523 protein-coding genes, 2 tRNA genes, 5 pseudogenes, 1 riboswitch and 4 other annotated features (2 of these 535 only partly in view) are annotated in these 461,373 nt (G+C 36.8%); of the genes and pseudogenes, 341 read left to right on the plus strand and 189 right to left on the minus strand.

The features are described 5' to 3' along the window. A protein-coding gene (locus tag NSQ62_RS07180) for a LysR family transcriptional regulator (protein WP_341323244.1) crosses the window boundary here: on the plus strand, nucleotides 1-584 show its 3' portion. The gene continues 295 nt to the left of window position 1, outside the view; the window shows 584 of its 879 coding nt (coding positions 296-879); its start codon lies beyond the left edge, outside the window; it ends in the stop codon at nucleotides 582-584. Between the two features lie 130 nt (nucleotides 585-714). On the opposite strand, the gene NSQ62_RS07185 is transcribed toward NSQ62_RS07180, so the two are convergent. From NSQ62_RS07185 to NSQ62_RS07215, 7 genes are all read right to left on the minus strand, one after another. Continuing rightward, entirely contained in the window at nucleotides 715-1,911 is a 1,197-nt protein-coding gene (locus NSQ62_RS07185; RefSeq protein WP_341323245.1) for an MFS transporter, read from the minus strand. A gap of 78 nt (nucleotides 1,912-1,989) precedes the next feature. Next, nucleotides 1,990-2,553 carry a TetR/AcrR family transcriptional regulator gene (locus NSQ62_RS07190; RefSeq protein ID WP_341323246.1) on the minus strand — a complete coding sequence of 188 codons (564 nt, stop codon included), beginning with the start codon at nucleotides 2,551-2,553 and terminating at the stop codon, nucleotides 1,990-1,992. A 118-nt stretch (nucleotides 2,554-2,671) separates the two neighbouring features. Then, complete coding sequence (locus tag NSQ62_RS07195) at nucleotides 2,672-3,211, minus strand: histidine phosphatase family protein (RefSeq protein WP_341323247.1); 540 nt, start codon at nucleotides 3,209-3,211, stop codon at nucleotides 2,672-2,674. 29 nt (nucleotides 3,212-3,240) lie between these two features. Beyond that, complete coding sequence (locus NSQ62_RS07200) at nucleotides 3,241-4,020, minus strand: methyltransferase domain-containing protein (protein WP_341323248.1); 780 nt, start codon at nucleotides 4,018-4,020, stop codon at nucleotides 3,241-3,243. A gap of 35 nt (nucleotides 4,021-4,055) precedes the next feature. Further along, nucleotides 4,056-4,505, minus strand: coding sequence for a GNAT family N-acetyltransferase (locus NSQ62_RS07205; protein ID WP_341323249.1), 450 nt, complete (start codon nucleotides 4,503-4,505; stop codon nucleotides 4,056-4,058). Nucleotides 4,506-4,551: 46 nt separating this feature from the next. Beyond that, a complete protein-coding gene (locus tag NSQ62_RS07210; RefSeq protein WP_341323250.1) occupies nucleotides 4,552-4,926 on the minus strand; it encodes a hypothetical protein in 375 nt (124 codons plus the stop codon). After that, nucleotides 4,926-5,126: a helix-turn-helix transcriptional regulator gene (locus NSQ62_RS07215; protein ID WP_341323251.1), complete on the minus strand. Its 201-nt coding sequence runs from the start codon at nucleotides 5,124-5,126 to the stop codon at nucleotides 4,926-4,928. The genes NSQ62_RS07210 and NSQ62_RS07215 overlap by 1 nt, the downstream gene beginning before the upstream one ends. 163 nt (nucleotides 5,127-5,289) lie before the next feature. Between NSQ62_RS07215 and NSQ62_RS07220 the strand changes: the two genes are divergently transcribed. Genes NSQ62_RS07220 through NSQ62_RS07230 form a run of 3 tightly spaced genes read left to right on the plus strand, consistent with a single transcriptional unit; the run spans nucleotide 5,290 to nucleotide 7,182 of the window. Beyond that, on the plus strand, nucleotides 5,290-5,604 hold the full coding sequence (locus tag NSQ62_RS07220) for a PadR family transcriptional regulator (RefSeq protein WP_341323252.1): 315 nt from the start codon (nucleotides 5,290-5,292) through the stop codon (nucleotides 5,602-5,604). 1 nt (nucleotide 5,605) lies between these two features. Next, the gene (locus tag NSQ62_RS07225; RefSeq protein WP_341323253.1) at nucleotides 5,606-6,136 is read left to right on the plus strand and encodes a DUF2812 domain-containing protein; all 531 of its coding nucleotides are present in this window, start codon (nucleotides 5,606-5,608) and stop codon (nucleotides 6,134-6,136) included. 14 nt (nucleotides 6,137-6,150) lie between these two features. Then, nucleotides 6,151-7,182 (plus strand): site-2 protease family protein, encoded by a 1,032-nt coding sequence (locus NSQ62_RS07230; protein ID WP_341323254.1) that lies wholly within the window; start codon nucleotides 6,151-6,153, stop codon nucleotides 7,180-7,182. Between the two features lie 589 nt (nucleotides 7,183-7,771). Here NSQ62_RS07230 and NSQ62_RS07235 read toward each other — a convergent pair. The 8 genes from NSQ62_RS07235 to lepB (NSQ62_RS07270) form a co-directional block, all read right to left on the minus strand. Continuing rightward, complete coding sequence (locus tag NSQ62_RS07235) at nucleotides 7,772-8,206, minus strand: hypothetical protein (protein ID WP_341323255.1); 435 nt, start codon at nucleotides 8,204-8,206, stop codon at nucleotides 7,772-7,774. 226 nt (nucleotides 8,207-8,432) lie between these two features. Next, on the minus strand, nucleotides 8,433-8,975 hold the full coding sequence (locus NSQ62_RS07240; RefSeq protein WP_341323256.1) for an isochorismatase family protein: 543 nt from the start codon (nucleotides 8,973-8,975) through the stop codon (nucleotides 8,433-8,435). Nucleotides 8,976-9,624: 649 nt separating this feature from the next. Next, entirely contained in the window at nucleotides 9,625-9,759 is a 135-nt protein-coding gene (locus NSQ62_RS07245; protein ID WP_341323257.1) for a hypothetical protein, read from the minus strand. A gap of 23 nt (nucleotides 9,760-9,782) precedes the next feature. Beyond that, nucleotides 9,783-10,016 carry a cold shock domain-containing protein gene (locus NSQ62_RS07250; protein ID WP_341323258.1) on the minus strand — a complete coding sequence of 78 codons (234 nt, stop codon included), beginning with the start codon at nucleotides 10,014-10,016 and terminating at the stop codon, nucleotides 9,783-9,785. 107 nt (nucleotides 10,017-10,123) lie between these two features. After that, nucleotides 10,124-10,633, minus strand: coding sequence for a GrpB family protein (locus NSQ62_RS07255; protein ID WP_341323259.1), 510 nt, complete (start codon nucleotides 10,631-10,633; stop codon nucleotides 10,124-10,126). 49 nt (nucleotides 10,634-10,682) lie between these two features. Beyond that, complete coding sequence (locus NSQ62_RS07260) at nucleotides 10,683-11,453, minus strand: S41 family peptidase (protein ID WP_341323260.1); 771 nt, start codon at nucleotides 11,451-11,453, stop codon at nucleotides 10,683-10,685. 86 nt (nucleotides 11,454-11,539) lie between these two features. Next, complete coding sequence (locus NSQ62_RS07265; protein ID WP_341323261.1) at nucleotides 11,540-11,965, minus strand: hypothetical protein; 426 nt, start codon at nucleotides 11,963-11,965, stop codon at nucleotides 11,540-11,542. Nucleotides 11,966-12,232: 267 nt separating this feature from the next. Then, nucleotides 12,233-12,508: a signal peptidase I gene (gene lepB, locus NSQ62_RS07270; RefSeq protein ID WP_341323262.1), complete on the minus strand. Its 276-nt coding sequence runs from the start codon at nucleotides 12,506-12,508 to the stop codon at nucleotides 12,233-12,235. Nucleotides 12,509-12,632: 124 nt separating this feature from the next. Between lepB (NSQ62_RS07270) and tnpB the strand changes: the two genes are divergently transcribed. Beyond that, on the plus strand, nucleotides 12,633-13,817 hold the full coding sequence (gene tnpB / locus NSQ62_RS07275; protein ID WP_341323263.1) for an IS200/IS605 family element RNA-guided endonuclease TnpB: 1,185 nt from the start codon (nucleotides 12,633-12,635) through the stop codon (nucleotides 13,815-13,817). A gap of 63 nt (nucleotides 13,818-13,880) precedes the next feature. On the opposite strand, the gene lepB (NSQ62_RS07280) is transcribed toward tnpB, so the two are convergent. Then, nucleotides 13,881-14,183 carry a signal peptidase I gene (lepB, locus tag NSQ62_RS07280; RefSeq protein WP_341323264.1) on the minus strand — a complete coding sequence of 101 codons (303 nt, stop codon included), beginning with the start codon at nucleotides 14,181-14,183 and terminating at the stop codon, nucleotides 13,881-13,883. A 278-nt stretch (nucleotides 14,184-14,461) separates the two neighbouring features. On the opposite strand from lepB (NSQ62_RS07280), the gene NSQ62_RS07285 reads away from it, so the two are divergent. Continuing rightward, nucleotides 14,462-14,671, plus strand: coding sequence for a DUF6366 family protein (locus tag NSQ62_RS07285; RefSeq protein ID WP_341323265.1), 210 nt, complete (start codon nucleotides 14,462-14,464; stop codon nucleotides 14,669-14,671). 62 nt (nucleotides 14,672-14,733) lie between these two features. On the opposite strand, the gene NSQ62_RS07290 is transcribed toward NSQ62_RS07285, so the two are convergent. After that, nucleotides 14,734-15,354 carry an NUDIX hydrolase gene (locus NSQ62_RS07290; protein ID WP_341323266.1) on the minus strand — a complete coding sequence of 207 codons (621 nt, stop codon included), beginning with the start codon at nucleotides 15,352-15,354 and terminating at the stop codon, nucleotides 14,734-14,736. 326 nt (nucleotides 15,355-15,680) lie between these two features. Here NSQ62_RS07290 and NSQ62_RS07295 point away from each other — a divergent pair, with 326 nt between their 5' ends. Both NSQ62_RS07295 and NSQ62_RS07300 read left to right on the plus strand, forming a co-directional pair. After that, a complete protein-coding gene (locus tag NSQ62_RS07295; RefSeq protein ID WP_341323267.1) occupies nucleotides 15,681-16,370 on the plus strand; it encodes a Crp/Fnr family transcriptional regulator in 690 nt (229 codons plus the stop codon). A gap of 13 nt (nucleotides 16,371-16,383) precedes the next feature. Continuing rightward, on the plus strand, nucleotides 16,384-17,031 hold the full coding sequence (locus NSQ62_RS07300; protein ID WP_341323268.1) for an HAD family hydrolase: 648 nt from the start codon (nucleotides 16,384-16,386) through the stop codon (nucleotides 17,029-17,031). Nucleotides 17,032-17,102: 71 nt separating this feature from the next. On the opposite strand, the gene NSQ62_RS07305 is transcribed toward NSQ62_RS07300, so the two are convergent. Further along, a complete protein-coding gene (locus NSQ62_RS07305) occupies nucleotides 17,103-17,507 on the minus strand; it encodes a VOC family protein (RefSeq protein WP_341323269.1) in 405 nt (134 codons plus the stop codon). Between the two features lie 280 nt (nucleotides 17,508-17,787). On the opposite strand from NSQ62_RS07305, the gene NSQ62_RS07310 reads away from it, so the two are divergent. From NSQ62_RS07310 to NSQ62_RS07330, 5 genes are all read left to right on the plus strand, one after another. After that, nucleotides 17,788-18,165 carry a GntR family transcriptional regulator gene (locus NSQ62_RS07310; protein WP_341323270.1) on the plus strand — a complete coding sequence of 126 codons (378 nt, stop codon included), beginning with the start codon at nucleotides 17,788-17,790 and terminating at the stop codon, nucleotides 18,163-18,165. Continuing rightward, entirely contained in the window at nucleotides 18,165-19,043 is an 879-nt protein-coding gene (locus NSQ62_RS07315) for an ABC transporter ATP-binding protein (RefSeq protein WP_341323271.1), read from the plus strand. The genes NSQ62_RS07310 and NSQ62_RS07315 overlap by 1 nt, the downstream gene beginning before the upstream one ends. Further along, complete coding sequence (locus NSQ62_RS07320) at nucleotides 19,027-19,638, plus strand: ABC-2 transporter permease (RefSeq protein WP_341323272.1); 612 nt, start codon at nucleotides 19,027-19,029, stop codon at nucleotides 19,636-19,638. Before NSQ62_RS07315 ends, NSQ62_RS07320 begins: the two co-directional genes overlap by 17 nt. Nucleotides 19,639-19,649: 11 nt before the next feature. Continuing rightward, entirely contained in the window at nucleotides 19,650-19,946 is a 297-nt protein-coding gene (locus NSQ62_RS07325; protein WP_341323273.1) for a YfzA family protein, read from the plus strand. A gap of 124 nt (nucleotides 19,947-20,070) precedes the next feature. Continuing rightward, nucleotides 20,071-20,853: an MBL fold metallo-hydrolase gene (locus tag NSQ62_RS07330; RefSeq protein WP_341323274.1), complete on the plus strand. Its 783-nt coding sequence runs from the start codon at nucleotides 20,071-20,073 to the stop codon at nucleotides 20,851-20,853. Nucleotides 20,854-20,935: 82 nt separating this feature from the next. On the opposite strand, the gene NSQ62_RS07335 is transcribed toward NSQ62_RS07330, so the two are convergent. Next, on the minus strand, nucleotides 20,936-21,784 hold the full coding sequence (locus tag NSQ62_RS07335) for an MBL fold metallo-hydrolase (protein ID WP_341323275.1): 849 nt from the start codon (nucleotides 21,782-21,784) through the stop codon (nucleotides 20,936-20,938). Nucleotides 21,785-22,660: 876 nt separating this feature from the next. On the opposite strand from NSQ62_RS07335, the gene NSQ62_RS07340 reads away from it, so the two are divergent. Then, nucleotides 22,661-24,457 (plus strand): M3 family oligoendopeptidase, encoded by a 1,797-nt coding sequence (locus NSQ62_RS07340; protein ID WP_341323276.1) that lies wholly within the window; start codon nucleotides 22,661-22,663, stop codon nucleotides 24,455-24,457. 142 nt (nucleotides 24,458-24,599) lie between these two features. Here NSQ62_RS07340 and NSQ62_RS07345 read toward each other — a convergent pair whose 3' ends face one another. From NSQ62_RS07345 to NSQ62_RS07355, 3 genes are read right to left on the minus strand one after another with little or no spacing between them, the layout of a single operon-like run. Beyond that, a complete protein-coding gene (locus NSQ62_RS07345) occupies nucleotides 24,600-25,355 on the minus strand; it encodes a DUF4097 family beta strand repeat-containing protein (RefSeq protein ID WP_341323277.1) in 756 nt (251 codons plus the stop codon). Further along, nucleotides 25,355-26,059, minus strand: coding sequence for an ABC transporter permease (locus NSQ62_RS07350; RefSeq protein WP_341323278.1), 705 nt, complete (start codon nucleotides 26,057-26,059; stop codon nucleotides 25,355-25,357). The genes NSQ62_RS07345 and NSQ62_RS07350 overlap by 1 nt, the downstream gene beginning before the upstream one ends. Beyond that, nucleotides 26,052-26,972, minus strand: a complete 921-nt coding sequence (locus NSQ62_RS07355; RefSeq protein ID WP_341323279.1) for an ABC transporter ATP-binding protein — start codon at nucleotides 26,970-26,972, stop codon at nucleotides 26,052-26,054. The genes NSQ62_RS07350 and NSQ62_RS07355 overlap by 8 nt, the downstream gene beginning before the upstream one ends. Before the next feature lie 156 nt (nucleotides 26,973-27,128). On the opposite strand from NSQ62_RS07355, the gene NSQ62_RS07360 reads away from it, so the two are divergent. The 3 genes from NSQ62_RS07360 (at nucleotide 27,129) to argS (ending at nucleotide 31,018) form a co-directional block, all read left to right on the plus strand. Next, on the plus strand, nucleotides 27,129-27,851 hold the full coding sequence (locus tag NSQ62_RS07360; RefSeq protein WP_341323280.1) for a response regulator transcription factor: 723 nt from the start codon (nucleotides 27,129-27,131) through the stop codon (nucleotides 27,849-27,851). Continuing rightward, the gene (locus NSQ62_RS07365) at nucleotides 27,848-28,942 is read left to right on the plus strand and encodes a HAMP domain-containing sensor histidine kinase (RefSeq protein WP_341323281.1); all 1,095 of its coding nucleotides are present in this window, start codon (nucleotides 27,848-27,850) and stop codon (nucleotides 28,940-28,942) included. The genes NSQ62_RS07360 and NSQ62_RS07365 overlap by 4 nt, the downstream gene beginning before the upstream one ends. Before the next feature lie 139 nt (nucleotides 28,943-29,081). Beyond that, nucleotides 29,082-29,300, plus strand: a binding site (T-box leader). A gap of 44 nt (nucleotides 29,301-29,344) precedes the next feature. Further along, on the plus strand, nucleotides 29,345-31,018 hold the full coding sequence (gene argS / locus NSQ62_RS07370; RefSeq protein ID WP_341323282.1) for an arginine--tRNA ligase: 1,674 nt from the start codon (nucleotides 29,345-29,347) through the stop codon (nucleotides 31,016-31,018). Nucleotides 31,019-31,093: 75 nt separating this feature from the next. Here argS and NSQ62_RS07375 read toward each other — a convergent pair whose 3' ends face one another. Next, nucleotides 31,094-31,564, minus strand: a complete 471-nt coding sequence (locus tag NSQ62_RS07375; RefSeq protein ID WP_341323283.1) for a DinB family protein — start codon at nucleotides 31,562-31,564, stop codon at nucleotides 31,094-31,096. Nucleotides 31,565-31,630: 66 nt separating this feature from the next. On the opposite strand from NSQ62_RS07375, the gene NSQ62_RS07380 reads away from it, so the two are divergent. Continuing rightward, complete coding sequence (locus NSQ62_RS07380) at nucleotides 31,631-32,404, plus strand: Cof-type HAD-IIB family hydrolase (RefSeq protein WP_341323284.1); 774 nt, start codon at nucleotides 31,631-31,633, stop codon at nucleotides 32,402-32,404. Nucleotides 32,405-32,890: 486 nt separating this feature from the next. Here NSQ62_RS07380 and NSQ62_RS07385 read toward each other — a convergent pair whose 3' ends face one another. Further along, nucleotides 32,891-33,106 carry a hypothetical protein gene (locus NSQ62_RS07385; RefSeq protein ID WP_341323285.1) on the minus strand — a complete coding sequence of 72 codons (216 nt, stop codon included), beginning with the start codon at nucleotides 33,104-33,106 and terminating at the stop codon, nucleotides 32,891-32,893. Nucleotides 33,107-33,398: 292 nt separating this feature from the next. On the opposite strand from NSQ62_RS07385, the gene NSQ62_RS07390 reads away from it, so the two are divergent. The 3 genes from NSQ62_RS07390 to NSQ62_RS07400 all read left to right on the plus strand — a co-directional run bounded on the left by NSQ62_RS07390 (nucleotide 33,399) and on the right by NSQ62_RS07400 (nucleotide 35,868). Next, entirely contained in the window at nucleotides 33,399-34,115 is a 717-nt protein-coding gene (locus tag NSQ62_RS07390; protein ID WP_341323286.1) for a hypothetical protein, read from the plus strand. 166 nt (nucleotides 34,116-34,281) lie between these two features. Then, complete coding sequence (locus tag NSQ62_RS07395; protein WP_341323287.1) at nucleotides 34,282-34,899, plus strand: kinase; 618 nt, start codon at nucleotides 34,282-34,284, stop codon at nucleotides 34,897-34,899. Between the two features lie 177 nt (nucleotides 34,900-35,076). Continuing rightward, nucleotides 35,077-35,868 carry an inositol monophosphatase family protein gene (locus NSQ62_RS07400; RefSeq protein WP_341323288.1) on the plus strand — a complete coding sequence of 264 codons (792 nt, stop codon included), beginning with the start codon at nucleotides 35,077-35,079 and terminating at the stop codon, nucleotides 35,866-35,868. A 229-nt stretch (nucleotides 35,869-36,097) separates the two neighbouring features. On the opposite strand, the gene NSQ62_RS07405 is transcribed toward NSQ62_RS07400, so the two are convergent. After that, nucleotides 36,098-36,649, minus strand: coding sequence for a GNAT family N-acetyltransferase (locus NSQ62_RS07405; RefSeq protein ID WP_341323289.1), 552 nt, complete (start codon nucleotides 36,647-36,649; stop codon nucleotides 36,098-36,100). Nucleotides 36,650-36,898: 249 nt separating this feature from the next. Between NSQ62_RS07405 and NSQ62_RS07410 the strand changes: the two genes are divergently transcribed. The 4 genes from NSQ62_RS07410 (at nucleotide 36,899) to NSQ62_RS07425 (ending at nucleotide 39,710) form a co-directional block, all read left to right on the plus strand. Beyond that, nucleotides 36,899-37,348, plus strand: coding sequence for an NUDIX hydrolase (locus NSQ62_RS07410; protein ID WP_341323290.1), 450 nt, complete (start codon nucleotides 36,899-36,901; stop codon nucleotides 37,346-37,348). 23 nt (nucleotides 37,349-37,371) lie between these two features. Then, nucleotides 37,372-38,106: an alpha/beta hydrolase gene (locus tag NSQ62_RS07415; RefSeq protein ID WP_341323291.1), complete on the plus strand. Its 735-nt coding sequence runs from the start codon at nucleotides 37,372-37,374 to the stop codon at nucleotides 38,104-38,106. A gap of 61 nt (nucleotides 38,107-38,167) precedes the next feature. Continuing rightward, entirely contained in the window at nucleotides 38,168-39,169 is a 1,002-nt protein-coding gene (locus NSQ62_RS07420) for a zinc-binding alcohol dehydrogenase family protein (RefSeq protein ID WP_341323292.1), read from the plus strand. A 13-nt stretch (nucleotides 39,170-39,182) separates the two neighbouring features. Continuing rightward, nucleotides 39,183-39,710, plus strand: coding sequence for a GNAT family N-acetyltransferase (locus NSQ62_RS07425; RefSeq protein ID WP_341323293.1), 528 nt, complete (start codon nucleotides 39,183-39,185; stop codon nucleotides 39,708-39,710). 72 nt (nucleotides 39,711-39,782) lie between these two features. Here NSQ62_RS07425 and NSQ62_RS07430 read toward each other — a convergent pair whose 3' ends face one another. Then, a complete protein-coding gene (locus NSQ62_RS07430; RefSeq protein ID WP_341323294.1) occupies nucleotides 39,783-41,225 on the minus strand; it encodes a GGDEF domain-containing protein in 1,443 nt (480 codons plus the stop codon). A gap of 216 nt (nucleotides 41,226-41,441) precedes the next feature. On the opposite strand from NSQ62_RS07430, the gene NSQ62_RS07435 reads away from it, so the two are divergent. The 5 genes from NSQ62_RS07435 to NSQ62_RS07455 all read left to right on the plus strand — a co-directional run bounded on the left by NSQ62_RS07435 (nucleotide 41,442) and on the right by NSQ62_RS07455 (nucleotide 46,944). Then, nucleotides 41,442-41,771, plus strand: a complete 330-nt coding sequence (locus NSQ62_RS07435) for a hypothetical protein (protein ID WP_341323295.1) — start codon at nucleotides 41,442-41,444, stop codon at nucleotides 41,769-41,771. Nucleotides 41,772-42,148: 377 nt separating this feature from the next. Further along, nucleotides 42,149-43,117: an Rpn family recombination-promoting nuclease/putative transposase gene (locus NSQ62_RS07440; protein WP_341323296.1), complete on the plus strand. Its 969-nt coding sequence runs from the start codon at nucleotides 42,149-42,151 to the stop codon at nucleotides 43,115-43,117. A 198-nt stretch (nucleotides 43,118-43,315) separates the two neighbouring features. After that, nucleotides 43,316-43,756, plus strand: coding sequence for a DUF2975 domain-containing protein (locus NSQ62_RS07445; protein ID WP_341323297.1), 441 nt, complete (start codon nucleotides 43,316-43,318; stop codon nucleotides 43,754-43,756). Nucleotides 43,757-44,125: 369 nt separating this feature from the next. Next, entirely contained in the window at nucleotides 44,126-45,730 is a 1,605-nt protein-coding gene (locus NSQ62_RS07450) for a catalase (RefSeq protein ID WP_341323298.1), read from the plus strand. Between the two features lie 515 nt (nucleotides 45,731-46,245). Continuing rightward, nucleotides 46,246-46,944, plus strand: a complete 699-nt coding sequence (locus NSQ62_RS07455) for a hypothetical protein (protein ID WP_341323299.1) — start codon at nucleotides 46,246-46,248, stop codon at nucleotides 46,942-46,944. A 47-nt stretch (nucleotides 46,945-46,991) separates the two neighbouring features. Here the strand turns inward: NSQ62_RS07455 and NSQ62_RS07460 are convergent, their stop codons facing one another. Together NSQ62_RS07460 and NSQ62_RS07465 are read right to left on the minus strand one after the other, a co-directional pair. Further along, complete coding sequence (locus NSQ62_RS07460) at nucleotides 46,992-48,026, minus strand: 2,3-butanediol dehydrogenase (RefSeq protein WP_341323300.1); 1,035 nt, start codon at nucleotides 48,024-48,026, stop codon at nucleotides 46,992-46,994. 15 nt (nucleotides 48,027-48,041) lie between these two features. Further along, nucleotides 48,042-48,815, minus strand: coding sequence for an SDR family NAD(P)-dependent oxidoreductase (locus NSQ62_RS07465; protein WP_341323301.1), 774 nt, complete (start codon nucleotides 48,813-48,815; stop codon nucleotides 48,042-48,044). A 268-nt stretch (nucleotides 48,816-49,083) separates the two neighbouring features. Between NSQ62_RS07465 and NSQ62_RS07470 the strand changes: the two genes are divergently transcribed. Further along, nucleotides 49,084-49,359: a hypothetical protein gene (locus tag NSQ62_RS07470; protein ID WP_341323302.1), complete on the plus strand. Its 276-nt coding sequence runs from the start codon at nucleotides 49,084-49,086 to the stop codon at nucleotides 49,357-49,359. A 213-nt stretch (nucleotides 49,360-49,572) separates the two neighbouring features. On the opposite strand, the gene NSQ62_RS07475 is transcribed toward NSQ62_RS07470, so the two are convergent. The 3 genes from NSQ62_RS07475 to NSQ62_RS07485 form a co-directional block, all read right to left on the minus strand. Further along, the gene (locus NSQ62_RS07475) at nucleotides 49,573-51,684 is read right to left on the minus strand and encodes a heavy metal translocating P-type ATPase (RefSeq protein ID WP_341323303.1); all 2,112 of its coding nucleotides are present in this window, start codon (nucleotides 51,682-51,684) and stop codon (nucleotides 49,573-49,575) included. Then, nucleotides 51,677-52,033 (minus strand): metalloregulator ArsR/SmtB family transcription factor, encoded by a 357-nt coding sequence (locus tag NSQ62_RS07480; protein WP_341323304.1) that lies wholly within the window; start codon nucleotides 52,031-52,033, stop codon nucleotides 51,677-51,679. Before NSQ62_RS07480 ends, NSQ62_RS07475 begins: the two co-directional genes overlap by 8 nt. A gap of 146 nt (nucleotides 52,034-52,179) precedes the next feature. After that, complete coding sequence (locus NSQ62_RS07485; RefSeq protein WP_341323305.1) at nucleotides 52,180-54,084, minus strand: stalk domain-containing protein; 1,905 nt, start codon at nucleotides 54,082-54,084, stop codon at nucleotides 52,180-52,182. A 114-nt stretch (nucleotides 54,085-54,198) separates the two neighbouring features. On the opposite strand from NSQ62_RS07485, the gene NSQ62_RS07490 reads away from it, so the two are divergent. The 10 genes from NSQ62_RS07490 (at nucleotide 54,199) to NSQ62_RS07535 (ending at nucleotide 64,536) form a co-directional block, all read left to right on the plus strand. Continuing rightward, nucleotides 54,199-55,152: a copper amine oxidase N-terminal domain-containing protein gene (locus tag NSQ62_RS07490; protein ID WP_341323306.1), complete on the plus strand. Its 954-nt coding sequence runs from the start codon at nucleotides 54,199-54,201 to the stop codon at nucleotides 55,150-55,152. A gap of 188 nt (nucleotides 55,153-55,340) precedes the next feature. Next, the gene (locus tag NSQ62_RS07495) at nucleotides 55,341-56,975 is read left to right on the plus strand and encodes a YceG family protein (protein ID WP_341323307.1); all 1,635 of its coding nucleotides are present in this window, start codon (nucleotides 55,341-55,343) and stop codon (nucleotides 56,973-56,975) included. 73 nt (nucleotides 56,976-57,048) lie between these two features. Beyond that, the gene (locus tag NSQ62_RS07500) at nucleotides 57,049-57,675 is read left to right on the plus strand and encodes a TerD family protein (RefSeq protein ID WP_341323308.1); all 627 of its coding nucleotides are present in this window, start codon (nucleotides 57,049-57,051) and stop codon (nucleotides 57,673-57,675) included. A 25-nt stretch (nucleotides 57,676-57,700) separates the two neighbouring features. Next, nucleotides 57,701-58,276 (plus strand): TerD family protein, encoded by a 576-nt coding sequence (locus NSQ62_RS07505; protein ID WP_341323309.1) that lies wholly within the window; start codon nucleotides 57,701-57,703, stop codon nucleotides 58,274-58,276. A gap of 77 nt (nucleotides 58,277-58,353) precedes the next feature. Next, nucleotides 58,354-58,929 carry a TerD family protein gene (locus NSQ62_RS07510; RefSeq protein ID WP_341323310.1) on the plus strand — a complete coding sequence of 192 codons (576 nt, stop codon included), beginning with the start codon at nucleotides 58,354-58,356 and terminating at the stop codon, nucleotides 58,927-58,929. 90 nt (nucleotides 58,930-59,019) lie between these two features. Beyond that, nucleotides 59,020-60,117: an HpcH/HpaI aldolase/citrate lyase family protein gene (locus NSQ62_RS07515; RefSeq protein WP_341323311.1), complete on the plus strand. Its 1,098-nt coding sequence runs from the start codon at nucleotides 59,020-59,022 to the stop codon at nucleotides 60,115-60,117. Beyond that, nucleotides 60,114-61,463, plus strand: coding sequence for a phosphoribosyltransferase family protein (locus NSQ62_RS07520; protein ID WP_341323312.1), 1,350 nt, complete (start codon nucleotides 60,114-60,116; stop codon nucleotides 61,461-61,463). The genes NSQ62_RS07515 and NSQ62_RS07520 overlap by 4 nt, the downstream gene beginning before the upstream one ends. Next, nucleotides 61,447-62,556, plus strand: a complete 1,110-nt coding sequence (locus tag NSQ62_RS07525) for a cysteine protease StiP family protein (protein ID WP_341323313.1) — start codon at nucleotides 61,447-61,449, stop codon at nucleotides 62,554-62,556. The genes NSQ62_RS07520 and NSQ62_RS07525 overlap by 17 nt, the downstream gene beginning before the upstream one ends. After that, nucleotides 62,553-63,383 carry a hypothetical protein gene (locus NSQ62_RS07530; protein WP_341323314.1) on the plus strand — a complete coding sequence of 277 codons (831 nt, stop codon included), beginning with the start codon at nucleotides 62,553-62,555 and terminating at the stop codon, nucleotides 63,381-63,383. Before NSQ62_RS07525 ends, NSQ62_RS07530 begins: the two co-directional genes overlap by 4 nt. Next, on the plus strand, nucleotides 63,361-64,536 hold the full coding sequence (locus NSQ62_RS07535) for a toxic anion resistance protein (protein WP_341323904.1): 1,176 nt from the start codon (nucleotides 63,361-63,363) through the stop codon (nucleotides 64,534-64,536). Before NSQ62_RS07530 ends, NSQ62_RS07535 begins: the two co-directional genes overlap by 23 nt. 152 nt (nucleotides 64,537-64,688) lie before the next feature. On the opposite strand, the gene NSQ62_RS07540 is transcribed toward NSQ62_RS07535, so the two are convergent. After that, nucleotides 64,689-65,600, minus strand: a complete 912-nt coding sequence (locus tag NSQ62_RS07540) for an EamA family transporter (RefSeq protein WP_341323315.1) — start codon at nucleotides 65,598-65,600, stop codon at nucleotides 64,689-64,691. Nucleotides 65,601-65,718: 118 nt separating this feature from the next. Here NSQ62_RS07540 and NSQ62_RS07545 point away from each other — a divergent pair, with 118 nt between their 5' ends. The 24 genes and pseudogenes from NSQ62_RS07545 (at nucleotide 65,719) to NSQ62_RS07660 (ending at nucleotide 89,315) form a co-directional block, all read left to right on the plus strand. After that, nucleotides 65,719-66,444, plus strand: coding sequence for an N-acetylmuramoyl-L-alanine amidase (locus NSQ62_RS07545; RefSeq protein ID WP_341323316.1), 726 nt, complete (start codon nucleotides 65,719-65,721; stop codon nucleotides 66,442-66,444). 66 nt (nucleotides 66,445-66,510) lie between these two features. Continuing rightward, nucleotides 66,511-67,413 (plus strand): stalk domain-containing protein, encoded by a 903-nt coding sequence (locus NSQ62_RS07550; protein WP_341323317.1) that lies wholly within the window; start codon nucleotides 66,511-66,513, stop codon nucleotides 67,411-67,413. A gap of 233 nt (nucleotides 67,414-67,646) precedes the next feature. Beyond that, nucleotides 67,647-69,530, plus strand: coding sequence for an N-acetylmuramoyl-L-alanine amidase (locus tag NSQ62_RS07555; RefSeq protein ID WP_341323318.1), 1,884 nt, complete (start codon nucleotides 67,647-67,649; stop codon nucleotides 69,528-69,530). 725 nt (nucleotides 69,531-70,255) lie between these two features. Then, nucleotides 70,256-70,708: a hypothetical protein gene (locus tag NSQ62_RS07560; protein ID WP_341323319.1), complete on the plus strand. Its 453-nt coding sequence runs from the start codon at nucleotides 70,256-70,258 to the stop codon at nucleotides 70,706-70,708. A 116-nt stretch (nucleotides 70,709-70,824) separates the two neighbouring features. Then, on the plus strand, nucleotides 70,825-71,169 hold the full coding sequence (locus tag NSQ62_RS07565; protein WP_341323320.1) for a hypothetical protein: 345 nt from the start codon (nucleotides 70,825-70,827) through the stop codon (nucleotides 71,167-71,169). A gap of 229 nt (nucleotides 71,170-71,398) precedes the next feature. Further along, nucleotides 71,399-73,147 carry an ABC transporter ATP-binding protein gene (locus tag NSQ62_RS07570; RefSeq protein WP_341323321.1) on the plus strand — a complete coding sequence of 583 codons (1,749 nt, stop codon included), beginning with the start codon at nucleotides 71,399-71,401 and terminating at the stop codon, nucleotides 73,145-73,147. Continuing rightward, a complete protein-coding gene (locus NSQ62_RS07575) occupies nucleotides 73,140-74,936 on the plus strand; it encodes an ABC transporter ATP-binding protein (RefSeq protein WP_341323322.1) in 1,797 nt (598 codons plus the stop codon). The genes NSQ62_RS07570 and NSQ62_RS07575 overlap by 8 nt, the downstream gene beginning before the upstream one ends. A 299-nt stretch (nucleotides 74,937-75,235) precedes the next feature. After that, nucleotides 75,236-75,841, plus strand: a complete 606-nt coding sequence (locus NSQ62_RS07580) for a hypothetical protein (protein WP_341323323.1) — start codon at nucleotides 75,236-75,238, stop codon at nucleotides 75,839-75,841. A gap of 14 nt (nucleotides 75,842-75,855) precedes the next feature. After that, the gene (locus NSQ62_RS07585) at nucleotides 75,856-76,488 is read left to right on the plus strand and encodes a hypothetical protein (protein ID WP_341323324.1); all 633 of its coding nucleotides are present in this window, start codon (nucleotides 75,856-75,858) and stop codon (nucleotides 76,486-76,488) included. Between the two features lie 109 nt (nucleotides 76,489-76,597). After that, nucleotides 76,598-76,840 carry a hypothetical protein gene (locus NSQ62_RS07590; RefSeq protein WP_341323325.1) on the plus strand — a complete coding sequence of 81 codons (243 nt, stop codon included), beginning with the start codon at nucleotides 76,598-76,600 and terminating at the stop codon, nucleotides 76,838-76,840. A gap of 118 nt (nucleotides 76,841-76,958) precedes the next feature. Continuing rightward, nucleotides 76,959-77,393, plus strand: coding sequence for a diguanylate cyclase (locus NSQ62_RS07595; RefSeq protein WP_341323326.1), 435 nt, complete (start codon nucleotides 76,959-76,961; stop codon nucleotides 77,391-77,393). A gap of 186 nt (nucleotides 77,394-77,579) precedes the next feature. After that, on the plus strand, nucleotides 77,580-77,888 hold the full coding sequence (locus NSQ62_RS07600) for a PadR family transcriptional regulator (RefSeq protein ID WP_341323327.1): 309 nt from the start codon (nucleotides 77,580-77,582) through the stop codon (nucleotides 77,886-77,888). Beyond that, nucleotides 77,888-78,427: a DUF2812 domain-containing protein gene (locus tag NSQ62_RS07605; protein ID WP_341323328.1), complete on the plus strand. Its 540-nt coding sequence runs from the start codon at nucleotides 77,888-77,890 to the stop codon at nucleotides 78,425-78,427. The genes NSQ62_RS07600 and NSQ62_RS07605 overlap by 1 nt, the downstream gene beginning before the upstream one ends. A gap of 12 nt (nucleotides 78,428-78,439) precedes the next feature. Then, a complete protein-coding gene (locus NSQ62_RS07610; protein WP_341323329.1) occupies nucleotides 78,440-79,342 on the plus strand; it encodes an ABC transporter ATP-binding protein in 903 nt (300 codons plus the stop codon). Then, on the plus strand, nucleotides 79,326-80,567 hold the full coding sequence (locus tag NSQ62_RS07615; RefSeq protein ID WP_341323330.1) for an ABC transporter permease: 1,242 nt from the start codon (nucleotides 79,326-79,328) through the stop codon (nucleotides 80,565-80,567). Before NSQ62_RS07610 ends, NSQ62_RS07615 begins: the two co-directional genes overlap by 17 nt. Nucleotides 80,568-80,671: 104 nt before the next feature. Further along, complete coding sequence (locus NSQ62_RS07620; protein ID WP_341323331.1) at nucleotides 80,672-81,868, plus strand: class I SAM-dependent rRNA methyltransferase; 1,197 nt, start codon at nucleotides 80,672-80,674, stop codon at nucleotides 81,866-81,868. Nucleotides 81,869-81,877: 9 nt separating this feature from the next. Further along, entirely contained in the window at nucleotides 81,878-82,066 is a 189-nt protein-coding gene (locus NSQ62_RS07625; RefSeq protein WP_341323332.1) for a hypothetical protein, read from the plus strand. 230 nt (nucleotides 82,067-82,296) lie between these two features. Next, nucleotides 82,297-83,982, plus strand: coding sequence for a methyl-accepting chemotaxis protein (locus NSQ62_RS07630; protein WP_341323333.1), 1,686 nt, complete (start codon nucleotides 82,297-82,299; stop codon nucleotides 83,980-83,982). Between the two features lie 152 nt (nucleotides 83,983-84,134). Then, complete coding sequence (locus NSQ62_RS07635) at nucleotides 84,135-84,890, plus strand: transcriptional repressor (protein ID WP_341323334.1); 756 nt, start codon at nucleotides 84,135-84,137, stop codon at nucleotides 84,888-84,890. A 99-nt stretch (nucleotides 84,891-84,989) separates the two neighbouring features. Next, a pseudogene (locus tag NSQ62_RS07640) lies at nucleotides 84,990-86,294 on the plus strand (ABC transporter transmembrane domain-containing protein); the annotation flags it as partial. A 295-nt stretch (nucleotides 86,295-86,589) separates the two neighbouring features. Next, the gene (locus NSQ62_RS07645) at nucleotides 86,590-87,159 is read left to right on the plus strand and encodes a recombinase family protein (protein ID WP_341323335.1); all 570 of its coding nucleotides are present in this window, start codon (nucleotides 86,590-86,592) and stop codon (nucleotides 87,157-87,159) included. 216 nt (nucleotides 87,160-87,375) lie between these two features. Next, nucleotides 87,376-87,747, plus strand: coding sequence for a hypothetical protein (locus NSQ62_RS07650; protein WP_341323336.1), 372 nt, complete (start codon nucleotides 87,376-87,378; stop codon nucleotides 87,745-87,747). 28 nt (nucleotides 87,748-87,775) lie between these two features. Further along, nucleotides 87,776-88,099, plus strand: a complete 324-nt coding sequence (locus NSQ62_RS07655; protein ID WP_341323337.1) for a hypothetical protein — start codon at nucleotides 87,776-87,778, stop codon at nucleotides 88,097-88,099. A gap of 493 nt (nucleotides 88,100-88,592) precedes the next feature. Next, a complete protein-coding gene (locus tag NSQ62_RS07660) occupies nucleotides 88,593-89,315 on the plus strand; it encodes a hypothetical protein (protein WP_341323338.1) in 723 nt (240 codons plus the stop codon). Nucleotides 89,316-89,383: 68 nt separating this feature from the next. Here NSQ62_RS07660 and NSQ62_RS07665 read toward each other — a convergent pair whose 3' ends face one another. From NSQ62_RS07665 to NSQ62_RS07895, 47 genes are all read right to left on the minus strand, one after another. Next, nucleotides 89,384-89,536 (minus strand): hypothetical protein, encoded by a 153-nt coding sequence (locus NSQ62_RS07665; RefSeq protein ID WP_341323339.1) that lies wholly within the window; start codon nucleotides 89,534-89,536, stop codon nucleotides 89,384-89,386. A 38-nt stretch (nucleotides 89,537-89,574) separates the two neighbouring features. Then, nucleotides 89,575-89,868 (minus strand): hypothetical protein, encoded by a 294-nt coding sequence (locus NSQ62_RS07670; protein WP_341323340.1) that lies wholly within the window; start codon nucleotides 89,866-89,868, stop codon nucleotides 89,575-89,577. Between the two features lie 40 nt (nucleotides 89,869-89,908). Beyond that, on the minus strand, nucleotides 89,909-91,618 hold the full coding sequence (locus NSQ62_RS07675) for a hypothetical protein (protein ID WP_341323341.1): 1,710 nt from the start codon (nucleotides 91,616-91,618) through the stop codon (nucleotides 89,909-89,911). Nucleotides 91,619-91,663: 45 nt separating this feature from the next. Further along, nucleotides 91,664-92,962: a hypothetical protein gene (locus tag NSQ62_RS07680; RefSeq protein WP_341323342.1), complete on the minus strand. Its 1,299-nt coding sequence runs from the start codon at nucleotides 92,960-92,962 to the stop codon at nucleotides 91,664-91,666. Next, nucleotides 92,962-93,390: a hypothetical protein gene (locus NSQ62_RS07685; RefSeq protein ID WP_341323343.1), complete on the minus strand. Its 429-nt coding sequence runs from the start codon at nucleotides 93,388-93,390 to the stop codon at nucleotides 92,962-92,964. Before NSQ62_RS07685 ends, NSQ62_RS07680 begins: the two co-directional genes overlap by 1 nt. Nucleotides 93,391-93,433: 43 nt before the next feature. Beyond that, nucleotides 93,434-94,738, minus strand: coding sequence for a hypothetical protein (locus NSQ62_RS07690; protein ID WP_341323344.1), 1,305 nt, complete (start codon nucleotides 94,736-94,738; stop codon nucleotides 93,434-93,436). Beyond that, nucleotides 94,738-95,112, minus strand: a complete 375-nt coding sequence (locus NSQ62_RS07695) for a hypothetical protein (protein WP_341323345.1) — start codon at nucleotides 95,110-95,112, stop codon at nucleotides 94,738-94,740. Before NSQ62_RS07695 ends, NSQ62_RS07690 begins: the two co-directional genes overlap by 1 nt. A gap of 77 nt (nucleotides 95,113-95,189) precedes the next feature. Continuing rightward, nucleotides 95,190-97,034, minus strand: coding sequence for a hypothetical protein (locus tag NSQ62_RS07700; RefSeq protein WP_341323346.1), 1,845 nt, complete (start codon nucleotides 97,032-97,034; stop codon nucleotides 95,190-95,192). Nucleotides 97,035-97,064: 30 nt separating this feature from the next. Beyond that, complete coding sequence (locus NSQ62_RS07705; RefSeq protein ID WP_341323347.1) at nucleotides 97,065-98,915, minus strand: hypothetical protein; 1,851 nt, start codon at nucleotides 98,913-98,915, stop codon at nucleotides 97,065-97,067. Between the two features lie 130 nt (nucleotides 98,916-99,045). Then, nucleotides 99,046-99,312 (minus strand): hypothetical protein, encoded by a 267-nt coding sequence (locus tag NSQ62_RS07710; protein WP_341323348.1) that lies wholly within the window; start codon nucleotides 99,310-99,312, stop codon nucleotides 99,046-99,048. Between the two features lie 15 nt (nucleotides 99,313-99,327). Continuing rightward, nucleotides 99,328-101,658 (minus strand): hypothetical protein, encoded by a 2,331-nt coding sequence (locus NSQ62_RS07715; protein ID WP_341323349.1) that lies wholly within the window; start codon nucleotides 101,656-101,658, stop codon nucleotides 99,328-99,330. A gap of 20 nt (nucleotides 101,659-101,678) precedes the next feature. Continuing rightward, nucleotides 101,679-102,716 (minus strand): BppU family phage baseplate upper protein, encoded by a 1,038-nt coding sequence (locus tag NSQ62_RS07720; RefSeq protein WP_341323350.1) that lies wholly within the window; start codon nucleotides 102,714-102,716, stop codon nucleotides 101,679-101,681. A gap of 65 nt (nucleotides 102,717-102,781) precedes the next feature. Continuing rightward, a complete protein-coding gene (locus NSQ62_RS07725; protein WP_341323351.1) occupies nucleotides 102,782-103,189 on the minus strand; it encodes a hypothetical protein in 408 nt (135 codons plus the stop codon). 26 nt (nucleotides 103,190-103,215) lie between these two features. Beyond that, the gene (locus NSQ62_RS07730) at nucleotides 103,216-103,659 is read right to left on the minus strand and encodes a DUF1617 family protein (protein WP_341323352.1); all 444 of its coding nucleotides are present in this window, start codon (nucleotides 103,657-103,659) and stop codon (nucleotides 103,216-103,218) included. A 33-nt stretch (nucleotides 103,660-103,692) separates the two neighbouring features. Continuing rightward, nucleotides 103,693-104,478 (minus strand): peptidoglycan recognition family protein, encoded by a 786-nt coding sequence (locus NSQ62_RS07735; protein WP_341323353.1) that lies wholly within the window; start codon nucleotides 104,476-104,478, stop codon nucleotides 103,693-103,695. 43 nt (nucleotides 104,479-104,521) lie between these two features. Further along, complete coding sequence (locus NSQ62_RS07740; RefSeq protein ID WP_341323354.1) at nucleotides 104,522-104,749, minus strand: hypothetical protein; 228 nt, start codon at nucleotides 104,747-104,749, stop codon at nucleotides 104,522-104,524. Next, nucleotides 104,749-105,036 (minus strand): hypothetical protein, encoded by a 288-nt coding sequence (locus NSQ62_RS07745; protein ID WP_341323355.1) that lies wholly within the window; start codon nucleotides 105,034-105,036, stop codon nucleotides 104,749-104,751. Before NSQ62_RS07745 ends, NSQ62_RS07740 begins: the two co-directional genes overlap by 1 nt. A 40-nt stretch (nucleotides 105,037-105,076) precedes the next feature. After that, nucleotides 105,077-105,256 (minus strand): hypothetical protein, encoded by a 180-nt coding sequence (locus tag NSQ62_RS07750; protein ID WP_341323356.1) that lies wholly within the window; start codon nucleotides 105,254-105,256, stop codon nucleotides 105,077-105,079. Nucleotides 105,257-105,315: 59 nt separating this feature from the next. Beyond that, complete coding sequence (locus tag NSQ62_RS07755) at nucleotides 105,316-106,710, minus strand: hypothetical protein (protein ID WP_341323357.1); 1,395 nt, start codon at nucleotides 106,708-106,710, stop codon at nucleotides 105,316-105,318. A gap of 15 nt (nucleotides 106,711-106,725) precedes the next feature. Then, the gene (locus NSQ62_RS07760) at nucleotides 106,726-110,601 is read right to left on the minus strand and encodes a phage tail protein (protein ID WP_341323358.1); all 3,876 of its coding nucleotides are present in this window, start codon (nucleotides 110,599-110,601) and stop codon (nucleotides 106,726-106,728) included. Nucleotides 110,602-110,616: 15 nt separating this feature from the next. Further along, on the minus strand, nucleotides 110,617-111,390 hold the full coding sequence (locus NSQ62_RS07765; RefSeq protein ID WP_341323359.1) for a phage tail domain-containing protein: 774 nt from the start codon (nucleotides 111,388-111,390) through the stop codon (nucleotides 110,617-110,619). Then, nucleotides 111,390-118,448, minus strand: a complete 7,059-nt coding sequence (locus tag NSQ62_RS07770) for a phage tail tape measure protein (RefSeq protein WP_341323360.1) — start codon at nucleotides 118,446-118,448, stop codon at nucleotides 111,390-111,392. Before NSQ62_RS07770 ends, NSQ62_RS07765 begins: the two co-directional genes overlap by 1 nt. A 96-nt stretch (nucleotides 118,449-118,544) precedes the next feature. After that, entirely contained in the window at nucleotides 118,545-119,108 is a 564-nt protein-coding gene (locus NSQ62_RS07775) for a hypothetical protein (RefSeq protein ID WP_341323361.1), read from the minus strand. 85 nt (nucleotides 119,109-119,193) lie between these two features. Then, nucleotides 119,194-119,664 (minus strand): hypothetical protein, encoded by a 471-nt coding sequence (locus NSQ62_RS07780; RefSeq protein ID WP_341323362.1) that lies wholly within the window; start codon nucleotides 119,662-119,664, stop codon nucleotides 119,194-119,196. Next, nucleotides 119,657-120,190 carry a hypothetical protein gene (locus tag NSQ62_RS07785; RefSeq protein WP_341323363.1) on the minus strand — a complete coding sequence of 178 codons (534 nt, stop codon included), beginning with the start codon at nucleotides 120,188-120,190 and terminating at the stop codon, nucleotides 119,657-119,659. Before NSQ62_RS07785 ends, NSQ62_RS07780 begins: the two co-directional genes overlap by 8 nt. A 110-nt stretch (nucleotides 120,191-120,300) precedes the next feature. Continuing rightward, a complete protein-coding gene (locus tag NSQ62_RS07790; protein ID WP_341323364.1) occupies nucleotides 120,301-121,044 on the minus strand; it encodes a hypothetical protein in 744 nt (247 codons plus the stop codon). 51 nt (nucleotides 121,045-121,095) lie between these two features. Next, complete coding sequence (locus tag NSQ62_RS07795; RefSeq protein ID WP_341323365.1) at nucleotides 121,096-121,824, minus strand: hypothetical protein; 729 nt, start codon at nucleotides 121,822-121,824, stop codon at nucleotides 121,096-121,098. A 14-nt stretch (nucleotides 121,825-121,838) separates the two neighbouring features. Next, nucleotides 121,839-122,345 (minus strand): hypothetical protein, encoded by a 507-nt coding sequence (locus NSQ62_RS07800; protein WP_341323366.1) that lies wholly within the window; start codon nucleotides 122,343-122,345, stop codon nucleotides 121,839-121,841. An 11-nt stretch (nucleotides 122,346-122,356) separates the two neighbouring features. After that, nucleotides 122,357-123,007, minus strand: a complete 651-nt coding sequence (locus NSQ62_RS07805) for a hypothetical protein (RefSeq protein WP_341323367.1) — start codon at nucleotides 123,005-123,007, stop codon at nucleotides 122,357-122,359. A gap of 2 nt (nucleotides 123,008-123,009) precedes the next feature. Beyond that, nucleotides 123,010-123,324: a hypothetical protein gene (locus tag NSQ62_RS07810; RefSeq protein ID WP_341323368.1), complete on the minus strand. Its 315-nt coding sequence runs from the start codon at nucleotides 123,322-123,324 to the stop codon at nucleotides 123,010-123,012. Further along, the gene (locus NSQ62_RS07815; protein WP_341323369.1) at nucleotides 123,321-123,752 is read right to left on the minus strand and encodes a hypothetical protein; all 432 of its coding nucleotides are present in this window, start codon (nucleotides 123,750-123,752) and stop codon (nucleotides 123,321-123,323) included. The genes NSQ62_RS07810 and NSQ62_RS07815 overlap by 4 nt, the downstream gene beginning before the upstream one ends. 18 nt (nucleotides 123,753-123,770) lie before the next feature. Next, nucleotides 123,771-124,331: a hypothetical protein gene (locus NSQ62_RS07820; protein ID WP_341323370.1), complete on the minus strand. Its 561-nt coding sequence runs from the start codon at nucleotides 124,329-124,331 to the stop codon at nucleotides 123,771-123,773. Between the two features lie 88 nt (nucleotides 124,332-124,419). After that, the gene (locus NSQ62_RS07825) at nucleotides 124,420-125,391 is read right to left on the minus strand and encodes a hypothetical protein (RefSeq protein ID WP_341323371.1); all 972 of its coding nucleotides are present in this window, start codon (nucleotides 125,389-125,391) and stop codon (nucleotides 124,420-124,422) included. Between the two features lie 39 nt (nucleotides 125,392-125,430). Next, nucleotides 125,431-125,889, minus strand: a complete 459-nt coding sequence (locus NSQ62_RS07830; RefSeq protein WP_341323372.1) for a hypothetical protein — start codon at nucleotides 125,887-125,889, stop codon at nucleotides 125,431-125,433. A gap of 25 nt (nucleotides 125,890-125,914) precedes the next feature. Continuing rightward, on the minus strand, nucleotides 125,915-127,369 hold the full coding sequence (locus NSQ62_RS07835) for a hypothetical protein (RefSeq protein WP_341323373.1): 1,455 nt from the start codon (nucleotides 127,367-127,369) through the stop codon (nucleotides 125,915-125,917). An 87-nt stretch (nucleotides 127,370-127,456) separates the two neighbouring features. Continuing rightward, entirely contained in the window at nucleotides 127,457-128,956 is a 1,500-nt protein-coding gene (locus tag NSQ62_RS07840; RefSeq protein ID WP_341323374.1) for a hypothetical protein, read from the minus strand. 14 nt (nucleotides 128,957-128,970) lie between these two features. Then, nucleotides 128,971-130,761 (minus strand): terminase family protein, encoded by a 1,791-nt coding sequence (locus NSQ62_RS07845; RefSeq protein ID WP_341323375.1) that lies wholly within the window; start codon nucleotides 130,759-130,761, stop codon nucleotides 128,971-128,973. Continuing rightward, on the minus strand, nucleotides 130,748-131,647 hold the full coding sequence (locus NSQ62_RS07850) for a hypothetical protein (RefSeq protein ID WP_341323376.1): 900 nt from the start codon (nucleotides 131,645-131,647) through the stop codon (nucleotides 130,748-130,750). The genes NSQ62_RS07845 and NSQ62_RS07850 overlap by 14 nt, the downstream gene beginning before the upstream one ends. 88 nt (nucleotides 131,648-131,735) lie before the next feature. After that, nucleotides 131,736-132,356: an ATP-dependent Clp protease proteolytic subunit gene (locus NSQ62_RS07855; protein WP_341323377.1), complete on the minus strand. Its 621-nt coding sequence runs from the start codon at nucleotides 132,354-132,356 to the stop codon at nucleotides 131,736-131,738. Between the two features lie 241 nt (nucleotides 132,357-132,597). Further along, nucleotides 132,598-133,827 (minus strand): hypothetical protein, encoded by a 1,230-nt coding sequence (locus NSQ62_RS07860; protein WP_341323378.1) that lies wholly within the window; start codon nucleotides 133,825-133,827, stop codon nucleotides 132,598-132,600. Then, entirely contained in the window at nucleotides 133,817-134,014 is a 198-nt protein-coding gene (locus tag NSQ62_RS07865; RefSeq protein ID WP_341323379.1) for a YonK family protein, read from the minus strand. The genes NSQ62_RS07860 and NSQ62_RS07865 overlap by 11 nt, the downstream gene beginning before the upstream one ends. Next, entirely contained in the window at nucleotides 134,011-134,205 is a 195-nt protein-coding gene (locus NSQ62_RS07870; RefSeq protein ID WP_341323380.1) for a hypothetical protein, read from the minus strand. Before NSQ62_RS07870 ends, NSQ62_RS07865 begins: the two co-directional genes overlap by 4 nt. A 409-nt stretch (nucleotides 134,206-134,614) precedes the next feature. After that, on the minus strand, nucleotides 134,615-135,232 hold the full coding sequence (locus NSQ62_RS07875; RefSeq protein WP_341323381.1) for a hypothetical protein: 618 nt from the start codon (nucleotides 135,230-135,232) through the stop codon (nucleotides 134,615-134,617). 42 nt (nucleotides 135,233-135,274) lie between these two features. After that, entirely contained in the window at nucleotides 135,275-135,526 is a 252-nt protein-coding gene (locus NSQ62_RS07880; protein ID WP_341323382.1) for a hypothetical protein, read from the minus strand. A gap of 24 nt (nucleotides 135,527-135,550) precedes the next feature. Continuing rightward, the gene (locus tag NSQ62_RS07885) at nucleotides 135,551-136,795 is read right to left on the minus strand and encodes a PhoH family protein (protein WP_341323383.1); all 1,245 of its coding nucleotides are present in this window, start codon (nucleotides 136,793-136,795) and stop codon (nucleotides 135,551-135,553) included. A gap of 185 nt (nucleotides 136,796-136,980) precedes the next feature. After that, nucleotides 136,981-137,388, minus strand: a complete 408-nt coding sequence (locus NSQ62_RS07890) for a hypothetical protein (protein ID WP_341323384.1) — start codon at nucleotides 137,386-137,388, stop codon at nucleotides 136,981-136,983. A 42-nt stretch (nucleotides 137,389-137,430) separates the two neighbouring features. Continuing rightward, nucleotides 137,431-137,988, minus strand: a complete 558-nt coding sequence (locus NSQ62_RS07895) for a hypothetical protein (protein WP_341323385.1) — start codon at nucleotides 137,986-137,988, stop codon at nucleotides 137,431-137,433. Between the two features lie 226 nt (nucleotides 137,989-138,214). Here NSQ62_RS07895 and NSQ62_RS07900 point away from each other — a divergent pair, with 226 nt between their 5' ends. The 21 genes from NSQ62_RS07900 to NSQ62_RS08000 all read left to right on the plus strand — a co-directional run bounded on the left by NSQ62_RS07900 (nucleotide 138,215) and on the right by NSQ62_RS08000 (nucleotide 149,211). Then, complete coding sequence (locus tag NSQ62_RS07900; protein ID WP_341323386.1) at nucleotides 138,215-140,533, plus strand: AAA family ATPase; 2,319 nt, start codon at nucleotides 138,215-138,217, stop codon at nucleotides 140,531-140,533. Between the two features lie 27 nt (nucleotides 140,534-140,560). Continuing rightward, the gene (locus NSQ62_RS07905; RefSeq protein ID WP_341323387.1) at nucleotides 140,561-141,583 is read left to right on the plus strand and encodes a hypothetical protein; all 1,023 of its coding nucleotides are present in this window, start codon (nucleotides 140,561-140,563) and stop codon (nucleotides 141,581-141,583) included. A 679-nt stretch (nucleotides 141,584-142,262) separates the two neighbouring features. After that, nucleotides 142,263-142,499, plus strand: coding sequence for a hypothetical protein (locus NSQ62_RS07910; protein ID WP_341323388.1), 237 nt, complete (start codon nucleotides 142,263-142,265; stop codon nucleotides 142,497-142,499). Between the two features lie 19 nt (nucleotides 142,500-142,518). Continuing rightward, nucleotides 142,519-142,755, plus strand: coding sequence for a hypothetical protein (locus NSQ62_RS07915; protein WP_341323389.1), 237 nt, complete (start codon nucleotides 142,519-142,521; stop codon nucleotides 142,753-142,755). Beyond that, nucleotides 142,728-143,234: a hypothetical protein gene (locus NSQ62_RS07920; protein WP_341323390.1), complete on the plus strand. Its 507-nt coding sequence runs from the start codon at nucleotides 142,728-142,730 to the stop codon at nucleotides 143,232-143,234. Before NSQ62_RS07915 ends, NSQ62_RS07920 begins: the two co-directional genes overlap by 28 nt. 87 nt (nucleotides 143,235-143,321) lie before the next feature. Beyond that, nucleotides 143,322-143,666, plus strand: a complete 345-nt coding sequence (locus tag NSQ62_RS07925; protein ID WP_341323391.1) for a hypothetical protein — start codon at nucleotides 143,322-143,324, stop codon at nucleotides 143,664-143,666. Further along, on the plus strand, nucleotides 143,660-143,851 hold the full coding sequence (locus tag NSQ62_RS07930) for a hypothetical protein (RefSeq protein WP_341323392.1): 192 nt from the start codon (nucleotides 143,660-143,662) through the stop codon (nucleotides 143,849-143,851). The genes NSQ62_RS07925 and NSQ62_RS07930 overlap by 7 nt, the downstream gene beginning before the upstream one ends. A gap of 126 nt (nucleotides 143,852-143,977) precedes the next feature. Beyond that, a complete protein-coding gene (locus NSQ62_RS07935; RefSeq protein ID WP_341323393.1) occupies nucleotides 143,978-144,181 on the plus strand; it encodes a hypothetical protein in 204 nt (67 codons plus the stop codon). A 25-nt stretch (nucleotides 144,182-144,206) separates the two neighbouring features. Then, entirely contained in the window at nucleotides 144,207-144,509 is a 303-nt protein-coding gene (locus tag NSQ62_RS07940; protein WP_341323394.1) for a hypothetical protein, read from the plus strand. Nucleotides 144,510-144,568: 59 nt separating this feature from the next. Continuing rightward, nucleotides 144,569-144,847 (plus strand): stage V sporulation protein S, encoded by a 279-nt coding sequence (locus tag NSQ62_RS07945; protein WP_341323395.1) that lies wholly within the window; start codon nucleotides 144,569-144,571, stop codon nucleotides 144,845-144,847. Nucleotides 144,848-145,129: 282 nt separating this feature from the next. Then, complete coding sequence (locus NSQ62_RS07950) at nucleotides 145,130-145,477, plus strand: hypothetical protein (protein ID WP_341323396.1); 348 nt, start codon at nucleotides 145,130-145,132, stop codon at nucleotides 145,475-145,477. 163 nt (nucleotides 145,478-145,640) lie between these two features. Then, nucleotides 145,641-145,982 (plus strand): hypothetical protein, encoded by a 342-nt coding sequence (locus tag NSQ62_RS07955; RefSeq protein ID WP_341323397.1) that lies wholly within the window; start codon nucleotides 145,641-145,643, stop codon nucleotides 145,980-145,982. A gap of 36 nt (nucleotides 145,983-146,018) precedes the next feature. Then, nucleotides 146,019-146,201, plus strand: coding sequence for a hypothetical protein (locus NSQ62_RS07960; protein ID WP_341323398.1), 183 nt, complete (start codon nucleotides 146,019-146,021; stop codon nucleotides 146,199-146,201). Between the two features lie 119 nt (nucleotides 146,202-146,320). After that, entirely contained in the window at nucleotides 146,321-146,554 is a 234-nt protein-coding gene (locus NSQ62_RS07965; protein WP_341323399.1) for a hypothetical protein, read from the plus strand. 16 nt (nucleotides 146,555-146,570) lie between these two features. After that, on the plus strand, nucleotides 146,571-146,909 hold the full coding sequence (locus NSQ62_RS07970; protein WP_341323400.1) for a hypothetical protein: 339 nt from the start codon (nucleotides 146,571-146,573) through the stop codon (nucleotides 146,907-146,909). A 109-nt stretch (nucleotides 146,910-147,018) separates the two neighbouring features. Beyond that, nucleotides 147,019-147,237 (plus strand): hypothetical protein, encoded by a 219-nt coding sequence (locus NSQ62_RS07975; RefSeq protein ID WP_341323401.1) that lies wholly within the window; start codon nucleotides 147,019-147,021, stop codon nucleotides 147,235-147,237. Then, on the plus strand, nucleotides 147,238-147,426 hold the full coding sequence (locus NSQ62_RS07980; protein WP_341323402.1) for a hypothetical protein: 189 nt from the start codon (nucleotides 147,238-147,240) through the stop codon (nucleotides 147,424-147,426). A gap of 21 nt (nucleotides 147,427-147,447) precedes the next feature. Continuing rightward, nucleotides 147,448-147,654, plus strand: a complete 207-nt coding sequence (locus NSQ62_RS07985; protein ID WP_341323403.1) for a hypothetical protein — start codon at nucleotides 147,448-147,450, stop codon at nucleotides 147,652-147,654. Between the two features lie 54 nt (nucleotides 147,655-147,708). Further along, nucleotides 147,709-147,918 carry a hypothetical protein gene (locus NSQ62_RS07990; protein WP_341323404.1) on the plus strand — a complete coding sequence of 70 codons (210 nt, stop codon included), beginning with the start codon at nucleotides 147,709-147,711 and terminating at the stop codon, nucleotides 147,916-147,918. Nucleotides 147,919-147,994: 76 nt separating this feature from the next. Further along, nucleotides 147,995-148,300 (plus strand): hypothetical protein, encoded by a 306-nt coding sequence (locus NSQ62_RS07995; RefSeq protein ID WP_341323405.1) that lies wholly within the window; start codon nucleotides 147,995-147,997, stop codon nucleotides 148,298-148,300. A gap of 143 nt (nucleotides 148,301-148,443) precedes the next feature. Beyond that, complete coding sequence (locus tag NSQ62_RS08000; protein WP_341323406.1) at nucleotides 148,444-149,211, plus strand: hypothetical protein; 768 nt, start codon at nucleotides 148,444-148,446, stop codon at nucleotides 149,209-149,211. 913 nt (nucleotides 149,212-150,124) lie between these two features. Here NSQ62_RS08000 and NSQ62_RS08005 read toward each other — a convergent pair. From NSQ62_RS08005 to NSQ62_RS08125, 25 genes are all read right to left on the minus strand, one after another. Next, complete coding sequence (locus NSQ62_RS08005; RefSeq protein ID WP_341323407.1) at nucleotides 150,125-150,520, minus strand: hypothetical protein; 396 nt, start codon at nucleotides 150,518-150,520, stop codon at nucleotides 150,125-150,127. Nucleotides 150,521-150,535: 15 nt separating this feature from the next. After that, entirely contained in the window at nucleotides 150,536-150,775 is a 240-nt protein-coding gene (locus NSQ62_RS08010; RefSeq protein ID WP_341323408.1) for a hypothetical protein, read from the minus strand. 224 nt (nucleotides 150,776-150,999) lie between these two features. Beyond that, complete coding sequence (locus NSQ62_RS08015) at nucleotides 151,000-151,284, minus strand: hypothetical protein (protein ID WP_341323409.1); 285 nt, start codon at nucleotides 151,282-151,284, stop codon at nucleotides 151,000-151,002. A gap of 34 nt (nucleotides 151,285-151,318) precedes the next feature. Beyond that, entirely contained in the window at nucleotides 151,319-151,777 is a 459-nt protein-coding gene (locus NSQ62_RS08020) for a JAB domain-containing protein (RefSeq protein ID WP_341323410.1), read from the minus strand. Between the two features lie 125 nt (nucleotides 151,778-151,902). Continuing rightward, the gene (locus NSQ62_RS08025; protein WP_341323411.1) at nucleotides 151,903-152,100 is read right to left on the minus strand and encodes a hypothetical protein; all 198 of its coding nucleotides are present in this window, start codon (nucleotides 152,098-152,100) and stop codon (nucleotides 151,903-151,905) included. Between the two features lie 201 nt (nucleotides 152,101-152,301). Further along, nucleotides 152,302-152,637: a hypothetical protein gene (locus tag NSQ62_RS08030; RefSeq protein ID WP_341323412.1), complete on the minus strand. Its 336-nt coding sequence runs from the start codon at nucleotides 152,635-152,637 to the stop codon at nucleotides 152,302-152,304. A gap of 344 nt (nucleotides 152,638-152,981) precedes the next feature. Next, entirely contained in the window at nucleotides 152,982-153,335 is a 354-nt protein-coding gene (locus NSQ62_RS08035; RefSeq protein WP_341323413.1) for a hypothetical protein, read from the minus strand. Further along, on the minus strand, nucleotides 153,332-153,553 hold the full coding sequence (locus NSQ62_RS08040) for a hypothetical protein (protein ID WP_341323414.1): 222 nt from the start codon (nucleotides 153,551-153,553) through the stop codon (nucleotides 153,332-153,334). The genes NSQ62_RS08035 and NSQ62_RS08040 overlap by 4 nt, the downstream gene beginning before the upstream one ends. A gap of 33 nt (nucleotides 153,554-153,586) precedes the next feature. Further along, nucleotides 153,587-153,817 (minus strand): hypothetical protein, encoded by a 231-nt coding sequence (locus tag NSQ62_RS08045; RefSeq protein WP_341323415.1) that lies wholly within the window; start codon nucleotides 153,815-153,817, stop codon nucleotides 153,587-153,589. A gap of 119 nt (nucleotides 153,818-153,936) precedes the next feature. Beyond that, nucleotides 153,937-154,353 (minus strand): hypothetical protein, encoded by a 417-nt coding sequence (locus NSQ62_RS08050; protein ID WP_341323416.1) that lies wholly within the window; start codon nucleotides 154,351-154,353, stop codon nucleotides 153,937-153,939. Then, complete coding sequence (locus NSQ62_RS08055; protein WP_341323417.1) at nucleotides 154,353-154,523, minus strand: hypothetical protein; 171 nt, start codon at nucleotides 154,521-154,523, stop codon at nucleotides 154,353-154,355. Before NSQ62_RS08055 ends, NSQ62_RS08050 begins: the two co-directional genes overlap by 1 nt. Further along, nucleotides 154,524-154,703: a hypothetical protein gene (locus NSQ62_RS08060; RefSeq protein WP_341323418.1), complete on the minus strand. Its 180-nt coding sequence runs from the start codon at nucleotides 154,701-154,703 to the stop codon at nucleotides 154,524-154,526. It abuts the gene before it with no gap. Between the two features lie 297 nt (nucleotides 154,704-155,000). Beyond that, nucleotides 155,001-155,153, minus strand: a complete 153-nt coding sequence (locus tag NSQ62_RS08065) for a hypothetical protein (RefSeq protein WP_341323419.1) — start codon at nucleotides 155,151-155,153, stop codon at nucleotides 155,001-155,003. Then, nucleotides 155,146-155,373 (minus strand): hypothetical protein, encoded by a 228-nt coding sequence (locus NSQ62_RS08070; protein ID WP_341323420.1) that lies wholly within the window; start codon nucleotides 155,371-155,373, stop codon nucleotides 155,146-155,148. Before NSQ62_RS08070 ends, NSQ62_RS08065 begins: the two co-directional genes overlap by 8 nt. Then, nucleotides 155,373-155,645, minus strand: coding sequence for a hypothetical protein (locus NSQ62_RS08075; RefSeq protein ID WP_341323421.1), 273 nt, complete (start codon nucleotides 155,643-155,645; stop codon nucleotides 155,373-155,375). The genes NSQ62_RS08070 and NSQ62_RS08075 overlap by 1 nt, the downstream gene beginning before the upstream one ends. Nucleotides 155,646-155,662: 17 nt before the next feature. Further along, nucleotides 155,663-156,058, minus strand: coding sequence for a hypothetical protein (locus tag NSQ62_RS08080; RefSeq protein WP_341323422.1), 396 nt, complete (start codon nucleotides 156,056-156,058; stop codon nucleotides 155,663-155,665). A 159-nt stretch (nucleotides 156,059-156,217) separates the two neighbouring features. After that, nucleotides 156,218-156,394 carry a hypothetical protein gene (locus NSQ62_RS08085; protein WP_341323423.1) on the minus strand — a complete coding sequence of 59 codons (177 nt, stop codon included), beginning with the start codon at nucleotides 156,392-156,394 and terminating at the stop codon, nucleotides 156,218-156,220. A gap of 39 nt (nucleotides 156,395-156,433) precedes the next feature. Continuing rightward, the gene (gene dnaN / locus NSQ62_RS08090; protein ID WP_341323424.1) at nucleotides 156,434-157,585 is read right to left on the minus strand and encodes a DNA polymerase III subunit beta; all 1,152 of its coding nucleotides are present in this window, start codon (nucleotides 157,583-157,585) and stop codon (nucleotides 156,434-156,436) included. Between the two features lies 1 nt (nucleotide 157,586). Further along, nucleotides 157,587-158,006, minus strand: coding sequence for a hypothetical protein (locus NSQ62_RS08095; protein ID WP_341323425.1), 420 nt, complete (start codon nucleotides 158,004-158,006; stop codon nucleotides 157,587-157,589). 87 nt (nucleotides 158,007-158,093) lie between these two features. After that, nucleotides 158,094-158,522, minus strand: a complete 429-nt coding sequence (locus NSQ62_RS08100) for a hypothetical protein (RefSeq protein WP_341323426.1) — start codon at nucleotides 158,520-158,522, stop codon at nucleotides 158,094-158,096. Nucleotide 158,523: 1 nt separating this feature from the next. Continuing rightward, nucleotides 158,524-159,087, minus strand: a complete 564-nt coding sequence (locus NSQ62_RS08105; RefSeq protein ID WP_341323427.1) for a hypothetical protein — start codon at nucleotides 159,085-159,087, stop codon at nucleotides 158,524-158,526. Nucleotides 159,088-159,385: 298 nt separating this feature from the next. Further along, nucleotides 159,386-159,868 (minus strand): hypothetical protein, encoded by a 483-nt coding sequence (locus NSQ62_RS08110; protein ID WP_341323428.1) that lies wholly within the window; start codon nucleotides 159,866-159,868, stop codon nucleotides 159,386-159,388. A gap of 42 nt (nucleotides 159,869-159,910) precedes the next feature. Continuing rightward, nucleotides 159,911-160,087 (minus strand): hypothetical protein, encoded by a 177-nt coding sequence (locus NSQ62_RS08115; RefSeq protein ID WP_341323429.1) that lies wholly within the window; start codon nucleotides 160,085-160,087, stop codon nucleotides 159,911-159,913. Nucleotides 160,088-160,108: 21 nt separating this feature from the next. Next, complete coding sequence (locus tag NSQ62_RS08120; RefSeq protein ID WP_341323430.1) at nucleotides 160,109-160,639, minus strand: antirestriction protein ArdA; 531 nt, start codon at nucleotides 160,637-160,639, stop codon at nucleotides 160,109-160,111. A gap of 78 nt (nucleotides 160,640-160,717) precedes the next feature. Beyond that, complete coding sequence (locus NSQ62_RS08125; protein WP_341323431.1) at nucleotides 160,718-160,903, minus strand: hypothetical protein; 186 nt, start codon at nucleotides 160,901-160,903, stop codon at nucleotides 160,718-160,720. A gap of 511 nt (nucleotides 160,904-161,414) precedes the next feature. Here NSQ62_RS08125 and NSQ62_RS08130 point away from each other — a divergent pair. Together NSQ62_RS08130 and NSQ62_RS08135 are read left to right on the plus strand one after the other, a co-directional pair. After that, nucleotides 161,415-161,669: a hypothetical protein gene (locus NSQ62_RS08130; protein ID WP_341323432.1), complete on the plus strand. Its 255-nt coding sequence runs from the start codon at nucleotides 161,415-161,417 to the stop codon at nucleotides 161,667-161,669. 158 nt (nucleotides 161,670-161,827) lie between these two features. Beyond that, nucleotides 161,828-162,358 carry a hypothetical protein gene (locus NSQ62_RS08135; RefSeq protein ID WP_341323433.1) on the plus strand — a complete coding sequence of 177 codons (531 nt, stop codon included), beginning with the start codon at nucleotides 161,828-161,830 and terminating at the stop codon, nucleotides 162,356-162,358. A 281-nt stretch (nucleotides 162,359-162,639) separates the two neighbouring features. Here the strand turns inward: NSQ62_RS08135 and NSQ62_RS08140 are convergent, their stop codons facing one another. From NSQ62_RS08140 to NSQ62_RS08155, 4 genes are read right to left on the minus strand one after another with little or no spacing between them, the layout of a single operon-like run. Further along, entirely contained in the window at nucleotides 162,640-164,934 is a 2,295-nt protein-coding gene (locus NSQ62_RS08140) for an FtsK/SpoIIIE domain-containing protein (protein WP_341323434.1), read from the minus strand. A gap of 18 nt (nucleotides 164,935-164,952) precedes the next feature. After that, nucleotides 164,953-166,119 (minus strand): hypothetical protein, encoded by a 1,167-nt coding sequence (locus tag NSQ62_RS08145; protein WP_341323905.1) that lies wholly within the window; start codon nucleotides 166,117-166,119, stop codon nucleotides 164,953-164,955. Next, nucleotides 166,014-166,652 (minus strand): hypothetical protein, encoded by a 639-nt coding sequence (locus NSQ62_RS08150; RefSeq protein ID WP_341323435.1) that lies wholly within the window; start codon nucleotides 166,650-166,652, stop codon nucleotides 166,014-166,016. Before NSQ62_RS08150 ends, NSQ62_RS08145 begins: the two co-directional genes overlap by 106 nt. Further along, entirely contained in the window at nucleotides 166,606-166,818 is a 213-nt protein-coding gene (locus NSQ62_RS08155) for a hypothetical protein (RefSeq protein WP_341323436.1), read from the minus strand. Before NSQ62_RS08155 ends, NSQ62_RS08150 begins: the two co-directional genes overlap by 47 nt. A 76-nt stretch (nucleotides 166,819-166,894) precedes the next feature. Between NSQ62_RS08155 and NSQ62_RS08160 the strand changes: the two genes are divergently transcribed. Then, entirely contained in the window at nucleotides 166,895-167,065 is a 171-nt protein-coding gene (locus tag NSQ62_RS08160; protein WP_341323437.1) for a hypothetical protein, read from the plus strand. Here the strand turns inward: NSQ62_RS08160 and NSQ62_RS08165 are convergent. The 4 genes from NSQ62_RS08165 to NSQ62_RS08180 all read right to left on the minus strand — a co-directional run bounded on the left by NSQ62_RS08165 (nucleotide 167,062) and on the right by NSQ62_RS08180 (nucleotide 170,213). Beyond that, entirely contained in the window at nucleotides 167,062-167,613 is a 552-nt protein-coding gene (locus NSQ62_RS08165) for a M23 family metallopeptidase (protein ID WP_341323438.1), read from the minus strand. The two genes, NSQ62_RS08160 and NSQ62_RS08165, sit on opposite strands and share 4 nt — an antisense overlap. Nucleotides 167,614-167,888: 275 nt before the next feature. Continuing rightward, a complete protein-coding gene (locus NSQ62_RS08170; RefSeq protein ID WP_341323439.1) occupies nucleotides 167,889-168,473 on the minus strand; it encodes a hypothetical protein in 585 nt (194 codons plus the stop codon). 380 nt (nucleotides 168,474-168,853) lie between these two features. Then, nucleotides 168,854-169,162 carry a hypothetical protein gene (locus NSQ62_RS08175; protein WP_341323440.1) on the minus strand — a complete coding sequence of 103 codons (309 nt, stop codon included), beginning with the start codon at nucleotides 169,160-169,162 and terminating at the stop codon, nucleotides 168,854-168,856. Next, the gene (locus NSQ62_RS08180; protein WP_341323441.1) at nucleotides 169,140-170,213 is read right to left on the minus strand and encodes a hypothetical protein; all 1,074 of its coding nucleotides are present in this window, start codon (nucleotides 170,211-170,213) and stop codon (nucleotides 169,140-169,142) included. Before NSQ62_RS08180 ends, NSQ62_RS08175 begins: the two co-directional genes overlap by 23 nt. A gap of 238 nt (nucleotides 170,214-170,451) precedes the next feature. Here NSQ62_RS08180 and NSQ62_RS08185 point away from each other — a divergent pair, with 238 nt between their 5' ends. From NSQ62_RS08185 to NSQ62_RS08235, 11 genes are all read left to right on the plus strand, one after another. Further along, nucleotides 170,452-170,637: a hypothetical protein gene (locus NSQ62_RS08185; RefSeq protein WP_341323442.1), complete on the plus strand. Its 186-nt coding sequence runs from the start codon at nucleotides 170,452-170,454 to the stop codon at nucleotides 170,635-170,637. A gap of 120 nt (nucleotides 170,638-170,757) precedes the next feature. Beyond that, nucleotides 170,758-171,000, plus strand: coding sequence for a hypothetical protein (locus tag NSQ62_RS08190; protein ID WP_341323443.1), 243 nt, complete (start codon nucleotides 170,758-170,760; stop codon nucleotides 170,998-171,000). Between the two features lie 2 nt (nucleotides 171,001-171,002). Continuing rightward, nucleotides 171,003-171,251: an LPD11 domain-containing protein gene (locus tag NSQ62_RS08195; RefSeq protein WP_341323444.1), complete on the plus strand. Its 249-nt coding sequence runs from the start codon at nucleotides 171,003-171,005 to the stop codon at nucleotides 171,249-171,251. A gap of 22 nt (nucleotides 171,252-171,273) precedes the next feature. Next, the gene (locus NSQ62_RS08200) at nucleotides 171,274-171,525 is read left to right on the plus strand and encodes a hypothetical protein (protein WP_341323445.1); all 252 of its coding nucleotides are present in this window, start codon (nucleotides 171,274-171,276) and stop codon (nucleotides 171,523-171,525) included. Next, nucleotides 171,522-171,917 (plus strand): hypothetical protein, encoded by a 396-nt coding sequence (locus NSQ62_RS08205; protein WP_341323446.1) that lies wholly within the window; start codon nucleotides 171,522-171,524, stop codon nucleotides 171,915-171,917. Before NSQ62_RS08200 ends, NSQ62_RS08205 begins: the two co-directional genes overlap by 4 nt. 95 nt (nucleotides 171,918-172,012) lie before the next feature. Then, nucleotides 172,013-172,348, plus strand: coding sequence for a hypothetical protein (locus NSQ62_RS08210; RefSeq protein ID WP_341323447.1), 336 nt, complete (start codon nucleotides 172,013-172,015; stop codon nucleotides 172,346-172,348). A gap of 138 nt (nucleotides 172,349-172,486) precedes the next feature. Continuing rightward, a complete protein-coding gene (locus NSQ62_RS08215; RefSeq protein WP_341323448.1) occupies nucleotides 172,487-172,741 on the plus strand; it encodes a hypothetical protein in 255 nt (84 codons plus the stop codon). Further along, entirely contained in the window at nucleotides 172,738-173,001 is a 264-nt protein-coding gene (locus NSQ62_RS08220) for a hypothetical protein (RefSeq protein ID WP_341323449.1), read from the plus strand. The genes NSQ62_RS08215 and NSQ62_RS08220 overlap by 4 nt, the downstream gene beginning before the upstream one ends. After that, the gene (locus NSQ62_RS08225; RefSeq protein ID WP_341323450.1) at nucleotides 172,998-173,288 is read left to right on the plus strand and encodes a hypothetical protein; all 291 of its coding nucleotides are present in this window, start codon (nucleotides 172,998-173,000) and stop codon (nucleotides 173,286-173,288) included. Before NSQ62_RS08220 ends, NSQ62_RS08225 begins: the two co-directional genes overlap by 4 nt. A 139-nt stretch (nucleotides 173,289-173,427) precedes the next feature. Beyond that, entirely contained in the window at nucleotides 173,428-173,664 is a 237-nt protein-coding gene (locus tag NSQ62_RS08230) for a hypothetical protein (protein WP_341323451.1), read from the plus strand. Between the two features lie 33 nt (nucleotides 173,665-173,697). Further along, entirely contained in the window at nucleotides 173,698-174,006 is a 309-nt protein-coding gene (locus tag NSQ62_RS08235; protein ID WP_341323452.1) for a hypothetical protein, read from the plus strand. A gap of 69 nt (nucleotides 174,007-174,075) precedes the next feature. Here NSQ62_RS08235 and NSQ62_RS08240 read toward each other — a convergent pair whose 3' ends face one another. Beyond that, nucleotides 174,076-175,269 (minus strand): DNA sulfur modification protein DndB, encoded by a 1,194-nt coding sequence (locus NSQ62_RS08240; protein ID WP_341323453.1) that lies wholly within the window; start codon nucleotides 175,267-175,269, stop codon nucleotides 174,076-174,078. A 219-nt stretch (nucleotides 175,270-175,488) separates the two neighbouring features. Here NSQ62_RS08240 and NSQ62_RS08245 point away from each other — a divergent pair, with 219 nt between their 5' ends. From NSQ62_RS08245 to NSQ62_RS08340, 20 genes are all read left to right on the plus strand, one after another. Then, the gene (locus NSQ62_RS08245; protein WP_341323454.1) at nucleotides 175,489-175,809 is read left to right on the plus strand and encodes a hypothetical protein; all 321 of its coding nucleotides are present in this window, start codon (nucleotides 175,489-175,491) and stop codon (nucleotides 175,807-175,809) included. 351 nt (nucleotides 175,810-176,160) lie between these two features. After that, complete coding sequence (locus NSQ62_RS08250) at nucleotides 176,161-177,282, plus strand: hypothetical protein (protein ID WP_341323455.1); 1,122 nt, start codon at nucleotides 176,161-176,163, stop codon at nucleotides 177,280-177,282. Nucleotides 177,283-177,535: 253 nt separating this feature from the next. Then, complete coding sequence (locus NSQ62_RS08255) at nucleotides 177,536-178,417, plus strand: helix-turn-helix domain-containing protein (RefSeq protein WP_341323456.1); 882 nt, start codon at nucleotides 177,536-177,538, stop codon at nucleotides 178,415-178,417. 346 nt (nucleotides 178,418-178,763) lie between these two features. Continuing rightward, nucleotides 178,764-179,726 carry a tyrosine-type recombinase/integrase gene (locus NSQ62_RS08260; RefSeq protein WP_341323457.1) on the plus strand — a complete coding sequence of 321 codons (963 nt, stop codon included), beginning with the start codon at nucleotides 178,764-178,766 and terminating at the stop codon, nucleotides 179,724-179,726. Further along, a complete protein-coding gene (locus NSQ62_RS08265) occupies nucleotides 179,723-181,084 on the plus strand; it encodes a DNA sulfur modification protein DndB (protein ID WP_341323458.1) in 1,362 nt (453 codons plus the stop codon). Before NSQ62_RS08260 ends, NSQ62_RS08265 begins: the two co-directional genes overlap by 4 nt. A 21-nt stretch (nucleotides 181,085-181,105) precedes the next feature. Then, a complete protein-coding gene (locus NSQ62_RS08270; protein WP_341323459.1) occupies nucleotides 181,106-182,131 on the plus strand; it encodes a hypothetical protein in 1,026 nt (341 codons plus the stop codon). Nucleotides 182,132-182,308: 177 nt separating this feature from the next. Beyond that, the gene (locus NSQ62_RS08275; protein WP_341323460.1) at nucleotides 182,309-182,548 is read left to right on the plus strand and encodes a hypothetical protein; all 240 of its coding nucleotides are present in this window, start codon (nucleotides 182,309-182,311) and stop codon (nucleotides 182,546-182,548) included. A 13-nt stretch (nucleotides 182,549-182,561) separates the two neighbouring features. Continuing rightward, nucleotides 182,562-182,993: a hypothetical protein gene (locus NSQ62_RS08280; protein ID WP_341323461.1), complete on the plus strand. Its 432-nt coding sequence runs from the start codon at nucleotides 182,562-182,564 to the stop codon at nucleotides 182,991-182,993. 245 nt (nucleotides 182,994-183,238) lie between these two features. Next, nucleotides 183,239-183,622, plus strand: a complete 384-nt coding sequence (locus NSQ62_RS08285) for a hypothetical protein (RefSeq protein ID WP_341323462.1) — start codon at nucleotides 183,239-183,241, stop codon at nucleotides 183,620-183,622. A gap of 109 nt (nucleotides 183,623-183,731) precedes the next feature. After that, nucleotides 183,732-184,676, plus strand: coding sequence for a hypothetical protein (locus tag NSQ62_RS08290; RefSeq protein ID WP_341323463.1), 945 nt, complete (start codon nucleotides 183,732-183,734; stop codon nucleotides 184,674-184,676). A gap of 77 nt (nucleotides 184,677-184,753) precedes the next feature. Next, a complete protein-coding gene (locus NSQ62_RS08295) occupies nucleotides 184,754-185,743 on the plus strand; it encodes an ATP-binding protein (RefSeq protein WP_341323464.1) in 990 nt (329 codons plus the stop codon). Nucleotides 185,744-185,922: 179 nt separating this feature from the next. Beyond that, entirely contained in the window at nucleotides 185,923-186,309 is a 387-nt protein-coding gene (locus NSQ62_RS08300; protein ID WP_341323465.1) for a hypothetical protein, read from the plus strand. Beyond that, nucleotides 186,306-187,901 carry a DnaB-like helicase C-terminal domain-containing protein gene (locus tag NSQ62_RS08305; protein WP_341323466.1) on the plus strand — a complete coding sequence of 532 codons (1,596 nt, stop codon included), beginning with the start codon at nucleotides 186,306-186,308 and terminating at the stop codon, nucleotides 187,899-187,901. The genes NSQ62_RS08300 and NSQ62_RS08305 overlap by 4 nt, the downstream gene beginning before the upstream one ends. A 25-nt stretch (nucleotides 187,902-187,926) precedes the next feature. Beyond that, the gene (locus tag NSQ62_RS08310; RefSeq protein ID WP_341323467.1) at nucleotides 187,927-189,045 is read left to right on the plus strand and encodes a hypothetical protein; all 1,119 of its coding nucleotides are present in this window, start codon (nucleotides 187,927-187,929) and stop codon (nucleotides 189,043-189,045) included. Between the two features lie 46 nt (nucleotides 189,046-189,091). Beyond that, the gene (locus NSQ62_RS08315; RefSeq protein WP_341323468.1) at nucleotides 189,092-190,813 is read left to right on the plus strand and encodes a DHH family phosphoesterase; all 1,722 of its coding nucleotides are present in this window, start codon (nucleotides 189,092-189,094) and stop codon (nucleotides 190,811-190,813) included. A 35-nt stretch (nucleotides 190,814-190,848) separates the two neighbouring features. Next, nucleotides 190,849-191,208, plus strand: coding sequence for a hypothetical protein (locus NSQ62_RS08320; RefSeq protein WP_341323469.1), 360 nt, complete (start codon nucleotides 190,849-190,851; stop codon nucleotides 191,206-191,208). 170 nt (nucleotides 191,209-191,378) lie between these two features. Beyond that, on the plus strand, nucleotides 191,379-195,287 hold the full coding sequence (locus NSQ62_RS08325; RefSeq protein ID WP_341323470.1) for a PHP domain-containing protein: 3,909 nt from the start codon (nucleotides 191,379-191,381) through the stop codon (nucleotides 195,285-195,287). 41 nt (nucleotides 195,288-195,328) lie between these two features. After that, a complete protein-coding gene (locus NSQ62_RS08330; RefSeq protein WP_341323471.1) occupies nucleotides 195,329-195,979 on the plus strand; it encodes a 3D domain-containing protein in 651 nt (216 codons plus the stop codon). A gap of 67 nt (nucleotides 195,980-196,046) precedes the next feature. Continuing rightward, nucleotides 196,047-196,598, plus strand: coding sequence for a hypothetical protein (locus tag NSQ62_RS08335; protein ID WP_341323472.1), 552 nt, complete (start codon nucleotides 196,047-196,049; stop codon nucleotides 196,596-196,598). A 16-nt stretch (nucleotides 196,599-196,614) separates the two neighbouring features. Continuing rightward, the gene (locus NSQ62_RS08340; protein WP_341323473.1) at nucleotides 196,615-196,941 is read left to right on the plus strand and encodes a helix-turn-helix transcriptional regulator; all 327 of its coding nucleotides are present in this window, start codon (nucleotides 196,615-196,617) and stop codon (nucleotides 196,939-196,941) included. A gap of 30 nt (nucleotides 196,942-196,971) precedes the next feature. Here the strand turns inward: NSQ62_RS08340 and NSQ62_RS08345 are convergent, their stop codons facing one another. Further along, nucleotides 196,972-197,295 (minus strand): hypothetical protein, encoded by a 324-nt coding sequence (locus tag NSQ62_RS08345; RefSeq protein WP_341323474.1) that lies wholly within the window; start codon nucleotides 197,293-197,295, stop codon nucleotides 196,972-196,974. Between the two features lie 61 nt (nucleotides 197,296-197,356). Here NSQ62_RS08345 and NSQ62_RS08350 point away from each other — a divergent pair, with 61 nt between their 5' ends. Genes NSQ62_RS08350 through NSQ62_RS08360 form a run of 3 tightly spaced genes read left to right on the plus strand, consistent with a single transcriptional unit; the run spans nucleotide 197,357 to nucleotide 199,365 of the window. Next, entirely contained in the window at nucleotides 197,357-198,016 is a 660-nt protein-coding gene (locus tag NSQ62_RS08350) for a hypothetical protein (protein ID WP_341323475.1), read from the plus strand. After that, a complete protein-coding gene (locus NSQ62_RS08355; protein WP_341323476.1) occupies nucleotides 198,010-198,675 on the plus strand; it encodes a hypothetical protein in 666 nt (221 codons plus the stop codon). The genes NSQ62_RS08350 and NSQ62_RS08355 overlap by 7 nt, the downstream gene beginning before the upstream one ends. Nucleotides 198,676-198,705: 30 nt before the next feature. Then, on the plus strand, nucleotides 198,706-199,365 hold the full coding sequence (locus tag NSQ62_RS08360; protein WP_341323477.1) for a hypothetical protein: 660 nt from the start codon (nucleotides 198,706-198,708) through the stop codon (nucleotides 199,363-199,365). Nucleotides 199,366-199,380: 15 nt separating this feature from the next. Here NSQ62_RS08360 and NSQ62_RS08365 read toward each other — a convergent pair whose 3' ends face one another. Further along, nucleotides 199,381-199,836: a hypothetical protein gene (locus NSQ62_RS08365; protein ID WP_341323478.1), complete on the minus strand. Its 456-nt coding sequence runs from the start codon at nucleotides 199,834-199,836 to the stop codon at nucleotides 199,381-199,383. A 288-nt stretch (nucleotides 199,837-200,124) separates the two neighbouring features. Here NSQ62_RS08365 and NSQ62_RS08370 point away from each other — a divergent pair, with 288 nt between their 5' ends. From NSQ62_RS08370 to NSQ62_RS08560, 39 genes and pseudogenes are all read left to right on the plus strand, one after another. Next, complete coding sequence (locus tag NSQ62_RS08370) at nucleotides 200,125-200,349, plus strand: hypothetical protein (RefSeq protein WP_341323479.1); 225 nt, start codon at nucleotides 200,125-200,127, stop codon at nucleotides 200,347-200,349. A 10-nt stretch (nucleotides 200,350-200,359) separates the two neighbouring features. Further along, on the plus strand, nucleotides 200,360-200,578 hold the full coding sequence (locus tag NSQ62_RS08375; protein WP_341323480.1) for a hypothetical protein: 219 nt from the start codon (nucleotides 200,360-200,362) through the stop codon (nucleotides 200,576-200,578). Between the two features lie 70 nt (nucleotides 200,579-200,648). Then, nucleotides 200,649-201,068 (plus strand): hypothetical protein, encoded by a 420-nt coding sequence (locus NSQ62_RS08380; protein WP_341323481.1) that lies wholly within the window; start codon nucleotides 200,649-200,651, stop codon nucleotides 201,066-201,068. Beyond that, a complete protein-coding gene (locus NSQ62_RS08385; protein WP_341323482.1) occupies nucleotides 201,069-201,629 on the plus strand; it encodes a hypothetical protein in 561 nt (186 codons plus the stop codon). It abuts the gene before it with no gap. Between the two features lie 33 nt (nucleotides 201,630-201,662). After that, nucleotides 201,663-203,969 (plus strand): ribonucleoside-diphosphate reductase subunit alpha, encoded by a 2,307-nt coding sequence (locus NSQ62_RS08390; protein ID WP_341323483.1) that lies wholly within the window; start codon nucleotides 201,663-201,665, stop codon nucleotides 203,967-203,969. Next, nucleotides 203,969-204,433, plus strand: a complete 465-nt coding sequence (locus tag NSQ62_RS08395) for a flavodoxin domain-containing protein (RefSeq protein WP_341323484.1) — start codon at nucleotides 203,969-203,971, stop codon at nucleotides 204,431-204,433. The genes NSQ62_RS08390 and NSQ62_RS08395 overlap by 1 nt, the downstream gene beginning before the upstream one ends. Beyond that, nucleotides 204,427-205,473 carry a ribonucleotide-diphosphate reductase subunit beta gene (locus NSQ62_RS08400; RefSeq protein WP_341323485.1) on the plus strand — a complete coding sequence of 349 codons (1,047 nt, stop codon included), beginning with the start codon at nucleotides 204,427-204,429 and terminating at the stop codon, nucleotides 205,471-205,473. The genes NSQ62_RS08395 and NSQ62_RS08400 overlap by 7 nt, the downstream gene beginning before the upstream one ends. Nucleotides 205,474-205,612: 139 nt before the next feature. After that, complete coding sequence (locus NSQ62_RS08405) at nucleotides 205,613-205,855, plus strand: glutaredoxin family protein (protein ID WP_341323486.1); 243 nt, start codon at nucleotides 205,613-205,615, stop codon at nucleotides 205,853-205,855. 233 nt (nucleotides 205,856-206,088) lie between these two features. After that, nucleotides 206,089-206,529, plus strand: coding sequence for an HAD family hydrolase (locus NSQ62_RS08410; protein ID WP_341323906.1), 441 nt, complete (start codon nucleotides 206,089-206,091; stop codon nucleotides 206,527-206,529). 79 nt (nucleotides 206,530-206,608) lie between these two features. Further along, nucleotides 206,609-207,184, plus strand: a complete 576-nt coding sequence (locus tag NSQ62_RS08415; protein ID WP_341323487.1) for a sigma-70 family RNA polymerase sigma factor — start codon at nucleotides 206,609-206,611, stop codon at nucleotides 207,182-207,184. A 58-nt stretch (nucleotides 207,185-207,242) separates the two neighbouring features. Next, a complete protein-coding gene (gene thyA / locus NSQ62_RS08420) occupies nucleotides 207,243-208,184 on the plus strand; it encodes a thymidylate synthase (RefSeq protein WP_341323488.1) in 942 nt (313 codons plus the stop codon). Continuing rightward, the gene (locus NSQ62_RS08425; RefSeq protein WP_341323489.1) at nucleotides 208,184-208,957 is read left to right on the plus strand and encodes a metallophosphoesterase; all 774 of its coding nucleotides are present in this window, start codon (nucleotides 208,184-208,186) and stop codon (nucleotides 208,955-208,957) included. The genes thyA and NSQ62_RS08425 overlap by 1 nt, the downstream gene beginning before the upstream one ends. Before the next feature lie 26 nt (nucleotides 208,958-208,983). Further along, a complete protein-coding gene (locus NSQ62_RS08430) occupies nucleotides 208,984-209,406 on the plus strand; it encodes a hypothetical protein (RefSeq protein ID WP_341323490.1) in 423 nt (140 codons plus the stop codon). Between the two features lie 239 nt (nucleotides 209,407-209,645). Then, a complete protein-coding gene (locus NSQ62_RS08435; RefSeq protein WP_341323491.1) occupies nucleotides 209,646-210,155 on the plus strand; it encodes a hypothetical protein in 510 nt (169 codons plus the stop codon). 211 nt (nucleotides 210,156-210,366) lie between these two features. Then, on the plus strand, nucleotides 210,367-210,792 hold the full coding sequence (locus NSQ62_RS08440) for a hypothetical protein (protein ID WP_341323492.1): 426 nt from the start codon (nucleotides 210,367-210,369) through the stop codon (nucleotides 210,790-210,792). A gap of 29 nt (nucleotides 210,793-210,821) precedes the next feature. Then, nucleotides 210,822-211,259, plus strand: a complete 438-nt coding sequence (locus tag NSQ62_RS08445; protein ID WP_341323493.1) for a macro domain-containing protein — start codon at nucleotides 210,822-210,824, stop codon at nucleotides 211,257-211,259. Between the two features lie 17 nt (nucleotides 211,260-211,276). Continuing rightward, a complete protein-coding gene (locus NSQ62_RS08450) occupies nucleotides 211,277-211,639 on the plus strand; it encodes a DUF2493 domain-containing protein (protein WP_341323494.1) in 363 nt (120 codons plus the stop codon). Between the two features lie 52 nt (nucleotides 211,640-211,691). Then, the gene (locus NSQ62_RS08455) at nucleotides 211,692-211,943 is read left to right on the plus strand and encodes a hypothetical protein (protein ID WP_341323495.1); all 252 of its coding nucleotides are present in this window, start codon (nucleotides 211,692-211,694) and stop codon (nucleotides 211,941-211,943) included. A 24-nt stretch (nucleotides 211,944-211,967) separates the two neighbouring features. After that, nucleotides 211,968-212,552 carry a metallophosphoesterase gene (locus tag NSQ62_RS08460; RefSeq protein ID WP_341323496.1) on the plus strand — a complete coding sequence of 195 codons (585 nt, stop codon included), beginning with the start codon at nucleotides 211,968-211,970 and terminating at the stop codon, nucleotides 212,550-212,552. Next, entirely contained in the window at nucleotides 212,545-213,018 is a 474-nt protein-coding gene (locus NSQ62_RS08465; RefSeq protein WP_341323497.1) for a transcriptional regulator, read from the plus strand. Before NSQ62_RS08460 ends, NSQ62_RS08465 begins: the two co-directional genes overlap by 8 nt. A 19-nt stretch (nucleotides 213,019-213,037) precedes the next feature. Beyond that, nucleotides 213,038-213,205 (plus strand): hypothetical protein, encoded by a 168-nt coding sequence (locus tag NSQ62_RS08470; protein WP_341323498.1) that lies wholly within the window; start codon nucleotides 213,038-213,040, stop codon nucleotides 213,203-213,205. Between the two features lie 4 nt (nucleotides 213,206-213,209). Continuing rightward, entirely contained in the window at nucleotides 213,210-213,713 is a 504-nt protein-coding gene (locus tag NSQ62_RS08475; RefSeq protein ID WP_341323499.1) for a dihydrofolate reductase, read from the plus strand. Nucleotides 213,714-213,721: 8 nt separating this feature from the next. Next, entirely contained in the window at nucleotides 213,722-213,949 is a 228-nt protein-coding gene (locus tag NSQ62_RS08480) for a hypothetical protein (RefSeq protein WP_341323500.1), read from the plus strand. Between the two features lie 64 nt (nucleotides 213,950-214,013). Next, on the plus strand, nucleotides 214,014-215,621 hold the full coding sequence (locus NSQ62_RS08485) for a recombinase family protein (RefSeq protein WP_341323501.1): 1,608 nt from the start codon (nucleotides 214,014-214,016) through the stop codon (nucleotides 215,619-215,621). Between the two features lie 71 nt (nucleotides 215,622-215,692). Continuing rightward, nucleotides 215,693-216,151: pseudogene (locus NSQ62_RS08490) on the plus strand (ATP-binding cassette domain-containing protein); the annotation flags it as partial. Further along, on the plus strand, nucleotides 216,141-217,919 hold the full coding sequence (locus NSQ62_RS08495; protein ID WP_341323502.1) for an ABC transporter ATP-binding protein: 1,779 nt from the start codon (nucleotides 216,141-216,143) through the stop codon (nucleotides 217,917-217,919). The pseudogene NSQ62_RS08490 and the gene NSQ62_RS08495, both read left to right, overlap by 11 nt. A 172-nt stretch (nucleotides 217,920-218,091) precedes the next feature. Then, a complete protein-coding gene (locus NSQ62_RS08500) occupies nucleotides 218,092-219,216 on the plus strand; it encodes a hypothetical protein (RefSeq protein ID WP_341323503.1) in 1,125 nt (374 codons plus the stop codon). Between the two features lie 4 nt (nucleotides 219,217-219,220). Next, nucleotides 219,221-219,502: a hypothetical protein gene (locus NSQ62_RS08505; RefSeq protein WP_341323504.1), complete on the plus strand. Its 282-nt coding sequence runs from the start codon at nucleotides 219,221-219,223 to the stop codon at nucleotides 219,500-219,502. Between the two features lie 21 nt (nucleotides 219,503-219,523). After that, nucleotides 219,524-219,973: a hypothetical protein gene (locus tag NSQ62_RS08510; protein WP_341323505.1), complete on the plus strand. Its 450-nt coding sequence runs from the start codon at nucleotides 219,524-219,526 to the stop codon at nucleotides 219,971-219,973. A 260-nt stretch (nucleotides 219,974-220,233) separates the two neighbouring features. Continuing rightward, on the plus strand, nucleotides 220,234-221,133 hold the full coding sequence (rarD, locus tag NSQ62_RS08515) for an EamA family transporter RarD (RefSeq protein ID WP_341323506.1): 900 nt from the start codon (nucleotides 220,234-220,236) through the stop codon (nucleotides 221,131-221,133). 603 nt (nucleotides 221,134-221,736) lie between these two features. Beyond that, nucleotides 221,737-222,159 carry a DUF1641 domain-containing protein gene (locus tag NSQ62_RS08520; RefSeq protein WP_341323507.1) on the plus strand — a complete coding sequence of 141 codons (423 nt, stop codon included), beginning with the start codon at nucleotides 221,737-221,739 and terminating at the stop codon, nucleotides 222,157-222,159. 38 nt (nucleotides 222,160-222,197) lie between these two features. Next, complete coding sequence (locus NSQ62_RS08525) at nucleotides 222,198-223,385, plus strand: NAD(P)/FAD-dependent oxidoreductase (protein ID WP_341323508.1); 1,188 nt, start codon at nucleotides 222,198-222,200, stop codon at nucleotides 223,383-223,385. Between the two features lie 125 nt (nucleotides 223,386-223,510). Next, nucleotides 223,511-224,128 (plus strand): hypothetical protein, encoded by a 618-nt coding sequence (locus tag NSQ62_RS08530; protein WP_341323509.1) that lies wholly within the window; start codon nucleotides 223,511-223,513, stop codon nucleotides 224,126-224,128. A 14-nt stretch (nucleotides 224,129-224,142) separates the two neighbouring features. Beyond that, on the plus strand, nucleotides 224,143-225,471 hold the full coding sequence (locus NSQ62_RS08535) for a hypothetical protein (RefSeq protein WP_341323510.1): 1,329 nt from the start codon (nucleotides 224,143-224,145) through the stop codon (nucleotides 225,469-225,471). Between the two features lie 120 nt (nucleotides 225,472-225,591). After that, a complete protein-coding gene (cbpA, locus tag NSQ62_RS08540; RefSeq protein WP_341323511.1) occupies nucleotides 225,592-226,233 on the plus strand; it encodes a cyclic di-AMP binding protein CbpA in 642 nt (213 codons plus the stop codon). 173 nt (nucleotides 226,234-226,406) lie between these two features. Continuing rightward, nucleotides 226,407-226,784 carry a hypothetical protein gene (locus NSQ62_RS08545; protein WP_341323512.1) on the plus strand — a complete coding sequence of 126 codons (378 nt, stop codon included), beginning with the start codon at nucleotides 226,407-226,409 and terminating at the stop codon, nucleotides 226,782-226,784. A 138-nt stretch (nucleotides 226,785-226,922) separates the two neighbouring features. Beyond that, on the plus strand, nucleotides 226,923-227,633 hold the full coding sequence (locus tag NSQ62_RS08550) for a cytochrome c biogenesis protein CcdA (RefSeq protein ID WP_341323513.1): 711 nt from the start codon (nucleotides 226,923-226,925) through the stop codon (nucleotides 227,631-227,633). 55 nt (nucleotides 227,634-227,688) lie between these two features. After that, nucleotides 227,689-228,057, plus strand: coding sequence for a response regulator (locus tag NSQ62_RS08555; RefSeq protein WP_341323514.1), 369 nt, complete (start codon nucleotides 227,689-227,691; stop codon nucleotides 228,055-228,057). Nucleotides 228,058-228,081: 24 nt separating this feature from the next. Then, the gene (locus NSQ62_RS08560; RefSeq protein WP_341323515.1) at nucleotides 228,082-228,573 is read left to right on the plus strand and encodes a cytochrome c biogenesis protein CcdC; all 492 of its coding nucleotides are present in this window, start codon (nucleotides 228,082-228,084) and stop codon (nucleotides 228,571-228,573) included. A gap of 195 nt (nucleotides 228,574-228,768) precedes the next feature. On the opposite strand, the gene NSQ62_RS08565 is transcribed toward NSQ62_RS08560, so the two are convergent. Then, the gene (locus NSQ62_RS08565; RefSeq protein ID WP_341323516.1) at nucleotides 228,769-229,203 is read right to left on the minus strand and encodes a DUF2621 domain-containing protein; all 435 of its coding nucleotides are present in this window, start codon (nucleotides 229,201-229,203) and stop codon (nucleotides 228,769-228,771) included. A 709-nt stretch (nucleotides 229,204-229,912) separates the two neighbouring features. Here NSQ62_RS08565 and NSQ62_RS08570 point away from each other — a divergent pair. From NSQ62_RS08570 to NSQ62_RS08600, 7 genes are all read left to right on the plus strand, one after another. After that, nucleotides 229,913-230,131 (plus strand): DUF1659 domain-containing protein, encoded by a 219-nt coding sequence (locus NSQ62_RS08570; RefSeq protein ID WP_341323517.1) that lies wholly within the window; start codon nucleotides 229,913-229,915, stop codon nucleotides 230,129-230,131. A gap of 32 nt (nucleotides 230,132-230,163) precedes the next feature. Further along, a complete protein-coding gene (locus NSQ62_RS08575) occupies nucleotides 230,164-230,385 on the plus strand; it encodes a DUF2922 domain-containing protein (RefSeq protein WP_341323518.1) in 222 nt (73 codons plus the stop codon). 88 nt (nucleotides 230,386-230,473) lie between these two features. After that, nucleotides 230,474-230,614 carry a YvrJ family protein gene (locus NSQ62_RS08580; protein WP_341323519.1) on the plus strand — a complete coding sequence of 47 codons (141 nt, stop codon included), beginning with the start codon at nucleotides 230,474-230,476 and terminating at the stop codon, nucleotides 230,612-230,614. Nucleotides 230,615-230,728: 114 nt separating this feature from the next. Next, nucleotides 230,729-231,328 carry an SCO family protein gene (locus tag NSQ62_RS08585; protein ID WP_341323520.1) on the plus strand — a complete coding sequence of 200 codons (600 nt, stop codon included), beginning with the start codon at nucleotides 230,729-230,731 and terminating at the stop codon, nucleotides 231,326-231,328. Nucleotides 231,329-231,550: 222 nt separating this feature from the next. Further along, nucleotides 231,551-234,943 carry a hypothetical protein gene (locus NSQ62_RS08590; RefSeq protein ID WP_341323521.1) on the plus strand — a complete coding sequence of 1,131 codons (3,393 nt, stop codon included), beginning with the start codon at nucleotides 231,551-231,553 and terminating at the stop codon, nucleotides 234,941-234,943. Between the two features lie 129 nt (nucleotides 234,944-235,072). Beyond that, the gene (locus tag NSQ62_RS08595; protein WP_341323522.1) at nucleotides 235,073-235,693 is read left to right on the plus strand and encodes a LysE family translocator; all 621 of its coding nucleotides are present in this window, start codon (nucleotides 235,073-235,075) and stop codon (nucleotides 235,691-235,693) included. An 82-nt stretch (nucleotides 235,694-235,775) separates the two neighbouring features. Then, complete coding sequence (locus tag NSQ62_RS08600) at nucleotides 235,776-236,510, plus strand: tryptophan-rich sensory protein (protein ID WP_341323523.1); 735 nt, start codon at nucleotides 235,776-235,778, stop codon at nucleotides 236,508-236,510. A gap of 54 nt (nucleotides 236,511-236,564) precedes the next feature. Here NSQ62_RS08600 and NSQ62_RS08605 read toward each other — a convergent pair whose 3' ends face one another. The 3 genes from NSQ62_RS08605 to NSQ62_RS08615 form a co-directional block, all read right to left on the minus strand. Further along, nucleotides 236,565-237,506, minus strand: a complete 942-nt coding sequence (locus NSQ62_RS08605; RefSeq protein WP_341323524.1) for a rhodanese-related sulfurtransferase — start codon at nucleotides 237,504-237,506, stop codon at nucleotides 236,565-236,567. 185 nt (nucleotides 237,507-237,691) lie between these two features. Further along, nucleotides 237,692-238,699 carry a CopD family protein gene (locus NSQ62_RS08610; protein WP_341323525.1) on the minus strand — a complete coding sequence of 336 codons (1,008 nt, stop codon included), beginning with the start codon at nucleotides 238,697-238,699 and terminating at the stop codon, nucleotides 237,692-237,694. Between the two features lie 71 nt (nucleotides 238,700-238,770). Next, the gene (locus tag NSQ62_RS08615; protein WP_341323526.1) at nucleotides 238,771-239,304 is read right to left on the minus strand and encodes a copper resistance protein CopC; all 534 of its coding nucleotides are present in this window, start codon (nucleotides 239,302-239,304) and stop codon (nucleotides 238,771-238,773) included. Nucleotides 239,305-239,621: 317 nt separating this feature from the next. On the opposite strand from NSQ62_RS08615, the gene NSQ62_RS08620 reads away from it, so the two are divergent. Beyond that, nucleotides 239,622-239,852 carry a hypothetical protein gene (locus tag NSQ62_RS08620; RefSeq protein ID WP_341323527.1) on the plus strand — a complete coding sequence of 77 codons (231 nt, stop codon included), beginning with the start codon at nucleotides 239,622-239,624 and terminating at the stop codon, nucleotides 239,850-239,852. Between the two features lie 179 nt (nucleotides 239,853-240,031). On the opposite strand, the gene NSQ62_RS08625 is transcribed toward NSQ62_RS08620, so the two are convergent. The 6 genes from NSQ62_RS08625 to NSQ62_RS08650 all read right to left on the minus strand — a co-directional run bounded on the left by NSQ62_RS08625 (nucleotide 240,032) and on the right by NSQ62_RS08650 (nucleotide 244,005). Next, nucleotides 240,032-240,748 (minus strand): metal-binding protein ZinT, encoded by a 717-nt coding sequence (locus NSQ62_RS08625; RefSeq protein ID WP_341323528.1) that lies wholly within the window; start codon nucleotides 240,746-240,748, stop codon nucleotides 240,032-240,034. Nucleotides 240,749-240,873: 125 nt separating this feature from the next. Continuing rightward, nucleotides 240,874-242,181, minus strand: a complete 1,308-nt coding sequence (locus NSQ62_RS08630) for a serine hydrolase (protein WP_341323529.1) — start codon at nucleotides 242,179-242,181, stop codon at nucleotides 240,874-240,876. A 34-nt stretch (nucleotides 242,182-242,215) separates the two neighbouring features. Next, the gene (locus NSQ62_RS08635) at nucleotides 242,216-242,518 is read right to left on the minus strand and encodes a hypothetical protein (RefSeq protein WP_341323530.1); all 303 of its coding nucleotides are present in this window, start codon (nucleotides 242,516-242,518) and stop codon (nucleotides 242,216-242,218) included. Beyond that, a complete protein-coding gene (locus NSQ62_RS08640; RefSeq protein ID WP_341323907.1) occupies nucleotides 242,515-242,730 on the minus strand; it encodes a helix-turn-helix transcriptional regulator in 216 nt (71 codons plus the stop codon). Before NSQ62_RS08640 ends, NSQ62_RS08635 begins: the two co-directional genes overlap by 4 nt. A gap of 397 nt (nucleotides 242,731-243,127) precedes the next feature. Beyond that, complete coding sequence (locus NSQ62_RS08645) at nucleotides 243,128-243,547, minus strand: VOC family protein (protein WP_341323531.1); 420 nt, start codon at nucleotides 243,545-243,547, stop codon at nucleotides 243,128-243,130. A gap of 146 nt (nucleotides 243,548-243,693) precedes the next feature. Continuing rightward, nucleotides 243,694-244,005, minus strand: coding sequence for a sigma-70 region 4 domain-containing protein (locus NSQ62_RS08650; protein ID WP_341323532.1), 312 nt, complete (start codon nucleotides 244,003-244,005; stop codon nucleotides 243,694-243,696). A gap of 151 nt (nucleotides 244,006-244,156) precedes the next feature. Here NSQ62_RS08650 and NSQ62_RS08655 point away from each other — a divergent pair, with 151 nt between their 5' ends. The 5 genes from NSQ62_RS08655 to NSQ62_RS08675 are packed head-to-tail and all read left to right on the plus strand — an operon-like array spanning nucleotide 244,157 to nucleotide 247,798. Then, nucleotides 244,157-244,918: a hypothetical protein gene (locus tag NSQ62_RS08655; protein ID WP_341323533.1), complete on the plus strand. Its 762-nt coding sequence runs from the start codon at nucleotides 244,157-244,159 to the stop codon at nucleotides 244,916-244,918. Next, complete coding sequence (locus tag NSQ62_RS08660) at nucleotides 244,915-245,274, plus strand: GntR family transcriptional regulator (protein WP_341323534.1); 360 nt, start codon at nucleotides 244,915-244,917, stop codon at nucleotides 245,272-245,274. The genes NSQ62_RS08655 and NSQ62_RS08660 overlap by 4 nt, the downstream gene beginning before the upstream one ends. Before the next feature lies 1 nt (nucleotide 245,275). Then, nucleotides 245,276-245,977, plus strand: a complete 702-nt coding sequence (locus NSQ62_RS08665; RefSeq protein ID WP_341323535.1) for an ABC transporter ATP-binding protein — start codon at nucleotides 245,276-245,278, stop codon at nucleotides 245,975-245,977. Further along, entirely contained in the window at nucleotides 245,974-246,876 is a 903-nt protein-coding gene (locus NSQ62_RS08670; protein ID WP_341323536.1) for an ABC transporter ATP-binding protein, read from the plus strand. Before NSQ62_RS08665 ends, NSQ62_RS08670 begins: the two co-directional genes overlap by 4 nt. Beyond that, nucleotides 246,863-247,798 (plus strand): ABC transporter permease subunit, encoded by a 936-nt coding sequence (locus NSQ62_RS08675; protein WP_341323537.1) that lies wholly within the window; start codon nucleotides 246,863-246,865, stop codon nucleotides 247,796-247,798. The genes NSQ62_RS08670 and NSQ62_RS08675 overlap by 14 nt, the downstream gene beginning before the upstream one ends. 559 nt (nucleotides 247,799-248,357) lie before the next feature. On the opposite strand, the gene NSQ62_RS08680 is transcribed toward NSQ62_RS08675, so the two are convergent. Further along, complete coding sequence (locus NSQ62_RS08680; protein ID WP_341323538.1) at nucleotides 248,358-249,560, minus strand: ABC transporter permease; 1,203 nt, start codon at nucleotides 249,558-249,560, stop codon at nucleotides 248,358-248,360. 289 nt (nucleotides 249,561-249,849) lie between these two features. Between NSQ62_RS08680 and NSQ62_RS08685 the strand changes: the two genes are divergently transcribed. The 3 genes from NSQ62_RS08685 to NSQ62_RS08695 all read left to right on the plus strand — a co-directional run bounded on the left by NSQ62_RS08685 (nucleotide 249,850) and on the right by NSQ62_RS08695 (nucleotide 252,233). Continuing rightward, nucleotides 249,850-251,207 (plus strand): IS3 family transposase gene (locus tag NSQ62_RS08685; protein WP_341320985.1). Its coding sequence is split into 2 segments (ribosomal slippage): nucleotides 249,850-250,303 and nucleotides 250,303-251,207, totalling 1,359 coding nucleotides; the frame shifts between segments, so codons are not numbered across the junction. A 148-nt stretch (nucleotides 251,208-251,355) separates the two neighbouring features. Continuing rightward, the gene (locus NSQ62_RS08690) at nucleotides 251,356-251,517 is read left to right on the plus strand and encodes a hypothetical protein (RefSeq protein WP_341320986.1); all 162 of its coding nucleotides are present in this window, start codon (nucleotides 251,356-251,358) and stop codon (nucleotides 251,515-251,517) included. A 203-nt stretch (nucleotides 251,518-251,720) separates the two neighbouring features. Continuing rightward, nucleotides 251,721-252,233, plus strand: a complete 513-nt coding sequence (locus NSQ62_RS08695; protein WP_341323539.1) for a hypothetical protein — start codon at nucleotides 251,721-251,723, stop codon at nucleotides 252,231-252,233. A 513-nt stretch (nucleotides 252,234-252,746) separates the two neighbouring features. On the opposite strand, the pseudogene NSQ62_RS08700 reads toward NSQ62_RS08695, so the two are convergent. Next, a pseudogene (locus tag NSQ62_RS08700) lies at nucleotides 252,747-253,039 on the minus strand (ATP-binding cassette domain-containing protein); the annotation flags it as partial. 117 nt (nucleotides 253,040-253,156) lie between these two features. Here NSQ62_RS08700 and NSQ62_RS08705 point away from each other — a divergent pair. The 5 genes from NSQ62_RS08705 to NSQ62_RS08725 all read left to right on the plus strand — a co-directional run bounded on the left by NSQ62_RS08705 (nucleotide 253,157) and on the right by NSQ62_RS08725 (nucleotide 258,927). Further along, a complete protein-coding gene (locus NSQ62_RS08705) occupies nucleotides 253,157-253,888 on the plus strand; it encodes an alpha/beta fold hydrolase (protein ID WP_341323540.1) in 732 nt (243 codons plus the stop codon). A 617-nt stretch (nucleotides 253,889-254,505) separates the two neighbouring features. After that, on the plus strand, nucleotides 254,506-256,275 hold the full coding sequence (locus NSQ62_RS08710; protein ID WP_341323541.1) for a peptidase G2 autoproteolytic cleavage domain-containing protein: 1,770 nt from the start codon (nucleotides 254,506-254,508) through the stop codon (nucleotides 256,273-256,275). 137 nt (nucleotides 256,276-256,412) lie between these two features. Beyond that, nucleotides 256,413-257,270 carry an MBL fold metallo-hydrolase gene (locus NSQ62_RS08715; protein WP_341323542.1) on the plus strand — a complete coding sequence of 286 codons (858 nt, stop codon included), beginning with the start codon at nucleotides 256,413-256,415 and terminating at the stop codon, nucleotides 257,268-257,270. 309 nt (nucleotides 257,271-257,579) lie between these two features. Continuing rightward, nucleotides 257,580-258,128: a sigma-70 family RNA polymerase sigma factor gene (locus NSQ62_RS08720; protein ID WP_341323543.1), complete on the plus strand. Its 549-nt coding sequence runs from the start codon at nucleotides 257,580-257,582 to the stop codon at nucleotides 258,126-258,128. Then, nucleotides 258,112-258,927 carry a hypothetical protein gene (locus tag NSQ62_RS08725; RefSeq protein WP_341323544.1) on the plus strand — a complete coding sequence of 272 codons (816 nt, stop codon included), beginning with the start codon at nucleotides 258,112-258,114 and terminating at the stop codon, nucleotides 258,925-258,927. Before NSQ62_RS08720 ends, NSQ62_RS08725 begins: the two co-directional genes overlap by 17 nt. A gap of 301 nt (nucleotides 258,928-259,228) precedes the next feature. Here NSQ62_RS08725 and NSQ62_RS08730 read toward each other — a convergent pair whose 3' ends face one another. Beyond that, entirely contained in the window at nucleotides 259,229-260,518 is a 1,290-nt protein-coding gene (locus NSQ62_RS08730) for a transglutaminase domain-containing protein (RefSeq protein ID WP_341323545.1), read from the minus strand. Nucleotides 260,519-260,945: 427 nt separating this feature from the next. Between NSQ62_RS08730 and NSQ62_RS08735 the strand changes: the two genes are divergently transcribed. The 7 genes from NSQ62_RS08735 (at nucleotide 260,946) to NSQ62_RS08765 (ending at nucleotide 268,299) form a co-directional block, all read left to right on the plus strand. Beyond that, nucleotides 260,946-261,683 carry a response regulator transcription factor gene (locus NSQ62_RS08735; RefSeq protein ID WP_341323546.1) on the plus strand — a complete coding sequence of 246 codons (738 nt, stop codon included), beginning with the start codon at nucleotides 260,946-260,948 and terminating at the stop codon, nucleotides 261,681-261,683. A gap of 4 nt (nucleotides 261,684-261,687) precedes the next feature. Next, the gene (locus tag NSQ62_RS08740) at nucleotides 261,688-262,620 is read left to right on the plus strand and encodes a sensor histidine kinase (RefSeq protein ID WP_341323547.1); all 933 of its coding nucleotides are present in this window, start codon (nucleotides 261,688-261,690) and stop codon (nucleotides 262,618-262,620) included. A 140-nt stretch (nucleotides 262,621-262,760) separates the two neighbouring features. Next, on the plus strand, nucleotides 262,761-263,684 hold the full coding sequence (locus NSQ62_RS08745; protein ID WP_341323548.1) for an ABC transporter ATP-binding protein: 924 nt from the start codon (nucleotides 262,761-262,763) through the stop codon (nucleotides 263,682-263,684). After that, on the plus strand, nucleotides 263,677-264,366 hold the full coding sequence (locus tag NSQ62_RS08750; RefSeq protein WP_341323549.1) for an ABC transporter permease: 690 nt from the start codon (nucleotides 263,677-263,679) through the stop codon (nucleotides 264,364-264,366). Before NSQ62_RS08745 ends, NSQ62_RS08750 begins: the two co-directional genes overlap by 8 nt. Before the next feature lie 546 nt (nucleotides 264,367-264,912). Then, nucleotides 264,913-266,034, plus strand: a complete 1,122-nt coding sequence (locus NSQ62_RS08755) for an ABC transporter permease (RefSeq protein WP_341323550.1) — start codon at nucleotides 264,913-264,915, stop codon at nucleotides 266,032-266,034. Continuing rightward, a complete protein-coding gene (locus NSQ62_RS08760) occupies nucleotides 266,035-266,712 on the plus strand; it encodes an ABC transporter ATP-binding protein (RefSeq protein ID WP_341323551.1) in 678 nt (225 codons plus the stop codon). A 216-nt stretch (nucleotides 266,713-266,928) separates the two neighbouring features. Continuing rightward, nucleotides 266,929-268,299 carry an FAD-binding oxidoreductase gene (locus tag NSQ62_RS08765; RefSeq protein WP_341323552.1) on the plus strand — a complete coding sequence of 457 codons (1,371 nt, stop codon included), beginning with the start codon at nucleotides 266,929-266,931 and terminating at the stop codon, nucleotides 268,297-268,299. A gap of 81 nt (nucleotides 268,300-268,380) precedes the next feature. On the opposite strand, the gene NSQ62_RS08770 is transcribed toward NSQ62_RS08765, so the two are convergent. Beyond that, nucleotides 268,381-268,989, minus strand: a complete 609-nt coding sequence (locus tag NSQ62_RS08770) for a cysteine peptidase family C39 domain-containing protein (RefSeq protein ID WP_341323553.1) — start codon at nucleotides 268,987-268,989, stop codon at nucleotides 268,381-268,383. 123 nt (nucleotides 268,990-269,112) lie between these two features. Then, nucleotides 269,113-269,943 (minus strand): Ku protein, encoded by an 831-nt coding sequence (locus NSQ62_RS08775; RefSeq protein ID WP_341323554.1) that lies wholly within the window; start codon nucleotides 269,941-269,943, stop codon nucleotides 269,113-269,115. A gap of 104 nt (nucleotides 269,944-270,047) precedes the next feature. Between NSQ62_RS08775 and NSQ62_RS08780 the strand changes: the two genes are divergently transcribed. The 16 genes and pseudogenes from NSQ62_RS08780 to NSQ62_RS08855 all read left to right on the plus strand — a co-directional run bounded on the left by NSQ62_RS08780 (nucleotide 270,048) and on the right by NSQ62_RS08855 (nucleotide 286,040). Continuing rightward, nucleotides 270,048-271,886: a DNA ligase D gene (locus NSQ62_RS08780; protein ID WP_341323555.1), complete on the plus strand. Its 1,839-nt coding sequence runs from the start codon at nucleotides 270,048-270,050 to the stop codon at nucleotides 271,884-271,886. 227 nt (nucleotides 271,887-272,113) lie between these two features. Then, nucleotides 272,114-273,586, plus strand: a complete 1,473-nt coding sequence (locus tag NSQ62_RS08785; RefSeq protein WP_341323556.1) for an amidase family protein — start codon at nucleotides 272,114-272,116, stop codon at nucleotides 273,584-273,586. An 85-nt stretch (nucleotides 273,587-273,671) separates the two neighbouring features. Further along, nucleotides 273,672-274,055 (plus strand): VOC family protein, encoded by a 384-nt coding sequence (locus NSQ62_RS08790; protein ID WP_341323557.1) that lies wholly within the window; start codon nucleotides 273,672-273,674, stop codon nucleotides 274,053-274,055. Nucleotides 274,056-274,227: 172 nt separating this feature from the next. Then, nucleotides 274,228-275,421, plus strand: coding sequence for an HD-GYP domain-containing protein (locus NSQ62_RS08795; RefSeq protein ID WP_341323558.1), 1,194 nt, complete (start codon nucleotides 274,228-274,230; stop codon nucleotides 275,419-275,421). Nucleotides 275,422-275,534: 113 nt separating this feature from the next. Beyond that, on the plus strand, nucleotides 275,535-276,725 hold the full coding sequence (locus NSQ62_RS08800) for a peptidase (RefSeq protein ID WP_341323559.1): 1,191 nt from the start codon (nucleotides 275,535-275,537) through the stop codon (nucleotides 276,723-276,725). Nucleotides 276,726-276,826: 101 nt separating this feature from the next. Continuing rightward, nucleotides 276,827-277,786 (plus strand): phosphotransferase, encoded by a 960-nt coding sequence (locus tag NSQ62_RS08805; protein ID WP_341323560.1) that lies wholly within the window; start codon nucleotides 276,827-276,829, stop codon nucleotides 277,784-277,786. Nucleotides 277,787-277,898: 112 nt separating this feature from the next. Then, nucleotides 277,899-279,029: a DUF6688 family protein gene (locus NSQ62_RS08810; RefSeq protein ID WP_341323561.1), complete on the plus strand. Its 1,131-nt coding sequence runs from the start codon at nucleotides 277,899-277,901 to the stop codon at nucleotides 279,027-279,029. 52 nt (nucleotides 279,030-279,081) lie between these two features. Further along, the gene (locus tag NSQ62_RS08815) at nucleotides 279,082-279,603 is read left to right on the plus strand and encodes a GNAT family N-acetyltransferase (RefSeq protein WP_341323562.1); all 522 of its coding nucleotides are present in this window, start codon (nucleotides 279,082-279,084) and stop codon (nucleotides 279,601-279,603) included. 99 nt (nucleotides 279,604-279,702) lie between these two features. Further along, nucleotides 279,703-279,984 (plus strand): hypothetical protein, encoded by a 282-nt coding sequence (locus NSQ62_RS08820; RefSeq protein ID WP_341323563.1) that lies wholly within the window; start codon nucleotides 279,703-279,705, stop codon nucleotides 279,982-279,984. 592 nt (nucleotides 279,985-280,576) lie between these two features. After that, entirely contained in the window at nucleotides 280,577-281,758 is a 1,182-nt protein-coding gene (locus tag NSQ62_RS08825) for an MFS transporter (protein ID WP_341323564.1), read from the plus strand. A 143-nt stretch (nucleotides 281,759-281,901) separates the two neighbouring features. Further along, nucleotides 281,902-282,096: a hypothetical protein gene (locus NSQ62_RS08830; protein WP_341323565.1), complete on the plus strand. Its 195-nt coding sequence runs from the start codon at nucleotides 281,902-281,904 to the stop codon at nucleotides 282,094-282,096. Nucleotides 282,097-282,164: 68 nt separating this feature from the next. Then, the gene (locus tag NSQ62_RS08835; protein WP_341323566.1) at nucleotides 282,165-282,599 is read left to right on the plus strand and encodes an NUDIX domain-containing protein; all 435 of its coding nucleotides are present in this window, start codon (nucleotides 282,165-282,167) and stop codon (nucleotides 282,597-282,599) included. 204 nt (nucleotides 282,600-282,803) lie between these two features. Further along, nucleotides 282,804-283,790 (plus strand): phosphotransferase, encoded by a 987-nt coding sequence (locus NSQ62_RS08840; RefSeq protein ID WP_341323567.1) that lies wholly within the window; start codon nucleotides 282,804-282,806, stop codon nucleotides 283,788-283,790. A 204-nt stretch (nucleotides 283,791-283,994) separates the two neighbouring features. Next, the gene (locus NSQ62_RS08845) at nucleotides 283,995-284,561 is read left to right on the plus strand and encodes a GNAT family N-acetyltransferase (RefSeq protein ID WP_341323908.1); all 567 of its coding nucleotides are present in this window, start codon (nucleotides 283,995-283,997) and stop codon (nucleotides 284,559-284,561) included. A 61-nt stretch (nucleotides 284,562-284,622) separates the two neighbouring features. Beyond that, nucleotides 284,623-285,417, plus strand: coding sequence for an alpha/beta hydrolase (locus NSQ62_RS08850; protein ID WP_341323568.1), 795 nt, complete (start codon nucleotides 284,623-284,625; stop codon nucleotides 285,415-285,417). Between the two features lie 83 nt (nucleotides 285,418-285,500). Beyond that, a pseudogene (locus NSQ62_RS08855) lies at nucleotides 285,501-286,040 on the plus strand (GNAT family protein). 215 nt (nucleotides 286,041-286,255) lie between these two features. Here NSQ62_RS08855 and NSQ62_RS08860 read toward each other — a convergent pair. After that, the gene (locus NSQ62_RS08860) at nucleotides 286,256-287,209 is read right to left on the minus strand and encodes a zinc-binding dehydrogenase (RefSeq protein ID WP_341323569.1); all 954 of its coding nucleotides are present in this window, start codon (nucleotides 287,207-287,209) and stop codon (nucleotides 286,256-286,258) included. Nucleotides 287,210-287,423: 214 nt separating this feature from the next. Here NSQ62_RS08860 and NSQ62_RS08865 point away from each other — a divergent pair, with 214 nt between their 5' ends. From NSQ62_RS08865 to NSQ62_RS08880, 4 genes are all read left to right on the plus strand, one after another. Then, nucleotides 287,424-287,936 carry a hypothetical protein gene (locus tag NSQ62_RS08865; RefSeq protein WP_341323570.1) on the plus strand — a complete coding sequence of 171 codons (513 nt, stop codon included), beginning with the start codon at nucleotides 287,424-287,426 and terminating at the stop codon, nucleotides 287,934-287,936. 87 nt (nucleotides 287,937-288,023) lie between these two features. Beyond that, on the plus strand, nucleotides 288,024-289,577 hold the full coding sequence (gene istA, locus NSQ62_RS08870) for an IS21 family transposase (protein WP_341320290.1): 1,554 nt from the start codon (nucleotides 288,024-288,026) through the stop codon (nucleotides 289,575-289,577). Beyond that, the gene (gene istB / locus NSQ62_RS08875) at nucleotides 289,577-290,329 is read left to right on the plus strand and encodes an IS21-like element helper ATPase IstB (RefSeq protein ID WP_341320291.1); all 753 of its coding nucleotides are present in this window, start codon (nucleotides 289,577-289,579) and stop codon (nucleotides 290,327-290,329) included. The genes istA and istB overlap by 1 nt, the downstream gene beginning before the upstream one ends. An 85-nt stretch (nucleotides 290,330-290,414) precedes the next feature. Further along, nucleotides 290,415-290,825, plus strand: coding sequence for a VanW family protein (locus tag NSQ62_RS08880; RefSeq protein WP_341323571.1), 411 nt, complete (start codon nucleotides 290,415-290,417; stop codon nucleotides 290,823-290,825). Between the two features lie 176 nt (nucleotides 290,826-291,001). Here the strand turns inward: NSQ62_RS08880 and NSQ62_RS08885 are convergent, their stop codons facing one another. Next, complete coding sequence (locus tag NSQ62_RS08885) at nucleotides 291,002-291,154, minus strand: hypothetical protein (RefSeq protein WP_341323572.1); 153 nt, start codon at nucleotides 291,152-291,154, stop codon at nucleotides 291,002-291,004. Nucleotides 291,155-291,384: 230 nt separating this feature from the next. Here NSQ62_RS08885 and NSQ62_RS08890 point away from each other — a divergent pair, with 230 nt between their 5' ends. Further along, nucleotides 291,385-291,645 (plus strand): alpha/beta-type small acid-soluble spore protein, encoded by a 261-nt coding sequence (locus NSQ62_RS08890; RefSeq protein WP_341323573.1) that lies wholly within the window; start codon nucleotides 291,385-291,387, stop codon nucleotides 291,643-291,645. Nucleotides 291,646-291,783: 138 nt separating this feature from the next. Then, nucleotides 291,784-292,353, plus strand: a complete 570-nt coding sequence (locus NSQ62_RS08895) for a hypothetical protein (RefSeq protein ID WP_341323574.1) — start codon at nucleotides 291,784-291,786, stop codon at nucleotides 292,351-292,353. Between the two features lie 128 nt (nucleotides 292,354-292,481). Here the strand turns inward: NSQ62_RS08895 and NSQ62_RS08900 are convergent, their stop codons facing one another. Next, nucleotides 292,482-292,682 carry a hypothetical protein gene (locus NSQ62_RS08900; protein ID WP_341323575.1) on the minus strand — a complete coding sequence of 67 codons (201 nt, stop codon included), beginning with the start codon at nucleotides 292,680-292,682 and terminating at the stop codon, nucleotides 292,482-292,484. A 470-nt stretch (nucleotides 292,683-293,152) separates the two neighbouring features. Between NSQ62_RS08900 and NSQ62_RS08905 the strand changes: the two genes are divergently transcribed. Next, complete coding sequence (locus tag NSQ62_RS08905) at nucleotides 293,153-294,154, plus strand: rod shape-determining protein (protein ID WP_341323576.1); 1,002 nt, start codon at nucleotides 293,153-293,155, stop codon at nucleotides 294,152-294,154. Between the two features lie 249 nt (nucleotides 294,155-294,403). Beyond that, a complete protein-coding gene (locus tag NSQ62_RS08910) occupies nucleotides 294,404-294,898 on the plus strand; it encodes a hypothetical protein (protein WP_341323577.1) in 495 nt (164 codons plus the stop codon). A gap of 63 nt (nucleotides 294,899-294,961) precedes the next feature. Here the strand turns inward: NSQ62_RS08910 and NSQ62_RS08915 are convergent, their stop codons facing one another. Continuing rightward, complete coding sequence (locus NSQ62_RS08915) at nucleotides 294,962-296,806, minus strand: serine hydrolase domain-containing protein (RefSeq protein WP_341323578.1); 1,845 nt, start codon at nucleotides 296,804-296,806, stop codon at nucleotides 294,962-294,964. A 287-nt stretch (nucleotides 296,807-297,093) separates the two neighbouring features. Beyond that, nucleotides 297,094-297,193: riboswitch (purine riboswitch) on the plus strand. A 117-nt stretch (nucleotides 297,194-297,310) separates the two neighbouring features. Here NSQ62_RS08915 and NSQ62_RS08920 point away from each other — a divergent pair. The 5 genes from NSQ62_RS08920 (at nucleotide 297,311) to NSQ62_RS08940 (ending at nucleotide 301,502) form a co-directional block, all read left to right on the plus strand. Then, the gene (locus NSQ62_RS08920; RefSeq protein ID WP_341323579.1) at nucleotides 297,311-298,606 is read left to right on the plus strand and encodes an NCS2 family permease; all 1,296 of its coding nucleotides are present in this window, start codon (nucleotides 297,311-297,313) and stop codon (nucleotides 298,604-298,606) included. Between the two features lie 183 nt (nucleotides 298,607-298,789). Beyond that, nucleotides 298,790-298,981 carry a hypothetical protein gene (locus NSQ62_RS08925; protein ID WP_341323580.1) on the plus strand — a complete coding sequence of 64 codons (192 nt, stop codon included), beginning with the start codon at nucleotides 298,790-298,792 and terminating at the stop codon, nucleotides 298,979-298,981. A gap of 241 nt (nucleotides 298,982-299,222) precedes the next feature. Next, nucleotides 299,223-300,098 carry a hypothetical protein gene (locus NSQ62_RS08930; RefSeq protein ID WP_341323581.1) on the plus strand — a complete coding sequence of 292 codons (876 nt, stop codon included), beginning with the start codon at nucleotides 299,223-299,225 and terminating at the stop codon, nucleotides 300,096-300,098. 19 nt (nucleotides 300,099-300,117) lie between these two features. Next, nucleotides 300,118-300,828, plus strand: a complete 711-nt coding sequence (locus NSQ62_RS08935) for a GNAT family N-acetyltransferase (RefSeq protein WP_341323582.1) — start codon at nucleotides 300,118-300,120, stop codon at nucleotides 300,826-300,828. Nucleotides 300,829-300,845: 17 nt separating this feature from the next. Beyond that, nucleotides 300,846-301,502: a Type 1 glutamine amidotransferase-like domain-containing protein gene (locus NSQ62_RS08940; protein ID WP_341323583.1), complete on the plus strand. Its 657-nt coding sequence runs from the start codon at nucleotides 300,846-300,848 to the stop codon at nucleotides 301,500-301,502. A gap of 181 nt (nucleotides 301,503-301,683) precedes the next feature. Here NSQ62_RS08940 and NSQ62_RS08945 read toward each other — a convergent pair whose 3' ends face one another. After that, nucleotides 301,684-302,229 (minus strand): GNAT family N-acetyltransferase, encoded by a 546-nt coding sequence (locus NSQ62_RS08945; protein ID WP_341323584.1) that lies wholly within the window; start codon nucleotides 302,227-302,229, stop codon nucleotides 301,684-301,686. A 43-nt stretch (nucleotides 302,230-302,272) separates the two neighbouring features. Beyond that, nucleotides 302,273-302,506, minus strand: a binding site (T-box leader). Nucleotides 302,507-302,951: 445 nt separating this feature from the next. On the opposite strand from NSQ62_RS08945, the gene NSQ62_RS08950 reads away from it, so the two are divergent. Beyond that, a complete protein-coding gene (locus NSQ62_RS08950; RefSeq protein WP_341323585.1) occupies nucleotides 302,952-303,713 on the plus strand; it encodes a DUF2935 domain-containing protein in 762 nt (253 codons plus the stop codon). Nucleotides 303,714-303,776: 63 nt separating this feature from the next. Here NSQ62_RS08950 and NSQ62_RS08955 read toward each other — a convergent pair whose 3' ends face one another. Further along, nucleotides 303,777-304,202: a hypothetical protein gene (locus tag NSQ62_RS08955; protein WP_341323586.1), complete on the minus strand. Its 426-nt coding sequence runs from the start codon at nucleotides 304,200-304,202 to the stop codon at nucleotides 303,777-303,779. A 114-nt stretch (nucleotides 304,203-304,316) separates the two neighbouring features. Between NSQ62_RS08955 and NSQ62_RS08960 the strand changes: the two genes are divergently transcribed. Together NSQ62_RS08960 and NSQ62_RS08965 are read left to right on the plus strand one after the other, a co-directional pair. After that, nucleotides 304,317-304,484, plus strand: coding sequence for a hypothetical protein (locus NSQ62_RS08960; protein WP_341323995.1), 168 nt, complete (start codon nucleotides 304,317-304,319; stop codon nucleotides 304,482-304,484). A 173-nt stretch (nucleotides 304,485-304,657) separates the two neighbouring features. Further along, complete coding sequence (locus tag NSQ62_RS08965; RefSeq protein ID WP_341323587.1) at nucleotides 304,658-305,248, plus strand: CAP domain-containing protein; 591 nt, start codon at nucleotides 304,658-304,660, stop codon at nucleotides 305,246-305,248. A gap of 88 nt (nucleotides 305,249-305,336) precedes the next feature. Here the strand turns inward: NSQ62_RS08965 and NSQ62_RS08970 are convergent, their stop codons facing one another. Next, nucleotides 305,337-306,431, minus strand: coding sequence for an NADH-dependent flavin oxidoreductase (locus NSQ62_RS08970; protein ID WP_341323588.1), 1,095 nt, complete (start codon nucleotides 306,429-306,431; stop codon nucleotides 305,337-305,339). Nucleotides 306,432-306,681: 250 nt separating this feature from the next. Between NSQ62_RS08970 and NSQ62_RS08975 the strand changes: the two genes are divergently transcribed. The 3 genes from NSQ62_RS08975 to glsA (NSQ62_RS08985) all read left to right on the plus strand — a co-directional run bounded on the left by NSQ62_RS08975 (nucleotide 306,682) and on the right by glsA (NSQ62_RS08985) (nucleotide 309,504). Beyond that, on the plus strand, nucleotides 306,682-307,491 hold the full coding sequence (locus NSQ62_RS08975) for a hypothetical protein (RefSeq protein ID WP_341323589.1): 810 nt from the start codon (nucleotides 306,682-306,684) through the stop codon (nucleotides 307,489-307,491). A gap of 122 nt (nucleotides 307,492-307,613) precedes the next feature. Continuing rightward, nucleotides 307,614-308,546 (plus strand): S-layer homology domain-containing protein, encoded by a 933-nt coding sequence (locus NSQ62_RS08980; protein ID WP_341323590.1) that lies wholly within the window; start codon nucleotides 307,614-307,616, stop codon nucleotides 308,544-308,546. A 265-nt stretch (nucleotides 308,547-308,811) separates the two neighbouring features. Then, on the plus strand, nucleotides 308,812-309,504 hold the full coding sequence (gene glsA, locus NSQ62_RS08985) for a glutaminase A (protein ID WP_341323909.1): 693 nt from the start codon (nucleotides 308,812-308,814) through the stop codon (nucleotides 309,502-309,504). A gap of 567 nt (nucleotides 309,505-310,071) precedes the next feature. On the opposite strand, the gene NSQ62_RS08990 is transcribed toward glsA (NSQ62_RS08985), so the two are convergent. After that, nucleotides 310,072-310,452: a hypothetical protein gene (locus NSQ62_RS08990; protein ID WP_341323910.1), complete on the minus strand. Its 381-nt coding sequence runs from the start codon at nucleotides 310,450-310,452 to the stop codon at nucleotides 310,072-310,074. A gap of 166 nt (nucleotides 310,453-310,618) precedes the next feature. Here NSQ62_RS08990 and NSQ62_RS08995 point away from each other — a divergent pair, with 166 nt between their 5' ends. After that, nucleotides 310,619-312,550 (plus strand): sigma-70 family RNA polymerase sigma factor, encoded by a 1,932-nt coding sequence (locus NSQ62_RS08995; RefSeq protein ID WP_341323591.1) that lies wholly within the window; start codon nucleotides 310,619-310,621, stop codon nucleotides 312,548-312,550. A 136-nt stretch (nucleotides 312,551-312,686) separates the two neighbouring features. On the opposite strand, the gene NSQ62_RS09000 is transcribed toward NSQ62_RS08995, so the two are convergent. Next, a complete protein-coding gene (locus tag NSQ62_RS09000) occupies nucleotides 312,687-313,556 on the minus strand; it encodes an HIRAN domain-containing protein (RefSeq protein ID WP_341323592.1) in 870 nt (289 codons plus the stop codon). 334 nt (nucleotides 313,557-313,890) lie between these two features. On the opposite strand from NSQ62_RS09000, the gene NSQ62_RS09005 reads away from it, so the two are divergent. The 9 genes from NSQ62_RS09005 to NSQ62_RS09045 all read left to right on the plus strand — a co-directional run bounded on the left by NSQ62_RS09005 (nucleotide 313,891) and on the right by NSQ62_RS09045 (nucleotide 320,135). Then, complete coding sequence (locus NSQ62_RS09005) at nucleotides 313,891-314,367, plus strand: CarD family transcriptional regulator (RefSeq protein ID WP_341323593.1); 477 nt, start codon at nucleotides 313,891-313,893, stop codon at nucleotides 314,365-314,367. A 287-nt stretch (nucleotides 314,368-314,654) separates the two neighbouring features. Then, nucleotides 314,655-314,726: transfer RNA gene (locus tag NSQ62_RS09010), tRNA-Asn, on the plus strand. A gap of 382 nt (nucleotides 314,727-315,108) precedes the next feature. Then, nucleotides 315,109-315,319, plus strand: a binding site (T-box leader). 38 nt (nucleotides 315,320-315,357) lie between these two features. Next, complete coding sequence (locus tag NSQ62_RS09015) at nucleotides 315,358-315,855, plus strand: GNAT family N-acetyltransferase (RefSeq protein ID WP_341323594.1); 498 nt, start codon at nucleotides 315,358-315,360, stop codon at nucleotides 315,853-315,855. A 157-nt stretch (nucleotides 315,856-316,012) separates the two neighbouring features. Beyond that, nucleotides 316,013-316,594, plus strand: a complete 582-nt coding sequence (locus NSQ62_RS09020; protein ID WP_341323595.1) for a GNAT family N-acetyltransferase — start codon at nucleotides 316,013-316,015, stop codon at nucleotides 316,592-316,594. Between the two features lie 33 nt (nucleotides 316,595-316,627). After that, a complete protein-coding gene (locus NSQ62_RS09025; RefSeq protein WP_341323596.1) occupies nucleotides 316,628-317,185 on the plus strand; it encodes a cysteine hydrolase family protein in 558 nt (185 codons plus the stop codon). A gap of 238 nt (nucleotides 317,186-317,423) precedes the next feature. Continuing rightward, nucleotides 317,424-318,200, plus strand: a complete 777-nt coding sequence (locus NSQ62_RS09030; RefSeq protein ID WP_341323597.1) for an SDR family oxidoreductase — start codon at nucleotides 317,424-317,426, stop codon at nucleotides 318,198-318,200. Nucleotides 318,201-318,244: 44 nt separating this feature from the next. Continuing rightward, on the plus strand, nucleotides 318,245-318,787 hold the full coding sequence (locus NSQ62_RS09035; protein WP_341323598.1) for a DJ-1/PfpI family protein: 543 nt from the start codon (nucleotides 318,245-318,247) through the stop codon (nucleotides 318,785-318,787). A gap of 66 nt (nucleotides 318,788-318,853) precedes the next feature. Continuing rightward, nucleotides 318,854-319,633: an aminoglycoside phosphotransferase family protein gene (locus tag NSQ62_RS09040; RefSeq protein WP_341323599.1), complete on the plus strand. Its 780-nt coding sequence runs from the start codon at nucleotides 318,854-318,856 to the stop codon at nucleotides 319,631-319,633. A gap of 283 nt (nucleotides 319,634-319,916) precedes the next feature. Then, complete coding sequence (locus NSQ62_RS09045; protein ID WP_341323600.1) at nucleotides 319,917-320,135, plus strand: hypothetical protein; 219 nt, start codon at nucleotides 319,917-319,919, stop codon at nucleotides 320,133-320,135. 446 nt (nucleotides 320,136-320,581) lie between these two features. Here the strand turns inward: NSQ62_RS09045 and NSQ62_RS09050 are convergent, their stop codons facing one another. The 3 genes from NSQ62_RS09050 to NSQ62_RS09060 form a co-directional block, all read right to left on the minus strand. Continuing rightward, nucleotides 320,582-320,971 carry a hypothetical protein gene (locus NSQ62_RS09050; RefSeq protein ID WP_341323601.1) on the minus strand — a complete coding sequence of 130 codons (390 nt, stop codon included), beginning with the start codon at nucleotides 320,969-320,971 and terminating at the stop codon, nucleotides 320,582-320,584. A gap of 19 nt (nucleotides 320,972-320,990) precedes the next feature. Then, nucleotides 320,991-321,551 carry a GNAT family protein gene (locus tag NSQ62_RS09055; RefSeq protein WP_341323602.1) on the minus strand — a complete coding sequence of 187 codons (561 nt, stop codon included), beginning with the start codon at nucleotides 321,549-321,551 and terminating at the stop codon, nucleotides 320,991-320,993. 243 nt (nucleotides 321,552-321,794) lie between these two features. Next, nucleotides 321,795-322,496: an L-histidine N(alpha)-methyltransferase gene (locus NSQ62_RS09060; protein ID WP_341323603.1), complete on the minus strand. Its 702-nt coding sequence runs from the start codon at nucleotides 322,494-322,496 to the stop codon at nucleotides 321,795-321,797. Between the two features lie 42 nt (nucleotides 322,497-322,538). After that, nucleotides 322,539-322,747 (minus strand) — a binding site (T-box leader). Between the two features lie 162 nt (nucleotides 322,748-322,909). Between NSQ62_RS09060 and NSQ62_RS09065 the strand changes: the two genes are divergently transcribed. The 3 genes from NSQ62_RS09065 (at nucleotide 322,910) to NSQ62_RS09075 (ending at nucleotide 325,577) form a co-directional block, all read left to right on the plus strand. Continuing rightward, nucleotides 322,910-323,446, plus strand: coding sequence for an HAD family hydrolase (locus tag NSQ62_RS09065; RefSeq protein WP_341323604.1), 537 nt, complete (start codon nucleotides 322,910-322,912; stop codon nucleotides 323,444-323,446). Between the two features lie 192 nt (nucleotides 323,447-323,638). Beyond that, on the plus strand, nucleotides 323,639-323,878 hold the full coding sequence (locus NSQ62_RS09070; RefSeq protein WP_341323605.1) for a cAMP-binding protein: 240 nt from the start codon (nucleotides 323,639-323,641) through the stop codon (nucleotides 323,876-323,878). Between the two features lie 346 nt (nucleotides 323,879-324,224). Continuing rightward, the gene (locus NSQ62_RS09075) at nucleotides 324,225-325,577 is read left to right on the plus strand and encodes an amino acid permease (protein WP_341323606.1); all 1,353 of its coding nucleotides are present in this window, start codon (nucleotides 324,225-324,227) and stop codon (nucleotides 325,575-325,577) included. On the opposite strand, the gene NSQ62_RS09080 is transcribed toward NSQ62_RS09075, so the two are convergent. Next, nucleotides 325,562-326,191, minus strand: coding sequence for a LysE family transporter (locus NSQ62_RS09080; RefSeq protein WP_341323607.1), 630 nt, complete (start codon nucleotides 326,189-326,191; stop codon nucleotides 325,562-325,564). The two genes, NSQ62_RS09075 and NSQ62_RS09080, sit on opposite strands and share 16 nt — an antisense overlap. A 241-nt stretch (nucleotides 326,192-326,432) precedes the next feature. On the opposite strand from NSQ62_RS09080, the gene NSQ62_RS09085 reads away from it, so the two are divergent. From NSQ62_RS09085 to NSQ62_RS09095, 3 genes are all read left to right on the plus strand, one after another. Then, complete coding sequence (locus tag NSQ62_RS09085; protein WP_341323608.1) at nucleotides 326,433-327,266, plus strand: hypothetical protein; 834 nt, start codon at nucleotides 326,433-326,435, stop codon at nucleotides 327,264-327,266. A gap of 138 nt (nucleotides 327,267-327,404) precedes the next feature. Further along, entirely contained in the window at nucleotides 327,405-328,196 is a 792-nt protein-coding gene (locus NSQ62_RS09090) for a hypothetical protein (protein ID WP_341323609.1), read from the plus strand. Nucleotides 328,197-328,293: 97 nt separating this feature from the next. Next, nucleotides 328,294-328,575 carry a hypothetical protein gene (locus NSQ62_RS09095; protein ID WP_341323610.1) on the plus strand — a complete coding sequence of 94 codons (282 nt, stop codon included), beginning with the start codon at nucleotides 328,294-328,296 and terminating at the stop codon, nucleotides 328,573-328,575. A 512-nt stretch (nucleotides 328,576-329,087) separates the two neighbouring features. On the opposite strand, the gene NSQ62_RS09100 is transcribed toward NSQ62_RS09095, so the two are convergent. Continuing rightward, a complete protein-coding gene (locus NSQ62_RS09100) occupies nucleotides 329,088-329,651 on the minus strand; it encodes a YitT family protein (RefSeq protein ID WP_341323911.1) in 564 nt (187 codons plus the stop codon). 231 nt (nucleotides 329,652-329,882) lie between these two features. Next, nucleotides 329,883-330,032 carry a hypothetical protein gene (locus tag NSQ62_RS09105; protein WP_341323611.1) on the minus strand — a complete coding sequence of 50 codons (150 nt, stop codon included), beginning with the start codon at nucleotides 330,030-330,032 and terminating at the stop codon, nucleotides 329,883-329,885. 229 nt (nucleotides 330,033-330,261) lie between these two features. Between NSQ62_RS09105 and NSQ62_RS09110 the strand changes: the two genes are divergently transcribed. Continuing rightward, nucleotides 330,262-330,621: a hypothetical protein gene (locus NSQ62_RS09110; protein ID WP_341323612.1), complete on the plus strand. Its 360-nt coding sequence runs from the start codon at nucleotides 330,262-330,264 to the stop codon at nucleotides 330,619-330,621. A gap of 259 nt (nucleotides 330,622-330,880) precedes the next feature. Here NSQ62_RS09110 and NSQ62_RS09115 read toward each other — a convergent pair whose 3' ends face one another. Together NSQ62_RS09115 and NSQ62_RS09120 are read right to left on the minus strand one after the other, a co-directional pair. Further along, nucleotides 330,881-331,084, minus strand: a complete 204-nt coding sequence (locus NSQ62_RS09115; protein WP_341323613.1) for an alpha/beta-type small acid-soluble spore protein — start codon at nucleotides 331,082-331,084, stop codon at nucleotides 330,881-330,883. A gap of 283 nt (nucleotides 331,085-331,367) precedes the next feature. Then, nucleotides 331,368-331,760 (minus strand): DNA polymerase III subunit alpha, encoded by a 393-nt coding sequence (locus NSQ62_RS09120; RefSeq protein WP_341323614.1) that lies wholly within the window; start codon nucleotides 331,758-331,760, stop codon nucleotides 331,368-331,370. Nucleotides 331,761-332,005: 245 nt separating this feature from the next. On the opposite strand from NSQ62_RS09120, the pseudogene NSQ62_RS09125 reads away from it, so the two are divergent. From NSQ62_RS09125 to NSQ62_RS09150, 6 genes and pseudogenes are all read left to right on the plus strand, one after another. Further along, nucleotides 332,006-332,196: pseudogene (locus NSQ62_RS09125) on the plus strand (IS3 family transposase); the annotation flags it as partial. A 231-nt stretch (nucleotides 332,197-332,427) separates the two neighbouring features. After that, nucleotides 332,428-332,679, plus strand: a complete 252-nt coding sequence (locus tag NSQ62_RS09130) for a hypothetical protein (protein WP_341323615.1) — start codon at nucleotides 332,428-332,430, stop codon at nucleotides 332,677-332,679. Nucleotides 332,680-332,965: 286 nt separating this feature from the next. Beyond that, nucleotides 332,966-334,729, plus strand: coding sequence for an ABC transporter ATP-binding protein (locus NSQ62_RS09135; protein ID WP_341323616.1), 1,764 nt, complete (start codon nucleotides 332,966-332,968; stop codon nucleotides 334,727-334,729). Next, nucleotides 334,726-336,462, plus strand: coding sequence for an ABC transporter ATP-binding protein (locus NSQ62_RS09140; RefSeq protein WP_341323617.1), 1,737 nt, complete (start codon nucleotides 334,726-334,728; stop codon nucleotides 336,460-336,462). Before NSQ62_RS09135 ends, NSQ62_RS09140 begins: the two co-directional genes overlap by 4 nt. Nucleotides 336,463-336,755: 293 nt before the next feature. Continuing rightward, nucleotides 336,756-338,336, plus strand: a complete 1,581-nt coding sequence (locus NSQ62_RS09145; RefSeq protein ID WP_341323618.1) for a stalk domain-containing protein — start codon at nucleotides 336,756-336,758, stop codon at nucleotides 338,334-338,336. Between the two features lie 23 nt (nucleotides 338,337-338,359). Next, entirely contained in the window at nucleotides 338,360-340,729 is a 2,370-nt protein-coding gene (locus NSQ62_RS09150) for a FecR domain-containing protein (RefSeq protein WP_341323619.1), read from the plus strand. A gap of 711 nt (nucleotides 340,730-341,440) precedes the next feature. On the opposite strand, the gene NSQ62_RS09155 is transcribed toward NSQ62_RS09150, so the two are convergent. The 3 genes from NSQ62_RS09155 to NSQ62_RS09165 form a co-directional block, all read right to left on the minus strand. Then, on the minus strand, nucleotides 341,441-341,929 hold the full coding sequence (locus NSQ62_RS09155; protein ID WP_341323620.1) for a hypothetical protein: 489 nt from the start codon (nucleotides 341,927-341,929) through the stop codon (nucleotides 341,441-341,443). Between the two features lie 203 nt (nucleotides 341,930-342,132). Continuing rightward, nucleotides 342,133-342,999, minus strand: coding sequence for an ABC transporter ATP-binding protein (locus NSQ62_RS09160; RefSeq protein ID WP_341323621.1), 867 nt, complete (start codon nucleotides 342,997-342,999; stop codon nucleotides 342,133-342,135). Between the two features lie 3 nt (nucleotides 343,000-343,002). Continuing rightward, nucleotides 343,003-343,362, minus strand: a complete 360-nt coding sequence (locus NSQ62_RS09165) for a GntR family transcriptional regulator (RefSeq protein WP_341323622.1) — start codon at nucleotides 343,360-343,362, stop codon at nucleotides 343,003-343,005. Between the two features lie 507 nt (nucleotides 343,363-343,869). Here NSQ62_RS09165 and NSQ62_RS09170 point away from each other — a divergent pair. After that, the gene (locus NSQ62_RS09170; RefSeq protein WP_341323623.1) at nucleotides 343,870-345,252 is read left to right on the plus strand and encodes a M1 family metallopeptidase; all 1,383 of its coding nucleotides are present in this window, start codon (nucleotides 343,870-343,872) and stop codon (nucleotides 345,250-345,252) included. A 193-nt stretch (nucleotides 345,253-345,445) separates the two neighbouring features. Here the strand turns inward: NSQ62_RS09170 and NSQ62_RS09175 are convergent, their stop codons facing one another. Continuing rightward, nucleotides 345,446-345,658, minus strand: coding sequence for a hypothetical protein (locus NSQ62_RS09175; protein WP_341323624.1), 213 nt, complete (start codon nucleotides 345,656-345,658; stop codon nucleotides 345,446-345,448). A gap of 133 nt (nucleotides 345,659-345,791) precedes the next feature. Here NSQ62_RS09175 and NSQ62_RS09180 point away from each other — a divergent pair, with 133 nt between their 5' ends. From NSQ62_RS09180 to NSQ62_RS09195, 4 genes are read left to right on the plus strand one after another with little or no spacing between them, the layout of a single operon-like run. Continuing rightward, nucleotides 345,792-345,932 (plus strand): hypothetical protein, encoded by a 141-nt coding sequence (locus NSQ62_RS09180; protein WP_341323625.1) that lies wholly within the window; start codon nucleotides 345,792-345,794, stop codon nucleotides 345,930-345,932. 32 nt (nucleotides 345,933-345,964) lie between these two features. Further along, nucleotides 345,965-346,282 carry an RNA polymerase sigma factor gene (locus NSQ62_RS09185; RefSeq protein WP_341323626.1) on the plus strand — a complete coding sequence of 106 codons (318 nt, stop codon included), beginning with the start codon at nucleotides 345,965-345,967 and terminating at the stop codon, nucleotides 346,280-346,282. Between the two features lie 4 nt (nucleotides 346,283-346,286). Then, nucleotides 346,287-346,775, plus strand: a complete 489-nt coding sequence (locus tag NSQ62_RS09190) for a hypothetical protein (RefSeq protein WP_341323627.1) — start codon at nucleotides 346,287-346,289, stop codon at nucleotides 346,773-346,775. A gap of 14 nt (nucleotides 346,776-346,789) precedes the next feature. Beyond that, on the plus strand, nucleotides 346,790-347,446 hold the full coding sequence (locus tag NSQ62_RS09195; protein WP_341323628.1) for a hypothetical protein: 657 nt from the start codon (nucleotides 346,790-346,792) through the stop codon (nucleotides 347,444-347,446). Between the two features lie 521 nt (nucleotides 347,447-347,967). Here the strand turns inward: NSQ62_RS09195 and NSQ62_RS09200 are convergent. The 3 genes from NSQ62_RS09200 to NSQ62_RS09210 all read right to left on the minus strand — a co-directional run bounded on the left by NSQ62_RS09200 (nucleotide 347,968) and on the right by NSQ62_RS09210 (nucleotide 354,098). After that, nucleotides 347,968-348,348: a multidrug DMT transporter permease gene (locus NSQ62_RS09200; protein ID WP_341323629.1), complete on the minus strand. Its 381-nt coding sequence runs from the start codon at nucleotides 348,346-348,348 to the stop codon at nucleotides 347,968-347,970. A gap of 639 nt (nucleotides 348,349-348,987) precedes the next feature. After that, entirely contained in the window at nucleotides 348,988-353,832 is a 4,845-nt protein-coding gene (locus NSQ62_RS09205; RefSeq protein ID WP_341323630.1) for a putative Ig domain-containing protein, read from the minus strand. Next, entirely contained in the window at nucleotides 353,829-354,098 is a 270-nt protein-coding gene (locus NSQ62_RS09210) for a hypothetical protein (protein WP_341323631.1), read from the minus strand. Before NSQ62_RS09210 ends, NSQ62_RS09205 begins: the two co-directional genes overlap by 4 nt. 528 nt (nucleotides 354,099-354,626) lie before the next feature. Between NSQ62_RS09210 and NSQ62_RS09215 the strand changes: the two genes are divergently transcribed. The 4 genes from NSQ62_RS09215 to NSQ62_RS09230 all read left to right on the plus strand — a co-directional run bounded on the left by NSQ62_RS09215 (nucleotide 354,627) and on the right by NSQ62_RS09230 (nucleotide 358,544). After that, nucleotides 354,627-355,634 carry an SMI1/KNR4 family protein gene (locus tag NSQ62_RS09215; protein ID WP_341323632.1) on the plus strand — a complete coding sequence of 336 codons (1,008 nt, stop codon included), beginning with the start codon at nucleotides 354,627-354,629 and terminating at the stop codon, nucleotides 355,632-355,634. Between the two features lie 533 nt (nucleotides 355,635-356,167). Next, entirely contained in the window at nucleotides 356,168-356,605 is a 438-nt protein-coding gene (locus NSQ62_RS09220; protein WP_341323633.1) for a GNAT family N-acetyltransferase, read from the plus strand. 522 nt (nucleotides 356,606-357,127) lie between these two features. After that, complete coding sequence (locus tag NSQ62_RS09225; RefSeq protein ID WP_341323634.1) at nucleotides 357,128-357,325, plus strand: helix-turn-helix domain-containing protein; 198 nt, start codon at nucleotides 357,128-357,130, stop codon at nucleotides 357,323-357,325. 85 nt (nucleotides 357,326-357,410) lie between these two features. Beyond that, complete coding sequence (locus NSQ62_RS09230; RefSeq protein ID WP_341323635.1) at nucleotides 357,411-358,544, plus strand: site-specific integrase; 1,134 nt, start codon at nucleotides 357,411-357,413, stop codon at nucleotides 358,542-358,544. 105 nt (nucleotides 358,545-358,649) lie between these two features. Here the strand turns inward: NSQ62_RS09230 and NSQ62_RS09235 are convergent. Both NSQ62_RS09235 and NSQ62_RS09240 read right to left on the minus strand, forming a co-directional pair. After that, nucleotides 358,650-358,722: transfer RNA gene (locus tag NSQ62_RS09235), tRNA-Val, on the minus strand. Between the two features lie 140 nt (nucleotides 358,723-358,862). Continuing rightward, nucleotides 358,863-359,084 (minus strand): hypothetical protein, encoded by a 222-nt coding sequence (locus NSQ62_RS09240; RefSeq protein WP_341323636.1) that lies wholly within the window; start codon nucleotides 359,082-359,084, stop codon nucleotides 358,863-358,865. A gap of 170 nt (nucleotides 359,085-359,254) precedes the next feature. Here NSQ62_RS09240 and NSQ62_RS09245 point away from each other — a divergent pair, with 170 nt between their 5' ends. The 4 genes from NSQ62_RS09245 (at nucleotide 359,255) to NSQ62_RS09260 (ending at nucleotide 364,459) form a co-directional block, all read left to right on the plus strand. Continuing rightward, nucleotides 359,255-360,517 carry a M48 family metallopeptidase gene (locus NSQ62_RS09245; protein ID WP_341323637.1) on the plus strand — a complete coding sequence of 421 codons (1,263 nt, stop codon included), beginning with the start codon at nucleotides 359,255-359,257 and terminating at the stop codon, nucleotides 360,515-360,517. A gap of 126 nt (nucleotides 360,518-360,643) precedes the next feature. Continuing rightward, the gene (locus NSQ62_RS09250; RefSeq protein WP_341323912.1) at nucleotides 360,644-360,721 is read left to right on the plus strand and encodes a VOC family protein; all 78 of its coding nucleotides are present in this window, start codon (nucleotides 360,644-360,646) and stop codon (nucleotides 360,719-360,721) included. Nucleotides 360,722-360,783: 62 nt separating this feature from the next. Beyond that, nucleotides 360,784-361,077 carry an RNA polymerase alpha subunit C-terminal domain-containing protein gene (locus NSQ62_RS09255; protein ID WP_341323913.1) on the plus strand — a complete coding sequence of 98 codons (294 nt, stop codon included), beginning with the start codon at nucleotides 360,784-360,786 and terminating at the stop codon, nucleotides 361,075-361,077. A 616-nt stretch (nucleotides 361,078-361,693) separates the two neighbouring features. After that, a complete protein-coding gene (locus tag NSQ62_RS09260) occupies nucleotides 361,694-364,459 on the plus strand; it encodes a 5'-nucleotidase C-terminal domain-containing protein (RefSeq protein ID WP_341323638.1) in 2,766 nt (921 codons plus the stop codon). A 153-nt stretch (nucleotides 364,460-364,612) separates the two neighbouring features. Here the strand turns inward: NSQ62_RS09260 and NSQ62_RS09265 are convergent, their stop codons facing one another. Then, nucleotides 364,613-366,028 (minus strand): phospholipase D-like domain-containing protein, encoded by a 1,416-nt coding sequence (locus NSQ62_RS09265; protein ID WP_341323639.1) that lies wholly within the window; start codon nucleotides 366,026-366,028, stop codon nucleotides 364,613-364,615. 295 nt (nucleotides 366,029-366,323) lie between these two features. Next, complete coding sequence (locus tag NSQ62_RS09270; protein WP_341323640.1) at nucleotides 366,324-368,006, minus strand: HAMP domain-containing methyl-accepting chemotaxis protein; 1,683 nt, start codon at nucleotides 368,004-368,006, stop codon at nucleotides 366,324-366,326. 357 nt (nucleotides 368,007-368,363) lie between these two features. Between NSQ62_RS09270 and NSQ62_RS09275 the strand changes: the two genes are divergently transcribed. Next, the gene (locus tag NSQ62_RS09275; protein WP_341323641.1) at nucleotides 368,364-369,374 is read left to right on the plus strand and encodes a hypothetical protein; all 1,011 of its coding nucleotides are present in this window, start codon (nucleotides 368,364-368,366) and stop codon (nucleotides 369,372-369,374) included. Nucleotides 369,375-369,420: 46 nt separating this feature from the next. Here the strand turns inward: NSQ62_RS09275 and NSQ62_RS09280 are convergent, their stop codons facing one another. Continuing rightward, a complete protein-coding gene (locus tag NSQ62_RS09280) occupies nucleotides 369,421-369,831 on the minus strand; it encodes a GNAT family N-acetyltransferase (protein WP_341323642.1) in 411 nt (136 codons plus the stop codon). Nucleotides 369,832-369,986: 155 nt separating this feature from the next. Here NSQ62_RS09280 and NSQ62_RS09285 point away from each other — a divergent pair, with 155 nt between their 5' ends. Beyond that, complete coding sequence (locus NSQ62_RS09285; RefSeq protein WP_341323643.1) at nucleotides 369,987-370,847, plus strand: hypothetical protein; 861 nt, start codon at nucleotides 369,987-369,989, stop codon at nucleotides 370,845-370,847. A 10-nt stretch (nucleotides 370,848-370,857) separates the two neighbouring features. Further along, complete coding sequence (locus tag NSQ62_RS09290) at nucleotides 370,858-371,391, plus strand: DUF402 domain-containing protein (RefSeq protein ID WP_341323644.1); 534 nt, start codon at nucleotides 370,858-370,860, stop codon at nucleotides 371,389-371,391. A gap of 99 nt (nucleotides 371,392-371,490) precedes the next feature. Here NSQ62_RS09290 and NSQ62_RS09295 read toward each other — a convergent pair whose 3' ends face one another. Then, nucleotides 371,491-371,691, minus strand: a complete 201-nt coding sequence (locus NSQ62_RS09295; RefSeq protein WP_341323645.1) for a cold-shock protein — start codon at nucleotides 371,689-371,691, stop codon at nucleotides 371,491-371,493. 401 nt (nucleotides 371,692-372,092) lie between these two features. Here NSQ62_RS09295 and NSQ62_RS09300 point away from each other — a divergent pair, with 401 nt between their 5' ends. Further along, the gene (locus NSQ62_RS09300) at nucleotides 372,093-373,037 is read left to right on the plus strand and encodes a c-type cytochrome (RefSeq protein ID WP_341323646.1); all 945 of its coding nucleotides are present in this window, start codon (nucleotides 372,093-372,095) and stop codon (nucleotides 373,035-373,037) included. A 60-nt stretch (nucleotides 373,038-373,097) separates the two neighbouring features. Here the strand turns inward: NSQ62_RS09300 and NSQ62_RS09305 are convergent, their stop codons facing one another. From NSQ62_RS09305 to NSQ62_RS09315, 3 genes are all read right to left on the minus strand, one after another. Beyond that, the gene (locus tag NSQ62_RS09305) at nucleotides 373,098-373,799 is read right to left on the minus strand and encodes a response regulator transcription factor (protein WP_341323647.1); all 702 of its coding nucleotides are present in this window, start codon (nucleotides 373,797-373,799) and stop codon (nucleotides 373,098-373,100) included. Between the two features lie 154 nt (nucleotides 373,800-373,953). Continuing rightward, nucleotides 373,954-374,223 (minus strand): hypothetical protein, encoded by a 270-nt coding sequence (locus NSQ62_RS09310; RefSeq protein ID WP_341323648.1) that lies wholly within the window; start codon nucleotides 374,221-374,223, stop codon nucleotides 373,954-373,956. 240 nt (nucleotides 374,224-374,463) lie between these two features. Then, nucleotides 374,464-374,706 (minus strand): spore protein Tlp, encoded by a 243-nt coding sequence (locus NSQ62_RS09315; protein ID WP_341323649.1) that lies wholly within the window; start codon nucleotides 374,704-374,706, stop codon nucleotides 374,464-374,466. A gap of 155 nt (nucleotides 374,707-374,861) precedes the next feature. Between NSQ62_RS09315 and NSQ62_RS09320 the strand changes: the two genes are divergently transcribed. The 3 genes from NSQ62_RS09320 to NSQ62_RS09330 all read left to right on the plus strand — a co-directional run bounded on the left by NSQ62_RS09320 (nucleotide 374,862) and on the right by NSQ62_RS09330 (nucleotide 376,310). Continuing rightward, nucleotides 374,862-375,068: a helix-turn-helix transcriptional regulator gene (locus NSQ62_RS09320; RefSeq protein WP_341323650.1), complete on the plus strand. Its 207-nt coding sequence runs from the start codon at nucleotides 374,862-374,864 to the stop codon at nucleotides 375,066-375,068. Next, nucleotides 375,068-375,565, plus strand: a complete 498-nt coding sequence (locus tag NSQ62_RS09325) for a hypothetical protein (RefSeq protein ID WP_341323651.1) — start codon at nucleotides 375,068-375,070, stop codon at nucleotides 375,563-375,565. The genes NSQ62_RS09320 and NSQ62_RS09325 overlap by 1 nt, the downstream gene beginning before the upstream one ends. 187 nt (nucleotides 375,566-375,752) lie before the next feature. Beyond that, nucleotides 375,753-376,310, plus strand: coding sequence for a hypothetical protein (locus NSQ62_RS09330; protein ID WP_341323652.1), 558 nt, complete (start codon nucleotides 375,753-375,755; stop codon nucleotides 376,308-376,310). Between the two features lie 155 nt (nucleotides 376,311-376,465). Here the strand turns inward: NSQ62_RS09330 and NSQ62_RS09335 are convergent, their stop codons facing one another. Both NSQ62_RS09335 and NSQ62_RS09340 read right to left on the minus strand, forming a co-directional pair. Beyond that, nucleotides 376,466-377,605: a zinc-dependent alcohol dehydrogenase gene (locus NSQ62_RS09335; RefSeq protein ID WP_341323653.1), complete on the minus strand. Its 1,140-nt coding sequence runs from the start codon at nucleotides 377,603-377,605 to the stop codon at nucleotides 376,466-376,468. A gap of 52 nt (nucleotides 377,606-377,657) precedes the next feature. Continuing rightward, on the minus strand, nucleotides 377,658-377,963 hold the full coding sequence (locus tag NSQ62_RS09340; protein WP_341323654.1) for a DUF378 domain-containing protein: 306 nt from the start codon (nucleotides 377,961-377,963) through the stop codon (nucleotides 377,658-377,660). A 277-nt stretch (nucleotides 377,964-378,240) separates the two neighbouring features. Between NSQ62_RS09340 and NSQ62_RS09345 the strand changes: the two genes are divergently transcribed. The 4 genes from NSQ62_RS09345 to NSQ62_RS09360 all read left to right on the plus strand — a co-directional run bounded on the left by NSQ62_RS09345 (nucleotide 378,241) and on the right by NSQ62_RS09360 (nucleotide 380,917). Next, nucleotides 378,241-379,137 carry a sulfurtransferase gene (locus NSQ62_RS09345; protein ID WP_341323914.1) on the plus strand — a complete coding sequence of 299 codons (897 nt, stop codon included), beginning with the start codon at nucleotides 378,241-378,243 and terminating at the stop codon, nucleotides 379,135-379,137. A gap of 129 nt (nucleotides 379,138-379,266) precedes the next feature. Next, nucleotides 379,267-380,028, plus strand: a complete 762-nt coding sequence (locus tag NSQ62_RS09350; protein ID WP_341323655.1) for a class I SAM-dependent methyltransferase — start codon at nucleotides 379,267-379,269, stop codon at nucleotides 380,026-380,028. A 78-nt stretch (nucleotides 380,029-380,106) separates the two neighbouring features. Beyond that, the gene (locus tag NSQ62_RS09355) at nucleotides 380,107-380,517 is read left to right on the plus strand and encodes a nucleotidyltransferase domain-containing protein (protein ID WP_341323656.1); all 411 of its coding nucleotides are present in this window, start codon (nucleotides 380,107-380,109) and stop codon (nucleotides 380,515-380,517) included. After that, complete coding sequence (locus NSQ62_RS09360; protein WP_341323657.1) at nucleotides 380,510-380,917, plus strand: DUF86 domain-containing protein; 408 nt, start codon at nucleotides 380,510-380,512, stop codon at nucleotides 380,915-380,917. The genes NSQ62_RS09355 and NSQ62_RS09360 overlap by 8 nt, the downstream gene beginning before the upstream one ends. 613 nt (nucleotides 380,918-381,530) lie before the next feature. On the opposite strand, the gene NSQ62_RS09365 is transcribed toward NSQ62_RS09360, so the two are convergent. Both NSQ62_RS09365 and NSQ62_RS09370 read right to left on the minus strand, forming a co-directional pair. Beyond that, nucleotides 381,531-383,207 carry a sodium:solute symporter family protein gene (locus NSQ62_RS09365; protein ID WP_341323658.1) on the minus strand — a complete coding sequence of 559 codons (1,677 nt, stop codon included), beginning with the start codon at nucleotides 383,205-383,207 and terminating at the stop codon, nucleotides 381,531-381,533. 16 nt (nucleotides 383,208-383,223) lie between these two features. Next, nucleotides 383,224-383,526: a sodium/substrate symporter small subunit gene (locus tag NSQ62_RS09370; RefSeq protein WP_341323659.1), complete on the minus strand. Its 303-nt coding sequence runs from the start codon at nucleotides 383,524-383,526 to the stop codon at nucleotides 383,224-383,226. 492 nt (nucleotides 383,527-384,018) lie between these two features. On the opposite strand from NSQ62_RS09370, the gene NSQ62_RS09375 reads away from it, so the two are divergent. The 22 genes from NSQ62_RS09375 (at nucleotide 384,019) to NSQ62_RS09480 (ending at nucleotide 404,205) form a co-directional block, all read left to right on the plus strand. Continuing rightward, a complete protein-coding gene (locus NSQ62_RS09375; protein WP_341323660.1) occupies nucleotides 384,019-384,867 on the plus strand; it encodes an aminoglycoside phosphotransferase family protein in 849 nt (282 codons plus the stop codon). Between the two features lie 163 nt (nucleotides 384,868-385,030). Beyond that, nucleotides 385,031-386,596: a diguanylate cyclase gene (locus NSQ62_RS09380; RefSeq protein ID WP_341323661.1), complete on the plus strand. Its 1,566-nt coding sequence runs from the start codon at nucleotides 385,031-385,033 to the stop codon at nucleotides 386,594-386,596. 110 nt (nucleotides 386,597-386,706) lie between these two features. After that, nucleotides 386,707-387,186 (plus strand): VanZ family protein, encoded by a 480-nt coding sequence (locus NSQ62_RS09385; protein ID WP_341323662.1) that lies wholly within the window; start codon nucleotides 386,707-386,709, stop codon nucleotides 387,184-387,186. Nucleotides 387,187-387,482: 296 nt separating this feature from the next. Continuing rightward, nucleotides 387,483-388,475 (plus strand): asparaginase, encoded by a 993-nt coding sequence (locus NSQ62_RS09390; protein ID WP_341323915.1) that lies wholly within the window; start codon nucleotides 387,483-387,485, stop codon nucleotides 388,473-388,475. An 18-nt stretch (nucleotides 388,476-388,493) separates the two neighbouring features. Next, nucleotides 388,494-389,435 (plus strand): membrane dipeptidase, encoded by a 942-nt coding sequence (locus NSQ62_RS09395; RefSeq protein WP_341323663.1) that lies wholly within the window; start codon nucleotides 388,494-388,496, stop codon nucleotides 389,433-389,435. Beyond that, complete coding sequence (locus tag NSQ62_RS09400) at nucleotides 389,436-391,100, plus strand: peptide ABC transporter substrate-binding protein (RefSeq protein ID WP_341323664.1); 1,665 nt, start codon at nucleotides 389,436-389,438, stop codon at nucleotides 391,098-391,100. Nucleotides 391,101-391,200: 100 nt separating this feature from the next. Further along, nucleotides 391,201-392,136, plus strand: coding sequence for an ABC transporter permease (locus tag NSQ62_RS09405; RefSeq protein WP_341323665.1), 936 nt, complete (start codon nucleotides 391,201-391,203; stop codon nucleotides 392,134-392,136). Nucleotides 392,137-392,141: 5 nt separating this feature from the next. Further along, on the plus strand, nucleotides 392,142-393,068 hold the full coding sequence (locus tag NSQ62_RS09410; RefSeq protein ID WP_341323666.1) for an ABC transporter permease: 927 nt from the start codon (nucleotides 392,142-392,144) through the stop codon (nucleotides 393,066-393,068). 31 nt (nucleotides 393,069-393,099) lie between these two features. Then, entirely contained in the window at nucleotides 393,100-395,118 is a 2,019-nt protein-coding gene (locus NSQ62_RS09415) for an ABC transporter ATP-binding protein (RefSeq protein ID WP_341323667.1), read from the plus strand. Between the two features lie 195 nt (nucleotides 395,119-395,313). Next, complete coding sequence (locus NSQ62_RS09420) at nucleotides 395,314-396,249, plus strand: alpha-L-glutamate ligase (protein ID WP_341323668.1); 936 nt, start codon at nucleotides 395,314-395,316, stop codon at nucleotides 396,247-396,249. Nucleotides 396,250-396,387: 138 nt separating this feature from the next. Next, a complete protein-coding gene (locus NSQ62_RS09425) occupies nucleotides 396,388-397,134 on the plus strand; it encodes an ATP-binding cassette domain-containing protein (protein WP_341323669.1) in 747 nt (248 codons plus the stop codon). Beyond that, the gene (locus NSQ62_RS09430) at nucleotides 397,127-397,789 is read left to right on the plus strand and encodes a methionine ABC transporter permease (protein ID WP_341323670.1); all 663 of its coding nucleotides are present in this window, start codon (nucleotides 397,127-397,129) and stop codon (nucleotides 397,787-397,789) included. Before NSQ62_RS09425 ends, NSQ62_RS09430 begins: the two co-directional genes overlap by 8 nt. A 10-nt stretch (nucleotides 397,790-397,799) precedes the next feature. Then, nucleotides 397,800-398,618 carry a MetQ/NlpA family ABC transporter substrate-binding protein gene (locus NSQ62_RS09435; RefSeq protein WP_341323671.1) on the plus strand — a complete coding sequence of 273 codons (819 nt, stop codon included), beginning with the start codon at nucleotides 397,800-397,802 and terminating at the stop codon, nucleotides 398,616-398,618. Nucleotides 398,619-398,824: 206 nt separating this feature from the next. Continuing rightward, entirely contained in the window at nucleotides 398,825-399,202 is a 378-nt protein-coding gene (locus NSQ62_RS09440) for a VOC family protein (protein WP_341323672.1), read from the plus strand. Between the two features lie 90 nt (nucleotides 399,203-399,292). After that, nucleotides 399,293-400,201, plus strand: coding sequence for a phosphotransferase (locus NSQ62_RS09445; protein WP_341323673.1), 909 nt, complete (start codon nucleotides 399,293-399,295; stop codon nucleotides 400,199-400,201). A gap of 68 nt (nucleotides 400,202-400,269) precedes the next feature. After that, the gene (locus tag NSQ62_RS09450) at nucleotides 400,270-401,277 is read left to right on the plus strand and encodes a hypothetical protein (protein ID WP_341323674.1); all 1,008 of its coding nucleotides are present in this window, start codon (nucleotides 400,270-400,272) and stop codon (nucleotides 401,275-401,277) included. A gap of 130 nt (nucleotides 401,278-401,407) precedes the next feature. Further along, nucleotides 401,408-402,076, plus strand: a complete 669-nt coding sequence (locus NSQ62_RS09455; RefSeq protein WP_341323916.1) for an HAD family hydrolase — start codon at nucleotides 401,408-401,410, stop codon at nucleotides 402,074-402,076. Nucleotides 402,077-402,145: 69 nt separating this feature from the next. After that, the gene (locus NSQ62_RS09460; RefSeq protein ID WP_341323675.1) at nucleotides 402,146-402,319 is read left to right on the plus strand and encodes a hypothetical protein; all 174 of its coding nucleotides are present in this window, start codon (nucleotides 402,146-402,148) and stop codon (nucleotides 402,317-402,319) included. Between the two features lie 45 nt (nucleotides 402,320-402,364). Continuing rightward, nucleotides 402,365-402,841, plus strand: a complete 477-nt coding sequence (locus tag NSQ62_RS09465; protein ID WP_341323676.1) for a hypothetical protein — start codon at nucleotides 402,365-402,367, stop codon at nucleotides 402,839-402,841. Nucleotides 402,842-402,947: 106 nt separating this feature from the next. Continuing rightward, nucleotides 402,948-403,448, plus strand: a complete 501-nt coding sequence (locus NSQ62_RS09470; RefSeq protein ID WP_341323677.1) for a hypothetical protein — start codon at nucleotides 402,948-402,950, stop codon at nucleotides 403,446-403,448. Nucleotides 403,449-403,535: 87 nt separating this feature from the next. Then, nucleotides 403,536-403,727 (plus strand): hypothetical protein, encoded by a 192-nt coding sequence (locus NSQ62_RS09475; protein ID WP_341323678.1) that lies wholly within the window; start codon nucleotides 403,536-403,538, stop codon nucleotides 403,725-403,727. A 115-nt stretch (nucleotides 403,728-403,842) separates the two neighbouring features. Next, on the plus strand, nucleotides 403,843-404,205 hold the full coding sequence (locus tag NSQ62_RS09480; protein WP_341323679.1) for a VOC family protein: 363 nt from the start codon (nucleotides 403,843-403,845) through the stop codon (nucleotides 404,203-404,205). A gap of 71 nt (nucleotides 404,206-404,276) precedes the next feature. Here NSQ62_RS09480 and NSQ62_RS09485 read toward each other — a convergent pair whose 3' ends face one another. The 3 genes from NSQ62_RS09485 to NSQ62_RS09495 form a co-directional block, all read right to left on the minus strand. Next, a complete protein-coding gene (locus tag NSQ62_RS09485) occupies nucleotides 404,277-404,459 on the minus strand; it encodes a hypothetical protein (RefSeq protein ID WP_341323680.1) in 183 nt (60 codons plus the stop codon). A 19-nt stretch (nucleotides 404,460-404,478) separates the two neighbouring features. Next, complete coding sequence (locus NSQ62_RS09490) at nucleotides 404,479-404,934, minus strand: NUDIX hydrolase (protein ID WP_341323681.1); 456 nt, start codon at nucleotides 404,932-404,934, stop codon at nucleotides 404,479-404,481. A gap of 189 nt (nucleotides 404,935-405,123) precedes the next feature. After that, the gene (locus tag NSQ62_RS09495; protein WP_341323682.1) at nucleotides 405,124-406,257 is read right to left on the minus strand and encodes an RNA-guided endonuclease TnpB family protein; all 1,134 of its coding nucleotides are present in this window, start codon (nucleotides 406,255-406,257) and stop codon (nucleotides 405,124-405,126) included. Between the two features lie 295 nt (nucleotides 406,258-406,552). Between NSQ62_RS09495 and glsA (NSQ62_RS09500) the strand changes: the two genes are divergently transcribed. The 6 genes from glsA (NSQ62_RS09500) (at nucleotide 406,553) to NSQ62_RS09525 (ending at nucleotide 410,521) form a co-directional block, all read left to right on the plus strand. Continuing rightward, entirely contained in the window at nucleotides 406,553-407,473 is a 921-nt protein-coding gene (gene glsA, locus NSQ62_RS09500) for a glutaminase A (RefSeq protein WP_341323683.1), read from the plus strand. Between the two features lie 170 nt (nucleotides 407,474-407,643). Beyond that, nucleotides 407,644-408,072: a phosphate-starvation-inducible protein PsiE gene (psiE, locus tag NSQ62_RS09505; protein ID WP_341323684.1), complete on the plus strand. Its 429-nt coding sequence runs from the start codon at nucleotides 407,644-407,646 to the stop codon at nucleotides 408,070-408,072. 198 nt (nucleotides 408,073-408,270) lie between these two features. Then, on the plus strand, nucleotides 408,271-408,600 hold the full coding sequence (locus NSQ62_RS09510) for a hypothetical protein (protein WP_341323685.1): 330 nt from the start codon (nucleotides 408,271-408,273) through the stop codon (nucleotides 408,598-408,600). A 64-nt stretch (nucleotides 408,601-408,664) separates the two neighbouring features. Beyond that, nucleotides 408,665-409,186 (plus strand): GNAT family N-acetyltransferase, encoded by a 522-nt coding sequence (locus NSQ62_RS09515; RefSeq protein WP_341323686.1) that lies wholly within the window; start codon nucleotides 408,665-408,667, stop codon nucleotides 409,184-409,186. A 38-nt stretch (nucleotides 409,187-409,224) separates the two neighbouring features. Further along, a complete protein-coding gene (locus NSQ62_RS09520) occupies nucleotides 409,225-410,067 on the plus strand; it encodes an alpha/beta fold hydrolase (protein WP_341323687.1) in 843 nt (280 codons plus the stop codon). Nucleotides 410,068-410,086: 19 nt separating this feature from the next. Continuing rightward, nucleotides 410,087-410,521 carry a hypothetical protein gene (locus NSQ62_RS09525; protein ID WP_341323688.1) on the plus strand — a complete coding sequence of 145 codons (435 nt, stop codon included), beginning with the start codon at nucleotides 410,087-410,089 and terminating at the stop codon, nucleotides 410,519-410,521. Between the two features lie 101 nt (nucleotides 410,522-410,622). Here NSQ62_RS09525 and abc-f read toward each other — a convergent pair whose 3' ends face one another. The 9 genes from abc-f to NSQ62_RS09570 form a co-directional block, all read right to left on the minus strand. Beyond that, entirely contained in the window at nucleotides 410,623-412,083 is a 1,461-nt protein-coding gene (gene abc-f / locus NSQ62_RS09530) for an ABC-F type ribosomal protection protein (protein ID WP_341323689.1), read from the minus strand. A gap of 332 nt (nucleotides 412,084-412,415) precedes the next feature. Beyond that, nucleotides 412,416-412,892: a GNAT family N-acetyltransferase gene (locus tag NSQ62_RS09535; protein ID WP_341323690.1), complete on the minus strand. Its 477-nt coding sequence runs from the start codon at nucleotides 412,890-412,892 to the stop codon at nucleotides 412,416-412,418. 33 nt (nucleotides 412,893-412,925) lie between these two features. Next, a complete protein-coding gene (locus NSQ62_RS09540) occupies nucleotides 412,926-413,648 on the minus strand; it encodes a hypothetical protein (RefSeq protein ID WP_341323691.1) in 723 nt (240 codons plus the stop codon). Between the two features lie 77 nt (nucleotides 413,649-413,725). Further along, complete coding sequence (locus NSQ62_RS09545) at nucleotides 413,726-414,565, minus strand: hypothetical protein (protein ID WP_341323692.1); 840 nt, start codon at nucleotides 414,563-414,565, stop codon at nucleotides 413,726-413,728. 80 nt (nucleotides 414,566-414,645) lie between these two features. Then, nucleotides 414,646-415,353, minus strand: coding sequence for a Type 1 glutamine amidotransferase-like domain-containing protein (locus NSQ62_RS09550; RefSeq protein ID WP_341323693.1), 708 nt, complete (start codon nucleotides 415,351-415,353; stop codon nucleotides 414,646-414,648). 35 nt (nucleotides 415,354-415,388) lie between these two features. Continuing rightward, the gene (locus tag NSQ62_RS09555) at nucleotides 415,389-415,862 is read right to left on the minus strand and encodes a GNAT family N-acetyltransferase (protein ID WP_341323694.1); all 474 of its coding nucleotides are present in this window, start codon (nucleotides 415,860-415,862) and stop codon (nucleotides 415,389-415,391) included. Between the two features lie 4 nt (nucleotides 415,863-415,866). Further along, nucleotides 415,867-416,667: a DUF2785 domain-containing protein gene (locus NSQ62_RS09560; RefSeq protein WP_341323695.1), complete on the minus strand. Its 801-nt coding sequence runs from the start codon at nucleotides 416,665-416,667 to the stop codon at nucleotides 415,867-415,869. A gap of 2 nt (nucleotides 416,668-416,669) precedes the next feature. Further along, nucleotides 416,670-417,464 carry an alpha/beta hydrolase gene (locus NSQ62_RS09565; protein ID WP_341323696.1) on the minus strand — a complete coding sequence of 265 codons (795 nt, stop codon included), beginning with the start codon at nucleotides 417,462-417,464 and terminating at the stop codon, nucleotides 416,670-416,672. 15 nt (nucleotides 417,465-417,479) lie between these two features. Then, nucleotides 417,480-418,346: an N-acetyltransferase gene (locus tag NSQ62_RS09570; RefSeq protein ID WP_341323697.1), complete on the minus strand. Its 867-nt coding sequence runs from the start codon at nucleotides 418,344-418,346 to the stop codon at nucleotides 417,480-417,482. Between the two features lie 241 nt (nucleotides 418,347-418,587). On the opposite strand from NSQ62_RS09570, the gene NSQ62_RS09575 reads away from it, so the two are divergent. After that, nucleotides 418,588-419,325: a DUF2087 domain-containing protein gene (locus NSQ62_RS09575; RefSeq protein ID WP_341323698.1), complete on the plus strand. Its 738-nt coding sequence runs from the start codon at nucleotides 418,588-418,590 to the stop codon at nucleotides 419,323-419,325. Nucleotides 419,326-419,337: 12 nt separating this feature from the next. Then, complete coding sequence (locus tag NSQ62_RS09580) at nucleotides 419,338-419,685, plus strand: DUF6176 family protein (protein ID WP_341323699.1); 348 nt, start codon at nucleotides 419,338-419,340, stop codon at nucleotides 419,683-419,685. A 42-nt stretch (nucleotides 419,686-419,727) separates the two neighbouring features. Here NSQ62_RS09580 and NSQ62_RS09585 read toward each other — a convergent pair whose 3' ends face one another. Next, nucleotides 419,728-419,994 carry a translation initiation factor 2 gene (locus NSQ62_RS09585; RefSeq protein WP_341323700.1) on the minus strand — a complete coding sequence of 89 codons (267 nt, stop codon included), beginning with the start codon at nucleotides 419,992-419,994 and terminating at the stop codon, nucleotides 419,728-419,730. 212 nt (nucleotides 419,995-420,206) lie between these two features. On the opposite strand from NSQ62_RS09585, the gene NSQ62_RS09590 reads away from it, so the two are divergent. After that, nucleotides 420,207-420,743, plus strand: coding sequence for a sigma-70 family RNA polymerase sigma factor (locus tag NSQ62_RS09590; RefSeq protein ID WP_341323701.1), 537 nt, complete (start codon nucleotides 420,207-420,209; stop codon nucleotides 420,741-420,743). Then, nucleotides 420,715-421,365, plus strand: coding sequence for a hypothetical protein (locus NSQ62_RS09595; RefSeq protein WP_341323702.1), 651 nt, complete (start codon nucleotides 420,715-420,717; stop codon nucleotides 421,363-421,365). The genes NSQ62_RS09590 and NSQ62_RS09595 overlap by 29 nt, the downstream gene beginning before the upstream one ends. Nucleotides 421,366-421,403: 38 nt before the next feature. Here the strand turns inward: NSQ62_RS09595 and NSQ62_RS09600 are convergent, their stop codons facing one another. Continuing rightward, complete coding sequence (locus tag NSQ62_RS09600) at nucleotides 421,404-421,844, minus strand: hypothetical protein (RefSeq protein WP_341323703.1); 441 nt, start codon at nucleotides 421,842-421,844, stop codon at nucleotides 421,404-421,406. A gap of 163 nt (nucleotides 421,845-422,007) precedes the next feature. On the opposite strand from NSQ62_RS09600, the gene NSQ62_RS09605 reads away from it, so the two are divergent. Next, nucleotides 422,008-422,538, plus strand: coding sequence for a sigma-70 family RNA polymerase sigma factor (locus NSQ62_RS09605; protein WP_341323704.1), 531 nt, complete (start codon nucleotides 422,008-422,010; stop codon nucleotides 422,536-422,538). Further along, nucleotides 422,522-423,781, plus strand: coding sequence for a DUF4179 domain-containing protein (locus tag NSQ62_RS09610; protein ID WP_341323705.1), 1,260 nt, complete (start codon nucleotides 422,522-422,524; stop codon nucleotides 423,779-423,781). The genes NSQ62_RS09605 and NSQ62_RS09610 overlap by 17 nt, the downstream gene beginning before the upstream one ends. 36 nt (nucleotides 423,782-423,817) lie before the next feature. Here NSQ62_RS09610 and NSQ62_RS09615 read toward each other — a convergent pair whose 3' ends face one another. Together NSQ62_RS09615 and NSQ62_RS09620 are read right to left on the minus strand one after the other, a co-directional pair. Then, nucleotides 423,818-424,096, minus strand: a complete 279-nt coding sequence (locus tag NSQ62_RS09615; protein WP_341323706.1) for a hypothetical protein — start codon at nucleotides 424,094-424,096, stop codon at nucleotides 423,818-423,820. A gap of 96 nt (nucleotides 424,097-424,192) precedes the next feature. Further along, nucleotides 424,193-424,900, minus strand: a complete 708-nt coding sequence (locus tag NSQ62_RS09620) for a class I SAM-dependent methyltransferase (protein ID WP_341323707.1) — start codon at nucleotides 424,898-424,900, stop codon at nucleotides 424,193-424,195. 293 nt (nucleotides 424,901-425,193) lie between these two features. Between NSQ62_RS09620 and NSQ62_RS09625 the strand changes: the two genes are divergently transcribed. Then, complete coding sequence (locus NSQ62_RS09625) at nucleotides 425,194-426,243, plus strand: YeeE/YedE family protein (protein ID WP_341323708.1); 1,050 nt, start codon at nucleotides 425,194-425,196, stop codon at nucleotides 426,241-426,243. Nucleotides 426,244-426,257: 14 nt separating this feature from the next. Then, nucleotides 426,258-426,482, plus strand: a complete 225-nt coding sequence (locus NSQ62_RS09630) for a sulfurtransferase TusA family protein (RefSeq protein ID WP_341323709.1) — start codon at nucleotides 426,258-426,260, stop codon at nucleotides 426,480-426,482. Nucleotides 426,483-426,521: 39 nt separating this feature from the next. Here NSQ62_RS09630 and NSQ62_RS09635 read toward each other — a convergent pair whose 3' ends face one another. Then, a complete protein-coding gene (locus NSQ62_RS09635; protein ID WP_341323710.1) occupies nucleotides 426,522-427,064 on the minus strand; it encodes a DUF5412 family protein in 543 nt (180 codons plus the stop codon). A 120-nt stretch (nucleotides 427,065-427,184) separates the two neighbouring features. Here NSQ62_RS09635 and NSQ62_RS09640 point away from each other — a divergent pair, with 120 nt between their 5' ends. From NSQ62_RS09640 to NSQ62_RS09655, 4 genes are all read left to right on the plus strand, one after another. Further along, nucleotides 427,185-427,700 carry a hypothetical protein gene (locus NSQ62_RS09640; protein ID WP_341323711.1) on the plus strand — a complete coding sequence of 172 codons (516 nt, stop codon included), beginning with the start codon at nucleotides 427,185-427,187 and terminating at the stop codon, nucleotides 427,698-427,700. 79 nt (nucleotides 427,701-427,779) lie between these two features. After that, nucleotides 427,780-428,274, plus strand: coding sequence for a hypothetical protein (locus tag NSQ62_RS09645; protein ID WP_341323712.1), 495 nt, complete (start codon nucleotides 427,780-427,782; stop codon nucleotides 428,272-428,274). A gap of 12 nt (nucleotides 428,275-428,286) precedes the next feature. Beyond that, nucleotides 428,287-429,081 carry a DUF1835 domain-containing protein gene (locus NSQ62_RS09650; protein WP_341323713.1) on the plus strand — a complete coding sequence of 265 codons (795 nt, stop codon included), beginning with the start codon at nucleotides 428,287-428,289 and terminating at the stop codon, nucleotides 429,079-429,081. Then, nucleotides 429,078-429,461: a hypothetical protein gene (locus NSQ62_RS09655; RefSeq protein ID WP_341323714.1), complete on the plus strand. Its 384-nt coding sequence runs from the start codon at nucleotides 429,078-429,080 to the stop codon at nucleotides 429,459-429,461. Before NSQ62_RS09650 ends, NSQ62_RS09655 begins: the two co-directional genes overlap by 4 nt. 44 nt (nucleotides 429,462-429,505) lie before the next feature. On the opposite strand, the gene NSQ62_RS09660 is transcribed toward NSQ62_RS09655, so the two are convergent. The 3 genes from NSQ62_RS09660 to NSQ62_RS09670 all read right to left on the minus strand — a co-directional run bounded on the left by NSQ62_RS09660 (nucleotide 429,506) and on the right by NSQ62_RS09670 (nucleotide 431,167). Continuing rightward, nucleotides 429,506-429,955 carry a DUF2691 family protein gene (locus NSQ62_RS09660; RefSeq protein WP_341323715.1) on the minus strand — a complete coding sequence of 150 codons (450 nt, stop codon included), beginning with the start codon at nucleotides 429,953-429,955 and terminating at the stop codon, nucleotides 429,506-429,508. Continuing rightward, on the minus strand, nucleotides 429,952-430,344 hold the full coding sequence (locus NSQ62_RS09665; protein ID WP_341323716.1) for a hypothetical protein: 393 nt from the start codon (nucleotides 430,342-430,344) through the stop codon (nucleotides 429,952-429,954). The genes NSQ62_RS09660 and NSQ62_RS09665 overlap by 4 nt, the downstream gene beginning before the upstream one ends. A gap of 163 nt (nucleotides 430,345-430,507) precedes the next feature. Continuing rightward, the gene (locus NSQ62_RS09670; protein ID WP_341323717.1) at nucleotides 430,508-431,167 is read right to left on the minus strand and encodes a hypothetical protein; all 660 of its coding nucleotides are present in this window, start codon (nucleotides 431,165-431,167) and stop codon (nucleotides 430,508-430,510) included. A 218-nt stretch (nucleotides 431,168-431,385) separates the two neighbouring features. Here NSQ62_RS09670 and NSQ62_RS09675 point away from each other — a divergent pair, with 218 nt between their 5' ends. From NSQ62_RS09675 to NSQ62_RS09815, 29 genes are all read left to right on the plus strand, one after another. After that, complete coding sequence (locus NSQ62_RS09675; RefSeq protein WP_341323718.1) at nucleotides 431,386-432,279, plus strand: 3-hydroxyacyl-CoA dehydrogenase; 894 nt, start codon at nucleotides 431,386-431,388, stop codon at nucleotides 432,277-432,279. 154 nt (nucleotides 432,280-432,433) lie between these two features. Further along, nucleotides 432,434-433,939 carry a PAS domain-containing protein gene (locus NSQ62_RS09680; protein WP_341323719.1) on the plus strand — a complete coding sequence of 502 codons (1,506 nt, stop codon included), beginning with the start codon at nucleotides 432,434-432,436 and terminating at the stop codon, nucleotides 433,937-433,939. Between the two features lie 93 nt (nucleotides 433,940-434,032). Next, nucleotides 434,033-434,263 (plus strand): hypothetical protein, encoded by a 231-nt coding sequence (locus NSQ62_RS09685; RefSeq protein WP_341323720.1) that lies wholly within the window; start codon nucleotides 434,033-434,035, stop codon nucleotides 434,261-434,263. A gap of 239 nt (nucleotides 434,264-434,502) precedes the next feature. Beyond that, nucleotides 434,503-435,642: an acyl-CoA dehydrogenase family protein gene (locus NSQ62_RS09690; RefSeq protein ID WP_341323721.1), complete on the plus strand. Its 1,140-nt coding sequence runs from the start codon at nucleotides 434,503-434,505 to the stop codon at nucleotides 435,640-435,642. Between the two features lie 6 nt (nucleotides 435,643-435,648). Further along, nucleotides 435,649-436,518, plus strand: coding sequence for an ABC transporter ATP-binding protein (locus NSQ62_RS09695; protein ID WP_341323722.1), 870 nt, complete (start codon nucleotides 435,649-435,651; stop codon nucleotides 436,516-436,518). A gap of 10 nt (nucleotides 436,519-436,528) precedes the next feature. Then, on the plus strand, nucleotides 436,529-437,593 hold the full coding sequence (locus tag NSQ62_RS09700) for an ABC transporter substrate-binding protein (RefSeq protein WP_341323723.1): 1,065 nt from the start codon (nucleotides 436,529-436,531) through the stop codon (nucleotides 437,591-437,593). Between the two features lie 15 nt (nucleotides 437,594-437,608). Further along, nucleotides 437,609-438,373, plus strand: coding sequence for an ABC transporter permease subunit (locus NSQ62_RS09705; RefSeq protein WP_341323724.1), 765 nt, complete (start codon nucleotides 437,609-437,611; stop codon nucleotides 438,371-438,373). A 1-nt stretch (nucleotide 438,374) separates the two neighbouring features. Next, entirely contained in the window at nucleotides 438,375-438,728 is a 354-nt protein-coding gene (locus tag NSQ62_RS09710) for a FixH family protein (protein ID WP_341323725.1), read from the plus strand. Continuing rightward, the gene (locus NSQ62_RS09715) at nucleotides 438,725-439,204 is read left to right on the plus strand and encodes a redoxin domain-containing protein (RefSeq protein WP_341323726.1); all 480 of its coding nucleotides are present in this window, start codon (nucleotides 438,725-438,727) and stop codon (nucleotides 439,202-439,204) included. The genes NSQ62_RS09710 and NSQ62_RS09715 overlap by 4 nt, the downstream gene beginning before the upstream one ends. 14 nt (nucleotides 439,205-439,218) lie before the next feature. Beyond that, nucleotides 439,219-440,517, plus strand: coding sequence for an O-acetylhomoserine aminocarboxypropyltransferase/cysteine synthase family protein (locus NSQ62_RS09720; protein WP_341323727.1), 1,299 nt, complete (start codon nucleotides 439,219-439,221; stop codon nucleotides 440,515-440,517). 12 nt (nucleotides 440,518-440,529) lie between these two features. Continuing rightward, nucleotides 440,530-440,901, plus strand: a complete 372-nt coding sequence (locus NSQ62_RS09725; RefSeq protein WP_341323728.1) for a chemotaxis protein CheY — start codon at nucleotides 440,530-440,532, stop codon at nucleotides 440,899-440,901. Nucleotides 440,902-440,914: 13 nt separating this feature from the next. Beyond that, nucleotides 440,915-442,042 carry an LLM class flavin-dependent oxidoreductase gene (locus tag NSQ62_RS09730; protein WP_341323729.1) on the plus strand — a complete coding sequence of 376 codons (1,128 nt, stop codon included), beginning with the start codon at nucleotides 440,915-440,917 and terminating at the stop codon, nucleotides 442,040-442,042. Nucleotides 442,043-442,055: 13 nt separating this feature from the next. Then, on the plus strand, nucleotides 442,056-443,378 hold the full coding sequence (locus NSQ62_RS09735) for an LLM class flavin-dependent oxidoreductase (protein ID WP_341323730.1): 1,323 nt from the start codon (nucleotides 442,056-442,058) through the stop codon (nucleotides 443,376-443,378). A gap of 10 nt (nucleotides 443,379-443,388) precedes the next feature. Further along, complete coding sequence (ssuE, locus tag NSQ62_RS09740) at nucleotides 443,389-443,919, plus strand: NADPH-dependent FMN reductase (RefSeq protein WP_341323731.1); 531 nt, start codon at nucleotides 443,389-443,391, stop codon at nucleotides 443,917-443,919. Between the two features lie 463 nt (nucleotides 443,920-444,382). Beyond that, a complete protein-coding gene (locus NSQ62_RS09745) occupies nucleotides 444,383-446,092 on the plus strand; it encodes a histidine kinase (RefSeq protein WP_341323732.1) in 1,710 nt (569 codons plus the stop codon). Continuing rightward, on the plus strand, nucleotides 446,089-446,823 hold the full coding sequence (locus tag NSQ62_RS09750; protein ID WP_341323733.1) for a response regulator: 735 nt from the start codon (nucleotides 446,089-446,091) through the stop codon (nucleotides 446,821-446,823). The genes NSQ62_RS09745 and NSQ62_RS09750 overlap by 4 nt, the downstream gene beginning before the upstream one ends. Nucleotides 446,824-446,887: 64 nt before the next feature. Further along, a complete protein-coding gene (locus NSQ62_RS09755) occupies nucleotides 446,888-448,204 on the plus strand; it encodes an extracellular solute-binding protein (protein WP_341323734.1) in 1,317 nt (438 codons plus the stop codon). 56 nt (nucleotides 448,205-448,260) lie between these two features. Then, nucleotides 448,261-449,136: a sugar ABC transporter permease gene (locus tag NSQ62_RS09760; RefSeq protein ID WP_341323735.1), complete on the plus strand. Its 876-nt coding sequence runs from the start codon at nucleotides 448,261-448,263 to the stop codon at nucleotides 449,134-449,136. A gap of 84 nt (nucleotides 449,137-449,220) precedes the next feature. Next, complete coding sequence (locus NSQ62_RS09765) at nucleotides 449,221-450,045, plus strand: carbohydrate ABC transporter permease (RefSeq protein ID WP_341323917.1); 825 nt, start codon at nucleotides 449,221-449,223, stop codon at nucleotides 450,043-450,045. 12 nt (nucleotides 450,046-450,057) lie between these two features. After that, nucleotides 450,058-450,669, plus strand: coding sequence for a DUF624 domain-containing protein (locus NSQ62_RS09770; protein ID WP_341323736.1), 612 nt, complete (start codon nucleotides 450,058-450,060; stop codon nucleotides 450,667-450,669). An 11-nt stretch (nucleotides 450,670-450,680) separates the two neighbouring features. Next, nucleotides 450,681-452,279, plus strand: a complete 1,599-nt coding sequence (locus NSQ62_RS09775) for a glycoside hydrolase family 43 protein (protein WP_341323737.1) — start codon at nucleotides 450,681-450,683, stop codon at nucleotides 452,277-452,279. A gap of 63 nt (nucleotides 452,280-452,342) precedes the next feature. Next, complete coding sequence (gene xylA / locus NSQ62_RS09780; protein ID WP_341323738.1) at nucleotides 452,343-453,680, plus strand: xylose isomerase; 1,338 nt, start codon at nucleotides 452,343-452,345, stop codon at nucleotides 453,678-453,680. A gap of 80 nt (nucleotides 453,681-453,760) precedes the next feature. Next, nucleotides 453,761-455,257, plus strand: coding sequence for a xylulokinase (gene xylB, locus NSQ62_RS09785; RefSeq protein ID WP_341323739.1), 1,497 nt, complete (start codon nucleotides 453,761-453,763; stop codon nucleotides 455,255-455,257). Nucleotides 455,258-455,269: 12 nt separating this feature from the next. Then, nucleotides 455,270-456,244, plus strand: a complete 975-nt coding sequence (locus NSQ62_RS09790) for a Gfo/Idh/MocA family oxidoreductase (RefSeq protein WP_341323740.1) — start codon at nucleotides 455,270-455,272, stop codon at nucleotides 456,242-456,244. 1 nt (nucleotide 456,245) lies between these two features. Beyond that, entirely contained in the window at nucleotides 456,246-457,280 is a 1,035-nt protein-coding gene (locus NSQ62_RS09795; protein ID WP_341323741.1) for an aldose epimerase family protein, read from the plus strand. A gap of 257 nt (nucleotides 457,281-457,537) precedes the next feature. Beyond that, complete coding sequence (locus NSQ62_RS09800; protein ID WP_341323742.1) at nucleotides 457,538-458,269, plus strand: DUF4230 domain-containing protein; 732 nt, start codon at nucleotides 457,538-457,540, stop codon at nucleotides 458,267-458,269. 187 nt (nucleotides 458,270-458,456) lie between these two features. Continuing rightward, nucleotides 458,457-458,735, plus strand: coding sequence for a CD3324 family protein (locus NSQ62_RS09805; RefSeq protein WP_341323743.1), 279 nt, complete (start codon nucleotides 458,457-458,459; stop codon nucleotides 458,733-458,735). A 163-nt stretch (nucleotides 458,736-458,898) separates the two neighbouring features. Continuing rightward, nucleotides 458,899-459,453 (plus strand): GNAT family N-acetyltransferase, encoded by a 555-nt coding sequence (locus NSQ62_RS09810; protein WP_341323744.1) that lies wholly within the window; start codon nucleotides 458,899-458,901, stop codon nucleotides 459,451-459,453. Nucleotides 459,454-459,476: 23 nt separating this feature from the next. Next, the gene (locus NSQ62_RS09815; RefSeq protein WP_341323745.1) at nucleotides 459,477-460,403 is read left to right on the plus strand and encodes a GNAT family N-acetyltransferase; all 927 of its coding nucleotides are present in this window, start codon (nucleotides 459,477-459,479) and stop codon (nucleotides 460,401-460,403) included. Nucleotides 460,404-460,497: 94 nt separating this feature from the next. On the opposite strand, the gene NSQ62_RS09820 is transcribed toward NSQ62_RS09815, so the two are convergent. Both NSQ62_RS09820 and NSQ62_RS09825 read right to left on the minus strand, forming a co-directional pair. Further along, entirely contained in the window at nucleotides 460,498-461,148 is a 651-nt protein-coding gene (locus tag NSQ62_RS09820) for a hypothetical protein (RefSeq protein ID WP_341323746.1), read from the minus strand. Next, on the minus strand, nucleotides 461,141-461,373 hold the 3' portion of the coding sequence (locus NSQ62_RS09825) for a sigma-70 family RNA polymerase sigma factor (protein WP_341323747.1). The gene runs 286 nt beyond the window's last position; 233 of the gene's 519 nt are visible here — the last part of the coding sequence; its start codon lies beyond the right edge, outside the window — the gene reads right to left on this strand; its stop codon occupies nucleotides 461,141-461,143. The genes NSQ62_RS09820 and NSQ62_RS09825 overlap by 8 nt, the downstream gene beginning before the upstream one ends.

Raw genomic sequence — 461,373 nt, forward strand, 5'->3', positions numbered from 1 at the left:
CGGCATTAATTTCAACAGATATCCTTAAAGTCATTCATGATTTCGTTGAACTAAATCCAAATTATGAGGTAGAAATTGTCATGGAGGACGGGAAATATGTGGACGCGACACTAAGAAATCAACAAGCCGATGTTGTGATTAGCTTACAAAAAACCAAATCGAAGGACTTACATTCAGAGCGTTTGATTCGTTCAAAGGTCAAGTTGATTTATTCATCAAATTTGCGAATAGAGGGAATTTATCATGATCAAAAGATAAAGGAGTTGCTTATCAATTACCCCCTTTATACGGGTTATTTACATGAGCATGCACCGATTGTAGAGGATTTAGAGCGAGAGTATAGCATAAGGCGTTATCACAACGTACAGGATAGTATTTTTGCAATCAAGCTAATAAGTGAAGGGCTAGGAATTGGACTGTTGCCGGAAGTTCAAATAAAAACAGAGCTAGCGGAAGGGAAATTAAAAGTGCTTGATATTGGTGCGCTGGGGTCTGTTTACGCCGTTGATATTTATATGAGTCACCTACGAAATCAAGCGAAGTTAAATCCATTTTTAAGCTATGTAAGAAGTCGATTTGAATAATCATGCTCGTCGTCTTATGTATACGAACACGATCATTCAAATGTTTATTTTAAAAAGCGCTCCGTATGTTCAATAATATGGTGTTTAAATGAACGCAACTCTGCCGGTGAAAAGTTAATGGCTGCTTCATTTATTTTTTATCTAAAGCTGGAAGAATAGTGACGCAGACAATTCCAACGATGAATAAGTAGCTTGATATAATGAAGCCCAAAGTTAATACACCAATCGTATCGATCAAATAGCCAAATAATAAATAGCCTGGGATGCCGCCACCGATACAAATCATATTATAAACGCTAAATACTCGGGCAAGATGTGTACTTTCCACATGTGTTTGAAGATAGCTGACTACAAAGATATTCAGGATTCCTTGTGATATACCTCCAATTACTAATAGACATTGTAATAATAAAAGGGGCCACTCTAATGCAAAGCACAATATTGCTAAACTAAAAGCAAATAGGGACAATAATAAACCATATTTTTTATTCATATTTTTGTAAAGGTAGGGGCTTATTAATGAACCGATAATGATGCCAATAAACGTCGGTGTGGTGAATAAATATAGGTTTTCGGCACCTTTATTTAGTACTAATTTTAAGTAATTAATTAAGTAAAGGTCAATAGAGGCACCAGCCATCCAGCCTAGACCAAAGACAATAAATAGCCTAAAAATTACTTTATCGTTTTTAATATAGGATAGCCCTTCTTTGATTGAATACATGAATGGCGGATTTTCAGTAGATAGTTGTCTGTTTCGAAAAGATGGGCGAATAAATGAAATTGCAACAAAAGAAATAACATAAAATACTGTAACGATAATCAACCCTTCATTTGAACCTACATTTAAATAAAATAGTAAAGCTGCAAACGAATAGGAAAGTAGCTTTGCAATCATTGTGATGATTCTAAATAGGCTGTTTGCTTTAGGGATATTCGAATGCTCGACGATATGAGGCATTAAAGTGCTACTAGCCGTCGTAAAGAAGATATTGATAAACGTAACAAAAAATATAAGCAAATAAATTGTGAATATCGTTTGAGTGAATAATAAATTGTACAAGTAGAAGATCAGTAAAAATAAAATTCTTGTTATGTCAGAGTAAATCATTACTTTTTGTAACGATTTATTTTCTACAAATGCACCTATATGTAAACCAAATAACAATACAGGAACAGCGGAAAAGATAAAGTAAAAGGACGTACTTACGCCACTTCCACCAAGTGATTGCAACATGCTAAGTAGAATGACGAATAGTGTTGCATCGCCAAAGGAACTAAAGAAAGTAGCTGAAAACAATAACAGAAATTTTTTATTTTTTAACATAATTCACCTCATCACATAGTTTAGAAAAAATCACTTTAACATTATTAACCACTGGTCAATTCCGATTAAATAAAAACTCTAGATAACTAGAGCTTTTAAGAGAAAGTCTACATGGGCATTCGCTGCTAAGTTAGCATCATCATAGCTCTCAACTCTTCCTTTGTAGTAAAGTACAAAGCCATGTAAAGCAATGAACGCAGAGTGAATGGTCTCTTCGTCCAATTTATTTTGATGTAGCGTTTGTATCGTATGAATAAATTTTTTGAGACTTTCTTTAGGTGCAGGTTGCTGAAGTGGATCCGATAGTCCAAGTTGCTGTACAAACATAAAATCATACTGACTTTGATTATTTAAACCAAATTGAATATAACTGATAAATATTTGCTTTGTACCTTCGATCGGGTCAAGATTTAAACTGTTATCAAGCATTTGATTGAGTAGCGCAAAATATTTTTCAATTACGGCATTAAATAATTGTTCTTTGTTGTCAAAGTGATAGTAGATTGAGCCATGGCTACATCCTAAAGCATTGGCGATAGAACGCATGGATACCTTGCTGAAATTTAATTCTAAAAACTGGCGATCAGCTTCTTCTACAATCATTTCTTTTGATAATGCATGTTCACTTTTCTTTCTGCCCATAAAATCCTCCTAATAAATTGACCATTGGTTGATTAAATGGTAAATGATTGTTTAGATAAATGCAAGATATTATTGGGAATGTTTTGAATATCTGTACGAATGAGTTCATCAAGGTTTTTTATCGCCATATCCTTTGAAAATGCCCACCACTTGAATCGATTTCTACAACATAAACATCGGGATTCGTTAATTGCTGCCACTCGTCAAAGCCAAAGTCTGGTGAAATCGAATGCAGGAGCATCGTGCTCAAATAGCCATGCGAAACAAGGACAATCGTTTCGGAATCATTAGTTTTTAGTTCTTCAATTAACGCTAAGATGCGATGCGTTGCTTCATTACTCGATTCGCCGCCTGTATATTTTATCGTCTTATCGATAAAGCTTTGCTGCAATTTTTCAAACCAATCTGGCATGTTTTCAGAGCTTAAAACACGCTCTTGTAAACGTTCATCAATTTCAATTTCGATGTTATGTCGCAGAGCATATGGCGTAATGGTTTGAATCGCTCTCGTAAAAGGACTCGAGATAATGCGATTTAGTGAGTAGTTTTCTAAAAAATCGGCTAGCTGCTGTGCTTGTTCGAATCCAGCTTCTGTTAGGGTTGCTTCAGGCGCTTGTCCTTGTGCCGCGCAATGTCTAATGAGTATGAATTTCGTCAAATTATGTACCTCCAACAAGATCATAGTTTTTAAACGATAGCTCTAACGATATAACGTGAAAACGTAACAGCTAAACCATCTTTCGTTGCATGATTTTCAAAAATCTCCGTTATCATTTGCAAATCTTTTTCCATTAATTGTTCAAAAATAGAAGGGTGTTGCCCAAAGGATCTTAGCTTGATGATATCGATCGGTTCTGTAAGTAACTCTGTGCTGTTGATTGTTTCAATGGTGTACGAAGTGAATTGGCTCTTTTCTAATTGCGCCTGAATTTTTTGTGAAATCGGTGCGCCAGCTGTCGGTTGAAACAAATTTGGAAAGAGCGTAGGCAATTCTTTATGCATGTCATCACCTGGATGTAGCCCCAAAATAGTTGCGCCGTTTTTCGTTACTTGCGTTAAGTGTGGGTAGGCTGATGTAGGGCCCTTTCTTATATAAACAAAGTCAAATTCATTGCGGCCGAATGGAAAACCTTCCTTCGTGTTTCCTAAAACGAACGATACATTGTCTGGTTTGTTAACGTAACCGGTTTGAAGAAAGGTATCTGTACTATCGAATCCTACGATTTCTTTGGCAACGAAGCCACACTTTTTCGTAAACTCACCATGCCCGCAGCCAACGTCTAGCACCTTTTTGTCCGCAATCATTTGTAGTACTTCTTCATCAAAAATCGTTTCGCCGTTCGGTCCAGTTAATGTAGAATTCCAGTCGTAGTGGTATGTATGTTGCAATTCACTTAGCTGTTTGTACCAGGCCAGGGAATGCGGTTGAAGCCAGTGTGGAAGCGTTGTTGGATTGGTTAAGGTCATAATTTTCACCTCGCAAATTTTATTAGTGGATTAACTTACTTTAAAAAACACTCCATATAAATATCATTTTCAGTAAAGCCGTTTTTTTTGTACAATGGCTTGCCCATTTCAGAGGCGATTAAAAATAGATGCTGCACATTTCTTGTTTCGGCTTCTGCTACTAATCGTTCTAACAACTTTTTAGCAATCCCCTTATTTCGAAAATCTACGTGCGTAAACATATTCGCAATATATCCTCGAATCCCCGTTGGATTAAAGTAACTAGGGGGGAACGCGATAAATTGAATGGCGCCTGTTGCAATGACTTGATTGTCCTGTTCAACTAACCATTGTACATATTGATTCGATTTCAATTGATTTTCAAAAAACGCTTTTAATTGGTCGTCGATCGTAGAAGAAACGACTTGTCCTTCATCAATTAATAACTGCTTACGTAACTGAATTAACAACGCTAAATCCTCTAATGTAGCTAATCGGAATTCCATCTCTAAAACCTACTTTCTGTCATTTTTTGCTGTAAATAAGGTATCGTTAATACTTCCTCGCATAATACACCATATTTAAAAACACCGTAGAAATATAGAACGTCATAAATAGCGTCAGCACGTGGAAAGCTGCGAGTGTGATTCCGAATGACGGATTCACGACAATCATTAAAAGAATCGCAAAGCTCAATCCCCAAAAATAGCTTATGTAAACAGCGCGCTCACGGATTTTTTGTGCGCGTTCGTCCTTTGCTGCAAAATGTGGTACTAAATACGCTAAACAAAAGCCCAAAATAGACATCGCAAACAACATTAAACCTTCAGGGAATTTTCCCTGAGAAAGATAAGCGCCATTTACTAGTAAGGCGCAGATGAACATAAAAGTTCCAAAAATAAGATAAAACGCTTTGTTACTACCCATTAAACTTCCTCCTCGTAAATAAAAATATCTTCAATTTGACACTTAAATAATCGGGCTAATTTAAAGGCAAGTGTAATGGAAGGATTATAGCGGCCCTTTTCTAAAGAGATAATCGTTTGCCTAGAGACCTCTAACTTCTCGGCTAATTGATCCTGTGAAAAATCAGCTTGTAAACGGAATTCTTTAATCGTATTTTTCACCTGTTCACCACCTATATGTAAAGTTTGATTTACGTAAAGTTAACTTTACATTACGCGGAATAAAACGTCAATTTAAATTATTCAGAAGAATCAGTTGAATTTATATCACTTTATGATATATTAGTTTTAGATATATCATAAAGTGATACAAAGAGGTGGAAAATTGAAATCTTTAGAGCAACTGACCGATTCGGTATTTTACATAATGGCGGCATTCACGCAACCAAAGCATGGCTATGCGGTGATGAGTGACATTGAGGCATTAACAGACGGTGAGGTTACAATCGGCCCGGCATCCCTGTATACCATTATTAAAAAGCTCATGACACAGGAATACATTACGCTATTTGATGATAGTGATTCGCGCAGAAAGGTATACACATTAACCGAAAAAGGGCGCGACGTACTGCAGCACGATATGATAAGACGAGAAAAAATGATTCGCTTTGCACAAATCGGACTAAAAGGGGATGTTTGAGATGACGAAAACAAAATATGTTGTTTCAGGTGGTATTGCATTTTCAGAAAAGAAGGATTTAGAAGTATTAAAAAAGTTTGCCGCAAAGGGCTGGATTGTCAAACGTTATAAACGAATGGGCTATGAGCTTGAAAAGCGTGAGCCAGAGCTTGTGGATTATAGTATAGATATTCGCAATTTAGCAGACGACGATGAGGACAAGGACGAATATTTTGCGATGTTTGAGTTCGCGGGCTGGGAGCATGTGTGCTCAAGGTATGATACCCATTTATTTAAAGCACCGGTTGGCACAACACCGATTTATTCAGACAATACGTCAAAGGCCGATAAGCTACTGCGTATGCGAAAATCCATCGTGCCAGCCGTTTACATAGCAGCATTGTTAACACTTGTTAGCTATTTCGTTATGGTTTTTGCGGAGGGGACATTTGTGGAAATTGCGAAGTGGTCATTTAACGTATTTATCGTGTTGCTGTTTCCATGTGTGTTGATGTATATTGCGCTGACGTATCGTAGTATGCGTTTGCAGTAGGGGAGGTGTTAAGTATGCGATTTTGGAAAAGTCCAATAGGTGTCACGCTTTTATTTACTGCGGTTGTATTTCTAGGTCAATTTACAAATTTTGCGGAATCACTGCGTGTAATCGGGGTATTTGCGCTAATCGCAATCGCGACATTTTTTATTCATGAGCTAGGGCATGTTGTATTTGGTGTAGTCGCGGGGTATCAATTTCACTTTTTAACGGCGGGTCTGATTATGATTGAACGGAAACGAATTACCGTAAATCCAAGCTGGGCTTATTTTGGAGGTGTCGCGAGCTGCTCTCCAAAAACAGATGATTTACAAAAGATTGGTCGCCAGCATTTCTGGTTTGCAGCGGGTGGACCCATGGTGTCACTTCTCTTTGGGATTGTTTCACTCATAGCTGGCGCACTATTGGAAATTCAGGCATTTACGTTATTTGCGTTTATGAACTTTGCAATTTTTGTAGTGACAATGATTCCATTTAAAGGCGGCTTTAAATCAGATGGTCTTATCATGATAGAGCTCATGAGAAATGACAGAGAAAAAGAGCAGTTTGTCAGTTCATTATTATTAATGAAAGAAATGATGTCACCCGCAGTACCAACGGAATGGTCACGTCAAATGATCGAACATGCGAGAACTGTTCCAGCAAACGAGAACAACATGAGCAATAGTTATCTACTGTTTTATTATGATTTATGTGATTCAGGTTTTGAGGTAGCGTCAAATGGAGTTGCTTCGTACAAAGCACTGCCAGTAACGAAGAAAAACAAAATGACGATGCAATTTGCGACGCATCTGAAGCAGCTCGATGCGGTCATGAATGGTCATGCAACGCCAAAGCAATTACGTGAGCTACATAGTATGATGATGTCAGTTGAGCCAATTAGCTATAAGCGCAGTGAGTGGATGATTGCCAAGCTCGAAGGCAATGAAACACTCGCTAAAAAAAAGCTAAAAGAGCACCGCGGCGACATCAAGCAAGGTAAGAAACAGTTTGGTTTTTACGTGGCAGAGGAGAAGTTAACCGATTTAATTGAACAAAATCTATAAATTTTGTTAAGGTAGGGCGGTGAATAAATACTGTGCTACCTTATTTTTATCAGAGGTGTTTTATGAGCCATTCAGCCAATTCATGCGGATCTATATCGATGGCTTATGCGTATGTGCAAAATGAAGCGGATGCAGTCGATATCCTTCAGCAAGCGGAACAGTGCTGCTTTTAAGATTTTATCAAGACTATATCATACCAGAAGTGGCGAATATTTTAGAAATGCCTTTAGGTATGGTGAAAACAAATATTAGGCGCAAATTGATAAGGAAGCTGGACAAGTTGCGTTTTATTTTGCAACGATAGCTTAGTCAGACTGCCACTCCTAATAAAAATGCTAAATAAAGTTTACATTAGAGAAACGCACGATTATAGGTTGGAGAATATGCACGATTTCATTCATCAAGATCAGAGTTGAAACACCTCACAAACAGGCTCAAATTGTTGGCACTGGCTTTTAGTGAAAATGTATAAACAATGTACCAAGAGAAAAGGCACAAACGCTGTTAAATTAACGTTCGTGCCTATCTGGTTTATTCCAAAACTTTGATTTGGGAACGTTATTTTGTATGGAATTGTATAAATTTTGTATTATCCCATCTTCTCAATTATCTTATAATCTTTTGTTTTCTCGAATTGAATTTCATTTTCTTCGCAAAATACGATTAAATCTTTATAGACATCATTTAGTTTAAAATAACCAACACGAATCGAAAGCCCTTTTCGAACCTTAATGACAGCTGATTTTGCGTTCCAACCCATTCGTTTGAAAGTGATTTTTATAACATCCGAATGAATTATTTTCTTGTTATAAATCTTTAATCCAAAGAGTTTAATGGTATAACGAATTGTATGTTTGTTTATTACTAGTTGATACGTTACAAAAGCATTGCAAACACAGAAGACAAATACCGTTAACGATACCCATTTTACAGATTGAATATGCCAACTCGATATACTTACAGCAAGACCTAGAAACGCTAATGATAGAATAAGTTGACGTGACGTAGTTCTATCATATTTCATTTAATCACTCCCAAAATTTATGTAACATACAAATAATCTATATATTTATTCTCTACCTAGCATTGATAAACCTTTTTACAGTTTCCAAAGCGTTCACAAGCAGTCAAAACGCCCCCTATTCAATTGAATAGGGGGTATTGGTTCCCTAAGTGTCATTGAAGTGACCCCTAAAAGTTAGACACGGTTATTTAGCTTATAGGTGTATAAGATATTCAAGTGATTTTTCTTAGATTATGTTTTTGGGTTTATATTCTTCAACATATTCTTCGTAATCTAAAACTTCAAGAGCATTTGACCAATGTAAAACAGTCCCAACGAAATCTTTGATATCTAAACCTGGCATTTCATAAGTTTCTTCTGTATTAACAGTTCCAGTGGCATTTTCGATAAATGTTACTGTATATCCTCTATCAAAGGCTGCAATTGCAGTAAATAAGCAACAAAATTCCGTATTAAAACCTGTAATAAAAACGTGGTCTACACCTAATTTTCCTAAGGTACCCTGAAGTTCTGTATTATAAAATGAACTTGGCGTTTGTTTTTCTATTACATATTCAGCATAGTCTTTTAACGAATTATGTAATTCAGAACCAATAGAATTTTTATACAGTCCACTTTCTTCTTCGTCATCTAAATGTCTAATAAAGATTACGGGCATCTTCGCTTCTTTGAAGTCTTTAATTATATTTTCCATAAGCGTAAGTTCTTCTTGAAAATCCCCTAAATTTACAATGCCATTTTGTACATCAATAACTAAAAGTGCTTTCATTATTTCAACTCCTAATGATTTTTATAAGAAAATAATTCTATATATAGGATATTATATCCTTTTATTGGATAAAAATTAAATTCCTGGTTGAAAATCATATTTCCCCTAAAAATATACATACCTTTCTTCAAGGAGGAATTAACATCAAAAGAAAAATCCACTTTTCCATTACATTTCTTTTGCTAATGACTACAATCGGTATATTTGTGTATTATAATACTTTGCCTGTAACAGAAATCTACCCTTATACAACCGTCACAACTTCAAATGAAATCAAAGAAGTAAATGAAATAAGCAAAAAAATTGATGAAACTGAATTAACTAAAAAAATAATAGACGGCCTCATAAAAAATGGATATTCCCCAAACAAGAGAATTCTCTATACAATCTATTCGCCTGAAAATAAAGTTCTAACAATTTCACTATCCAATTTTGACAAGGATGATAAAACAATAAATAAAATAAACAATATTATTAATACAATTTCAAAAGAAAACGATCTCAACTCATTTACGTAGAGCTATCAGAAACAAAAAAATAAACTTATTGGGGGAAAGCAGCCAAAGCCCCCATTCAATTGGAGAGGGGCTTTGATTTCCTAACTCTAAATTCCTGATGGCTTAGCGTTAAATCTGGTGAAAAAATGTTTTTACTTTTTCTCAGCTATATTTTTGAGTAATGAAATAATTTCTTTATCTCGTTTACTGCTTTCTCTTAATTTTGCATCAATAGATAAACAAGAGATGGCTATAACAACAACCCCAATAGTAATAATAAATTCCAATATTAATAACACCTGCCTACCTGTTAGTTGAACTTTACGAGTTTCTTAACATTTACAGCTCGACGTGATTGTTCTTTTAAATGTGGATTTTCTTCAAGGTCAAACGATACTTCGTCACCTTTAGTAAGTGATTTAAATCCATCGATTTGAATACTACTGAAGTGTACCCAGACGTCATCTTCACCTTCAACAGAAATCCATCCCCAACCGTCTTCTTCGTGGTAAATTTTACAGACCCCTTTAATGTTATTTCTCATTATAAAGCCTCCAATTTCATAAGTTGAAGTCATCATATAACTAACTTGTACCGTTAGTTGAAGTACAAATCTTTCCCAAATTAGTATTTTTGCACATGTCGAACTGCTTATTGTATTGAAAACCAACTGAGAGCTCTTTGCTCCATTTCACTAACAAATTTCTTTTTTGCTGGACTGTACTGGTTTGTAGTATCGTAGCGTTGGGCTAACTCTTCTTTAAAGCGACTATAATTGGTTACTTCTTGGGGATGAGATCTCAGATAATCTCGAAAGATCAAATGCCGTTGAATTTCAGGATTATGAAGTTGATAAAAATGGATATGGTGGGTTCTGTTCTCTCCACCTTTTCTAAATAGCCTTCTACCTGTAATACCCCATTCCCCAACAACATCATAACCAAGAGAATCCATGTGGTTATTGAATAAATCAACATTCTCAATGTTCTTAACGATACACATCATATCGATTACAGGCTTTGCTTTCATTCCATAAACGGACGTACTTCCAAAATGTTCGCATTGGATTATCTCGTCGCCAAATATTGTTTTAAGAAACTCTGCTTCATTTTGAAACATTTGAGACCAATCTACACTATAGTCTGTAAGACGAACTTTCATAGTCGTAACCCTCCTTATTAATCTTCCACACCCAACAAGGAGCATTCCTTTATAGATTCACCTTTTGTTGAATTAATTCCAAAGCTTTTTCGAAATCTTTATCTTTAAAAATAAATTCAGGTGTCCATTTGATATAAACATCAGGTTTTATACCTGTACCAAAGTCGGGATGATAATCTGTTTTACTTTTTAATTTAGAAATCGGATAGGATAGTGCATATTTATTTTCCCACTGCATTATTACTAAATCACTGTAATCATTTATGCCCATTGTAGAACGGCCAATCGTAGTAACTTTCGATGACTCAGCGCATACTTCTATACATGATTCCGCAGCACTTGCCGTATATTCATCCATTAATAGCATGACTTTCTCTGGGGTAGAAGTTCCGTGAAAATCCCTTTGCATTGTTTCAAGAATTTGAGAAAAGTCCACCTCTATAAAACCTTTACCGCGATTGTTTTTAAAAATGTTTTCTGCAAAATCAAGCATTTTTTTCGTATTAGGATCGATTTCTAAATGGCGGAATTGATTACAAAGTTCGATAAATAGATCAACATTTCGCTCCGTACAATTGAAAAGTCGAGGTGGTATTTCTGTATTTGGTTTTTCATCTGACGAAAACAAAAATGGCTCAAGAGGGGACAATAAAGTAGCATCTCCACCACCATTCCCACGTAGGTCAACGATTAAATATTGAGTTTTTTTAATATCTTCAATTGATTTTTCCAATAATTTAGCTACTTTTTGTGGCTCAATTAAATTTGGAATTTTGATATAGTATGCATTTTCACTAACCTTTTGACTTTCAAAAAGCACTTCAACTTTTTCAATATCATATTTCTCTAATGTGATTTTTACAATTTCATTTTGAACATTAACATATTCTATTGATTTCGCATGGTTTAAGAAAGTGGCCCATTGCTGGCGTTCTTTAATGGACTCTCGAAAATTTTTTGTTCTAATTCACTAATTTCCTTTACAGTTTTACCATCAATGGAAATAATTTTATCCCCAATGTTTAATCGTTGTTCTTCTTTAGTAGCAATTATATATAATGCATCGTCGAACCATTTCACGCGAAAACCACACGTTTTATTGTTGAATGTATACGCTTGATTGACAGTAAAATAAATATGCTTATCATCGAAATCTAATAAATATTCATTTACTAACCGACTAAATAGCGCATCATCTAGTGTATTTTTATTTTCTAAATGATCTATTTTTCTAGAAAATTCATTAGGGCGATCCCAGCCTTCTTTATCCTCAAATCCTGCATAATCATTATGAGTGATTGTAACGATTGCATTAAATATTTCTTTATACATTGCTCAGCCTCCTAAAAATTTATCGAGATTATTATGGTATTTACATACTAGATAAAGCTCCCAAAGCGAGATTGAAGTGACCTTGTATAGCATAAATTTTGATACATAAAAGGACTTAGTTTATTAAGTAAACTGAGTCCTTTCTTTAATGATGTTTGGGTGCATTTTAGGCAATACGAAACGAAAATGTAAATTAGATTTAGAATTCATAGCAGATTCCTCTTTAAATAAAACACACCAACTGCTATAGATCCTCTGATGAATCGATTACTTAACAATTCCAAAACTATTAAATGGATAGAATCTAATAGTGGCTTTTCCCAGTACCTTGTCCATTGGCACTAATCCCACACTAGCAAATCTACTATAAATACTTTTTCTACGATTATCACCTAAAACAAATAAATAGCCTTCTGGAATCGTTGAGTTACCTGTTAGAGATGGTAAAGTGAAATCTTCTGTTAGTGTACCAGTGTCTAGTAGTTGTTCTTTATCATTCTTCCGCCAGAAAACACCCACTTCAAGGAATGAGGAGGGTATCACCCCAATGAGTAAGTGGGTGATGAATGGCGGTTGGCATTAGCCAAAACGTTTGTCTAAACGCGAACATATGTGCTATAATGAGGTATATGAATTATCTTAATATTCTGTCCGAAGGAGGTGTCTCATGAAGCATAAAGCCTTTAAATTTCGTATTTTTCCAACGAAAGCGCAGGAAACGCTCATTAATAAAACATTTGGCTGCGCACGATTTGTATTTAATCAGCTGTTGGCCGAACAAAAACAACAGGACCACTACTGGCACGTCACCGAAGAACTTTTCCAAGCCGGCCAATTGCCCAAAAATACGTGGCAAGGAACATTCTTTAAAAAGTACGACAATATCAAAAAAATACCCGGTTTAAAGCAAGTCTATCCGTTCCTAAAAGAAGTCGACAGTATCGCCCTGCAAGCCGCTGTGGAGCACTTGAGTGATGGCTATACACGTTACTATAAAAAACAAAACAACGTACCGCGTTTTAAATCAAAACGCCATCCCGTACAATCCTATACAACGAAATATGTGAATGATAATATTGTGATCCAAGGTCGTCACATTAAATTACCTAAGCTCGGGCTGGTCAAATTCGCGAAAAGTCGTGAGGTAACCGGACGCATTCTCCATGTCACAATTAGACGAAATCCAAGTGGAAAGTATTTCATCGCCATTTTAGCGGAAGTACAGCTGCACACGTTGCCTAAAACAGGTTCAACAGTTGGGATTGATTTAGGCATCAAACAGTTTGCGGTGCTGTCCGATGGCACGGTTTACGACAATCCCCGTTTTTTCCGAACACTGGAAGCGAAGCTAGCGAAAGAACAAAAAATATTAGCGTTTCGCCGGCGTCTAGCTGTCGAACGCAATTGCCCTTTACACGAGGCGAAAAATTATCAAAAGCAAAAACGCAAAGTGGCCCGGATACACGAAAAAATCACGAATGCGCGCATGGATTACTTGCACAACATCACCACCAATCTCATCAAAAACCACGATGTCATTGGGGTGGAGGATTTGCGAGTAGCCAATCTGTTGAAAAATCACCACCTAGCCAAAGCGATTGCCGAAGTCAGTTGGTCAACATTTCGAACACTGCTCGAATACAAAGCGGATTGGTACGGCAAACAAGTCATTGTCGTGGGCAAAACGTTTGCGAGTAGTCAGCTATGTTCTAACTGTGGCCATCAGCACAAAGAAGTGAAACAACTGGCATTACGTGCTTGGACATGTCCGCACTGTCACGCGCAGCACGACCGCGACTTGAACGCAAGTATGAATATTCAAAAGGAAGCAGCACGTCTAAGTGCTTCCTAAACCGTTGGGACAACGGGGTTAGCCTACTAATAGAACTGGCGGATACGCTGGTGGTCGTAGGAATCACCCACTTCTAAGCGCATGCGTAGGTGGGGGTAGTTCAAACAAGTCTAAATAGGGTTCTTCTAAAGCTACGTCATTTATATAAAGCGTGTCATTTTCATAAGCAACATGATCTCCTGGTAATCCTATGACCCGTTTAATATAATTTTCACCAATAGGAGCTTCGAATACGATAATGTTAAATCTTTCGAAACCAGAAATGTGCTTACTAATTTTATTGACGATAACTTTGTCTCCGTCTTCATATGTTGGCATCATTGAAGCACCATCTACTAAAATTGGTGAAAAAATAAACGTTCTCATAGCAATGACTTAATCCAATCTAATAATTCCTTTATCTTTGATTTATCCAAAATAACATCATCCTTTCAATTTACTTATCAGTAATTATATACCATTGATTTCACTTATGCGATTCTACTTGTTAGTTGAATTATAAAAAGTTTTCAGCATAATATATGTCATTAAAATCCGCATCCGCATAAATCTGATAAACTTAGAACACGCCATGTATTTTATTCACTGCAAAGGGAAACGCAGCAGTAAAAGCGAATGCTATCAATAAGGAAGGTGACGAGACGATGACAAAAAAGAGCAGCCAAGAACAGCGCGAGCAACTACAGAAAAAAGAGCTGAAAAACAATCCGATGGGCATTTTTTCCGACCAATTAAATCAAGCACAAAGCGGCATGCCGAATACAACGGGTATGAGCTTGAAGGAAGTTGGGGCTTTAATTGTATTAGGTATTGTTGGTTTGATTGGATATGGTGTGTATAAAATGTTTTTTTAATAATTCGAATGGTTCCATAGAAGGTTCTACTCGTAGTTACGCTTTTTTCGTGACTACTTCAGTTAATCTATAATGGTTTCCTTATGTGGGTTTTTCAAAAACTCAAACATCTTGTATATTTGTGAAGCCGTATTACGGTGTGTAGATAATGGTGGTAACTCTCCCTCAGCGAAAAATTGCACACAATTTGTTTCGATACCAATTTCTGATTTTCCGCCGATAATTTCACATAAAATAAATAGCTTATAATAGTGATACGCATCAGGTGGGTGTTGATGCTTATTTTTATCAAATAGTGCTAGTAAACGGGAAGTTTTCACTTGAAAGCCAGATTCCTCAAAAATTTCCTTGGTTACATTTTCAGTAGGAGATAGACCAATATCACAAAAACCACCAGGTAAAGCCCATTTACCATCTTCATTTTCTCTTACTAATAAAATTTGGTTATTCTGAAATACAACACCTCTGACATCCACTTTAGGTGTTTGATAGCCTGTATCGTTTGTGAATAAATCTTGTATTTTCGAAGAATCTAGCTCTGTATAATGTGCTAGTATTTCAACACTTAATGCACGTAGTTTTTCATACCGTTCACGGTCGTATACATCCTTTGAAAAAGCTAAGCCTGCTTGAGAAATTGCTTGTATTTTCTTCGCCCAATCGAGCCATTGAATGGTTGTCATAGAACCTCTCCTTATAATAGATCTGACTATTAAATCAAAAAGTACTCACTTTGAACTTTATAGAATAGACGAGAATATTGAAGTTAAAGTTCCATTAATTGTAATTTATCGTATTTCGGCTACAGGGTTATACGATTAGCAGACGCAAGCTTTCTGAGGAAATGGTGGAGCTTTGATTTGAAATGATGGCATAATATTTATAGAGAACAGATAGACGTGCATTTCATTGCATGCTATCTGTTTTTTTAAATTAATAGTTAATATTGAGACACATGTCCTGTAATATAAAATCTAACTTGATTAAGCTAGAAGCGAGGATGAATAGAATGCAAATGATGAATAGCCCTGAATTAAAAAATCAATATGTTCGTTTGTTAGACAGCAGATTTTCAGCGGATTTTGTGTGTGATTTAATGGAATGTGAGCCAGGGGAAGTCGTATTAAGACAGGACGATGATTTAACTTTTTTGTATTTTTTAATGCGCGGGAAAGTGAAAATTTTTAGTACGTCAATGGAAGGGAAAGGATTAATCGTAGCCTTTAATCGGCCCATTCAGCTTTTTGGGGATATTGAACTTTTGCAGCAATCCGCCATTATACATACGGTTGAGGCATTAGGAACGGTTCATTTATTACGCTTTACCATTGCAGAAGCGAAACGTTTACAAGTAGAGACATCGTTTAACGAATACTTATTAGATGTGATTAGCCGAAAGTTTTATACAAAATCGCAAGTACTTTCCTTTCATTTATTGAACGAGGCGAGCACACGCTTTGCGAGTTATTTACTGTCGATTTCACACAATGAAAATGGCCAATTTGTCGAGCCATTTGTGAAAAGAAAAGATCTCGCTGCAATTGCAGAGTTTATTGGCATTACAACGAGACATCAAAATCGTATTATTTTGAAGTTCGCACAAGAGCATATTTTAGAGCGAACCGATGCGGGCATTGTTATTCTAAATCCTCTGCATTTACAACAAAAAGCAGCACATAATGTATACGAATTACAGTAGGGAGCGAATCGATTTGACGATTATTTTTGATTTTGACGGCACATTAGCAGATTCTAAAGAGTGTAGTATTTTAGCAACACAGGCAGCATTCAAAGCTTGTCATTTACCCGTTCCGGAAGACGCGGTCATTGCGCATTATATGGGGATTCCGATTGAACAATCTTTTAAAGAAATGGCGCAGAGCGATTTGACGGAGCAAGCTTTCAATGAGTTATTAACGACGTTTCGAAGCTACTATAAGCAATTTGAAAACGACACATTGCAGCTATTTCCAGGAATGATGGAAGTGCTCGAGCAGCTACAAAAGCGCCACGTCAAATGCTTAGTTGTTTCAAGTAAAAAAACGGATGTGCTAAAGCGAAACTTAGCGACGCTTCAAATTGAATCATTTTTCCAAGATTGTATTGGCTCTGACCAAGTGCAGCATTATAAGCCCCATCCACAGGGCATTGAAATTTTGCTAGAACGTTTTCGTCTGGAAGCAAAGGACTGTCTCATGGTTGGGGATGCGATTTTTGATATTGAAATGGGAAAGCGAGCGGGATGCCAAACGTGCGCGGTAACGTGGGGGAGTCATTCAAAAGAAATGCTTCAAAGTGCGCAGCCTGATTTTGTAGTGGAGCAGGTGGAGGATCTTTTAAGCGTAGAATTGGTTGAATGAATTTAGCGCAATAGATTGAGTCGTTCCCAATTTATTAGTCAATGGGAACGATTTCAATGTATTAAACTATTCTATATACCTCTATTATTACGCAATTCAATAATCGTTCCTTCAGGTGCAACTAATTTACACAGCGCTCCATTTTCCACTTCGTAAATAATTTCTCCATCTTTACGTTTGAAATGAACATGTAATTTTTGCAAACGTTCGACTTCGAAAGCTAAATCCTCAACCCAAATACAGAAATGGACAATCCCTTCACTGTTCGAATCGATAGGTGCTAACATTTCCTGTTGCTTGCCTGTTTGAAGTTCGATATAAAAATCCCCAAGCTTTAACCAAGTGTTAAATGCACGTCCATGAAAATTAGGTGATTGTTGGACCATTTCAAAACCTAAAGCCTGCGTGTAAAATTCAAGCGTTTCTAAATATGAATTTGTCTGTATACATAGATGGTGTACATAAGCGTTTTTCATAAATTTTGTAGCTCCTTGCTCTATTTATTGAAATGTTCTATATACCTATTATTACATAATTACCGCTAAAAACGAGAAAACTCAATTGTAAAAATCGATGCTGTTTCCTTGAATATTTCCCCCCCACTTAGTACGTTGCCCCATTGACTTTTTGAGCCTAACATTTTATCTCTAAAAAATAAATTTTGAAAATTTTATTCAATTTGTATTGACAATTCCCTGATTTATTTGTATATATTGTATATAAAGTATATATACAATATGAATTGAGGAAGCATGCATGCAAATTTTAATTTCACATAATTCAAAGGAGCCTATTTACGAGCAAATCGTACAGCAAATTAAGAAAGCTATTTTAGCAAACGATATTCCTGCTGGCTACGCTTTACCTTCTATGCGTAACATGGCGAAGGAATTGGATGTGAGTGTCATTACAACAAAACGCGCCTATGAAGAGCTTGAAAAGATAGGGCTCATTTATTCGGTTGTTGGGAAAGGCTCTTTTGTATCAGAGCAAAATAAAGAAATGATATTAGAAAGAAAACAAAAGGTGATTGAGGAGCAACTAAGTCAGGCGATTGTAAATGGCAAAGAGATCGGCTTAGATTTAAATGACATACAAGCGCTCGTCGCACTTTTATATGAGGAGAGGGATTAATGGAAGCAGTTATTACATTAAAAAATGTCAGTAAACGTTTTTCAGGTTTTGAAGTGAAGGATTTATCATTTGAAGTGAAAAAAGGCTTTGTTACAGGCTTTGTCGGTGCCAATGGTATGGGGAAATCAACAACGATTAAGCTTATTATGAATCTCCTAAAGCCAGACAGTGGGGAAGTATCTGTATTTGGTTTAAATTATGAAAAGCATGAGCGTGAGATTAAACAACGTATTGGCTTTGTCTATGATGAACATGTCTTTTACGAAAATTTAACGTTGCAAGAAATGAAAAAAATTATCGAGCCAGCCTACGATAATTGGGATGAAGGACTGTTTCAGCATTATGTAGCCGAATTTCAATTGCCGCTCAAGAAAAAGCTAAAGACGTTTTCAAAGGGAATGCAAATGAAAGCATCCCTAGCGATTGCGTTATCGCATCACGCGGACTTAATTATTATGGATGAACCAACATCAGGACTTGATCCAGTATTTCGACGTGAATTACTGAGCCTACTACGTAATATTGTGCAGGATAGTGAAAAAACGATTTTCTTCTCGACGCATATCACATCTGATTTAGACCGCATTGCAGATTATATTATGTTGATTCATGAAGGGCAGCTTATCTTTACGCAGGAATTTTACAAGGTGGAGCAGCAATATGTGCTTGTAAAGGGTGGTTTGGATTTACTCGATGCCGATACGAAAAGATCATTTATTGCAATTCAACAATCAACACATGGGTTTGAAGGATTATCGGCAGACAAAACTGCAGTAATGGAGCTGTTTGGTGATTTGGCGATTTATGAGCCTGCAACGTTAGAAGATATTTTATACTACACGAAAAAGGGGACGAGGAAAATTGCTGCAACTCATTAAAAAGGACTTTTATATTCATAAAGTAGTGTGGCCATTGATGATTTTAGCAATTGCCATTTATATTTTTGTACAAGCATCATCACTATTTGTAGGCATTATTTTTGGTATTGTAATGACGGTTAATCTTTTTGCCATTGATGAAAAGAAGTCAGCTCAATTATTACTGAACTCCTTGCCGTATACGCGTAAAGAAATTGTTAGCTCTAAATATATTGCGGCCTTTTTATATATTGTGTGCATTATTGCCACGATTAGCTTGGTGCATCTAGTCGTAAACCAAGCCATTCCGAATATTTATCACCTATTAATGATTGTCATTGTGAGCCTGTTAGTCGTTGCAATTTTCTATCCCTTTGCTTACCGATTCAGCAGTAAATATTTTACGTTTTTATCGGTCGGACTTTTGGCGGCCTACTTATTGTGTATTCGATTATTTATACCGAATATTAATGACCTAATTCGTGAGTTTGTTGGTTATTTATCAAGTGTCAGCCAGCCGATGATTTATGCGTATATTTTAGTGGCAACTGTTATTTTCTACAGTTTATCTTGGCTGTTATCGGTTCGTATTTATTCGAAAAAAGTATTTGAATAGGGGAAATGAACGTGCATACAAAACAAAAAAAGCCTTTTTATAATCAAGCTTGGTTTGTATCTATTGGGGTATTTTGCATTGTACAATTATTATTTATATTCATGGAAAGAACAGGCTGGATACCGAATTATAGAGATTTTGATGGGAAGCTATTCGGGAAAATAACGGAACTTCAGCTTTTTAAAGAATGGTTCCAGTTTTATGAGACACAGTGGTTTAATTTATTTACATTATTTTCTGCGTTATATGTTGTCATTCAGCTTGTTAGTAGTGCTATGAAAGGCATTTCACTGAAGTTGAAAGGGTAAAATTTGAAAGAGGGTCTAGTGACAGAAGCTAGGCTCTTTTATTTTGAATAATGAGATAAATTGATTCCGAATGAAGCTTTGGGAGTGTTATAGTTGAAATATAATATCGATATGGAGGTTACTAATGTTAAAAGATGATTGGTTTACCGTTCGGAAAATTGATGATACTACGTATGCAATTAGTGAATTAGGTCATTGGGAAAAAGTACATTCTTTTTTATTGTTAGGAGAATCAAAAGCGGCTCTTATTGATACAGGCTTAGGTATTGATAGTATGAAGCGAATTACAGACCAGTTAACAACCTTACCGATTGACGTGATTACAACACATGTTCATTCAGACCATATTGGAAGTCATGGTGAATATACACGTATTTTTGTACATGAGGATGAAGAATCGTGGTTAATGAATGGCATTGTAGGATTATCTGTCGAGCAGATTCGAGCAAATACAGCAAGAGATATTACGATTCCCATACCGAAAAGCTTTAACCCTGATACATATACGCCATTTACCGGAAAGCCAACCGGATTATTAAAAGATGGCGATGTCCATGAATTAGGAAATCGAAAATTAATTATTTATCACACACCTGGGCATTCACCAGGACATATTTCAATAGTTGATGAAACGAAAGGCTATTTATTCACTGGTGATTTACTATACGATGAAACGCCAGTCTATGCCTTTTATCCAACAACGAATCCTGTAGATTTAGTCAACTCCTTAGAGAAAATCACAAAAATTCCTAATATAAATATGATATACGGTTCACACAATTCATTAGGCATTACACCAGATATCTTAAGCGAAGTGAAATTGGCAATAGCACACTTAAGAGATAAAGATTTAGTGAAATTCGGTACAGGTATACACCGATTTACTGGTTTTAGTGTGCAATTTTAGCGTATTGACCAATGAAAAGCCATCTCATTCAATCATAAATGAGATGGCTAATTTTTATATTTAAATAGTGTATTCTATAAAATTATTGCGATTGAATAATATGGTCATTAACAAAGGCTTTTATGAAAAATAACTCATTATCATTAGGGTCCCTATTATTTTCTAACTTAAAGCACTCTACGGCGTTTTCTAATGAGATTGATTTTACAGCCTGACTTGCTACTGTTAACTCTTCCCAAAATATATTCATTTCATTTGAATCACATATCGATTCATGACCAAGTAGGAACATTTCTGCATCAAACTTTTGGATGTCTTCAATCATAGGCAATAGCAAGGATTGCTTATAATGAAATAAAGAATTTGTGGTTGTACCATAAGGACAATCACCTAAGAAAATAACCTTTTCATCCGGAATATAAATGATTGTAGAATCATCAGAATGGGTCGCTTTGATTCTCTCAATTATGCAAATTTTATTTCCTAAATCAATCGTTAATGCATCTTCAAAAATTACATCTGGAGCACGTAACTGAAAGCGATCCCTGTTAGGTATTTCAGATTGGATAATTTCCATGCACAACGAACTGATTTCATTATTACTTACATACGCACGTAATGAATCATCATCAAATGAATAGTTTCTCCACTTTTTCAACAGTTCATTTGTTTGACTATTTACAATAATCGTTGCATCAATTTCATTCATTCCTAGAAAGTGATCCCAATGCGCATGCGTAATCACCATATATTTAACTGGGGGTACATTTAGCTTCTCGATTTCTCGTAAAAAATCATGAGCATGCTGTGTTGAATTCCCAGAATCAATTATTAAACTATATTGGTCCCCACAGACCAAGCCTAATGTTGGTCGGTCTTTGTCATCTTGATTAGGTAAATAATAGATAGTATCACTTAGTTTGTTTAACATGTTATGTCTCCTCTATTCTAGATCTGAATTATATGAAAGAGAAAATCTCCATGTTTAATCTTTAATAAAATAGCTAAAGATTTTCTCAGATTATTTTTTTACCATTGGACTTACACCTCCTTCACAATAAGGTAAATTATAGCATATTATAAATATTTTGGTCAAAAACATAACGTGGGGTTGCTTTTTCTAATAAAATTTCACTTAATTTTTTTGTGAGCAATCCAGACTCAAATGCCTTTTAATTTGAGTCTGGATTTGCGACGAAAGCGCAACGACAGGAGCATACTACAATGCCGTTTGCGATGCCCACCAATCCATCATTTTACCCTCGTTATATAGTAAAGAGCACAAAATCAAGCCGCTTACGCTATCGCGAGGCGGCAGATAGTGAAATATTTACTCTTTCTTAAATGAATATGCTTAAATGAATATTCTGCTGATAGAACATTCATTTATTAAAGGGTTCTTTTTTATTACCTTTGATTATAAGTAGCACTGTTTTAAAAGGAGAATTGCTTTCCTTCAGCATTTTTTACAGAAGTTCACTTTTTGCCAAAGTAGAGAGATGCGGAGCGAAGGGGGTGACTCCAGCGGGAACAGCGCGAGCGGAAAATCCATTTTTTGTGCCACCGTCAGAGGCACAAAAAATTAGTTGGAGCCGTGCCCGCGGAAAGCTTCCCCCGTAGCGTAGCAGAACGGATAAGATTAAAGATTCCGTATCTTATTTATTAAAACTTTGTCATCCTCAACTTATGGTGATGAGCCGATCTTTTGTTATTAAAATTCCAAATATAGCGTTAGAGGAAGTTATAGTCAGAAAATTCCACTTGGTGTATTATAGAATGTATGTTCTTAAAATAAGGGGGAGAATAATTGGAGAGAAATAAATATCGTCGAGTCTGGAGTTTAGATAGCGTTTTTCAAAGCAACTCAAATCAATTTATAAATCATATACAGGAACTAGAAAGAAGCCTAGATAAAATGGATGGGCATCTAGCAGCTACAAGCATTTCAAGTAAAGAAGATGCCGATTATCTCTTAAACTTACTTAAAGAAATTGACAGTTTGAAGCTTAAGCTATCACAAGCCTCTTCATTTATAACTTGCTTATTAGCTCAAAGCCCAGCTGATCAGGTCGCGAGCGTTTTACAAGGAAGGGTTGCTAAATTAAAAAGTAAATATGGCATTACATTAACAAAATTTCAGGCGATAGTCGCAAATATTTCATTGGACATTTGGTTAGATGCTGTTGAATTGGATGAGTTAAAAGACTTTCAATTTATATTGGCCGAATGGCGTGAGGAAGGTGCAACAGCACTAACTTCTAATGAAAAAGCAATTTTGTCGAATTTATCTGTAGATGGATATCATGCGTGGGGACAGCTCTATCAAACATTAATGGGGAAGCTCGAAATAGAAATTCAATTGGAAGGGAAACCACAGAAATATTCAATAGGGCAAGCTTTGAACTTACGAGCGCATTCGAATGAGGAGATACGTAAAGTCGCACACGAAAAATTGGAGCACAAGTGGTCGGAGCAAAAAGAAAGCTTTGCTAAAGTGTTAAACCACATAGCTGGTTTTCGACTTCAACTATATAATTTTGAAGGAACCGATGATGTTTTGGAAGAGCCCTTACGTAAAAATCGCATGAAAAAAGAAACACTTGAGGCAATGTGGTCTGTAGTCAGTAAGAATAAAAATGCTTTTGCTCAATATTTAAATCGAAAAGCGAGCATGATGGGTGATGAGAAGCTACAATTCTATAACTTTTGGGCACCTGTTGAAACGAAGGTCAAAGAAATTCAATATGAGGATGCAATTGACTTAGTAAAAGACGCGTTTCGTATATTCGGAAATCAGCTAGAAGCATTTGTAACAACAGCCATTGAAGAACAGTGGATTGAAGCGGAAAATCGATCCAAAAAGTCAGCCGCTGCATTTTGCGCGGGCTTTCCAATGTCTGAGGAATCAAGGATTTTTATGACATATGATGGAACGATGAAGGGGATTTTAACACTTGCACATGAACTAGGTCATGCGTTTCATAATACAGCAATGAATGGTGTTGCAGGTTTGAACCGACAATACCCACTATGTATTGCTGAAACGGCTTCGTTCTTTGCTGAAATGATTGTATTGGATGCAGCAATTGAAGCGGCTGTGACAAAATCAGAAAAAATAACACTACTCGACGAAAAATTAAAAAGAAGTGTCATGAATTTTATGAACATCCACAGTCGATTTCTTTTTGAACAAAATTTTTATGAGGAGAGAAAAAAAGGCCTCGTTTCTGCACAGCGGTTAAATGAGTTAATGCAAGAAGCAATTTCAGATGGGTATAGAGATTCGCTTGATAATGTATCCGTACATACATGGCTGTGGACACCGCATTTTTATATAACAGATGCGCCATTTTATAATTTCCCATACACATTTGGCTATTTATTAACCTATCGTTTATATGAAAAAGCAAAAGAAATCGGTGCTGACTTTGAAAATACGTATATCCAATTGTTGCGAGATTCAGGAAAAATGTCTATGGAAGACTTGATGCTGAAACATTTAAATGAGGATATAACAACGGAAGCCTTTTGGGAAAAAGCTATGAAACTTTGTGTACAAGATGCCGAGTTATTTCTTGAATTAACAGCTTTAGAAATAGTTTAACGGTAGGAATTTTACAAAATAATAAACCAATCCTTAGGCGTATACTTATAAAGCCTGCTCACCATTTAGAGCAGGCTTAAAATTATTAATTTTGTAAGTATATAGAAGAACCTCAAACTGTTTTTGATATTATTGCACTTTTTTATTCAATCACGACTGAACCATATTTTGATTCAGCTGAGAGTACATTAGCTCGATCCCCAATAATAGATGATTTTTTATAGTGAATAACAATATCGCCTGATACGCTTTTTACATGTATGTTCGGTTGTTCAATCACTTCTGTCATGCTGATTTGTCCGTCAGTCGTTTCTATTGTATGAACTAATCCTGTAGTTTCTTGAATTGCAACATCACCTGCACTTGTTTTAACTGATAAATTGTCGATTGCGCTTTTAGTGATTGTCAAAGGAGCATCTTTCGTACGAAGTTCAGCATTTGAGGTGGATAGGTTGTTTAGATTTACTAACCCAGCAGCAGTCTCTACCTGTACTGCATCTAGCGTCACATTTTGAATGATAGAATCGCCATCTACTGTGTTTAGTGTAAGTGTTTTACTTTGAGATTGAGGCAATTGTAGGATAATGGTTGGCGCTGAACGAAGCTGAATGTTTTCGTGCCATTTTTTCTTACTTGGTTGCTCTGTAATTAAGAATCTATCGTTTTCTTCTGTTAGTTTCATCATGCCTTTCTTTAATTTATACCCCTGCATTTGAACATGTATTTTATCATCTGGAGAGCTGGTAATAGCGATTTTTAATGCGTCAAGTGACACATTAATATGTGGTTTTGCTTCAAACTCACCAATTGTGATGGTATTTGTAGTTTGTTTCAGAAAAAGAATAGTAGTTACAATGATTGCTCCTAGTATCAGTACAACTAACATTTTTCGAATCATTAGGCCACATCCTTTTCGTCAATATTGCGGATTGATACATAAGCTATACCAATACCAAGAAGTGCTAGTATGACTGGAATTACTATACTATTGGCTAAGCTAAATGTGTCACCGCTATTTGAAACAGTTCCATTAATTAAAAAGCTGATAATGGTAGCTGAGGTAATCGTTGTTGCTGTTGATTTTTTTCGCATTCCAAAAAATAACGGAATTAAAGCGATTGCCCCCATCGTGAATGCGTTAGTTAATGTTTTGGGTAATGTCGCAACTAAATCTTGTAAGGTTACTGTCCCTTCAAATAACCCTAGCGAAGGCTGTAAGAAGTACGTGATAATTTGCATGAGCCAAATACTTGTAAATAAACTGCCTGCAGTGAATAAATAAGTGAGTGCTAACTTAGCAATGAGAAGTTTTTTACGCTTGATCGGATAGGTAAACATGACTTGCATCGTTTTTGTACGAAACTCCGAAATGATAAGGCGAGATAAAATAGTACTTCCAAAAATAATAAAGGTAATATTCGATAAAATGTATACTAGAAACATAAATTCTTGAAATGAACTCATCGCCCCGTCTATATCATTTTTTGCATCTAGTGAAAGTAAGACGACAAAGCCATAAATACTAATAACACAGAAGAAAAAGCTTTTAAAATAACGCCCTATATGGTGTTTATTCCATTCTAATTTTATTAAATTAAGCATGCGGGTTTCCTCCATTTACACGATTTATAAAGTATTCTTCTAAAGATTGATGCATCATTTCAACCTTCTCAACATCAATACCATTTAAGATTAAATGCTTTGTTAATGTGGATGGCTTTTCCTGTACATTTTGAATAGACAAGTTTGTTGTATTTATGATTTGCACCTTAGCATTGAATTTTTCTACTAATAATTGTTTCGCATTTTTCGCATCACTAACGACCATTTCAATTGTGGATTGATGTTTTTTACGTAGGGAATCCATTGGTATTTCCTCAATTAATTTACCGTGATGTAATATGCCAATCGTATCTGCAATTGATTCGATTTCAGTGACGATATGGCTAGAAATTAAAATCGTCATCCCATATTGTTGTTTGAGCATAACAAGCAGCTCCCGTATTTCTTTAATACCGATTGGGTCTAGCCCATTAATTGGCTCATCTAATATTAAAATTTTGGGTTTAGTTACAATGGCGCGGGCAATTGCAAGACGTTGACGCATACCTAAGGAAAATTCCTTTACCTTTTTCTTTTCAACTTGATGTAAACCTACAATCTCTAATACGCTCTTTATACGATTTTGATCTTTAAACCCCATATAAGCACAGTGTATTTTCAAGTTTTTAGAAGCAGTTAGTTCCTCGTAAAAAATCGGATATTCGATGAGACTACCAATGTTTTTTAAGTATTCAATTGAGGTAGCTTGAATTGATTGATTTTGAATTTTAATTTCACCAGAAGTTGGTTTCATTAAATTTAATAGCATTTTCATAATCGTCGTTTTACCCGCTCCGTTTGGACCAAGAAAGCCATAAATTTCTCCTTCTTTAATTGTCATACTTACTTGGTTAATGACAGGTTGTTTTGCAAAACGTTTTGATAATTGATGTGTTTGAATAATAGTATCCATCCGTATGCCTCCCGTTTGTATTACATAATCACAGTGTAAAAGATGAAAGTAAAAATAAAGTAAACAGGCAGGAAAATGTATGTAATTTTTACTTGAAAGGTAACTATGGGAGGAGAAAATTGTTAAAATTGAAATAGAAAAGAGGGAGGGAATCACATGACAGATGATGCAAAAATTTTAGTAGTGGATGATGAAGTAGGCATTTTAAAAATGATTGAAATTACATTGCAAAAAGAGCATTTTATACATATTACAACAGTGACAACGAAAGCGGCAGCACTGCAAGCTATAGCAGAAAAAAATTTCGATATTATTTTACTGGATGTCATGCTACCAGATGGGGATGGCTTTACATTATGTTCAGCTATTCGTCAGCAAACGACAGCACCCATTTTATTTATTAGTGCACGCTCTAGTGATTTTGATAAATTAACAGGGCTAAGTGTAGGTGGCGATGATTATATTACAAAGCCTTTTAATCCACTTGAAGTTGTCGCAAGAATACGAGCGATTTTGCGCCGTCAGCGTGAGTACGAAAAAAAGACAGTACCATTTGAAACGGAAAACTATGTATTTAACACGTTTACTTATTCACCAAATCAGGCTTTATTAACTGTACATGGGAAAGTAGTTCAAGCTACTGCAAAAGAGTTAGAGTTACTACAATTTTTTTGCGATAATCCACTGCGCGTGTTTACAGCCTCACAACTATACGAGCGGGTATGGGGAGAAGATGTATTTGGGGAAGAAAAAACCGTCACAATTCACATTGCGAAACTTCGTAAAAAGTTAGGTGATGATACAAGAAATCCAAGTATTATCGTGAATTTGAGAGGTATTGGCTATAAATTTATTCCTCCAACAGGCGATGAGTTATGAAAATCCAGCAACGCTTTATTTTACATTTACTACTAGGTCTTGTAGCATGGCTAACGCTTGTAGCATTGACAGTGCCTGTCGTAATGGAAGGAATTTTACCTAAACTAGGATTTGGTGATGAAAAATACGAATGGATGATTCTGGTTGTCGTTGGACTTGATACAGTCCTATGCTTCATCTGGTTTGGCTGGTATGTTGGTAGCCCTATATTACTTATTATGAAATGGATTAACCAACTAGCAAATGAGGACTTTTCTCCACTTATTGATTATGGAAAAATATATAAGCGCAATGGAAAATTAAAAATGCGCTTTCGCTTATATCAAGAAGTAATCACGCAACTTGATGATATGCGAGCACAATTGGAGAAAGCAGGGGTAGAGCGCATTCAACTAGAGAAAGCAAAACGAGATTGGATTGCTGGGATCTCTCATGATTTGAAAACGCCATTAACATATATCAAAGGATATTCTACATTGTTACTAAATCCTAATTATCATTGGTCACAAGAAGAGCAACGTAGCTTTATCCAAGAAATTGATGACAAAGGAACACATATGGAGCACCTTGTACAAGACATAAATTTAGCAATACGCTTTGATGGTTCACATTCTGTACCGATTCATAAAACAAGGCAAAACATTATCCTATTTGTGCAACAAATTCTTGCAGATGTAAGCAATGATTTACGTGCACAAAAGCACCAGTTTGAATTGCAAACGGAAACCAAGGATTTTATGATGGAGTATGATCCGAATCTATTAAAACGAGCTTTTCAAAACATTTATATGAACGCAGCAATCCATAATGAAGCAGCAGTTCTCGTTACAACTACAGTGGAGAAACAACAAGATGTGTTAATTATTCATATCCAAGATAATGGGATAGGTATGACAGAGGAAACACAAAAAAATCTATTTCACCGCTATTACCGCGGTACGACGACTGAACAAAAATCTGAAGGAACTGGCTTAGGTATGGCGATTGTGAAAAGTTTAATTGAAGCACATGGAGGTAGTATCACAGTAGAGAGTGAATTACAGCGAGGGACTAAATTCACAATATTATTACCTTTTGAAAAACAGGATTGAGTGTAAGTCTAGCATTTAATAATTCAAAGTCGTTAATATACCAGTTGTGTAGCCGTTGCATCCTTCACCAAATAAGAAAAATTTCCAATAATTGTTGACTCATCTGCCATTCCATGTATATAATCAATTTCAAATTTACAAAAAATCAGTGAAGAAGACAGTAGCTTATCGGAATTTGGCAAAGCGAGTTAGGGATGGTGGGAGCCTAATGCAAAACAGATAAGTGAAACGCACTTTGGAGATGCAACCTGAATCGAGTAGGGAAGGCCGGGGAGACACCTCGTTAACAATGGAAAGCGGTCACAGTATTGTGGCAACTAGAGTGGTACCACGGGAATCGATAGCTCTCGTCTCTTTTATTAGAGACGGGGGCTTTTTTCTATTATTGGGAGGGAAACAAACATGATTGAAACAGTCGCAAATATTATTGGAAGTACACTTGAAGGGGAATTAACAACGTCAGAAATAGCGAGTTTGCTTGAAAAACCGAAGCATCAGCATTTAGGGGATCTCGCATTCCCATGCTTTACACTCGCAAAAAAATTTAGACAAGCACCACAGCAAATTGCACAATCCATTGCGGAGAAAATCAATCATCCATTCATCGAGGATGTTCAAGTAGTAGGTGCCTATATTAATTTCTTTGTCAATCAGGTCGTTGTCACGCAGCAGGTTTTGACGGACATTGTAGGTAAAGGCGACAACTATGCGCAACTAGAAAAAAACGGTCAGCGTGTTGTCATTGATTTTTCATCACCAAATATTGCGAAGCCGTTTTCGATGGGGCATTTGCGTTCAACGGTGATCGGTAATGCGCTCGCGAATATTGCACAAAAGAACGGTTATACGACAATTCGTGTCAATCATTTAGGCGATTGGGGAACACAGTTTGGTAAGCTGATTGTCGCTTACCACATGTGGGGTTCAAAAGAAGCGATTGACAAAGCACCGATTCAAGAGCTGTTAAAATTATATGTAAAGTTTCATGACGAAGCAGAACAAAATGAAACACTGAATGCAGATGCACGTGCGGCCTTTAAAGCATTGGAGGATGAAGACGCTGAAGCATTAGCGCTATGGGAATGGTTCAAAAATGCATCGCTTGAAGAGTTCAAAGGAATTTATGAACAGCTTGGTATTACGTTTGATTCGTTTGAAGGTGAGGCTTTCTATAATGACAAAATGCAAGCGGTGGTGGATGAGCTAATTACGAAACAGTTATTGACTGTGTCAGACGGGGCGAATGTGGTGGAGCTAGAACATATGCCACCATGTCTAATCACGAAGCAGGACGGGGCAACACTATATGCGACACGTGATTTAGCGGCTGCCTTTTATCGCCAGCATCACTATACGCCTGAAAAAATCTTCTATGTTGTTGGCAATGAGCAAAGCCTGCATTTCAAGCAAGTGTTTAACGTGATCGACAAGATGGGCTATCCTTGGGCAAAAGACTTACAGCACATCCCGTTTGGCATGATACTAAAGGATGGTAAGAAAATGTCTACGCGTAAAGGTAGAGTAATTTTATTAAAAGATGTGCTCGACGAGGCAATTCAAACGGCGAAACAAAATATTCTAGACAAAAATCCAGCGTTGCCAAATCTTGAAGAAGTCGCACAGCAAGTCGGTGTTGGCGCGGTTATTTTTAATGATTTGAAAAATTTCCGTTTGAATGATATTGAATTTTCGTTAGAACAAATGATGAATTTTGAAGGTGAAACAGGTCCCTATGTGCAATATACAGTTGCACGTATTTCGTCACTGTTGGAAAAAGCTGCATTCACGCCAACTAATGTGGTATTAAAGGAACTAGAGGAGCAGGCTTGGTCAACGATTGTTTGCTTGCAGGACTACCCAAAGGCCCTACAGGAGGCTTATGAACAAGCAGATCCATCGATTGTTGCAAAGTATGTACTGCAGCTTGCGAGAGCGTTTAATAAATATTACGGGAACACAAAAATTTTAGTAGAGGATGCGGCAAGGGAGAGTCGTTTGGTATTGTGCTATAGTGTTACGACTGTGTTGAAGGACGGGCTAAAGTTGTTAGGATTGCAGGCGCCTAGGAATATGTAGTTGTATTAGTTTAAAGGGAGCACTTCTCAAGAAGGAGAAGTGCTATTTGTTAATTCCCTTCAATCTCGGTTAGGTTTAATCATAATCTCGAATAATCAAATCAGAGGAAATCGGCTTAAGCCCAAGCTCTCTAGCCCAAATGGATAATTGTCCAATATGATGAATTTCATGCGTTATCATATGGGCTAGGATCTTTTTTTGAGTAAAGTGTAAAATCGTACCATCACGTCGTTTGACTTCAATTATATTATTTTCATATTGTGAAGGTAATTGTTCAATAAAGGATTCAGTATGAAATTTTACAAAATCAGAGTATGTGCATATCTCACTTAAGGCGTTAATAGCCGTTCGATTTTCAAAAATGATCGGTTTTTCAACGAGTGAATTTAACCAAAGCAATTCACAGTCAACGATATGTATCAAAGTTTCTCGTATGCTTTTCATTCCGCCAATACGCTCTTTATGAAATTCTTCTTCAGATATCGTTTGACACCAATTTAGCCAATCTTCACGCACCTGCCAATTATAAAGAAATAAAGATAACATGTTGCACCTCGTTTTATTAAAATAAAATAGAATAGTAAGAAAATTATAGCTAATTGGAGGGTTCATGTGAAGCACAAGATAATATTCTTTGACGTAGATGGAACGATTACAAATTATAAGGACGGGACCATTCCCAAAAGTACAAAAACGGCGATTAAACAGCTATTAAACAATGGTTTTCAAGTGGTAGCAGCGACTGGAAGGCCACTATCAATGTGTGAAGAAATCGCCAAACTGGGTGTTGAAACATTTATTACAGCTAATGGTGCCTACGTTACACACCGGGGGACATGCATTCATAAAATTGTATTACCTCGTGAAACGGTTCAATCGTTTAGCACTTTTGCATTACAACAACAAAATGCCCTTACTTTTTATTCGGAAAGCTTACATATGAATGAGGTACAAAAGCCTAAGGTATTGCAGGCATTATATGAAACATTGCGTTTAGAGGAATTTCCGCCAATCAACAAGGAACTAGATCGTAACGAGACCTATTTGCTCTGTTTGTTTGCTGATGATGTGGAAATTGAAAAATACAATGCCGAATTTCCTACAATCCAGTTTAAACGCTGGCATCCGTATATTGTGAATGTACTCGAAGAAGAGGTTTCAAAGTCCGTGGCAATAAAAAAAGTGCTCGATTATTTTGGATTGACTAAGGAAGAGGCAATCGCTTTTGGTGATGGAGAAAATGATATTGATATGCTGGAACTTGTCGATATCGGAATTGCGATGGGCAATGCAAGTGAAGCATTAAAATCAATCGCTCATTATGTGACGAAAGATTCAAGTGAGGATGGTATTGCATTGGCGTTAAAGAAGTATGAATTTATTTGAGTTTTAAATCGATTTGTATAAGGTTCGAGGCACGTTGCAGGCAGCTTTTGTATTAGGAATGATTATTGGGCTTTTTTGTCGAACCAGATTCTAATGAGCTAATAGATATTGTATACATTATGTAAGGAGATGATTTTTTTGGTTAGCTTGTTGGAAAACACCTTTCAAATATCAGCGATAATCCTTTTCTTGTGTGCAATCTATTATTATAGACACTTTAAAATAACTAAGAAAAAACGAACACTAACCGCATTTGAATTTTCAATCTACATTCTAACTAAAATTGCGTTATATCTTTTTGCAGCTAGTTATATGCTTTTATTATTAAACGGTAATTTTAGTAGATAATATGTAACGGTTGTTTGAATGGCGTGCCTAGGCGCCTAGGAATATGGAGTTGTATACATGAATGGAGATAGCACTTCGAAATAGGATGAAGTGCTATTTAATTTTGTTTAACTAACACGTGCATCGTTTGAGCCGCATTTATTTTTCCAGCTCATCAATCCGCTTCTGTAATTGCGCCACTTGTTTTTCGAGCGCAGTAATTTGCAGCTGCTCGTTGCTATGTTTCTTGGCATTTTTCTTATAGGTCATATAAAAGATGATAGCTAACGCAACTGGAATAACGACAAATAAGCCCGCTATAATCAGTGTGGCGAAAAGATCGCCTAAATTAACCTGTGTAGCACCTGAAGACATCGTTTGTTCCTCCGTTTCAATGAGCGTGCGAACTTGCTCTAATCTATTTTTTCTGAATATACTAATAGTATGGGGGATTCACACTCATTTTTCTAGCGTCTTTTCACGTAAATTTAGAAAGGTAGATGACATGAACAGTACAACATATTTAGCAAGTAATTTTCCAGTGGATTATGATCTGGATGCGATTACTCGGGTTTTTGAGCAATGAATCCACCTGTAAATCAAAATACTTCCTAAATTTTTGTAACGAATTGTTTACATAAGAGTCTAATGAGTAGGAGGTGTTTGGATGAAAGCTATGAAAAGTCTCGTCTTGATGATCATGTGCTCGATGCTGTTAGCTTCGTGCAATAGGATCAATCCCCTTAACGATTGTCCGCCGAATACAATTATTGAATGGGTGGATCTACTCATGATTGGTGATATAAAGTACGAACATCATTTTCCAGAACCAGCGCACGAAAATATGCCGATAACGATTGAAAAGGGCAAAGAGCTTGGGAAAGTGACCTACAGAATGGCCGACAGTGCATGCTCTAACCACAAGATGCAAAATGGTCATGCAGCATTTTTAACTGAAGGCACAAGCATTTATGAAATCAAAGGCTATCCGAGCGCGTTGATGGTAGTGGCAGATGATGTTGTCTATGTAGCGAGCGAAAATAAACAGGCAAAAACGGCTGGAGACCTGTACCCGATCGATCAGTTGGTAAAGAATATTCATATTGAAAGTACCGAAGATGGAACGCGTATGCATACATTTTCACAGGCCTCAGTGGATCAATTTATCGCCGCATTTACTAAACTGAAATTACAGGATGTACAGTCATTAAATAAAGCAGGTAAGCTCGACGGTACGCGTATATTTTTAGACATTGAACTAAATAACGGTGTGTCGTTTAGACAACTGTATTGGATGGATTCGAATGTATTCCATGACGGCGCTATAGGAAACGATGAAATCAAGGCCATTATTAACGATGAGTTATTCCAAATGAAAAAATGATGAACCCACGATTCATAACACATTTTGGTTAACATTTTCTTTCATGTTAATTGTGTGGAGCATTGTGGTTTCGTCGTTGTTGGATGGGGAATATGAATTTTTGGACCAGGTTGAATCTATAAGATGAATAGCACCATAAATCTAATAGTTGAAGGGACTTATTTATTTGGACAAATATAATCACTTGATTCATCAAATTCAAAGGGGTTACCAAAAACATATTAAAACAAGACCCTATATCGTTGCGCTAGATGGGCTATCGGGAGCTGGAAAAACGACACTTGTAAAACATCTGAATGACAATCTTAATAATATCGTAATCATTCATATTGATGATCATATTGTTGAAAGATCCAAACGGTATAATACAGGACACGAAGAATGGTTTGAATACTATCAATTGCAGTGGGATGTCCAATTTTTAAAAGAACAGTTATATCAAAAATTACAACAAAATGCATCACTTTTAAATTTGCCCTTTTATCAAAAAGAACAGGATACACATATCAATAAAACAGTACACGTATCAACAAACAACATCGTAATTATCGAAGGTATCTTTCTTTTACGGGACGAATGGCGAAATTTTTATGATTACATTATTTTCTTAGATTGTCCAAAAGAACTAAGATATGAACGTGTACTTCAACGTGATACATATATTGGGGATGTAGAAGCAAGGTTTGAGAAATATAACAATAGATATTGGGTGGCAGAAGAATACTATTTGAAAATGCAACAACCCTATGAACTTGCTCATACGATTCAATATTCTAAAAAATAATAAAATGGAAGTAAGTTTTGACTGAGTGCGCCCTGGATAAAAATATCGATTTCATAGTTCATAAAAACCTCCTAAAAGGTGAAAATATAAATTTTTTAATTCACTTTTTTTTCCTCTTTTATTATTTTAAGCTAATAATACCGAACTTGAAAATCAAGCATAGAAGGGTGTCATCTAATGGAAAATATAATTGAAAAAGCGTCAATTATAGCTAAAGAGGCTGTCATTGAAGCGGGTAATTTAGCAAAAAGTAAATTTGGACAAACGTACGAAGTTGATTATAAAGGTGTTAACGAAGATTTGGTTACAGAAATAGATATAATGGCTGAGGCAATAATCGTGAGTGCTATTAATAAACATTTTCCTACACATAAAATTCAAAGCGAAGAAATGGGGGCCAATGGTAAAGATAGTGATTGGCTTTGGCAAATAGATCCACTAGATGGAACAAATAATTTTGCAATAGGGCTCCCTGTTTTTTCTTCTTCAATAGTATTGCTACATAAAAATATTCCGGTATTGGCGGTTATTTATGAGCCAATGATTAATAGACTCTTTTTCTCTACTCTAAATGGAGGCACCTATTGTAATGACAAATCTATAAAGATGAAAGACAATGAGAAATCTAAAAAATTGAGCGTTGGATGGATTCAAGGTCATGAAGTTCAAAACGATAAAAAAGCATTAAATTTGAGACAATATATAGACTTAAATTGCAAGCGGATGATACGACTTTGGGCACCAACAATACAATGGTGTATGTTAGCTAACGGAGATTTAGATGGGATTATTTTATACAATTCACCTGGAGAGGATTTATTACCAGGAATCCTTATGGTAAAGGAAGCTGGAGGAATAGTAATTGATTACGAGGGAAATGATGCTACTGGTTTAGAGGAATTCCCATATTTAATTGCTTGTCATCCAAATAAGAAAGAAATTTTGATGGATTTAGTTAATGAAGGATAAAAAAAAGAATCGATCGGCGGGTGGAATTAGTCTGAATGCTAATTTAATGATGATGAGTACGAATGCAATAACCGCAGCGTCCTTTACATTTTTCATTGACGTGCCTCTCTTCGTATGAAATTTCCTCACTAAAGAATCGGAATATCCATTTTCCAAATAGTAATCTACTATATTAAAGTATAGAGCCCACCAGCAATGTGACAAAGCTAGTGGGTTTATTGTATAACGATTATTTCACGTATTCTTCTCGTAAAATGGAACAATGAACGGTATCTGTTAACACACCATTCACCATTCTATTTTTTCGGAGCACACCGTCGCGTTGCATACCCGCACGTGTTAATAATTTCCCTGATGCCTCGTTGCGAACATCGAATTCTGCATAAGCTCTAGCTAGCTGAACCTTGTTAAAAATAATGTCTAAAACTAAATCGATAGCCTCTGACATATAGCCATTTCCCCAATATTCTCGCGTTAACGTGTAACCTAACTCTGCGTTTTGATCGTATTCCTTTATACGGAACTCGAAAGTACCAATCATTTTCTTCGTATCATTTAATTCCACTGCATATTTGCAATATGGTTCTTGTAAATAATAATTCGTCAGTAATCTTTCTGTTTGGTCAATATCTTTATGTGCGGCATAAAGATAACGTGTCGCTTCCTCATCTGCTGTGAATTCAAATAAATCTTTTAAATCCTCCATTCTAAATGGGCGTAATGTAATTCTTTTGCCATGTAGCGTTCTATATTGTTCGGGAATATTTGCTGTATCATCCATTGTCTAAGTCATTCTCCATTTCTAGATTGTTTTAATTGTGGAATAATATTAATATTCCTAATTTTAGCATAATGTTTTTTCGCCGTCCGAAAAATTTTATATATTTTAGAAATGAAGAGGGTTCATAAATGGTATTAAAATTAATGTATCATCTATATCACTATTTCAAAATAAAGGAAAACAAAGCGTGCAAGACGAATAAGAAATAACATGAGTACCAATGTTTATTCGATTCGGAGGAGAAGAAACATGAGCTATATTGAAAATCTACGAAAAGTTGTTGGTAACGAACCATTAATTTTAGTCGGCGTTGCGGTTGCAGTCATAAACGACAACGGCCAAATTCTATTACAAAAACGTCAGGACGGGATTTGGGGTGTTCCGGGTGGCTTTATGGAACTAGGGGAATCGACAGAAGAAGCCGGTAGAAGAGAAGTGTTAGAAGAAACCGGACTTGAAATTGGAAAGCTTGATTTAGTCGGTGTGTTTTCAGGCAAGCAGCATTTTGTGAGGCTACCAAACGGTGATGAATTTTATCCTGTGACTGTTGCTTATATGGCAAAAGATATTATAGGTGGTGTCCTTCAAGCAGACGGCCAAGAAACGACGGAAGCCAAGTTTTTTAACTTGAATGAATTACCGGAACAACTAAATCCTTTGATTAAAAACATAGTTCAACAATATGCGCCGACGATTTAAATGTAACGGATTGGAGGTATGTGATGATTCATTTTGACGAATACGGGGACCGTAATAACCCGACGATTTTGTTACTGCACGGAGCAACGGCTGTCGATACGTTTACGCAGCAATATCAAGCCTTACATAACTATCATCTTATTGTGCCACATTTGTATGGCGCGGGTGAATCTGTCACAATTTCATACGAGCCGAACAAGTTGACCAAAGAAATTGTTGCACTCATTCAGTTATTGAATAAGCCACAAATTATCATAATGGGCCATTCGATTGGGGCGCAGCTTGCAGTCATGCTGGTTGCTAAACATCCTGATTTGTTTTCGCGTGCCATATTTTTAAGTGCATGGGTTCTTCCAAATGAAAAGTCAATCCGAATGTACTGTAAAACCGCGCCTTTAACCGTGAAATTATTACGCTATAATTGGATTGTGAATATGCAAGCGAAGTATTGGCATTACACAAAGCAGCAGGCACAGTACATGGCGGATTACGCTCAAAAATTAACTGTGGAAAACTATCAAGCCTTTTTCAAACAAACAGTGAATATAAAGGACTTTCCAGAATATGAGGATGTAAATATTCCGATGCTCGCGATTTGTGGTCAGCGTGAAAGTAAGGATATTAAAAATTCACTTGCATTACTAGCTCAAAATCCTTCATGCCAGACCATGATTTTATCAAGAGCGGGGCATGATTTTCCGATGCGCTGTGCAGGTGAATTGAATGCGATTTTAAAAACTTTTTTAATCAACGCTTAAACTAACACACCTAAAGAGTTTACAAAATAGAGGGAAATCAAATAAGGAGGGGAATACTTCTATGAAAATCATTCAACAATTTGAATTCGGGTCAGCCGATGTTTTAAAGGTCATGCAATGTGAGCCACCACAATTTGCAGACGGTGAAGTATTAATAAAAGGTGCTTATACAAGCATTAATTTCGCTGATATTAAAAATCGAACGGGAGCAAAGGCAAAAGGGGCATTTCCAATTACTCTTGGTCTAGATATGGTAGGTACAATAACCGAAAGTCGCTCTACCCAATTTCAAGCAGGAGACCGAGTAATTGCCTTTCCAAAGAACGGCTCATACGCTGAATTAGCGGTAGCTCATGAAAGCTTAACGTATAAAATACCAGATACCCTTTCATTTGAACAGGCTGCAGCAATGCCAACCGTTAGTTTTTTAGCAGCTATATTAGTCGGAAAAGTGGGTGCAGTTACTGAAGAGGATACGGTAATTATTCACAGTGCAGCAGGAGGTGTCGGGTCAATGCTTGTTCAACTGTGCAAAGAAAAACAATGCCGTAAAATCATCGCAACGGTAGGCTCTCTTGAAAAATTAGATTATGTAAAAGAACTAGGGGCCGATGTGGTTTGTACGTATGAAGATTTTGTTGATACCACGCTAGAAGCTACAAATCAAAAAGGGGCAACTATTATTTTTGATTCTGTTGCTGGAAATATAACAGCGGATATTTTACGTTGTCTTGCACCATTTGGTACACTTGTTCAATTTGGAAATAGCAGCGGTAAAAAAGGAACATTTTCAACAAGTGATGTTCATAGTAGTTGTCGCTCTGTGAAGGGTTTTAGCTTGGGGACAACACGTAAATTAAAACCTGAAATTATTCGTCCATTTGCTGAAAAAATGATTGATCAATTTGCTAGCCAATCACTTCACCTAAATATTGATCGAATCTTTCCTTTAGAAAATGTTACTCAGGCACATCAATATTTTGAACAACGTCAACATAATGGCAAAATATTATTGAAATTAAATCCAGAACAATATTTACATATAAAAAACACTATTTTGTAAATGGAGTGATGACATGTTTCCAATATTAGAAACAGAGCGTTTAGTATTACGAGAAGTTGTACCTGAAGATGCAGAAAATATTTATGCGTATTTTTCAAATGAAGACGTGACAAAGCATTACGGAATGAATGCATTTACCGACCTGCAAGAGGCGGAGGCGTTAGTGCAAAACTTTGCGACGAGCTTTCATAACAAACGAGCGATCCGCTGGGCGATTGAACGAAAAGAAAAAGCAGGGTTAATCGGAACCATTGGCTTTAATTTGTGGCAGCCGCTACATAAGCGCGCGGAAATTGGCTACGAGCTGCATCCTGATTTTTGGCGATTAGGTTATGTTTCAGAGGCAATCGATCGTGTAGTAGAATATGGCTTTAACGAACTCGGCTTAACAAGAATTGGAGCTATCGTCTATCTTGAAAATGTGGCATCCAACCAATTGCTACTAAAAAATGGCTTTGAATTAGAGGGCAAGTTAAGAAATTTTATGTACCAAAATGATATCGCATATGATGTGAATATGTTTTCAAAAGTAGTGCGTTAATCGAAAAAGGTGCGGTTTCGTTGTCATAAACGAAACCGCACCTTTTTCAATACTACAGGATTATTTTATAAGTTAATCGTTTCCATAAAGGCTTAATAAATTGCGCCCTGTGTTTTTCGACTGGTAGAGTGCCTGGTCTGCAAGGTCTAATAATGTAAGCAGTTCTTTTACTTCGCAATCATTTAGTGATGCAACACCCATACTAATCGTAAGCCTCACACACATTTCGGCGGTTTGAAATTCAAAATTAGTAATATGCGAAAACAGTTGTTGGAAATAATGTTCGGCATTTGGTTGCTGCGGTACAAGAATAACAAATTCATCCCCTGCGTAGCGTGCGAATAAACAGTCTTCTGGTAACACATCTGAAACAACGTTCGCTAGCTGTTGAATCGCCAAATCCCCAACAATATGGCCAAATCGGTCGTTTATTGATTTGAAATGGTCGATATCGATAATGGTACAATACATATTTTGATTCGTTTGACACGCTTCTTCGACTAATTTTGCCCCGAATTTTTCTAAATAACGTCGATTAGGTACTGAAGTAAGCCCATCTACGTATACAAGCTGCTTCATGCTGTCTAAATCGATTTCCTTAATAACTTTAATCGTTTCATTCGTTACACGTTTCTTTTGCGTGTCCAGCAATTTTTTGTTGAACGCTTTTGCGTAATGCAGTGCTGCTTGATAGTTACCTGTATTTTCATGGGCTGTTATTAAGTTTTCTAAAATCATCGTTAAGAACGGCTCTTCCTCCGTTTTTATGATAAAGGTAAACGCCGCTTCTAATTCGGTGATGGCCTCACTGTAATGACCTAACTCGTTGAAGTATCGGCCCTTCATGCATTGGTAGTACATTTGTTCACGTTTATGTTTATCGATTGCTGGAATCGATTCAAATGCTTCGAATAAGGGTTCAATTGTATTGATTTGCTTCCATTCTAATTGAATCGCCATTAAATTTAAGTAATAGGCCGCTTCAGACATCGTGGTTTTAATTTCCGGATCTTTTTCAAATGCCTGTTTCACCTCAATGGACACCTCGTAAGCATGTTCAAAGTCCTTAATTAAAATATATACCGCCTGTAAATTTAGCAGGCAAATTAGATAACGTTTCGTATCGTTCAACTTCTTTGCCATCGTAATGGCATCTTGGTAATAACTAATCGCGGATGGTTCATCGCCAATTGAGGAGCTGATAAAGGCAAGGTAAACATTGAGCTTTAGTTGATTGAGCTCATTACCGTGCTCATTGCACATCGATTTATATTCAGGCATGTAGTTATATAATTCCTTCACGCGTCCTAAATTCGCAAGGTTTTGACAAATCCAACCTAAGCAATCTAAGACACGGTCGAATTTTTGGATCGTCTCATACTCTGTTTTTAATATTCGGAAATAGCTTAAACCCTCTTCAAATTTTGCTAATGCATGCATGCTTTTTGCATATTCGAACTTTTCTTCTAAAGTTGCTAAGGTGTCAAATTCTAGTTGTTGTATTTGTGTAAGCATGCGTGTCTAACTCCTTCTTAAATCAGTATTCAATAGTTATAAATATAAGAAAATTTAATTATATCATAGAGTGATTAGTTCGAAAGTTGTTATATTTGTAAAATTTGTGAAATAAAATGATTCCTATTGAGATTAGAGACATGCACTTTACGAACGGTCCACAAACCGCTAGATTTAACTGTATACAATTGATTAGGCGAGCAAAAGGAGAACGACATGGACTTCATATTAGAGTATAAATGGCTTTTTTTAATCATGGGCGAAGTAGTGTTTACACTGTGCGCCGCTGCGTTTTTATTATTGCGTTATTGGTATCAGCTAGAGAAATTGAGTATCATCGTGTTTATTATTTTCCTCGTCAATGATCTATGGATTGCGTTTTTAGCGGTGATGGATTATCAGCGGACGGGTGAATTTTCTTGGTATCAAATTATTGCGGTGGTGTTTATTCTTTACGCCTTGACGCTTGGAAAGTCGGATATGAAAAAGCTGGATGAAGTGATTAAGCGTAAAGTGGCGGAAAAGCGTGGGGTTACGGTGGAGTGAGGGAGTAGAGAATAGACGAATGGCATCACATACATAAACGACGCGATATAGTTTATGTATGAGGTGCTTTTTGATTTTAAATAATCTTTTTCAACGATAAAATAAGGGGAATTAGAATATATCCTTGTATCAACATATTCAAATGTCCATTTTTAAAGGTTATAAATAGTAAGCGTATTTGCAACTTTATTTGAATTGCTATATTCTCTAGTGAATCCAGGCTTTCTATAACAAAAGTTATTGTCTGTACCCGCATCCACTTCGTTTCATGAACATCCTTAAAAAAACTACTCATTAATAAACTTCTTCACAAATTCCAAGTACTTATTTTTCCGAAAACGATGCTATAATAAATTAACCATATAGGGGTGTAATCGATGAATCAAAAAGCATTACGTAGAATCCCGTTGCATAAATTAATGGACTTAAAAGTTGATTATGCATTTAAGCAGCTGTTTGGAAGTGAGCGTAATCAGCATATTACCGTCGTATTTTTAAATGCAATCTTGCAGAAAACTGGCCGTGACCGGGTGAGCGAAGTAACGTTTGTGAATACGGAATTTGGCGGTGAACATGCTGAGGATAAACAATCGCGTTTAGACATTGTCGTCAAAACACAAGCAGAAGAATTCATTAATGTGGAAATTCAATTATCGAATCAGCATGATATGGTGAAGCGTACATTGTATTATTGGTCACGTTTATATAGCTCGCAATTGAAAAAAAGTATGGGCTATCATAAGCTGAACCCGACAATTACCATTAATATTTGTAATTTCACATTATTTAAGCAAAATGAACGCTATCATAATGTATATCATTTATTTGAAACAGAAACAAAACAGCCACTCGCTGTTGATGATAATGTATTAGAAATTCACTTCATTGAAATGAATAAATTTTTAGCACTATGGCATGCCGAAAAGTTAAATCCACTTGCGGATATTTTAGCAAGGTGGCTGCTGTTATTAGGTATGGTCGATGCGCGAAAGAATAAAGTCTACGATGAAATCTACAAGGAATTGGAGGAGCTGGCGATGAAGGATGAGCATTTACTTGAAGCGTTTGATGTTTGGCAAGAGCTGAGCCAATCACCGGAAGAACGCATGGCCTATATTTCACGCTTGAAGTATATTTTGGATGAAGAGGCGAAGTATGATCATGCGCGAGATGAGGGTGAGAAGGCAGGGATTGAGAAGGGCATGGAAAAAGGTGCTCACCAAAAAGTTCTTGAAATTATTTCAAATGGTATTGAAAACAATATCCCGGTAGAAATCATTGCAGTAATGACAAAGCTTTCAATAGATGAAGTCCAAAAAATTATTAAAAACAATCAATTAGACTAGAAAGAGTAACATAATGAGCTGCACCGTGTACAGAGACAATCTAGAATTGTTTATATACACGGTGCATTTTTAAATATCTTTACTAAAGTAACCCGAATTTATAGGGAATATATCTAGAAATAAACACCTCTAAAATCGTTATCTGAAACCTATAATGAATAGAAACGTTTAATATAAAAACGATGAGGAGGATACTTATTGAAACGATTTAGCGCAATGCTTTTGAGTACATTTCTTGTGGGATTAGGGATTATCGTTATACTGCTCTGCGTGTTCATCTTACCGAGATTAGCACTGGAAACAGTTACGCATTCTCCTGAAGTTGCCTATTTTTTATTCGGCCTTTATGCGACTGCGGTGCCGTTTTTATATGCCATATACGAGACGTTGCACATGATTCAAATTATTGAAAAACAATCAATCACATCGAAACAGTTATTACAAGGGTTCACACGTATTAAATATTGTGGAATCGTTATTGCTGCACTATATATAGCAGGGATCATCATTTTAGATACTGCTAACGCGTTACCACCGGCTATGGCTTTATTAGGCGTTATTATCTTGTTCATTACGGGTATGGTGATTACGGTTTCGATTTTTATGAGGCATGCGATTGGGAAGAGCTGTGTAGCTTAACTATATGAAAAGCTGTGGACGTTTAAGTTCCGCGGCTTTTTTTATTGATGTATTTATGAAGGTGGAAAAATTTAAATTAAAAAGTGCGTGATTGAAGTAGTGAAAAATGAAAATTATACATTTGATAATTTTTTGAGAGAACGCGCGATGTTAAATGATTTAACCAATCTGTTTCTCCAACAGGTATTAAAAGATTTGAGTGAGTCGCACTATCCGAGTTTACTAGAGGTACTTCAACCGTTCTACCCGAAAAAAACTTCAGATAGATGTCCATTAGACGTGCGTACAGAAAAGGTTCGCTTTTTTATACCTAAGAATAATTTCCCATCCAATTGGCAAGGATAGCAAGTATTCTAAGGAGGGGTTCAAATGACGAAAGAGCAAACCGGCAATGAAAAAGAATTAAAGCGAGAAACATTAACCAATCGACAGGGCCATCCGATTACAGACAATCAAAATTTGCGAACAATCGGAAATCGTGGACCTGCAACATTGGAGAACTATCACTTTATAGAGAAAATTTCCCATTTTGACCGCGAAGAAGTACCAGAACGTGTTGTTCATGCACGCGGTGCAGGGGCTTTCGGTTATTTTGAAACGTATGGCAAAGTAGGAAATGAACCCGTTGAAAAATATACGCGAGCGAAAGTATTTTCTGGTGCGGGTAAGCAAACGCCTGTCCTAGCTCGCTTTTCAACAGTAGCCGGTTCAAAGGATTCACCGGAAACAGCACGTGACCCACGCGGCTTCGCGATAAAAATGTATACCGAAGAAGGCAACTGGGATTTAGTCGGCAATAATTTAAAGATATTTTTTATCCGTGATGCGATGAAATTCCCAGATATGATTCACGCCTTTAAGGCCGATCCAGTGTCGAATGTTCCAAACCCTGAAAGAATGTTTGATTTTGTATCGCGAACTCCAGAAGCAACGCATATGATAACGTTTTTATTTTCGCCATGGGGTATTCCAGCAACTTACCGTAATATGCAAGGCTCCGGTGTAAACACTTATAAATGGGTGAATGACAAAGGTGAGGCAGTGCTCATTAAATATCACTGGGAACCGGTACAAGGTATTCGTAATTTAACGCAAGATGAAGCGGATGCTATTCAAGGGAAAAACGTTGGCCATGCAACCCAAGATTTATACGAAGCAATCGAGGAAGGTAATTATCCGGAATGGGAACTTTTCGTACAAATGATGAGTGATGATTACCATCCTGAACTTGATTTTGATCCACTGGATGATACAAAATTATGGCCAACTGATCAGTTTCCGTTTTTGCCAGTCGGTAAAATGGTTTTGAATCGTAATCCGACCGATTACCATGCAGAAATTGAACTTGCTGCCTTTGGTACAGGGGTACTTGTCGACGGGCTTGATTTCTCAGACGACAAAATGTTGCAGGGGCGTACGTTTTCTTACTCAGATACACAACGTTACCGAGTTGGCTCGAACTATTTAAAACTGCCAGTGAATTCGCCAAAAGTGGAGGTCCGTTCAAATCAACACCGTGGTCAAATGGATGTGCATCGTCCAGGTGAATCAGGTGGTAATCCACATATTAATTATGAACCATCAATGATTGGTGGGTTGCAGGAAGCTGATAAAACAGAACGTCCGAAGCATGAGCCAATGTATAGTGATAAATTAAAGAGTGAACCAATTGATCGCCCAAATAATTACGGACAAGCCGGAGAAACGTATCGTAATTTTGAAGATTGGGAACGCGATGAACTCATTAACAATCTATCCAATGCATTAGCCCTTTGTGATGAACGGATTCAGCATGCTATGATTGACCATTTTACACAAGCGGACGAGGAATACGGGCGTCGTGTAAAAGAAGGCATCGCTGCAAAAATGAAAGAGCTTCAAGCACATAAAATGAAAAAAGGTGCTGGTTCAGAAAGAGCAAATGAAGCGGTAGATGAAGTTCACGATATGGGGACGGATGCAGATCCTTATTAATATGCTATAACGAAATAAATAGCGATAAGGTATGAGGGCTGTCCCAAAAGTAAAAAAATTACTTTTGGGACAGCCTTTTGTCTAATGTGAGGCCGTTAACATTGCTAATTATTAAATGTTATACGGAAACAAAAGGGTATTGGAGACCTCTTCTTGGCTGTGAGGCGAGTTTAAACCAGATCACAGTCAACTAGGATTTCAAATTGGATGAAAGCTCAAAGCAGAAAGTTCAAAAATAAAAGCTCACTACTCAAATTTTAACACTCAAGGCTTAAAGCTAGGCAGTGATGGTTGTGCAAAATGTGATTTTAAAGGATAACTAGGACAGGTTATTCGTTTTTACATATGAAGGGGAAGGACATGCGCTATGTGTTCTTCCCTTTATTTTATGTTCTGTTCAATTGTATTTTTTTGCTATTTGCTATTCTGTTCGCAGGGGGGCTGTTGTATACTAGGCGTAGCTGCGCATAAAAATACGTAAACGTCGAAGCGATTAGGAATGGGAGGGTGGTGCGATGAAAAAAATAGTCATTTCTTTCGTAGCAGTTGCACTTGGAATGCTGCTGTCTTCCTTGCTAACGAACGAAAAGGATTCAACAGAAAACGGCTACGACGAATTAGTTACGGTTTCAACGAGTGAGGATACCTCGTCAGAAATACTCGTAATCAATGAAATTGGCAAGCATTTTACGATACCCATCGCATCGATTCCGCAGCTTGCGACCTATTTAGAAACAGCGCCAGATGCAAAGGCGGAACTCGCAAGAATTCACTATGAGTTTTTAAGCGGCGACTCGGATCATTTTGTATTAAAATACGGCTGTGGCAACAAACGCTGTCACTTACTATTAGTCGAAGTGATCGATTCAGGTGCAGTGACAACAGTTGAGTTAGGCGAAGGAATATACGCTAGCGCAGAAGTATTCCAGCGGCAAGCGATGTTTCTCCTTGCAGAAAATGAAGGAAATGAAGTTGTGCGACATAAAATCATGTTGGTTGATTTACATACGTTAAAAAATATCTATCCAAAAGACCAGCTGCTTACGGAACTCTATTTTGTCGATGCGCGCTATCCAATTACGAAATTGGAGTGGCTTTCAGAGACGTCGATTCGTTTAGAAGTGGCGGATATTGATGAGGCGAGCTATGAGGCAGTAGCAAGCTGGTACAAAGAAGAGGATGCAGCTGTGATGGTTGTGGAAATTGCGTTATAGAGGGTACCGTGTACAGGGGATGTAAGTTGTACACGGTGCTTTTTTGATTAAGGCTTTACTAAAATTTTTGCTTGCTTAATATCACTAATCAGTGTTTCAAAGCCCTTATCAACAATATCAGCCAGCTCGATTTGTGATGTAATAACTGATGATACCTTTAATCGACCTTCCGCAATCAGTTCAATGACAGTCGGGAACACGTTGCGGTAAGCTAGTGTTGAAGTAAGGTGTAGTGCTTTGAACATCACAATATTCGAATCAATTTCGATTGGCTTTTTGAATGTTGCCAGTAACACAATTTGTGCGCCCATTTTTGTTGTGTAGAGCGCATTGTTGACAGTGGATTGTACGCCTGCGCAATCAAACACTATATCTGCTCCTCCATTTGTGAACGCTAAAATTTGTGGTACTAAATCTTCAGCATCACCTTTTACGACAAGAGATGCACCAAGCTCCTGTGCTTTTTTGCAGCGTTCTTCTGAAATATCAACAACGACAATTTTTGAAGCCCCAGCAGCTTTCACACATAAAAGGGTAAGTAACCCAATTGGGCCTGCACCGTATATAATGACGCTATCGCCAACCTTCAAATTACTTTCCCTCACACCATAAAATGACACGGCTGTTGGCTCGACAAGTGCACCTTCTTCAAATGATACGTTGTCAGGTAGCTTGTGTAGCATGTGGTCATCAATCGCCACATATTGCGCAAAACCTCCGTGACGGTTAATCCCAACAAATCCGACCGAATGACATTGATTATAAAAGCCTTGCGTACAAGCAGGACAAGTCCCACAGTAAATAAGCGGCTCGACACAAACACGGTCGCCTGCTTGGAAGTTTGATACAACTGCACCAACTTCAACAATTGTTCCTGAAAATTCATGCCCCATAATAGTATTACCTGAATGCTTTGTAATTGGGTGTGGCTCCGTGCCTAAACCATAATTGTAAATGCCAATATCACTGCCACAAATTCCAGCCAAAGCGACCTCAATAAGTACCTGATTTGGCTGAATTGTTGGTTTTTCTAGTTCTTCTATGCGAATATCTTTTACGTTATGAAATACGGCTGCTTTCATGTTCAATCGCTCCTCTTAGAAAAATTTACTTAAATCAGGGTAACCTGTCGTTTGCCACGCACCATCAACGATTAAGCTTGCACCATTTACATAAGAAGCATCGTCGCTTACTAAGAAGAGCGCTGGGCCAGCCATTTCTTTTGGATCGGCAGCGCGCTTCATTGGGATACGTTCCATGTATGCTTCATGAATCACTTCCACATTTGTCAGCTGTGACGTTAGTGGGGTTAACACTAGCCCTGGTAAAATCGCGTTGACGCGGATATTGTGACGTGCCAGTTCAAGTGCGGCGTTTTTCGTCAACATCTCAACGCCCGCTTTTGCCGAAGCGTATGCTGTGCCGGCATACATTGGCACCTGAGCGTTTAAAGAAGATACGTTAACAATCGCACCGCCACCGTGATCTTTCATATAGCGTGCCTGATGTTTAACACAAAGGAACACACCCTTTAAGCATAAATCCACTGTAAAGTCCCAATCACTTTCAGTTAAATCCGTTATGACCGCTGCTTTTGATGCACCGGCAACGTTAAACGCAAAATCTAATTGACCAAAAGCTTCGATTGTTTTGTTTACTAACTGTTCGATATCTTGTTCAAGTGTTACATTTGTTTTCACCGCAATAACATTTCCTGGATGCGTTGCTTCGATTTCTTGCATTGTTTGTTCATTCAAATCGGCAATGACCACTTTCGCTCCTGCTTCCAACAAGCTTTCCACAATTGCATAGCCAATCCCAGACGCGCCACCTGTGACAATGGCTACTTTGTTTTCAAATCGTTTATCCATTTCTCCCAACCCCTTAAGAAAAAAATGATGTTGCGAGATAATTCTACCATTTTTAAAGAGATTTAGATATTTTGTGTTATATTTTAAAATGAGAAGGGAAGTATGAATAAACCTAAAATCGATAATGAGAGTGGATATTTAATATGGTAAAATTGCAATAATTATCTATATAATTATTTGAGTGCTGTACAGCGTTAATGAAACTATGAATAAACTAATTGGAGTAAATTTGTAAAAAAAGTAAGGAATCCGAAAAGGGGGAAGGTCCATGTATGCATTATCAAAATCTGTCTTGCGTGTGGGTGGGGAGTATCGAGTGGAGCTGTATAGTATTGAATTTTTGAGCGAAGAAGCGATTGTTGAGGTGGAACTGAAAATTATCGGGGAAGATACAACTGAATCGTATGTTGGTGAGTATGTCATCGAGCGAGATGATGAAGAAATCGCAAGAGGCGCGGTTATCAATCAACCAACGAAGGAAGCAACAATAGAAGCTATTGAACAACGCGCGATTGAAGTTCTGGGATACAACGAGACAGCTTAATTTTAACGGTGTAATGCGAAATGATGAAAGGAATTACTATGAATTAAACGAACCACTTTCTATTAATGTGGTATAAAGCAGACCACTTTGTATAGCTCGCGGACGAAAGTGGTCTGTTTTGAACTAATTACTGGCTCACTTCACTAGAACGACTAGATAAATAAAAGCACTCGGTACAACACATCCAAAATGGGTCTGTACCGGTGCTTTTTTTTATTCTTTAACTTTTAACAATCGTAAACTATTCAATGTCACAAGTAGTGTCGCCCCCATATCCGCAAAAATTGCGATCCACAGTGTTAACCAACCGGGTACAACGAGTAGCAATGCGACTAATTTAATCGCTAAGGAGAAGGTAATATTTTGCTTAATAATGGCTAATGCTTTTTTGCTTAATTGAATCGTATAGGGTAATTGATTTAAGTCATCAGACATGAGCGCGATATCAGCAGTTTCTAATGCTGTATCTGTTCCAGCGCTCCCCATTGCTACACCGACTGATGCTGCTGCAAGTGCTGGGGCATCATTGACACCGTCACCAACCATGGCCACGCTTTGGTAGTTGCCGCGTAGTTTTTTTATGAAATTCAACTTATCCTCTGGCAGTAAATCCGCTTTTATCGTAGAAACACCGACTTGTTTTCCGATGGCTGCCGCGGTTCTTTCGTTATCACCGGTTAGCATCACCGTTTCGATGCCCATCTGGTTTAGTTTACGTATGACTTCTTTTGAGGAGTCTCTCACTTCATCTGCAACGGCAATCAATGAAAGAATTTCTTTTTCTGTACCTAAAAGCATCACCGTTTTACCTTGTAATTGCAGCTCTGTAAGCGTTTCTTTAATGGATGCTTCGATTCCATTTTGAAGTGTTTCTTCAAATAGATTTGGGCTTCCTACATAGTACAGGATCTGATTTACGTTCGCTTTCACACCTTTTCCTGTAATCGATTGGAATTCATCCACCACGACCTCTTTAAAGTTTAACCCGTGTGCTTCCGCTTTTTTCAGAATCGCTGAAGCTAACGGATGTTGAGACCCATTTTCGATGGCGGCTGTAATGGCCAATACTTCATTTTCGCTACGGCCATATGTTACGACATCCGTTACAGCAGGAATGCCTTTTGTCAGCGTGCCGGTTTTATCAAAAGCAATGGCTTTTAACTGTCCGGTTTCCTCTAAATAAACGCCACCTTTAATTAAAACACCATTTTTTGCAGCATTCCCAATAGCCGTCACAACAGCTACTGGCGTTGACACAACTAAGGCACACGGGCAACCAACGACTAGAATAGCTAAGCCTTGATAAATCCAATGGCTCCAATCGCCACCAAACAGTGGGGGAGCAACCATAATGACAGCGGCCAAACCGACAATGGCCGGGGTATAGTATTTTGCAAATTTATCGACAAATGCTTGAGAAGGCGCTCGTTCTGCTTGCGCTTCTTCTACGAGGTGAATAATTTTTGCAAGCGTCGTATCGTCCACGCGTTTTGTAACGCTTACTTCAAGCAGGCCTTCTTCGTTTAAGGTTCCTGCAAACACTTCATCATCTTTTGTTTTCATTACCGGAACACTTTCTCCCGTAATGGCCGCTTGATTTAATGCGGAAGTCCCCTTGATTACGATGCCGTCCATCGCTAATTTTTGACCGGGTTTAACGATCATGATGTCGCCAACCTGAATCTCGTCAACGTGTACGATCATTTCTTCCGTTCCCCGGCGAATAAGCGCTTCTTTTGGCGCAATATCCATTAAGGATTCGATGGATTGACGAGCTTTGTCCATTGAATAGCGCTCTAATGCTTCACTGATTGCAAATAGAATGACAACCATTGCTCCTTCGCCCCATTCACCAATCAAAGCAGCGCCGATAATCGCAATCGTCATGAGCGTATTCATGTCGAACGTGAATCGGCTTAGGTTTTTAAGTCCCTTCATGAAGAGGGAAACGCCGCCAATGACAATCGCTAATGCAAAACCAATTGTCGGGAGAATATGTCCTTCACCGTATTGCAGACTTAGTAACCAACTAATGACAAGCAAGAGGGCGGAAAGATAAACTTTTCGATTTTGTCTTTGTTTCCAAAATGGTTCACGTTCAATCTTTTGTGCTTTTTCATCGCGGATTATTAAGTTTTCAAAGGCGCCAGCTTTTTCGAGTGCTTCAATTGTCGTCGTTCCTTGAACCATTACTTTTGAAGCGCCGAAATTTACTTTCGCATCATGCACGCCTGGTAATTGTTTGACGTTTTCTTCAAAGATGGCCGCGCAGTTAATGCAGGTGAATCCTTGAACGCGGTAGACTTTCATTTCTTCTTCAGACATTTGCTTCCACTCCTAATGCCATAACAATCAACGGCTTAATGTGAGGGGCATCTAGCGAATAAAATGCTAATTTGCCTTCTTTTCGATACTTGACAATCCCTTGCTTATGCAGCGTTCGTAAGTGGTGCGATGCTGTTGCTACAGTGGAACCAATGATATTGGCAATATCACATACGCACAGCTCATCATCCTGGCACAGGGCAAAGGCAATTTTTGCTCTATTTTCATCTGCAAGTACTTTAAATAATTGGGCAACACGGGAGAGATTTTCTTTTTGTAATGCGCCTTGTATCCGATTGACTTTTTCTTCGTCGTAACAATAAATTTCGCAAGTACTGTTATCGTTCATTGCATTCACATCTCCTTATTCAAATGTTTGTTTGAATATATTATAAAGTGTATTCTTATTTTATTCAAGTGTGTGTTTGAATGATATTAGGGAAATAAAATTCAAAAAGTAAAAGCTGCCCTCTGAATTTTTCAGAAGGCAGCCTTTTATTTCGTTCTTACAAAAATCGCCAGTGGCAAGTTACTGCCTCCGGAATGCATGATTTCAATGGTAATGTTTTCTTGAAGTTGTGTTACGGTATAGGGCAACTCAATATATTCCTGTCCTGATTTTAATGTAGGAATTAAGTGCACTTGGCCGTTTACTTTGAGTGCACCACTATAAAGACCACCGCGACCTGCAAACTTTAAGGTAAGTTCTTTTTCCTGACCTGTTGGGTTTGTAACTGGAATCTGGACCGTGTACTGAATACCAAAATGCCCGGGATTGCCGACGCTGCCGTTTACCTGTTCGAGCGAATTGTCCTTCGTTAACAGGTGGTCTGTTTTGCCGTTTGAAATACTAAAGCCAATTTCCGCACTATCAACCATATAGGTAGGAAACTGGGCTACGATTTCGGAGCTTGGCCAAACACCACGTGGATGCGCGGCTGCTTTATTAGTGACAACTGGACTCGTATGAATCAATGTCACGTCTTCGTTATTTTTTGCTAGTACAGTCCGAATTGTATAGCTACTGTCTGTGCCATTTTGCACGGCAATATCAAAATCATGCAGCAAGCCAATAATGTAGTGGTTTAGCAATTCATATGACTGAATGATCTTCGTTTCGCCAGGGGCAATGGTTATTCCTTCACTTTCTGTTTTTTGTAGTTTGTTGTTTAAAACCTGGTCCACAATCGGAAGACCGACATCGTAGTTAATCCAGCTGTGGCTACTCTTTTTTGCTGTGCCTTTTGAATTGTTTACGACAAGTGTTGTTGAAGCAGATGTATTTTCTATGGTGATGGCAAGGGTGCTATTTGTTCCCAAAGTATTATAGTGCCATGCAAATACGCGGTGCTCATTGACTGCTTGCGATGATCGCACCGTTTGAGCAGCTAATGTTGCTGTATTGTCTGGCACATCTAATGGGGTGAGCATTTCTGGGTTATCGCTCATCAGTAAGGTACGAGCACCTTTTAGTTGTGCTGTTTGTATGGGCTGCGGTTCAACTGTCGCGCCAAAAGACTTTTCTAAAAAGTTACTTGTAAACATCGATTGATACAAATAAATATGCAATTCACGCTGTTGGCTCATATAGCGTAAGGTACCGTCTTCATCGACCGCATTAACAATGAATTTAACGGGCACATACATCTGGTCCTGCTGAATAAATGGGAGCTCGGAAGTTGTTACAAAGTCATTGTTAATTTGAATGATATTGTTATTGTTAGTAAAAATAAAATTTAATCCTGAAATTTGTAATTCAAACTGCTCGCCAGATAGCCATTTGCCAGTAGCATTGTCTAGGTTTTCATATAAATATTTCGCTGCAATGTACGTGCGACCCTGTTTTGAAAGGATCGGGTCTGTCATGACAATTCGCTTATTATTAATTTGTAAATAATAAGGCTCGTTCGATTCAGGTGGTGACGGTTCTTGTGATTCCTCTAATTGAATATCCACCTCACGTTTTGGGGTATTCCAAAGAACGCTGCCTCCTAAATTTTCGCTTAAAAAACGAATGGGCACATAGGTTTTGTCCTGATAAAGGAATGGCGGAACGTTGACGATTACTGGCTTCCCGTTGACATTAGCTGTTGTGGAATTTAGTGTAACGGCTACTTGATTGCCAATACGCTCTGCACTAGCAGTTTTTGATTTGGACTCCCAGTGAACGGTTGCTCCAATCATTTCATAGAGATTACGCATCGGTAAAAACAGATGCCCGTTTTTATTTAAGATGGGTTCTTTAAAGGTTGCTTTTTCGCCATTTACAATAACCGTCGCCTTATTTTCAAGCGTCATTCCTTTATTACTAGTAGCGGCGGTTACGGAAAGATTGTCCATCAAGAAAAGTGAAACTACAACAATTATTAAAATCCAAGAATAACTATTTATTTTTAACATGCTCGATTATTTTCTCCTTTTCTTAGTGAATGTGGGATGCGAACGTTACCTTTTGGGTAAGACATTACTAAAAATCGTTCTTCTTATATCATTTACCATCATTGTGGTGAATAAATGATGATTATGGCTATTTGTCCTTTTGAGCGAACAATGATTTGCTATAATATGGATAGCTCTAATGCGTCATTACATTATAAGGATGTGGAAGCGTTGAAACCATTTTTTTCAGGAATTCTTCTTTTACTATTATTTGTACTATTGCCTGCAATTCATACACAGGCCGCAAAGCCAATTCAATTAACAATCGATGGTGTTCCGATTATTTCGGATGTAGCACCGGAAATTAAAAAGGGCCGTACGATGGTACCACTACGTGTCATTAGTGAGAGTCTAGTAGCTAATGTTGCATGGTCAAACAAAGAAGTAACACTTGCCAAACAAGATTTGAACGTGAAATTAACACTAAATAGTAAAGCTGTTATGCAAAATAAGGTACAACAGCAGCTTGAAGCAGCACCGTATCTAAAGAATAATCGTACAATGGTGCCACTGCGTTTTATTGCAGAAACATTTGGATGCCAAGTCACTTATGAGAAAAGAACCGTGGCAGTCAATTGTAACCCGTTACGCATAAATGGTATGGAAACCAAAGCCTTTCAAGCGGAATCCCTGATGACAATGGGAACGGTCATAAGAGAATTTCATGGCAATGAACTACTAAAAGCCCTTTATGAAGTCATTGAGCAAAATAAAGGAAAACATGTTCAGGCGCCAGCTGAAAGAGATGGTCAAAGGGTAACCATTCGACCTGATATTTTTTCGATTTTGCTGCAATATGATTTTATGGATGTAGAGGGGAAAAGCGTGAAGCATTATGAAATCTATGTGAAAGCGTCGGGTTCGCCAAACCAAGATGGTTCAAATGCGTATAGCGACATTCTACTGTACGATGCGAACAATGATGTATGGTACGAATTTAATGAGGATGCTATCGATAAGATTTGGGCGCTTCAAAATAATGTTTCTGAACTTGGTTTATCACAGCTAATTCATTATGGGTCAGCTTAATATTGCAGTCGTATAATTTAAACGCTGAACGAACGACTCTCATCAAAAATCCATCACCAAAATGCAGAGCGACGAATAGTAATTTCCGCCAATCTGTAATAAAATAAACAATAATAAGATTTTTTTTGAAACTTTTTGTCGACACGTACGTATGGTTAAGTAAGGGACAAAAATAGAGGTGTAAAAACATGCGATTAATCCCACATAACGATGAAAATCCTATGAAAAAATGGGAGGAGGTTGTCAGTGACAAGCTATTTATGCGCCCTGTTTATTTAACAGGGGAAGGCGAGGTCCAATATTCGCGCGTGGCGAAGCAATTTTTAGGGGTACATAATAACGCATACGACATGCAGGAATACTTGTATACGCTGACAAACTCAGGTGTGACCTGGACACTGCTGTTTAATGATTTGCCTAAGGAAATTGATGCTGCGAAGCGTACGGAAATTGTGAACATTTTGCAAATGCATCGTGAAAATCCGATTACCTTAAACCGTTTTATGGCATTCTTTGCGGGTAAGCAGCTTTTGCCACTCATGAACACGAAGTATCGGGATCATTTTATTACGACACTTCGCACGTGGCTTGAGTTTTTAGAAACACGTTATCCGAATTTAAAAAGCAATCAACTGCAGCGCATCTTTTTAGACTTTGTAAAGTGGTCGAATTATCATTTCCCGAAATGGCTTGAACAAAATGAATTTGACAATTCCCCGCCGCGCATCATGTGGTATGGTCCAGCGAAGGAAAGTGAAGCGCTCTTTATGTACTTCCTCTACTTATTTGGCTGTGACATCGTCATTTTTGAACCGGATGGCACGGATATTTTAGCACCATATGGTATCACAGACTTTCCAACAGAAGTGCTTTCGGAAAAGTCGGAATTGTTTGAGTTCCCATTTGATAAGCCGGTGCGTGTGCAAACGGTTACTTCACAAGCAGCCGAACAAGTACAGCAGCATCTGTATGACAATTCAGCGATCAATTATCCGTGGAAATACGCGGAGTATGAAACGCGTGCGCGGATTTTAAATACGACGTACGATGAGCTGTTTATTTTATCGGACGCGCAGCTCTATTTGCGCGAGGGCTTTACCGATGAAGTAGACGTCGTGTATTTACCGGTGCTGTTCGCGAAAATTGAGGGTGTTTCGAACAATATCCAAGACTACGCCGGAAAGCTTCGTCGCTTACAACAGCGTGAGCTAACGCATGTAGCAACGAAGTTCCCGCTACTACCGATGCAAAAAAGCAATATGCAGTTCCATATGCGTGATGCGAGTACAAACGGCGCGCTCGATGTCGAGAAAATGATGCGTCTATCCATTTGGCCGTTTAAAAATATGCCAATAGGGGCACAACGTAATATTGCTCAAACAATGATACGTGTCATTGAGAGCGATTACATTTTAGCGCAGCCTGGTCAAACAAGACAGGCACACGAGCAGTACTTATTTGGACAAATGCTACTTGTGCCAACAGATATTATGCGCATGTACCAACAGTTTGACTATAGCTTCATGAACCCAACGATTGTTATTTTTAAAGAAGAGCAAAGTGGTGACATGCAGCGTCAAGATGCGGTGCTACTAGTATTTTTAAGTATGCTTGGCTTTGATGTATTGATCTTTAGTCCGGGTGCCTCATTAAGCATTGAGCATCATATTACCGGGCAGTTACTTAATACGTACCGCCTTGAAAAAATTAGCTTTGACGAAACGCTCGCAAATTTATCATCCGTCCGTGTTACAAGCGGTATGGAGGATCGTAAACTTGATTTACGCTCGATGATGAAACGGATTTCGAGAAAGTTGAAGTAAGTATTTGATTTATTTGTAACGAAATGTAATATTTATAAAAGAAACTAGCGCTTTTAGTATAGGAGGCAACAAAATGTCAATTAATTTACAAAAAGGTCAACGTGTCGATTTAACAAAAGGTAACGCAGGATTAAACAAAATTTATGTAGGGCTTGGCTGGGATCCAGTGAAACAAGCAGCAAGTGGTGGAGGCGGTGGCTTCCTTAAAGGTCTATTTGGCGGTGGCGGTGGTTCAGCTGCTCGTGAAGTCGATTGTGACGCTTCAGTACTAATGCTTAAAAATGATAAAATCACAGCGAATACCGATGTCATTTACTTCGGTAACTTAAAAAGTGCAAACGGAGCTGTTGCGCACTCTGGTGACAACTTAACTGGCGCGGGTGACGGTGATGATGAGCAAGTAGTGATCGAGTTAAACTCAATTCCAGCTGAATATAACCGTCTTGTATTCGTTGTAAATATTTACGATGCAAAAGGACGTAACCAGCACTTTGGTATGATTCAAAATGCATTTATTCGTATTGTAAATGGCTCGAATAATCAAGAGCTTTTAAAGTATAATTTAACAGACAATTATGCAAACCAAACAACGTTAATTACCGGCGAAATTTATCGTCATGAAAACGAATGGAAGTTTGCGGCAACTGGTACTGGTACGCAAGCCGGATCGTTAAAAGAAGTTATCGCAAGTTATCAATAATATTATTTGAAGGAGTGTTTTATTCATGGTAGTTTCATTAGCAAAAGGTCAAAAGGTAGATTTAACAAAATCAAATCCAGGTTTATCAAAGGTAAGTGTAGGTTTAGGCTGGGATACTAATAAATACGACGGCGGCAACGACTTCGATTTAGATTCATCAGTATTCTTATTAGAAGCATCAGGTAAAGTAGCAGGTCCAGAAGGCTTCGTATTCTACAACAACACTACAGGCGCAAACGGTTCGGTTGTACACACTGGTGACAACTTAACAGGTGATGGCGCAGGTGACGATGAAGTAACAAACATCGATTTAACGAATGTACCAGCAAACATCGAAAAAATTACCTTCACTGTAACAATTCACGATGCAGAAGCACGTGGCCAAAACTTCGGTATGGTATCAAATGCCTTCATCCGTGTATTCAATGAAGCAGGAGAATTAATTCGCTATGACTTAGGCGAAGACTTCTCAATTGAAACAGCTTTAGTTGTTGGGGAATTATACCGTCACGGTGGCGAGTGGAAATTCGCAGCAATCGGTTCAGGCTACCAAGGCGGCTTAGCTGCATTATGTAGCGATTTTGGCTTACAAGTAGGCTGATTGTAGCTTTTTAAGGAACTCGAACAAATCTGGACTCGAATTAGACGAGACGAATTTTACATTAGGGGGCATTTTGGATGGCAATTCAATTAAGCAAAGGTCAGCGTATTGATTTAACGAAAGGTAACCCGGCATTAAAAAATATCGTAGTCGGCTTAGGTTGGGATGTAAAAACATTTGATGGCGGTACAGATTTTGACTTAGACGCTTCAGCATTTTTATTAAATGCACAAGGAAAAGCGCGTCAAGATACGGACTTCATTTTTTACAATAACTTGAAAAGTCCAGAAGGCTCAGTTGAACACACAGGCGATAACCGAACAGGTGACGGCGATGGGGACGACGAGCAAATTAAAGTGCATTTAGACAAAGTGCCGACAGATGTTGAGCGAATCGCGATTACCGTGACGATTCATGATGCCGAAAGCAGACGCCAAAACTTTGGCCAAGTAACGAATGCATTTGTTCGTTTGGTGGATGAAGATTCAGGGACAGAAATTTTACGCTATGATTTAGGCGAGGATTTCTCGATCGAAACAGCGGTTGTGTTCTGTGAACTATATAAAAGCGGCGGAGAATGGAAGTTCAACGCAGTTGGTTCGGGCTACCAAGGCGGCTTAGCGGCACTTGTAAATGCATACGGCTTAAGCTAATAAAGTAAATTAATTAATAGTAGAGTAAATTTAAAAGGGGGGACATTTACTGTCGCCCCTTTTTGAATACTCGAAATGGGAGGAACGGCAATGCGCTTTTTTGAACAACTTGTTCATGATGGAAAAAGCGAATGTTTTTATCAAGTACCTATGGAATTCAATAAAACTACAGATAAAAGTATTCTACGCTATTGTATTGGTGCAGCGCTATATATGCCGGCAACAAGAAAGATGATTTCCCAGGAAATCATCGCGCATAAATACCCAGCATGTACAACCATTGTTTTAGATTTAGAAGACGCACTCGGCGATTTACAGGTCGTGGAGGGAGAAGAAAATTTACTGCATATGTTAAGTGATTTAGCGTCAGCGCGGGCAAGTGAGCAATTACATATTGACGCGATGCCACTACTATTTGTACGTGTTCGCAGTCCACAGCAGCTCGAAAAAATGATAGAACAACTTGGCCCGTATCAGCAGATGTTAACGGGGTATGTGTTACCGAAGTTTAGCACAAAAGATGGCGCGCATTATTTAGAGCAAATCAAAAAGCAAAACGAACTTGGCTACACACTTTATGCGATGCCCATTTTGGAGTCGCAGGCGATTTTAAATAAGGAAAGTCGGTTAGCTGAGTTATTAGCCATTCGCACATTGCTCGAGCAATTTGAAGCGATTGTGTTAAATGTGCGCATCGGCTCGACAGATTTTTGTGGGGCACTTGGTATACGTCGTTCGATTCAACATACGGTTTATGATTTAGCGACGGTACAGGATTGTTTAGCGGATATTATGAACGTCTTTTTACGTGACGAATCACCATTTGTATTATCGGGTTCGGTGTGGGAGTTTTTTGGCACGGATGATGCCGTGGCAGGACTTTTACGTGAAATCACGTTTGATACATTAAACGGCCTCATTGGAAAAACGGTTATTCACCCTTCACATATCGAAGTTGTACAGGCAAAGTATGTCGTGTCACATGAGGAATATAGTGATGCAGCACATATTATCGAGCAGTCTCACGGAGAAATTGGCGTTGAAAAAAGCAGCTACGGTAATAAAATGAATGAAATGAAACCGCATTTTGTCTGGGCGAAACGGATGTTGCTACGTGCGCAGGCGTATGGTGTACTTAAACCAGGCGTTAGCTACGAACAGTTGTTTACAAAGCAGGTGGGCGTATGAACTATAGCGTCTTACATACATATGAAGCGAACGTAACAACTGTTGAAAACCCGTACAACTTCGAGCAACAGCAGCTCTTTGATATGGCACTCCGTATTAATAAAAAACGTCGATTTTTATTTGTAAGTAAAATACTTGGCAAGCATTTAGCGGTAGACCCAGCGATTCCGCTCTTAACAAGTCATCTGCTTAGCTATCGTTTTATGGCACAACGTTTTACACAGGATGATGCATTTGCCGAGCAAGTGAGTACAGCGATTCAAACCAAGCAGAAGCTTCAGGAAGTAATGTCGGCATCACGTGCACAAAAGCTAATTCCACCAACCCCATTAACAATTATTGGCTTTGCCGAAACAGCGACAGCACTAGGGCATGGCTTTTTTGAAAAGTTTGCGGGGGATGTGCAGTTTGTGCATACAACGCGCGAGCATTTAGTGGAGGTTGCACCGGTTATTTGCTTTGAAGAGGAGCACTCGCATGCTTCAAGTCATCGGGTCTATGCAGATGAAAGCATCTTCCTGCGTCAAGCAGAGGTCGTGCTTGTCGATGATGAAATGACAACGGGTAAGACGAATGGCAATATTATTCGTCAAATGCATGAAACGTACCCGCATTTAACGAGCTTTACACTCGTGACGATTTTAGATTTTCGAACGGATGCTGCCCGTGAAGCGATGCAGAAAATGGCGGATGAACTTGGCATTACGATCAAGTGTGTGTCGCTCTTTACGGGTGCATTTCAAATAGAAGAAACCGGGGAGCTTTTTACAGAAACTGTGCCAAGTGATACGGAAACAACGTTCGCCATGAAGGATTACGGCTTTGAAGCGTTGTTACAAGATGCGTTGATAAAAGAGCCGAGCTATAGTGAAGGACATCACATTACGTACGCGAATTATTACCGTGACAGCGGTCGTTTTGCACTGAACGTTGATCGACAGCAGCAACTTGACGGCAATGTCGTACAAATGGCGGAAGCGTTACAAAAGAAGCGCTCGAATGGACCTTGTTTAGTACTTGGAACGGGGGAGTTTATGTATGTGCCAATGTCAATCGCCGCGCATATGGGAGATGAGGTATACTCTCATGCGACGACACGTAGCCCGATTTATGCACATGAACAGTCCCTTATTTACAATAAATTGACGTTTCCAAGTGCAGAATTTCCTGGTGTGACGAACTTTTTATACAACATTCCAGCAAGTACCTATGCGGATATTTTTATCATTTTTGAACGAATACTGGACCGCGAAGCAGCCGAACAATTAGCTGCAAAGCTTCAAGGCTTTGCGCAAACGATTCATGTTGTCACTTTAGGAGGTGTTGCGGATGCAATTTCAACCTGATGCGTTAGGAAGTTATGCGCCAGATGATGTCACATTTTTATTACGTGATTTAAGCCATGTTAACCTTGAGCTAGCCACAGAGGAACGAGAAGTGAGCATTCAGTCTGGGAAACGGCATTACTCGGAAATGCTGCCAATTGAGTTTCAGCCAGATGAGGACTATATGGCGTTGTACAATCAAATTTTAGCGCAGCATGCCAAAAAAGTGGCCTCCTGTGTAGCGATTGTCGCAGAGAAAATGGCGGCTTACCGCGGTGTCAATGATCTTGTACTTGTTAGTTTAGCGCGCGCGGGGACGCCAGTTGGAGTATTACTGAAGCGTTACTTCCATACCTTTTACGGTGTGAATGTGCCACACTATTCTGTGTCGATCATTCGCGGCCGTGGGATCGATGAAACGGCGCTTCGCTACATTTTACAGCATCATCCCCATGCGAAGGTGCAATTCGTCGATGGCTGGACGGGCAAAGGTGCGATTACGAAGGAGCTAGATCAATCGATTACCACTTGGAATCAGAACGAGGATATTAAGCTCGATGCGTATTTAGCGGTACTTGCTGATCCTGGGCATTGTGCACATTTTTACGGCACACAGGAGGATTTTTTAATTCCATCGGCGTGCTTAAATTCAACGGTATCGGGTTTGGTGAGCCGTACGGTGTTGAATGACGCATTTCTTGAAACGGGTGATTTTCACGGAGCAAAATATTACCGTGAATTAGAACCGTTTGACGTATCAACTTCTTATATTGAGGCCATTGTCGCGCATTATTCAGACGACCTTATTCAAGAAGCTAAGCTGGCAATGAAAACGACGCCAGTTTTAGTCATTCCGAGCTGGCAGGGCTTAGACACGATTAAGGAAATACAACAGCAATTTGATATACAAACTATTAACCACATTAAGCCAGGAGTTGGCGAAACGACGCGTGTATTACTGCGCCGTGTCCCGTGGAAGATATTGGTGAATCCACATGCAACACAAAATTTGGCGCATATTCTATTACTAGCAAAAAAGCGCGGCGTAGCGGTAGAAAGCTATGAACAGATGCCTTATGCGTGCTGTGGGTTAATTAAGGATTTGACGCGATGAAGGTATTATTTACATCAGATTTAGATCGGACGCTTATTTTTTCTACGCGTACGAAGCTGCAAGATGTCGCGTATGAGGGCATCGAACAGCTCAGTGGCCGCACGATTTCCTATATGAGTAAGGTGACGTATACGCAGCTGTCGGAGCTACATAACATGCTTGATTTTGTACCAGTTACAACGCGTTCCCTCAAGCAATATAAACGGTTGACCTTGTTTCAAGGCGCGCTTCAACCAAAGCTTGCCATTGTTGCAAATGGTGGTATTATTTTACGAGAAGGTATCGTGGATGAGGTATGGCAGGAGCGTATGATGCGTCAAATGGCTGCGTTGCCACTGCTATATGAGCAGTTGCCAGGGCAGTTTAAAGGCGATTTTACTGCGCCATTTGTGCTTGAAGTACTTGAAATGGATAACTTATTTTATGTGTTGAAAGTGGATGGAGAAAAGCTGGAACATCAGGAGCTTACGAGGTTTCAGTCTCAGTTACAACGCTACGGCTGGACGTGTAATTTACAGGGCAAAAAGCTGTATGTGTTGCCGCAATTTTTAACAAAGGGCCTCGCTGTCGACTATATTAAACAGCAATCTATGTATAATTGGCATGTTGCAGCAGGTGATGCAGCACTCGATTTACCGATGCTAGCTCTAGCTGATACGAGATTTATTCCCCAGCACGGTGAGCTTGCAAAGGATTCGTTATTGCACGGTTTTCCGATTACACCAAAAGAAAGCTCGAATTTTTCGGAATATATATTGCGTAAAATTATAACGACGATAAAAAATAAAAATGAAAAAGGTGAAGATCATGACAAATCCATTATTTGATGATTTAGATAAAAAAGTAGAACCACAACCACAAGTTCAACCGCAACCAGAGCCACAGCAACAAATGGTCCCAGTTGAACAAGTGCAACCGCTCGTTTCACAACAGGAGCTGTCACAAATTCGTAAGCGCCAAGACGCGTTAAAGCAGGAGCCACAAGTGCAGACGCTTGCGCAGCGCATTGACCCGAAAAATCAAATTGCAATTTTAGAATTCGGGAAGGAAACGGCAAAGGGCATCTCGACGTTTTCAGACCGTATGCTGGCAACGATTAAGCAAAGTGATCTCGAAAAATCAACGAAGCTGATCATGAATTTAAACAAAGTCATGAATCGTTTTGACCCGAAAGACTTTGCCGAAGAGCAGCCAAAAGGTGGCTTTTTAAAGCGTTTATTTACAAAGGGTAAAGTACAGCTCGAAACGATTTTATCGAAGTATGACACGATGAATAAAGAAGTTGACCAAATTTATACAGAAATTCAAAAGTACGAAATCGAAATGAAACGCAACACCGTGCAGCTTGAGCAAATGTATGATGAAAATTTAGATTACTTTAAGCAGCTAAGTGAGCATGTCGCTGCGATTGACATTAAAGTAGAAGAACTAAACGCGAAAGTCCCAACATTAAGCGTACAGGCCGAGCAAGGCAACCAAATGGCGATTATGGAGCTTGAATCAACAAAGCGTGCGATTGAATTACTACAGCAGCGCGGCTATGATTTAGAAATGGCGCAGCAAGTATCATTCCAATCTGCACCACAAATCCGCCTTATGCAACAAGGGAACAACCATCTGATTGGTAAAATTAACTCGGCATTCGTAACAACGATTCCGATTTTCAAGCAAGGTTTAATCCATGCAGTAACCATTCAACGTCAAAAGTTGGTATCGGATTCGATGGCAGAGCTTGATAAACGTACGAATGAAATGCTTGTGCGTAATGCAGAAAATGTCCGCCAAAATTCGGTCGATATTGCGCGTCAAGCCGGCAATCCAAGCATCAAAATCGAAACAATCGAGCAGACATGGCAGACAATTATGGCAGGGATTGAGGAAACGAAGCAAATTCAAGCGCAAACAGTTCGTGACCGTGAAGAGGGCCGTGGACGTATCGAGCAGTTACAGCTTCAGTATGAAAAATTGAAGTCGATGTAATTTTATACGTAAGAAGCCAATAATCATTGTGCAAAAAAATGGACTTGGAGAGACGCTAAATGGTGTCTCTCCTTTTTTAGTGTAGTAATCAACCGCTTAAGTCAGAATAAATTCTTACCATTTCGGAGTAAGGATTTGTCCCAGAAATACTTCTAGGACAAATTCTGCTTTTTCTCAGCCTTGAGCGCAATATAAATCATCATGATTAAAATGAGCGACGTCCCGAACCACTGGAATGTGCCGAATGGTTCTTGTAGCCACAAAACGGTTGCGAGTACAGCGGTTAACGGCTCGATATTACCAAGTAAGCTCGTTTCTTTTGCCGTTAAGGTTTGCAAACTTTCGATGTAAAACCAAAAGGCAAGCATTGTCCCAAAAATAATGACGATGACTAAATAGATGTAAGTCGTTGCCGTGAATGTTGATAAATCAACGTCCCACGGTGCTTTCACAAAGCTCATCGCAACGCCCGCGATGACCATGGCCCAGCCAACAACGACAAGTGAGTCAAAGCGCATTAATAGTGGAATCGCATACAGCGTGTAAAATGCGAGCGTTACCCCAGATAAAAGCCCCCAAATAATTGCTGGTAGTGGAACCGCAAGTGCGGAAAGGGAGCCATTCGTTAATAATAAGAAACTCCCGCCAAGTGCCAGTACAATGGTGACGGCATCTTTTTTTGTGAACTTGGCTTGTCCGCGCAGTACTACCCACATAATAATCATGACCGGTGCTAAATATTGCAACAAGGTTGCCACAGCGGCGTTTCCTTCTTTAATCGACGCCATATATGTATATTGCACCGCCAGCATGCCAACAAGTGCGAAAATCACAAGGCGCGTTGCACTGTATTTTTCACGCCAAATAGCAAGGATTTGTGTGCGGTCCTTAAATACGGCTTGAGTTAGTAGTAGTAATGTCCCCGCGATGAGTAGACGTGTTGATACAAGCCAGCTTACTTCGATGCCCTGTGCGAATAGCTGCTGGGCGACGGTTCCGCCGATGCCCCAAAAGAAACAGCCCGACACAACGAGCATAAAGCCAATCATTCGTTTATTTTTCATAGGATCCCTCAATTTATGTATAGTAATATCATTGTAACGAATCTTTATACGAAAAGCCACGTCCCTTTTTTGATGGGAATTGGTTATATAGTAAGTAAATACGTGTAGGAGGGATGGTATGTTAACGATTAGTGCAGGGCATTTTGGGAAGGGCACGGGTGCAGTAGGTTTTATGGATGAAGGAAGTGAGATAGTCGCTGTTGTAAGCGCCTTGCAAGCTCGCTTTCGAACAAGCCCGGTGAAGGCTCAATTCATTATCGATGGGAGCTCGAAAAATCAGGCGCAAAATTTACGCTATTTGGTCACTGCGCATAATAAAACCCAGCGCGAGCTCGATGTGAGTATTCATTTTAACGCAAGTGGGGACACGCGTGAGGCGGGCATTGGGACTGAGGTATTGTATGTAAACTCGAAGATGGAAGGCTTTGCGGCGAACATGAGTGCAGCAATTGCAACAGCAGGAGGCTTTAAAGACCGAGGCGCTAAACATCGTACGAATTTAGCGCTGTTAAATGGTACGGTAAAGCCGGCGATCATAATCGAAGTTTGTTTTGTTAATTCGAAAACGGATGTGGCAAACTATGCAAAAAATAAAGAGGAAATTATTGAAACCATTGCAATGACATTGGAAAGTTATTTTGGAAAACCAGCTGCGATTTCAAGTCCCGCATTAAATGAAAAAGTACAAGCCATTTTTAACGATAAAGCTAGTGTACGAGCCCAGCTGGAGCAAGGTATTAAGGACGGTGCATTTCAGCAAGTATGGCTTGGGAAATTTGAACGTGGGGAACTGACTTTTATCGATTATTTAGCGCTCACGACATTACAATTTCAAAAAATTTAAATAAGCTGTAACCTTTTTATTTGTCATGCGACTAATGCTATGAACAACTGGAAAGGGATGAATTTTATGTCAATGAAAAAAATCGCACCAATCGCGCTATCCGCATTACTACTAGGGTCTGTGGCAGCGTATGCAGAACAGCCAGCAACTGAAGGAGTGCAAGAAACGATGAAACAATCCGCTTTTGTACAGCAAACAGGAAAAGTAACAGCAGTTGAAAACTTCGGAGAGGGCAAGTTATTTGTTGTCGATCACGAAGACAATCTGTTCCATTTTTATGTAGATGAAAAAACGTTGGTATTTGATAATACAGGTAAAGAGGTAGACATCAAAGTGGGCGATACAATTTCGCTTTCTGTTTATGCCAATCAGCCGATGATTATGATTTACCCACCGCGCTACACACCACCTGTAGTCATTGTACAAACGGAAGAAGCAGGCTTTGTGAAGGTAGATCAATTTGATGCAGATCATTTAAGCGTTGACGGCGAATTAAAGCTGAATGTAAGCGATAAGACCGTGATTGTAAATGCTAAAGGTGAAAAGGTGGCAGCAAGTGAACTGAAAAACCATAGCGCTATCGTATTTTACGGCCCAACAACGAGAAGCTTACCACCACAAACAGCACCAACAAAAATCGTAGTGTTCCCGACATTAGAAGACTTCTATGCGGAACCAGCACCAGACATGGACTCAGAAATCGCGAAAATTATCGGGGATGACTTTAAAGAACTAGATGGTCAAAAAATGGTTCCACTACGTAAAGTTGCGGAAGGATTAGGCTTCAATGTCGCAGCAACTAAAAATGGCGCGATTATCTCAAAAGGTGCATTATCGTATACGATTACGCGCGGAGAGACAAAGTACGGCCATAACAGAGCCTTACGTCAATTCGAAGTGGCGCCACAATTACTGGAGCAATATAAAACGTATGTTGAGTATAGCTTCGCGTTAGAGCTTTTAAAATAATTGTTCTAGCATAACGAACCGAATCCACTACGAATTGACGTAGTGGATTTTTTTAGCCAACTAAATTATTTTCCACGTAAAAGTATTTTAAAACCTAAAATCCGTCGAATGTAATCGTTTTGTAACGTAGATGTAACAAAAATTTGATGTTTCGACCCCTTTTTCCTATATAAATTTCATGATTAGTTCTATACAATTAATAACAGACAGCTTAAGAAAGGAACTAGAAAACAATGAATCAAAAATTGATTACATTGGTTGTTGCAGTATTTCTCGTTTGTACACTAGCTGTTTCACAAGCGTCAGCTAGAGTTGTGTTTGTAGATGTTGCGACAACCGATGACACGTATGATGAAATTCAATATTTAATTGACCTTGGAGCGATTCGAGGCTATGAGGAAAAGGGCAAGACCTATTATAAGCCAAAAACTCATGTGACGCGTGGACATGCTGCCAAAATGGCGGTTATCGCTGCCGGCAAAGGTCCTCTGAAGGTTAGTAAATCGTCTTACTCAGACGTAGCAGTCGGTACAGAAATCTCTACCTATGTAGAGCGCGCGAAAGAGCTTGGGTTGTTTACTACAACATCAAACAAGTTCTTACCAAACGAACCACTTACGCGTGAGGAAATGAGTCACGTTTTAGCAAAGGCGTTTAATTTAGATGCAAGTAAGTATAAGGGTTTAGACATGATGTTCCCGGACGTCAGTGCAACGAGTACATATGCTTCTTTTATTAAGGCAATCTATTATAATGGTATAACTAATGGTAGTGATGGCAAGTATTTGCCGAAAAATGCGGTAACACGTGCGCAGTTCGCTTCATTTATCGCTCGTGCGAAAAGTGATGACTTCCGCTTACCATTACCGAACGTTCCAGAAAAGGTCGATACAGCACAGGTAATGGGGTTAGTATCAGTCACAACGGATGGTTTAAACGTTCGTACAGCACCATCTACATCAAGTGCGGTTCTTGGCTCGGTAAATACAGGTGGTAAATTATCGGTTTACGAAATTGAAGGTAGCTGGTTAAAGGTTTCGTACAAAGGCCAGTATGCCTATATTAGTAAAGCGTATGCGAAATTTTTAGTTCAGGATGGAAGTTCTTTAGGTGCTGTGAAAAAAACGGTAACGGCGAACGACATCATTAATTTATATTACAAACCAACATCTTCATCGAAAAAAATTACACAAGTTTCTAATGGCACAGTGCTTTCTGTTTATAAAGAAGAAAGCGGCTATTATTTAACAACAGTAAATGGGATCCCAGGCTACATTGTGAAATCCGCGACAACGGATGTGGCAGTTGAAAAGCCGGAGCCACAACCAGAACCAGATCACGGGGATGATGTGATCGTAACGAATACGGTCGGAAAAGTGACGATTGGCGGCTTAAATATGCGTGAATCGGCATCATCTAGCTCAAAATCGTTAAAGACGTTAGCAAAAGGCAAAGTGATTTCGGTGCACTCGATTACAGGCTACTGGGCGAAAGTAACGGCTGATGGGGTGACGGGCTATGTACATAAATCGTACATTAAGCTTATGAACACATCAGGTAGTGCTGTAAAAGGACGTATTATCGTGCTTGATCCAGGCCACGGTGGGAAAGATCCAGGTGCTGTGAATACAGGTCATTCGGAAAAAGCTATCGTTTTAAAGGTGTCTAACCTAGTGAAGCAAAAGCTTGAAAAGGCTGGTGCAAAAGTGGTAATGACGCGTACGGGTGATACGTACCCTACGTTACCAGAGCGTGTTAAATTTACAAATGACAATTACGGTGAAATGTACGTAAGTGTCCATGTAAATGCGGCGACAGCTACAAGTGCAAAAGGTACTGAGACATTCTACAGTGTGTCAACGGGTGATCAGCACGAGGAAGATAAGAAACTAGCGACATACATTAACAACGAGATTGTTAACAATGCGGATATGAAAAACCGCGGTGTGAAGCAAGCAGATTATTATGTTATCAAAAACATGATGATTCCATCGGTGTTAGTCGAGCTAGGCTTCCTATCAAATTCTGATGACCGCGCAAAATTAATTAACGACAAATACGTAGAGATTTTTGCCGATTCGATTTATCAAGGCATTATCGATTACTACGGAAATTAAACGAACGAGTACTTGCTTAGCAGCGGGTGCTCGTTTTTTTGTTAGGATTTTGGTTTATCATCATGAGTTGTAGATGCTTTTCTAATAAAATTTTACTTAATTGATGGTGGGCTACGGCAAGACAGCGCTAAAGCCACGTGATACGTGTCTTTATCACTGCCTTTATTGCCGTTTGCGATGCCCACCCATCCACTATTTTACTCTCGTAAATAAAGTGAAGAGCGCAAAATGCTGCCGCTTGCGCATTCGCGAGGCGCCGGGTATCCATCAATTATTTGCATGAAATAAGGGTTACTTTAAATCATTCGAGTGCTCTTTGTAGGAAATATGTTTATTTTGATCCTTTACGAGGATAACTTTGATTAAACGTTGCTCAAATTCTAGAAGAATCACTTTTTGATTCATTCAAATCAGCTATTTTGAAATAAAGACACATTTTAGGCCAAAGTAGCGTGCCGCGAAGCGAAGGGGGCGACTTCTAGAGGATAAAGCTTGCGCGGAAAATCCACTCGCATGTGCCGCCGTAAGAGGCACTTGTGAGTTAGTTGAAGCCACGTCCTCAGAAAAGCGTCCCTCGTAGCGTAGCAGAACGGATGATATTGAAGGGACTCCATTTATTGATTGTTAAATTGTCATCCCCTACTTTTGGTTAGAAACCAAATTTATACTTAATAATGAAACATTTTCTATTCCTGGTGCGTAGAAAGAACATTGGAGGGAATGCGATGAAGAAAATATTACAGATTGTCTTAACTTTTGGTACGGCATGGCTCATCTATTACGGTGTGGAGCAATATCGATTAAAAGAAATGAGCGAGATTTTACAAGAGATTGAAGTTGTCTCACCTGAGCGCTTCAATAAATTGTCGATCATACAGTACCCCGAACAACAGAACTACGTAAGCTTTGACTACGACGAGGTGCAGGCAACTTTTCGCGCGTTAAAAAAGCTCGAGGTGAAGGAAGCAAAGCGTCTAAAAGAGAGTGAAAACTATACAAAAATAAGATTACTCGAAGACGGCTCGCATCAATTTGTGGAATATTATTTTTATGACAACGACTCGATTCAATTTGTCGAAGAGGGGCTCGTTGCCTTTCGTAGTGTGACGTATCAGGTGGATGAAGCGGAATTACATACGGTGCTTGATTCGTTGTTAGCGGGGAAAACATTTGATTAGCAGAATAGTTGGAGGAACCTCATGAAGAAATGGGCGATCATTGGCCTTGTGCTATTGCTGGGCTTTGAAACGAAATGAAGTAAAATGACATAAAATAAAGCATTGGAGGACTGTAAATGAAAAATAATGTAATCGCGGTTTCAATTGTCCTATTAGGTATATGTATCGCTTTAAGTGGCTGGTTCATCGCAGGTGGCTTGAAGGAACAGGCGTTAGCCGAGGAGCAGGTGCAAAAGGAATTGCAATTGCAGGCTGTTGAAAAGCAGCTATTATCAGAAGCGGAAGTCGCTGCCTATTTGGGCTTGAGTGTGCAAGAGGTGAAGCGGCTAACGAAAATTGAAACAGAGCCGGGCGTCTTCACACATATGCTGCCGTTTATCGAAATTGATACGATAACGTACTATCCGAAAAGAGCAGTAGATGCATGGTTAACAACGATTCAAATTGAACTGGTCTATTAAATGCTAAAAGGTGTATTTGAGTTTTATTCAAATACATCTTTTATTTTATCTAAAAAATGGCACATCTAGTATAATAGGAATACGTTAATTTCCTTTTTTAGGGTACTTGGAATAAAAAGTTGACCGAAAAGTGATGAACATCATAATCGTGGGGTATCTTTAGGTAACAACGCTTTTTTGAGAAAACAAGTTTGGTAGAAACGTAGGTTGGACAGGAGAGATAGAATACATGCTAAAAATCTTTTCGTATTTACAGAAAAAAGAATGGGGATTAGTTGCAATTAGTATCGTATTCATCGTCGTGCAAGTGTGGCTCGATTTAAAGCTACCGGACTATATGGCGGAAATTACGATGCTTATTCAAACGGAGGGTACGGCGGTGTCTGACCTAATCGCACCGGGGAGCTATATGTTACTGTGTGCGATTGGTAGCATGATCGCGGCGATTATTGTCGGCTATTTTGCCGCACAGGTAGCAGCGGGCCTCGCACGAAGGTTGCGCGGGCAAGTATTTGAAAAAACGCTGTCATTTTCAATGGCGGAGATGAATCATTTTTCAACGCCGAGCTTAATTACGCGCTCGACAAATGATATTACACAGGTGCAAATGCTGATTGCGATGGGCTTACAGGTCGTGATTAAAGCACCGATTTTAGCGATTTGGGCGATTACGAAAATTGCCAATAAAAACTTAGAGTGGACGGCCGCAACAGGGGTAGCGGTATTGGTGCTCATTTTACTGATTACAGTTGTTATTATTTTTGCGATTCCGAAATTCCGTATTATTCAAACGCTAACGGATAATTTAAACCGCGTGACGCGTGAAAACTTAACCGGGATTCGTGTGGTGCGTGCGTATAATGCAGAAGGCTACCAGCAGGGGAAGTTTGACGATGCTAACAAAGAGTTAATGGATACAAACCTGTATGCGATGCGCTTAATGGCCCTCATTTTCCCGACAATGGGGCTCATTATGTCCGGTCTCTCTTTATCGATTTACTGGATTGGCGCGTTTTTAATTCATGAGGCGAATGCGATGGATAGATTGCCATTGTTTTCAAACATGGTCGTATTTACGTCGTATGCGATGCAGGTTGTGATGGCGTTTATGATGGTTAGTATGATTTTTGTAATGCTGCCACGTGCGGCTGTTTCAGCAAAGCGTATTTTAGAAGTGCTGAACATGAAAAATACGATTTTAGATGGCCGCGTAAAGGCGGGGAACGGTGCGGGGACGGTGGAATTCCGCAATGTTGGCTTTAAATACCCAGGTGCGGAGGAAGCGGTTTTAGACGGAGTTACGTTTAGCGCGAAAAAGGGCGAGACGATTGCCTTTATCGGTTCGACGGGTAGCGGGAAAACGACGATATTAAATTTAATTCCGCGCTTATATGATGTGTCGTCAGGTGAGGTGCTTTTAGACGGAGTGAATGTCAAAGATTACAAGCAAGCAGCACTGCGTGAAAAAATCGGCTATGTGTCACAGTCTGCGGTGCTCTTTAGTGGTTCGGTCGCGTCCAATGTGTCGTATAGCGACGAAACACCGGTAACAGAGCGCGTGAAACAGGCGGTTGCCATTGCACAAGGGCAAGAGTTTGTGGAAAAGCTAGATGGAAGTTACGAAGGTGCAATTGCACAAGGCGGCAAAAACGTGTCAGGTGGACAAAAGCAGCGGTTATCGATTGCTCGTGCGATTTATCATCAGCCAGACATTTATTTATTCGACGATTCGTTCTCGGCGCTTGATTATAAAACCGACCGCGAGTTACGCCATGCGTTAAAGGATGAAACGAGAGATGCGATTACGTTCATCGTCGCACAGCGCATCGGCACGATTAAAGAAGCAGATCAAATCGTTGTACTTGAGCACGGGCGCATTGTCGGGAAGGGCACACATGAAGAACTGATGAAGACATGTGACACATACCAAGAAATCGCGTATTCACAGCTTTCGAAGGAGGAATTAGGCGATGAATAGAAAACATCCAGGTCCTCGTCCCGGTGTGCGCGGCGAGAAGCCGAACCACTTTAAAAAGACGATGAAAAAGCTGATTGCCTACTGTCGTGCTTACTTGTCGGTCATTATTTTTGCGTTAGTGCTCGCATTTATAAGTACGGCATTTACAGTATATAGCCCGGATTTACTGCGTGAAATGACCGATGAAATTAGTAAGGGCCTTAGCGGTGTGATGGATTTAGATGTCATTCAAAAAATCGGCTTTATTTTAGTGGTGCTGTACGGCCTGAGCTTTGTATTTAGCTATGTGCAGGGCTTTACGATGGCAACCGTGACGCAGCGGATTACGAAAAAAATGCGCGGTGATTTATCGACGAAAATTAATCGTCTGCCGCTGAATTACTTCGATAAAAACACGGTCGGCGATACGCTAAGCCGTGTGACAAACGATGTCGATACAATCGGGCAAACGTTAAACAACAGCTTAGGGCAGCTTGTGTCAGCGGGTGCAACCTTTGTTGGCGTGTTAATCATGATGTTTTACACGAACTGGATCATGGCGATTACGGCGATTTTATCGACGTTTTTAGGCTTTGGCCTCATGACGTTCATTATGAAGTACTCGCAAAAGTATTTCGATAACCAGCAGGCACAGCTTGCAGAAATTAATGGGCATATCGAGGAAATGTATAGTGGGCATCAAATTGTGAAGGTATACAACGGCGAAGCGCGTGCGATTGAAACGTTCCACAAAACGAACGATAAACTGTACGATAACGCATGGCGCGCGCAGTTTATGAGTGGAATGATGATGCCGTTGATGAACTTTATCGGCAACTTTGGTTATGTCGCGGTCTGTATCGTCGGCGCGTTTTTAGTCATTAATGACGCCATTACCATTGGAGTTATCGTGGCGTTTATGGTGTATATTCGCCTGTTCACACAGCCACTTGCGCAAATCGCTCAGGCTGCTACGAACCTACAATCTACCGCAGCTGCAGCCGAGCGAGTGTTTACGTTTTTAGCAGAGCCTGAATTACAAAATGAAGCCACGAAAACGCGCGTGCTTATGAATGTAAAAGGTGACGTGTCTTTCGAGCATGTGAGCTTCGGTTATGTGGAAAATCAGGAAATTATTAAAGACTTCACGCTCGATGTGAAAGCCGGACAAAAGGTCGCGATTGTCGGGCCAACAGGAGCTGGGAAAACGACGATTGTCAACTTACTCATGCGCTTTTATGAAATGAATGAGGGCGATATTAAAATCGACGGGGTGTCGATTAAGGATGTATCGCGCGAGCAGGTACATGAGCAGTTTTGTATGGTGCTACAGGATACGTGGTTATTTGAAGGTACAATTCGCGATAATATCGTGTATTCAACAGAACACGTGACCGACGAACAAGTCGTTGCGGCGGCAAAAGCAGTCGGTATGCATCAAACGATTACGGCATTACCAGACGGCTACAATACGATGCTCAACGATAAAGTCAGTCTTTCTATCGGGCAAAAGCAACTGTTAACCATTGCGCGGGCGATGATTGAAAACGCGCCACTACTTATTTTAGATGAGGCGACGAGCTCTGTAGATACGCGTACCGAGGTGCAAATTCAAGCAGCGATGGACCAGCTGTCGGTTGGCAAAACATCATTTGTAATCGCACACCGTTTATCGACAATTCGTAATGCAGATGTGATCATTGTGATGAAGGATGGTTCGATTATCGAGACAGGGAATCATGAGGTGCTGCTTCAAAAAGGTGGCTTTTATGCGGACCTTTATAATAGTCAATTTGAAGGGGTCTCTTAGGAAGTCGATGAAAGTGTCATCGTGCTTGTTTAAGCGATGCAGTAGCACGCTAATAGTACAGGTTTCAGGCGATTCAGCGCAGTATGCTGAATCGCCTTTTTGGTGTTTCGCTAATATTTCACTGTATCGTTGTTAAATATGCAATGTTTTTGGTAATTAATTGATTATTTTTACTTGATTTATACGGATAGACAGTTATTTGAATGAGACCCTCTATAATGGAGGGAGTAAATTTATGTAACGCGTGCAATCGTTTTATGACGAGGTATGTCCGTTAGAGGAGAGTAGGTGAATGCTGGATGTTCATGATTGTTTTTGGAACATTCGTTATGTTATTTTCGACAAAAAATGAAGACGGCTCACGCTCGTATTTGAAATTTTTAGGCTTTGTGAGCATGGGTATGTTTATTGTAACGGCGCTGATGGGGCTTAAGCCAACGTATGAATTAGAAGGACCGATTTATATTTTTGAACCATATTTTTTAGAAGTATATTTATTTTTAGGGGCCTTTTATGCCATCTATGGTTTTTGGGTGTCTTATATTGATCGGTGTTACTCGCTTCCGAGAATTTTAATTTCACCTACGTTTTGGGCGGGGACGCTTTTACTGTCTGTATTTTGGCTAGATTCCGCAAATCAGTATTATGGCTTTTTTGATATCGGCTATACGATTGGCTTTATTTGCTTATTTATTAGTTTGACAAGATTTCTTGTTATCCATGCAGGCTGGTACGGTGCTATTTTCATGGCGCTTTTAGTCGTAACATTGCTGTTAAAAATGGCAGAGGGCAATTTCCCGTGGTACGAAGATATTTTCGGGCAAATGTTCTCGGTTAGCTTAATTGTTTTTGCAGTGTATACGTTCTTTGCGCTCATGGTGGCGCTAAAACAGCTGTTCTTTTAAGGAGGTTGATGAATATGAAATTAGTGAAAGGGTTGCCGCTTATACTAGTTGTGCTGCTACTAGCAGGCTGTGGATCGACGGTCAATTATTTTAGTGTTGGGGAATATACGAAAAATGTGATTATTGCGATGTTTGGCGAGGAGCCAGATCCAGAGGAAGTAAAACTGTATTTTAACGACGATTTTAGTGAGCTCATCGATTATCCTGCGATTCAAGATTGGTCGGCCATTCAAACGGTGCAGGATTACACTTTTGAAGGCACCGACCAAACAGTTGAAGAGCTACTGACTGAAGTGAGTAATGAAATTTTTTGGTTTGCGATTGCGGCTAAAAATGCACCAAAGGCAATGGACCACTTTGAAGTCCTACCGAAGCTAAAGGATACGGATGTTGTCGTACTTGTTCGCAATGATTTTCGCATTACGATCGATTATCCAGAGGGTTCGTATGATCCAAAAAGCCATATCCCACTGGAATTTTATTTTCATTTCATCGTATCAGAGGATGGAACGGTGAAACTATTTGAGCCAGACAACCCGTACTATGGGAAAGAGCGCTATATGACGTTGTATGATTCAGTCAAGAATCCAGAGCCACTTGATAGCGGATACTTGACGCACTATTTGCATGAGCTGTTCCATTTTTAAACGTAAAACCGTACAAAGCCTAAGATTACAGGCTTTGCACGGTTTTTATTCGCTTCACAAAGCTAGAGAAAAGCGGTACATTGAAGGGGACAAATCGAGGAGGCTGCAAATGAATACAAAGCAAACGCTAACTAAAAAATGGCTCGTTGTAATCGTCATAGTGCTCATGCTCGCACTGACACTAAAGGATGTGGATGCCAATCAACTTGAATCCTTTACAATAAAGGACATGCTGCCACTATTTGTGATAACAGCGGTGATTTTTATATTAAAAACAAGTGTCCTGTCCATGTTGCTGCTCGCCATACGAAAGCTTTGGCATAAATTATCGAAGAATCGAATTAGCAAATAATTTACTACGGGTTCTCTTCAAGGACACTTAGGGAACTTTAAAAGGGTTATCAATACTAGGTAGAAAATAAACATAGAAGAGATTATTTGTAAGTCACATAAATTTTGGGAGTGATTATATGAAATACAGTGCAAAATCACAACGTCAGCTAATTTTATTTTACGCTTTTTTATGTCTTATAAGTGGGTTTTTCAGTTGGCTTGTTTCAGTTACTATTTGGATATCTGCAATCGCCTTTATCTTTTGTTTCTTTATGGCATTTGTTAAATATAGCTTGATAGTAAATAAGCATATAATTTCTTACACAATTCTTCTTTTTGGTTTAAGGATTTATAGTAAAGAAGTCGCTCCAGCTGGTATAGAAGAAATTCTCTTTAAACGAATAAGTTGGAAAACAAAAATGGCTATAATTAAAACACGCAAAGGTATTCCAATTCGAGTAGCTTTATTTAAGCCTGAAAATGTATATGATAATTTAATTGTATTTTGCGAAGAAAATGAAGTTCCGTATAAGAAAACAAAAGATTATAAGATAATTGAAAACATGGGATAATACAAAATAACGTTCCCAAATCAAGTTTGGGCGCATCTGAAAGAGGTAGGAATGTTGTTAAATCAACGTTTCTGCCTTTTTATGATGTAAACATACAAAAAATGGTTGACGACTATATCGCCTGCCGATATACTAACTATATCAGCACACGATATATCATCGGACGATAGTGAAGGAGAGGATGACTTGCAGCAACCTTTAACAGAGGGCGTTTATTATATTTTGCTAGCGCTATATGAGCCACGTCACGGCTATGGCATTATGCAAATCGTTGAGGAGTGGAGCGGTGGTCGTGTGATTTTAGGTGCAGGTACAACATACGGCGCACTTAAAAATTTGCAAAATAAAAAATATATTGAAACTTTAGCGGGGGAAGGACGTAAAAAAGAATATGTCATCACCCCGCTTGGCAAAGAAATTGTCGAACAGGAAGTAGCAAGACTGAAAGAATTATACGACAGCGGCCGTCAGTTGATTGAAGCGAAGGGGGAATAATGATGCGTGTGGCAAAAATTTTTATGGACGACTTGAAGGAAGAACAATGGCTGAATGACATGGCAAACAAAGGATGGTATTTCAAAAAATTGCGCTTCCCCTATTACACCTTTGAGCAAGGGGAACCAGGGCAATATACATACCGCTTAGAAATGCTCTCAGGACTTGGTTCAAAGACCGATTTAGACGACTACTTAGAATTTGTGGAAAGCACAGGCATTGAAGTCGTGCAAAAGCGATTTAACTGGGCGTATTTCCGGCAGCATACAAGTAAAGGACCGTTTGAACTGTATAGCGACGCACAGTCAAAGCTGAGCTATGTACAGCGTATGTATGGGCTGTTTTTAGTGCTCATTCTCATTAATGTTATGTCGGCTGTTGCAAATGCTGCGGAATCTGGCACAGGTGCATTTGCCCATGTGAATGATTTTATGAGTGGGCTTAGTACAGGTGTTGTTGCCGCGCTCATCATTCCGTTTATCAAAATTGCAAAACGTAAACGCAACATAAAAAAAGAACTCGAGCTTTTCGAGCGATAGGAGGAAAAAAGAATGGTACTACAGCTTTCAGGCGTCACAAAACGCTACAAGGATTTTTCCGCAGTAAACCAGCTCAATTTTACGATTCAAAAAGGCGAAATCTTCGGTCTTATTGGGCAAAATGGTGCGGGGAAAACAACAACATTCCGTATGATCCTAGATTTACAGGATACGACAGAGGGCACGATTACGTGGGATGGCCAGCCGATTAAATCGATTAGCCGTGATTTTTTAGGCTATTTACCAGAGGAGCGCGGGATTTTCCCACAAATGAAAGTCGAAGAGCAGCTATTGTTTTTCGGAGAGCTGCACGGTATGGATAAAGCTGGATTAAAAAAAGACATCGACTTTTGGATTGAACGCTTCGACTTAGAAGAAAAGCGCCATGTAAAGGCCGAAACCTTATCAAAAGGGAACAAGCAAAAGGTACAGCTCATTGCGAGCTTCATTCATAAGCCACAGTTTTTAATTTTAGATGAGCCGTTTAGTGGGTTAGACCCGGTGAACATGGAGCTATTAAAGGATGCAATTTTACTGCTGCGTGATCAAGGGATGACGATTTTATTCTCGAGTCACCAAATGGATAATGTCGAGGAATTATGTGACCGCCTGTGTTTACTAAAGCGCGGCGAATCGTTATTTTCAGGTTCACTACTCGACTTGAAAAAGCAGTATGGTAAAACGAAGCTGACGGTGCGCACCGATAAATCGTATGAAGTGTTAAGCGAATACCCAGGTGTGGTCAACGTGAAAATGGAACGCGACCAGCAAGCCGTGCTCACACTTTCTGACGAATCCTTCGCACCGCAAATTTTTGAATTATTATCGAACGGTGCGTATATTGAAAAATTTAGCCTAGATTATTTATCATTGCATGAGATTTTCAAAGAGAAAGTAGGTGCGGGCCTTGTCTAAATTTATGGTGTTAGTTAAAAAGCTTTATAAACAAAAAGTCACGTCAAAATCCTTTATTTTAATGACGTTACTGTACTTAGCTGCGTTATCAGCGGTACTATTTTGGTCGGATATTAAGGAACTGCTGTTTTCAGGTGAAGCCGAAGTCATTGCCGTTGTAAATGAGACGGACTTTGATGTCACGCAAGTATTCCAAAATAATGATGACTATGAATATAAATACGTGAGTGCTAATGAAGTCGCTGAAAAATTAAAAGAAGGTGATTATTACGCAGCCTTCACGTTAAGTGATGCAGATGGTAAACTCGCAGCGAAAATTGATTCTTATGATCCGCTACCACTCAATGACCAAACGACGTACCAATCGATGCTGAGTCAGGTGGGGCAACTGTATGCGATGAGCCAGCTGGATTTAAGTGCTGAACAACAGCAACTCTTACTTTCTTCAGAGCCAGTCATTACCTTAAATTCAATTAATGAAGCAGCAGAGGATGGCAAATCAGCTGATGAAAAGATGGCAGGTGTGTGGATTTCGTACGCAATCGGCATTATCATTTACGCCTTTGTCGCGACATACCTTTCAATGATTACAACGGATGTGGCCTCTGAAAAAGGGTCACGTGCACTTGAAATGTTACTAGTTAGTGTGCGACCAGAAATCCACTTCCGTTCGAAAATCTTTGGCGTATTTGCCGTCGCATTAACACAGTTTGTTGTGCTGTTTGGCGGGTTATTGCTCCTATTAAGATTCTCAGATGGCGGCAATAAGTGGTCATTTGTAACGGATTTATTTGATTCGTTATCAGTCAGCTACTTTATGTATGTAGTAGGCTTCTTATTCTTAACGATTTTAATGTACTTAATCATCGGTGCGCTATTTGGTTCACTTGTATCCAAAGTGGAAGAGGCAGGGCAAGTGATGATGCCTGCGATGATGTTAACGCTAGTAGGCTTCTACGTGATGTTAACAGGGATGGGCAATCCAGATACATTATTAATTAAAATCTTCTCGTACATCCCGTTCACTTCTGGCATGGTGATGCCGATGCGAATTGGGGCAACGGATATGAATGCCATCGAGCCAATCATAAGTTTTGCGCTACTCGTTGTTACGGTATTAGCGTTGTATTTCGTCAGCCTATCGTTCTACAAGCGTAGCGTATTAACGTACTCTTCAGGTGGCATCATCGAAAAAATGAAAACCGTTTTCAAAGTGACAACATAAGGTGCGAGTAGCTATTCATGCCATTTCGTAGTACACTAGAAGCATACGAGAGACTTGTCTAGCGGCAAGTCTCTTTTCAATTGACCGAAAAAAAGGGTGACTTAATGAGAAATTTAGTAGAATTACAAGTAGATGCAAAAGCGATTAAGGATTTAACAAACGGCTATCCGTTAATTTTAAAAGACGCAATCGTGACAAGTGAAGTCAATGTTGAAGAAGGCACGCTGATTCATTTAGTTGATAAAAACGGTGGCTATATTGCGACAGGCTATTACGGTGCTCAAAATAAAGGTATCGGCTGGGTGTTATCACGCAAGGAAAAAGAAGCAATTGACGCGAAGTTTTTTGCAGCAAAAATTCGTAATGCGGCAGAAAAACGCGCGGAATTCTTCGCATCAGAAGATACATCGGCCTTCCGTGTATTTAACGGCGAGGGTGACGGTATCGGCGGATTAACGATCGATTTCTTCAACGGCTTCTACATGGTCAGCTGGTACAGTGAAGGAATTTACTCGTTCCGTGAAGATATTTACGCTGCCTTAAAACAAGCGGTAAATACGCGCGGAATCTATGAAAAACTACGCTTCAACACAAACGGCCAGTACATCGAAAAAGACGATTACGTGTCAGGTGAAAAGGGCGAGTTTCCATTAATCGTACAAGAAAACGGCATGAACTACGCGGTTGATTTAAATGATGGTGCGATGACAGGTATTTTCCTTGACCAACGTGATGTGCGTAAAGCACTGCGTGACCGTTATTCAAGCGACAGAACCGTATTAAATACATTCTCATACACAGGTGCGTTTTCAGTTGCAGCTGCATTAGGCGGCGCGGCAGGTACAACAAGTGTTGACCTTGCAAAACGTAGCTTAGCTAAAACAATTGAGCAGTTCTCAGTAAACGGCATTGATTTTGAATCACAAGACATTAAAGTGATGAATGTTTTTGAATACTTCAGCTATGCAGCGCGTAAAGGTCTAGCATTTGATGTGGTTGTTCTAGATCCACCAAGCTTTGCCCGCACAAAAAAAATGTCATTTAGTACAGCGAAGGATTACCCGAAGCTAATTAAGGATACACTAGCCATTACAAATGACGGCGGGATTATTGTCGCGTCGACAAACAATTCGAGCTTTAACATGAAAAAGTTCAAAACGTTTATCGACAAAGGATTTGCGGATTACGGTGCGAGCTATACGATTTTAGAAGAGCACCAATTACCAGAAGATTTTGCGGTTCCACACAACTTCCCAGAGTTTAACTACTTAAAAGTTGTGTTCATTAAAGTAACGAAATAGAGGGATTTTATGCGCTATAATAAAACAATTATGTTGAAATTAATCAACGAACACCGTGAACTTCACGATGATTTAAAGAGACTTAAAACAGAAATGGGCTTAGAGAAAAACTTTGCCGTAAAAGCGATGTATCATTCATGGGTTGCCGATAGTGGCCCGTACATGAAGGATTATCAAGATTTAGACCGCTTAAAATAGACACAAATACCGTAGCCGAGTACATTAGGCTACGGTATTTTTTTACGATATTTATAATAGGAAATATAAAGAATTTGAGCTACCTACTCATGAAAGTTACTAGTAACTAACACAAAGTAGTATATATCGACAAAAAGGTTGGATACTATTTAGTGTTTTCTGTTTTTATGGTTATTTCTGTATATTTTGTCGCCCCCCTTCTATAAAATTAAAAGAAAGGGGTTTTCATAATGAATATTAAAGGTAAGTTATTAATAGGTTTTACCATTTCGATTGTCGTGACAGTGTTAGCGTGCTTGAGTATTTATAATCAGCTAAAAATTGTAGAAACACGCTTTGAACAAACCCTTGAAACGAGCTTGCCGCAAACATACGCCACCGCGGAGCTTAATCGACTTGCCATGGAGCAAGCGACACTAGTACAAAGTTATATTATGGGAAATGATACACAACAGGCCATTCAATCACACCAAGATGAAGTGGTTCGTTATATTACAGAGCTAGAACAAACCGTTAGTAAGGACAACGCGGAGGCGCAGTCACTGTTAGTGAGCATAAAGGACAAATTAGTCGTAATGAATGCAGGCTTTGATGAAGCGATTGCTATGAAAAATACGCAAGGGCAAGAAGCCGCATCAAAGTATTATATTGATGTGGCAGGTATGAATGTTGTTAGCTTTATGGAGGATGCAACGGGATTATCCGCTCAAGTTGCCCAAACCTTTGACGAAGCACGAAACGATGCAAGTGGGAAGGCAGATCAGGCTCTTATTGCAACGATTGTGTCGATAGTTGTAGCAATTGCAGCAGGTGTCGCAACGGCGCTGTCTTTAACAAAACGTATTGCGAATCCATTGCGTAAGCTTGAAGGCTATGTACAAGAAATTTCTAAAGGAAACTTAGCTGTGACACCGGTTCAAATTAATTCAAAGGACGAGCTGGGATCCTTATCACATGAGATGAATGAAATGCGTGATAATATTCGCATGCTCCTACAAAATTTAACAGATAACGCAAATGATTTAAATCAATCATCCGAGCAGTTATTACGGTCGTCTAACGAGGTAAATGAGTCCGCAACGATGATGCTTAGCGGCGCAAAAGGCGGGGCAGAAAGTGCTTCTGCCATGGCCATTTCTGCAAATGAAAGTGCCATCGCAATTAACGAAACGGCTGTAGCGGTACAAAAAATTGCCGAATCAACACAGGAAGTACACATATTTGCGAGTCAAACCGAGCATACCGCCATTGCAGGGAAGTCAAATGTAGCGAAAGCAAGTACGCAAATGAATGCGATTTACGATTCGACAAAAATAACAACAGAGCTTATTCATACATTAAGCCAGCAATCACGGGAAATTGAAAGTATTACACAGGTCATTACAGCCATTGCCGATCAAACGAATTTACTAGCACTTAATGCCTCGATTGAAGCGGCGCGTGCGGGTGAGCACGGTAAAGGGTTTGCAGTTGTCGCAGCAGAAGTACGTAAGCTGGCTGAGGAATCGAACCAATCGGCAAGTAAGATTGTGACATTAACAAACGCCATACAGCACGGCACGAAAAATGTGGAAACGGCCATCCAATCCAGCCTAACGAATGTCGAACATGGCGTCGAGATTATCGATTTTGCGGGCCGTTCATTTGAAGAAATTGTTTCAGCAATCGGTCATATAAAAGAACAAATTGAGGATGTGTCCGCTGCGACAGAGGAAATTTCTGCAACAGCTGAGGAAGTGGCGGCATCGGTCACTCAAATTTCGAAGGCATCTGATCTGACGTACGGCAGCGCAAAACAAGCATATGAAGCATCAGAGGCTCAACTTGAAACCTTGCAGGGCGTTGCAGGAATTGCCAACACGCTAGGTGACCGCGCGCAGCAGTTACAGCAAGTGGTAGCCGCGTACAAACTTTAAATCTAAAGCACTCTTTTTCCTAAATCGAAAAAGGGTGCTTTTTACTGTGTCAATTGTTGGACATATTTCAAACAGTTTTAAAAAAATAATTGCTCGAGCGTTCCCTTTTTCGAACATTTTTTGCCATTTACCTTATAAAGGGGGAATGGCAAATGCTTCATCACTTAAAACCATATGTTCAATTTGACACCGTAAAGGAGATGGACAAGCACGTTCGTCGGCACATTCAAACACACACGTTAACAAAAGCCCAACTAGCCATCCTATACTGCATCGCCCATCATGCACTTGCAACTCCGGGTGTGGCACATTTAAAAGCGGAAACGATTGCAAAAAAATGCGTGATTTCAACAAAAACGGTGTATCGTACGATGAAGCTGTTTGAGCAGCTCGGGATCCTCAAAAGAATTGCTTCTACGAAATTAAACGGCATTAAAGCGGCCAATATTTATGCGATTTGCCCGCATGTCCCATCGGAAATGTCCGAACGACCTCCGTCAAAAGAACGATGCCAAGACAGCGCTGACGTGGCAAAATACGAGAGGGAATCAATTTCTTTTGAATCTAAAAAGAGTAGTACTAATAATATACTGCGCACAGCTTGGCATGAAAAACTGGAACAACATTTTCAGTTCTTCCCGGTGCCAACGAATTTACAAGCACCGTTAATGAAGGCCATTACGCAGCTTGAACTAACAAGTCACGAACAGTTTGAACGAGCAAAACATGTCGTGACGCAAAGTATTTATTTACTCGCTACAAAAGAAGTGACGCTGTATGCAACGTTTGAACAGTTTATTATCGGTGCCTTTAAAAAATGGCGGATTATTCAGCAAAAGCCTACAGAAAAGACGTATGTTTCCACAAGACCCGTACCGTTTTACAACTGGCTAGATGAGCGTGCATGAAATTAATTCGGTTTCCGAAAAACTTTCTGTTCAGATATATCATAATATTAAAAGTTTTGCTAAAATGGTGAGACTTAACAAAAGAGGGTGAACAACGAAATGAAGGTGTTTTTAAAGCTAGGCTGGTTTTTTAAAATGCGCAAATGGCAGTATTTAACGGGCTTATTGATGCTCGTACTTGTCGCGATTTTACAGCTCATTCCACCAAAAATTATCGGCTTAACGATCGATGAAATTGGTGCGGATACATTAACAAAATCAAAGCTCTATTGGTTTATTGGGATTATTGCCGTTGTCGCAATTTGCATGTATGTGCTGCGATATATGTGGCGCCAAATGATTTTTGGTTCGTCCAACTATCTCGCGCGTTTACTACGTGAAAAGCTGCACCGTCATTTTACGAAAATGTCGCCGTCGTTTTATCAAAAGCATCGTGTCGGCGATTTAATGGCCCATGCGACGAATGATATTAACGCTGTGCACCAAACTGCGGGTGGTGGGGTATTAACGCTATTTGACTCGCTTACTACAGGGGGCTTTGTCATTTTAGCAATGGCGATTACAATCGATTGGCGTTTAACCTTGATTGCGCTGATTCCAATGCCACTAATGGCGCTATCGACGACGTATTACGGTAAGCAATTACATAAACGCTTCCATCATGCCCAAGCGGCGTTTTCAGATTTAAACGACAAAACGCAGGAAAGTATTTCGGGCATAAAAGTGTTGAAAACGTTCGGGCAACAGCGTCAGGACGTTGAGGATTTCACACGTTTATCGGATGAAGTCGTGGACAAAAACTTAAAGGTTGCAAAGATCGACTCGCTATTTGATCCAACAATTAGCTTCGTGGTCGGGATCAGCTTCTTACTGAGTCTTGGCTTTGGTACGAAGTTTATTTTAGACGGCGCTATGTCCGTTGGGGATTTAGTGGCGTTTACGACGTATTTAAATATCCTTGTGTGGCCGATGCTCGCAATTGGGATGCTGTTTAATATCGTTGAGCGCGGTAGTGTATCGTACAACCGTATCGAGCGCTTACTGAACGAACCCATCGAAATTGACGATAAGCCGGGTGCAATCGCTGAGATGCCATCTGGAGACCTAGCGTTTCATGTGGATGCATTCACATTCCCAGGGGATCAGGAGCCTTCGTTACGAAATGTGCACTTTGATTTAAAGCAAGGGGAAACGCTTGGCATTGTCGGTAAAACAGGCGCGGGGAAAACGGCAATTTTAAAGCTGTTACTGCGTGAATTTGAAGGCTACGAAGGTGAAATTCGCTACGGGGCTCATGCGATTACCGATTACAAAAAGCAAAACTTGCGTGAAGCGATTGGCTATGTGCCTCAAGATCACTTCCTGTTTTCAGCAAGTATCTTCTCGAATGTCGCATTTGCTAATGCTGACGTGTACAAAATGCACTTTTTTTCTTATGTGCAGAGAATGTATAATTATACTATTAAAGTAGCGCTAATGCTTTAATAGCAGCAATTAGAGTATGCATGGTAGTAAAATTTCTTTTACTCAAGTAGAATTCATCCTAATAAAATAATACTTAATACTACTTACCCTTCCACTACGGAAGGATTTTTTCATTTTGACATTAAATTTAAATTAGTGTCATAACATGTATGTTTTGAGTATATGTAGACCATGCTTATAAAGTAACAACATTATATGCAAGGAGGAAACTAATATGACGAAATACGGTTATTGTCGTGTAGCAAACAACAGTGAAGGTAGTTTAGAAATACAGAAGGCAATGATGCAAAACGAAATGTGTGATGAAATATTAGCAGAAGTGCGTTCGGGAATTAAAGAGCCGAGCGATGCGTTTGAGGACTTAATGAGTCGTTTGAAAAAAGGAGATACATTGGTACTATTTAGCTTAGACCGTCTTTCGCGTGATCCTATTTATTTACAATTCCATGTTATGAAGTTGTTTGAAAAGGGCGTTACAATTCACTCATTAGATATTGGAATATTAGATGATGAATATACAAAGAGCATCTTCATTAATACACTAGACATTGCGTTAGGAATGGAGCGTAATCACCGCGTAGAACGCTTAAAAGAAGGTAAGAGGATCGCAAAGCAGCGTGAAGGGTATGTAGAGGGCCGACCAAAAACGTACACTCCAGAACAGCTTGAACATGCAATGAAGCTACTGGAAACGAAAACATATAATGAAGTAGCTGCCGAAACTAAAATTAGTCGCTCAACGTTAATCCGCGAAAAAAGCAAAAGAAAAAACCTCTCCCAATAAAATAGGAGAGGCAGGAATTGAAACAACACCCAATTTTTCAATTGACATTGAATTATTTTAGGATAACATTGTTTTAATATTTGGTCTACCCTTCCCGTAGCGGAGGGGTTTTTTTATATATTCATCTCACCAAACCACTTCAATTAATGTATAATTAACTGCAAATGAATGATATAAAAAATCAACACAAAATTCATCCATAAAAAGGAGAAGAATATGACTAACAACAATTCCCAAAAAGATCTCGACAGTAACGTTGCCAGAAGACTTGATGAAATATGGCAATTTGCAGCCGTTGAGCGTCAGGACATCTTTAAGAATATTAAGAATAAATCTGAAATTCCATTTGGCTTTAAACTTGTTGGTAAAATTGCAGAGCCTATGAAAAAGAAATCCAAAAAAATCAATGCAGATAGATTAAATTCTCATTGGGAAATTTGGAGAAATGATTTTACAACCATATTAATTTTCAGAGTAGATAATGATGATTATGAATTGTTGGCATTGAGAGATATGGGACTCACACATATGTTTGAATCAACAGAAATCTTAAAAGCAACAATGAAATTATTCCGTATGTTTAATTAACCATAAGTCGATAGGAGAGTGTAAGCTAATGAATCAAATTTTTATCTGGAGCATCACTGAAATACCTGGCTGGCATTACGCAGAAAAATGGATGTATTATCAAAAGACAAATGGCCGCGTTGTATGCTACATTAGCCAACGATTATTTGACGGTTACATCTTGCAGCTATACAAACGCGGTGAAATGTTCATATGCGACATAGAGTACCGCTCACACGATCTACATGAGCTTCTAACGCTTGCAGATGAATGGTTGGAAACATACAAAGATGGCAACTTGGAAGCGATTCACAGCCATTATTATTCGCCTCACAATCCACAAGGTTATTGGGAAATTGAATATAAGAAGTAACATTAAAATAGATTACTGAAGCAAGGGAGATTTACTGAAATGGGCGAAATAACTTTATTAATATTAGAGGGCATACTATGTCAAGAATGTGGTGCATTCGTTGATGAACAATATATAGGGAGTCCACGTTCATGTGAAGACTGCAATGACAGCGAAAGCGATTTAGTTTAAATAAAAAGTAAGTGAGTGATTAACGATTACAGTTTTAAAACGAGATAAAGAAGTTCGCAAAAAACTAGAGGAAGCGTTTGAAGATTACTTTGCAAAATTAACAGAAAAAGAGTTGCTTGAACTGCAAGCTAAAATTAACGAGTATATAGAGCAACTAAAAAATAAGAAACAGAAAACAGCACCGCAGTCGCCTCATATCTTGTAATTGGATATGGGGTTTTATATTTGTAAATTTTTAATAAACAGGGAATTCTCTATTAATGAGAATAAAATTTAGCATTACCACATATATAAATTATTATAATATAAGAGGGGGTAAGCAATGAGCGAAAAAAATTTTACAGAACTAACACGCGGGGAATTAGTCGAACTAATAGCAGAAATGGTTGAGTCAAATCTTTGTAAGCACAAAAAACTAATGGGGATTATCGATGGAGATAAAGAAGATGTAGAAAACATGTTCGTAATTAAAAATCGTAAGGATAAATATTTTGTAGCAAAATTTGAGTGGACTTACTACAATGACGATGACTCTACTCAATTAGACTGGAAGCAAATTACGAAAGAAGAGTTTCGTCAGTACATTTTAGACTCTTTAGCTACTCGTTCATTAAATGAGCTACGTCTGGATTATCAAGTAACAAAAAAGGATCAGAATTTTATTCAGATAAATGAAAAAGTGGAGAAATGTCTTAATGAGTCGATGCAGATAATAGAAACATTGGACATTGAAATGATAAAACGAATCAACAAACCATCTGAAATCCCAAATGATTGTGTCTATATTGGGAAGGTAGCAGATAAATTTGACGCTACATTTGAAGAGGCACACAACATTGATTCAAACATTTCAATTTGGCAAAATAATGATGGCGTAATTATATTAACTGAGGACGTGAATAAGGAATTAGATTTAATTAAAACAATTGCTGTTAAGCATTTAAACGGAAAAATGTATGTATTTAAAGACCATGAATCAGAAAAGGAATTAAACGCAGCTCTCATTAAGCTAAGTGAAATGCCATTTGAAAAACCTACTAACTAAACAAAAAAATGCCCCCCTCCATTGCGGAAGGGGTTTTATTTTAAAAATTTACTTAGGTAATATTGAAATTAATGTGCGTTCACTAAAGCCATTAATTCATTGTACTGGATTTCATTCAACTGGTCATTCAGCAAAAAGATGTTTAACTTAAATGAAATATCCTCTTTTGATTTATACGATTTTCTTTGGATTAATAATAAGCAAGCACCATACGTATTCATTTTCATTCTCCATTCAATTAGTTTTAATTCTAACGGTCTTAAACCATGCCCATTTCAATCATTGCTAAACGCAGATCTAAATCAACGGAATAGCCTAATGAATCCATAATTTCACTTTTGTTTTCGTTTACTTTATGGGCAATCAATTCTTGAAATTCTTTCAACTCATATTGTGCTTCATCGTATTGCCAAACCTCAAGTGTCTGGTTATTGCGTCCATTTGTCAATTCGACACGTCTGATATTACTACGAACATAGACCGTATCCACGTTGACTTCAATTTCACTTGGAGTAGTAGCTTGTACGCTTATAACATCGATAGAGACTTTCATTGAAATCCTCCTTCGTTTCTAAAAATTAATTTATCAATTATTAAAGATAGGCAAGACGACTTGAAATATGTCCGCCAGCTTCCACAACATTAGCAAATGCAGAAAAAATCCCACCAGAATATTGGGGTTCGAAGCCACCATCTAATACTACTGGCGCATATCCTTCCACTGAATCATTTAATATTTCAACCACATCTGTAAAATAAGTTGTACCAGTACCGCCTGTTTCTGATGGTAAGAAACCTAACTCATTTGTTCCTTGTACACTTTTAAGACTACCGTATTCAAATCGTGGAATAGCTCCAACGTTCGTATAATTTTGGCGAATATTAAAATCATCATAAGCATTAAAAATATTGAAATTAACATCTATTTGAATTCCACCTAAAACCGTATAGCCAGCACCCCATAAATGCTCAATCCCAAATAACTTAACACGCATATCAATATTATTGATAAATGTCATTCCTAAATTATTTAATGTTCCAGCTAATATATCAAGTTCCTGAGCGCCTAAAGCAATTGTATCTTGAGAATCTAAATTTTTATATTTGATTAAGTACAATATTTGAATCATTACATGTTGATAGAAACTATATAATTGATAGCCCGCACCATTTGCTTCTGTTCTTTCTACTAGATCTGGATAGCCCATTGCACCAGCAAGATTAGTATTACTTAAACTGCGTAGTCTATTTTCAAAAATGGAATTATTATAAGCTCCAATATAACAATAATCCTTTTCAGTACCACCTTGCTTCGTATGAGCATAACATTTGTAATTAGTATTCACTCTTGAAGTAGATAATGAAATATAAACATTACTACCAACCTTTCGAATATACGTGTAAAATTTAGGGAATTGAATCATCACATCTCCGTCATTTCCGCTAGTTATATCGGCAGATGACTCATCTAACTTTTGGGCAAAATTGTTGGGATTAAGATAGTAGTTGACTTCTCCATTCAAGAGCATAACAGGCTTAATCTCACTGAAAGGAAAAACATTATCCCACGCACTTGAGCCTGCTGCCATTCCAACTGCATCATCAGCATACGTAACTGAGGTTTCGGGATTACTATTTGTAGTATCAATAATGACCGTGTAAATTGGGTGTGCAACTGACGTTACACTAGTCTGCTGCGCGTCACTACTATTGAATGTATTGGAGCTAGAATAGGTAAAAGCACGATAATAATACGCTTCACCCGCCATTACATCTGTATCTGTGTAAGTAGTAGCGATGCCATTAAAAACAGTCGCACCATCTGAAAATGACGTAGGGTAGCCACCTATTTTACGTTGAATACGTATTCCAGAAAGAGAAGCATCTACTGGATTTGTCCACGATAAAATGATTTTGTTAATTTCAGAAGTAGCTCTAAAATTAGTAATAGGTAAGGGAGGAGTAGGGGGAGTAGTGCCAGGGTTAACGGATGAGATTATACCATTGCTATCAATAACAATCGTTGTTCCGTCTGGTATTACATGTCCTAATGAAGAAGTAGTGGCAATTGAAGTTGAATGAGTAGTTAGAGCAGTAATATCAGCTTTTGTGCCAACTATTTCATTGATAGCCGCAACTAGCGTTCCTTTTTGAGTAGTTGATAAATTACTAAGTGTTCCGATTAATGAGTTTAACCATGCAGAGTTATTATAATCATAGACTTGTCCAGAGTTTGTCTCGGGATGGAAAGTATCGGTACTATTCCCATTCACAACCTCAATTTTATGATCAAATGTCGCCATCTAAACACGTCCTTTCTTATTGATTATTCGATTTTATTAATGTTATTAAGGTTTAAATGCATTAGGGAAACCAGCTTTTCTAACGTATTCATCAAGGAAAATGGTAGGTGTCAAATCCCAAGTTGCAGTAGTGTGAATAAGATTATTTGCAATGCCCGCCAATACTCTTCCATCTTTGTTCGGCCCTCTTAATCCAAAGTAGCATGTATTGGCATTCCATGTAATGTCTGGGTTAGTTAGTATCTTATGGAAAGTGACTCTATCGGGAGAGTACCAAATGTACCTAGAATCATCACTACCACCATAGAAGCTTTGGGTTACTATAAGCTCTCCTTTATCACTCATTAATATGTCTAGGCAGTCATTAGGAGTTTGAAATAATTGTTCATATTTAGTTATGTCACCAATCTCATCATATTTACAGCGAATAACTCCTCCATCTGTAGTGTCCCAATTCCAATAAGCGTATTCCCCATAAAACACCATTTGCCCTGCCTTATGTGGCAAACTACTACCAATCGTTTCGAACGTCCATGAATCATTTACCGTGTCATAAAAACACTGCATAAAGTGGGATTGAGGTCTAGGCTCTGGAGGGAAGTAGTCTCCTGTTAATATCCAAAAGGAGCTATCAGCAGAGTTAAATATAAGATTGTGTACGTGTGTCGCTGCATTACTCCCTGCTACATTAAATTCATACGCTATCTTTATTGTCCGTCCCTTATCAACTGTATACCAAACTCTTATTGGAACATAAGCAATATTTGTATAATTACCCCACACAAGCATTTCAATACCGTCAACGATCTGTGTCTTTCGATCATGATTAAAAACATTCAAGTTGTCTACGCCTGTCAATACAATAGGTGAACCGTCTATATCTAAAATAGTTGATTCCGTGTACGATATAAAGTCGGTAGAATAATACCCCTTAGAATTACTACAAAATAGTAATGTGCCATCACTAAAGATATGGAGATATTTTACTGTTCCGACTTCTGCACCAATAGGCATGGATTTGGTAAACGTTAAACCGCCATCCTCACTTAAATGTAAAGAATTATTATGGTTAGACACCATCTTATTATCTTTCATATAAACAACTGTTCTAATATCAAGTGCTGGTAAACTGTATGCTAATTCTGTATCAATTCCTTTAATACCATCGTCCGTCATTACACGCAACGAATTAGATAGGGAAGGGGGGACTAAATTAATACAGCCAATACCATCACTCGTCATTATTCGTAATGGTGAATTTGGAAAGTCGGAAATTGAATACACAGGAATATCATCAAAGCCATCGTCCGAAGAGAATTTCAAATAAGATATAGGATTAGCCATTATAAATCCCTCCTAAACCAAATTCTCCCTACCTCTGGTAAAATAGGGTCACTTGTTCTCGATTCAATTACAAACTCATTAATTCTTTCCCGTAATTCCACCAATTGATCACTCAATTCTTGGTAGGTAGGCTTATTGGGGGTATTTGCGCCACCATTTTTTTTCTCAAAAAACACACTTTTACCTTCTAAATTAGCTGGAATTTCATCAACAACTTCAATAGAGTTCTTACTAGTACTAGCTATTTCATTGATAGCTCCAACAAGCGATCCTTTTTGAGTAGTAGATAAGCTATTAAGTGTTCCGATTAAAGAATTTAACCAAGCAGAGTTATTATAATCATAGATTTGCCCAGAGTTTGTCTCGGGATGGAAAGTATCAATGCCGTTTCCATTTACAATCGTAATTTTATGATTAAATGTAGCCATTTAAACACGTCCTTTCTTATTGATTATTCGATTTTAGTAAAATTTATAAAGGTTTAAAGGCATTAGGGAAACCAGCTTTTCTAACGAATTCATCAAGGAACACGCTAGGTTTTAAATCCCAAGTTGCAATAGTACCACTATCGGAATTTGCAACACCCGCCAATACTCTTCCATCGCTATTCGGCCCTCTTATTCCGTAGTAACATGTTTGTGTACTCCATGTCGCATCTGGATTAGTTAGTATCTTATGGAAAGTGACTCTATCGGGAGAGTACCAAATGTTTCTAGCATCTTCAGTCCCACCGTGGAAACTTTGAGTCACTATAAACTCACCTCTATCACTCATTATTAAATCCAGACAGTCATTAGGAGTTTGAAATAGTTGCTCATGTTTGGTTATGTCGCCAATCTCATCATATTTACAACGAATGACTCCTCCGTTTGTAGTGTCCCAAGTCCAGTAAGCATAATCTCCATAAAACACCATATTTGTAGATTTAAACCGTATGCTACTACCAATCGTTTCAAACGTCCATGAGTCGTTCACAGTGTTATAAAAACACTTTATAAAATGGGACATAGGAGTGACTTCGGGAGGAAAATAGTCTCCTGTTTGTATCCAAAATGAGCTATCAGCAGGATTAAATAAGACATTGTGTACGTGATGCGCTCCGTTACCTCCACCCGCATTAAATTCATATGCTATCTTTAATGTTCGTCCTTTATCAACTGTGTACCATACTAGTATTCGGACATTAGAATGCGTATAATTACCCCACACAAGCATCTCAACTCCGTCAACTACTTGTACGCTCCGATCATGATTAAATGCATTGAAGCTATCTACGCCTGTCATTACAACAGGTGAGCCATTTTTATCTAAAAGAGTCGATTCCCTGTACGTTAAAAAATCAGTAGAGTAGTAAGCTTTTGTATTACTACAGAATAGTAATGTACCATCGTTAAAGATATGGAATTGTTTTAATGTTCCGACTTCTGCACCTATAGGCATAGTTTTGGTAAATGTTCTTCCACCATCTTCACTTAAATGTAAAGAACCATCATGGTTAGACACCATCCACTTATCTTTCATATAAACAACTGTTCTAATGGCAAGTGGTGGCAAGTTAAATTCGACTTCTTCTTCTGTAATAATCCCTTTTATACCATCGGCAGTCACTACACGTAACGGCGAAGAGAGGGGAGATTCCACTAGATTAAAACAACCAATACCACTACTTGTCATTATTCGTAATGGCGAATTCGGAAAGTCAGAAATCGAATATACAGGAAAATTTTCAAAACCATCTCGCTTAGAAATTTTCAAATAAGATATAGGATCAGCCACTATAAATCCTCCCTCAACCAAATTCTCCCTATTGCTGGAGAGATAGGGTCATTCGTTCTTGTTTCAACTACAATAGTTGAAGGTTTATCGGGAGCATCAGAAAGCTCACCTTGCTTTTCAAAAAGGACACTTTTACCTTCTAAATTAGTTGGGATCTCATCAACAACTTCAATAGTTTTTTTACTAGCTATTTCATTTAAAGCTTCAACAAGCGATCCTTTTTGAGTAGTAGTTAATGTACTTAATACTCCAATGATTGAATTTAACCATTTTTCGTTAGTAAAATCATATACTTGTGTACTATTAGTCTCTGGATGATAAATATCAGTACTATTCCCATTCACAACCTCAATTTTATGGTTGAATGTTGCCATCTAAAACACTTCCTTTATATTAATCGAATATAATGTATGGATTGTATACATTAAGAAAAGTTTTACGTTTAAGTAAACTATTCGAATCTGTAATGCGGGTTGTATACATGTAAAAATGTTCCTGGATCATCTGCTCGGAAGTAGAATTTAAGTTCTAAGTAGATGTCGTCATTCCCCTCAAAGGAATTGAATCCTCCCGTTACCGATTCTACAAACCTTGCCCCTGGTGTTGGCAACAAATAAAACGTGTGCATTGCAGTATAAGCGGCGTTACTTGCTGACGGTCTGCCGTGAAAAATGAAATCAACACGCAAATTTTCACGGTCTGTATCAATCATTAATCCCACCATATTTATAGCTCTGTAATTCTCCATGTCAACGGGATAGAATATAGATGTGTTGTTTTCTGTTATATTTTCGCTTCGGCCTGTTGTAATGTCATTAAACTCAACTGCTCCTCTTGCTAACAAAAAGCTATTCAGTACCTTTAGCTTATTTGTTACACTAAATTTAGCAGCTCCTAAATTTAAGTAATACGGCGTTCCCTCGGTTAGTGAGTTTGAAATAATTGTGCTTGCACTGTCTAGCACATCCCCACCATCAAAAATTGGTATTGGATAGTTTGAATACAAAGAATTTTTTTCGTAGTTAAATGACTTTATAGCTCTCGCAAAAACGCCCCAACCGTCTAACCCAGCGCCCGCCTCTATCTTAACTAAACTAGTAACCGAACTATCCAGTAAATTTTCATGCCCAAAATTATCATAAAAATTTACAGTGCTAATGTACTTTAGTGTTCGTGGCTCATCGATTTTATCGACTTTAACATGCAATAACCCCAAAAAGTTTTGCTCAGAGTAATTGCCTTTGATGTTGATGGAATCGCACGATATAGGGCCACTCCCACGAACAAGATCCGAATTAATATCGTACCCGTATTTTCTATTTCCTTGTACGGTATTACCTTCAATATTTATACTGTTGCCCCATAATTCAAAACCACTTCCCCCGTTATTTGCAATGTTACAACCACGCACATTAACGCCGTTTATTTGATGCGAACCTGCTGTTGCTACAAAATGTACGGCGCATCCCTTGTTGAATTCAATTTCACTATTAACAATATTGATGTTGTTAACGTGTCCGTTATCGCCTCCGTGAAAACCATCGCCACCGTGCCCGCGTACCGTTACGTTTTCGAAATTCCATGATATAGAATTATTCAAAAATACAATGCCATGCCCGCTCGTTGCGTTTGTGCCAAAAATGCTCGTACCATTTCCTAATATAGCAAGATCTTTAAAAAGACCACGTTCCGCATTTTCTTCAATAGTTATCGCATCGTTCAACGAAATATTTCGTAAACCCGAACCGAATCGACCGCTACCACGAAAATTTATATATTTGGCGGGTACTCTAAACCCTGTATGATCGTACACACCTTGCGGGATTTCCACCGTGCCTCCCTCGGGAACGTCTGTTATGGCTTGTTTAATTGCATTTGTCCAATCATCATCAACGACCAAATGTTGATAGTCTATAATATTTACTATGCCTTTCGAACGTTTATCAATTTTTTCAAATTGTGAAGCTTGTGAGTCAAGTACATCGAATACTTCTTCAATCGTGGGCTTATTAGGAGCATTAGACGAGCCACTTTGCTTCGAAAAGAAAACATTTTTGCCTTCTAAATTAGTCGGGATTTCATCAACAACTTCAATAGAATTCTTACTAGCTATTTCATTGATAGCTGCAACGAGTGAAGATTTTTGAGTAGTAGATAATGTACTTAATACTCCAATGATTGAATTTAACCAATTCTCATTAGTAAAATCATATACTTGCTCACTATTAGTCTCTGGATGAAAAGTATCAACATTATTCCCATTTACAACTTCAATTTTATGATTGAATGTCGCCATTTTAACCACCTCCTTAAAATGATTTTCTACTTATACTGTATTTCCAATTGCATCAATCCAAGCAGAATTAGTAGCATTTCTCCAAATTGGTTTATTAAGAGTAGTATCAAAAAATTCTTGAAATGCCACAGGATTTGAAGGTCGATTTGCGGTAATCCCATTCTCCCATACCTTGTTATTAATAACGTTTTTGTTCATGTTTATGCTGCCATAAATTTCTCCACCACGAGAATTCACATAATAATTTCCCATATGATTATTTGAATACATGTAAATAGTTCCAATACCAATTACACTATTAGGATTTAGCGCTGCGTTATAAATGCCCTCTGACAAAGTTATTTTCATCTTCGCAACATTCGCTCCAATCATGGAAATCAATGATCTAACGCAACTATTTCTATTATCTATTGTGTCTATTACTGTCGTATAGCTTCCATTCAATGAACTAGAATATTCAATTTTCACATTTTTAGGAATTAAACCATCGTTAAATGTAATTCCCATTTCTGGAACTCCGTAATATATAGTAGGCAAAATAATCTCAATTACCATAGGATTACTTGCAGTTACAGGAGAAATTGTTACTTTGTTCATTGTAAAGAAATCATCTAAGTTTCCGTACCATAATACGCCACTACCCAAGTTAGTATTTACAGTAGCAAATTTATTAGCGTTCCATAGGACATTTGAATATAATCCTTTGAAATTTGTCCACCTAGATATAATCCAGTTGTTATCTGAGTCGTAGCTATAATTATCGGCTATTTGTGGACTGTAAGCATAATCATTTTCAGCAGTAACGATATTGTTACTTCTTCCATAATCTGCAATATGAGTCAAAATATAAGTCACACTGAATCCCATTCCAGAAACAACGTTATATCCCGATTGACTAGTGAATAGTATTGTTATGAAATAATCATTCTTTGGAGCATCCCATATCATTCCAGTAAAGTTATTATGACTTCCTCCACAAATTATAGCCTTGTCATCCTGTGCGACTTCAGGCATACGAAATTGAAAAGTGAAAGTGAACCTGTTTCCATCGCCCGTATTACGGATGCCATACCTACAACCCAACAAATAAATATCCTCACAAAAAATTCCATTAGACCAGCCAGTGCCAATATTAAAAATTTCAATACCCGTTAAGCAATTCATAATATATACATTGTGTATTGTAATTCCAGTGGCATTAAAATCTGATTCAGATTTTATAGATATTCCTGTCGTTGCCATTGTTTGTGCATGAGCAAATATAAAAATATCTCTAATTGAGGAAATAAACCCATGATCCCAAAAAGGAGTCATAAAATCTTTATTGTGAATTATGATTGCGATTTTATCGTGACCACGAGGAACAGACAAACGCATGTTTTCTAATCTACACATAGGATTGAAGTCTATAAATTCCTTATTAGTCACCGTTAATAGTAACTCAGTGCTATGAGTGCCCAACAAAGCATTCGAGTTTGTTAAAATAATTGTATCGTTGAAATAGTATTCATTATCACCGAACACAATTGATTTTTCCGAATTAGCGCTCAGAAAATTATTAAGCATTGTCACGTTATGTTGCGCTCTACTAGAATTATTTGGAACAATACCAATTGATTCGGCCGTTATATTAACACTAGGTTTATTAGGCGCATTGCCATTGCCATTGCCATTTCTACTGAAAAATACTCCTTTACCCTCTAAATTAGTTGGAATTTCATCAACAATTTCAATATGTTTTTTAGTTGTATCTACAAAGTGCTCCACTATACTGTCGCCAGTTATCGGATTAATAACTTGCTCTATAGTTGTTTCTGGATGTAAAACATTAAATGTACCATCAGCATTTTTTTCATTCATTTTTATTTTTTTGTTTACCATTTATCCTTAACCCTCCTAATTACACCTCAAACCAAATACCACCCACTCCTAAAGGAGGGTGGCACAGTATATATTTATTTTAATAGGTGATTTTTCAAAAAAATGACTACCAAACTTCAGAAAAGCGTGGTTACTTAGGGGGTAACAACTGTGCCACTACCATATTTAAAGTTTGTGATAATCTAGCGTTCTCTTGTCGTAATTCCTCTAATTGTTCTTCTATAGACAATGTGGGTAAGTCGTATTCTTGTCCTTCCTCTAAACGAATCATTTCAAAATTACTTATGCCTAGTAAACTAAAGACTTCTTTACCTTCTGTATAGCCGATAATACTGTCAGTATCTTTGACTATTTTCTCTGCTTCGTGACGATGATTTCCAAAATATAAAACTTTCATTGTATAGCCTCCTAATTAAAAGAATATTTGACCGCCAGTACCTTTACGTTGCGCCATCGGAGTTGTAACCGTACCTGGACGACCTGTAATAATGGACGCGTATGAATTATACGTAGATGCTGTAGATGCAGGATTCGAACCAGACAATTGATCGACATAAACATACGAGCTTTTATCAGCTTCTATAATTGAACCAGGCACGTTATTAAAAGTGATGTATTCAACAGAAACTTTAGAGAAACTTACATCAACCCCGATCACCACACCTTCCCACGTACCATAATAGATGTGAACGAGCGGACAATTTAAAATATATGCTCCATACACATATACTTCTGTTATAGGTGCTATAACGCGTATATCTGTATGAATAATACGAATGAGCGCTGTTGAATCTTCTATCCTAAAACCTTTAACTGTTGCCCTAGCATTGTACGTACCGTTGAACGTCAATCTGTTTCCATGAATACCAGATAAGTCTACAACCTCATTGAAAACTTGATATTCTGCCAGCTTAATCTCACGATCTTTAGCGTTGACTCTCTTCACCAGTTCCACGGCTTTAGCAATAGTCTTGACTGCTGTAGCAGCAGATTTTCCATCATTTGTGTCTGAGCCATTATTGTTAACATAAATAATTACTGTACCATCTACATAATCAGAACCGCTTCCCATACCGCCTTGTAGAATAAAGGAGTTAGTAGTAGTGCTGTAGCGGAATGTATACACACCATTTATTCTCAAGTCTGATACGCTAGTTCCATCAGCATTACGAAGCGCTCTACCACCAAGTCCATTGACATTAACCGAAGGGCTCATAATAGATGAGGCGTGAATGGACAATACTAATCCCATACCTTCTACGTATGCTGTCGGTGCGGGGGCTAGAGTAACATCATATACGCTACCCGTTCCTGACGTTCGAGCAATGCCTTCATGTTTAGTGTAGTCGTTTGCGTGAATATCGACTTTAGCTTGCGCACCTGTACTTGTTTCTCTTGTATTCCATTTAGCTATGTCAATATCACTCACAAACCGATTATTTGCGTCTTGTGTAATAATAGATGCTGGATGATTAGTGGGGTGGGTGTAGTTGTTTGCACTTGCGGCAATTCCATTTAATTTTGTTTTGTCGGCAGAACTCATAAGTCCGTTTACACTGGTTGTTGCTAAGGAACTAGAGGCATTCCATGTAGTTTTTTCGGCATCCGTGACAAACCGATTATTTGTGTCTTGGATGATGATGGATGCTGGATGATTGGCAGGATGTGTATAGTTGTTTGCGCCCGTTGCAATTCCATTTAGTTTTGTTTTATCAGCAGAACTCATAAGTCCGCTAACACTAGTTGTTGCTGTGGAATTAGGAGCTTTTTCATTCCATGTGGCTTTTTCAGCATCCGTTACAAAACGATTATTAGTATCTTGTGTAATAATGGAAGCAGGATGGTTAGAAGGGTGTGTGTAATTGTTTGCATTTGTAGCAATTCCGTCTAATTTCGTTTTGTCTCCCGAACTCATGAGTCCGTTTGAATTAGCTGTTGCTGTGGAAGTAGGAGTTTTTTCATTCCATATACTTTTTTCGGCATCACTTACAAACCGATTATTTGCATCTTGGATGATGATGGATGCTGGATGACTAGTGGGATGGGTATAGTTGTTTGCATTTGCAGCAATTCCATTTAGTTTTGTTTTGTCAGAAGAACTCATAAGTCCGTTTGAACTAGTTGTTGCTATAGAAGTAGGTGTTTTTTCATTCCATGTAGCTTTTTCCATATCAGTGACAAAACGATTGTCAGCATCCTGGATGATGATGGAAGCAGGGTGGTTAGCGGGGTGTGTATAATTGTTTGCATTTGTGGCGACTCCGTTTAATTTTGTTTTGTCAGCAGAACTCATAAGCCCATTTGAGCTAGTTGTTGCTATGGAGGTAGGAGTTTTTTCATTCCATGCTGTGCGCTCCGCACTTGTTATATGTTGTACTGCATCGTTTGCGTGTTGATCCATAGTTGACTTCAAACTATTTATAGCAGCAACTAAAGAAGTTTTTTGAGAAGTCGTTAGTGAATCCATATTTCCTATAACAGTATATATCTCTTGAAATGTAATAGGTTTATCGGGAGTATTTAAAGTTGCATCTTCCTTTTTAAAGAAAATACCTTTTCCTTCTAAATTGGTTGGGATTTCATCTACAATTTCAATGTGTTTTTTAGTCGTATCTAAAAAATGTTCTACAATATTTTGTCCAGTTGAAGGATTAATAACTTGTTCTATCGTTGTTTCTGGATGAAGGGTATTGTAAGTGCCGTTTGAATTTTTTTCATTCATTTTTATTTTTTTGTTTACCATTTGTTCTTAATCCTCCTTCCTCACAATACTTGATACCAAATACCGCCAGTTGGTAATAAAGGTGGAGCAGTACCACTTACAATAATGCCTTCTCCCGTACCAGTTGAACCACCGCCACCAACAGACGAGATGATACCGTTACTATCAATTATGATTGTAGTGCCATCGGGTCTTACGTGGCCTGCCTGTGAAGTAGTTGCGACAATAGAAGTATGAGTAGTTAGATTATCATTTAATAGTTTTGCTTGTGCTGCGGTAACTGCTTGTGATGTAGATGTGCTAGTCAATGTATTGTTAAGTTGGACAATACCTTTTTCAGTTGTGGAAGCATCTACGACTGTAACGCCAGTGCCGCCGCCAGTACCATCTGCACCTTTTTGCGCTAACAATCTCCACCAAGTATTTTGTATTGTCGGTAAAGTAGGTAGGGGATTGTTTTGTGTATTTGCAAGTGCGATCCATGAAGAACCATTTGAGGTTACAATATTATTCTTTAGATAAGCTGTAGAAAGATTAAACGCGCCAATAGAGCGAGTATTGTCTGCAATTGCTTGGGCATTATTTATTGCGATATTCGCTTGAGCAACTGCTTGATTCGCACTAGCTACCGCTTGTGTTGCTTGCCCCGAAACACCCGAAACACTAGTAATTAACTGTTGTAAAATACCGATTTCTGGTGAAGCTCCAATAGATTCCTCATAAGTATCGCCAACAATCTCTACTTTAAATGGTAGAATAGAAACCTTCTTATCAGCCGAATATACAGAAAGTGAAGTAGAAACAAAACCAGGTTGACTCATTTCATTTCCTTGATAAGTGTAACGAATAGTTTTTATGCCATCAGATAATGTTTCAAGTGCACCATAACCAATAACAACCGTTCCGTCTGGAAGTTTATGTGAGACTTCTGCGCTAGTAAAGTCAGTTAAATCAAATGCTTTTCCATTATCATAAATTTTAAAAACTAGTGTAGCGCTATCATATTGTACGAAAATGGGGATAATAGTTGACATGCTTTTCTTTATGTCCACGGATAATATATATTCATTTTTAAACATTTCTTTTACACCTTCCTTTTCAAGTAAAAAAGGAGACGCATATATTTGCTCTCCTTATTATCTATTTATTTCATATTTAATTTAATGAAAATGTAACTTGCAACACCAGCGATAATTGCGGAAAAGAACCATCCCATTGCTTTTTTGAAGGATTTTGGAATATTAATAGTATCCGCTGCTTCAATATTTTCAACTTTAATCGTTACTTTATCTACGTCATTCATTACAACAGCAATATCATCTTTTAATCCTTGAACTTCATAAGCAATAACTTGATTACTTTCACTGATTTTCAGTAGAGCTTGATTAATAGAGTCCAATGATTTTTGATGTAATTCGGCAATTATAGCTAAACGGTTTAATGCTTCTGTATCCTTTTCTAATTTCTTAATACTACGTTCCTTACTAATATCTCGTTCTTCTAGTTTAACTATTCGAGAAATAAGCTCCGTTTTATTGCAGTCGTTTTCCATAGTTTCACACCCATTCTAAAGATTTATTAATCCCCCTTATCTGCGTATCGTTCAATTGCGCTTTCAAATTCTTCACACCATTGATCGTAAACAATTGCATCATCTTTATTTAACTTAATATCACATTCTAAAAGTGCATTACCTGTTATTAAAATCATTTCTCGATTAGCTTCGGTTTCATCAAGAATAAAATCCTCATTCATAAGCTCATTCATTTCGGCATGAAATTTATCCTGTGTTTCTGGAATTAGAATTACTTCTGTTTGTGTTTCGTTAAGTAAAAATTCACCGAATTCATCTTTCATTGCGTATTCATCAAACATTGCTCTCCGATCATTTTGAATAACGTTTGTCGAGTAATTTTCTAATAATCTAACAAATCGTGTTCTCATTCGCGAGCTTTTGCCACTTAAACTAATTTCATAAAGGAATTTGCATAATACATCAATTTCAAAGTTTTTAAATTTCATAAATAAAACTCTCCTTGTTTTCAGTTATAATTTTTATTTAAATAATCCACGACTTAAAGCAACAAAAATTAATCCGACTACATCACTTTCAGTTAATTCACCATTCATTAATTTTAATCGCCATTTTTCACTAATGCCGTTTTTGGCAGTTTCCATTTGTTTTAGAATTTTAATTGTATCTTGTAACATCGCATCTGCTGAAGGCTTGTACATTTTAGTCGTCTCCTTTTTAGTGGGAATAGGGGTAGATACATTTTTATTTTCCGTAATGCATTCCATATATTCGTTCACAATATCTTGCAATAAGTTTTCATATGTTTTACCAATTACTTTTAGCGCGCTAACAGGGTCAACTTTACGTCCAGGATCTAGTTTATGGTGTCCAATAAAACTTGTGTGTGGATTCATTTTGTATTCATAAGCTAACCATGCGTTAAACCATACATATTTTTTATAAGCTTCTAATGTACGATTTTTATCGTTAGGGAAGTAGCATAATTCAACGCCAACTGCAATATCATTCGCATCGTCTCCATAAATCTTATTATCCGTTGTAACATTATAAAGAACGTGCCAAGCTTTATTATTAAGAGGGATGCAAATAATAATTTCTTTATCATCAATAAAAACATGAGCAGATGCAGACATTGTATTTGCTGAATTCTTGTAGTAAGTAACATTCCCTTGAGCGGTTGAATTGGGGTTGCCTGTATCGTGGAGAACGACAAACTTAACACCTGACATTTTAGTGCCGCTGTATCGCTTAGTTCCTTTAGGAAGAATGTCTTGTCTCATAGGAAATTTCATTTTAAAAGTCATGCATATTTCTCCTTTCTAAACTAGTTCGCAAAGGAAGAGGGGATTATTCGTCATTTTTAAGGTCATCGCGGTTCTCACCGATTGAAGCTTTATCGACACTTGCTTCCGCAAAAATATATACGGCCACCGTACCAAAGGCTGTGATTACACCAATGATTTGTGCGATCTCATTTTCACTAACATTAAATACAACCAATAAAGAACCAACAAAACCAGCAATTAAAGCCCAAAACTTTCTTGATGACAGCTTTCTTTTCCAGTCAATTTTCATTAAATATCATCCTCCGAATTATTAGAATTTGTATTGTGTTTTTTTCGATTAGTAAATGACTCAACAGCTTGTACTCCCATGACACCACCAACTACGGTCATAAGCACGGGAACAATCATATCCAGTAAAGATAAATACATTCCGTCTATTTGCGAACCAAATAAAACTAAAAGTAATCCAATTGTTACAAATAAAAAAAAGATGGAAGTAGAAAGAATTAATAAATAATCTTTCGCACTCAGTCCATCTTCATCATTTAAAAATGTTGTTTTCTTCTTATTAACCATTAAAGACACATCCTTAATGAAACTTTATTTATGTTGTGTATTACTCTTCATTTGGAATTGTGTCAACCGTTTTAATTGCAGTTTTCATAACACCGACTCGCCCAAACTTAATCATTTTGTGTGTATCGGTGTTAACTTCACTAATAAACTGATCTAAATCAAAAGTTGAAATTTCCTCACTATATTTAATGCCATCATGTAATAGTAAATTAACGATCATTATAATTTCCCCTTTAATATAATATTTTATTTATGTTAAATTTTATAACGTTCCTCATTCTAACTAATCGAATTGAGTGACGTTCGTAGCTGATTAATCTCACTTGCGTAAATAGTGTCATTTTGATTTCTATACGGTGGAATGTTCGTATTCATTGAGTTAATTGCGTTTCTCGCCTGGTTATAATGATTGTAGGTAAAGGGCTGTCCTGTAATCGCAGTAGTGAATGTGTAGCTGCCAAGCCCTTTGTATTCTCGGAAGGCGTTTATTTTAACGCACAAATTATTCCACTCGGTAGCTGTCAGATTGAAATTACCTCCACTATTTTTCGCATACGTCCAATTAAAATCAGTTGGTCTTGATTTTGGCGTTGTAACTGCACTAGCACCTGACCATGCTGACCACCCACCCGCAGCACTATATGCTCTTACGTATCCTGCATAATAGGTGTTGGGTGATAAATTTCCAATAGCGCGTGATGTAGAAGTTGTTGTGTACGACACACTAATTGGAGTGTAAATTGCAACTTCGTAATTAGTAGCGCCACTCACACTATTCCAAGACGCTACAACTTCTGTACTAGCACTAGCTCTTAGCGTGAATCCCGTAGGGGCTGCTGTAACAGGTGGTGAATTAGTTGTAGCGTAAACCATCGAACTCCAACTAGAATACAATCCCGAATTACTACTATATGCTCGAACCTGTGCTCCATATCTGGTAGAGTGCAATAAGTTTAACCATTGATAATACGTTTGATAAATATATCTTGTTTCGTATAATGGCGCACCCATATATAAATCGTAGTAGGTAGCACCACTCGATCCACTCCAACTAAATGTTATGGCAGATTGTGAATTTACAGTAGGAGTATACATTTGTGGAGTAGGCGGTGGGGGAGGTGGTGAATTAGTATAGGCATAAGCCATCGAACTCCAATCAGAATACATTCCCTTAGAACTATCATACGCTCGAACTTGTGCTCCATATTGAGTGCCAGGTGAGAGGTTTAACCATTGGTAATAAGTTTGATAAATATATCTTGTTTCATAATATGGGTAGCCCATATATAATTCGTAGTACGTAGCTCCACTTACGCCACTCCAACTAAATGTTATAGCAGTCTGGGAATTAGGAGTAGGAGTATACATGGAAGGGGTAGAGGGTGGATAAACAATCGGTGCGGAATCTGTATTTGCCCATTTTGGAGTAGCACTATACCAAGAATTCGTTTGTGCTTCGCCCTCGATATAATAAGCTGTTCCTGCTGATAATCCTGTGAATGTATAGTTGGGGCTATCGTATCCTGTATAGCCAGATTGAACGCTTACATACCTCCATGAACCACTACTAATCCTAAATCGGAATTGATTATAGGTATTTTGACGACTGCCTAAATCAGAAATATCAACAGTGATACTTGATTGTGTCGTACTTATTGTACTTACGTATGCCATTTATAAAATCACCCTTTATCCGAATCTAGCGACAGGCGCAATAGTGCCCCATGAAATTGTAGAGACATCTGAAAAGTCGAGATGAGATGCTGAGAATTTTAAAGTTGACCAAGTGCCTACGATTCTTGCAGCATTACTAAAGACGATGCTTTTTGCGGAAGAGAAAGTTTGGTCGCCTAAATAAATGTTGTTACCAACATTAATATCAGTAGTTATGTTAATGCTTGTGTTCGATGATATTGAACCACCTGTAATAACAGCACCAATAATAGAATTACCCGACAAAGTTCCACTAAAAGTACCTGTAGCAGCACTAAGACTCCCGCTGAATGATCCAGTAGCAGCACTTAAACTTCCACTAAAAGTACCCGTAGCACTGCTTAATTGCCCTCTAAATGTTCCACCCGCAGCATTTAAATTCCCACTAAAAGTACCCGTAGCACCACTTATGTCTCCATTAAATGAACCGCCTGCTGCGCTTAAACTTCCACTAAAAGTACCAGTAGCAGCACTTAGGCTTCCACTAAATGAGCCAGTAGCACCACTTAATTGTCCAGAAAAATAAGCATTGCCGAAGGAATCAATTTCAAAAGTTCTTGTACCACTTGTGTTATAACCTCTAAGTCCAGTCCCATCAAATATTACGCCACGGTTTGATGCAGCACCAGTGCGTAAATCAATTGCCCCATTTTGAACATACAGCCCACGATGATCCATACGTGCAAGCTTTGAAGTGTCGGAAGTATTAAAGGCAGTAATGCCGTTCGAGTTTAATGTGATAGAAGTAGGTAGAGGGGAAGTTAAGCGCAAATCGCTACGAATTGAAGTATCTTTCTCATCAGTATGATTTTTTGCATCTTGTAGTGTTTTAGCGGCCATAATCACTTCAATATACTCGATAGCTTCTCGCAGTCTAGTAACTAAAGTAGATAATCGTGTTCGATATGTGCTAAACGCATTGCTTACAGATGTTTTTTCTGCATCTGTAATTAGGTTATCTGCGATAGCGACATTAATCGCTGATATTAAATTTGTATGAGCTATATCATAGCCCGTAGTACCATTTGTTTTAGCTGCTAATAAATTTGTTTTAGCTGTACTCGCTAAGTTTGGGTTTGCATAAATCATTGTATATTGAGTATCAAAATTTGCTTTTTCATTATTTAATTGCTCAATATGTGCTGCAAGCGCGTGTTTCTCTGCAATATCAATTACGTTATCTTCAAATGCGCCATCTATAATACTACTCAAATCTGCCACTGTGTTGCTTAAAGTTCCAATAGTTGCATCTAAACTTGCTTTAATAGAATCTGCGTATGCTCTTGCATCACCGCCAGCTTGTGCAAGAATTGCTATTTCAATTGCTTTTAAGGCTTCTTCAATACGTTTCGAGAGATTAGCCAACTTTGCTCGGTAATCTGTAAAAGCAGCAGTAATTGCATTAAGGGCCGCTATTTTGTCCGCAGGGGAAACTGTTCCAAGTTGAATCGCAACAGTGATTGCAGTAAGTAAATTAACATGAGCTTGATCGTAACCACCGCCTGTACCACTAAATGATTTTGCCGTTGCTAAATTTGATTTAGGCGTTCCAGTTAAAAAAGAATTTGTATAAATTTCAGTGTAGCGAGCGTCCAATTCGCTTTTTTGAATGTTTATTTGTTCAATATGAACTTTTAAAGCTTCTTTCTCTGCAAGGTCAATTACATTATCTGAAAATGCACCGTATATAAAATCATCTAAATTTGCTAAAGCTTCACTAACATCTTGAAATTCTTCTTGAATACCATTTAATAATCCGTCCGCGTATTCTTTTGCATTTTGTTCGGCACTATTCCATTCGTCTATTAAATTGTTATTAGAGTCACCAATAATTTCAATAGAGCCGCTGTCAATACGCATCCCATATTTACCTTGAGCATACTCACCAATTGCTATACGAACATTGCCGTAATTATCAAACACTTCCTGTAGCGACCCCGAGAAACGAATGATTCCATTTTCATCTTCAATGAGTAAACGACTACCCATGATTAAACGTCCGATAATGGTTTCACCAATGATACCCTGCGCAGTTATGGCATTTGCCCATCTGTTACCACCATCATTACTTAAAGCCAATAGTCCATTTTGGATAACTAACATTCTCATCGGATCACTAGGCGATCTGACAATAATACCACGTTCTGTAATTTCAATGGATTGCAAATAGCCTGCGGTAATATTGTTTTTGATTGTATCAATTGCTCCAAAATAAAGTTGACTGACAAGGTTATTTGCCTCTTCAATCATATCCCATTTAAATTTATTTAAATTAACAGAAGTAGAAGTAGCGTTTGCAGTATAGATTAAATCAAGCAATTTTCTATAATCATCTTTTAGTTCTTTTTCGTTTGCAATTGTGAGGGAAATCGCATCAGACTCAAAATTATAGTTGATTTCGATAATTTTTGCTTCTATGCCAATACGTAATCTATGAGATTCCAATTTTACAATGTCGCCTAAAGATAGTTTTTTCCAGTTATTTTGTGCTTCAAGAGACGAAAGAAAATTGACAAGATCAAGTGTCATATTAACTTTTGGTTCTCTAAATTCATTGAATGCTTTTAATCCATCAATTAATAGATCATCTTCTTCTATAATCGTGTTATTAGTGTAATCTTTTTCAATAATGTATGAATCTAACTCAATTAAATTAGCAGCGGAAAGATGATTTTCCATCTTGACTGTATCGCTTAAATCCTGTATTTCATTTTCTATCGTTGTTTTTTGGGTTTTAAAGTTTTCAATTCGAGCATTACTTGCTGCAATTTCAGTCTCTTTATTCACTCGACTCTGAATGATTAAATCATGTGATTCAGTGTGTCCGTCTCCAGCAGCATTTGAAACGTCTAATTCATCTAAAATTTGAGATAACTCACCAGTTAACAATGATAAAATCTGCTCTTCCTGTTGAATCTCATCTTGCTTCAGTTTTAATGCGTTTGCAAGCGCACCAAATTGACCACCAACAGCATCAAGAGTTAGCCCATAGTTTTCTAATGCAATGCACAAATCGTCTGACATATAATCGGAAGAGGAAATAATATTTCCATTTACATCGCGCTCAAATGGATACATATACCAACCAAAATCTTGAATGAAATGTGAGCCAGTAGGGGTTAGACTGCGGAAGGTTAAACCGTCTTGTCCATATACATAGAGTCTAGTTACTGTTTCTTCTGAATTTGAATTAATGTTAAAGGATTCAAGATATTTACCTTCCTTGAATTTTAAACCTTTATTTGTTCCAATGTTTACGGGTTGATAAAATTCAATAGACAAATTTACTGTGTCCCAAACTAAAACTGCATTAAATTTATCTGCTAATTCGTAAATTGCTTGCAGAATTGTTTGTGAGTCAATTTCATGATTACGAGTGCCCGCAGTACCAACGTTAAAAGCTGCATCAACGTGAGTAACTTTCCAACTTGTATGCTCTAAAATTGAACTTGCAATTTGAAGTAAACTTTGTGCCTCTGCTTTAAAGCTTCTAATTTGTTTATCTGCTAATAAGTAGCCTAAACCAAATAATTTATACGAAAGGTTTTCAGTGCCTTCATCATATTGCTTATTTTGGTCAAGAAAAACAAAATATTCAGTCTGATAGTTATATACCATTTTCACAAGAAATCGGTGCTTAATTTTATCTATTAATGGATTTTCAATCAAGTTATGATTGCGTTCAATTTGAGAGGGGATTGTAAAATTTAATTCATTTACTTTGCCTAATTTAACCGATAATTCAACATTATAAATATCCTTTAGTGGAGCAATAATGGTCTTATCGGGTTTACATAAACTAAATGTAGGTTGTAAAGGTTTTAAATCTAAATTAATTTCACCTAATCTCATAAAATCTCTCCTTACTTATTCAGCTAGGTATACAAACTCATATTCAAAATAGATGTCAAAGTCTCCTATGAATCTAAGGGAATTACTATCTAATTGAAATTCAAGCCATACGTTATTATGGTTTGCGTACCTGTATACATTTACATTTTCAAGTGATGAAATAATTTCTTCATTTTCAAAATCAATAAAAATTTCTTCATTAAATTGTAAGTTGGTTAAAGTAGTGGTTTGGTCAGTGGTATCATTGATAATCGAAATTGAGCCGTTTGCAATCTTTTTAGTGATCCATACTTTCGGCTTAATAACAAAATCGCCTTCATTGTAAATTGAGTAGTGATTAGTTGTAGAAGTTCTTGATTGAACAATATCAGTAGTTGTTGCGGGGCTGTACATGAAAGGGGAGTTGCAGCGTATGTTTATATCAAAATAACCATCTTTCGCGCCATTGTGAGTTAATGTAGAATCGCCTTCGACCATAGCATATAAAATAAACCCAGGCTTTGTATCAAACGTAAGAGGCTTGTAATAAGGTTGGAATAGCCACCTAGCAATTTGTCTCAAGTTATTTCTTTCGCGCCATTCACTTATAAAAACTCTCAAAGTAAAAGCGAGTGGTTCAATGTCCACTCGCGTATGATAAGGTTTATTTTGATTAGCTACTCTTTGTTCAACGATACTTCTTCGAGGTAAGAAGGATTCTTGAAATAAGCCCTCGCCAAGTGAAATGATGTGAACACCCATGTCTTCTGAAGAAATATTATCAAATGTAAAATGAACTGCTTCACGCATTAGCGAATCCCTCTTTCTCTTTTAAGTGTATTTTGCACTTCTGACAAAACTGTTTGTGCTAAACTTTTAGCTGTTGATTCATTTGCAATCATTTTATCAACATGAAACTCCAATGAAATTGATGGTGTCGCGGAGACACTATTTAATTCTGGCTGTCTGATTGGTGACATCTTTAATGGGCTAATTAAGCGTTGTAATGTTTCGAGAACTGAAGCGTATTTAAAGAAATCTTTTGTTTCTTTTTTATTTAAAATAACTTCTTCTTCATGCAGTATTCCAACTTTCCCACCAGAAAATGAGCCTGTATAGCCGCCTGTATTCAATGAAGCAAGTTTTGAACCATAATCTCTAATAAGCTTCTGTAAAGCAGAGGAAGACACTTGCTTCACACCTGTTGATAATAAATAATTTCCAAACTCTTTTTTCTGCTTATCTGTTAATTCTGCTAGAGCGTCTTTAAGTGTAACGTCACTTGAAATAGCAGAGCCAGCTTTTCGCCCCGAAGCTGCTAGAGCGTCAGCTTTATCACGAATCTGTTTTTTAAGATATGGAGAATCTGCCTGAAGACTAACTTCTTCAAATAAAAATTTCCCTGTTAAAACTTGAGCATCCCCTGCACCGAGAGGAGGGGAGTTTGCTTTGGAAGAGTTTGACGAACTAGAATAGCTTGAATTACCAATTGAGCTTCCGTCTTGTATTTCTTTTAACTTGTCAATGGCTTCTTGAAGACTAGTGATAATATTTTGACGAATTGATAGGCCGACTGCCTTCATTGTTCCATCAAGTGTATTTTCAAGTTCTGGCATAGTTGCTTTCATTTCGTCCATATATTCTTTAAATTCTGCCGACAATTCATCGAAATTCCCAGCTACAATATCTGCTTTAATTTGTGCAAATTTAACTTCATCATTTAATTGATCTGTATAGAATTGATCCCAATATTCTTTTAAATCGTCAATTCTTTCTTTTTCTCTCTCATGGTAGTCACTTTCCATTTTTTCTTGCTTACTAATTTGCTCTCGTTTTTCTTCAAGCATTTCATTTAAGTTGCCTTTTCTGTCATCGGCTTCTTTTTTGCGGCGCTTGGTTGCGATAGTGTCATCAATTTTTTCCAATTCTTCATTTAAACCTTTTCGCTCTGCTTTTGCTTCAAGGGATTGATCTAGTGATAAAAGGTTGATTTTACGCAACACTTCAAGACGTTCTTTTTCTAATTCATTCATTTCTTTAGCATAGTCGTATTCCGATTCTTCACGATCAATACTATCTAATTTGTCTTGAATTATTTTTTGATAAGCATCCATCTCATCGCGGTAGTTATCCATGACTCGCTTATGTCGCTTATCTTCTGCTTTCATATCATCATCTATAGAGCGTATATGCATGTCCCGTTTTTGCGAAATGTAGTCTTTATATGCACTGATTAATTTATCTGCTGTTTCTGATGCCAATTTATCATTTGAATCTTTAAGACTGGCTTCTGTGTCTTTAATTACGCCTTCCAAGTTCCAGTACTCTAATGCCAAGTCTTCAAGTTGCTCTTTATAACCTTTTACTATTTCGATGTTTAATTTTTCTGTTCGTATTAATTTTTTCAATTCATTAGTTTTATTCGTGATGGCTGTTTGATTTTGTTTTAGTAAATTTAATTGGTACTCTATCTCATTATTGTAATCCGCAGAGCCTTCATCCATTAATCCCGAAATGGCTTTTGAGCGGTCTATTAAGAATTGAATATCGTCAATTTCCTCGTCAAAAGCACCCATTCGAGCATCAATCTTATCAATAGGAGATTGCAAAATTGCATTGTTTAAAGCTTGCATTTCAATTTTTAATTTTTCTGCACTGATTTTCATTGTATCTAGTGTTTCGGCAGATAGTGTTCCACTATTAATTAGTTTTTCAAGGAAAGCTAATTGTGCTCGATTCACATCTTGCATTTTCGCCATTTGATCTTTGTTACGGTCTAATGTTGCACCATATCGCGCACTCGAAGTATCAAGTGTTTTAATCTTTTCATTTTCAAAATCTAAAATCCGTTGGTAAGTTTCCTTTTTTTGATTGAATTCTTCTAAGTAAGAATTAATTACTCCTACTTCAAGTGAAGAAATGTTATTATCTATTTTTGGGATTTCGGCTTTGATTCTTACTAAATCTGATTGAATTTGATCGATTGCTTGCTGTTCTGTAGTAATAGAAGAAGGGGTAGAGGAAGATGATACTTTACCGCTTTTTGCTGCGGAAACATAACTTGCGGAATCAATAGCTTTGCCTGAAGCATTTCTCGTTTCGTAATGCAAATGTGAGCCTTTGGCACTTCCTGTTTCACCAATTGTTCCAATTTGCATACCAGCAACAATTGTTTCACCGAGTTTCGCAATCGCTTTGTCAAGATGGGCATAGATATGCTTAACTCCCTTATCATCTTGAACAACAACGATATTACCATATGAACTAGCGTAGCCAGTTTGTTTTGAATTTCCACTAGCAATTACTTTTCCACTAATATTAGCATCAAGTCGTTGACCAGTAACACCATCAATGTCAGTACCTTCATGCATTTTTCTAACGCCAGAAATAGGGTGGTTACGCATACCAAAGCTAGAAGTAATCGTTCCGTCCCAGCCATTAAGATTTTTTGAGGTAGAAGAAGAGGTGATAGTGCCTGTCTGTTGAACCTTGCCAGATTTAATTTGTTTTTCTAATGCTGCGGCTTGCTCAATTAATAATTTCTTCTTATCTTGTTCCAGCTTAATTTCCTGCTGCAAAGATGCACGATATTCTTTACTATAAGTTGTCATACCATTGCGTAATAGTTGTTGTTTTTCAATTTCTGCATTAACCGCTTCAAGAGCTTGTTTATATTTATCTGTAATATAAATAGATTCTTTTGTACTTTTCTCAGTAGATTTAGCAGTTTTATCTTGAGCCTTTTCGACTCTATCTAATGCTGTTAATACACCACTAGCCTGTGTATTTCTTAAACCCTCAAGAGATGCCAGCTCTGCTAATTTACTAGCGTAAGGTTCTGCTTTTTGAGTAAGACGCATTAACGCTTTACCAAGATCGTCTACTCTTTGTTTATTTTGCTCAGTTACTCCTTCTGCCATTAATTCATCAAATTCAATTTGAGCTTTTTGTGAAAGTTTATAATAAGCCATAGTTAAATCATCAAGTGCGGCAATGTTTGCGTTAATAAGTCTTATACGAGCATTAGTTTCAGTAAATTGTTTAACAGTAGCTTCTTCTTCTGCGGTAAGCAAATTCTTTTTAGAAGCTTCCACAGCTTTCAATAGAATATCCTGAGCTTTACTTTCTGCTTTAAGGCTATCAATTCGCAATTCACCTTCTTTTACAAGGTGAGGGTATAGAAGAGCCAGTTTTTGCTTAGTATCTATTAGCGCTAACTCTTGTTCTGCTGTTCTTACTGTTGCTGAGGTTAAATTTTCATAACTAAAAATCAAATCTTCTGTATCAGAAATTAATTTTGCGGAAACACCAGCTACTTGCTCTGCTCCACTACTCAATTCTTTCAGTGAGGCTACGTATTTTTGTAATTCTTCTGAAGCTTTTCCAGAACTTTCACCTGACTCATCAAGAGCAAAAGCTTGCGCTCTCGCTGACTCAATAGATACATTATTTGTTTCTGCGTATTCTCTCACAGTCTGTTCGGCAAGGATTAATTTTGCAATATAAGTGTCCACCGCGTTTGCAGCATTTATATATTCAGTTGAATTTTCACCTAAAGAGTCTCCATCTGAATTTTTAAGATTGGTAGAAAGTACTTTTTTAAGCGCCTCTCCATACTCTTCTAAATTAGACTTTTTTCCGTTAAAAGTATCATCAGTTGCATTTTTGAAAGTTTCGATTGCAAAGGAAGCGTCCTTCAATGCTTCATGTATATCATCGTCTTTAAAAACATTAGCAAAAATCTGAATTTCTTCGCCACTTTCGGCCGTTTGGATAAAATCATTGAGCATATTACTAGCAAGCTCTTTTGCTGAATCGTTCATTTTTGTATGAGCATTAATGACAGTTTCCGCGTCTTTAAGGGCTGCTTGAGCGAGATAATTACTAGCTATTTCCACTTCAGTAGTGTAAAGCTGATAAACCCCCATACGGTCAATCAAATCATCTGCAATTCTTGCCATTTTGTTAGAAAGAGTTGTATTACCTTCTTCTGCATATTTAACACGCATTGTTTCATAATGGATAATGGCTTTTTCCATGTCTTGTAGGTTTTTGATTTCCTCTTTATAAACATAATTGCCTTTTGCTATACCATATCTGTGTGCAGCATTTTCGAAATTACCTAATGTATCATCTGCAAGTATATTGTAGCTTTTTACATTTTCTTGCGAAAGTTCTAGTTTTTCTTTATTTTCTCTGTCTTGTTGGATTTTCAGAAGGCGTTCTTCTGCTTCAACTTGAGCTTCTAATAATTTTATTTTGCTATTTATTACACCGCTTGATTGAAGAATACTATTTCCATAAGAATCTTCATAAGCAATAAGACTAGGCATTAATACAGCTAATTCGTTTTGAACCTCGTAGTATCTTTGTTGTGTTTCTAGTGATGGATTATTCTGCATCATATCTTGAAGTATTGAGTATTGTTTCGTTAATTCTTTAATAGAATCTCTACTAGTTAAATAAGATTCCGAAACCGCTCTATTTTCAGCATCTATTTTTTCTTGAGTTTCACGCATTTTAGTCATATTGCGTAATACATATTCAATACCAACGCCTAATGCAAGTAACGCTACGCCAACTCCAGTTGATGCAAGTAAAGCTTTCATCGATGCACCTAACATTGTAATTCTGGCAGTAAGGGCTGTTAATTTAGCTCCTAAACCCGCACTAAGTACTCCTGTTGATATAAAAGAAGATGATGTTAAAGCCATACTGCCAACTAGCGCTTTGAATTTGGTACTTAAAAGCGTTACGCCAACGCCAACGGTAGCAAGAATAATAGGTAAAGCACCTATTGTACCCGAAACATTACTTAATACACCCATTATACCGCTAAAAGCTTTAAGACTTTGGATCATTCCCTCTGTTAAGAAAGCTTCTCCCATCGCAATTGCAAGCTTTTCAATTTCCACTCGCGCTAAATTAATACGGGCTTGTAAAGAGTTCATATAGCGTTCGTTCTCTTCATTTGCAGAACCAACAGAATTAACAGAAGTCTCATACATTTGTCTGTACAATGAATTCGCGCTTCCTAAATCATTTAATAATATCTGCATACGAGTAAGATGATGTTTTCCTGCTAATCCTTCAGTAACAGTAATTCTTTCAACTTCAGTAAGATCTTTTACTTTATTCGCAACCTCAGTATAAACTTCTACAACATCACGAATATTTCCATCATCATCACTTAATTTTACGCCTACCATTGCTAATGCATCTTGCCCTGGCTGACCAACTAAGCGAGGGAGCACATTTTTCAAGAAATTTCCAATTTCTGTCCCACTTTGCTTGGTCGCGGCCGTTAAGCTTCCGATTATGGCATTAGTTTGATTGAAATCAATATTCATAGCTTTTGCTGAGGCCGCAGCTCGGCTATGGCCTTGCGCGAGCTTTTCCAATGTCGTGCTATAATTATTCGAAATTTCGTTCCACGAATCTATTACTTTTGAACCTTCAGAAACTTCCATCTGCCATTGAATAATCGTTGCTGTCAAATACTCTGCGGCTTTTTGTGAGGTGATCTCACCAACGTTTGCGGCAACGAGTCCAATATTTGAAAGGTCTACAAGCTCTTGTCCCTTAAATCCTTGTCTACCAAATTCTGTATATGCGTCTAAAACTTGACTTATACTTTGTCCGAAGCGTTCTGCTGATGCCGTAGCTGAATCAAAGAGCTTTTCAAAATCTGTATCTGCCGACATAACTTTTGCTAAAGAGGTCATTTTAGTATCAATATCTACTATGATACTCATAAATTCTCTAGCAGTTCTTATAGATGAGTAGAAAATAGTGGTAGCTGCCATCCAAATGGGAAATTTTGTCATCGCTATTTTGAACGAGTCTATTAGTCCTATGTTGGTACGTGATGTTTCTGTCGCAAGAGCTTTTAATTGATTTAGTTCAGATTGAGTACGTTTTAATGTTGTATTGAAATCTTTAGCGGAAATATCCATTCTACCTAAATCGATAATTAATTTTCTTCCAGCATCAGTACTGAATGTATTTTTTTGTGCCCGCATAGCGCGTTCAATTTCAGACACTAAATTTTTACGTTTAATGTCATTTTCAATAATTCGTTTTTGCTCAAGCTCTTGCTCTTTCAATGCCTTTGCTTGATCTCTAATCGCTTGAGCAGCATTTTTATTACGAAGAACCATTTCACTCAAATCAGCATTCAATTTTCCGAAACTATTTACATCTGTTTCTTTAACTGCTCTCGAAAGCTGTTTGAATTGTTCAACTGTAATTTTACCTTCAAGTGTTAAACTTCGGATTCTATTTCTAAAATCCTCTGTGCTTTTTGCAGCAACACTTAATTCTTTATGCACCTCTTGAATTTGATGGGGTATCCAAATACTATTAAGCTGTCCCTTATTGGACATCATAGCGTCTTGTTTGAAATTAATATGAGTTGTGATTCCATCTTTTTCAAAGGAAGCTTTGATTTTTTTTAGGTTTTTTTGTCCTTCAACTACATCAAAATCAACTTTAACGTTAGGATTTAACTTTTGTAGCGCTCTTTTTATGCTTTCAATATCTGTAAGTGCGTGTTCTTTTGAAAATAAATCCTTCATGCCTAGTGATTCACCAGTTTGTTTTAGGATTTTATCAACTTCTGCTTTTGTTTTTGCAACTGAACTAGTAATTCCGTCAGTAGCTTTCTTTGCGTTGTCTGAAAATTTAGAGAAGTCCATATTAGACAATTTTTCTAATGCTTTTATCGCTTCTTTGCTAATACCAATTTTAACAGTAAGACCGCTAAGTGTTTTTGAAAAACTATCTAATTGTCTTTGAATATCCTCTCTATCTGAAGTATCAATACCTAACTTCGCTAATAACGTAATATGGTTATTTGTTTTAGACATTTTATTGCTCCTTTCTCTAGTGTAAGCAAAAGAAAAAAGCGACCCATTTACGTTGAGTCGCTAGAAAAGATTTATATTTAATTGGGAGGGGGAGGACTAGTTGCTGTCTGTAAATAATTTGTATTTATCGAGTTTATCAATGAAAACGAGGTATGATGGTTTAGTTAACCGACTATATTTACTTGCGGTTTCTCTATAATGCCCTTCATATGAATTCACATAATCCCTCATTGACTGTGCAAATAATTCATCATAATACAATACTTCTGAAAAACTTTTATTAATTTCAAAGTCTGCGTTTGCGGAAGGGGTAATATAAATTCCTTTAACAAACACATGATAATCTTCTATTGCGGCTACAAATTCAGCTTTAAATTCACTATCAGTGCGCAAAAGGCTATTTTCATTAAGTTGTTTTTGAAGTTCATTTATCTTAATTAAGCGAGGGTTTATCCCAGCAATATAACGCATAGATTCCTCAAACATATTAACTGAAACAGTGCCATTCGCAACGCTATCTGGGTACAAACTTAAATCAATGGATGATTCAGAATCGACACTAATCAAACTCATACCGTCACCCTCTAAGTTAAATTCTTCATCACAACTAACCAACAGTAGGGGGGTAGCTAATAATAATCCAATAAGTTTTGCTTTCAAATGTCCATCTCCTTTATTAAAAAAATATATATGTAAATATTAGTGTTAACATATTATATTTAATTTAATCAAAGATGATGCACAATTATTTAATTATAAAGCCATTTTCGACTAATGCATTTTTAAATGCATCTAACAATTCAGTTGGATTTTCTCTAATTGCTCTAGCTGCTTCACCAATAAAATCACGTTCCTCTGTCCACGGCCCAGGGCGAGTTTTCCAATTATTCTTAATACCATCAACGATTGTGTCGGTAATTAGTTTATTTTTTAATGTATCTTGCCCTTCAGTTAAATTCTCGAAAATGACATAAGCTTCACCATTCTCATTAATACCGAAATCAGTAATTCCCATATTCTGAATATCAGATAAACCACCATCATGTTCTCTGCGAACATACTCCTCAGTTTCAAAAGCACCGTATACCACATCATATACAGCTTGAGACATTGCCATAATTATGACAGACTCAACTTGTCTTGATCTACCTAAAATCTCTGGGAAAAGCATTGTCAGATATTTTTCTAAATCATCATATTTTGTAAATTTAGGCATCTGTTTTGCCCACTTGTTTCTGCATTAAAGGATGGAGCACCGTTTGAGCAGCTTCATTTCGAGTATGTTCTTCCAGCTCGGCAATTTGACCAGCCAATTGCGCAAAAGTTCCAATTCGTTCTAAGACTTTTGAAACTTCATTAGGATCAAACACATCGCTAAACATTGTTTCAAAAAGCCCAATAGCGACTAATTGATTAAAAATATTAACTTGCTTATCTAAAGTAGCAGGAATTTCGTCATATAAATTAGTCATGTACTTTAAAATTAAAAAGAAAATATATTGAATAAAGATTTCATCATCATCTTTAAAGAAATTAAGATTATTTTTTTTATCGAATTCGAGGTTACTGTAAGCTTCTTTCATAAGTGATTCAATGCGTGTATTATCAAATACTTTATAGTACTGAATATAAATATTTTCTTCCTCATTAATTACATGAATAGAAGGGGTCGTTACATCGTTATATTTCTTAGCAATATCTTTCAAGTTAATCTTTTTTTTGCGCTTTTTATTTTGTTTCATAAGTCTTCCTCCTTGTTTTCATTTACATCACTTTGTAAAGCAATGTTTATGTAAAAAAAAGAAGTTGAGAAATTAATCCCAACTTCTAAAAATTTATTTATGTTATTTAATTAAGTGCGTGGAACTTCAACTAATTCGCCCATTACAGTTGAACCTTGTGGAGCAAGGATTGCAAAAGTAACTTCTGGCGTAATAACTGAACCAGATTCAAGACTGAAACTGAAGTCTCCAGATGGCATTGCTTCATCAAAAACAAAATAGATGTCAGAATAAACTTCCGCTGTCTCTAGTGAGTAAGCAATAGTGTGTAATTCTACGCGATATTTTTTAGAGAATTTAGAAGCATCGAATTGAATACGATTACCTGTTACTTGTTCATAATATGAAACTGTAACTTTATCTCCCGCTGCATTAACGAAATCTGAAGGTAAAAGAATTTCACCAGTTGTAAACGTTGCAACTTCTTGCTCACCATCAACATTTGTAACGCGCACTGTATTATTGATTGGTGTTCCAGTAATTGTTACTTTAAATGAGCCAGGTGTTCCTGTAACTGCTGCTGCTTGCACTGTTTCAATTTTTGTAACTCTAACCGTTTCACCTTCTTCAACTTCTACACCTTGTTGCATTGCTAACCATTCTAAGTCAACCGTAGCTGAACGTAAATTTAAATCTAGTGCTTTATCAGTACGGATTTTAAAAATACGACCATTTCCGATACCAGCTCGTAAGTCTTCCTCTGAAATAGATCCTTGAAGCCCACTAAGTTGTAATTGAGCATAGATAGCAGTCTTACCAGTTTGTTTATCAATTACTACGCAATCCGCTACGTCTTGCATTACTAATTTAGCCATTTATTTTCCTCCTAAAATTAATTTCTTTTTACATAAAAAAAACATGTCCAATTAGAACATGCTTCCAAATTTCTTATCAAAACTATCTTTTTCAATCACATGTGATTCCCGTTCATAAAGATTTAAATGTTTATTCCAGGATTCAATTTTTACTTTTTCACTAACTGTTGCAAATAAAGTGGAAGTTTGATAATCGAATATTGCGCCCATACGATAATAAGTCGCATACACTTGATATACCGTCATTTCACAAACATCTTTAAATGAATTTGTTGTACCAGCTACTATTGAAGAAACTATATCTGTAAAAGATGATTCGCCACTTGTTTGTTGCTTATAGCTTCGGCTCATTTCAATACCCCTCTGTATTTCGGGATTAGGGGAAACCATTTCTTCACTAAGTAAATTCATTTCCATAATGAGTTGCCTATATTGCACAAATAAATTTTCATCACTTAGAATTATTTCTGCGGGATCTTCAATTTCTGGTTTGGGGGATATTAATAAAGTGAAAAATTTTTTATAAATTTCAAATAGGGAAGGTTCGCTTTTCACTAAATCGAACAGCGTGAGTTGCTTTATGCTTTCAAGTAAATTCAGAGCATTTTCGTCCTTTTCATCAATATGCTTTTTATATTGATAATACAGATGAAGTATATTTTGAGTTATTAAACTTAGTGAAGTAATATTCACTAAATACTCTTTATAAGTTAAAAATCTAACTTCTCCAATTAATGTTTTTACAGGTTCACCAAATATATATAAGTCTTTTTCATCCATGTTTTATGGCCACCTCACTTTTTACTTGAGGTATATTCATAAAGATGGTCATACCGTCTATATTGTATTGGCGCAACCCTAGCATTGCCAGCTACATAGTCAAGGTGTCCAATCATACCCTTTAAGTTTTCTAATACAATTAGTTCATTAATTCGATCTGAAATCCAGATTGAGCGCATGTCAACTTCATAGTCTTCATGAGTATAAATAGTAATTGTAATTTCTTGAGTAGCTAAGAGATAGTTACTGTAAACCGCTCTGCGCCTGCCCGTAGAAATATAAAGCCGACATAAAGGCAATTCCTCTAAGTCATTCACTTTTTCCACAAGCATAATTCTTTGATCTATAATGTCCCAATAGTTATTCATGTTTTTCACGCTGGGGAGAGTAGAACTTAATGGATCTACTCCAGTTGTGCGTTTAGGTAAATACCAAAGCAAACGCAGCAATTCTTCATCGTTAATTAAAATTTGATAAACGCTATCGATTGCTTCACGCATAGTCCCTTTTTCAATTGCCATTAGAATTCACCTCACGTTTCGCGTTGCAATCTTATATCAACATATCCAACTTCATTAATCACTTTCTCATAAGAAATTGTAGTCACTTTATACTGAGCATTGCGAAGAGTAATAATATAATTGATTTTTGGAATTTGTTGCGGATTATAAGGTAGTTTAATCATCATTGCACCATCTGGAAGGGGAATAGCGGAGTTATCAACAATGCTATAAATCTTTGTTGACATGACGCATGGAATTCGAAATACAGTAGGCGCTGTTGACTCATAAATAGGGCGCTTAAATTCATCGTACCCAATTATAATTTTTGTTGCTTCTTTGGTTAACACAAACGTCTCATTGCAAAGCTCTACATACAATTGAGGATAAAGATCGTACTTTTTACAGTCTGTAGCCAAATAAATTGAATCATCATGGTACACATAGTCTCCAACATTTAAAACTGTTTCTGGCAAAAATAAGATGAGTCTTTTATAAAAAGTCTCTATATCAGATATAATTACTGAATGATAATCAAGATTAGAATTCAAGCGAACTTTAGAAAGAGTAGGGGAGTTTAAAAAATCATTAATTATTTTTCTTTTTGATGCTTGATAAACTGCATCTTGCATACTAGAGCCTGACGCGTTAATTCTATTGCGGTAAGCATCGTATTCACCCATAATCATTCTCCTTTCAGTTCGCTTATTTGCCTATCTATCATATTGGTAATTTTAAATGTTTCTTTTTTTATTTTTTTATGTTGCTCAATCAAAACTTCTTCTTTTAGCTGCTCTAAAATTGCTAATGTTCTATCATGCCAAACTTGACTAGGTAAATTGCCGATAATCTTTTTAAGCCCTTTAATTTCTGTGCAAATGCTGTCAATGTAATCAACTAAATGCTCATTTTTCTCTTCATATAGAGGTAGTATTTTCCACACAAGAGGAATAAGCGTCATTAGATATTGAAGGTACTCATATTTTGAAAGCTGACTCATTCTAAAATTTCCTTTATGCGATGAATGTTATAAGAGTATCTTGACATGAGCACATTAGCTTCACCAGCGACTTTATTTTTCATTTCGATTAGGGCTTTAATTTGATTGGCATTGGAATACATACGATACTCTTTTGAATTAAGATTTTGTTTTAATAAATCTTCTTTAATTAGGTGTGTATCTAAATAAATTGAGAGCATAAATTTTGAAAGGATTAATTTTTCGATGTGGTTTAATTCAACATTAAATTGTTGGAGTTCCAGATCAAAATCAGTTAAATCATGTGAGCAATTTGAAAAATATCCTATAGCGCCTAGCAGCCATAACTGCAAGTTTGCTTCTAGTTGATCGTTAGTAAATGACTCAAGACTATAATCTGTAATTTGGGATAAAAAGAGGGGATATATCTTATTAAAAGGTGTAGCCATTGCATAACACCCGCTTTCTTATTCAATAATTTTGACATCAAGACATTTTTCAATTATCTCAATGATGCGAATATCGAATAATGTTCGATTCATATATTTTTGTTTAGCAATAGAAATAACAGTCTCACGCATTACAACAGGCATTTTTGGAAGTGTCTCTTCAAGACGTTGAGGATTAGAAAATAACTCTTCGACACTATGCTTATCTAGCACACTTTCATATAGTTTTGTGTAATTTAATTCCGCAACTGCATCTTCATTTAAGATGATAATAAAGGCATCTTCGATATGACGCTTTTGTGAGCTAGAACGCATTGCTTGCAATTCACCGAATGGAATCTGCGCAGTATCACCGTACTCTTCTAGTTCAAAAGAATATCCAGAGCGACCAATGTAACCGTACCTACCAGTTGTGTTATTCATAACAGTAATTTTATTATTAGCAGTCAGTGGAACTTTTGGTTGTTTAATTGTTTTTTCGATAGAATTGTTTACTTGGTTTTCAGTTGGAATATCTACACTTTTTGAAGCTGCTGTCTTGCGGCCAGTTGTCTTGCTTGTTGTATTTTTTTCCGTCATAATTTAAAATCCTCCTTGAAATCAATGAGGGCGAATCAACGCCCCCTTGTTTTGCTTTTATTTATTTTAAAAATTTACTTATATAATATTAAACAGTAAAGCGAACGATACCGAATTTATTAGTTAGTGATAAACCAACGCCTGCTTTTTGGATTAAGTAGTGCTCAATAGATAAGTCGCCTTGAATATTTTGCACATCTTCAACAATTGCAGTACCTTCAGTTACAATTTTTACAATCTTATCTGAAGTATTCGGTAAAATTAATAAATCAGTATTTGATAAATTAAACTCATTTGAGTTAGGTTTGAAAGATTGAGTTAATGCTACTGTATCGTAACCACGGAAAGTACCTACATAGCCAAGAGCGTTATATCCATCTTTTGTATCATTGCCTGCGTATGCTGGTTGAATTGGAGCTAAAGCAGCTTTTGTACCAACAACGATTGCAGAACCATATAATGCTTCAACGGCTTGAAGAACACGTAATAATTCTGTTTCAGAGAATGTACCAGAATATTTAAATAAAGCATCGATGCTATTATAAGAGCCATAGATTGCAGCATTTACAGATTCAGCAATTTTCTTTTCATATGATTTTGCAACTTTTTCTACAAGTTTAGCCCAGTCGATTCGCTTAGATAAGAAGCGGTAGAATTCATCGTAAATTGCTACTCCATAAGTAGCTAAGTCAACAGTCATTTTGCCATTTGTTACGCGTTGTTTACGTAAATTTGCAGTACCATCGGCAATAACTGATACATCAAATAACGCTGGATTCTCTACGTCAAATACAATAGCGTCACCCCAGGCAACATTGCGCACTTCAGCAAAACGTCCCATAGTTTCTTCAAGACGATCATTAATGATTGGTGAAATAGTTTCTTGGATAATTTGAAAAATCACATACTTGTTTTGACGGTATACATCATAAGTAATTTCATCTGTACCAATTTTCTCTAAGAATGCAGAGCGTAATACGTCATTTGCATCTGCTTTTGAAAAGTTTCCATTTACTTGACCTTTAGATAAGTCAAGAGCTAATTTAATTAGTTCATTCATTTCCTAATTCCTCCTATATATTAAAAAAATTTATTTTTGTTAGACAGTTAGTACACGTAATAAAGCCATATCACGTTGGTCATAATCAAACTTAGTTAATGCTTCAACCACGAAAGTAGTACGAGAATCTACATTTACTGAATAACCATAATCAGCATTTCCTGTTACTACTGCGCCCACTACTGGAGCTGCCGTAAACATAGAGCGTTCAACTTGGAATTTATCTCCGACAGTAAGGTGATAAGCACGAGCTGCCTCGCCTGATTGAATAAAAATATCTAATTGATCTAAAGACTCATCAGCTTTCACTTCTGGAACGGCAACTAATAATAATTCTTTATCTTTAGCTGGCGCTACTGCGTTCATTAATTCACGCTCTCCAGCCACAGGTGTACCTAAAGCAACTAAAGAACCATTTAATAGTCCATTTGCAACTAGAACAGATTCGATGTTACCGTTTGATTTCGCTTGCAGTTTATCTAAATTTACTTTTGTCATTATTTTTTTCCTCCTAAAAATTTTCTTATTTATTGTATTTCTCGAAAAGGCCGCCATACGGAGTAGGGACTACGTTTTCTTCTTTTGATAAAGGTAAAGCAACTTTATTTACTTCTGCATTTGGAATATTTGAAACTACTGAAAAATTCTTCTTACCATAGATCGCAAATAATTTATCTTCTACGTCTTGGATTTCCGCATCTTTCATTGCCTCAAAGACATTCGTAAATTCTTCTTCTGATAATTTATCAGCAAATTTTGCTTTAATATCTAACTCTTCACGTTGACGCTTGTAAGCGCGTAGTTCATCGAGTTGAAGCTCATTTGCTAATTTTTCTGCTTCAATACGTTCAAAATTTGAAGCGAAAGATGTTGCAGCACCTTCAAACGGCACATACTCAATCTTCACTTTTACAGACTCTTCGAATTTAATTTCAACGTTATCGCCAGTCATAGCGTAAGGCGCTTGATAAAGTTGATAACCATCTTTGATATTTTCAAAAATTACTAATGTATCCGTATAATCTACGTACCAATAGCTGCGACACTTATCACCCCAATGATCAATATGATCTTCTTTACTTAAAGCGGCTCTAATTTGCTGCTTCATTTGTTCACCAGAAAGAGCGAACTCTTGAATCGGCTCATTAACAACAGGCTCATTAGATTCAAGCTCTGTATCGGGCGTAACCTCTTCATTTACTGGCTCAAGTTCAAACTCTGTGTTTGTAGAAACTACTTCATCTTGCACTTCTTCTTCAAGATTAGTATTTACATCTAATTCGTTATTGTCTTCCATTTCTGTACCTCCTTCTTGAGAAAATAGCGTGTAGAATTCTTGCATCTTTTTCTCAATAGTATTTTGTAGAGCTTCTTGTTTAGAAAACTCGATCTCTACTGTAGAATTTTGCATTGCTGGAAGAACATCTTCTCCGAGTAAGCAAGCGCCAAAAAATTCAAATGTCTCAAATTGGAAAACTCCATCTTTATCAAATGTGCCAGAGTACTTATCCGACAACTCCATTGATTGACTTGTAATACCTTTTTGTTTCATGATGTTAGTTGGCTCATCCCACTTAGTCCACATTAATGCGTCCACTACTAAATATTCTTTTTCTTCACCTGAATCTGTGACACGCATTTCCCAACGGGCGTTATTCGCTTCGGGAATCACCCCTACAGCAGAACCTAAATATTTCAAATTAATTTCGCCTTCTTCATTACGATGAAGAACTAAACGATGGTCGCTAAAATCCTGTTCTCCTACTGAATTTTCTTCTATAAAAGCTAAGATTGGTGTGTTTGCTAAAGTAGGAATTGCGTTTTCGACAACTTCTTTACTGAAGCTTGAGCCATTAAAATTAATTCCTGTGTGCATTAGCCAAATCTTCACTTTCAAGAATCTAGCGTCATCTTTTTCATATTGTTTAATGTTTTGAAAGATCGCTGGTAGCTTAGTGTTTACTTTTTTTTCTGTCACTGTATCACCACCTTTCATAGAAAGAAGTTAATTAGTTTTAATTAGTTTTAATTAGTTTTAATTGGTTTTAATTAGTTTTAATTGGTTTTAATCTTCTAAGTTATCAATATCAACTTGTCGGCTATCTGATCTTTCATCTTCAGAAGTTTGTGGTCTTCCAACTCCTGTATTGCTACCATCTGTTTGAGTATGAGAAGAAGTTAAAGGAATAAATAAATCTTGAAGTTTAAAAATTTCGTTCTCTAGTTTTGTCTTATTTAATATTTCAATAGGAGATAACCCCAACGAGGCAACCATTTCCATTTTTACGGGAGCGCCAAATTGCGCTGCTCTTAAATAGCGATCAAACACTTCTTTACGACTGAAATTTGTTGTATCAATAAATTTGATGTAAAACTTCAAGTTCCCAGATTGTTTTTTTAGTTTCCGATTAATCCATCGCTCAATTTGATTCAGCGTGTTATACAAAAGGTTTTCATCGGCCATGATACTTTTACTAATACCAACGGACGTATTTTTATCTGAATTAAACAGATATTGAGAAATAGCAGAATCCGTATAAACTTCGCGCTGCGCTTGCGCAATTGTATCCATATCGCTAATGTTTTTTTCCATCTTAATAGGAGATAATTCCATTGGAGAAGTAGCTACACCGACACCATCGGGAACAGCAGAAGATAATTGATTATGGAAAAGCATGGCTGTCTCTAAACTTATTTTAAAAACGTCAATGTCTGAAGTTTTATCGTCTATTGGGATTTGTTGAGATAGTAATAGGAAGTTATCCATTTTAGCTTTAGATTTTTTGATTTTTTTATAATCGTCTAAATCAAAGATGGACTCAAATACAGTATTAAAAGGGGGAAGAGCGTAGTCAGTAACATCATCATTAATTTTGATACAAATTGTTTTGTTTGAATCTAATTCAAGCCATTTATTTGATTGTTTGTTTAAGGTGTAAACTAGGTGCTTCACTTTAAACTCTTCTGGAAATAGTTCTAACTCAGTGGGATACTTATCAAAATAACTAAAATCAAATGCAAAGTTAAATACACCATCTTCAATAGATGATATTTGACAATAATCTGCATTCAACCGTTGAATAAAATAAGAATCTTTTGACTCATGTTCATACCCGTAAAAAACATCTTCTTTAAAACTTACTTTTAAAACTTTACTCATCTCATGTTTTAAATTTAATTTATCTACGTATTGAGCAGATTTTTCATATGCTTTAGTAATTTTATCTGCGTTAAACTTTAAAGGGATGTCAACAATATTTAATGTATAATCGTAGGTTGGTAACGTAGCAAAATGTCGTACAATCTGACGATATTGGGATGAAACATTATAAAGATAATTCGATAACTGACGTAGCTGTTTTTCGTATTTAGCGGGATTTTGTAAATATTCTGCAACCATTTTAGAGTCGAATCTAGCCAGTGCAGTAGGAGTAGGGGATAAGGCTTTATTAAGATTTTTTGTGTTCATCTTGCGAATTGCGGTAGCAAACTGTCCTAAAAGCGCCTGTTTCTTTGATTCCACATCTTCTTCGTTAATCTTCTGATTTACCAATTCTTTTGACATGTGCATCCTCCTTTCTAGTAAAGTTTAGGTTTTTTATACATAAATAATTGAGCGGGTTTAAATTCTTGCTTTGTTTTTCTGTTTTTTGGTTCAAGATAATGGCTAACAAAGTAATTTAGATAGCTTAATGAGCTATATCTATCCTTACGTGCTGAACCAATTTCTTTCAATGATACTTCGCCTTGATCGTTGTAAGTTGCTTCAAGATTAATTGTTTCATTAATAAGTAAGCTTGTTTGAATAAAAGGCATTTTAAATTTAATTTTTATATCTTCGGGCAAGCTTTTATAGCCCTTTAATGTCTCTAAAATTTCCTCCGCATCATTCTCATGCAGCATCAGTTTTAGTTTTTTATTCCGCAAAGAATTTTTCATCGTAACAGCAATTTTACTGTTTAGCTTGGATGTACCTTGTATAGAGTAAATAGCTTTTTGTGCATTTGGGTAAACGCAACGCTTCGCTAATTCGTCATCATTCATACATTTCAATGGAGGATATTCTTGGCCGTTTCGCGGGTCAATTTGTCCTTGTCCTAAAACGTCTAATAAAAATATTCCAGCATTTAATGTATCAAGTACAAGATAGTCTGCCGCAAATTCATTGAAAAGTTGATTAATTCGTAGTGACTGCTCACTTACGATTCCACCATCAAATGTTTCTGAATAAACAACATGACGCTCATAACCATCCACAGTAGGAATTAATCGCACACAAAAAATAGCCGTAGCATCGTTTGCGCTACCGCCTTTTGTTGCAATATCGGCCGAAATAATTCTTATTTCTCCTGTTTCTTTTTTTGCATATGGTTTCTTATCATTAATATAATCAGCAATTTCAGAAGGGTAGAACGCTTTAGCTACTCGTCTATTTTTATTAAGGTCTTCAAAACTAAAGTATGACTTTTCATTTTCTCCAAACCATAAGGCTTGCATTTCCATTTCCCATCCAATTGCGTCAAAGTCTGCTTCTGACATTTCATCTAGTACTTGCTCTTTCATAAGCAGTCGCTCTTTAATTGCTAGTTGATAGGGGAGACTACAAATAAAATACTTTTTACCTTCAATCATAGATTTAAAATAAGTTTGCGCTCTATCCCACGACCAATGTGATTTATAGTAGCAAGAACTTAAATAGATTTCTTTATTACGCTCTTGTAAATGCTCATATTCTGGGTATGCATGATAGCCTGCTTGTCGAGGAGTTGTTAAGAACTTTCTTAAAACTTTTGTAATAATCGGTAAATCCACTTGACGAAACTCATCAATAAGAATTACATGTGCTCGCGCAGAACGTGCATTGTCATTTGAAGTAACAACCATTATGCTTGAGCCATTATGAAACAAACAGCCTGGGCTATTTACACCTAGCTTCAAGTCTAAAATTTCTCGCCTTAAATTAGGGGAGTTAATCATAATTTGTTCTATCTTTTTGAGTACACTGGTGGCTTGACCTTTAGTTCCAGACGCAATTACTACAATAGTTCCAGGATACAAAATGCACCGACAAACAGCATAAACAGCAGACAAAAAACTTTTCCCTTGACCACGCGAGGCGAGGTACATGAAATAGTTATTAGTTTGCATTGCGAAAATCAGTAATACTTGAAATAATTTCAGTTGAATACCTAAATAATCTCTTGCAAATATATCCATTCTGAATCTGTACCAAGATGCCCAAATAGCAATACCGCTCATCATCTTTTCTGATTTCGACTGTACAGTTCTATGATTTCGACCAGTATCAAATATATTCATACCTCTAGTCGATTTATTTCGATTAACTTGAAAATTTTTAAATCCCGTCATTTAGATCACCTTCATTATCTAAGTCATCTAATAGTTCTTCAGAGGAGACGGTGTATTGATCCAATTCAGCATAATACTCTTCTTCATTTTTATTCTCAATTCCAAGCATTCGCATTAAGTGTCCCGTGAACCAAACAGACAGATATTTTCCGACTTTATCAGTAGATTTCCATTGCTCTTCATCTGGAATTGGTCTTGTTTCTTCCCATTTTTTTACGAGTGTTCCAAATGTCTCTTGTTCAACGCTTTGAGCGCCAGTCTCTTGCATTGGCTTTAGATTAGATGAACCAAGTAGATCTTGATACGTCTTTAATTCGTTCTTTACATCTTTGCCAGCAGCACGTTTTTTACGAATATCAAGTTGAGTTAAACAAATTTCACGAATTAGATTTTCCATTGATTTTCCCGAAATATCATATTGCGAACCGAATTCAGCAAATTCACCACTTAGCCAAATAAAGTCCGTTTCCGTATAACCTTCGCCCCAAAAATCCACAGCATTTTGATATTCTTGCACAGTTAATTTAGTAGGCTTTATTTTTTTTGTTATATTACTAATATCAGTTAAAGCAACTAACGAGTCTGAATCGGTAAATCCCACGTTTTTATATTGCATCATTGAATTGACCATACGAACGTAATCCCGTACATCACCTTTAAAAAGGTTTTGATAGAAGGGCTTATTAATAATGCGTAATAATCCAAGCAATCCTTCATGTCCATTTTCATCGACAATTTGTAGTACACAAGCCTTACAAATATGCATCTTTCCAGATGGGAAAAACATTATATCTGCATTGTAATAATCATTTAATACTTTAGGTAAATTACATAATTCACATATTTTTTTTGTTGGTTTTTCTTTTTGTTTTTTTAGTTGTACCATATAAAGCTACTCCTTCTCTGTATCAAAGAGGGGTGTTGTTTAATTGAATTAAAAAAAGACTCTCCGCAGAAAGTCCTTAATAATTCAACTAATTTAATAATTCATCAACAATCCCATATTTGATACCTTCATCATCTGCAAACATAAACCATTCAATATCAGCTTTTTCATCATATAATTCTTCTGAAATGGTTGTGTTTTCTAGGATGAATTTTTTAATTCGTTGATCTAATTTATCGTAGAAAGCCATTGTTGACTTCACTTTATTACTTGTTCCATGCGCACCCAATGAACCATCGTGGATTAATAAAACTGTATTAGGATATGCTAGGCGAACGTGTCCACTCATTAAGAGTAAAATTCCCATTGAGGCTGCACAACCAACAGCTATTGTCATTACTTTTGTTTTACTTGCTATTACCGCATCAATTGCAGCGAATCCCGCAACCGTATCGCCACCATTACTTGTAATAAAGATTCTAATTGGTTGACGCTCATCGCCAACTAAACCAGCCTTATCATCTTCTTCATTCCATTTAATAATCCAATAAACAATAGTATTTACGATATTTGAGTCCACTTCATCATTAAATAGAATTTTGCGTTGGTGATAAGCTTCCCACATCTGATAATCTTCCATTTTTGCAGGAAAGTCTAAAGTTAAATATTCGTCACTTAATCCAAAAAAATTTGGTTTTTTTTCGCTCATATAATTTTCCTCCTAAGTATTGAGTAGAGGATAGCGGATAGAGATTGTCTATCATTTCCGTAATCGTTAGCTTTTAAGCCAGTTTTGAAACTTCTCATTTAAATTGTGTATCTTAATTATTCCAACTACGTAAATTAAGAAAATAATATCTTTGATTCGTTCAATGATGGAATGTAAGAAATTCATTTATATCATCCTGTATTATAAAATTTTACTTATGGGGCTTCGGTCGGTCTAGGCATCACTGTGTTGTTTCTTTTGTTTGAAAATTTATATAGAACGTAGCTTTACGCCCATGTTCATTTAGCCACAATAATTTTTGGTGAGGCTTGCTTGTCCAACGAGCATCTTTCGCATAATCATCCGTACCGCCAAATGAGCCGTTAACAACTAAGTCAACACCATGATATTCATTTTCAAAGTTTTTATGGTAATGGCCGAGGAATACGGCAGTAGGGAAAATCCGTGTCATCATTGTTAAATCTTGAACTACTTTACCAAGTCCATCTAAGTGACCATGAACCGCGAAGTAGTGATTGCCAAGAATCTCAGCAACAATAATTTCACTATCTAGTTGATTATCGTGAAAGACAATATTTTGGTGAGCGTGAAGGCGAGCTTTCATATACCATACGATGAAGTTATGAAAACTTTCTGTACGAACCTCTTCTTCTTTACGTGAAGCTGCTCGATCATGATTACCTTTAACATTATAGTAATGAACCTTTTCAAAATTATTACTAAGAACAGAAAGTAGTTCTGATAAAGCTTCTGCAATTTTCTGAGTCGATTCTACTGCATTTTCTGTTTCTGAAAGCTTTGTCATTCGATGAATGATACCGCTAATAGCATCACCTAATTCAAAAACATGAATTTCACTAGCGCCCGTTAATTTTTGATGCTCTAACACATCTTGAGTCAACTGATTCAAACGCAGATAAAAAATATTGTCATTGTATTTATTCCAATAATTATTAGTTACCATGCCTTTGTGCAAGTCGCTTAATAGTAGTGCCAATACTCCATTAGTATTGTTTTTTGGGGAAGGGGAGAGCCATTCAAGAGGTTTTTTATTATTAATGTCGTCTTTGATTGAATCCAACATTTTTTTTAGTAAGTGGTCTAAACGTCCTTCATGACGTAGATATTGTTTATATTCACGCTTTTGATCTTGAAATTGAATTTTAGCTAGTTCTATATCTTTCTTTTTCGCTTCTAATTCCAGCAACAATTGATTATCAAGTGTGCCAGCAGCAGCTTGCTCCTGTTCGGCTAACATTTCTCTCCAGGCGTATGAAAGTTTTCTCAAATGGTCAGAACTACAGCTTAGTTCCAATAACTCCACTAATTCAAGCCAATCTAAATCCAACTCTTTATTTAACTTTGCCATACATAATCGGATTTTATATTGAAAATCAGATTCATCTTGTTTGCGGTTAATAATTGAGTGATTTAGATTTTCATTTATCATCGATCACATCAATCTCATTTTCTTCTTTAATTGAAAAACTAACGTTTTTTTTATTAAAAGCTTCTAATTCTTTAAAAAAGTCATATGTCAATTCATCATCTTTTGTAAATGAAGTTAAAGTAGCTTTTCCCGCTTCCCAATCAATTTCAAGAAAGCCTTTGCCGCTTGTTTGATTCACATGTTTCATTTAGTAATCTCCTTTTGCTCCGTCATTTTAATTTCTTCAGTTTCCTTGATTGTGACAAATTTATTATTAAAACGTTCATATCCAACACCATAAAACTCCTCAAAAGTTTTAGGTTGCGGCCCACTATATTGAGGAGCAAACGTTTGTTTATTTTTTCGTGCTTCTTTTCTTCGTTCATATCGGGTTAACACTCAACCATCTCCTTAAACTCACTTCTTGTAATCTCAAATTAAATCAAATTAAAACAACTTATTCTCATTTCAAACTACAATTAAATGCTAACTAATCAGCTAGGCGGCTTCCAATGAAGTCAAGTAAACAAACACTTCTTCATCCGTAATTCCTAGATTTTATAAAACTTTACTAATTGAATTTTCAATACTGATAATTAAGAACTTTAATACTTGAACACTAAACACTGAACATTTAACGTTGAACTTTCATACTATTTGTCAGTACCCAACATCCACTTGTTGTGTAATATAGTTATATTTTAAAGGTTCGCACCTCATAAATTATAGTAAGAGCATAACGCTGCTCTATAGGCGTGTTTAGTTATATTGGAATTCAATTAATTAGCAAATTGGTTATACAAATAGATTAATCAATTTCTAAATAGGTGATAGCATTAGAGGTAGACAATACTAAATCAACTTCCGCTTCAAAATTATCAATATACAGTTCTAGGTTGTTAATGATTTTTTTAATATCAATAGGATCAACTAATGAAGCACTATGAGATTCTAAGAAATTGCTACGTAAACTTTCAGCTTCAGAAGCTTTACTTTTATCATTACCGAGGAAAGTCTGTACCATCATGTCTGCACGTTGCATAACGTCCAAATTATGTTTATCAACAAGTTTGATTGAAGCAGCTAATTGACGTTGATAGCTAAATAGGAGAGCTTTGTCATATTCAATGGAATTTTTACGTTCAATTGCTTCGGCAACAGTCATTGTTTCTCCAGCAATCGTAACGCCTGTTGTTGCATTAGAAACTACAATTGCACTTTTAATAACATTTCGGCGCTTGATTAGATCAGTGACCGATTGTTGACTAGCCTTAATTGTTGCATTCACTTCGTCAATATTCTTAAATAATTTTGGAACATCCTTACCTTGCTTAATCGATACAAATAAAGCGTTATTCGTTGCCTTCTCAATACGTTTGTCCAACAATTTTAACTCAACCAGTGCCCCAGCGATTGATAATGACATAAGTTTAATCCGCTCCTTTTTTTCGATTGGTACTCGTACTAATTAGACAAAGCTTTTGCCTTTACGAAAGGCACTTTGAACTTCTTTAGCACGTTCTAAACCTTCAGCCGATAGCTCAAAAATGGCTACTTTAATTTTACCGTTTTCTTGATATTCAATGGAATGATACTCGGCCGCTTTAACATATTCGACTTTTTTATTTAGCTTGTTAACCACGGTTTTATAGTAGGGGAATAAATCCACTACTGCGTATCGTAAGCCATACATTGTTTTAATTTTACGAATGTGTAGCAAATTAGCGCCTCCTTGTAGCTCGTTTTATTTACGTAATGTCATTAATTCTGCACGTTCTGCGATAGGGGAGCGATAAATAGTCTGAAGTTCAACTTCACCATAATAATCTAAACCTCTGAATACTTCACTTGCTGCTCGCATTCCGTTATTGACACCTTCAAATGCTTTATCATCCAACTGCGTTGAATTATCGCCTTCGATAATAAGCTTGCAATCTATACCAGTACGTTGAATCGCTAATTTCATTAATTCACGCGATGTGTTTTGTCCTTCTGTGATGAGAATAATTGCATTCATTCCCGTACTATCAAAGCCGCGAATATCGCTCATTGGTAAAATTACTAATTCTTCTGTGAGCAACATTGCTGTTACTTGATCGTAACTGCCCATTTTAGCAGCCAGAATATTTCCGATAGAGGAATCTAATAATTTTGTTTTTAAATCACCTTTAACTAATCCATGATAATAAGCACCATAAGTCGGCACAGCATTTGAAAAGACTATGATTTTGCTGTACTTTCCAGCCTGCAACTGCTGCATTGCATACGCTAAAGCAATTTGTGTTTTTGCTACACCTGCGCGCCCACGGAACATTACAAACTGATTTGTTAAAACTGCATCAATTGCACATGCTTGATACAAGTCACGCGCTTTAAATTCACCAAGTCGCAATGACTTCAAAGCTTTACTTTTGATACTGATATAATATTCACCGTTATATTTCAATGCCTGGTAAGGTTCTTTTGTAAAGGGATCTTTAATAATTAAATATTCATTAACTAATAAATCGAATTCATTCTTATCAATTCGAGTATCATGAAAATCTTGAAATTCCTTCGGGGTCATTTCAACTTCTTTAAATCCTTTATAATCCGACTCATAGCTTTCAAAACCTTCGTTGAGTTCAATTGTTTCAATGCCAAAAGCTTTTGCTTTAAGTAGGAGCAAGATGTCATTTGTAAGGAGGGTGTAATTAGGGTTTTCCACAAGACAAGCGATAATCCGATTGTCTACATAGGTGTTTTCGAATGCTTCACCTAAAATTTGCTCTGCATCATAATCTACAAGATCAAAATATAAATCATTTTGATTTTCTTTAATATGTCTGACAGCTTCACGCGCTCTATAAGCTAATTCTTCATTTCTTGAAGTTTTTAGTTTATCCAATTCTCGCAACACGCTACCGAGGACAACTTTTTTGAAGCCTTTAATATTATCTAAGTTAGAAATAAAAGCATTTGTATCAACTAAGCAGTATTTATCGACCATAGTTCATATCTCCATATCAAAAACAAAGAGTGCAAAAAGCCATTTGAAACATTCCAGAGACTACAAACAGTGCGGTCAATTTCATGTTGTTATTGTGAGAGGATAGAGTTTTACACTCTTTGTTCACTTTTTTATTTTACGAGGGTAAAAATATTTATCGGGGGATATTTAAAAATTTACTTATGTTAATGACTATTAAATTCATCTGTATCATGTAATCCAAGACTTATTTTTTCTTCAATACTTGAATCTGAAAAGTTAATGTATCGTGCTTTTTCGGCTACTTTTTTGTGTCCTTTAGTAGTCCATCGAACACCTTTATTCATTTCCATTTCATCATTTTTTGAGAGTAACGCTTTATCGTGCTTGCCTCTTTGATTGGGCATCTTGCTGAGATAAAAACTAATTTTATCCATGATGTGTACTGTATTTAAATCGTTCCAAGTGTAGCGAAAGTATTCTTCAACAGTCATTTTCATATTGTCAAACACTAGCTCCGTCTTTAAAAAGTAATTAATTTCGGCTAATCTTTCTTCTGGCTCGATTAGATCGGAGAATAAAAATGACTCGCCATTTGAAAATTTCAATTTCATAAAATAACTCCTCTAAAACCATTCATATCTTTGGGAGGGGATTTACCTACGTTTTTCCGTGTGAACGCTGTTTTCGCATTTACGACAGTAGGATTTGCAACCATCTTTGTTTCGCGCGTCTTGGCCGAAAAACTCATCAATTGCGGGGAATTTATTTTTACATTTGGAGCAATCCTTTAGTTTTAGGTTAAGCGTATGGTGATAAATCGTCATTCGCCAGTTCCATAAATTTTGTTTTACGATTTCTTTGCAAATAGTATTAAGGCGCTTCCGAATGTTTTCATTTGATTTTAAACCTAGTTTTTCTGCAATTTCTTTATAGCTGTAACCGTGCTCATAGAGCTTAATGATTTGCAATTGAGATTCATTAAAAGCACATTGATTAATAATTTGGTCTAACGATGCATAAGTAGATAATAGCTCGGTATTTATACCTTGTACTTCTCCAGCTACATCATACGTATTGTTCATTTCACTATATAAATAGTTGTCGTATTTATATCTAAACTCAATTAAGAGGCGTACTACATTAATATCTGAAAACGTGAGGTTTTTATAAAAAAGCCCTTTACTTTCTAAGTCAATTTTAACGCTGCCCAATTCAAAACCTCCATGTAACACTAGCGACTTGTTGTGCGGGGAACTACTTAATAATGCGGGGGGGAGGAAACTATTATATTTCCTATACTTTTATTATCTTCTTAAAATTGAGATTTTTAAACAGTAAAAAAAAATAAATTTTTATTTATGTTAATAAAAATAAAAAATTGAAATATAACCGACATTAAGTTGTTTAGCGTTGTATTTTAAACAAAGGGGTTATTTGATGGGAGATAATACAATAATGGAGTACGAAGTAGAAGTGTGGATTGAAAAAGAGGTTTTTTATAATAATGATACGCTACATGGAATTTACGCTTGCAATCCAGTCAATTACGATAAGCGATTTATAAGAACTTCTTTTGGCAGTATTGCAATTCAAGGTCAAACACATCGCTTAATACAAGACGGAAAATACAAAATGAAGCTTGAAGGGCCGCATAATCATAAAAAATATGGCATCTTTTATAAGATATTAGCTGTTGAATCCGAGAAATTAGAAACGGCCAACGCTCAAGAACAATTTTTAAAAGTTATTATTACCGAAAACCAACTCAGTGCCTTAAAAGCTGCTTATCCACATGAAAAGCTAGTTGACTTTATATTGGCAGACAAAGTAAACACCGCAATGACAAAAGGAATTAAGGCTGAATCACTTAAAACTATTAAAGCGAGAATCAAAGCCAACTTATCTCTGGCAGAACTAATTACAGTGCTAAATCAATTGGACATTTCCACAAACCGACTTACTAAAATCCTACAGCATTTTGGCCGTTCCGCAATGTTAGCCCTTGAAACAATTGAAAATGATATATACGAGCTTTGTAATATTAAATCGTTTGGGTTTAAAACGGTAGATGAAATGGCATTAAAAAGAGGTGACGATCCTAACAGTAAAGAAAGGATTGAGGCTTGTCTTGTCTACTACATTAAAAAGGATATTGATACGGGGCATAGCTGGTCAATCAAAAGCGAAATCTTAGATGTAGTCTCTGAAACACTTGGCTTATCAAAAGGGATAGTAGAAAGTACGCTCATTAATATGTCTTCAAATAAAATTTTTCAAAACGATATTCAAGTTGCTCTAACACACACAAGGCAAATTGAAAAAATGATACTTCAACATCTGCTGCGCATACATCAAAGCTATATACCGCCCGACATTAGTGTTATCGCATCTCGCTTAAATCAAACTGAGATGGCGCAGGGGTTTAAATTTACTGAGGAGCAACGGAAAGTTATTATTGAAGGCTCACAGCATGGCGTAATAATTTTAAATGGTTTGGCTGGAGCAGGAAAAACGGCAACCGTTAAAGGGATAATTGACTCTTTAGATAAAGTGAATTATATGACCGCTGCTCTTAGCGGAAAAGCAGTAAACATCTTATCTCAGCGCAATATAGAGGCATCTACCATTCACCGAATGCTTGGTTTTATAGGTGGGAAATTTGAACACAACGAGACTGACCCTTTATCCTATCAAGTCATAGTTTTGGATGAAATGTCAATGAATGATGCACTTTTAGTCTATAGTGTGGTAAGCGCAATTCGAACTGGCGCGAAGCTAATTCTTGTTGGCGATAGTGGTCAATTGCCTGCGATTGGCTTTGGTGATGTTTTACGGGATCTACTTGCTACAAATTTATTTCCTAAATATGAATTAACACAAGTACACCGACAAGCTGCAAAAAGTGGTATTTTAATGTTAGCAAACAGTATTCGTAAGGGAATACAACCACTTTCCTACAACGAAGCAAATATAGTAGAATATGGAGAAGCCAACGATCAAACACTGTTTGCTTACCGCGATAAAAAAGAAATTCTCAGTGGAATTATTGAGATTGCGGAATCATATAAAGAAAAAATAAAAGCGCCTGAAGATCACTTTGATTTTCAAGTCATTGTGTCTAATAAAGAGCGAGGCGAATTGAGCGTTAAAAATTTGAATATTCGTTTGCAAGAAGTGTTCAATGGGGGAAATAAACCGTCTATTAAGACTAGTGCCTATGAATTTAAAGAGGGAGATAAAATCATTACGAAAGGCAATGTGTATAATAAGCTTAAATTCCCAAGCACCAATAAATATTTTGAAGTATTGAATTTCGTTAATTTTACAGATATAAATCAAGTTTTAACATATGAGCAACAAAGAATTATAAAACCGTATGTATTTGATTTATTCAATGGGACGTTAGGCTATATCGACAAGATTGCTCGCAACGGAAGCGATACTGTTATTTTTATCCGTTTAGAAGGTCATGAAGGGGTAATTGCTTTAGATGTTGCAGAACTAGATAAAATCGACATGGCCTATGCTGCGACTGTTCACCGATTACAAGGAAGTTCAATTAAAAATGTTGTATTTGCTTTAGACTTTGGTTCATATAAGTTATTAAGTAAACAACTGGTGTATACGGCATTAACCCGTGCTTCCGAAAAAGGGAAAGCTTTAGTAGAAACCAATGCGCTCCACACCGCAATTAAAACCGATGCCAGCAACAGTCGTAGAACATTTTTACAAGAATTTATTAACGAAATGACATAAATAAAAAATGATAAAGAGGTAGTGATTATGAAAATTGAGAACTTAAAAGAAAACATGGTTTTCAAAAACTATAAGGAACTTTGCGTCTTTTTAGGAATAAAGATTGCAGGCGGCAATTCTAAGCAAGCGCAGCTAAATGAACTCGCTCGTCATTGCTCCTTAGAAAGAGAAGGCCATTCATTTCGAATTAAGGAAGTATACGCAGCACCAATAAAAGACAAAGCAAGCAAAGGGCGAAAAGGATTCTATAGTGAGCTATTGCAAGCTTTAGTAATGGATTATTTAGTTACACGAAATATATCGGAAATTTGTACAACACGTAACAACCTTTTATGTAAAGTAGAGATGATGCAGGAAAACTTTATTTATGATGAAAAAAAAGTAAAACTAATGCAAGCAGAAATGAACATTCCAGAGGGGATATTTTTGGACTTTTTTAATACTACAAACAAGACTTTTAAAAATGCGTTTGAGGTCGTATTAAAAAACTTGTTGCAAAAGGAATTAATCCATTATGAAAAAGTAATCATGCTTGCGTACCGAACCGAGAATAATTCCAAGTTATTGTATAGAGAGATTACACCTCAAGAGCGACATGTTATCCAGCAATTGCAACACCAGGTACAAGAACAGTTTGGATATGCAAACATGAGAGACTTAATCCTTAGTAAATCGCGGTCAAAAAAATTCTCACAACAAGTCAGGAGCTTATACAATAAACAACATGCTAATTCTGAATGTATTTTGCAGTTCACATACAGTGCGTATAAAATTACTTTAAATAACCAACTGGAAGAAGAAAAACGCTTAACATATGTGATTCAAGATCCTTCCCGAAAGGAATCTTTACAGAACCAGTTGAATCAATTGCTATGTGAGCAGTTGCGTAAGAATGCGGAGAAGCGTCATCAAGAAGCTTTGGTCGCTGACAAGACGGATTACATTACAGAGGCAAGGCGCAGCGCACAATATGTAGCCGACAATGAAGAACTCATTACACGATTAATTACACTAAAGACTGCATCGCAAGCAACTTTAAAGACGAATTGAAATGATTGAATGACAGCGAATCAAAATTTGAACGTAATAACTGTTAGCGGTAATAATATATATATATATAATAATAATAATAATTGCCCGTTAATATGTTCAAATTTTAAATTCGTTGCTCTCTTTGAGAATTTTGGTTTCGGTTTAGCCGTAGCGCTACTGCGTAGCACTCCAACTAAACCGAAACCAAAATTCTTGTCTAAACGATTTTTAGGTGGCGCGAAGCCAGTCGTATCAAGGGTTTGAGACGTTTTTTGGGATTTTTCTTTTTTTAAGCGTTCGCAAAAAACTATGCGTTTACCAAAAATGGCCTGTCACCAGTTTTACCGATTTTTGAATCAAATAAGCACATAGAGGAGAGTGAGGAACACAGATGAAAGTATTACGGTAGCCGAAGGTTTTTATGAGGTAGAAGAATAATATAAATAAATTTTCAAAATAACGCTTCAAAATAGCTTGTACTCAATTTTAGCTCTAGCATGATATATTTATCACCTTTTTAATAAAAATCGATTCTGGGGCAATCTGAGAGGTCTGAATGGCATACGGAGCGATTAATAAGAATTCGGTTTGAACGCGAGAATTTAATACGAAAGAGAGTATTATATGTATTTTTATTGCAAATTGTAAAATATATATATATATTAGTCTGTAATAAAAAAATTGAAAGGGGTAATTTATGACACTTTTTCGTCTCCATGCTGGTGCTTTAGTTGATAGTCTGAAAACCGCTGTGCTCGTAGAAAATGTGACGGATGTAAGGGAGGCCGTAGAAAAACATTTAAATGAGATTGATCTATCAAGCTATGGGCAGCCCATGTATATTGAGTATTTCGGTTATGATGAACGGATTCAAAAAGATATGTATTTGGTAAGCTTAAAGTACCACGGTATAATTGGCTGGGTAGAGATATAAGTAAAGGGGAGAAGGGATTATGGTTTCATTAAAAGCAGTAGGTTATGTTTCAGTAGGTATGGTGATAGCAGATGTTAATGGGAATGAATCTCTAATTACGGACATTGTTATCCCTTCAAGAAATGTTCATGTGTTTATAAGTAAATTGCCCGAAGGTAGTGATTTGATTTTGGAATTGAATCATGAGCAATATTTATATGCGGAAGTAGGATGGGAAAATTTAGATGAATGCATAAAAATCGTGAGACAGACATAAATAAATACAAAGCAATAACAAAAGTAAATTTTGAAAAATATTTAAGTATTAATGAATGGGGGGTATTTATGAAAGCTGAAGAGTTAACTAAAATCAAGGAACGAGCAAAAAAAGCTACAAATGGGCCGTGGAAAGTGTACCGTGACGAATTTAGTGTGCGCATTGGAACGGAATATGTTCACAATCAATTAAAAGCTCCTAGTCCTATCGTTACTGAAGCATATCACGTAAGCGGCAAGCCTGGTATTTATATAAGTGATAATAATGCTGATTTTATCGCTCATGCAAGAGAAGATATTAGGCTGCTGCTGCAACGTGAAGAAGAAATGCAAATAGCAATTCTGCAAGCGGAGGCGCAAATTCATGAACTCGAAGCATTTAAAGATCAAGCGCAATTTCTATTGCCGTATTTTTTATATGAACAAATAGAAGATGAAGCTGATAGATATATAATATTAGAAAAACAATTGAGCAATTAAATGTAAAAACAATTTGAGCAACTAAATGAATATTTATACAATAAGTGATTACTTTGGCACACAAAATAAAGCATAAAGGGGTTTTTTATGAGCTTAGATATTTGGTTAACAGCTACTATTAAGACAGAGTTAGTAAGCAAAAATGTCACACACAATCTTATTGGTATGTGGCGGGAAGCGGGAATATATTCGGTACTTTACGAGTCTGAAGGTAAAACAGCAAATGAAGTCTTACCTAAATTAAAACAAGGATTAATTAAGCTAAAAGAAAATCCAGTATATTTCAATAAATTTAATTCACCTAATGGCTGGGGAACATACGATGGCGCAGTCAAATGGCTTGAAAAGTTAATTAAAGAATTTGAAGAGCATCCAAGAGGCGTAATAGGTATTCAATTAAATAGCTTATTAAGAGATGGAAGAGAATGGTGAAATATCAACGCGTACAAAATCGAAGTAGTCGTACTAGGAAATTCGTAAAGTGGTTTATAACTTTCGTTGGAATACTCATGATTGTTGGAGTGATTACGGAAGTAGTTGTTATTGCGTATTTCGTTAAAAATCCAGACTTAATCGGTTCATGGATAGGCAAGTTAATTAGAGGGTTGGACAAATAGAAAGCCGCTCAATGATAGTAGCTGCAACAGTGCTAATTACTTGTATATTTGGTTAGAAATTTTTTTTATAAAAGGATGTAAATTAATGTAATTGTAGGTTAAAATATGAAGTGTGGAGGTGCTGACATGTCGAGAGAGCAAACGAATAGAACCATAGCTGATGAGCACAATGAAACTTCATTTATTTTGAGGGAATTGGAACGATGTCCAGAAAATTCTTATGCGGGGCTTTTTTGTAGTAAATGTCAACACATCGAGAAACATAAAAAATTAAAAAAAGAATGGGTTTGTCAATGGTGCGGGAATAGTTGGGAAGTAACCAGTCTTTAATTGTAAAGAGGAGGCGGGGATAAACATGGTAAAAATCGTAGTCACAAAAGAACATTATGATAAAGTTCGCAAAATTGAACGCATTGCAAATAGTAAAATAAAGAACATATATGCACCCGTAATTGAATGTGTAGACGGGCAATGGGGCTTGTGGAATATTCAAAAATGTTATCAGTCGATTGATTGTTATATTGCAGAAGTAGAGCTTGATATGAAAGCAAATAATGAAGAAGAGGCTATTGCTTTTTGGAGAACGTTACAAGATTTTGCGGAAAAGCAAATGAAAAAAGGCAATCCAAATGTAGGACAAGTTTATGAAGAACATTAAATAAAAAGAGCACACAAAACAACTAAGATAACTCTGTGTGATAAAAAGGAGAAACTAATATGACAGTGTTGAAAGCATCAACAAATTCAAAACCGAGTTCACTCGCAGGCGCAATTGTAGCATCTATCCGAGAGCGTGGTTGGGTAGAGGTTCAATCGGTTGGAGCAGGCGCAGTTAATCAAACAATGAAGGCAATTGCAATTGGAAGAGGATATGTTGCACCATCTGGATTAGATCTAGTTTGTTATCCAGCATTTGAAGATATTACGATTGATGGGGAACAACGTACTGCACTAAAAATGGTAGTAAAAAAAGTAAACACCATTGAGTTAAAGTAATCGCTTTACTGGAGGGATGGAATATATGTTTCAACGGAGTCGTAAACATCATCGCTTTTCAATGAATGAGTTTTTGTTTCTTGCTACAAATATACATGGCCGCAGTTTCAAAGAATTAACGAAAATGTTCAATGCGCATTTTGAGTTAGATTTAAGTGTCACACAGATTAAGAACTTCACTGAAAAACAAAAGTTGTATAATGGATTAAATACTAAAGTTAAAAAGGATCAAGTGAGCAAAAAATAATCAAAGAACCAATGTAATGATATGGGGGAGATATAATGAAAGACATATCTTATTTGGACGGATTTCGTATTGAGATTGCTGGACATTATGGTGATGCGACTAGTGGTGCATTCAAATTAAAGATTAAAGGTGAAGAATATCTTGTAGTTGTTTCGGATGGTGGCGATTGGGAGCATGTAAGCATTTCACATAAACATAAAGTGCCCTCATGGAAAACAATGTGTGCATTAAAGGATTTATTCTTTGAAGAAGATGAAGTAGTCATGCAATTGCATCCAGCTAAGAAGGATCACATTAATAATCATCCAAACTGCTTACACCTATGGCGACCACTAACACAGGAAATTCCGCTGCCACCTAAAGAAATGGTAGGGATTGGATAAAGGAGAGCTAACGTGGAAAGAGAATATTATTGCGCAAATTGCGGGCTTTATTATTGGGAGCAATATCCTTCAGAATCGATATGTCCGAATGACGGTTGCTATTCTCATGATTCTGAAGATGGTCAATATCGCTATGCATGTGACACGATGGGGTTCGCTTATTTTGCAAGAGACAATAAAGAGATCATTAAAGAAATGGCCTGGTCATCAACTAAGTATGCTCATGAACATGCACTGGAGCATTACAGAAAACACGGTGTACGAATTAAGTAAAAAAAGGAAAGTCTATACAGAGGAGGAATCTCGAATAATTATAGGTTCAAATTATTTAGTTTGTATAAATAACTCATTAGTAGTTGGAGAATTAAGGGCAATTTATCAGTATACCGTTGTTGTACAAGTTTATGGTTATGAAGAATATGCGCGTCAGGCCATAAGTAAAGCAAATGTGATTTGCTCCGTTGCATCGGAAGCTGTTGATGTAATTGTAGCGCATTATGCATGAAGATGTTGCTTCACTTCTACAAAACGGAGGAGAAAAATGAAAACGACAGTCACCTTGACAACTAAAGAAGTAGAGCAAATTCTGACTGAATATGTTTCAAAGAAATTTAAAATCGTTGGAAAAGTTAAGTTAGAAGTAGGGAAAGAATTAAGAGGGCATTACACTAATGAACACTATGAAACCGTCTTTAAATGGGCTATATTTGAAGTAGAACTGTAAATAGTATGCCCTACTGTGCAAGATATGAAAAGAGAAAAGCGGTGAATTTGATGTTTAAGAAGAATGTGCGTATTTTCTTAGATTACATTATTTATATTGTAGATCGGTGGATTAAGTAAATGTCTTACAAAAAGATTATTCGTGCTACTAAGATTTGGTTGTTTGGTGATATAGGCTTTAAAGTCGGTGAGCGTGTCTATTGGAACAACCCTTATTTTGCGGGGTCTAGGGGAGAGTATGTTGTCACTTCTAAGCGAGATAAAAGAGGTTTAGTAGGCATATACAATGACGAAATGCAAAATAGGCTTGTGTATTGGTATGAACTAAGTTCTTTAGAAGAATCCAATAATTAAGCGAGGGAAGTTTACTATGAATAAAAAACAAGAGCTGCTAAATGCGCTTCTCCTATATCCAAAACGCAGATTAGTATTCATGTACTCGACTGAAGGAAACGATGATTATGCCTATTCATTAGGAGAAATAATAAGAATCGAAATTGCTGAAATGACTGTGTACAATGATGAGCGTGTGATTTTTAATGATGAGCATGATGATTTGCTTGAAATGATTGAGGATGACATTTACTCAGATAAGTATGGGAGTCAGACCATCAATGATGAGCAAAATGCGGAAATTCATGAGTTAGCAAAAGTAGAAATCGAAAAGTATGAGTGGGAATCTGTGATTGTTGTATATGTAGGCAGTTGAAGTAAGAAAACTACTCACAAAAGTAATTTATTACAATAAAACATAAAGGGCGGGGCGGTCTTATCTACAATTATGCCCCCCTTCAATATTTTGAGAAGGAGTAATTAAAATGGATCAATTAAAGAAAGAGCAAGTGCAGCTATTGCCATATCAAGAGAAATCGATTCAAAGCTTAACTGCTAAAAGAGATAACCATCTTTACTTAGCATCAATCACAAATCACTCGAAGAAGCGTAAACGACATCTTGATGGAGCACAATTTTATGACGAAGTTATTGCAGATGCTTATGAGGAATATGCAAATATGAATGGGGAGATGGAAGATTAGATGAATCTATATGTATTAAAACGTGACCATCAAGAAGGCCAGACTATTTATGGTGTATTTGAAAGTGAAGAGTTAGCATTGCTGCAAATTGAAACTTTAAAGAGAATTTATAAGTTAGTACCAACAAGCGATTATGTAGTGAAGGAAATAACTTTAAATGAACTGATTGAGATTGAAGCATATGAGTAAAAACTTTTAGGAGTGATACACATGAAATTTGAAAAGATCGGTGGAAGTGGAAGCTGCTCACAATATAGTCTGTACGATTATACAGAAAGTCCATTTGGTGTAACTGTAATGTCCATTGAAATACATCGCGAGAGTGAAAATTGGTGGTTTGTTGGACAGCCAAAAAGTTCAATGAATAAAGCGCATATGATCGCCTTGTATGAATTTTTGAATACCGTTTTATCATAGGTGGGGTCTAGTGCAAGATGAACCAGACATTAACTAGAAAAGGAGAGGCAACGAATGAAAAAGTTATCACTCGGTTTGGATAGTACATTAGGCAATTGGATCATGTTGAGTTCTGGTACATTTGGAGATGACAGTGGAGCAACGAAATTTTTAAGAGACAAAGCAGAAAAAGCGACAAATGGTTTGGATGAAGAGGTTAAAACTGATGAAGCGCAATTATTGCATGTTTTAATGCAACTACATAGAGATACATTGCACATATAGCTTATTCCAATTGTAAATAGTTACATGTATGGTTGTTTGCGGCTGAAGTAATAATTGTAGCAAAGAGGTGATATTTGTGGAACTGTCTATGCATCATATGAGAAGAAAGGAAATTGCAAAAATAACACAAAGGCGTAGACAAATATTAGTCCATTCCTTTATGTATCATGAATTGCATTCGCCAATGGCTAGTGAGGAAAAGTATTATGGTTGGTGTAAAGAGTTATTGATGCTGCAAGAGAAATATCCAATTGAATCCGAACGGCTGCCTTATTATGAAGAGTTCACATATTTTACGGGTGCTACTGATTTTACAATACCTTATTATAAATATCCCTGGATCGAACAAGTCGCGTTGTTTTTATTGGGGGAGAATAGTTGAGTGCAGGGGGAGCGAGGTTGTTCGCATATAGGTTAGCTTGTCCATTATCGTGTGTAAAGATTTCTTATTTGTATTTTTTTGTATTTTTTTCCTTATACCTGTTATACTGATATAATAAAAATAGTGTTAGCGAGTGAGAGATATTGAAAAAAAAATTGGATAAAACTACAATCTGGTCAATAATCGGGATAATTGCTTGTGTTGCGGTTACAGTTATTGGGGTTATTTACGCTAATGAAGTAGAAAGAAAACAGTTAGCAAAGCAAGAAGCATATAATGCCGCAGTCATGGAAGAGGAGAAAAACGAAACCATTGAACAAATAAACTTAATTAAAAAATCAATGAAAGGAAACAGATATAAAACAGCATTAGAAGACTACTCTAAAAAAGAAATTGAAGTTACAGAAAGCCTACTTTTAGATTCAGATTTAAAAGATGAATATAGGGCTTTATACGATGAAATCATATATGGTTTGTTCTTTATTCAGTACGATTCAATAACGGAAGCGCAATATTTTGGGAATTTTAGAGATGACGTACTAAGTGATTATGTGAATTTATATGAAGGCGTTAAAATGGAACAATTAAGCTTAGAAACAAAGCAAGCAATTGAAGAAGTAGTTCCCGATGCTGTACAACGAAGTAAAGAAACAATATCAGAAATTAACCGTTTATTGCAACAAGCTGCTGCTATGACTAAAGATACTAAAGCATACATAGGGAGATCAAAGGAGAGTGTGACTAATGCTTTTGGCTTTCCGTCTGAAATTGAAGCTGCTACTGGTGGTTTTATGCCAGAAGATCGAGTGAAGTCGAAAGAAATTTGGTATTACCGTGAAAATGGAAATTTAGTGATGCAGTTTACTATTGGGAAAAACGGAGAAGTTATAGACGGGTATACGTATAAGTAGCTAATTGGTGGAAATTATAGCGGTAATCGAAAATGGATAATTCATGCACCGAAATGAATGAGAAATGCGCGAAACAATTAAAATTCGGATGAATCCAGTGGTAGCAAGGGTTGTAGGCATATTGTAGTGGAATTGTTAGGGGATAAGTCGAATATAATGAATAAATGAATGGACGCGGAAAGCGTTGTGGGAGTAGGGGTAGAGTGGGAACAGGCCGAGATGAAAAACGAGCGAGTGTGAGTGTACTAGGAAACACATTTGCGACTCAAAAAAAATGCCAAATATCTGTAAATATCCCCCCTATTTGACCAAAAAACTCTCCAAAAACCCTCGAAAACCCTCTGAAATTATCCGATTTTTGCCGAAAAAGCCCCCTAAAACGGTGTTATAATAAGCATTATAAGAAGGTGGCATGAATTTTAACGCTACAAACTGCCATAACATTTGGCAAAAAATAACCGTGAAAAATTTGAAGTGACCACCACCACTGGCGAAAAAAGAGGGCGATTTGTTCGATATATAACGTGCGGTGATGCGAAAATATATATCCTTACCGTGTCCAATATCCGATAATTTAACCTAAAAAAATCCTACAATACTGAATCCGATTTGTCCGAACTTGCTTCGCAGCGAGTAACTTTTTTTGTCCTGAAGCTGAAGAGTGACCGAAATTTTACCACTACTTTTATGGTCATTGGAGAGAAAGCAGCGTAAAGCAGCATGTAAAAAAATCCATAAAAAAATAGGTAAAAACGAAAAAATTGAATGTAATATAATTCCATTACTTACAAACCTGTACAAGCTCACACAAGCCCTCTCACGCTGTTTTAATATCTAGTGGTATAAGAGTATCGATTTGCCATTTGAACGCAAAAAAACGACTCTGTGAGCCGCTTGAAGGTTATTCATTCGATTATCTCTCCGCTACCATATATCCATTACTTCTTACGTGCAGTTTAACCGCTGTGTCAATCCTTGTATTGTCTGATTGTCTAAAATAGGGCGCTGTGAACGGATTGTAGTATACTTGGCTCGCTTGGCTATCTGGTATACCCTCGGCCGATACGTAACCACTAGCGACCGCGTGAACGTTTTTAGACTGTGTTTGAATCACGTTAGCATGTTTTTTTAGGTCAATATGAAACTTTACTTTTAATAGTGTGATGCTGTTAATGTGTCCAATGACTAGACCACGCTGTCTAACGCTTAATAATCCATTGTGTAAATTGCGGTACACTTGCACCTTTAAGCCTGACTGGAACGCTCTACCCTTATAAGGTCTTAACCCGTATAATCCACCGTTTGTCATCTCTCTGCTCCTCCTCTAGCTCAACCATACGCGGTTGTTGCTTAGGTCATACACCGATACATAATACTTGTCGTGTGGGTACGTTGGGCGTTTTGTGGCAATCTTTACATACTTCATCTCATGTCGTGCCTTTAACTTGCTATGCACTCGCGTTGCCTCCTCGAACGTCTCAACCTCTACAACAATCTTATTAGTCTTTTCATGTGCCAATCCCCATCCACTAAAAAAAGCATCTGATGCCGTAACATAAAACATAAAATCCATCCTTTCAAAATGTGATTACATAATAATATATACGCTGGACACTAGTCCTATTCAAATTATAAAAATTTACTTATATGAACGCTGGCAGTTCTCCCCAAAAAATCAAAAAAATCTACGCGATCCGTTTTTTTAAATTGAGTTTTGGCGACTATAAAAAATCGAATATACATATTGACGGTACAATAAAAAAAAGCGGGGGAATTTCCCTCGCTCGGTCAATCACTTATAACTATGCCACCGTCAACAAATCCATTTTCAACTCTGTCTAATAAATAATTGGCGTAGTCTCCGCATGGTTCACAATTTTGGCTGTAATACTCTCCACACTCGCATTTGCTGTTGCTGTCGTATGACTCGACCACCACATAAGAGCTGTGATTAATAGCGTTACTGTCCATTGTCCAATCGAGTGTATTGTCTGCTGTGTCAATAATCAATGCACCGCCACCGCTACGAGACAAATATTCCTCAACAATTCTTACCGCTTGGCTTCGTTTCATTTTTAAAACCTCCGTTTGATTTTATCGGTTGTACTTACTCAAACATATCGCTGTATTGTTCGCGTAATGATGTAAAGTTGCTCTCTCCTACAATTACATGGTCAATGACTGGTACTCCCATTAATCTGCCTGCGTCTGTTAACCGCTGTGTCATTTTTAAATCTTCGGGGCTGGCAGTAACATCTTGGCTCGGGTGATTATGCCCCAACATTATCGAGCTTGCATTGTTTAGTAAAGCGCTTTGAAATACGTCTCTCACTCCGACTACTGACATATTAATTGTGCCAATGTGTAACGTATGCGCTCCAATAACTTCATTCTTAGTATTGAGGCAAAGCATTACAAAATGTTCGTTTGGCTTAGATGATAATGAAAATACCTCTTCAATGATTTTGTAACCGTCCTGTGGTGTACGAATGCGTTTACTTTCTAAATCGTAAAGCGCCGTTTTATCCTTTACAAGCTCAACATAGTAACGAGTAATTTTTTTCATTTAAAAAAACCTCCATGTGATTTGATACTAAAAGGATATACACATAAAACTTTAATTATTCCGTATTTTAAAAATTTACTCATGTTGTGTGAAATAAAGAATCCGCTCACTAGGAGCGGAAACGATTAATCTAATAAGTGTAAGCCGTTAACTTTGCTAGTAGCGATTGACTGGTAAAATTCAATCTCGGCTTTTTTCTCCTCTTTAAAACTTTGTAGTCCTGTACTTGTTAGCGGTATAGCGCTGTTTAATCCACCGTTTAAATTAATGTTTAGATAACCATTATCCATAAAAATATCCCAAACAAATTTACGTTTTGCCAAACTGTAAAACCTCCCAATATTTTATTTATTTGCGACTCTCCAAAAACTCCGCTAAATTTGCAACATCTGAAGCCTGGCTGTACTCGATTGTTACGTTTGGGCACTCGGGGCATACATGTATGTGAGTACCTTTGTGTATGTGATGCTCTAGCTCAACGCCTGTACAATGACTACAAAATACATCAAAATTTTCGAGATTTTTCATGACGCAATATTAACCTCAACTAGCTCACCGTCAAAATTTTGCTCATACAATGATACACTAGGGTTATAGTTGACAGTAGCGACATGAGTATAATTAAAACCATTAATATAGGCTCTATGCATTGCGTCATCATGGTTTACGTACTGCACACCGTCAAATAAATAAACTTCCGTTTCATTGTTCCAATCCGTATAGTAAATGCGTCCTGTAAGCTGTTTTAAGTAGTCTGGATAATAAACCTCTAAGCAATCCGTACTGCAAAAGTACTCTTCAGTTCCTTCATTAATCCATCCTGTAAGCATAAACGTTTCGCAGTGTTCACATGTTCTCATTTATGTTTGCCTCCCTAAATTGTTATTCGTATTATTATATGCTACTAAAACGTTCAATATTCCTATTTATAAAAATTTACTTTTGTCGTAGCTGGATTGGCTGTGTAAAATTACGCCTGACTAGATGCTAAAAAAAGATGCTGCTTTATCGGCCGACTATTCAAAAATCCACGCGATCCGTTTTTTAAAATCCGTTTTTTTGAATCCTAATAAAATGAATTGCATATGTAACGGCAAAGTGAAAAAATCGGGGCTGTTTTATATGTAACGGCAAACTGAAAAAATCCGCACGACTCCACAAAAAAAGTAGCTAAAAAAACAGCTACTTAAAAAACTTATGCGCTTCACATGCTTTGTAAATTGTTGAAAGTGATTTCCTCAAACCATAAGTTTGTATTATTACGAAATGAAAGTACACTGGCAATTTTAGCTTCGTTTGTCTCCACATCAATATATAACATTTCGTCAAAGAGATAGGCATCAAGAAAATCAACTCCAATATTCATAATTTCAATGGCTTTTTGTGCTTCACTAATGAAATCAGATGCGCTACTTTTAATTGCATCTTTACCCACGTTCATACTGCACCATTTTTTAAAGCTTTTACTGCATGTATCATCTGTACACCAAACCGCGAAAACATCTTTACGTATTGCGTTTGAACCATCCCATAAAACGCGTATTGTTTTAACAGTCAATTTGTTTTTACCTCCTTTAGAGAATCAAATAATTTTTCCATCTGGTCATCAAACTGTTTTTCTGTATGAATAAAAGGATTCCACTCTAAAGCGTCCATTGCTAATTCATAATTATCAAAAATTAAAAAACCTTCTTCATCTTCGATAAAATCAAACCATTGACCACCTTGTTTTTTTATCTGTTTTAATCCTTCAGTCAACTTTTCTAAATAAGTCATAAAAAACCTCCTAATTTTATTTAATAAAGCCGTTTAAAAGTGCGGTTTAATTGGATTCGGAATATTATAAAATTCACCTTCATTTACTACTTTATTGCGTCCTAATCCTTTAGGCTTTTTGTCTGCGTTATATAATGCATAAAATGTTTTCCCGTTGTTACTTACTCCAAAATAAAAAGGGCGACAACCTTGTTTCCGTAAATCAAGTTCATAACTAAAAAGTGAGGAAACTTTTTCTTTTGAGATGTAACCGAAAAATGTCAATGTAAAACCTCCTAAATGATTTTATAAGAATAGGATACACGAATTCGTAAAAATTTATTCATGTGAAATAAAAAAAGCAACCATTATCAACGGTTGCTAAACTGTAGTTATGCGTGTAATTATCCGTATATCAACTCTCCAAAAATTGCGTACTGCATGATACAGTCATATGTTATCGCATCATGGTTGTCATTAAAAAAATCATCATGTGAGCGCTCGGTTGCATTCAATTTAATACCATTAATTAATTTTTCTAAAGTTAATTCATGTGTTTCATTTTCTTCTGTATCTTTAACAATAAGGCTATCACCGTTCAAAATTTTATCTGTTGCCCAATCTGACCAAAACATCGTTTCATACTCTGCCGAATCTTTAAAGCCGTTTTTGACTGAACTTGCTATAAGGCACGAATAACCACTTTCAATCCATCCACAAATTACGGTATTAATATCATCTTGTGAAACTTTATGCTCAACTGCCACCGTTCCAACAATCATCTTGTCATCAAATGTTTTTAATTCACGCTTATCAACCATTAAAAATCCTCCTCCATATCCCATTGTTTACGTGATGCTAATTGTTGCCCAAACCCGTTATACTCAACACCACAAACGCATTCAGATGCCCACATACTGTATAAATGTACGTCATGACCACACTCGACACATGCAACAAACTTTTCACCGTCAATCGTTTTAACTGTCATTTAATAGCCTTCTCTGCCCGAAACATCTTCACAAGCAGTTACAAGACCGTCAAAATCTTCATTGCTACCATATACTAGTGCAATTGTGTGTACTGTACTTAACTTTAATCCAAAATCCTCTGCTAAACATTCCAGATAGTGCTTACGGCTGTCATATCCATTATCCGTATATACGCTCACTAAATCAACCTCCAAATAATTGATACTAACAATATAATCAAAAATTTACTTATGTATTCATCAAAATCAAAATTAAGTTTCCTGACGATCAATCGATTTTTAGCTGGCAAAGATGGCAGCGTTCACGGCCAAAAATTCAGAAAATCAAAATTAAAGAGGTGAGGGGGGCGGAATAATGATATGAAACATATATATAACGGCAACAAAGAAAAAAAGCCATATACATAACGGGAACAAAGAAAAAACGCTACAACTTTTAAAAGTCATAACGCTCTTTCGAAAAATAAGAAATTTAATTCAATACCAATCACGCACATCGTCAATTAAAGATACGTCCAATCCATTATTATCAATTTGCTGTTTAACAGCTCTTAGTAATTCGTTTTCGTCTTTAGCATTTTCAACTTCAACCTCAAAGCTCATGACGACAATAACCGCTTTTTTATCCATCTGTTCTCGCCTCCAAAATGATAAATCGGAATTTATTGTAATGCATTGATGCGCTTTTTTTATCTTGTGTTAATTTGTTTTCTTTGCCATTAATGGCTCGTATGCGCTCTATTTCCTTGCTTATGGAACTATCCGTATAAAGACCATCTAAAAGGCGTTCGTCTAAATTTGCAAGCGTTCCATCACCTATCACGATTTTATAAACAGCGACTTTTTTCATCACACGCTCCTTTTTGAATCAGTAGCAATTCGCTTTATGTCAAAGACAACATTTTTAATATGCTCTAAATTATAACTATAGCCACCGCTTGCAACTAAAGAGAGGTCATGTTTAATGTAATTTATCATTTCATCTTCATTGTTAAAATAATCAGTGTTCATAGTGTAAACATCTTCATGTGACAATGTTTCATCTGGGTTTTTAATGTATTCAATATCGGGGTGACTATCTTTAACCTTAAACGTAATAACAGCTCTAAACATTTTTTTCATTCAGATGCCACCTTTCATCAAATTGCCCATCTAGCGATTTCATAATTTGTTTGCTCACGGATAATTTTATCTGTAACGGCTTCAATAATGCGGTCTAACTTTTTTCGAGCGTCAATCCATTTTTTAGACTTTACTTCGTCTACTGTGTTATAGGAAATGCATTGTAATAATTTCAATAGCTGCACATCATCAACACTTTCATTTGAGGCATGTTTATCAAAGTTTGGTGACAATGAAATATCTGGGTGCGTTCTATAACGTTCACTGTAAGCATGTTCGTTCATTTCATACCATGCCGTGACTAATGAAACAATTTCATGCCAATCTAAAGGGGGCATATGAGAATATTTTAATTCAGAAATACTATTTGCTACCGTGATGAAATGCTTTTCACTAATGGGCATAACGCTCATATATAAAACCTCTTTTCTTTTTATTAAAAATCTAAAATTTAAAAAGTAAAAACCAAAATTCAAAATCTAAAATTCAAAATCTAAAATTCAAAAGCGAAAACACTAGCTGTAAAAACTAGTGCATCGCGGGCTTCACATGTCTTTATAATTTTTATTCATCTAGCGAAAACGGTTCTTGCCACCTTCACTACGCTTTGCGTAAACTGGATATGTCATCCATCTTAAAAAGTCGGTGCTTTTACCTGTTTCCCGTGCAATTTCCCGAATCGTACCATCACATATATAGTTTTCACCTTTATATAATGCATACACTTTTTTGTACCACGGCTTTTTCATGTTTTCACCTCATATAAATTTTATGGGTAATCGCCTTTTTTAATAAGTACGTACTGGTAAAATCAAATGTAGCGCCTTATCATCTAATGGATTAACAAGCGTGAAGGGGTGCTTTGAACCATTAAAATTCAATGTTACGATTTTACAATCTAAAGCTTTTAATGCATCCGTAAAATAATTTGAACTAAATGAACACAAAATTTCTTCGCCTGTGCGTGAGCTAACTAACAATTCAGCGGTCATTTTTCCTAATTCGGGACTGTCTGAATTAAGTGTTGTTTGATTTTCTGTACTGTTAAAGCGTATAACGTTGTTACGGTCATGTTTCGCAATAATTGAAAGTGTGCTAGTAGCTTCGAGTAATTCGTCAGAATAAAGATTAATTGTTGATTTAAAGTTATCTGGGATTAATCGGCTAATATCTGGGTAATTACCTTCCAAATTACGCAACCAATATTCCATATCATCAAATTTGATTAACGTGTATTTATGATTAAAACCGATTACTACTGTTTTTGTTGCCTTGCTAATCATTTTAGAAATTTTAATAAGTGAAGCGTGGGGCACTGTAATTTGATAAGCTAATTGATCGCGTTCTTGATTTTTATAATTTTTAAGAGTATAAAGCGCTAAACGGTGAGAATCTGTTGCAACAAAGCGTAAATGCTTTTGTGTATCGTAATCAATATGAACACCTGTCAACACGGGGCGACTTTCTGAAGTAGCACACGCGAAAACTGTATTTTTCATAACGGTTTTAAAATCGTTAACGTCCATTTCTAAATAATCAAATTCAATATTCGGCATAAGAGGGTATTCACTTGCATCTGAAGCAACCACTTCAAATTTTATTGTGTCTGCTTTTATGGAAATCTTGTCTTTTTGTGCTGTATCAAATTCAATCAAATCGGCTTTCGATTTTTTTAGAAAATCGTTCAAATACTTATAACTAAAAATAAATGATGCTTTATCAGTAAAGTAGCTATTTTGAAAAGATGTTACTGCGATTGTATCGCCGTTAGTTGCCGTAATTGTTGTTTGGCTTTCTGTAACATCGAATTTTACAGTTTGATAAATTGGAACTTGGATTTTACCGTCAATCGCTAGGGACAATTTTTTTAATGCCTCGACTAAACTTTTACGAGTAATAACCGTAACATTACTTGTTTTTTTTAATGAACCATTTACCATATTAAAGTTCTCCTTTTGTCGGCTTTAAGCCGTTATTTTTAACGTACTCTGTAATGAACGCACTCGCTTTTTCCATTGCATCATGTTTATTTTGTAAACGATTTTCATCACCTAAAGAATCCTTATCAAAAAGCTCCATAAAACTAATTGCATCATCAAGCTCACCGATTGATAATTGCAACATTTCAACAGCTTTACTCATATTCAAACGTAAAAAATGTTCATTTAACAAATCATAAATTGAACGGCTTGTAGTACTTAATCGCACATTGTCTAGTGCATCGTTATTGTCAATGTTTTCGAGCGCATATTCAGCATCTTTAATTTCTTCTGATAAAACAGGATAATCCACAATTAATGGGTTAGTTCGCAATAGCTCCTTTTTTTTGTGGATAATAATTGCTTGCAATTGCTCTTTCATCCGTAACCTCCATTAAAATTATTTATTAATAGCAATATATACAAAATCCCATCCTTCTATACGTGAGAAAGATGGAATTTTAAAAATTTACTTATGTTGAAAATAAATTTCTTCTAAGTCGAATTCGTGTGGAATATACATATCGGCTAAATCTTCAAAAGCTGTATTTTCAATGGTTTCATAAATTTGTTGTAATTCTTCTTCTCGATATTCATCACTAAAATGCGTTTGCCAATAATCAATTAGCCAATTTTGAGATTGTTTTAATGTAACTATACACACTGTAGAATTACCGTTTAAATCATTAAGAACGTATAATTTTTCTACTGGCTCACCAATTAATAATTTTTTTAAATTTATCATGTTCGCGATTTTAATGACTTTACTGTCCTCAAGTATACACTTTGAGGTACTTGATATTTCAAAAAGGTTATCTATATAAAAATCGAAACTTTCACCAATTAAAGAAACCTGTAAATCATCTAATTCAAAAGAACGTTTACTTAATTTTTCCATTCTATGCCGTCTCGCTTTCAACTTTTTTAACGATTACTTTTGTTATCGTTTGATAAACAATTTTTTCCGTTTCAATGTGAGAAATAGCTTCGCTTTCATGAAGCTGTGCATTTATAAATTTGAGTACCATTTCGTCATCTTCTGGATATTTCAAAAAGTTAAAGCTCCGTGTTGTAGCATCTAAAACCACAATTTCTTTAAAATCGTACTGCTGTTCTCGGTCTAGCTCCTCATGTACCCATTCTGTCCAATAGCCGACATCATCATTATAATATTCCTCCATCTCTTTCTCACTAACTCCATTTTCACGTAAACATTCATCGCTACAAAAGTATTCAAACACTTCTGGAAAACAATAACCTTCAGCCATTCCGTTTCCGCACTGTGTACATTCGCGTGGTGCTGGGTGGTAGTCAATTTTTAATGCAATGTTTTCAACGTCAATAAATTCTGCTAAATCTTTCAATGTAATATTTGAGCGAGTCAATGCTTCATAAATTAAACCTTTAAAATATCCGCCTAAATGAGAAAAAGGCAATTCACTTGTTTTGTTAACCTGTTTCATGAATCAATCACTCCTTAAATTTTATTGATACAATTAATATATACAAATTAAATAAGACATATACGGTATTTTAAAAATTTGTTAATGAAAAAACCATTATCGAAACAGCAGCAGCTATTCAAAAATCAAATGAAAAAATCATTTGATCAAAAACTTAAAACTCAAAAAGAGGGGAACAAAAATTGTTTCATTTCCTTTTATAACGGCTTAGTGTTATTCGAGTGGGTGAAATTTATTATAACGGTGAACACAAAAAAAGCGGGGCATGGTAGCACCGCTCGGTTTTAGTTCTGTTAAATCAATCATTTACTAATGCACTCTCCATTCCTAGTTCGATTTCATCCATTGCGTAGCCGACACCGCCTAGCCTATCGTTTAAGCTAGAAGGGCACATTATCGCTTCTATTTCCTCAAGATTTTCCTTTTGCTCCTCTTCTTCATCATCTTCGTTCGGGTTACTTTCCCAAAAGTCATAAAGCCAATCGCGTATTTCTTCAAACGTCATAATGTAAAAATCCCCATCTTCATCCAATAAGTCATAATGTATATAGTGCGGTACATTAATCGTTCCATTTTGTAGACCATGCAAATAATGATATACGCTCCAATCAAGCAAATTTTCTAGGTCTGCAATTTTCTTATTTGGTAGGTCTTGCACAAGAGCCATTGCTTCAAGGGGTTTGTATTTGCCCGTATCTTTTACCATACGAGCATGATTGCGCTGTGCTAGTTCTACTACGCTTTGCGGTAGTTCTTTTAAAAATGTGTACTTCATAACCATTAAAAAACACGCTCCATTCATTATTTTAGTAGTCACTGATTATTACAAGGTTTTCGTTGTATCAATAATTTCGCCATCTTTCATGTGATAATTGCCTGTTACTTCATTGAAAAATTTTACTTTTTCATCACATTCGTCACATAAGCTAAAGCCATAAGGTACTAGAGTTTCACACATTTCACATGATTCAAATTCTGGGTCTTTTTCTTGTTCAAACAAAATAATTCACGCTCCTTTTATTTAATGGTAAAACTCGACACATACATCATTATCTAAAAAAACAAAAGTTGAGTCATAACTTAAATCTCTTCCAAAAGCTTCAAAATCAAAATAGTTCCGTAAATTCTCTGGTATGCTACTTAATAAGCCCGTTTCCTCTGCATATTCTCGCGCCACATCTTCCATATCTTCAACATTGTAATAAATACGTACATCATCAAAGGGCACTGAATCAAAGTCTTTAAAAACATCCCGAATATCATTATTAAAAATATACGCTTCGAGAATAGGCTGTTGCCAGTCGCTTAATGTGTCAACGCGCTCCATAAATTCGTTTAATTCTTTTACGCTGTCATAATGGTTTACCTCTAAACCGTTGATATTTGTTTCATAATCGTTAATTTGGTACTCTTCATATTCATCATTTAAGCCGATAATTTTTGAAACTTCACTCATGTCACACGGCATATCGAACCATTCACCAACTAGCTCACCTTCATTATATTTGCCTAAATTGCCAATCCAACATTTTAAATATAATTGTTTTGTCATTCAAACTTCCTTTCAATTTTAAAATATTTACAAATAGTATAGTTATCTGTTTTTATATATATACGCGTTCGTAAAAATTTATTTATGTCGTGATTTTTTAATGAGGAATCGTGTTTCTTCCATTGTATCTAAGTTTACAGTAGCTTTGTAAATTCCTTCTATTGCAAGTACTTCTATATAAGTCATTAAATTGTTTCTAACTGTATACTCGATAATTCCGTACTTTTCGGCGTACTGCAATGCTTTTGATTCGTAATTATCCATTTTTTAACCTCCTTTTCAAAAATTTAATACTATACAATATACCCGAATAAATCAGTTCTCATGTGTATAAATAATAATAATTAAGAATTTATTTATGAATTGCTGGATATACTTTGATTATTAACGGTTGCATTCAAATGGCCGAATACGATTGATCAAAATTTGTGCTGCCTGGCCTCGCTATCTCCTGAAGAAAGTTGCTGCTGTCCTGGCTGTTTCTCTGGGCGCTGCGTGTGTGGGGGAGAGGGGGTAAAAAAACATATTTATAACGGCAAATTATTTTTAGAGCTACCGTTTTTTAGGTTATAACGGCAAATTATTTTGGGAGCTGCGAAAATTATAGGTTATAACGGCAAATTATTTTTAGAGCTGTGGCTTTTCAAATTAATATAAATAAATTTATAAATTTACTGAATAAGAAATAATGATTTGCGTATAATATTTTAATAACAGTTTTCAGTTTTTGCAGTTGGAAAGTTTCAAAAAATCAATTAAAATTGGAGGGTTTAAAATGAAATTAAATTATGAAGTAAAAAGAAAACGCACTTCTGTTACGCAAGGAAGTGCAGAAGTATATTTAAATAATGAGCTAGTTATCAGCTTTGGGGACAAAATTGAAATTGGTGGAACACATGGAGAAAATTTTGGAGGTTGGGGATCTACTGTGTCAGATGAAAAATTTATTAAAGGTGTGCTATTTCCATTCTTTACTAATCAAGAAGTAATTGAAAAACGTGTAATAGAAATTCTTAAAATAAATGATTGATAAAATGTTGATTTTAGAAAGGGGAGCGACAATTCTGTTTTAAAATAACATAAGTAAATTTTCATTAAACCGTATAGCTATTGTCGTATTTGCATATAATGTGCATATAACGGCAATAGTTTTTTTATGATTAAAAAATTAAAAAAGGGGCTAACAAGTTGACAGTTTTAAAAAATGACATTGGGTACACAAGTCGAGAAAGAATCGTATTGAATGAGGAAATTGTTACAAATAATCTTATCAAAGTAAGCACTGACCACACAGGCTATGCGAATTATGAGCGAGTAGCAAAATTGGATATAGCTGAAATACTAAAGCTGCATACTGAAATTGCAAAAATCGCAAAATCAAAAGGCGTAAAAGTTTCTTATAAAAACAAAACTAAATCAAAATTACTGGAAATTAAAAAGAATGGAACATATGAGGCAGCGTATGAGCTTTACACGCAGCGATTCGATCAATTAGTGCAATTATGGAGAGTGAAGCTAGAAGAAGGGCTGTACATGGGTACAAGAGACGATGTGATACTAGAAAATCACATTACACCTTTACAACATGCTATAACGGCCATGTTTTATAGAAGCGAGGTCATGTCAATTGTGGCCGAATTAAAGTACCGATTAAAGGAATTGCACAGAGAATTGCTAGATGAAAACCCAAACAGCTACTTCGTGAAAATTTATCTTTAATAAGTCAAAAATCAAAAATCAAAAAATCAAAAATCAAAATTTCAAAAATCAGAAAACCAAAAGTAAGAAAGGTTTCGGGGCTGTATAAGTCCCGTTTTTTGTTTTTGAGAGCGTGTTTTTTATTAACTAAAATGCATATAAATTTTCTAGGTATATAACGGCAAAATGTTTTTTGAGCTGCGAAAATTATAGGTTATAACGGCAACATGTTTTTTGAGCTACGATTTTTCACGGGATCTAAAGTAAAGCTATTAATAAAAAATAAACCAACAGCATGTAGCCTATTGGTTTTTTGAAATCCACTCATTCAATTTTGCTTCATTAATTTTATAGCCCTCTTGTTTCGTTCTTCCAATTTCTAAAAATCCTTCTGCAACTAATTTCTTCATCAAATCCGTTAGTTTTAAATTTTTAATACCCATATATCTTCTTAATTCAGTTGATCTAGTTTCTTTAGTATCAGCAATAATTTGTTTTAATTTATACAAGCTTTCATCTTCGTTATCACCTTCATTTTGTTCTGAAACAGTTTCCGTTTTTTCATCTTTCGATGTAGTAGAATATGCATATTGCTTATTTAAATATTTAGCTAAACTTTGATAAACTTGAAACTCGATTTTTTCATCTGGTGAGAGGATTGGACTTTGAAATCTTTGAAACTCTTTGCCCCATCCTTCAATTTTCATTACACCGTCACCATTGCCAAGTAAGGTGTAGGGAATTCCAGTGCCAAAAACTGTCTTATAATTATTTGAATTACTTAAATTGAATGAAATTGCATTCGGCACATTTGCTTTTATTTTACCGCTAATTATATTTGATGATGGTCTTTGAGTACACAGAACTAAATGAATGCCTGCTGCTCTTGATTTTTGTGTAAGACGAGCAACATAATTTTCAATTTCGGGATTGGTGTCTTTCAAATCTGCATACTCGTCAATGATGCAAACAATATAGGGCATAATTTCAGTATCTTTCAATTCTTTATTTTGCACTTTGTCATTGTACAAGCTGATATTTTTTACACCTACATCTTTAAAAATGGTGTATCTTTTATCCATTTGTTTTGTCAATTCATCCAACAATTCCTCAACCCTATCCATTTCAGATACTAGCTCTTGAACATGAGGGAAGTCTTCATAATGTTGGAATTCCACCATTTTTGGATCAATCATAATCATCTGTAGCTCTTTTGGAGAATTAGTAAGCATTAATGTTATAGCCATTTGATTGATGAATACGGATTTACCACTTCCAGTTGTACCCGTTACTAATAAATGTGGTAACTTTGCCAGCGATAAATTGATTGGTTCATTTATTTCATTTACACCCACAACAAACGACAATTTATTTTTCTTACTAAATTCTTTAAAAGGTTCTACTTCTAACAATGCCCGTAAACCAACAATAGTTTGCTGCTCATTTGGAATTAACATTCTGACCGTATCTGCTGCATCTCCTTGTTCGATGCTTAAATTAGTTACGCCTAGTGCTGCTCGAATGTCTGTTTGTTTTTTCGTTATATCTGTTAAATTTTTATCTTTCGGTATATCAAATTGCAGGACTGTTAAACGAATACCCGTTGTCACGATTGCATTGTATACTCTTGCTTGATTAGTTATTCCTACTCGCTTCAGCGCTTCTTCGACAGCGTGTGTTAATCCTTCTCTCGATGACACTTTTTGCAAAGGGTAATCTGGTAAAAGTTCAATTACATTTTTCACAAATTGAAATTCATTTTGATTAGAAGTATCAATTATTTTTTCTTCAATTATAAAACCATTATTTCCACCAAACAAAGATAAAATTTCTTGAACGGATAGTATTTGATATTTAGTGTCGGGAGTCATAACACAATTATTTATTTGTTGCTGTAGATTTTTCCCTTTCACCTTCGATATTTTAATAGCATTGAAATAAGTATACTGATTAAACAAACCTTCTAAACTACTGATTATTTGTTTTCGTCTTTCCGTTGATGAATCTATAATAATATTTAGTTTGAAACAATAGCCTTCACTAATAATCTTCTGTTCTGCTTCATTTATATAGTCTCTAACTTCTGAGGACGTTCCAAATCTCCTCATTAAATGTATCATTCTATCTTGAATCCTACGGCCAAAGCTTGATGTGAGCGGTTGGTCATTGCCTAAAATGTAACTTGAGTACATTTGAATTGCTTTGTCTTGCCAGTTATAAGATGCTTTTTTAAATAACCATTGTATGAAAATGGATTCATGATCGTTCAAAATAAAAGCAAGCGATTGCAACCTCTTAATCAATTCACCATCAAAATCCGTGCATAGCGGTAAAAAGAACGGCTCATATAAATAACCTTCATATACACTAGCTACTGCCATTAATTGATTCTGGTTGGAACTTTTCAATTTTCCATTTCTTTTAATAAAAGAAGGAGAAACCAATGTGAAATTAGTTGCCCCTTTATTCGCCATTACCTCAATGCCAAAAACACCATCTCTTGATTGCTCAATAATTTGCTTGAAATCATTACTTATATTAATCACATTTGTTTTGGTGTATAAGTTCGTTAAATTACAAGAATTTAAACTTTTCACCTTAACACTCCTATCATTTTATTTACCCTTACCTTCTATTATCTTAGGGGAGGGGAATTTAGAAAGTGTATTAAAAATTTTCTTAGGATTTTTTGTCAGCATACCTTTTACAAGTTCAAAATTTTTCTTCGTTTTTCTCATTGTATTTTTATATCCATCCGTTATTTCCTCGTCTAGCCCTTTGCCGCTATCCAAATGTTTAAGAATAAGTCGAGGAGGGGATTGTAATCTACTGAAACCACCAATGACGATTAAAAGTTTAATAACAAATCCAGAAAAATCGGTTGGTGTAGGTACACCAAAAATAAACCATCCCAACACTAATAAATATAAAGCATGAAACACTTGAACAAGCGCTAAGTGTTTTAAACTTTCCCACCATTGTCTATGCAAGCCACGATAGGAGTCAAAAATCCAAGCAGTTAACGCAAATGGGGTAGTTGCACCCAGAATTAATAAATCAAAAAATCTACGCCCATTTTTCCACAACACAGGGATTATTGTCGTGATTAACAATGCATCAAATGCCAGTAAAATTACTACATCTAAAGGTACGATTTTATCTGGTAATGCGTTACTTCTCATGTTGTCTGCACCCAAAGAGATTAAGGTTTCAGATAGCCAATTCAATCCTTGAAATGCTTTTTGGAAGAGATAGGGCGTAGCAGTTATTGCTCCTGCAACCAAAAACCATCGTTTTGCAATTTCTTTTAATTCCATAGGTTGTTTTTTATTTTTTTTAGGCAGCATTCGTTTGATTCCTTCAAGAGATGTTAGCACCGATACGATTCCAATTGAAAGTAAGCTGAATTTATATGTTGTATTTTTAAACCAATCGTTATCAAACAACCACAAAGGAGTTTTTAATATTAATGATGTACATAAATCATATAACTGCGCCATTAGTTCAATCGACCATGCACCAATATTGTGAGGGAGATTTTTAAAAAAACTTTTAACATAATCCCATTCGTCTATAATGGGCTGTAAAGGATTTAAATCATTTAAACTAAACCCTGCCGCACTTGCGATGGGAATGTCTAATAAAAATGAAGTCGCTATTGCCGCAAAAGGAATGCCTAATTTGACATAAGACCGTCTAAAAAAGGCAAATTTTTGAATACAAATTGGGCTAGTTGGAACAGCGCGTAAATTAGCGGAATGCTGACTAATACTTGAGTTAATCCTTTCAAAATATCTGTATTCCATTCGACTGTTTCTTTTCTGTTTCGAGTTATCATTCGATAAATGCCCGCGATTGCAAATAGGCTTATCGCTAATGCTACTCCAAGCGATACTACTATCAATGCTATCTGCAATCCCCAATCCATTATGGAAGAAGGGGTTATTTGTGGAGTTGTGGTAGTAGTTGGTTTCAATGTCATTAGGCTGCTTGCTGCTACCGTATGTGGAGACATTATAATCATCCCTAAGCCCGACCCTATTCCAATCGGAATAAGTAATGATGCAAACTTTACTAATAACCTTTTCAATTGCTTTAGATTGTTTCTTTGTTGTTTCGGTGTTCCATCCATCACCTCCGTTTTTAAAGTCTCCACTAAAAAAACCATTCCTTCTAAATGGTTATCAAATTTCCGAATCGGATCGATTGAAGAACACTTGAAAGTTGAGGTAGTGTAATTGTCCTTTAAACTATGAAAACTGAAAGGATTATTGTCTGTTAGTTTTTCTTTGTAAATTTGACATGTGTGAACCATGTTCAACGCCTCCAATTTCTCTTTTAGCTTCATTCTTTTTTGAACCGTTTAGTTTGCTAGTTAAATCAAACTCATACGTATGAAAAAATCTAAAAGCAGATGATACTGCAATACCCGAAGCACAAACTAAACCTACTCCACCCAAAACAATAATCGAACCTAACATTTAACATCTCCTTTGTATAATTTAATTTTTTTTGGTCACAATACAACTAACTCGTAAGGACGGAGGTTGACTGCAAATGTTTTTAGGCATACTTAATGATTCACCAATACCGCGATGGGAACGACAACTTGAAAATGTGGATGAACTTGTGCTTGATACGATTAAACGTAAAAAGGGCGTTGATATTACAAAGAAAGAGTTGCATTTAATTCTGGAAGTCTTGTATGAGTATCGAGTCATCGATTAAAATAAAAATCGAAGTAGCATTGAAATTGTATTTAATTTAATTTCATCAAATATGTTGATGTTGGATAAACCGTCAGAAAATTGCTGCATGACGTTTTCTAGGTTAATTTCATAGCCTTTCTGGATTGTGTCAGCAAGCAGCGAATTCATGTATTGTGGATTGTTCATGTTTTGGATAAATTCAACGTAAGGAGCAGGATCAATAAATTGGCCTTGCTCATTTCTTATGCGAAAATCTAAGTGAAAACCTCCGTTGCTGCCATATACGTTGCCGCTATTTCCAGATAATCCTAACAAGTCGCCTTGTTTAACGAAATCCCCAACCTTTACTTTGAATTCAGATAGATGACCGTACATATAAGTAAGCCCGTCAGTTCCTTTAATAATGACTGTTTTTCCAGACATCGAATTTCCATAATCAATTATTTGAATTTCCCCATCTACAACCGCTTTCAGTTGCGTTCCTTTCTCCATTGCAAAATCATAACCTTTATGTGGCGCTTTTCGAAAATGTTCGTGGCTATTGAACCGTGAAGTGATTGGGTACATAATATTTTCACCCTTCCTTTCATTTCCGAAACAAACTTGCGAAGAACAAATTTAAAAATCAATTGATTTTCGTTTAAAAATGATACCCTTTTCTGACATCATTTATATGTCATTTTCGGTTGATTTTCAATTTCATTATTCCTTTATTCCCTTAAAAACACATATACCAAAACACCGTAAAATAGGGGGTTTTTTCATTGTTCCCGTGGGAATAATGGGAATAATGCGTTTTGGGAATAATGAGGGAATAATGACGGGAATATTAAAAATCTGATTTACCATTTTTCTACCAGTTCGAATAATGCTTCATTGAGGTTTTGATCGGATGGCTTCAATTCGTCCACTATTCCAATTAAAAGTGCTGAAATAGAAAGCTGTTCCTTATTAAGAATTTCATTAATTTCCTTCATGATTTCATTTATTTTGACCTTCTGATTTTGACCCATACTCACTTCAAGATACTCGGAAATGTATTGGCTTAAAAAATCAAAATCACTCATGGAACGTTCAATACAATAAGCAATTAGTTTTGCTGGACTCCAAGCAAGTGAAAAAGCCAACGCTCTTACAAATTCAAATGAAGTTAAATCAATCTTTACATTCACTCGCTCAAGGTTGTTACCAGACAAAGGATAATATCCGATTGGTTCATTATTAGGGAAATATACATTCTTTTCAATTCGTATACTCCACTTTATATAAGGTGATAATTCCTCTGCTAATTCACCCTTATTCTTTAAAGCGTGTAAGCATAAATCTCTACATATCTGCTTTACACTTCGATTAGTGACATAGCTCATTTTGTAAATTACATTTTTGCTCCTCATTTTAATGAATGGCTGCACTTCTTTATGTTTCATCAGATTTCACTCTCCTGTAAATTTGATTTGTCGATTCTCTAAGTAAGTGACTGACTTAGCTGATTCAATCTATTCGACAGCATTCGATAATATGCGTATAAAGTTTTGGGAAATTGAACATTCTTTTTGTAGGTAGAAAGGATGTGCTTACAGTGGCAAAATTTACGGATGCTGAAAAAAAACAAATTGCAGAAATTGTAAAAAAAACAAGTGACAAATACGGCTTACCTACCAAAAAGAAAGGTAGTAAGAAGAAATAGTTATTGACCGCATGTTAAAGTATCGAGAATTAGATGCAGAATAGATGGAAGAAAATGCACCGAAATAAGCAATAAGATAAGACTAGAGCCATTAAGGTTATCTAGTCTCTTTTTCATGCATCAAAACCTTTTAGCATCAAAACTCAAGCGATTATTTTTATGTTGTATTGGTGTAGGGGGGGGATCTTCTACAATTGGAGCAGAGGCAGCAGGAACATGAGCAGGAGGAGCGTGTGCAAATTTTGAAAGCGTCTCGTCTAATAGCCGTTTGATGCGCATATCTAATTTTTCATTTTCCCTTTGCTGCATGTATGAGCGCATAGCAATTTTAAATAGCGTTGCGTTTGGTGTATCAGTTGCATTTAAAAATTCTTCAATATCCTTATCAGCTTTTGTAATCGTAATTTCAATGCGTGGATTCTTCTTCAATACCAGTCACTCCATTTGCTAGACCATATTTATAAAATCCTCGTACATTCGCTGTTTCACTTCCGATAACAAACCAAGCAATCGGTATAACACGTTTGAATTCCTCTTTAATCAGTAAATTAGCAGTTCCACCTGTTACATAGACAACTTTCATTTTAGCGATTGATTTTAGTGTAGTTTTAACCGCAGTAGCAATTTTTCGTGTATATCGCTTTCGTTCCCTCATTACAATTTCCGTTAAATCTAAAAAATCACGTTTGTTTGGACTCCATTGATACTGTTCAGAAACGCTATTTTGACGTAGTAAACGTTCCACTTCATAATCTGTTATCTTATGGCCGAGTAGTGTTACAGCGTTACGTATAGCGCTATAAAGCGCATGTGCGCCTTCTTCTAGTTGTAAGCGATTATTTGTATCTAAATTCATATTATTAAAGGCATCAACGATTACTGTTCCACCGCCAGCATCTACTATACCAATGTAATTATCTTCAATGTCGTTATCATCTATGATGTTTCCAAATTCATTTACCATTGCATCAATTGCTGTTCCAGTCGTTTGAGTAAGTACATAAACATGTTTTACTAAAATGTTGTATTCTGTATCATCAATAAAGACTGTATGTTTACCTTTGAGTGATGTTTGCACTTTAGCGACAATTTCATTTTGTTCATATTCAATAGAAGGAATGCCAGTAATCACAACTACTTCAAGTTCACCATTCGTTGCTTGTTTAAAATCACGGGCCATTTCCGCTAAAGCAAAATCAGTAAGCAATAAAAATTCTAATGAGTCATAGCGATCTGTAAATGCAATTGTATCTGTAATGTGTCGATTGCTTATATCAAGCTTTTTTCCCCAGACGTAAGTAAAATCCATATCAAGTGATGAAACGTAGTCTGATGTGTTTTCTTCATTTTTAGCAAAATTTAAAATACTACGATTACCGTATTCGTTTGAATCAATAAAGTAAGATGGGTAAACTTTAATTCCTTTTTCTGACAGCATCTTCACCTGACGATTGCCTAGTTCTAATGCAAATAATTTCAATACTTTCCTCCATTCTAAAATCTATACCGTATTATATGCCATGATGAATTATAAATGCCTAGTTGTACCGTTATACAATGCGGTATTTTTGACGGGTTAAAATACGGTACGCTATATAATGGAAGAAGGTAGTACTTTCATTTTACATAAATAAATTTTTGAAATATTGTATACATTTAAATTGTAATACGTATACTGATAGCACATGAATTTTAAAATAGATTGGAGGGAGAACCAGATGGAGTTAATTAAGCAGTTTGACGATGTGACAAACAGTGAGGGGGTTTATTCTCAAATTTGTAATGCTTGCGTTAATGCTTTAGCTGTTGAAAAAAACAAACTGGATTTTAATGCAGCAATCGGCATTTGTGGTGTAAAGGGTTGTAATAATGATGCCGAACATTACATTAATTTAGAAAAATAAAATTTGAATGGAGAGAGTGAAAATGACTTTGATTCAAAAATATAAAGAAGAAGTTTTAAGCGATGCAGCGCAGTTTGAATTATTCTGTGTTGCAGTATAACTAGAAAGGAGAAATAACAAATGGGAAATTTAACATCAATTTCAATCACACCAGTCCAGGCGGATATAATTTTTAAAGCTTTATATTACACGGCCAGTAATGAAGGGGTAAGCATTCCCAACGAGCTTACAGAGATATTTGAGGTAGTAGCCGAGCAAAATCCAAACGACACGCATGTTTCCGATACAGTAGATGTAATGGAGTTTTTAAGCGGTTTTATTGAAAATAATGATCCGTACAAAGAATATTTTGAGAGGGTGTAGCAATGACAAGCTATAAAGATGTTTTGGAGGCAGATGAAAAATTTAGGTATATGCTATTAAGCCGTTTGCAAAGTGACTGTGATTATTACTTAGGCTACGGGAACAGGAGCAAAAATGCATTATGGGCAGAAAATGAGAAGGAGCAAATTAAAGTAATGAAAGAGCTGTGGAAAAGCTTTGATACTGATGAAAAGCCAGAATGGTTGACATGGGACGATATTTTGAATTATGAAGCTGAAATGATTGGATAAAACAATTTAAAGGAGGAGCACAATGAACGCCGTTACTTTTACAACAGATTTAAACAATGAAATTAAAATGCGTGTAGAGGATTTTAAAGCTACGGTAGTGGAGACAATCGATTTTGCGATTAATGAAAAGGGGTACAACATTAACGATTTAACAATTGGTTTTATCGCGGAAGACATCACAGGTGTTATTAAAAGTTGGCACGGGAGAGAACATGACATGAATAGTGTCGGGTTGGGCATTATTAAGAAAGTTTTAATGGAGGCGCAAAAATGAAAAACTTAGCATTAACAGGCATTTTAGCAGTCACATCTATGTTTAGTGTGTTCCAAGTTGAGCCAGGGGTATTGGAATCTAAATATGCAGTAAATGAGCTTTGCGAATATGTAAGCCCTAACTATTGTGGTAATAACTCGTTAACAAACGGCTTGCAGCCTAATCAGACAACTTTGTTTTATATGTACAGTAATGACACGGGCCATTATTTTCTTGATCCATTGGCAGAATATGAAAATGTGATTTACGTGGGACGCAGCGATCATTTAGCTATACCAGATTTAACAGTTAGCGTTGAAAATTTACATCATGGTAAACGATATATCGGTACTTTTGCTGACAATGAATTGTGGGAGCTTGTAGGGTTAACAGAAGTGACTTATGAGCAATGAGGTTTAAATTAGTGCTTAAACGATAGATTTAAACAAAATAAATTATTTATGGTAAAATAAAACAGTAACTAATACCATATGGGGGAATGTTTATTATGGAATATGGCAAAGCATTAGATTTAGTAAAAGCTACTGTAAGTTTTGAAAGTGCAGCAGATGTTAATTTAGTGAAATCATTCGCGGAAGTTACAGAAACAGAAAAAGCTCTTGAAATTGTAGCGGTTCAGTATCAACAAGCCAGTGAAAGAGTTAGCGATTTTAATCTGACGGTGTTTGAATACGTGCTTGCAATTTTAGAACAAGAGGATAAAATCAAAGAAGCAGACTATTACGAAAATGAAATAGATGCGGAGAACGATGGTTTTTGGTGGATTGATGAAATTAGTAAATGGGTGAAGCTAGATTTCACCAAAACACATATTAATTATTAAATTTCGCCCTGTTTTATACGGGGTTTTTTTTGATTTTTGACATAAATTAATTTTTGAAATTTACGTCACATTTAGAATAAGGTGGTGTTTTTTTGCGTATACTGTTAATACAACTTGAAGTAAAGGAGATTGAGTCACATGAATAAGATAATTTGCGAACAACTTAAAGTGCCAGAAAAAGAATTTAATGAAGGAACTAAAGCGTGGTATGATGCTATTTTCTGGGTAGACACTTTGTATACTAAATATGATATGATGCATGGTATTAAAGATCTGTTTTTTAGCTTAGTCAAAAATGGAGCTGCAACAAGTGTTAATGAAGAGCGGATTTTATTTGTGGAAAAGGTTTTAAAAATGGAAGGTCTAAAACCTATAAAGGAGAATGTGAAATGAAAATCGTTTCAGTTAGTTTACATGCGCTATATAACCATTTCAAAGGGCAGCTAAATAATGGAATAATCGAAAAAACAATTGACGGGGAAACAGAATACTATGATTTATTCGTAAATAATCAACTGGTTTGTATGGACGGTGAAACGTGTAAGGTTATTGAAGAAAATAATAGTGGTTCTGTATTATTAAACAGCAACGGGGAGCAAGATTTTACGTTTGCGCTAACAACTGATGAAATGAAGAGGGGAGCTTATTCATGAAAACTTATGTTGAATACTTATCAGAGGTATTGTTTGAAGCTATCCAGTTAAGCGAGTTGACAGTTGAAAAATTAAGTAACTTAGAATTAAAAAATGGTGTGTTTATAGTCAATCAAGGCAATATAAAAATTTCACTCATGCATAAATTTGAGCCGATGGCAATTCTAAATACAGTTAGCGTTTTTGAAAAAGTAAATGAATTTATTGTGATTGATCCGTTCGGAACTATCATACATGAAGGGGCAGCAGATGATGTAATTTCATTTGCGAATGGGTTTTATGATTAAGATGATATGAGAATAACAACATAAATAAATTTTTAAAATAAGCGTCACAAATAAGTATAAAGTGGCGCTTACTTCCGTATACTTTTATTACAAAGGTGCAGTAAGCAGGCATCTTACTACAAATAAAGGGAGGATTTTAATGGGGTTTATCTATAAGGTCGTAACAGAAGGTGGCATAAATCTTTTTGACTCAAAGGCGCAACTATTAGCTAAGTACACTCAAGTTGATACGGTTACTCGTCCTAGTGTACGCAAGGAGCTGCAAGGTCAACCAATTTTAGAAGGTTTGCTAGGGGCAATGTATGACGGTATGCAGAATGGTAAACATGTCATTCGATATGAAAGCCAGAAAGTGTACGATATGTTGTCGCAGTAAGTCATCATGAGAACTAAGAAGGGGGATATTCAATTGACAAAAGAGCTTTACGTAAATTTTTACAATAAGAAAAACGGAAAGTATCTAGGGGGATATACGGTTAGAGGCAGTTTTAAAGGAGAGCTTGAAAACACATTAACTCTAAAAGCACACGATCATAATATTAATGTTTCTGACAAAGACTATTCACGCGGCTTTATCCCTAACCATAGAGAGCAATATCCCGTATTTCATGAGCATGGAAATGATTATGAGTGGTTGTCAGATGGTTGGCATAGATTTCATTCTTATTATAAAAGTGGCTTTAAAAGCGTTCCTGTAATGGAAATTATATTTGAATAAAAACAACATAATAAAAAATGGAATGAGCAGCTATTATTAAGCCACTCATTCCATTTTTTATTGTTCAAATCATTTAATTTTATCGTTAGCAGCCTCTTGTTCGTCTTGCAATACATCTTCTAAAGCTACTTTTAACGCTGTATAGACAGCAATTACGCCACCTTCGCCGTGGCCGCCAAATTGTAGAGAACCAGATGGAGACTCCATACCACCAAAACTAGACCAATATAAAACGTCTTGATGCCAATTTACTTTTTTGATTGCTTGATAAATATGTTCATCTTTTATCGTTAAATCGTTTTGAGCTTCATAGATAAAACGACAAATACCTCTAAATGCAAAACCTTTAGCAGTAACATATTTATTTTTTTCATGAAGATCTTGCGGTAACGCTTTAAACATTTTATCCATCGTAGAAGTAACACGTTTTTTTGTGTTATTGTAATTTTTTTCTGTTAGGAATTCGTTGTTTACTTTCAATTCATTGTGATACAAACCGCGACAGAAATTATAGACGGAAGTTAATAAAATGGTATTCGGGTTGACAGAATGAATAGACATTTTGTGATATTCTACTCCATACTTTAATAAGTAATGGTTTTCTTCCGAAACTTCACGAGCCAATTTGCTGAATAAGTCATTTTGAGATAAACGGATTGTCGATGAGCGGCTAGGTCTAGTAGCCAACGAGTTTAGATCGAAAAATAATTGTTTCTCATCATCTTCTGAAATGCTGTTAAATAGAACAACAGGAATAACCATCTCATTTAATTCATTAAGATGACGTTCGTAAAGTTCATGCTGTTCTTTAGAGCGAGCTTTCGATATTTTTTTCTTTAATTCATCTATTGTAGCTAGAATTCCGTAGTAACGATGTTGCCCGTCATTGATTGAGAGTTTAGATGAAACTGTATCAATGGCAACTGTTTTAGTGTTGTAGTCATAGAATACATTTCCTCTTGCCGTAACTGTTATGCCAGGGAAAAATCTCAAATTTGTTTTATCTTCAAGATAAGATAAAATATAAGTTTTTATTTGTGTGATTTTTCGGGCACTAGTAGTACGTTGAACTTCTGGAAAAACTCTTAAAAACTTTGCTAAGTCTTTAAATTGTAAGACAGCAGAAAACACTTCTCTTCCGAATTGTTGCCCCTTGATTGCAGCAATAGTCGCGTACTGATTTATAGTTAATTCAGTATTTGCTTTAATAATTCCTTCTGTTTCAAGAGAGCCAGGCTTTTGATATAGTTCTTTTTGAGTCATATTAATTCCCCTTTTGCTATTTTTTGTATATTGTAGCATAAACAAAGAAATAACTACAATGATTTTATGTTTTTAATTTTAATATTCTAATAATTGATTTATCTGAAACAAAAGAAAAAAATTAGAATAATGCATTTAACTAATCCTAAGTGTATATACTGATAGTAACGACTGTCAAAGAAAAGGGGTCAATCATAACTATTAAATGGAGGTCTAAATATGGCGCTATATTATTTCAAATATCATGGTATTAGCAATGAAAAAGCCGTGTTTAGTTTTAAATCGAAAAATCACGAACTGCATTATTTTAAAATGGATTCAAAAGGTAAAATTGAAAAGATAACGTTTGATGATGCAGATTTAATTCAATGTAACGCTAGAGTAGTTAATAATTTATTAGATATAATTGAAGAATCAAAATCAAATTCTATAAGTGAGTTGGCTAGTAGGGGGCTTTTAGATACTTTAATTGAGCGAGATGTGCATTTAGATGATATTGGTAGCGTGGCTTTTCATAAGTATAAAATTGGCGGTGCTTAAATTGTATGTACACATTCTGCTAGAGAGGCTGAAGGAGTGTTAGCGGACGTACAAACGGCGAACGCGATTATGATCGTTTACGAGGAGAAATCCTCGTTTTTTTTATTTCATAAAAATAATTTTAGGTATATTTGGTTAAATTAAATTTAAGAATAACGAGCTTTAGACAGAATAAAATGTAATCAAGTGTTATTTTTCTTTTATTCATAGAGAAAATGATATAGACACACTTTGGTAATATAGGTATAATAATCTAAATCGGATTATCCAATATATAACATTAATAATTAAAAAAGGTTTTTCATTGACCGCTTTTTCGATTTGGTTTGAATCCACAAGGAGATGTTAAATATGGAATTTATTAAAAAAGAGTTAATAGATACAATTAACTCTATGAATGATGAAAATATTCTTGAAATTAAACAAAGAATAAACAGGTTATTTGAATTTGCAGAATTATCAAAAAGTATATGGGGCACTGTTCCAAATTTTTTAGATTATAATGTTGACGTAATTGACGGTGCTTTAGCAGATGCGCAGGGCAGCAATGACGATCTAAAATTTGAAAACGCAGTAGCAGCGGAAGCGTTGCCGAAGGAAGAAGAGAGCGAAAATAACATATATAAACCAATGCCTCTCGAAAGAAGATTGAAAGGTGGAACATTAAGAAGAAATAATTCAACTTTATATGTGCCTGAAAAGATTATTCGCACAAATGGCTGGGTGCATGGTGATTATATAACAGCAATCGGTGAAAATGAACAGGAATTAATTTTTGAAAAGCATTCAGACAGCACCAGTGCGGATAAGAGTAATAGAGTTGAATTGGATTATTGTTTAGTTACAAAAAGAGCAGATGAAAAATATGTAATTAAGCAGCATTATAATGAAGGAATATTAAAACCAACGCTATTAAATGGTGTGGAACATGAATTTGTCCTTGATATTAGTAATGTCTCTAATTTTAGGCTACAGGACGGTTATGTAGTGGCAATTGCTTTTTATGCTAATAAGCCTCATGAATTTAGGATAATTTGGCTTTACACTGACATGATGGAAATTCCTGCTCCACCGCCTCCAAAACCATCGAGCTATTACAAAGAACAGAACAGCGAGAAGAAATTGAAGTGGAATGACACAGAATTAAAAATATTAGAAGGAAAGAAAATTGTAATCGTTGGAGCTGATTTTCGTGCAAATGATTTTATTGGCCTAATGGATGAAGCGAAAATATCTTATAGAATATTAAGCGGTGATGAAAGTGATGCAAGATTTGAAGCCGCAGTTAGAGGAAAAGATTTGATCGTTTCATTAAGTTCACATACCTCACACAGAAGTAGCGAATTAGCTAAATCATTAGCGAAAAAATACAGTATATCTTTCCGTGCTGCACCAACTAGCATATCATCTGTTAAAAGAGCAATTGTTCATGGTATAAGTGCGAAAGAGATACCTTTCCACTCTTTATTTTAAAGTGTGGTCACTTCCCCGAGTAAGCGGCATAAGGAAATATCACTTTACTATGTTACTCGGGAGAGTGTACTAATATAATTATGCTTAAATTAACGGCCCATCTCAAAAGGTAGATCTAAAGGTTGTACAGTATTATCAAATAGTGGGCTTCCACCAACAACAAGAATCAAAGAAAGACAAAATAAAATATTTAAACAAGTACGCTTCATTAATATCACTCCAATTAAATTATTTTAGTAAGGAAGTCGAAATTATGCATGATAACCAGCTAGGTTTTGAAATTGCCCGTATTAGAAAAGAATTAAAGATGACTCAAAAACAATTGAGTCAAGGAATATGCACACAACCTACAATTAGCATGATTGAAAAGGGTGAGATACAGCCTGGAATCGAGATATTACTTGCAATATCCATTAAATTAAAAAAATCAATAACGCATTTTATTAACATCTTGTTAATGTCAAACTATACATATGTTCAAGTGCTAGTTGAGGAGCTAGAAGAGTTAACAACAAACCAAAGATACGATAAAGTCTATGCCATTGTAAGTGAAGAACTCTATAAAAAACCAGAAGACTATTGGTTTCAAACTTTTTTAAAGTGGAAGCATTACGGTAGCGCTTATTACTTAAAAAAAGCTACTTTAGATGAAACACTTGAACAACTAATTTTACTTGTTCAATCAACAGACGATTTAATATTAAATAGAGATTTTTTGAAAGATCGTATTTATAATACAATTGCCTTTTTATATTCAACACGGAAAGATTATCATCTAGCGTTATTTTATTATAATAAAATTGATCTAAACAATATCATTTCAGAAGCCCCTCGACTGAATTACGATATTTATCGTTTAAGAGTTATGTATAATAAAACAAAAACTTTATACGATATGGGCGACTATGAAAAATCCGTTGAATATTGCAAAACAGGAATAAAAAAATCTGTAGAGCTTGAAAACATGTCATTCATAGGCAACTTTCACTATTACTTAGGGCAATGCTACGAAAAAATGAAAATGGATAAAGAACAAATTAAAGGATGCTATATAAATGCCCTCTTTTTCTTTCAACTATTAAATAGGGAACTGTACGTTGAAATTATAAAAAAGGAAAAGCAAATTTACCTTTAACTTTTGAATTAGCGTTTATCAATTCCTTACTGTCCTCATATTAAAACAAATTCAAACATAAATGTTAAAATATAAGTAAGCTTATATTTTATTGAAAATTTCGCATATTAGAAATTAATACGATTTTTACCTTAGCTTATAGGCCATCTATAGGCTATTTTTGTTTTTGCTAAGACTAAATTTGCACAAATTTAAGATGAATATGAATACTTTTTTATAAAAATGGTTACATTGTAAGTTATACAGCCGATATATTTTGCATATCCTGTTATATAGGTCAAATAAATTTATAAAGGAGCGTAAAGAATTGAGGAGTGTCACTGGAAATAAACTGGAGAGAATTATAATGGATTTTATTGAGGAAAAATATTCATATTCGAAGGATACTGCGGTAAATTACCTATCTGACATAAAGCAATTTTTGAAATATATGTTTGACAAAAACATCGATGAAGTTATAATTGATGAAATAGAACAGTTAAACTATAACAAATTAAACGGGTACTTAAAAGAACTATCCAAAAATAAGGCAAATTCTACCATAAACCGCAAAGCTAGTGCGATTGAATCTCTATATAAATACCTAAAAAAAACTGGGAATATTGATATAGACATTAGTTTTTTTGGTTTAATTAAATCATTGCCTTCTACTCCAAATTCCTACGATGTTATGCCAATGGAAATCGTTGAGCAATATATTGAAGCAGCAAGCTATGAAAAGTATAAAACTATTGAAAAGAAATGGGCAATCATTTTAGCTACAGAATTAGGTTTGCGTCTTTCAGAAGTTCTTGAATTAAATTGGCAGCAATTTAAAGTAGACGGAAATCGTGTGTATGTAACAGGCTACGGCAAAGGAAATACTAAGTATGTAGAAGTCATTAGCAAGTTGCTATATGAAGATTTAATTGGTGAATTAAAGCTAAATGGGCAAAAAAACTTATTTACATTATCTTCCAAAAACGTTAATGATATGATGATACGATTGAAAAAAAAATTAAAACAAGATGATCGCAATTATACTTTCCATTCTTTTAAAAAAGCAGCGGTTACGAATACAAAAAGGGTAACAAACAATATTCTCGATGCCCAAAAAAAAGGGAAACATAAAAAGCTTGAAACTACTCAAATTTATCTCGAAGAAGTTGAAGCAAAAATGACGGGTTATTTTTCTTTATCAAGGGATTTAAATTTTAATTTACACAAAGAAGTTGAACATAACGTGTTGTTGGAAGCGCTTGAAAAAATGCCAAAAGATGTTTTGTTTTTATTAAATTTAGAATTAAACGAGAAGGAGAATGAGACATGAACGACAGCAGAGACGAACTACTAAAACTTATTAATGAAAACATGAATCAAATTGTTAACAAGAAAAAAACACTAGCAGAAGTAAAAGCTCACCTTCTACAAAACCGAATAACGGAAGGTCGGGTAGAGGAAGTATTATCAAATCCCGAACTTATAGAAGATCAACGAGAATTAGCATTATTTACGGAACAGTTTTATGTGAAAACGGGCATCGAGAGTTTAAATCCTAATAAATGGTTTACTAATGCCCAAATGAAAGAAGCAAAACAGTATGATTTCATTATTGCGAATTCAGAAGAGTTAATTAAATTTCCGTGGGAAATTACAGCGCTTCCAGGCCGTGACGGAGGTTACGTTAGTATAATTAGTAATCAAACGGTTGCAAAATTAATGAAATCACATAAATTAAATTACAATCCAGACATCCAGCGCGAAGCAACGAGGGTTAAGCGAAATAATATTTTTGAATATACGCCTACAGTGGATAAAAAAAATGTCAGAGAAATTCGAGATTTAATATTAAAAGGTGAAATCGAACGTACTACGATAACGTTTAATGCTGCTCCTCGTACAGCCGACTGCGGAGAAGAGTTAATTTATGACCCGAAAACATTCGTACTAACAATAACGGAAGGCACAAGACTAGATATTTTAGATGGATTCCATCGTTGTCTTGCCTGTCAAGAAGTGTATGAAGTTGATTCGGAAGTTGAAAGTTATTTTACATTAGATATAACTAATAAGACAACAAGACAGGCACAACGTTGGCAAGCGCAAACTGCAAAAGGTACTAGAATATCAAAAGCGCGTATATTAGAAATGGAAGATAAAAGTCGAGCAAATGGTGTTATTCAATTATTAAAATCGGAATCAGAGTTAAGAGGTCGGATTTCTTCACGTAAAGGTCGCGTAAACGCTGAAAGTGGGGAGTTAGTGAATTATCTTACTTTAAGCAATGCCATTGATCGCAATTTCAAACTGCAAAATAAATCAGATGAATACGAAGTGGCAGATTACTTAACTAAATTTTTCGAGTATCTAATGAGTTTATATCCACAGGAATTTGGGGATTATAAAAACAGAAATAAGCATTCGCTGATGTATTACAATAAAATGTTTGCAGGCTATATTGCACTAGCTGCTAAAATGCATAAAGATAATATTGCATTTAAGGAATTAGCGGAAATAATGAATAAAATTGATTTTTCTCGAAATAATCCTATATGGATGAAGTTGGGTATAGTGGATGAAAACGGTGTTATTACAAAAAACGCAAAAGAAGAGAAAATAGAAAATTATTTCATAGGGCTTGTAGAGCAATCTAAAAATTACAATGAAAAGCGTGAAATGCTGAATTAAAATTAAAAGGAGGTGTAGATAGTGAGCGAAGAAAAATTCTATAACGCAAAAGTAAAAGAAGAATACTTAGCGACAATCGCATATCCTGCAACTAGGCAAATGGCAAATTACGTATTTAAAAAAGCAAAAAAAACTGAATTAGCCTATCAAAAAGACATTTATGAAATGAATATTGAGGAATTAAAAGATGTAATTAAAGGTCTTGAAGCATCAACGATTGATAGTGCATATAATTACTTTTTTAAATTAGAATATTATATTGATTGGGCTACAAAATACCGTACAACAACAATTAATGAATTAGCAGCAATTACTGATAAGCGCGAGTGGGTATCAAAATGTGTTGCATCATTTAGACAACCAGTTTATAAACGTGAACAAATTTTAGATATGTGTAAGGAATTAGATAACTATCCAGATCGTGCGGTGCTATTGGCGCTGTTTGAGGGCATTGGGGGCGAAGGTTATTCAGAGCTACTAAATCTACGCTCAAAAGATTTAACTGAAAAAGATGGTCGCTATTACGCAACACTTTATGATAAGCATGGAAATTCACGTACACTTGAAATTTCCGAAAAATTGGATGAATATTTAAGAAAAACAGATGATGAAACAGTATATCGCAATAAAAATGGCAAGTCAGAAAGCATACGTTCATCTGAAAGTCTTTTAGTACCATCACCATTTATCTTTAAAAAAGCCGCAAGAGGCAAGCAAGAGGGTGCGCTAGATTTATTTTTTGTGCAGCGGAAGTTCACAATGTTTAAAGAGTTGTTTGAAACGAGCTTCATAACACCTAAAAGAATTATTAACAGTGGCATGTTACATCATGTTAATGAGATTCATCAAAAGCAAGGGTTTATGACGTATGACGATTGGATTACAATTGCAGAAATTTTTAATACGTCCATTATTAAATATAACGGCGAAGACACAAGAAATATTTTAACATTAAAGAAAAAAGCTTCAGAAAAGAAATTCAAAGAAGTATATGGATATAAAGTTGTGGAGAAAGAAATAGAAAAAGTGCAGAGCCAACGAATTTAATTTCGTTGGTTTTTTTATTTGTCAAACGTGGTACATAGAAATTGTGAATCAAAATGAATCTGGCCTGGCTGCCAGTTTTACTGAAACCAATATATTTGCAAATTTAGTAATATATTTAACAGAATAGACATAAATAAATTATTACGAAAGAATTTTACTATATTAGGGGGAAGCCTGTTGAAAGATATTATTGGTAAAAAACTAAATAAACACCTAACAGGATATATAGAATATAAATGGGAGAGCATTATGGAGGACGCGGATTTTAGCCAAATTTCAGCGGAACAGTTGGGGATATTAAAGGCTGTTTTTCATTTAGGCTACCAAACTGGCTACGAGGATAACTTTCAAGAGCTAAAAGAAGTTTATAAAAATGACTGGATTATGCTAGTTGATCTTTTTGAAGAATTAAAATGATGGGGGGATTATAATGAATTTAAAAAAAGGAGATAAAATAATTTTTACAAATATAAAAAAAATAAGGTCAAAAATGAAGCATAAGCTAGAAGAAGGAGTAAAATATGTAGTTATTGATTTAGATCAACAGGATGGATGCCCATATATTGTTGTAGATGATACAATTCTTTATTTATCAAAATTTGATTTAAAACATATCGAAGCTGTTCAAGACGAACGCTTGTCATTTAGTGAATATAAGCAGCTACGATTAAAGTTTCCTTATATTCCAGTAAACAAAACGACATTGCATTTAATAACTCTATTGGAGCAGCAAAACAAGGAAAGGGCGTTAAGATTGGCCATTGATGTCGCTTTAGATGAAAAAAATTATGATTTATTAAATAAGTTGTTGGAATTAAAAAAGAAAAATAATAGAAGGAAAAACAAAGAGGATAGAGAATGAAATTGTATGTGCAGCTATGCAATTAATTCTCTTCATAATAACTAATATAAAATGAGGTGTAGCTATGTCATTCGGGTCTACTTAGTCATTCAGAAAAAACACGAAATAAACGAAAGTAGGAGAGTAATATTAGATTTGTAGGAATTGATATTTCAACAAACACTGGACTTTGCATTTTAGATGAAAGCGGCATTGCAATTGAGTCAGTGAAAATATCGGCAAAAAATCTGGACGATCCCCAGCGAATGATGGAGATGACAGCTCGTATTATAAGCTATTTAGATTCTGCAACCGATAAAGTGTTAGTAGAAGGATTCGCATATGGAGCTAGAGGGAGAGGCGTGGGCTTTCAATATGGAGCAGGCTGGATTGTCCGTGAAGCGTTGGTATTAAACTCTATACCCTATCTTGATGTCCCACCATCGGTTGTTAAGAAATTTGCTACCAATAACGGACAAGCAAAGAAAGAAGCTATGATTTTACCGATTTTTAAAAAATGGAAATTTGAGCATGAGAGTGACGATGTGAGAGATGCATATGTGCTTGCTAGAATTGGCTACTCTATGTATTTTCAAGATAATTTACTTGAGTATGAAAAAGAAGTTTTGAAAAAAATTAAAAAAATTTAGAATGTAGTGTTTAAGAAATCGAATTTCGAGAAGATAATAGAGTGTGTGGGGGAGATTTTGAGACACACATGAGTAAAGTTTTACAATATGAATTAAAGGGGAGCATTATATGTCTGAAAAAAAAGTTCTAAAAGAGGGCGCAAACAAAGTAACAGTTGTAGGAACGTTAGTTGAAAAGAATTTGAAAATTGATACGTTCAAAAATACAGATGGTGAAACTATCGAATTTATTAATGGTACAATTAGCATTCGCACAGGTGATAATGAGGTGCATCAAATTCGCTTGCGCTCAAATAAATACACTAAAGAGGGTAAAGAAAATAACTTATTCAAGGCCTATGTAACGGTTCAAGAAGAGTACGTTTCAGTAGCCGATGTTGCAGAAGCAGCTAAAAAAGGTTTTAATCTAGTTGCTAGTGAGGTGTCCGTTGACGGTAAGCTTGTAACAAACGAATACTATGCTCAAGACGGAAGACTTCGACAATACCAACAAATTGATGGAAGATTTGTTAATCGACTACGTGAAGTTGATGATCCAACACCTCGGGCAGTGTTTGAAGTTGATATTTTTGTATCGAAAGCACGTCAAGAAATTTTAGATGACGAGGAAACAGGTCGCGCAATTGTAGAGGCATTTATTCCTACGTACAGCAGCATTGTTCCCTATAACTTTGCCGTGATTGAAGAGGGAGCGGATTTCTTCTTATACAACTTAGAACATGGTCAAACATTAAAAGTGTACGGCAATATCTTAAATGTTAAAAAAGAGCAGCGTAAAATGGTTGAAATGGCATTTGGTGAGCCGCGAGAGGAACTGGTTATTACTTACCGCTCGGAATCATTAATCAACAACGCTAAAAGCGCATATGAAGAGGATTCACCATATGCTTTCAATCTTGAGCTAATTAAAGAGCGCTTAGTAAAGCGTCAGGCGTATCTGGAACAGCAAAAAGCGCGACAAAACGGGGAGAACGCTTCAACTAATAATAATTCTACTGGTTTTCCAACTAATAAATCCTCGGATGAAGTGCGAGACGTAAGAAAGTTGTTTTAATTTCTAACATAAATAAATTTTTATAATAATTACGTTTTAGCATTCCTAGATTAATAATGAATGGAGACTGATAGTGAATGACTAGTTTTGATATTTTCAATCCCCAGATTTCAACAGTTGCAAAAGGATTAGAGGGGAAAGTAATTACAATTGTTGGCTCTAACAATTTAGGGAAAACGAAACAAGCTACTCGAATGGAGCGCCCGTATTATATTGGATTTGAAAAAGGTTTACGCGCAATCGCTGGCATTCCTTTTTTACCTGTTAATAAGTGGACGGATTTCAAAAAAATCAATAAGCAGCTAACTGATCCAAAAACGCTATCAAAAGCGAGAGAGCTTTATCAGACTATTATTTTTGATGAAGTATACACAAGTGCGCTTTACTGCCAAGATTATTTGTGTAAAAAATTTGGTGTTGAAACAATTGGTGACGGTAACGAAGGTTACGGACTCTGGAAAGAATATGAAACGGAGTATTGGACGGAAATCGATAAATTACTCAATAGCGGCTACACATTGATTTTTATCAGCCATGAAGAAACGACTAAAGAAGGGAAGAAAATCCCTAAAGGCGATAAACGTTCAATTAAACCAATTATTGATAATTCAGACGTTGTTGTGTATTTACAATCAAATGGTATTGACGAAAACAATAAAGTTATTAAATCATCGGCATGGTTCGCGGAAACGCCAGAATTTTTTGCTCGTTCTCGTTTCGATTATATGACAACATTTATCCCAGAATTTACGGCAGAAAATTTAGAAGCAGCTATTGCAGAAGGCATTCGCTTGCAAGAGGAAGCAGAAGGAATTGTAGCAGTAAGTTACAATGAGCAAAAAGAATCCTATCAATCAGAAGCGTTAGATTTTGACGCAATCTTTTCAGAAATCAATGAAATTGGAAATCGTTTGGCATCATCGGGTTATTTAGATGAGCTGTTGGAAAGTGTTGAAAGACATTTAGGCAAAGGAAAAAAAGTTGGCGATGTTAAGCCATCTCAAGTTGATTTGCTTTCATTATTATTAATTGAAGTTAAGGAATTAGCGGAAGAATTAAACGTTTAACATAAATAAAAATTTAAAATATACAAAAATAATGCGTAGTGTCTATTAGATACTGCGCAATTATTTTAGGGGTGATTATTATTTCTACGCCTACACAATTAAAATGCGCCTGGTGCGTTAAAGCAATTAAAAAAGATACGCTTTATGTAAAGCACAGCTCCAAAAAGTATTTTCACAACATGTGCTATGAAAAATATAAAATCAATGAAGCGGATCGAAAGGAATTGCTTGAATATATCATTGAATTACAGGGACATCGAAAATTAGATCCAAAAATATTTTCTCAAATAAAAGATTGGCAAGATAAATATAATTTTCAATATAAAGCCATTGAATTAACATTACGCTATTTTCACGAAATTAAAGGAAATTCATATGATGAAAAGGGTATTGGTATTGTTCCATATGTCTATGCAGAAGCAGAAAAATTTTTTGGCCGATTATTTGAAATAACTCAACAGATTAAAGAAACTGATTACAATCCTCAACATGAGACAGTCTATATTAATGATCCTCCAAAAAAAGTGAATAAAAAGCTAGTAAACATAGAGGAGATTACAGAATGACTAAACTTCAAGACAAACTAGCGATTACCCAGGTTTTAGCAGGATTAATGAAGCATCCAGAACGCACTTCAAGTAAAGCATATGACTTGTCTACAGATGATTTTGTCGAGAAAATGCATCAGATTATTTTTGGCGCAATTACAAACTTATATACAAATGAAGCTAAGAAAATAACCATACTAGAAATAGATGCATATTTGCAAAACTACACAGAACAATATCGAATTTTTAACGAGAATGATGGAATCGAATATTTAGAAGCAATACAAGAGTTTTCTGTAATAGACAATTTCGACATGCATTATCAGCGAGTAAAGAAGTTTACATTTTTGCGAGAATGTAAAAAAATCGGTATTGATATTTCAGATATTTACAATGAAAAACTGGTCGATTTAGCAGAAGAGGAAGAAAGAAACAAGCGCTTTGATAAAATGACGCTAACGGACATGGTAAAGCATGTAGAATTAAAAATCATTCTTATTAAAGAGCAATTTCTATCGAGTAATACATTTAGCGGTGGACATATATCTGAAAACGTTCAAGAAATTATTGATGCAAAAGAAGCATCACCAAGTTTCGGAGCACCGCAAGCCTCCTTATTTTTAAATACAATCTTTCGTGGCTCACGTAAAAGAAAATTCAACCTCAAACACGGTAACACTGGTGGAGGGAAGTCTCGTTTTGGAATGGCGAATATGGCAGCTAAAACTATTCCCGAAATTTGGGATAATAAAGAAAACAAATGGATCAAAACAGGTGCTAATAAACATGGTCTAATTATTTCAACCGAATTAGATGAAGAAGAAATTAAGCTTCCTTTTGTAGCCTACATTGCGAACGTTGATGAATCACTTATACATGAGAAAAAATTAACACATGAAGAAAAAGTGCGAGTTGAAAAGGCTGTAACTATTTTAGAAAAATCAAGCTTATGGTTTGAGGTGTTAAGTGATTTTGACATAGAGGATATAGAAACGACCATTATTAAACATATAAATTTACATGACGTAGAGTTTATTGAATTTGATTATATCCACACGTCTCTAAAATTACTCTCCGCGTTAGCTCAAAAAGGAGCTAGAAACCTACGTGAAGACCAAATTCTTTTAATTATTGCTATTAGTTTAAAAGACTTATGCAACAAATATGACATTCACATTGAAAGCGCTACTCAGTTAAATGACAACCAAAACAAAGACGACAACATGGATCAAAGCTGGATTCGAGGCTCAAAAGCATTAGCAGATAAAATAGATGGAGGATATATTCTACTGGAAATTCGGCCTAAAGACCAAAAATTAATTGATGCAGTTTATAAGTCGGGTAAGATGGTTAAATTTGCAGTTGAACCGAACATTAGCTTAAACGTATATAAATCAAGGGGCGGTAAATGGAAGCGTATTCGAGTGTTTGGGCATTTTAATACAGGCACTTTGCGATTTCAAGACTTGTTTTGTATAAATTATAACGGTGAATTAATATCAGAGATTGAGCTTAAAACCATTTCATTCAATGAACCGAGCGGAACAGAAATTAGTAAATTGCTATATGATAATGATGAAGACGAGCTGCCAGAATTTGCAGAAGATTAAAATCCAATAGAAAAGAGGTAACACATTGAGCCACGATATTATCGAGCTAAAAGAAAGCCTAACAATTGATGATATTATGCTGTTACTGACTGAATTAGGCGCTGAAAACGTTCACTACAACGAGAGACGAAACGAAATTATTACGAATACGATTTGCCATAATAAAAGCGGTGGCAGCCATAAGCTTTATTACATGCAGCGTACTAACATGTTTCGCTGTTTTACGGAATGTTCATGTAAATTTGACATTTATGATTTGATTATAAAAGTTTACAAAACGCATGATACTGAAGTTAGCTTCAGAGATGCAGTAGAGTACGTTAAATATAAAACTCGCAAAACAGATAGGCTATTTGATAGCAGTTTCTTATTACCCAATGAAGTTAAAAAAAATGAAGAACTCGCTTACTTCAAACGATTTAAGAGAAATAAGAAAGTTGAGTTTTCAGAGCCGCAGACGCATGATGATAAAATTTTAGAAGTTTTTAGTTCACGCCATCATGAAACCTTTTATAATGATGGAATTTCTCATGAAGTGTTAAATGCTTTTGATATTAAATTTTATGATAAAGAGAATGCAGTCATTATTCCTCACCGCTATTATAAAAACGGAAAAATTATTGGTATTAAAATGAGGAACTTAGACGAATGGAAAATTGAAAGTGGCTACAAATATATTCCTGTTCGTGTGCAAGGTACGCTTTATAATCATGCAAGTTATTCAAATTTGTATGGTTTATGGGAAAATAAATTAGCGATCAATCGATTAAAAAAAATTGCTATATTTGAATCAGAAAAATCAGTTATGCAAATGGCTACGATGTTTGGTTTAGAAAATAATTATGCGATAGCATTAAGCGGAAAAAACATTAACCAGTATCAAATTTCAATTTTAATGCAGCTAGATATTGAAGAAGTAATTTTGTGCTTAGACAAAGAATATCGAGATGTAGATGATTTACAGGCATTCATTTTTAAAAAAAAACTAGTAGAACTCGGAAGGCGCTTCAGTAATTTTGTACGTGTTTATACAATATGGGATAAAGATGGATTATTGGACTACAAGGATAGCCCTACTGATAAAGATGCCGTAGTTTTTGAACAATTACTGCAAACGAAAGAACAAATATGGTGTAAATTTTAACAAAAGTAAATTTATAAAATAACTATGAACGATTAAAAGAGGTGATATGTTGTATAGACTAATAGATGAGAATAATGCAAATCTACTAGAGCCAATTAAAACAGTTTTTAAGAATCGGAATATCCATGTGAATGATATAGATTGGTATATTAGACCAGTTTATTTTGAACATTCTCCAAAGCTATTAAATAACATTGAGGAAGGTGCGGATTTACTTCTTTTACACATCGAAAAAGGCAATCATATTCATTTGCAGATTGACAAAGACTTAGACGGGTTTACTTCCGCGGCAGTACTATACAATTATTTGAAAAATACATTTCCTAAAATTAAATTAACTTGGTCTAACCACCTTCCAGAAAAGAAGCACGGCATTGACGTTGATATTGTTCCAGTAACAACTGATTTATTAATCGTTCCCGATGCAGGAACAGCCGAGTATGAGATTCACAAGCAATTAAAGCAAAGAAACGTTGATGTGCTTGTTATAGACCATCACGAGGCTACTAGCTACTCAAAATACGCCACGGTTATAAACAATCAATTAGATGAGTATCCGAATAAATGGTTAAGCGGAGCTGGGGTCGTATATAAATTTATTCAATTGCTTGATGAAAAGCTAAACATAAGCAACTCGCAGCGTTATATTGACTTAGTTGCTTTTGGATTGATTGGTGACGCTATGAACCTCGCTTCTAAGGAAACAAAATGGCTTGTTACTAAAGGTTTAAATAACCTTAAAAATGAATTTTTAAAAGAAATTATTAAGGAAAATGTAGATGAGGGAACAAAGCTTACTCCTACTATTATTAGTTATAAATGTATTCCTAAAATCAATGCTTATTTACGAGTGTGTTCAAAAGAAGAACTGGACGAGTTATTTAAAGCGTTCATTGAGCATCAAGAAATTACGCATAATCCTAGATTAAGAAAAGAAAATAAGTATGAAACCTGGGCGCGTAGGATTACACGCATTTGCAACAACATGTACTCTAAGCAGTCTAAATTGAAAAACAAACTGATGGAGGAGCTAGATAGTAAAATTGTAAGTGAAAAACTAGATAAAAACACATTTATTATCATTGAAATTGAAGGTGACATGATTATGAATATGAGTGGCTATGTAGCTTCATTTGTTGCAAGTAAATATCGAAAGCCAACTTTAATCCTTCGCAAAAATAATCAAGATCAAACTATTTTAAATGGTTCAATGCGTGGGTATGATAAGCAACTGAAAAACACAAAAAGTTTTTTAAACAGTCTGGAATTGTTTGATTTTGTAGAAGGCCACCCAAATGCAGCAGGTGTTCAAATTAACACTGATAATTTTAAGTCATTAAATGCGAGGGTTAATAAGGCATTTCAAAATCTGACTCTTAATGAAGCACATCTAGTGGATTTAGTAATGCCAGCGAAAATACTAACGAAAAAGTTTATAACGGATATGGAAAGATATTCGCATGTTTGGGGAAAAGGAATTGAAGCGCCAATATTAGCCATTGAAAAGGTAGAGGTAAATTTAAGTGAAGCCTCAATTATGGGCAAAAATGCAGATATGCTAAAGTTCGATTCTAATGAAATCTCATTTGTTAAGTTTAATGAAGCAGAAAAGCTAATTGAACTAAAGAATTTGAATAAAGCCGTTGTTTTAAATGTTATTGGGCGCACTGGAATAAATACGTGGAATGGCGTTAATACAGCCCAATTTATTATAGAGGCATTTGAAATAGTTGAAATCAAAGAAGAAAACAAAAAATTCTTATTTTAATTAACATAAATAAATTTTTATTATATAAGGGGGTGTTGATAATAGATTATACACTAGAAAATATAGAAGATGCTCTTAGTGATGTACTATGTGAAAATAATATTGATGTTATCTTGCTAGAAGATGAGCTGGATCATCAAATATGGCTAGATGGTGCTTGTATTCGGATTCCAGAGCTAGAAATCGATATTTACAGTGGCGCTTATTATCATTTTTCTGAGGAGGAACAGGAGTATAACGCTGATTTTACAATCTATGTATTCATGGATTTAGGAACAAGAGATGTTATTTATGACGAAGGCTATACGTCTCTTGGGGCAGCAGTAAATAATTTTTTACGTGGAGAATATAATTCTGAAAAACTGCTTTCGTTAGCGTGTGAAATTATTATTTAAGTTAAAGAAGGTAGGATTTCAGAAATTTGGATAGACAGTAAAGAGGAATAATTTTAAATTATTTGACATAAATAGATTATTATAAAATTGTTTGAGTGTAAAGTGTTTGATACTTACGCTCATTTTTTATATGTGAAATGATAAAACAATATAGAAGGTGAGGTCGCCTAATGTGCAAAAATGATGAAGTTTCAATGATCGAGCTGCATAACCATTTAGACACGTCCAATTTCAGATTGTTAGATTGTACTATATCTGTTGAAGAATTGATTCAAACGGCTGCGGATATGGGGAAAAAAGCTGTGGCCATCACAGATCACGAAACGGTTGCAGCGCACGTAAAAGGGATTCAAACAACCAGGCGCTTAAAAGAAAGCGGTAAAATCCCAGAAGATTTTAAGCTTATTTTAGGTAATGAAATTTATTTAGTAAATTCCTTAGAAGAAGTTCGTGATAACTATCAATCGGGTATCACAAAGTTTCCGCACTTTCTATTATTAGCAAAAAATAAAGAGGGGCATGAAGCTCTAAGAAAACTGTCGAGTATGGCTTGGGAAAATTCTTTTTATACTGGCACAATGGAACGAGTGCCTACTATTAAAAGTAATCTAGTAGATATTATAAAGGAATACCCCAATACATTAATTGGTACAAGCGCTTGTTTAGGTTCGGAGAGTTCAATTCACATTTTAAATGGTGATTATGAGAAAGCAAAAGCGTTTTTGCAATGGTGTTCACAAGTGTTTGGTGAAGGTAATTTTTATTTAGAAATGCAGCCCGCAAAAGATGGGGAGCAGCGTATTGTTAATGAAAAATTAATTGAGTTCTCCAATGAATTGAATTTAGAGCTAATCATTACTTCTGACACGCATTATTTGAGGCCAGAAGATGCAGATATTCATGCTGCTTATTTAAACGCAAAAGACGGGGATCGTGAAACTGCAATGTTCTATTCAAATACGTATCTTCATACAAAAGAGGAGATATATGAAAAATTGAGCTATATAGATGAAGCCATTGTGACTAGGGCACTCTTAAATACACTGGAAATTGGTGATATGATAGAGGATTATACAATTGAAGCTCCAACCATTATCCCTAAAATTGAACTGCCAGCGTTTGAATTAAAGCATTTATTTGAGCCTGGTTATCAGCAATATAGCTACATTAAAAAAATGGCATATAGTGAGGACGAACAGGATAGATATTTAGTTCATTTAATTGAAGAAGGTTTTCTTAGCCTCATTCCATACAAAGTTATTTCAAAAGTAAAGTTTCACAATATAATTGAAAGAATAAATGTGGAACTAGGCGAGCTGTGGGAAATTTCGCTGCAACTGCAACAAGCTATGTCGGCTTACTACGTGACGATTCAAGAAATTGTTAACATCATGTGGGGAGATGATTGCGGTGAAGATAGTCGGACGGAAGGGTCATTAGTAGGTAGTGGGCGAGGTTCAGCAAGCGGTTTCTTAATAAATTATTTGCTTGGTATTACACAAATTAATGCGCTTGAATATGGAATCGAAATGCCTCACTGGAGACACTTACACCGTAGCCGTGGTGATATATCCGCTTTAGATATTGATCTTGATGTTGAGCCAGAAAAGCGTCAAGTTATTATAAAACGGATGCGTGAAAAGTTTGGAGAAAGGCGGGTGTTGGAGGTATGCACATATGGCACAGAGGGGTCAAAATCAGCCATACAAACTGCCTGCCGTGGCTTAGGTATAGATTTGGATATAGGGCAGTATTTAAGCTCTCTAATCCCTTTTGAACGTGGGGAGAACTATTCTATTTCCGATTGCTTATATGGAAACGCGGAAAAGGAACGGAAAGCCAGTAGAGAGTTTATTCGAGAAATTGAAAAGCACCCACGACTCAAGGAAACAGCGTTAAAAATTGAAGGATTAATTAATAAGCGTTCAATTCATGCGGGCGGTGTCATTTTAACAAACGAGGACTACACTAAAACAAATGCAATGATGCGAGCGCCAAACCAACGAAAAATAACGCAATACAATTTAGATGATACACAAGCACTCGGCAGTATTAAATATGATGTGCTAGGCGTATCGAACATGTCAAAACTGCATCAATCGCTAGATATTATGCTAGATAAAAATTTGGTGCAATGGCAAGGCACATTAAGAAAAACATTTAATGAATACTTACGTCCCGAAAAGATGGATTTAAATGACCCGAAGCGATATGAGCTATTAGGACAAGGGAAAATACCCGATCTATTTCAGTTTGATACAAAATTAGCTGCACAGGCTTTAATGGACACAAAGCCTACAAATCTAATTGAAATGGCAGCAGTCAATAGTCTGATGCGTCTAATGGCTAATGATGGAGAGTCACCAGTTTCCACGTTTACGAAGTATAAAAAAGACATTAATTTATGGTATGAAGAAATGAAAAACTACAACCTAAATAATGACGAAATTAAAATTATGGAAAAGCATTTGCTTCCTTTGAATGGGGTTGCGGATACGCAAGAAGTAGTCATGCTATTGGTTATGGATGAAAAGATTGCCGCAATGGATATGACAGCAGCTAATAAATTAAGAAAAGCCATTGCCAAAAAATCTGAAAAGGCGTATGAAGCAGTAAGAAAAGATTTTTATATAGCTGGGGAACAGATTGGGACACGCAAAGAATTCTTAGATTATGTGTGGAATGTGCAGATTGCGAGGCAAAAGGGCTACGGTTTCTCGATTCTTCATACAATTGCATATTCAATTATTGGTCTACAAAACATTGAAATTGTCTATAAATATGGCCCGATCATTTGGTATACAGCTTGTCTTACAATTAACAGTGGCTCAACGGAAGTGGAAGAAGGGGAAAAAGGAAAGTCAACGGACTATGGTAAAGTTGCCGCTGCAATTGGAAATTTAAAATCATATGGCGTAACAATTGAACTGCCTTTTATAAATAGCGCAAGTTTTGGATTCACGCCTGACTTAGAGAATGATAAAATCTATTATTCGTTAAAAGGAATCAATGGAATTGGCGATAACATCGTTCATGAAATTATCAAGAATCGCCCCTATGCATCATTTGAGGATTTTTATGAGCGCATGTATAAGACTAAGTTAATTCAGCGCTCACATTTTTTACAGCTAATCAAAGCAGGTGCATTTAATGAAATGGGCGCGCCGATTGAAATTATGAAACAATTTTTAATCAGCGAAGTAAATGCTAAAGAGACACTAGACGGAAAAAACCTATCAAAAATCATCTCATTGGGACTATTTCATACACCAAAATTAAAGCAATATGAAGAATACTACAACTTCCGCAAATACATCATGAAATCCACTCATAAATCTAAAGACTACTCTGACGAAAAAATTTACCTCTTAGATAATTACTCACAATACTATTTTGAGAACAACTTCACCTTTGATTCAGTTGTTGGGGAATATAAAGGGAATCTATTAATATCAGAAAAAAAATTCAAAAAAGAATATGACCAAAAGATGCTACCAATCAAACCTCTGTATACTGATGCGCACTTTATTCGTAAATTTAATCAAGCACAATTCTTAGAAATTTGGAATGAAACTGCGGCAGGAACAGTATCTAAATGGGAGATGGATTCAGTTTCTTATTATTCAAATGAGCATGAGCTAGGCAACGTTGATTATGAGCGCTATGGATTCAGTAACTTTTTTGCCCTGGATGAAGCTCCAGTTGTCCTAGAGGAGTATGAATGGCGTGGACGAGAAATGAAACGCTATCAATTGTTCACTATTATTGGAACAGTACTAGATAAAAATAAAAATAATCATACGATAACAGTTTTAACGCCAGAAGGTGTTGTCACGGTTAAAACGTATGGCGGCAATTTCAGTTATTACGATAAACGAATATCGAAAAATGAGAGCAGCAAAAAAACAATATTAGAAAATTCTTGGTTTACTAGAGGGAATTTATTGATGCTCACAGGTTATCGCAGAGAAGATCAGTTTGTCTTAAAAGCGCTAAAAGGGGAGCATACAATAAATCTTATAACTAAGATAGGAGAGGACGGGAGTTTGAGTCTACAAGCGGAACGCACAAGGGTTTAACTTGTCTGAGAGTTCCAAATGAGAGTAGGTTAAACGACATTATGATAAAAAAACGTGTTGCAGAGATTGTTAGAGTGTTAGCATTACTTAGTATTTTTCTCATTGTGTTTATTGAGATTACTACAAGTAAATCAAAAATTGAAATTGAAAAAGAAAATACCGAATGCTATAATAATTGTAATTTAAATTACAAAAATTTAATCAATATTACATTAAATAACATAAACATATACGAACAAAAAAATTTCGAAAAATTCTTAGTGGGAGCTAAAGAAGCGAAACTTAAAAAAGAGCTTGAAGCACAAGAGAAAATTGAAATAGAAACGAAGAAGGTAGCAGTCGAAGAGACAGTTGAAGAGACAATTGAAGACTCTATAGAAAAGACTGAATCATCTATTTATGAAGCGACTTTTTATACTGCTAAATGTAATGGTTGCACGGGTGTAACGTCCAGTGGTTATAATGTGACAAAAACCATTTTTTACAAAGGGCTTAGAGTAGTCGCTGCACCATCTCATATTAATTTATATACAAAGTTAAAAATTACTTTAAATGATGGAACAGTTATAGATGCAATCGTACTAGATCGAGGTGGTAACATAAAAAAGAATCGTCTTGATATTTTAGTAGGTAGTAAAAAGGAAGCTTACAATCTTGGTAGGCAGAAAGTAAAGGTAGAAGTGATTAAGTAATGAATAGTGGTAGACGCTTATGTGAGTGCAAATATAGTGTCTACCACATACATAGGAGGAAATTAAGATGAAAGCATGTAGTATTGACGGGTGCGTTAAAAAGCATGAGGCTAAAGGCTACTGTAAAGTTCATTACCGCAGCTTTACTAAATACGGTGATCCATTATATGTAGAACAAAAGAGGGCACAGCAAGAGCAAAACAGAATAGAGAAAGAAAAGTATAAAGCAATAACTCGACAATTAATGTCAACAGAAGGCGTATGCAAAGTAAGCGACTGTGATAGCTCTATATATGCAAAAAGATTATGCATAAAGCACTATGGAAGACATTTGCGCAAAGGGGATTTAAGCATTGAAAAAAAACGTAATGAAATTGACGTAGAAGAGTGTTTAGCAATAGGTTGTACCAATCCGCACGTTCGTCATGGGTTTTGTTCTACACATTTGATCTACATAAGAGAAAACGAAACGCCATATAAACCAAAAATTATAAAGTTGTGTGGCGTTAAAGGTTGTGAAGGAGAGCATATGGGTATTGGATTATGTAATCATCACTACTATCAGTGGAAAGCAATAAAAAGAGATTATAAATTACATGAATACAATAAATTAAAATGAGAAGGGGATTTTATAAATGGTACAAAACAAAGAGCTATTGAAAATCCTAGTACAAAAAAATCTTACTCTAACAAATTTATCAGAAAGAACAAACATTCCTATTACTAAAATTCAAGCAATAGTAGAACATGATTTTAAAAACGCATCAATAGGAAATGCGATCAAAATAGCTCAAGCTTTGGACGTTGAATTACATGAAATAATACCAGAAATTAAACCTAGTCAAACCAATAATCAACTAGAAAGAGAAATCAGAAAGTTGAAAAAAGATTACGTGGTAGTTAGTAATCAATATGATAATTTAGTAAAAGAAGTTACAACTATGCTTTGGAAGCACTTATAAAAGTTTTATACACCTACTATAAAAATTGAGTTATGTAAGGTTTTTCTGTTCAATGAATCGCTTGATAATTTCAAATTCAGAACGTGAAAAAGGAATGCTTCTTTCTTTTATGAATGATGCGGTCAATTCAGTGTCGGAATATGTTTCAAATAACTTAGTACCATTATCAATGGCAGCGTTCATTATTTCATGATATTGAATACGATTTTTACTATAAGACTCTGGACGATATGCATAAACGGCTTCATAATTGCCCGTCTTAATTTTATTGATTAAATCAGCATAAGTATAAACAGCTTCCGTATTTTGGGATGGCTCAAAAGTATTCGATGGACAATAAACTACTAATTTCATAAACAAGCCCCTTTACTTATACAATAGGTATATTTTACAATGGCTTGGAAGTTATTTCAATATGAATCGATTTTTATTGAACATAAAGAAGGAGAAAAATATGAGAATAGAGAAAAATAAAGCAGCTTACATTGAGGCTTATAAGGATAAAGTTCCATCATTTTCTTCAAATGTTTTAAGTATAACAGATGAGTTTTATGTTAGAGAGGAACTTGTTAAAAAAGGCATGTTCGCTTTGATTACAACTGATTTTGCAGACAATTTAGCAAACTACTTAAAAGGAAAAAGAGTATTAGAAGTCATGGCGGGTGCAGGATATTTAGCTTATGAGCTTCAAAATAGAGGTGTCGATATAGTGGCAACCGACAATTATTCGTGGGGAATACACGCTCATAATGATTTTCCAATTGAAAATTTATCTGTTTATGACGCAATAAGAAAATATTCTGACGTTGATTATATTTTAGTAAGCTGGATTCCAATGAATGACGCTGCAACAGATCTAATCCGTGCAGTTAAAAAATACTGTCCCGACAAATTGATTCTACATATTGGTGAAGGTCAAAGTGGATGTACGGGAAACGATTATTTCTTTAATAGTGTAAAAGAAGTGTTTGACAATGATCTATTACAAGCGCAGAACAGCTTTGAACATTTTTATGGAATACACGATGAGCTAAGTTTGTTAAAGCTAAAGCATGGAGGAAAAAAAGAATGTTAAATATTAATGATCTGAAATTTATTAAAAGTGCAAATATTGATTACTTAAACGAACTGTTCTTAGATGAAGATGGGCTTCTAAAAATTTATTCATATGAGGATTTAAAAGATATACAGCACGACCATATCCGCCTATTTTGCTTACAAAATGGGATTTATTCATTGCCAACAACTGAATTAATCGACTTCCTAAGAGAAGAAATTGGTGAGGAAAATCTAAGTCAAGCAATCGAAATTGGTTCGGGCAATGGAGCTTATAGCAGAGCGCTCGGCATACGAGGTACAGACAGCTATATGCAAGATGAATCGAATATTAAAGCCTACTACGAGCTTTATGAGCAGACACCTGTGAAATACGGAGACAATGTAGAAAAGATTGATGCGTTAAGCGCAGTTAAAAAATACAAGCCAAAAATTGTATTAGGCGCTTGGTGTACTCATAAATACAATCCTAATGAACATTGGCGTGGAGGTAATATGCTGGGGATAAGTGAAAGAAATATTCTTTCAAGAGTTGAGAAATATATACACATAGGGAATGAAACGATTCACGATAAAAAACCACTCCTGAGAACGCCACACAGAAAAATTAAGGAGAAATGGATTTTATCAAGGGCCGAAAGTAAGGATAGAAACATTATTTATATTTGGGAAAAATAAAAACATAGGTTGAAAGGGGAAAGGGATTTCTTGACAATTCATTCAGATTCAAATAGTGAACAAATTGCAATTCAGTTTACGCTAAAAGTAACAGATTTAGAGATCAATAAACATATGAAACTCGTGGAAGCGTTAAAGAAAAGCAGGAGAATTCAGTTGCCCACCTTTTTTCTTTCACTTTTGTTTGTTTTGTTTGTTTGGGCGCTCTTAAATACGGGGCGCACATGGGCAGACAATTTCGTTGTAAAAGAGATTGTTGTCAATTTTGGTTTTAATCTAGTTTTCACTTTTGGCTTTTCATATGCTTTATTATACTTGTTAAATTTTAAGAACTTAGCAAATTTATTTGTTAACGGTACTAGAACGAGTGATGTAGAAGATAAAAAAGGAAATCGACTGTTTGTTTTAAATATGATAATTGGTTTTGTACTTACAATGTTATTTACTATGACTCTTTACCAATTATGGATAAAAGGAGACGCTATTTCACCCCTTATAGACTTTGCTATTTTGTGTGCTATTTTTATTCATATGTTGTTAGGCTTAAATTGCTACTTCACTATTCGCAAAGTCAAAAAAATATCTAGGGAATATCATAGAAAAATAATTCTATTAATTAATGAATATGAGTTATTGAAGGATGTTACAAGCGATAAAGTTGAAGAAACCAATGAGACTATGGTTAATTAAAAAAACTCCCATTGATTATTCAACAGGAGTTGGGTCTGGTTTTGGGCGGCCTCGAACTGGCGTATAATTATCATACTGCTCTTTATATTCGGTAGCTTGCTCAAAAGTCCAGATAGAAGTTGCAGATAAAATTTGAATTGGCTTTGGAATGGGGGGGTTAACAATTTCCCCTTTACGCTGCCTTGAATACATATTACTAAATTTTGATGGTGCGATTTCTAAAAATGCGGCAAATTCAGCTACGCCCAAAAGCGGCAAGACAAAAACCATATCTGTTACAAGACCACGTTCAAAAAGAACTTTATAAGCTTCCTCCGCAGAGGTAAACTTTTTCCCATACTTTCTTTCCCCATCTTCCTCTATTTTTCCATATTCAATTTTAATAAACCTATCATTAAAAAAAACATCTACTAAATCATCTTTTAATCGCTTATGATTTTCGTCTAAGTATTGAGTGAATTTAGCTTGCATATATTTCCTCTCCTTCAATATTAATAATTTACTAATATGAATTATACAATATTTTGACTATATGGAAAATATATTTATACAATATAATTTGAATAATAGTCGAAAACTTCCACTCTATATAAATATTTTGAATAATAAGTCAAATTAATTGACATGAATAAATTATTATAATACTATTAAGTTATTAAAATATAAGTAAAAATATGAGATAAAAGCGATTTATTGCTGACTTGAAAGCAGTCTGTAACTTCTATGACTACGAATCAAACTTTAGAAAGAAGGAAAGCGATGAAAAAAAAAGTTAACTTTCAAATGCTTAATCTAAGTAGCAACATAAAGCATCTACTATATGTTTTGCAATTAGAGCAAGACTACGAATTATTGACGCTTTCAGTTGCAATAAAAGAGAATGATATTAGGCAGAAAATAAGAAGCATAAGTAGATTAAAAAAAATTCATAAAGAAATTGAAGCGCTACAGGATACACTTAAAAATAAATTAATCAATCCTTAATAAAATCATTATGAAAGGTGGGATTATTATTTTATCTTCTCATAAAATAAAAAAAATTTTAGAAGCACCTAAAAAAATGGAAATAGGACTAGGCGATATTAAAGTAGAATATTGGAGTGTTTTATGTGAAATGGAAAATTCAATAGGCGTAACATATGAATCCAGTGTTACATTTGATAATCTAGCAGATGCACTCGAAATTAAAATTGGCGATACATTCTTTAGATAAAATTTATTTGAAGAGGGTATAGAGAAAATGTAACATAAGTAAATTTTTAAAATGATTAAGGAGTGTTTTTATGGACGATCTTGTAAAAATCTATCAAGAAGCAACAGCACGATTACAAAATGCAGTTATCGAAACTCCTGCACGAATAAAACTGTTAAACGAAACAATCAGTAATGCTGACTTGGAAATTCAAGATTTGTTGCACTTAGTAGAGCTGGGGAGATTTAATGCAGCAGAAGGCTATTCAATAGCGAATCAAATTAAAGAGGCACGTATAAAGCGAAGAAATGCAAAGGATGAAATGGAGACGCTATTTAATATTAAATCCGTTATCAATCAACAATCAAAGCTAGAGCCGCATGTACTAGGTATCAACAAGACTATCGAGCGAACTATTAAACAAAAGTCAGAAAGAAAATACACAGCCAGAGTACGCACAGATCTAACGGCTCGTATTAATCAGTTACAGCAAAATAAAAGAGGTGAGTAAATGAAAATTGCATTAGTAGCGGAAGCTGGTGGTGGAAAAGATTTTTTAGCAGAACACCTAATAAGCGCTTATGGTTTTACTCGCTATGCGTTCGCAGATGAAGTTCGGAAAGTTGCTGCTCTCTATTTTCCGCAACAGTTTGGTGGCAATCAGAGTAAAAATCGATCTTTACTGCAATCCATTGGTACTAAGTTTCGTGAAATTGATGAAGACGTTTGGATTAATATTTTAATGCTAAAAATCCAACGGGAAATAGAATTGAGACGTAGAAGCAATTATTCAATGGGACTGTTTGTGGTTACTGATTGTCGAATGACTAATGAATATCAAGCACTAATAGATGATGGATTCATTTTTATACGAATTCACACAAATAAAGAAGTTCGACTCAAGCGTTTAATTGAGCGTGGTGATAAGTTCACAGAAAATGATTTAAATCATTACACGGAAAGCTTTATTAGTCAATTTCAATGTCAGTATGAAATGCAAAATGATAACTCAAAAGAAGCTGCTATAGCAGCCTTAGATACAATTATGGCTGATATTAGAGGCAAAATTTAAATAGACAACATGAGAGGCAGAGGAAGAAAAAACATGACAGTAGTTACTAAGAATAAAGGAAAGCGCAAACTTAATTTTGATGAAGGCCGTTTATTGAGTTTTGTGGATAATATTTTAAAGGATTTTTCAAATCTAAAGCAAAAGGAAATTGCACATTACAAAAGTAAATTTTTAAAAAGTATTTTGAGCTTAAAAGAAATACGTGCAGCCGAAATTACTAATAAACTGATTCTGGAAGCATTAAACAATGTATCACGAGAACAACCAGATTGGACTTATGTTGCTTCAAGAATTTATTTAGCAAAGTTATATAAAGAAGCTGCTTACAATCGTTCTTATGATTCATCTGAAAAATATGGTAGTCTCATTGGACTTTTAAAAACATTAGGTGAAAAGGGAATCTATTCGGAAACGATTCTAAGAGAATACACGAAAGAGGAAATTAAATTAGCGGAAAGTTTTATTGATCCCACTAAAGATTACCTCTACACGTATGCAGGGTTGAAAACACTATCAGACAGATATTTAGCCAAAGACCATAATAAACGAACGTTTGAATTGCCTCAAGAGCGTAAAATTATTATGGCCTTAGTGTTAAATTCGAAAGAACAAAAATCAAAACGTATGGATTATGTAAAAGAAGCGTATTGGGCATTGTCAAATCAATATATGACTGCCGCAACGCCTACATGGTCAAATGCTGGCAAATCGTATGGTCAATTATCAAGCTGCTTTATTGATACGGTGGATGACAGCCTACAAAGCATTTATGACAGTAATACGGATATTGCCAACCTATCGAAAAATGGCGGTGGTATTGGCGTATACATGGGCAAGGTGCGTAGTCGAGGTTCGGATATTCGTGGATTTAAAGGTATTTCTTCAGGCGTTATTAACTGGATGAAACAATTAAATAATACTGCCGTTGCGGTTGACCAACTAGGCACTCGACAAGGCTCAATAGCGGTTTATTTGGATGTGTGGCATAAAGACATTAACATCTTCTTAGAAGCCAAATTGAACAATGGTGATGAGCGCTTACGTACACATGATTTATTCCTGGGGGCTTGTGTACCAGACTTATTCATGGAGCAAGTTGAAAAACGTGGAGATTGGTACTTGTTTGATCCGCATGAGGTGAAAAAAGTAATGGGCTATTCACTTGAAGATTGCTATGACGAAAAACGAGGCGATGGCACATTCCGCGAACGCTATGAAGAATGCATTCAAAACAACGATTTAACTAAAACTAAAGTTGCTGCTATTGACATCATGAAATCCATTATGAAAGCACAACTTGAAACGGGCACTCTTTTTATGTTTTATCGTGATGAGGTCAATCGTAAAAATCCAAATAAACATGCTGGAATGATTTACTCAACTAATCTATGCGTGGAAATCACACAGAACATGTCTGCAACGATTCTAACAGAACAAAAATTACTAGATGATGGGACTATTATTTCATACAAAAAAGCGGGAGATTTTGTAACTTGTAATCTATCATCTATTCACTTAGGTAACGCTTATAAGGATGATGTGTTTGAGCGTCTAATTCCTATTCAAATGCGTTTACTCGACAACGTAATTGATAATAATAGTATTCCAGTATTACAAGCACAAAAAACAAATGAGCGCTATCGTAGCGTTGGATTAGGCACGTTCTCTTATCATCATTTACTTGCGCTGAAAGGGTTCTTCTGGGGTTCTGATGAGGCAATTAAATATACTGACCATTTATATGAAAAAATTAATTATCTAGCAATCAAAGCGTCAATGGAACTGGCGAAAGAAAAAGGTGCTTATCCATTGTTTAAAGGCTCTGATTGGGACAACGGTGATTACTTTAAACTACGAGAGTATGGTACAGGCGCTTATGACGATACAGATCGTTTCATTAAAAATGAGCAATGGACTGCCCTAGCCGAAGAGGTACATGACTATGGTATGCGTAACGCTAATATTATGGCCGTAGCACCAAATGGAACAACTAGCACACTAGCAAATGGAACAGCATCTATTGACCCCGTATTTAATCAAATGTATTTCGAAGAAAAGAAGGATTCAAAAATCCCCGTAACTGTACCAGACTTATCCCCAAAAACGATGATTTACTACGAAAATGCTTATACAGTAAGTCAACTTGCTTCAGTGAAACAAAACGCTGCTCGACAACGACACATTGACCAGTCTCAATCATTTAATATCTATGTAATGAATGACATTAAAGCAAAAGATTTATTGGAAATTCAAATGACCGCTTGGGATTTAGGCGTGAAAACAACATATTACATTCGCTCAACGTCCATTGATATTTTAGACTGTGAAGTTTGTCAGTAATGCAAATTTTAATCGTTTGTGACAGCATGACAGGCAATACGCAAATGGTTGCTGAATTCATTCAAAAGACATTATGGGAGCAGCATGAATATCATGCGCAAATCGCTTCACCAAAAGAAAATGTAAGTATTGAAGGCTATGATTTAGTTTTTCTCGGTGCTTATACGTGGGGTGAGGGGAAGCTACCAAAGAAAATGAGAGACTATTTAGCAAATATCCTAGTAGAAAATGAGCTACCTATATTTCCTCAATTTTCGGTGTTTGGTACAGGTGATACGCAATGGGGTGGAGAAAATCTAGTGAACTATTGTAGAGCAGTAGATGCCATGTATTACTATTGTAGTAAGTATGCAAACGAACCAATCGCAAAATTAAAAATCGAGCAAAGCCCCGTCTCCAAATTCCAACAAAACGAAATTTTTAAATTTATAAATGAAACATTGAGAGGAATGATTGTGTGTTAGTTAACAAACCAAAATTATTTGAACCAGCAAATCCCAATAAATCGACATCGATAATTAATGGCTTATCCAGTGGCATCTTAAATTGGGATGACATCAAGTATAAACAAATCTATGAAATTTATAAGAAGCTACTAGGGAAGTTCTGGACACCGTTTGAAATCAACATGGCAAAAGATGCGAAAGACTACAAACTACTCACTGAGAACGAACGTGAAGCGTTTCGAAATATCATTGGACTACTATCTATACTTGATTCAGTGCAGCCAAAGTTTTTAGCATTAGTAACAGATTTTTTATCAGATGATTCAATTACGGCCTGCTTCATTATTTCAGCGCAGCAGGAGGTAGTTCATAATCATTCGTACTCTTATGTACTATCATCTGTTGAGCAAAAGAACATGCAAGACATCGCGTTTCAAGCGGCACGAACGAATCCACTTGTATATGAACGCAACAAAATTATTACAGATTTATATGAAGAGGCGTTCGCAACACGAACATTTGAAAGCTTATTGAAGGCATTGACTGCATCAATTATTTTAGAGGGAATTAATTTTTATTCTGGTTTTGCATTCTTCTACAACTTGGCGCGAAATCAAAAGATGATGGCTACGGCAACAATGATTCAATATATCAATGGAGATGAATTGTCGCATACGCATTTAATGAGTCAAGTCATTAAGCTATTAATCTTAGAAAATCCTGAGCCAATGAAAGATTTTGATTATGAAGGTTTTACGAAAAATTTATTTAAAGAAGCCGTAGAGCATGAAATCATCTGGTCTAAGTATGCATTACGTAATATCGAAGACATCACTTTAGACGAAATGACGGATTACATTAAGTATCGTGCAAATAAATGTCTGTCTATGATTAACATTGAACCAATTTATGAGGGGCTTGAAAAGAATCCGATGACGTGGATCAATGCTTATTTAAATGAAGGGGAGACAAAAGGATTGACTAAGACTGACTTTTTCGAACAGAAGTCGAGAGAGTACGCAAAAATTTCAGAGGACAACGGTTTCGATGATTTATAAAAGGGAGCTAAAATATGCTTGAGGTTATTGAATTCATATTTGAAAATATTTGGCATTTCTTAGGAACTGTAATAATTTTAGAAACTATTTTCGGTGGGATTAGAGGAGACATTGCTAGTAAGTAAATGGGGGAATTGAAATGGATCGACTATTTGTAATAACAAAGCCGAATTGTGGTGGATGTTCGTTAGTAAAAAACTATTTAGATGATAAAGAAATTGAATATGAAACAATCGATGGGTTTGAGAATCCAGAAATCCTTGTTGAATTTGGGATTATGTCATTTCCAGTGGCGATTTTGGTTGATGAGAATGAGCATGAAATTGATCGCGTGAATGGCTTTAATCCAGAGGCTTTAAGTTTATTAGTTGAAGACTTGTAATTTTGACATTAATAAATTTTTATAATATAACAGGGGGTAAAAAGTGAATGGCATTTATTAAAGTTACAACTAGCGATATTGTATATGATCGTGAACAAGAGCTACACGGGAAAGTCATTTTTATTAATCGTCAGAATCATTCTGCAAAAGTTGAGGTTATTACGAATAAAAATCTTGAGACAGGTGAGCGCACAACAAAGTTAGTGGAATGTAACCTTAGCAATCTAATTTTAATGGAACGTAAACCGCCTAAACAAACAACTGATTTAAATATGTGGTGGCAGTGGGTGCGTAAATTCCACTTAGCTTTTAATCATCCTGCTCCCGATGTGCCAACAATGTTAACAGAAGAACGCATTATGAAGCGGAATAGTTGGATGCAAGAAGAATGTAAGGAAATGTTAGAAGCAAAAACGTTAGAAGATCAAGTTGATGCAGCTATCGATAAATTATATTTTGCTTTAGGTGATTTAGTCGAGCTGGGTGTAAAACCAAATAACCTTCTACGTATCGTACAGAAGGCGAACATGGGAAAACTTCATAATGTTGATGGCAAAATGATTCCTGTATATAAGGAAGATGGCAAAATTAAAAAACCTGTTGATTGGGAAGTTAAGTTTGCGCCAGAAGAAAAGTTGAAGGATGAAATTGCTCGTCAAACTAAGAAAAAATAGCTTACCATATGGGGGAAAATCAAATTTTTCTCCCTTTTCTATTTTTATTAATAAAGCCGAAATACAGCAGGAGGTTTTTATGAGCAGCGATGAACATGTTGAGGCATTGTATTATGAATACGAAAAGTATATTTTACCTACAATCTATAGAAAATTTCCGAATTACAAAACGTTTTCGAATACACATGGCTTGGATTTGGATGATTTAATTCAATATGGGCGATTAGGCTTATATAAAGCATGTAAAACCTTTGACGGTAAAAAAGGTTTAAATATAAGGTCTTATGTAATACAGATGATTGCTTGGACTATAATGACTGAAATAAAGAAAAACAGTTTAAATAATGTTTCAAATAAAAGCTTAAATCTCTTAGAAAAAATAAGCTTAGAGCAAGAGTTTGCTTTTGATGGTGAGTCGGTAGCCCTTCATGAAGCGATTGGATCAATTGATGAAGGTTATGAGGAAATAGAATACTTAAATATAGTGGAACTATTAAAAGGTAGAGTTCCCGATAATTTTTTTATTGTACTGGAAATGCGTAAGAACGGCTACACATACAATGAAATAGGAAAAAAAATAGGTGTTACGCCTCAACGTTGTAATAAATTACTGAGAACCTATCATAAACTATTAAGAGAAGTAATGTTTGAATAAAGTATATAAATCAAGTATTATAATAAAACACTAACATATAAAGGAAGGTTAGGAAAATATGAGTAAAGCTGACGTAACCTATATAGAACTAATTAACGAAGTTCTCACGTATGGCGTATGGGACGAACCGCTAAATGTGCGTACAATTTATTCAGATGGCACTCCAGCTACAACAAAAGCAATTATTAATAAACAGCTCAAGTTTGATAATAGTGAGTTGCCAATATTAACACAGAAAAGAGTACCATTAAAAGACCCAATAAAAGAAATGTTTTGGATTTGGCAGCGAATGTCAAACAGCGTTCAAGATTTAAGAGATGTAGGCTGTGGTGTATGGGATGAATGGGAATTGCAAGACGGAACAATCGGTCGTGCGTATGGATGGCAATTAAGGAATAAAAAACGAAAAGTTAGAATAGATGAAACATTAGTATCAATGGTAGAAAACGGGCAATTATCAATTTCCAAAAAAATGATGGAGAAATATTCATCAAAAAAAATAGCAAAAATGTTAGGCAAAAAAATTCGTTTAAATCAAGTGGATTACTTGTTATATCAATTGATGAAAAATCCGTATTCACGTAGGATTAAAACCACGCTTTACTGTATTGAAGATTTAGATGACATGGCGCTTGAGCCTTGTGTGTACGAAACGCATTGGCAACTATGGAACGGTACGCTCAATCTTACAGTAAATATTCGCAGCAACGATCTATGTCTCGGAAATCCATACAATATTTACCAATATGCTATTTTACATCGACTTATTGCACAAGTGACGGGACATAGTGTAGGGGAAATTTGCTTTAACATTGATAATGCCCATATTTATAGCCGCCATATTGAAAAAGTAAAAGAACAAATTAAACGACCAATGTACGCAGCTCCAGCGGTTAAAATCAATCCGCTTGTAACAAGTTTCTTTGATTTTACTATGAAGGATATTGAGATTATTAACTATCAACATGGTGAATCTATTAGTTATGAGGTGGCGTTATAATGAAAGTTTCGTATGTCAGTGATTTACATTTAGATTTTTGGGTGCGTTTTGATTCAAACATTCTAAAATGGGAAAAACGAACGTGTGAATTTATTACGCAATTAGTTAATACGGACATAGGCAAGAGAGAGGTATTGTGTATCGCGGGTGACTTATCACATTATAATCAACAATCATTATGGGCATTAGAAGTTTTTGCAACCAATTATGAACATGTGTTTGTGCAAGTAGGCAATCATGATTATTATTTAATTAGTGGTAGCCAGGAGCGCAAATATAGCAATAACTCACTGAATCGAGTAAAAGAATTACATGAGGAAATTATTAAAATAAAGAATGTATCCTCATTATTTGAGGGGGAATTAGTGGTGTACAAAGGTTTTAAATTTGGGGGTACGCCACTTTGGTATCCACTTGAAACATTTGAACAAAAAGTATTTTTTAATAGTAGTTCAAATGATTCTGTTTACATTAAAGGTGTAAATATTCAAACGGAACATAATACTAATCAACTACAATATAAGACGTTATTACAACAGAATTTAGATGTTATGATTTCTCATTTTCCAGTGATAAATGTAGGTTCACATTTTAACTATAACTCAACCGTTTGTTATCTTACGCCAGTAGAAGAAATCAATACAAAGGCGTGGATTTTTGGCCATTCTCATGAGCAAAAAGTTTACGAAAAGCCATACTGTAATTTTTATATGAACGCAATTGGTTATCCGCATGAAGGAATGCAGCTAAAGATAGAGTCTTTCGAAATTTGAGAATGGAAATGTGGGAGGAGAAACGAATGAGTAAACCATTGAATTTTATGGGCATAGGGTTTTATGAGCTAATTGATTTTTTTGATCTACAACAAAAGAAAGTTCCTGTTATAGTTGAAGCTAGGAATGAAGACGGAACAACGAGCAAAAAAGAAATTTATAAAAAAAAGGAAGTTGAAACGCTACCAGTTATTATTAATGGTAGTAAGGTGATCTTTGAAATTAATGAGAAATCAGAAGTTGAATTAATTAAGCTCAAAAAATTCCTTCGTAAAAATGAAACAAATCAAGAAGTTGTAGGCGCTGTTAAATCCTTTATGAAAGCTTTGATAAAGAAATCAGAAACGCTTGATTACAATGCCCCTGGGTTTAAAGGGGTCTTGGAAATTGAAGATGACTCCACTTTTATGTATTGGGTTGTCGAAAACGTTGAAAACATGTGGATATAGAGGGGGAGCATTAATTAGAGTATATGCATTGCGCAATAGCAATAACGAATATATTTCGAATAATGTAGGCGAGGTAACGAAAGATTTACTTAAAGCGCATCTATTTCATAGCGAGGAGATTATGCTGCACATGCGTTATGTAATCTCTGATTATAAATTGGTTAGCTTTAGGATAACTGAAATTTATACAGATGAGGACTTTATATAAGTAAATTATTACAATAAGGAAGGGTGACTCAGTGGAAGAAGTACAATACTGGTTTGTACATGATAAAGGATTAGAAATTACAGACCGCATGTTAATCCCAGCTACTCTAAATACACTCTCACAATCCAATGTAAATAATGTATTTGATAATGAAGCAGACGCAATTATTCGCCAGACTTATTTAAAAAACTTATACAATTCCTTCAAACGAACTCCATACGTGGCCTCATATATAATAGAAAAAAACCTGAAGAAATTTCTCGAAATTGAATCTGAAATTACGAAGCAACTAAATGATTACCCCTACTTTGACGGGATTGATTTTTGTGATGTCCGTGCTGGAGGTATACAGATTCGCGGTTTTCATAAGGCGATTACGGGATATACGTATGGCAGCCAAATTACAATCAAGTATGATTTTAGCAATTGGAAAGAATGCATTGAGCAATTTGTTGGTGAGTGGAAAAGAAGCGATACAAAAGAGAATATTAACTCATATCAGAGTTTCCTAGATGCGGGAGATCGCTGGGGGTGGGACTGAAAGGAAGAGGTATGAATGAAAAGATGCTCAGTCAATATTAACGGGTGCGATGACAGCACTCGATTTAATATGGAGGTAACAAATGAAGAATATGATTTTTTATTAAAATTAGCTAGGTTGTCAAGATATACTTCCACTTATGGTTGTGAACCTACAATTGAAATCGGTGAAGAAATAAATTTTAAATTAGACGAATGAGAGGTTGATTAGAATGATTGAAAATTACCACTTTACAGGTGACTCGTTTCATGAGCTAGTAGAATGTTTTGGTTTAGAACAGAAGCATCTTATTTATGGAGAACGTTACGGTTCGGGTATTGATGACAGTTATGATTTAAATTTTAGACCATTGATTACTGAAGAAGTAGAAAAAGTCATCAAGATAAATGGCAACAAAATTACTTTCATTTTAACAGATCGAGAAGAAATTGAGCTAGAAAAACTACGTCAATTCTTAGGGCAAAATTGTGAAAATCCTAGCGTAATAGAAAAAGTAAGACTTTTCCTTGAAGCTTTAGCAGAAAAATCAGAGAAAACAGACTTTAATTACCCTGTATTTAATGGTATTTTAGAAATAGAAAATGATGAAGAATTTATTTATTGGGTTATCCGTAATCTCAGTTGTATGTGGACGTAATTCAGTTTATTGAACGGGGGAGAATTACTTTGGAATATAAAGAAATTGTTGCGGATTTATTTAGTCTACCAAAACATTATGCTTTAGCACATTGTATTGCAGCAGATGCGATTATGGGTGCTGGAATTGCAGTTGAATTTACTAAAAGATACAAGGGATTACGTCCTAAATTACAATCGCAGCCTACTAATGTGGGTGAAGTTGTTTTATATCAAGAGAACAATAACAAAAATAAAGTTTTCAATCTAATTACAAAATACAGTTCCTACAATAAACCAACGAGAAAAGCATTTAATCAAACCATTCTACAATTAAAACAGATCGTAATAGATGAGAATATCACGCATATTGGAATGCCGTTGATTGGTAGTGGGTTGGATAGGCTTGACTGGAATGACAGTCGAAAGTGGATTCAAGAAGTCTTTCAAGATACTGATGTGAAAATTGTAGTATGCAGATGGCCTTAGATTAAGGAGATGATGTCTTGCTAAAAGTAATTATTGCAGGCGGTCGAGATTTTATTGATTATGAATTACTCAAACAAAAAGCGGATTTCCTTTTACAGAATCAATCTGAAGTAGAGATTGTGTCTGGTGCGGCCAAAGGCGCTGATAAATTAGGCGAAAAATATGCAAAAGAAAAAGGCTATCCAATTAGTTCACATCCTGCAAATTGGGATAAACATGGTAGGTCGGCAGGCTATATTCGCAACAAGGAAATGGCTGAATATGCAGATGTTTTAATTGCATTTTGGGACGGTAAGAGTAAAGGAACTAAGCATATGATTGACTTGGCTACAAAACATGGCTTAAAAGTGAGAATCGTTAACTATGACGAAACTTCATAAACATTAAAGAGGAATTCATATTTTGAATTAATTTGTAAAGGAAGTGCGTCAAATGGTTGAATGGCACGAAGTTAGTAATAATACAGTCGGAATTGAAACAATGGCTTTTGAAAACAATGAAATTATAAATGGTTATGGTCGTATCGTAGGTTATAACGGCATTTTAAAAGGAGATAAAGTAAGTTTTAGGGAAGAGACATATACAGTAGTAATGGTATCACGCTTAGGACATATGGGCTTATCTAAAACAGGCGCATTACCTTATATAGAAACGGTTTACCCTAATGAATTGAATAAAAAATAACTGCACAAAAGGAAGCGAATTTATATGACTATATTTTTTACGGCAGACCAACATTTTTTTCATAAGAATGTGCTTACATTTGAGCAGCGTCCATTTGCAACAGTTGAGGAAATGAATGAAGCGCTCATTCAAGCTTGGAATCGTGTTGTTGGTTATCTTGATACGGTATATGTAATAGGCGATTTTGTGTTTCATAAATATGCAAATTGGGTGGAGATTTTGGAGAGGCTGCGAGGTCAAATTGTACTTATTCGCGGCAATCATGATGACAACAAAGTTGTGAAACGTTTGGTGAATGAGGGGTATTTTTATGATTATCATGATGTGGGCGTGTACTTGAAGGTGGATGGACATCAACTGTGGCTCTCTCATTATCCGATGGAAATTGGTTTGCGTCCTAAAAAGTGGTCTATTCATGGACATATTCATTCCGTTCCGAGTACATGGGACAATCAAATTAATGTAGGGGTAGACAGTCCTCTATTAAAATCCTTACCTTTTGGCGAACCGCTGTCGGTGGAAATGCTAGTTGAAATTTTGAATGAGCGTACTCCTTCTATTGAAGAAAGATTTACTTTACAAAGAAATAAGGAGGAGAACAATGATTGAATTTGAGCGCTTTATACCTTTTTACACAACAATAAAGGACAATAAATTAATCCTTTATTTCGCATATAAGTACTTATCCATTAAGAAAGATGGATGCGTTTTTGAATTTATTCCTAGTGAAGATAATAGAATTGTTGTTTGTCTTGCTACAAAGGCTATCGTGAATGTAAGTGATATGTTTGCATTTAAAAAAGGACAACAGACGATTAAACTTCCGTTGTATCAGTTAATGTTAGTTTCTAATATGAGAACACACTTGTTGCCAATAATTGAAGAAACAAGAGAAAAAATGGAAGCAAAAACAAAAGGTGAAAAGATATTTATGCAAATTCCTAAAGCTACCCGTGAAGAGGCAGTGGAGTTAATTCGTGAACTCGAAGAGGATAATATCGCACGGTTACTCGAAAAATCTTTAATGAACAACGATAAAGTTCTTTTTGAACAGGTAGTTAAGCTAAAGAAGTAGAAACATGGAGGACGTTCTAATGGGTGAGTTTGAAGCGGCTATAAAGCAACTGAAAGAGGAAGGGTATTCAATAGAAGAAATCTATGGTGCAATAAATAGACTCAAACAGGCAGCGCGTGAAAATTCAGTTGCCATGACTGATACAGAAATGTTTATCAAATCCATCTTTGAAAATGAGGAGTTTTAATCAAATGATTAAATTAATTGCAGCAGTCGATCTTAATTGGGGATTGGGATATAACAATCAGTTGCTATTTCGTATTGAGGAAGATATGAAACGCTTCAGAAAGCTCACAGAGGGGCATATCGTTGTAATGGGTAGAAGAACTTATGAGTCACTAGGAAAGCCCCTTAGAAAGCGTGTGAACGTGGTTGTGACACGTAATAAGGAATATAAACCGAGTGATTCTAGCGTTTTCGTAGAACATAACATAAATAAAGTTTTAAAATATTATCTTGGTACAGGCGAACAAGATAAGGATTTATGGGTGATCGGTGGTGCTGATATTTATGAAGCGTTTATAGAATGTGCAGATGAAATATGGATCACACATGTAAATGCAGCAGCGGAAAATGTAGATACGTGGTTTCCGTTTGAGGGGTTAGACGAATTTAAAGCTGTTGAGGTGCTAATGGATTGGGATGAGGAGAATTGTTGCAGCTATTCTTTTGTGAAGTATGAACGAATTTATTAAATGAGGGGATGATGGCACTGAAAGATGAGAATACTAAGAAGGCTAGTGTGAATGACGATGGTGCGAAAGAGGTTACTTTAGGAGATAAAAAATATTTGCATACGTCTGATGAAGAGTGGGATTACTTAGTTAGAACAACAGACAAAGGTATGAAGATAACTTTAAAATTCACAAAAGACGAAGAAAAAAACAAGGAAGCACTGGAAGGAATTAAAACTTTTTTTTCATGGCTATAATACTGTAAGATAATATTGACTGCCTTAAATGGCGGTTTTTTTATTAATGGAAAGAGAGGATTTTATGAAAAAGAAAAGAGTTTGGTGTCTATATCGTGTATCTATTAAGAAACAAGTGAGTTCTGATGATGATATACCAATGCAAAGAAATGCTTGTATGAACTTTGTTAATACAAAAACAGATTGGGAAATAACAAATGAGTTATATGAAAAAGGTGTATCAGGTTGGAAGAAAAAGGCGAAAGACCGAGATGAAATGAATATAATTAGGGAAGGAGCAATAAATAAAGAATTTGATGTTCTACTCGTTTTTATGAATGACCGTTTAGGCAGACGAGAAGATGAAACACCTTTTGTAGTTCAATTTTTAATTGAGCAAGGAGTAGAAGTATGGTCGGTTCAAGAAGGACAAATTAAAATTGAACATCATATTGATAAATTATTGAATTTCATTACTTTTTGGCAGTCATCTGGAGAGAGTGATAAAACATCAGTACGTTCAAGAGAAGCAAAAAAACAACTCAGTGAACAGGGGTATTATCAAGGCGGGAAAGCGCCATATGGTTACAAGCTTATAGAGACAGATAGACCGCATTGGAAACATAAAGATAGAATGGAAAAGGAATTAGTTGTAAATAAAGACGAAGCAGAAGTGATAAAACTACTGTTTAGTCTTTATGTAGATAAACACATGGGTTTCCGTAAAATTCTTAATTATTTAAATGAAAACGGGTATCGAACTAGGGAAGGTAGATTCTTTGGAATAACAACGATTCAAAGAATTATAAAGAATACAATATATATTGGAAAAAAAGTATATATTGGATTCAGTGGTAAGAAGGGTGATACACAACCATACAATGAAAAATTAAGAATAATTTCTGACGATCAATTTCATATGGCACAAAAAGTACTTGCTAAAAGAAAAAGTAAAATACATGAGCAGGACAGAACAGGAATCCCCCTGTCTGGAAGACTGAAATTTTCTGGATTAGCTTTTTGTGAGTATTGTGGTGGGAAATTACAAGCCAATTATTTTTATAGAACACAAAAAAATAAAAATACAGGAACTATTTATGAAAATTATATTACTTACCGCTATCAGTGTTTGATAAATAATGGTAAATCAAAAGATAATCATCAACAAGTTATATTTGGTTCAACTAAATATGATGAAATTGCTATTGAAGAAATAAAAAGAACATTTTCCCAATTAGACATAGACTTGTATATTGAAACTTCTGTTAAGCAAAGAAAAAAACAAATAGCACAAAAAGAAAAAAACATAAAAATTTTAAGTAGGGAAACTGAACAATATAAAAAACAATTGATAGTATTGAACAATGAAATTTCAATCGCCTTGCTAGGGGAAAGTAAATTTTCGCCCGATCAACTTTCATCTGCAATCGCCTCAACAGAAGAACAGATAAGAACAACAATTGAAAATATGAATTCTTTATTAGAGGAGATTAGGATCGAAAAGGAAAATTCTTTTAGTGCTGATTATGTGGCAAAAGAATTGAAAGATTGGGAAAATAAATTTGACAATGCAGACAATGATCTAAAAAAAGCTATGCTTTCAAGAGTAGTAAATAAGGTGTATTTTGGTAAAAATAAAGTGGAAATAGAATACAATCTTATATTAGAGGAATGTTTGAAAGAAATGAAATAAAATATCGTGAGATAATAAAATTTAGTTTTTTTTTTGCTTAATAGTAGTGCATTTTGTACCCGTTCACCAATGCTGACGCAACAATTGCAGAAGTACGTGAGGCTGCGAATTTGGCATACATTGATAAAGATATTTTGGAGTTCTCTGAAGGCTATAAAACGGTTGTCGGTGAGCGCGGTGTATCTTTATCCGGTGGGCAAAAGCAGCGTATTTCAATTGCGCGTGCCCTACTAATGAAACCGGAGCTACTCATTTTAGATGACTCATTATCGGCGGTGGATGCACGTACCGAAGAGGCAATTTTACACGCCCTAAAAGAAGAGCGTAAGGATGCGACAACAATCATCACATCGCACCGTTTAAGCGCGATTCAACAGGCGCACCAAATCATCGTGATTGATAACGGGACGATCATCGAAAAGGGAACGCATGATGAATTAATGGCTAAAAAAGGCAGCTATTACGAAATGTATCAACTACAACAGCTTGAGCAGCTAGTGGAAAAAGGTGGTGACGCGCATGAAAAATGAGCAAGTATCAGAAACGCTTTCTAGTAAAGAGCAGCGCGTCGTATTAAAGCGGTTATTCTCGTATTTAAAGCCGCATAAAAAGCTGTTGTTCGTTGCGCTATTCTTCCTTGCATTAACCGTAGTAGGCGATATGCTTGGGCCGTATTTAATTAAAGTGTTTATCGATGATTACTTAATGCCGGGTGATATTGTGTATAAGCCGGTTATGACCTTAGCAATTAGCTATTTTGCGATTCAGGTGTTAAACATATTTATAACGTATTTCCAGACGATTAAATTCCAGGAGCTTGCCTTAAAAATTATTCAGCAGCTGCGTATTGACGTGTTTTCGAAAATTCATAAGCTCGGCATGCGTTATTTTGACCAAGTGCCAGCTGGTTCAATCGTTTCACGTGCAACGAATGATACGGAAGCGATTAAGGATATGTTCGTGTCTGTTTTGATAAGCTTTGTACAGGCGGCGTTTTTAATTGTCGGTGTGTACATTGCGATGTTTTTACTGAATGCGAAATTAGCGCTGTTTATGCTGCTGATTTTACCGATTGTCATTTATATTATTTACCTATATCGTAAGCTGAGCTCGGTTGTATATATGCGTATGCGTGAAAAGTTGGGGCAGTTAAATGCAAAGTTGTCTGAGACATTATCAGGCATGAGCATTGTGCAGGCTTTCCGCCAAGAAAAGCGTTTTAATGATGATTTTGACGAAGTGAACGAGGAGCATTACCAGGCAATGCTTGCCAACATGAAAATGAACAGCTTGCTATTACGTCCGGTTATTGACCTTGTGTACTTTGCCGCCATTATTATTTTACTATTTTACTTTGGCTGGACATCGTTTGATACAGCGGTTGAGGTTGGGGTTGTGTACGCGTTTGTGACGTATATGAACCGATTCTTCGATCCGATTAACCAAATGATGGAGCGTTTAGCGCTGTTCCAACAGGCGATTGTTGCCGCATCACGCGTGTTTAAGCTGATGGACGAGGAAGAACTAGAGCCACAGCAGTTAGCTAAGCCTCTTGAAGTAACGAATGGTCGCATTGAATTTAAAGATGTGTCGTTTAGCTATGATGGTGAGCGTGATGTGCTAAAAAACATTTCGTTTACCGTCAATCATGGGGAAACGGTGGCACTTGTTGGTCATACCGGTTCAGGGAAAAGCTCGATTATTAATTTACTCATGCGCTTTTACGAGTTCGAGCGCGGTGATATTTTAGTGGACGGTGAGTCGATTAAAGATTACTCGCAGCAAGAGCTTCGCGATAAAATGGGGCTTGTGCTGCAAGATCCTTTCCTGTTTTACGGGACGGTCGAGTCGAATATTCGCTTGTATAGTGAACACTTGAGCCTTTCGGATGTAAAAGAAGCCGCGGAGTTTGTGCAGGCGGCGGACTTTATTGAAAGTCTGCCAGATGGCTATCAAAGCCGAGTAACAGAGCGTGGTTCAACGTTCTCGAGCGGGCAGCGTCAACTCATTGCCTTTGCAAGAACCGTGGCGACGAATCCGAAAGTACTGGTGTTAGATGAGGCAACGGCGTCGATTGATACCGAAACCGAAGTCGGCATTCAAGCATCATTAGAAAAAATGCGTAAAGGCCGCACAACGATTGCCATTGCGCACCGTTTGTCGACAATTCAAGATGCCGAGCAGATTTTAGTGCTGCATAAAGGAGAGATTGTCGAGCGCGGGACGCATCAGGAGTTACTGGCGCAAAAAGGGCTGTATGAGAAGATGTATTTGTTGCAGAATAGGATAGTAGAATAAATAAGCGAGCGGATCACTGAGATGACCGCTCGTTTTTTGGTTGGTAAAAAGTATTATACCAGCTATAAAATGATGTTTTCATCAAATTTAGGAGAAATTGTGAAATAATGTATTAATGAGTTTGTAATTAAGATATATTAAAAACAACATATAATATTTTTGGAGGTAAGAAATGGATAACTATGAGATTTTGTTTTCATCAAATGGTATAAGTAATAAGCGATATAAGCTAGAAAACAAGAAATTAGAATACAGATTTGATGGGACAGATTTTAATGGTAATGTTATTAAAGATATAATTCAATTTGTGAATATAGCACGAAGTAAATTTTATAGAGTGCCAATATATTTCAATTTAGGTGAAGTGAAATTTCAAGATAAATTAACTTATATTCTTTTTGAATGTATTTGTAATTATCTTATTGTTGATTGTAAAACTAAAGTGAATGTGGGTTTTAAAGTGGAAACAAATATTGGTACGCTAGGTATAATATCTTCTCCATTAACATTATTATCAAAAAAAGATGAAACAAAAAAGTTTATAGAAGTATTTAATAGTGAAATTTATAAATTTCATTATAGAAGGATTATAAAGTTTCAAGAATATAAAGATCGTTTTTTATTGTCAAAATTAATGACTGATATAGATTCTTTTTTAAAACCATTTAATGTAATAAAACAATATAGAGATGCGATAGCCGAAGTTATTGTTGAACTTGTTGGAAATGTCTTTGAACACGCAAAAACTGACTGCCTAATTGATTTAGATGTAACAGAAGATACATTTACGAAGCAAGAAGGGGAAGATTTATACTATGGAATAAATATTGCTATACTTAATTTTTCTGATACATTATTAGGTAGCGGAATTGCAGAGAAGATTAAAGAAAAAGAAATGTTAAATGATAGGCATGAGAAATTGTTGCAAGCATATATTATACATAGTGAGAGTTACGATTTTGATTATACGGAAAAGGATTTCTTTAATATTGCTTCATTTCAACATAAGATTTCTGGAAGGATGAGTAAAGAGCATACAGGTGGTACAGGTCTTAAAAAGTTAATAAGTAGATTAGAAGATTACTCAGATGACTATTTATGTTATGTTTTAAGTGGTGATAGAGTTGTTTTTTTTGAAAAAGATTATTTGAAATATAATGAAGATAGCTGGATTGGATTTAACGATGAGAATGATTTTTTAAATTATGCTCCTAAAAAAGAGCTCTTAAGCTATAGTAAAACTTACATGCCTGGAACAGCTTATAATTTGAATTTTGTTATGAAAATGGGGGAATGAAATAATGAATAATTTTGAATTGGATCTTGATAAGACAATAACAAAATTAGCCGGAAATCAATTAGGTAGATATATTTTTCAAGAGCAATTAAAGGAAGAAATAGATTATAAAAAAGAAATTACTATCACTTTTCCAGATAGAATTGATACTATAGCATCGTCATTTATTCAAGGTTTTTTCGAAGAAATTGTTCAAAATATTGGAATTAGTGGAGTAGAAAGTATGGTTATTATTAATTCTTCAATCCCGAATATTAAGAAATTAATTTTAGAAAATCTTTTATAGAAATTGAAGGTGACTAGTGAGATGGATTTAGCCGCATTGATTGTAGCTATTGTAGCAATTTTAGTATCCTTATTTGTAGCTATTATACAATATAATAAAGAAATAAAGCTAAATAGAATAAATTTAGAGTCAGTATATATAAACGAAATTTATAAAGAATATCTAATAACAGGTCTTCCAAATGCTAGAAAGCATCTTCATATCACTCCAGATGGTCAGCTACTATACATTGACAAATTAGTGAATGAATTAAATAGTATGAGGCAAAGTTCATTATACTATTTATACAATGATAAGGAATTTTATAATCGTTTAAAAAATAATTGTCAATTGATGGAGGACTTCTTAGTTGATATGTCATCTAAAGAAATTTTGGGAGAAGATCAAGTGGAATTTTATAATAAAATACAGTCTCAAATGAAAGATATTTATAAAGTTGTTAATGAAAAATTTATGGGTAAAAAATTTTAAAAATCAATTGTCAGGTTGAGAAACTGTTTGTTTTCATATTCTTTAACCTCTGACGAGAGTAAAACTTTGAATTGGTGAGTCTCGCAAACGGTAATAAAGACAGTAGTATGGTCACTTACCACGTGGCCATACTACTGTCTTGCCGTAGCCCATCAATTAATGTATCACTCACTTCCATTTACTCCTCCCCAAACAACAACATTTACATCCCACCATTCGACATCTATAATAGTTCTATTACATTCATAGAAGGTGCAACAATGTCAGAACAAAAACAAGGCATCCTGTTTGCGGCAGGGGCCTATTTAATGTGGGGACTGATCCCACTTTATTGGAAACAGGTGCAACATGTTTCGAGTCTCGAAATATTAGCGGGGCGCGTCATATGGTCATTCATTTTTACCGCAGCATTCATCCTCATTATTAAACAGAGTAAACACTTACTTGCGGACATTAAGGTACTGTGGGGAAAACAGCTTCAGTTTTGGCTGTTGTTTGTCGCGTCGCTTATTATTAGTCTCAACTGGGGCGTGTATATTTGGGCGGTCAATAACGATCACTTATTACAGGCGAGTCTCGGTTATTATATTAATCCACTCATTTCGGTGTTGTTTGGGCTGTTATTCTTTAAGGAAAAGCTGTCTGCGGCTACAATTACTGCCGTTGTGATTGCGGCGATTGGGGTAGGGTATCAAGCGATTTTAGGGGGATCCATTCCGTGGGTGTCATTAACACTTGCGCTTACTTTCGCGTTTTATGGTGTTATTAAAAAGAAAATCCCACTTGATGCAACACGTGGACTAGCAATTGAAACGCTATTCATTTTACCGATTGCGATTGTCGGTTACATTTATTTAATGCAAACAACAGATATTGCGTTTTTAAACGTTGATCTGAAAACGAACCTCTTTTTAATCGGCAGTGGCATTATTACTGCGCTACCACTTGTGTTATTTGCAAAAGGTGCGCAGAAGATTCCGCTTTATTTAATGGGCTTCATTCAGTTTTTATCGCCAACGATGAGCTTAGTTATTGGGATTTTTGTCTTTAAGGAGCCATTTACGATGACGGAACTGTTTACGTTTAGCTGTATTTGGCTGGCGGTACTCATTTTCTCGGCGTCGAAATTTATCGAAGCACGCAAAAGACATGCTATTTAAATCAACATTTCCTCGTAGGCACTCGCTTACGGGGATTTTTGAGCTCTGTAAGTATAAATTTTACTGTCATAGCAGTGTCTAGGCATTCGCGCCAGCCCCTCGAGCTTTTCGGTTCCGTCGTCGAAAGTGGTGAATCGTTTACTTTCTAATCAGACCCTCCAAAGCTTGTCGGGGCTTAAAGGGCGTGAATGCGCTTTTCTAATTAAAAACAACACGCATAAAGATGCCGATTCCGATTATGCTAACAAAAGCAAGCATACCGAACACCGAACCGTATAAATTCAAAAATCACGTACTGTTCACGTGTATCAGGGTCTCGATTAGACCTTTCGTTCGTGCGCATAGATTTCCTCCTGTTCGAGTGTTTCTTCTTATTAATTTATGTTTAATGATTTGTTTATTATATCAAAAGTTTCGCCCTAATTTTTGCTGAGAAGTCGAAATATTCTTGAATTCGATTTTTCCTTCTATTATTTCGTTTTTCTAATTGTTACAACCGTTTGTTTGTGCTAACATTGCTTAATGAATGGTATGTGAAAGTTTAAACAATCGAGTAAACTTTTATAAGTAAAAAATATTAAGTGTTGGCAAAGGAGAGTTATTATGTCAGAAATGAATAATCAGGTAGAAAAAGTGTCTGTTTCACAAGAGCAATTAGACGTTTTAGACCAACTATTAAAGCCAGAGGTACAAGCTTCGTTAACAACTTTAGTGGACAACTTACCAAAGTTAGCTGAAATGACAACGCTTTTAACAAAAGCATATGATTTCGCAACGGCTGTAGCAACGGATGAAACATTAAAAAATGATACAGTTGCGGCTGTAACTGAAATGGCAACTCCAGTAGTAGATACGGCAAAATCTTTAGCTCAAACGGCGATCGAAGCAAAAGACCGTGCTGAAGCAACAAGTGAAACTGTTGGTGTATTTGGCCTATTAAAAATGTTAAAAGACCCACAAGTTCAAGGCGCATTACGTTTTGCTAACGCATTTTTAGCTGTAGCAGCTGAGAAAAAAGTCAAATAATTAATTCGCACAATCTAATTTAATTGGAGGATGTTATCATGGTAACAAAAGATATCGTTATTTTAGGTGCTGGTTTTGCTGGTGTTTTAGCTGCTCAAACAGCTCGCAAATATTTAAATACATTAGAAGCGAACATTACAGTTGTAAACCAATTCCCAACGCACCAAATCATTACTGAATTACACCGTTTAGCTGGTGGTACAATCAAAGAGGGCGCGGTTGCATTATCTTTAGAGAAAATCTTCAAAGGTAAAGACATCAACCTTGAAATCGCGAAAGTAAACAGCTTCAACGCAGACAAAAAAGAAGTACAATTATCAAACGGTAAAACATTATCTTATGATACATTAGTTGTTTCTTTAGGTTCTCAAACTGGATTCTTCGGCATCCCAGGCTTAGAGGAAAACTCATTCGTATTAAAATCAGTGGATGAAGCAAACGCAATCCGTGAGCACATCGAAGCACGTATTGCTGAATATGCGAAATCAAAAAATGAAGCAGACGCAACAATCGTTATCGGTGGTGGCGGTTTAACAGGCGTAGAGCTTGTTGGTGAAATCGTAGACCACTTCCCGAAAGTAGCTGCTAAATATGGCGTTCCATTCGAAGATTTAAAAATCAAGTTAGTTGAAGCTGGTCCAAAAATCTTACCAGTATTCCCAGACAACTTAATCGAACGCGCAACAACTTCACTTGCAAAACGTGGTGTTGAATTCATCACTTCTACTCCTGTAACAGGCGTTGAAGGTAATGTTATTCAATTAAAAGACCGCGAGCCAATCGTTGCCAACACATTAGTATGGACTGGTGGGGTTGCTCCACTTCCATTAGTAGGCGAATCAGGTTTAAACTGTGACCGTGGTAAAGCGACAATCAACGACTACTTACAATCTACTTCTCATCCAGACGTATTTGTAATCGGTGATGCTTCTGCACACATTCCAAACCCAGGCGACCGTCCAACTTACGCGCCAACTGCTCAAGTAGCATGGCAACAAGGCGAAATTGCTGGTTACAACATTTTCGCGCAGGTTTTAGGTCACGACATGAAAGAATTCAAGTTCACAAACTCTGGTACATTAGGTTCTTTAGGACGTAAAGATGGTATCGCAACAGTGGGCGCGAACAATACACAATTAGTAGGCTTACCAGCTTCATTAATGAAAGAAGCATCTAACATCCGTTACATGACGCACATTAAAGCGTTATTCGGCTTAGCTTATTAATCAAAAGCACTAAAAACAGTCAAGAGGGATTCCATTTCCTCTTGGCCTTTTTTGTGTAGTAATAAGTTTATTAAAGATTGAATTTTTTGTATAATCAAATAAAAGAATTGAAGGTGGTGGATACTATGAACCAATTTGATGTTCAAGAGGCACTATTTTTACTATCACAAGAGCAACGTAAAAACTATGAACAGCTTCATCAGTATGAATATTATTTTTATTTACTCCGCCATGATTTTGTCGATAAGCTCTATGTACAGTATAGTATGGCTGATTTATGGACTTATTTTTATTTTGATAAACTACCGATTGTTCATTCGGAAAATGCACTCTTTTATATACTGCGTCATTATTTATTAGATAACACAATGAAAAACCCAAATTTTGATCGAGTAAAAAGGGGAACGGTAGGCTCAACGATTCGAGCGCTAATTGCTGCAGCTTCTACAATGAACTTATATTTAGATCACTTACGCACGATTTTACCTAATCTACCACAGGCGGACTTTGATTTTTATGAAAAATTTTCGATGAACAAACGTATCCTATTTGATCAAAGGTTTATGGAATATGAGCATTATCCTAAGCGCCTTATACAAATTGACACGATTATTATGAAGGAACTAAGGGAATTAACAAATACTCAATGTCCTCAGTTTAATCAGAAAATCGAGGAGATGAAAAAATTAATTGATCATATGGCCCTCGTCGAACGTGATTTTTTTGATACAGCAGCTTACTAATTGTGGAGGTATATATGGAAAAACAGCTAGATATTCAGCAATTATTTAATTCGCATAAAGAGCAGCAGTTTAAGACGTTAACAGAGGAGTTTAGTAGCTTTAAAAAAGTGGTTATACAAGCGATTGAGCAGTCAAATCGTGAGGTGTTAATGACGGCGTTAGGTAATTATTCAGAGCCTTTTATTTTATTTGGGGATCATTATGAAGTCTTGCAGTTTTTTTATGATATAGAAGAGCCAATTAGCGTGCAGTGTCCAGAAATGTTGGCTGTGCTCTATTTAATCATTGGTCATTGCTACTATATCCAGTTAAATCAAAAGTTAGCGAAAAACTATTATAAAAAAGCAACAAGTATCGCCTTTGAATATCAAATTTATGAGGTAATATCCATTACGGGTAATAATATAAGCAATATCAATATAGATCATGTCCCGGATGAAACGCTTTTTGAAATCAGTAAAATGTCCGCAATTTTTTATTTGTTGAAAAAAACGCAGCATGAGCCAAACTTTATCTACCGGATTATCACTCATGCCGAAATGGCCATCCGAACCAAACGCTTTGATTATGCCAACCAAGTGCTGGCACGCTTTGCGGATTCGCCAAATATTAAAGAAAAAAGTAGAATGTGGTATCAAATTAAAGCGTTAAAGGGAGAGATCTTATTTGGCAAGGGACAATGCAAAGCCGCTCTAATCACTTTCCAGGAAGTGTTAATGGCGTGTGTTGTCGATAACCATTATAAGGACATCATTATTTATTGTAGTGAAAAATTAAGAGAATGTTTCACTTTTTTAAATAATCAAAAGCGCGCACATGATTTTGAACAATCGTCCAATCGTTATTTAAGCGAGGTTGAGTCCATTAATCAGAAGCTTGAGAATTACTTTAAGCAGAAGGTATCCCATTTGCTTGAGGATCGCTATTCGGAGTCACGAGAGACGTTTGAGCAGGAAGCGCAGATCCTTTTTTCAGATTTAACGGAGCCCGGCTATACGCTAGCAGTCGTGGAATTTAAAACACTTTCACATGATTCTCGTATTGTAGAACATGTGATTAATATGCTAAATGACGAGATGCTTACAACCTTTTCTGCAAACGTAGTCTTATCTGCGCGCATGAATAAAACAACGGTATCTTTTGTTATCACACTGCCAGAACAGCAATTTGACGAGGAAGTAAAAGCCGTTTTTGCGACTATCCGCCAGCGTTATCCGAGGGGAGCTAGTGATTTAGAAGCGATGTATTTTGCGAGTGTTAATAATAAGGATAATGGGTTAGCCAGCTATGAAAAATGCCTAGAGCTCGCGAATGCGTATATTTATTACGAGTTGTATAAATGAAGGATTACCCCTATTTATTTTAGAATTTTACCAAAATACTAAAAATTCTAAAAAATAACTTTCGAAATTCTGTGATTACCTTTAGAATAGAAGTAGCGACATCAGAGGAGGTATCATTTTATGTTAGTGAAACAAAGAATTGTTAAGAAGAAAGACGTTAGTTATGTTAAGGAATCGGATACAATTTCTCACGTACTTGGTCAGTTAAATGACAATGGCTTCCGTTGTATTCCGGTGTTAGATGACAACGGCGGAAAATTTATTGGCAATATTTATAAAGTAGAAGTACTAGAGTACAAGCTTAAAGACGGCGATATGAAGCAGCCGGTGAAAAATTTAGCTGAAGAGGGCGATGCATTCGTTCACGAAAACAGCTCATTTTTCGAGGTGTTCCATTCAATTAAGCAATTACCTTATTTAGCGGTTACCGATACAAAAGGCAACTTTGCAGGCATTCTCCCGCACTCTAAGGTGTTTGAATTACTAGAAGAGGCGTGGGGCTATCGAACAGGCAGCTGTGCAGTGACAATTGCGCTACCAGATACAGATGGCATTTTAATCAAAGTGCTAACAGCTGTGAAAAAGGTATGGCCATTACACTGTGTGTTCTCATTAGACGACGACACTACATACTTACGTCGCGTAGTTATTACCCTGACAAAAGGCGCGAAACAAGCAACTGTCGACGAATTAGAGCAAGCAATGGTTAAGCAAGGTGCACGTATTATTGATATCGAAGTGTTTGATAAAGAAAACTTCTAATTTTTTAGGGCCTTCACTTTTTGTGGAGGCTTTATTTATTTTACTTATAAATAATTAGAATGAAAAAACGTGTAGTGCCTTTTCTAGTAAAATGTTATCGGAATGATTGTCACTATTTTGGTTTTAACTTCATAAAATGCAGGGAATAGTAAGCCTAAAAGTGGGTGAAGATCATGCAAACAGCATTAAAATATTTCCGTCAAACGCATCTAGACTATTTATGGCTTCATTTTTTAGTCGCGGTTGTACTGGTTTTTACATCGGTTTTTTGGTTTGTTGTTCCGTATTTCATCATTAGTTACGGCAAGTATTCGCCGAGCACCTTGCAGAAAATCCTTATTTTAGGAACAATGTATACCGCTCCGTCGTTTTTGATTACACTCCATTGCTGGTTTATCAATCTTAAAGCAGCGTTGAAATGGAAGGAAAAGCACCCTGATGGAAGTATTTGGACGTGGCTGCTGCGCTTTCAGTCGATTACGATTGTTATCGTCATTGTGTTTACTTCGATTATTTACTCGAGTCTGTTCATTATCGATATGCTTCGATAAGACCGTGCCTTTATACAGGAAACAGAGGGCTAGCTGAGGCTGGGTTATATGTCAAAAAATGTTCACATCTCAAATGGAAGTATTGTGACTGGAAATTTGGTACGATAAGTTCATTACGATGAAGGAGATTTGAACAGCATGAATACAGATTTAAATGTCTTCTTAGCGTTTGGTGCTGGATTTTTAAGCTTTATATCGCCCTGCACCTTACCGCTTTATCCTGCGTTTTTGTCGTATATAACCGGCATGACGTTAGACGAGCTTAAAAGCGAACGAGGAATGATGCAAAAACGCGCAGTATTACATACATTATTTTTCCTGCTTGGCTTTTCAATCATATTTATTGCAATCGGCTTTGGCACAACACTTGCACAAGAGTTTTTCTGGCAATACCAGGACCTTATGCGCCAAATTGGAGCGATATTGATCGTCGTATTTGGTCTCATGATCGTAGGGTTATTACAGGTAGATTTTCTTATGAAGGACCGAAAATTCCAATTTAAAAACCGTCCGTCTGGCTACGTTGGCTCGGTGTTTATTGGTTTAGCATTTGCAGCAGGCTGGACACCATGTACAGGACCTATTTTAATGTCGATTATCGCACTAGGCGGTACCAATCCTGATTCAGCGATTTGGTATATGCTTGCATATTATTTAGGCTTTGCGATTCCGTTCTTTACACTCTCATTCTTCATTTCTCGTATGCAATGGATTCGTAAGCACAGCCAAAAAATCGTGAAAGTCGGCGGATATATTATGATTGCTGTCGGAATTTTATTATTCTTTGATGGGCTCACATATATCATCACCATTTTCTCATCGATTTTCGGTGGTTTTACTGGATTCTAATTGTTTCGAACACGTTTCTAGCGTGGTATACTAAGGAAAGTGATGTGAGAGCTACATGCCAACAGTTTTAGTTGTAGATGATGCGTTATTTATGCGTGTTGCGATCGGTAATATGTTAAAAGAATGGGGATTTGAAATCGTCGGTGAGGCGGAGAATGGTAAAGAGGCAATCGCACTTTATGACCAATTGAAGCCGGATCTTGTGACGATGGATGTCACGATGCCAGTTATGACGGGCATTGATGCCGTTAAAACGATCGTTGATAAAGACCCTGACGCAAAGGTGATTATGATTACAGCACTTGGGCAGCAAAAGAAAATCAAGGCTGCCATAGAAAGTGGAGCGAAAGACTTTATTACAAAACCTTTTCAACCCGAACAATTAAAAGAAGTAGCATTTAACATCCTCAATTTAACGTATTAAAGTCAGCTGTAGAGGAGGATTATCATGTTTGACAATATCCCTTCTCACTATTTAATAATTGGTACGACGATTATGGCCGCATTCATGGGAACCTTCGCACTCTTCGTTCGCTTACGTGCCCAAAAGAAACCTGTAAGTGCGAAAAAAATTCTCATTCCACCATTTGCGATGTCAACAGGTGCATTAATGTTTATTTTTGAGGAATTCCGCGTAGCGCCCTTGCAAATAGTAGAGGCAGTCGCACTAGGCTTAGTGTTTTCTGTCATCTTAATTGCCACGTCGAAATTTGAAGTACGTGAGTCGGCAATTTATATGAAACAATCCAAGGCGTTTCCTTTTATATTAGTGGGATTATTAGTTTTCCGTATTATTTTGAAAACGCTATTTGCCGATAGCTTAGATGTCGGAGAATTAGCAGGTATGTTCTTTATTTTAGCGTTTTCCATGCTACTACCATGGCGTATTGGCATGCTCATTAAATTCAAAAAGCTTCAAAAATCACAAATTATTTCATGAGAAAAGTGCTAAAGCGCCCATTAAGCCCCGACAGACATTGGAGGACCTGACGCAAAAGTAAAAGCTCCACCACTTTTGCAGGAGGGTTCGAAATGTCCGAGGGGCTGGCGCTTTAGCCTAGACACTGTTATAAAGCTAAAATTTTATACTTTATCTTGAAAAAAGGGATGTGCTGAAAATTTCAGCGCATCCCTTTTAAGCTTCAAATAAATGATCGTATGGTGTTGTATCGATGTGCATTTGTTTTAATTTTTTGCGTAAAAACTTATGGTCACGCTTAGGCGAGGCAATAATATAGCCGCGAATAATTAAGTCCGTATTAATTTTCGTAGCATGCTCGTCCAGTGCAATTTCTCCGATTTTCCCCGCAATCTTTTCCTTCGCTACTTGACGAAACAGCTCTGGCACTGGGGTTACGAGTTCTGCAAGTAACGCCTTTTCCTCATCGCCCCATAGATGAATTGTTTTATCTAAGTAGATGTTTTGCCAATCTAAATCTGATTTCCCGTCTTGCTTTGGAAGCGATTTTAAAAACTTGCGGAACATAAAGAAGCCGCCAATGCCCATTATGCCAACTAATGCTACAACCCAAAATAAAATAAACCATAAAAACCAGCCATCTAAGCCCACAATTGTCACCTCTAATTAAATTCAAATCTTTTTTCTTTTGCATCTAATACGTTCTGCTACGTTCCGGGGAAGCTTTCCGCGGGCACGGCTCCAACTAATTTTTTGCGCCTCTTACGGCGGCACTAAAAATGGATTTTCCGCACGGTGCTCCTGTCGCTACGCTTGCGTCGCAAATAAAGATTTGCTGTTCACGCAGGAGTCCCCCCTCCACTTCGCGCCACTCTGCTTTGGTATAGAATGTGCTTCTATCAAAATGATGAAGTAAATAAATTGGGGAAAATTCCCCTTAAAAAATCATGCTACTTTTAATAAAAGATAATATAGGAAAAGAAACATCTAATAAAAGAATTTCCTACAGAAAGTAGCGTATTGATTAAACGCATATTCAATTAATAGGGAAAAATTTTTTCCACCAACCGCCGCCTCGCGTTAGCGCTAGCGGCTTGATTGTGCGCTTTTCACTTTATACCGAGAGCAAGATTATTGATTGGCGGGCCTCGCAAACGGCATGAAAGACAGTAGTATGGACACGTACCACGTGGCCATAATGCGGTCTTGCCGTAGCCTGCCGATTAATATGCAGAAACAGATTAGAAATGCGCCTCATTTTCTCACTAATTCCTATTATATATTTTTTTGTAATTATTTTCATTTTATTTTCCCTTTTTTCGAAAATTCGTGACATATATAAGGTAAGGAGGTGATAAGCATGAACGATTTCGGATTCTTAAGTTCGACAATCACGGTGTATTTCGAAACGGGTGTTGATGCCAATGATGATTTAATCATCGGGAGCTCAACGTACCGTAACGTTTCGAGTAATGTAACGGCTGCACAGATTCAAGCAGTTGCAACAGCACTTGTTGGTTTAACGGACTACACGTATTTAGAGACGGTGAAAACGACAAAAGATTTAGTAGTGGCTTAATAGCACTCATCTAGGGGGAGGAGGTGAACTAAATGACACAGGTATTACAACTAGTGTTTGCAAATGTCGAAGGAAAGACGATGACATTGAATGTGAAAAATCCAAAGCCGAACTTAACGGAGGCAGAGGTAAACGCAGCGGTGCAGACGATTGCCGATCAAGGTATCTTTTCACATGAAGGGTTAGTGTTCAATGTGAAAAAGTCAGCGAAAATCGTGGAGCGTAATGTGACGCAATTCGAACTAAATGCATAAGGAACGCAACCGGTAAAGTGAGAAGCTTTACCGGTTGTTTTTAGTTAATGAACGGCGCTTTAGCACTTATAAATGAGGAGGTGATTTTATGGAACAGTGGATTGCGCTTGTCCAAGAGGTGACGTTTCCAATCTTTATCACATTTTATTTGTTATATCGTATTGAATCGAAGCTTGAGGCCATTCATACGGCACTTGTTTCGTTGAATCCACCAGACAAACTAACGTGAGTTGTGAAACGAAACTTCACAAAATGGCAACGAAACTTTCGCGCGTTTTCTATTGTACTGCGCGCGAACTTCCTTTAAGATGAAGGTAATGTTTGGAAGAGTGGAGAGAGAGACATGAAAAAAATGGCACTACTATTCACAGCGCTGACGGTTATGATGCTTGGCGCCTGTAGCAACTATCAATTCAAAGCAACGACCAATTTCGAACTAGATAATTTCAATGTACAAGACCACCGAGAAAACCCGGTTTCCTTAGACAGCTTAAAGGGCGAACCGTGGCTGGCAATGTTCATTTTCACAAACTGTCCGGATATTTGTCCACCAATGACGTATAACATGAAAATGATCCAAGACGAGCTAATTGCAAAAGGTGTAGAAGATTACAAAATCGTCGCATTTACAGTCGATCCAAAAAGAGACACAGCAGACGTATTGAAGGCGTATATCGATAATTACGGCGTGGCAGATGAATCGAAATGGTATTTACTAAATGGCTATGACCAAAAATTTATCGAGCAATATGCGAAGAAATCCTTTAAAACACAAGTACTTGCCATGCAAGATAGCGTCGTGCATGCCAATACGTTTTATTTAGTCGACCAAAACGGCGTGGCAGTGAAAAACTATAGCGGTGTACAAGTAGGCAATAGTGAAGTGCCGTTTGACACGATTGTTACGGATTTAGAAACATTGATTAAACAAGGAAATAAGTAATGTGTAGCTGTACTCTTTTGGGAGTGCAGTTTTTTTATGGATGAAGTTTCGAAATTCGCTAAGCATTTGCGTTTTTTTTCCGATGTATATAGTAATGCAGAAACTGAATTATCTAAAATTTATGCTGTTTTAATGGGAAAATTGGTAACTTTTCCTTAGAGGACCAAAATAAGAGTACCGAGATGTATAATAGAAGAAACACGTAAGTGAGGGAGATGTCATATGGATTATAAAAAAATCATCGCTGCAACAGCTGTAACATCAGCCGCATTTGTTGTGCCAGCAGTTGTTGGGGCAGAAGAAATTACTGGAAAAACAGAATTGATTGCAGAGAATACATATAGTGTTGGTGATACAGTTAACATAGCAATTCAAGAGATAGTGGAAACAACAGGTGGCGTTACGACAAATGACAAAATTGTTGCATATGAATGGTATATTGGAGAGTCTACAAAAGCTGCTTCTACAGCTGCTGAGTTCAAGCTACCATTAAACGCTGAAGGTAAGTCTATCAAGCTAGTTGTGACAACAGAAGGTAAGAAAAAATATTCAAAGGTAACTGGAAAGATTAATCATCTTCCAGATTTAGATGGCGCAGATATTAATTATGAGGAAGGAACAGATTTAGATCCTTTAGATATAATTGATTCACCACGTGTCAATACAACCATTTCAATGACAAATATCAAGCTTCCAGCAGTGGCATCTGCAGAGATTATTACAGGTTATGAATGGTACTTAGTTGAAAATGACCAGTATAAATCACTAGTCGGTGAAAATGAGTTAGATTTAAATATTCCGATTGAGTTCTCTGGAAAAGAAGTTATGTTTGTTGTAAAAACACAGTCAGGAAAACTATTTAAAAAAATCATAGATATCGATCCACTAACGATTGATTTGGACGGTTTGGATCACTTAGTAAAAATTAATGGGGTAATAAAAGAGGATTATCTGTTTTATGACTATTTACCAGGTGATAAAATTGAACTGATTCTTCCTGACATATACGGTAATGGCGGACAGCTAATCACTAAAGACGACTATGAAGTGGAATATAACTGGGTTGCATTAAACGGAAATTACAATATATTTGCAATTCCAAATGCAAATACGAACACATTAATAGTGCCAGTAGATAGCGCTAAAAAGGACTATCAACAATTTAAAGTTTCGTACACGATAAAGGTTCCAGGAATTAATAGTATTAGTGGCGTTAAAACAATTGATTTTGGTGTTCTAACAACAAAAATTCCAGAGTTAGAAGCAGCTATTAATGAGTTAAGTGCGGATAGTGGATATGAGCTGTTAAAAACAGAAGTTGAATCCCTATTAAACATTTATAACGAATTGAATGCTACAGCTAAAAGTTCTGTGAAAAACTACTCTAAACTAGCAGCGTATGATCAAGCTTTAAAAATTGTCTTACCTTTGAATAAACAACTTACGGAATTAAATAAGTCGTATTCGGATTATTTGAACCAGAGTGAATTATCGGTAAAACAATCAGAACTATTAAAAGCGGCTAAAACATTACGTCAATCTTATAACAAATTTACAGCCTTACAGAAATCAATTTTTGATAACTTTGATTATAGTCAAGGTTTACCAAACGTAAACGAACTCTATGAATGGATTGTTAAAATCGATGAAGATGATGCACTCTATTCATCAACTAAAGCAGTAGTAGAATTTAATACAAAAGTTGAAGAGACGGTGTTCAATAGTGAGGAACACACGTATCAGCTAGATGCAGAGTTAAATAATTTAACGGCGTTATTAGACATGGAAAATAACGTTAACAACTATTTGGACGAAGCGAAAACGGTTGATAAGGCCTATCAAGCACTTTTAAAAATTAATACCTTAAAAATGGCTCAAGGTGATATTAAAAAGGCGCGTTCTGTAATCGAAAAAATTAATAAAATCGAACCAATTACAGATAAAAGAAAGCAGGCAAGTGCTATTATTGCCGCAGAAAAAGCGTATAACAAGCTAAACCTTGCACAAACAACGCTTATCTCAGAAACTACCTTACTAAAATTAATGAATCCATCTACGGGTGACAGCGAAAATCCGGAAGTTTTAGAGGACGAAGATGTTGTATCTTTAATTGAAAGAATTGGTGAACTGCAATCTTCAAACATGACGATTGATGACTTAGAGTTAGAGCTTTCTGAAATTGCGATTGAATACAAGCTATTAACATCTGCTCAGAAAAAGCTCGTTACGAACTATAGATCTGTTAGCGCAGTGAAAAAAGATGTTGCAGCTGCTAAGCGTGTGGCAAACGCGATCGTAAAGGCTGAGGATGCCAAGGTAGATGCAGATAGTTACGCGAACGACGATAAGCGTTCGAAGTATATTAGTAAAATGAAATCTACTCAAAGTAAATTCAATTCTGCATATAAAGCTTACGCAAAGTTAACAGCAACTCAAAAAGCGTTAATAGACGGTGCAGCGCTTGAAGAAGCCGTTAAAGATATAAAAAACATGATCGATAATGAGGAATTTGCTGGTAAAGAAGACTATACGAGCGGTAGTACGTCTTCATTAATCCAGCGAATCGAAGAAATCCAAGTCATTTTAGCAGAAGCTGAAACTGCTGGAGCTGAGGACACGTTAAGTGGCTCAGATTTAGATATGGGGCTTAAAGAGCTGCTTAACGATGCCAAAACGATGTATAAAGAGTTAAATTCATTTGAGAAGAAGCTTGTTTACAATTATGGTGTGATTTCAACGGCATCTAGCCATTTGACAAAGGCGACTAATGTGAAAAAACGCCTAGTTGCGGCAACAGATGAAAAGAAATTTAATACTGCAAAAAAAGCATTCGATAAGCTACAAGCTGTCCAAAAAGGATTAATTCTAGCTACGTATACTAATGCGTTTGAGTCACTAGTAGAGGATGACTCACCACTAGCAGACCTAGACGCTAATTTATCAAGCTTTTTTGAAGTAGATGACTTATCAAATTTTGATAGAGTAGCATTTGAAGAATTGCAAAACGAATTAAAATTGCTATCAACAAAAGAGCTAAAGTCATTAAAAGATTATAGTAAGTACCAAGCGTTATTGAAGGATTTAAAAGCAGTAGACTCATTTGTTGCTAAAATGCTGAAGTTAGGCAACAATCCAACGTATTCAAAAAAAGAGTCGAATTATAAATCGTATTTAAAATTAACGCGTAATCAACAGCAACTCTTTAATTCTTATGAAAATCCGGATCAAGAATCTGAATATGATTATTTATTTGACCTATTAGATAACTGGAACAAAGAAGCTGCTAGTAAGGCTGAGGATTTAAATAGACAAATCGCTGAAATCATTGTAGACGGTTCATATGGTTTAATGCCAAATGGTGATACCTCTCTAGAAAAATTAAACCAATTTGAGCTGATCATCACTAATATTACGAAGGATTACAAAGCGCTTGATTCAAAAGAGCGTAAATTGGTCGTGAACTATTCATTCCTTAAAAATGCTGAAAAAGACATTAAAGCGGTGCGTAAAGTGCTTCAATTAAAAGCAGATTCTAATACAGCCGCTCAATTTGAGCAAGCATATAATAAACTAACAGTGGATCAAAAATCACTTTATAATTTAGTGAACCTATAAAACTAATACAGCGAAATTACCCCAAATGTCAAAACGCATTTGGGGTTTTTCCTTCCCCTCTCGCCAAAACCTCCCACTCTTGTTATAATCAAAAAAATCAGATAATTTACGAGAGATAGAGGTGGTTTCATGACAAGCATTCCATTATTCATCATTGCCTGTGTGCTGCTCATTATTTTACCGGGACCAGATACAGCGATTGTGACGAAAAATACGGTTGTTGGTGGGCGTAAGGGCGGTATGAAGACGATGCTCGGTTCATGTGTGGGATTGTCGATTCATACGATTGCCGCGGTAGCAGGGTTGTCGGCGATCATTGTAAAGTCAGCGCTTGCGTTTACGGTTTTAAAATATGTCGGTGCGGCGTACTTATGTTATTTAGGGGTGCGCACATTAATGAATATGCGCGCGAAGAAAACGGACATCGACGAAGAGCTACTTGTGGAAGCAAAGGGGAGCTCGTACTTAAAGCAAGGGTTTATCACGAATGTGACAAATCCAAAGGTGGCCGTGTTTTTCCTAACGTTTTTACCGCAGTTTTTGGCACCTGGCGCGGATGCGTTTTGGTCGTTTTTAGTGATGGGCATAATTTACACGGTGCTGACGTTTGCGTGGTTCTTCTTCTATGTCGTGCTGCTGGATAAGGTGCGCAATTTTATGAAGCGTCCATCTACACAAGCGAGCATTGAAGCTATTACGGGTGTTGTGTTAATCGGCTTTGGCATTAAGCTAGCGTTTGAAAAAGCGTAATTGCCACATTTCAATGAATATTTCACCATTTGCGTAAATATATGTGGAATAGGGTATAGAAAAATATACCACTAGAAAGCAGGTGCGTATTTTGGGTTTATATGTAGGCATGTGGATTGCATTTATTGCGATGATTGTCGTGAACTTTTTATCGAACTATTTGCCGATTAACGGGCAAACAACTGCAGAAATCTCGAATCGAATAGAGGTGCTGTTTACACCAGCAAGCTATGTATTTTCGATTTGGGGACTTATTTATTTTCTTTTACTAGTATGGTTGATTTTGCAATACAAAAGTATAAAGAATAATGAATTTTCATCGCAAATTGGCGTATTGTTTGTTTTCAGCTGTCTATTTAATATCGCATGGTTATTTTCTTGGCATTATGAGAAGTTTGCGTTATCGATTTTATTCATGGTACTGCTACTTGTCACATTGATCTTGATATATGTACAATATCCAAACACAGCGCAAGGGTTGTCAGAGCGTTTGCCGTTTTCATTTTATTTAGCATGGATTACAGTCGCAACGATTGTCAATATAAGCTATGTGTTAAAGTATTATGGAGTGGATTTAGGGATTTCTGAGGCAGTAGGCTCACTTGTATTAGTGGCGGCTGCGGTAGTCATTGGCTATTTAGCGTTAGAAAATTCGAATGACATTTACTTTGTTCTTGTCATTGTATGGGCACTTATTGGGATTGTTATGAAAACCTCGAATATAACAATGCAAAATGGTACCCTTATAATGACGATTATTCTTATTATTGCCGCATTAGCGCAGCTTATGATTAATAGAAAAACACAACGTGCATAGCATCTTTCATACAAAAAGGTCTGTCCTCAAGTTTCGAGGGCAGACCTTTAAATTTTATGCTTCTAATGCTGCAATTGCTGTTGCAACTTGCTCTTCTGTTAAGTTATGACGCACGATGTAACGATTACGCTCATGCTTTGTACATTCGATCGTACAGCCACCTAAATGCTTCGCTTCGTTTTCTTCTGAGGCAATAACTTGCTTGTTACATTCAGGGTTTGCGCAATTAATGTAGCGCTCACAAGGCTCGCCGTCAAAATGGTCACGACCAACGATTACGTGTTCTACTTGGTTAATCGGCACCGTTAAACGCTCATCAAATACATACATTTGACCGTCCCATAGTTGGCCCTTTGTAGCTGGGTCTTTGCCGTAAGTGGCAACACCGCCGTGTAATTGACCAACATCGCCGAAGCCTTCACGTTTCATCCAGCCTGAGAATTTCTCACAGCGGATACCGCCTGTACAATAAGTTAAGACGTTTTTACCTTCGAATAACTCGCGGTTTTCACGTACCCACTCCGGTGTATCACGGAAATTTTCTACTTCTGGACGAATCGCACCGCGGAAGTGGCCGACATCATATTCATACGTATTTCGTACATCAAGGACAACTGTATTTTCATCTTGCATCTCAGCAAGGAATTGTTCTGGTGACAGGTGACGACCTGTTAATTCGTGCGGGTTGACATCTTCTTCTAACCCTAAGTGCACAAGCTCTGGACGTGGACGCACATGCATTTTTTTGAATGTATGGCCCTCTGCTGCATCGATTTTGAATACGATGCCGTCAAATAACGGATCGGCGTGCATGTTTGCCATGTACTGTTCCGTTTGCTCAATTGTACCTGAAACAGTTCCGTTAATGCCTTCGTTGGCTACTAAAATACGCCCTTTTAAGCCGATTTCTTTACACATTGCTAAATGCTGTGCAGAAAATGCAGCTGGGTCTTCAATCGTTGTGTAATGGTAATATAATAAAACTTGATAATTCATAATTTCCACCTATCATCTCATATATTTGCAGGATATACCTGATAGCGTCGTTTTGCGACTTAACTATCATAAGGTACCAGGGGGAGAAAAGCTATCGGACGTTTGACTGAATTATTATTGCCGGATAAGGAAATCCACATAAAAAAGCCATCCTTTCGCGTCAAAGAGAAAGGATGGCTTTGAAGTTATTTAAAAAACACAATCGACATGAAGCCCATATAAAAGCAAATACCAATCGCACACGCCATCGCAATCGATACGATAGTCGGTGCGTGTTTAATATAGCTTACGATGGTTAAGCCGATAAATAGCGCGGTGAATAAAAAGAACATTAAGCCAATGCCGGTCATTTGGAAATAGGCTTGCATGCCAATTGCCACGCTATCTCGGTACAACCATTCGAAAACAGGCGAGATTGCTTCCACCGTAAAGTTCGGAGGCTGTTGTTCGCTGAAAATGGCTGTTAACAATAAAATAACCGTTAGTAAACCTAGCTCAACCTTGACCCAAGTACGCGGTTCAAAGAAAGGCTTGTTTAGATTTAAACGAACGAGTAAGGCATTGCCTAAAATAATTATTGCGAGTGGTAACAGCAGTACATGCTTCATGAGCATAAACTGGCCGTACGTGCTTGTCCAGCTCGTCACGTATTTAGGTACGATGACTTCTAGCATGAGTACGCCACTCAGTCCAACCGCTGTAAACGCAACAAGCGCGGTAGGGGAGAACCATTTTAAAAACGCTTCCCAATTTTTCGCATCCGTTGAAAAATAGCTGACCATGACTAAGATCCCAAGCCACACACTGACAGCAACTAAATGGATGAAATCATAGACTGAGCCTTCCACACCCGCCATTGAACCTGCGTGTCCGGCATAGCCAATCGCGGCCATTATCGTAATGAGGATAAAAATCGCGCATACATGAATCCAGGTCGCCGCTTTTTTAGTCGCTGCGAAAACGAGAAGGATAAGTAAAATCGACAGGGCGAAAATCGCAAGCCACGCGTGACCGACTTTAAATTTTGTAATAATCATCGTTAACGATTCAATCAGGCCAAATTGTGGCACTAAAATCGATAACAGCTGGGTGTTTGGCAAAAATGCAGCAATTGGAATCGCAATCGTGCTTCCAATAAGCCATTTTGGTGCAATCGTAAAGCTTGGACGATACATTTCTGGTACGCATTTCATGATGAAGGCGCCCATAAGAATACTTAAGCTTGCATATAAAAGAAATTGACTAAGTACAACGATTACCATCATTATTTCTTTTTACGCATTACTAGGGCAATGCCGCTCACAAAAATAATGGCAAGAAGAATACCACCGACAAAAATAAGGGGAGACGTTTTTTCAGTTGTCTCTTCCTCGCTTGCTACTGTTGTTTCAACCGGAGTTTCCTCAGTCGTTTCTTCTTCTACTTGTTCAGCAGGCTCAATTTCAACAGGTGCGTCAACCGTAAAGCTAAATTCACCTGATAATGGGTGCCCGTCTTGACTAATACTATTCCATTTTACTGTGTACACGTCGTTTGGTAGGGCGGGCTCAAATGTCCCTGTTAATACACCGTCAACAAGCTCCACGTTCGCGGGCGTGTATTCTGTGCCATCTGCTGCTACAGCCTTAAATGTACTACCTTGTTCAATTTTTCCTTGGTACGTTAGCACGACTTGTGACACATTTTCTGTGACCGTTGCGCCGTCTTGTGGTGTTGTTTCGCTTAAATAGGTGTGTGCCGCTGCGTTTGGTACAAATAATACAAGCGCGGCCAGAATCGATAATACTAGTGCTTTCATCTTAATCGATTCTCCTTTCTTATTAATATTTTCTCATTGTTCATTGTAACGAAATAATGGCAGGTTTTCACTCTTTTGGTGTTGGAATCAAAGCGGTTATGGCAAATTTATGACATCGTGTTTTTCTATTCCCTTTTAAAAAGAATGGACGAGATTAAAAGTTACGAGTTCTCTTTAGAAGGGAAGGCATAATTAAAAATATCTAGGGGTACTTTATGTACTAAAACGCATAAAACAAGGTTTATTGTTATCTTTGTCGAATCTAATTACTATAATAAATTGTCGTGAAATTCATTTATATAAAGGGGGTGTAAAAGGTGGATTTATTACTTTGGTTCACTATTGGTTTCATAATAATCGGATTTGTTGTTTTATTTTCTATGAAAAAAGGTATGGAAAGTAAGGTCGTTTATATAAAAGCAAATGTGGAAGACGAAGAAAACCCATTAAAAGCTAGATCGGTAATTTTGTGGATATGGAGTGTCGTTGCTTTCGGGATAGTGAGTATGTCTCTTGTTGTTTGGTGTTTTCAAAATTACTTTGGATAACTGTTGGCTTGAAAATTGTTTAAATTCACTGAACTACCGAAGCCCGTTTCCATCAAGAGGAAACGGGCTTTAATATAGAATTCAAACAGCTACCATTCCACCATCAACGATTCCTTCTAAACGATACATATCCAATTCGACTGCGTCTGTTTTCGTTAAAAGGCGTGATGCTTTCGGTATTAGTGCGCCATCATTTCATGTGCAATTGTATGGCCATCCATAGAAGAAGGGTAGTACGTAGGCCAGTGTGTCACTTCTTCTAATAACGTTGCACGATCATCGCCTAAATAAATGTGGTAGTGACCAGCGACAGTAGGGAAGATACTATGGTCACTGAATTGAATATATGTTGGCAGTCCTTCTGTTGGCTCGGCTAATTTAAAGCTATAGCGTACACCGCGGTTGCCTTTTTCATACGTTAAAATTTCATGGCCATCACTTACATACGTACCCGTACGTTCTTGACCTTGGTCCGTAAACGTCACTTGATCGCCGTCAATGACAATGCGTTCGATCGTTGTTTTATAGCCTACTTCATAATAGTCTCTGTACTCATCGACGGTCATCGTGCCACCGTTTTTAACCTTATATTCAAATACCTCATCTAATGTGCCATCCAGTAAATACGGATAGACCGATTGCCAATCGCCGGCCCAATCAGTTAACTCACGGGCTTGCACTTGCTCGTCGTCAAAATAACCGGCATAAATCTTTTTCGATGCCTCATCGTCTGCGTGAGCATGGTCGTGGTTATGATCGTGATCGTCTTTTTCAACCGCTGCGATTTCCTCTTCTGCTTTATTTTTTGATGTTTCCTCTTCTGCTGCTGCGTTACATCCTACTAGTAATGCGCTCATTGCGAAAGCACCAATCCATTTACTTGTCGTTTTCTTCATAATTAATTCTCCTTAAACAGTAATGATTACACTTTATGATTATAGAGACACCTTTCCTCAATGTCAACATAAATAGTAATTATTACGATTAATGGATAAAAAGTGACGCATCCGTTTATGAAAATTTATTCAGAGAGCTCTTTTTGTACCTTTAAACGATAATCTTTTTGATTTAATAATTTGGACTCAAATGATTTACGATTGTTAGTTAATAATAAACGTTTAATGAAATTTAGCTCATCTGTTAAATAGACAATTTCATACTGATCACCGTTAAGATTTTCGGCATACATTGCGTTATTCAAGACGAACAATGTAGAGCCACCCTTTGAACCGATATGAGTAAAACGCTTATGGTTGTCTTCATTTAATTGCATGGGCCACTCCATTATGTCACGTAAAGTGTTTGCAGCAACATTTGGTAATTTATCATTTGCTATAATAGCTAGTAATTTACCATAATCATTCGCAGATGCACCGATTAAGCGATCTGACCAAACTCTTTGCAGGGCAGGTGACAAATCAAGTGTTGTGTCATGTAAATTAAGTTCGCCAGTGCGCATTTGTTCGCTTAAATTAATAGCAATTGAACGATAGTCAGCGATTGGCATTTCGTTTAGTTCATTGACTAATTCTTTTTCATCCATCCCTGTTTGTGGAATATGCTCTGAAATGAAGAGGGCACTTACAATTGGATAAACATCTTCATGCTGTTGTAAATCTAACTGATCTATACGGCTATTAATGGATTCCATCCCGAGTAGATGAATTAAATAATCTGTATTCGCATTTGAACTGTAAGTAATCATCCCTTTTGCGACGTCATGCAACGAAACCTCATTATTTTGTATTTTCCCGTCACTTTCCATCGTATTTAACCAAGCTTCATGGCCACCACCATCTGAATTTTTTAAATAAAATCGCTTTAATTCATCTAAAGAGACAGTTTGATCTTTTTTCACGATATTTTCCTCAACTTGCATCGCATATTCTAGTGCAATAATAATTTTGACGGTACTCGCTAATGGACGTATAACATCTGATTGATAGGTAATAATCGGTTCTCCGTTTTCTGAGAGATAGAGAGAGGAGCTTTGCGGATTTTCTTTTAAATGTTTGATCACATAGTCAGGATTGTCCCGATATAGCGCATACGCTGCTATACTAACGATCAGGACGAGAGAGCCGTATATAGCTAAGCGCTTTTTCGTATAAGTTTTCGGATCTAGTAAAATCGTTGCAAGAAATCCAACAAATAAAGCGAAAACATAATTTACATGAAATATAGACACCGCAATAATAATACAGATAATACAGGAAACCGTTACAATTGCTTTTCGAATATCTTCGCGTGTTCTATCTTTTTTCAACAGTAACAGTAAAATTGTGAAGAATATAAGGCATAACAGACTAATCCAAGCCAAAGTGTGCATCGTTAAACTTCCTCTCTATTTAAGAAATCGTAGGTTAATACTTTCGTTTTAATATCGAAATATTTGTTGCGTGTAAAATCATTAAACTGGTCATTAAAAACCAAATAACGAGCTTGTACGTATCATATTGTAGGGGTTGAATAAACTGGTCATATAATTCAATAGCAAACCAGCCAAGTGGTAGTAAAGGAAAGACGAATCCATAAGATTTGTTTGAAATGCTTTTTCCGCGTTCATCCTTGTTCTCTTCTCCTAACTCAAATTTTAAAACGATAAAAATGGCTAGAAAGAATATAAGTACATAGGAAATTCTAAAAACTGTAAGTAAAATACTCATTGTAACTCCTCCTTTTTTTCTCCATACTGAAAGACTTCTTGTAGTTCTACACCAAATAGGTAAGCAATTTCAAAGGCTAATTTTAATGATGGATTATAGCGATTTTTTTCAAGTGAAATAATCGTTTGCCGACTCACCCCGAGTTGGTCGGCTAAATCTTTTTGAGAGATACCATTTTCAGCTCGGAACACAACGATTCGATTATGAATCACTCTCTCATTTGATTTTGGCATTTATTGTCACCTCCTGATTACTATAAAATGTAAACTATTTTTGACTTAAAGTAAACTATTTTTTACCTAAAGTAAACAATTTTTTACATATGAGGCAAGCCAGTTGCCAAGAATTGCTACTAGCATATGGTCTAAGCTTTATGATGTAGGGGGTAGGGGGATTGTGAACCAATAAAAAAGTAGAGTGAGAAAAAGCTTGCAGCACTTGAAAAAGCACGAGAGAAAAGTCGTGCGAAGTATACTTGTGTAGAATGTGGCGAAGTTATAGGAAGTAAAAATTTTACCCATTAAACAATGTTCTAGTGAAAAAGGTACAAACGTTGATATAACAGCGTTTGTGCCTTTTCCGTGATTCCCAAACTTACATTTGCGAACGTTATTTGTGTTTGGCTTGTATATTTCTGAAATTTGGACTTAATTCGCTCCAAACATCAAATTTATTATCGTCTAAATCAAAGAAAATAAAATTCCTTCCAGCATGTCCTCTGTTTTCAATCTCTCCGACACGTATATCTTTATCTTTGAACTCTCTATGAATTGCCTCTAATGCATTTAGTCCATTTACTTCAAATGTTATAGAAAAACGTTCTTCACCATAACAATCATAAAAGTTCGAACTTTGATTTTCTTTAGATTTAACAAGAAAAAAACTTTGGTTTGCAAAATTAAGAATCGCTTTATCTTCGTCTTTGTAGCTAAGCTCTGCACTTAATTTATTTACATACCATTCTGAAGATAGTTCTACATTAGTCACTGGTATATACGTAGTTCCTACTCTTAATAATTTATCACTCATACTATTAATCCTTTCCAACACTTAGTAGTTTAAGTTTTCTCTCTTTGTATATTTTTCTCCTTCTTAACTCTAGTATTTAATTAGAGTATTCTGCTTGTTACCTGAAAAAATGCACCCAAAGCGGTGTTGAAGGGACCCCTAATTAGCTAACAAGATACCTGGTTAATCTTTTCTTTTAAACGTTCATAGCGCTTGCGAATCGTTGGCGCGGGCTTGTCTATAATAGCAGCTATTTCGTCAAAGCTGTAATGTTCAATAATACGAAACACGATTAATGCGCTTTCGTCGGGTTTTAATTGATTTAAAATGTGTTGAAGCTGTTCATCTTGCGCATCTTCTACATTTCTTAGCATGCTATAGCAATATTTATAAATTTTGTCGTAATGGCTTGAAATAAAGACTTCCATATTTTCTACGTTCGCATTTGTTTGACTTAATGCCAAGATTTTTTGGTGCATTATAGTTACCCCCCTTTACTATATAAGACAATTACAAATGATGGAATGTGACATTTATAAATAAAAATTTTAAATTTTCCCAAAAAATAGGTTGCAACAAATACAATCTCGGTGTAATATCTAACTAGTACACTATAACAGGAGGTTCAATGTGAAGCAGTTTATTGGTTTATTAAAAATGGAGCATCGGCATCTTGGCGTGACGTATCTGGTGTTAGCAGCCTTGTCATTGATTGCGCTCTATATTGCGCCATTAGGGATTGTTTATTATTATCCGCACTTAGTTGTAGAGCATGTTCGCTTTACGAGCTTGATTCCGTTAGCGATTCTAAATTATCTTGCAGGTATTGTTTTATTTAGGAGCAGTTTAAAACGTGATATCAAGGTGAAGGATATTTGGCTCCATAGTGCGAGCACGATGTACATGTTAGTTGGCGTGAAACTGGTTTATCAATTAATCGGTTTAATCATTGTGGAAGCATGCGTATTTAGTGGCTTTTTCTTCATCGGTGATTTAGTCGAAGGAACCATTTTAGAGTTTATCGTATTTGCGTTATTTTCTACGGTTCTTACCATCTTTTTTTATGTGTTCCTTATTGTATTTGTTTACTTTTTCATCGTGCTGAATTTACAGGGCAAACGATATATCGGTAAATTTAGCATCATTCTTATGTTGGGTGCCTTGCTCGTATACTTCAAAATTTTAGAATGGCTTCCAACAGAGACGCCATTACAAGTGGGGAAAGTGGATTTTAGCTGGCTCGAAAACTATATGCCGAACTTTGGCAATGACGTGGATGTTACAGTTGTCTTTTCAAGCTTGTACATTGTAGAGGAACTGTTTATGTGGGCGGTACTGATTGCCATCTTTATGGGCACAAGTAAATGGTTAGAGAGGGTGTTGATGCGATGACGATCGATTTCGCAAAAGACCGTCCGATTTACTTGCAGCTCGTGGAGTTGATTTGTGGTGACATTATTAAAGGGAAATTACAGTCGGGGGATAAGCTCCCATCCGTTCGAGAATTTGCGCTAGATTCAGGTGTCAATGTCAACACAGTCCAGCGCGTGTATAAGGAGTTGGAAGTGATGGCGTTGACGGAAACAAAACGTGGACAAGGAACATTTATAACAACTGATATGCAGGCGATTTACATGATGCGTGAGCAAATGAAAACACAGGTAGCACAACAGTTTGTCGCATCAATTCAGTCGCTCGGCTTTAACGTAGAGGAAATTATCGATGTGTTAAAAAGGCAGGAGGGATAAGATGGACGTACAGCGACTTTCATTTCGTTATGGTAAAAAAACAATTTTAGACGGCTTAACATTTTCAATCGAGCAAGGGCAAATGATTGGTTTAATTGGCGAAAATGGTAGCGGGAAATCCACGCTCTTAAAATTATTAGCAGGCATCCTGCAGCCAACTTCTGGTACGGTCTCATTTCAAGGGGAACGTGTAACACGCCGCAGTGCTTCAGTAATTGCTTATCAGCCGGATGTTGATTTATTTCATGAAAAGCTAACGGGCGATGAAGTATTTGAATTTTATGATTCACAGTTTACAGACTTTTCGATCGACAAAGCACATGAAATCGCAGCATTTTTACAAGTGCCGACGACAGTGCAGCTTGGAAAATTGTCGAAAGGGAATCGCGGGCGTATTAAAATGGCGACGTTTTTAGCACGTGACGCGAAGCTGTATTTGTTTGATGAGCCATTTGCAGGGTTAGATCCAATTGCACGAGAATTGTTAATGAAGGCAATGATTAAGTTTATCGATACGACAAATTGCGCGGTGGTGCTGTCGACACATGAGGTCAACGAGGTCGAGCCGATTTTAGATCAGGTGATGATTTTAAAAGATGGCCATTTATGTGCAATGGATCATTTAGAGGAAGTGCGCGATGAACGCGGTGTAGACGCCGTATCGTGGATGAAAAGTTTATATGAAAGTGGGAGAAGCAAGTGACAAATCCAATCGTTCAAATCAAAAAGTTAAATAAGACGATTAAAGGCAAGCAGTTAATTAAAGATGTCTCGCTCGATTTTTACCCAGGACAAATTACTGGCTTTTTAGGGCCAAATGGTGCGGGTAAGACGACAACGATTCGTATGATGACAGGGCTGATGCACCCAACAAGCGGCGAAGTGATCATTAACGGCATCTCGCTACAAAAGGATTTTGAAAAGGCAATTGTCCATGTCGGGGTAATTGTCGAAAATCCGGAAATGTACAAATACATGACGGGCTATAAAAACTTACAGCATTTTGCACGCATGCATAACGTACCGAAATCACGCATTGACGAAGTTGTTGCCCAAGTCGGCTTACAAAATCGTATTCATGAAAAGGTGCGCACGTATTCACTTGGGATGCGTCAACGACTCGGTTTAGCACAGGCAATGCTACATAATCCGAAGTTTTTAATTTTAGATGAACCGACGAACGGCTTAGACCCAGCTGGTATTCGTGAGTTCCGTATGTATTTACGTAAAATCGCCGAAGAAGACAATGTGGCAATCGTCGTTTCAAGTCACTTATTATCAGAAATCGAACTAATGGTTGACCGAGTTGCGGTTATTCAAAATGGTGAAATTATTGATATGCGCGAGTTGACAGCGCAAACGGTAGAAGAGTTTTATGTGGAGGTCGGCCAGCCAGAAGCGTTTGAAACGCTAATTGGGGAGCGCGGTCGTCGTGACAAGGGAGGCTATATTGTCACGATTACACGAGACTCTGTGCCAACGCTTGTGCGTGAAATGACGGCAGCGAGTATTGATTTATATACAATTCAGCCTGTAACAAAAGGCTTAGAAGAGCAATTTTTAGAAATGACTGGTGGAGGTGCGATCGATGCGATTCGTTAAAAATGAATGGATAAAAATTTGGAATCAGCGTAGCTCTTGGATTATGCTTGGGCTGTTAATTGTCGGCTTAATTGGGATGCTTGGCTTAAATAAATATTTTACAGATGCAAGCGGTACACAAGAGGAACGCCGCGCTGCTAATGAAGAAACGATCACGTTTTATGAAGAACAGTTAGCAAATGAAACAGATGAGGCGTATAAAGCGGAACTCGAGCAATCAATTGCGTTAGCACAGTATCGTATTGACAATGATTTACCATCAGAAGGTACGATGACAGCGATGGAGGGGATTGATTTTACATTATCGTTTAGTATTGTCATTGTTGGTATTTTCACAATGGTGATCGGCGCGTCCATCGTCTCGAATGAGTTCGGAACAGGAACGATTAAAATGCTATTAACACGTCCAGCCGCGCGATGGAAAATTTTATTATCAAAGCTTGTGGCAACACTTCTTTACGGAGTTGCTTTATTGATTGCAGGGCTTGCAGTTGGTGCGATTACGAGCTTTATCATGTATAATTCGAGTGCACCAATTCAAATTATTATGGAAAACGGTCAAATTGTTGAAAAAGCAATGGAATTTAATTTTGCTGAGCAGCTTGCATTAAACGCGGCGTCAACGTTTATGGTTGTAATATTTGCGTTTATGCTTGGTACGCTATTTAGCTCAAGTACATTAGCCGTATCGCTTGCGCTGGGGATTATGTTCTTCGGCTCGATGATTACGATGTACTTATCAAATTATGAGTTTGCGAAATATATTTGGTTATCGAATGACTTAGCACAATTTGTCGGCGAAGGAACACCAATTATTTCTGACATTACATTTAGTTTTGCAGTGATTGTCAATATTGTTTACGCAATCATTTTCTTAGCGGTGACGTTCATTTACTTCATCCGTCGCGATATTACGGCATAAAAAAGCGGGATTGTCTAGAATGCTTTCTGGACAATCCCGTTTTGCGTCGAGGATGGAGGCCAGCACGATGCTGGTCATGAATGCGTTGTCACAGGATGTGACGAACTTAGCATAGATGCACCGCCCTAAAGCGGTTAATTAACACATGAACGAAGCACTGCGCGAAAAGTGAATACTTTTCGCGTTACGGGTTCTCTTTAGAGGTACAAAATTTAAAATAACTATTGAAATACCCAGTGAAATATATTTGTTTTCAGAGGATATTTTACCTACTATATCGCATAGTAATTAGATAGAAAGATTATCGTTTTGTCGACTAATTAGTACAATATAAAGGTGAACGTTCCCAAACGTCGGCTTGGGGACATTTTAAGAGATAAGAAATTATAAAGTTTTGCGTTACAACAGTGTCTAGGCGAAAGTTATTTCGGCTGATTTACAGCAAGACAAAATCAGCGAAGTGCTAAGCATACAATGCTCTAAAATATATAAAAATAAACCTTTCTCAGAATAAGAGAAAGGTTTATTACATGAATAAGAAAATTACTTGTAGCACAATTTATGCAGCTTTTTGTTTCTCCACCAGATTTTTAATCCATACGAGTACAAGTGCCACCACTAAAATCCAGACAAGAACGATACCGTATTCATTGAATACATTACCCGTAAAGAATAAAACATCTTTTAGCCCTTCTACAAAGAAGCGAAGTGGTAGCCATGAAATGATATAATCACGGTAAAAATCTGGTACCATCTCTGGTGCTAACTGTACGGCAGCCATACTGAAGAACATCATTAACACATAAAGGATAATACTTGGCAGTTTCAGCCAACGTAGCGTTGCAAAAATCATAAAGATAAACGTTGCAATGGCAAGTGATACGAATAATGCCACTTTATGAAACGATGCATACTCAAATCCTAAAATCCATGTAGAATACCACGTAATGACATAGCCACCGACGATCGCGTACACAAACGGTAAAATCGATTGCAATGTATTGAATTTCAGTTTGTTGGCTTTCGTTGCAAATATACGTTTATTACCTGCTAAGAACAACATGACAGCGCCTATTAAGCTCGAAAACCATACAGCAGTCAATAAGCCCGCTGGAACACTTGCTAACCCATTCACTTCATGTACTTTTACAATTTCCGATTGAATTGGATTCGCAAAGCCGTGTACTTTATCTGGTGCAATCGGTGAAATCATCGCTCCAACTTGTGCTAACGGACTATTTTCACCTTGTGCTGCAAGGATTGGAGCAAGGTTTTCTTTCATTTCCTCTGTTTTCTCTCCGACAGCTGTTAACATTTGTGTGCTGACATTTGTATTCATCATCGATACCATAGTTGTCAGAGCTGTTTGGACAATCGTTGCCACTGTCGCATTGGCACCTTCATTAATATAAATTTGCATCGTTGCTTTTTCTGGTGTAGGTGTTTGCAATGTTGCAAGCTTACTTGAAAAGTCTGTTGGAATGACTAAAGCCCCGTACGCTTCTCTTTCATCCATCGCTGTCTTTAATGCATCCACCGATTCATACTCGGTAAACTTCACAGCTTCTGGCGCATTGGCAAGTAATGCTTGTGACAGCGTTGCCCCCATTTCTCCTTCATCTGATACAACTAAGCCAATTGGTAAGTCCTTTGGATTCATTTTTACCGTTGGAATATTCGATGACATAAAAATAAGTCCTAAAATAAGCACCGCAATAATCGGTATTAAAAAAATTCGATTTGAATTTGCTAATTTCTCCATTCAACAACCTCCTCGTTCGATTTTGATTCATACAGTAGTATAATTCTTCCGAATTTTTCCTACCATCATCAAAATCGAACGATTTATTGATTAATAAACAGATAGAATGAATCTGTTGATAAACCCTTCGTTTTTTAATGAATATTTTGTTGAATAACAAAACTATGAACGCTACAATGAAGGATAAATGAGGTGAGAGTAATGGATCGTCGAAAAAGAAAATCCCGCAAAGCAATATGAACTGCACCCCATTTGTTAGACACAATACTAACGAATGAGGTGTTTTTTCATGGCTAAAATGAGTGCCGGACAAAAATTAGCGGCGGTTGAACGCTATCTAAATAGTAAGGAAAGCTCCAGAACAGTCGCTGCGGATTTTGGTATTTCACATCGTTATTTACTCACGTTGGCGAACCAATATCAAAAAAATGGCGTAGAAGTGTTCGTCAGACGATATACAAATTACACAAAAGCATTTAAACTAGACGTACTTAACTATATGACTGAACACGGTACGTCCTTAAACGAAACGGCAGCGATTTTCAATATTGCGGCTAGTACGTCGATACGGAATTGGCAAAAACAATTCGAAACACTAGGAGAAGATGCCCTTCAGCCAAAGAAAAAGGGGCGTCAATCTATGAAAAAAGAATCGACTAAACAACCTAAAAACGCACTAGTAGAAGGTTCACCTGAAGCACTACAGGCTGAAATTAATCGTTTACGTATGGAAAATGAGTATTTAAAAAAGTTGAATGCCTTAGTTCAAGCCAAGGAAGCATCACCAAAGAAGACAAAGTAAAAGTCATCTATGAATTAAGGCATAAATACTCGGTGAAGGCGCTTGTCGCATTCGCCAAAATCAAACGCAGCACGTACTACGATATCGTGAAGAAGATGGATCGACCAGACCGAGACGCTGATTTAAAAGCGGACATTCAAGCAATTTACGATGAACACGAGGGTCGTTATGGCTACCGTCGTATTCGTGATGAGCTGGCGAATCGTGGGCAAAAAGTGAACCATAAAAAGGTGCAGCGCCTCATGAAAGCGCTTGGTTTAAAGTGTTTAGTGCGCATGAAAAAATATAAATCATATAAAGGCGGAGTTGGTGAAATTGCGGATAATATTTTGAATCGTAATTTCAAGGCGGAAGCACCAAATGAGAAATGGACAACGGATATTTCAGAGTTTAAATTATTTGGCGAAAAGCTGTATTTATCGCCTGTTTTAGACATGTTTAACGGGGAAATCATCACCTACACAATCGGCTCTAGACCGACTTTCTCTCTTGTTTCAGACATGTTAGAAAAGGCCTTAGAACGCTTACCAGAAGACCATAAACTCCTCATGCATTCCGATCAAGGCTGGCATTATCAAATGAAGCAATATCGCCATGCGCTCCAATCGAGAGGCATTGTGCAAAGTATGTCACGAAAGGGTAACTGTTACGATAACTCGGTGATGGAGAATTTCTTTGGCATCATGAAATCTGAATTCCTTTACTTAAAAGAATTTGAAAGTATTGAGCACTTTAAAGAAGAGCTCGAAAAATATATTCATTATTACAACACGAAACGGATTAAGGCTAAGTTAAAAGGCATGAGCCCGATACAATATCGATTACATGCCCAACTAGCTGCCTAAACGAAACGTAACTATCTTTTCGAAATTACTTCTACTTTCATCAATGACCAGTATTAGGGTCTATATTATGGAATGCATAGTTTTCATTGTATGCAAAAACAAAAAAACAAATATGTTAAAATAAGGATAAAAAGTAGGAGTGATAGAATTGCGCTCAATTAAAATAATGTTATTAGGTATCGCATTGATGCTTATAGCGATATACATACCACACGAAATTGCTTTTAGAACAGGTGGTTCTGAAATTTTCCTTTTAGCTTTAGGATTTATTCTTGTAGTGATTGGATTATTAGTAAAGGATAAGCGATAATCTTCCTATAACTGTCTAAAATAACCGTGTCTAACTTTTAGGGGTCACTTCAATGACACTTAGGGAGCGTTCGATTCAGCAGCTAAGATTATTTAATTGTTTTAGCTGCAAATTTAATTAGACTAACTATATCGTTGGGAATTTTTAGGTTATTATTGATGTAAAGTGCTTTTGAAACAAAATCATTTTACAAGGGGGTCAATATGAAAACATCTAAAAAAACTTTAATGCCCATATGGATTGTATTATTGGTTGTGTATTTATTTATATTGTTTATCTATCAAATATCTATAATTGAAATGCCCACTATTATATTCACTGTCATTTATATTTGTACTTCCACTATGATTAGTTTATTTGTAATAGGTGTACAATCGGACAATAAAAAATTAATGAATTTTATATCTAGTTTAGCGCTTGCGATTCTCTTCATTTGTTCAATAGGTGTGGCTAGCTATATTTATAATCATGAAAAGGACGATTTTAAGCAAAAACAGATTTTATTAACGGGTGCATCGAGTGCATTTCAAACACTTAATATAAAAAGTGAAAATATTCTATGGATTGAGGTTAAAGAATATGATAAAGCAGAAGGTTTTCCTTATAGCTCTAAAGTAAAAATCATAAGTTCGGATTCTGAAACCCCTTATTATTTTGAATGCTCGGATTATAAATGCGAAACGATGATAAGGCATACCTATCCAGTAGAAGAATAAAGGGAAAATTATTAATACAGATTCATACAAAATAACGTTCCCAAATAAAAGTTTGGGAATAAACCAGACTGGCACTAACGTTAATTTAACAGCATTTGTGCCTTTTCTCTTGGTACATTGTTTATACGTTGGTTTATACATTTTCACGAAAAGCCAGTGCCAGAAACGATTTGAGCCTTTTTGTGAGGTGTTTCAACGCTGATCGGTTGTATGAAATCGTGCATATTCTCCAACCTCTAATCGTGTGTTTTTTTAATGTAAACTTTATTTAGCAAGTAAATTCTCCTATCCAATTTCCCTCTAAATAGTTATTCTTTTAGGAAGCTTATAAAACGTATGAGAATGACTATTTGTATAGGATGAATTTAGTGTCAATTTTACGCACAACAAAAAAAAGCCTATAAAATCAAGTTGATTCAATAAGCTGTTTCAAGTATTAATTTACAATTTGTGATTCAAAAGAGAACCATAACTTTTCGCGCAGCCCCTTTTTTCTACGTCTAGCCTTTTGTTTTACTGCGCTGTTAAAATCCCGTCTTCCATACGATACACTTTATCGAGAATTCATGCGTTACCATGATGGCTGCTATATTGCGTGATTTTACTTCATAGCGAATTTGTTTTACGACTTCAAATGCGCGGTTTGAGTCAAGACTTGCTGTCGGCTCGTCCGCTAAAATGATGTTTGAGTTATTAACAAACGCACGCGCGATGGCCACACGTTGACGTTCACGACCGGATAATTCGTACGGGAATTTTTTCAACTTGTCGACTAAACCAAGGTCATTTAGTAAGCTAATCGCAAATCCAAAATAATAATCAAATACACAAAATGTTCCACAACGCTATTACGAGTGATAGGTTCCATGTTAAAATATGGGGGACATTCAACGAGTGCTACATGAGATAGAAGGAGTACATATATGCAGGTAGAAGATATTTATTTACAAAATGGCAAGCAAGCCGTGTTATTGCTACATAGTTTTACGAGTAACGCAAAGGAAATGAAATATATCGCGCAGCGCTTATATGAAGCTGGTTATACAGTATATGCGCCGAATTTAGCGGGGCACGGAGCCGCACCGGAGCGCTTATTCGCTTCATCCATGGACCATGTATGGCAGGGTGCTTATCAGGCATTTGAGCAGTTAGTGAATAACGGTTTTGAGAAAATTGCAGTAGTAGGACAATCACTTGGTGGCGTACTTGGCATGCGCCTAGCGAATCGCTACATGGCGTGCAATGGGTTAGCGATTGTGTCATCACCTGTGCTGGAGCGTCCGATTGATGGCTTAGAAAAGCGTGTGGAATTTTTCTCGCAGCGCTATTTAACAAATAACGGCGCAACAAAAGAAGAGCTCGAAAAATTTTTAAACGAGCATTTCCCACGCCCATCCGACAAAATGATTGCCTTACAGCAATTCATCGTCGGCTCACAGCGCGAAATGAGTGAACTGAAGCAACCACTATTTTTAGCAAAAGGCATGCTCGATGAAGCCGTGTTTCATGAAAGTATGGATTTAATCGCAGAGGCCGCCCAAAGTGACGTGATTATGAAGAAGTGCTATGAAAACAGCGGGCATTTAATCACGCTTGGGAAAGAGCGCGATGTTTTGGCTGAGGATGTTTTAGTGTTTTTGGGGAATTTGGAATAGAGTTTGAATTGAAGAGGTAGAATTAATGTGAAGCGCTTTGAATCCAAGAGTTTTTGGGTTTGGGGCGTTTTTTTTGGTCATAGATAATTATGTAGATGATGAGGAATGCTTAAATGTACCTTTTGGAAAATTCAAACAAGAGAGTCGTCTTTTAAAGGGAATCAGTTTTCTATAGAATGTGCAAGCAACGATGAGAATCCAATTAACGGATGAGCAAATAGCTTATATGCAGTTTCATATAGAGAATATTTTTAAGCAATAACTATATTTTAGAAACAAGCAGATGAGATAATTTTAAGTAAATCTATAGTAATTGAAAGTGTATTCAAAAGAGAAAAATGATAGTAAGCCCGGTTTGGTCCCTAATACTTGCACATATCGATTGGATAGGCAATATGTGCGTAATTTTTCAAAGCGATTAGACGGAAATAGAAAATTCCTGTTGGTTAATGAATTTGACCATACCAATGTGTGATTGAAACATAACATAATAGAACCTTCTACTGCATGATAGGAATATCATCTGTCAATCAAACTTGAACTAAATAGATAGTTATCTAATAGATTATTCTTTTTATTATGGGTAGAAGAGACAAACAAAAAAGGAGGATTGTTTTATGAAAGAATGTGGTGATGGCTGTATAAATACGAATCCAGCTAACGGATGCTCCGTAGAAGAAGGCAGTGGTACAGTCGCAAGTGGATTTGCTTCTCATGCGGAGGGACTTGATACACAGGCTAATGGAGCTGCTGCTCATGCAGAAGGAGGGCAGACACAAGCAAACGGCTTATTTTCACATGCAAAAGGAGAAAGTACAATTGCAAGAGCAAGGGCTTCCCACTCGGAAGGTAATCAAACTCAAGCAAATTTTACAGCTTCGCATGCTGAAGGCTTCCAATCAACGACGAATGCCTATGCATCACATGCGGAGGGAGGAAAAACACAAACAAACGGCTTATTTTCACATGCAGAAGGAGAAAGCACAACTGCGAGTGGAAGGGCTTCCCATGCGGAAGGATTTAGAACAACTACGAGTGGAAGAGCTTCGCATGCTGAAGGAATCAACACACTAGCATCTGGAGTCGCTTCTCACGCGGAAGGACAGGAGACCCAAGCAACTGCGCCACAAGCGCATGCAGAAGGGTTCCAAACAATAGCATCTGGGGTAAATTCACATGCAGAGGGTATAGGGACACAAGCAATAGGAAACTTCTCTCATGCAGAGGGTTTTCTTGTACAAGCAATAGGAATTGGCTCACATGCAGAGGGTCAAGGAACACTAACAACTGCACGACAAGCGCATGCAGAAGGGTCCCAAACACTAGCATCTGGAGTCGCTTCACATGCAGAGGGTAAATCAACCCGAGCAAGTGGAGACGCTTCACATGCAGAGGGTGAATTAACCCAAGCAAGTGCAACACAAGCACATGCAGAAGGTTTGCAATCAATAGCATCTGGAGGCGCTTCACATGCAGAGGGTATGCGAACACTAGCATCTGGAGTCACTTCGCATGCAGAGGGTTTTTTTACAATAGCCAGTGGACCTTACTCTCATGCAGGAGGCTACCAAACAGAGGCATCTGGAGTCACTTCACATGCACAGGGTTTTATGTCAAAAGCCAGTGGGGACTCGGCACATGCAGAAGGTCTTAGGAATGAGGCTTTGGCTACTGCTTCTCACGTTGAGGGTATGGATAATTCTGCCACCCATATAGGATCACACATTATGGGGCAAAATGGTGTTACGAGATTTCCTTTTTCTTGGCATTTGGCAAATGGTCTGAATGTTGGACCAACTTTAAATTCTGCTGTGATTCATGGGGCCACGGGAAATCTTTATTTGGACGGTGCTGTGATTGCCCCTGCAGCTGCTGATTATGCCGAAATGTTTGAGACGGTAGATGGAAATGCAATAGATCCCGGTTTTTTCGTAACGTTAGAAGGAGACAAATTGCGTATTGCAACGCACAAAGATGATTATATTCTCGGTGTAGTTTCCGCTGCCCCGGCAATGGTTGCGGATGCAAGCGATCTACGTTGGCACAATCTTTTCGCCAAGGATGAGTGGGGCAAAGTTCAATACCAAGATGTTGTCGTTCCTGAGAGTAAAGATGAAAGAGGTCAAATGGTAATACCCCAATATATCAAACAAGAACCCGTCTTAAATCCCACTTACGATCCTTCTCAAGTTTATGTACCACGTATGGAGCGTCCTGAATGGGTCATTGTAGGCTTATTAGGAAAATTACTCGTTCGTGATGATGGATCATGCCTAGTTAATCAGTACTGCAAACCTAATAACCAAGGAATTGCGACTTTATCAAAAGAAGGCTACCGAGTAATGAAGCGAACAGGACCAAATCAAATTTTAATTATGATCAAATGAAATTCATACGAATGAACAGTTTGTAATAAAAATCAAATAGTTGCAACAAAATCCCAAAATACCCACCCCAAAAGAATAAAACCTCCCCAAAATACCCACCCTAAGCCGATAATAGCTAAAGGGAAAGAAGGTATTCCATGAACAACAACCTAAACAATGACATGAACTACGGTAGCGACTACAAATATATCCCAGCTACTTCACTCCGAAGTGGAAACGGCATCGAGGTACTACCTGACTTGTATATGCACACGATTCAAATTGTGAATATTGTATTCTACGGAAACCCAGATAACAGTGAGTTTGTATTAATTGATGCAGGGATGCCCAAAAGTGCAAAGGAAATCATTGGGGTAGCTGAAAAGCGGTTTGGCGCAGATTGCAGACCGAGCGCAATCGTTTTGACACATGGTCATTTTGATCATGTAGGCGCGATTATTGAATTAATCGAGTATTGGCAAGTCCCTGTCTATGCACATCCTTTAGAGTTGCCTTATTTAACGGGTCAAAAAAATTATCCTGAAGCCGATTCAAGTGTTAATGGTGGTTTGATTGCAAAAGTTTCACCATTCTTTCCTAATGAGGCCATTGATTTAGGTGCGCATGTGAAAGCACTTCCGTTAGATGGAACAATCCCGAATATGGATGGTTTTCGCTGGATTCATACGCCCGGCCATACACCAGGGCACATCTCACTATTCAGAGATGAGGATGGTGCGTTAATTGCAGGGGATGCGTTTGTGACGGTAAAGCAAGAGTCTCTGTATAAGGTGTTGTTACAACAAAAAGAAATCAGTGGCCCTCCAAGATACTTTACGACGGATTGGTTGGCTGCTTTCCATTCCGTAAACACGTTAGAAGCTTTAAAACCCACAGTAGCCATTACCGGACACGGGGTACCGATGATGGGTGAAGAATTGACGACAAACTTACAAAAGTTAACGAATGAATTTGAACAAATTGCGTTGCCTAATCAAGGGAAGTATTTAAATTGAAAGTATGGTACCGACTTGCCTTTATATAGTGCTTTTTCGACTCAACACATTAGTAGTGCCACACAAAATGGGCATGACAATCCTTACACGTTTAAAGAATGGAAATGCATCTGTATACCTCGCTCTGTTGTTTAGTGGTACTCTAAACTTTAGCGGATACAGATGTTTTTTGTGTTTAGCAAGAACAGATTTTGGCGCAGAGCCGAAATTTTAACCTTTTACAGTTTTAAGCAAGAAATGAAATAATAAAACTTTTGTGAGTCAATATCAATTCGATGCTCGTCTAATTTATAAGGGGAGGTGCAATGAGTGATAGATCTTGAAGCAGAATATTCAGAAGTTTCATCAGACGTATTGCTAAATCAACTGATGGAGGACTATGCAACCGATTTGAAAAGAATTGCTTTCTTATATGTAAATGACATGTCTGAATGTGAGGATATTATTCAAGAAGTCTTTATATCCTGTTACCAAAAGTTATCTAGCTTCCGACATGAATCTAGCTATAAGACTTGGTTAATCCGTATTACTATCAATAAATGTAAGGATTATAAGAAGCGTTGGAGTATAAAAAAACTGATTTATAGGCCGATTATTTCATCCGTTTTCACGGCACCATCTGCAGAAGAACAATTTATTAATGAACAGACTTCAAGAAGTATGATAGAACAAATAGCTAAACTACCAACTAAATATAAAGAGGTAATCATCCTATATTATTATCAGCAATTAACTATGACCGAAATAAGTGAAATCCTCAATGTAAATATTAATACGATTAAATCAAGATTACTTCGTGGAAAGAAAATTCTTCAAAATAAATTGGAAAGGAGTGATACTAGTGGACAAGTTCGATAAACATGTGAAAGAAGAGGTACAGGGATACTTGAATAAACATGTACACTTTTCTCGCGAAGAAAGTCAGCAAATTCGTAGAAAAACAGCAAATAAAAGCTCAACAAAAAAGTTTTATGGAGTTTATTACACCGTTTTGGCTTCGGCAATTGTTTTGTTTACCATTCTAAGCTTACCGTTTTTTAAAAATTTGAACTTTAATAGTAGCTCCCAATCTGCTTACTTTGCAGTGGAAGAACAGGAAACTGAGGATAATGAGCATATAAATGTTTCTTTAGATAGTATGGTTAATGGAAAGGCCATTGAAAGAAGTCGGGAAATGATGTCAAATGAAGTAACAAACAATTTACAACGATCGATTATTAACAATCCAGAAAAGTATGAACTTAAGAAAGCTAGTTTTAATTACTTGTCTAAAAGCGGTGAATACAAAGAACCCTATTCTTCAAAGGAAATCACCTTAGCCTTAAGTTTTCAAAGTCAACAAAATGCTTACTTCACCCAAATTTTTAAAGGTGAAATTAACCTTGAAGACAACCATGAAATAGTAGAAAAAGTAGGAGAATGGAGTCTCATTCCAGAATCTAAAACACATAGGAATATGGAAGAAAATAAATACATTATAGCTGTTTCGGAAATATTAATGAATCAAGAAAAGTATACAATAATCGTTCAAACTTATGACATTCATGATGATTTTTATGCCAACCCTTATTCTAAAACGGATATACTAAATTTTACAGAATCTTTGAAATCAGAATTAGCAGTAAAGAATTTATTAGAAATAAATACCGAGGACTAGAGTATATTTTTTAATAAAATAGAAGATAAGTAATAAAAGCAATAAATGGCCATCTATCTGAATTTTTTATCGGATAGATGGCTATTTTGCATTTGACTCTGATGAACGGCTTAATATATATTAGCTGCTTTCGCAATGGCATTCAACGATTGGTTTTGCTTCTTGCTGACAAACTCTAGTGAAGTATATAACGTGCCGGGTGCACAAACAATTCTGACTTGTTTGTGCACCCGGTACCGATTTTGATCCTTCAATTATTTAGGAGCTTTCAACCACAGATAGTGTATGAACGTTTCCACTATTATAAATAGTCCTCTGTAGCAGTAGCCGGATAAAGTGTCGTATCCCACTGATGATTTTTGGTAATCGTTTTGTCAGAAATTAAAAAGTAATCATAGCGAATATTTTTTCCTTGGTCGGGGAGGGGGTCATTCCAAGTAGTGTCTAAATGATACCAAGCATTGTCTACTTTCACTAGGTTCCATGCATGTGGTCCACCAGCATCACCTACGACATATTTTGCTTCGACCCCTAGTTCCTCTAACATAAGGTACGCAGCAAGTGCATAGCCTTCACATACGCCTTCTCCATGAAATAAAATCGCGTAGGGCGTATGTGGGTTGACCGCGCTTTGGGCATTATATTTGGTTTGTGAAACTAAATAATCGTTCACAAATTTCACTTTTTCAGCGTCTGTTAACCCCGCACTTAAACTTTGAGTAACTTGTTTGATTTTCCCCAGTACGAGGGCATTTTGTTCGGCGGTTAAATCGTAAGATATGGTTGCTTGAAGTTCAACAGCACGCTCGTTGCCAATTGCTCGCGTACTAAAATCACTCATAATCGCCCAGAAATAAGGCTCATTTTCCTTTAAATATTCATAGGCATTTTCTAAATCCTCGTCAAAATTTTGAATGTTTCCTTCATATTGAATGGTAAACTGCGCTTCGAAGTTCCGCATGTTCCCCGCAATCGCTGGTCCTAATTGCGCTGCCGAAGCAGTTGAAGCTGGAGCGTCCTGTGTAGGGTAGATGGGAACAATGTCCTCTGCTTGAATGTCGGGTAATTCAAAGCTTTTCAGTTCATTACTAGACAAAATAGTAGAGACCAGTTGTTTGAATCCATCTTCAATATTTCCGCTAACTTGTAATTTGATCTCTGGATTGACTGTAGGCAATGTTAACGAAGATGCCTTATATTCATCGACGACAATCGCACCAAAAAGCAGGCTAGCGAGGAAGAAAACGAACGCACTTAAGCCTTTAATAGTAGCGACGGATTTCGAATAGAACCGCGTAAATGGATTTTTAGTTATTCGCTTGAGCTCGTTATTGACTTGTCGCTCAAATTGACGTCTATTTCGAATCAAAAATCGATTTCGGTCGTAAATGACTTGCTCATAGATGCGTTTATAAATCTCGAATAATAGGGAATTATAACCTTTTGCTTGCTGAATTTGAGCTCGGTAATTTTTCAGCTCTTTTTTGAGTTTTTTGCGTATATAAAACTGCCCCATAAACGATTTGAATGTTACGAAGAACAGGCTAAATAGAAAAAGAAATAGCACAGAAAAAAGAATAAGATTGCTCATAAGCGGCCTCCATTAAGTAATAAATCTATTTCTATTGTAAAGTGAAATGTTGAAATTAACCACTTTAATGGAACTGTGCCGTAGTATCGCAAAACTTTAGAAGCCCAGCTACAGATGACAATAAAAGTTTTTTAAAGTAAACGTATAAAAGTTAATTATCGACCTATAATATAAAAGATTTCACTTCCAAAATCTAAATGACTAGGAGGGTTAACCCGATGAGTGCGATTGATCGTTATCTCTGAAGGACCATCAAAACTGATTACAGCTAGAGCAAAATTTTCTTAGGAGAATTAATGTGAAAGCGAGGCAGTGTGTCATGGAGAATTATATGTAAGTGGTAATCACGCCCGGAAAATAATTTTTCCGGGTTTTTTCTGTTGTGTAATAGATTTCCAATGAACTGATTTTATTTTATAATAAAGGAATGAACGTAGCACCATTTAGAAGTGGAGTGTTTATATTGAAGAAAAAAATATTGATTATTGAGGATGACCAGGCGATTAGCCAAATGGTTAGTGATAGTTTATCTAGGGAAGATTATTTAATAACGGCTGTATATGATGGCGAAGAAGCTTTAGATGTCATGAGTCGTGAGCAGGACTTTGATTTAATTCTGTTAGATTTAATGCTACCTAAAGTGGACGGACTAGAATGTCTAAGGATGATTCGACTTAATAGTGTAGTGCCAATTTTAATTATGTCTGCAAAAGGAGATGATGTAGACAAAGCATTGGGGCTTGGGATGGGGGCCGATGACTACATTTCAAAACCTTTTTCAATGATAGAATTAATCGCCAGAATTAAAGCGCTCATTCGAAGAACGGCAAATTATTCTACTGAAATTACAAATAAACAAGAGCATATTATTAGAGTAGGAGATTTAGTAGTTGATTTGAACGCGTACGCTGTAACTAAAAATGGTGAAAATTTGAAACTTACAGCTACAGAATTTAATATTTTTTGTTTATTTTTAAATAAACCAAAGCAAGTATTTACGAAGGAGCAATTATATAATCTTGTATGGCAAGCAGAGTATGTGCAAGATATGAATGTAATCAATGTACATATCAGAAGGCTTAGAGAAAAGATAGAAGAAGATCCTTCAAACCCTAAGTATGTTCAAACTTTATGGGGAATCGGCTATAGAATGGGGGAATTCTAATAATATGGTCGTTCTCCTCATTGTTCTCGGACTGTCGCTTTGTTTAAATATCTATCTGTATATGAAACGTAATGCACATTACAAACAACTGGAATATATCCATTTAAAGCTGCAACGAATTGTACTAGAAAAAACCGAAGAAAAATTATTGCTTTATACGGAAAATAGTCAAATCCAGTCTGTACTAACGCAAATAAATCGTTTATTAGATTACAACCAAATCATGGCAGCTGATTACAATCGTATTGAACGTTCCATGAGAAGAATGCTGTCGAATATTTCACATGATATTAAAACACCTCTTACAGTTATTCTAGGTTATACAGAAATGATGACCAATGATGAAAGTCTCAGTCCTCAACAAATGAATTCGTTATTAAATATAGTGAATTTAAAGGCAGAGGAGGTCATTGGATTAATCAATAAGTTTTTTGAATTAGCGAAGCTTGAATCAGAGGATAAGACAGTGGAAGTTTCAAAAGTTAATATAAATGAAATCTGTCGAAAAAAAATTCTCGATTATTATGATATAGTGTCGAGTGAAGATTTTAAAGTATCCATATTAATTCCTGAAGAAAGTTATTATGCCTTTGTAAATACAGTAGAAATGGAGAGAGTTCTCGATAATTTACTGTCTAACGCCATTAAATATGGTGCTGATGGAAGAATGGTCGGCGTAGAGGTAAAGGCTGATAAGGGGCATATTTATATAGTTGTATCGGATCAGGGGAAGGGGATAGATGAAATACATAAAGAGCATGTTTTTGATCGGATGTATACAATGGATGATTCACGAAATAGTCGTTACCAGGGAAGCGGCCTTGGCTTAACGATTACGAAAACATTAGTAGAAAAAATGGGTGGAGAAATTTTATTAGAGAGTACGCCTTACGAGAGAACGGCCTTCACCGTTAAATTAAATAGATTTATAGGGTAAGCATGTTGTTGGAATACCTAATATCGAATAGATGTTAAGTATTCCAACTATTTTTTTGGGAAAGTAAGGAATTCGTAAGGAATGGTTAATAAAAAGGATAGTTTTATTCGATACAATTGAATTATGAAAGGGGTTAGAAAATGAACTATATACTACAGGCAAAGAATTTAACGAAAATTTATAAAGATAAGGAAGTTGTTTCAAATGTGAATTTACATGTAAAGAAGGGGGAAATTTACGGCTTTTTAGGTCCGAATGGTGCAGGGAAAACAACCATCATGAGAATGATTTTAAATTTGGTAAAGCCATCACATGGGGAGATTCTCGTTTTTGATCAAAAATTAACGCCTACATCCTATGAGCTTTTCAAAAGAATAGGTAATATCATTGAATACCCTATATTTTATGACAAATTAACAGCTAGAGAAAACTTAAAACTTCACTGTGAATATATCGGTTACTACGATAAAGATGGAATCGATGCTGCGCTCACGATGGTTCAATTAAAGGACTTTGAAGATAAACCAGTAAAGGATTTTTCATTAGGGATGAAGCAGCGATTAGGCATTGCAAGGGCCATACTTTCCAAACCAGAATTATTAATACTCGATGAACCATTAAATGGCCTTGACCCGGTTGGGATTAAAGAAGTTCGCAAGCTTTTCAAGATTTTGAAGGAAGATTATGGGATGACATTGTTGATATCTAGTCATAATCTTGGGGAAATCGAAAAAGTTGCAGACACCATTGCCATTATTAAAGAAGGCCGTCTCATTAATGAAGTATTAATGGAAGAAATTCGATTAGAAAATGTAGGCTATATCGAGTTAGAAACAGATGATATTAAGAAATCTGTGTTTGTAATTAATGAAATATTAAAAATCACGAACTTTAAAATTATAGATACACAAACAATTCGCATATATGAGTCGGAAATAGCTGAAGGAGAAATTTCGAAAGCACTTATTTTGAATGACGTTCTTGTAACAAAAATGAATAAGAAAGAACATTCATTAGAAGATTACTTTATGAAAATGATCAATGGGGGTGGGCCAATTGCTTAAACTTATTCATCTAGAAATTAAGAAACATAAGCTATTTAATTACTGGTTAGGGGTCCTAATAGCAAATATAAGTATAATCGCTTTGATGACTATGATATTTATTATAGAAAAAATGGATTTAAATGTTCCATTTGAAGATTTTGATATGTTAATGAGTATGAGTGATACTGTAATTCGAGCTACATTTCTTATTTTTTCATCGGTTATAATGGTCAAAATAGTCATAGATGAATATAAAAATAATTTAATCAGCATTATGTTTACTTACCCAATTAGTAGAAAGAAGATTTTGCTTTCGAAGCTACTCATTGTTGTTATCTTTACTTTTACAACGGTTATGTTTTCATCATTGTTGATGAGTATTAGCGTTTATTTACTGAATCCCATGCTCCATATAGTCCCTGAATCGATTAGTGGAGAGAATGTTTTAACCTATCTAACGACAAGTTTTTTCGGTGCACTGGCTGCGGCAGGTGTGAGTCTTATTCCACTATTTTTTGGATTGCGTAAAAAATCATCAAACGCCACAATTATTTCAGCTATTCTTCTAGCATCCATTACAGGATCAACAATTGATGGGGTTAGTATGGTTAATCTAATTGCCATCCTGGTTTCTCTTGCGCTAATAGGAGTCATCATTGGTTATTTGACAGTTAGAAATATTGAACATGTTGATATTTGATTCTTCAATTCTAATAAAAATAGTGTATTTCCATTGATCACACCGCGTTTCTAAATATAGAATATTCATATAGGTATATTTTCACTATTAGGCTTAAGCTCTGTAACTTGCGGAGCTTAGGCCTTTTTCTTAATTATTTTTTGAATTACTTGCTACGTGTAGATATATTTATATATTTAGGGAGCTATCAGTGTTAGCACATAACACGATATAAAATATTTCAATATAACGAATAGGCTAATATTTTTTTGTTAATCTTATTCAAAACAACACTAAAATTGCAGTATTTGTTTATATAAATTTTAATATAAAACCTTGAATAGTTTATATAAAGTTTATATTCAGCGTCTATAATTCGAAAGGCGAAGTAGAGTGAGAACATATTTATCCAAATTCGATAAAGCTATATTCAATTTTTTTCTGTACAAACTTTGTTATTTGAAGATAGTTTTTAAAATTGGGATAACTTATTTTCATATAATCAATTTTAAAGTAATTAGAAAAATTGAGAAATCTATTCGACATATATATTAGGGGGAACTGAGAATGTTTTTAGCAATAAAAGAAATGAAACATTCAAAAACACGTTTTGCAATGATTGGCGCCATTATTATGCTAATCGCATGGCTTGTTTTTATTTTGTCGGGCCTAGGTAATGGTTTATCAACATTAGCAGCGGCAACGATGAAAAATATTGACGGAGATCTTTTCATTTATGAAGAGGGTTCTGAAGGAACGATGATGAAAACGAAAGTGTCTGGAACAATTGCAGATGATATCGAAGGTAAATACGGTGTCAAAGAAGCAGCAAAACTTGGACAATCTACAATTATCGTACACAATCCTGAGATAACAGACTCAAAAGTAAATGAGGACGTTGCTTTCTTAGGGATTGACCCAGGGAAATTTATCGAGCCAAAAGTAATCGAAGGTAAACAGCTTTCAAAAGACGATTTATTCGATGTTATTATCGATGAATCATTAGTGGAAAAAGGCTATTCAATTGGCGATAAAATCGAAGTGAAATCTTCTGACATCACGTTAGAGGTTGTTGGTATTACAAAAGGTGAAACATTTAACCATTTACCAACTGTATTCGCAAATGTTGAAACTTGGCAAACCTATGCATTCGCAGCGCCGGGCTCAGACAACGGGTTAGAAAGCCCAGTAGCCATGATCGCCCTACAAGGTAAAAACGTTGATGCAGATGCGATTGCAAGCAACTATGATGCAATCGAAACTGTAACAAAATCAGAAGCTATTATGGGAATGCCTGGTTATAAAGAAGAAAGCGCAACAATTTATATGATGCTAGCGTTCTTATTTGCCATCTCAGCAGTTATTATCGCTGTATTCTTCTATGTATTCATCTTACAAAAAACGCAGCAATTCGGCGTTATGAAAGCAATTGGTGCTTCAGACCGTTTTATTAAAAATTCAATTATCTCACAAGTATTTGTTTTATCATTAGTAAGCATTATCGCTGGTATCGCATTGACATATTTAACGGCTTTAGTCTTCCCAGAAGGAATGCCATTTAACTTAGACTTTAAAATGGTACTGATATATGGCGTTATCTTATTAATTGTATCTGTTTTAGGTTCTGTTATTTCAGCTCGTCAGGTAACAAAAATCGATCCATTAACAGCGATTGGGAGAGTGGAATAAATGACTGGTTTAGTATTAAAAGGTGTCACAAAATCATTTAAAGAAGGCGACTCAACAGTAGACGCTTTAAAAAATGTATCCTTAACTGTAAATCCTGGTGACTTTATCGCTATTATTGGTCCATCTGGTTCAGGGAAAAGTACATTATTATCCATTGCTGGTGCTCTCCTACAACCATCTAAAGGTGAAGTATTAGTAAATGAAACAAACATTGGGAACATGAAAGAAAAAGAGCTTTCTTCATTCCGTTTAACAGACATCGGCTTCATCTTACAAACATCGAACTTAATTCCGTATTTGAATGTATTGGATCAACTTCTACTTGTGTGTAAGATGAAAGGCAAAGTAACCTCTAAAGAAGTCGATTTCGCGAAAACTTTGTTAAATGACTTAGGTTTAAGCCAAAAATTAACGAAATTCCCGAATGAATTATCAGGAGGAGAACGTCAACGTGTTGCGATAGCTCGTGCATTTGTTAACAACTCAAACGTCATTTTAGCAGATGAACCTACGGCAAGTTTAGACTCTAACCGTGCATTTGAAGTAGTTAAACAAATTCGAAATGAAGTAAAAGAACGCAACAAAGCTGCTGTTATGGTAACCCATGACGAACGTATGTTGGAGTTTTGTGATAAAGTATACCGCATGGAAGACGGCGTATTAACGCTAGAAGCTTAATAAGAGGTTGAAATAGCTTATGAAATCAAACTTGATTTTCATAAGCTATTTTTTTACTTATAAAAAAGAACGCTCATTCTTAAATACAAGTAAGATCGCAATATACTTACCTATTTGTTCATATTGGGTGTAAATCAGAGTCGTATTCCCGGAGCTGTTTGCATATACATACCTGATGTCCCTTTAAGGGAATCAGAAAATTGAATGAGGTGTCGAATGAGTATCCAGCAATACGAGCAAGCGTTACAAGGGAAGTTACTATTACCGACAAGCGAGCTGTATGAAGAGAAATGCCATATTTTCAACTCCGCGGTCCAGTCAAAACCTGCAGCCATCATTTTTTGTGAAACAGAACAAGATGTAGTAGAGGCCGTAAACTATGCAAATGCAAGAAGTTTAACGATCGCTGTCAAAGGTGGCGGACACCATTTAGCAGGGTTTGCCATAGCAGAAGGTAGTGTGGCAATCGATATGTCAGCTATGAAAACAATGACGGTAAATGAAGAAACGAAAACTGTAGAAGCGGAAGCCGGCGTAAAGGCAGGGGAACTAACAGCTGAAGTACAAAAGTACGGTTTAGCCGTACCAATAGGAACCGCTTCAAACCCAGGCGCATTTGGTGTAGCGCTAAGTGGTGGAATTGGCTATTTGCGCGGTGTCTATGGCTTAGCCTGCGACAATATTATCGGCGCGACAATTGTGACGGCAGATGGAGAAATTCTAACAGTAGATGAATATGCACACCCTGATCTTTTATGGGCACTTCGCGGTGGAGGTGGCAACTTCGGTGTTGTAACGAAGCTTGTATTCCAAGCGTATGAAATCGGCACGGATGTATTTGCATTAGATTTAATGTATGACTACGCAGATGCTGAAGAGGTGTTCACCAAGGCACAACGCTTTGTAGAGGCCGCACCAAATGAAAGTGTGGCGGTCAACTTCACGGTTACGATTTTACCTCCAGTACCATTTTTGCCAGAAGCGCTACACTTCAAAAAAGTCATTATGGTGTTAGGAATGTATGCAGGGGCGAAAGAGGACGGCGAAGCAGCAATGCAACCGCTCCGCGAGTTAGCAACGCCAATCATGGACCAATCAGCGATTATGCCGTATCGTGCACTACAGCAAAAGCTGGATCCGATGATTCCACCAAGCGTCAACTGCTACGGCACAGCCTTATACTTCGATAAATTAGAAGGGGAAACCTTGCAGACGTTTTTAAGCTTTATGGATGCACCACCATCACCTGGAATTTTAGGGCAAGTGTGGTCACTCGGTGGCAAGATGAACGAAATGACATCTGAAACGTCTCCATTTGCGATGCGTGATGCGGGCTGGGCATTAATCGTGGACGTGATGGCAATGGCTGACGACGATGCAGTATGTGAAACATGGATTGACGATTTATATGCGGGATTATTGCCGTACGCGCATAAAAAGGCATCTTACTTAAACTCTATTAATCCTACAGAGAATGCAGTAGAGGATGCATTTGCTGATAATTACGCGCGTTTACAGCAAGTAAAAGCGTTATATGACCCGACAAACGTATTTTGTCATAATCATAATATTAAAGTAGTGAAGTAATTAAATAGAGGGAGGGTCTGTCTGGAAATTCGTTTTCAGACGGGCCTTTTTATGTGTTTTTCATTCAGATCGGGCGTAACTCTAAGTGGCTTCTACGGTTATGTAAGTATTGCTATAAGGAAGCATATGAATTCTCTTTACATTCCATAATTTCTTAAACTCATTAATCGGAACTTTTCGATTATAGCTCTTGAGGCCATCATCGCAATTCACCAGATGCTTTAATGATTCTGCAAGGTAAATATAGTTCTGGTCATAGCCTACAACAGGGACAAAATGCAAATAATTACGATCCTTTTGTACTTTGATAAAAACAATTACAGGCGTTCCTTTACTCACTTCGTACTTTAATGTATTTATATTTCCTTTATAATAGTTTGTTTTAAAGCCTTTTTTACTTAACACTTCTCGGATTCCTTTTGGATATACATTGCCGGCCTTCGTTTTACTAGGAAAATACTTATATAATGATTCGCCCTCTGCCTCTATACCAAAATGACGCAACAGATACGCTGTTGAAAACGCTGCACATTCCGAATTTTGTTGAAAATCTATTCGATTGTTTTGTGGAATTAGATAGTTAGCTGGATAGTCTCTTTTTCGTAAAATAGGAATCGGTAATGTCATTAAATAGGCATTAATGCTAATTGAGATAATAATCCATAAAATAACGGTTCTAACTATAAACATACTATTTCCTCCATTGCTTTAGTGTCCATATCTAAAACGATACCACTTGATAATACCATAAATTGGATGTAAATCGAAGCCCATTTCCTTTATTGGAGATGGGCTTTTGTGTCTTGATATAATTCACGCGTTTTTCTTTGTTCTTGTAGTTGTACGTTTTTTTCTTGTTGTCGGTTTCTTCGTTTTATCTAATGATGCCTGAAGAGCTGACATTAGGTCTGTTACATTATCAGGAAGTGGTCGCTTATCGTTTACTGTTACAGTTCCATTTCCTTCCGCTTGTTTTGCCTCTATTAATTGCATAAGAGCAGTACGATAATCATCTGTGTATTTTGTAGGATCAAACTCCGTCGTTAATTGATCTACTAACATGAGCGCGGTCTCAAGTTCTTTTTGTACAACAGTCTCGACTCCTGGAATGTTTGGTACGTCCTTCGCATCTCTTACTTCGTCGGGGAAATGAATGACTTCCATGACCAAAGTATTCTTATATACCCGGACAATCGCTAATTGTTCCTTTGCTCTAATCGTTATTTTCGCAATCCCAATTTTACCTGATTCCTCTAAAGTTTTTCGTAATAATACATAGGCTTTCGCACCTGTCGTATCCGGTGATAAATAGTAAGTCTTTTCGAAATAGATCGGATCAATCTCCTCCAATTTCACAAAGTCTATAATTTGAACTGCTTTGTCTTCCGCTTCTTTACGTATATTTTCTAAGTCTTCTTCATCTAATATGACAAATTTGTTTTTGGTATACTCGTAGGCCTTTACGATTTCCTCGTCCTTCACTTCTTTCTGACAACCTTCACATACTTTTTTGTAACTAATCGGTGTATGACATTCTTTATGGAGCTGTCTCAATTTCACATCTTTATTTTCGGTAGCAGCATGAAGCTTTACAGGGATGTTAACTAAACCAAAACTAATACTACCTTTCCAAACTGTATGCATTTTGTCACCTCATTTTTCTTTATTATCTAGATTAAAATTATTTTTATGTATGGTAGTGTAAAAAAAACAAAAGATATTAGAAAAAATGAAAGTTGGCTTGAATTTTGAAACCAATGTTATTAACAGATTCAATTGAAATGCCAGTCGGGGAGGGTTGGCTATACGAAACAAAGTATGATGGGATTCGTTGTATTTTAATCTGGGAAAAAGGGGAGCCAGCACCGGTTTTGAAAAGTCGAAATAACAACGTACTTAATGAAATGTTTCCTGAAATCCTTCGTTTTTGTGAGGCAATATATAACGAGGTTGAACGCTATTTGCCACTTATGTTGGACGGTGAGCTGGTGTATTTGATAAACGATTACCAAAGTGATTTTTCAGTTGTTCAGAAGCGCGGAAAGCTGCGGAATGGCCAAAACGTTGAAGCTAGTGCTGAATCATTTCCGTGTCATTATATTGTGTTTGATCTATTGGAATATGTGGGGAAGTCAAAAGTAAATAGCCCATTGACCGTTAGAAAGCAATTACTGAAAGAGCTATTTAATGCCCTCAACCTTCCAACTAGTGTGAAGTACATGGATACTAAACGTTTACAAGCTATAGACGTTTATAAAGACGGGGATTTACTATGGCGAAGAGTAAAATTATCAAACGGTGAAGGTATTATTGCTAAGAAAAGCACAAGTAAATGGTTGGAGTCGAAAAGGACGAAAAATTGGTTGAAGATTAAAAACTGGCGATATGTAAATGTGTTAGTAACAAAATTTACTAAATCGAACGGTTTTTTTGATGCGGTTGTTTTTAAAGATGAAAATCTGATTGAGGTAGTAACGTTTAAACATGGATTTAATAAGGATGAAGAGAAAACGTTAATGACCCTATTTATGAACAATGGCACATTAATAAGCAATGAAATTTGGGAGCTCCCGCCTTCAATCTGTGTATCAATTGCCTGTATTGATTTTGATGGCAATAAATTGAGGGAACCAAGATTTCATTCGTTTCAGCTTAATGTAGATCCTAATGAATGTAATTGGCAACAGATGCAACGCCAATTACATCCGATTCCTGAAAATGTTGCAATCACACATCCAGATAAACCGGTATTTCCAGCAAGCAAAATTACAAAAGATGATTATTTATTGTACCTGCAAAAAGTTGCTCCTTATATGCTACCTTTTTTAAAGGATCGATTATTAACTACTATTCGCTATCCTCATGGCGTACCCGGTGAGAGCTTCTACCAAAAAAATTATCCAGACAATATTCCTGACTTTGTAGCCACATATTTAGTAGAAGATACTAATTTTGCAATTTGTAACAACCTTGAAACGTTATTGTGGCTAGGAAATCAACTAGCGATAGAATTTCATATTCCGTTTCAACCATTTCCGATTGGCAAACCGACTGAGATTGTATTTGACTTAGATCCGCCTTCTGTTGATGACTTTCACTTAGCGGTGAATGCTGCATTAAAATTGAAAACCATATTGGATCATTTTGGCCTTCAATCGTTCGTAAAAACATCAGGTGGAAAGGGGATGCAAGTGTATATTCCATTGCCGCTAAATGCATTTTCATATGAAGAAACCGGTGTGTTTACGGAGTTTGTATGTGAATTTTTAGTTCAGCAGTATCCCCAGTCGTTTACAATTGAACGACTTAAGAAAAATAGAGGAAATAAATTATATTTGGATTATGTACAACATAAAGAAGGAAAAACCATTGTCGCACCCTATTCTGCGCGCGGAAATGAAAAAGGTTTAATAGCCACGCCATTACACTGGGATGAGGTAACTGAGCAACTGAGACCAGACATGTTTAACATTCCGCATGTAATTAATCGAATTAATAATGTGGGGGACCTTTTTAAACATTTTAGAGATGTCGGGGAAAAGCAGGACTTTAAATCGGTTGTTAACCAAATGAATGGATTAAGTTGATCTAAGGTTTGGGGACGGGCAAAATCAATTCAGCTTAATTGTGGACAAAAGAGTAAACAGGTCATCTGTATTACTCTTTTTGCGTTTGTTCAGCAATCGGGACAGATTGTGGAGTAACTTGAGGTAGGTGATTTCAAATTATATACTTCTTAGTAAACAGGATTTCTTAATATTGCTATTGAATATATATAAAGTATCATAAAAAACATAAGGACAGGTTAACAAGAATGGGGATAAATTTTAAAAGTTTTTTTAGAGAAGAACTCTCAATAAATGAGATTCAAGTAGCTATGGAAAACGGAGTAATAACTTCAAAAGAATTAGTCATGTATTATTTGTATAGAATTGCAAAGTATGACCAGAATGGACCAAAAATTAATTCTATGCTGGAAATAAATCCTGAAGCGATATTTATTGCAGAAGCACTAGATAATGAAAGAAATTTAAAAGGGGTTAGGGGACTTTTACATGGGATTCCGATTGTACTCAAAGACAATATAGAAACAAAAGATTCAATGCATACGAGTGCAGGAACAATTGCATTAGCAAACAATTTAGCTAATCAGGATGCATTTCTTGTGAAAAAGCTTCGTGAAGCAGGTGCTGTTGTATTAGGCAAGGCAAATATGACTGAATTAGCAAATGGAATGTCTAGTGAAATGTGGGCAGGATACAGTTCTAGAGGAGGACAAACATTAAACCCTTATGGTGACCCTAACCTTTTTGTTGGTGGTTCCAGTTCAGGGTCCGCAGTGGCAGTTGCTTCGAATTTTTCAGTTTTATCCTTAGGAACTGAAACAGATGCATCAATCCTTAGTCCTGCAATTCAAAACTCGGTAGTCGGCATTAAACCCACTGTAGGTTTGGTAAGCCGAAGTGGTATTATTCCTTTTACATATTCTCAGGATACGGCAGGAACGTTTGCAAGAACCGTTAAAGATGCGGCCATTTTATTAGGTGCATTAACAGGTATAGATAAGGATGATGTTGCTACTTATAAAAGTGAGGGCAGATTACAACAAGATTATACAATCTATTTAGAACAGGAGGGGTTAAACGGTGCTAGAATTGGATTATTTAATAATGCACCTAAAGACTATTATGAATCCGGAGAATATGATGAAAAATTAGTGGGAAATGCTATTCAAGTATTAATCGAACAAGGAGCCACTGTTATTGAAGACATCGAGATTCCTTCTTTTCATAGAGATTGGGGATGGGGCGTATCCTTATATGAGTTGAAGCATAGTCTAGATAATTACCTTAATAGATTACCTTCTCATATGCCGGTGCATTCTATATCTGAATTAATTCAATTTAATAAAAGCTTAGAAAAAACTTTGAAATATGGTCAAGATAAATTAGAACGTAGAGAAAAGTTTCCTAATACACTAAAAAATCCTGAATATTTAATCTCAAAAATAGAAGACTTATATTTCTCTCAAGAACAAGGAATTGATTATACTTTGAAAAAGTATGAACTTGATGCAATTGTCTTTCCTTCTTATATTGGGTCAACAATTAGTGCGAAAGCCGGGTATCCATCTATTGCTGTACCAGCTGGGTATATGGAAAGTGGAAGACCTTTTGGTATAACTTTTGCAGGCACTGCTTTTAGTGAAGGAGTTTTAATAAAACTTGCATTTGCATTTGAACAGGCAACTAAGTTCCGGAAGGCACCAAAGTTTTATAAAAAGTGAAAATTCCTTTTTCAACAATCGGGCGCGGAATAATAAGCGGCGCCCATATTTAGGTATTAAAATCTTAATGATGAGGGTGAAGCAAATGAAACTAGCTATGAAATATGTCATTCTTTACGTAAACAATTTTGAAAAGTCCATGCATTTCTACAAAGAAATTCTGAAGTTACCTGTCAAAATGCAGCAAGATACATATGTTGAATTTGATACAGGTGCAACAACTCTTTCGATAAATACGCGGCAATCTGTCAAAGAAGAAATAGGATTAAATGTCCCAGAAGCATCTAGTTCAACTCAAACTTTTGAAATTGGATTTGTTGTGGAAGATGTGCCAGCTACAATTGCCAATCTTCGCGGACAAGGTGTACCAATTATAAAAGAACCTGTTAAAAAGCCATGGGGACAGACAGTCGCGTATGTAGCAGACCCAGATGGACATTATATTGAAATCTGCACTTCTATTGAATAAATTAGGCTGAATGATTCATTAGCAAACATTAACTCGATAAATGTTTGGTTAGAATAAATAAAAAATTATGAAATTTAAATCGTGGATATATAGAACTAATTTCCATTCTCGTGTTATAATTGGATGTAGAACATAAGGTCTATTGAGTGGTAAATAAACAGGAGAGTGAAAAATGAAGAGAACATCTTTGTTACAAGAAGAAAAGCGTTCAACAATACTATTTTTATGGCTATTTTATGTAGTATTTTTTGTTTATGAAATATTTTATTATAACCTTTTCCCAGCATTTCCGTGGAGCAATGTTGGTGCAAAGAGTACAGTATGGTACGATTTTATGTTTGTTAAATATGGAGTCATCATTGCGCTCATCCCTTTATCTATTTATTTGATTAAAAAGGAGAAAACAGAATCTGTAAAATACATATTATTTTTAGGTTATTTTTCAACTAATTTATTTTCAGATATATTGTATTATAAAGATAGTACGCTTACTTACACTAGTGGAAATCTAGTAGAACTTGTAATTATACTTTTCTCTCCAATCTTTGTGAATAAGAAATTTACATATTATATAACAGTTGGTTTATTACTGAAATATATTTTGGTTGGTATATTTATACAGGATCCGTTGGTTTTGTTTCCAATTAGTGTAATGATCGTACTATCATTTATTTCCTTTATATTACTTCACCGTTTTTTAAATTATATCAAAGCATTGAAATACTCATACGATGAACAATTGGAGGGTATTGTTAAAGGAGTTATTGCTACACTAGAGTTGAAGGATCCGTATACTCGGGGACATAGTGAACGAGTTGCTGCATATGCAATGAATATGGCAGAGGCTACAGGGAAATTTAAACCGTCTGAATTAAATTATTATTATTATGCCTGTCTATTACATGATATTGGAAAAGTTAATATACCGGATTCAATTTTGACAAAGTCTGGTAGATTGACAGATGAAGAATATGATATAATTAAGACGCATCCTGTTGTGGGAGCCGAAGCTATGCGAGATGTAGATGGGGTTGCCGATAATATTGAAGTGATTTACCATCATCATGAAAGATGGGACGGGAAAGGGTATCCAGATGGACTGGCTGGGGAAAATATTCCGTTTTTAGCCAGAGTTACGGCGGTTGCCGATGCTTTTGATGCGATGACTTCATCCAGATCCTATCGCCCTGCACTTCAATTTGAAGAAGCGTATCAACGAATTCTCGATGGACAAGGGAGTCAGTTTGATCCACAACTGGTAGAAATATTTAAACAAATATACCCAGATTGGGTGCAAATTTCTAAAATATATCGTAAAGGTATGGACATGAGAGGAGGAGAAATACGTGAAAATTCGCAAACTTAATAAAATCAAAGTTACTTGCTGGTGGTGTTGGATCATTCCGAAAGGATGAGTAAGTACATTTTAGGGTGCTGTAATTTTAGCATCCTTTTTTAATTTATAGAGGAGGATTTACGTTGAAGGTATCCTTGCAATCAAAAATAACGTTATATCCGCTATCCATTCAAAAAGATAACAAACATTATATCGTGGAGGAGCCGCTTTCCGGTGATTTCTTTGAATTGCCTGAGATAAGTGTTGATGCAATCAAACGATTGGGAAAAGGTGAAGCATTAGCAGCAATAGAAACGGTACTTAAAGATGCCTACCCAGCGGAAGATGTGAATATCATTGAATTTGTGGAACAATTGGTCGAGTTAGGACTTGTTCAAAATGTAGATGGTGTGCAAGTTAATAGAAATAAAGAGAAGCAGGCTAAATCTGCATCAGATGCAGCTGGTTTCTTATGGATTCCACACTGGGTTGGACGTTTGTTTTTTAATAAAACGATGAACCTATTTTACTTGCTTCTGCTCGTATCGAACATATTAATTCTTTTCTTGAATCCAGAATTTTTTCCTCATTACAAAGATATATTCCTATTCGATTCCATGGTACTAAATATGATTAGTTATCTATTAATATCATTGGTGTTAATTTTAATTCATGAGTTTGGGCATGTCCTGGCCATTCGATCGTATGATTTACCAGCTAAGTTAAGTATCGGAAACCGGCTGATTTTTATTGTTTTTGAAACCGACCTGACTCAAGCGTGGAAGCTCGAACCTAAACAGCGCAATATCTTGTATCTTGCAGGCATGTCTTTTGAACAGATTATTCTTTTCCTATCATTCGGTTTTATGCTGCTTTTTCCAGATGCAAATTTTGTCGGAATTCTTGGCATCGTCGTATTAGATCTTTTTATTAAATTTATATATCAATGCTGTTTCTATATGAAAACAGATGTCTATTACGTCATTGAAAATGTAACAGGATGTTATAACCTAATGGAGAATGGCCAAACATATTTGAGTTCATTCCTTAAGAAACATCGGAAATCAGGGAAGAATCATAAAGAGATGTTCCAGGATGAATGGAATCTGATTCGTATGTATAGTGTATTTTACATAGTTGGAGTCTTCTTAACTTTACTTTTAGCAGTTTTGTATTTTGTACCACAGCTCTATTACATGTTTACTACAATTTATTTAAATCTACTGGGAGTAGGAAACCGTGCAGCGTTTTGGGATGCTATGGCATTTTTTGTAATGATGATGATAATGCTTATCTTATTAGTTTATTTGGCGAGAAAAAAGGAAGTTAAATAAAAAGCAGGAGGCGCTTTCCTAGAACAAGGAAAGGGCCTTTTTTCAATAACTGGATAAATTATGTTATTATTTACATATTATATAGACGGGAGATAGCTGTTATGGATCAAAAAATTCTAGAATTGCTCAACGGAATCTATCCAGTGGATTTTATTAAAGTGGAAGCAGTAACAAATGAAATGTATCGCTGTACCGCAACACAAGGTGAATACTTTGCAAGAATTACAAACTACAAAAGTCATGATGAACAAGTAGAAGAGGTTACCTATACCAACTATTTACATAAAGAAGGGCTAGGGGTATCACCTACAATCGTTTCAATTAATGGTAAAGAGGTAGAAAAGATTATCCTCAATAACAAGGAAGTATTAACGGTTCTTTATGAAGTTGCTCCTGGTAAGCACTTAGCAAGAATTCAATGGAATGCAACGGTTTTAAAAGAGTTAGGCAGGCAAATTGGTAAATTACATCGCCTATCTAGAAAATTCGAAGAGATCCATCCGACTAGATATATCAATGATTGGTATCAAAATGAGGAATATGCTTTCTTGAAATATATCCCTGAGGAAGAAACTAAGATTAGAGCTGTTGCACAAGAAATTTTAACAAAGATTAAAGACATCCCAAAAGACAATGCCAATTATGGATTGTTACACGGGGATTTATGGTTAGAGAATGTAGTTGTAGATCAGGATTTAAAACTGACAATGGTTGATTTTCAAGATTGTGAGAAGCATTTTTATATCTTTGATTTAGCTGTTCCAATATATAGTGCAATCGAGTATTCATTTGTCGGTGGTGGGAATATCATTGACTATGGAAGAGGTATTACAAAAGCAATCATCGAGGGATACCAAGAAGAAAACGACATCCCAAAGGAAATGTTAGAAAAGCTGCCCTTATTTATAAAACTAAAAGAAGTCTTTGAATATAGCTTAATGCATATGTACTGGAATAAAGATAAGTTAACGGAAGAACAGATAAGAATAATGAACCACTTTAGAATGAGAATTGAAAGAGATCATTCTTTCCTTGACATAAACGGTTTGTTTTTAAAATAGACTTAATTTTCCGTAAACATGCGTGTTTCTGCAAAAAGGGTCATCGTTCGTCTTTAATAGTAGGGTATTGTTCCGAATTTAATTGCTTGGAAGGAGGTTGTATTTCTAGATAATGCTACTTTTAATTGTTTTAATTGCAATTCCTTTATATGCCTTAATCAGAATGGTTCAAAGTTTTACTAGGAAGACGCAGTCACATGATGTTGAGGGTGGCTCGGTCAAAATGAAAACAATTGATTCCTATTGTTCCATGGTTATTTATAGTTTACTTTTGCTTGGCTTTTATCTGAACGGTAGTGCCGTGGAGGCTGGTGAGCGATTGCGTGTTTTTGAATTTACTGGTGCTAAGGCAAATGGATATGCTTCTCTGGCCAATGAATATATAGTATCAGTTGTTGTCTTATTGACAGTAGGTATGTTTTCTTTTTTGATCATAAGTCTTAATGCTGGGTCTCTTTCGCCGATTTTGTATGTGATAGGTAGTACATTAATGATATCTAATATCCTATTTGCAGTTGCCTATCTTACTCATACAGGCTTTTCACACGATGGTGATGAATATTCGGTCCTCCTTCTGCAAATTAGCTTTGTATCACTATTTTTCTTATATATCGCAAGGTTGAAAGATTCCCTGAATCATTTTCTTATTAGCCAAAATGAAAAAGAGGTGGAGTACAGCAATAAATTTATGCTATTTCTCTACAAAATATCTAGCAACTATCAACAGATGTCAAAAGTATGGGCAATATGTTTATTTCCAGTCTTGGTCATCATCCAGCTGATTTTGGTCTTGTTTGGCCAACGCCCAGATAGCTTTATCCGCATGTTCCTTGAGACAAGCTCTTTCAACTATTCGAATATTCCTGCGCCTAAACCAGAAATAGTACAGGCTGATGGGCATTATTTGTGTACGGTCTCCGCTAAGGGGCATAAAAAATTGGTCAAACCAATCAGAGCGGGCATTAGAAGCGGATTAAGAATCCCCGTGAACCGCCAGCTGCTGATTGCTAATGCATTTGAAAACATTCTAGAACAATATATGCCAGCCTTCCATAAAGTCATCCGTAATTTTTACGATCGATATGGCTATCCAATAAGTAGGCATATCAATTCAAAATGGTCCGCAGACGTCATGTACCTTTTAATGAAGCCTTTAGAATGGTTCTTCCTTGTTGTGCTATATACGGTAGACAAAAAACCGGAAAATAGAATTCATATGCAATATAGTGAGTTGAGAAAGTAAAAATAAAGTTCAAATTGTGGAAATGGATTGACTTAGGAGAGGAGATAAAAAAATGATTGAATTACGAAAAATAGACGGGGATAACATAGATGAAGTAGTAGCACTTGAGGTTGGAGAAAACCAGAAAGATTTTATAGAAACAACGAACCTCAGAAGCTTTGCAGATGCGCATATGTTGAATGCAGACGGTATACCAGCGACGCCGCTAGCCATTTATGTGGATGATACGATGGTTGGGTTTTTGATGTATATTTATGATACGACGGATCATGAATCATTTCAAAATGAAGTTTATTACGGGGAGAAGGCCTATTTCATTTGGCATTTTATGATTGATCAGCGTTATCAAGGTAAAGGATATGGCAAGCTTGCCTTTGAAAAAATGTTGGCGGATATTGAAAATCTCCCAGATGGGGAATCACAATATGTAGACCTCTTTTATCATAAAAATAATGTCATAGCTAAAGAATTATACGCTTCATTTGGTTTTGTAGAAACAGGTATCATTCAGGATAACTCGGTGCATGCGATTAAAAATCTCGATAAGAAAACAACAGAATCCCTAGTAGAATAGGGGTTTCGGAAAGAACTGTGAGCAATCAACAATTTTGGGAACCATATCATGCTAATTCATGTCTATACTATAAATTGGAAAGATATTGGAGGGATCATTATGTGGTTAATATTAGGTCTTCTTGCGATAGCAGCAACTTTTATCAATCTTTTTATGTACGCAATAGGTAAAGATTACAAACTTGCGATGGCAATGGGGTTGTCACTTACGGCATTGACACTCTGTGCAGAACAGAGCCTTGTATCTAATTGGATACAAAGTGAAGATTGGTCAGCTTTAAGGGAAGTACCTGCTATGAATAAGGCATTTTGGTTTCTGACAATTGTTTCGATCTTACTAAATATAGCGCCGATACTTTTAGAAATGAAAAATAAAAAATAAGTTCTTATTGGGGTTATACGGATTAGTACGGATTAATCAACCCCCCCTTCTTAAACACCGGTTTGGGCACATATTTTCGATGTATTGGAGGTTGTTGTAATAGCCATCTCATGTTTATCTATTAATTCAAAATTAAGAGAAAGCAGTAAACGACATAAAGAAATAATCAGAGGTGATTAATTTTGAATAAATGGTTAGTTTTCTTTTTCATTGGATTAATAATGTTTATGTCTGGGATATATCTATCTACTATATGGGTTATAGTCGGAACTGTAATTTGTATTAGTGGAGGTTACTTATTAGGCGTTAGCGCTTATTTTATAGGTGCAAAAAAGTATACAAATAACGTTCCCAAATGACATAGGGAACATTTGATCTAGCAGCTATACAGGTTTGGGGACGTTTTAAATAGACAGTTTTTTGTTATAATTAAAATTAATATTTCATCTTCCTACCAAAAATACATAATTACAGTACGTTTCGAAAGCCTTAATTTGAATGTTAACTAGTGGTATATCGAAGTGAATTGGAGGAGATACGAGTGTAACTTTAACTACCTTTTGAATTTTTAATACAAGAAAGGGTAGTGAAGATGAAAAAATCGTTTCATTTTTTATGGATTAGTCAGTTATTTGCAAACTTAGGTGACGTTTTTTATATAGTTGGGTTAATTTCTATTTTATATCAGGCAAGTGAATCGCCATTTTACATGGCGTTATTACCATTTTTAAACATGACTGGTCGTATGATTAGTAGCAGTTTTGCCCCCCTAGTATTTAATCATTATCGTTTAAAGCAGTTACTCGTTATTTCTCAAGCATTAAAAACAGCTTTGTTGTTAATATTGGCAGTGGGTTCACTCTATACACTGTCATTATACTTTATGTTTAGTATCATCTTTGCCGTCGCATTTTTAGATGGACTTGCACAACCAGCTAGCACTGCGCTTATTCCTCGAATCGTGGATAAATCCCAGCTTCTACGCGCTAATGGCCTTTTATCAATGATAAATGAATCGACACAGCTTGGTGGATGGGCACTGGGCGGGATACTTGTGGCAGCAATGAATGGGGAAATTGTTATTTGGATAACGTTCATACTATTTGTACTTTCTACATTGTGTCTGTTGTTTGTTATTGACCATACGCCATTTGAAAGAAAAAGAAATATCCCTAAAAAACAACAGTTAACAGAAGGCTTTCAACTAATATGGAACAATCATTCCTTCCGTACGATTCATGTAATGGTTATCTTTGAATCCATTGCAAATGTGGTTTGGGTTGCAGCCATTATGTATCTTTTTGTTGCTGACGTACTACATGTCTCTGAGGCATGGTGGGGTTATATTAATACGACCTTCTTCATTGGATTAGTTATAGGTGGTTTTATTTGTACCAAATATGAGCAATTTTTTGAAAAAAACTTAAAATATATTGTGTTATTTTCATCGTTTGCAATGGCGATTACAATGATTTTGTTTGGATTTAATCGCGTGGCAATTGTAGCACTATTATTAAGTCTATTCTTCGGAGTTTTTGATCAGTTCAAAGGAATCCTACTTGGTACGTGGCTACAATTAAAAGCAACGGATGATCAACTTATAAAAGTGTATAGTGCACAAGGTGTATTAACCTCAATGTTATTCGGTTTATCAACATTACTTGCAGGGGTATTTGCAAATGTTTTTTCTGTACAATGGCTTTTCATTGGTGCAGGTTTACTATTACTACTGTCCGCAATTTATTTTAGTTGTGTACAAAAAAGATTTGTATAAATCCTTTACACCCTCCATTCAATTGAATGTGGGGTGTTTTGACTACTTATGATTAGAATGCCCCCAAAAAAACAATTGGGGACGCTTAAAATTAATGAATTATGATAAAATTGTAAAACATTACATATTATCAGGAGGTTACGATGTTTTTCATTTTTATGGCTGTATATGGAACACCTATTTTAGCAATTATATTTTGCTTAAACTTAGCACTTATCATCGATAAATCACGTAATGATAAGGACTTCAAATTAAACGTCTATTTAATGACAGGAGCATTTACGGTTATGGTATCTTGTATAACAATTGCTCTGTTAACAGTTTTAGATGGGGTTTAATAGTAGTTTAAATATTTAAGGTTCACTTCAATCTCGCATTGTTTTAAAATCCAATTAGGAGGCTTGAAATGATAATTTTTGGTAAACGCAATTATGATTTGAATTATTGGAAAAGAAATGGAGCATATGCTGTCATTCGTAATGACCATCAACAATTTTTATGTGTAGAAGATTTGGATGGAAATTTATTTTTAGTGGGTGGAGGAGTTGAAGGAGAGGAATCTCCTGAACTTGCATTATTAAGAGAGAGCATTGAGGAAACGGGTCATGAAATTCAAATCGTTGAAGTTATAGGTAAAGCTGAAAGACACTGGGTTTCAGCAAAATATCCTTATGATTCTCAACATAATATCGGAATATTATACGTTTGTGAACTACTAGAAAAGATAGCAGAGCCAGTTGAAAAAGAAACAATGCGTTGGGTCGATTTCAATTATTTAGAAAAGCATCTTTTCCATGAACATCATTTATACTTAATAAAACAATACTTAAATATTGCATAGATTGTACATATAAAATTCCCATATAGAGGGATTTGTGGTTTTATGTCGAATTAAAACCTGTCTGGCTATTGATTTTTATAGCCGAAACTTAGGGAAGGGGTGACTTATTGAAAATGATAGAACTTCAAAATAGGATGCTAATGAGAGGGATTACTTCTTAATTAAGGTTTAATCCTCTCAAAGGTAATGGGAGGAAAATGCAAGATGATGGATTTAGGGAATATGGTAAGAGGAGTTGCATCTGACGCACTTGCTCAAAGTCTTCTTCAATTTTGGGAATATGACGAGGGAACTTTGGAACTGTGGCGTGCAAGTTCAAACTTTGTGTATGCTTTTAACTGTAATCAAGTTCAATACTTTTTAAGACTTAGTTTTGAGCAGGATAATTCGATTGAACAAATAAAAGCAGAGTTAGCGTTTATGCAATATTTACAATCAAATGGATTTCCAACTGTAACACCAATTCAATCAAACAATAAAAAATTAATTGAAACGTTAAAAACACCAGATGGTACGTATATTGCCGTCGTCTTTAATGCTGCTAATGGAATCAACTTGGATGAAGATACAATTACTGAAAAACAGATGGAGGCATGGGGAAAATCACTTGCATCCCTTCATTGTTTATCAAAAAAATACGAGCCGGTTAGTGACAGAAGAAAGAGCTGGCTAGATACCGTACAATTCATGGAAAGTGTATTTAAAAAGCATCCCGGAGAAGAATTAGCGCTTCAGGAGTTACGTGAGATAACGAATTGGCTTCAATCATTATCTACCGCCAAAGATGTATTTGGATTAATCCATTATGATTTTCAATTAGATAATTTATTTTTTGAAGAGGATAAGGACCCGTATTTTAGTGTCATTGACTTTGATGATGCCATGTATCATTGGTATGCATTAGACCTTGTAACAGCACTTGATGATTTTATTGTAGACGATAATCCTCAATCAAAATTATTGGTTCATTCATTTTTAAAAGGCTATCGTACCAAAATGGCTTTAGAAAATGATGTAGTGGCTCAATTTCCACAGTTTCAAAGATACGCAAACTTATATAAGTATGCTCGATTATTGAAATCTTTAGATTACGGGGAAATTAATGATACGCCACCTTGGTTTAATAATTTAAAGGTAAAGTTAGTTCATGTTGCAGATAAATTAAGAAATACTATAAATTATACAAAATAAATCTAATGAATATTTCAAAATGCATGCAAGTTAGGATATCAATCAGCCCTGTTCAATTGAATGGGGCTGATTTGGCTACTTATGATCAGTAGGTTTCCAATCGAGGGTTTGGGAATATTCGCAATACAAACGACCTATGATAGAGTAATTTGAATCGAATTTTCTGAATAGACAAATATAAAGGGGATAGTACTCAAAGGAGATATCGCATTGAAAGTGAAAAAGTTCGAATATAATTTAGAAACAGATAGATTAATAATAAGGCCATTAACGACGGGTGACTATGAGAATTGGTTGAAGGGATTTGAAAACCGTTTTCCATCACAAAATCGCCACGATCAAGGAAAAATAGATATGAGTGAATGTACACTAGAATGGTTTCATAACTTAGTACACAAACATCAAGAATTAGCACTTTCAGATAATACATATATATTTGGTGTATTTAAAAAAACAGATGGCTCACATATAGGTATGATTGATTTTTCAACTTTAGCAAGAGATGATTTTCAATGGGGCCGGATAGGGTATACCATACATAATCAGTACTGGAGAAATGGTTACGGTAAAGAATCGGTGAGTGCAGCTATTAGACTGGCGTTTGAACAAATTAAGTTTCATCGTATTGAAGCTCATATTAATCTGGATAATATACCGTCTATTAAATTAATTGAAAGTGTACGAATGACATTTGAATGCATTCGTAAAGGCTTTATATACGAACATGACGAATGGACCGACCATTTAGTTTATTATAAAAACTCACATTAATATTTCAGGATTAAATGTCCATGTCGATACATTGGGTTTACAGAGAAAGGGGAAACAAATCATGTCAATTTATCATAAAGTAATTGGAGATGGATATCCCATCGTAATGTTACATGGTTGGACACTTGACCATCAGGTGATGTTACATGCAATGGAACCGTTATTCGAGAAACGAAGCGGTTGGAAGAGAATATACATAGACTTACCAGGTATGGGGCATTCCGAGTCACAACCATCTATTCAGAACTCTGATGATATTTTAGAAGCAATATTACGTCTTTTGGACAAGATTATCCCTGGTCAACCGTTTATTATTTGTGGTAATTCATATGGAGGGTACATTGCCAGAGGTATAGTCCGTACACGACGGGATACAGTTCGAGGATTACTGCTGATGGCTCCATTGACTATACCTGAATTCGATGAAAGGGTAGTACCACCGCAGACCGTTCTAAAAAGAGACAGTAGCTTGATATCAAATTTGTCTCCAGAGGAGGCTGATGAATTTTGTTCCATGGGAGTAGTACAAGGTCAAACTGAATGGGAGAGGTTTCGAAATGAAATTTTACTTCCTTCTAAACAAACAAATTATGAATTCGTAAACCACATTCGTCAAAATGGATATGGCTTTACCTTCGATATAAGATCTAAACTTGAGTATCCCACGCTAATTATCACAGGGCGTCAAGACAATGTAGTAGGTTATCATGATGCGTGGCGACTAATTGAAGATTACCCAAGAGCTACTTTTGCAGTGCTTGATATGGCTGGTCATAACCTACAAATCGAACAAACCGATGTATTTAATTCACTAGTTCATAACTGGTTAAACAGACTTGAGTCCGAAAATTTCTGAATAGTATAACTTTTCATAAATATGAGTTTCCTATTGCACTAACGGGGGATAAACGAAATCTATTTGAAAAGAGGAACTATAAATTGTATAAAGATCAAAACTTAATAATTCGTCCAATAGAAGAAACGGATTTACATCGTATTTGGGAATTAGAATTTAACGAAGAAAAACCTGAATGGAAAAAATAGAATGCACCGTATTACCCGCATGAAACAAAATCTTTCGATGAATTTTTACCTATCGGCAGAGAGTGGATGAGTCAACAAAACGTTTGGGCAGTTGAAGTAGATGGGATTTTGTGTGGAACAGTATCTTATTATTGGGAACATGAAGCCTCGAAATGGTTAGAGATAGGCATTCTTTTTTACGAAGGTGGAAAATGGGGAAAAGGGCTAGGCACTCGTACTCTAAAACTCTGGATTGATCACCTATTTAATACGATGCCTTTGGTTCGTGTTGGCTTTACTACATGGTCTGGAAATGAACGGATGATTCGTGTGGGAGAAAAGTTAGGAATGCAATTAGAGGCCAGTATTCGTAAAGTTCGTTATTATGAAGGGAATTACTACGATTCGATTAGAATGGGAATTTTACGAGAAGAATGGGACGTCCAGAAAGCTTAACCCTGTATAGCTATGCACAAGCAACTGAAAAAACGTTCCGAAATTAAAGTTTCGGAGCACGAAGTAAAGCCAAGAACATTGATTTAACAGCGTTCTTGGCATTTTCTTTATCACACCAATTGCTTAAAATCTATTAGGAATTTCTACATAAATTCGTGCATTCTTACGTTGTATATCGACAAAAGTAGTTAGCTGGTCGTCTGCTTTATGTGAATTTAATCAAATACCGCCACTAAACGACCTTTTACTTCGTGATTTTTTAATTTTTCTAAGCCTACGTCGATTTCTTCGAATGGAATGGTTGTTAACTGTGGGGTCATTTTACCGGTAGCAAAGCATTCGTATACACCTTGAAGATCTTCTACTGTTCCACCATTACTTCCAAGGAGTTTAATTTCCTTTGTAATCATTAAATACGTATTGATTTCTGATTGGAGAATACCCATACCTACTATAACGACCGTCCCTGTAGGCTTAATCGCTTCTAAAGCATCGGCTGTTGTTTTTCCGAAGCCAGCAAAGTCAACAATTAGATCACATTCAGCTTCTTTCATATCCACAGTATTGTTATATACCTTTTTACATCCTAATTCTTTCGCTAATTGCATAGCAGCTTCAGATACATCGGATGCATACACTTCACAGCCTTTAATCATCGCCATTTGTAAAGCAAATTGACCAAGACCGCCAACCCCGATAATGCCAACTTTCATGCCAGGTTTCGCTTGGCCAATTGCGAAAAGCGCATGGTAGGCTGTTAAACCTGCATCAGTTGAAGCGGCACCTTCCACAAAAGATACGCCCTCGGGAATTTTAACACAGAGCTTTGCAGGAACTAATACTTTATTTGCGTAGCCACCATCATAATTATAACCAGCTGCTTCACGTGTTTCACGATCAAGAGGGTTAACCCCTACACGGTCACCAACTTTTAAATTACTAACACCTTCACCAACTTCGGAAATGACACCAGCACACTCATGGCCCATAATGACAGGACCATTTGGGAATAACGGCATCCATCCAGGGTCTTGTAATGCTGCAACATCCGAATGACACAATCCTGAAGCCTTTATATCAATTACAACATGATTCGGTGTTACCTTAGGGTCCTCTTTTTCAATTAGTTTCAATGGAATATTTGTACCTGTAAATAGCCAACCTTTCATTAAAATCCCTCCTGAAATGGTAATTCCTTTTATCTCCTACTGTTACTAAATACGCAATCACCTTCTTTTGTGATTCATAATAGTTTGTCTAAAGAAGGAGAATATATAATTTGTAAAATTTCGTAAACGATTAGTAGAAATTTGAATATTAACTAGCTAAGATTATGGATACTACTAAGAAATAAGCGTGCATCGGTATTAAGGAGGATTAATTATGTATAAATCAATATACGGTATCGTTTTTCTTTTCATATTAATATTATCTGGTTGCAAAGAAGAGGAAGCTGCTAAAATTTCTAGTATCGAAGAAGATTATAAAATTCAAATAGAAGAACTAAAAAAAGAAAATAAACGTGCTTCTGACGAATATTTAAGACAGCTTGATGAATATAGTATATATCTACAAATTGCTGATAGTAATTCAAGAAGAATTATGAGATTAATTAGTGAAAATGATTTCGCGCATCTAAAGTCTGAATTTGGTATCGAAGCAACTATTTCTGATGGTAAAGTATTTTTTAAAAAAGACTTTGATGATGACGACATAGGCTTACCAATTGAACAGGCAGCATTCCACATGTCTATTGCGTACTTCTTTATTCTTTCTAATAATATAGAAATAGGTTATTTTTTGGATGATTTAAGCACAGATGAAAGATATTCTGTAACATTCAGCTTTAATAAAGAAGGGGAATTCCAATATTTTGCCAGTGGGTGTATTTGTTAAGCTAAAACTGAGCCACTAACGCAATTGAAATGAGAGCCACTTTATATCAAAATAACCCTAACTGTTAAAAGTTGGGAGGATATAGAGGTGATCAGTTTGGAGAAAAAGCAATTAGTGCTGATTGAGTACTACCAGCACAAGACAAGCCAACGTCAAATTGCGGAGAAGCTCAAGATGTCACGCAATACCGTTAAAAAATATATAGAGCAGGATCTCGCAGCAAGACAACAAGATACGAGGAATTTACCGGTTACAGACAATTACGTAACGCCTCCGGCTTATAAAAAGCGAAATGGAAAAAAGGTAGCTTTAACAAATACGATTATGAAACGACTTCGTCAAATGATGAAACAGAATGAACAGAAGCGTGAATTAAATATGCATAAGCAACAGTTAAAGATCATTGATATGCATGAAAAGCTTTTGGATGAAGGATTTAAAATTAGCTATACGACCGTTCGCAACTTCGTTAATCGTGAGGAACAAAAGCAGAAAGAAGTATTCATCCGTCAGGATCCAGCTGTAGGTCGTGAGATTGAGTTTGATTGGGGAGAAGTAAAGTTATTTATCGATGGCAAGCTAAGAAGTTTTTCACTAGCAGTATTTACCCTAGCCTATAGTAATGAACGCTATGCACGTCTTTATGAATCTGAAACGATGATTTGCGTACAGGATGCACATGTAAAATGTATAGAAGCATTAGGATTTGTGCCGAATGTTTTTACATATGACAATATGCGAACAGTTGTCAAAAACTTCGTTGGGAATGACCGCTTCATTACCGATGGTATGAAAAGTTTATCCTTACATTATCATTTTCAAATAAGACTTTGTCAGCCTCGTAAAGGAAATGAAAAAGGCCATGTGGAGCGAAGTGTAGAATACATTCGTCGGAAAGCATTTGCGCATCGAGATACGTATATTTCTTTGGAAGAGGCACAGCAATATTTAGTCTCCATCATTGAAAAACTAAATAACCGTCCACATTATTTGAAAGAGAAAACGCATCATGAATTAATGTTAGAAGAAAGAGCTGAACGAGCAGGTAGTTTAACAGCAGCACCGTTTGATCCAGCAGAATTAGTGGAGCTACGTGTGGATAAATATAGTACCGTTACCTATCGTCAAAATCGTTATTCTGTCCCTGAGGGACGTGTAGGAGAATACATTAAGTTGAAAGCTCGCGCAGAAGAAGTGCTTCTATTTAGCGAAGGTGAATGCATCGCGAAGCATAAAAGAAGCTGGCAAGTTCATACTTGGGTGATGAATATCTACCACTATTTAAATACCCTTGAAAAGAAAAAAGGTGCCTTAGCCCAAAGTGAATGTTTGAGCCAAGCACCAAAAGATATAAAAAATATCTACCAACGCTATTATATCGGAAATGAAAAAGATTTTCTAGAGCTGCTTGTCTATGTAAAAGAACGAGATTGCCTAACAAGAGTACTAGAAGTAATTACCGAACTTGAAAAGAACCCTTTGGTTCATATAACAACCGAAAAAATCATTTTCTTAGCAGAGCAGTCAGCTGAAGTACGTACTGTTCTTACTGACCAAGATGATGTCACCAGCCAATCCTTAGATAATTTATCGTCATTAGCAGCATTATTTCATTCTAAAGGAACAGGAGTGATTCATTAATGGACAAGCAAACAGAAATGATTGAAATGTGTAAAGAACTACGTTTACCAAGTATTCGCTATTTACTTGAACAGGAAGCCATATTTGAGCAGCATTCCTCGCCGGCCGAGTTTATGTATTTCGCTTTAAAACAGGAAATGGAGGACCGATACGTTCGAGCAAAAGCTAACCGAATCCGATTAGCGAACTTCCCAGAAAAAAAGCTTTTAGAGGAATTAGATGTAGAGGCACTGCCGCAAAATGCGGCGGTTCGCCTTCCCCATTTGAAAGAACTAAAGTTTATTCAAGAGAAGCAGAATGTATTATTAATTGGATCCCCTGGTACCGGTAAAACCCATCTTGCGATTGGATTAGGAATTGAAGCCTGTTTAGCAGGCTATAAAGTGTATTTCACAAGTGTAGCCTCACTTGTGAATCAATTAAAAGAGAGCCGTTCAGCAAGAACGTTACGCTCATTTGAACTGAAATTTGAGAAGTATGATTTAGTCATTATTGATGAATTAGGTTACATTTCATTTGATAAAGAAGGAGCAGAGCTTCTTTTCACACACTTATCATTACGTGCTGGTCGGGCAGCGACCATTATTACAAGTAATCTAACATTTGAGCGATGGGAAGAAGTATTCCACGATCCAGTACTAACTTCAGCTTTAACTGATCGACTCACACATCGAGCACACATCATCAACATGGTCGGTAGCTCATACCGTATTTTGGAGACGAAAGAATGGATGGAACAGAGCAACTTTTAAGTGGCTCATATTTTAATTAATAAATGGCTCAATTTTTAGTTGCGAAATACAAGTGGGGATGTTTAAAATAGGGAGGAAAATAATATTGAGACTTTCTGAACTTCATCCAATCTTCTATCACATACGAATCGGGCAAAAAAGACTTTTTCGGTTTTTAGCAAATTTAAAAGAAAGAAAACGATTTGCCACGCATAAAGAGTTATCAACTACATTTCCTTATACTGGTAAAAAACACCAATCATTGCTGAGAAGAAAATTAGGAAACAGTGATCCTAAATTACAAGAAAACAAAATAACGAATTTAAAAATTGCTACGAGTAAAATCGATGGCGTAATCATTAAGCCTGGTGAAACTTTTTCTTTTTGGCAACTAGTAGGGAAAGCGACTAAAGCAAAAGGCTATATTGAAGGGATGAGTAACGGGACAAATGATAAAAGAGGAATTACTAATCAAAAACTTTTCAGAGGTGAAGTACCCGATACCGCCCGTTCCTGAATTGGCGCGCGATTTTCAGATCAGTTAGCAATGATTTTTGAAATGGAATAAATAGAATGAATTTGGACTTTGAAACTAATCAATAGGACGTAACATAAACAAATCCCCCTGCAAATCTAATAATTTGCAGGGGGATTTGTTTTTTTAGTTTAGGCATGCTGTTACTGACGTTACTTCTAGAAATCACATTCCATTAATGTTCTTGAGTAGGCGAATTCATATGTGCTTGCTAATGAAGAATCAGTCAAGTTATTCAACTGGTTTGGATCGGATTTAAAATACAGAACTAAAAATTGAACCATGTTTTGACGCTCTTTTTCTGAAATCATTTTAGTACCCCCCTTTTTTTTGGTGTATAACAATAATTATTTATTAAATCTATTATATAACAGAGGGGGAATTAATACCACAATAAATTTTAAAAATTCAGAATATTTATTTTTTCGACCGATTTCAAAATGAATCTGTTCAAGAATAAGAAAGTGGATGAATGATTAACATTATCTACATAACATTTTTTGAATTTTAGTGCTCATGCTAGTAAAAAGGAGTGATTTTGATGGCAAATAAAAATCGAAACAAAATTCTGGTACCTGAAGCTAGACAAGAGCTAGATCAATTAAAGGCGAAAGTAATCGGTACTAGTAAACCTGAAGATGCAGCATTAGAGGTAGCTAAGGAATTAGGTATTCCGTTGAAAGATGGATACAACGGTCAACTTACTTCTGCTGAAGCTGGTAAAGTTGGCGGAAAAATTGGAGGAAGCATGGTCAAGGAGCTAGTGAAGATGGCACAAGAAAGCATAAGGAAAGATCAGTAAATTAAAGAGTGAATGGCTCAAATTCAAGTTACACTTAAACCTTATATATAGTATGATCGATGTGGTGGTATTTGTCTTCTTGGTAAGAAAACGACTGCCACACTAAATAATGATCATATAAAAATTAAGGAGAATTACATGTCCTGGAGTAAATTAAAGCAAAATTTAGAGAGTTTTCTTAGTCCTGCATTACAAGGAAGGGTAGAATACCGCGCAACCGGCTACCGATATTCACCTGATAAAGCAGGGCTTTGTTATATTGCAGTAGATAAAAAGAATATTTTTAATATGAGTGATAAAACGACCTTAATCAAATGGTATCAGACGGATCAGGAGATTAAAAATGATGCAGCTATCCAAATTCCAATCAGCGATGAAGAAATTGAAGCGGTAAGGAAAGAATCAAAGGGCGCCATTCCTGAGGACCGTTTACAAGTAATAGCTAGAAGTCGAAAGCTAACAGAACTTTCAAAAGAAATTTTGGCAGCGCAATCAGCACTTAGTAAATCAAATTTTACGGTAGTCGCTACTAAGTTTTTAGCCACGCCTATTGATGAAAGCTTAGAGGGCAAGGATATCCTGTTGAATATTCTCGCGTTGATGGACAGACGGCTTGGAAAAAAACGACTGTTAAACATGTCCGAGAAGATGAAGTTAAAGCATCCTATTGTGCAGTATTTTTATGAATTACGAGTGGGTAAGTTGTAGTTATCACGTAACGGGTACTCTTTAGCGGAGCAAAAATTAAAATAACTATTTAAATCCCCTGTGAAATCTATTTATTTCACAGGGGATTTGGTCTACTATATCGCACAGGAATGGGGACTTCATAAAAATTAAAATGTTTCAGTTTTTATTTTTAATTTTTTTTCAATACTTTTAAACAAATAAATCAATACATTAACAGAAAAAATAGTCAACATAATGCTAGTAATTGCTCGCATTAAATAGGTATCTTTTGGGTATCCAAAAACAATATAGCCTATAGCATATATTGCTGCTATCCATTTGATTATAGTAAAAATGGTTTTCTTCAAGTTGCTCACCTCATTCTCACTGTAGTTCGATTAAAACTTATTTATCATTATAAACTAATTACTAATTTTTACATATTCCGAATTAGTCGCATTACTTAGTATTACCACTTTCACATATGATTTAGTTAAACTAGGGACTTTCGATTGGAATCCTCTTGCAATAATAATTTGTATGATTGGGGGCAATAGTATTAAAAAAGAATACTAAAAACCCTCAATCTAAAATAAACTAATAAATGCTATAAAGCAGAAGCACGGATGAATACAGTGTCAATTTCATGGGCTATTTCAAGTATTGTTTTGTGATTTGTGATTCAAAAGAGGACCCGTAAGATAATCTGTGTTCCTCTTTTACACTAATTTTAAGAAATCCAAAATTTTTTTGAAATAGCTCTCATAAATACCATCCTTTTATCACAGCTTAAAGGTACAACGTTTGTTATTCACATCATAGAGCGGGAGTAGATGGAATGGGTTTATTTGCAAATAAAGGACCGGCAATTGGAATTGATTTAGGTACAGATAATATATTGATTTATTTAAGAAATGAAGGGATTGTAGTAAATGAACCTACTATAATCGCGATTGATACCAAAACACAAAAAGTCTTGGCGGTTGGAGAGAAAGCGAAAGCGATGCAAGGGCGTACACATGCTGGTATTAAAATTGTACGACCTATACGTGATGGGGTGATTACTGACTTTACAGCTACTTCGGCATTACTTCAACATTATGTGAAAGAACTATCTGCGAAAAGATTTGGAAGTCGAAAACCTTTTATCGTCGTTTCGATGCCCACAGATATAACGGCAGTAGAACGCCGTGCTGTCATTGAAGCAGCCATACAAGCCGGTGCAAAAGAAGCCATTGTTGTCGAGGATACGGTTGCCGCAGCGATTGGTGCTGGGTTACCGGTTTGGGAACCAACTGGATCGATGATTGTCGATATTGGTGGTGGTACAACAGAGGTAGCGATTATTTCACTAGGTGGGGTCGTAGTAAGTAATTCGATCAAAGTCGGTGGAGATGAGATGGATCATTTAATTATTAAGCATGTTAAAAATAAGCATCATCTACTAATTGGTGAAGCAACAGCGGAACAAATAAAAAATAATATTTTTAGTGAAGAACAAAACGGAAAAATGATTGTTGGCGGTCGTGATGTTGTAAAAGGGTTACCCCAAAAAATTGAGTTGACAGCAACTGAAGTTGAACAAGTATTAAAAGAAGCGATTGATCAAATTAATGGAGTCATTAAACAAACACTTGAACTAACGCCACCTGAAATTGCTGGGGATATTATTGAACGTGGCTTGCTTCTTAGTGGTGGTATTGCGCTATTACCTTGGCTTGAAAAAAGTATTAGTGAAGAGACGAAATTACCGGTAATTTTAGCAGAAAATCCTTTAGAAAACGTAGTAAACGGGACAGCTAAAATTATTGAAAATAATAATTTCAAGGAGTTCCTGTAGGGGAATAGGTAGGTCAAAGTTAATGCGAAACGGTTGCTTGGTGGTGTTAGTATAAATTAAGAAGAATGAATTCCTCCGATGAATTCGTTCTTTTTCTTGTTTATAAAAGGGATTGTTGATTTTTTTGTAGAAAGTATTGAATACTGGAAGGTTAAAGAAACGAACTAACTGCAAAGGAGAGGGAAGTTAATTATGATAAATATTTTCGTTGGGTTAATCTTTGTTTTCTTCAAGACAAATTTAAGTTTTTTGGATATCGGCGTAACTTATTATGTAACCAATATTATTGGCTATATGTCGATTTATTTGGGGATAAACGAGTTGGGGAAAACGAATCAAAAATTGTTAAAGATCAGACCTTATATCATTATTATGATTGCTCATAGTCTTATCTTTTTCTTATTAAATATTACAGACAATTCGCCGTTAAAGGTAGCTTTGTCCTCAACACCAGAGGTAATTATAGCTTTAGTGGGGTTTGTGTTTATTATAGCGGGCATGTTTTTAGTATTTGTGATTATTTCCCTAATACTGGACAATTTAATTAGTAAAGTGAATAAAGAACTGTTATATAATCTAGTAAACATGATGATGCTATTATTCATCTTGTCAGGTATAAGTACATACTTTCAGAATTATATTCCAATGCTAGCAACCGTTATAATGGGTGCTTTATTAGTAATGGAAGTATTATTTTTAATTAGCTATTATTACGTTTTTCGTTCAGATGAAAAATACACATAAATATAACAGACAGAAAAGAGCTGCAAACAGGCAAATCTTTTCTGTCTATTTTTTGAAACAATATTAATAATAAAGCTCCCAGCCAAAAATTAAGATAACAATTAGTATTGCAGAGACACAAGAAAGTGCATAGCGAATTTTTTGACCGCGTGTTGTCGTTATTTTCCGCCATTCTACTAATAGTGCTACTATACAAACTGCGACTATGCCAAGATAAGCATAATTTATCCATAAATGAATTCTTAGCGCGGCATAAGGAGTGTAATTAAATGCTCTATAAAATAAAATAATTAAATTTATAACAGGTACAATATTCGCTAAAAGTAGTATTGCTTCCCATTTTTTTGAAGTTGTAGATTGAACTGTTTTTTTTCTGTTATTTATGGATTGAATTAAGCTGATTACTAGAGTGATGACTGTATAAAGAATACTAAAAGTTACAGCTAAGATACTGAGCAGCTTAAAGATTTTTGAACTTTGAGATACCGGTATCATATCGCTTGTTAGTGTTGAAATTTTTTCTATTTGCCCATTATTCAATGTCATATGAAGATGATCATTGGAACCATCTGTCGATTGATAAAGATACTGAGCAATTTGTTCATACGTCACTCCAAAAGCATTCATTCTGTTTGGTTCTGTTATTTCAATATTAGTTATATTTAGCGCCCCATATAGCTTGCTGAAACCTTTATAGGGCTGCCTTGCAAAGTAATAACTTCCCTCATGCTTCTGCACATGGGGCATGGCTTGATTTTCGTTTGCGGGTGAATATTCTCCGTACAGGAGTGTAGGTAAGCCATAACTAAGCGCTACTTCATTCTTCTGATTGGTCATGATAATTACACCTAATTTGTTATCTTTGGAAAAGATGAAATTGCTAGAAAAACTATCCGTATTTCCTGCATGCCCTAATACATCTACTGCATAAAGACCTTCCCAAAAACCATGCGCATTTCGTGGTAAGCCATTATCATAGAAATCACTCGTCGTCAGCATTTCTTCTAATGTACGATTGTTTTGAAATAAGGGGCTATTCTCACCATCTATTGGCATAAGCGCCGTCATAAATTTAGCTAAATCCGCTATCGTACCAATTGCACTGCCAGCTGGATACATACCGATATAGATTCGCTCATTTTTTGAAATACTTAACTCACCTTCACTACCATGATATCCAAATACTGCATCTCTTTTTGTCGCTATATTTAGGTTATCTTGCTGTGTAGGGTGAATTGATGTGTCTTTCATATTCAAAATAGAAAAGATATGTTCATTTACATATTCATAAAATGGTTGTCCAGTAAGATGTTCTACAATCAAAGCGGCCAGTGCTACACCATAGTTTGAATAGGCAACTATACTTCCTGGTTCATGCACTTGAGAAGACTTAACAATGTGAAGCATTTCTTCTAAGGGCTTTATTTCATTTGCTGACTTATAGAATAAATCTAAATATCTATCCTCCCATCCAGCATTATGGTGCATAAGATTTAACATCGTAATAGGAGCATTATATTGCAGTTTGGTTAAAAATCCGTCTGGTAAATACGTGCGGATATCTTCAGTTAATTCTAACTTTCCCTGCTCTACAAGTTGCATGACACTGGCCCATACAAGAAGCTTCGTAACGGAACCCCAATCAAAAACAGTATCTGGTGTGACTTTAATCTGATTTTCAATATCTGCGTAGCCATAGGAAGTATTCATGAAAAGTTCTCCGTCCTTCACAATTACAACATTCGCTCCAGCTGTAGATGTTCCAATATATTTAGAAACATATTCATCCACACGATCCTTTAGTTCAGTATAAGGAATTCCTGAAGGTGTCATCACATCTTCATTTGCAGAAACGGCTGAAACAGAAAAAAACACCAGTACAAATACCATTAAAAATATTTTTCTCATTAACGCGCCCTCATTTAACGTAGATTTTTATAAATGTTTAATTATTCCAATTAATTGTATTCTAACAAAGAATAATTAACTAGTAGGGGAGCGAAACTGTACAATTTTGGGGATCTCATCTTCAAAATCAATCATGAAATGAAAAGTTCACTGTAATTTCTTGTGGAATCAACATCTTCTTAAATTTTTGCTTTTTTATGAATATTTTTATATTAATAAAACAAAAAAATAATATGATTTATAGTATTGACGTTATAAATTAAACTTGATATCATTCATCTACAGTTTTAAAAAAAAGATATATACCTTGTATAAATTCAAGAAGATGGCTTGAAAGTTTCTACCAGCTACCGATACTAGCTGACTACAAGGAATGGGAAATTAATAATCTATTTTTTCCATTTTGTAGAGAAGCTTTGGCCATAGTGGTCAAAGCTTTTTTTATATTCTAAAAAAATAAATTATTTCCCATTCAATCAAATCTAGCAACTAGGAGCTTACAACATGAAAAACTTTTTTAAATTTAAAGAACGGGGAACTTCGTATAAAACGGAAACGCTTGCCGGGATTACGACCTTCTTATCGATCGCTTATATTTTAATCGTCAATCCCATTATCCTCAGTCAATCTGGCATGGATCACGGGGCGGTATTTACTGCAACGGCGCTTACTGCAATCATCGGAACACTGCTGATGGGCTTACTTGCGAACTTCCCAATCGCCATTGCACCTAGTATGGGATTAAACTCATTCTTTACGTTCTCTGTCTGTATCGGAATGGGCATTGATTGGCAAGTTACGTTAACGGGCGTTTTTGTTGCTGGGATTATTTTTGTGCTTTTAAGTTTATTTAAAATCCGAGAAAAGATTATTAATATCATTCCAATCGATTTAAAATATGCAATCGCTTCGGGTATTGGATTCTTCATCACATTTGTCGGGTTAAAAAATGGTGGTATTGTGGTCGGTAATCCAGATACATTTGTGTCGATTGGCGATTTAACGTCACCGATGACACTACTAGCTATTCTAGGGATTATTCTGACAATCGTTATGTTAGTACGTGGCATCAATGGCGGGATTTTCTATGCCATGGTCATTACAACAATTGTCGGGATGCTTTTCGGTCAAATCGAAGTGCCTTCATCGATTGTTGGTAGTATCCCAAGCCTAGAGCCTACATTTGGTGTGGTATTTGGCCATCTAGATGAGATTTTTACACCAGAAATACTGACAGTTATTTTCACGTTTTTAATCGTAGCCTTCTTTGATACCGCGGGTGCATTAATTGGACTAACGAGCCAAGCAGGCATGATGAAAGACAATAAGATTCCGAATATCGGTAAAGGCTTACTTGCTGATTCGGCTGCGGGTGTCATTGGCGCTGTTTTAGGTACATCAACACCTGCGACAAGCGTTGAATCTTCTGCTGGTATTGCTGTCGGCGGGAAAACGGGCTTTACGTCTGTTGTCATTGCAGCTTGTTTTGTGATCGCGTTATTCTTCTCCCCACTTGTGAGCGTTATTTCAGTGGAAGTGACGTCAGCGGCATTAATTATTGTCGGTGCACTAATGGCGATGGAAATCCGTCGCATCAACTGGACGAAGCTAGAAATTGTCATTCCGGCATTTTTAACAATTATTATGATGCCGCTAACTTCTAGTGTTGTTATCGGGATTGGGTTAGGTTTTGTTCTTTATCCAATATGTTTAATCGCACAAAAGCGTGCAAAAGAAGTTCATCCAATTATGTATGTGCTTTGTCTATTATTCCTTTTATACTTTGCGTTTATCGTTTAAATCAAATCGAGATGGTTTCTGTATTATACAGGAGCCATCTTTTTTTCGGTTTTAAACGCAGTTTTGTAGTTGTTCAGCTAAAAATAACGATTTATTGATTAGATGCATCAGAAAGTGTGCAATATTGGAGAAGAGGGGTTTTAGGCTATTTACTAAATGCTGCTACAGTGAAGGAGAAAAGCGATGAGAGAAAATGTTATGTATACAGTTTTAGGGTACATTGTGTTTGCAATTGTATTTTTTCCGTTGCTCGTTTTTAATCATGCATTATGGATAGGACTGGTCGTGTTAGTTACGATTATTGGCTCGATTTTATTTGGGCAATGTGTGAAGGTAATGGTGGAAAGTTATAAGCGGAGAAAGAATAATCAATAGTCGCAATAGTCACTAGCTTAATTAAGGATCTTCATTTGGAACAAGAATTTAAATAAAATCAGTTTAAAAAGTAATTCCGCGGACAAGTTGCGGACAAAAGAGTAAACAGATGGTCTGTATTACTCTTTTTTTCGTTGTTCTGTTTTATCTGTAGTAGGCAGGTGTTTTCTTTGTTCTAAAATTAGGGCTATTAAGGGGTTTATGTTAAAATTTAGGGTAATCTAACTTGGAGGAATACATAATGAAAATAAAACCGACAAAAAAAGTCTTATTATCATGGATGGATAGTTATGTACCAGAAAAAGACTTATTTTTCCTATCGAAAGAACAACTTAATAATGAAATTGACTTAAAAGATGTGTTATTAATGCCAATAGACGAGTTTTATAATCACAGTACATATGGACAATTAAATTATCTAAATAGTTATGAGTATTGGAATATAAAGAATGCTCAATACGTAATCATTGCTGAAAAGGAATGGATTGAAAGTAGGTCTGTAGAGGTCAAACAATTAATTTTAAATTCTCAAGTGCAAAGTGAAAGAGGGCTAGTACTACCCGTCTCATTTATACAAGAGATAGAAAAAATCCCTTCAAGTTATGTGGTGAATGGACACGTGGTCATTCAGCGTTCCATGTGGGAGAAACTTGACGAATCATCTAAAGAGCAGTTACTTACAACAATGGTTTATGAATGGTGGGATAAAGGAGAATGTGAGAAATCACCGATGTCTTTACCTAGTTTTCTAAAACCTTTTGCCAATACTTTTGGTCGTTTCCAAGGTGCAAATTGTTTAGCTGCAGTTTTATTTGCAATTTCAAAAGGGAAACAAGAGTGGTTTATTTATGAATGGATCCACCAAAAAACATTTCTTGAAAAGTTAAATCAGTATCACTATGAGGAGTTCTCAGGTGAAGTATTACACCAAGGGAACATCGTAATTTGGAAAGATGAAAATGACATCATTCAACATGCTGCTTATTATATTGGAGAAGGGCTCTATTTCAATAAACATGGACAAACAATGTTTAACCCTTGGAAGATACTTTCGAAAGAAGAACTTTATAAAGAGTGGGAACATCTGACACTTGTGAACTATCGACAATGTAATTGAGCAATTAAGGGGGAGCAACTTGAACTTATTTAATATCATAAAAAACAAACAACAATATTGGCTCGTTGATCAAATCAAAAAAGATGATATTCCAATAGAATCATACTTACATCAATTTACACAAATCCTGGAGGAATGGGACCATCAGGGGATTGGCTACTTATCTTTACTTATGGATGAACGTTTTGAAAGCTGGCTGCTTCAAAAAAAGTTTTCCAAGATTTCAAGTATTGAAGAGTACATAAGGGAACTAGCTAGTTTACCGCAAATCGATGATCAAATTTGTTGGCATTCTCTTTCAGAAGGATGGCTAGATGACCAGGAATTTGGGGAATTATACGATCTATGCCGATTAGAGTCTGCCAATAAGAATATAAATCAGCCAATAGATCAAGTCATGCTTTCGCTTAAAAATGAATTGGGTACAGAGTGGCGCCGGCATTGTTATTATTTCACAAAGGATGAAGCGTTAATTGGGATAAGCATTCCTCATATTGAAATGGGAACAGAAGACGAGGGAAGGTTATTTTATTTTGGCGTAGTCCCAAGTTTAAGAGGGCAAGGGCTGGGGGTAAAAATCCATAAAATCAGTCTCGCATTACTCAAGAACTTCCGGGCTAACTATTATGTCGGCAGCACCGACGTGAACAATTCTCATATGATTAAGATCTTTGAGAAAAATGGATGTGAACTCCGCGATCGAAAAGGGATTTATAAGATTATTAAGTAAAAGCTACGGGGGTATCTATGAAAAAGCACTATTATTTAGGGTGGTTTAATAATTTTTTTCCAGACAAACTGGGCAGGGTGTTACAGGAGGACATAACGGATAGAAAATCGCTTGTTATGATTAGCTCGAATCCATTATTTTATGAAGATGATGGTGCTACTGAACGCTCGTGGCTTGACCAGGCCGGCATTCTGTTTGATGAATATCATTTAATTAATTATCGCGTACAGAAGGAAGATGCCCAAACATTAATTCAAAAAGCATCCGTCATTTTCTTGTTGGGTGGAAATACTGTTAAACAAAATGAGTTTTTAGTGGATTATGAATTGTCGGATTGGATTAAAAATAGCAGCGCCATTGTGATGGGAGCAAGCGCGGGTGCAATCAATATGTCCGCTAAATGGTTATGCTCTAAAAACTTTGGCTATAACGTTGAAACAAGCTCTGTTTACGAAGGGGTCGGGCTTGACGATTTTTCCATCCTATCTCATTTTGATCTTGAAAATAACATGGCGCTAGTTCAAGAAGAATTGTCTACCTTATCGGAAGAAATGAATGTTTATGCATCAAACAAAGATTGCGCTGTACGTATAAAGGGAGACAAAATCGACATTCTTGGTCAGGTATATTTAATTTCCCACTCAAAGATTCAGAAGATGGATGAGACGCTCTAGTAAAGATTGCATTAGCTAGCATTGCAACATTCCTCACAATCAGTTCAAACCATTGCTAGGCATGAATTTTATCAGATGAGTATAAATAAAGTTCCACAAAAAGCCGTAAATGTTGATTTAACGACATTTACGGCTTTATTGGATGTCCCTTTTATTTGGGAACGTTATTTGTATAAGCAATTCATTCCTTATCTTTAAAATAATCTTCTGCTAAAATAGCTAGGTAATCCATATCTTCATATACATCACCTTTTAAAAATTCTTGTTTGTGCCGTCCTTCCCAGACCATTCCAGACTTCTCCATCACTTTTCTTGAAGCTATATTTCTCACCATACAGCGACTATAAACTCTATTTAATTGGTGTTCTTTAAAGCCATAATCCATTATTTTTTTACAGGCTTCGGTTGCATAACCCTTGCCCCATTCTGGTACGTCGATAAAGTAGCCTACTTCGGCATTTTTGTGATTTTTGGAAATCGCAACCAACCCACAATTTCCGATATAGCGACCATTTTCTTTTAAAAATACAGCAAATTCATACGCTGTTCCTTGCTCAAAACTTTTTTGTAAATAAGAAATCCAGCTATCTACAACTTCACGAGGATATGGATGTGGAATCATCACCATTGTATCTGCAATTTCTTTATGCTTTACGACCCGATAAATCTCGTCTGCAAATTCGTGTTCATAAGGCTTTAAAAGTAATCTTTCTGTTTCTAAAATCATTTTTATTCCCCCTTTAAATTAAAAAAGCCCTAATCGAATAATCGATTAGGACGAATTTTTTCGTGGTACCACCTAACTTTACAAATAGCTCCCACTATTTGCCTTTGCCAGTACGAGTTCATACTGCTGCTGTTGTAACGAGTGCAAATCTCGTCGTAGCCTACATATCGGTACGAAGCTCAAAGGTCATTTTCAGTAAATTTGTTTTGCTTCATTTCCACCATCAGAAGCTCTCTAAAAAACTCCAATACTTACTCTTCCTTATCAACGCCATAGAGTATACATTTCATTTTAACTGAATTTTCTAATATATCAAGTATTTATATAATAATGGCACCCAAAGCGATGTTTGGTCGCATTTTCATTCCCTTTAAAAGAAAGGTATTAAGACCTTAGAAAATCCATACATAAAATCCCTTGGTTTTTTCATGTAAACGCCATCCCGATTTGCGGTAATATTCATTTAAATTACAATCAATTGGGCAGAGTGATGTGATAGGTGATTCATGGACTGTTTGTAACATCATTTTTAACAAACCTTGACCTCGGTATTTTTCGCTAATCGCAAATTGATATAAAGAGATGCGTCCTTGTGTTTTTTTAGGATAGAAGCGATAAGTCCGGCGAGCCACAAGTACTGCATTAAGTGTTAACTTTTCTCATAAAATGATGCCGAGCCGAATAAATTGAATACCAATGGAAAAAAAGGGGATGTATGTAGCTTGGTAACTTATTTGGACAGTGCTGTTTTCGAACATCAGTTTTGGCTTCAGGTACTTGGAGATCATTCAAGGTTTATCCACGATTCGCTCTATCCTTCTGAAACAGAGGATATTGCGAAAGCGGCGTCCTTTATCCATCAATTCGATCAACTGCTTGCACAAGTCGGTTCACTGAACGAGTCCAATGCGCTGTTGTTCGCGAACAATGTGGAAGAATTCGTCATACAACTAAGAACCTTCAAACTAACCATCATTGAACGCCATATCACAAGCGAAATGAAAATCCATTTAACACCTACTTTTATAAATCATATGGTGAATGAATTAGAAGAATACTCACGGATACTAACCTATCTCAAACAGGGGGAAGTGCCGCCAATCTTTCACGAATTGCATCATCACCTCCTGTGGTTGGTTGATGCAGCGGGTCATGCAGGAGCCATTAATGACCGAATGGATGGCGTAGAAAAACGATTAAAGGAAAAAAGCGGTGCCTTTACAAAACACTTTGAAGAATTTCATTTGAAAGCAGTGGAATTAACGGGTTATTTACGAACGAATATTCATAAATTCCCTGCGTTAAATCGATTTAACAATGAGGTTGAAGTAGAAATTGGTCTATTTAAAACGTTTTTAAATGAGCTGGAGGAAATGGAGCTAAGCGCGGAAGTGTTAGGCATTTTTTCTGCGTCAATGGCTGACCACATGGCAAGGGAGGAACAGTACTATTTAATGAAATTGGCCGAGTCGACTAGCATGTAGGAGAAGAAAAAAGGCTCTATTCCAAAAGGGAATAGAGCCTTTAAAATTAAACCACAAGCAGGGTTAGTTTAATTTATTTAGTTCTGTATATAACACATATTTTAAAGCAGAAATTTCATCTTCAGACAGTGTACCTTCAATTACAGATAATACTTCATCCGCACTAATGGCACCGTTTTGCGCTTGTTCTTGAATAGCGAGTAACTCATTCACGCCCACTTTTTTAAGTAACACACGTGTTGCTTCTTCCTTCGTTTGGAAGGGAAGCGTATCGGGATTTGTCTCTGCGACTTCACTTACCATTTCTTGAAGCGTTGGATCGTTCGCAATATAGGAATTTACTTCTTTTAGACTTTCTTCATCTAAAGTAGCTTCCACTTTTTCAATTATTTTTTCGGAAGCGAAATTTGTCCCAAAATGCCACGTAGCATAGCCGGCTGCTCCTATTAAAATAACAAGTATCATGGTAAAGGTTAAAAACTTTTTCATTTCTTCACTCCTAACTCCTTGAATATAGCACAATTTCTCAAAAACCACGAAGAAAAAACCGTTCCTGTCTAGATTTAATTACAAATGTAACGCTTCAACAAAAAGGGAGGATAAATGATGGATAACCAATATTTCGTAGGTTGGGGTACACTGGCATTGATAAATGCTGGACTTGCGCAAGGCAAGAATAGGACGGGTTTAAACTGGTTTTTGCTTACGCTTATATTAGGCCCTTTAGCAACATTAATTTTGTTACTTGTTGAAAAAAGAGAACCGCAGTAGTAATTATTCTATTTTTGAAAAGAGATAGAAACATCAGATTTTCTATACACCCTTGTTTCCCGATTGTAATGTTTGTAATACAACTGCAAAAGAGGCGCCATTGATTACCTAATGATTTTATAGTCGATTTCTAGTAAGCTTATAACAGACAACAAGAAAGGAATGATTCAGTAATGTTGAAAAAAAGTATCGTGTTGTTCTTTGGGATGATGATGATTGCGCTGCCAGCATCTGCAGCTAACTATACAGTAAAAAGTGGGGACACGCTTTGGGCGATTGCCTCTAAAAATCAAATCGGTCTAAGTGAATTAATTGCATTAAACCCTACATTAAAAGATCCGGACATGATTCATGTCGGAGATGAAATTATAATTTCGCAAAATGAACAACAAGCAGTAGAAGAGCAAGTCGTAAGCCTCGTGAACAAAGAACGTGCGAAAGAAGGCTTAGCCCCACTTTCGATGGATTGGGAGCTAGCACGTGTGGCAAAATATAAATCACAAGACATGAACGACAAAAATTATTTCAGTCATACAAGTCCAACATATGGCTCTCCATTTGATATGATGAAAAATTTCGGTATCAGCTATAATGCAGCCGGTGAAAATATTGCAAAAGGTCAAACATCTGCTGCGCAAGTAATGGAAGCATGGATGAATAGCTCAGGTCACCGAGCAAACATTATGGATGCGAAATTTACGCATATTGGTGTAGGCTACGTTGAAGATGGTAACCACTGGACACAAATGTTTATTAAAAAATAAAACACCTCAAATTGAAAAGCCGTTCAACTTTTACGATAACTAAAAGTTGAACGGCTTTATTTTTATGTCTACTTAATTGAGGAGAATCTTATTTTACGCCTGGCACCCAACCGACATTACGTTTCATTCGAATCATTAAAGGCTCTGGAATAATATTATCGCGACTCATATCCATTTCCGTAATCACTGGTTCACCAGCTACTACTTTTTCTACCCAGTGTGGCTCGATTAATAGCTCACGGCCAAGTGCGAGTAAATCAGCACCTGTTGACATCGCTTCTTTCGCATCTTCTGGTGAAAAAATCGAACCGACGCCGACAAGCGGTACACGCTCCCCAATGACACGTTTTAAAATGGTAATTCGGTTTTCTTTTTCACCGCTATAACGACGCGCTTCTGCACGGAAATCACCTAATGAAATGTGTAGGTAATCGAGCTTTTCATCTGCTAAACGGTCTACAAGCTGAACCGTTTCATCTAATGTGATGCCGTCTTCCTCAGGCTCTTCTGGGCTAAAACGATAGCCAACGATAAATTGGTCATCCGCGTATTGCGCTTTTGCGCGGTTTACAGAGTCGATAATTGCTAATAAGAAAGTCATGCGTTTTTCAACAGAGCCACCATAGCGGTCTGTGCGTTTATTTGTAAAGCCTGAGAAGAATTGTTGTAATAAATACGTATTGGCACCGTGAATCTCTACACCGTCAAATCCTGCTTGAATTGCGCGACGTGTTGTTTCACCAAATGCAATTATGATTTCCTCAATTTCTTCGACCGTTAAAGCGCGTGCCACACCGCCATCAGCTGCTATTGTTTCACTTGCGCTTACGATATCGCCATTAGGTACAAGATTACGTCCTACTTGGCGACCGCCGTGCTGGATTTGTAAAATGGCCTTAGCCCCACCATCATGAATCGCATCAGCAATACGTTTTAAGCTTGGAATAAATTCATCGCTATGCCCCGAAATTTGACCTGGGAAGGCTTTCCCATTAGGAATCACGTAAGCACATGCTGTAATCACGGCACCGACGCCATATGAGCGCTCACGGTAATATGTAATCTCCGCATCGGATACGGTATCATCCGCATTTGCTGAGTAAGTTGTCATTGGTGCCATCATGTAACGATTTCGAATCGTGACGCCATTTTTAAAAGTAAATGGTGTTAAATAAGTTGTCATTTTGTTCACTCCCTCTAAAATAAGAGTAAGTTTCTCGGATTTAAAAGTCAAAGATTGTGTTTTATTAGAGCTTCCTTTCAATATTAGAATGTATCAATAGGGAAGAATTTAATGGATTATTTATGCAAATAACATTGTTTTTAAGGATTTATTGGAATTTAATGTAATGGATGTTAAAATGACATAAAAAGTAGACCTAACAGATTTTCTAAAAGTATTTAGTATAAATAGGTAGGAGCGATAATTACATATGAAAATTTGTTCGGATTTTGCAGAAATAATACCGATTGAGCAAGAATGGAATGGAAAATTACATAAATTTGATCAGGACTCTTCGCCGAAAGCTTGGGAAATGTATAGTAAGTATTATAATAATTTCGATGCTTTAAAAAATCCTTCTTTAAATAAAAATAGACTGATATCAGTAGCTACAGAAAGAAACATAAATTTTAAAGTAGCAGGAGATTGCTCATTTAATTTTAATCCTATTAAAGAAAAGTGCTTTAAATCTATTATTGGAGATAATCAGAATGTATTAGATCAATTAGCAGAATGCTGCAAAATGCATCATTCGTTATATAATTTCGACTTAATGCCGGTGACCGGGGGCTTAAATAATATGAAGGGAAAATTAAAATACGGCGGTAAAAATAAAATTGTAAAAGTACATATGTCAAGAAATGCACCTAAAAACGGTCACCTAGACAGATTAGATACTTATATCTATTTTTTAGATTTTTCAATGAGCCGGATGAAGGAATTAAAAGATTGTAGGGATTTGAAAATGATAGGAGAGTTTTATAATAATAGTATTTTTACGTTTTCCATGAACACTGAAAATTTTTCACTGTTGTATGAAATCATAGGAAATTATTCATCTATTTATTCGTATTGTGAGACATTTTATAATCTTAAAGATAAAAAATTTATCGACAAGCTTATTACAAATGGGGGAAAACCTATAGAAACTGTAGAGGATGTAAAAAATTATATGGATTTAGCAAATGAGTTTTGGCGTATTAAAAAACAGTTTTTAGAGAATAAAGGATGTATTAGTTAACTGGAAAATCTGATTATAGTTACAGCTTTCCCAATAGCTAGTTTTGAACAAATAGCTGTATCCATATTACTTAACATTTAAAAATGTACTAATTAAAACGGACTAGAGAAAGGGGTATTCATGTGAAGAAAATTTTATTGTTGGTGTTGGCGATATTATCAATCACGCTATTTACAACGCAAGCTCATGCAGAAACTAAAAAGTTTTCAGATTTATCAACGAAAAATACACATTACGAAAGCATTATGAAAGTTATGAACCAAGGTTTAATGAATGGCTTTTCAGATGGAACTTTTCGACCCAATGATTTAATTTTAAGGAGACAGGTCGCAGTTATTATAGATAAGGAATTCCCGCAGTTAATTATGAACAAAAATAAAATGGACAAATATAGAAATATCACGCTACTGGTAGATGTTTCTAAAAAGGATAATGCATATTCGTCTATTAAAAAAATGTACGAATCCGATTTAATGGAAGCATCTTATATAAAGGCTGAAAAAAAGAGTTATTTTAGACCAAATGCTCCTATTAAACGAGAGGAACTGGCGGTAATTATTATGAAGGCATATGGTGTAAAATCCGATTTTGTTAGTAAGATGATAAACAACCATGAGCCTATTACGAGAGCACAATTTGCATCTATTATAGTTCATGCCCAAGACAATATGAGCGAAGCGCATCGTCAAATGTATAATTTAACAATATATAAATATTTAGAATCGAAAGATGTCCCATTACCAAAAGGCGTAACGGATGGACAAGTATTAAAAAAACAACAAGAACTACAGTTTAAAGAATATCTGAAAACAAATAAAATATCCGTTCAAAAAGGATGGCATGCAATGTTTTATGGGAAGTATGAATTTTCACAATATATACAATTATACTCTGAGAGATTTAACATGACTGAAAAGGTATTTGTGAAATTAATTAATAGACTTGTTGAAACAGGAGAAGTTTATACAGGAGTAGTAGACGAATTCAATGATTTTCGATTATATTATGATTTCGAAAATGGTCGTTTGTATAAAAAAGAACCTGGTGGGATTTAATCAAAAACAAAGAGATGAATAAAAGACTATCCGCTGCATTTATAGGATTGTAAATTTTCATCAAAATAATACTAAATTCTTGTGGGGATTTTGGATGCTTCTTGAAATAAAGGCTAACATGATGGAGTTATTTTAATAAATAAAGTCAGTAAACGTCGTTACATGAATCGTTTACTGGCTTTTTAATTTATACTTATTGTAAATAGTAGCACTCATTTTGATGAAGGTCATAAAAAATGGAAATTAAGTTTCCTTTTAGCCTCCGATTGACAAAGAACCAACTGGCGATCAGTTTAATTCAATTATTCGCTTAGAAAGCACTGCGCAGGGAAAACCATTTAATCCAATGATTAATGCAGGTGCGATTACCATTGCTTCCATGTTACCTGGAAAATCTGTAAAAGACCGAATCGATTATGTTGTCGACTTTTTACATCGTATTACAGGTAGCCCGCATCAAATCAACGAGGCTGTTTATCATTCCGAAATGAAAACAACTCATCGGAACCGCGCGATTGCCTATTATTTAAAGGCAAATGATTATTTGTTAGGTGATGTTGAAGAAGCGGTAGAAACATATATCCATTTATGCTCGCATGAAGTTTCTACTAAGAATCTTGCAAAAATAGGGCTAATGCTTGCAGGAAATGGCCTATACCCTTTAACAAATGAAAAGTTTATAACAGATAAAACTGCAAAAGTTACGAAAGCTTTAATGACCACTTGCGGCCTTTATAATGCTTCAGGAAAGTACGCTGCTTCGATTGGTATTCCAATGAAAAGCGGTGTATCGGGCGGTGTTTTATGTACAGTATCCAACGGTATGATTGAACAGCTTGAAGGGGAAATCGGGATTGGTGTTTATAGTCCTGGAATCGATCATATAGGGAATAGTGTTGCGGGGATGAAATTTCTTGAAAAACTTTCACTGAAGTATGATTTAAGTATTTTTAAATGATTGTGTGTTGGATTGGGGGGGAACGTAGCGCTAATTAATTGGAACTAATATTTGCGTACAAATCTTAAAGTTGAGGGTAAGGTAGGAAGTTGTCCCAAAAGAAAAAAATCGGTACCGGGTGCAAAAACGATTCTGAATTATTTGTGCGCCCGGCACATTATATGACACGTATTTCTAGGGAAAGCTAACAATTAAGCGATTCCTTGAAATGAAGTCTCTTAACAAGCGATTTTTCGGATTCTTGTAATGTTAGAGACTTATAATATTAAAACGCTACTAACTGTGTAAGTGCAGCTAGGAGCATTTTTTTTGTGATTATATTTGTGAGATATGTTTAATTGGTTAAATTCCCATATTCATTATATTGCTAGTTTGGGTAGAAATAACAGTAGCTTTAATATGTTGTTGAAGTGTAATCACCAATTTCACATTCTAGAGCTTTACACAATGCGCCTAGCGTTTGGCGTTGGAACCGTAGTCAAAACCGTATTCACTAGAAATTTATGTGTTTTCGAATTAATGAATAAATGACTATCTAGTCAGTCCGTCATAGTGGTTTTTTTACTATTATTTTACGCCTGGCACCCAACCGACATTACGTTTCATTCTAATCATTAGCGGCTCTGGAATAATATTATCACGACTCATATCCATTGCAGTAATAACTGGTTCACCAGCTGCTACTTTTTCTACCCAGTGTGGCTCAATTAATAGCTCACGACCAAGTGCAAGTAAATTAGCACCTGTTGCAATCGCTTCTTTCGCATCTTCTGGTGAAAAAATCGAACCAACGCCGATAAGCGGTACACGACCCTTAATGACGCGTTTTAAAATTTTAATACGGTTTTCTTTTTCACCGCTATAACGACGCGCTTCTGCACGGAAATCACCTAATGATAAGTTGTCATTTTGTTCACTCCCTCTAAAATAAGAGTAAGTTTCTCGGATTTAAAAGTCAAAGATTGTGCTTTGTATTTCCCGCGGCCATTCATAAAGGGGAAAATAGTATAATCTTAAATAAACAATCTATGTTTTCATGATAAGCTTTAAAAAAATTCCACGAAATGAAACCTTTTCACTTAAACCGAACTCTAAGTTAGTAGGAGGGAATGCAATGGAGCACTACATACAACAAGCACTTGCCGGAGATGAGATTGCAATCGCGCATTTAACAACGCTGCATAAACCGAGATTACTCGCTAAAGCATATACATATATGAAAAATAAGCAGGATGCGGAAGATATTGTGCAAGAAACGTTCATCAAAGCATTCGCGGCGCTACCTCAGCTGAAGGAGCCGAATTATTTTGCGACGTGGCTCTACAAAATATTGATGCGAGAAAGTCTTTTTGCGTTAAAAAAGAAGGAGCGCACAAAGCTGTTAGAGTCAGAAATCATGCAACAGCTTCAGCTACTCGATCAGGAAAATAGTGATGATTATAGCACTTTACATCAAGCCGTTGCAAGCTTAAAAAAAGACTACCAAACGGCGATTGTCTTGCATTACTTTTATGATTTTAAAGTATTTGAAATCGCGGAAATGCTCGGAAAGCCTAATAACACGATTAAAATGCATCTGCACCGCGGGAGAAAAGCGCTACGCCTAAAGCTAGAGAAAAAAATGCAACAGCCATTACAAAAAAAGGACGTGAAACGCATGTTAAAAGCGCAATTATTTGAGTTAGCAAAAAACTTTGCAAAGGTACCTACAAACTATGAGTTAGAGCTTGAAGACTATCAGGAGCACGGAATCGCTTCGTTCATGTGGAAAGGGCAAAGCAAGGATGAAGGCGTTTTTGTTCGATTAGATGACAAAGGACGACTGGATGATTTTGCGAAAAATCCAACGATACAAGGGCCACAGCTTTCAGAACAACTTAAGCTTGAAATTGCCGAGCAGCTGCTACGTGAACAATACCCGGAAGCACTTTCATACTATACACTTATAGAACAAAATAAAAAAGAAGCGAGTACAAGCTTTAAGTTTGGCCAAGTAGTGGGCGGTCTTCCATTAAACAGATTTTATTGTCTAATGGAGGTGACCGATCCAGGCGAGGTGGTAAATTTTACCTATACAGGCTATATGGAAAATCCGCCTCAAATGCCAACGGAGCTTTATCCGACAGAACGTATTTTAAAAGCGTTGTACGAGGAGGAGTGGACGCTAAGTGCTACAAGCTTTAATCAAAAATACGATTCTGTTTCAGCGTCAGGTATTTATGCAATCTATGACTCAGCGCTATTAAAGCAGGCGTATGATGCGGTGAGCGGTAAACCGTTATTTGAGTATGATGATGAGCGAAAGCCAAGCTATGTGCCGTTTCCAAAGGTAGAAGCACTGCCGAAAAAAGACACAATAGAAGAAATTTTTGGCATCAATGAGCAGTGGGAGCAATATGAAGAAGAAAGTATGGATGAGGCGTATGAAGAGCTCAACTGGCGCTCTAAAGGCTGGCAAGATTCTGAGGGGAAATCCTACGAGCATTTAATGAAAAATAAATTTGAAAATCGGGTAAAGGCAAAAGTGGACAAACGTACGAAGCGCTTGGATAGTTTCATTTGGTTTGCTGAAATTGAAGGTGAGGCGAAGCTTTCTGAAGAGGAATGTTTACAAATTGCCGCACAGTTTATTCAAACGTACTATCCGGAGTATACACCATATTTACATGTAGAGATAAAAGATGAAGAGGACATAGAGGAAAACCGCGCCTTTTTCCGATTTGTAGTGCAGAAGAATGGATTTTTCGTTGAAAATGAATTTTTCCATATGAATATTAGTAAAAAAACGGGCGATATTTTGATGTTTTTAGCACCGAATATAGCGGTTGAAGATATCGAAAAGTTTGAGTCAAAAGCGATTAAGCCTATTAAAGAATTGCTGCCACTAAAAGACTTAAAAGTGCAACTGGAGTGGGACAAGGTGTACGGGAAAACAAAGCAGGATGAGGTCGAGATGCGTGTTATTTACCGTATTCAGATGACGGACGGTGCTTTTATTAAAGGGGTTAATGCGGGAAGCGGAGAGGTTATTTATAGTGTAATATAACCAAAAAGCAGTGCGGCTTTATTGGGGAAATTCAATGCTCAGTTTGTTAATGGTCCTAGTAAATAGTTAAAGATCTTCGAAAGTGAGAAAAATTAAAGCCTTCCACAAGTAATATAAACTGTGGAAGGCTTGTTTTTTATTTGTATTTAATTTCTACTTTTACACCCGACGTTAATTCATTAGTGACTACTATATCTTTATCTTTTTCTAAATCATAGTCGATTTCTTTAATCTTCCCACCTACATAACAAGCAGTTATAGCCAGCACGTTTTTAGAATCTAATAGATTTTTTAATTCCGCTGTATGTTTTTTAGGAACGTATCCGATATGATGTATTTCTTCATTGCCATAATCAATAAATACTTTTATTGCGTTTGGATCGTATTCGTTTGTTGGCTCAGGAACAAATGAAATTTCATTGTCCTTAAACTCTAAATCTACAAATTCTGATACTTCAAAAACATATTCTAATATATCTTTATTCGTAAATCCACCGTAAAGTTCTATTAAGTTTTCTTCACAATACAATTTCCCGAAACGTCGCAGTAGTTTTTGAATATCTCTATTTTTATCATTGTGCTGCGTTACGCCAGCAACATTAAATGTAAAACGTCTTGAGTCGACTGTTGGTGTTGGGATCGCTTTTTCTTGTTTGCTGGTTTGTGTAGGTTTGTATTCCTGCTTTTTGTGTATTTCTACTGGTGTTGCTACTTCAGCTTCTACTCGTAAATCATCAAAAGTTTCGTTCCTTTTTTGTATATCGATGTTCTTTGAAGCGGAGTATGTAGGACGCTCATAAGTTCGATGCTGTGTATGATTTGCCTTCTTTTGAAATGCTTTTTTGTATAAAAGAAAGGTTGGTATACCTAAAATTATTAAAATGATTATACCGGTTACTAATCCAATGCTCTCACTATCCATTAAAAAACCTAGTAGCATAAGGACCCAAAATATGACTGCGCTAATAGCAGTAACTTTTAAAATAAAGTTTAATAATTGATTCAATGTTATCATCTCCTGTTGTTTAATACTAACGGATAACATTTGTGATTGTACATGGTAAAAAATAGATTAAAAGGGTTGGGAAAGGGGGGAGTGTCAATTTATTTGCGGTGTCGTACTTGTACGGCTAACAAAAAACCTCCAACTGAATTCATCTTCATGATTGACTCATGTCAGTTGAATTCGTTGAAGGTATTGGTAATCCGACACGATTCCTACTGTTTTTGCTTTTTCTAAATTTAAAAGGAAAATAAGTTGACATTTAAAATGAACTTATGATATTATTAAAAATTTGATAAAAAACAATATCCATGTTAAGGTTAAGAAGGTTACATATATGGAGGTGGATTATTTGTTTCAAATTGGCGAAAACATTATTTATCCAATGTACGGAGCAGGTATAATTAAAGGTGTAGAAGAAAAGGAAATATCAGGGGAAAAACATCAGTGCTATATCATAAAAATGTCAATCGGTAATATGCAAATCACGATTCCTACTGATAAAATATTGAGTTCAAGTATACGCCCTGTTACTGACATAATTGAATTAAAACGCATCATACACATTTTTCAGCATGGAGTATCAGATAAATTACTACCGTGGAGACAAAGACATAAAGTGAACACGGACAAAGTAAAAACGGGTAAAATACAAGAATGTGCTGAAGTTGTACGTGATTTAATGCGTATGAAGAAAGAAAAAGCATTAAATACAAGCGAAAAAGAAATGTTAGCTCACGCATATGAATTTTTGATTAGTGAACTAGGATTAATTAAAGGGATTACTGAAAATCAAATAAAAAGTTTCTGTTAAGGTTAATTTGAGACTTCCACAAACTGGCGCATTTCTTTAATAAGGAGTGTGCCTTTTTCTATTAAAGGGCCATATTGTGAAGTGGGAATCATTATTTATTCTCAAGCATTCAATAATGACGCAAGATTTTAATATACCGGGTGCACAAGCTAAGGCTGTGTAGGGCTTTACTCTTTTAAAAATCACTCCCTAACCGTCAACCATAGAAGTAAACAAAAAAGCAATAGTATAAATTGATTTTTGATTGGCTATTATAATCGAGTACGAAATAAAGGCCATATAATCTTTCCGAAGTAGCTCAGTGGTAGAGCAATCGGCTGTTAACCGATTGGTCGTAGGTTCGAGTCCTACCTTCGGAGTTTAAAATCGAATTGAATTTCCAAATCTCAAAGAAGGGAACGCTATTCTTGAAAAAGATAAGCGTTCTTTTTCATTACTATCAATAAATTAGCTTTAGTGAAATAATGTGGCTAGGAACCAGTAATAATATCACCATTAGAGTACGCTGGAAATAGCACAGCGTCATTTGAAATTGCTGGGAAATCTTATAGCAAAGGATATGTATTAAGGGATACTGAATATCAATTATTTAATTAAAATGGACAATATAGTTCCTTAACATTTGATATTGAGAGAGGGCGATGTATTTTCCAGATTTATTAGCAGATCACAAGCATCAAGCAAATACTTAAAAGCATCTTTACAAAAACGTTCATTATATGTAATATATGGATAATTAAAGAATTAACGTTGATTGGAAGTAGTAAGGAACACTTATTGTAGAGAGAGCTGTTGGTTGGTGAGAAACAGTCAATAATTTCCTGAACTCGTCCAGGAGTATTTATTCTGAAATTAAGTAGGGATAAACGGCAGCTACCGTTATAGCTTAAGTGAGTTAATTTTTTACATTGACTAATTAGAGTGGTACCGCGAATTGAACTTCGTCTCTTTGTTGAGACGAAGTTTTTTTATTTTTTTAGGAGGGATTTTATGTTGGTAAGAAAAGCTATTGGGAAAGAAGATGCATTAAAAATTATTTCAGTTATGACAAATGCAGAAAATTCGGGTTTCATGTTATTTGCACCTGGTGAAAGACGCATGGAGGAGGATTCAATTTGCAAATTTATAAATTCAATTAATAATGCGCCGAAATCTGGGATTTTTATTGCTGTAGAAGAGGAAGAAATTTTAGGTTACCTTATGATAAAAGGCGAAAATTTGTCGCGTACATCTCATCGTGCTTCCATTGCAATCGGGGTCCACTCGAATAGTAGAGGAATAGGTGTGGGAACAATACTTTTTGAATACATTATAAATTGGGCAAAACAAGAGCAAATTCATCGATTGGAATTAACAGTAATCGAGAATAATGTACAAGCCATTCATCTATACAAAAAAATGGGCTTTGAAATAGAAGGTATCAAAAAAGATTCACTACAAATAAATGATTCTTATGTAAACGAATTATACATGTCTAAATTACTTTAATAGATTAATGGATTATACTAACTCGATTATTTTAGTTAAAAGGAGAAGACGATATTTTACGATTTATAGCTTTAAGTTCGCGATATTAGGTTATTTCCAGCCCAAAAGAGGTATTGGTATTTTTGCAACATTTGAAATTAAAATTAAGGAGAAAAAAATGTTAATTCGAAATTATACTCAAAATGATGAACAAGGTTGGCTCCGCTGCCGGGTTTTGTCATTTTTAAATACCGCCTATTATGACAATGTTCTAAAGGAAAAAGAAGTATATGAAAACCCTTCAATTGAATTAGTAGCTATCATGGATAACCAAGTTGTAGGGTTAATTGATATTGAATATGAAACAGAGCCAAAGTCAGTTTGTACTTCAAAAGACAGTTTAGGTGGAATGATTTGGCATATTGCGGTTCATCCAGACTATCAACGCAAGGGAATTGGAGAAAAGCTACTAGAAGCAGCAATTGAGGAAGCCAAAAACTATAATTTAACGTATTTAGAAGCTTGGACAAGGGATGATGTGTGGGTGCAAACGTGGTATGAGAAAATGAATTTTGAACAAACAACTTCTTACTATCATTTATATTTAGAAGGAAATGAAATAAAGTCCCTTTCACTTTCAAAGCGTACAAGCTTTTATCCTGTTACAGTGTTTGCACATTATACAGGGAACGACATAGAAGAGTTTGAAAGTCTTAAAAGGAAACACCTTTGTGTTTGTTATGTTAAAGAAGTCTTATAATTCAGTAACTCCCAACTGAAAGGGGAAAATAATTTGAAACAAATGCTATTAATCATTGATGTACAGCAAGAACTAATTGATGGGAATCAAGAAGTGAGTCCGATTTTTTATAAACAGCAGCTTGTTAGCAATGTTAATAAAGTGATTGAAATGGCAAGAGAAGCAAATGTTCCTGTTGTGTTTGTAAGGGATCTTGATGTTGCTAAAGGAAAAGGCGATGGATTTCAAATACACAATGAAATCAATGTTCCCACTGGAGCAAAGATTTTTGATAAATCTGCAACAAACGCCTTTTATGGAACAGGGCTTCTAGAGTATTTAAAGTCACAACAAATTAAACACATTGTGATTATGGGCTGTGAAACACAGCACTGTATAGATAGCGCGGTTAGAACAGCAACTATAAGCGGATTTGATGTAACATTAGTAGGTGACGGGCATTCAACAGTGGGCAATGATGTTTTAAGTGCAGAACAAATCATAAAACATCATAATACTACACTTCACGGCCACTATAATGTTGATCATTTTTCAGTTGTCAGAAATTCTAGTGAAGACTTGTTTTATCCAACTCACGATTCCTATAGGTAATAATCTTGAAATAAAGAATTTTGTTAAAGCGCGCATTTCTACAGAAAGAAATACGTTCGTAATTAATTGGGCCAGATTGTAAAGATTTTTCATTTTTATTTAAACCATTATAGGATCGCTGGGTTCATGTGCTATAAACACAACGAGCGAATACCTATTTTAGGTATTGGTTTTTTTGTTTGGTGAGCATACATTTCCAATAGCACTTTGTTTAGCGTGTCCGTGAGGAGGTAATTTTATGAAACGATTAATGAATAAGATTGCGATTGTTACTGGCGCAAGTCGAGTAATGGGCATAGGTACTGCAATATGTCGAGAATTAGCCAAAGAAGGCGCAGACATTTTTTTCACCCATTGGTCAAATTATGATCGTCAGATGAAATATTTTAATGATGATGATTCCGTTTGGTCGCAACATCTTATGGAAGAGATCCGCAGCTTTGGAGTACGATGCGAATCAATGGAATTGGATCTTTCGCAATCAGATGCACCGAGGAAACTACTTGATGAAGTTAATGAGAGACTGGGCTCTCCATCAATCCTTGTAAATAATGCAACATATTCCGTTGACGTAGATTTTCGTTCTATAAATGCAAATATCCTTGATTCTCATTATGGTGTTAATATTAGAGGAACCTGTCTTTTAACTGTTGAGTTTGCTCGTCAAATTGAAGGAAAACATGGTGGTCGAATTATTAACATGGTGTCAGGCCAAGACAAATCACCTGAGCCTGGCAATTTGGCTTATGTTGCAACAAAAGGTGCTGTTTCTACTTTTACTAAATCAGTCGCTCTTGAATTAGCGCCACTTAAAATCACGGTTAATGCCGTAGATCCTGGACCAACTGACAGTGGTTGGATGAACAGTGAGTTGAAGGAATCCTTATTACCGAAATTCCCAATGGGTCGAATCGGTGAACCTAGAGATGCTGCAAAGTTAATCGTCTTTTTAGCAAGTGAAGAATCTGAATGGATTACGGGACAAATTATCCATTCAGATGGGGGCTTCTGGTGATTTAACGTATTAGTGGTCGCCAACTTTAAAAGGAGGAGTTTTATATGAAAAAAACAGCGGTTCTCATATATCCTAATTTTAGTGAATATGAATTAACGACAGCTTTATCTATTTTAATGCAAGGTGCCAAGCCTATAAGTATTATTTCGATAGATAGTGAACCGGTTAGAGGAGAGTCTGGTTTAACAGTAATTGCAGATTTAACAATTAATCAAATAAATTATGAAGAATTTGATAGTCTTTTATTAACTGGATGTATGGATATTTTCGATATTCTTACAAATACTACATATACAGACTTCATTAAAAAAATTTCAAATCAGGATAATTTCATAATTGCTAGTATTTCAAGTTCACCTGCTTTACTTGCAAAAGCGGGATTATTAAAGAATAAAAACTTTACAGTTGGTTTACTAGAAGAGGCAAGAAGAAAATCGGGATTATTCGAAGATGCAAATTATTTAGGTGAATTAGTTGTGCAAGATGGGAACATTATAACTGCGTGGGGATCTGCGTTTATTCAATTTGGTATTCTATTTGGAAAAGCATTGAATCTTCAATTTGAAGAAGGCTGGTATCATAAATAAATTAGGTTTGATCAGCTCACTTACAAAGTTATCTTAATTTAATAAATGATTGATTGGAGGAAAGGTATGAATTTTAAAGGAAAACTAATTGCTACCGGGAATACAGCCAATCTATATTTATGGAATAATAAAATAGTAAAGATATTTAAAGGAAATCCACCATCTACTGAATCGTTTTATGAAGCTAAGAAACAAGAGTATGCATTTTCCTGTGGACTTAATGTTCCTAAAGTCTTAGAGGTTAGAAAGATAAACGGAATACAGGCAATAATAATGGAATACATTAACGGTGAAACCTTGGGACATCATCTATTAAAAAATCTAAATGAGGCTGAGCGATATCTTAATATCCTTGTTAATATTCAAAAAAAAATTCATGAAGTCAAGGTAGAATCAGATGAAATTGAACCTATGGATATAAAAGTTCACCGTAAGATTGAATCGGCTCCATCTCTAAATCTAAGACAAAAAAAGGCGTTATTTAGTAGGTTAAATTCTTTAAAGTATGAACCTAGACTATGCCATGGTGATCTGCATCCATTTAATCTAATTATGAACGAAGATATAGTTAGTATTATTGATTGGGTAGATGCAAGTGCAGGGGACATTCGTGCAGACGTATGTCGTTCATATTTATTGTTATCTCAGCATTCCATTGATTTAGCTGAGTTATATTTAAAATTATATTGTACTAATATAAACATATCCAAAAGTGAAATACTCCAATGGATGCCAGTCAGTGCAGGAGCAATGTTAGACGAAAGGTTGTCTTGTGAAAAAAATAAACGACTAATGAACATTGTCAATCAGTTTTGTGATGGAAAAAGCTCTAATGACTTGCTCTAATATCTATATAATCTTAACGGGATACACCAGCTACTTTTTTGAACTAACGAGGCAAGTGAGTAGAATAGGGAGAATGAAAAGATTACTTCTAAAGATGCTTAGGAAAAAAGCTTGTTAGTGACCTGAACCATATTAATATAACCTCTAATTAAAGGAGTGTAATTAAAATGAATGGTGATGAAATTGTTTGGTTGGTTATATTATTGACTATTATAATTGGTGATGGTTTAGCATTGTATTTATACAAAAAAAGAAAATCCCTTTATGGGTTTCTGCAATCGTTATGGCTCTTTTAGTTCCGGTAATAGCCTATAGTTTTGTATCATTAGGAATTCATTATGGTAATAAAAATCCTGGAAATGAAGCTGCTGACGAATGGCAAGGGCTCGCTTTTGCAGGAGGTTTTATAGTAATAGTCCTGGCACTCAACGCAATTATTATGTTTGTCATAGGAGTTATCTTAAATATTTACACATTCATTAAAAAGAAACAAAACGCATAACTGCTTGGATTTTTAGCGTAGAATAATGCGTTCAGTGGTTTGGTAATGTAACTTAATACAACAATCCGGCGCAATTCTTTAATAAGGAGTGCGTTTTTTTACGTTAAAGATGGAGTAGTGTGATAAGAAATCTGTTATACAAGTCCTCGCGAAAAGGCACAAACGTTGTTTTGACAACATTCGTGCCTTATAGAAGTATTTACAAACTTTTTTTTGGAAACGTTATTTCGAATTTATTGTGGTCGCGTCAGGAAAATGCGGATTTACAACGTTAAGTACTTAATGCTACCAAACATGGGTTTGGGCACGTTTGATACGTTTTATCCAACTGCCACTAATGAAGATTATTTTAATATGTCTACTTCTTCTTTCTAAAATAAAAAAGACCACACGCTAGAGATGTGGTCTTACAAACTTATATACAACATTACTAATGGGGGGCTCATTTAAAATTCATCATAAGCTATTAGAACAAAATCTTCTTTACAGAGACCTTTTTTTTTCTTAACTTTATAATCTTTTATATTACCTATAAAATTACGTACGGTATCTTCCAAAGCTTGTTCTATAGTAATGCCAAATCCTATTCCACCTTCATAACCACCAAATCCTAATGAATCTTTTAGTCTAAGATTCGTAAATCCTGTAAATTTTTCATTCTCACCAATATTAGGTTGAGTATTTTGACTCTCATAAATTTTTACTTTAAAGGAACCGTAATGAATAGTATCTCCTTCGTATACGGTTTCAAAGAAATCTAAAGCAGTAATTTCAAACTCAGCTACACATTTCTCAATATAATCAATATGATCAATTTTAATGTCTTTCCAACTCAATAAATAACCTCCCTTTTAATCAAGTTGTTCCGAAAGATACAATTCTACCATCTGGAGCAAGATCAATGTATTTCCCATTTTTTCCAAACCTAAATAGTTCCTCTTTTAAAGTCCCATCCAAAGAAAACCCACATTTTTCATAAGAGGCAACTGCTCTTTTATTGAAACTAAATACCTGAAGCTTCACTTTATTTAAATTCATATAATTAAATATAAAGTCAATCAATATTTTCATAGAATCTGTTCCAAAGCCTTTTCCTTGGTATTCGGTTCCAATAGAAACACCGACATGACAAGTACTGTTTTTCCAATTCACTGAGTAAATAGATATTGTTCCAATAAAGATTTTTTTATCTTTCAGCTCAATTCCGAATATATATTCATCCTTTTCAGGGTTTACTTCACTTAGAAACTTTTCATGGTCACTTATAGTTGGCGGAAATGGAATATCATCATTCATTAATAATCGACTTTCCACAACATCTTCAATTGCATAGAAATTTTCATAATCATCTTTTGTAATTTTACATAAAACGATTCTCTTACCTGTTAAAAAATTTTCAATATAATGCTGCATCATTTTTTCCCTCCAATTAATTAGCAGGGGACAGCAGTAAGGGTTATTCTACTGAACCCTTGCGGAATTATTGCTTTTGTTCCTGTGAAAACGTCTAATGCAATACATGCCATCATGAGTTCAACTCCCATTACTTATGATAGTTAAAGTGTATATAAAATTAACAATTTTTTCAATCTAGTTATTTAGAAAGTCTATGCTTTGGTTCCCTAACTTACATTGGAACGTTATTTTGAAGATTGTAAATTATTTTACGCCACTAAACACAGCAAGCTCAAACCATTTAAAATAACAATCTGCATGTTGATAGCCAATCTCTCTTAACCAATTTACTTGAATATCGACACGTTGTAATATATTATCCTGTTTGTCTGGACGGCTATTGTATTCGGCAGCTACTTCTTCAACTGATTGATGATTATAATTCGCTAAGTGCTGAACGAATTGTTCATCATATAAGCTTTCTAATTTTTCTGTAGCTGAAGCAGTATGCTCAATATTTATAAAAATGCCACCATCTTTTAATAAAGTATAAATTTCAGCATAAAGTTTCTTCTTTTTTTCATGAGGTAAATGGTGAATTGCAAAGCCTGAAACGATACAATCCACTGAATTTGGCGCAACAAAATTACTTAATGATTCGCTAAAATCAGCGTGGATTACAGTACATTGATTTTGATAAGCAGCTAAATATTCTTTTGCTTGTTCAACCATTGGTTCAGAATGGTCGATAAATAGGGCATTTGCATTTTTATATGTATCTAAAAGTACCTTCCCTAAAAATCCGTTCCCACATCCTAAATCAATTACCGTGTGAACATTCGGAGTGAAATGCTTGATTACTTGAAGCATTACATTAATTTGTTCTGCTCCAAATGGAATTCCTCCTCTCACTTGTTCTAAATAGTGCTTCGTTACATCTTGTCTTTGCCATTGTGTTGTTTCCATTTCTTTCGCCCCCTTAGTAAAATAAAAAAAACTTCGCCTCATAAAAGAGACGAAGTTACATTCGCGGTACCACTCTAATTGATTAATTCAGTATTAATCCACTTAAGCTATAACGGTAGCTGCCGTTTATACTTACTTTAGTTCAGCATAAATACTCATGGACGAGTTCAGAAATTTATTGACTGTTTTGCACCAACCAACAGCTCTCTGGACAACAAATGCTTCCTACTACTTCCAATCATTGATTTATATATTGTTCTATATATTAATTTATTCCGAAAATTTTGTCGATTTAATATCCAGTAAGATTTTTAGTAGTTCCCAAACTGGTGTTGAAGTTACCCGTAAAAAGGATAAAGCCAATAATTTTTAACATAATAAAAGTAATATTAAAAATTAAAGGTGTGATTGGATTGAAAAGGGCAGTTTTTTTAGATCGAGATGGCGTAATAAATGAAGTGCTAACGGATCGAGTTAAATTTGTAAACGAACCGAATCAATTATATTTTTTACCTGGTGTAGAAGAAGCAATTAAAAGTTTAAATGAGTATTTTGATTATGTGTTTGTCGTAACAAATCAAGGTGGAATTGGATTAGGTTATATGAAGGAAAAGCAGTTACATAAAATTCATGACTATATGATCGTTGAACTGGAGAAAAAGGGAGCAACAATTCATGAGGTTGCCTATTGTCCGCATAAACCAAAGGCTAGATGTGCATGTAGAAAACCAAATAGCAAAATGATTTTAGATTTAGGCGAAAAATACAAAATTGATCTTGAAAAATCATATATGGTTGGAGATACGGATACGGATATTCAGGCAGGTAAAAAAGCAGGTACAAGAACCGTTTATATTGGCGAGAGTGATCCATTAGCAGATGCAGTGTGTCCAAATCTAAAAGAGGCAGCACAATGGATTATTCGTGATATTAAAAATGATAAGAAATAACCCACAGTATATTATCTATTGTGGGTTTTAATTGAGGTGTAATAAGTGTCCCAGCTGGTCTCGAATCAGCGACCTCCACCTTGTCGATTTTGTTACGAAAATTAGAGCTTAAAATCAGATAATTGGCAAACCTCCTAGATTTTTTACATAAATAATGCACCATCACACATTCTATAAAGAGGAGGTGTGAATATGGGGAAGAAAGTTTCGAAGGCGAATCATGGAAAAACAGGAGTCGAACTAATAAGTGAAGCATTTGGCATGTCAAAAAACGATAGCGAAGCATTATTAGCACAGGCGTCGGAAGTTCAAACTACCGATATTCCTTTAGGGAAAGATGATGTATACGCAAGGGATAGTACTACAACAACTTTGAACAACTTACATGAAGATAATACATCTGCCATTTTAGATCGAAATGGGCCGAGGTAATTATTAAGTGGATCAATTGTGATTTAAGGGCAATTCTTCCTTTAGAATAAGTAAAGCTTTACAATACCTTAAATTGAGAGCTTGTGGAACTCATTCCAAAGGGAAAACCTGTAAACGTAGATATTCCAACGTTTACAGGCACTTTAAATGAGGGTCCCGTAATGCGGACATATGAGTATAAAGGTGGTCTATATTAACCTTTGTCTGTCTGTCTTAAATTTTAAGGAATGCAAAAATGTAGAGCACTCTAAAAGAAATGAAATAAAATCAATAAGTTTTTTCATCATCACATTAGCACATAAATCCACTTTTTTGTGGAAGGCTATTTTCATGTGGAGGTGTAGAAATGGGAAAAAAAGCGTCGGGTGTTAAGGACGAAACAGCTAGCCTTCCATGGTGGCAATTATCCCTGATCGGGGTAGGTTGTATCATTGGTACAGGGTTTTTCCTGGCATCCAGTATTGCGATTAAAATGACAGGTCCATCTATAATCCTAGCCTTTATAATGGCGGCAACGGCAACGTATATCGTGTATGAAGCATTAGCTAAAATGTCTGTCAAAGATCCACAGAAAGGGTCTTTTCGGACGTATGCGAAAAAAGCGTATGGGCGTTGGGCTGGTTTTAGCAGTGGTTGGGTTTACTGGTGTTCAGAGATATTAATTATTGGCAGTCAGCTTACTGCCATTTCGCTATTAACTAGGTTTTGGTTTCCTAACGTTAAGTTGTGGATATTCGCATCCATTTATGCAGTTCTCGGTCTCATTGTTCTGTTTATCGGGGCAAAAGCATTTGGAAAATTAGAAAGCGTATTTGCGGTCATGAAAATTGCTGCAATTTTGATGTTTATTGTAATTGCGATTTTAGCGCTGACGGGGGTAATTGGCGGGAATTCAAATGCTAACATGCCCGGGACTGTAAAGGGATTTTTCCCGAATGGTTTCATCGGATTTTGGAGCGCTCTTATATTCGCTTTTTATGCTCATGCTGGCATTGAAGTAATGGGCATCATGGCCATCCATCTTAAAAAGAAAGAGGATGCGCCTAAATCGGGTAAAGTTATGTTAGGCCTGCTTGGCATCATTTATGTTACCGCACTTTCGTTGGCGCTATTACTGAAGCCATACGATAAGTTCAAAGAAAACAAAAGCCCGTTTGTTGAGGCTTTATCAGGTATCCATAATATCGAATTTTTCCCGCATGTGTTTACTGCAGCCATTATTATTGCAGGGTTTTCAACGATGTCTGCATCCCTTTTTTCGGTTACCACAATCCTTGTAACAATATCTGAAGACGGGGACGCTCCGAAAATTTTTAGTCAACAAAAGAAAAAGAAATTCAAAATGCCACTACCTGCAATTATGTTAACAACAACGGGACTTGTCCTTTCGATTGTTACTTCTTTGTTATTGCCTGATAAAGTGTACGAATATATAACGACCGCTGCGGCCTTAATGCTTCTTTATAATTGGCTTTTTATTTTAGTCATGTATCACAGGCTAATTGAACCGACCACTTCAGATAAAGTAAAAAGAATTATTGGCATGATACTAGTCGTTTCAGCAGTTAGTGGAACACTCTTCCACCAAACAAGTCGTCCAGGCTTTTTTATCAGTCTAGTATTCCTGCGAGTAATCGGGAGTATAGTCTTTTTTATGCGAAAAAAATGGGAGAAGGAAGAACCTCAAAATAACGCGTGATAAGCCTGAATTCCAAAATAAATACCGAACCCAATCATCGCAATGGATGAGATGACAGAAATAATTTTTAAAAATTTAGTTGATAATATCCTACGGGCGCCACCGGATAGAGTAGCCATGATTGTATCCCACAATAAAATTCCTAGGATGACGGCCAAGCTATTAATAATTATTTGGTTATCCGTACTTACTTTGTTTGTCTCGGCAAGAACGGACCCATAAATACCTAGCCAAAAAAGAATCGTAAGTGGGTTCAATAGTGACACGAGAAAGCCTGATAGTAAGGAATGTCTTAGACGAATTGTTTTTTTGCCGGATTTTAAAGCGATCTCAATTTTATGTAGAGAAAGTAAATTCTCTATCCCGGAATATGTAAGAACAAAACAACCAAAGGACCAAAGAATTGTTTTTACAAGAGGATATTCGATAATTTGGCCAATCCCGAAATAAACCATAGTCATATAAATAATATCTGCTGTTAAAGCGCCAATACCAAAAAGAAAAGCATGAAAAAAACCGTTTTTAATCCCAGTATCTAGCTGCGCTGCGTTGACAGGACCAATTGGCGCAGCCAAAGATACACCTAAAAAAATGTAAGCAGCTATTGAATTCAAAAAATAGCCCTCCCTAAAATGATGTCTATGCATCTTATTCAAAGAGGATGACTCGTACAACTATAAAAAAAATTTCTACTAAAGACCGTCCGTTTTTTCTACACCTATTGTACCTCCGCTCTTTCCTACTATAGTATTTATTCTCTCCACAATTTATTGACTATTTCCTTATGTTTTATTAATTTCAAATAATTTATAATATTAAGACGTAATAAACAAGTTGAAAAAGGAGCTAAATGGATTGAAACCGCTTCGCAATAATTTGTATGAAAAACTTCTTGTACAATGCAAGCCTCAACTCACTCTTGTTCTTATGATAACTTTATTATTTTTAGTAGCGTGTAACTCAGAAAATGACACAACAGCACCTGAAGAAAATAGCGAGCCAAACACTACTGAAACATTTACAGAAAACACCGAATCGACAAAGCCTACGAATGATGAAACATCAACCTCTTTTGAAACACCACAACAGTGTATCACGATTAAATTTGAAAAGGATGCTCTTATAAACGGCAATGAGCTCGCCCATTGTATGATGGCAACAATGCTGGCAGCGAAAACCGGATCACATTTTGCACAAACTTCTACCGCATCCACAAATGTCGACTTTAAATTTGACCCACAATATTCGATGTATGTGGAAAATGAAGACATGAGTATTATTATTCATGAAAATACAGGCTGGTTGAAACAGGAAGGGCAATGGATTGAAGAGGATGATACATCTGAAGATATGGATGTCATACTTGCAACAAATACAATCAAATTGACAAGAGTTTTTTCACATCCGTACATGATTACGCAATATTTAGCAGCTGTATCGCAATGGAAAGTGATAGATTTCGGAGAAGTACCTGATAATAAGGCATTTGTAAAAACGGCTTGGCAGCTTGTCCCAGAAGGCCCTGTCAACTTAGAGGGTATGACACTTTCGGATGTTGAGCTATGGATTACTGATGAATATTTAGGTGCATATTACGTTTCTACTGGTAATATTGCAGGCATTACTGAAACAACCAGTAATACGTTCACACAATGGGGTGAGCCCATTACAATACCAGAGCCATTTTAATTCATAGTTTAGACCACTCACTATTCATTTTGAGTGGTTTTTCTTTGTATGGATTGTTCCTAAACAAGAAGAGTCCATAAGAATTTAATCCCAGACCAAAAAGCTAAAGCTAAAATATGCTAAAATAATCTCGTACAGATGACAGAATTTTGGCGAATTGTCATAGTAAAACAAGAGAAATATTCACTTTCCCTTGAACAAGTAGAAAAACTTGCTAAGGAACAATTGAAGTTAGTTGAGTTTCCGGTCATTGAACAAAAAAAGCTCATTCCTGCATTTGCAATTGAGGAGATTTATATTAAAAATAACGGTCTTTCTACCTTACCCTATGAATTCTTTGTAGATGATAAGTTTTCTCTGCAAATGGACAAAGTGATAGAATGGGATGATCCTATTCAAGAAATTTTCCAAAGTAAAATAATAGCACTCATTGAAAATGTCACACCTGATCAAGCATTTCAGTGTGAACCACATCCAGATTTACGGCCAATCACAGAGGAAGAAATTGAAATGTGTGTTCGCAACATTAAAGATTTTTTAAGTCAAGAATACACGAATGATTCTGGAAAGTGGGTATTAAAGACTCTATATCGAGACAAGGGATACATCCATGCAACATTAAAAGCAAATGAACAGAGAGAACGTGTATTTAAAAGAAAAATGAAACTATTCATTGACTCAAAGACTTATCAAATATTAAATTACATGGATAATAAGCCGTTTTTAGAAATGTATATGGAATTAGAAGAAACAGAGGAAATAAAGGTTACAAAAGAGGAAGCATTTGAAAAATTAAAAGACTTCATTGAATTAAAACCTTTTTATAAATATGATTTTAAGCAAGGTTACTATGTATTGTGTGGAAAGTTAGATTGTCAATATGCAGTAAAGGCGAATAAAGGGGAAGTTGTAGAATTAAATGAATTGTAATTTTTAAGATGATGTTAGAAAAATCTAGGGATGTGCAAATAAATAATCTGTTTGTGATAATATTAATAAGAAGAATTCTTTGTTTCAGGAGGGTTATATGAGCTTGATAGCACAACATCCTTATATAAAAATTGAAAGAAAAGTGACAGGTCTTGAACAGTATCAAATTGAGCTTAACCGAATCATTTATTTATATAAGGATAAAGTCATTACGCAGTATAGAGAGTTTCCGATTAAGGATGTAACGGATTTTTCTTATCGGGTAATTGCAAATGAAGGTGGTATTCTCTATTTACACACGATACAAGGTGTATTTCCGTATATCGTAAAATCTTCACCAGAAGCTTTTATCACAGCATATAGAGCATATTTCAAGTGAAGGCCGTATTAAGAAAAGCTTATAGCGTACTATTTGGAAATGTTTAGAATAATTTACTGTTGCACTTAAAAAAATAACAACTTTAGTTGAATAATGATTTTTAACAATCGGGTGCGATTCTGAAAAAGAATCAGCGCTCGTTTTCATTAAACGTCATAATCTTGAATAACAGCATGTTTCTTAACAAAATAAAGCAGCATAATTTAATATGCTGCTTGCACGTTATTTATCCGCTTTCAACTTCAACGCTCGAAGTAATAGCACAATTGCATCTTGCTTTAAAGAACCGTCCTGTGAATATGGATCAATCGCAACATCTTTTGTGCGCGCTTCAAACCAAGTTGTGATCATCGGCTGTAGTGAAGGTTCGATATCTAATAACGTTGTTCAACGAGGACTCGAATTTTAATTCAAGCAGCTTTGCCCGTTTCGTTACGAGTGTTTCCACCGTAAAGGCACCTGAGCGAAGCTGTACATGCGTATCTTCTAACTTCTATACTAGCTACCAGATCCTATCTTGTAATATAACTTGTAGTTATACCAACAAAAAGTATTGTAAGAATAGAGAGTAAAAAAGTCTCGGAAGTTAGTAATAGACCCCCACATATAATCACAAAAGCATCAATGATTAAAATATAGATTCCTACATTTATGCCTGTTTTATCACATAAAAATTGGGCAATAAAATCTGTGCCGCCTGTACTTGTCTGAAATTTCAACATCAATCCAATCCCACTTCCTACTAAGATGCCACCTAGAATCGAACTATATAATGCTTCAACTTCTAATAGACCACCAACAGGCCTTAGAAAATCAATTAAAAAAGAAGAAATCAACATCCCGTGTAAATTATTATAAAAATAATTTCTGTTATGAAACCATGCAAATATAAAGATAGGAATACTTAATAAGATAATGATTAATCCTGTATTTAAATCCCATATGTAATTTAATATTAATCCGATACCAACTGTACCTCCATCTAATATCTCATGTGGTACTAAAAACAAATTTACGCCTAAAGATAGAAGAATGCTACCGAAAATGAGCGCAAAGCCTTTTTTTAGAAAGTACAGGGGACCACCTCTTAATATTACTTTTTAAAAATACGTATAAATAACAAAGGTATTGTGAAATCTCAATAATAAATATATGTTCGTTATTCAATCTAAAGAAGAAAGGTCAGATACAATTTTTAAACAGAACCTGTATTACCTGTATTTTTCTTGCAGACAAATCTTAAAATTGAGGTGTAAAGTAGGAAGTCATCCCAAAAGAAAAACCTATAAACGCTGATATACCAACGTTTATAGGCGTTTTAATGCTAAGGATAAAGCTAAGTTTGCGACATCCATTGGATCACCGATACGATCTAATAATTTGATATCTTTGTAAATATCGATTAAGGCTGCTAAAGCTTCTGGAGCATTGTTGATACGATTTTTTCGTAATACCATACCAGGTGCACCACAATTTCAGATGAATCAAGCTACTCAACAGGTTCTGAATTTGTAATTGATGGCGGATTAACAGCCCAGTAATCTCAGTGATTTTCAGAAGATATTAATTATACCCTCGAAAAGTTGGTTTTTGGCGGGCTATTTATTGCATATAGTATGGAATAATTGAATATTCTCTCAACGTATCGGAAAAAATAGGAATAAAATACAGAGAAAGGAGAAATAAATGAATTATTTTTCCGTTGTTTTATCTTGTCTTATTCTGATTCTTCTTACTGCGAGTCTCATGTACATTTTAGGTAGAAAAATTTCCTATAACTATATTTTATATAATGGACCTATTTCACTTGGGGTAGGGTTAATTTTTTTCTTAGGAAAAATAGTTTTCTTTGAGACCAGAAATACAATTGAAAGTGGTGCAGATATTGCAATTACATTAATTCTTCTATTTGTATGGTTAGTTGCACTTATTGAAACAATTGTCGTTGAAGTAATAGTGAATGGTAATGAAATTAAAACTTCAATAAGAAATATGCAAACTCAATTAAAAAGTTGGGACATTAAGAAAATAAAAGAAAGATTTTAAATTATTTTTTAGTTGATGGAGTTCGTTATGGTGATTAGTGGATACCTTAAATAAGACTGCTTTTTGACAGACTTCTCGCTTTGAGTAAGTTGGCCTTTTTGAGCATATGCATCGCTACTATTCCAGAGATAATTTGTTTGTGCGGATTTCTCCTTTTTATATGGACCTTTTAATAAAGAAAACGGAAGTGAAAACGATCTCCACTTCCGTTTAATTATTTATTTTTAATGTTGTCTAAATTCATTAATGGTCTTAATTGTTACTTTGACGTTTTTAATTGTTGTTGAGCCATTGCAACTAATCGTTTTGTGATTTCTCCGCCAACAGAACCATTAGCTCTTGATGCTACTTCTCCATCAAGGTTTACTCCGAATTCCTGCGCAATTTCATATTTCATCTTGTCTACTGCTTGGCGAGCGCCGGGTACGTTTAATGGATTTGAATTATTGTTTGAATTACTCATTGTGCATTCCTCCAATCAAGTTATCAGGTTTGTCGCCTGTGGAATTATTATGAGAGTAAAGCTTTAAATTATTCGTAACAACAGAAAATAAATAAACTAAAAAAAGTGGTTCATTATTACCTGTATACAAATTCAAGAAGAATTCCTGACATAATAGCTTACCAGCTACAAAAACGCTCAGATTATTTCTGAGCGTTTTTTTAATGAAATATTTTACTCTAATTAAGGTTCCTTCTGAAAAATGAAAAGTTACAGCGATAAGAATATACACGATTTTAGATGCTTATATAGTTCCAAAAGCATTATCTATTCTATGCGTTATATCTAAAATATCTTCATTAACAAATATGAAATTATCTCTGATTCTTTCATAACTTTTAACAGCTTTTTTTAGATGCTCATCTTCTTCAAGAATTCCTTCTAAGTAAATTTCCATTTCCTCCATTAAATCATATAATTTTTTATCAGAAAAAAATTTATACTTGCCATTATTCATCTTCAAATTTAAATATTCAAAACTATATTCACTCCAAAGTTCACCCTTGTTAATGGGCCATATGAAAAGAAATCTTTGCTCTTCTTTATCATTCCTATGATACAGCTTATCAGAACGTAACTCATATCTTTTAATATCTTTTAGAAGAATTCTTTTGTTATCTAGTATTAAAACACTCATTTAATATTCATCCTTTTTACATTTATTTATTTGAGTATATTAACCTAAAAAATTTTTATTAGTGTTTTTTTATAAATTCTTTTAAATATGAGAACATAAAAGCATACAGTCCAAGCGTTATTATCGGAGCGTGAAAGGCAAAAATTGAACATCGTTATGCATGGTATAGCAGAATTACTCACTTCGTTAAAAATGCAATCGCAAACGGGTTACAACTAACAATCACGAAGGACCATGAGGGGATACAAGGTTGGCATTATCAAATGAAACAATATCGCCATGCCCTTGAATCAAGGTTATAAAAAGTATGTTAGTAAGGGTAATTGTTACGACAACGGTGATGAAGAATTTCCTCGATATTATGAAATAAGAATTCCTCAACCTAAAAAAATTTGAACGTGTCGAACATTTTAAATTGGAGCTAAAAACTATATAGGCAAAATTAAAAATGAGTCCTGTGCAGTACCGAACTCATTTCACCCTAGCTGCATAAACGAAATAACCGTGTCTAACTTTTAGGGATCACTTCAACTTCTCCGCGTAATTTTTTTATCTCTTCTGTTTGCTTTAAAAATTGCTTCCAAATATTAAGAGAGTAACTTATAAATACCGAGTATTCTCCTTAACCATTTTGGGCATTCTAATTTGGCGAAGGAGGTGGACAGTTATGGGAAATAACAACAACAATAATAATAATAATAATGAGCTAAACAACAATCGCAATCGCAATCGCAACAACAACAACAACCAAAATAATAATGCAATTGAGTTTGGGGAAGACTTCAATTTTGACAATTTAAATGAGCAAAATTTGAATAAAAGCAATAATAATGAGCGAAACAACAATCGCAATCGCAACAATAACAACCAAAATAACAACAACAACAACAACAACAACAACAACAACAACAACAACTAGCAGTAATAAATACAGTCATTCCTAAAGTTAAATTTAGGAGTGACTGTATTTGTATTCCGTTTTTCCTGCTTCAGATTTACCGCCAAGCCTGTTCCATACACCCAAATTTTGTGGCTTTTTTTGAAACCCTTTTTGGAAATCATTACAATTAATTACGGTGTTATGTTAATATTGAAATTAATTTCATAATTTAGCGAAATATCTGAATATTAAACAACGTGGCTCCTTGGTGCTTTGTATCGTATTTTTCCAAAGGGTTATTTAATGCAAATAAAAGAGGGATAAAATGAAAAATAAAAGCTCAATGGAAATTAGTTTGTTCAAGGTTTATATATGGGCTCTTTCCTTTTTAAAGCCATATTCAATGAAAGTTTTACTATTAATCATTTGCGGGGTAGTTATCGCAGTAAGTGAACTTATCATTCCCAAAATGTTTGGCTTTTTTATCGACGATGTTTTAAAAAATAAGAATGTAAATTTATTTATTTATTGCCTATGTGCCATTTTATTCGTTTTACTACTAAAATTAATTGCGACAGCTTTAAAAGAATATTTGCAACGTTACATACAAGAAAATAGTGTGAGAGATTTACAGTGGAGTGTTGTATCGAAATTACGAGTTCTTGGCGCCAAATATCTGGAGAAAAACTCTACAGGGACAATATTTGCAATAGTAAACACTGAAGTTGCAGCTTTACAACAACTATATAGAAGATACTTCCCTGAAATGATCCAACATATTTTATTTGTTTCGATCGCTATTTATTTCATGTTAGATATCAGTCTTTATTTAAGTTTAACGATCATTCCTTGCTTTTCCCTGTACTACTTACTTGGCCCAAGTATTGAAAAGCAAGCTACTAATATTGGGAAAAAACTAGCGAATAGTCAAGTCGATTTGGGACAAAAATATTATGAAAGTGTCTCTTTAATCAAAGAACTGCATGTGTTTAATAGCTTTAAATGGGATTCAGATAAAACATTAAAAGAGGTAGGGAACAATACAGATTTATATTCGAAGCGGTATTGGTATGCTTATTTAAGAGGGTCGGTTCGACGTTTTACTTATTATTTTGGAGCGATTATTCTAATAATATTTGGTTGTTATTTAATAGGTGAAGAAACGATAACAGCAGGAGATTTTGTTTCGTTTTTACTACTATATTTAGCTACGATGCATAAATTAACATCAGTCATTACGCTTTTAACGGAGCAAAAAATGCTTATGTTTCAAGCGAGCAAACTTTATGAATTTACCCACTTACAACCAACAATTACTGAAATGGAAGGTGCTATCCATTTAAATAAGGTAGAAGGAAATATTAATTTCGAAAATGTGTCTTTTAGTTATACTCCGAATAATCCTATATTAAAAAATTTAAATTTTAATATTAAGTCTGGGGAAAAAATAGCATTTGTTGGAGAGTCAGGAAGTGGAAAATCTACAATCGCAAAGTTAATGATCCGTTTTTATGACTGTAATAGTGGGGACATCTCAATTGATGGCAATCCTATTAACTTACTAAGTTTGGAGTCAATTAGACAATCGATTGGTATTGTCTTTCAGGATGTATATATTTTTGGATCCACAATAAAAGACAATATTTTATTTGGAAATCCATCTGCAACAGAAGAAGAGATCTTTGAGGCATCAAAGGCAGCACAACTGCATGACTATATTATAGAATTACCAGATCAATATAATACGAAAGTTGATGAAAAAGGGGACACGTTATCAGGCGGACTCAAACAACGAGTGGGCTTGGCAAGACTGTTTCTAATGAATCCATCTATAGTAATAATGGATGAACCAACCTCTGCTTTAGATAATATCACTGAAAAAAGTATACAAAACTCTTTAGATCGTTTTCTAAAGGATAAGACTGTCATAACGATTGCCCACAGATTAAGTACAATTCGCGATTATGATCGTATCTACGTACTTGAGCATGGCATCATTACAGAATCTGGTTCACATGAGCAGTTACTAGCAAAGAATGGTCTTTATAAGAAATTTATATTACAAACGAAAGAAGCTGGGCTCGTATGAAGAATATGCATTGGATTTGGTCTTATATTAAAAATCAAAAGTTCCTCTATTTTTCTTCTATTTTTTTATTAATCATTGAATCGATAAGCTTTGTTTATTCAATAACGTTGCAACAATATATTATTGATCAAATCATTATGGGGTCAGATTTTGGTGGAATTTTAAAATATGTTCTATTAATTGCCCTATGTTATTTTATATTCGTAATCTTATTTGTTGTGAATCCATATATTCAAAGTAAAATTCATGGTCGTGTTAAATATCAATTAACTGAGCAAGGTTTATCAACTTTATATAGTACGCCCATCAATATCATTCAAAAAGAAAGAAATGCGAGGTATGTACATTTTTTTACAAATGAAATATCCATTGTTGCAAGATTAATAGGCGAAGATATTTCGGATATTATTAAGCACTTGGTAAGTACCATTATTATATGCGTGTTATTTATAAAGGCTTCTCCTATTCTTTTTTTATCAATTCTTATTTTATCTCTTTTCTATATAAAAACTGGGAAAAAATTATCGAATGAGCAAAAAACAGTTTCGAAAGATATTCAAAAGAAAAAATCTTCACTACTCATTGTATTGGAAGAATGTATCACATCTACTCGTGATGTGATCGCGAATAACCGTGGGGATTGGGAAAAAAAGAGATATCAAAACAGTTTTATTCAATACTTCAAAAGTGTCATGATGGAAGGAAAGCTAAAGATAAAAATGGTGTTTTCATTAGAATCTATCACTTCCATTGCACAGCTCATTGTCATTGGATATGGGGGTTACCTTGTATTTAAGGGGGTAATGTCAATTGGGTTATTAGTTGTGATATACCAACTGACATTAGAACTGCTGCACTCGTTTGGAAAAGTATACAATTTAATATTTTCATTTTCAGGTAAGATGGCTTCCGTTGAAAATATTAGCAATTGGTTTAATACAAAGCTAAAGCAAAGAGAGAATACGAAAACAATCTCCTCGATTGAGTCATTAACAATGAATAATATCTCTTTTCGTTATAATTCAGGGGGGAAATTGATATTTAAAAATTTTTCTTTAGATATACCAATTGGCAAGAAAATAGCTTTAGTTGGACTGAGTGGTAGTGGGAAATCAACTATTGGAAGTTTACTTGAAAATTTATATGAAGTTGAAGAGGGAAGTATACAGGCAAATAATATAAATATTACTGATATTTCAAAAGATATTTGGAAATCGAAAGTTAGTATTGTTTTTCAAGATCCGTACATATTTCCGGGAACTGTAAAAGATAATTTATTACTGGGGTATAATGGAATTACTGATACTCAAATAATGAGTTTAGTCAAAGCAATGTGTATTGATGATTTCATTCAGAAATTGCCGGAGAAGTATGATAGTTCACTAGGGGAGCGCGGAATAACGATTTCAGGCGGTGAAAAACAAAGGTTAGCATTAGTGCGTGCTTTAATTAGAGATCCAGAGGTATTAATTTTAGATGAGTCTACATCGGCATTAGATGTAAGTACAGAAAAAATCATTCATGAAAATCTTGCCATACTTAGAGAAAATAAAACGACCATTATTATTGCGCATCGACTCTCTACGATTAAAGATTCAGACATTATATTTGTTATGGATAAGGGGGAAATTGTAGAACAAGGTTGTCATGCTGAGTTATTAAAAAATAAATCCTTATATTATGAATTAGTGTTGAATGAGATGAAGGATAATAATTATTTAATATATCAGTAAAAAAATTTCCAAGTTTACAGGGAAATTAGGTTTTTTTCATAGAATTCTATCAATGAGTTCGCAGTTAACGAAATTAATAAAATTTACTAGTATTAAGGTCTGAAACATTAACATTTGTCAGTATTCTACGTGTTTTTAATAATGTACATTTGAATAGAGCGGTGCTTTGACAAGTTTGTTGTGAGCAATGGTTTTCAGAAGGCTGAGGGAAATACAACTAATGAGGTTTTCAATCTACAAAGTTTGGGGCTTAGTACAGATGAAGTAGAAAATTTATAAGGTTGGTGAATGAAATGAAACAACAGATTTTGAAAAAATATATCGTAATCACATCTGTATGCTTGATGGCTTTAGCGACACCATTCGTTGCGCAGGGTGAAGGAGTGCTCGATAGTAAGCGCGGATTACTAGAATTACGCACAATGGTAGGACAATCGAAGGCTGGTTTTAACGACGGATCCACTGCTGATGCGTCATTATTCTATCCTACTTCATTACTACAGCAGACTGACGGCAGCTTACTAATTAGTGATACCAATAATCATAAAATTAGAATGCTAGCTAACGATCAACTAACTACTTTAAGTGGCCATATTGTAGATTTTGATGAATCCTCGATGCCGGTAGGAAGCTATGGAGATGGTGCTCTTGATGTAGCTATGTATCAATCACCTGGTGGACTTGCGATGGATGAACAAGGTCAAATCTATATTGCTGATACAAATAATCATAGTATTCGCCTTATATCTAAGGAAGGTACTGTAACAACAATTGCTGGTTCATGGCAACTTGGCGATCAAGATGGGAAGGGCTCAGCTGCGGGATTCTATGCTCCATCCGATGTTGCTGTCGATAGTCAAGGTAACGTCTATGTTGCTGATACGTTAAATCATCTTATTCGTAAAATAGATACGAAAGGCAATGTTACAACTTTGAATAAGGCATCTGAAAGAGTGGTTGAATATTTTCCAGGTGTATTAGAGTATAGTGGCGATTTTGCAGATGGTTCTCTAGCTGAAGCTATGTTCAATGAGCCTACTGGTCTAGCGATAGATGCTCAAGATAATTTATATGTTAGCGATAAAGGGAATCAACGTATCCGCTATATCGATTTTGCTACGAATAAGGTATCGACAGTAGTGGGCAATGGCCTTTATGACAGCGATGAGTTGTATGTGAAGGGAGCTTATGTTGATGGGGCAGTTTCTGTTGCACGTCTATCCTCTCCAGCAGGGATTACAGTAACAAAATCAGGTATAGTACTTGTCGCAGATACACTTAATCATGTCGTTCGGGCTATTTATAATGGGAATGTAACGACAGTCGCTGGTATTGGAGGGGAGTATGGCTTCGCGGATGGCGTACTATCCTCAGGGGCATTGAATAAGCCTACCGATGTCATCGAATTAGCTAATGGAAATATCGCGATTGCTGATTCATCTAACAATAGAATAAGAGTCGTTCAATCTTATGTAATTCCAGAAAGGGTAAAATACGATGGCCCCACTCGTATTATTGTAAATGATGAGCTGCTGGAAACGGATGTTGCTCCAATGCTCGAAAAAAATCGGATATATGTACCGCTACGAGCGATCGTTACGAAGCTAGGTTTGAATGTCAACTATTTGACAGAGACGAAGCAATATGAAGTTATCGTCGATGATAAGCTGAGCTATATATTCTCTACATCAAGTGATCGCGTAATAAGGCTTGAAAATGGTGCGAATAGTGAATTATTGATGGATGATTCCGTTATTTTAGCGGATGGTCGTCTATTAATTCCAGTGAGATTTTTTGCAGAGCAACTTGGATATGATGTGCAATGGGATCAAGCGAACAGTAATGTTGTTATAAGACATACAATATTTAATTGATAATGAGCAAAGGAGGAATCACTTTGAAAAGGTGGAGTATAGTAACGCTTATAGCTATATTTTTGACAGTATCGATATTTAGCCATGTCGGAACAGCTGAGGCATCCACTTCAAGAGTTGCAATTATATCGAAGGTGGAAGGTACAGTTGAGGTTCAAAAATCCGGAGGTAAAAAGATACTTAAAGGATTCAAAGGAATGAGCTTGAATCAAGGTGATATTGTAACTACTGGTAAGGAAAGCTCAGTTGTATTGAAATTTTCTAATGGTACATCAGAAGACGATACATTCGTATTAGAGAGTAGTGCAAAGGTAACTTTTAGTAAGCTGTCTAATAAGAGTGGTACTATAACGAAAGTAAGTATGCTTAAAGGAAAAGCATGGGTCGATGTAAAGTCGATTAAAAATAAAGAGGATGAATTTGTATTGGAGACTCCGACTGCTATTATGGGCGTACGGGGGACAAACTTCTTTGTAGGTGTAGACCCTAACACAGGACTTCCTTCGTTAGCGGTATTGTCGGGGAATGTTAATGTTACTGGAAGCGGTAATAATACTAATCAATTTAACGTTTATCCAGCTTCAGCATTGACTGTTGGTGGCCAATATCAACTACAAACGATACCGATAGATAATCAAATTTTAGCTCAAATGTTAAATTCAACTAGTAGTGAAGTTATGGCAGCGATCCTAGAAAGTGCACAAAAAATTATTAGAGAGAACCAAAAGCTAATGAATCAGTTTTCAACGACAACTTTCCCAACGGAAATTAATCAATTTCCGCTAGCACAAAATCAATATACTGATAATGTATATAATTTATTGCTAGCTCTAGCAGAAGAGGCATTTAAGTTAAATAAAATAGATGGAAATGCACTATCAGAATTACAAGGGCAAATTAAAGAGCAGCAATTGAATAATAGTGAATTGCATAAAAATCAAGACGATGTAGATTGGGAATTTGAAGCGAAAAAATTAAGCGAGCAACAGCGTTTAGAAAAATTACAGGCAGAGCAGGCCAAAAAGCTTGCATTAATGAAAGACATTGCTGCTAATGAAAAAAAAGCTAAAGAGGATAAATTAAAGCAAGATCGGCTTGATGCATTAGAAAAGATCTGGCTTGCTAAGCTAAGCCAAGCTGAGCGGGATAAATATGAACGTGAGAAGCAGGAAAGATTAGATGAGCAGCAATCAGGTCAGGGGAACACTAATGGTGATTCAACGGTAACTCCAAAACCAACAGAGACTCCGGGCCCTACAGAAAATCCAGGCCCGACAGAGACGCCGAAACCGACAGAACCTCCAACACCAACATGGCCACAAATAGAGAAGCCATTCGATTTACAGCTCGAGATAGGTGATAGTTCGACAGCTATGAATTATAAGCGAGGAGCATCGATTACCGATCTACTAGTTAAAGAACCAATAGTAGTAAGCCGTGATGATGTAAGTCTTGTATTTAAATCAACGGACCCATCGATGCAACTTTTAGAAGTTAAGCGTGATGGTGAGCCCATCTATGAACTAGATGAAGACGATGACGGTAATGGTGATGGAGTATTTATAACTCATTTGTCTCAGGATCGCGCTGAGATGAGATTCACAGTAACGGTGAATCATAACAAGTTAGATACGAAAGAATTTAATTTGAATGTGGCTACAGTAGTACCGCCCTCATGGTCAGATATCGAGAAACCGTTCGATGTTCAACTTCTGACAAATGAATTGCCGACAGATTTGAATTATAGTAAGAGTGGTGAAGAAGATGATATCACCAACCTATTAATTGAACGAGAAATACCAGTTAACGGTGATAATGTATCTTTGGCAATTATATCAAATGATCAAAATATACAAATACTTGAAGTTGAGAGAAATGGAATAAGTATTAAAAATCCAGATACTGGGCAATTCTTAACGCAGTTGGGGCAACAGAAAACTGAGTTAATTTTCACAATAACTGTGCAACATAATACATTTGGTCCGAAAGTATTTAAATTGATAGTGAATACCGTTGTTGTACAACCATTTAATATTTACGAAATATGGGGAGGTCATGATGGAAGTGTCGTTTCTAATCTACCGGCCCCATATACAATTAGCGCAGGAGTTTCTAATTATGATTACGTCATTACAGTAGATGAGATTAATTTTACTGAACAATATCTTAATGCTATAGGCTTTAATAGAAAAGATGACGCCGATGAAATGTTGCTACATGTAAAAGTTGGAGATGAGTGGCAACCTCTAGAAATGAATCTCCAAGATAGTGTGGAATATAAACACTATCCAACTCCGGGGGCTGATTCAATACAGTACGAACTAGTGCATACAAGGGATGGGATTCCAGAGACGTATCTCATTAATGTCCTGTCCATTCAATGGAATAATTAAATGACTGAGTTCAATTGCTAAATGATTAATCGAGTTTTCATACGTAAGCTCGAAATATAAAAAAGCGCACCTTTTCGGTACGCAGGTCGAATAGCCATTTATCTGAAATTTTTTTCGGATAGATGGCTTTTTGCACAACTTACGCATAAACAGCGCCAAGAAGAGTGGAGGGGATTTGTAGGTGAGCTATAAGAAGATAACGACTTAGTTATCTGTACCAATACTGTGTTATGGAAGCGCCTTGTTAAATGCACGAAGGTACCAAACATTCGTTTTCATGATATTCGACACACGCATACATCGATTCTTATTTCGGAAATCGTTAAAATTTCGAGGCGATTAGGTCATGCCAACCCTAAAATTACGTTAGAGTTTTATGCACATTTATTGCCGAATGCAGATAATGACATTGCAGACATTTTTCACAAGGCCATCCAAAGTAACGCTAAATAATTGGAAAAAATCCTGCGGACAAATCCTAAAAGAGCGATGTAAGGGAGGAAGTCTTCTAAATAGAAAAACCTGCAAACGTTGATATATCAACGTTTGCAGGCACTTAAAGTGATGGTCTCAATAAGTCTCGAACTTGCGCCCCCCACCTTGTCGAAAGCATTTGGCCAAATCAAGCTAGTTCAGCTCAGTTAAATAAATCTGGAAAACGTTGATTTATCAAAGAAAAAGAAGTGTTTCTATACACTTCTCTTCCTTACTTTATGCAGGAATCGCCGAAGCTTTTCGTAATGCGCCTGTAATCACGCTATAAATCAAGGCAATAATGATTAGCAAACCGCCGAGAATAGCAATAATCGAGGCCTCTGACAGTACCTCCCAAAGTGGTATATACCATTCGAAAATGACTATCACAATCGGAATTAAAATAAGAATCCCAATAAAGCTGTAACCCCCGATTGTCCCTAAACGATAAAAAACTACATTTAGTAGTATCCCAGAGATTAGGCAGAACAAAAGTAATACGAAGTCTAAAGCAAGTGTCAGCATAAATGGATGGGCAGTATCGATAAGTAAAATAGGGTGGATGATGAAAATTTCTTTTACGTCTAACAGTTTGGATAAGAATTTGCTGATTTGATGCGTACAGGCAATAATGAAAGCACCGGCAATGCTCCAAGCAAGAGAAAAAAGCCCTAAATGTAATACATATTGTATACGACTCAAGCCGAGCTTTAAAAAATACGGCATTGTTCTATTTAAAATCCTCGAAGCCATTATGCTGTAAAAAATATAAACAGGAATGGAAATCGTTATGGCAAAAGAAATATACTTACCAAAAAATGAATCTAAAAAAAACGACAGAAAGGCTATGGAAAACAAAATGCACCAGAAAATGATATTTTCCTTTTTATAGCTTTGAAAAAAGACGTAGAAGCTTCCTTTTAACACATTCATTTTGTTGACCTCGCCTTCTGCTTTTTACTTAAATACACCAACACGTCTTGCAGTGACACACTTCCAATTGTAATGTTTTCTGCCTCAATTGCTTTGCCATTTGCAAAAAGTACTGCTGACATTTCATGCATGAAGGACTGCTTGTAAATAACCTCAAAACCTTCAATTGCCTGCTCAACGTTTTTGGATGCACCTTTTACTGCCACAACATGCTGAGGCCATTCATCGGCATTTTTTTGCAACAATAATTTTCCTTCATGGATAATCAAAATTTCCTCAAATAACGCACTCGCCTCATCAATTAAATGCGTCGATAACAAAAATAATCTAGGGTTTTCAGCCTGCTGTTCAATCAATAAATCATAAAAGCAATTTCTCCCTGCAGCATCTAGCCCAATATACGGCTCATCAAAAATCGTTATAGCTGCATTACTTGCAAAGCCTGTAATAATTCCAAGTGCAGACACCATACCTTTTGATAGGCTTTTTACTTTGTCTTTCGGGTTGAGTGCAAATACTTCTAGCAATTCTCTAGCAAGGGCATTATCCCATCTTGGATAAAAGAAGCTAATGGCCTTTAAGCTTTGGGCAACGGTCATTTCGTCTTGGAAATTCCCACTTTCTGCAACAAAGCAAATCTCGCTTAAAATGTGTGGTGCATTGAAGACATTTTCGCCGTTGACACAAATTTCTCCTTCAGTTGCTGAAATGAGGCCGGCTAGCATATTCAAAAAAGTCGTTTTCCCCGCACCATTGTGGCCTAAAAATCCAACAATTTTAGGTCCTTCTATTTTAAATGTTACATTTGCTAGAGCATGTTTCTTCTTATAGGATTTACTAACATTTCTCGCTTCAATGATCATACGTTATCCCCTTTGTATCATATTTTGTAATTCCTCATCCGAAATGCCTAATCTAGTTGCTTCATTTTTCAATGGTTTAATGTGTTGTGAAATAAAGTTTTTCTTGCGTTCTTCGATTAATATCGTTCGCGCGTGTGGACTAACAAACATGCCAATTCCACGTTGTTTATAAATAACCCCTTTATCCACCAGTTCATTCACTCCCTTGCCAGCAGTGGCTGGATTGATTTGATATTCCTTGGCAAACTCATTTGTTGATGGAATGCGATTTTCGGGCTGTAGGTGTCCATCGAGAATAGCGTCTTCAATGCGTTCGCGAATTTGCTGGAAAATGGGTTTTTCATTGTTTAAAGAATGCGTCACAGTCCACCTCCTAGTTAAGTGGTTAATTAGTTGTGTAACTAACCATATAACGAATTGAATTTTCTGTCAACTTATTTTTATGAAAAGAATTATTTTCGGACTAATGGAAATACGCATCATTTTTTTTCGTATCCGTTCAGGGATGTTATTTGAGAGGCGTGTAGTAGGGAGGATGGTAGCCAAAAGCCATTTAATGTTCGTAGATTTTCTGGCTGTGGATGTCAATAAATTGTGGAATGTGTCCAATAACCTAAAAATAGACCCTCAACCTGGAGGGCCTAACTGATATTTTGTGGTACTTAAATTTGACCTTTGCTTTATTCAACAAACGGGCCATATTGTTGAGTAAAGTAATCACCTATTCTTTTATAAAGTAGTTCAGATTTTCAACAAATGTACTTACATTAACTCGTAGGATAGTGATTAAGGAATCTTTAATATGCCTATGGAATATAATAGTAAGTAGTAAATTTGGTCTTTATATACGATATTTGAAAGGAGCTAATTTTGAAGAAAATATGGTTTCTTTACGTTCTAAGTATAATTATTTTAATAGGTTGTTCAGATGTAGTTTTTAATCCTCGTGAAGTACCTGCTGGAAGTAAAAGTGATTATAATATGAAATTAAGTATGGATACCAATGGACATTTTAGTGCAGATATATCAATAGATATCCTCAATGTATCTAATGAAAAATGGGACGAGTTAAAACTCTATTTTATTCCTAATATGTTTACGTCTGAAAACTCTCCTCAACTGAAAACTCCCTCTGAAATAGGAATTGAGTCCGTTAAAATTGACAATATTGATTCATCATACTCCCTAGAGAAAGACACTCTTAAGATCCCTTTAAATTCATCGGTTTCTCCAAATGAAAGTGTTAAATTTCAAATGAAATATCACTTCACTTTACCAATCGACGGGTTTAGATTCGAAAAAATCGATAGTAACTATCATCTTGCTCAATGGTATCCAATGGTCCCTACCTATAGAAAAGGATGGAATAAACAAGCCTATAGGTCCAAAGGAGAGTCATACCACACAACTTTTAGTAATTTTAATTTAACATTCGATATTCCTAAAGAGTACACTCTTGTTACAACATTTGACGAAGATAGTTATCTAGGTGGGAGCAGTAATTCATTTAGAATTGAAAGTGTAAAAGAATTATTTGTTGCTATATTAAAAGATCCAAAAGTCGTCCAAAAAAAATCTCAGAACGTCAATATAAGAGTATTTGGAAAGGACGAATCAGAGGAGTTTTTAGATGAAGTAGCAGAGACAGCTGTCGAGTCTTTTAATTACTTCCAAAGTATTATTGGGCCATATCCCCACAAACAGTTAGATATTATTTTAGATGGGCAAGGAATGGAGTATCCAGGGGTAGTAACAGCTGGCTCCATCTATGGGCGTTCTGTTACAAACGAAGCAATAAAAAACATTGTAGTTCATGAAATTGCTCATCAATGGTTTTATGGAATAGTAAGCAATGATCCATACACCGATGCGTGGTTAGATGAGGGAATAGCAGAGATTTCAACTTATTTATTTCGAATGACTAACGAGAAAGAAATAGGTTATTTAGACTTTTCAGACAACTATGAGCCAATGCCTTCCAATTTACCATTACATGAGTATACAAAAAGTCCACAAAGTAATTATATCTATGGTCAAGCATTAACAAACTTAGCTAAGATTTTCAATCAACATGGTGGAAAACAAACAGCAGAAAATTTTTTAAGAAGATATTTTACTCTTTATAAGTATAAAGAAGTAGATACAGATGAATTTGTAAGGTTCATGAAATTCTATTTAGAACTAGAAGATGACTCCTTATTTGAGGGTTGGTTAGAACTAGGAAATACTGATAATGAATTTATTATTCAGTAATCGGGCGCTATTCTTGAGGGATTTGCGCTTATTCTACATTCAAGGGCTATAGGAAGAAAATAATTTCTAAATATCGAAAAAGGTTTGGTTTTAGGTAGGATAAAACCAAACCTTCTCTTATTTGGTCGTTAAATAAACTTTTACGAGGAGAGTCATCCACTTAAAGGAAAAGTCTAATTGTAAAAAAACGGTGCTAAGCAAAAAACGACGCAAAAAATACCATTGTGTCGAGGAATTTACCGATTATGAAGGGCGACAGTACCGTACATCTGATTACCAATCTTCTTGACGCAGCAGCCGAGGAAATTGCTGGCATATACAAGGAACACAGGGCAATTAAATCCTTTTTCCACTGAACGGTATTCAGCCAGCTACTTTCAGCCTTAATCGCCTGTTTTTCATACATATTAATGCCAACCTCTTTGTACTGCCCTACCAGTCAAATGGCGCATTGTATTAAATGTAGAAAATAAAAGCAACTTTAGAAATTTTATAATCGTCTCACTTGTGACGGGAAATTGATTCAGGGAGATAAAAAAATGTCTAAAATGAATCCATTAGTTCTAATTGAAGAAATATACAATGAGCATTATGCCTATTTAAGAAACTTTTTAATTGGTCTAACTAAAAGTGACGTTATTGCTGATGATATTATTCAAGATTTTTTACAAAAATCTTAGTTTCACCTTCAGTAGTTACAGAAGTTAAATATATGAGGAGTTGGTTAATAACAGGGGTTAAAAACACGCTGCTAGATTATTATAAAAAGAAGAAGCCTGAGTTGCTTCAAGATGAGAACATTATTGAAACGTTGTTGGTTGATAATTATACACCAGAAGTAAGGACAACAATAAACAACGAATTGGAAACAATTTTAGGCAAGCTATCCACTACTGAGAAAGCAATTATTATTGCAAAAGAATATTATGGTTATGACTATAATGAAATTAGTGAGCTTTTAAATATACCGGTATCTGCAATAAAATCGCAAGTGTTCAGGATGAGGAAAAGAATGATTAAAGTGAGGTGATTCTATGGATTCTTACAAAAAAATACATCTTTTATCTCTAGAGCTGATTCCCATAATTAACGACCTGGATGATGAACCGAAACAGATTATTTTAGAACATATCACAGACTGTGAAGATTGCAAAAAATTATACGATAGTACAGAGAACTTTAATAAAAGTATGCCCAAGCAAGATTACTCAGAGAACGTGGATTTAAAACCCTTAAAAAAATTAGTGCAGTTTAATAATGGATTAAAGTTACTACTAGTTACTGTAAGAGCGTTAATTTTATTTTATATTGTTTACTCCAGTTTTAAATATTATGGTGCTGAGTCTGTAACATCATTGCTAGAGTATTTCAAATCGGGGATAGTTATATTTTACACACCAGCTGCGATATTTCTACTGGTATTTACGTTTACTTTCTTCAATAAAAAATGGGTTTGGATATCTCTTGTTACTGATTTAGTGATTATTTTATTATTAGACAAAGTAGTGCAGTTATTTTTATAAATGGAGGTGTTAATTTGGCATATTTAATCATGTTGGTTGGATTGTTTTTAGGCTTTATATTTTTTGCGTTTATTTTTATTGTTTCGAAAAGGAGCGGCAAGTATTATTTAGCCCCAGTAATCACTTTTCTTTTTTCGGGAATGATCGTTGCATACAGCCTATTCTTGGTTGGAGGATTCGAAGGAATGGGTTATTTATTTATAGCAGTAGGGTTTTTTATTGTTAGTATATTGGGTACATTGTTTTTACCCTTATTAATACGTAAAAATGAATCACAACATCTTAATAATATAGATAAAATCAGTTTGTTGCTTTTACCTATTCTATTTTTTGCAACAATCGGGATAGCCATATTTTCAGAAGAAGGATATTGGATTATTGAACAGGCAAACGCTGCTCCTGTGGAAACAGAAGGTTACCGAATTTCCACTATCTCTGAAGGAAGCAAAGAAGTTACACTACTATTAGGAGAAAAATATCTTGGGAAAGAGATTGAAGTTGAAAATGTAAGTAAATTTGGATCTACAGAAATTATTCTGAAATTTGTAGATGGAGGGGATGATGATAAAGTTCCTTTTATACAAATAGGTCTTAATGAAATAAACGAACCATTGAAAGTACAAACAACGGATGGTGAGATTTTTCAACCAATAGGAAGTCCAAGGGATTGAAGTATGTATCCAATGTAGAATAGACATCTGAGTATCACCAGGTGTTCAAATCTTAACAGGTTCACCGATCATCGAGACGGTTAATAAATATCAAAAGAGTTCTTATTTTGTAATAGCACATGATACACTTTTCGTGACGATGAAAGGAATTGTGCCTTCTTCAGCTAAAGGGCCAGATTGTGGAATAACACAATTTAATAAATGTTACCAATTCAGTTAAATAAATTCAGCACAAAAAAATATTATACGGACAAATTGCGGACAAAAGAGTAATCAGGTGGTCTGTATTACTCTTTTTTTCTGTCTTATCTGGATTATAAATTTTGTATCTGGATAGGTAGGGGTCTCTGTATCGGCTATTTATGATTTGAAAACAGGTAGCTGTCTTATAATTAAATATAAATCCGTTTGATTCCAAAAGTTCATTCGCTGCCGTGTTGATTTCTACCTTCGTAGCTTCATCGGCAGCCGGAGTGTACCCTTTGATTACAGGCTCGTATCCGTTAGACAGACATTTTGGATTAATTGCTTAAAGGATTCGAGCGCATAACCAATATAAACCAGACGACAAACACAAGGTAAACTAATGTCAAAATAACGAATATGAAATGAAACTGCTCCGCCAACTGCCGGATTAGGGCAAAAAAGACAACGATGTAATGTATCAGATTTCCCAATACAACAGGTTTGTTATAGATGCCGCCAATCAGGGCAGAACGTGTAAACCAGTTCAACATTGCGAACCCTAAATATAGTCCTCCGATGATTTGCAGAAGAATCAGAGTAATGGATGAAGGGTCAATCCCTAATATTATTGAGATTTCTTCGGGAATAAAGGTTCCTGCCAATCCCAACAAACCCATCATCACGGCACTACTACTCAAAAGCCATTTTGTTTTCATTTTGTTTCCTCTTTTCATCTAATCTTGGAACTTCCTAAATAGCATCCAGAGAATTCTAAACAAGGCATGCGTATCTTCAAACCGCAATAAACCACGAATACAATCCTAAGTAATTTAACAGGCTATCGTTAAACGATAAAATCGCCTCCCTTTTGGAGAGCGATGAAATTTTAGACATTTTGGGCGAGGGGGTGTGACATCTATTGTTCATTTAAATGAGTCTCTGGATAGGTAATATTATATTCGACGAAACTCCACTTTTTACCTTTGCTTTTCATTCTTGGGTAGTCTTCCAAAAATAAAAAACCTGTAAACGTTGATATACCAACGTTTACAGGCACTATAAATGATGGTCCCGACTGGTCTCGAACCAGCGACCCCCACCTTGTCGAAAAGTGGAAATCAACTAATTTCAAGTAGTGTCAAAACCCTTGTGGATTAACACTTTTTCTTCTTTTACTATCTCATAAAAAGAGACTCAAAGATTCAAACCTAGTAAAATAGTGTTTATGACGACAACTATAGAAAGGGATGAGAACGTTGAATCGTAAGCGTCAAATAGCGCCAACATGATTCACAGAAGTAAAGGGTAATAAGGCACTATACTTCTGATAAATCATATTTGCACCAGAACCTTATTTACTGTTCTTTATTAATCAGTCGATCTAAAAAGGCGACAAACTGTGCACGTGTTACCGGTTCATTTGGATTGAACTGGCCATTATCACCGAGTGCAATGCCTGCGTGAGCAAGTGCTGTAATATACACATAGCTCCAATGATTTTCCGAGATATCACTAAATGGATTTTCTCCTTCTAATGGTAACCCGAATGCAAGAACCAAAATTTTTGCTAATTGTGCACGTGTCATTGGTTCATTTGGATAATAATAACCTTTAATTCCATCGATAATCCCTGCTCGCTGAATAGCCGTAATGGCTTCGTAATACGCATGATTTTCCGGCACATCACCAAATGTAGTAACTGTTCGAATTGGTGCGAATTCTAATACGCGATGCAGCATGATGGCAATATGTTTACGTGAAACGGGCTCATTCGGACGGAATGTACCGTCTGGAAACCCAACAATCACACCTTGCGCCACCATCGCATCAATACTATCGGATGCCCAATGAGCAGCTGTATCCGAAAATTTCGGTGTTGGTGTTGGTGTTGGTGTTGGTGTTGGTGTTGGTGTTGGTGTTGGTGTTGGCCCGCTTGGCGTTGGTTCCGGTTCTACTGGTGTCGGTTCTGGCTCTACAGGTGTTGTTGGTCGCACTTCTGGCACTGGTGCTTCATTCACTTCATTTACTGTTAGCGTAATTTCTTCAATATCCGTTAGCGTACCGTCACTTACTGCAACCTCAAATGTGTAGCTTCCTGGACCTTGCAATTCTGTTGGTGTCCATGTGAATACGCCCGTTGTTGCGTTGATACTTGCTCCTGACGGCGCATCGACTAAGCTGTAGGTTAATGTATCGGCTGGTAAATCGGCATCCGTTGCCGTTACTGTAAATGTCAACTCGTTGCCTTCGTTTATTGTTTTGTTTCCTATTGCCGATAGTACTGGTACTGTATTTACTTCATTCACTGTCACCATAAGGCTTTCTTCATCTGTTAAACTACCGTCACTTACTCTTACTTCAAACGAGTATGTGCCTGGACCTTGTGCTTCTGTTGGTGTCCATGTGAATACACCCGTTGTTGCGTTGATACTTGCTCCTGATGGAGCATCGACTAAGCTGTAGGTTAATGTATCGGCTGGTAAATCGGCATCCGTTGCCGTTGCTGTAAATGTCAACTCGCTGCTTTCGTTTATTGTTTTGTCGCCGATTGTAGAAAGTACCGGTGCTGTATTTACTTCATTCACTGCCACCCTAATGCTTTCTTCATCTGTCAAACTGCCGTCACTTACTCTTACTTTAAACGAGTATGTGCCTGGACCTTGTGCTTCTGTAGGGGCCCATGTGAATACGCCGGTTGTTGCGTTGATACTCGCTCCTGATGGCGCATCGACTAAGCTATACGTCAACGTATTCGCTGGCAGATCTGCATCTGTTGCTGTTGCTGTAAATGTCAACTCGCTGCCTTCGTTTATTGTTTTGTCGCCGATTGTAGAAAGTACCGGCGCTGTATTTACTTCATTCACTGCCACCCTAATGCTTTCTTCATCTGTCAAACTGCCGTCACTTACTCTTACTTTAAACGAGTATGTGCCTGGGCCTTGTGCTTCTGTAGGGGCCCATGTGAATACGCCGGTTGTTGCGTTGATACTCGCTCCTGATGGCGCATCGACTAAGCTATACGTCAACGTATTCGCTGGCAGATCTGCATCTGTTGCCGTTGCTGTAAATGTCAACTCGCTGCCTTCGTTTATTGTTTTGTCGCCGATTGTAGAAAGTACCGGCGCTGTATTTACTTCATTCACTGCCACCCTAATGCTTTCTTCATCTGTCAAACTGCCGTCACTTACTCTTACTTTAAACGAGTATGTGCCTGGGCCTTGTGCTTCTGTAGGGGCCCATGTGAATACGCCGGTTGTTGCGTTGATACTCGCTCCCGATGGCGCATCGACTAAGCTATACGTCAACGTATTCGCTGGCAGATCTGCATCTGTTGCCGTTGCTGTAAATGTCAACTCGCTGCCTTCGTTTATTGTTTTGTCGCCGATTGTAGAAAGTACCGGCGCTGTATTTACTTCATTCACTGCCACCCTAATGCTTTCTTCATCTGTCAAACTGCCGTCACTTACTCTTACTTTAAACGAGTATGTGCCTGGGCCTTGTGCTTCTGTAGGGGCCCATGTGAATACGCCGGTTGTTGCGTTGATACTCGCTCCTGATGGCGCATCGACTAAGCTATACGTCAACGTATTCGCTGGCAGATCTGCATCTGTTGCCGTTGCTGTAAATGTCAACTCGCTGCCTTCGTTTATTGTTTTGTTTCCTATTGCCGATAGTACTGGTGCTTCATTCACTTCCTTTACCGTTAGCGTAATTTCTTCACTATCCGTTTGCGTACCATCACTTACTACAACTTCAAATGTGTAGCTTCCTGGACCTTGTGCTTCTGTTGGCGTCCATGTAAACACACCTGTCGTAGCGTTAATACTAGCTCCTGGCGGTTCATCACCTAAGCTGTACGTCAACGTATTCGCTGGTAGATCTGCATCTGTTGCCGTTGCTGTAAACGTGAGCAGGGTTTCTTCGTCTACCATTTTGTCTCCAATTGCAGCTAGTACCGGTGCTGTGTTCACTTCGTTAACCGTAACCGTGATTTCCTCTTCATCACTTAGCATTCCATCACTTACGACCACTTTAATTGTGAAGCTATCTGGACCTTGCGCTTCTGTTGGTGTCCATGTGAATACACCCGTTGTTGCGTTGATACTTGCTCCTGATGGAGCATCGACTAAGCTGTAGGTTAATGTATCGGCTGGTATATAGGCATCCGTTGCCGTTGCTGTAAATGTCAACTCGCTGCCTTCGTTTATTATTTTGTTTCCTATTGCCGATAGTACTGGTGCTTCATTCACTTCATTTACCGTTAGCGTAATTTCTTCACTATCCGTTTGCGTACCATCACTTACTACAACTTCAAATGTGTAGCTTCCTGGACCTTGTGCTTCTGTTGGCGTCCATGTAAACACACCTGTCGTAGCGTTAATACTAGCTCCTGGCGGCTCATCACCTAAGCTGTACGTCATCGTATTCGCTGGTAGATCTGCATCTGTTGCCGTTGCTGTAAACGTGAGCAGGGTTTCTTCGTCTACCATTTTGTCTCCAATTGCAGCTAGTACCGGTGCTGTGTTCACTTCGTTAACCGTAACCGTGATTTCCTCTTCATCACTTAGCATTCCATCACTTACGACCACTTTAATTGTGAAGCTATCTGGACCTTGCGCTTCTGTTGGTGTCCATGTAAATACGCCCGTTGTTGCGTTGATACTTGCTCCTGTTGGCGCACCAACTAAGCTATACGTCAACGTATTCGCTGGCAGATCTGTATCTGGTGCAGACGCTGTAAACGTTAATTCGCTTCCTTCATCTACCGTTTTGTCGCTGATTGTTGCAAGCACTGGTGCAACATTCACTTCATTCACAGTAACCGTAATAGTTTCATCATCCGTCAACGTTCCGTCGCTTACTCGCACTATAAACGGATAAGTACCCGGACCTTGCGCTTCACTTGGTATCCATGTGAATACACCCGTCGTGGCATTGATGCTAGCTCCTATTGGAGCTCCCACTAAGCTGTACGTCAAGATAGCTGAATCTGAATCAGTCGCTGTTGCCGTAAAGGTTAGCTGACTCCCCTCGTTCACTGTCTTATTACCGGTGGCACCAAGAAATGGGGCTGAATTAATCTCGTTAACCGTAATGGTAATTTGCTCGCTGTCAATTTGTGTTCCATCACTTACGCGGATTGTAAACGCATAGCTTCCTGGACCTTGTGCTTCTGTTGGCGTCCATGTAAACACACCTGTCGTAGCGTTAATACTAGCTCCTGATGGCGCTCCTACTAGACTATACGTCAACGTATTCGGTGGCAGATCTGCATCTGTTGCTGTTGCTGTAAAGGTAAGAAAGATTTCTTCATTTATCGTTTTATTGCCAATCGCAGCTAGTAACGGTGCCTCATTTACCTCATTGACCGTAACCGTGATTTGTTCTTCGGCAGTTAATGCTCCATCACTTACTATTACTCTAATTGTAAAGCTACCTGGACCCTGCGCTTCCGTTGGCGTCCATGTGAATACACCCGTCGTTGAGTTAATACTTGCTCCTGTCGGAGCGTTACCCAAACTGTAGGTTAATGTATCTCCCTCCGCATCTGATGCTGTTGCAGTGAAAGTTAGCAAGTTTTTTTCGTTTACCGATTTAATGCCAATTCCATTCAAAACTGGCGCTGTGTTCACTGGCGCTGCAGCATAATTAATTTCAAGTCTAGGATTCAAAATTTCTGCATCGTATATTGAAGTTGTAGACATTAATAACGAAATAATGCCATCAGCACCAATATTGCTGGATGTCATCAAGCTGCTCACGTTTATCCGGTATGTATTAATTTGTAAAGCCGGATTATACGGAATAATACTGTAGAAAATACCCGGAACACTAGAATTAATCGATTTTTCTGGCGTAACTAGCGTTGGCATAACCGTTGCCGTTCCTGGCCAACTATCATCTGTAATGGCAATTTTTAAATTTGAAATTGTAGTCCAATACCCCTCGAAGCTTTCAAAGGCAATGTATGATGAATCTATTGAACGAGCGCTATCAATTCCATTAAACTTAAAAGTTGATTCTGAGTAATTATTAATAGTATCTCCTGCAATATAGCCAAAATCCAAAATTGTCCCATCAAAAGTATTTCTGCCATCTATCGGATTAAGCACTTGAGGAGCAGCAGCTATATGCGATGGAAATAAAGACAAAATTAGAACAATCGCTAAAAAAATATTAATACTAACTTTCTTTTTCATAAATTAACGACACCTCCGCTCATTTTTTTAATTGTTCCACCGTTTAACTCAATCTCACTTCCAATTTCAATGCCATCCTCATCCAACATTCCTTTCTCTACTGTATATTGAAAGAAAAGCTGCTCTGTACCGTAGCCACCTAAGTAAGTAACTTTTACAGTCGTATTTCCGATGCTCAGCGTTAGTTGAGGGTTGTCCATTACGTGGACTGGTGGTGTTTGTACCGTTCCGTAAAGGCTGCCGAAGATGGTTTGGACCATCAGCAAACAAATCACGAGCACTTATAGTTTTGAGTAAAATGACTTCTCCATATTTTCTCTCCTTTCTACAATCAAGCTAGATTTCTACAGTTTCTACCAATTTAAGAATAAATCAATAAGGTTAAAATAAGGTTAAAAAATTTAAAGTTAGAAAAAAGGGAAAATATATCTAAGATTTCAATGAAATATCCTCAACATGTATTTGTCACTCTTGATATCAAGGGTTTTCTAAAATATATCTATTCCTATAACGAAACTACAGCGAGTTTATTCGGTAAAGTAAAAGTAGTAGCTCTTGATTTTTTTCGGTAATGTGAACATAAAAAACTGCTGATTTTTTTTAGGTTAAGTAATCGCTAATAACTCGCTGCCATTATAAAAGTTTAAGCGAGTGGTCAGAATGAGTAAAATTCTCCTTTTAATTTTAGTTTAGTAAAACAATATTTTCGCTACCCACTACCCTTAACAACACAATAATTGTATAATATATACATTTATTAGTAAATATGGTATATTAGGAAAGAGGTGTTTAGATTGAGATTACTATTTAGTGTATTAAGAAAAATACTCGAGAAAGAGTCTTTTTCACACAAAACATACAATATTGATGAACGTGAGTTTCGGGATTTTCTGAATATGGTTATAAAAAAAGATTATATTTCTATCCTCAGAATTCGGAATGAAAATACATATGCTCTTACAGAAAAAGGATTAGAGTTCCTTAATTCTAATATGAAATTTAATAAGGAGGTTCCAAATAATCCTGAAGAACTGCCTCAATGGGTCCGATTTGAAGGGGAAATTTATTCACCAAAACACAAAAAATCAGAGCCATATCAGAATAAGGACGAATCAGAAATTATCGAATATTTTCAATGGAATGAAATTCTAAATTCAACACTCAAATCTATTGAAAACAAGGGCGGCATAGGGGGGCTATTTATTGGTCAACCTGCATCAGCAAGTGAAGTGATGCACATTGAAAGCATTATTGGATTTGGACTTCCAGAATCCTTTAAAAAGGTAGTAATAGATTATTCGCGTCAATGTGATTTTTATTGGAATACACAAGAACATTCAACATGTGTGTTGGATGATCCTAATATCTATTCAGCACAAGGCAAACCATATAAGAACAGGAATATATTGAATGGGGGCCTATTTGATTTAGGGTTATGGAATCTAGATAAGATAATTCATTTAAACGCCATAAGGATAGACCATGATTACCTTGATGAAGAGAATGAAGAATTTCATTTTTGGTCAAATTCATTTATTTTTTCCGGAGATGGAATGGGAAATTACTTTGGAATAGATCGAAAGTACAACATAGGGGAAGTTATATATTTAACAAATGATAAAGAGTTTCACGGGTGGAGGCTAGGAAAATCATTTGAATCTTTTATGAACAACTGGGTCCAAATAGGTTGTGCTGGTGGTTTTATCAGTGATTTTATTGCGCTATCTTCACAACAAATCCCTTATATTAACAGTATGACTACAAATTCTCTCAAAATAAAGAAATGGCTAGAAATTACTTAGTAGGCCTCATCAGCCTTCGTTACTCTACAATCGAAAAGAATACTTAGTAAAATAAGGCTTTACGAGGTGCTTTTGCTCAAACTTTATTTCAAAGAAAGTAATCATAAAATTTTCATTCTTTTTAATAAAACGGAAGTAAGCCCGAAATATAAAAAAGGCGTACCTTTACGGTACGCACGACGAATGGCCAGCTAGCTGAATTTTTTTCGGCTAGCTAGCTATTTTGCACATGTGGCTTGAATAGTCTCTGACCACGGCAGGTAGGTTGCTGGTGCTGGATTTGAAGAATATTATCGTTTACTTAATACTTACGATAGAACATTTATTTTTCCAAGTGATTTAGCTAGTTACTTTAGAATAATGACGACAACTATGAAAGAAGCGAGCGAAAGAAATTTAATTACGGCTGAAGAAATTATTGAACGCATATCAAGTTTCATTATGGACCGAGTAGACCCATGTTGGGGAGCAGATCAACTTAGGGAACTTATAATTTTCTTATCAAAAACTTATAGAGAAAAGGTGAAGCTACTATGCATATTCGTTCAATGATTAGAAATGATATTAATAATATGGATGTTTTAATGAATCAGTTAGGTTATCCTTCTTCAAATCAAAAAATTCAAGAAAGATTGGATAAAATCTTGGATTTACCAAATTACGAAACGTTTGTTGCTGAAATAAACGGAGATTTAGTTGGCTTTGTAGGAATGTGTAAGCAAATCGCATATGAATTTGATGAGCCGTATGTAAGAGTTTTAGCACTAGTAGTTCACGAGGATTATCGTAGAAAAAATATTGGGCAAAACCTTATGTTAGCAGTTGAAGATTGGGCGAAAAAGAACGATTGTATAGCTATCACATTAAACAGCGGGAATAGAGAAGAACGAATCGCTGCACATAATTTTTATAAAAATTTAGGATACAAAGGGAAGAGTACAGGTTTCAGTAAAAGTTTAAGCAATAATTAAAATTCAATATACGAGCCTATACAAAATAACGTTCCCAAATCAAAGTTTGGGAAGAAACGAAAAGGGCAGAAACGTTGTTTTAACAACGTTTCTGCCTTTTCTATTGGTCCATTGTTTTTGCTTTTTTTTATACACTTTTACTAAAAGTCAGTGTTAAAAAAGGTTTGAGTATGTTTTTGGGAAGGCTGCGTCCTTGGTTTTCTTGCATAAAATGATGCATATCCTTACCGTTGTAAATCTTGATTTAGAACCGGTTAGGTGAGATGTTTATTTTAGAATCCGGCAATAACTTTGTGGTCCCGACTACCGGTATCTTTAGCATTAATTACTCTATCAAAAAAAATTTTAAAAAATATATAATAAGTACTTAGAATATGAAAAGTAATAAGGTATAATCTTTTCAAATTAAATATTAAATCCCATTATAAGCGAAAACCGTAGGGAATATAACCACTTCATTTTATGTTGATGGTTATGTTCATCTGCGGTTTTTTCTTTTTCGAAAGGAGTGACATATAAACAATGCATAAAAGTCTTGAAGATTATCCAGTGATTTTAACTGCTGAACATATAGCCGAAATTTTGATGGTTTCCAAACCAACGGCCTATGAATTGATGGAACAGACTTCATTTCCATTGATTCGAATTGGTCGTAGTAAACGAGTTTTAAAAGATAAATTTTTTAATTGGCTTTCACAGCAGCAGGCGTGTGGCTTATAGAACAGGAAGTAAGTGGTCAAAATGAAAGTAGATCACTTGCTTACCTTTATTAATAGACAAGATTAAATGGAGGTTAGCAATAATAATGAAAGGCAGTGTAAAAAAGAGAGGAAATGCCTATCGATATATAGTGGATATTGGGCGAGATCCTTTAACGGGAAAACGTAAACAATTAACCAAAGGTGGTTTTAAACGGAAAAAAGATGCAGAAGCAGCTTTGAACGAAGTGCTTAATGAAGTTCATACTCAAGGTTATGTAGTACCTAGTCAAGAAGTTTTTTCTTCCTTCATTGAGAATTGGTTTACAACGCACTTGGAAAAACGAATTAAAGAAACAACGGCATCTAATGCTAAATCTCTTATCGATAAACATTTAATAAGAGAGAATCCATTTGGGGATAAACCTTTATCAAAAATTACGACAGAAGATATTGATGCTTTTTATAACCTTAAAATTGATGAAGGGTATAGTTCAAGTTATATTCGTAAAATGCATCAAACCCTAAATCAAGCATTCAATCAAGCGGTAAAATGGAAACGTATTAAATATAATCCAGTTACTGATGCGGATCCACCGGCAGTGAAAAAAGAAGAGATGAAAATTTGGTCTTATGATGAAATCAATGCGTTTCTTGAACATTGTAAGGGAGAAAGACATTATTTAACTTTCTTTCTTGCCATTTATACGGGAATGAGACGAGGCGAGATATTAGGGTTGAACTGGAGCGATATTGATTTTGCCAATAAAACAATTCGTATTCAACGTTCGTTAGCGTATATTCCAAAAAAAGGTTACGTTTTAACGTCTACTAAGACTCTAAAATCAAAACGAATCGTACCAATATCGGATATGGTTGTGAACGAATTAATTAAATATCGCGCACAACAAGAAATTTGGAAAGAGCAACTTGGTGAACTTTATCAGGATGAGGATTTTGTGATTTGTACGGAAACAGGGTCAAAGCAAGACCCGCGAAATGTGTTACGAGCGTTGAAGAGATTGATTACATCTTCTAAAGTAACCTCTATTCGATTCCACGATTTTCGTCACACACATGCATCCATTTTAATTTCTAGTGGTGTCGATGTTGTAAAGGTATCAAAACGTTTAGGTCATGCGAATGCGAAAATCACATTAGAAACATATGCTCATCTCGTTCCAAATGAAGACAATGATTTAGCAGATATTTTTGAAAAAGCACTGGAAAAAAATCTGTGACCAATCCGTGACCATTGACCAAAAAATCGAGTTTTTGCACAAGGATTATCTAAAAAAAACCCTACAAACGTTGATATATCAACGTTTGTAGGGTGATTTATAAGATGGTCCCGACAAGTCTCGAACTTGCGACCCCCACCTTGTCGAGGTGGTGCTCTCCCAACTGAGCTACAAGACCATGATCACATACAAAAATAACATGTTCTTACAAATCATTGTAGCATTTAAGAGGGGAGAGGTATATAGAAAATCATTATAATTTCACTTTTTATTATGCTATTTTTACATAATGAGTTGTCCGCGCTTTTCTCCTACGCATTAACGTTTTTTCTTTTTATCATCTTTTAGTAATGTTTCCTTCTTAATTAGTTTTTCTAACTCTACATGGACGTGATATTTACTTTCTTCAATTGGAATGACATTTACTACTTTTCCTTTACGGCCTTTAATTTTTATATTTTCATCGACTTGGGGGATACGTTGTAGACATTGACTTAATACAGCGGTTTTATTTTCTAGATAATGAATGGCATAAAACATTTCATACACTCCTTGTGAACTCAAATAGAAGATTGAGTGAATTTTTTTCAATTTATGATGACTCAGGCGCATATAGAACTGTCAGAAAAGGAGATTGCCAAACTTAGGGGAAATGATTTCTAGACTTTAATAATAGGATAGGGTAACGAATGAATTGAGGTGTAGAAGGAATGACGAAAAAATGTGGTTTATTAGCTGTTCTTGCATTTGGTCTGTATGTTGTGGCGATGTATATCTATTTTTTTTATAGCCAAAATAGCGGGATACCCGCCGCGCTTAAAGGAACGGTAGCGGATCCGAGTACTTTTCTAACAGCGCAGGAAATGGTGTTAAGCGAAGAGTTTTCAAAGATAAGAAATTTCCTGTTTTTTATCGCAACACCGTTTGAATGGTTGCTTTACTTTGTTATTTTGATTACGGGTATATCGCATTTGTTCGAGAGATGGGGCCCTGAACAACAAAAATGGGCCATTTGGAGAAATACGATGTATGTATTTTTACTTTCCGTTCTCTTGTTCATCCTCCAATTCCCACTAGACTATTACAAGTATATGTTGAGCAAAAGCTATGGGATTAGTACGCAGCTTTTTTCCTCATGGATGAGGGATAATGTGATTGATTTTTGGCTGGATTTTGGGATGGCGGTTATTATGGTATCGGTTCTCTATTGGCTCATCAAAAAAAGTCCGAAGAGATGGTGGTTTTATGCATGGGCGTTAACTGTGCCATTTTCACTGTTCCTTATGTTCATCCAACCAGTCTTGATCGACCCCATCTACAATGATTTTTCTCCACTACAAGATAAAGCATTAGAGACGAAGATTCTTTCACTCGCAGAGCAAGCGGATATTCCTTCAGAGCATGTGTATGAGGTGAATATGTCAGAGAAGACGAATGCTTTAAACGCGTATGTGACAGGGATTGGTGAGAATTCTAGAATTGTGCTGTGGGATACGACCTTAAACCGATTAACGGATGAGGAAATACTCTTTATCATGGCACATGAGATGGGACACTACGTGGTGAAGGATATTTATTTAAACATCGCTGTCTATTTGTCGATGACGCTCATTGGACTCTGGCTAATCGCAAAAATCATGCCTTGGATGATCCGTCGCTATGGATCGCTATTAAAAATTAAACATATGGGCAATATTAATTCATTTCCATTATTTTTATTGATTTCATCATTCCTAGTATTCTTCTCAAGCCCACTTTCAAATGTAGTTTCACGGTATCAGGAGGTTCGAGCTGATGAATATGCAATGGAACTAGTTGAAAATCCAGAGGCAGCGGTCTCGACGTTTCAACAGTTGACTAAAGCTGGACTTAGCGAAGTAAATCCACCAGCACTTGTCAAATGGTTTCGCTACTCCCATCCGCCCATGTTAGAAAGAATCAATAAAGTAGCTAATCAAGCTGAAGAAGAATAGAAGAACCTCAAGACTTAAGGGGACCCGTAAGACTAGGTGGGCGATCAAGAACCCCCCACGGATTGAAGTTTCACTTTATAGCTGATTAATTTTTCAACAACTGGTTCATTTTCTGGGAAAAGGTAGGTGACTGGTTTCAGTAAGAAATTTGGCTGGCTAAATGATCGGTTTGGTGTTTCATGGCAACTTAATTTTGTGCAATAAATTAATAGTTGTTATAGGATTGAACTGTGAAAGAATATTATAAGAAAAGGAACCAATTTAAAGTGACTATTTCAGAAAAAAATTTAAGGACTTGTAACAAAGGACACAAGTATTATAAAAGTAGTGATTGTCCGACCTGTCCAACTTGTGAGCAAGAACGTAAACCTGATAATGGATTTCTTTCACTGCTCTCTGCACCTGCAAGACGGGCATTGGAAAACAATAGGATAACTTCTTTACAAAAGCTATCAACATATAGTGAAAAAGAGATTTTACAATTTCATGGTATGGGACCTGCTTCTTTACCGAAACTTAGGTCTGCATTAAAGGAAATTGGATTATCATTCAGAAACTAAGTATTAAGAATATGACTACTCGATAAATTTACGAAATAGAAAAATTTGTATTCAACAATCTGGCGCATTGCTTTAATAAGGAGTGCGTCTATTAAGTAGTGATAATCAATTATTTTGTGAGGAAAGGTAAAGTATTTAAAATTTCGCTTTAGTTTCTTCAGCAATCGGGCACAATTCTAGTACAAGGGATTGTGTCTTTTTTTTCTTCGAAAATGCTACTACTAATTTTAATCATTAAGCGTAATAACAACAAAAAAGCGTTGCAATAAAGCAACGCTAAGTTCGAGCAATTTTAAACAATTTTACGGCACAAACTATTGAGCCTATAAGTCCAGTTATTGTAAAAACATATGCAACTAATAAAGACATGGGGCTATAAATAATGATTCTATAAGTTCCTAGAAAGCATAGTAACAAACCGCTAATGAGGCCTAATAATATTTGACTCTTATCTTTCAAGAATACCACCTCCAATATATGGGGATAAGAGCGTGTTAACATACGCTCCCGCAACTCTCGAGCGGTGTTACGACAAATACATACAAGACAACTAATTATGATTAGTAGAGTCGTCGCATACACTTATTAAGGATTATCTATTTTCAGGAGGTTTGAGATGAAAAGAAACGTGTATGAAAAGTTATTTAAGGCAGGTATTGCGACAACTTTAGTTGCTTCAGCTTTCGTAGTTGCCCCAATAGGTGAGGTAAACGCACAAAAAGATGATCACAAAAATGCTAACAAAAAAGATAACAAAAAAGGCCATGGAAAAGATAAAAAACCCGTACAAAAAGTGGACAAGACAAACCTGCAAACGACGATTAACAAATTGTTCAATCACAAAAAAGAAGATTATACAGTAGATAGTTGGAATAAATTTCAACAGGCACTTTCAGCAGCCCAAAGAATATTTAAAGATTCAAAGGCATCACAGTCTGATGTAACAAAAGCAATGAATAATTTACTAGCAGCTATAGCTAATTTAGTCGTAGTAACCCCACCTACAGATGTGAAAGTGAATACATTAAAAGAATTAAAATCAGCAATTAACAATCCAAAGGTTAAGAATATTACTATTCAAAAGGATATAAAAGTAGAAGAAAAACTAAAGATTACTTCAGAAAAGCATATTAACGGAAATGGCTATACATTAACTGGGGAATTTTCGAAAAAGGGAGACAATTCCTATGCGCTAGAATTTATGAAAACAGTCGGTTCCATCACAAATATTAAAATTAAAAGTGCTGATGCAGCAATTTATGTAGATGGCTCAACTGTTACATTAAGTGGCACGATTGATGTCAGTGGAAATAAAAACGCTGGAATCATTGTATCCGCAGCTTCGGGAGGAAAGGGTCAATCACTCCTAAAACTTGTGAATGCAAAGCTAGTGAATCGTGATGAAGCGAATAATAAACCGACAATTTTAGAGGAACGAATTGAAAATAAAGATGTTTCGAACAAAGTAGTTGGTTATGAAGGCATGTATGTGGATTACAATCAAAAATCAGCTAATCATTTACAAAGGTTTTATTATTTAAACCGTGAATTAAGAACACCAAATCCGATAAAACGCTTCACCTTGTCACTAATGCATTCAAATGATACACATGCCAATTTAAATCAAATAGCCAAAAAAGTAACAGCTGTGAAGGAAGTGCGTGCAGTTAGACCGAAAGCATTACTTCTAGATGCAGGAGATGTGTTTTCTGGAACATTATATTTCAATGCATTTAAAGGGCAAGCAGACTTACAATTCATGAATTTAATGGGCTATGATATTATGACGTTTGGTAACCATGAATTTGATTTAGGAGCTAGCGCGGAAGGACATCAGGCGTTAGTAAATTTTATTAAAGGTGCCAAATTCTCATTTGTTAGTTCAAATATTAATTTTTCAAAGGATGCCAAGTTTAAAGATTTATTTAGCGAATCGATAACAAGTAATCCAAAAAACGGGAAAATATATAATGGCATTGTAAAAGAAGTAGATGGCGAAAAAGTTGGTTTCTTTGGCTTAACAACGGCAGAGACACGAGATATTTCAAGTCCGGGGTCTATTGCCTTTAAAAACTATATTGAAGAAGCGAAAAAAACAGTCCATGCATTTGAAAAAATGGGCGTTAATAAAATTGTTGCGATCACTCATATCGGATATGATGACAACCCAACCATTGATAATGACTTAAATTTAGCATCAATGGTCGAAGGAATTGATGTAATTGTTGGTGGACATAGTCATACACAGTTGGCTCAGCCGATAATCGTTGATGAGAACCACACACCAACTATTATTGTGCAGGCCTCTCAATATAATGAATACCTAGGAACACTGGAAGTTGAATTTGATAAGAGGGGTGTAGTCGTTCGCCATGAAGGCCAATTAATTAAGATTGCTGACAAAGTAGAAGATAAAGGAGCTGCCAAACTACTTCAACCGTATAAAGCAAAAGTAGAACAGATTTCCGCTCAGGAAACTGGGGCAAGAGCAGTCAAAGCATTTGATAATCCACGTACAGAATCCAATAGTGTTCGACGAAATGAAACACCATTAGGCAACTTAATTACGGATGGGATGCTACAGAAAGCGAAAACGTATAATCCCAACGTCATTATGGCATTCCAAAATGGTGGTGGAATACGAGCTGGAATCAATCAAGGACCGATTACGATTGGTGAAGTGATTACGGTGCTTCCGTTTGGCAACACATTAGCAACGATGAATTTAACGGGTGCGGAAATAAAACAAACATTTGAAACAAGTTTGAAAGATCTCCCACTAGAAAATGGTGGTTTCTTACATGTATCCGGTGCAAAAGTGGAATATGACTCCTCCAAGCCTGTTGGAAAACGTGTAGTATCGATTAAGTATAAAAATGCATCGAATACCTACACGGAACTCCTAAATAACACCGTCTATACAATCGCGACAAACGCCTTTACAGCTAAAGGTGGGGATGGCTTTGCGGTATTAGCTAAAGCATACGCAGAAGGACGAGTGAAGGATTTAGGATTATCTGATTGGGAAAATTTCCGTGATTATCTTGTAAGTCTTAAAACGGTTGATGCGAATAGAGAAGGGCGTATTGTAGATGTAGTAGGAAAAGTTCTGGAACTTCCTGGAGGGACGATTAAAGATACCGATTTTTCTGGTACTTTACAAACTCCAAAAGTATACAGGGGGGATGTAAGAGTGCATGTAACAAATGTAACGCTTCTTACTAATGCTGTAGTAAAAGGAAACCTCATCATTACTGGAAAACTTCCACGTGCATTTAATTTAGTGGATATACTCGTAGAAGGAAATTTAGACCTTACTGGACTCGATGCGAAGGACTATAATTCTAAGAATGTAAAAGTGAATGGAGAAATTATTTTTTAGTCCATTTATTTGTATCAGTAGTACACGCTGAGTAGATTGCTGGGATGGTCATACCCCTATAAAGACAAAAGTAGCGCCCCCAAAACATTGGAGGGCGCTACTACTTTTTCGAACTAGATGCTCACAAATATAAAGCAGGGGACCCCGCCTATATTAAAATGTCGACAAGCCTGTAGACTCCTGAATACGATACCATAGCTTTTTCCACACTGCTTGATCCTCGTACACCTCGAAATCTACTGTATACTGACCGTTTTCATTGTCCCAAATACGGGCAAAATAGCTTTCAATGGTTGTTGCGAGTTCGCTCGTTGCCGGCATTTCCATATATAAATTGGTCTCTAGATTTAAATCGGCGATATTTCGACGTGTGAAGTTGGCCGAGCCACCGAGTAGCTGTGCGTCATCACCAGTTTTCACATAAACAAATTTACTGTGATACTGTTCGCCGTTTGTATCATAAAAGCGCACATCGATGCCATTTTCTACAAATTCGGCTGCTACCTGGCGATTTGGAATGCCGTTTTTTTCGATGCCAAACGCGTCCTTGTTCGGGTCTAATATGACGTCGACATTAGCTCCGCGCTTTGCTGTAGCCTTTACTGCTTTGACAACATCACGGTCTGCTAAATAAAACACGCCGATTTTAACTTCGCTATTTTCAGATGCCCCGTCTAACATTGCAAGGAGTGTTTTTTCAATTTTTCCTTCTGTTACAAGCTTCGTCTGCATGTCAGCTGGTTCACTTGTATAGTTCCATGCGACTTCAGGAAGTGTGATATCTGATAGGGCAGCTACGGCTTGCTCAGATTTGTAAATGTCTTGCAAAATGTCACCCGTCACAACAAAGCCGATATTGGAGTGAAGGCTACTGCCATCATGCGTAATATTCGCAGACGTAATGAGTGCCTGTTGTTCATTTAATACAACTTTGCGGTGATTGGCCTTAAAGTTCACTAAATCTAAGTACGAGCCAATCGAGGCCTTGTCACCATCTGGGTTAAAGGCGTTCGGTAAAAAGCCGTTTTGTGAAACCGGCCACCATTGTAAGTAAGAGCGCCAAATACTCGAGTACAGCGGGTTTGAATCCGGAAGTGCCTTCATATTTGTAAAAATCACTTCAGCTCCCGCATCTGCTAATTTCGTAAAGTTTTCGGGTGTAGCCGAGCCGTACATATTATTAATGGCATCTGTAATAATTGTGACATGGAGTGCTGGATTGTCATTGATCGCTGCTAACACTGCGTTTGTGATATCATCCGCACGAGTAGGGTAGCTGCCCTTTGAACGGTCATAATCGTCGTTGTATAGAAACATATCAATTACCAGTGAGTGTTCGGCTTCATCAATAATTCGTAGCATCTCATCATATAAATGCTGCTCCATGACACGGCCATTATTATCATACGTGACGTCATAAACGAAACGCACGTCGCTGTCATTATGTAAGTTTCCGTCTACCGAAACACCCTGTGGCAGTGGCTTTACATAATAGACAATGCCGACGACGAGTGGAATTGCGATAAGTCCTGTAACGAGTATCCCCATTCTTTTACGCCATTTCTTCAAATCCATCCCTCATTTCTAATTTTAGTAATGGTTAATCAATTACGCCTCGGCGTAATTGCGTCCAGATTTTTTCGATATACTCGAAAAACTCCTTTAAAAATCTGTGACATCCGCCGGGGGCATAACTTAATTCAGTGGGGTTCAAACCCCACTGAAATTAATTTATTAATTGCAATTAGTACTAACTACTAAATACGTATGAAAGCATAAAAGGTTTCATGAATGTCTCATTAATGCTATTCCTGAAAAAGGGGCAATAAAAAACACCTCCCGACAAAAGGGGAGGTGTTATGGGTTAAACGCGGAATTGTTGGATTTGTACTTGTAGTTGCTGTGAGTTTTCGGTAACCGCTGCTGCTACGTCGCTTACTTGCTCCATTGATGCTGATTGCTCTTCCATTGCTGCAGCAATCATTTCAATGCTTTCGGCTGCCTTACTTGAGCCGTTTGCAATTTCGTTAACAGAAGCAGTCACTTCCTCAGCACTTGCCGATAATTGTTCTGATGTAGCAGAAACATCTTGAATCGAGTTTTTCATATCTTCTACATCGACTTCGATTTGATTGAATGATTCGCCCGCTTTTTCGATGATGATGACGCCTTCTTTTACAGAATTTAATGAATGGCGCACGGCGTTTTCAACGTCTGCTGTATCACGTTTGATTTCTTGTGTTAATTCAACGATTAATGTCGCAGAATTTTTCGATTCCTCGGCAAGCTTACGTACTTCATCGGCTACCACGGCAAAACCTTTACCATGTTCACCTGCACGCGCCGCTTCAATGGCAGCGTTTAAGGCAAGTAGGTTTGTTTGATCAGTAATTGCGGTAATCACTTGCGAAATATTGTTAATTTCTTCTGTTTGTTTGGCTAGTTTCGTCACAAGTTCGTTGACGATGACTGTTGATTCATCGATTGTGGCCATTTGTGTTTTTGCTTCGGTAATAATTGTTAGGCCAGTCGCAGCGACATGGCTTGCTTCCACGGCTTTGTTGTTTAACGTTTGTGTTGCTTCTGCAATTCGCTGGATACCAATGGCTGTTTCTTCCATGGCTGTCGCGCTGTCAGAAGCAATTTGGTAAGAATTTTGAGCCGCTTCAGATGTATCAAACACGCGTTTTGTTACGTCGTTCGTTGTCGCAGTCACTTCCTGCGTACTCGCAAATAACTCTTCTGAAGAGGCGCTTAATTGCTCAGTATTTTGCTGTACATTTTGTACTAAGTCGCGTAAATTTGTGCGCATTGTGTTAAAGGCATTTGTTAATGTGCCTAATTCATCTTTTGTTACGACGTTTAAATCGGTACCCGTTAAATCACCAGATGAAATCTTTGTTGCCTCATCTGCTACTTTTACAAGTGGCTGTGTAATGCGCTTGCGGATATATAAAACAACAGCTAAAGAGATAATGATACTAATAATTAATACTGCAATCGTTGTTGATTTTGAAAGATTAATGGTTTTTGCAGTGTCCTCTTTGATTGCTTGTAATCGCTGCTGTTCAATGTCTGCCATTGTTGTTGCGGTTGTCAAAATGCCCACGTTTGATTCTTGTAAATTATTATTCACAATATCTTTCGCGATTCCAGGACTCGTTTTATAAGATGCAATTAATTTTGACGCTTGAACGTTGAAATCATCGTTAAAGTTAATCAGATCATTAATAAGTGCGTCCATTTCTGGATTGTCAGAGCTTTGCTTTAAGTACTCAACGCCTGCATCTAATTTATCTGCATAATTTGTTAAATTTGTTACGTTTTCTTCTTTCGGATCAGCAATGAGTGCACGTGCATAAAGACCCTGCATCGCTAGGTTAAAGCGTATATCATCAATCATTCGCACTTGTTCCATGCGGACATCCATTGCCTCATCAGTACGTGATTGAATTGTGTTATAGCTAATTGAGCTAATAATTGTTGAAGCGGCAATAATTGCAACTAAGATAAATAGTACAATATTTAATTTTTTTCCAATACTCATAAAGTCCACCCTATCTTTTAAATTGTTATATTTTTCTTATTATCACATACACATGTAGAGTTTTGTCGGATTGTGTAGAAATGAAGGGAATAGGGATATTAAAGGAAGAATTTTTTTGGTTTTTTAGGAATTTAAAGTGTGGAAGAGAATTTAATTGCTAAAAAGCATGTTTGCTCGTTGTTGTTTTAAAGATAATAATGTTAAAAAGTGTATTTTAACTATGAATATAGACATGGAATATTCGACAAATAAAAAGGAGTAGTTACTCATTAGTTTGACAAAATGTAAAGAAGCGGACATGTTTTGATGGTATTTCTGTTAAAATATAGGTAATAAACCGATAAAGGGGGAATTTAAATGGTCATTCAAAAGGTAAGTCGCTATAAATGGCTTCTGGCCGCTGTGATTGTATTGGTAGGAAATGCGGTGGCGTTTCAATTATCATTTATTCACACATTAACAGAAGTAGAAGTGCGCGGTATGGTAATCGGCTCGCTCGTTGATTGTGCGGTTGTTGCGCCGGCATTGTTACTATTACATATGAAAAAGTGGTCGCTTAAAAAAGCGGTAATTTTTGCGGCGGGTGGGATTGTCCTCGCACGTTTCATCATTCCAGCGAGCTTTCTCGAACCATTTCGCTATTTGACTGGGACAGCTTTTGCAATAGAGGCTTGTCTGATTGTAATTGAATTATGTATCCTGATCGCTTTTGTAAAATATGTTCCTTCTATAATACATGCGGTGAAGGAGCAGCAGGAGCAAACGGTATTTGCGTTTCCAAAACTTGTAGCTGAAAAGGCGAAGGGCAATCCGATTATTAGTGTGCTTGCTTCGGAAATACTAGTGTTTTATTATGCTTTCTTGAGCTGGCGAAAACCTGCAGATGCGACTGGTTTTACCGTTTATAAAAATACGATGTATGTGCCGATGCTGGTGATGATCTTTCATGCAGCATTATTTGAAGCGGTGGCGTTTCACTGGTTTTTCCATGACCGCCTACCGATTTTAGCGTGGGTCCACACCATTCTATCGATTTACGGCATCATTTTCTTAATCGCAGATGCAAGAGCGCTTGTATTAAATCCAACAAAGTTAATGGGGCAAAAGCTGTACATTTCAAATGGGTTAATGAAGCGCGCAGCTATTTATGTCGGGCATATTGAAGCGATTCATGACGCCTTTGAAAGTGACGAGGTATATCACATGAAGGTGCTTGGTAATACCGATGATCAGCCTGCATTTGTGTTGGAGTTTAAGGCACCGCAAACGATTCACTTTGTCGGGGGCTTTGAGAAAAAGGTCAAGTATGTAGGGGTTTACGCGGATGATGCGGTTGCTTTGAAAAAGCAGCTTGAACAGAACTTATAAAGGAAAATCCAGCAAACACGTGGTGTGTCTGCTGGATTTTTAAAATTTATGATTGTTTTCCTGTCTGCATATGATAGTTCCGCTTTAGCATCGCATTGCCTTTAAACAATCCGAAATGTTCGTAATACGGCACTAAATCATCGTCACAGCACAAATCAATCATATAAATGTCTTGAAGCTGTGCAAGCATTTGTTCAACTAACTGCTTGCCAATGCCTTGATTTTTAAAGGTTGGTAACACTTCAAGCAAGGGAATGTATGCACTAAGCACACCATCACTAATTGCTGTAATAAATCCGACCACTTGGTTTTTTTCGTCGTCAATCGCGAGCACAATATGCGCACTATTTTGTAATAGTGTTAAATGCGTTTCGGGATTTGGCGGATTTGGCCAATCGACAAAAAAGCCGTTTAGCATCGTTTCTGTAATATTGTCTATGTTTGTTTGAAATTTCATTTGAAATCAGCTCCTAATTTTTTTGGATTAGAAGTGATTCTCAATTATAAAGTAACATCGCACGTTACCTCCAGAGTGAATTTTTTTAATTATACAATAATTCTGTGGGTTTATCAGTATATAATTAAAATAAAAATTACTAAGGGTGATTGAGCGTGACGAATAGTACGATTCAGCAAGTACATGCATTAGAGAATTTACAGCTAAATGCATTATTAATAGAGCCACTACAAACAGTAAAATGGCGAATAGATGCCAAGCGTTTTAGCGAACTGTTTATTGTAACTGAAAATGATCAAGTCAATGGAATTGGAATTAGTTGGACGAACCCAAATCATCCAACGGCGAAATATATTCAAATCATCGCAACGGGTTATCAACCACAGCTCATGCAAGCATTGCTTGAGAATATGGATGGGCATGATAAAGTCATTTTATCGTGCTGGGAATATGAAACAGAAAAGCTTGGTTATATGAAAAACTTTTGTTTCCAATTATTTCGAAAAACGTATATGGAAAGCTACTTAGTAAATGATTTACTACAAACGCTTCAACATGTACCTGAAGTAGCAAATGGCTGTTCATTACAACAAATGATAGGCAATACGCAACTTGAAAAACAGCTGTTTTCATTAGTGAAATTCAATTATGAGCAGACACATTTACATAATGAAGCAAAGGAGAAAGAGTGGCAGCTTTGGCGTGCTGCAGTCCTTGATGATGCGCCAGATATGAAAGTACCATGTATTGTTGTTGATGATGATGGCAAGATTAGTGCATATATGTTTGTGCATCCAGTTGAAGAAAATCATGTGGAAATTGGTTGGATGGGGAAAACAAATTCTTTCGAAATGCAGTGCTTATTAAAAACGATTTTGCTACATTTAGCGAACTCATGTATCCAGACGGTGGAGTTTGAAATTGATACAACCGATTATTTCGCATATGAGTTAGCCGATTTACTAGCACTTAAGTATAAAATAAGTTGGGACTCGTATATATATAAGGAACAGTAGGGGGGAGCAAATGATGTTGGAAAAACGTTATTTACATCGTAATGATTGGAGTCGGATAACATCTCGTCGTTATTCACAAAAATGGGTGGAGGAACAGGATTTTACAGGGTATATCGCACTGACCGAAATACATGAAATCACGACGCCTTTCGTGAAAACGATGGGAGGAAAGAACGTTTGTATTATAGACAAAAATTATACTAGGCTGCAACAGTTACCAATGGATGCGAATTACGTGATTACAACAACGTTCAATGACAAAGGGCAAGTTGTTCAGTGGTATATCGATATAACGAATTGTAATGGGGTCGATCAAGGGGAGCCTTATATGGAAGATTTGTTTTTAGATATTATCGTGTTGCCAACAGGAGAAGTGATTACGAAGGATGAAGATGAATTGCAGCAAGCACTCGAGAACAATTGGATTACAAAGGAACAATATGATCTTGCTTATACGACATTTTATTGGGTAATAAAAGAGCTTAAACAGGGCACATTTGAACTGTTAACCAGCAGTAGTAAATATAGAGAGGTATTATTATAATATAGAAAAGCCCGCCATATATATTGGAACGATGCTTAGAAGTAAATAAAAAAGAAGCTTCCTATAATAGGAAGCTTCTTTGAGCTGTTATAGTAAAAATTAAAGTTTTACGATGTTAGCAGCTTGTGGTCCGCGGTTGCCTTCTTCTACTGTGAATTCAACTTTTTGACCTTCTTCTAAAGATTTAAAGCCTTCACCTTGGATAGCTGAGAAGTGAGCGAATACGTCTGAACCGCCTTCAACCTCGATGAAACCGAAACCTTTTTCTGCGTTAAACCATTTTACTGTACCTTGTGTCATAATAAATGACCTCCATTGTTGTTATATTAATAAGCTCACAATTCTTCTAAAAGAAAAAAATTCACATATTAGAAAAAGTACTAACTAAAACACGAATACTCTTTATAATAGGCGAATTCATTGTTTTGTCGAGCTGACTTATTAACCATAGTATACAGCGTAAATTATCATTTGTCTAGTGGCATTCAAATTTTTTTTCAAAATCAAATTAAAAATTCATCAAATCTTTGTGAAATCAACACGCTAATATTCTTACTTTACACACGCTTTGTGAAAATATGATGAAAAAAATGAATTTGAAAAGATATTGTAACAAGCAATTGAAAACGTGATGACGTCTGCTCAGAACCGTCCCAAAGCTTTCTTTTACCGCGTAATCTTAAGGCAAAGGAGGAAGGACAATGAAACAATTAATCGCAGCAATTATCGGTATCATACTTTCAATTACAGCTGGAATCGGGGTGTACAGTCAATTTGTTAGTGTCGATCCCGTAATAAGTGATGGGCTTGAGGCGCAAACCGCGATGGCACTTGCACAAGATCGTGAGCCAACCTTTCCACAAATTAGTATGGAGGATGTACCAAAGGATCACGAAAACTTTTCAAGTATCCTATACGGCTATAATTTAGTCAATGAAACACATGTGTATGCAGAAGATAAAGTCGGTGCGAATCTTTCATGTACGAGCTGTCACGCTGGCGCGGGTTTACAGGATACAGTGGCGTCACTTGTAGGGGTGTCGATTGATTACCCAAAATACATCGCACGCGCGGGGGATTTCGTAACGATTGAAAAACGGATTAATGGCTGTATGGTACGTAGTATGAATGGTGAAACGTTTGAAGCGGATTCAGAAGAACTAGACGCAATCGTTGCGTATTTCGATTATATTTCAGAGGATATGGAAGAGGGGCAAAAACGTCCGTGGGCAAAATCAGTGGATATGAAGCAAGTACCAACACCAAATGTGCAAGATGGTGAAGAATTGTACAATAAATCGTGTATTTCATGCCACGCAGCAGATGGCTCAGGTATTGGCGCTAATACAGGCCCAGCGCTGTGGGGAGAGACATCGTTTAACGACGGTGCTGGCTTAGCGCGTATGTCGAAAATGGCGGGCTTTATTCAAGCGTACATGCCAATTGGTCAGGAAATGACGTTATCAGACCAAGAAGCATCGGATTTAGCCGCCTATATTTTAATGCAGGACCGACCAGAATGGGGCAAGCATGATAAGGATTGGCCAGAGGGCGGTAAACCTGCAGATATTATGACAAAAGAACGCCGTAAAGAAGCGCAAAACGGCACGATTGACTGGACAGAAGTATTAACAGGCTTTCAATAAGTTAAAGGGGGCTGTCCGAAAAGTGTTTACTTTTCGGACAGTACTTCGTTCAAGTCTTAATTAACCGCTTAAGTGCGGTGCTTCTGGTATGTATTTATAGCCTTCACCGCGCACCGTTACAATCCGCTGTGGGTGTTTGCGGTCGACTTCGATTTTGGCACGTAGTTTTTTGATGTGCGCATCAATCGTTCGGTCTAAAATTTCTTTTTCGATATTTGGATATAATTGATCAACGAGCGCTTCTCGCGAAATCACTTGATGTGGATGATCCATTAAAAAATACAGCAGCATAAATTCATGCTTCGTTAGCTGAATGACTTCCCCGTTTAATAGGACTTCACCTTTGCGCGGCTTGATGCACAAGCCGTTATGAATAATTTTTTGGCAAAACAATCCTGTGCGACGTAGCACCGCATGTATATGTGCAAGCAGTTCCTGTAAATGCACGGGTTTTGTTAAATAATCATCGGCCCCAATTGTGAGCCCGTTAATTTTAACCTCGACGTTATGCTTATTTGTCACCATAATAATTGACACATCGGCGGTTTGATTAGCGCGAATCCACTGACAAAGCGACTCTCCAGAACGCTTCGGAAGTGCAAGCTCCATCAACACCATGCACGGATAAGTTTGATGAAATACCTCGATCGCCACTTCAGCTGATGCTGCCACAGCAACTACAAAGCCATGGTCTGTTAGAAATTCCTTTAATGTCGTTGTCCATACTGCGTCTGGATCGACAATTAATAGTTGTTGCATCATAATCCCTCATTTTTTTACAATTATGATTATTTTAACATAATAGTCAATATTTTAATTGGGATTTAAGGTAAGTAAAAAACCTATTAGATAAGAAGTATTAAGCAAAAGCTGACGTTCATTTGCATAAGGCAAAAAGACGTCAGCTTTTTTAGTATCAAACTCTAAACATATTCATCAACGAACCGACTTGCTGCATCGCATTAATTCCATTGGTTACCGTTCCAACATGGCCCATGATAGTATTTAAGTTATCTGACAATCCGCCACCGTAGCCTGGGCCTGGCCCCTGCATTTGCTGATATGGGTTGAATGGTTGCTGCTGCGGTCCGTAATTTGGATTTTGCGGATAAAACGGAGGATAGGGTTCCCGCCTTTGTTGTGGATAAGCGTTTTGCATCGGGTAGCCTAATCGTTGTCTAGGCATTGGCGGAGCTCCTCGAAATTGTTGCTGAGGCATGGGCATTCGTGGTGGTCTTGAAAAAAAGGTCATTTGTGCGCACCTCCTATTAATAGTAGAAATCCATCTAGTATATGTCCGTGTATGTATTTAACTTAGACGTATAGCGGATTTATGAGTCGAGAAACGCCGGTCTTTAATTGGAGTGGCAAAAAAACCCTCTATCTAACTAATCTTAAGATTGAGGGCTATTTCTTCTAAAACAACTTATTTAAAATAATCCTTTCGCGCTTCGAATGCCTTTTTTTCGCGTATTTGTTTTTCCATCTGGGCAATGGAAGTCCTGCGATGCGCATTTTTTTCCTCAAGATGTTCTAGTTCCTCGGGAGCAGCAAATTCCATACTAATTTCAGCTTGTTCGATATTTTCCTTTGTATTGTTGATCATCTTTCCAAGGCTTCGTGCATTCTCGGACTTTTTATTGAATGTTTGATGACGGTCGTTTTCCAATCGTTTCCCTCCTAAATCAAGATGATATTTCTTAATTAGTTTGTTATTGTTTGATCTATTTATGCGCAGAATCAAAATTTAACCAAACTAAATGTTAAGTATTATTGACATAATGTTAAGTATACATTACATTTAATTTAGGAAGGAGATGGGAAATGTTAAATAATAAGGTGAAAGAGCTGCGTGCACGACATGGCTTTTCACAAATTGAGCTCGCTGCTTTATGTGGGGTCACGAGGCAAACAATCGGCTTTATTGAAAAAGGGGACTTTTCACCATCTGTTGCACTGGCACTAAAATTAGCACAGCATTTACAGGTCACGGTTGATGAATTATTTTGGTTAGAGGAGGAGAATGTGTAATGCCTACAAAAGATCTTCGTATGCAAGAGCCTTTATTTAATAGCGCGTTTTTTGTTTTATTAATCGGTGAAGCAATAGGGATCGCGTATGTCTTAAAATATTTTGATCCTGATGTGCAAAATCGGGTGATACTCGGGTTAGAAAAATTAAATTTGATGCCGTATATATTTTCGGTCATTTGCTTGATTGCGCTAATTACTTTATGTGGAATTTATGTGCTAAAGGTTAGAAAACACAATCTCGCAAATCCAACAAAAAAATTGAAACCCTTTACCGCGTTTACGTTAAACGAATTCAATGACGATGATGAGTTTTTCAGCAAGGTAACGAATGAAGCAACACGCAAAGGCTATATCTTTTTAACGAATGCAATAGGTGTGCTGATTTTACTGCTAGTTTTACAACTCCCGCATATTGTTTACATTGTGCTAGGGTTAAGTATTTGTATCATGCAAAATTTGCTGTACTACACGCATATGAAAAAATATTATCAATAACTTACAAGATCAAACTCAAATGCCTGTCCAAGTTGTATTGGAAGGGCATTTTTTAATTTAGATATTACAGCGCCGGGAATCGAATGAATGCATGAACAAAAATGTTGTGGATGGTAAAGGGAATTTAGAAGTTGCTGTCTAATATTTAGTAGGATATAGAAAATTTGTGTTTTTGGAGGCTTTTATTATGAAACGGATTGGATTAATTACGTTCATTATAGGTGTTTTTCTGTTAGCAGGATGTACAGAAGAAAAAGAAACAGCCAAAGATACAGGAAGCTTAGTCGAGGAAAACGCCTTAACATCCCAAATTCACACCTTAGAAGAACAAGTGGATAATTTAATTGAACAACGTAATAAGCTTGAAAAAGGAAAGAAATTGTTCACGACTTTCAGTTATTTGACTTTTGATTTTATGAAAGCATTGCAAACGGGGGATTTGGATCTTTTAGAAAGTGTCGTTTCAAATGATTTTAATGTAGAGGTCACAAAAGACAGTTGGTTTTACATTACAAACGAACCAATCGACGGAAACAACAAAATACTCTTTTACGATGCTAATAACCAAATCAAGTTTTGGCGTATTAATTTCTATGGTCAAGTGCCTGATTATGAAAAATACGGAATGAGCATCCGCATCTTTACAGAAGAGAATATCAAGTCTGGTATGGCTGAAGTAATAAATTTAAGTTTTGAAGAAATAGACGGAGAGTGGAAAATCGTTTATATGGATCCTTATGTCTAAGCCATTCAATAGTAAAATAAATATTGCATAATAAATAAACACTTTTGTAAAATTGGTTGTAGTGGAGGGTCGACTCCTGCGGGAACAGCACGACGCCTGAGACTACAGGCTCAGGCCGTGCCCGCGGAAAGCGTACCCGTAACGGAAACCAATTTTTAAGGCTTCAAGATAAACTTAATACTTTGATCTTCATGGTCATGAAACATCCTGTAAGCCTCACTTGCTTTTTCTAACGGCATTTTATGTGTCAAAATGTCAGTTGGATCGATGGTACCTTGAGCGACCATGTCATAAAGTAGGGGACTAGTATGAATTGCTGGCGCCTGCCCCATTTTTAACGTAACATTTCGCTCAAACATCGTGCCAAGTGGGAATAGATTGTAGATGGAACCATAGACGCCTGTCAGTTGAATGGTCCCAAACTTTCGTACGGCTTTGATTGCCACTTGGATTGCACTTAATGTCCCGCCTTGCAGCTTCAACTTTTGCTCGATTTTTTCGTAAAATTTAAGTTTGCCGTCCATCCCCACACAATCAATGACAACGTCCGCGCCGCCTTTGGTAATTTCCCACAGATGATTACCGATATTGTCAAAGTCATCAAAATTAAAGATTTCTACTTGATTTGTTCGTTTTGCATGGTCGAGCCGGTAAGAGAGTGGATCGACAACAATGACACGGCTGGCCCCTTTTAGCCAGGCAAACTTCTGCACCATCAATCCAACAGGTCCTGAACCGAGCACAATGACCGTATCACCTTTTTTCACACCAGCATGTTCGACACTCCAATACGCAGTTGGCAAGACATCCGAAATAAATAACAGCGCCTCATCCTCTAACTCACAGTTCTCAGGTACTTTAAACGGAATAAAATTGCCATAGGGGACACGCAAGTATTCCGCCTGTCCACCTGGATAATTCCCGTAACGATGGGTATAACCAAAATAAGCACCGGAATCAATGTCCGGATTGTCATTTGAGTTATCACACTGGCTCTCCATGTGGTTTGCACAGTAAAAACACTCACCACAAGAAACGTTAAAAGGAATGACAACCCGGTCGCCTTTCTTCACCTTCGTTACTTCAGGGCCTACCGCTTCGACAATGCCCATCGGTTCATGCCCAATGACAAAATCCTCTTTTGTCGGAATCGAACCACGGTAGATATGCAAATCCGATCCACAAATAGCAGTGGAAGTGATGCGAACAATGATATCATCCGGCTTTTCAATCTTGGCATCTGGCACATCCTTAACTTGTACATCTTGTGCCCCTTGATACGTAACTGCTTTCATAGAAAAGCCCCCTGTAAAGAGCGCGTTTTAATGGAAATGAAGCCACCGTTCATCACTTTTTCTTCGCATCCCGTTCTTTATTGAAATCATGTTCTTTGCCGAATTCCGTGTTATAATTTGGATTCGAGAAGCGGGCAGGGCGGTCCTTAGCTGTATGCATCTCCTCGCTCGGCGTAAATAACAATGCTATACAAACAAGGCCACTAATCCCAACAAGGCTGTAGACAATTCTAGATAATATAGCATCCTGACCGCCAAAAATAGAAGCAACTAAATCAAACTGAAAAAAGCCAATTAGTCCCCAGTTAATGCCACCAACAATGAGTAACGCGAGCGCGATTCTTGAAATTAAACTCATAAAATTCCTCCTTCGTGATTCGTAGTTAGCGTTTACCGAAAAAAACTTTTTATACGTGATTTGAGCATAAAAGAGCAAATAAAAACCAAAGTAAGCCTGACTAAATTTATAGCCATTTTTAATCTGGATTGTTTAACATATAAATATGTAGCTGTTGCTTATTTATAAAAATGAACGATTATTTTAACCGAATTCCCAATATTTTAATTGTTTTACAAATAGATTTTTGGTACATTAATACCAAGTAAACAAATAAGAAAAGTTGAGGAGATGTATGATGACAAACATTCCATTCGTTGTAGATAGTGCGTGGCTACATGAGCGTTTAGAAGATCCGAAGTTAAGGCTGCTTGATGCAACTACATTTTTAAGTATCCCAAATAAAGACGGCGAGGCACCTGGCTTATGGTCTGGACAAGATGCGTTTAATGAGGAGCACATTCCGGGCGCTGTTTTTGCCGACATTTTAACCAATTTCTCTGATCAAAAGGCCGCGCTACCAATGACAATCCCGAGCCGCGAGCAATTTGTAGAGGAAATTGAAAAACTGGGTGTTGGTGAGGATACGTACGTAGTGATTTATGATCGTGGAGCGCTTGCCAATGCAGACGTTATTGCCTCTTATTGGGCATCACGTCTTCGCTGGCAACTAAAGTACGAGGGCTTTGACAATGTGGCTATTTTAGATGGTGGACTTGTTAAATGGAAGCAGGACGGTTATTCAACAACTACCGACACAACAAGCTATCCAAAAAGCACATTCAATTACGCGCGACGTCCTGAGCTTGTTGTTAATAAAGAACAAGTGCGCGAAGCCATTGAAAATGATTCGGTTGTCTTGATCAATAGCCTGTCTCCACCAGATTTTTATGGTGAAACGAATACGTATCCACGCAAGGGCCATATCCCAACAAGTCATAACGTCTTTTTCGGTAGTCACTCTAATCCGAAAACACGCCTACTTTTTGATGATGAAAAGCTGCGCGAAACGTTCACAAATATCGGTGCACTTGATACGGATAAAACAGTCATTACCTACTGTGGCGGTGGAATTGCTGCGACATGGAATGCACTACTATTAAATAAACTAGGTCAGGAAAATGTCGCAATTTATGACGGCTCGATGAACGAATGGGCAGCTGACACAACTTGTCCGCTAGTGACGGGGAAGTAATAATGGAAAGCATGAGAGTTTAGAGCTCTCATGCTTTTTTTGAAGGATAAAACAGGATAGTTATCGAAATTGTTCAAATGCAGTTCGAATTGGACTACGTTAATTCAATAAAAGGGTTGTGAGATTAGAATGAATATGAATGAAATTTTGAGTATGAATAAGGAAGGGTGGGAAAAAACTGCAGAGCGTTATTATGGAAGAACAGCTCTTCCTGAATACGGTCCATTTTCTTTAAGTGAAGATCAACTTCATTTATTCGGACCTATTGCAGGTAAAAAGATTTTAGATATCGGGTGTGGAAGCGGACATTCATTGCAGTATATGGGGAGTGAAGGAGCTCAGGAATTGTGGGGGTTAGACCTTTCAACCAAACAAATTGAAACAGCTGAAAAATTGCTACGTGTTCAACAAAGTAAAGTCACCTTGTTCGAATCGCCTATGGAAGAGAATCCAGGCTTGCCACTTGAATACTTTGATGTAGCATATTCCATTTATGCATTAGGATGGACCGTTGATTTACAAAAGACCTTGTCGAATATCCATAGTTATTTAAAACCTGGTGGTACATTTATATTTAGTTGGGAGCATCCGATTCACGATCGATTGACTTATGAAAATGCATCATTCACCTTTAAAAAATCTTACAATATCGAAGGGCCCGAATACAATGAGGCATGGCACAATCATGTTGTCATCCACCATCGGAAATTAAGTACATATATTAATACGCTTATAGAGACTGGCTTCACCATTGAGAAGGTAATCGATGATGTAATATTGCCGACTACCAATACAGAAAATCCTTCGAAATGGTATTCAACGCAAAGAGCATCTCTTGTTCCAGCTACATTTATAATAAAGGCTACTAAACACGAGAGTAGTAAACTTTAATAAATGCTTAGTTTATTGGGGACAACTAGTGCGGTTTTTTTTTCAAAGCTTTATAATAAAATAAAGGACGGTGTTCGTATGCTAAATAAAGACATCAAACAGCAAATAATCGAGACAATTAATGCTCGACTAAATACAGCATTCATTATATTATTCGGTTCATTTGCAAAAGGGACTACTCGTGAAGATAGCGATATTGACCTTGCTTATTTTAGTGAACAGCACCTATCATCTTATGAACGGTTTCTTTTAGCGGGAGAGCTAGCCACACTCATTGGTCGTGAAGTTGATTTAGTTGATATTAAACAAATCGATACTGTCTTTACGATGCAAATTTTTGAACAAGGTAAGCCGATTTATATTCAAAACGAAAATGAATTTACACGCCAAAAAATACGTGCCTATAGTATGTATGCAACACTAAGCGAACAGCGTGCGGGTATTATTGAAGGAATTAAAGAACGAGGAAGTGTGTTTGGCGATGAATGATGTAATCTTAAATAAGACAATAACAATTGAACGTTGTGTCAATCGTATTCATGACGTATATGAAGGCAAACCTGAAAACTTATCTGATTTCACAAAACAAGATAGTATCATTTTGAACATTCAGCGTGCTTGTGAAGCGAGCATTGATTTAGCCATGAATATTGTTAGTGAACGTAAACTTGGCGTGCCAAAAGCTAGCCGTGAAGCATTCAAGTTGCTCCAAGAAGCTGATTTGATTGAAGCTTCTTTAGCGAAAACATTAATGAACATGGTTGGTTTCCGTAATATTGCAGTACATGATTACCAATCTTTAGAGCTTAATATTTTACAAGCCATTTTAGAAAAGCATATTGATGATTTTAAAGAATTTACGAAGGTTATTTTACAATTAGAAATGTAGTTGATAACAGTTTCTTGTTATTTAAATTCAAATGAGTTTAGACTGATTTGGATTGAAAAACATGTTAATGAAGCCACTTGGACCTGTCCATATTTTAAGGAATGAGCTAGAAGTAACATACACTTTTCTACCACTTAGTAACTTAACGCCTCATTTTCCTGATGTAAGCAGTTGTTTTTCTATAAACATTTTTTGGTGCCGACTTATTTTATAAATAACCGCTATCTAAACAGCTATAAATGCTGTTAGATAGCGTTTTTTTAAAACCGGACTTACTTAAGATGCGTTTTTTCGTCTATTGTCTATACACAGAATACATAATTAGTTAAGGTTTCGCAGATTCCTATGCTATATTGAATTAGAAGAAACAACACGAACACTTGTTGACACCGAATAAAGGTGATTTAAAATGATAAAATCACCTTTATTGGGTGCCAAACCCATTAGAGTTCTTCAGGAACAAAGAATTCTACTGCAGCATCTCCTTGTGAGATGCTGCTTTTTAGTTCTTATAAAAATTAATATAAAATAAAAAAATGCCAAAACGTTGTGAAATCGACGTTTTGGCATTTTGAAATTCTAGTGATTCTGAAAAAAGGGGAACAGTATCCTCTTAATGCGTTGTATCTTTCGATGAGCCGTCATTTAAATAAACTTCACCATCTTTATACGTCATTTGCTCAGGATAACGTAGGTTTATAACTGCATCCTGAAGCTCTTGTGAAGGAGGACGTGTTGCAAGTGACACAATGATATTCGTAGTGAAGGCAGCGATCGCCCCGAAGACTCCAGCGCCTGTATCGATAATCCCTAATATCGTAAAGCCAGCATACTTCGCACTAAAAATGTAAAGAAGTGTCACAGTTAAACCGACAAGCATACCTGCCATCGTTCCTTTTGCATTCGCACGCTTCCACCAAACGCCTAGTACAAGCGCAGGGAAGAACGTACCGGTAGCAAGTGCAAATGCCCATGCAACGATTTGTGTTATGGCACCAGGTGGGTTTAGTGCAATAAGTCCAGCGAGTAGTGTTGCCACGACAATTGAAATACGACCTACAAATAGGCGTTTTCGTTCAGTTGCTTGTGGATTGATGATACGGTAATAAATATCATGTGCAAACGAAGAAGAAATAGAAATCATTAAGCCACCAGCTGTAGATAGCGCAGCCGCCATGGCACCTGCAGCAACTAGTCCAATAACAAATACACCTAGATTTGCGATTTCAGGCGTAGCCATTACGACAATATCGTTCGCGATTTTAAGTTCAAGCCATTGAAGAATGCCATCACCATTCGTATCGGCTATCCCCAATTTTCCTGTATCAATCCATGATTGAGTCCACGCAGGTAATTCAGCAATTTTTTTACCAGCAACTTCCGTCATTAAAATAAAACGAGCAAAGGCTGCATAAGCGGGTGCACTAAAATATAAAAGGCCGATAAACACTAATGCCCATGCACCTGACCAACGAGCCGCTTTCATCGTACCTACTGTATAAAAACGTACAATAACATGAGGAAGACCAGCTGTACCGCACATTAATGTAAACATGAGTGCTAAAAACTGCCACTTGGTTCCATTTGTGAAGGGGGCGAAATATTCCGAAATCCCGAGTTCTCGGTCGAGTTCACCCATTTTTGTTAACACTTCACCATAGGAAATCCACGGTAAAGGATTACTCGTTAAATGTAAGGACATAAAAATAACAGGTACTAAATAAGCGATAATTAAAATGATGTATTGTGCTACTTGTGTCCAAGTAATCCCTTTCATCCCACCGAATGCAGCATAAAAGGCAATTAATACAACGCCGATCATCGTTCCTATTTTCGCATCAATTTCAAAAAGGCGTCCGATTACTACACCAGAACCTGATAGCTGTCCGATTGAATACGTGAAGCTGATAATAATTGTACAGATCGCAGCTATGATGAGCGCTGCCTTACTATTAAAACGGTCTCCAATAAATTCAGGTACAGTAAAGCGACCGAATTTACGAAGCTGCGGTGCAAGTAATATGGTTAAAAATAAATAACCGCCTGTCCATCCCATAATATAGGCCAATCCATCATAACCAAGTAACATGATTGTACCAGCCATTCCGATAAAGGATGCGGCACTCATCCAGTCTGCCCCGATGGCCATCCCGTTAAAAATAGGAGGTATTCCACGACCAGCAACATAGAAATCTGATGTTTGCTTAGCCGTATTATATACAGCAATCCAAATATATAAAGCAAATGTACATAATATAATTACCAGTGATACTAGAAATTGAGTATCCATATTCAGCCTCCTTCCATTAGTGCTCTACCATATTTTTTGAACCGATTTCTTGATTGCGTTTATCATCAATCCCATACTTTTTATCAATTTTGTCCCCGACAATCGCATTTACAAACAGTAAAACAATGAAAGTAAATAACGCGCCAATTGCCCCCATAAAATAATGGAATGGGAATCCTAAAAACTGAAATTCAGTTAATGAGTCTGCAAACGCTACCACAACATAAGACACAAGAAACCAAAGAGCAAAGTAAACGAGCATGTACATATTTTTCTCACGGAAATAAGCATCAGCAACTTTTTTATCAATCTTCTTCATACGGACCACCTTTCTTCGTAAATTTATCTTAGATCAAAAATAAATTGAAACGTTTCTTTTAAAGGAAGCGGGACCAAAACTACTTTGACGATCATCAAAATAACTAGTGCAGCTACAGGAAAGGTAAGAGCAATGAAACGTTTTTTTATTAGTGCATAGGCAAGACAGCAAATAGTGAATACGATAAAAAACTGAAGCAACTAAACACCTCCTATAATCTCAACGTTTTTTTAATGTATGTTGGAAATAATCAAGATAAAACGATTATTAAGTAAAAAAATTCATAGTCGATTGACGCCGAAAAAATTAGAAGGATTACTAAATTAGACAAGCATCTATGTAACGATGTTCTAGGTGGTTCTTTTAAAACCGGCAATTACTTTTAGTACGGTTCATCTCAAATAATCCCACTACATTTCATATGATTTATAAATCAAACATCTCCAAAAATGCTACAATAATCCAAAATATACCTATGAAAAGAGGGCTCACATGCTCGAAACCAAACTCTATGCCATCACAAAAGGATTCTCAAAAGACCAAAAATACGCAGCACTTTTAAACAATGAAAAAGTACTTGTTCGCTTATTTGAGGAGCAACAGCAACCGCGCAAGGAGCAAGAATTCCAAATCATTGAACAAGCCTACAATCTAGGTATCAATAGTCCAAAGCCTATTTCAATAGGGCCAGGTAAAATGATTACATCTTTTCTTGAGGGGATGGATGCAGAAGAGGCGATTGCCACATTAACAGAAAAGCAGCAATATGACTTAGGTGTTGCCGCAAGCGCGGATTTAAAGAAACTCCATACGATTGTAGCGACTGAAAACAAATGGTATGAAAGCCAAACAGCAAAATATCGTCGCTACATCGTGCGCTATCATGAACTGCCGCTAAAAATTGAAGGCGACACACAAATCATGCACTTTATCGAACAGCGCCTCCATTTAATGAAGGACCGTCCAAGCGTATTGCAGCACGATGATTTTCATTTACCGAATTTGATTGTGCATAATGGCGCGTATAACGGGGTCATTGATTTTGGCCGTTTTGATTATGGGGACCCGATTCATGATTTCATCAAGCTCGGCATGTTTAGCGCGGAAAGCAGTGTTCCGTTTTGTAAAGGACTATTGGAAGGGTATTATGGCGGGAAGCTGACAGTTGAATTTTGGGAGCTGTATGCACTGTATTTAGCGATGGGTGTGTTTTCAGCGATTGTTTGGGGGCAGTTGATGGAGGATGGAGCCAATTTGTTGCAGCACGCGAAGCGCTTTAGTGCGGATCATTGTGGATTTACAAGTGCTGTACCGAAGTGGTATGAAGCACATTTAAAATAACATAAACAATTGACAATTAGATAGAAAGACCAACCAATGATGGTACCTTTGATCGTTTATGAAATCTATTAACGAATCAAATTACCTATAATTTCATTTTAATTGGGTACAAGGATATAAAATATGTTACCATGGAATTAATTGGGTTTGAGGAGATAAAGTGATGAAATGGATGAATTTGAAGGCGCTCATTATAGGGCTGGTTGTGGCGACACTTGCCATGACGTTACTGATTAACCTTTGGAGTGCGCACCGTGTCAATACAGAAGTGTTGACGAATAACACATTAGAAACGAACCGTGTCTACGCAGAAAAGCTGGCGACGACGGTTGATCAATACATTGAAGAAACGTTTACTACGCTCGCATATAGTGCAACGCTTTTAAGAAATGAGTTAGACAATGAAGCGTTATTAGCGAAAGAGGCGGAACGATTACATAAAACGAATGAAATGTTTAACTCAGTCGTTATAGCAAACAAAAACGCGTTTGTTATCGGTGTATCGCCGTCATCACTAGAGTTGAAGGGCAAATATTTACAAACGGCGGGTCCACTTGAAGCGATTAATAAGAAAACCCCGCTGATTTCGAAAACGTACACAGGGACGAATGATCGTTTGTTGATATTCATTTCGTACCCGATTTTTGATGAGCAAGCGAACTATTTAGGCTTTATCGGTGGCTCGATTTATATTAAAGAGGATAATGCGTTTAATTCGATTCTTGGCACACATTTTTATGATGACGGCTCATACGTTTATGTCGTCGATCAGGAGGGGCGCATTATTTACCATATTGATCCAACCCGGTTAAATGATGTCGTGACCGATAATCAAGTCGTCAAAAAGGTTATGGCTGGGGAGAATGGCACAATGAAGGTGGCCAATTCAAAAGGGGTGGAAATGCTTGCTGGTTATCATGTGGTGCAACATGCCGGCTGGGGCATTATCTCACAGCGTCCAGTAGCTGTAGCATTAGCGCCAGTATCACAGCTCTTGAATTCACTTTGGATTGGTGCCTTGCCACTGTTACTCGTTATGTTGATTGGGGTCATTTGGCTATCGATTAAAGTAACCTCACCGTTACATCAATTGGCGAAATTAAGCGCGGTTTCAGCGGATGAGCAAATGCTAGGGAATATTAAAAAAATACCAGGATCTTATTACGAAACGAAAAAGCTAAAGGAAACGTTAATTGAAATTTTCACCGTGTTCCTAAATGAAGTATCCTTTTTCAAAACGCAGTCTACGAGGGATCCATTGACGGGATTAGTGAATCGTCGAACGATGGATGATGTGTTGACTCGTTTAACAAAAGAGAACATTCCTTATGCTTTAGCGATTGTAGATTTAGATCATTTCAAGCGTGTAAATGATGAGCACGGGCATGCAATTGGTGATGAAGTGCTCACGTATTTTGCCGAGAAAATGAAAGCCCATGCACCGCTTGAAGCATATTGCTGCCGATATGGTGGGGAAGAATTCGTCATCATATTCCCACACTTAGATGCTGCGCTGGCATATGAATTTGTAGAGCAGCTACGTCAAGATATGGCGCAAACGATGAGTCCGTGTGGGCGTCCGATTACAACTTCTGGAGGGATTGCAAGCTTCCCGCAGCATGCTAAAACACCGGAGCAAGTCATGGCTCTCGCGGACAAAGCGCTATATGTCGTGAAAGAACAGGGCCGTAATCAAATTCAGTTGGCCGAGGATATAGTGGAAATGTAAAGGATCCGTTAAATATGTATAATCTTAAGAAACTCTTAAGATTTCGTTAAACCTTTTCTTCACTTTTATACCCTATACTAGAATAGAAGTGATTTGTAGGAGTGAAGATTGTGAAAAAGGTTTTAACGTTTACGCATGTATTCGTATTGTTGTTTTATATCGTTTTCCTTGTAAATTTAGTGTTTTTCGCGCGCAGTACGTATCAAAACGTCAATTTCGTGCCGTTTGATATGATTAATTCACAGGGGTACTCCGTCAATGTTTGGGGCAATGTGTTAATGTTTATCCCGCTTGGAATATATGCGTCTTATTATAGTAAAAAAGTGAATGTTATAAAAGTTATGCTTTTTGTGATGGGGTCAAGCGTGTTTATTGAAGTGGTGCAATATGTATTTAAGCGCGGTGCCACAGATATTGATGATGTTATTTTAAATACAGTAGGTGGCGCGATGGGGCTAAGCTTGTATGGATTATTCGTGGCGTTATTTCGCAAACGACAACGTGCGAATGTGGTCGTACAAGTACTTGCGAGTATCATTGGCTTGCTGTTTTTTGTGCTTACGTTGATTATTTACTTTTTTAATAGGTGAAGTTGTTGAAGGATTATAGTGAAGTGACGTTACTCATTCGAAGTCGATTGAGTTAGCTTTTAAATGGCTGTTCTTGTTGGTAGAAAACAAGGACGGCTATTTTTTTTGTATAATAGAGCATAAAATGATAATTTAGAGAAAATTCTTGAAATATACCTGAAATATAATATACTAATATATATAACATATTATACATTTTATGGTTAATATTTTGGTTTGAAGTTCGAATGTATTCATCAGATAGACGGTTGTCTTTTAAAGGATGATTGAAAGAGGGGGAAATATACTTGTCAAATATGTTGTTACACGTTTGCCGTGGTGATTTAGTAGAGTCGTATCACACCGGAAGTATTGTCGTTGTTACTAGCAATAGGCAAGTTTTAAGTGCAATCGGTGATTCCCAGCGTTTTGTATTTGCTCGTTCCTCGATGAAACTACTTCAAGTCATACCGGCACTAGAGCTAGGAATAAAAGAAAAATTTGATCTAAGTGCAAGCGCAATATCGTTGTTCTGTGCTTCCCACAGTGGAGAAGACCAGCATACAACTACGGTAAAGAAATTATTAAACGATGGCGGATTAACTTGTGACGCTTTAAAATGTGGCACGCATCCACCAAGGCATATTTCTACATATGAAAAAGGGTTACAAAATCAAATCGTATTTGGACCAGAGCATAACAATTGTTCAGGAAAGCATACGGCTATGTTATTAAGTGCACAAGCAAATGGGGAGTCGCTGGAGGATTATTATTTGCAAGAGCACCCTGTACAGCAACGGATTTTACAGACAATCAGCGAAATTTGTGAGTATCCACTCGAGAAAATTGTACTTGGTATAGATGGATGTGGCGTGCCAGTACACGGCTTACCGCTCTATAATATTGCTCTTGGTTACGCAAATTTATGTGCAAATGACAAGTATAATGAAAAGAAAACTGCTGCCATTGATACGATTAAGCAATCGATTATTAAAGCGCCTGAAATGATTGGCGGAACAGATCGTTTTTGTACAGAGCTTATTAAGGTAGGAAATGGTGAGCTGATTGCTAAAGCTGGAGCAGAAGGCGTTTACTGCATTGGACACCAAACGAAAAAAATAGGTATTGTCATCAAAATTGATGATGGAAATAGTCGTGCAAGCTATCCAGTAGCGATGGAAGTGTTAAAGCAATTGGAACTGATAGATGAAAAACAGTATGAACACCTTATAGCATTTGCCAAGCCGTCTGTATTAAGTGTTCGAGGCGAAAAAGTAGGTGAAATCATACCGCAATTCCAATTATTTTAAATAGAATAGAGGGCTAAAATGACATTTCCTATTATTGATTTACATTGTGATGTACTTTCAAGGTACGAATCAAAAAGACTGAATTTTTTGAATGATGTGGATTTAGATACGAATTTAACCAATTTACGCGCAGGGCATGTGAAGGTGCAGGCGTTTGCGATATTTGTATCGCCGGACATCCCTCAAGATGCAAAATTAAAAAGCGCATTAAATCAAATTTATTACTTTTTTGAACATGTTGTTCGACCAGAAAATCATGTTGTCCATATAAAAGAATGGTCTCAAATCGCAACGTTACAAGCACATGAAATAGGAGCCTTTTTAACAATTGAAGGTGTCGACTTTTTTGCTGGAGATATTAAGATTTGGCATATCTTTAGACAATTTGGCGTTTTAAATATTGGTCTTACTTGGAATAATTCCAACGAAGCAGCAGATGGCGTTGGAGACGATTTAGGTCGAGGGATTACGGATTTTGGAAAGGAAATACTTCGTTTAAATAATGAACATAACCTATTAACGGATGTTTCACATTTAAGTGAACGAAGCTTCTGGGATGCAATAGAGCATGCCGGTTATCTAATCGCTAGCCATTCGAATGCCAAAGCACTTTGTCCGCACCGTCGAAATTTAACGGATGAACAAATTATCGCGATGCTAAAAAAACAAGCACAAATTCACGTTGTGTATAACCCACCATTCATTAATTCTGAAAAGGTGGTTTATATAAAGGATTTAATTAAACATATAGATCAAATATGTTCGTTGGGAGGGAAAGCTTTTATCGGATTAGGCTCGGACTTTGATGGAATTGGTAGTAAAGTAGTCAATTTAGAAACAGCAGCACAACATCAAAATTTACTGAATGAGCTTTTAAAACATTATTCAGAAGAGGATGTAAGGGGATTTGCTTACCAAAATTTCATGAATCATTGTCCAATAACAAAAGGGGGAAATTAAATGAAAAGTAAAAAATGGTTATGGATGTTAGTATTAGCACTTACATTTGTATTGGCAGCATGTGGTGGATTTTCAGATGACGCAGACGATTCATCGACAGATTCAAAGGATAATGAGCAAACGAATACAGATACATCTGGCGGTGAAAAGGTATTAAAGCTTAGTTTAGATAACGATATTCCGGATTTAAACCAAGTGTTAACAACGGACGGGATTTCATTCCAAGTATTAAATAACGTAATGGAAGGCTTATTCCGTTTAGATGCCAACAATGAACCACAGCCAGCAAGTGCTGAAAGTGTAAATATTTCAGATGATAAATTAACGTATACATTTAAAATTCGTGAAGGCTTAAAGTGGAGTGATGGTTCAGACTTAACAGCTGAAAACTACCGTTACTCTTGGTTACGTGCAATGCATCCTGATACTTCTGGAGCATATGCAGACATTATTTATAGTAATATCGCGGGCGGTACGGAATACAATGCAGGCGAAGCAGATGCAGACACAGTAGGTATTAAAGTAGTAGACCCACTAACATTAGAAGTAACATTAGTAAAACCAACGCCTTACTTCTTAGGCTTAACAGCATTCCCAACATACTTCCCGTTAAGTGAAGAATTCGTCAATAAGGTTGGGGACAAATTTGCGTTAAACAAAGACTCAATTTTATACAATGGTCCATACGTATTAACAGAGTTTGACCAAGCGCAAGGTGTCATGCTAGAAAAGAACGCGCAATATTGGGATAAAGACAATGTGGATATCGATAAAGTCTCGTTAAAAGTTATTAAAGAAAAAAGTACGGCTTTAAACTTATATGAATCTGGTGAATTAGATCGCGTGTATTTATCATCAGCTGATGTAAGTCGTTATAGCGAGAATGCAGATTTCGGAACAGAAACAGAATTCACATCTTGGTTCCTTGTATTCAATAATGACCTAGCACCATTTGACAACGTAAACATTCGTAAAGCGTTCCAACTGTCATATGATGCAGAAATTTTAGTGAAAACGGTATTAAACAATGGTTCTGAAGCAGCTACAGGATTAGTAGCTAAAGGTGTTGCCGGTGATGGTTCAAAAACATTCCGTGAAGTAAGCGGCGATGTAATCAAACCAGATATTGAAGCGGCAAAAGCGTTTTTAGCAAAGGGTATTGAAGAAATTGGTGGAAAATTACCTACACTTGAGTTACTAACTGCTGACGATACAATCGCAAAAGATACAGCAACATTCCTACAAAGCGAATTTAAGAAAAATTTAGGTGTGGATGTATCAATCGTAACAAAACCATATAGCGGTCGTTTAGATGCGATGCGCGCAAGTGAGTTCATGTTTGGTATTTCACGTTGGGGTTCTGACTATGACGATGCCATGGATATTTTAGGGCTATGGGATGGCGATCCAAAGAAAGGCCTACGTGGTAACTACTACAATCCAGCATACAAAGAGCTGATGAATAAGGTACTAGTTGAAACAGATGACAAAAAACGTTTAGATTATTTAATTGAAGCTGAGCACTTAATGTTAACAGAAGATGGTGCCCTTGGACCACTTTACTATGACGGACAATCTTTCCTACAAAAAGAGTATTTAAAAGACTTAGTAATCCACCCGTATGGTGCATCATTAAATCTTAAATATGCAAAATTGACGAAATAATCAAACTACAAAGCGCTGAAGATAAAGTCGCGTATGGCTTTATCTTCAGCGTCAATTTTTTAGTGATGAGCAAGCAATTTTGCGAACAAGGGGGAGCAACATGAAAAAATTTGTGTTTAAAAAAATCGTTAATATTGTGCTAACTTTATTTGCTATTGCCACCCTTACATTCTTCTTAATGAAAATGTTACCTGGTTCACCTTTTGATGAAGAGGCACTAGAGAAAATGACAGATGAGGCACGTATCGAATTTTTAGCTCGTTACGGATTAGATCAGCCGCTTTATGTTCAATACGCGAAATACATAGGGAATATCTTACAAGGGGATTTTGGCACATCGTATTATTTTAAAGGCCAAGATGTAACAGCTCTTATTATGGATCGAATCGTTCCTTCTGCTTTCATCGGATTACAGGCGGTGTTATTAGGGTTATTTATTGGATTAATTTTAGGGATGATTGCAGCGATGCGACATAACTCTGGTTGGGATTATACGACAATGTTTATTTCGGTTTTGGGTGTCTCTGTACCAAACTTTGTCATTGCCGCAATATTACAATATTATGTTGGTTTAAAATTGGGCATTTTACCAATTGCCTTCTGGGAAGGGTACAGCAGTTCGATTATGCCGACATTGGCATTGTCCTTTGGTGTTGTCGCAATGGTCGCGAGATTTATGCGAAACGAAATGCTTGATGTGTTAAGCCAAGATTATATGTTAACAGCTAAAGCAAAAGGAATCGGACAAGGAACAATCGTTGTAAAACATGCTATTCGAAATGCGTTAATTCCAGTTGTTACAATAATTGGTCCAATTTTTGTTAACTTACTAACTGGTTCTTTAGTAATCGAAAATATTTTCAGTGTCCCAGGAATCGGTAGTTTATTCGTGGATTCAATTAAAATGAATGACTACACAACAATCATGGGCTTAACACTCTTTTACAGTCTATTCTTTATTTTAACAATGCTAATTGTTGATTTACTGTACGGTATTTTAGATCCAAGAATTCGCCTAAAAGAGACGAAGGAGTGAGAGTGATGACACAAAAAGTAAATTTGAATGATGAATTGTTTGAAGTAGTCGGACGTAAATCAAACGAAGGAGAAACGATTCATCGCCCATCTGTCTCTCTATGGAAAGAAGGGTGGATTCGTTTAAAAAAGAATAAGGCCGCAATGGTGAGCCTCTTTGTCTTAATTGTTATTGTATTAACAGCCATTTTAGCGCCATTCTTTTCTCAATATTCTTACTATGATACGAATTATGACAAGGTATATCAACCGCCGAATGGGGAGCATTGGTTTGGTACAGATAAATTTGGACGTGATCAGTGGGTACGAGTATGGGAAGGAACGCGAATTTCTTTATTTATCGCGCTTTTAGCGGCAACATTGGATTTAATTATAGGGGTTGCCTATGGTTCGATAGCTGCTTTATATGGTGGTAAAGTGGATAGCTTTATGCAACGTATTATTGAGATTTTAGTAGGGATTCCAAACTTAGTTATTATCATTTTATTAATGATGGTATTACAGCCGGGGATTATTACATTAACCGTCGCGATGGTACTAACAGGCTGGGTTACGATGGCAAGACTTGTACGTGCGCAAATTTTTAAATTAAAAAATCAAGAATTTATACTAGCATCAAGAACACTAGGGGCTAAAAATAGCCGTTTAATTTTAAAGCATTTAATACCAAATACTTTAGGTATCATCATTATTAATATGATGTTTACGATTCCTGGGGCAATTTTTACAGAGGCATTTTTAAGTTTCATTGGATTAGGGTTACAGGAGCCGCAAGCATCATTAGGGGTTTTGATTAATGATGGCTATCAAGCAATGCGCAATAACTTTTACTTATTATTGTATCCTGCAATCATTATTATTTCGTTAATGGTGTCATTTAATCTATTAGCAGATGGGCTACGAGATGCGCTTGATCCAAAAATGAGAAAATAGCCACTGATGAAATAAGAAAGGGGATTTAGAAATGCAGCCATTATTAAAAGTAGAAAATCTTCATATTTCATTTCGTACATATGCTGGTAAAGTATACGCCGTTCGAGGAGTGAATTTTGAATTAAATGAAGGGGAAACACTAGCAATCGTTGGAGAATCTGGTTCAGGAAAAACGGTGACGTCTAAGTCTGTTATGAAGTTACTGCCAACGAATAATGCAAGTTATGATTCGGGTCATATTTATTATAAAGGGAAGGATATTATTCCACTTTCCGAAAAAGAAATGCGAAAAATACGCGGGCAAGAAATTGCAATGATTTTCCAAGATCCAATGACCGCGTTAAATCCAACAATGACCGTTGGGAAGCAAGTGATTGAAAGTATTATTTATCATCAAAAACTATCGAAAAAGGATGCCTTAACGAAAGCAATTGAATTATTTGATTTAGTAGGAATTCCCGATGCGCCTTATCGAATTAAGCAATATCCGCATCAATTTTCAGGAGGTATGCGTCAGCGTGTAATGATTGCTATGGCCCTGGCATGTAATCCAAAAATTCTGATTGCGGATGAACCAACAACGGCATTAGATGTTACAATTCAGGCACAAATTTTAGATTTATTAAAGGATATTCAGCGGAAATTAGGAACAGCCATTATCTTTATTACACATGATTTAGGGGTTGTTGCGAATATCGCAGACCGCGTTGCTGTGATGTATGCAGGAAAAATTGTTGAAACAGGAAACGTGGATGAAGTGTTTTATAATCCTAAACATCCATATAACTGGGGGTTATTAAGTTCTATGCCGGATTTGGATTTTAAAGGCGAGTTAAAATCAATTCCTGGCAGTCCACCAGATTTATCGAATCCACCTAAAGGCGATGCATTTGCGGTTCGTAATGAATATGCGTTACAAATTGATTATGAGCATGAACCAGAAATGTTTAAAGTTTCGGACACGCATTATGCAGCTACGTGGCTATTGCATGAAAAAGCACCAAAAGTAGAGCCGCCAATAAATGTACGCATCAAACAAAAAGCGGTAAATCCAGAAATCGTAAAACCTAAAAAGGTATTAACGGAACCATTAATAGAAGTGAAAAATTTAGCTAAGCATTTTGTGTTAGAGAAAGACAAAATTTTAAAAGCGGTTAATGATGTGAGCTTTACGATTTATAAGGGTGAAACATTTGGATTAGTTGGTGAATCGGGTTGTGGTAAATCGACAACAGGTCGCACGCTATTAAAGCTATACGAGCCAACAAACGGAGAAATTATCTTTAATAACCAGCCGATAAACCAACTGAAAAGCTCCGATCAGCAATTAGAGTTTAGAAGACGTGTTCAAATGATCTTTCAAGACCCCTATGCCTCTTTAGATCCACGTAAGACGATAGGGGATTCAATCGCTGAAGGTATTGATATCCATGGTTTAGCAAAAAGTCCTGAAGAAAGACAAAAACGAATTCATGAATTATTAGAAAAAGTAGGATTAAATAAATCACATGCGGAGCGTTATCCCCATGAGTTTTCGGGTGGGCAAAGACAACGTATCGGGATCGCGCGTGCATTAGCAGTAGAGCCAGATTTTATTATTGCAGACGAACCAATTTCAGCTTTAGATGTATCCATTCAAGCACAAGTCGTGAATTTGTTGAAAAAATTGCAAGAGGAACAAGGGTTAACGTATTTATTCATTGCCCATGACTTATCGATGGTGAAATATTTAAGCGATCGTATTGGCGTTATGTATTTAGGAAACTTAATGGAGCTGGCAGAATCAGATGAATTATATGAAGAGCCGTTACATCCATATACGCAGGCATTATTGTCAGCGATTCCTGTTGCGAATCCAGACGTTGAGAAGACGAGAGAGCGTATTAAATTAGAGGGAGATATTCCGAATCCAATCAATCCACCATCGGGTTGTGCTTTCCGTACGCGCTGTGCATTAGCTATGGATAAATGTAAAGAGAAGCCGGAATGGATTGAAGCAAAGCCAAACCATTGGGTAGCATGTCATGTAGTAAGTGAACGTATGAAATAATTTGTGGTAGTTTTTTAAGTAAAAGGCTAGGAATCTTAATGGTTCCTAGCTTTTTTTAGTAGATAGGACACTATTTGGTGCGAATTGTGTTTTTCTAATGCGAATTCTTGCTATTATTTAAAAATTTCATATAATTAAATCAAACCCAATTGATTTACTATGAATTATTTGGATACAGAAAGAAGGCATTCACCAATGACGAAGAAAATTTATGTGCTCCACGAAAATAATGAGTGGACGATTCATTTAGAAAAACGATTACAGGAACTTTCATTACCTTATGAGCTGTGGCATTTAGATGAGGGCACAGTGAACTTAAATGAGGCACCACCTGAAGGCGTATTTTACAGCCGTATGAGTGCATCGTCGCATACGCGTGATCACCGTTACGCACCTGAGTTAACGGGCGCGGTGCTTGCTTGGCTAGAATTTCATGGGCGTACGGTGTTTAACGGCACAGAAGCGTTAACGTATGAGTTAAGTAAGGTGAAGCAGTACTTACAATTAGAGCGTTTTGGCATTACTACACCAAAAACGGTTGTCGCTGTTGGTAAAGCTCGTATTGTCGAAGCAGCGAAGCAGTTACATACCGTACCGTTCATCACAAAGCATAACCGTGCAGGAAAAGGGCTTGGCGTTCAATTATTTTATTCAATCGAAGCACTTGAAGAATATTTAGCGAGCGACCGTTTTGAAGAGCCTGTAGACGGGATTACATTAGTACAAGAGTACATTAAATCACCGGAGCAGTTCATCACGCGCGCGGAGTTTATCGGTGGCAAGTATATGTATTCTGTGCGCGTTGATACGTCAGAAGGCTTTGAGCTATGCCCGGCCGATGCGTGTCAAATTGGCGACCTGTTTTGTCCAGTTGGCGAGGCGCCAAAATCAAATATGAAATTCCAAGTAGTTGAAAATACGTATCCTGAGTTAATCGCGAAGTTCGAGCAATTTTTAGCAGCAAGTAAAATTGATGTGGCGGGTATTGAATTTATCGTCGATGCAGAAGGTAAAACGTACGCTTATGATGTCAATACCAACACGAATTACAACGCAGATGCCGAAAGTATTCATGGCACATACGGCATGCTGGAGCTTGCGAAGTTTTTAGGCGCGCAACTGAATAAGTAACGAAAGGCCAGGTACTTGAATGTTGGATGTTCAAGTGCTTGGCTTTATTTGTTATTTATATCCTATAGTGACAGATGAAATAACTTCTACTATAATAAGGAATCGTTATGGCGTACTTGCAAGGGAAGGGCGTTTTAGGTGATACAATTACAGCAAATCAATAAAAAGTTTGGCTCCTTTGAGGCTATTCACGATGTCACATTAACGATTAAAAAAGGTGAAATACACGGCTTAATCGGTGCAAGTGGTGCAGGGAAATCAACGTTACTGCGTTTGATGAACCTATTAGAAGTTCCGGATAGCGGTGCGATTATCGTCAACGGGCAGCAGCTAACGAGATTAAAGCCAGCTGAGCTTCGTGAGGCGAGAAAATCCATCGGCATGATTTTTCAACATTTTCATTTAGTCGCCAATAAGACGGTCTACGCCAATGTGGAAATCGCTCTGGTACTCGCGAATTACCCGAAAAAATTGAGACGCGCGCGTGTTATGGAATGCTTAACGTTTGTTGGTTTAGAGCAGTTCGTAGGCCACTACCCAACGCAGCTAAGTGGTGGGCAAAAGCAACGTGTCGCGATTGCACGGGCACTTGCCAATGAGCCGGCTGTCCTTTTATGCGATGAACCAACGTCGTCACTTGATACGCATACGTCAGCAGAGGTATTACGCGTTTTGCAAAAAATTAATGATACGTTAGGTGTAACAGTTGTCCTCGTAAGTCATGAGCTTGATGTCATTAATAGTATTTGCCACCGAGCTACCGTGTTAGATGGTGGTCAAATTTATGAAACGGTTGATTTACAACGAACAGGCATCAAAAATACGAATCAGCACCCGCAAGCCTTCGTTGATCAGCTTGTGAAAGGTGGGGCTCTGCGTGTTTGACGTGTTAAAGCAATACGAAGCTGAAATTTGGCGCGCCATTAGTGAAACCTTTTTCATGGTCGGTGTATCTATTTTAGCTGCCATACTTATCGGATTACCCATCGGTACATATTTGTTTTTATGCGGCAAGGACAAGCTACTTGAAAATCGCGTTGTGTACAATGTTCTAAACTTATTTGTGAATATTGTCCGCTCGTTTCCGTTTTTACTGTTGGTCGTGTTTTTAATTCCATTTACACGGCTCATTGTCGGAACCGCGATTGGGACGCTGGCGGCGACAGTCCCGTTATCCGTCATTGCGATTGCACATTACGCAAGGCTCGTGGAACAGTCACTTCTTGATGTACCAAAAGGTGTGATCGAGGCGGCGGTGTCGATGGGCGCATCGATACGACGCATTATTTTTAGCTTTCTTTATGTCGAGGCACGTTCAAGTCTTGTGCTTGCTCTGACGACGTCAATTGTCAGTTTTATTTCGTATTCGACCATTATGGGTGTCGTTGGTGGTGGAGGAATTGGCGACTTTGCGATTCGCTACGGTTATCAGCAATTCAAAACTGATTTAATGCTTTACATGATTTTTATTATGATTATTTTGGTACAGCTCATTCAATTACTTGGAACGACTGTAGCAAGATGGTTGGATAACAGATAGGAGAATGGTTGTGAAAAAAAGTTGGATGATTAGTTTAGCCGCAGCATTTATGTTAGTTGGCTGTGGACAGCAAGAAGAGAATGTAGAAAAGCCAGCAAATGAAGACGTAACGACGTTAAAGGTCGCATCATTAATTGCCCCAATGACGGAAATTTTAGAGCTAGTCGAGCCACAATTAGCCGATGAAGGCATTGATTTGGAGATTGTTGTGCTAGGAGATAATGTACAACCAAACAGTGCGCTAGCCGCAAAGGAAGTGGACGCTAACTTCTTCCAGCACGTGCCGTATATGGAGGAATTCAATCGTAATAATGGCTCAAAATTAGTACCAATTCAGCCAATCTACTTCGCGAATTACGGTGTGTATGCGAAAAACTTTGATTCGATCGATGCATTACCAGACGGTGCAACAGTAGCGATTGCCAATGATATTTCCAATGTCGATCGTTCACTGGCGATGCTTGCACAAAACGGTGTCATTACTTTAAAAGAAAAAACAGATGTGTATTACACGTTAGCTAGCGTAGCGGACAACCCGAAAAATCTGCAATTTAAAGAGGTTGATTTACTCATGCTTGCACGTATGTATGATGATGCCGATGCAGTCGTAATGACACCAGCATATGCCGCTCCACTTGGCTTAACGCCAAAAAGTGATGCGCTGTTAACGGAAGGGGTAGAAAACGACTTTGCGATTACATTAGTAGCGCGCGAGGACAACAAAGACGACGCAGCAATTAAGAAACTTGCACAAGCAATGACGAGTGAAGCCGTACGTGAATTCTTAGCGGAAAATTATGATGAAACGGCGACACCAGCGTTTGAATAAATGAATAAATGAATAAATGGAAAACGACGAAACGCGGTAGGATGTGCGAATCGTCGTTTTTTTATGGGGTGGATTATTACGTAAAAGCTTCAAGACTTGATTTGATAATCAGCAATAGATTTGGTGAAAAAAGGAGAATTCCTATTTTAACTAGAATAAATAGGTAAGTAGGTTTTAATTATTCGAAGTTAAATGGAGGAATTATCATGGAAACTAATACAATTCAAAGGATTGGCCAAATTGCAGTGCCAGTAAAAAATATAGAAAGTGCGACTGAATTTTATAAGGAAGTATTAGGATTGCCACTGCTCTTTAACACAGAAAGTATGGCATTCTTTGATTGCAATGGGCAACGACTTCTTCTATCTTTACCTGAAAAAGATGAGTATGCAAATTCAAGTTCGGTTATCTATTTTCAGGTAGAAGATATTAAAAAATCAGTTGAAAAATTAATTGAAAAGGGCGTTTCCTTTATCGACCAACCACATGTCGTTGCCAAAATGGGAAATACAGAAACGTGGATGACCTTCTTTAACGATACTGAAGGAAATACACATGCTTTAATGTGTGAAGTGCAAATTTAATTCATAGTAAATTTCGATAATCCGGCGCTTTTCAAATATAAGGAAAGTGCCATTCTTTATAAATGTAGCGTATTTCGGAGGTAAATCACTATGGAAAAAAATCGTATAAGACTAGACGGAGGATTTCATAACGATGTGTTTCATATCGAGAATGAAGGAAAAGTAGTAAGAATATCTGATATTAGCAAAACAAAGACAATGGTTTTACAAGAAATAGAGTGGATGAATTTCTTGTATGAAGAAGGGGTTGCTGTACCGAAGCCTGAAATGACTATAGAGAGCGAAGAGGAACGGGTCAGAGTATATTTTGAATTTATTAAAGGTGATCCAATTGACGTTACAAACCCATTTCACTGGAATGAAAAAATATTTGGCCAATTGGGGAGGATTTTGGGGAGAATCCATGCCTTATCCAAAAAGTTTAAGGTTGATGCAATTCATCGACCGGTTTGGACCGTTGAAAATCCCGACATATTTGCTATTAGAGAAAATTTAAGTCCATGGATAAGAGAGAACTATGACAACCTGGTGCACAATCTATTTCCGTATGAAATTACACCAGAAACGTTTGGGCTAATACATAATGATTTCCACCAAGGTAACCTAATTATTAATCATGAAGGCACTTTAACTACGATTGATTTTGATGAGTGTTCATTTAATTGGTACGCCCAAGATGTTGCGGTAGTCTTCTATCACGCCTATTGGCAACATAATTCCTACAATGGCAATGTGGATACATTCCCTCAAACATTTTTGAGCCATTTATTTGCTGGATATAAAGAAGAGAACCTGTTACATAAGGATTTGATCGAACAAATCCCGATTTTCTTGAAGCTACGAGAGATTTTTTTATATCAATTATTTAGAGAAAAGTGGGATAAGAATAACTTGGAGGATTGGCAAAAGTTTACCTTGCGCGATTTAGAGCATAAGATCAAGAACAAAATCCCGTACGCGGGGATTCGTGATTTTTCTATTTATTTGATGGATAGCTAAGCTTTTCGCGCTCAAGTTCAGTATAGAGCCAGATTATGAGAAATTACTTTTATAAAGGGGGATGGGTAATGACGAAACGTTTACTTGGAATCGCATGTTTAGCAGGCATACTTGCCGGGTGCACGAATCAAAATACCGATCAAACCGAAGAGATGAACGAACTTAAAGCACAAGTCGAGCAACTTGCATTAGAAAATGAAGAGCTTGTAAAGACTGTAGAGGAAGAAAGACAAGCATTCGACCTCGCGTTGAATGAACAAGTAAATCGTGACTATGCCTTGATTGTCTCACAAGCAATCGAGGCGTATCCGCTAACACTTTATAAGCAAACTTCAGTAGACTTGGACGAGGACGGCACAGCAGAGCAAATCGAGCTCTATGTGAATGCAGAAAAAACGGAGAACGGCCTTTTTGCTTGGGATGATGGACAGAAGTGGTTGCTCGTCGTGAAAGACGGTGAGAAAACTTATCCGCTGTTTGATGATTATGTTCAATTAGGCACAATCGATTTTAGTACAAGCACATTTGATGAACAACCAGGAATCGTGATGATGATGGTGCAGCATTCTGATCGAACGGTACAAAAATTCACCTACGATCTACATGGAAATGGCTATCAAAAAGAAACCTTTTACAAAAAGGAAAATATAAATAATCACTATAACGAGGCAGCCTCCCATGCCTTTTTCAAGGATGCCTTTACATTAATGGACCACGCCTTTACAACGAAAACACTAACGGTTCTAGAAGCGAATGAGCCGTCTCTTCAGGACGATCATGAGAGAAGGTTGATTATTGAGCTAATATTGGCCGATCTATACAATGCTAACAGATTGTTGGAAATGGCGACGGAGCTGAATCGTGCGCTGAATGTTTCTTTAAGTGGCGCGATCGACTTACTTTATGAAATGGTGAATCAGCCACCAACAGCGGAGCAAAGAAAGGAATTAACAGCCATTCACGAACTGTTCAAAGAAATCGAATCAGATGATTTAATTATGAAAGAGGAGAATCAAATTTATCCGGACATTGCGGAAAAGCTTCAAAGACTGGATTTCATTGTTGATGAAAAGTAGCGTTAATATCGCAATCGGTTTATAAGCGGAACTATGGGTGGAGCGAGTTGTACCTTATAAATATTAATGAAACATTGAAAAAGGAGGGGGAGTGCTTTTGGGAGAGAAGTTAATGGTAAATTATAAGGCAATAATATTTGATTTAGATGATACCTTACTTGATAGAGAAAACGCAGTGAACCAAATGTTTTTAATGATTTTAGAAAAATGTTATCAAGATGTCGATCATTCAACTAAAAACAAAATGCTACAAAAATTCAAAGAATACGATAAGAGAGCGTATGGTTACGGTGATAAAACAAACGTATTAGAATCACTTTTTGATGAATTCCCACCAAAACATAGATTACCAAGCAATGACATTCAAGATTTTTGGAATAATAATTTTCCACATTGTTTTTCTATAAACCCAGATACTCTAAAAATTGTAAATACTTTAAAAACACAAGTAAAAGTTGCAATTATTACAAATGGCTTAACTCTGAGACAGAAAGCTAAAATAATTAATACTAACTTAAATAGTTGCTTTGATATAATACTTATTTCCGAAGAAGTAGGATTTAGCAAACCCGACAGACGCATATTTGAATTAGCATTGAAAAAGCTTAATGTGCAACCAGAAGAAACTTTATTCATTGGAGATGACCTAGAAAAGGACATTGGTGGTTGTCAAAGTGTAAGTATAAAGGGCCTATGGTTTAATCCACGTATGGTAAAGAATGATACCACAATTAAGCCAGATGCCGAGATCAATTCTTTCGAGAGAATATTAGATTTTTTACCTAATCTGAATTGTTAGACTACAGTAATTATTTGAACTCAATCCGCCATTCAATTGTAAAGGGTAGCAAGCTAAGGAGGGGGCACTTTGGAAGAACTTCCATATGTAATTATCATGTCGATTGTATTCATTAGTAGCTGGATTGGTTATAGAAAGAAGGTTAAGAAAGCTGAAAACGAAGAAGAGATAAGATCCGCGTTTGTTCCCTTTCTTTTAGTGGGGATTTTATTTCTTATATCTACTGCTGTATTTTTTACATAACAAAACTATAAATCGAAATTACTGAAAAGAGGCGAGGAAATTCAAATGAAAAAAAGTATGTTGCTACTGTTATTTTGTTTGACCTTCATTTTGTCTGCTTGTGGTGAAGCTGTAGAAGATACCGAAGAATATAATGGTGTTATTGGTGAAGGAAAAGTCTTCAATTATGCGTACAGCGTCACGAAGGAACAAAATAATATGACTTGGAGGGTTGTCTACAAAGGAGATACCGCGATTATTGAAGAGAGTCCAACCAATCGAGATGATTTAGTGAACTATATGAATGTTGTCAATGATAGTAAATTAGAATTTGTAAAACTAATTGTAGCACTAGCCTACATCGTATTTATTAGTATACTGTCGCTGATACTTTATAAGAAAAATCGGAAAATGCTTAAAGATGGTAGTTTAATCACGGCTGGATTAACAGGTATCGCCGTGTATTTTGCCTTTAAAGCAGCATTTGATTTAAGTGGTTTTTTACAAGATGTAGACTATTACTATTGGAGCCTAACTATTTAATGCGACTGGTGCTTTGGGAATATTCATTTTACAAGCACAAATGTATTTTGAAGGGTAATAAGGTATTATTAGGTTTAGGGTTTTTATTTTGAGGAGGATATTATTCATGTTTTCAATCGATAGTTACAAGGCTTCAATACAATCTAATTTGGAAAAACAGACAGGCATTTTGGTACAGGAACTACAAAAAATTATATCTTATACATTTGATCCGGCTGTAGAATTAGTGGATTTTTCTACATTTACAGACCCTACAAGATTTGAACTAACTATTATGATGTTTTCGATGGATACAAATGCAGGTGAGGTGTTTGGCGAAGCGATTACGCCTCAAAATTTTGCGGGGAGTGTAGAAGTACTTTCGGATATGATTTATCATTATGTACCAGATCATGAGGCACAGGCCTTTTCTGAGTTCTATTTACAAAACGATGAAGAATTGGAAATGAAAGAACAGCAGATTTTCACGGATTGGTTCATTACGTGCTGGGAAAAAGCAGGTGGACAGGCTTTTAATTTGCCTGCATATTTTGGTTTCCATGATGTAACACCGTCTTATGACTTACAGAACGCGCGATTTGTAGAAGATGAGGAAAAATGGGTTTAGATACACCTATACATATAACCTCGCCAAGAACCTATTTGCATTTTTATATGAATGGTTAGAAAAAAAGGGAGTCAGGAGCTGATGAACATGTTAGATAAAATAAAAGATTCATTTACATCTAAGCAATTAGTTTGCTCTATTTGTGGTAGGAAAATTGAAGAAGGTGAACGTTTTACAGCGAATATAACGATGCCTTCTGAAAAGAATATGATAGTATCAAGATTGGATAATGCAATTGCAAGAACTGCTAACAATTTACTTTGTGAAAGATGTGAGTAAAGGTAGTTCAATAAGAAATAATTATAGACTTACATAAATAACCAATAATATTCTTTCTCTCGCTAATTTAGTATGATGAGGAAAAGAGATGTTTCATAACTCAGGAGGGATATACATGATTCTTGGATTACATCACGCACAGATAACAATTCCAAAAGGTACTGAAGAGAAAGCGAAGGATTTTTATTGTCAGGTGCTCGGTTTAGAGGAGATTGAAAAACCAGTATCACTTCAAGGAAGAGGGGGCTTTTGGTTGCAAGTTGGTGATAAAGAGGTGCACGTAGGGACAGAAGAGGGCTTTGATCGGATAACAACGAAAGCCCACTTAGCTTACCAGGTAGAAGATGTGTCCTACTGGAGAAGCGTGCTTATTGAAAATGGTATAAAAATATTGGATTCAGTACCAATTCCAAATTTTGACCGTTTTGAATTTAGAGATCCATTTGGAAATCGAGTCGAAATGATTCAACAACTATAAGTTTCTTTGGATAAAAGAGTAACTTATAGTGTACCTAGTAGAAGGGTGAACAAGCTAAACTTGTTAGCTGTTCACCCCTGAATGGCAACCATACAAAACATCAAAGCCGCAACAAATAAAAACGTCAACAATGCACATAAACGTTTTTGATCCCGCGTTTGCCGTTTATCAAGCATTTTCTGAAATAAATTTGCGTAGGCATAAAATACGCCAATCGCTAATATCGCAGGTAAAAATAGAATGACCATTAGCATAGGTAATAACATCCTTTCATTAGTTCGTAACGTGCGCCAAATACTTTCCAATGACAACCTTATCCGGCGGGCTAATGTGCTCTGGTAACGCATCTAAGCTGAAAAACTGTAAATCGTCCGCTTCCTCTGGATCAAAATGTAGCTCCCCGTCGTAGTCATCACAAATATAGGTCGTCGCTACGTTATACACTTCATCGCCGTGTGGATATTGATAGTAAAGTTCCTTGCCTGAAAAAATGCCAAATAGCGTTAAGTTATTTGCAGTTAGACCGGTTTCCTCATACATTTCGCGAATTGCGACTTCTTCTAACGTTTCGCCTAATTCCATCGAGCCACCTACTAACCCCCAGCAGTTATTGTCAATGCGGTGCTGCATTAACAGTTCACCGCGTTCATTGAAAATCAATACACATGCACCAACCATAATAATCGGGTCCGTCCCTATTTTTTTACGCAAATTCATAATATAGCCCACCGTTAACACCTCGTTTTCTTTTTGAAATTGACGCTTTTGGTAGAAATAGGTTCACGAACTACACCTTTTTTGTTAAAATTATACAATTTGAACCTCCCTCGACTAAAGTCGAAGGATTCTTGCGCTATAAACAGTTTTCTGTTTAGATCAGCAAGCTATCCCCGTCGTCCCAGCGGTTTTTGAAGACAACTAGCGCGCTGCCTTTAAGATGTTTTTCGCTGCATTCGTGTCCGCATGGTCCTCGTGGTGACACTTCGTACAGCGGAATTGTTGGCCAAAGCGGTTCATTTGATCAATATCCCCGCATTTATTGCAGGTTTGGCTTGTGTAGGCAGGGTTGACCCATTTCACCGTTTTCCCATACCAAAGCGCTTTATAGTGAAGCATGGTTTTAAATTGCGCCCAGCTCGCATCCGAAATCCCTTTCGCATAAGTCGATTGCAACATGTCACGCACGTTCAATGCTTCTAAAGCGAGTACATCATACGCACGAACGAGTGCTGTAGAGGCTTTTTGTAAAAAGTCTTGGCGCACATGCTTTATTTTGGCATGAAGACGCGCCACTTGTTGGCGTGCCTTTTGCACATTTTTGCTGTCGTGTAAGGCGCGTTTTTCTTTTTTAGCACGTGCTATACGGCGTGACAAGGTGCGCTGGGCTTGTTTTAGCTGATGTTCATAGTGAAATAATGCGCGTGGGGCCTCAAGAAAGACTCCATCTGACAAAGCGGCAAAATGGGCAAGCCCCAAATCAATCCCTTGATTGACGTTGGTTTTCGGTAAATCATGGACTGGCACATTTTTCACTAAAATAGAAAGGTAATACGCACCATCCGCTTCTTGGCTAATTGTGGCACGTTGAATTTGACCCGTTGTGAGCGCATCACCAAACGAATTTTTTAAGCGAACTGAACCTAGCTTTGGTAACGTGATCCGATGCTTTGTGACAAAACGAATGTTGTGATTCACGGTTTTTGTTGTGTAGCTTTTAAATGACGAATGCTTTTTAAAGTTGGGGAAGCGGTTTTGCTTATTAAAGTAGCGCGAAAACGCCTCATGTAAAGCTTCTGCACTTGCTTGTAAGGCAATGCTATCGACTTCTTTTAAAAAGGCAAAAACCTCTTTTAAAAGGGCAACGCTGTTCACAAAGTCTGCTTTAGAAGGAAAATAGTGCTTTGCTACTTTTGACAGCTTTTTGCGTTCGAGTGCTAAATGGAGTAGGTGGTTATAGACAAAACGCGTACAGCCAAATGTTTTTTGTAATCGTTGTTCTTGTTGTTTGGTCGGATACAGCCGACATTTAAACGCTTTCACAATCTGCTTCACAACAAAACACCCCTTTCTATTAGAAGCGATCATACTTACCACCAATTATGGAACGTACGTTTGTTTTTTGTCACTAAAAAAGCTTGCATTCATCTCATGAATTAAGCCACGAGTGTTCTGGAAGTTTGCATAAAACAAACCGGTGTGGGGTAAATTATCATCGAAATATAAATTTACTACTTTCGCAAAATATCATATCAAACAAATTGAACAACCAATCATGCCCACGGAAATAAACATTTAAGTTCGTAGTAGAGCGAGGTGAAGGCTAATTATTTTGATTAGCTAATAATAGATGGAAAACTTACAAACAATTTTTGAGCAGGCAAAAGAACTGACAGCTAAAGGGAAAGCTGCGTCCTATATTCCTGCACTTGCACAAGCAGATCCGGCAGCGTTTGCGGTCAGCCTCATGTCGATGGATTATCAAATCGAGCTAGGGGACTGCAGTAAAACGTTTACGCTTCAAAGTGTTGTTAAGGTGCTGAGCTTTATGGTAGCAGCGAATCATCATGGCATTGAAGAAATTCTAAAATATGTAGATGTCGAGCCAACAGGGGATTCATTTAATTCAATTGTGCGTCTAGAAAGTAAGAACAATAAGCCGTTCAATCCGATGATTAACGCAGGTGCGATTACCATTGCATCGCTATTGCCTGGGAAATCAATGTTCGAAAAAGTCAAGTCCGTAACGCAATTTATTGAAAAAATTTTAGGCAAACAAGTATATATCAATAATGAAGTTTATTTATCAGAATATCATTCGGCCGATTACAACCGTGCAATCACTTATATTTTACAAGCGAACGGCTTCTTAAAGTCAGACGTTGAGCAATCGTTGCAAGTGTATTTACAGCTTTGTGCAATCTCTGTGAACACATCAGACTTAGCGAAAATCGCCTTGTATTTTGCGACAAATGGCAAAAATAGTGATGCTGTATGTAGCAAAGAAGTGATTAACATTTCAAAAGCGTTAATGCTTACATGTGGGATGTACAATTTCTCAGGGAAATTTGCTGCGTTTGTTGGATTACCCGCGAAAAGTGGGGTATCCGGTGCAATTATTGCCATTGTAAAAGACGGAGAAATGGAGCATTTAAAAGGGCCAATCGGAATTGGAGTTTACGGACCAGCAATTGATGAGGTTGGCAACAGTGTTGCCGGGATTGAGTTTTTAGCAAAATGCTCGAAACACTATGATTTGTTTTGTTTATAGGCATTAAGGCATCTGTAATGCGCGGCTACAGGTGTTTTTTTATGCATTTTTTGTAAAGCAGTGCATAAATTAAATTAAAGAAAAATTTTTTGAAATAGTAATCGCTTACATATTTGACATGTTTCAAATGATGGAATAATCTGAAAATATAACGTTTGGAGGTGCGTACATTGAATCGTTTAACCAACCCTAAGCCGTTCAGGGAATTTATCCCGAAAGTATTGCAAGTAATTTTAAACATTGGTTTAACGGTACTTGCGGTAGCACTATGCGTTATGCTAATCATCGAAATGGTCGAGTTTTTGAAGTTCATCGTGAGTGGTGAAAAGCAAGAATACAAATACTTTTTAGCAAAAATCTTAGTGTTCTTCCTGTATTTTGAGTTCATTACCATGATTGTGAAATACTTTAAAGAGGATTATCATTTCCCGCTCCGCTATTTCATGTACATTGGGATTACGGCGATGCTTAGACTGATCATTGTGGAGCATGAGTCCGCAATGGACACACTCCTGTTCGCACTTGTCATCTTAATTTTGATTATTGGTTACTATATTATAAACATTACGCCGAGAGAACGACCGATGAAAAAATCTTAAATAGAGCTTGCTTGCATGGTGCGAGCAAGCTCTATTTATGTTTTCATTTAAAAACTAAGGAACATTTAGGTAATCTTAACGTTTGTTTAATAAATATGCTAAATAAAAGGAGCAACTATGAAAAGTAAGTACTTAGTTAAAATATGTATTTCACTAGGATTTTTCCTGTATTTCATATCATGGATTCTAAAGTTCTTTATGACAATGGATATTCCGATAAGCTTTTCAACAGGAGAAGCGTTTGCGGTATATATATTGTTAATGATTTCTGTGTTCATGATAGTAATCGGTTCATTTAATATACGAAGTAAACAAAATCGTTATCGCCTAATAGCGATTGTCGGGGTAATACTCGTTTTAAACTGCTCGACTTTTAAAATTGGATGGGACTCGGAATACTTCACACCAGCCTATGCACAGCTTATCTTGTCGTTTATTTTGCATAATGTACTTGTAATTGCTGGTACGATTGCTTTCTTAATCCAAAGAAGAAGATCCCTGAAATCTGATGGATTCGATCACGCATAAGCGTAAAAAAATCTATGCAGTAATTTCAGAATAATGCAATAATATGATAAAGGGAGGGCTGACCATGATCATTCGAACAGCAACACTAGAAGATGCAGCAAATATCGCCAAAGTCCATGTGGATAGCTGGCGCACGACGTATAAAGGAATTATTCAACAAAGCTTTTTAGATAAATTAAGTTACGAGAAGCGTACAACACTTTGGGAGAATAACCTTACCAATCCAGCTAGAAACGTTTATGTGGCACAAACAGGTGACAATGAAATCATCGGGTTTGTCGTAGGGGAAAAGCGTGACACGAATACAGAACAAGGCGCAACAGATTTATCAGCCATTTACTTATTTGAAGAGTGGCAAGGCAAGGGCGTTGGAAAGCTTTTGTTAAAACAAGTCATGCAGAGTTTCAAAGAGCAGGGCTATTACAAGGTGTATGTGGACGTATTGGCAGACAACAAATCACGTGAGTTTTATAAGTATTACGGCGCACAATATGTGGAAACGTTTACCATTAAGTTTGATGGCGTACCAATCGATGAAGAAGTCTATGTTTGGAATAATATTGATGCTGTATTAGAAAAGCTCTAGTGCTATAGGATACTATTTTACGAAAAGAAGGCGACACTATGTGGACACAACATACAATTGAAACAACACGTGGAATGTTTGAATATTTTACAAAAGGCGAAGGAGAGCCACTCGCGATTACGCATTTTTTCTCCCAATTTAATGAGAGGGGTAATTTGTTTGCAAATCCGTTTACAGCGCATTATGAGGTGTTTTTGATTAATGTACGCGGTGCAGGGAATTCATGTGCGGTCACAGAGGATGCCCAAATGAATTTTCCAGAAATTATTAAGGATTTAGAGGCGATTCGCGTAGCACTTGGCTTTGAGAAGTGGGCATTTGCCGGGCATTCTACAGGAGGGATGCTGGCATTACAATATGCAATCCTAGCTCCACAGTCATTAACGAAAATCATTGCGGGGTCAACTGCAGCAAGTAAAGAATACGCGAGCCATCCTGACAGCATGTACTGCGCAGACAATGCAAATTTCCCACGCATTATTGAGATTATGGAGCTATTAAACAATACAGCTACAACCGTAGAAGAGCGCCAAAAGCTGGGATTAGAGTGGTCACTCATGTCGTATTACGATGAGGAAAAATTACAGCTTGCTTTGTCTTTACCGAACAGTGGTAAAACGGTTGGCAGAGCGCTTGATTATTTTAGAAAAATCGAAGTGAAAAATTATGATGTGCGTAATGAGCTAAAGAACGTTACAATACCAAGCTATATTTTTGGTGGACGCTATGACGCGCAATGTCCAATTGAATTTACATATGAAATCGCGCAACTGATGCCACATGCACATGTCACGGTGTTTGAAAAGTCCAATCACCACCCGTATATTGAAGAGCTTGAAAACTATGAGGTGTTAGTGAAGGAGACACTGGATGATGTTTGAATCCTAGGAGGCAAAATTGATGCGATTTCTGAAATGTTTAATGGGATTATGCAGTGTAATTATATTATCAGGTTGCATAGCTGAAGAATATGATTATAGTCCACCGAGTATTATTCTTGGGTCTACCGGTATTCAAATGGTGGAGTCAAATATCGATTGGACAAGGGTAGATGAATATTTAAAACAAACAGAAGACATTTTGACATTAGCAAAACAACAGCCACAATTTCGTGTCCAAGCTAGTAAAGAAGATTATATCCAATTTGATAGTCAAGATTTTGCTATTAAAGAATTAACAGTATCCGTTTGGCAAGGAGAAAATCAACTCCCCTTAGAAATGAAAAATGAAAGAACGTTTAACTTTCCAAGTCAAGTAGGAGAATATGTAGTAGAGGTAAATCTTGTATCTGACAATGGATCGGCTCAATATGTTGCGAACATTTTAATCGAGTAATAATAACAATTAAAAGGAAATGTCAAAATCAATTGAGTAAATTATACAACCTAAAAATCCGTTCCCTGAAAAAGGAACGGATTTTTAAATCTATAAAAAGCTTAATTATATTGCTCGAGCTTTATGACCCTCGTTGCCACGCGCTCTACAAATACAGCATCATGCTCAACAAACAGCAGCGTCGGCTTATAGCCCGTAATCATGACCTCGATTTGCTGCTGGTTAAACACGTCTAAATAATTGAGCGGTTCATCCCAGACAAACAGCTCAGCGGGTTGTCCTAGTGATTTCGCAAATTCCACTTTTTTCTGTTGCCCATTACTCATGTTTTCAATGGCAACTTGAAAGACATCGCGCCCAAAACCTAATATACGTAAGTTATTTAAAAATAATGTGTAGTCAATGCCTTCTGTATGCGCAAAATCCTTGAGCATCCCGTTATTGTCATCGTGGTGTTGGCGAATCGCACTTTGTGTTAACCCATGAGATAGTTGGATTTCACCAGTTACCTCACCGGTAAATGTACCTTGTAAATACTTTAATATCGACGTTTTTCCGCTTCCATTTGGACCGACAATCGCCACTTGCTCGCCGTGTCGTACTTCAAATGTTAGTGGTTTAAATAGGGTTATACCATCATAACTTAGCGTAAAATCCTTTACCCGTAGCACAGGATTGCGGTGGCTAAACCTGCAATTAATCGTTAAATCACTCACCGTTTCAATATTCTTCAATAACTTTGTTTTTTCTTCTATTTTTTCCGTTGTTCGTTTTTCAATGGCTTTGGCACGTTTATTCATGCGCTTTGCTATGGCATTGCCGAACGGATCGTTGCCAGACGGTTTCTCACGCTCTTTTGCCCAATCTGATTTTTCACGTGCAGTTTTTTGGAGACGATCGATTTCTGATTTTAATGAGCGATTTTGTTCGAGCTCGAATCCATCCTGTAATTTCTTTTGCTGCTCGTATGTGGTGAAGTCACCTTTATATAGCTTCAAATCACTTTTTTCAATGACTAAAATATGGTCAACTACTTCATCTACAAATGCACGGTCATGGCTGACAACGATAAAGCCCTTTTTCTTTTTTAAATAATTGGCAACAACAGCTCGTGCTTTAATGTCTAAGTGATTGGTCGGTTCATCGAGAAGGGGGAAGTGGCTGTCATCACAAAATAGCGCGGCCAGTAACACCTTCGTTTGCTCTCCACCAGACAATTGCTCAAACGGCTGCCATAACAGCTCCTTACTTAGACCAAGCAGCTGGCATTCGCGTTCTAACTGCCACAACTCTACTGGCGTCACTTCATCAATCGCATTATACGTAAGCATCGTTGGGTCATGAATGATTTGCGGGAAATAAACAAATTCCTCATCACTAAGAATCTCGCCGCTAAATGGCAGCTTGTTCATCAGTAGTTGCAGGAACGTCGTTTTTCCGCGCCCATTACGACCAATCAGACCCAGCTTCCATTTTGTATCAAGTGTTAAATTCACATTATCAAACAGCGGCGTGTCTAAGGTATCATAACTAAAGTGTACATGTTTCATTTCTATTGGCATAAAGTATACCTCCAAATGTAGTATTTGAACGTATACGCATTAAACAAAAAAATCCTCCTGAAAGTTCAGAAGGATTAGCATTCATACGTAAATAAGCCCTTAGGCGATTATTATGGAATGATAAATGGACAGACTAATCCTATTTTATGTGAAAATGCGTATACATTTTTACGTGTAAAATAGAATTAAAATTTCATCGGCCAGTCATCTTCCTTTCGAGTTGAGTTAATGCTAGTATCGCATGAATGTTTTGATTTTTCAATTAATATTTTGTTGAATTTAATATGCATAACCTATTACGCTAATTGCCCTCCAGTAGCTACAGGCTTTAATTAAAGTTGTAATACGGTTATTGGCTCGTTGTCGCAAATTTCACCGTTGTCACGGAAACCAAAGCTTTCATAAAGCTTTTTGGCGGCAATGTTATCTTTCCCATATGGAATCCAACAGTAACGTGCAGGACCAGCTGGAAACGTGCGTATAAATTTTAATATCTCTTTCATAGCTTCTCGGCCGTAGCCCTTATTCTGGTATTGCTTGTCAATCATCAGTCGCAAAATACAATAGCTGTCATCTGCAATTGATGGTAGTTCGTAGCCGGTAATTCCATAAGTTAGCATAACAAAACCGACTGGCTGCTCATCTACATATATAGCAAAGGGGAGTGGATGTCCTCCATTGGTTGCAAGAACATAACACGATGCCATGCTTGACAGATTAGACGCAACGTAACGGCGTTGTTCTTCTGAAACTTCCAAGTTAAATATAGCACGACGGTTTTCTAATGTGATCTTTCTGAGCTCAATCATATTGCTTTACTCCCTTCATGTCTAAATTACTGTTTACACTAATGTATCGTTATTATCCTCTGATTTTTTGATTTCGTTTTCACGAATTTGTTCTTGAATCGATAACTCGTCTGCTGTTAAAGCTTCAGATAAGTTGCTGTTTTGAATAGTAGTTGGCGATTCTTTAATGCGCTCTGAAAGTTCTTCCTGAACAAGTGTCATTTGTTCTTCCACTTTTATTAATCGATTCGCTTTATACTCACTATGCACACCCCGACTGGCATCCAGCTTCATTTCACTTTCTATTGCGGCTTTTTCACGGGTAAGTGAACGATCTATTCGATGTAATGTTTTGGTTTGCTCCAAAGATCCAGCTTGAGAAAAAATAGCTTCTTCAGGTGTTTGGTTCATTTCTTTTTTTGTAGTAGGTGCATCTTGTTCTTGCTTTTGTTTTTGCGTTTGAGCGATTTGTGCATCAATATCAGCAAGTTGCGTTTCTAATGCCTTCATTTGTTCTTTTATACTCGATGGATCAGTGCCTTTTTCAAGCGCACGTTCTGTTAAACTACTTTTCATTTCTTGAATGGATTCACGCTGTTTCATCAAGCTATCCATCAAGGCATTTTTTTGCTGTTGCCCATTAAATAAATGACGCGCCTGCAACCCGATTGAAAGGGTATCTTTTTGTTGATTTTTTCTCGTAAAGCTTGATTCCTGCGCATGTTTTATTGCTACTTGTGTGATAAAACGCGTTTTTGGTTGAGTTGATATTTTCATGTGAAAGCCTCCAAGATTTTATACCCCAAACTTTCATTTAGGAAGATTGTTTTGTATGAAATTGACTACTAAAAACGCTAAAGAATATTGTGTATTAACTCGAGCATTCGCTCTTCAAAATCAGCATGTCCCCAATACAACATGGCATGTTCAATACTTTCGTTGGCTACTAAATGCTGCACTAAAACATAGGCAATATAATAACCAATTCGGCTATAGCCAAAAGTCTGACCGCCATTTATTGAAAACCATTCTTTAAATATTTCTGCGAATGTTTTTTGTTGCAAGTCCTGCAAAAAAGCAGTGACAATGCTTGCTTTATTGTCTTCACAAAATGTAAGCCATTCTGGGTCACGTTTATAAGCAAAATAAATATCTTGGTCAACATTTACTACGAGTGTGGATAAATAAGTTGCCACGCCTTCTTGCAACAGCCAGGTGAAGGGGCTTGACCATTGGATATCCTTTGCTTCAATCCCATGATACGTAGTGAATAAATGGTGAGTTGCATGACCAAATTCATGAGCTATAATTACGTGAAGTCCATTTTCATCTGGTTCAAACTTTTCGACACAAAAGGCAACATGAGGGTCCATAGAAAGATATGTATAGGCATTTGATCCACCTAGACCAACAAAAATGTAAGTATCTTTGGTAAATTTTATTGGAAAACGTTTTTCGTATGCCTGTGTAATTTGTGGCGTTAACGATATAAACTTCTGCGTAATCCACTGCATTTGTTGGACCATTTTAGGATGGGTAATTAACGCATGCTCAAGTTTATTTTCTTTCTTATAACAATGATGTTCGAAATAATAATTGTAGATATCTGGATACTCATTAAAGTAATTTTCATAGTAATCTTTTGAAGGCTCATATAAATTTAGAAATGGACTAGCTAAATCGTAAATTTTCATGAAATTTTCTCCAATCAAGTTTTATTATTAATTTCTTTAAAATCCCGTATAATTCCTATAAAGGTTTCCAAGTATCAGCATTAGTCAGCTTTTAGGGACCCCAAAAATTGCGCCGGGATTTCGATTTCGACGACTTGTTCTTCAAAAAGTACACGGTACGCTTTTGCATCTGGTCGTGAGCTGACAACTTTATATAATTCAAGCTCCTTATAATGAACAGCAACCCCATCATCTAACGCAATCCCTGCTTGTATACTGCTAGTTTCAACAAGCTTCTGATACGCAGGCCTTCTGTCCGCCTCACCATCATAATGTGGACAACAGCTCCCATTTAAAAATCCCAGGCATTTAATTGGTTCGAGTCCATCCCCAAATGAATCGGTCACACCTTCATCAAACCAACAAATCGCACCGGCACTAATGCCTGCTAAAATGACACCTTCGTTCCATGCTTTTTTTAAAATCCTATCTAGGTCCCATTCCTTCCACAAAGCTAACAGATTTTTCGTATTGCCACCGCCAACATAAATAATATCTTGTAGTAAAATAAAGCGCTCTAGGTCGCGCGTAGGCGGTGAAAATAATGACAGGTGAGAAGGGTGACAGTTTTGCTCGTTAAAAAAATCATAGAATCTTTTAATATAGTTGTCAGCATCACCACTAGCAGTAGGTATAAAGCAAATTTTCGGTTTCACTTTATCCACTTGGTTTAAGATATATAGATCTAATAATGGATTGTCCGGTTCCATGGAAAAACCGCCACCACCCATTGCAATAATTTGTCTCATTATGATTCCTCCAAGTTTTAAGTCGTGAACATTTCTTAAAAATCATGCAACTGCCTTATAAAATCCACCCGCACATACGTCTTGTCATACGTCGTGCCATCTTCATAATAGTAGATGGCACTTTTTTCGTATGGTTCACAAATGGCGTTGTAGCCAAGGTTGGTCACGAGCTGTACCATTTTTGGGTTTTCAATTGGATCCACACTGACGAAAACTTCATCATAGTCTCGTGCAACGGCTAGCTGTTCGCGATAGGCAATGAGAGCCTGACCCATTCCACGATGGCGAAATCCAGGTTTAACATAAAGGTCACTCAGCTTCGGAATTAATGGGCCATTTAATTTAAGAACTCCAAAGCCTACAAGCTCATGTTCCACCTGCGCAACGGCTAAATAAGCCTGCCCGTCTAGTTGCAGCTGAAGATAGTTTGTGAATAATTGTTCGGTATTTCGAATGGTGCATAATGCCTTTAAATCGGCATCATTTGCAAGACGTATTTGGACATTCATCCTATCAAACCTCTATTTTTGAATAATTGATATACGTTTTGAAAATCCAATTAGTGATCGTTTCATATTGCTGGCGGCGTATGAAATGCCCATATAGTGACAGCATGAATTTTTTAATATTCCAGTGTATACGGTAATGTTTTAAATGCTCATCGTGCTTTGCTTGTGATAGTTTTTCAAGCCAATGAAGTAAGTCCGCTTCGGTTAATCCCTTATCTAATAACGCATCAATGACCGCTAGCATGCGCTCGTCTTCTTTATCGATATATGCATAATCCGTGCATAAACATTTTTCTAGTATTGCAAGTACGGTATTTACAGTAGTAACCTCAGAAAAGAGGGGATGTGAGACAGCGCGCGCGAGTAAATCACTGCCATGTGCCACACTATGCGCCCAGCCTTTGTTTTCAATATAGCCACGGTAATCATGCTCGAACTTTAAGTAATCGATACTTTTAGTGAGCACATGCGCTGCTAACGCGTGTGATAAAAATCGGTTGTCACAATCCTTATTTAAAACTAACTGAATGGCAAGTGCCGAAAAGGAGCGCGTTAATACCGCATCACCTTGACGCTCGTTCAGATTGAAAAAAAGGTACTCGTCGTCACAGCACGTAGTTGCAATTAACGTTAGCTCCGCATCTGTTAAATGGTCATTCAAAATAAGCTCACAAAAGCCACTATAAATCAGTGTATCGCGAATGTATGGATCAGGATGGCCGATCTGATCTAGCATGTATGTAAGCAATTGACCTAGATGATCGCTGTTACTAATTTGTTTTAGTGCTTCAATAGTTGAATTCATGATTAAGATTCCTTTCCATATGGAGTTTCATAAAATTTTTGTAAAATCACTGCAAGCTCTGCCGTATTTGTTAAGGGTAAGTAATGCTGTCCATACTGAAGAAATGTTACATGGGCATGTGGAAAATGTTTTTTAAAATCTATCACTTTTGATTTAGAGAAATCATCCGCAGAGGCCTCCGCGATTACGAGCTGTAAAGATATATCAGTTTGCTTTAAGCAATAGTTTGTTGTTAAAAGCTCCTTAGACAGTGCGTTGTAAGCTATTTCATCACAATGATGTGCATAAAAATCGTTATGCAAAATATAATTGCCTAAAAAGTATTGCTCAAAATGTTCATAGGCTTGCTTTTCTAAATTTGGCATCGAATAGGTCTGTTCGTGAATGGCAGCGGCGATATCATCAAAGTTTTCAATGTTTGCTGCAAGCGCAACTTCCTCATGCACTTCACTACGTTCGCCTAAAAAATAGTGGCCACCATCTAACAACGTAAGTGATTGAACTTTTTGAGGGAAGAGATCAGCAAATTCCTGAATCGCCCATGCCCCTAAAGAACTGCCAATAAAATGTGCCTGATTGATATGTTGTTCAACTAGCACTTCATGAATCAATTGACAAAATGCTGGAATAGAATAATCGGCTAATTGTTGTTTGTGGCTACCAGGCAAATCAAAAACAATCCATTTTACATCGTTCATATAATTTGCTAGGGGAATAAACATTTCTTTGCGTTCTCCCAGTGCAGGGATAGCAACGATCGTAGTCGTACTCGTGTTATTGCCGTAAATTGTCCACATTGTCAGTTCTCCAATCTATACGTTTAGCACATAACTTAACAGCGCATCTTGCTTTTGAAAGCCTGTTTTGTAATAAAGGCTATTGGCTTCGGTATTCATGTTATTGACCGTTAATGTCACTTGCGTAATGGCTTCGTTTTTAAAAATCAGTGTTAACGCCTCTTTTAGCAGTTGCTTACCAAGACCTTGTCCGCGGTATTCAGGCGCAATGGCGATAAATTCTAAATGCGTGGAGTGAAGTGTGTCATTCATTTCAAAATAGGCATAGCCCTTTACGAGTTGCTGTTCTTTTAAAACAATCAGCTGATGCTGGCTATTATGAAGCTTTTCTGCAATTGTTTTCGCACTATAGTATGCATTCGGAAAAGCATGTGCATGAATGGCTTCAAATTGTGCAAAATCCGTGTCACTATATAGGTCACTCTGTATTGCTTCAAGTTGTTGAAACGCATCTTTGGGTAATGTTAAATACAATTCATCACTCGATTTTTGGGCATGAATCGTTTCCATGAATTGCTGTTGAAATATATTTTCTACATTAATGAAAAACAAAAATTCCTTTATTTGCGTTAGTCCCTCAGTCACAAAATGCCAAAGCTGTAGCTGATTTTCCATCTGTTGCTCTCTTGAGAATGGCCCCCAAACCTCTGCAATCCCATCATAAACATCAAAGCCAATAAGCCCCGTGATTGCATTATCATGACGCGATACAAAGACGTTTACATGTTCATTTTCAATAAAATCTTCATGCAAATCACTTAATATATCTTCTTTGTCCGTCCCGCAATAGCCAATATGAAATTTCTTATTCATGTTGAGGGAGGCAATAAATTGAGCTGCTTCGTCTAATTGGTCGATAGTTAATTGTTCAAATGTTGTCATGTTAAAACTCCTATTCTGTCTTTGGTGGAAGGAAATACGTCACATTGGGCGTTAATAATTTATTTTGTTCATCCTATACCTCCCAAAACTTGTTTTGAAATAGTATAGCAAAAAATGGAATCTTATATTTTCAATCAAAACGACTAAATTAATAAACAAAATCATCTTCCGTTTGTTTTATTGTGAATTAACTAAATTTTGTTTACAAATAAACAAACATATAGTATAAATGTTTATAGAGGTGATTATTTTGGATATTCAAAATATTTCGGTAGATTCATTGCTGCATGGTTATGAACTTCATGAGGATGGGTATGAATGCTTGTTTTGCAGCATAACATTTGCCCTTCATGAGGTGTTCCCACATGAAGGCCGCTTTTTCACGGCGGAGGGCATGATGAAGCAGCACATTGAACACGTACATACATCGCCATTTCATGCGCTACTTGAGTTAGATAAAAAGGTGACGGGGCTATCCGATGTGCAAATAGATATGCTGCAATACTTTTTTGAAGGAAAGTCGGATCAAGAAATTGTCGCGGAAAGTAATTTAACGAGTGTATCTACTGTTCGCCAGCATCGTTTCAAACTACGAGAAAAAGAAAAGCAGGCGAAAATTTTTTTAGCACTTATGCAGCTTATGAAAAATCCAGAACAGTATCAGGTTCATAAAGGGGCGAGACAAGTGGACGAACGTTATAGTATTGAAGAAAAAGAACGAGAAAAAGTATTAGCAACGTATTTTAAAAATGGCTTAGACGGAGCGATTGACACGATTCCAAGTAAGGAAAAGAAAAAGCTCATTATCTTACAGCATATTTTACAGCGCTTTGAGAAGGCAAAACATTATAGCGAAAAAGAAGTAAATGACATTTTGAAGACGGTCAATGCCGATTTTGTTTCGCTGCGAAGACATTTGATTGAGTATGGTTTCATGGAGCGTAGCAATGATGGGGCAGCGTACTGGGTGAAAAAATAGGGGGATTTGGTTATGAAAGTGGAATTGACGCGTTACCGTGTAAAGCCAGGTAAATCTTCTAAGGTGGAAGAATGGTTAAATTTTTTAAATGAAAATATGGAAGATGTGCTTGTGACATTAGAAGGCGAAAAAATGTATGTGGAAACGATTTTTCATGAAATATTGAATGGTGAAGAGTTTCTCTATTGGTATTCGGTTCGCGGAGAAGGTGGCGTGAATGTTGATGATTCAACACATTGGATCGATTTAAAACATCTTGAATACTGGGATGAATGTATTGATGAGCAGTTTGGTTCAGTAGATTTAAACACAAAAGTCGTCATGATTCCAAAACAAGTTCGAGCGAGTATGGATTTTTAATAGATAAAGCCAGTTGGAAATGTAAATCCAGCTGGCATTTAGTCATTCAACGTTTTTAAGTGTTTGATACCACGCATAAATCGATATCGGCAAGCACACCGCAAATAAAATCCCGCCAATTACTAGCGCGCTAATTTGAAAACTATTCATCATATAGATATACACATTCGTATCTATCATGCCGCCTGGTTGACGTTGTAGCCAAAAATTACTGAAAGATTTACCGATTGATCCACTAAAGGCGACGAGCACAACACCACAAATGGCTAATATCAAACTTAAGTTTAATAATCGCTTTTCCTTTGTCATAACGAACCTCCACTTCTCTAATAGTGTATAATAATTTGTAAAAAAAGGGAACTTGTGTTGGGTGAAGAATGCTATTGAAAGACGTAGCGGTAAATGGGGTTATTCATGAAAAGAATATTAATTTTATTTACCGTAATATTATTTCCACAAAATTTAAACAGCGCAAACTTTTTTTAATCGAGCCTCGTTAACAGTATAAGGAAGGGGTGAGTGTGTCGCGTGAACAACAATTGGAACATTTAATAAAAAACCATACAGAAAATTTATTGCGTATTGCCTACTACTATACCAAAAATGCGCAATCAGCCGAAGATATTGTGCAAGATGTATTCATCACATTTCATTTTAAAGCAAACTACGTAGAGCAAGGCGAAATCGGAGCCTATTTAGCAAAAATGACGATTAATAAATCAAAGGATTACTTGAAAAGATGGGCTTATCGCACACATTTATTAAAGGATAAATTCGAGATTTTTAAACGTACGACGCATGAAAAAGAGTTAGTCACCCGGCATGAACAGCAATTAATCGAACAAGCCATTTTAGCATTGCCGCTCAAATGGAGAGAGCCGATTATGTATTTTTATTTTGAAGAGATGAAAATAAAAGATATTGCCGATTTACTTGAAATCCCTGAAAGTACGGTAAAAACAAGGCTTAAGAAGGCTAAGCAACTACTGAAAAATGAACTGGCTAATGAAGATTGGGAGGTGCTGACGCATGACGAAGAAACCATTGTTCGGGATTGATACGAAGCAAAGTGCTGCAAGCGTTGAAAAACAGGTGCTACAAGAAGTTCGTACACAGCGGAAAAAGCGTGGGTTTGTCTTACTCCCGACTGTCATCATTGTGACAGCGATTGCATTATTCCTAGCATTTCAAGTGATGCCGAATTTGCAAAGTGACACAGAAGTTCCTTCAAAATACCAAGTGCCAACTACTGTGCTGGATGATGAGTTAATGATCCAAGTAAGCCCGTTAATTGAAAATGACATCTTTTTGAATAATACAAACATCACGCCAGAACAAGAGTTTAAAAGGGATTATAAAGTTTTGTCCTATCGTTACTATGCAAATAAATTGGAAGGCGAAAAAGTCGAATTTGAGTTATCTCAGCACTGGATTGAATTTTTTCGTGTGAATTTTGGTGAAGACATCTACGCATGGGGGAGTGGTTCGACTGAAAACAACGCCTCGCAGGATTATGTTGAGGACCATTACCGAATCGTATTTAATGCAAAAAATATTACGGAGGCCAATTTAAGGGCGGCGCTAGATGAAGTATTTTTTACAGTGCGCTATGAAACTCAGAAAGGTGAAGTTTTTGAGGATAAGTTTCGCTTAGGTGCTTACTTGGAAATTGTTGAGTAGTAAAGCTTCATTGACAAATATTGGAAAACTCAGAGCACCTATGCTTTGGGTTTTATCTTTTGGCTGAATTTACAACATTTCAAACCTTCATCAATAAACCAAAAACATAGTGAAACTCCTATAGAAGCAATGAAAATCACTTCATAACTGTTCCAAAAAGCACTGAAATCAGTTAATATAATTTGCGTTTCAAAGAGTACCCCTACTATAAATATGAAACTTATTCCAAAAACTAAATGAATTAGTAATGTCCATAAAATGCGATAGTTTGAAGTGATTGAATTCGTTAGTTTTTCGGACAATAAAGAAATTGGAAACCCATAGAGCAATATCACAGGAAGTGCAATCCAGCTAATAAATAATGCCATTGGAAAAATTGCTAATACACCTTCTCCATCAATAAAAGCATATACAGTAGCGATTAAAAAAATCGAGCAAATTGTTGAAATAAATAATGTTAAAATTTTTCTTTTTAACATCAAATCACCTCCTAGTTAAATTTTATAAATAATCTTAATTTTACGCAAATTAAAGGTGGGAAATTCTTATAAGAAAAAACTTTAAAAAATAACCATCTTATTAAAATAATTGAAACGTTTTAGCAAGGTGATGCATCTAACAAGTAAGGAAGGTGGGAGGACGTTGACGTATAAATCATTAGTAAACAAAGCGCAAAAGGGCAATGAACAAGCTTTCATTGAGCTGTTGCAGCATGAAAAAGTGAAATTGTATAAGATGGCTTATTTATATATGAAAAATGAAACCGATGCACTCGACATTGTGCAGGAAACCGTGGCGCGGGCATTTGCCAATATTCATGCGGTTAAGGAACCGGATTATTTTTCAACTTGGCTAACGAAAATCTGTATCAATACCGCACTCGAAAGCATCCGTAAAAATAACAAAATCATTTATATGGAGCAGCCGATTCCCGAAATCGCAGAAGATTTGGCGCTCGATGAAAAAATGGATTTACTCGAGGCGATTGAACAGCTAGATGAAAAATACAAGACCGTGATTATCCTAAAATATTATCAAGACTTGCCGGTGAAGGACATTGCCGAGCTTTTAAACTGTCCACAAGGTACGGTCAAAACAAACATACATAGGGCAATTCAACAGTTAAAAAAACAGGTATTAAAAGGAGGGAGCCAATATGGAGAACAATATTAAAAAAGCAATCGAGCAAATCGATGTGCCGATGGATAAGTTGGATGCTGCACTCGTACAAGGGGTAAACCAAAAAGTCAAAAAGCAGCGAAGACCACTGCTGAAAATTGCATTAGGACTTGTTGCAACGCTAGTCATTGTACTTATTTCAGGTTATTTTTCTTCCGGCATCGCGCGCGTATTGGCAACCGTGCCGATCCTTGGAAACCTCTACTATACGATTGAAGAACAAGATAAAGGGCTGCAAATTGCGTTATCTGACGCTAATAAGGTCGTGTTAAATGAATCGGTCACAAGCGCGGGAGTTACCGTAACCTTTGAAGAAATTGTCTACGACGGGGAGCGCCTGCATGTGATTTTTTCGATGGATGAATTTCGGGACATTTACCCGTTGAATGTTTTTGTAGATGGTTATCGTGTGAACCAGGCAGAAAGTTCACGGGAGTTAGAAAGTGACACCGGCTACCGCGGCTTATGGGAAATAGATATTGAAGAAGAACTTCCTGATGCCTTTCTATTAACAATCCAAATTCGTCATATGAGAGGGATTGAGGGCGATTGGCAAGTGACAACACCGATTGAAAAAGTGAATAATCATGAAAGAATAATCACGGTTCATCAAAAAGGGAAGATCGACGGGATTGATTATGAAGTCGACGAATTGAAAATATCGGATACCGGTACGGTTTTAAAAGTCCGTTTTTTTGAGGATGCCTTGAAAATAGCTGTCAGTGATGATCGAATCGCGGCAACAATTACAGACCAAAAGGGTGTCCCACTCAATGTTGTTGATTTTGATATGATTGCCGAAGAAAAGGCACTGATCTATCAATATCGCTTAGAACCACTGGCACCAGATGTAAAAGCGTTGGCGCTTCAGTTTTATATCGAACCCAATTTTGCCGAGCTAAAAGAAATTAACAAGCTCCTCACGCATAAGCAACCGCAGCGCATTTCGTTTGGCAAAATAGGGAAGCTTGTTGTAACGGATGTCGTCGAGCAGGGTGATTTGCGTAAGCTACGCTTCAAAGTGGAAAGTGATTTTGCCTTTGATTATTCATTTTCACCAAATAATATAGACGTGCGAAATCATGCAGGTGAGAGCCTTAAAACAGATTTCGTCCATGCAGTCGGGCCGAATGAATATGAACTGACGTATCAGGATGTTGGCGGGGATGTATATATACGTCTCTTAAAGATGCCAAAGCTAAAAGTGTTAGAGCGCTTTGAGTTAGCGGTGGAATAAAGAGCAGGCGTTACCTAGCGAATAGGTAGCGCCTTTTTAATGGACTGGATACACAATATAAGCATCAAGTAAATCGGGTACCTGTCCAAAATTCGTCAAAAATCCAATATGAATGCCGTCCACACCAGGCCGAGCAAAGGGAATGACATCAAGGGGCGTATTTAAATAGCGCGATTCAACCGTTTCCACAGCAAAATAATAGCCGAGTAAATCGCCGTACGGTAAAAGCCCTTGTTCAGAGAGTTGCTGCTGAAATAAAATGACTTGCTGTAACAATGTAGGTACCGGGTATTTTCCGTAGTTGCTAGTAGTCAAAATGATTCCCTCCAGTAGAAAAGTAGTTCGAAAATTATAGCTAAAATATTAAAACCACAAAAAACGTTAGACATCAACGTTCTTTGTGGTTTTAAGTCATTTCCCACAAATATAAACCCGGTACCCAATAATCCCTTGATATTTCACCATAATCTCCAAATGTGTTTTCATGACGTCATAAAGGGAGGGGTCAATTTCACTTGAGTAATGAAAATCAGGTTCGGATTCAATTGTCTCGTGCTGCTGGATTTCAATCGTTTCAAAGCCAGCCTCGCGAAGTAATGCGACCCAGTCATGTTCCATTAAAATGGAATCAAAGCCGTAAAATTGCATGATTTGCTTTGCGTCTTGATCGGGTAATTGCTCATTCATCGTTTGTTCAATCGCAATGAAGCGCCCACCTGTTTTTAATAGCCGATAAATTTCACTTAAGGCACGCGGTTTATCGACAAAGGAGAGTACCGATTCCGAAAGAATAAAATCAAAAGATTGATCCGCAAATGCTGTATCTTCAATGGAGCCTTCAATAAAATTCACGTGTAAATCATTCATCGCCATACGGTATTTTGCTTTTTCAAGCATCGTTTGATTGACGTCGAGGGCGGTTACTTTGGCACCAAAAGTATGCGTTAGGTAGGCGGCAGTTTGCCCAGTGCCACAGCCGACATCTAACACATGAGACATATCATGAATGTTTTCGTGCTTAAAAATTTCAGTTGTGAGATTAAGCCCACCAGGATGTGCACCGCCAATGCCAAGGACAGATAAAAGCTCTAAATATTTCGCATGTTGAATTGGTTTCACCTACTTTTTTGAAATATGTTTGATTTGGACATTTTAAAAGTAAATCGTTCTTCATATCGTATGAAATAAAAATTATATTGTTCATACGACGGAGCATGACTATAATCCAAAAACCGGAAGAAGTTTTAGGAAGTATCCAAATATTCTCACAATAATCCTGTCCTTTAAACATTAAAACCTACTAAATTGATAAGAAAACCTTAAGCTTATGAAAATCTATTGAAAGAGATAAGATTATTATTATATTATATCCCTATAAATAAACTAGGTATTAAATTTAGGGGGAAATCATTTTGTTACAAATGGCTTTAACAGGTATCCTTTGTGGTGCGCTTTTAGGCTTTGTCATGCAGCGTGGACGTTTCTGTTTAACAGGCGGCTTCCGTGACATGTACATCGCAAAAGATAACCGTATGTTTTATGCGCTACTAGTAGCGATTGCGGTGCAAGCAGTTGGTGTGTTTGCCTTAATCGAAGCAGGTGCGTTTGAATATCAAGCAGGGCAGTTCCCATTATGGGCAACGGTTGCAGGGGCATTCATTTTTGGTATCGGGATTATTTTATCGGGTGGCTGTGCAACAGGTACTTGGTATCGCGCGGGTGAGGGCTTAATCGGAAGCTGGATTGCGCTTGCTTTTTATATGTTAATGGCGGCGATTATGAAATCGGGTCCATTAGCGCAGTTTACAGTTGATGCACGTACACCGGTTGTCGGCACAGATTCAATTGCGGAGACGTTTGGCATTAATGTTTGGTTTTTAGTCATTCCATTTGTAGCGCTTGTGGCGTTCATCGTGTTCCGTGAATTACGCAAACCACGCGTGAAAATTCCAAGCTTAAAGCCAAAGAAAACAGGCTTAGCACATATTTTATTTGAAAAACGTTGGAACCCATATGTAACGGCCGTTTTAATCGGTTTAATCGCAACAGCAGCATGGCCACTCAGCGCAGCAACAGGTCGCGTGTTTGGTCTTGGGGTAACAACACCGTCTGCGAATATTTTGCAGTACTTAGTAACAGGAAATTTAGATATTCTAAACTGGGGCGTGTTCTTAGTTTTAGGGATTTTATTAGGTTCATACTTCGCTGCGAAAATGAGCGGCGAGTTCCGTTTACGTACACCGGACACAAAAACAGTTGTTCGTTCTTCAGGTGGCGGTATTTTAATGGGCTTAGGCGCAAGTCTTGCAGGTGGCTGCTCAGTCGGTAACGGTTTAGTTATGACATCTATGATGACTTGGTCTGGTTGGGTTGCGTTAACGTTTATGATTTTAGGCACATGGACAGCATCGTATTTCGTATTCGTGCGTCCAGCAAAACAACGTGCAGCAGCGCGTAATTAAGGAGAGAAAAGACAATGAAAAAAATATTAGAAGTATTAGGTATGGTTTGCCCATTCCCATTAATCGAAGCAAAAGAAGCGATCAAAGAATTAAACTCAGGTGATGAGCTAGAAGTACAATTCGACTGCACACAAGGTACAGAATCCATTCCACGCTGGGCAGCAGAAGATGGCCACGAAGTTACAAACTATGAGCAATTAGGCGAAGCTTCTTGGACGATTACAGTTAAGAAGAAATAATAGAGGACACGCAAAATCGATAATGATTTTGCGTGTTTTTTATTCGGCTTGATAGCACGTTTCATAACTATTCCTCATCAACAAACTCTTACAAGCAAGGCCATTTTCATGATAAATTTCAGTTTCCACATTGAGCACTTTGCTAAGATTTGCATTGGTCACAAAAAGCGTGGTGTCATCATGCCATTGTAAGGTTACATAGTTTTTGGCATCCGCATAATAGATGACCTTTGTTGAATTTGTTACTGAATCTGTCACCTCGACCCACATGTTCACACCACCAGCAGCCCCACCATATGGCTCGTAATAACTCTTCGCAACGTACTGTTCGTTTGGGGACGTTGCCGGTAAGCTAGCGTCCTGCATGAATGTTCTATCGATCGATTCGAATGTGAAAAAATAATTGATATACATAAATATCGCAAGCAATACCGTACAACCAGCTATCGTTGTGAGGGCAAGTTTTTTCGGGAATTTAATTCGTTTAAAGGCAAATCGAATGAGTTGAATGATGAGTACAAATAGTAATAATAACGTAATGAGAAAGATAAATAATCCCAAAAAAAGTAGCCCTAGATTCATTCGAGACCCTCCTTGTCCTTTTAGGTGTAGACGCAGCATGGTACTGTAAGGTTTCCAATATTTAGATTTTTTAATTGTATTCTTCTGGGGAATCCTCAACAATAGGAGTGAGGTGATTGGATGAATAAGTTAATGTACCTACTATTATTGCTGCTAGTTCTAGTTGGCTGTTCGCAAAAAGAGCTAACTCGTGACGATGAATTGTTATTTGAACTGCAAGATATAAACGATGAAGAGCTTGCCGCATTAAAGGAACGTGTCACGATATTTACAGAGGAAGAATTGAAGCAAAATTACGCGACGATTGTGTTTGATTATCATGTGAAAAATGGTAAAAAGTTCAATAAGTTAACGGTTGAACATCAATTTAATTGGGGTAATTTCATGGATGAGATTGGGTTGGATGATTTCCAAAAATTTATGAACGGTAACGGGAGAACGACCAATTTTAGAAATGGGAGTTTTGAGCAAGATTCCAATCGATTTGTGTTTTATACGAAGGATTTTACGGATGAGCAAATGCAGGAGATATTTTCTAAATACGCGCTAGAAATTGGCTGGATGAATGATGAAGGGCGCTGGGTTAATGAAATCATTCCAGTCGGTTCATCTTATAAAGATAAACGAGGAGAATAAATCATGACACAATATACGGGACTTGTAGGAGGAACCTTTTGATTGCAAATTCGTATCCATTAAAAAGGAGCGTACTGTTATGAAAAAATGGCTGATTATCGGAGGCTGTCTCGGCATTATCTATTTATTGATTCGACCTTGGCCTGAACCAACGATGCTCGAAATCGTGGAAGGCTATGAGGAAAGCTGGGGCATTGCCTTACCAGAGCCACAGCGCTTTGAGCAAATCTGGGCAACCAAAAACCCTGCACGCGGAGATGGCGAATGGGTGTCAGTGCTACATTACGAAGAGGCACTACCAGAGCCAACTAGCGCGGAATTTAAGCTTATTACAACAGAAACGGAAGCAATAATTTCAGGCATGGTGACCCGATTTATGACCAATACAATCAATACACATCTAGGGGACACCGAAACACAGGCAGAAATTCGAGCAGCCTTTCACAAGCATCCCGTAGAAATTGCGCTTGGTGATTATTATTTTAATCAATCAAAAAATGGCCACGGTGATTATATAATCGGCGTCTATAGTCGAGAAAATAACAACATCTATTTACTCGAATGGCACCAGTAAAGGAGAGATACAATGAAGCACATCGTATTTGGTGAATCGGCAGCGGGGACAATGGCGATCGCGTTTGAAAAACAGGAAATCATCGCGTTTCCAGACTTTTTAGGGGAAGGACCGATTCAAGGATTACTAACAGAACAAGGGTTAAACGAACGCACGGCTTGGCTTTCGGAGGCATTTCGAATTGACGGCACTGCGTGGGGTGCGCATTTTACAGATGCAATCCAGAAGCTAGCAGCCGTAACAGAGCAAGATTCCGTACTCATCTGGGCGAGTGAAAATGCCGCAGAGCAGTTTGGTTTACGTCTTGTTTGTACGTTACTCGCTTCGAAAAATTGTCCGGTCTATTTTTGTGATACATACGAAAACATGCTCCATATGCACCGCGCGCGTAATCTTCAAATGGAAATCCGTCATTCAGGTGAAATGAACGTCAAGCAGATGCGCATGATGTATGAGCAGCAGCAATACCGAGAGCTTTCAAGTGAGGAAATCCGTACGTTCGGTGAACAAGCCAAACAGCTCATGCAAGGGGATTCACTACTACGTACATGGCATCGTGGTCAAATCCTAGAGGACGTTGAAACACGTGATGATGCACTTATAATCCAATATTTAAACGAGCTTTTGCAAGAAAGAGACGAAGATTACGTGCGAGCACCGCGCCTCATTGGGCATGTGTTAGGCTTTAGTGTGCATGACATAAGTGATACCTGGATTGAATATCGTTTACTCACATTAATTCAAAAAGGCACTGTGCAATACCACGGTGACCTAAGACAAATGCGAACGTATGAGGTGAAGGTATGAAGAAACAGGCACCACTAGTCATTAGCGTCGTATTGTTAGTCGGAGCACTGCTGTACTGGGCATTTGCTGCCGAAAAACACACGGTTCAGGTGGGCGAACTAAATGCGCTTCTGGAACAAGGAGAAACGCTGATCGATTTAACCGAGGTCACTAATTTTGAATGGACAAAGGTTGTTGCATTCGGCCCATATTCGACAACTCAAACAATGGAACAAACGCTAGGTATTAATATACGTTTTGGTGGCGGGGAAGTATTAGAGTCGAGCTTTAGACTCGTTTTTGCCGACGATGATAAAAAGTTAACTTCGGTGACGTTAGACCGTAAATACGGGGATTACTATGTGAAGGATAACCGCTATTTGGTTGTGGATAAGAAATAAAATGGGCTGTCCGAAAAGTGCTTACTTTTCGGACAGAATCACCCCTAAATCGTAGTGTATGTAATATCTTCCCGTCGAAGTGTTTGGAAGTTCGAACGATGCTTCGTAAGCGCAATCAAACGATCTACATCATTCGCAAACAACATGACGTAATCCGCATCTACAATAATTACCGCTAGCTGACAATCTCCGCCGATTGATGCGTTCAAGTTCACTACATCGTCGAGCGCATTTGTATGTGGAAACGCTCTTAAATCAGCAAAAATAATATACTGATTAGGCGTTTGAATCGTCTCGATAAATTCTTTTCCTGTATATACGCGGTTCGTAAAGAGTTCTTGCATATCCCAAGGGTCCTCAACGGAATTACGAATATAGTTTTCTCCACCATCAAAACGCCAGCACCAAGAAGGGTCTATTAAATCTTCTAACACCGTAATTAAGCGGAAATCCGTATCTTGCTGTAAATCAAAGCTTACACCAATGATTGTCATAGCGAGCACTCCTTTTGAATGATTTCATTAATTTCTTCTATTAATTGCTTAAAGTTAGTCATTCCATTAACCGTCAATAAATAATCTGCCTCATCCGAAAAAGGGGGATCTATTTGCGGGAGCTGACTTTGTAGTAGTTCCTCGTATGTAAAGTTTGGGTCACGAAACAGCTTTGTATCTCTTAGGGTTTGTTCAATTCGAGCGAGCAATGTTGCTTCTGGTACATCAAAATAGACAAATACCCGTACAAATTGCTCACTCGGAAAGAAGCGTTCAAGTAGCTGCTGGCGCGGCGCAAGGTAAATATTCGAGTTACATAAAATAAGATGATACGCCGTTTTCTCGATTGCATAGCGTAGCAACGTTTCTGAAAGCATAAATTTCAGCAAATTTGGTCCTGTCTGCGGGACGAGCTTTTCATAATGCGCATTTAAAAATTCAGCCTGCAAATCTTGATCTAGTACGACAACTTGCTCAAGTTCCTGTTCAGCTTCCTAGCAAATGAAGATTTCCCACTATGTGTAGGACCAATTGTGAACAGTACCATTCGTTTCATCGCTTAGCCTTCATTTTTCGGTATGTCCACACATAAAGTGCGGCGAATAACACACAAAGCACGACTTCGAATCGAGTACCATCAACGAGCGTGACAAGGAAATAGAAAAGGCCACTGCCACATAACACAAACATAAAAATATGATGCGTAATTGTCCACTGTTTGTTCAGTGCATAAAGCACGACGACGCTCCCCATCATGATATGTACGCCTAAATTGACGATAGTAGAAAGCTCAATGAAAATTGATACATTTAATAAACAAATGAGCATAGCCGCAAGCGATGCATCTTTCGCACGCGAAAATTGTAGCAATGTTATGAGGAAGACAATCACCGAAAAACCGATAATTACGACTTCGGACACAACATAGAGAAAGATCGAATTTCCAAAAAACAACGTTAAAATCGCCGCAATCGGAATGAGTACCGGGTGAAGCTTAAAATGGTGAACGACGAATAAATACGCACAATACCCTAATAGTAAAGCACCAGCGAAGATGTAAACATATTTGGACTGGAAGTGTGACCACTCAAGAATTCCAGCTTGATGCTCTGAAAATTCATAAACCCCAATGATAAATAGCCCATAACAAATCGCTGCGAACACGCTCAGCGCACCCTTTGAAGGCTTTTGAAGAATTGAAGACAACTGCATAAAAAAGACTCCTTTAATCGATAATAAGAATTTACAGAAAATTCTTTTCAGAACTATTATAACATAGTAAAAAGCCAAGAAATTTAAAAAGAAAGATCATTCCTCATTTTGAAAGTAACAGTTTTGAATGTTTGATAAAACGGGAATACTCTCCATGTAAGTAGTAGCCATCATCACACAATTATTGGATGTAAAATGCACCTAAAGGAGAGATTCAGATGAATTTTAAAAACGTAACAATCGCAGGTAGTGGGGTACTAGGGAGTCAAATCGCCTTTCAATCCGCATTCTTTGGCTTTAACGTCAGTGTTTATGATATTAATGATGGTGCAATAGAAGGTGCAAAAACACGTATGGCGGCGTTAAAAGATACGTACGGCACGTATTTTAACGATACAGAAAAGGCTGAAACAGCATTTGCCAGCCTGACATATTATACAGATTTAGCTGAAGCAGTAAAAGACGCGGACTTTGTTGTAGAGGCAGTGCCAGAGCGCATCGACATTAAACAAAGCTTCTATGAAAATTTAGCAAAAGTAGCACCAGAAAAAACCGTTTTCGCATCGAACTCGTCAACGCTATTACCAAGTCAATTTGCAGCATTTACAGGCCGACCTGAAAAGTTTTTAGCGCTCCACTTTGCGAATTCCATTTGGCAAAATAACACAGCAGAAATCATGGGACACCCAGGCACTGACGTACAGTATGTAGAGCAAGTAACGGACTTTGCACGCGCCATTCATATGGTGCCATTCGTCTTGAAAAAGGAACAACCAGGCTACATCTTAAACACATTATTAGTTCCATTTTTATCCGCAGCAATGGAATTATGGGTTAAAGACATCGCCGATCCGCAAACGATCGATAAAAACTGGATGATTTCAACAGGCGCACCACGCGGACCTTTTGCGATTTATGACATTGTCGGCATGGAAACGCCTTATAATTTAAATGTAATGCGTGCAAAAACAGATCCAGCTGCTCAGTTCGTAGCAGATAAAATCAAACGCGAAATGATTGACCAAGGAAAAATGGGGATTTCAACGGGCGAAGGCTTCTATAAGTATCCAAACCCGGCCTATATGGACCCAGACTTCTTAAAATCAAATTAAATTTATAGAAACGCGCATCTCGCTAATTGATGCGTGTTTTTTTCTTGTTATGAGTAAAGTCTCGGTTGATTAAATGAAAATATGATAATATATTCTTATTTTAGCCGATAATATACAGTATAATAATCATAAGTATAAAAATGGAGGCTATTCAGTGTTTTTTAAAAAAGAAAAATCCGTATCATTAGAACAGTTATTACAAGAAACAACGACTCAATTACAGCAGGCTCAGCAAGGTAACTTAGAGGGCTTATATATTGAAACAATTGAAAACGAGCAGTTACAACAAATTGTTTCAAACTTAAATGAAATTAACGAACTAAAAAATAACGAAATCGAAGCAGGCAAAATGCGCTTAGATGCAATTTTATCAAATAACGCAGTTGGATTTTGGGATGTAACGATGCCATCTGGAAAATTCCCACATCAAGATAATGTATTCAAAATCGACATCGAATTAAAGCGTATTTTAGGCTTCAATCAATCGAGCAAGTTTGATACGTTAGCGGATTTAACGAAACTAGTTTCACCGCAAGATGGTGATCGCGTGATGGCGTCTTTACTTGCGCATTTACAAGATAGATCTGGGCGTACACAATTTGATCTAACACACAAAATGCAGTTTGCAGATGGACAGGAACGTTGGGTACGTACATTTGGTTCAGCACTACGCCATGACAACGGCGCACCTTATCGTCTAGTTGTTGCGATTATGAACACAGATGAGGAAATTCTAAAAAGCGAGCGTCTAAATAGCCTTGTGACGCGCTACGATTTAATTAACGAGGCGATAGTTGAAGCGCCGTGGGATATGACCGTTGAGCAAGGCGATCCAGTGAACCCTGAAAACGAATTCTGGTGGAGTCCACAATTCCGTAAAGCTTTAGGCTTCAAAGATGAAAATGATTTCCCGAATATTATGAGCGCATGGAGTGACCGTCTACATCCGGAAGATAAAAACAATGCGATGCAAGCATTCACAGATCATTTAATGGATTTCTCGGGTCGTACACCTTTTGATATCGACTATCGCCTACAGTTAAAAACAGGTGAATATCGTTGGTTCCATGCGAGCGGCGCAACAGTACGTGACCAAAAGGGTGCACCGTTACGTGTAGCGGGTACCATTCGTGATATTTCACTTGAAAAAGACAAAGAACAAAATATCATAGAAACCGTAGCGCGTATGGAAGAGCTATCGGCTTCGATTCATGAATTAGTAACAGGCATTACGTCCATTGCAATCCATTCCCAAGACCTTGCGTCAACACAAGAAAAAACAACGATTGCTGCAAATGATGCAAAAGTATTAGCAGACGAAACACAAACCATCTCAAACTTTATCAAAGGCATTGCCGACCAAACAAACTTACTTGGCTTAAACGCAGCAATTGAAGCAGCGCGTGCAGGTGAGCATGGGAAAGGCTTCGGCGTCGTAGCGGATGAAGTACGAAAACTAGCGGTTCACTCATCAGAAGCAACGACGAATATTGAATCGGGTGTCACGCAAATGAAGGGTTCGATTGATCGAATCATTGATTATATGACAAAAATAAATGACTTGGCGCAAACGCAGGCTGCCTTAACGCAGCAAATGAACGCCTCAGCAGAAGAAATTAACGCAATGTCTCAAGACTTAGTTGAGTTTGCGAAAAAATAAAATTTTGTTTAAGAACTGCCCTTTTGAAATTTTAGGGCAGTTATTTTTTTTAGGGAAAAATTGCTATAATAAATAAGTTAGGGGGAATTGTTCATGGAATATATGTCTATTTGGAACGGAGCAATTTGGCTTCCAATCGTTCAAGCGATTGGATTCATCAGTTGTTTTTATTTTGCACTTACTTATTTTCAACATGTGAAAACAGGAGAAACACGTTTAATAAGATTAACGAAAATTTGGGCAGTAATTTCATTAGCTGTTGCATTATTAGCCCCGGTGCTCTATCAATTGTATATGTTTATGCGCTTTTCAAATGGAAATTAGCGATGAATACTATGGCTGCTAACAATTTGTTGGCAGTTTTTTTGTTTCCAAAAAATGCAAAATGAAAGGGGTTTATCTCTGCTTTAATACATTAACTTGTTAAAAGCATACTAAACTAATAAGAATTATAAAATTTAAGCATTGACGTACATCACGTCAATCTGTTAAATTACAAATTAAGATTTACCGAATTGCAAGAAAATTCTATAACTTCTAATTTGAGAGGGTGTTTTATACAAATGACAGCAGTGGCAAACATTCAAACAATTGCCGAGGAGCTCGCAGTGCAGTTTGAAAAAACCGCGGTACAGCGAGACAAAACAGGTGGCAATGCAAAATATGAACGAGACTTAATCCGCAATAGCGGTCTTTTAAAACTTTTAATTCCAAGTGAGTACGGTGGTTTAGATGGAAATTGGAGAGATGTATTCGAAGTAGTTCGCATTTTCGCACGTGTCGACAGCTCACTGGCACATGTATTTGGCTACCATTTCATTAACCTAGCAACACCGCACCTGTGTGGGAGTGATGCACAAAAAGAGCACTTCTACCGAGAAACAGCCAAGCGTAACCTGTTTTGGGGCAATGCATTCAATCCAGTGGACATTAAATTAGTTGCAACGAAAACAGACACAGGTTACGTACTAAACGGTGTAAAAACATTTTGCTCAGGCAGCGTTGATTCAGACGTATTATTAGTATCGGCGACTGTAGAAGACCGAGACGAGCCTTTGTTGGCTGTAATACCAAGTAATCGTATTGGTGTAGATATAAAAGAGGATTGGGATAATATGGGCCAACGCCAAACCGACAGCGGTACCATCCTTTTCGATCAAGTCGAAGTAACAGCAACAGAAGTGCTTGAACGTGGCTTTAACGCGAGTGAATTTTCAAAGCTTCGCCTGAATATCGCGACATTTGCACTCAATCACCTCTACTTAGGCATTACAGAAGGGGCGTTGCAGTCAGCCTTAGCGTACACAAAACAATTTACACGCCCACGTTCCATTTCACAAACGTCGGCCATTGAAGATCCGATTATTCAATACCATTACGGTCAGTTTTATGTACAAGTAGAAGCTGCAAATTTAGTGGTCAAGAAGGCCGATGAGCTACTGCTTAAGCTTTGGAACAATCCAAGCGACATTACACCGCAAAAGCGTGCTGAACTAAGTAAAGCACTACAAACGGCAAAAGTATTTACAACAACGGCCGGCTTAGATATTACATCTCGTATTTTTGAAGTAATGGGTAGCCGCGCAACATCGAACCAATTCGGTTTTGATCGATATTGGCGTAACCTTCGTACGATGACGTTACACGTTCCAGTGGACACAACGATTCAAAATTTAGGTCATCTATACTTAACAGAGGAGTGATCACGCATGGTCGTCTTTCAACGAGAGTTTGAACTGCCTACTTCGTTTCCAGAGCAAGAAAAGCGTGTGCGCAACAATAAAATCGAAGCGCGCGGCATTGATTTTAGCTACGACGGAACGACAAAAATTTTAAATAACATTGATTTAGATGTAAAAGAAGGCGAGTTCCTCGTATTTATGGGACCGTCTGGCTGTGGGAAAAGTACATTCCTCCGTATGATTGCCGGACTTGAAGGTTTTGATAATGGTGACATCATCATTAATGGTACATCAGTGAAAGAGGCACATCCTGATAGCGGTGTTGTGTTCCAAGATTACTCGTTATTCCCGTGGTTAACAGCGCAGGCGAATGTTGTGCTAGCGCTTAAACAACGTAACAAAAAGAAGTCGAAAAAAGAGCTCGCACATATTGCGGAGGACTATTTAACGCTTGTGAACTTAGGGCATGCATTGAAAAAATATCCTGGGCAAATGTCTGGCGGTATGAAGCAACGCGCAGCCATTGCCCGTGCACTTAGCTACGGTTCAGATCTATTACTAATGGATGAACCGTTTGGCGCACTTGATCCAGTCACTCGTATGCAACTGCAAGATTTAATTGTGCAAATTCGTGCCCAGCAAAATCGCACGGTCGTCTTTGTCACACATGACGTTGATGAAGCCATTTACTTAGCCGATCGCATTATCATTTTTGCGCCAGGTAAAAACGGAGCCGTCACAAAATCAATCGAAGTACCTGTAAAAAAAGGCACAAACCGCCAAAAATTATTTGAAAGTTATGAATTCCGTTCGTTCCGTGAATCGTTATTAAATGAAATGAACGAGCAAATTTTAAATAGTATCAAAACGGAAGTGTCAGAGGGCGCTGGAATTTAGGGGGAGAACAATGAAGAAATTTAAATACTTTGCACCATTTCTTTTAGCAGCGAGTGTGTTAGCTGCATGTGGGGATGACAAAGACGTAAAAACAAGCAGTGCAAAAGAGGATTTTGAAATTACAGTCGGCCTAAGCCAAGCAGCAGGCGGTACATTAGTTGATATCGCGCATCAAGAAGGCTACTTTGAAGATGAAAACGTAACCGTTAACCGCGTTGGCTTCACAAACTCAGCAGATGGACTAAACGCCTTACAAGCAGGGAAAATCGATGTAGGTTTAACATTCGGTACAGCTGGCCCACTGACATTCATCGCTAATGGCTCAGACTTCTCGATTATCGGGGGGCATTTAGAAGGTGGACACCCGATTTTAACGAAGAAGGAAAACGCAGGTCAATATACGTCAATGGAAAGTTATAAAGGCAAAAAAGTAGGAACGATTCGCATTTTCACATCGGATATCGTGTTCCGCTCAGCGCTTGAAGATGCTGGCATTGACTGGGAAAATGAAGTCGATATTGTTGAATTTAAAACAGGAAGCATGTTGCTAGAGGCTGTGGCATCAGGCAAAGTGGATGTCGCCGTTTCCGCAAACTCGTTTTACGCACAGGCGATTGATATGGGCTTAGAGGCAGTTGCGTGGAGTAATGATTTACAAGAGGGGCATGTTTGCTGCCGCGTCGTGACACGTACGGAGCTCTTATCTGACCAAGATGGTGAAGGGTACAAACGCTTCTTAAAGGCATTAATTCGTGCAGAGCGCATTAAAAATGAAGATCCACAAGTGGCAATTAAAGCGGCAAAGGAATACATGAAAGTTGACGACAGTGTTATTGAAACAATCGTTAACGATCCGCATTCAAACTACTCTTCAGACCCAAGTAAGAAAAACGTAGTCGCAATGTGGGAGCAAATGAAGAAAATTGGATATGTAGAAAATGTAGATGACATTGATGTGAATGATTACGTGAATATTGATCTTTATGAACGCGCACTATCAGAGCTAATTGAGGAGCATCCAGAAGATGGCTACTACAAAGAGCAGCTGACACGCTTTAACGAACAAAATATTTAAAGGGAGTGAGACGTCATGCTCACATTTTTTAAGCGCTATAATCTTACTATTTTGATAGGAATTCTTGCAATCGTCATGTGGGCACTTGTTACAAAGTATGCAACGTGGATTAATCCCGTCATTTTCCCAGAGCCACTTGTCGTTGTCGAATCATTCGTAGCGAAATTTGGTGAACTGGTTGGTGGTGTAGGGAGCTCAATGAAGCTGTTAATACCCGGGTTTTTCGGGGCATTACTGGCAGGGATTGTGTTTGGATTATTCTTCGGCTTAAATAAACGCTCTCGTGAAATTTTAATGCCGTACTTCCATGCACTGAGCCCGATTCCACCGACATTATTTATTCCCTATGCGATCGCGCTGCTACCAACATTCCAAACGGCTTCGATGTCACTGATCTTTATCGGCGCATTTTGGCCCATCTTTTTAGGCACGATTCACGGGGTGCTGTTAATTGATAAGCATTTTTTAGACAACGCCAAATCACTTGGCTTAAAGGGTCCGGAATTTCTGTTTTATGTCGTGTTACCAGCAAGTGCCCCACATATTTTAAGTGGCGCGAGTACATCGCTTGGCATGAGCTTCTTAATCTTAACGATCGCCGAAATGTTCGGTGCATCAAGCGGGATGGGCTTTTTCATCCAGTATTACAGCGATTTCTCACAATATCATTACGTGTTAGCCGGCATTATTTTTAACTCGATCATTATCGTGACGGTCATGGTTATATTCGAAAAAATTAAAAAGCGTCTGCTGTTTTGGACGAACTTAAAAGCAGATTAACTTGAAACGCCTGCTGTTCCTTGTGCTCCTACTAGCTGGCTGTAGCGCACAGGCACATGAAAACTTACAAGTCACGATTGAAGCAACGAAACAAAGCGTGGAAATATTTGAGCCTGTCACGATTAAAGCAAGCGTTAAAGCGTCGGGAGAGCCGGTAAGTGCTGATGCAGTCGTCGATTTTGAACTCATACATCCATCGGGCAAAACAATGGGGTCGGTCAACCCAGAAAACAACGGGGACGGCACGTATTCCATTGAAACGAGCTTTGACGCGGCAGGTATTTACCGCATCATCTCCCATGTCGATTATGAGAGTGAGCACGAAATGCCGGAAGTAGAGGTGACGGTGAAGTGAAACGCAGCTTACAAATTACGGTCATCCTCGTGCTAGGGCTCGCTGCAGTGTATGCGATTTTCTCAAATAGCGCAAATGACAAAGCATCCGCAGAGGACGTGTCATTACAAAATTCAGCGGGTGAGGTGCAAACCATTAAAAAAGGCAACGTAATCTTAAATTTTTGGGCGACGTATTGCCCACCATGCGAACGTGAAATGCCCGAATTGAATGCAGCGTATCACGATTTGTTTGACTCGGTACAGCTCTACGCGATTAACGTAGAGGAGCCAACACGAATCGTCAACCAGTATATAAAAAATAAAAAAGTTGATTTCCCGGTGTTACTTGATCGCACAGGCGAGCTAAAGGACGCTTACAAAATTACCACTTTACCGACAACGCTTTTTATAAAGAATGGTGAAGTGGTGCACACGGTGAAAGGTGAAATCACCGAAGACGAAATCAAGGTGCTTACAAAACAATACTTAAAATAAAGGAGCAACATCCTATGACATTTTTTAACCCTGAAACAATCGCCCTGCATACGGGGCAAACGGTAGACCCGGTAACCCGTTCACGTGCAGTACCGCTTTATCAAACAACATCGTACGTATTTGATGACACGGAGCATGCAGCAAGCCTGTTCAAATTACAAGGCAGCGGCTACTTATATTCACGTAATGCCAATCCAACAAATGCCGTATTCGAGGAGCGCTTAGCCGCACTAGAAGGTGGCGTGGCAGGCTTCGCGGTTTCATCAGGCCAAGCAGCCATTTTAATTGCGGTATTAACGCTCGCTCAAGCAGGGGAAGAAATCGTCGCAACGAACGCACTTTACGGCGGTACTTATACCTTATTTTCAAAAACATTACCACGCTTTGGTGTAACCGTACGTTTTGTCGAAGGCTCGGATTTAGCAGCAGTCGAAGCAGCAATTAATGACAAAACACGCGCGGTATTTACAGAAACGATCGGCAACCCAAGTTTAGAAATCGCTGATATTGAAGGCTTAGCAGCAGTGGCACATAAACATGACGTTCCGTTAATTGTGGATAACACATTCGCGACACCGTATTTAAGTAAACCAATCGACTTTGGCGCAGATATTGTCGTGCATTCAACAACAAAATTCATCGGTGGGCATGGTACATCACTTGGCGGTGCGATCATTGATGGCGGGAAGTTCGAATGGAAAAAAGAGCGTTTTCCTACATTTGTTGAGCCAAATGAATTAATCGACAATCGTTCATTTGTTGAAGTAGCTGGTGAAAAGGCCTTTGTTGCAAAGGCACGCTTTGAGTTAGGGCATGATTTAGGGGCAACACTTTCTCCATTTAATGCCTGGTTATTCATACAAGGATTAGAGTCATTAGCCGTGCGTGTTCGTCAGCACGTCATTAATGCACAGGCCGTAGCGGAATATTTAGCACAGCATGAGTTAGTGGAGTGGGTGAATCTGCCAACGATTGAAGGCAATGACCCGAAAAACTTAGTTGAAAAATACTTACCAAAAGGCGCGGGCTCGATCTTTAGCTTTGGCATCAAAGGTGGGATAGAGGCAGCAAAAGCGTTCATTAATAACGTGGAATTACTGTCACATGTCGCAAACGTCGGGGATTCAAAATCACTTGTCATCCATCCTGCAAGTACATCCCATTCACGCTTAACACCAGAGCAGCAGCTAGCGAGCGGCGTGACACCGGGCTTAATTCGCTTATCAATTGGTTTAGAAGATATAGAAGATATTAAAGCAGACCTTGCACAAGCACTACAAAAAGCAAGCGAAGTCGCACACATCACGAAATAGGAGGAATTTAAAATGGCAATCGCAATCGTAATTAATGATGAAGGTATCGTAACACCAATCGTAGAAGGGACGGTGCTACGTATTATTGAGAAAGACGGGACAGCAGAAGATCACCGCAACCCAGCACTGGATTTAACGGAAGGACGTCGCGGTGCCACATTACGTAAAGCAATCGAATTAGGAGCAACTAAGTTTGTCGCACCCCCTGCAACGTTTTGTGAATTATCATACGAAAAAGCACAGCAAGAGCAAGTGAAGTTCATTAACATCACTGCAAACCAAACATTTAGCCAAGTTGCACAGCAAATCAAATCAGGTGCTATTAGCGCGTCAGCAAACTTACCAGCTGATGAAGTCGTTTCAAGTGCACCGGTAACTATTTAAGGGGGAAATGACAATGACAAAAGTAGAATTTATTACAATGGCGCCAACTTCAGGCGATAGCGAGTACGTAGGAAATCAAGCATCAAAAAAGGATCAACAAACATGGTCTGGCGTTGGTGTGGATTCAGATCGTCAGCCTTCAGTGGAATACATTACAAAGGTCGCAAAAGCTGCTGAAAAAGCTGGTTTCTCGACATTACTACTACCAATCGGCGGGAGCTGCGTCGATTCATTAGTCGCAGCATCTCATTTAACGGCACATACAGAAAAGCTGAAATTCTTATTCGCTGTACGTCCAGGTTCAACGGCACCAACTCAGCTCGCGAAGCAGTTTGCGTCAGTCAATTACTGGACAAATAACCGTGTGTTCGTAAATGTCGTAACAGGTGGAGCACCAAAAGAATTAGAAAACGATGGCGACTTTTTATCGCACGCAGATCGCTACAAGCGTACGCGTGAATACATTGAGATTTTAAAACGCTTATTCAACGGCGAAACTTTCGATTATAACGGCGAGTTCTACACATTAAAAGGGGCGAATTTACCATTGCCATTAAAAGAAGCACCGCCGATTTTCTTCGGTGGTTCATCTCAAATTGCAAAAGAAGTCGCAACCGATGTAGCAGACGTTTATATGCTGTGGGGCGAAACATTAGAAACAACGGCGGAAGAGCTTGAATCCGTTGTGAAATTAGCGAAGGAAAAAAATCGCGACCTGTCATACAGCGTGTCATTCCAAGTCGTACTAGGGGATACAGAGGAAGAGGCATACGACAATGCCAACAAAATCATTAGCCATGTCGATCCAGCAGTACTTGAGGCCAAGCATGCCAATACAGTTAACAACGGCGCGGTTGGTGTGAGTCGCTTACACCAAATCATGCTCGAATCAAAAGACAATAATTTCGTCATCGCACCAAACATTTGGGCGGGCTTAACACAAGTGTTATCAGGCAACTCGATTGCTCTAGTCGGCACGCCGCAGCAAGTAGCAGAGCGCGTGGCGGAATTTGTAGACTTAGGCTTTGATAAAATTTTACTACGCGGCTTCCCACATCTAGAAGTCATTGAAGAAGTCGGCGCAAAAGTCATTCCGTTAGTACACGCGATTTTAGAAGAACGCGCAAAACTAGTAGTGTAAGGGGGAGACGTACATGACGAAAAAGCAAATGAAATTAGGCTTGTTTTTAATGGGCACAGGCCACCACATCGCTTCATGGCGCCACCCTGAAGCTCAAGCGGATGCGAGCGAAAACGTAGAGTTCTTTAAAGAAGTTGCGGTAAAAGCTGAAGAAGGAAAGCTGGATATGCTGTTTTTAAGTGACGGCTTAACGTTCAATGAGCTATCACACCCAGCCGAGCAAGTGCGCTTTGAACCGCTAACATTACATGCAGTGCTTTCAACGGTAACGAAAAACATCGGCTTAACGGCTACGGCTTCAACGACATATAATGAGCCGTTCCATATCGCACGTAAATTCTCATCACTGGATCATTTAAGTGGAGGGCGCGCGGCTTGGAATATCGTGACGTCTTATTACGAGGCAGAAGCAAGCAACTTCAATCAAGATCAGCACTTAGATCACTCATTACGTTATGAGCGAGCAGACGAGTTTGTTGAAGTCGTAAAAGGTCTTTGGGATTCTTACGAGGACGATGCATTAGCCCGCAATAAACAAACGGGTGAATATATTACAAAAGGAAAATTACACACACTTAATCATAGAGGCGAATACTACTCGGTGCGCGGCCCACTCAATTCAAGCCGCCCCCCACAAGGTCGTCCAGTACTTGTGCAGGCAGGATCATCTGAAGCAGGAACAACACTTGCTGCGAAACAAGCAGACGTGATTTTTACTGCACAGCAAACGCTAGAAGATGCGCAAAAATTTTATAAGCTATTAAAAGATAAAGCTGTCGCAGCAGGGCGCGAACGCGATGATGTGAAAATCATGCCAGGTGTATCGGTGTACGTGGCAGAAACAGAAGAATTAGCACGCGCAAAATACGAGGAGCTGCAACAATTAATCACGCCTGAAATTGGCTTAGACTTTTTAGCGGATTACTTAGGCTATGATTTATCGAAGCATGATTTAGAGGGCCCGTTACCAAGCGACATCCCGCCAACAAACGGAAACCGTAGCCGCCAACAGTTAATTATTGAACTAGCAGCGCGTGAAAACTTAACGATCCGCGAGCTGTACTTACGCATTGCCGGCTCACGCGGACACCGCATTATTTTCGGCTCACCAAGTCAAATCGCTGATCAATTAGAGGAATGGGTAGAGAATGAGGCAGCAGACGGCTTTAACTTAATGCCCCCATACTTCCCAGGTGGCTTTACGGACTTTATTGATTTAGTCATTCCTGAATTACAAAAGCGAGGTTCATTCCGCACTGAATACGAAGGAACGACACTGCGTGAAAACTTAGGCTTGCAAGAAGTCAAATCACGCTATACATTACAACAGGTGTAGGAGGATTTTTATGACAAAAGCAATTTTAATTAATGGTGGCAATAGTATTGCATCCCGTTTAACGGGTGTAGAAAATGTTATCGCAGCGAATTTACAGGCAAAGGGTGTTGAGGTGGATGTAATTCAAGTACACCAATTACCAGCAGATGATTTAATAACGGCAAACTATGCGAGTGAAGCAATCGCGAAGGAAATTATCAAGGTGGGCGAGGCAGATATCGTTGTATTTTTAACGCCGATTTATAAAGGCTCATACACAGGCATTTTAAAAACGTTTATTGATTTACTGCCGCAAAAAGGCTTAGAAGGCAAGCAAGTAATCCCTGTGGCAATCGGTGGATCAATTGCACATTTACTGGCGCTTGAGTATTCGTTGAAGCCGGTGCTATCAATTTTAGGTGCAACGACTATTGAAAGCCCGATTTATATTGTCGATTCACAGGTAGCGCGTACGGATGATGGGTTTACTTTAGATGAGGCGGCGACTGAACGAATTGAGAAGGTTTTTTCAAGTGTTGGTAGAGTTCAAGTAGGCGTATAAGTAGAGGGATAGAATGATTTTAAGCACGAGACCTGATTAGTGTGAGCATATATAATGGTTGTATTTAAGGATGATAAAAAGTGACGAGGTAGCCGGTTTTTGGCTACCTCATTTTTTTGAGTAAAAATTAATTAATGCATCAGCCGAACAAAGCGCGGAGAAGGTTAATTTTAGGTGAATCGACTATTCATATACCGAATGTACAATGATTTTGAATTGCTTGGTTCTCGGTGTACATTACTAATAAAATACAACACTCTTATCTAAAATGGTAATATATAGGTAAATAAATCTGTAATTTACTCAATAACATGTTGCGGAGAAATTAGATAGTAATGTGTGCTCATGCTCGGTTAACTGACTTTTGGGCACTGATAATAAATCAAGCGGACATTGAAAGTTAAACTTATTTTTGGTATCTAACAATTGAGTTTCCCTCCACTTTAACTAAAGGAATGGTTTAATGAGAGCATTTATAAAAAAGAATAATACGTTACATAACCAAATCTTTTTACTATTTTCAGTATTGGCCGTCATCAATATAAGTGCGGTTACTATTATTGGTTATAATAAATTTTCTTCTGTTTATGATGAAATTGTGCAAGAACAGTTAGAACAAACGAGCATAGAATTAAACAGTTCAATTGAAGCAAAGTATTCTCAAATAAGTATGATTGCATCCCAAGTTTCAACCGATGAGGATATTCAAAATTTAATGTATCAATTGCTTAGTCAACCAGATTTGGCTAGCTTACAAGCGCAGACTTTTAAGCGAACGTTAAATCGTTACTATCCTTATATTGATAGTATTTTAGATTACCGTTTTTATAAATTAGATGGAGCGGGCTTGTTTCCGGCTTCCCAAGAATTAAATTTAATTATTGATGATCAATCGATTCAAAGGGCGTTAGATGCAGAAGGACAACTTATTTGGGTAGGACAGGATACGAAAAGTCATCGGTATTCTTATGCGATTAAAGTCATAAAATTAATGAATCACTCCTATAAAAAAAGTGGGTTTCTTGTGTTGAAACTTGCAAATGAATATTTCGATACGCAGTTTGGCGATAGCGATAACTTTATTCAGATCTTTGATGATTCGGAACAATTTCTTACAGGTCAAAATTCCTCTAAATTGTTGCTCTCGGATGAAGGGGAAATCTCCATCGACGACGAACCATTTTATGTCGTAAAAAGTGTATCACCACGTACTGAGTGGACAATCTATGTTGCACAGTCAATGGCAAACTATAACCAAAAAACACAAAAAATTCAATTATTCCTAGTTGGGATAGCGCTAATTGGTGTCGTGCTGGGCTTTTTATTATCTTGGATTATTGCTTCCTATATCACATCGCCGTTAAAACAGCTAATCGAGGCGATGCGTAAGGGCCCAAAAAGACAGCTGCTACATATTGAAGAAACGAATAGCTATCTTGAAATGCATACCTTACATCACACGTACAATCAATTTATTACAGATATCGAAAGGCTTATTGAAGAGGTATATGAAAAGCAACTACTTCAACAGCAGGCAGAGTTGAAAGCATTACAATCTCAAATCAATCCGCACTTTTTATACAATACATTAAATACATTTTATTGGAAATTAATTGATGAGGGTAAGGATGAGCTTGCGGACTATGTGCTATCTATGTCTGCACTGTTCAAATATAGCGTTAGCGCTACAACAACGGACACAGATGTTGTTACACTTCAACAGGAATTGGAGCAAGTTGAGCATTATTTAAATTTGATGAAAATGCGTTTAGATGACCGTTTGACATGGCAGATTCAATGCGAATCAGAGCTTAAAACGGTTCAGATTCCGAAACTATTATTGCAGCCTTTTATTGAAAATGCGATTATTCATGGAATTGAGCCACAACGCACGAAGGGTATGATCGATATCATCATTCGTTCAAAAGGGCGGGATTTATTATCGATTATTATTCAGGATAATGGGAAAGGGATGCCTGCAACTACGCTAGATAACTTAAATAAAATGACAGATATTCCAACGGGCATGAATCATATCGGTGTTCATAATATTCGGTTGCGACTCGCTATTCATTATTCGGAAAATGTTGCAGATTCACTGCACTTCAAGAGCGATGAAAACCAAGGTACTAAAGTGTCGCTAATTTTACCAAAGGAGGAAAAACACTCATGACAATTCAGTTATTAATTATTGAAGATGAAACGATTGTTCGAAAAAGTCTAAAAAATATGATAGAAAAAAATAGACACTCCATTACGGTTTATACAGCAGCTGATGTTTATGAAGCCAATGAGTATTTCCAGTTAGCACCTATACATGTATTAATTCTTGATATTCAACTTCCTGAAATTGACGGCCTCACATTCTTAAAACAGCTACGAAAAAGACAACCTGATTTACTTGTAATAATTGTATCGGCCCATGCTGACTTTGCGTATGCGCAGCAGGCAATCGATTTGAATGTCGTAAAATATTTAGTAAAGCCAGTTTCTAGAGAAACATTATTAGAAGCGATAGATCAATGCATAAAGCACGTGAAGATAATACCAAGCGCGGATCACGCCAGTATTCAACAAGCGTTGAATTATATTCATACACATTTTAATGAACCACTAACGTTACAAGAATTATCTGAGATTGTACACCTTAATACGAGTTATTTTAGCTCTCTTTTCAAACAATCTGTTGGTGTGAATTTTTTGCAATACCTAACGAATTACAGAATGAAGGAAGCAAAAAAACTATTATTAGAGCACAACTACTCGATTGGAGAAATTTCAATTCGAGTAGGTTACAAAACTTCTAAGTATTTCATCCAAATTTTTAAAGAGTATGAGAAGATTACACCAAATCAATACCGAAAGCAAAAACATTCCAAAGATAATGGTGTTTATCCTAAATAATTTGGAATTTTCAGTCTTAAATTTTTGTTATTATAAGCTTAATCACATTTGGGGGGAGATTATAATGAAAAGGTTTAAGAAAGCGCATACATTTTTCTTAGCTTGTATTGTTGGGGTGTTATTAGTATTAGGGGGATGTAGTTCTTCGAGTAGTGATAGTGAAGTTAGTGGTGATGGAAACAAGGTAGTAAAATTCATGCACATTTGGCCACCGGGTAGTTCAAAAACGCAAAACCAAATCGTTGAATCGGTTGTTAAAAAGTATGAGGATGACAATCCAGATGTAAAAATTCAAGTTGAGTATTTAGAAAATGAGCAATACAAAGATAAAATCAAAGTTCTTTCTTCATCTAACGAATTGCCTGATGTAGGGGTGACATGGGCAGCTGGTTATTTAAAACCATTCGTTGAAGGTGGTCTAATGGCAGACTTGTCTGACGTATTAGCAAAAGATAATTTAAAAGACCAATTCGTTGGAGGTACAACAGAAGCATATGCCTTTGATGACAAGACATATGGCCTACCAATCGAGTTAAATATTGCACCAGTTTATTACAACAAGGAAATTTTCAAAAAGAATGGTTTAGAAGTACCGACAACATATGCTGAATTTGTAAATGTTGTTAAAACACTAAAATCAAGTGGTGTAACTCCAATTGCACTTGGAAATAAAGAGGGGTGGACAGGCTCGCTATGGTATATGTACTTAGCAGATCGTATTGGTGGCTCAACACTTATCTCTGAAGCAATTGCACAAGAAGTATCATTTGAAAATGCTGATTTAGAACAAGCAGCGGCAGATTTCAAAGAATTAGCCGAATTAGGTGCTTTTAGTAAAGGTACAAATGGTTTATCAAATGACGAAGCAAAAATTGAATTTTTAAATGAAACGGCTGCAATGTACCTAATGGGTAGTTGGGAATTACCGAATTTCACAACAAGTGATGAAACAACACAAGAATTTAAAGATAAAATTGGGTATTTTAATTTCCCTAATTACGAGAGTGGCGCGGGTGCAGCGGATAGTTGGATCGGCGGGCCAGGCGTCGGGCTATTCGTTTCGGAAAAATCGAAAGTAAAAGATGAATCAAAAGAGTTTATTCGTTACTTTATCGAAGAATGGGGCAAACAATCGTTCACGAAAGCGGGCGTAATTCCAGCTACAAAGGTAGATACGTCTTCTCTTGATTTACCACAGATGAATATCGATGTTTTAAATGATTTAAACAAAGCAAAAAGCATTACACTTTTTGCTGATGTACAAATGCCTGCTTCAGCAGCAGACACTCATTATAATTTATTGCAGTCATTAGTTAGTGGAGATATAACACCTGCTGACTTTACGAAGCAAACAGAACAATCGCTCAAGTCTGCTAAATAAATTTATTAGGACATATCAACAATTGATATGTCCTATTTTCAAAAGGAGTGACACCAATGAATCGATTGAAAGCTTCGAAACTTGATTTGTTAATATATGTCGGACCAGCGTTACTTTTACTGCTAGGAATTGTTTATATTCCTATTGTGCAAACGGGCTATTTTGGCTTAATGGAATGGAATGGGATTGGTGAAAAAACATTTGTTGGGCTTGAAAACTATTTAGCATTGTTGAAAGATTCAAAGTTTTGGGGTAGTGCCTATCATTCGCTTATTTTAGCAGTAGCTTCAATTATTAGCCTTATTTTTTACTTAACCATTTCCTTTGTTTTAGCAAGCCGCATTAAGGGAGCGAATCTACTACGCAAAATTTATTTGATTCCTATGTTACTGGCTTCTGTTGCGATTGCACAACTTTGGATGAAAATTTACAATCCATCGAACGGGATGCTTAATATCTTTTTAATGAAACTGGGGATCGAAAATCCACCTGCATGGCTTGGCGATGCAAATTTAGCACTCTACGCAATCATTGTGCCAACGATTTGGCAATATGCAGGTTTTTATATTCTTATTTATTATGCCGCGTTAAAAAATGTTCCAGAATCTCTTGTTGAAGCAGCACGTATTGATGGCGCATCTCCATTCCATATTGCACTTAAAATTAAATTACCACTAATTATGAACGTTGTGAAAGTAACAATCGTCCTTGCTGCAGTTGGATCGTTAAAATATTTCGATTTAATTTATATTATGACAGGCGGTGGGCCAAGTGGTTCAAGTGAAGTAATGGCCTCGTATATGTATAATACGGCCTTTAATAAATTTGATTTTGGCTATGGTAGTGCTATTGGCTTCTTCTTATTAGTCATTTGCCTCGTGGCGACATTCATAATTCAACGTTTGAGTATCGCTGACAAGGATCTTTACTAGAAAGGATGAAAAGCTATGGAGACGTTAAATGAAAAAATAAAAATGCCAGAAGTAGTAACGAGGAAGACGTCTGAACGCAGTTTTATGCAACGAATTGGTAAAGCCCTACTTTATGTCGTATTAATTGGTATTGCCATTATACAGTTATTCCCTATCTACTGGCTTACGCTATTTTCATTGAAAAATAACTATGAGATTTTTAATTTATCACCACTTGCATTACCACAAGAATTACGTTTTGAAAACTACATTAAAGTATGGACAGAAGGAAACATAGCAACCTACTTTTTTAACAGTATTTTTTACACAGTTTCAGCGGTTATTTTAACAATTGTATTAGCGAGTATGGTTACTTTTGCGATTACGCGTTTGCAATGGAGAGGACATAAGATTGTGCTAGGTCTCTTTATGCTAGGGCTAATGATTCCTATTCACTCTACGCTTATTCCATTGTTTAATACGTACACAACAATTGGATTGATTAATCATCCGCTTTCACTGATTTTGTCTTATACAGCATTTAATATGCCTATTACCATAATGATTTTACTAGGATTTTACGAGGCGTTATCACATGAAATTGAGGAAGCAGCCATTATTGATGGAGCGTCTATCCATCATATATTTTTCCGAATTACATTACCAATGACAGCGCCAGTAATTGCTACTGCATCAATCATTAATATGATATATAACTGGAATGAATTTGTTTTTGTAAATACATTTATTAGCTCAGATGAACTGAAAACACTGACAGTAGGGATTCAAAACTTTATTGGACAGTACTCGACAGATTGGGGTGCTATTGGAGCAACGCTAATGTTTAGTATCATTCCAATATTACTTATCTTCCTTATTTTAAGTGATCGTATCGTTGAAGGGATCGCTGCAGGTTCTGTAAAAGGCTAAGGGGGAATTATTATGATACACCGAGTATATTCAAAATTATTTGTCGTTTGCGAATGGATAATGAATCTGTTGATACTGAACTTGCTGTTTATATTTTTTAGTTGCGCAGGACTCATTTTATTTGGATTTGCGCCGGCTTATACAGCAATGAGCCTTGTCTTTAAAAAGCTCTATGAGGGAGAAGATGTTCGGGTTGTCCGTAGCTTTTATACAACTTTTAAAAGTGAGCTTATTAAGAGCAATAAATTTGGTCTTTTATACGGCTATGTGTATATACTCTTATTCATTAATTTTTTATTTATTCAAACGTTACCTGTATTCATTCAAACAGCATCGATGTTCGTACTCATTGCACTAACGTTACTTGTACTTGCTAGCAGTTTATACATTTTTCCTTTGTATAATAGTTTTGAGTCTACAGTTTGGTTATTAATTAAAAATAGTTTACTTTTAGCGTTTGCCTTTTTACCACGTACAATTTTTACACAAATTGTTATTCTTGCAGTGGGCGTTATTTGTTTTTATCAACCAATTTTAATTTTCCTTCTGGGGTTCAGTAGTGTTTGTGCAATTATTACGCTAACGAGCCAACCGTGTATTCAAAAAATAACTAATACAGTTTAAGGAGTGTTCGTATGATTCAAAATCCGATTTTAACAGGCTTTAATCCAGATCCTTCGATATGCCGTGTTGGCGAAGATTATTATATTGCCGTATCCACATTTGAATGGTTTCCAGGGGTAGGCATTTACCATTCAAAAGATTTAACAAATTGGACTCTTGTACGTAGACCTTTAGAGCGCCTTTCTCAATTGAATATGATTGGTAATCCAAATTCCGGTGGCGTTTGGGCGCCTTGTCTTACATATAGTGAAGGACAATTTTGGCTTATTTATAGCGATATTAAAGTCGTTGAGGGGCAATGGAAAGACGGACATAATTACTTGGTAACTGCTACAAATATAGAGGATGAGTGGTCAGAGCCTATTTACTTAAATAGTGCAGGATTTGACCCGTCTTTATACCATGATGAGGATGGAAAAAAATATCTTTTAAATATGGTTTGGGATGCGAGATATAAAAACCATCCGTTTTATGGAATTAGTATTCAAGAATATGACCATGAAAAAAAATCACTTGTTGGGGAACGCAAAATTATTTTTAAAGGGACAAATGCGAAGCTGACAGAGGCACCGCATCTTTATAAAATAGACGGCTATTTTTATTTATTAACTGCTGAAGGAGGCACACGCTATGATCACCGTGCAACGATTGCGCGGTCGTCATCAATTGATGGGCCATATGAATTGTCTCCACATAATCCTTTAATTACGGGATTCTTTACACCGGAGGAAACGCTACAGAAAGCTGGGCATGCTTCACTCGTTCAAACGCATACAAATGAGTGGTATTTGGCCTATTTAGTTGGTCGTCCACTGCAAGATGAAAATAAACCATTACTTGATCCACGTGGCTATTGCCCATTAGGACGAGAAACAGCAATTAGCAAAATTGAATGGAAAGATGGTTGGCCTGTTGTCGTTGGAGGTAATTATCCACAGTTACAAGTTGAAGCGCCTGCAATTGCACCGCAACCTATAGGGGATATGGCACCAACTATAACGTATTTTAAGAGTGAATTGCCTTTAGATTTCCAAACATTGCGTCAACCAATGGACAGCTTTGCCACATTGATAGAACGTCCTGGTTATTTACGTTTAATAGGGAAAGAATCTTTAACATCTAAATTTAAGCAAGCATTCGTTGCAAGACGTTGGCAGGACTTCAACTTTGAAGCAGAGACAAAGGTAAATGTTTCACCAACATCATTCCAACAATATGCGGGGCTTGTTAATTACTATAATACAGAAAATTGGACTGCTCTTGATATTACATTTGATGAAAAGCTTGGTCGTGTTCTTACAATTTTAAGCAATGACAATACTGTTTTCGGTACGCCTTTAGAAATGCCAATCGTACTTCCTGAAAAGGGTGAAGTCTATTTGAAGGTTTGTGTCTCAGCGAATGTTTATCAGTATAGTTATTCATTAAATGGAATGGACTGGATAGAAGTAGGACCGAAATTTGAAAGCTATAAGCTGTCAGATGATTATGTGCAAGGTGGAGGTTTCTTTACGGGAGCATTTGTCGGTATGCATTGCGTGGATTTAGATACGCAATCACTTCCTGCTAATTTCGAATACTTCAGTTATAAACCTAAAAAACTTGAATAACAGAATGTTAGCTGTATGGGTAGAGATATCATAAGTAAAAACAAATAGTAGGGGGCCTCTGAAATGGCATATTTTAAAGATATTTCACAAATTCAATACGAAGGACCACAATCAAAAAATGGCTTAGCTTTTAAGTACTACAATCCACAAGAAAAAGTGGGCGACAAAACAATGGAAGAAATTTTACGTTTTGGCGTAGCTTATTGGCATACATTCACGTATGACGGTGGAGACCCATTTGGTGCAGGCAATATGCAACGTTCTTGGAATCACTACACAGATATGGACTTAGCAAAAGCACGCGTTGAGGCGTCATTTGAGTTTTATGAAAAATTAAATGCTCCATTCTTCTGCTTCCATGATGTAGACGTAGCACCAGAAGGATCAACGCTAGCTGAAACGAACAAAAACCTAGACATTATTGTGGATGAAATTGAACGTCATTTAGCGACTTCAAAAACAAAGCTTCTTTGGAATACAGCGAATATGTTTTCCAATCCACGCTTCGTTCATGGTGCAGCTACTTCACCAAATGCGGATGTCTTTGCCTATTCAGCAGCCAAAGTAAAAAAAGGTCTTGAAGTTGCGAAACAATTAAACGCAGAAAACTATGTATTCTGGGGCGGCCGTGAAGGGTATGAAACATTACTAAATACAAACATGAAGCTGGAACAAGACAACCTAGCACGCTTCTTCCATATGGCAGTAGACTACGCAAAAGAAATCGGCTATGAAGGTCAATTTTTAATCGAACCAAAACCAAAAGAGCCAACAAAGCATCAATATGACTTCGACGTAGCAACAGGTATCGGCTTCTTACGCACTTATGGATTAGAGGATAACTTCAAATTCAATATCGAAGCAAACCACGCAACATTAGCGGGTCATACGTTTGAGCACGAGCTTCATACTGCTCGTATTAACGGTATGTTAGGTTCAGTAGATGCGAACCAAGGAGACACATTACTTGGCTGGGATACAGACGAATTTCCTACAGACCTTTATACAAACACATTAGCAATGTATGAAATTCTGAAAAACGGTGGTCTTGGAAAAGGTGGATTAAACTTCGATGCGAAAGTTCGTCGTGGCTCATTTGAACAAGATGACCTATTCTACGCACATATTGCAGGAATGGATTCGTTTGCAATCGGCTTAAAGGTTGCGCATCAATTACTAGAAGACCGTGTTTTAGAAGACTTCGTTGATAGCCGATACGATAGCTACAACTCTGGCATTGGTCAAAAAATCGTTGCAGGTACAACAAACTTCAAAGAGCTTGAAGCCTATGCACTTGGCTTAACGGAGATTCAAAACACATCTGGCCGTACAGAAAAATTAAAAATGATTATCAACCAATATTTATTAAACACTCTAAACGATAAAGTAATTGCTCGTTAAGGGACCTATGTATACAGGCTGTCTTATGAGGTTTTTCCTTGTAAGGCAGCTATTTTTCAGCACGGGAGGCGGTTTATAGCATGAAGTACGTATTAGGAATTGATATAGGAACAAGCGCGGTGAAAACGTGCTTAATGAATGAGCAAGGACAAATTGTGGATGAGGCATCTTGTACTTATAGGTTATATCATGAAAAGTCTGGTTATTCAGAGCAGAAACCTCAAGATTGGGTCGATGGTATAACGGTCTCGATTCAAGAAATTATTGGGCGTTTTTCAGAGGATGCAGCGAATATCGTCGGTATTAGTTACTCTGGTCAAATGCATGGTTTGGTGCTTTTAGATGAAGTCGGTGAAGTGATACGCCCAGCAATTTTATGGAATGATACAAGAACAACAGCACAGTGTGAGCAAATTGTTGCGCAAGTAGGGAAAGAACGATTACTTGCGATTACAAAAAATCCTGCTTTAGAAGGCTTTACTTTACCAAAGATTCTATGGGTGAAGGAGCATGAACCAGAAAACTTTGTGAAAGCGAAGAGCTTTGTTTTACCGAAAGACTATGTTCGCTATGTGATGACAGGCAAAGTTCAGATGGAGCGCTCGGATGCAGCAGGAACGCTTCTTTTAGATATCGAACGAAACGATTGGAGTACAGAAGTAGCGGAAGCCGTTGGGATTGACATTACGCTTTGCCCACCACTCATCGATGCAACAACAGAGGTCGGTACATTAACAGAAGCATTTGCAACGGCTACGGGATTAGCTATTACGACAAAAGTATATGGTGGCGGTGCAGATAACGCATGTGGTGCGGTTGGGTCTGGTATCGTGGCAACCAATAAATCGATGGTCAGCATCGGAACCTCGGGCGTTTTACTATCATTTGAACAAGTACCAGACAAAGACTTTGGGGGTAAGGTCCATTACTTTAATCATGCTGTGACAGATGCGTATTATACGATGGGTGTTACGCTTTCTGCGGGGCATTCACTTAGCTGGTTTAAAGAGACTTTTGCCAAAGACAGCTCTTTTGATGAGTTATTAGCAGGTACAGAGGAAGTTGCGGCTGGCAGTAACGGACTTTTATTTACACCTTATTTAGTTGGTGAACGTACACCGTATGCAGACAGTACAATTCGCGCAAGTTTTATCGGGATTGATACGGCTCATACACGTGCACATTTTGCCAAGGCTGTTCTTGAGGGGATCACATTTTCGTTACGAGATACTCTCGAAATTTTCCGTGCATCTGGTAAGGAAATTCAAGATATCATTTCAATCGGTGGGGGCGCCAAAAACCCACAATGGCTACAAATGCAGGCCGATATTTTTAATGCGAAAATTTATAAATTACAAAATGAACAAGGCCCTAGTATAGGCGCATGTATGATAGCGTTAGTTGGTTCAGGGCTAGTAGCTTCTTTTGAAGAAGCAGTAGATAAATGTGTAGCTATGGGAGAAGTATTCGTGCCAATTGCTGAAAATGTCGCCGTTTATAATGAGGTTTATAAGGTGTATACACAAATTTATGAACACACGAAATCTTTAAATGAAGCATTACAAGCATTTCGTTAGGAGGAATAGGATATGACAAAGGTAAGATGGGGTATTTTGAGTACAGCAGATATTGCACAAACACAAGTAATTCCTGCTATTCAACGTGCGAATAATGCGGAAGTTGTAGCTATTGCAAGCCGTGGAGCTAAAGTACATGCGGTTGCACAAGCGCTAAAAATTCCACGAGCATATGAAAGTTATGACGAGCTTTTATTAGACACGGAGATTGATGCGATTTATATCCCACTACCAAACGATATGCATAAGAAATGGTCGATAAAAGCCGCCGCTGCGGGGAAGCACGTATTATGCGAAAAACCAGTAGTATTAGCTGAACAGGATTTAGAGGATATTTTAGCGGCCTTTAAAAGAAACGACAAAGTCTTTATGGAAGCGTTTATGTATCAATTTCATCCCCAGCATGCTCGAGTGAAAAAAATACTGGCAAGCGGTGAGATTGGGCAGGTGAAATTATATAAATCGAGCCATTCCTTCTTCTTTGAAAACCGAGAAGGCAATATTCGTATGGATGCCGAGAAAGGTGGCGGCGCTATTTGGGATGTTGGATGTTATTCGCTACATGCGATGCAGCATATTCTTGATGAGGAAGTAGTGGCGATGACCTTCAAGGCACAGTACGACGAGCAATCAGGTATCGATGTGACGGCTTGTGGTATTGTTGAGCTAACGAACGATGTAATGGCGGTTATTGACTGCAGCTTTAATATGGTAGGGCGCAATAACTATGAAGTCGTCGGTACTAAGGGAACAGTTAAGGTGAAGAATGCCTTCAGACCAGATGCCTTTAGTGGTGACGCACAAATTATTGTGACAACGGGAGTGACAGAGCGAACAGAATATATTCAAGGCGATATTTACAAATTTGAAATAGAATATTTCTCGAATAAAGTACTAAATGGCTCTTCATTAGACGACCAACACGCAGCATCACGCAAAACGACAAAATTATTATTACAGGCATATGCAAGCTTGAAGGATGTATAATATGGAAAGAAAAATTACGCAACATCTATTCGGTCAGGCACATGGACAGAACGTTATACAAACAGTCATGCAAAACGGAAGGGGTATGCGTTTTGCTAGCTGTACATACGGTGCCACGATTACAGAAATAGCCGTGCCAAATCAGGCTGGTTTAATCGAAAATGTTGTATGTAGCTTTGAGCGCGTGGAGGATTACTTATTTCAACCACAATTTTTCGGCTCAACGATTGGCCCATTCGCAGGGCGTCTGGAAAATAGTGAATTGGTTATCAATGGGCAATCTCTTCATGTAACACCAAATGAAGGGAAGCATCTGTTACATGGAGGTAATGCTGGTTTTCATACGAAAATTTGGCACGTTGAAACGTTTGAGGAAAAGGACCGTTTAACGACAAAATACTCATTGACGTATGATGAGGAATTTCCTGGGGATCTACAAATAGAGGTATGTTTCTCGTTGTTGGAAACAAATGAAGTCGTTGTGACATACAGTGGAGTAAACAGTGAAGACACGCTGCTAAATTGCACGAATCATAGTTATTTTAATTTATCAGGAAATTTGAAGGAAACCATTCATAATCATACATTGAAAATGAATGCTCGGCGATATATTCCTATTAATAAGCATGGGTTACCACTTGGCAAGCCACTCGAGGTTGAGGATACGGTATTTGATTTTACACAAGTCAAGCCATTATCGGCAGTAATTGGCGCTACGGATAAACAGGTATGCCTTGCAAGTGGTGGCTTAGACCACACATTTTTACTCGATGAAGGCATCATTACATTGACCGATTCCAATAGTGGGCGTCAGCTAATCGTTGTAACACAGGAGCCTGCTGTCGTCGTTTATACAGGTAACAAAATTGGTTCAGGTTATTCCTTTAAAGAAGCTAACTCAAAAAACTTTCTAGGAATTTGCTTAGAGGAACAAAATGTACCGAATAGTATTAAATATCCGCAATATCCAAGTGCATTTTTAGCAAAAGATACACCGTATTCAAAAACAACAACATACAAATTTGAAGTTATATAGGAAAACAACATTTATAGAAGGAGGGAAGGTACGTAATATTCAGCAAGAAGCTACTAGTGGAAAGTTGGAAAGTATGCATTATTCATACAATGACATCTAAAGCGGCACATCAATGATTTATTGCTAATATTACCAATACGGGTACACAAACAATTTTGAATTGTTTTTGTGCCCGTTACTCATTTAATATGGTAGCATTTAAATAGAACCACCCCCTTAAATACGAGATTTATATAAACCAGTAAGGGAGAACAACCATGACAAAAAAAGATAAAGCACTATACGAACTCAAAAAGGGTGATCAAGAAAACGCGGCTACTGTTGCTGTAGGACGAAGTAGTAGGAGTGCAAATGCTTCCGGCACATCCTTTAAATTTAGCGGCGCAAAAATGTTTATTTTAATTGCCTTGCTGCTCGTCGTTATGACCGCAGTATCTACTTGGGTATTTGCGAATAATCTATTTAAAATAGAACCAACATTTAAACAAGAAACGACCGTATTTGTCGAACAAATCCAAGACTTAGCGACGCTTGCAACGGCTAAGGGCCATATGAAAGTCGTCATAGAGCAAGAGGATAATAAGCTGTTTGGAAAGGATATTTCAGTTAATTTTCCGGGGACAAAACGAGAGCTATTGTTAGTTGTGCCTGCGACTGTTATTGCAGGAGTGGATCTAAGTGGCATTACTTCAGACGACATTAATGTTAATGAGGAGCAAAAAGAGCTAGAAATTACGTTACCACGTGCCACGTTTGTACAGGAACCAGCCATTCTGATGGATGAGGTGAAAACGTTCTCTGACGAAGGGCTATTCCGTAGTGAAGCGAAATGGGCTGAAGGCTTTGATCTAGCAGCAGAAGCACAGCAGCAAATCCTAGACGAAGCCAGTGAAATAGGCTTATTACAATCAGCCGAACAAAGCGCGGAGAAGGTTCTGAAGGGCTTTTTTAGTAAACTTGGTTATACGGTGGAAATTACATTTAGATAAACGGATGATTAATACACTGGGTGCACAAACAATTCTAAATTGTGTAGGCTCCCGTTATGCACTACCAAAAAGGGGGGATTGGCTTGAGAAAGTATACATACTTCGCATAGCATTGGCTATGTTTTGTTCAATCAAATGTAGCCCTTGCTCTTTCTAATAAAATTTATCTATTATTAGGAGTGTAGGAATGAGCTATAAGAAGGCAGAAGATTGTTTACCAATTGAAATTATTGAGTTAATTCAAAAATATGTTGATGGCGAATCGATTTATATTCCGCGCAAGGCGGAACGAAAAATAGGTTGGGGTTCTACCACAACGACAAGGCAAGATTTACAGCTTAGAAATGCGAATATCTATCGTGATTTTTTATTAGGTATGGATACGCATACACTTAGTCGAAATTATTATTTGTCCTTGAAAAGTATTCAGCGAATTATTCTAAAAGAGAAAAAATGCCAACAGTAAATTCAGTCAATACGGTGTATTCCGTATTGGCTTATTTTCATTTATGAAATAAGGTTGAGGTTTCTAGTTGAACGCGTAGCAAATTATAATAAAAGAGTACTATCAAATTCAAATTAATTGGCGTGCTGAATACTAAAACGGATCCAAAAGGAGTTGTCTGCAATTGAAAGAAACAAGCCTATTCACAATTGATTGTGGTGATTTTTACTTAAGAGAGTTTTGCGAAGAAGATGTGGATGCAATCGTTGAAATTACAGGTCAACCTGAAGTCGCTGAATTCTTACCAGATTGGAAGTCCACGAGAGCATTACGCTTAGATTGGACGTTAAACGAAGATATTCCTGATAATAAAGCATTTTTGGCTGCTGTACCGAATCTCACTGACGAAATTATAAGACTTGGCATCATTTTAAAAGAGACTGCGGAATTCATTGGTTTTTGTACGTCGGGGATAAAGGAAGAATTAAGTGGCTCAAATCGAGAAGTTGCGTTTGCCATTTCAAAGCACTACCGAAATCAGGGCTATACAACAAAAGCTGTGAAAGCATTGATTCAATATTTACTTGAGCATACCAATGTGAAACAGCTTAATGCAGTTGTTCTCCCGCATAATGCCAGCTCGAATAAAGTGATTCAAAAATGTGGATTTAATTTAAGTGGGCATGCACAAATTGACGGAGAGCAGTTCAATCATTATGTGTTAAAGAAAAAGCAATGATTACTAATGAAGGGAGACTTTAAATGTCAATAATCACGATCGAAAAAGCAAGCGTTACGGATGCTGAGCAACTAACAGTAATATTGAAAAGAACGTTTGATGAAGAAGCGAATAAATGGCTTACGAGTCAAGAGAATATAATGGACTTTAATATTCTGCCACCAGGATATTCTTCTATTGAGGTGACGAAGTATATGATTAGGGAATTATTATTCTTTAAAATCCTGTACAATCAAGAAATTGTCGGTGGGATTATCATTACTATTTCGGGTGAAAACTATGGGAGAATTGATCGTATTTTCATTGACCCTAACTATCAAGGGAAGGGAATAGGTTCAAGGGCAATTACATTAGCAGAAGATCAATTTCCTCAAGTAAGGATTTGGGACCTTGAGACGTCAAGTAAACAAATTAACAATCATTATTTTTATGAAAAAATGGGATATAGGACAACCTATAAAACGGACGAAGAATATGGTTATCAGAAGACAATCAAAACGTTAGCACACAATGAAAATCTCATTAAAAATCAAAATATTTCAAGTACTCAATACGAAAATTGTGATATGACGAAGATGGCGTGTTATGCAGTTAATTTAGAAGGAAGTTCGTTTAGTAATAGTAATCTAGCGAATATACAGATTAGCAATTGTAACCTCAGCCAATCAAAGTTCCAAAATATTAATTTAAGAAATGCCCTATTTGCCGACTTAAATCTTTCTAATAGTGAGATGACCTTTGTCACGTTAGGTGGGGTTCGTTTCGTGGATACAGTTCTAGGAAATGAAAAAACACCGATTACATTTGAAAGATGTGACCTTGAAGGGAGTCAATTCACGAACAGTAATCTCAGGAATGTAGAAATACATGCAAGTGATTTAACTGGTATGAAAATAGATAATGTTCCAGTAGAAGAACTTATCGCAGCATACAATCAACTAAAAAAATAGAAATATCCTGCACAGGTGCACAAACAATAGAAGAAAATTAGGCTACTAAACTCCCCATTGAATTCGGGAAGTAAGCAGCCTAATCATAAATAAACTAATCTGTTTTCTCTTTAAGTTTCATGTACCCTTCATTTTCCAAAAGCTCTGCTGGGTCGACAAATGATAGAGACACGTGCAACGTTCCCATAGGCGTCAACTCTGCTTTGATGATATGCGACGTTTCACTTAAGTATAGGTAACGATGTGTATTGGAAGTGAATTTTATACCATTATATTCATTATACAATTTTGCAAACGCATCTTCATTGGTGTTCAGAAGTAAGATTCTAAATAATTCTTCTTCATAAAAATAAAATAAGGCATCGCCATTATAATCTAAAATAAGGTCAGCACCACTACCGTCCTCTTGGATTTCTGTTAGAGATTTTTCCCCTAACAGCTCGACTACTGTTGCTTTTTGATCACCTAAAGTGAGCCCGTGAACATAAAAAATACCTTGTTTGTCTTCAATTAGAGGTTGCGTAAAGTCAATGGGGTAGGGAGTTGCTGAATGCTCATTGACAATGAATAATTGGTTGAATAGAAAAAGCATAGCACATACGGTTAAAACAGTAGTTAGCATAACAACACCCCATTTATATTTGGGTTTCGGAGAGCTGTTTTCTATTTCTTGTACTACATTATGCATCACACGTTGTTTCATGGCCTCTATATCGTTTAATTCATTCGGTGTATAGTTATTCATTGAAAAGAACCTCCCACTCAATGTCTTTCAATTTATTTTTCAATAGCTCTTTCCCTCGGACTAATCGAGTTTTTATTGTACTTTCTGCTGTCGACAAAATACCTGCAATCTCACTAATCTTCATGTCATTAAAATAATAATAAATCAGTACCTCTCGATATTTTATTGGCAATTCCAAGATTGCATCGCCGATAATTGTTTGCTCATCTTTTCTAACTAATTCAT

It is taken from the genome of Solibacillus sp. FSL H8-0523, assembly GCF_038051985.1.
GTDB lineage: Bacteria > Bacillota > Bacilli > Bacillales_A > Planococcaceae > Solibacillus.

Bases quoted from the DNA above. Each gene is read 5' to 3' on its own strand.
- NSQ62_RS08395 (WP_341323484.1), top strand. From the start codon at position 203,969: ATGCAAATTTTAATCGTTTGTGACAGCATGACAGGCAATACGCAAATG.
- NSQ62_RS09695 (WP_341323722.1), top strand. From the start codon at position 435,649: ATGGTCGTCTTTCAACGAGAGTTTGAACTGCCTACTTCGTTTCCAGAG.
- NSQ62_RS09370 (WP_341323659.1), bottom strand. From the start codon at position 383,526: ATGAAGAAGATTGATAAAAAAGTTGCTGATGCTTATTTCCGTGAGAAA.
- NSQ62_RS08530 (WP_341323509.1), top strand. From the start codon at position 223,511: ATGAACCAATTTGATGTTCAAGAGGCACTATTTTTACTATCACAAGAG.
- NSQ62_RS08100 (WP_341323426.1), bottom strand. From the start codon at position 158,522: ATGGAAAAATTAAGTAAACGTTCTTTTGAATTAGATGATTTACAGGTT.
- NSQ62_RS08545 (WP_341323512.1), top strand. From the start codon at position 226,407: ATGCAAACAGCATTAAAATATTTCCGTCAAACGCATCTAGACTATTTA.
- NSQ62_RS08425 (WP_341323489.1), top strand. From the start codon at position 208,184: ATGAAAGTTTCGTATGTCAGTGATTTACATTTAGATTTTTGGGTGCGT.
- NSQ62_RS08330 (WP_341323471.1), top strand. From the start codon at position 195,329: ATGATAAAAAAACGTGTTGCAGAGATTGTTAGAGTGTTAGCATTACTT.
- NSQ62_RS09040 (WP_341323599.1), top strand. From the start codon at position 318,854: ATGAATTTTAAAGGAAAACTAATTGCTACCGGGAATACAGCCAATCTA.
- NSQ62_RS07925 (WP_341323391.1), top strand. From the start codon at position 143,322: ATGAGCTTAGATATTTGGTTAACAGCTACTATTAAGACAGAGTTAGTA.
- NSQ62_RS07590 (WP_341323325.1), top strand. From the start codon at position 76,598: ATGAATACAAAGCAAACGCTAACTAAAAAATGGCTCGTTGTAATCGTC.
- NSQ62_RS08365 (WP_341323478.1), bottom strand. From the start codon at position 199,836: ATGCAAGCTAAATTCACTCAATACTTAGACGAAAATCATAAGCGATTA.
- NSQ62_RS08550 (WP_341323513.1), top strand. From the start codon at position 226,923: ATGAATACAGATTTAAATGTCTTCTTAGCGTTTGGTGCTGGATTTTTA.
- NSQ62_RS07375 (WP_341323283.1), bottom strand. From the start codon at position 31,564: ATGTTATCTTTATTTCTTTATAATTGGCAGGTGCGTGAAGATTGGCTA.
- NSQ62_RS08170 (WP_341323439.1), bottom strand. From the start codon at position 168,473: ATGAAACATAAAGAAGTGCAGCCATTCATTAAAATGAGGAGCAAAAAT.
- NSQ62_RS08255 (WP_341323456.1), top strand. From the start codon at position 177,536: ATGCATGATAACCAGCTAGGTTTTGAAATTGCCCGTATTAGAAAAGAA.
- NSQ62_RS08930 (WP_341323581.1), top strand. From the start codon at position 299,223: ATGAAAATAAAACCGACAAAAAAAGTCTTATTATCATGGATGGATAGT.
- NSQ62_RS08430 (WP_341323490.1), top strand. From the start codon at position 208,984: ATGAGTAAACCATTGAATTTTATGGGCATAGGGTTTTATGAGCTAATT.
- NSQ62_RS09815 (WP_341323745.1), top strand. From the start codon at position 459,477: ATGTCAATAATCACGATCGAAAAAGCAAGCGTTACGGATGCTGAGCAA.
- NSQ62_RS09070 (WP_341323605.1), top strand. From the start codon at position 323,639: ATGGGGAAGAAAGTTTCGAAGGCGAATCATGGAAAAACAGGAGTCGAA.
- NSQ62_RS08460 (WP_341323496.1), top strand. From the start codon at position 211,968: ATGACTATATTTTTTACGGCAGACCAACATTTTTTTCATAAGAATGTG.
- NSQ62_RS09365 (WP_341323658.1), bottom strand. From the start codon at position 383,207: ATGGATACTCAATTTCTAGTATCACTGGTAATTATATTATGTACATTT.
- NSQ62_RS09225 (WP_341323634.1), top strand. From the start codon at position 357,128: ATGCATAAAAGTCTTGAAGATTATCCAGTGATTTTAACTGCTGAACAT.
- NSQ62_RS07890 (WP_341323384.1), bottom strand. From the start codon at position 137,388: ATGAAATTGAAATTTTCAAATGGCGAGTCATTTTTATTCTCCGATCTA.
- NSQ62_RS07635 (WP_341323334.1), top strand. From the start codon at position 84,135: ATGCTTCATCACTTAAAACCATATGTTCAATTTGACACCGTAAAGGAG.
- NSQ62_RS08995 (WP_341323591.1), top strand. From the start codon at position 310,619: ATGGAGCACTACATACAACAAGCACTTGCCGGAGATGAGATTGCAATC.
- NSQ62_RS09635 (WP_341323710.1), bottom strand. From the start codon at position 427,064: ATGAATCTAGGGCTACTTTTTTTGGGATTATTTATCTTTCTCATTACG.
- NSQ62_RS08615 (WP_341323526.1), bottom strand. From the start codon at position 239,304: ATGAAAGCACTAGTATTATCGATTCTGGCCGCGCTTGTATTATTTGTA.
- NSQ62_RS08005 (WP_341323407.1), bottom strand. From the start codon at position 150,520: ATGACAAACGGTGGATTATACGGGTTAAGACCTTATAAGGGTAGAGCG.
- NSQ62_RS07790 (WP_341323364.1), bottom strand. From the start codon at position 121,044: ATGGCTAAATTAGTAATGCAAGACGTAGCGGATTGCGTAGTAATTGAT.
- NSQ62_RS09355 (WP_341323656.1), top strand. From the start codon at position 380,107: ATGCTAAATAAAGACATCAAACAGCAAATAATCGAGACAATTAATGCT.
- NSQ62_RS07945 (WP_341323395.1), top strand. From the start codon at position 144,569: ATGACAGTGTTGAAAGCATCAACAAATTCAAAACCGAGTTCACTCGCA.
- NSQ62_RS08805 (WP_341323560.1), top strand. From the start codon at position 276,827: ATGGATCAAAAAATTCTAGAATTGCTCAACGGAATCTATCCAGTGGAT.
- NSQ62_RS08810 (WP_341323561.1), top strand. From the start codon at position 277,899: ATGCTACTTTTAATTGTTTTAATTGCAATTCCTTTATATGCCTTAATC.
- NSQ62_RS08965 (WP_341323587.1), top strand. From the start codon at position 304,658: ATGTTGAAAAAAAGTATCGTGTTGTTCTTTGGGATGATGATGATTGCG.
- NSQ62_RS08370 (WP_341323479.1), top strand. From the start codon at position 200,125: ATGAAAAAAAAAGTTAACTTTCAAATGCTTAATCTAAGTAGCAACATA.
- NSQ62_RS07515 (WP_341323311.1), top strand. From the start codon at position 59,020: ATGCGCTTTTTTGAACAACTTGTTCATGATGGAAAAAGCGAATGTTTT.
- NSQ62_RS09300 (WP_341323646.1), top strand. From the start codon at position 372,093: ATGAAACAATTAATCGCAGCAATTATCGGTATCATACTTTCAATTACA.
- NSQ62_RS08835 (WP_341323566.1), top strand. From the start codon at position 282,165: ATGATAATTTTTGGTAAACGCAATTATGATTTGAATTATTGGAAAAGA.
- NSQ62_RS09555 (WP_341323694.1), bottom strand. From the start codon at position 415,862: ATGAATGTCCAAATACGTCTTGCAAATGATGCCGATTTAAAGGCATTA.
- NSQ62_RS08215 (WP_341323448.1), top strand. From the start codon at position 172,487: ATGAATAAGATAATTTGCGAACAACTTAAAGTGCCAGAAAAAGAATTT.
- NSQ62_RS08520 (WP_341323507.1), top strand. From the start codon at position 221,737: ATGTCAGAAATGAATAATCAGGTAGAAAAAGTGTCTGTTTCACAAGAG.
- NSQ62_RS09820 (WP_341323746.1), bottom strand. From the start codon at position 461,148: ATGAATAACTATACACCGAATGAATTAAACGATATAGAGGCCATGAAA.
- NSQ62_RS08390 (WP_341323483.1), top strand. From the start codon at position 201,663: ATGACAGTAGTTACTAAGAATAAAGGAAAGCGCAAACTTAATTTTGAT.
- NSQ62_RS08790 (WP_341323557.1), top strand. From the start codon at position 273,672: ATGAAACTAGCTATGAAATATGTCATTCTTTACGTAAACAATTTTGAA.
- NSQ62_RS07430 (WP_341323294.1), bottom strand. From the start codon at position 41,225: ATGCTTACACAAATACAACAACTAGAATTTGACACCTTAGCAACTTTA.
- NSQ62_RS09595 (WP_341323702.1), top strand. From the start codon at position 420,715: ATGACGAAGAAACCATTGTTCGGGATTGATACGAAGCAAAGTGCTGCA.
- NSQ62_RS07665 (WP_341323339.1), bottom strand. From the start codon at position 89,536: ATGAATACGTATGGTGCTTGCTTATTATTAATCCAAAGAAAATCGTAT.
- NSQ62_RS07200 (WP_341323248.1), bottom strand. From the start codon at position 4,020: ATGACCTTAACCAATCCAACAACGCTTCCACACTGGCTTCAACCGCAT.
- NSQ62_RS07735 (WP_341323353.1), bottom strand. From the start codon at position 104,478: ATGACTTTTAAAATGAAATTTCCTATGAGACAAGACATTCTTCCTAAA.
- NSQ62_RS08590 (WP_341323521.1), top strand. From the start codon at position 231,551: ATGGATTATAAAAAAATCATCGCTGCAACAGCTGTAACATCAGCCGCA.
- NSQ62_RS07990 (WP_341323404.1), top strand. From the start codon at position 147,709: ATGAAAAAGTTATCACTCGGTTTGGATAGTACATTAGGCAATTGGATC.
- NSQ62_RS07570 (WP_341323321.1), top strand. From the start codon at position 71,399: ATGCTAAAAATCTTTTCGTATTTACAGAAAAAAGAATGGGGATTAGTT.
- NSQ62_RS09120 (WP_341323614.1), bottom strand. From the start codon at position 331,760: ATGAGTGTTTTAATACTAGATAACAAAAGAATTCTTCTAAAAGATATT.
- NSQ62_RS08960 (WP_341323995.1), top strand. From the start codon at position 304,317: ATGATGGATAACCAATATTTCGTAGGTTGGGGTACACTGGCATTGATA.
- NSQ62_RS07480 (WP_341323304.1), bottom strand. From the start codon at position 52,033: ATGAACGATAACAGTACTTGCGAAATTTATTGTTACGACGAAGAAAAA.
- NSQ62_RS09800 (WP_341323742.1), top strand. From the start codon at position 457,538: ATGACAAAAAAAGATAAAGCACTATACGAACTCAAAAAGGGTGATCAA.
- NSQ62_RS09700 (WP_341323723.1), top strand. From the start codon at position 436,529: ATGAAGAAATTTAAATACTTTGCACCATTTCTTTTAGCAGCGAGTGTG.
- NSQ62_RS07850 (WP_341323376.1), bottom strand. From the start codon at position 131,647: ATGGTACAACTAAAAAAACAAAAAGAAAAACCAACAAAAAAAATATGT.
- NSQ62_RS09470 (WP_341323677.1), top strand. From the start codon at position 402,948: ATGTTTTCAATCGATAGTTACAAGGCTTCAATACAATCTAATTTGGAA.
- NSQ62_RS09140 (WP_341323617.1), top strand. From the start codon at position 334,726: ATGAAGAATATGCATTGGATTTGGTCTTATATTAAAAATCAAAAGTTC.
- NSQ62_RS07720 (WP_341323350.1), bottom strand. From the start codon at position 102,716: ATGTTTAAAAATGAATATATATTATCCGTGGACATAAAGAAAAGCATG.
- NSQ62_RS09320 (WP_341323650.1), top strand. From the start codon at position 374,862: ATGTTAAATAATAAGGTGAAAGAGCTGCGTGCACGACATGGCTTTTCA.
- NSQ62_RS07960 (WP_341323398.1), top strand. From the start codon at position 146,019: ATGAAAACGACAGTCACCTTGACAACTAAAGAAGTAGAGCAAATTCTG.
- NSQ62_RS07335 (WP_341323275.1), bottom strand. From the start codon at position 21,784: ATGTTAAACAAACTAAGTGATACTATCTATTATTTACCTAATCAAGAT.
- NSQ62_RS07350 (WP_341323278.1), bottom strand. From the start codon at position 26,059: ATGCTTAATTTAATAAAATTAGAATGGAATAAACACCATATAGGGCGT.
- NSQ62_RS09395 (WP_341323663.1), top strand. From the start codon at position 388,494: ATGACATTTCCTATTATTGATTTACATTGTGATGTACTTTCAAGGTAC.
- NSQ62_RS07510 (WP_341323310.1), top strand. From the start codon at position 58,354: ATGGCAATTCAATTAAGCAAAGGTCAGCGTATTGATTTAACGAAAGGT.
- NSQ62_RS09005 (WP_341323593.1), top strand. From the start codon at position 313,891: ATGGAGGTGGATTATTTGTTTCAAATTGGCGAAAACATTATTTATCCA.
- NSQ62_RS08415 (WP_341323487.1), top strand. From the start codon at position 206,609: ATGAGCAGCGATGAACATGTTGAGGCATTGTATTATGAATACGAAAAG.
- NSQ62_RS07950 (WP_341323396.1), top strand. From the start codon at position 145,130: ATGAAAGACATATCTTATTTGGACGGATTTCGTATTGAGATTGCTGGA.
- NSQ62_RS08095 (WP_341323425.1), bottom strand. From the start codon at position 158,006: ATGAAAGAGCAATTGCAAGCAATTATTATCCACAAAAAAAAGGAGCTA.
- NSQ62_RS09270 (WP_341323640.1), bottom strand. From the start codon at position 368,006: ATGAGTATTGGAAAAAAATTAAATATTGTACTATTTATCTTAGTTGCA.
- NSQ62_RS09540 (WP_341323691.1), bottom strand. From the start codon at position 413,648: ATGAAAATATCAACTCAACCAAAAACGCGTTTTATCACACAAGTAGCA.
- NSQ62_RS08525 (WP_341323508.1), top strand. From the start codon at position 222,198: ATGGTAACAAAAGATATCGTTATTTTAGGTGCTGGTTTTGCTGGTGTT.
- NSQ62_RS08730 (WP_341323545.1), bottom strand. From the start codon at position 260,518: ATGAGCAATCTTATTCTTTTTTCTGTGCTATTTCTTTTTCTATTTAGC.
- NSQ62_RS09480 (WP_341323679.1), top strand. From the start codon at position 403,843: ATGATTCTTGGATTACATCACGCACAGATAACAATTCCAAAAGGTACT.
- NSQ62_RS08280 (WP_341323461.1), top strand. From the start codon at position 182,562: ATGAATTTAAAAAAAGGAGATAAAATAATTTTTACAAATATAAAAAAA.
- NSQ62_RS08840 (WP_341323567.1), top strand. From the start codon at position 282,804: ATGATGGATTTAGGGAATATGGTAAGAGGAGTTGCATCTGACGCACTT.
- NSQ62_RS07965 (WP_341323399.1), top strand. From the start codon at position 146,321: ATGTCTTACAAAAAGATTATTCGTGCTACTAAGATTTGGTTGTTTGGT.
- NSQ62_RS07365 (WP_341323281.1), top strand. From the start codon at position 27,848: ATGAAAATCCAGCAACGCTTTATTTTACATTTACTACTAGGTCTTGTA.
- NSQ62_RS08150 (WP_341323435.1), bottom strand. From the start codon at position 166,652: ATGGTTCACACATGTCAAATTTACAAAGAAAAACTAACAGACAATAAT.
- NSQ62_RS07460 (WP_341323300.1), bottom strand. From the start codon at position 48,026: ATGAAAGCAGCCGTATTTCATAACGTAAAAGATATTCGCATAGAAGAA.
- NSQ62_RS07240 (WP_341323256.1), bottom strand. From the start codon at position 8,975: ATGAAAGCACTTTTAGTTATTGATGTACAAAATGGCATTGTAAATTTA.
- NSQ62_RS09090 (WP_341323609.1), top strand. From the start codon at position 327,405: ATGACAGAATTTTGGCGAATTGTCATAGTAAAACAAGAGAAATATTCA.
- NSQ62_RS08650 (WP_341323532.1), bottom strand. From the start codon at position 244,005: ATGCACCAAAAAATCTTGGCATTAAGTCAAACAAATGCGAACGTAGAA.
- NSQ62_RS07545 (WP_341323316.1), top strand. From the start codon at position 65,719: ATGTTAACGATTAGTGCAGGGCATTTTGGGAAGGGCACGGGTGCAGTA.
- NSQ62_RS08865 (WP_341323570.1), top strand. From the start codon at position 287,424: ATGTATAAATCAATATACGGTATCGTTTTTCTTTTCATATTAATATTA.
- NSQ62_RS07390 (WP_341323286.1), top strand. From the start codon at position 33,399: ATGAAAGCTATGAAAAGTCTCGTCTTGATGATCATGTGCTCGATGCTG.
- NSQ62_RS08325 (WP_341323470.1), top strand. From the start codon at position 191,379: ATGTGCAAAAATGATGAAGTTTCAATGATCGAGCTGCATAACCATTTA.
- NSQ62_RS09185 (WP_341323626.1), top strand. From the start codon at position 345,965: ATGAGGAGTTGGTTAATAACAGGGGTTAAAAACACGCTGCTAGATTAT.
- NSQ62_RS08260 (WP_341323457.1), top strand. From the start codon at position 178,764: ATGGATTTTATTGAGGAAAAATATTCATATTCGAAGGATACTGCGGTA.
- NSQ62_RS09805 (WP_341323743.1), top strand. From the start codon at position 458,457: ATGAGCTATAAGAAGGCAGAAGATTGTTTACCAATTGAAATTATTGAG.
- NSQ62_RS08315 (WP_341323468.1), top strand. From the start codon at position 189,092: ATGTTGTATAGACTAATAGATGAGAATAATGCAAATCTACTAGAGCCA.
- NSQ62_RS07820 (WP_341323370.1), bottom strand. From the start codon at position 124,331: ATGACGGAAAAAAATACAACAAGCAAGACAACTGGCCGCAAGACAGCA.
- NSQ62_RS09465 (WP_341323676.1), top strand. From the start codon at position 402,365: ATGAAAAAAAGTATGTTGCTACTGTTATTTTGTTTGACCTTCATTTTG.
- NSQ62_RS07265 (WP_341323261.1), bottom strand. From the start codon at position 11,965: ATGTATAAAGAAATATTTAATGCAATCGTTACAATCACTCATAATGAT.
- NSQ62_RS09340 (WP_341323654.1), bottom strand. From the start codon at position 377,963: ATGAGTTTAATTTCAAGAATCGCGCTCGCGTTACTCATTGTTGGTGGC.
- NSQ62_RS08955 (WP_341323586.1), bottom strand. From the start codon at position 304,202: ATGAAAAAGTTTTTAACCTTTACCATGATACTTGTTATTTTAATAGGA.
- NSQ62_RS09175 (WP_341323624.1), bottom strand. From the start codon at position 345,658: ATGTATGAAAAACAGGCGATTAAGGCTGAAAGTAGCTGGCTGAATACC.
- NSQ62_RS07525 (WP_341323313.1), top strand. From the start codon at position 61,447: ATGCAATTTCAACCTGATGCGTTAGGAAGTTATGCGCCAGATGATGTC.
- NSQ62_RS09570 (WP_341323697.1), bottom strand. From the start codon at position 418,346: ATGACAACATTTGAACAATTAACTATCGACCAATTAGACGAAGCAGCT.
- NSQ62_RS07290 (WP_341323266.1), bottom strand. From the start codon at position 15,354: ATGACAACCATTCAATGGCTCGATTGGGCGAAGAAAATACAAGCAATT.
- NSQ62_RS07785 (WP_341323363.1), bottom strand. From the start codon at position 120,190: ATGAAACAAAATAAAAAGCGCAAAAAAAAGATTAACTTGAAAGATATT.
- NSQ62_RS09220 (WP_341323633.1), top strand. From the start codon at position 356,168: ATGCATATTCGTTCAATGATTAGAAATGATATTAATAATATGGATGTT.
- NSQ62_RS09245 (WP_341323637.1), top strand. From the start codon at position 359,255: ATGACGAAAAAATGTGGTTTATTAGCTGTTCTTGCATTTGGTCTGTAT.
- NSQ62_RS08895 (WP_341323574.1), top strand. From the start codon at position 291,784: ATGTCCTGGAGTAAATTAAAGCAAAATTTAGAGAGTTTTCTTAGTCCT.
- NSQ62_RS09735 (WP_341323730.1), top strand. From the start codon at position 442,056: ATGACGAAAAAGCAAATGAAATTAGGCTTGTTTTTAATGGGCACAGGC.
- NSQ62_RS09560 (WP_341323695.1), bottom strand. From the start codon at position 416,667: ATGAATTCAACTATTGAAGCACTAAAACAAATTAGTAACAGCGATCAT.
- NSQ62_RS08265 (WP_341323458.1), top strand. From the start codon at position 179,723: ATGAACGACAGCAGAGACGAACTACTAAAACTTATTAATGAAAACATG.
- NSQ62_RS07760 (WP_341323358.1), bottom strand. From the start codon at position 110,601: ATGAGATTAGGTGAAATTAATTTAGATTTAAAACCTTTACAACCTACA.
- NSQ62_RS07565 (WP_341323320.1), top strand. From the start codon at position 70,825: ATGAAAAATAATGTAATCGCGGTTTCAATTGTCCTATTAGGTATATGT.
- NSQ62_RS08110 (WP_341323428.1), bottom strand. From the start codon at position 159,868: ATGGTTATGAAGTACACATTTTTAAAAGAACTACCGCAAAGCGTAGTA.
- NSQ62_RS09200 (WP_341323629.1), bottom strand. From the start codon at position 348,348: ATGAAAACAAAATGGCTTTTGAGTAGTAGTGCCGTGATGATGGGTTTG.
- NSQ62_RS08915 (WP_341323578.1), bottom strand. From the start codon at position 296,806: ATGAGAAAAATATTTTTAATGGTATTTGTACTGGTGTTTTTTTCTGTT.
- NSQ62_RS08665 (WP_341323535.1), top strand. From the start codon at position 245,276: ATGGACGTACAGCGACTTTCATTTCGTTATGGTAAAAAAACAATTTTA.
- NSQ62_RS08625 (WP_341323528.1), bottom strand. From the start codon at position 240,748: ATGAAGAAAACGACAAGTAAATGGATTGGTGCTTTCGCAATGAGCGCA.
- NSQ62_RS08660 (WP_341323534.1), top strand. From the start codon at position 244,915: ATGACGATCGATTTCGCAAAAGACCGTCCGATTTACTTGCAGCTCGTG.
- NSQ62_RS09585 (WP_341323700.1), bottom strand. From the start codon at position 419,994: ATGACAAAGGAAAAGCGATTATTAAACTTAAGTTTGATATTAGCCATT.
- NSQ62_RS09790 (WP_341323740.1), top strand. From the start codon at position 455,270: ATGACAAAGGTAAGATGGGGTATTTTGAGTACAGCAGATATTGCACAA.
- NSQ62_RS08475 (WP_341323499.1), top strand. From the start codon at position 213,210: ATGATTAAATTAATTGCAGCAGTCGATCTTAATTGGGGATTGGGATAT.
- NSQ62_RS09600 (WP_341323703.1), bottom strand. From the start codon at position 421,844: ATGTTAAAAAGAAAAATTTTAACATTATTTATTTCAACAATTTGCTCG.
- NSQ62_RS08020 (WP_341323410.1), bottom strand. From the start codon at position 151,777: ATGAAAAAAATTACTCGTTACTATGTTGAGCTTGTAAAGGATAAAACG.
- rarD (WP_341323506.1), top strand. From the start codon at position 220,234: ATGTCAGAACAAAAACAAGGCATCCTGTTTGCGGCAGGGGCCTATTTA.
- NSQ62_RS08300 (WP_341323465.1), top strand. From the start codon at position 185,923: ATGTGCTATGAAAAATATAAAATCAATGAAGCGGATCGAAAGGAATTG.
- NSQ62_RS07190 (WP_341323246.1), bottom strand. From the start codon at position 2,553: ATGGGCAGAAAGAAAAGTGAACATGCATTATCAAAAGAAATGATTGTA.
- NSQ62_RS09260 (WP_341323638.1), top strand. From the start codon at position 361,694: ATGAAAAGAAACGTGTATGAAAAGTTATTTAAGGCAGGTATTGCGACA.
- NSQ62_RS08850 (WP_341323568.1), top strand. From the start codon at position 284,623: ATGTCAATTTATCATAAAGTAATTGGAGATGGATATCCCATCGTAATG.
- dnaN (WP_341323424.1), bottom strand. From the start codon at position 157,585: ATGGTAAATGGTTCATTAAAAAAAACAAGTAATGTTACGGTTATTACT.
- NSQ62_RS07610 (WP_341323329.1), top strand. From the start codon at position 78,440: ATGGTACTACAGCTTTCAGGCGTCACAAAACGCTACAAGGATTTTTCC.
- NSQ62_RS08290 (WP_341323463.1), top strand. From the start codon at position 183,732: ATGTCTGAAAAAAAAGTTCTAAAAGAGGGCGCAAACAAAGTAACAGTT.
- NSQ62_RS09705 (WP_341323724.1), top strand. From the start codon at position 437,609: ATGCTCACATTTTTTAAGCGCTATAATCTTACTATTTTGATAGGAATT.
- NSQ62_RS09400 (WP_341323664.1), top strand. From the start codon at position 389,436: ATGAAAAGTAAAAAATGGTTATGGATGTTAGTATTAGCACTTACATTT.
- NSQ62_RS07695 (WP_341323345.1), bottom strand. From the start codon at position 95,112: ATGGCAACATTCAACCATAAAATTGAGGTTGTGAATGGGAATAGTACT.
- NSQ62_RS07830 (WP_341323372.1), bottom strand. From the start codon at position 125,889: ATGACAAAAGTAAATTTAGATAAACTGCAAGCGAAATCAAACGGTAAC.
- NSQ62_RS07750 (WP_341323356.1), bottom strand. From the start codon at position 105,256: ATGATCGTTAATTTACTATTACATGATGGCATTAAATATAGTGAGGAA.
- NSQ62_RS09655 (WP_341323714.1), top strand. From the start codon at position 429,078: ATGAAGAAACAGGCACCACTAGTCATTAGCGTCGTATTGTTAGTCGGA.
- NSQ62_RS08890 (WP_341323573.1), top strand. From the start codon at position 291,385: ATGGCAAATAAAAATCGAAACAAAATTCTGGTACCTGAAGCTAGACAA.
- NSQ62_RS07440 (WP_341323296.1), top strand. From the start codon at position 42,149: ATGAATCAAAAAGCATTACGTAGAATCCCGTTGCATAAATTAATGGAC.
- NSQ62_RS08635 (WP_341323530.1), bottom strand. From the start codon at position 242,518: ATGAGTATTTTACTTACAGTTTTTAGAATTTCCTATGTACTTATATTC.
- NSQ62_RS07920 (WP_341323390.1), top strand. From the start codon at position 142,728: ATGCATAAAAATCGTGAGACAGACATAAATAAATACAAAGCAATAACA.
- NSQ62_RS08065 (WP_341323419.1), bottom strand. From the start codon at position 155,153: ATGGATAAAAAAGCGGTTATTGTCGTCATGAGCTTTGAGGTTGAAGTT.
- NSQ62_RS09325 (WP_341323651.1), top strand. From the start codon at position 375,068: ATGCCTACAAAAGATCTTCGTATGCAAGAGCCTTTATTTAATAGCGCG.
- NSQ62_RS09280 (WP_341323642.1), bottom strand. From the start codon at position 369,831: ATGAAATTTCAAACAAACATAGACAATATTACAGAAACGATGCTAAAC.
- NSQ62_RS09275 (WP_341323641.1), top strand. From the start codon at position 368,364: ATGGTCATTCAAAAGGTAAGTCGCTATAAATGGCTTCTGGCCGCTGTG.
- NSQ62_RS08500 (WP_341323503.1), top strand. From the start codon at position 218,092: ATGGATAACTATGAGATTTTGTTTTCATCAAATGGTATAAGTAATAAG.
- NSQ62_RS08735 (WP_341323546.1), top strand. From the start codon at position 260,946: ATGAACGTAGCACCATTTAGAAGTGGAGTGTTTATATTGAAGAAAAAA.
- NSQ62_RS09660 (WP_341323715.1), bottom strand. From the start codon at position 429,955: ATGACAATCATTGGTGTAAGCTTTGATTTACAGCAAGATACGGATTTC.
- NSQ62_RS08740 (WP_341323547.1), top strand. From the start codon at position 261,688: ATGGTCGTTCTCCTCATTGTTCTCGGACTGTCGCTTTGTTTAAATATC.
- NSQ62_RS08645 (WP_341323531.1), bottom strand. From the start codon at position 243,547: ATGAGTGATAAATTATTAAGAGTAGGAACTACGTATATACCAGTGACT.
- NSQ62_RS07250 (WP_341323258.1), bottom strand. From the start codon at position 10,016: ATGAGAAATAACATTAAAGGGGTCTGTAAAATTTACCACGAAGAAGAC.
- NSQ62_RS09725 (WP_341323728.1), top strand. From the start codon at position 440,530: ATGGCAATCGCAATCGTAATTAATGATGAAGGTATCGTAACACCAATC.
- NSQ62_RS08695 (WP_341323539.1), top strand. From the start codon at position 251,721: ATGAAAACATCTAAAAAAACTTTAATGCCCATATGGATTGTATTATTG.
- NSQ62_RS09155 (WP_341323620.1), bottom strand. From the start codon at position 341,929: ATGCCGTATTTTTTAAAGCTCGGCTTGAGTCGTATACAATATGTATTA.
- NSQ62_RS08205 (WP_341323446.1), top strand. From the start codon at position 171,522: ATGAAAAACTTAGCATTAACAGGCATTTTAGCAGTCACATCTATGTTT.
- NSQ62_RS07710 (WP_341323348.1), bottom strand. From the start codon at position 99,312: ATGAAAGTTTTATATTTTGGAAATCATCGTCACGAAGCAGAGAAAATA.
- NSQ62_RS07310 (WP_341323270.1), top strand. From the start codon at position 17,788: ATGCAAATTTTAATTTCACATAATTCAAAGGAGCCTATTTACGAGCAA.
- NSQ62_RS08015 (WP_341323409.1), bottom strand. From the start codon at position 151,284: ATGAAACGAAGCCAAGCGGTAAGAATTGTTGAGGAATATTTGTCTCGT.
- xylB (WP_341323739.1), top strand. From the start codon at position 453,761: ATGAAGTACGTATTAGGAATTGATATAGGAACAAGCGCGGTGAAAACG.
- NSQ62_RS09240 (WP_341323636.1), bottom strand. From the start codon at position 359,084: ATGTTTTATGCCATTCATTATCTAGAAAATAAAACCGCTGTATTAAGT.
- NSQ62_RS07825 (WP_341323371.1), bottom strand. From the start codon at position 125,391: ATGAATGAACTAATTAAATTAGCTCTTGACTTATCTAAAGGTCAAGTA.
- NSQ62_RS07645 (WP_341323335.1), top strand. From the start codon at position 86,590: ATGACGAAATACGGTTATTGTCGTGTAGCAAACAACAGTGAAGGTAGT.
- NSQ62_RS08970 (WP_341323588.1), bottom strand. From the start codon at position 306,431: ATGACAACTTATTTAACACCATTTACTTTTAAAAATGGCGTCACGATT.
- NSQ62_RS07700 (WP_341323346.1), bottom strand. From the start codon at position 97,034: ATGGCGACATTCAATCATAAAATTGAAGTTGTAAATGGGAATAATGTT.
- NSQ62_RS07725 (WP_341323351.1), bottom strand. From the start codon at position 103,189: ATGGAAAACGACTGCAATAAAACGGAGCTTATTTCTCGAATAGTTAAA.
- NSQ62_RS08375 (WP_341323480.1), top strand. From the start codon at position 200,360: ATGAAAGGTGGGATTATTATTTTATCTTCTCATAAAATAAAAAAAATT.
- NSQ62_RS08225 (WP_341323450.1), top strand. From the start codon at position 172,998: ATGAAAACTTATGTTGAATACTTATCAGAGGTATTGTTTGAAGCTATC.
- argS (WP_341323282.1), top strand. From the start codon at position 29,345: ATGATTGAAACAGTCGCAAATATTATTGGAAGTACACTTGAAGGGGAA.
- NSQ62_RS07650 (WP_341323336.1), top strand. From the start codon at position 87,376: ATGACTAACAACAATTCCCAAAAAGATCTCGACAGTAACGTTGCCAGA.
- NSQ62_RS09330 (WP_341323652.1), top strand. From the start codon at position 375,753: ATGAAACGGATTGGATTAATTACGTTCATTATAGGTGTTTTTCTGTTA.
- NSQ62_RS09630 (WP_341323709.1), top strand. From the start codon at position 426,258: ATGAAAAAAATATTAGAAGTATTAGGTATGGTTTGCCCATTCCCATTA.
- NSQ62_RS07875 (WP_341323381.1), bottom strand. From the start codon at position 135,232: ATGTCATTATCAATCGCTGGGGCACTGGTTGAGTTAAAATTGTTGGAC.
- NSQ62_RS08760 (WP_341323551.1), top strand. From the start codon at position 266,035: ATGACTGGTTTAGTATTAAAAGGTGTCACAAAATCATTTAAAGAAGGC.
- NSQ62_RS07630 (WP_341323333.1), top strand. From the start codon at position 82,297: ATGAATATTAAAGGTAAGTTATTAATAGGTTTTACCATTTCGATTGTC.
- NSQ62_RS08230 (WP_341323451.1), top strand. From the start codon at position 173,428: ATGGGGTTTATCTATAAGGTCGTAACAGAAGGTGGCATAAATCTTTTT.
- NSQ62_RS08595 (WP_341323522.1), top strand. From the start codon at position 235,073: ATGACAAGCATTCCATTATTCATCATTGCCTGTGTGCTGCTCATTATT.
- NSQ62_RS09765 (WP_341323917.1), top strand. From the start codon at position 449,221: ATGCAACGAATTGGTAAAGCCCTACTTTATGTCGTATTAATTGGTATT.
- NSQ62_RS09290 (WP_341323644.1), top strand. From the start codon at position 370,858: ATGATGTTGGAAAAACGTTATTTACATCGTAATGATTGGAGTCGGATA.
- NSQ62_RS09035 (WP_341323598.1), top strand. From the start codon at position 318,245: ATGAAAAAAACAGCGGTTCTCATATATCCTAATTTTAGTGAATATGAA.
- NSQ62_RS08885 (WP_341323572.1), bottom strand. From the start codon at position 291,154: ATGATTTCAGAAAAAGAGCGTCAAAACATGGTTCAATTTTTAGTTCTG.
- NSQ62_RS09360 (WP_341323657.1), top strand. From the start codon at position 380,510: ATGAATGATGTAATCTTAAATAAGACAATAACAATTGAACGTTGTGTC.
- NSQ62_RS08860 (WP_341323569.1), bottom strand. From the start codon at position 287,209: ATGAAAGGTTGGCTATTTACAGGTACAAATATTCCATTGAAACTAATT.
- NSQ62_RS08070 (WP_341323420.1), bottom strand. From the start codon at position 155,373: ATGAAAAAAGTCGCTGTTTATAAAATCGTGATAGGTGATGGAACGCTT.
- NSQ62_RS09565 (WP_341323696.1), bottom strand. From the start codon at position 417,464: ATGTGGACAATTTACGGCAATAACACGAGTACGACTACGATCGTTGCT.
- NSQ62_RS08185 (WP_341323442.1), top strand. From the start codon at position 170,452: ATGGAGTTAATTAAGCAGTTTGACGATGTGACAAACAGTGAGGGGGTT.
- NSQ62_RS07470 (WP_341323302.1), top strand. From the start codon at position 49,084: ATGTATGCATTATCAAAATCTGTCTTGCGTGTGGGTGGGGAGTATCGA.
- NSQ62_RS09650 (WP_341323713.1), top strand. From the start codon at position 428,287: ATGAAGCACATCGTATTTGGTGAATCGGCAGCGGGGACAATGGCGATC.
- NSQ62_RS09515 (WP_341323686.1), top strand. From the start codon at position 408,665: ATGATCATTCGAACAGCAACACTAGAAGATGCAGCAAATATCGCCAAA.
- NSQ62_RS08820 (WP_341323563.1), top strand. From the start codon at position 279,703: ATGTGGTTAATATTAGGTCTTCTTGCGATAGCAGCAACTTTTATCAAT.
- NSQ62_RS07675 (WP_341323341.1), bottom strand. From the start codon at position 91,618: ATGGCGACATTTGATCATAAAATTGAGGTTGTGAATGGGAATAGTACC.
- NSQ62_RS08470 (WP_341323498.1), top strand. From the start codon at position 213,038: ATGGGTGAGTTTGAAGCGGCTATAAAGCAACTGAAAGAGGAAGGGTAT.
- NSQ62_RS08155 (WP_341323436.1), bottom strand. From the start codon at position 166,818: ATGTTAGGTTCGATTATTGTTTTGGGTGGAGTAGGTTTAGTTTGTGCT.
- NSQ62_RS09755 (WP_341323734.1), top strand. From the start codon at position 446,888: ATGAAAAGGTTTAAGAAAGCGCATACATTTTTCTTAGCTTGTATTGTT.
- NSQ62_RS08210 (WP_341323447.1), top strand. From the start codon at position 172,013: ATGGAATATGGCAAAGCATTAGATTTAGTAAAAGCTACTGTAAGTTTT.
- NSQ62_RS09105 (WP_341323611.1), bottom strand. From the start codon at position 330,032: ATGGTATTACGAAAAAATCGTATCAACAATGCTCCAGAAGCTTTAGCA.
- NSQ62_RS07855 (WP_341323377.1), bottom strand. From the start codon at position 132,356: ATGAGCGAAAAAAAACCAAATTTTTTTGGATTAAGTGACGAATATTTA.
- NSQ62_RS08815 (WP_341323562.1), top strand. From the start codon at position 279,082: ATGATTGAATTACGAAAAATAGACGGGGATAACATAGATGAAGTAGTA.
- NSQ62_RS07670 (WP_341323340.1), bottom strand. From the start codon at position 89,868: ATGAAAGTCTCTATCGATGTTATAAGCGTACAAGCTACTACTCCAAGT.
- NSQ62_RS07255 (WP_341323259.1), bottom strand. From the start codon at position 10,633: ATGAAAGTTCGTCTTACAGACTATAGTGTAGATTGGTCTCAAATGTTT.
- NSQ62_RS07575 (WP_341323322.1), top strand. From the start codon at position 73,140: ATGAATAGAAAACATCCAGGTCCTCGTCCCGGTGTGCGCGGCGAGAAG.
- NSQ62_RS08555 (WP_341323514.1), top strand. From the start codon at position 227,689: ATGCCAACAGTTTTAGTTGTAGATGATGCGTTATTTATGCGTGTTGCG.
- NSQ62_RS07530 (WP_341323314.1), top strand. From the start codon at position 62,553: ATGAAGGTATTATTTACATCAGATTTAGATCGGACGCTTATTTTTTCT.
- NSQ62_RS09380 (WP_341323661.1), top strand. From the start codon at position 385,031: ATGAAATGGATGAATTTGAAGGCGCTCATTATAGGGCTGGTTGTGGCG.
- NSQ62_RS09670 (WP_341323717.1), bottom strand. From the start codon at position 431,167: ATGCAGTTGTCTTCAATTCTTCAAAAGCCTTCAAAGGGTGCGCTGAGC.
- NSQ62_RS07810 (WP_341323368.1), bottom strand. From the start codon at position 123,324: ATGAGTCAGCTTTCAAAATATGAGTACCTTCAATATCTAATGACGCTT.
- NSQ62_RS09110 (WP_341323612.1), top strand. From the start codon at position 330,262: ATGAATTATTTTTCCGTTGTTTTATCTTGTCTTATTCTGATTCTTCTT.
- NSQ62_RS09205 (WP_341323630.1), bottom strand. From the start codon at position 353,832: ATGAAAAAGAAAGTTAGTATTAATATTTTTTTAGCGATTGTTCTAATT.
- NSQ62_RS07685 (WP_341323343.1), bottom strand. From the start codon at position 93,390: ATGGCTACATTTAATCATAAAATTACGATTGTAAATGGAAACGGCATT.
- NSQ62_RS09640 (WP_341323711.1), top strand. From the start codon at position 427,185: ATGAATAAGTTAATGTACCTACTATTATTGCTGCTAGTTCTAGTTGGC.
- NSQ62_RS07940 (WP_341323394.1), top strand. From the start codon at position 144,207: ATGGTAAAAATCGTAGTCACAAAAGAACATTATGATAAAGTTCGCAAA.
- NSQ62_RS07490 (WP_341323306.1), top strand. From the start codon at position 54,199: ATGATGATTATGGCTATTTGTCCTTTTGAGCGAACAATGATTTGCTAT.
- NSQ62_RS07235 (WP_341323255.1), bottom strand. From the start codon at position 8,206: ATGAAATATGATAGAACTACGTCACGTCAACTTATTCTATCATTAGCG.
- NSQ62_RS08495 (WP_341323502.1), top strand. From the start codon at position 216,141: ATGAAAAATGAGCAAGTATCAGAAACGCTTTCTAGTAAAGAGCAGCGC.
- istB (WP_341320291.1), top strand. From the start codon at position 289,577: ATGGACAAGCAAACAGAAATGATTGAAATGTGTAAAGAACTACGTTTA.
- NSQ62_RS09405 (WP_341323665.1), top strand. From the start codon at position 391,201: ATGAAAAAATTTGTGTTTAAAAAAATCGTTAATATTGTGCTAACTTTA.
- NSQ62_RS07915 (WP_341323389.1), top strand. From the start codon at position 142,519: ATGGTTTCATTAAAAGCAGTAGGTTATGTTTCAGTAGGTATGGTGATA.
- NSQ62_RS08295 (WP_341323464.1), top strand. From the start codon at position 184,754: ATGACTAGTTTTGATATTTTCAATCCCCAGATTTCAACAGTTGCAAAA.
- NSQ62_RS07755 (WP_341323357.1), bottom strand. From the start codon at position 106,710: ATGGCATACGTAAGTACAATAAGTACGACACAATCAAGTATCACTGTT.
- NSQ62_RS09440 (WP_341323672.1), top strand. From the start codon at position 398,825: ATGGAAACTAATACAATTCAAAGGATTGGCCAAATTGCAGTGCCAGTA.
- NSQ62_RS08030 (WP_341323412.1), bottom strand. From the start codon at position 152,637: ATGAGAACATGTGAACACTGCGAAACGTTTATGCTTACAGGATGGATT.
- NSQ62_RS07315 (WP_341323271.1), top strand. From the start codon at position 18,165: ATGGAAGCAGTTATTACATTAAAAAATGTCAGTAAACGTTTTTCAGGT.
- NSQ62_RS07410 (WP_341323290.1), top strand. From the start codon at position 36,899: ATGAGCTATATTGAAAATCTACGAAAAGTTGTTGGTAACGAACCATTA.
- NSQ62_RS07285 (WP_341323265.1), top strand. From the start codon at position 14,462: ATGACAAAAAAGAGCAGCCAAGAACAGCGCGAGCAACTACAGAAAAAA.
- NSQ62_RS09750 (WP_341323733.1), top strand. From the start codon at position 446,089: ATGACAATTCAGTTATTAATTATTGAAGATGAAACGATTGTTCGAAAA.
- NSQ62_RS08755 (WP_341323550.1), top strand. From the start codon at position 264,913: ATGTTTTTAGCAATAAAAGAAATGAAACATTCAAAAACACGTTTTGCA.
- NSQ62_RS08340 (WP_341323473.1), top strand. From the start codon at position 196,615: ATGGTACAAAACAAAGAGCTATTGAAAATCCTAGTACAAAAAAATCTT.
- NSQ62_RS08410 (WP_341323906.1), top strand. From the start codon at position 206,089: ATGGAACGTAAACCGCCTAAACAAACAACTGATTTAAATATGTGGTGG.
- NSQ62_RS08610 (WP_341323525.1), bottom strand. From the start codon at position 238,699: ATGAAATGCGTACCAGAAATGTATCGTCCAAGCTTTACGATTGCACCA.
- NSQ62_RS08130 (WP_341323432.1), top strand. From the start codon at position 161,415: ATGAAATTAAATTATGAAGTAAAAAGAAAACGCACTTCTGTTACGCAA.
- NSQ62_RS09645 (WP_341323712.1), top strand. From the start codon at position 427,780: ATGAAAAAATGGCTGATTATCGGAGGCTGTCTCGGCATTATCTATTTA.
- NSQ62_RS07935 (WP_341323393.1), top strand. From the start codon at position 143,978: ATGTCGAGAGAGCAAACGAATAGAACCATAGCTGATGAGCACAATGAA.
- NSQ62_RS07330 (WP_341323274.1), top strand. From the start codon at position 20,071: ATGTTAAAAGATGATTGGTTTACCGTTCGGAAAATTGATGATACTACG.
- NSQ62_RS09055 (WP_341323602.1), bottom strand. From the start codon at position 321,551: ATGATGCAGCATTATATTGAAAATTTTTTAACAGGTAAGAGAATCGTT.
- NSQ62_RS07230 (WP_341323254.1), top strand. From the start codon at position 6,151: ATGCGATTTTGGAAAAGTCCAATAGGTGTCACGCTTTTATTTACTGCG.
- NSQ62_RS07355 (WP_341323279.1), bottom strand. From the start codon at position 26,972: ATGGATACTATTATTCAAACACATCAATTATCAAAACGTTTTGCAAAA.
- NSQ62_RS09075 (WP_341323606.1), top strand. From the start codon at position 324,225: ATGGGAAAAAAAGCGTCGGGTGTTAAGGACGAAACAGCTAGCCTTCCA.
- NSQ62_RS07815 (WP_341323369.1), bottom strand. From the start codon at position 123,752: ATGGCTACACCTTTTAATAAGATATATCCCCTCTTTTTATCCCAAATT.
- NSQ62_RS09305 (WP_341323647.1), bottom strand. From the start codon at position 373,799: ATGATGCAACAACTATTAATTGTCGATCCAGACGCAGTATGGACAACG.
- NSQ62_RS08160 (WP_341323437.1), top strand. From the start codon at position 166,895: ATGTTTTTAGGCATACTTAATGATTCACCAATACCGCGATGGGAACGA.
- NSQ62_RS07930 (WP_341323392.1), top strand. From the start codon at position 143,660: ATGGTGAAATATCAACGCGTACAAAATCGAAGTAGTCGTACTAGGAAA.
- NSQ62_RS09520 (WP_341323687.1), top strand. From the start codon at position 409,225: ATGTGGACACAACATACAATTGAAACAACACGTGGAATGTTTGAATAT.
- NSQ62_RS07450 (WP_341323298.1), top strand. From the start codon at position 44,126: ATGACGAAAGAGCAAACCGGCAATGAAAAAGAATTAAAGCGAGAAACA.
- NSQ62_RS07295 (WP_341323267.1), top strand. From the start codon at position 15,681: ATGCAAATGATGAATAGCCCTGAATTAAAAAATCAATATGTTCGTTTG.
- NSQ62_RS08085 (WP_341323423.1), bottom strand. From the start codon at position 156,394: ATGAAAAAGCCGTGGTACAAAAAAGTGTATGCATTATATAAAGGTGAA.
- NSQ62_RS07205 (WP_341323249.1), bottom strand. From the start codon at position 4,505: ATGGAATTCCGATTAGCTACATTAGAGGATTTAGCGTTGTTAATTCAG.
- NSQ62_RS09230 (WP_341323635.1), top strand. From the start codon at position 357,411: ATGAAAGGCAGTGTAAAAAAGAGAGGAAATGCCTATCGATATATAGTG.
- NSQ62_RS09745 (WP_341323732.1), top strand. From the start codon at position 444,383: ATGAGAGCATTTATAAAAAAGAATAATACGTTACATAACCAAATCTTT.
- NSQ62_RS07425 (WP_341323293.1), top strand. From the start codon at position 39,183: ATGTTTCCAATATTAGAAACAGAGCGTTTAGTATTACGAGAAGTTGTA.
- NSQ62_RS08765 (WP_341323552.1), top strand. From the start codon at position 266,929: ATGAGTATCCAGCAATACGAGCAAGCGTTACAAGGGAAGTTACTATTA.
- NSQ62_RS08245 (WP_341323454.1), top strand. From the start codon at position 175,489: ATGGCGCTATATTATTTCAAATATCATGGTATTAGCAATGAAAAAGCC.
- NSQ62_RS08945 (WP_341323584.1), bottom strand. From the start codon at position 302,229: ATGATTTTAGAAACAGAAAGATTACTTTTAAAGCCTTATGAACACGAA.
- lepB (WP_341323264.1), bottom strand. From the start codon at position 14,183: ATGAGAACGTTTATTTTTTCACCAATTTTAGTAGATGGTGCTTCAATG.
- NSQ62_RS08285 (WP_341323462.1), top strand. From the start codon at position 183,239: ATGATGGAGATGACAGCTCGTATTATAAGCTATTTAGATTCTGCAACC.
- NSQ62_RS07305 (WP_341323269.1), bottom strand. From the start codon at position 17,507: ATGAAAAACGCTTATGTACACCATCTATGTATACAGACAAATTCATAT.
- glsA (WP_341323683.1), top strand. From the start codon at position 406,553: ATGGAAAACTTACAAACAATTTTTGAGCAGGCAAAAGAACTGACAGCT.
- NSQ62_RS08580 (WP_341323519.1), top strand. From the start codon at position 230,474: ATGGAACAGTGGATTGCGCTTGTCCAAGAGGTGACGTTTCCAATCTTT.
- NSQ62_RS09310 (WP_341323648.1), bottom strand. From the start codon at position 374,223: ATGCCTAGACAACGATTAGGCTACCCGATGCAAAACGCTTATCCACAA.
- NSQ62_RS08785 (WP_341323556.1), top strand. From the start codon at position 272,114: ATGGGGATAAATTTTAAAAGTTTTTTTAGAGAAGAACTCTCAATAAAT.
- NSQ62_RS07985 (WP_341323403.1), top strand. From the start codon at position 147,448: ATGAAATTTGAAAAGATCGGTGGAAGTGGAAGCTGCTCACAATATAGT.
- NSQ62_RS07655 (WP_341323337.1), top strand. From the start codon at position 87,776: ATGAATCAAATTTTTATCTGGAGCATCACTGAAATACCTGGCTGGCAT.
- NSQ62_RS08575 (WP_341323518.1), top strand. From the start codon at position 230,164: ATGACACAGGTATTACAACTAGTGTTTGCAAATGTCGAAGGAAAGACG.
- NSQ62_RS08010 (WP_341323408.1), bottom strand. From the start codon at position 150,775: ATGTTTTATGTTACGGCATCAGATGCTTTTTTTAGTGGATGGGGATTG.
- NSQ62_RS09580 (WP_341323699.1), top strand. From the start codon at position 419,338: ATGAAAGTGGAATTGACGCGTTACCGTGTAAAGCCAGGTAAATCTTCT.
- NSQ62_RS09525 (WP_341323688.1), top strand. From the start codon at position 410,087: ATGCGATTTCTGAAATGTTTAATGGGATTATGCAGTGTAATTATATTA.
- NSQ62_RS07705 (WP_341323347.1), bottom strand. From the start codon at position 98,915: ATGGTAAACAAAAAAATAAAAATGAATGAAAAAAATGCTGATGGTACA.
- NSQ62_RS08920 (WP_341323579.1), top strand. From the start codon at position 297,311: ATGAAAAACTTTTTTAAATTTAAAGAACGGGGAACTTCGTATAAAACG.
- NSQ62_RS07620 (WP_341323331.1), top strand. From the start codon at position 80,672: ATGAGAAATTTAGTAGAATTACAAGTAGATGCAAAAGCGATTAAGGAT.
- NSQ62_RS07740 (WP_341323354.1), bottom strand. From the start codon at position 104,749: ATGAAAATTGACTGGAAAAGAAAGCTGTCATCAAGAAAGTTTTGGGCT.
- NSQ62_RS07660 (WP_341323338.1), top strand. From the start codon at position 88,593: ATGAGCGAAAAAAATTTTACAGAACTAACACGCGGGGAATTAGTCGAA.
- NSQ62_RS08745 (WP_341323548.1), top strand. From the start codon at position 262,761: ATGAACTATATACTACAGGCAAAGAATTTAACGAAAATTTATAAAGAT.
- NSQ62_RS09115 (WP_341323613.1), bottom strand. From the start codon at position 331,084: ATGAGTAATTCAAACAATAATTCAAATCCATTAAACGTACCCGGCGCT.
- NSQ62_RS07595 (WP_341323326.1), top strand. From the start codon at position 76,959: ATGAAATACAGTGCAAAATCACAACGTCAGCTAATTTTATTTTACGCT.
- NSQ62_RS08680 (WP_341323538.1), bottom strand. From the start codon at position 249,560: ATGGAGAAATTAGCAAATTCAAATCGAATTTTTTTAATACCGATTATT.
- NSQ62_RS09535 (WP_341323690.1), bottom strand. From the start codon at position 412,892: ATGATTGAGCTCAGAAAGATCACATTAGAAAACCGTCGTGCTATATTT.
- NSQ62_RS09345 (WP_341323914.1), top strand. From the start codon at position 378,241: ATGACAAACATTCCATTCGTTGTAGATAGTGCGTGGCTACATGAGCGT.
- NSQ62_RS09180 (WP_341323625.1), top strand. From the start codon at position 345,792: ATGTCTAAAATGAATCCATTAGTTCTAATTGAAGAAATATACAATGAG.
- NSQ62_RS08250 (WP_341323455.1), top strand. From the start codon at position 176,161: ATGGAATTTATTAAAAAAGAGTTAATAGATACAATTAACTCTATGAAT.
- NSQ62_RS09410 (WP_341323666.1), top strand. From the start codon at position 392,142: ATGACACAAAAAGTAAATTTGAATGATGAATTGTTTGAAGTAGTCGGA.
- NSQ62_RS08200 (WP_341323445.1), top strand. From the start codon at position 171,274: ATGAACGCCGTTACTTTTACAACAGATTTAAACAATGAAATTAAAATG.
- NSQ62_RS07765 (WP_341323359.1), bottom strand. From the start codon at position 111,390: ATGCGTGAAGCAGTTCATTTTACATTTGATAATATTTCTTCAGAAGAC.
- NSQ62_RS07475 (WP_341323303.1), bottom strand. From the start codon at position 51,684: ATGTCTGAAGAAGAAATGAAAGTCTACCGCGTTCAAGGATTCACCTGC.
- NSQ62_RS07505 (WP_341323309.1), top strand. From the start codon at position 57,701: ATGGTAGTTTCATTAGCAAAAGGTCAAAAGGTAGATTTAACAAAATCA.
- NSQ62_RS07455 (WP_341323299.1), top strand. From the start codon at position 46,246: ATGAAAAAAATAGTCATTTCTTTCGTAGCAGTTGCACTTGGAATGCTG.
- NSQ62_RS07860 (WP_341323378.1), bottom strand. From the start codon at position 133,827: ATGATAAATGAAAATCTAAATCACTCAATTATTAACCGCAAACAAGAT.
- NSQ62_RS09135 (WP_341323616.1), top strand. From the start codon at position 332,966: ATGAAAAATAAAAGCTCAATGGAAATTAGTTTGTTCAAGGTTTATATA.
- NSQ62_RS08480 (WP_341323500.1), top strand. From the start codon at position 213,722: ATGATGGCACTGAAAGATGAGAATACTAAGAAGGCTAGTGTGAATGAC.
- xylA (WP_341323738.1), top strand. From the start codon at position 452,343: ATGGCATATTTTAAAGATATTTCACAAATTCAATACGAAGGACCACAA.
- NSQ62_RS07385 (WP_341323285.1), bottom strand. From the start codon at position 33,106: ATGTCTTCAGGTGCTACACAGGTTAATTTAGGCGATCTTTTCGCCACA.
- NSQ62_RS09350 (WP_341323655.1), top strand. From the start codon at position 379,267: ATGAATATGAATGAAATTTTGAGTATGAATAAGGAAGGGTGGGAAAAA.
- NSQ62_RS08455 (WP_341323495.1), top strand. From the start codon at position 211,692: ATGGTTGAATGGCACGAAGTTAGTAATAATACAGTCGGAATTGAAACA.
- NSQ62_RS07555 (WP_341323318.1), top strand. From the start codon at position 67,647: ATGAATCAAAAATTGATTACATTGGTTGTTGCAGTATTTCTCGTTTGT.
- NSQ62_RS07805 (WP_341323367.1), bottom strand. From the start codon at position 123,007: ATGGGTGAATACGATGCTTACCGCAATAGAATTAACGCGTCAGGCTCT.
- NSQ62_RS07495 (WP_341323307.1), top strand. From the start codon at position 55,341: ATGCGATTAATCCCACATAACGATGAAAATCCTATGAAAAAATGGGAG.
- NSQ62_RS08240 (WP_341323453.1), bottom strand. From the start codon at position 175,269: ATGACTCAAAAAGAACTATATCAAAAGCCTGGCTCTCTTGAAACAGAA.
- NSQ62_RS08560 (WP_341323515.1), top strand. From the start codon at position 228,082: ATGTTTGACAATATCCCTTCTCACTATTTAATAATTGGTACGACGATT.
- NSQ62_RS09675 (WP_341323718.1), top strand. From the start codon at position 431,386: ATGAATTTTAAAAACGTAACAATCGCAGGTAGTGGGGTACTAGGGAGT.
- ssuE (WP_341323731.1), top strand. From the start codon at position 443,389: ATGACAAAAGCAATTTTAATTAATGGTGGCAATAGTATTGCATCCCGT.
- NSQ62_RS08220 (WP_341323449.1), top strand. From the start codon at position 172,738: ATGAAAATCGTTTCAGTTAGTTTACATGCGCTATATAACCATTTCAAA.
- NSQ62_RS07435 (WP_341323295.1), top strand. From the start codon at position 41,442: ATGGACTTCATATTAGAGTATAAATGGCTTTTTTTAATCATGGGCGAA.
- NSQ62_RS08795 (WP_341323558.1), top strand. From the start codon at position 274,228: ATGAAGAGAACATCTTTGTTACAAGAAGAAAAGCGTTCAACAATACTA.
- NSQ62_RS07500 (WP_341323308.1), top strand. From the start codon at position 57,049: ATGTCAATTAATTTACAAAAAGGTCAACGTGTCGATTTAACAAAAGGT.
- NSQ62_RS08355 (WP_341323476.1), top strand. From the start codon at position 198,010: ATGTTAAATATTAATGATCTGAAATTTATTAAAAGTGCAAATATTGAT.
- NSQ62_RS07540 (WP_341323315.1), bottom strand. From the start codon at position 65,600: ATGAAAAATAAACGAATGATTGGCTTTATGCTCGTTGTGTCGGGCTGT.
- NSQ62_RS08120 (WP_341323430.1), bottom strand. From the start codon at position 160,639: ATGACAAAACAATTATATTTAAAATGTTGGATTGGCAATTTAGGCAAA.
- NSQ62_RS09020 (WP_341323595.1), top strand. From the start codon at position 316,013: ATGTTAATTCGAAATTATACTCAAAATGATGAACAAGGTTGGCTCCGC.
- NSQ62_RS09130 (WP_341323615.1), top strand. From the start codon at position 332,428: ATGGGAAATAACAACAACAATAATAATAATAATAATGAGCTAAACAAC.
- NSQ62_RS09445 (WP_341323673.1), top strand. From the start codon at position 399,293: ATGGAAAAAAATCGTATAAGACTAGACGGAGGATTTCATAACGATGTG.
- NSQ62_RS07360 (WP_341323280.1), top strand. From the start codon at position 27,129: ATGACAGATGATGCAAAAATTTTAGTAGTGGATGATGAAGTAGGCATT.
- NSQ62_RS08080 (WP_341323422.1), bottom strand. From the start codon at position 156,058: ATGAGCGTTATGCCCATTAGTGAAAAGCATTTCATCACGGTAGCAAAT.
- NSQ62_RS09375 (WP_341323660.1), top strand. From the start codon at position 384,019: ATGCTCGAAACCAAACTCTATGCCATCACAAAAGGATTCTCAAAAGAC.
- NSQ62_RS09690 (WP_341323721.1), top strand. From the start codon at position 434,503: ATGACAGCAGTGGCAAACATTCAAACAATTGCCGAGGAGCTCGCAGTG.
- NSQ62_RS09685 (WP_341323720.1), top strand. From the start codon at position 434,033: ATGGAATATATGTCTATTTGGAACGGAGCAATTTGGCTTCCAATCGTT.
- NSQ62_RS08055 (WP_341323417.1), bottom strand. From the start codon at position 154,523: ATGACAGTTAAAACGATTGACGGTGAAAAGTTTGTTGCATGTGTCGAG.
- NSQ62_RS07840 (WP_341323374.1), bottom strand. From the start codon at position 128,956: ATGTCAAAAGAATTGGTAAATCAGAAGATTAACGAAGAAGATGTGGAA.
- NSQ62_RS09550 (WP_341323693.1), bottom strand. From the start codon at position 415,353: ATGAGACAAATTATTGCAATGGGTGGTGGCGGTTTTTCCATGGAACCG.
- NSQ62_RS09390 (WP_341323915.1), top strand. From the start codon at position 387,483: ATGTTGTTACACGTTTGCCGTGGTGATTTAGTAGAGTCGTATCACACC.
- NSQ62_RS07715 (WP_341323349.1), bottom strand. From the start codon at position 101,658: ATGGTAAACAAAAAAATAAAAATGAATGAAAAAAATTCAAACGGCACT.
- NSQ62_RS07780 (WP_341323362.1), bottom strand. From the start codon at position 119,664: ATGCCTAAATTTACAAAATATGATGATTTAGAAAAATATCTGACAATG.
- NSQ62_RS08075 (WP_341323421.1), bottom strand. From the start codon at position 155,645: ATGAAAAAAATGTTTAGAGCTGTTATTACGTTTAAGGTTAAAGATAGT.
- NSQ62_RS09335 (WP_341323653.1), bottom strand. From the start codon at position 377,605: ATGAAAGCAGTTACGTATCAAGGGGCACAAGATGTACAAGTTAAGGAT.
- NSQ62_RS09730 (WP_341323729.1), top strand. From the start codon at position 440,915: ATGACAAAAGTAGAATTTATTACAATGGCGCCAACTTCAGGCGATAGC.
- NSQ62_RS09295 (WP_341323645.1), bottom strand. From the start codon at position 371,691: ATGACACAAGGTACAGTAAAATGGTTTAACGCAGAAAAAGGTTTCGGT.
- NSQ62_RS08775 (WP_341323554.1), bottom strand. From the start codon at position 269,943: ATGCATACAGTTTGGAAAGGTAGTATTAGTTTTGGTTTAGTTAACATC.
- NSQ62_RS07975 (WP_341323401.1), top strand. From the start codon at position 147,019: ATGGATCAATTAAAGAAAGAGCAAGTGCAGCTATTGCCATATCAAGAG.
- NSQ62_RS07865 (WP_341323379.1), bottom strand. From the start codon at position 134,014: ATGAAACATGTGAATCAAACAAGCGGCAAAGGCTTTCTTGAAATTGAT.
- NSQ62_RS08510 (WP_341323505.1), top strand. From the start codon at position 219,524: ATGGATTTAGCCGCATTGATTGTAGCTATTGTAGCAATTTTAGTATCC.
- NSQ62_RS09415 (WP_341323667.1), top strand. From the start codon at position 393,100: ATGCAGCCATTATTAAAAGTAGAAAATCTTCATATTTCATTTCGTACA.
- NSQ62_RS07345 (WP_341323277.1), bottom strand. From the start codon at position 25,355: ATGATTCGAAAAATGTTAGTTGTACTGATACTAGGAGCAATCATTGTA.
- NSQ62_RS07800 (WP_341323366.1), bottom strand. From the start codon at position 122,345: ATGGCAATTGAAAAAGGGACTATGCGTGAAGCAATCGATAGCGTTTAT.
- NSQ62_RS07405 (WP_341323289.1), bottom strand. From the start codon at position 36,649: ATGGATGATACAGCAAATATTCCCGAACAATATAGAACGCTACATGGC.
- NSQ62_RS08040 (WP_341323414.1), bottom strand. From the start codon at position 153,553: ATGACTTATTTAGAAAAGTTGACTGAAGGATTAAAACAGATAAAAAAA.
- NSQ62_RS09485 (WP_341323680.1), bottom strand. From the start codon at position 404,459: ATGCTAATGGTCATTCTATTTTTACCTGCGATATTAGCGATTGGCGTA.
- NSQ62_RS09045 (WP_341323600.1), top strand. From the start codon at position 319,917: ATGGCTCTTTTAGTTCCGGTAATAGCCTATAGTTTTGTATCATTAGGA.
- NSQ62_RS08125 (WP_341323431.1), bottom strand. From the start codon at position 160,903: ATGGATAATTACGAATCAAAAGCATTGCAGTACGCCGAAAAGTACGGA.
- NSQ62_RS09030 (WP_341323597.1), top strand. From the start codon at position 317,424: ATGAAACGATTAATGAATAAGATTGCGATTGTTACTGGCGCAAGTCGA.
- NSQ62_RS07465 (WP_341323301.1), bottom strand. From the start codon at position 48,815: ATGGATAAACGATTTGAAAACAAAGTAGCCATTGTCACAGGTGGCGCG.
- NSQ62_RS09190 (WP_341323627.1), top strand. From the start codon at position 346,287: ATGGATTCTTACAAAAAAATACATCTTTTATCTCTAGAGCTGATTCCC.
- NSQ62_RS08345 (WP_341323474.1), bottom strand. From the start codon at position 197,295: ATGAAATTAGTAGTTTATTGTCCATCGAATACTTTTGAGCCATCCCAA.
- NSQ62_RS07210 (WP_341323250.1), bottom strand. From the start codon at position 4,926: ATGGGTAGTAACAAAGCGTTTTATCTTATTTTTGGAACTTTTATGTTC.
- NSQ62_RS08380 (WP_341323481.1), top strand. From the start codon at position 200,649: ATGGACGATCTTGTAAAAATCTATCAAGAAGCAACAGCACGATTACAA.
- NSQ62_RS08535 (WP_341323510.1), top strand. From the start codon at position 224,143: ATGGAAAAACAGCTAGATATTCAGCAATTATTTAATTCGCATAAAGAG.
- NSQ62_RS08350 (WP_341323475.1), top strand. From the start codon at position 197,357: ATGAATCGATTTTTATTGAACATAAAGAAGGAGAAAAATATGAGAATA.
- NSQ62_RS07900 (WP_341323386.1), top strand. From the start codon at position 138,215: ATGGGAGATAATACAATAATGGAGTACGAAGTAGAAGTGTGGATTGAA.
- cbpA (WP_341323511.1), top strand. From the start codon at position 225,592: ATGTTAGTGAAACAAAGAATTGTTAAGAAGAAAGACGTTAGTTATGTT.
- NSQ62_RS08105 (WP_341323427.1), bottom strand. From the start codon at position 159,087: ATGAAACAGGTTAACAAAACAAGTGAATTGCCTTTTTCTCATTTAGGC.
- NSQ62_RS08715 (WP_341323542.1), top strand. From the start codon at position 256,413: ATGAACAACAACCTAAACAATGACATGAACTACGGTAGCGACTACAAA.
- NSQ62_RS08335 (WP_341323472.1), top strand. From the start codon at position 196,047: ATGAAAGCATGTAGTATTGACGGGTGCGTTAAAAAGCATGAGGCTAAA.
- NSQ62_RS08440 (WP_341323492.1), top strand. From the start codon at position 210,367: ATGATTGAAAATTACCACTTTACAGGTGACTCGTTTCATGAGCTAGTA.
- NSQ62_RS07845 (WP_341323375.1), bottom strand. From the start codon at position 130,761: ATGACGGGATTTAAAAATTTTCAAGTTAATCGAAATAAATCGACTAGA.
- NSQ62_RS08405 (WP_341323486.1), top strand. From the start codon at position 205,613: ATGGATCGACTATTTGTAATAACAAAGCCGAATTGTGGTGGATGTTCG.
- NSQ62_RS07910 (WP_341323388.1), top strand. From the start codon at position 142,263: ATGACACTTTTTCGTCTCCATGCTGGTGCTTTAGTTGATAGTCTGAAA.
- NSQ62_RS09095 (WP_341323610.1), top strand. From the start codon at position 328,294: ATGAGCTTGATAGCACAACATCCTTATATAAAAATTGAAAGAAAAGTG.
- NSQ62_RS07970 (WP_341323400.1), top strand. From the start codon at position 146,571: ATGAATAAAAAACAAGAGCTGCTAAATGCGCTTCTCCTATATCCAAAA.
- NSQ62_RS07225 (WP_341323253.1), top strand. From the start codon at position 5,606: ATGACGAAAACAAAATATGTTGTTTCAGGTGGTATTGCATTTTCAGAA.
- NSQ62_RS08465 (WP_341323497.1), top strand. From the start codon at position 212,545: ATGATTGAATTTGAGCGCTTTATACCTTTTTACACAACAATAAAGGAC.
- NSQ62_RS08940 (WP_341323583.1), top strand. From the start codon at position 300,846: ATGAAAAAGCACTATTATTTAGGGTGGTTTAATAATTTTTTTCCAGAC.
- NSQ62_RS09160 (WP_341323621.1), bottom strand. From the start codon at position 342,999: ATGATCATTGAAGCGAGAAATGTTAGTAAATCCTATAAGAAGAAACAT.
- NSQ62_RS07585 (WP_341323324.1), top strand. From the start codon at position 75,856: ATGAAATTAGTGAAAGGGTTGCCGCTTATACTAGTTGTGCTGCTACTA.
- tnpB (WP_341323263.1), top strand. From the start codon at position 12,633: ATGAAGCATAAAGCCTTTAAATTTCGTATTTTTCCAACGAAAGCGCAG.
- NSQ62_RS08705 (WP_341323540.1), top strand. From the start codon at position 253,157: ATGCAGGTAGAAGATATTTATTTACAAAATGGCAAGCAAGCCGTGTTA.
- NSQ62_RS08485 (WP_341323501.1), top strand. From the start codon at position 214,014: ATGAAAAAGAAAAGAGTTTGGTGTCTATATCGTGTATCTATTAAGAAA.
- NSQ62_RS08305 (WP_341323466.1), top strand. From the start codon at position 186,306: ATGACTAAACTTCAAGACAAACTAGCGATTACCCAGGTTTTAGCAGGA.
- NSQ62_RS08570 (WP_341323517.1), top strand. From the start codon at position 229,913: ATGAACGATTTCGGATTCTTAAGTTCGACAATCACGGTGTATTTCGAA.
- NSQ62_RS07415 (WP_341323291.1), top strand. From the start codon at position 37,372: ATGATTCATTTTGACGAATACGGGGACCGTAATAACCCGACGATTTTG.
- NSQ62_RS08975 (WP_341323589.1), top strand. From the start codon at position 306,682: ATGAAAATTTGTTCGGATTTTGCAGAAATAATACCGATTGAGCAAGAA.
- thyA (WP_341323488.1), top strand. From the start codon at position 207,243: ATGAGTAAAGCTGACGTAACCTATATAGAACTAATTAACGAAGTTCTC.
- NSQ62_RS08585 (WP_341323520.1), top strand. From the start codon at position 230,729: ATGAAAAAAATGGCACTACTATTCACAGCGCTGACGGTTATGATGCTT.
- NSQ62_RS07625 (WP_341323332.1), top strand. From the start codon at position 81,878: ATGCGCTATAATAAAACAATTATGTTGAAATTAATCAACGAACACCGT.
- NSQ62_RS09450 (WP_341323674.1), top strand. From the start codon at position 400,270: ATGACGAAACGTTTACTTGGAATCGCATGTTTAGCAGGCATACTTGCC.
- NSQ62_RS08825 (WP_341323564.1), top strand. From the start codon at position 280,577: ATGAAAAAATCGTTTCATTTTTTATGGATTAGTCAGTTATTTGCAAAC.
- NSQ62_RS07730 (WP_341323352.1), bottom strand. From the start codon at position 103,659: ATGAAATTTAAAAACTTTGAAATTGATGTATTATGCAAATTCCTTTAT.
- NSQ62_RS09775 (WP_341323737.1), top strand. From the start codon at position 450,681: ATGATTCAAAATCCGATTTTAACAGGCTTTAATCCAGATCCTTCGATA.
- NSQ62_RS07605 (WP_341323328.1), top strand. From the start codon at position 77,888: ATGATGCGTGTGGCAAAAATTTTTATGGACGACTTGAAGGAAGAACAA.
- NSQ62_RS07550 (WP_341323317.1), top strand. From the start codon at position 66,511: ATGTCAATGAAAAAAATCGCACCAATCGCGCTATCCGCATTACTACTA.
- NSQ62_RS07770 (WP_341323360.1), bottom strand. From the start codon at position 118,448: ATGTCTAAAACAAATAACCATATTACGTTATTAGCGAAGTTAGGTATT.
- abc-f (WP_341323689.1), bottom strand. From the start codon at position 412,083: ATGCCAATAGAAATGAAACATGTACACTTTAGTTATGATACCTTAGAC.
- NSQ62_RS09770 (WP_341323736.1), top strand. From the start codon at position 450,058: ATGATACACCGAGTATATTCAAAATTATTTGTCGTTTGCGAATGGATA.
- NSQ62_RS08605 (WP_341323524.1), bottom strand. From the start codon at position 237,506: ATGAATTATCAAGTTTTATTATATTACCATTACACAACGATTGAAGAC.
- NSQ62_RS09015 (WP_341323594.1), top strand. From the start codon at position 315,358: ATGTTGGTAAGAAAAGCTATTGGGAAAGAAGATGCATTAAAAATTATT.
- NSQ62_RS08385 (WP_341323482.1), top strand. From the start codon at position 201,069: ATGAAAATTGCATTAGTAGCGGAAGCTGGTGGTGGAAAAGATTTTTTA.
- NSQ62_RS09720 (WP_341323727.1), top strand. From the start codon at position 439,219: ATGACATTTTTTAACCCTGAAACAATCGCCCTGCATACGGGGCAAACG.
- NSQ62_RS08905 (WP_341323576.1), top strand. From the start codon at position 293,153: ATGGGTTTATTTGCAAATAAAGGACCGGCAATTGGAATTGATTTAGGT.
- NSQ62_RS09060 (WP_341323603.1), bottom strand. From the start codon at position 322,496: ATGGAAACAACACAATGGCAAAGACAAGATGTAACGAAGCACTATTTA.
- NSQ62_RS08165 (WP_341323438.1), bottom strand. From the start codon at position 167,613: ATGTACCCAATCACTTCACGGTTCAATAGCCACGAACATTTTCGAAAA.
- NSQ62_RS07520 (WP_341323312.1), top strand. From the start codon at position 60,114: ATGAACTATAGCGTCTTACATACATATGAAGCGAACGTAACAACTGTT.
- NSQ62_RS08830 (WP_341323565.1), top strand. From the start codon at position 281,902: ATGTTTTTCATTTTTATGGCTGTATATGGAACACCTATTTTAGCAATT.
- NSQ62_RS08505 (WP_341323504.1), top strand. From the start codon at position 219,221: ATGAATAATTTTGAATTGGATCTTGATAAGACAATAACAAAATTAGCC.
- NSQ62_RS07885 (WP_341323383.1), bottom strand. From the start codon at position 136,795: ATGGTCGATAAATACTGCTTAGTTGATACAAATGCTTTTATTTCTAAC.
- NSQ62_RS09795 (WP_341323741.1), top strand. From the start codon at position 456,246: ATGGAAAGAAAAATTACGCAACATCTATTCGGTCAGGCACATGGACAG.
- NSQ62_RS07560 (WP_341323319.1), top strand. From the start codon at position 70,256: ATGAAGAAAATATTACAGATTGTCTTAACTTTTGGTACGGCATGGCTC.
- NSQ62_RS07905 (WP_341323387.1), top strand. From the start codon at position 140,561: ATGAAAATTGAGAACTTAAAAGAAAACATGGTTTTCAAAAACTATAAG.
- NSQ62_RS07185 (WP_341323245.1), bottom strand. From the start codon at position 1,911: ATGTTAAAAAATAAAAAATTTCTGTTATTGTTTTCAGCTACTTTCTTT.
- NSQ62_RS07580 (WP_341323323.1), top strand. From the start codon at position 75,236: ATGTTCATGATTGTTTTTGGAACATTCGTTATGTTATTTTCGACAAAA.
- NSQ62_RS07680 (WP_341323342.1), bottom strand. From the start codon at position 92,962: ATGGCTAATCCTATATCTTATTTGAAATTCTCTTCGGACGATGGCTTT.
- NSQ62_RS09420 (WP_341323668.1), top strand. From the start codon at position 395,314: ATGACGAAGAAAATTTATGTGCTCCACGAAAATAATGAGTGGACGATT.
- NSQ62_RS08190 (WP_341323443.1), top strand. From the start codon at position 170,758: ATGGGAAATTTAACATCAATTTCAATCACACCAGTCCAGGCGGATATA.
- NSQ62_RS07980 (WP_341323402.1), top strand. From the start codon at position 147,238: ATGAATCTATATGTATTAAAACGTGACCATCAAGAAGGCCAGACTATT.
- NSQ62_RS08675 (WP_341323537.1), top strand. From the start codon at position 246,863: ATGCGATTCGTTAAAAATGAATGGATAAAAATTTGGAATCAGCGTAGC.
- NSQ62_RS07745 (WP_341323355.1), bottom strand. From the start codon at position 105,036: ATGGTTAATAAGAAGAAAACAACATTTTTAAATGATGAAGATGGACTG.
- NSQ62_RS08630 (WP_341323529.1), bottom strand. From the start codon at position 242,181: ATGCACACTTTGGCTTGGATTAGTCTGTTATGCCTTATATTCTTCACA.
- NSQ62_RS09145 (WP_341323618.1), top strand. From the start codon at position 336,756: ATGAAACAACAGATTTTGAAAAAATATATCGTAATCACATCTGTATGC.
- NSQ62_RS08925 (WP_341323580.1), top strand. From the start codon at position 298,790: ATGAGAGAAAATGTTATGTATACAGTTTTAGGGTACATTGTGTTTGCA.
- NSQ62_RS08195 (WP_341323444.1), top strand. From the start codon at position 171,003: ATGACAAGCTATAAAGATGTTTTGGAGGCAGATGAAAAATTTAGGTAT.
- NSQ62_RS09610 (WP_341323705.1), top strand. From the start codon at position 422,522: ATGGAGAACAATATTAAAAAAGCAATCGAGCAAATCGATGTGCCGATG.
- NSQ62_RS08710 (WP_341323541.1), top strand. From the start codon at position 254,506: ATGAAAGAATGTGGTGATGGCTGTATAAATACGAATCCAGCTAACGGA.
- NSQ62_RS07485 (WP_341323305.1), bottom strand. From the start codon at position 54,084: ATGTTAAAAATAAATAGTTATTCTTGGATTTTAATAATTGTTGTAGTT.
- NSQ62_RS07420 (WP_341323292.1), top strand. From the start codon at position 38,168: ATGAAAATCATTCAACAATTTGAATTCGGGTCAGCCGATGTTTTAAAG.
- NSQ62_RS08770 (WP_341323553.1), bottom strand. From the start codon at position 268,989: ATGTTTATAGTTAGAACCGTTATTTTATGGATTATTATCTCAATTAGC.
- NSQ62_RS09475 (WP_341323678.1), top strand. From the start codon at position 403,536: ATGTTAGATAAAATAAAAGATTCATTTACATCTAAGCAATTAGTTTGC.
- NSQ62_RS07400 (WP_341323288.1), top strand. From the start codon at position 35,077: ATGGAAAATATAATTGAAAAAGCGTCAATTATAGCTAAAGAGGCTGTC.
- NSQ62_RS09760 (WP_341323735.1), top strand. From the start codon at position 448,261: ATGAATCGATTGAAAGCTTCGAAACTTGATTTGTTAATATATGTCGGA.
- NSQ62_RS09510 (WP_341323685.1), top strand. From the start codon at position 408,271: ATGACAATGGATATTCCGATAAGCTTTTCAACAGGAGAAGCGTTTGCG.
- NSQ62_RS08050 (WP_341323416.1), bottom strand. From the start codon at position 154,353: ATGGTTGATAAGCGTGAATTAAAAACATTTGATGACAAGATGATTGTT.
- NSQ62_RS07795 (WP_341323365.1), bottom strand. From the start codon at position 121,824: ATGGATGAAAAAGACTTATATATATTTGGTGAACCTGTAAAAACATTA.
- NSQ62_RS09545 (WP_341323692.1), bottom strand. From the start codon at position 414,565: ATGAAAATTTACGATTTAGCTAGTCCATTTCTAAATTTATATGAGCCT.